Here is a 461373-nt window from a genome sequence, read left to right as displayed (position 1 = left end):
GCTCTGCTTAAATTTATTTTAAAGAATGAGACATATTTTTCTATTTCGTGTCTCCCCCCCCAGATAAATGTGAATTGCCGTACTTGTTATGCAAAATCAGCTTGGATTTGTTTTCAAAGTGTTTCTTCTCTCGGCTGGACTGTCAGCTTTGATTAAGTATATTCTTCCGAATTTATATATTCCACCCACAGCAACCAACGCCCTCGTGATCGTTTTTTTGCCGAGCGTCATTCTGACAAGTGTTTTCTTATGGCGACTCCAACGACGGCAAAATTAATCAAAAACCTGTAGGCGGGAACTGCTAGAATTAGCTAGCCTTACTGCATTAAGAAGAAGAAGCAGTTCGTCAACAGCCAGGAGTTAGGTAGTGAATCTAGGTCAATGGATAGGGTTAATCGCTTTAGTTATTTCTTTATATATTCTGTGGCAGATTCGGGAAGTCCTGTTGCTGATGTTTGCCGCAGTTGTCTTAGCAACTACCTTAAATCGACTGGCTAGAAGGTTCCAACGCTCTGGAATGAAGCGTGGAATTGCGGTTTTGTTATCAGTAGCCATTTTTCTCGGCTTGATTGTACTCTTCTTCTTCGTGGTTGTACCGCCTTTTGCAAAGGAGTTTCAAGACTTAACATATCAAGTACCCAAGGGTTTGAATCGTTTTAATGGTTGGTTTGACGAATTCAGATCTCGCATTCCTGACGAAATCATTCCATATATACCTGATGTCAACAGCCTGACTCAACAAGCACAACCATTTATTAATCGAGCATTGGGCAACTCTTTTGCCTTTGTATCCGGTTCTTTAGAAGTTGTTCTTAAGATTTTGTTGGTGCTAGTTTTGACAGGGATGTTATTAGCAGATCCCCAAGCTTACCGCAAAGTATTTGTACGCGTGTTCCCCTCATTTTATCGGCGGCGGGTAGACGGAATTTTAGATAAATGCGAAGTGTCGTTGGAAGGATGGGTAACCGGCGCTTTAATTGCTATGAGTGTTGTGGGACTGATGAGCTTAATTGGCTTATCAATTTTGCGCGTGCGTTCAGCACTGGCTTTGGGAGTTTTAGCAGGATTTTTGAATTTGATTCCTAATCTAGGTCCGACACTGAGTGTTGTACCAGCAATGGCGATCGCACTTTTGGATGCTCCCTGGAAAGTTCTTGCAGTATTCATTCTCTACTTTATCATCCAGCAAGCTGAGGGCAATTTCATTACGCCCGTTGTCATGGCGCATCAAGTGTCGCTGTTACCGGCTGTCACCTTGATTGCTCAGTTGTTTTTTGTCACATTCTTTGGTTTTCTAGGCTTGTTTCTTGCACTACCCCTAACAGTTGTGGCTAAGATTTGGGTGCAAGAAGTGTTAATTAGAGATGTTCTAGATCAATGGGGTGAGAAATCTCATATAAAAACTGAGTTTGTGCTTGTTTCTGATGAGCAACAAACAGATAAATCTGCCCAAAAGAAGGCTAATGATGAGGATCAGCCAATTAGTCAATAGCCTGTAATATAAAAGCTTTTTCTGCCAAAAAAAAAATTGACAACGCGCCTATCATCGCCCCATCCTGACAGGCGTATTTGTACTCTTGGCAATATGCTTTGCGTCAAGCCTCCGGCTTATCGCCTGACCAGTTCGCACACTACTTCTGGAGTATAGCTTTTGTTAGTGCCATTCGTCTATGAGAGCAGTGTCTAACTGGGGTTGACATTTTTATGTCACATTCGGTAACTAAGCTAAAGATTACGACAAAGGCAAAGACGAAAAGCATTTGAAAATTACCTAAAGAGGAATAATCATGAATCAACTCCGTATTAAAGTCCCAAGCAATAAACGCTCTTCAAACAAAGGGAAATTTTTGGTATTGACAAAAAACACAATCTGTAAAATAAATTCCTCGCCCAAAGATATCTGGAAAACAGGAATATACCTAAAGTAGATAAAAAAATTTCCACTAAAGCTTAAGCTTTTATTCAAGTTGTTTACTCCTGGCTAACTACCAAAATTCCAGGTAGTTTCTTATATGGCAACAAAAGTAACAGTGCCAAAACCTACACTTTCAACAATTGACGCAATTGCCTTGATTGTTGGGATGGTGGTTGGTGTAGGCATATTTAAGACACCAGCCTTAGTTGCAGCAAATGTACAGAGTGGAGGTATTGCACTACTAGCATGGTTACTAGGTGGAGGGATGTCTTTGGTTGGTGCACTCTGTTATGCAGAGTTGACCACCGCTTATCCTGATGCTGGGGGAACTTATCATTATCTGATGCGTGCTTTTGGCAGAAGCCCTGCGTTTTTGTTTGCTTGGGCGCGGATGACTGTGATTCAAACTGGTTCGATTGCTCTACCAGCCTTCGTGTTTGGGGATTATGCATCTGAATTATTACCTTTAGGGGAATACTCTTCAGCCATTTACGCTATAGGTGTGGTCATTTGCCTGACAAGTTTGAATATTGTAGGTGTGCAGCAAGGGAAGTGGACTCAGAACTGGCTAACGGCAGCAAAAGTCCTGGGTTTAGTGCTAATAATTATTGTTAGTATTTTCTTTGCTCCACAAGTACCGCCAAATACATCGACTACAGCTACTCAAAACGCCGCTTTTGGTCAGGCAATGATTTTTGTGTTGTTAACCTATGGTGGTTGGAATGAAGCTGCCTACATTTCAGCAGAAGTACGAGATGGCAAACGCAACATGGTGCGTGTTTTGTTAGGAAGTATTGCCATCATCACAGTCATTTTTGTGTTGATTAACCTAGCATTCATTTACGGCTTGGGACTTGCAGGTTTGGCTTCATCGTCAGCACCAATAGCTGATTTGATGCGTGGCGCTGTTGGAGAAAATGGAGCAAGATTCGTCAGCTTCTTAATTGCGGTTTCAGCCTTAGGTGCAATCAATGCCACCATTTTTACTGGTGCCCGTACTAACTACGCTTTAGGGCGTGACTTTCGGAATTTTTCATTTCTGGGACGTTGGCAAGAAAGTACTGGTACCCCAAAGAATGCCTTGCTGGTTCAAGGAGCAATTTCCTTAGCACTGATAGTACTAGGTGCCTTAACTCGCAAAGGTTTTGAAACAATGGTAGATTACACAGCTCCAGTGTTTTGGTTGTTTTTTCTCCTGTCTGGGGTAGCATTACTGGTTCTGCGCTCCCGAGAGCCAAATGTGCCTCGTCCTTTCCGTGTGCCTCTTTACCCTTGGACACCATTGCTATTTTGTGCAATTTGTGCATACCTACTATACTCTAGCCTAACTTATGCAGGTATTGGAGGTATCACTGGAGTGATTATTCTTTTAACAGGTATTCCTTTACTGCTCCTCAACCGTCAACGAACTACTTCCAAAAATCTTTAAATTCATGGAGAGATATATCATGAAATTACAAGCAACTTTAAAGGTTTTGTTTGCAACAGTCAGTGTAAGTAGCCTAATGTTGGCTGGTTGCACTCCGCAAGAGCAACTGAATTCCCAAGCACAGAATGAAGCATCTCCTTCTGCTGTAGAAGTTCAGCAAAGATCTACACCAAGTGCCCAACCTGCGGGACGGACACCTGATGTTGTGTACGTACCAACACCTCCGGAAGTCGTCAATAGAATGTTGACAATTGCTAAGGTTGGCAAAAATGATGTTCTATATGACCTTGGTAGTGGAGATGGACGAATTCCCATTGCTGCAGTACAAAAATATGGTGTCAAGAAGGCTGTTGGTATAGATATTGATCCACAACGCATCAAAGAGGCTAACGAAAATGCTCAAAAAGCAGGACTCACTGGCAAAGTGCAGTTTCTCCAGCAAGACTTATTTACTACTGATTTTAGTGATGCAACAGTAGTAACTCTCTACTTGCTACCTGAACTCAATGTCAAGTTGCGTCCGCAGCTCTTAAAACTTCCACCTGGTACCCGTATCGTGTCGCACGCTTTTGATATGGGTGAATGGAAACCTGAGAAAACCGAGCAAGTGGATGGAAGAACAATTTACTTCTGGACTGTTCCAAAACAAATTCCGGCGAATTTACGGCAGTCAACTCCTAGCAGTTAATTGACGTAAATTCAACAGGTTTCAAGCAGTATAAAAAAGACTTTCATGAAATAAGAACGTAAAACAAAGCGGAGTCGAGCGCGATGAAAACAATTTATCTCGCCTCGACTTAACTGAATTTGCTGGACAAGCTTTGCTTTGAGGTGATAAGATATAAATCCTAATGTTGCTTAGGGTGACTAGCTCAACGGTAGAGCAGTGGACTCTTAATCCATTGGTTGCGGGTTCAAATCCCTCGTCACCCATTTTTTGAATCCAGGTTGTACATTAACTAATTATTTGTCACTGTTAACAGATTAATGTCATTTTTCACTAATTCTTGTCATTGTTAACAGATTGACTGACAAAAACTGTCTAAATCGCTGGAGATTTGAATCCGGCATTACTTTCTATTAAGAACATCATCACAAAGGTGACGGTCATCCTTAACATTGGGGTTATTGTTCAGATAATCAGAAGCCCAATCACAACCACGTATTAATAAGTTATCCAAATCCATATTCCATAGTATTACTGTGTTGTCATCACTACCAGTGGCAATCGTCTTGCCATCCGGGCTGAACACCACACTATCGACAGAACCGCTATGCCCCTTAAGGGTATGCAGTTCCTGCCCAGAGAGATTCCATAGCTTCATGGTGTTGTCAGAACTACCAGTAGCAATCGTCTTGCCATCCGGGCTGAACACCACACTTAAGACTAAATCGCTATGCCCCTTGAGGGTATGCAGTTCCTGCCCAGAGAGATTCCATAGTTTTACTGTCTTGTCTGTACTACCAGAAGCAATCGTCTGACCATCCGGGCTGAACAGCACACTCCAGACTGCATCGCTATGCCCCTTAAGGGTATGCAGTTCCTGCCCAGAGAGATTCCATAACTTCACGGTGTTGTCTTCACTACCAGAAACAATCGTCTGACCATCCGGACTGAACACCACACTTGTGACTACACCGCTATGTCCCTTCAGGGTATGCAGTTCCTGCCCAGAACGATTCCATAGTTTCACCGTGTTGTCTCTACTACCAGTGGCAATCGTCTGACCATCCGGGCTGAACACCACACTTGTGACTACACCGCTATGCCCCTTGAGGGTATGCAGTTCCTGCCCAGAGAGATTCCATAGTTTTACTGTCTTGTCAGAACTCTTAGTAGCAATCGTCTTGCCATCCGGGCTGAACACCACACTCCAGACTGCATCGCTATGCCCCTTAAGGGTATGCAGTTCCTGTCCAGAGAGATTCCATAGTTTTACTGTCTTGTCTTTACTATCAGTAGCAATCGTCTTGCCATCCGGGCTGAACACCACACTATAGACTTTACCGCTATGCCCCTTTAGGGTATGTAGTTCCTGCCCAGAGAGATTCCATAGCTTGACGGTATTAAAACTCCAAGTAGCAATTGTCTTGCCATCCGGGCTGAACACCACACTATTGACTATTTCATTACCATCATTCCCCTTAAGCGTATGCAGTTTCTGCCCAAAGAGATTCCATAGTTTAATTGTCCTGTCCCAACTACCAGTAGCAATTGTTTTGCCATCCGGGCTGAACACCACACTTAAGACATAACCGTTATGTCCCTTCAGGGCATGCAGTTCCTGCCCAGAGAGATTCCACAGTTTTACTGTCTTGTCATAACCAGCACAAGCAATTGTCTTGCCATCAGGGCTGAACATTACACTTGTGACTTGATTCCTATACCCCTTCAGGGTATGCAGTTCCTGCCCAGAGAGATTCCATAGTTTAACTGTCCTGTCCCAACTACCAGTAGCAATAGTCTTGCCATCCGGGCTAAATACCACACTTGTGACTTCACGCATATGCCCTTTAAGGGTATGCAGTTCCTGCCCAGAGAGATTCCATAGCTTCACTGTATTGTCTTTACTACCAGAAGCAATCGTCTTGCCATCCGGGCTGAACAGCACACTCCAGACTGCATCGCTATGCCCCTTGAGGGTATGCAGTTCCTGCCCAGAGAGATTCCATAGCTTCACTGTATTGTCTTTACTACCAGAAGCAATCGTCTTGCCATCCGGGCTGAACAGCACACTCCAGACTGCATCGCTATGCCCCTTGAGGGTATGCAGTTCCTGCCCAGAGAGATTCCATAGCTTCACTGTATTGTCTTTACTACCAGAAGCAATCGTCTTGCCATCCGGGCTGAACAGCACACTCCAGACTGCATCGCTATGCCCCTTGAGGGTATGCAGTTCCTGCCCAGAGAGATTCCATAGCTTCACTGTATTGTCTTTACTACCAGAAGCAATCGTCTTGCCATCCGGGCTGAACAGCACACTCCAGACTGCATCGCTATGCCCCTTGAGGGTATGCAGTTCCTGCCCAGAGAGATTCCATAGCTTCACTGTATTGTCTTTACTACCAGAAGCAATCGTCTTGCCATCCGGGCTGAACAGCACACTCCAGACTGCATCGCTATGCCCCTTGAGGGTATGCAGTTCCTGCCCAGAGAGATTCCATAGCTTCACTGTATTGTCTTTACTACCAGAAGCAATCGTCTGACCATCCGGGCTGAACAGCACACTCCAGACTGCATCGCTATGCCCCTTAAGGGTATGCAGTTCCTGCCCAGAGAGATTCCATAGTCTTACTGTGTTGTCATAACTACCAGTAGCAATCGTCTGACCATCCGGACTGAACACTACACTTGTGACTACACCGCTATGTCCCTTCAGGGTATGCAGTTCCTGCCCAGAACGATTCCATAGTTTCACCGTGTTGTCTCTACTACCAGTGGCAATCGTCTGACCATCCGGGCTGAACACCACACTCCAGACTGCATCGCTATGCCCCTTAAGGGTATGCAGTTCCTGTCCAGAGAGATTCCATAGTTTTACTGTGTTGTCTCTACCATCAGTAGCAATCGTCTTGCCATCCGGGCTGAATTTTACATAACTCCCTTCCAATCGGTTGTGTTCTTTTACTCCGTAAACAACTTGTTGCAAAGCAACAATTGCTTTTGTGCGGTTCTCTAAATCTACAGTATCACCATTTTTTTTCACGTTTATCCCAACTTTCAACCCGGATAATAAAGCATCTAGTTCATAGTTTGAAGCAAAAAGATTTTCCGTAGTGAGACTTTGAACTGAAACCTCTGCATTAATTCGTCGGTTTTCTGCTTGCCCCCATTGCCAAAAAGCAAATCCTAATAAAATCAAAGCAGTAACTAAACCACTAATCAACGCATTTGTGTTACGCCGCCGCCTGCGCTCTCGTTCCGACTGCTCTTTAGAACGCTGCTGTAGACTAGCACTAATAAAATCTAGCTCTTGGGGTGTCATTTCCTTAGTTCGCTTGTGCAACCATTCTTGAGCTACACCCAATGGCACACCCCGCAACAATGCCCCAGAGTCATAGTTACTATTCTTCCACTCAAGCACTGCCACTTTCAATCGTTCTTGCCAAAGGCGAAACTGACGGTTAGCGTTCATCCACTCTCGCAGAGTCAGCCATTCGCGGATTAGGGCTTCATGGACAACTTCTACTGTATCTTCCCCGGATTTTTCATCACGTCCGGTGACAACCAAACGGGCTGGGTATCCTGCTAAATAACTTACTAATCCCCAGTTTTCATCTCCAACTTCTGCACGGGTAGCGATGCGACGAGTGTCCTCTGTTCCTTCTCCTGGGCGCACTAATTGCACAAAAATTCGTGGTACGATATGCCGCTGTGTTTCGTCAAGTCGCTGATACACTTCCTCGGCGTGATTAGCCAAAGCTTTTTTTACACCCCCAATCTTGTCATAAGCTTGATGAGTTAACTTGCGCTTTTGCTGCAATGACCAAAGTCGGGTGAGGGCAAATTCCAGCAATGGCAGGTTCCCTGGCTCATTTCCGACATCATCTAAAATTCGTTGTGTTAATTGTGCATCTTTTTGGACTACCATTTTCTGGGCTGGCTGCTCAATTGCTCTAAGCAGTTCCTCACGATTCATTGAACTTAAGAATTTCGGTGTAAACTGTTCCAATGCATCACGAAATGGACGATACCCAAGCATAAAGCCGGAAAAATCAGCCCTTAAACTGAAGACGAGTGTAAAGTTGTCCAGATTAACTGCTGCCAACAGTGCATCAACGAAACGCTCAATCACCTCTTTATTCTGGCAAAGAGTGTAAAGTTCCTCAAACTGATCTGCAAACAGCAACAAGCGTTTATCAGTCTGGCGTTCATTAAGCCGAGATATCACCGTAGCTAAAGTGATTTTCCCAAGTTCCATATCTGCTGCTAATCCCACAGCTTCCCGCAGTTGTGCAGTTTCTCCAGTTTCTGGTTCCAATAAACGTACTAAAACAGAAGCTAACTGATAAAATGGTTTATACCCAGGACGAAATGATTCAATCAACCAGTTGCCAGCAATCCGCAGTTGAGGAAACAACCCCGCATACACAACAGAAGATTTTCCACTCCCACTAGGACCAATTACTCCTACCAAGGGCTGTTGGTTGACGGCTTCAATCAAACCATTGACAAACGTTTCCCGTCCAAAAAAGAATGCTGCATCATTTTCCGTAAATGCAGCTAATCCAACATATGGATTGGGAGGAACAATGTCAAATAATGGCTGAACAACACCAATTTGGTCTTTTTTCAACAAAACCGGAGTTTGCTGCTCTAAATAATTCATTAAAACCGAGCGACCTAATTTATAAGCAAACTCTATCTGTTGTCCAGCGGCTAAAGTATCGTAAAATGCTACAGAGAATGCGATCGCTGCTTTATCCCCAATCGTTCGGTTCATGCCAATCACATAGTTGACGTGCTGGCTGATGGCTTTTGCTTGCACTTCGCTATAACAAGCATTGAGAAGTACGCACTCAACTCCCTTTGTAGCAAATAACTCAAACATACTGGAGAGCGCATCTGCGTTGAGAAACGCTGGTTCGTCTGCTTCATTTTCTAAGACAATGCCATCAACTCCTGCACCATGCCCACTAAAGTGAACAATCTGGGGTTGGTAATCTAAAATCGCTCGGTAAAAATCACGCTGACGTACTGCCCACTTTTGCTCTAACTTGAACTGCTCACGTTTATTCCCTCGTTTCAACCCTTCATCAATTTCCCGTATTTCTTTATCCAATTGCAACCTAGAAGTTCCTGCCGGATTGGCTGCCAAAATCAAAATTGTTTTGACATAACGGTTGTTATCATCATCAGGTTGGGGAGAGTTCATAGAACAAGGGTCAATTTTTATACGATCATAATCCAAAGGTGCTATATGAAAAACACTTATACATATAGGAATCCTATTTGATTTTTGAAACACACGTAGGTGGGCACTGCCACTAAAACCCGAATATAGTGGGCAGGATTTGATTAGCAGTGCCCACCCTACACTACTTACTTATATGAAAAACATTTATACATAATTCTTATAGATGAAACTGAAATCAACTTATGCACCAGTCATTGCGACTAGAGGGAACAGGGAACAGGGAACAGTGAACAGTTATCAGTTATCAATTGCTTGATAACTGATAACTGATAACTGGTTAACATAAATTGTACTTAGTTGAGCAAAAATCAAAGAAAAATCCTATAGCAAACTTAATTTTTTATCAAAAATTATCACTTCTTTGCAATACTTAACTAATTCATTAATGAAAAATAGTAAACATAGATTAAAACTAATAAATTTAATAATTATTCGTTAAGCTCATCAGTCAGAATTAAGAGTAAGCTGAAATTAATGAAGCCTAGTTGGAACTTTAGGTAACTAGGCGTAAATAAACTTAAATGTCATTGTCAATTGTCATTCTTTCAGGACTTGTACTATTGACTATTGATTAATGACCAATGGCTAATTCCCAAAGCAACCTGAACAACAAGACGCCATGATGATAGAAAAAATTTTGCTAGCTGTCTCTGGATTGGGTCATGCAGAAAAAATGCTCAAAACTTTGGCAGACGTCCCCTCAATTCAACGGTCAAAAGTTACAGTTTTGCATGTTGTTCCCCACCTATCTTCTGCTGAAGCTATGACAACAAAGTGGGAAGAGGGTGGCAAAATTCTGGCTAATGCAATCCAGTATTTGAACTTAGATCCCAGCAAAGTTTCTTCGATTTTACGGCAAGGTGATCCTAAACGTGTTGTTTGCGAGGTCGCGGACGAAATCGACGCTGACTTGATTATTATGGGTTCACGCGGACTCAAGCGGTTGCAATCGATTTTATCAAACTCAGTCAGTCAGTACGTTTTTCAATTATCTTCTCGCCCCATGTTGCTGGTGAAAGATGACATTTATGTCAAAACAGTCAAGCGCGTTATGGTGGCAATGGATAACTCTGATGCTGCAAAACGTTGCTTGAGTTTGGCTTTATTCTTGCTACGAGATATTAAGGGAGGAGAGTTAATTCTGGCTAATGTTAGCACAGATTTACGCGGCAAAGAATCTCAAATCACTGAAATTAGTCCAGAAAAAAATCCTATTTTAGCTGCAGCTTATGCAGAAGCTAAAAAATATGGCGTGCCAGCTCGTTGTTTTATCAGCAGTGGTAAACCAGGTGAAGAAATTTGTCGCTTGGCAGATGAACGCAAGATAGATTTATTATTGCTCGGTTCTCCAGATCGGCGTCCTTCAATTGCCAAGAATTTGGTCGATATAGACCGACTTTTGGGATCTTCTTTATCTGACTATGTTCGAGTTAATGCTACCTGTCCTGTATTATTAGCGCGGACGGTAGATTAAAGTTACTGCGGTTGATAAACAAAACCCCTACACAGGCAAGTGTGGGGGTTTTCGTGTGATTGACAAAATAGGTCTTAACTATCTTTTTTCCTGTTAATCAGCCTTCGCGGCTAGCAGTTTGGATGTAAAGAATGAGTAAAAAAACAGCGGGGACTAAAACGAACAAAATGCTCGCCACGAACCCCAGGTCATTAACTTGCATGGAAAGAATGCCTCTCAATGATATCCACTAGACAATTTAAGGATATCATTATCTCAGGTTCAAGGAGTTATTTCTTACCTGCTAATTATTCACCCTTAAGGCTTTGTTACCACACTAACTGGACCATTAACTAAGGTTTGGCAAGCAAGACGACAGTTTTCAGGCTTTTTCTTCAATAATCGATTTTCCGTATCTGTACGGGGTGAAAGATTTTCCATTCCTTCGACGACTTCGACAACGCAGCAGCCACATTGACCGTTGCCTCCACAATTCATCATCTTGCCAAAGACTTTATATATATCTACGTTGTTTTGCATGGCTTTGAGCCGTAGATTCGCAGCATTTGCCGCTACGACTTCTTTATTTTCTTTGACGAATGTGATATTACCCATGCCTGATACCTCTTTTACTGTAAGCCTGAGTGCGAAGCTAAGTTTTGACTAGCTTTAAGAATGATGTATTATCTCTTGTTTTATATTATTACGTAATATTAATAAATGTCACTTTCTGTAAGACTTATTCCTTTTGATTTGCATAAACTACAAACACGTGCTAAATGCACAAAGCATTCTCAACAAGACCTAAAAAACCGGGTTTATCAACGAAAAGTTAAGCTTTTTAAGTGGTGTCATTCTCAAGAAACCCGGTTTTTGACTCTGGTGCAAGATGTCAGAACCTCTGTTCTACCCGATTCAAAACTGCTGTAAAAGTGGGGTAGGCAATGCCCACCCCACTTGATATCTCATATTTTTATAATGGCGAAAACGCGATAATTGCGCCCACCAATTTTATCTAAAACCAACCGCTGCTTGCCAAACGAAAGCCAGCAACAAGAAGAACAAAGGAATGAGTGGTAGAACATCTACCAGAGGGTCGAAGATTTGGTAAGCTTCAGGCAATTTTGCTAACAACAATGCTGCTTCCATAATTTTTTAAATCCACCTATCCAACACAGCTTTCAGAATTGACAAGTATCTTAACACGGTTTAGTCCTCTATTAGTCCTGAGTCTTTATCTACTGAACACTCGCCACTTTCTGGAGTCAGCCATTGGGCAAATTCTGTAAGAAATCGGTCTTCTAATATTGCCTTGCGTATTCTTTGGGTAAAGCGAATGAGTTCAGTGATGTTGTGAATACTTAACAAGGTGTAAGCCAAAATTTCTTGCGATCGCACCAAATGAGACAAATACGCACGGCTGAAGTTTTGACACGTGTAGCAAGGGCATGTTTCATCTAAAGGCGTAAAATCTTCACGAAACCTTGCATTCTTTAAATTCCAGCGATCGCCTTGCACCATCGCTGTACCATGTCTCGCCCAGCGAGTGGGAATCACGCAGTCAAATAAATCTACACCTGAGGCGATCGCGATCGCTATCTCCCGATAAGTCCCGACACCCATCAAGTAACGCGGTTTTTCTGGTGGTAGCAGTGGCGCTGTTGCTTGGACAATTTTTGCAATCAGTTCAGGCGGTTCGCCGACACTCACGCCACCAATAGCATATCCCGGCAAATCTAACTTTGTTAAAGCAATAGCCGCATCACAGCGCAAATCAAGATACACTCCTCCCTGTACAATCCCAAACAATGCTTGATCACTACGTTGATGCGCCACAACACAACGTTCTAGCCAACGGTAAGTTCGTTGCGTCGCTGCTTCCACATCTTCCCGACTGGCTGGGTAGGGCGGACACTCATCAAACGCCATGATCACATCTGCTCCCAGAATATTCTGAATCTCAATCGAGCGTTCTGGTGTTAAGTTAATAATTTGACCATCATGGGGTGAGCGAAACGTGACACCTTCTTCACTGATTTTTCGCATTTCGCTCAAGCTGAAAACCTGAAACCCACCGGAATCAGTCAGAATTGGACCATTCCAGCCCATAAATTTGTGCAGTCCTCCACCTCCAGCCACAATTGCTTCACCTGGTTGGAGGTGCAAATGATAAGTATTGCACAATATCATTTGTGCTCCTGTATCCTGGAGTTGGGCTGGAGTTAAAGTTTTGACATTTGCCAAAGTCCCCACTGGCATAAATCGTGGAGTTTCCACCGGACCATGAGGAGTAAAAAAAACCCCGGCTCTAGCTTTGGTTTGGCTACAGCTGGCAAGATGTTGAAAAGAAAATTTTGCACTCAAGATAGAATTAACCTTTATCAAACGCTCAGCACTCAGCGTCAGCTTTTTAGCTCACTGGTTATCCTAATTTAACTAGCTGTGAAACCTTTGAGCAAAAACAGAAACGATAACTGAGGAAGCCTCACAGCAAATCGGAGTTATCGTCATCAAATTCCGCATCCCATCTAGCTGATAGCACCTGCTCCATCATCACCTCTAGATCGTTGATATTCAAGGAACGCTGTTGGCGTTCTTGAGCGGGTGTCGAGAGGGGAATCAGTCGCAGACACACCCCCTCTTGTACTAAGTCAAAGTAAGTTTCTTTTTCTTTTGACTGTTTAAGTTCCAAGTAATCAAAACTGGAAATATTCAAGTAAAGAGCATGATTTGCGATTAGGGTAGAGCGTTGTGGATTGGCAAACACTTCCATAACATCTCCCTCACCCTCACTCTGCAACTGACCTTGGTAAGTGTAGATGTAGCGGACACGACCTAAATCCGACAGCAATCGTCGCATATCAAGTTTCTTCACAACAACGCCTGTGTTGATAATGCACGGAGCTGGTATCTTCGCATTAGGTAGATGATGAGTCATAATCAAACAACTTCAAGAGCGCAGGTGAGATGTAACGCAGTCAAGCAGCCAACCAATTTTGGATTTTGGATTTTGGATTTTGGATTGACTCCACCCTAAAGGTGAGGAGCTTGAAGAATTTGGGATTTGGGATTGAAGAATTGATTCCGTCCACCGAAGGACGAGGCTTGTACCGAAAGGGCCCCCAATCTAAAATTTCAAATCTAAAATCTAAAATCGTTTCGCTTAAGGCAACAGCTTCTTTACCCTCTACATTTTAATCAAATATGGGATCTGTAGAGCGAATAACTAAAAAGCTGTAATAACGAATTTCTAATTATCAGCAGTACTAAACTGCAAGTGAGTTCAACTCAGGATTTACGCAAAAATAACGTAGTTGTGTTATTGCGAGGAGGAGTGCGCAATCTCACAATCTTGTTGTTTCGTAACTCGTGCGTAAGTCCTACAATTGTTAGTGCTTAAGCCATGACAGAAAACTGTTAAAAATATTAAATGAAACCTTAACACTAAGACAAGAATAACAAAATTTTTCCGATGACTTTGTATAAAGTGTAAATCTTATCTAAACCTTTAAACATTTATCTCCATATATGTACCTAAATTAACAGTGTAATGTTTTAGGAATAAAGTACAAAAACTGTTCATTAATGTGATAAACATGATTAACAAGTACCAGTGGTGGAAACAACTACTGTTAGAGCTTTACGCTTCTGTTATATTCTATACTAGCATTTCTCTCCCATATGTAAATGAGTTAAACTTCACGAGGGTGTCGCGACTCGCACCGCAAGTAGGGTTAATCATTGGCGGAATTTTAGGGGTATTAGACACTGGCATGAATTTTTTGGGTGTGCCGATACTGACTCGCAGCGTTTTGGTGGTATGTCTTTGGATTTTTATGACTGGTGGACTACACTTAGATGGAGCAATGGATACTGCGGATGGTTTAGCAGTGGGTGATCCAAAGCGGCGACTAGAGGTGATGGCAGATAGTGCTACAGGTGCCTTTGGGGCTATGGCAGCAATTGCCTTGATATTAATGAAAACAGCCGCGTTAACAGATTTAAGTAAAAACCGTTGGTTAACTTTGATGGCTGCTTGTGGGTGGGGACGCTGGGGTCAACAACTGGCAATTTTGCGTTATCCTTACCTCAAACCAACTGGTAAAGGTGCCTTTCACAAACAAGCTATTTGTTCCTATAGGGATTTGTTACCGGGACTGTTATTGATGATAGGTTTAAGTGGTTTACAAATAGTCTTCGATAAACAACGTTTGTTTTTCGTTTTGGGAACGGTACTTGCTGGAAGTGCGATCGCCACTCTCACTGGTGCCTGGTTTAACCATAAATTAGGTGGACATACAGGAGATACTTACGGCGCGGTTGTTGAGTGGACTGAAGCTTTATTTCTTTGTGTACTAACTATTTTGGAAAAGCATGAATTGTAAATTATCAAAAAGTTTTGTCATTCATAATTTGCAATAATTTGGAATTCATAATTTCATTTCGCTGGCTGTAGTCGTGTCACCTTAAGTCTAAAAAGTCCAATTCCAGTTTCTCCAAAAGAGCGTACGCGAATCACATAATTATCTGTTTCCACGATCCGGGTAAAAAGTAGGGAATTGCTGGTACCATCAGGACCATCATCATTTTCTGCTACTGTTGTTCCATTGGATGATAGCAGTGTAACCATACAGTCAAAACTCTCAGACGCCAAATCAATTACTAAATTATCGCCCTTATTCAACTTCACCATGTAATCACGGGCAAATCCGCCTTGACCAGTGGGAATGTCTTTGTCAGAGAGTGTGTCGTTAATTTGATTACCAACAGGTATAGAAATCGGATTATAAAACTTATTAGCTTGAGCAAAAGCTGCTGTTGTATTTATTACAATCGCTAGTAACGTGGCAGGAATGATTGTAACTTGTTTCAATCCCACAGCCAGACTCTTATTTCTCATCCAAAGATTATTCCCACAAAAACAGAATCATCTGGTTAATTATAGTTTTCTTAGGCAGAGTTTGCCTATTGAGTAAAAAAAAGTGGAAAAATAATTCAAGATTCAATCAAATTAATTTCTATAGAATTCTTATTTGATTTTTGTGAAAGTGCCTGCACTTTGTGCTTAAAAAACTCAGTACACCTTTATTGCTTCTTTCCTGTTCCCGTTCGGACGTTCGGCGAAGCTATCTCCTGAGCCCTTCGGGCACGGCTTGAGGCCGAACGGAGACGCTACGCGAACGACGCCGGAGGCGGCTTCCGCTACAACGACCGGCTCAGCACAAGTCAGTCGAGCCGCTGACGTTCACCTTGGCGAAGCCTGTTAAAAAAATCAAATCGGATTGCTGCTTTTGCTGGTAACAGCAGTTGTTGCTAACCCGACAACTTTAATTCCAGCTTGATTGAGTGTTTGCATAGCAGACATAGCAGTCGCACCCGTTGTATAAATGTCATCGATCAAAAGAACTGATACTTTTGGGTGGCTACGAAAATCTTTTCCTATTTCAAAGGCTTCAGCTAAATTTTTTGCTCGCTTGGAGGCTGATAAAGAATGTTGTGCTTCTGTTGCTCGCACCCTTGCCAAACCATTCTGTTTCAATTTTAATCCAGTTGTTTCGCAAAAACTTTGTGCTATCAATGCAGCTTGGTTATATCCGCGGTTTTTTTGCCTATCGGGGTGGAGTGGGATAGGAACAACTACAACTTTATTGTGCACAGGCGAATGTAATAGCCATGCTTCTCCCAACCATCGACCTAAAGGACGGGCAATTTGGGGTTGATTTCCATATTTCATTGTAGTGATTGCTGACTTGAGGATACCGCCATATGTTCCCCATGCAAATACGGGCACTGATTTTTGCTTAAGATTATGATCCCTAAGATGGCATTTTTGTAACTGTCTCGTGCAGTCTTGACAGAATTCTTGGGAGGTTGGACGCTGACACAAAGGACAATTAGATTTTAGAAAAAGGTTTAATAAGCTTTCAAGATTTTTAATCAACTGTTGCATCAACAACTGTCCTTCTTCAATTCGACCATGACGAAATAATTCAAATATATGCCCTACGGGATGCTATGGGCAATTCGTAGTTTCACGGTAGGAAGTAAAAAACTCAAAGTATGCCCTAGCTACTCAAAGGGCATACTTTGAATTTAAAAAATATCAATTCCCCAAAGGGGAGTATGGAGAGGAAAAAAAGTCAAGCCAAGACCTTGCTTGCGCTCAAATTCACACCATCAAAATCGATGTTCTAGTTTGAAAAAACTAAAGTCCACCCTTGCTCTTTAACATCTTCTTTAGTGTAGGAAACTCCATCAACTTTTGTCCCTTCTGAATCAAGAATAGAGAGGATTCCACCATCATTAGAAAGTTGAATGTTTTCTGGACTTAAAGGTACTGTAATAACTCCACCAGGCTCAATGCTAAACCCATCAAGAGGTTGCTTGCGTTTGAGTTTATCAGCAATTGCCCAGCCATTCAACTCTATCTTCCCTGGTGAAGAATTTATTAAAGTAACTGACTCTTTGCCAGAATCTTCTCCACGAGGATTTACTAAAGCAGCAATGATTTTGACCTGCGCCTTCACTGCTGGAGTTCCTGGTTGTACTGGTTCACTTCCTACAATCTTATCTATGGGGTTACCAGTGCGATCATCAGTATGGAAGGACTGGGACTGAAATGCAAAGAATACTGCAACCCAGTGGTCACCAGACGATAGTGCAGAAGGGTAATGAATTAATAACGCCCCATCTTGGTAAACTCCATTTTCTCTGGCAAAGCTACCGCTGTTACCTTGGTTCATATGAAGATTATGAACGCCTCTTCCTGGTTGGAAGCCGAACACTTTGTCAGACTTATTTTCTGGTCCCCAAGGTTCGCCGAAAGCATACACAACTGCTTGAGTTTCAATTGCCCGTTGAAAGTATGAGTCAATCAACTCGTTGAGATCGTTGTTTTCTCCTGGTACATTGAAGGGCAATGGTTTCATCTGATTGACTTTGAATAAATTACCCCGGATGTAGTCTAGGGCAATTTTTCCAGGTTGTCTATCAGAATCCTCAAGTTTTTTAAAACCAAAGTCCAATTGATCAAGTTTGTCGGTGATGAAATGTTCAAAGTTGTCATCGATAAAATACAATAAATCGAAAGGTTTCTGACTTGACCTAACATTAATTGCTAGACGATACGAAAACTGATCGTCCTTCACATGAACTTGATAGTGCGGGGTGTCACTACCAAGTTCCTTTTGTCCGGCGATCGCATGACACTTTAATACACCATAACCTTCGCTTAAATTCATAGACTTGTTCCTTATTAATGAAATTGACTGTGATTCATCTCGCCATTCAAGTTTGCTCATGACTTTGTCATGAACTCATTTTGGATATAGCTTTTCCTAGGCAAAGGCTATTCATTTTTTAGCCAGCTACTCATTATAAGTGAGTGCTATTTTTCGGATTAATGATTGCTGAGTACTTTCGTATTTTTAGCGTCTAAAATTTTACTCTAGTTTTATCGTTATTGCTGGACTTTTCCGTTACACGATGTAATTATAGTTACAATTTTAACCTTGAAACTACTTGATTTTCTCAAATGGTAGCTCAATATTCTTGAGTCCAGCAGTACCCTTGTGGGTGATTTTTGCTTGTTTTTTGATGCTTATTGATGAACCAGTGCTAACCAACTAGGAAATGCGTAAGAATTGACAGCCAATAACTTTAACTCGCGATAAGTATCAAATACCCAACTTGCTGTTGTCTGAAGATTCTCCATCAAACAAGCATCCTCACCAGAAGCTTCAAATGCAAGACTCCACCAAGCATTCCCTTGAATGATCAGATGGGTAAGTTCTACTGTACAACCGTTTTCGATATGCTCATCTGCACAAACGGGTTGTGGTGGAAATTCTGGTAAAACTTGGTAAAGTTGGGAATAGCGAACTTTCTGGACATTCACCCAAGAGGAATTGCCCATAACGAGGTTTGGCTGAAAAGTTTCTTCTGTATCATCACAACACAGCCACTTACTCCATTTCTCAGCCTTACCTTCTACAAAATCGCCAAAACCCACAGCGCCTAATTGTGCTTTGCGCCACTTGACTTCCAGCCGTCCTTGACGCAGTTTGATTCCTAAGAAATCACACTTTGGTGAGTAAAGATATACATCTTCGCGTTCTTCTGGTAGTTGCATAGGGTTTATCAGACAATTCTGCTTAAACCAAGTTTCAATATTTTCCGGTATCGTGCCAGAAGAAAACCAGCGCAGTTCGTAAGTTGTCAGCATACATGGGACAATGAAAAACGAAATATGAACTTCCCTTGTGTTGCTTCCAGCCTAAAGGAAATTGTAGAAATGTGGAAAAAAATTATATTCATTTTGCTCTTGGTGTTTGCCTTCAGCTTCAGTCATTCTAATGTAGCGGCGGCGGTTGGACGAAGTTATGTAGACACTACTAATGGTTATGAGTTTTCATATCCTAACGGCTGGGTGCAAGTTAAAGTTGCCGACGGTCCAGATGTGGTGTTCCACGACATCATTGAGATTAGTGAAAATATCTCTGTAGTGATTAGTCCAGTTCCAGAAGGCAAAACTCTCAAAGAATTAGGCACACCAACAGAGGTAGGATATAGGTTGGGAAAAAAGGCTCTTGCTCCTGAAGGTTCCGGTCGCAAAGCTGAATTAGTCAATGCCGAAGAGCGCGAATCGAACGGAACAACATACTACCTCTTAGAGTATGCGATCGCACTATCTAATAACGAACAACGCCATAACCTTGCTAGTGTTGCTGTTAGCCGTGGCAAACTTTTTACACTCAACGCCTCAATTCCTGAAAGGCGTTGGGGTAGAGTGAAAGGATTAATTGAAGAATCGTTGAAGTCTTTCTCAGTTTACTAGTGATTAGTACTATCTGCTATGGGTATTCCACCCTTTGTACTCGCCTCTGCTTCTGTCGCACGACGCCGCTTACTACAAATAGCTGGGATTGAACCTTTGGTTTGTCCCAGTGATTTTGACGAGTCACAAGTCCAAACAGATGATCCTGCACAGTTAGTCCAAATTTTAGCTCAGCGAAAAGCAGAAACTGTAGCCCCTCAGTTTCCATCGTCTTTGATTATGGGTTGCGATTCTGTTTTGGCTGTTAACCGCGAAATTCATGGTAAACCAGCAAATCCCGAAGAAGCACGTCAACGCTGGCAAAAAATGCAAGGTCATTTTGGTGATCTTTACACAGGTCATGCCTTAATTGACCTTTGCCAAAATCATACTTTGGTTAGATGTCAGGTAACAAGAGTTTACTTTGCTCAACTTAGCAGTGAGACGATTTCGGCATATGTCGCCACAGGTGAACCTTTAAAGTGTGCTGGTGCTTTTGCTCTTGAAGGTCGCGGTGGTTTGTTTGTGGAAAAAATCGAAGGTTGCCATAGCAACGTGATTGGGCTAAGTTTACCACTGCTACGGCAAATGTTGGCAGATTTGGGATACAGTGTCACGGATTTTTGGTACTCAAGCTAACCAAAAAACTCCCTCCGGTTCAAACAGAGCCGACTGGTGTTAAATTCTTATTGAGAAACTACGTCTAGGAAAGCAGTGCCAGGCTTTCTAAGCTGAAATAATACCAATTTCGCTGGCTGCTATATAAACCCTAGACAAGTCTAGACATTTATTTCTTACTTCAATGGGAGCATGGGAGCGGTTATCCCTCAGTAAGCTTACACGCTTTAGCCAAACGTGATACGCCAGGTGCTACCCTATGGCTGACGCCACGCCTTACGGCTATCGGGAAGCCGCCCTCCGGGCGTCTACAACGCCCTTAACACAAGCGGAGCACTGGCTCAAATTAATTGCTGCGTTTAAATCTCGATCCATCGAATGCCCACAACTTTTACAGTTGTAAGTCCTTTCTTTTAGCGGCATATCTTGAATATGTCCACAATTGGAACAGATTTTACTTGATGGGAACCAACGGTCAGCAATGATGATTTCACAGCCAAATTTTTTAGCTTTGTATTCCAACTGGCGCTTAAACTCATGAAATCCACAATCAGCAATCACTTGCGCCATTTTGTGGTTAGATAGCATCCCAGAAACGTTCAAATCTTCTACTACTATTTTTGCGTGGTTCTTGCATAAGAAAGTAGTGAGTCCACTTGCCGTCTTGGCGGCTTCCGTCACGATGGCAAAGTGGCGAACCCGAAGGGTGATTTTGTGAAGAGTATCTTTTCTAAGATTAGCTATCCTTAAATGATGTTTTGCAAGTTGTATTTTGGCTTTGCCTCTATTCTTAGAACCTTTCGCTTTTCTGGCAAACTTTTTTGATAGTCTACAAAGTTTTTCTAGATTAGTCTTGTAATGCTTGGGATTAGGGAATGCCACGCCAGTAGACAGTGTAGCCAATTCCTTGATACCTAAATCAACTCCCACAATTTCGTGTGACTTAACAGTTGGTTCATGTTCTTGTTCATGTGCAAAAGCAATGAACCAGCTATCAGCAGTTCGGGATATTGTGATTGATTTACACGTGGTATGTGGTAATCCTTCATAGGTTCTAACCCATCCAATGGTGGGGAGCTTAACAGACTTGCCACCAACAGGGATAGGCTTGCCACTTGCATCAATAGTAAAAGAGTCGTGAGCACCCTTCTTTTTGAAGTTAGGATAACCACCTTTAAGAGAGAAAAATCTAGAAAAAGCATCACCTAAATTATCAAAAGCATATTGAGTGATTTTCTGACAAATACCTTTCTCTTTAATCCACTCAAACTCAGGTTTAACATGGTTGTTAAAGAACTTTTTAAGGATATATTTATTAGGCTTTAATCCATCTTTAACCAAGTTATTCCAAGTAGCTAAGCCCCAGTTGTAACTAAATCTTGCAATACCTGCATGTTTACTCATTATTATTTCTTGGGCTTTACTCAGTTTTAGCTTTGTCTTGATGGATAAAAGCATTGCTCACCGGGGGTATGACTGGGAAAAAGAGCCTTGCGGGGTTCCGACTGGGAAAATGAGCCAAGCCTTATTAGAACGAGTACCCTACTACGCCGACGAATTAACAGACGTTTGCGTAGCGTCCCTTTTAGGGACTAGGCTTGGCTCATTTTCTTGTGCCAAGTGTGACTCACAAACAACGAGTACTCGTGGGTGTTGACAGATCAACAAAAACTGGGCTGGCTCTTTTTCTTTGCCCAAGTGCGTTGACCTCTAATGCTATTTGATAATTAGTATACCAATATACAAAGTCAATTACAATGCCTTTCAGGAAAAACCATAAATTAGGTTTCACTAGTGACAAACCGTTTGATAAAGACCCTGTGTGTTTTAAAGTGGCACCTGGAGTTAAAGATAAGCTAAAAGCCGTCCCTGACTGGCAAAAACGGCTTAGAGAGCTTGTTGATGAGTTGATTAAAGATGTCAATAATTGTTGATAAATGTCTAGGCTTGTTTACATTATTGGCTTCTTAGGACTAACTCTGTTAAACTAGGATTTCTAGCACGCCCAACAACATTAATAGGTTCCATAATGGCTTTGCCAGCAGGTAATGTAATTGAAGGCTCACCTGAGCGAGTATCAACGATACACTCACCGCTAATTACGTAAGCAAATGCAGGCGAACCATGTGTATGCCAGACACCTACGTCTCCGGGTGCTATGGTTAGCGTTTAAATTTCGCCTTCTAACTCCGATACCTTCGGTAACTCGCTAGTTTTGAGTTTGAGAACGCTGGTTAGCTCTGATGTAACTTGGTTTGGTGTAGCCTGTGCAAATGAGATACTAGAGTACCCAACTCCAAGCATGACTACAAGCAAGACTACAAGAAGAACTTGTTTAAGTTTCATGCCTCACACCTTAAGTGAAGATACGGCTAAATGGTATCACTTCCCACCGTAGAAGAAGGCAATTTCTTTTTCTTTTAACGCTGCAAAACCAGCATCTGTGAGTTGTTGGTTGAGTTCTTCTTGGGGTATGTGCTTTGCACCAATTCGCACAATGCGCGATCGCATCGTGTTGCTGACACCACTGCGCTGTCTGTTTCCTTCTAGCCCCATGACTTTGTGATAAAGTTCTAGTTTCGTGGGGGGAATAGGGGAACCATCAAAATCTATTCCGCTTGCAATTGCTTCATCAACTGCATCAGCACCTTTAGTTGTTTGGCTTTGTTGGTTAATTTCAGCAGTCATGGCAGTTTCTTATCAGTTACCAGTTATCAGTGAACAGTTATCAGTTATAACTGTTCACTGTTTGAATCACCTTACTAGAGAATTTTACCAGGCTTTGTGAACACAACAAAGTCAGCGTAGGCAAAAAGCAAGGGATATGGGGGATTACATCAGGCAGTTGTTTTTGACCGAAGCTAAGGCGTAGAAGTATAGGGGTAAGAGGGATTTGTATTTTTGTACACCTCTATCCTGGAACTGAAAGATACAAGCCCCCACACTCTTATATCCCCTATTCCCTTACAACGCGCTTGTGCAACAAGTCGCAAAGCTCGCCGGACGGAATCTTGGGCCCGGCAACGCCAGACGCCTCAACGGTCAAAGCTCGTCGCTTGGGTTGCTTCCCCCGACAGACTTTGGGGGAACCCTCCGAAGTTCTGATGCCTGCGGCAAGCTGCAAAGCGTCTACGGAGGAAACCTCCCGCAGTCGCCACAACGGGGGGAACCCCAACGCCAGATCCCTACGGAGGGAAACCCTCCTGCAGGACTGGCTCCGCAAGGCGCTGCTCTCCGCTCAGACAACTCTTGGCACGGCGCTGGCTCGACTTTGCGGGAAACTTAGCCTGTGCACTGGCTCCCCTTACATTCTTACACCCTAAGTTCTTGACTCACTTTGAACTAAATGAGTGTATGTTTCGACATACGCTTGTCACTTTTGGAGCTTTTGGTTTAATCTCAAACCAACGGTAAAGCATAATTGTTGCGCTATGTCAGACCCTCACACTCCTCATAAAAAAGACCGTGCTCTAGAAAAAGCTCTCACTAACAAAATTATTGATGATTATTTTGATAGCTCAGAAAGCTGGCTGCGAGCCATTTTGCGCATGTGCATCTTCTCTTTGGGTCATTTAGATGGACAATCCGTGTTTGTCGTAGAATGTCCCAATCAAGCAGTAGCTAAGCGGTTGAGTCGAAAAACTCATCCTTTTAGAGGAATTATTTACTATTTAACTGATAATCTTAACGCTGGCGATCGCTCTGTGTTTTGCTACCGAGACTCTTCTGAAGCTACTTGGCGTTGTTTTGACACCAGAACTAACACCTGGAGAACTTTGAGTCATCGACAAACGCCAACAGCCCCTACTGACGGGTTGTGACATCCTCCCCCGCTGCAATCTTCGATTCAGCGGGGGCTTCCAGTAATCACTTACTGGACTTCCTAGTTTTTTCCTTACCGGATTTCGCCACTTGCCTAGACTGAGTGACCTCAGCCCCCGGTAGATCGGCTGCACAGGCAGTTTCCTTTCCGCTAAGCCCTGGCGTACTAATTGAGGCATAGCCTCGGTTTCTAATGACTTGACCACTAGCAACATCTCTATCTGTGGTGTATCCACAGCTAGAACAATGATGTATTCTAATGCTCAAGTCTTTGTTTGTAAGCGCACCACATTTTGGACACTCTTGAGAAGTTCCCCTTGGATCAACGCAGCTAAAAAACTTTCCTCGTTTCCAGCACACATACTTAGTGATAGTTCGGAACTGTCCAAAGCCAGCGTCAAGCATATGCTTTCCCAGTATCCCTTTTGCCATCTTAGAATAATCCAGATCTTCGATGAAGATCATATCTCCGGCATCACAAAGGGCGTGAGCTTGTTTAAAGTGAAAGTCTTTACGAGTGTTGTCTATCGTGTGATGCATTCTTGCAACTTTAATACGCTGTTTGTCGTAGTTCTTCGACCGTTTTTGCTTTCTAGATAATCTGCGTTGCACGGCAATAAAGCGGGAGGAAAATCCACACCGCTTTTTGCCTCAGCAATTTCAGCTTGCTTTGCATTGTCTTGAAAAACTTAGGCGGCTTTACGAGAACACCATCACTGGTTGCCAAAAACTTTTCTAGTCCCACGTCAACTCCAATAGGGTGGCCGTGGGGCATTGGGTCTTATAGCTCCCCAAACCCCCTCTTTTAGATAAAGCATCTTGTGCAGGGGAAGCAGGGGAAGAAATAACTCCCTCCTTCCCTCCTTCCCTCACTCCTGAGTTCGGCGTGTCAGTGAACCCCCAACAAATGCACCCAACACAGTTCCTGTCCACAGTCCTGTTGTGCTACCCTGCCAAACTGCCCCTGGTGTAATCAAAACATTACACATCTCCTTCAATCCCCAAGTTTGGTTTTGACACTTGTGACTGTGGAGACTTAAGGTGATTTGTCCTCCGATGTAACCTCCCAAAAATCCTGACAGCAGGGCTACAAAGGTGCAAGTGAGAGTTCGATTTTTAGTCATTAGTTATAGTTATTAATCATTGGTCATTAGGAGGCAGCGCCTTGCGGTGAATCCAGCGCAGCAGAGAGAAGTGCCTTGCGCGGGTTCCCCGCGTTGTGGCAACTTCGGAGCGGGTTTCCCGCCGTAGGCGACTGGTGAACCCGGAGGGAGCCAGTCCTGCCAAGAGTTGTGCCTTGCGGAGCCAGTACTTGATGAGGGTTTCCCGACAGAGGTATCTGGCGTCGGGTTCCCCGCGTTGTGGCAACTTCGGAGAGGGTTTCCCGACAGAGGGATCTGGTGAGACCAGCGCTGCAGGAGGGTCTCCCTCCGTAGGCGACTGGCGAACCCGAAGGGCCTTGGGGTTCCCCCAAAGTCTGCCGGGGGAAGCAACCCAAGCGGCGAGCTTTGACCGTTGTGGGGACTGCCGTTCATTAGTCGATCTTTCAGGACTTTTGACTAATGACTGTGTATAATAAATCAACCAGTATTTCTCATGCCTGCGGCAATACCGTTGATAGTTAACAATGCTCCTCGTAACAACTCGCCTTTACTGTAACGAGAGTGAATTACTCCGGATGTCACATTTGTTCGAGATTCGCGCAGGCGTTTGAGCAAGGAAATTTGAATGAAACCTAGGGGCACAATTGTAGCATTACGTAACTGGACTGAGCGCTGCAATACGGGGTCTCCATCCAAAAGTTGTTGATGACCAGTGATTTGCAAAACCAAACCCCTTGTCAAATAGTATTCACTAGCAATTTGTTCAAAAACTTGCTCAAAACGGGGTTTGTCTTCAGGGTTAGACAGTTGTTGAACATATTGCTGTGCCATTTGCAAGTCTACTTTAGCTAAGGTCATTTCTGCTTTAGAAATCACCATTTTGAAGAAGGGCCACTTGATATAAAAATAACGCAGTAACTTCAAATGTTCTTCTGGTTCTTCGTTCAAGAATTCTTGCAAAGCTGTACCAACACCGTACCAAGAAGGTAGTAAGAATCGGGTTTGTGTCCAGCTGAAAACCCAAGGAATTGCCCGTAAGCTAGTCAAATCTTTTTTACCAGATGGACGACGGGCTGGACGAGAACTAATTTGCAGCTGGCTAATTTCCTCAATGGGGGTGACTTGATGGAAGAAGTCAATAAAATCAGGTTGTTCGTAGATCAGGTTGCGATAGTGAACACGCGATCGCGCTGCTAGTTCTTCCATAATTTCATTCCAAGGTTGAATATCATCAAACCCCGTCCGCAGCAAGCTAGCTTGAATAACAGCAGAGCTGATCGTTTCTAGGTTGTACAGTGCTAAGTCCGGTAAGGAATATTTAGAAGCCAGAACTTCTCCTTGTTCGGTAATTTTGATTCGTCCATTGATACTGTGACCGGGCTGAGCCAAAATAGCTTCATAAGATGGACCACCACCGCGTCCAACAGAACCACCTCGTCCATGAAAAATCCGCAAATTCACACCATACTCTTCTGCAATTTTCTGTAATGCTTTTTGAGCTTTGTGGATTTCCCAGTTACTGCTTAAGAAACCTGAATCTTTGTTGCTGTCGGAATAGCCCAGCATCACTTCTTGCAAATTAGGCGTTAGGGGAGATGAAGGAGTTATTTCTTTCCCCTTCGGGTTCGCAGTCGCCTGCGGAGGAGCCAGTACTGAAGGAGGGTTTCCCGACAGAGGTATCTGGCGTTGGAAACCCTCCCGCAGCGCTGTCTCACCTGCTCCCTGCTCCCTGCTCCCTGCTTCCTGTTCCCCTGCTTTATACCCTCCTGCTAGCAAAGCGCGGTACAAGGGTAATGTAAACAGTTCCCGCATAACGCTTGTGGAACGTTGCAAATCTTCTACTGTTTCAAACAGGGGAACAACTTGAATGCTTCCAATAGCAGTACCCGGATCATAAAGTCCAGCTTCTTTAGCCAGTAGCAACACTTCCAACACGTCGCTTACTTGGCGACACATGCTGATAATGTAAGTTTGGCAAATATGATGACCAAACTCTTGTTGGAGCGATCGCACCATCCGTAAAGTTTGAATCACATCGTTCGTTTTTTCGGAAAATGGCAGTTCTGCTGGAATTAACGGGCGACGTGTTTGCAGTTCTTCAACTAGCCAAGCAGTTCTCTCCTGTTCTGATAGTTCGTCGTAGGGGACTTTTAAAACTCCCAGGTATTCCAAGATTTCGTTTAAAGCATCAGAGTGACGGGTTGATTCTTGGCGGATGTCGAGATGTGTTAAGTTAAAACCAAAAATTTCTACCTGACAGATTAGATGTTCCAATTCTCGACAACTCAAACCTGTTTCTGTCAAGTTGTGTTCAATCAAGCGTAGTTCTGCTAAAAAATCTGCTCCTGAATGGTAAATTGGGATATTCTCATTCTTTAGGGGTTCTCGTTTGTACAGAGCTAGGTTGCGATCGCGAGTATTTTCCAGCCGCTTGAGCACATAAGATAGCTTCAGTCGATATGGTTCTTGTCGAAAGCGCAAGGCCAGTTGCTCGTAAACTTCACTCAGTTGGGACTGCTCCAACTCCAAAGATTCCAGCAAGTCTGGTAATATATCACTCCAATGGAGCGATAAACTCAACAAGTTTATCAACTGCCTCACCGACTTGATGTATTTCTCTAGCACAATGTTGCGCTGATAGCAAGCTGTTTGCCAGGTAATTTCTGGTGTCACAGATGGATTTCCATCTCTGTCTGCTCCTACCCAAGAGCCAAACTTACAGAAGTTTTTCCCAGGAGGTTCCAACCAGGGAAAAGTGCTAGACAATGCGTGTTTTAAACGTTTGTGCAAATGAGGAATACTATCAAATAAAACTTCTTGGAAGTAGTGCAAGGCATAATCTACTTCATCGAGTACTGAGGGTTTAAACTGGTGTAGTTCATCGGTACGCCACCACAGGCGAATTTCTTCGAGCAGTTGTTCTTGTACTTCCTCGACTTCCCACGAAGGACTACCGTTTGTAGAACGTTTTTCCACTACATCTAGCTGTTGCAACAGTTTAACCACTCGCCGTTGTTTATCACGGATTGTATGCCGAACAATTTCTGTTGGGTGAGCTGTAAATACAAGCTGCACGTCCAACTGTGCAATCAGACGTTGAATTTGCTGTGGTGGGACGTTTAAATTGAATAAATAAGGCAACAAACTGGCGAAAGTTCCTTTTCGTTTATTATTGGAGTTTGCTTGCCAACTTTTTGTCAATAAGTCTGCTCCAAGTCCACTGTTAACAGGATTTTCTGCTTCTTCTTGGTTTGATGAACAGATGAAATCTGGTAGAGTTTCTTGAGTTGTTGACTCTGTTTCTACCTCATAACGAATTAATTGCTGTTTTTGTTCGTTGTCCTGCTCTATGATGTTAATCAACTGAAAATACAAAGCGAAAGCACGAGCAGCTCGAATTGTTTCGTTGATATTGAGCTGTTCTATCAACTTGAACACAGAGGAAGCTTGGTCGTTGATTGCTTGTCCCTCTGGGGAACACAAATCCTGTAGTTGCCGCAGCAAGTCTACCATCTTTTGACCACACTCTTGGCGCAGAACCGACTCCCACAACTCCTCTACGACTTGCAGGCGATGGCGCAAAAATAAGTCGGAGGCGGGGTAGATGTTCACTGCCTGAGTAAAAGAGTATAAAAGGTAATTCATATCCTTTATGCCGGTTAAGCAAGTTAAGATTTTTTGATTCTATGAGCTGACTGAGTTATGACAATTGCCATAGAATCATTGAGGAGGCAAAGTGCATTTTTGAGATTTTAAGATTCTTTTTCATCAGGGAAATTAAGAATCGGCAGGCGATCGCCTCGAAACAATTCAACTGTCGCCTCCCCAAACGCTTGTAGAGTTTCTGTTGTGCCAATTTCTGCTATTTGCAAAAGTAGTATAGATGCGGTACCAACTTGCAAAAGCAAAGACTGAGGAATGGTAAACAAAGTTAGATTTAGTCCAGAATCAGATAAAGAACCGGGGGTCACAGGTGGCATTAGTTTTCGGTGGGGGTTCAAGAATGAAAGGGATAAAATGCAAAACCAAACAAAAGTCAGTCTTGTAACTGTACACAACTATTTTTGCCGATTTTACAAAGTTATAAGGTAACAAAAGTGTTAAAAAAAACGACATAGTGTCATAATTCTATAGTTCTAGTTTACAAGGAATTGGGGATTGGCGATTCGGGAATAGCCATTGAGAATCATTTCACTAAATTCCTAGTCAAAACGGATTGACAAAATCCCCTTGAGCTAGTAAGTAATTTATTGCTCAACGAAAGCACTGTTAAAAATCACAGCTTCCTGTCAAGTCAACTTTCCATGAAAACAGAATTACCAGATCGCCAAAAATCTCTAGTGCAGTGGGTTAGCCAAGCAACAGGGATTAGCACTTTCGGGGTAAAAATCCGGTTGCAGGGAAACGAACTACACATTTTATGTGAAGGTCGAGAATGTCCTCAGCGTTGGCAAACTCTGTCTGACTTGCTGCGAGCATTACAACAAACAGATTTGGATGTCCTGACTAGCATTGAGCAACCTGCAATTTATCAAGTCTTTGTCTACGGACGCAAAAAAGGGGAAAATCAACCGAGATGGTGTCATAAAGTTTATCTCAATCAACTTGATCGGCATTTAGAACAGGTAGAGCAAGCGCTGCTAGAAGATGAGGGAAAATCGCAAAAAGCTGCTAGTGGAGGGCTGATTGTTTCTAACGAAACTTTAGCGCACCAAGGAGATCCAGAGGCGATCGCTCGTTATCTGAGTGAAACACTCAGTACTTTTGATATTGCTGTAGAAGTTGAAGTCATCAAGCAAAAATCCACACAAAACAATTACAAAAATCAAACTCAGCTGTGGGTATTTTGTGAATCGAGTTATTCTAACCCAGATCCATCTTTAATTGCCGAACCAGTCGCCCAGAAATTACGGCATCTTAAACTTTCTGGTTACCAAGAAGCTGTGATCGCTTCGCGTGTCAAGGGTGAAAAGAGGATAGATTGGCTGTTCAAAGTGGATTTGACGCCATCTAAGGTAATGCTTAAGGAATGGGCGCGTTGGGGAGATGTGCAAGCCCTGTCACGTTTGTTAAGTGAGACGTTGTTAGAGTCAAAAGTGACAGTAGAAGCAATACTCAAAGAATCAACACTACATATCTTTTGTACCCCAGTTTCTGAAACATTGGCAACTGATCCAATTTTAGAGAAGACACTGTGTTTACAAGCCGTAAGACCTGTTTTAGAAAAAATAGCCCCCCAAGGTATTGTTGCAGCGACAGTGTATGGACAAAAAACAACAGATAACCAACCAGCATGGGTTGATTGGTTGTCCTTACCTGCTAACGAACACCCAGCGCTTGCAATCTCAGCCCAGCAACTGGCGACTTATGGGGATGAACGTGCTATTGTTTTCCTACTTGAGCGTTTGCTCAACCCTGATTTAGATATGCGTCTCAAAACCGGAGGTATTCGCGTCTTTGTGCAACGCATTGGGGATTTATTGCACATCATGTGTGATGCACCCCTTTGTCCAGCATGCGAACAAGTTGCTTCACAAGTGACTGAGTTTGTGCATCAGCTAAAAATCTCCGGAATTGCTGGTGTGCGCGTCTACGGTCGGTGTGCTGGTAACAAGGAACCTTTTTGGGACTACAGTGTCGATTATAAACACCGTGAACCATTGGTAGCACAAGCAACTCCAAAATTTGCTCCAACCTCTGCTTATGTTCACGAGCTTCCAACTTCTGAGACTGACGAACCTGTGCTGCGCCCTAACATATCTACAGAGGAAATTTACATTTTTGTCACACAAGTGACTCAAGATTGGAGCGCAAATGTCAGAAAGCTTTTTTTAGCAACGCAGTTGTTTACAGAGAACAAATCACAACAAAAAACTAAAAATCATCATCAAGGACAAGGACTCAAAGTTGCCTTAGTATGGGGTGCGTTGGGATTACTACTGACTTTACAAACAGATTGGATATTGGGGAAATTTTTATCCCGCATCACACCCCCAACATCCACGGTTAGCAGTGTTTCGCCTAAATCATCTTCTACTATTAAAACATCGTATACTGATTCGGCTGACCAGAAACAGAGAACTGCATTTTTTACAAGTACTTCTAAAGAAAAATCTCCTAAAGATGAGAACAATGTATTCAATGCATCGAATTCTACGCAACCAGATTTGGAAGCCTCACCGTTGAAGTCAAAAGCAACACCAACTGCGATTATTCTTGCAGCACGTTCTCACAAATCAGGATCATTACTCAGGCAAATACCAAGTTTCAATGCTTCCCAATTAGATGAGCAACTCATACTATACAAACAGCGTTTAGCAAAAACAGGGCATCCACCAGATGTATTGATTATTGGATCTTCCCGCGCTTTGAGGGGAATAGATCCTGTTGCTCTTTCTAAATCTTTAGCAACTCAAGGTTCTCAGAATATTGATGTTTTTAACTTTGGCATTAATGGTGCAACTGCAAAAGTCGTCGATTTTGTTGTGCGTCGAGTTCTTAAGCCATCGGAACTACCAAAACTTATTATTTGGGCAGATGGTGCTCGTGCTTTCAACAGCGGTCGAGAGGATATAACTTTTAGCACAATTGCTGCATCACCAGGATATCAATATGTGTTGCAAAAAGCAGCCAGCACAGAGCAAGAAACGGCAATGGAAGAACCTCCGGAAGGTGAGAGCACTTATCAAGCTGTAGATATTTGGTTAAGTAAAGGTTTAGCTACTTTTTCCGCGACTTATCAAAAGCGTGACAATCTTAAAAATCTTTTGAAACAACAATTGAAATATTTGCCTATTATTAGCAACACAAACCAAGCAGTTACTCAAAAATCACACAGCAAAAATCCAGAAGATATTCAGGTGCAAGCAGTTGAATTTGATGGATTTCTCCCTCTTTCGACTCGCTTCCAACCAACTACATACTATCAAAAATATTCTCTAGTCTCTGGTAACTACGACAACGACTACAAATATTTTCGACTGCAAGGTGAGCAAAATACTGCTCTACAAACACTACTTAGATTTACCCAGTCTCAGAAAATAACTTTAGTCTTTGTCAATATGCCTGTTACAGCATATTATTTAGACTCAGTACGCTCAAAATATGAGCAAGAATTTCAGCAGTATATGCAAAGTTTGGCAGGCAAACCAAATTTTATTTACCAAGACTTAAGCCAATTATGGCCTAAGGCAAATGACTACTTTTCCGATCCCAGCCATCTCAACCGCTACGGTGCTTATAAAATATCGAAAAAGCTTGCGAATGATCCTACTATTCCTTGGTTCAGCAAATAAATTGTGGGGAGAAGGGAGTGAGGGAGTGAGGGAGTGAGGAAGTGAAGGAGTCGGGAGTGAGGTGAAAACTCCTAACTAATAACTAATGACTAATGACTAATAACTAAAACATGAACTTTATTTCAATTCTATACGGGTTATTTTTGCTGAGTGTCCTGGGAATTTATTGGTCTGTGGCACAACAAAAGTTGCGGTTATGGACGTTGCTACTTGCTAGCCTAGTTTTTTACGCATCTTTGCAAGTTCATTACATCCCGTTACTACTAGTACTCACTTTTTTTAATTTTCGTATTGGAAAAGAAATTGATGAAAAAACGATACCACATCCCCATTTTTCAGAGTGGCAATATTCTGAACAAGAATGGTATTTCGCTCAAATTGATTGGAACCATCGCCGTCTCAAGCTTTTGTGGTTAGGTATAATTTCTAATGTTTTTTTACTACTGATATTCAAATATTTACTACCTTTCTTAGAATTCTTTTACCCGAGTATTATCACTTTATCTGCTGACTCTTTTAAACTGATTACCCCTTTGGGAATTTCATTTTTTACCTTTGAGTGTATTGCATATTTAGTTGATGTCTACCGTGGCGCACCCGCTACTCAGGAGTTTCTTCAATTTGCCGCATACAAGTTTTTCTTTGCCAAACTGATTTCAGGTCCAATTACTGGTTTTCACAGCTTAGCGAATGAATTCAAAAATTTCCGCTTGCTAACTCCTGATATTGTGGCAGAGGGACTATGGCTTATTGCTAGGGGTGCAGTCAAAAAAGTGATTATAGCAGACCATTTGGGAATTTTTGTTGACTTATGTTTTGGGAACTTGCAAAGGGCGGGTAGCACAGATTTGTGGTTAGCAACTTTTGCTTACGGCTTCCAGTTGTATCTGGATTTCAGTGGTTACGTGGATATTGCCCGTGGAAGTGCTTTGCTATTTGGGGTGGTTTTACCGGAAAATTTTGACTTTCCCTACTTCAGTACGAGTATTGCTGACTTTTGGCGGCGCTGGCACATCACTCTAGGAGATTGGCTGCGTAATTACCTGTACTTTCCTTTGGGTGGTTCTCGCCAAGGATTAGATCGGACCTGCCTTAATTTAATGATTATCATGCTGATTGCAGGTATTTGGCACGGTGCAGGATTGGGTTTTGTGGTTTGGGGGGTTTTTCACGGATTAGCTTTGGCTGTTCATCGTTTCACTGATGTTATCAGCGATCGCTTTGAAGATCTGGAAAATTTCTGGCAACAACCATTGGGTACAGTTTTGGCTTGGCTACTTACGCAATTTATGGTTTTCACCTCTTGGATTTGGTTCCGCTTGCCCAACCTTGAAGATTCCTCTTTTGTATTTCAGCATCTTTGGGGTTTTTCTGCCAATGAGCAATTTGCTCAAAAGGTGTACGTTGATGCCTTAAACATAACTCAATACCAACTGGCAATTTTGCTAGTCGTTCTATATATTGCAATGGCTCTTGTCTACATTTTTAACCGAACATTGAAGTTACAGTTGATCTGGCCTCTAAAGCTTGTTTTCGTACCTTTGTGTTTCTACAGTGTTTTGTTACTCGCTCCTGAAGGCAGTTTACCTTACATATATTTTGACTTCTAAGGGAACAGGGAAAGAGTGTTTCTTTTACTTGTAGCACTGATGCACTGACCGTGGGATGCTTTGATCTGATTGTTAATAAACAGATAATTTTAGGTTTATATTTTCTTTGGTAGATAACACATTCTAAAAGTTATCGTTATGTTTCTATGAATAACTTTACTTTTGTTAAAGAAAATATAATATGTAACAAAGTATTAAATAAGCACTTCAGTTTAAGTGAATTGATCTAAATTTATAAATGACAGGTAAATCACTGACTTACCTGATAAATAAGACTCAAAAAGTTTATCGCACTTATAACAACAATGACCACAACAATACAACGTCGCGAAAGCGGTAACGTATGGGAGCGGTTCTGCCAGTGGATCACCTCCACGGAAAATCGCGTATATGTAGGTTGGTTCGGTGTACTGATGGTTCCCACCCTCCTCTCCGCTACCATCTGTTTCATCATCGCTTTTATCGCAGCACCTCCCGTTGACATCGACGGAATCCGTGAGCCAGTTGCAGGTTCCTTAATCTATGGAAACAACATCATCTCTGGTGCTGTTGTTCCTTCCTCCAACGCCATCGGCTTGCACTTCTACCCCATCTGGGAAGCAGCTTCCTTAGATGAGTGGTTGTACAACGGTGGTCCATACCAGCTCGTCGCATTCCACTTCCTTATTGGCATATTCTGCTGGTTAGGTCGTCAGTGGGAGTTATCCTACCGCTTAGGTATGCGTCCCTGGATTTGCGTAGCTTACTCTGCACCTGTTGCAGCAGCAACCTCCGTATTCCTGATTTACCCCCTCGGACAAGGTTCCTTCTCTGATGGTATGCCTCTGGGTATTGCTGGAACCTTCAACTTCATGTTGGTGTTCCAAGCAGAGCACAACATCTTGATGCACCCCTTCCACATGCTCGGCGTTGCAGGTGTCTTCGGTGGTTCACTGTTCAGTGCAATGCACGGTTCTTTGGTCACCTCCTCCTTGGTTCGTGAAACAACCGAAACCGAATCTCAGAACTACGGTTACGTCTTCGGTCAAGAAGAAGAAACCTACAACATCGTTGCTGCTCACGGCTACTTTGGTCGCTTAATCTTCCAATACGCTTCCTTTAACAACAGCCGCAGCTTGCACTTCTTCCTGGCTGCATGGCCTGTCATCGGTATCTGGTTTACCGCCCTGGGCATCAGTACAATGGCATTCAACCTCAACGGTTTCAACTTCAACCAATCGTTGATTGATTCTCAAGGTCGTGTGATTGGTTCTTGGGCAGATGTGCTCAACCGCGCTAACTTGGGTATGGAAGTAATGCACGAGCGTAACGCTCACAACTTCCCCCTCGACTTAGCTAGCACAGAAGTTGCTCCAGTAGCACTTTCTGCTCCTGCGATCAACGGCTAATTCTTAATAGCCTAAGGACGCGATGTCTCGCGTCCTCTACAAGTGAAAAGCGCCCTTCTCGAATAAGAGGGGCGCTTTTTCATTTGATTAATAGATGGGAGTCAAAAATGGATGCAGCGCATGCTCACAATTTGCAGCTCGATAATTGTGGTGACATCGAAAAAGTCAAAGCTACTGATAAATAAGGGTTTTCGCCTATCGCTGTATTTGCAATATAACAACAAGCTAAATGCAACAATTCTTATTTGCATTGATATATTGAGCATGGTAAATTACAGCAAATCCTAGGTTCTGATGGGGTTCAGCCATCAGAGGTAACGGGGAAAGTATGCCTGCGCCACGCCGTAGGCGAACGGTGAAAATCCGACACTGTCCCGCAGCTGTGATGAGACTCAAAATTTTTGTCTCTAAGTCAGAATGCCCGCCTGAGGTAAGAAACATAAAATCGTCTGCGAGGTACAGATGCTAAATATTCTTTTTAATTGCCGTTGTGCGGTAAAAGTCGTTGTGTCTAGTATGAGTGCAATGACGACTTTGATATTGTGGAACTATGCTGTGTGTGCTGGAGAAATTGCACAACCAGAAAAAATAGCACAAAGCATAAGTCCGCCAACAAATGAACAAGAACCCCCTATTGAAATTACAGTCACAGGTAAAGTGTTGAATCAGCCTGTTTTCTCTCCCTTTCGTCGAGAGGGGACAGTGAAAGATTCTACCCGTCCAGTCTACGTCATTACAGGTGAAGAAATGGAAGCGCAGGGTGCGCGAACCGTCAGAGAAGCGCTACGATTTCTCCCCGGAATCTTACCTGATGGAACAGTAGGGACAGAAGTGAACGCATTAAGCGGTCAATTTATCCGGGGTTCTAACTCCGAACAAGTATTGATTTTACTAGATGGGAGACCGATTAATAATCTTGGTGGCGGTGGTTTTGACCTTTCAGAAATCACCACAAACAACATTGAACGAGTAGAAGTTTTACCTGGAGGAGGTTCCACCCTATACGGTTCCGATGCGGTGGGTGGAGTGATTAACATTATTACTCGTCGTCCGACAGAGAAAGTGACAACACAAGCGGGAGTGACTCTGGGTGCGTACGGACTCAATGAACAGACTATCCAGAATAGCGGGAAAATAGGTGATATTTCTTGGGTTGTGGGATATAACCGCACCGAAGCAGATAACAATTATCCTTTTTCCATCCCAGAAGCCAACTTTGAAGGAACCAGGAAAAACAATGACACTCTCTACAACAACTTTAATGTTAAGTTGGAGGCGAATTTAGGAAAACGCAATACTCTTACTGTCTCAAGCCTATACTTAAACAAAAATCAAGGAGTTCCAGGAGGAGTCCCCATACCCGAACCTCAGTTTGGACAAGGTTATTTTAACTCCTTGACTGACAACAATCGCAAATACACAGACCAAGTTCTCACCGATTTAACCTGGAACTCAAAACTAGGAGGAGGAAACGATTCCCTAATCACAGCAAGAGTTTACGCCGATTTTCTCAATACTCGTTTTGAGAATCGTAGTGGGACACTTTCATCCCAGCGACGATTTGATAACGAGCAAACCTCTTACGGAATTCAAACACAACACAGTTGGAAATTTGCGAAAAATCAAACCTTAGTCTACGGTTTTGATTACCGCAACACTTCAGCACGTAACAGCACCTTCAACTATTCCACTGAACAACAAACCCTCAGCTACGACGATAGCCTTGATCAAGGAGCGCTTTTTGCCAGATATGAAATCAACTTTACTCCTAGCTTCAGTGTCAATTTAGGCTTACGCCAAGATTTTAGTTCTTTAGCAGATGGCTCTTTTACATCACCTAGTGTAGGCGCACGCTGGACAATTTCTGACTCCACTAACCTTAGAGCTAACTATATCAGGAATTTCCGCGCACCGACTCTTTTCAATTTATATGCAAGAGGTTCTACTTTCGTTGGTAATCCGAATTTGAAATCAGAAAATGGTGATAGTTATGATATAGGAATTGACCAAAAGCTATGGGATTTTGGTTTATTGCGCTTAACCTTTTTCAGCAATACAATATCAGATTTAATTGCCTATAACTTTGCTGTTCCCGTAGCCACATATGAGAACATTGGCTTAGTTCGCACTACGGGAATTGAAGCTGCTTTGAATGTACAACTGGCGAAAAATGTCTATGCCTTTGCCAATGATACACTCAATGATCCACGCATTAAAGAGAGCGTCAACTCTGCCGAAAAAGACAAAGAATTAAGATTTGCAGGTGCAGATAGTTTAAATTTGGGAATTTCTTATGAAACACCTCAAGGCTTATATGCAGGAATACTCATGCACTCCCTCGGTTCATATCCTACCAACAATACCAACACAGAATCTTTGTCCGGGTATACGACTTTTGATTTCAAAACACGAATTCCGCTGAGTGATAACTTGGTACTGACTGGTAGTGTAGACAATATCTTGAATCAGAGATACCAGTTATTTCCAGGCTTTCCCGATGCAGGGAGAGTTTTTCAAGTAGGTTTAAATGCCACATTTTAGATGGTAGTAAAATACTAATTAGTAGTGAATCATTCCTCTGTTTTCTTCTTCTCTGTGCTCTCTGCGTCTCTGCGGTTCAATAAAGCTATTTTTCACAAATCAGATAGGATTGCTATAACCATCAACAATCACCAACCAACAATTTTCAATCCAAAACCACTATGAGTCAATTTCATCCTTGGGTAACACCATTAAACCGTGTCATCAAAGAACCTTCCCTAACAGGAGGATACATTGAACATGAAGATTTCGATTGCAATTGTGACGTTTTATCATCACTACTTTACACCTTATTTCAGCAAAATTGGCATCAAGTAGGAGTAGGACACATTGTACAAGGTGGTGTGTTGGAACTAGAATTTCCTGCAGCACCCAAAATTTGTATTCTTTATGATGGATATCTGACAGTCGTCACAGAAAGTTGGCATCTTCACTTATGTATTGAAGCAAATTTAGGTGGTCCCCATTGTAAAACACCATTAGAATTAAGGAAACAACGTCAAGTCAGTCGTGCTGCTTTTTATCGACGGTTTAATGCAGAAGGAATCCCCAGAAGTTGGGGAATTGATTTCTGGAATGGTGCAAGTGAAAATTTGATGACTATCTTCTTGCCTAATCCTTATGTCGAGGGAGAAAACTTATTACCGGAAGGTAAACCGAACTTAACAAAATTAGAGCTTTACCATGAACTACGGGATATTTATGTGTTGGGTAAAAAGCCGATACCGTTTGATAAAAATCCCCTAAAACATGCTTACATATCTGTTTGTACTTCTAGCCGTTGTCTCCCTTCCCAAAATTGGAAACCTACTTTTAATGAGCTAAAAGCAGCAGTTGAAAAAACAGGTTTGGATGTGGAAGTCAGAACTTCTGGCTGTCTGGAAGTTTGCAAACTTGGTCCAGTTGTGTTTTATTCAGAGGATAGGACTTGGTATACTCGCGTCAAACCAGAGGTGGTTGAAACTATTGTTAATCAACATCTGGTTGAAGGTAAGAAAGTGACTGTACATTGCTATCCTCCAGAGTCTGTTGAAAAAAAGTAACCGCACATGCACGATTTTTGGAGGCGGATAAGTTATTGGTGTATCTTTGTGGTTATTTCTGGAAAACTTTCCGATGAGAATTAGAATATTTCGTCAAGCTAAATTGTTCGCTTTTTTCTGTCAGTTTTTGTTGGTTGCTGTTTTGGCGATCGCTTGTCACAGCACCACAACTCCTCACACTCTATCAACAGACATCAAAGAATGCGCTCAAGCTTATAATCCAAACACCGACTACTTTCCGGAAAAAGTAACCGTCAATTATGCCACAGGTTTTGAGGTGGAATATTACAAAAACTATAAGGTTGTGACAGTAAAAAATCCCTGGCGTGATGCACAAGTCAATTTTCAATATATTTTAGTGCAATGCGGGACACCTCCACCAACAGGATTTAACCAAAACCAAGTTATTACAGTACCTATAAATACCGTTGTCTCTCTTTCTACGACTCATTTGCCACATTTAGCAAAGTTAGGAGTTGTAGATAAACTCATTGGTGTGAGTGATAGCAAACAAGTCAATACACCAGAAGTAGTAGAAAAAATTAAAGAAGGTAAAATAACAAAAGTAGGAAATAATGCTAGTCTAAATGTTGAGCAATTACTAGAACTCAATCCTAACTTAGTAATGACTTATGGTACAGGAGACAAACAAACAGATAATTATCCTAAAATTCAAGAAGCTGGTTTAAAAGTGGCGATCAATGCCGAATATATGGAAAATTCTCCCCTAGGAAGAAGTGAATGGCTCAAGTTTACGGCTTTGTTTTTTAATCAAGAGAAAGTAGCCCAAAAAATCTTTGATGAAACTGTCAAAAAATATCAAGCTATAGCCGCCAAAGCACAATCTGTCAAAAATCGTCCGACTGTGTTTGTCGGATTCAACTTTAAAGGTATCTGGTATATGCCAGGGGGTAATAGTTATGTCGCCAAATTTTTAGCTGACGCCGGAAGTGATTATCTCTGGAATAACAAGAAATCATCTGGTAGTCTTCCCCTATCATTTGAAACTATTTTAGAACGTGCTGCCAACGCTGACTACTGGCTAAATTCCAGTCAATCTTGGAAAAATTTAAAAGATTTACGGGATCAAGACAATCGTTATACTGATTTTCAAGCAGTACAGAAAGGAAACGTTTATAATAACAATGCCCGTATCAATGAGACTGGTGGCAACGATTACTGGGAAGGTGGAATTAGTAACCCTGATGTCGTTTTATCCGACTTAATTAGGATTTTCCATCCAGAAATATTACCAAATCACCAGTTAGTTTACTATCAAAAACTCAGCTAATCTCCCCAGGTTAAGGGCTTGATTATGGCGTTGTTCCGATATCCGCCGAAAAAAATTCCTCTCAGAGTTGAGCGATACTGACGGCTTTGCTTCGCGCTTCTATAATTTGACCTATCTCACGCCCCAAGCTTGGTTGGCGTTCAATCATGGTATTTACAGCATCAGAGTAGATGACAAGAACTTGCAAATCGTCAACAGCGGTGATTGATACTGGACTCGGTTCCCCAGTAAATAGTGCCATCTCGCCAAAGAACTCACCACGCAAGATAGTCATGACCTCTTTTTCTTTGCCAAACTTGTTCGTGACGGTGACTAAAGCTTGACCTGCAATAATAATGTACAAAGCATTACCAGGCTCGCCCTGCCGGATGACTTTCTCGCCAGTACCGAACTGTTGTAAGATAGTCCCCTTGGCTAAGTCATCCAAATTTTTTGCCTCACGAGCTAAAGGCATAAATCCGGGAATTGAGTGCAGGCTTTGGGCTAATTTACTTGAAGCGCTATCTGCCTTGTCAGTAGTTTCCACAGCATACTCGTATCGATAACGATGTAGCGTTAGGTTGTTTCGCTGCGCTGCGTACCAGACTCGCGTCATAAATCTATCCAGTATCTGCTCCACATCCTCAAAGTTTTTTATAAAGAACTCCACCTCATAAACAATTGCAGTCTCATCATAGGATGTGGTTTTGCTCTCTGGTTCGGGTTCGGCTAATATGCCCTGTGTAGCCAGAGCTGTACTTTTTAGTACCTGCTTCACGAGGTTAGGAGGACAATCGTAGGAGAAGCCAATATTAATGCGTTGGTTATAAATGCGTTCGGGTTGGCTGTAATTATGGATTATTTGTTTTCCAATGAACTGATGAGGAACGACAATCACCTGGTGTTGGAGATTTAGCAGGCGAACAGATCGCCAATTGATATCAATGACTTGCCCTTCGATCGCTTCGCCTTCGCCTTCGCTATTCCCAATGCGCAACCAATCACCCACGCTGAAGGGGCGTTCGAGAAGCAGCGCAATGCCAGACATGATGCTACCCAATGTATCCTGAAGCGCCAAACCGATCACAATTGAGCTAACGCCTAATCCGGTAGCAAGACCAGCCAAATCTGTACCCCACACTGCTGCTAGCACGATCATGCTTCCCACAAGCACCAAAAACAGCCGAGAAAGGTCGATTAGCAGTTTGGGCATCCTTGCCCGCCATGTATTCGCCTCTGCTTGTTCAAACAAAATGACATTAAACAGCGAGAGAGAAGCGTAGATCACAGATATCCAAAACAGCGTTGCGACAAGCTTGGGAAAATTCCCCTTAACATCAAGCTTCAGGACATTTGTGATTAAAATCATCAGCATTAAGACGGGCAGAACGAGGTTTTTCACAACCCGCAAGGTACCTGCCAGCGGTCTGTTGCGCTTTTGTAGATGATAAATAATCTCTCCTAGTAAAACGACCAGGAGTGGGAAACCTAATCCGACAATGATCGCCCAGATATGCCAGTCGTTTGAAAAGCTTACATTACTCATACACTTCTTCCTCTGGAACACTTACTGGAAGCTTAGAACTTTTGAGTTGCCAAGCCACTAGCTTTTGCTTTCCAGGTTGTTGGATTTCACCAAAGAATTCAAAATCGTAGAGATCGTGCAGGCGATCGCACACGTTTTGAGAAACTAAAATTGATCCTACAGGACAAGCAGATTTCAACCGATTGGCAATATTTACAGTATCCCCCCAAACATCATAGAGCAATTTATCTTTGCCAATGACGCCTGCAACCACATCTCCTGAATTGATGCCGATTTCCACGTCTAAATCCAAACCTTTTTCATAATTAAATCGGCGGACAAACGTCTGCATTTCCAAAGCAAAATCTACCGTGCGTTTATCATGATCCAGACGCGGTACAGAGAGTCCGCATACAGCCATGTAACCGTCACCAATAGTTTTAATCTTCTCCAAACCGTATTTATCTGTCATTTCATCGAAACCAGTTACCAGTTCATTAAGCAGGGCAACAACTTCTTGAGCAGACATCGTTTGAGAAAGCCTAGTAAATCGGTGGAGGTCGGAAAATAAAACCGAGACATTAGAAATCTGATCGGCAATTTCTCTATCGCCCTGTTTGAGGCGTTTGGCTATTGCGGGACTAAATATATTTAAGACTAATGCCTCATTTTCACGATTTCTCTGTTCGATGAGTTGAGTTTCGGCGCGAAGGCTGTCTATGGTTTGGTTAAATGATTTCGCTAACTCTCCAAATTCATCTTGCGAACCAGATTTCACAACCGTGTCAAATTCCCCACCCCCTACCTTACGGGCGCTTTTGATTAAAGTATTGATAGGTTTGACAAAGATTGTAGTCAGCCACATGGCAACAAGCGTGATCAGCGCGATGACTAAAGTAGCCCCAATCAAAACTGTTTTTTCAAACGAGTGAATTGGGGCATAAGCTTCAGAAACATCTATCTCCGCCAAGATAACCCACCTCAAGCCATCAATATCTAGTGGAGCATAAGAACTCAAAACTGGAATATCACGATAATCGTTGATAACCTGCGTACCCTGTTTACCAAACAACGCTTCCTTCACTGCTTTTGTTTGCACTTGTTGTAAAAGAATTGTAGTATTGAACTCTTTGATTTTCTTGACGGTATTTTCATCAGTACCGATAGAACGTAGGGTTTTTGCATGACCTTTTGGGTCTGAAATCTGGAAACGAGACGCAGAGCGCATTAGATAATCCGATCCAACCAGATAAGTTTCTCCTGAATCGCCCAGACCATTTTGTTTCCAATTTTTGTTGCCAGTCATCACATTGTTGATTTTGTCAACGGGAAGCTGGAACGCCAAAATACCAATGAATTGGGAGCCGTTAAAGATTGGGGCAGCGATAAAAGCCGCAGGTGCACCGTAGGAAGGGCTGTAGGGTTTAAAATCTACTATTTTTACATAGCCCTTTCCGTTTGCCCCTCGTGCGGCGGCGATCGCTTCTGCTAAGTTACTCTCTTTGTAAGGTCCGTTGGTAAAGTTTGTGGTAAAATCGGTTTCTTTAAAAACTGTGTAGACAACGGTTCCTTGGGGATCGACCAAAAACATATCGTAGTAACCGTATTTTTCAACTATATTGCGAAAAATCGGCTGGTAGCGGGCGTGAACGCGGCTGTAGGAGCTGGTGTCGCCGGGGTCGTCAAGGAGAAGTTTCTTACCAACGGGGTTGGGGTTAGCGACGGTGTAGTAGTATTGTAGGTAACGGGCAGCAGTTGTTTTTGGCGTGTAAGATGCGACAACAGGCGAACCTTCGCTAGTTCGCGCCAGTCTGGGGAGAAATTGTGTTTGGTAGTAGGTATCAATTTTTTTGTCAAAATCCGCTGGTACTGTTGATTTTTCCAGTTCGCGGTAAGCTGTTTGAAACTCCTGCATGGCGGCGACGATTGTCAAATCTTCGCTTAAAGTTTGGCTATGGATGTAAAGGTTTTCAAAATAATCTTCGATTTGATAAGTTTTGGCAGCCCGAAGGCTGGTTAATTGATTGAATACCCTTTCCGTCAGAAGAGACCTACCAGCAGTAGAGCATGTAAAGGTGCTTGCGAGCATAGCGCAAAGGCTGACTACCAGCAACATGACTATAAGTTTAGTTTTTATACTTAATTGATTAAGTATTTGCATATAAATTTGATTGATATTCTTTGCCTTATTTCTCTCATTAGACAGATGGAGGAAATTCTACTTTAGCTGTGATGCTAAAAGGATTTTAGTCTAGTTGTTGGAGCGGTCGATTATTTAATAAACCTTTTGCAAAAGTCCTAATTTTGAGATATTCTTTGCGCCTAATCTACGAGAAGCCGCTTTGCGTCTATGCGTGAGACAAAAAATATTTCTGCAAGATATCTAGATATTTCTGCCAATTGTAACTTCAGCGATCGCTAACTGAAGATTTATATCGTGAGCCATTAGGCATAATCGCACCTTCGAGGAAAGCATTACTCAGTTCATCGTCGCTCACTTTAGCATTCTTGAGATTAGCACCAGTTAGATAAGCTCCCTCCAAATTAGCACCACTCAAACTAGCATCTCTCAAATCTGCACCACTCAGATTGGTATGACTCAAATCTGCACAAATCAAATTAGCGCTACTCAAATTTGCACTACTAAGATTAGCCTGATTCAATCGAGAAAAACCCAGTTTTGCATAACTTAAATTTGCACCACTAAGTTTAGTATGACTGAGATTAGCATTATCTAAATTGGCATAGCTGAGATTAGCATTAGTAAAATCGCTTCCCATTAAATTAGCTTTACTCAGAGTTGCATGGGAAAGATTAATATCTACTAACTCCGCACCGGGAGCATCCAAACCTCTTAAAGAAACACTATCCTCATTCAAATCTTGCAGTGCCAAAATTCTGGCATAACTAACTTTCACATTGTGTGCTGCATCAATCGTACTCCAGGCTTGATAATGAAATTGTTTTCTGCGATCTGGAGCTTCTTTAATGAATAGAACTAGCGCCACCACTAAACTGATCGTGTCAGCAGCACCCAAAGCCTTTCCTAGCAAAGAATTCTCATCGACAACTATAACAACTACGGTAAAAATAACAACTGAAATTATAGAGACTAACCATGTTGGTGCTATCCAGAAAGCATCAATAAGTTTCTTGGGAATTTGTTTGAGGACTTCACTTAATGGCTGTTCTGATACTTTGGTCTGAAATTGCTGATAATTAACTGCAAAATGATTGATAATTGTTTTTAAACCTTCACCATCTAACTGAATTGAGATCAGAGATTTTTTCTCTTGTTTTACTGTGGACTGAAATAGCCGATCTTCTTTTTTATTTTCTATTTTTAATGTTGCAGCTTTTGCTAAAGTTTCAGTTTTGTTTCCAGCTTGGACAGATTTTGGTGAAGATTCTTCTCCCTCGCCTTTTAACATCAAGGCAGTAATAGTTCTAAAAGCATCTAGCCAAGCTTTTTTTACTTCAGGAGTCCAATCTTGCTGGAGATATTGCTCAAACGTTAGCAGTAATGCTTCCACAACCGATCCATAATATTTAGGAATGGCTCCGTAGCCGACGTGTCTAGCTCCTAGAGCCTTGAGAACTGGTTCTAAAGCTTCTGGGTTGCGGAGGTTTTCTACTACCAAAACCAGAGAACTTAATAGTTTTTTCTCTTGGCTTTTCATATCTGTTTTAGTAAACAGTGGTTTCAATTCTGGGTGAGTTTGAAAAAGATTATTGTAGAAACTGGCTGCAAATTTATCAGCGCGGGGTTTAACTTTTTCAAAGCTTTGTTCTAAAACTTCAACATTTAAAGACATACTTTTTTCATTTAAAAAAACTTTGAAAAAGGCTTGTTTTTGGATTTAGCCAGTAAAAATGTACCTTATACAAAGTTATACTATAAGAATTAATGCGGTATAATACTTTTCATGATAAAAATAAAGGTTTTTTAAATCCCATCCCCGATGAGATTTAAAAAGTCTTTATCAGCTAAATCTACTGATTTAGCAATATTAACTTGTTACTGGGGATGCAGCCGCAGAGACAACGTTAAGGTTAGCAACCAATCCATACGTTGATACATACTCTTCTAACTCTTGTAATTCGACTGTGCCATTTTTATCGGCGTCAAGAATATTGAAAAGAAAATCAGTTACGTATCTCCTCACATCTTCAGAAGAGCGTTCGCCTGTTGTCATATCTTCTATTCGACCTAAAAGCTCCATAATCTCGTCTTTATCGAGTGAATTGCTTCCATCTGTATCCAATTGATGGAAAAGTTTTTTCACATCTTCTGTTGCCATTCTCGAAGAACGCAGTGTTTCTCGCAATAATTCATTACCAAATGAATTCATAAACAATATCTGCTCGACGAGTGGTATACAGAAGAATCCTAGTGCTGCCCAAAAAATTGCATATCTTACAGCTTCCGGATTTGCAGTTGCACTAACTCCGAGGAAAAGAGCAGCCCAAAGGAAAAAGTTGGGATTAACAAGCAGGATATAAGCATCTTGAGCTTCTGCCTTATAAAGCTTACCTTTTGAGAATACCGAAGTTAATACAGCAAAAACGCGGATTAAGATAAAAACTAATGTTGCCACTGCCAATTGTTGCAGACAGGCTAGCGAGCGCGTTGCATCTGTCGAGTAAAATAAGTCGCTTAGGAATGTTGATGGAGTAAACTGAAACCCAGTTGCCAAAGCCATAAATGCAACAGCAAGCACTCCAATAAATTTCCAGTTTTTACTGTGGTGGTTTGATTCAACAGGGGATTTGTCACGCCAAAATTGGGCGATCGCTCCCGGTATTGCCAAACCAACAATTAGAATGACACCAAAAAATATCAGGCTTGAACTGTTAATTGGTAATTGTTTCGCCAAAGCAAATGTAACAATCAGTGCAACTGGAGCGATGATTGATAACGTCCTTGATAAGATAGCCGAGGGATAAAGATTACCGCCCCAAAGTACCGATAAAACAGGGGAAGTAAGGGCGGGTGGAACCATCCAAAAAAGCACCCACATAACTTTGTACAAATCGCCTGGGGCTTGATACAAGATTCCAGAAAATATTAAAGCTAGCCCAACTATCCATCTCACCAACATCCACGCATAGACTATATACTTCACAGTTGAAGTTACTTTGCGTTTACTCGCTGCAAAGTCAATGTCCAGGTAAGTATAAAACGTTGAAGCCGCAAGACAAACAACGATTATTGCTCGAAATACCTCTGAGGGAATTCCTACTGAAGAGGCGCTTATTGCCCTAACCAAGCATCCTAGTAAGAAAGCAGCCGCATAAAGCAAAATTGCCCACATAATTGACAGATCGTTGATCTGTTTACGCACCGAAGCTGCACCGCCAGATTCCTTGTTGCGAAACTTGACTAGCTCTTCACTACTCAAAGCTTTACCATTGGGGAGTTTCAGATGTTTATAATCAGTCGGTGGTAAATCACTTAAATAAAGTGCTAAAGGCTCTAACACATATTGGTGGCACACTACCAGAACAGTTTCACCCCTCTTCAAGTGCGGTACAACCTTGTCCTCGTAGAAACGTGCAGCGCGATTATAAACTTGTGCAATCTTCTCGCCAGCTGGAGGTGCTTCGTTATGGGAATGCAACATTTCCTCAAAGCCTTCGTAGCCAAGGGCAAGACGTAGCAAATTCAGATTACGTCCCGCAAAAATGCCAAACGATTTCTCACTAATTCGATGATCGATTTCAACAGGAATATCGGGCGACTTCAAGGCTTGACTTTCAGCAAGAGCGATTTCACAAGTTTGTCGCGCCCGTCTCATGTGAGAGACATATACTGCATCAAACTTGACACCTTTTTTCTTAATGTCAACGCCTGCACGGCGTGCCTGTAACTTACCAAATGCAGTGAGATCAACATCCAGTACTCCTGCAAAAATATTGCGTTCGTTGCTGGTGCTTTCACCATGCCGAATAAAGTAGGCACGTCCGGGATAATCATCATTTTGTGCAACAGATAGGTTGCTATTATTGGTTTTTACCACGATTGTTAATAGAACATTTTAAAATCTGACTATGTTCAAGTACAATAATACTAACTCACAAATTTTTCAATAGGTTTTTCAGTATTTTTTTGAGAAGTTTTCTTTGAAATTTTATTAAACTTGCCGGTTCAACATAGTAATAGAAACTGTCTACTTCTGGATGACAATCAGCTTTGCAGAGTATTGCATAATAACTGATGGTGAGCAGGAAAATATAAGTCGCGAGTGCGATTTATCATACATATTTGTGACATCGACAAGTGCTTAAAATTAGTACATATTCACACAAAAGTATCCGCTCCAATTAGCAGAGTTGATAATCTTAATTCGTACTAGTGCAGCATAAATTTGACCTAATAATTCATAATTTATTAGTATTTGCAAACACGCTGTTTTTTAATTCAGCAGTCAACAATTACCTGGATTCAAGTTCCCACTGATTTAAATTACGAATTATTTTGACTTTTTCTGCAATTATTTAAAAACTAAGATTTATGTTAAAAAATTTAGTAACATTTGTCAAATGCATGATATAGATGATTGCTATGCATAAAATAAATTTGTTGACATTGGATTTTAATCTTCTAGTGGTGTTATCTGCCTTGCTGGAAGAGCGTAACGTCACGAATGCTGGAGAAAAAATTGGCTTGAGTCAATCCGCTACCAGTCATGCGCTTGGGCGATTACGTCAAGTGTTCAACGACCCACTGCTAGTGCGCTCTCCCAAAGGCATGGTTCTTACACCACGCGCCCTTGAGTTAGTAGAGCCATTACAAAAAATTTTGTTAAATATCGAGCAATTGGTTCAACCAACCGTGTTTGAACCGAAAACAGCACAAGGTACAATCCACGTAGCGGCATCAGATTACTCAGTGGTTGTGGTTCTGCCAAAGATTCTTAAGCTTGTTTGTGACAATGCACCCCATCTAAATCTGGAGTGTCATCATTGGGGTTCTGACATATTAGATAACTTACGAAATGGCGGGATCGATCTAGGCTTAGGAGTTCTAAATTTACCCCAACCCTCGGAGTTAAAGTTCCAAACGTTATTTGTCGAAGATTTGGTATCTGTGGTTCGATCTGACCATCCGATCACTCAAACAGATGTAACGATTGAGTCTTACGTTGCTTGGCCACATGCCTCAATCACAATTCCAAACTCGCCTGCAAGCCCAATCATGCACTCGCCGATCAAGCATGTTGATAATGCGTTGTCAGACTTAGGTGTGAAGCGTCGGGTGATGTTGAAGTTACCGCATTTTCTCGCGGCTCCTGTGATTGTCGCTCAGAGCGATCTGATTCTGACATTACCCCGTCGAATTGCCATGCTTTTTGCTAACTATACAAACCTTGCTCTGCTTGAACCACCGATTGAACTTGGTAAATACGACTATATGCAGTTTTGGCATGAGCGTTGCGATTACGATCCGCAACACATTTGGCTACGGGATTTAATAGTGTCCCAAATCCAGGGACTTTGAAACTAAGAGCAAAAACCCTTAAGCTCGACAAAATCCATTTTCCAGCAACGCGCTAACATACGCTAAAACCCTCATGAAACCAAGACTTTGACTTTTTCGAGCTCGACAAAATTAGTGATATATGAAAAAGTTTTTGCCACAAAGCTACAACTTTTGCCAGATAACAAGGTTTACGCTGCTTAATTGGATAAAGTCGAGCTTACTAGGTATGTCAGGGGTGAAGAACCTGCTCAATCAGCTTAATCCAGAATTGTTTGATACATTAGTATGGGTAGTTCAGACAGGAAAACCAATCAAGAAAAAAATTTACTGTAAGAATGATGAAATTCAAAAATTCTATGAATTTACTATTGTTAAGTTTGGAGATGGCTGTTCGATTACTGGACGCGCTCTTCCTTAACTCCTAAGAAACACGCTCGCGAAATCCTTATAAATTGCGGACTTTTAGATAAAAAGTGTTTTTTACATCCATAACGAGGGGCTTTATACTTTTGACTTTTGAACGCCAGTTGCTACCCTTCGGGAAGCCGCCCTCCGGGCGTCTACAAGTCGGGGAACCCGGACGCCAGAGCCCTAGGTCGGGAGACCCTCATCAAGTACTGGCTCACGCCACATGCCTCAACGCGGGGAACCCGCGCACGGCAGTGGCTCCCCAACGCACTGGCTCCTTTTGATTTTTGACTTCCCCTTGTGGGGCGCTCACATTTTGCACCAGGAAAAATGAATGTCCAAACCACAACTACGTGCAAGGGGAATCAATCGCTCAATATCAACTAAAAGAATCTCCCAAATTTATCTGTTCTCTTCTCTTCTTTGCGCCCTTTGCGTCTTTGCGGTTCGTTTTTTTCAATGCCATCTCTAAAATATAAATTAAAACCAATTTTACGAACTTTTCAACATTTCAGTTGGAAAACACTCTTCTTTCCCACACTACTCATAACATTAATTCTCACGTTCTTGCTAGACTTAGCCCTTGGCTCAGTCCACATACCTTTAACCCAAGTCATTACAATCCTACTAAACGGAGAACCCGAAAAAGCAACTTGGACTAATATTATTCTGAAATTTCGCTTACCCAAAGCCTTAACCGCAACCCTTGCTGGTGCAGCTTTAGGCGTGAGTGGGTTGCAAATGCAAACACTTTTTAAAAACCCTTTAGCAGGACCTTTTGTATTAGGAATTAGTTCCGGTGCTTCTTTAGGAGTCGCGTTGGTGGTGTTAGCAACCAGTGTAACGGGTGCGGGTACGTTGTTCAAAGATTTAGGGGTGATTGGCGATTTTGGTTTAGTTGTGGCGGCGAGTCTGGGTGCAGCAGCAGTGTTGGGGTTAGTGTTACTTGTTTCTCACCGCGTCGAAGACACGATGACGCTATTGATTTTAGGATTGTTGTTTGGCTATGCAACCAGTGCTATTGTCAGTATCTTGCTGCATTTGAGTCAAAGTCAGCAAATCCAATCATACTTACTGTGGACTTTTGGCAGTTTTGGTGGTGTCACCTGGCAACAAATGCTAGTTCTAGCGCCTGTGGTACTGATAGCGTTGTTAATTTCGTTGATGCTATCCAAACCTTTGAACGCACTCCTTCTGGGTGAAGCTTATGCTCGCAGTCTCGGTTTAGGTGTAGAAGAAGTCAGATTTTGGATTCTTATCACTTCTTCCATCTTAGCAGGTGCGATTACCGCCTTTTGTGGACCGATCGCCTTTTTAGGTGTAGCAGTTCCTCACCTTTGTCGCAGTCTGTTCAATACTTGTGAACATCGGGTGTTAGTCCCTGCTGTGACTTTCATGGGTGCAATTTTGGCGTTAATTGCAGATTTGATCTCACAGCTACCGGGAAGTGAGATAGTGTTACCTTTGAATTCTGTTACCGCTTTGATAGGAACTCCTGTTGTGACTTGGGTGATTTTGCGTCGTCACTCTCGCACATCTTTTCCGAAATGAATGGGGTGTAAGGGGGTAAGGGTGTAAGGGTATAGGGGAAGATTTGTTGGGTTTTACTACGTTCAACCCAACCTACAATTCTCCTTAACAACAACCGTATTGCCACAGCACTTGCTTAGCGCGCTTTGCGCTAATTTCCGTAAAAAGCCGTAGGTATCTGTCTGTCCCACGGCTTGTAGTTGTCTGACTCCCTCACAAAGAGTGTATTTCTTGAGAGTTATAGCAGTTGCCAGGTAGATTAGGACATGAACTAATGAGAAAATACTGACACCACGAGACTTTCAAGGCTGTTAAGAGTTAAGCCTTCGGGTGTTCCCTGTTAAGCGTTCCCTGTTCCCTGCTATAAGAAACACACTCTTTGTAAGTGGGTTAAGCATTACTCAAATTCACTTTAACAATCATATCGTTGTAATCCTTATCACCCCCACTTGCTAAATCTTCAAAGCCAAAGGTGTTATTTCCCAACAAGCGAATATGGTCAGCCTTATCTGAGTTAGCTCCTAAGAAGGAAAAATACACTGCAGGGTCGTTATTTGGATTTCCATCTAAAATTGCATCTGGCGTACCATTAGAAATAATGAATGGTGCCAAGAGTGAACCAGGGCTAAGATTATGTGTGAATGTAGCAGTACTTTGGTTGGCGACTGTTAAGTCAATACCTGGAACACGTCGCTGCACTGCAGCTTGAGCATAACCTGCATCACCAGGACGCAAGTCCACTGTGCCGTTACCATCAAGATCAATACCACCATTCGCATCAGCCACTTGATAAAAGCCAACGAAATCGTTATTCCTTGCTTCTCTGTTTAAGACAAAGTCTGCTTTGACCTGAGTTGACACATTGCGTAAATCAATCAGTTCTCCAAAAGGATTTCCCTGAAGACTAGCACCCAGAGGTAACGATTGATTTGTTGCCTTGATATTCACTACCAAATTTTGGAAGTTGGAATTGTTGCTATTTGATGTATCATTCAAAGCCAATGTAAACTCACCATTCCCCAAGTCTGTTACTTTTTGCGTTAAGGGGTTGGAAAAGATGAGGTCTTTGGCAGAGGTTGAGCCAGCTTGCACAGCGTCAATACTGCTATTGTTGACTAAGAAGAATTGCAGACGCGCACTTGAGTTAAATGCAAGTAGACGTGTTAAGTCAGTATTAAACCCATTGGGATTATCGGTAATGGCTGAGAAAATAGTCTTGGCTCTTGAAAGTGCAGCTTGGGCATAATTTTCTGCACCAGGAGCAATACCATTAATTGTTCCTTGGTCATCGTCAACTACAAACACTCCCAGTTCATTCACCTGATTAGAATTGGCTTTGTTGAGAGTGACTTCAAGTTGTGGGTTGCTGCCTTCTAACTGGAAAATGTTGTTAGAAGTTTGTTTGAGGGTAGAAGCAACTTTGCCGTTATAAAAGTTGGGAGGAGGGGTGGCAGGATTGATGGGAGAGATGACACTACCAATGCTAATTGCAGCAGTGTCAGTCGCACTGCTAAAGGCAGTCGCGCCACCGTTGACGGTAGTGTCCGCAGTGCTGCCGTTGGTACCAGTGGTTTGGTCCCACGCACGGAAAGTCAAAGCATTGCTGATGGTGCCATTGAAGTTGGCATTGGGCTGGAAGTAAATACGGGTGTTAGCATCAGCCGCCAATAGACGGGCGTTGGTGTTGGATACAACTCCTAAAGCTGCCCAGTTATTGCCATTGTCGGTGCTGTAGAAGAAGGTGCCGTTGGTAGTGTCAGCATTTGCGATCGCAACACCTGTGAGTGGATTAGTGTCCGGATCGGTGACGTTACCATTAGCACCCAAACTCACCAACGAAGAAACAAGCGTGCCAACTGCCCCTATGGGTGCGCCTGCATTTTTGTCAATGGCAGTTAGAGTGACGTTGGTGTCACGCAGGATAGGAGCATCATTGACGGCATCAACGGTGATTGCAACAGTGTCAGTCGCAATGCTAAAGGCAGTTGCACCACCGTTGAGGGTGGTGTTCGCAGTGCTGCCGTTGGTACCAGTGGTCTGGTCCCATGCGCGGAAGGTTAGGGCGTTGTTGATCGAGCCATTGAAGTTAGCGGTGGGTTGGAAGTAAAGGCGAGTGGTTCCATCAGCCGTTAATAGGCGGGCGTTGGTGTCGGACACAGCTCCTAAAGCTGCCCAGCTGCTGCCATCATCGGTGCTGTAGAACCAACTGCCGTTGGTAGTGTTCGCATTTGTGATGGCAAGACCTGTAAGTGCATTACCTGTAGATCCATTACCTGCAGTTATATTGTTGTCTGAGTCTGTGACGTTAACACCAAGACTGACTAAGGAGGAAACAAGGGTACCAACTGGTCCTGTGGGTGCGGCTGCATCTTCAACTGTGCTTAGGAAGAGGTTGGTGTCAAGCAGGATAGGAGCATTATTGACGGCGTTGATGGTAATTGTGCTAGTGTTAACCCCAGTGCTAAAAGCAGTAGCAATTCCGTTGAGGGTGGTGTCCGCAGTACTGCCGTTGGTACCAGTGGTTTGGTCCCACGCACGAAAGGTTAAAACATTCTCGATGCTGCCATTAAAGTTGCCGTTGGGCTGGAAGTAAATCCGGGTGCTTGCATTAGCCGCCAATAGGCGAGCGTTGGTGTCGGATAAAATGCCTACAGGTATCCAGCTGCTGCCGTTGTTGGTGCTGTAGAACCAATTGCCGTTGGTATTGTTAGCATTTGTGATCGCAATACCTGTGAGTGCATTGCTGTCTGGATCGATGACGTTATCACCAAGACGGACTAGGGAGGAAACAAGGGTTCCAACTGCGCCTATGGGTGCGCCTACATTTTGGTTAATTGCAGTTAGGGTGATATTAGCTTCACTGAGGGTAGGAGCATCATTGACGGAATTGATCGTAATTCCTCCAGCGCCAGTTGTACTGCTAAAAGCAGTAGTGCCACCACTAATGGTGGTGTTCGCAATGCTTGTGTTGGTACCAGTGGTTTGGTCCCAGGCACGGAAGGTGAGGGCATTGTTGATGGTCCCATTAAAGTTGGCTTTGGGCTGAAAGTAAATGCGGGTAATTCCATCAGCCGCCAATAAGCGAGCGTTAGTATTAGATACCAACTCTAAAGGTGCCCAGCTGTTGCCATCGTCAGCGCTGTAAAAGAAGTTGCCATTGGTATTGTCAGCATTTGTGATCGCAACACCTCTAAGTGCATTGCTGTCTGGATCGATGACGTTATCAGCCGTGACTAAGGAGGAAATAAGGGTACCAACTGGTCCTGTGGGTTCACCTGCGTCTTCATCAATCGCAGTTAGGGTGAGGTTGGTGTTATTGAGGGTAGGAGCACTATTAACGGCATTGACGGTAATTGCTGCAGTGTTAATCCCAGTGCTAAAGGCAGTCGCCTCACCGTTGAGTGTTGTATCCGCAGTGCTGCCGTTGGTACCAGTGGTTTGGTCCCACGCATGGAAAGCCAGAGCATTGGCAATAGGACTAGGGCTACTGAAGGCGGGGTTGGGCTGGAAGTAAACGCGGGTGATTGCATCAGCCGCTAATAGGCGAGCGTTGTTATCGGAGACAGACCCCAAAGCTGCCCAGTTGGTGCCATTGTTGATGGTGTAGAACCAATTGCCATTGGTAGTGTCAGTGTTTGTAATGGCAATACCTGTGAGTGCATCGGGGTCTTGGTCAATAACGTTACCACCAAGCGTCACTAAGGAGAAAATTGGGGTACCAACTGCCCCTATGGGTGCGCCTGCATTTTGGTTAACGGCACTCAGGATGACCTCAGTATTATTGAGGATGGGAGCACTATTGAGTACATATGGATACGCTTCCGTAACCTCAGCGCTTAATGCCAGTGGTTGATTTGAAATGTTGCCAATGTTGACTTCTAGGTTCCAATCACCCCCCAAAATAGCATTGCCAGTCAGGTTGGCGGAGGCGGCAACATTTGCTTTGGTGAGTTGGTGTAGCTTGGTGATGAATTCTTCCCCAGCATCACCTGCAGCCACATGGCAACCATATAAGAGAAGGGAGGAAACTGGAGAGAACCGAAGGTGAGAATCTAGTGAGCCAGCGCGTTGGGGAGCCACTGCCGTGCGCGGGTTCCCCGCGTTGAGGCATGTGGCGTGAGCCAGTACTGCAGGAGGGTCTCCCTCCGTAGGTATCTGGTGAGACAGCGCGAATGACGGCTCTCCCGACCTAGGCGACTGCGTTCGCGTAGCGTCTCCGCAGGAGATACCCGAAGGGCGTTCGGGTTCCCCGACTTGTTCGCGCAGCGTCTCCGCAGGAGTTAGCGACTGGCGAACCCGTAAGGGTGAGAACCAATTCTTGAGTTGGTCAGCGTAAAGTTCTAGAGTGTTGAGGCTGAGTTCACTATTGCCAAGAGTTAGGGTTCCCGGAGAGCCGTGGGAAACTATGTGGACATTTTCCACTCCACGGTGTTGAGATAGTACCTGGGTAATTTGTACGACTCCATCTTGCTCGGGATCAAGAACAATAGCCTTGATATTTGCAACAACAAACTCAAGTAAAATTTCGTAGTTGTTGACAGATGGATCAATGAAAAGAATGCCTGTAATCTTCATCTGGTTCTTTATAAAAGAATATTACGTTTTAGATCTGATTACTAACCGTTCACTTATAGGAAACTAAAGGATGGAGAGAGTTCTAGGTCTTTGTCACTCTTTCTAGACACTCACTAACTATGAGAGTTTTAGTTGATATAGGAACACAACAAACACACTCAGTGCATCGCGCTTAACAAGGAATGCTTAACAAATAACAGACTTGAAAGTCACTTAGTGACCGTGTTTTCTGATTAGTTCGTGTCCTCATCTACCTGGCGACTGCTATAACACAAGGTTAATACTCTGTGTTTAGCAGGACTTACGCACGAACAACGTAACTATAGTCGGAGGGAAGCATAAGCCCTATGCCTATGGCACGCGGCTTGGGCGAACGGGGACGCTTTGCGAACGCAACAGACTGTTTTTAGTAGCGCGTGCGTAAGTCCTATTTAGATATTTTTATTGCTTTGTCTTGTCAGACAAAGTAAGTAGAAGCAGTTATCCCATAAATTGTTAATACCTGTTCAACACTACTTCCCGACCTTCAGATTTCCGTAGAAATTACTAGTTTTTAACAAAAAAAATATACTAATATTTAGTTATGAGCAAGCTGAAAATATTTTGGGAAAAGTATTTTTTTTTAGTGTATAGTCGATGAGCCAGTGCTGCAAGAGGGTTTCCCGACCTAGGCATCTGGCGTCCCCGGCATAAATGCACGGGGTTTTCATCTCACCCCTTATAAAATTTACTCAGAAATATGGGCTTGTACCTGCAAGGAATGCGGGTAAGCGAGTTGCTTATCTTGATTTTCAACAGTTGAACAATTCTGTACTTAACGATGAGGAACTGTTCTTCCGTCACTTTTGTTCTTGGATCAGCGATGAACTGGAACTGGAAGATAAAGTCGAGGAGTATTTTAATCGAAACTTAACGACGATTCAACGTTGCGATCGCCCGTATATGCCCAGAGGGGTTTTTCCAAAACCCCTCTCCCCAAATCTCCGATTTGGGGCAACCAAACTCCGTTTGGTTGGGGCATAGGGCGCGCCAAGGGCGATCGCTATTTACAACGCCATATCTTAAAAGGATTGGGACATCCCTTGGTATTGGCAATGGATGAAGTCGATAGAGTTTTTGACACCAAATTCCGCAATGATTTTTTTGGGATGTTGCGTAGCTGGCATAATAATCGTGCGATTTATCCGAGTTTAGACAAATTGGATTTGGTACTGGTTACTTCTACTGAACCATATCAGTTAATTGATGATTTGAATCAGTCTCCGTTTAATGTCGGGCAGATTATTGAGTTAGAAGATTTTACACCTGAACAAGTTGCCCAACTCAATGCTCGTCATAATCCATATTCAAATAAGCTGTAGTGTTATGAGAGATGGAAAATGAAATTAAAAGAAATCCTCCAAGAAAAACGAGCAGAAATTCTCAGTATTGCTGCTAAACATGGTGCTTATAATCTCCGAATTTTTGGTAGTGTAGCTAGAGGAGAAGAAACACCAAGCAGTGATATTGATTTTTTGATTGATTATGACTTGAATAAAATTACGCCTTGGTTTCCTGGTGGCTTAGTTCAAGAGTTAGAAACCTTGTTGAATCGGAAGGTTGATGTGGTAACTACTAATTCTTTACATTATTTGATTCAAGATAAAGTCTTAAAAGAGGCTATTCCTTTATGAAAGACAGTCGGATTTATCTTATTCACATTCGCGATTGTCTCAACAGAATTAAGCAATATACACGCTTAAGGAAAAGAAGTATTTTTTAATGACATTAAAACCCAAGATGCAGTTTTAAGAAATATTCAGGTGATGTGTGAGTCTGTACAAAAATTACCAACTGATTGGAAAAATGCATACCCTGAGACAGAATGGAGTAATATTGCTGGCTTTCGTAATAGATTAACTCATGAATATCTAAGTGTAGACCTTGATATTGTTTGGAATGTCATTGAAAACTATTTGCCTTCTCTAGAAAGAACAATTGAAGCAATGGCACAGGAGTTTTGGAATATTTAGTTGAGAAGTACTCCGAAACTGAAAAATCACCTTAATGAAGTGTGATCGCGCAGCGTGCGCCTTGGCGCACTGGCCCTTGGCGGGCACTCCGTGCGATCGCCCACCGTGCGTCTTCGCGCGATCGCCTGTTTGTATCTGTTCTTGCACTATTGTCATTTAGCTATGACTCAGGAGGTAGAACCTCCTACTGCTAGTTCCCAGGCTTTGCCTGGGAACGATAAAAATTAGCAAGCAGAAATTACGAATGGCACTCAAGCCGTTGAGCAATCCATACCTTAATGATGGACTGTCGAGTGACACCGAGCCGCGCCGCCTCACGATCAAGTGCTTCAATCATCCATATCGGGAAATCGACGTTGATCCGCCGCTGCTCATAACCTGGGCGGCGAACGGTGGAAAGATCAAGGTATGAAGTTACGTCCTCGCCGTTGTCGAACTTTTCGTCAAACTCTTGGGCTTTCATATAGCTCTACCTCCTGATTTCGTGCTCGCCGTACTGAAATAATCCGCACCCGTTCCCCCCTGTACGTGATCACAGCAGCCCAATGCTTTCCATTGAACCAGCCAATCACAAGGAACCTCGGCTCTCCTTCGGTGCGAGCAGCAACCTCTACTCGATCAGCATCGAGCCACAGTTCTTGCGCCGAAATGAAGTCGATGCCGTGTTTCACCTTGTTCGAGGCGCTTTTGTGCTCGTCGAACTCAAATTCCATGCAAGTAAAAGGAATCCAGCGTTCTACCCTAAAAGGTATATTTAATATACTTTTTTTGGTGTGTTTTGGCAACTGTGCGCATAATACTACGATTGCGCTCTAGGTAGTGCAATTATGGGATGGCGTTAAGCGTAGATCTGCCGTAGGCGATCGCTCCAATAAAAAGCTCTCTGTTCTTGCACTATTGTCATTTAGCTATGACTCAGGAGGTAGAACCTCCTACTGCTAGTTCCCAGGCTTAGCCTGGGAACCAGAGATCTAGGCGCTGCCTCTATTTATACCAAGTTGCGTTCTGTTGTAGTAGCGCTTTAGGGGAGATTGCTGAGTCCTGAGCCCTGAGTCCCAAAGGGACACGCTGCGCGAACGGGCACGGCAAAGCCGAACGGACACGCTGAGTCCTGAGCCCTGAGTCCCAAAGGGACACGCTGCGCGAACGGGCACGGCAAAGCCAAACGGACACGCTATGCGAACGCGTTCGCTCTTAGCGTGCGCTTTGCGCTTACGCTTCACTCTGTTACGCTCGCAATGACAGAAGCCCCCTTAAAAAGGGGGCTGGGGGATCTCTTCTGCGTAACTCCTATAAATCACACTTTACATGGCATTAAGCTATCCACTCTCCCCAACACTGCCATATCTTCCTCATCCAACTCCACTGGCGTACCACTACGAATCAATTCCGCAAAATCTTCATTCGGAACCATAATAGTCAGCGTATATAAACGACCATAACCGATATTTTCAATCACATGAGTGCTAGTGGCAGGAACTAACAAACTATCTCCTGCTTTAATTCGGACTACTTTGCCATCACAACTGGCGATTCCTTCTCCTTTGAGGACAAAAAACAGTTCCACCGCCAATTGATGACGATTGGGTGGTGTTTTCCCACCAACATCAAAAATTTCTACGCAACAAGTCAAAGAAGTATTAGCGCTTGCGGTGTCGAATATAATCGCCAAGCGGTTTGAGTCATTGGGACTAATGCGATATGCTTGGTAATCTTTGGGAGATTTGATCACCGGAATCATACAACTAGTCGCGTACATAATTTATCTCCTTTATAGTTATCGGTGTAAAGAGTCCTGAGTTTGGAAGTGGTAACCATCTCTCTATGGTTATATGGTCATACAGAGGCAAAGGAAATCACTATTCAACATCCAGGGCTTTGTTGAAGTGCGTTTAAGATTGCTTGCGAATCACTCACAAAACCAAAGCACTGGTTGACGTTGTATATTGTCGCTAACCAACAATACTCAGGCGAAGTTGTCGCAGTACAATCTTTAACTAGTAGGCAGTCGTATCCTAAGAAGTTGGCATCTTGTAAGGTAGCCATCACACATTGATCAGCATTCACTCCTGCAAAAAGTAGTGTTGTTCTGCCCAAGTTCCGCAGGATACTATCCAAAGGGGTATCCCAAAAACCACTCATACGATATTTATCTACACGAATATCCTGGGGTAATTGTTGGAGTTCATCTACCACCGCCGCCGCCCAACTACCCGCCATGAGTACTTTAGCGCCGTTACTCGGTAAGGGATCACCTAATCCCACGCCCTCACCAGTGGAGTTATAGACGTGAAGCAGATTGGCACTAATATTAAGTAAGTCGGGACGATTTCCCCAATTCACCCAGAACACGGGTACATTTTTGTTTCTCAGTTCAGGTAATAAGATTTGTAAAGGTTGAACAGGTTTCTGCGCTGGGGTGACATCCACACCGATATGCGCCAACCAGCCATCAGGGTGACAGAAGTCGTTTTGCATATCAATGACGAGAATGGCAGTTTTTGCCAAGTCAAGGCGGAGGGTTTTGGTTTCTGTTGATAAAATAACGGGTTGTGGGATCTGGGGAGAACGAGTGATATCTGCAAACGTATGGTTTACTGCCCATGCGTTTGGTGCAATTCCTAAATTCCGAACAGGTATCTTCATAGATTGCTACACCCAACACCATCCTTTATTTTGTAACTTGAAAATTTCCAAAACGTTCTATTACTTATACTTAATCAAGGTTTAAGCCGTGAACTTTACAATTCAAAATGTTTTAATTGCCACTGTTGATGATTATGCAACTGTGGATGTGCAAGTCGTAGATGGGGCGATTGCCCGTATATGCCCAGAGGGTTTTCCTCCAGAAAACCCTCTCCCTGAGCGTTCGCGTAGCGTGTCCGCAGGACTCAGCTCAGGGCAAGATGCTGAAGGCATCTTGGGGCATAGGGCAGGCGAAGCCATCGCCGCTATTGCACCCAGTCTAGAGGTTATCGGTACGGCGATTAATGGTGAAAATAAACTCCTGTTGCCAGGATTTTTTAACGCCCACAGCCACTCCTCAGAAATGTGGCAACGAGGTATCATTCCACCACTTCCTCTAGAATTATGGTTAGCACAACTTTACGACTTTGCGCCTCTTGATTTAGAAAAAGTTTACCTTAGTGCTTTGGGAACGGCAGTAGAAACCCTGTTTTCTGGTGGAACGAGTGTGGTGGATCATCTCATCCTCATTCCAGGCAAAGAGTTGGAAACAATTGCAACAGCTGTTCGCGCTTACAAGGAAATTGGCATTCGTGCTTTTGTTTCCCCTCTAATTCAAGATGAATCCATGACTGCTGGAATACCATCAGGAGAAACCAAACAAAATCATGAGGCTTATTTTCGCTCAACTCAGGCGACACTCGAACTCATAGAAGAAGCTGTCAGACAGTTTCATCGCCCAGATGAGGGTATGAGTATTTTAGTTGCCCCCACAGGAATACAATTATGTTCTGATGCTTTGTTCCAAGGATGTATTGAGTTAAGCGATAAGTACAATCTTTGCCGTCACTCCCATTTACTGGAAACTAAAGCGCAAGAGAAACTCGCACAAGAAAAATATGGCTGTAGTGCGGTTGAACATCTGGGGCGGATTGGGTATTTAGGCGATCGCACATCCCTCGCCCATTGCATTCACTTAACTGACACCGATATTGCCATCCTAGCCGAAACTAAATCTACAGTTGTCCACAATCCCTTAAGTAACTTGCGTCTAGGCAGCGGTATCGCCCCCATTCTGAAATATCGTCAAGCTGGAGTCAACGTCAGTTTTGGTTGTGATGGTGCATCTAGCAACGATTCTCAAGATTTACTAGAAGCCATCAAAATCGGTTCCATACTGCACAACATCACAGATTTCGATTACCAACACTGGATTACACCTCGTCAATCAGTGGAGATGGCATCTCTGGGTGGTGCAAAAGGACTGAACATGGCTGACAAACTCGGTTCCCTAACCGTCGGCAAAAAAGCCGATTTGGTGATGTATGACCTTACCAGTTTATCACTACTACCGCGTACAGACCCGATTGGCTTATTAATTCTTGGTCGTCCCACTAATGCGGTAGAAAGTGTCTGGGTAAATGGTAAGCAGGTAGTCGCCAATGGCAAAGTGACTACTATTAACGTGGATGATTTGCGTCAACAACTTTATGATCACAGTCAGTGGGATACAAAACGCAAGTCGCAGACTGTTGCTCAACTTGAAGCTTATTATCGTACAGTCATGGATTTATTGTAGTCATAGGTGCGGCGTTGTGCTCCACAGGTTTTCGCTCTTTGGAGGGAATAGGGAAATTTTAATTCCTGTTAAGCGTTCCCTATTCGCCCTTAATGTGAAATTATCCCAGCGTATTTTTATTAGTGCGTTGACGAAACAAACCTGTCATACTTACACCAGTAATCAATAAACCGATTAATCCTAAACCATTCAAAAAGGGATAAATTCCTTGTAGATTCAAGACTTCTAGGGTATGAATTTTGATGAGAAATACAGCTAACTCAGGCTGGTGGAACCATTCATTGAGAATAGTGTACGCCATACCAGTGAGCACAGTCAGAAATAATGGTAGGCACAAAATAATGGCAATCTGGCGATGGTATCGTCGGAAACTACGTAGCATAATTTTTTGTAAAATGATCCTTTGTACAACTAATCATTAATAGGGATCAATAATCAAAATTATGCCAAGCTTCATCCCGGTTTTTGTATTTTTCCATAACCAACTTTCCAATTACGAGGCTGCTTTAACTCATCTTTCTTACCTTGAGAAATCAACCATACAGCAGCCCGAGTATGGAATAATGCCTTCATCAGGTAATATCCTGGCTTAGCATAAACGCCGTCTGCAACAGTGGTGCCAGCAAAAATAAGTTCTCCGCAGAAAGTGCCAGTACCATTTATAGTGACTGTGAACAGCTTATCATTGAGATTTCCACCAGGAATCATAAAAATTGCGTAAACGTGATGCTCACCCCGCCAAGGCTCAACTATGATTTTCTGGGGATGTGTGTAGAATCTTTCACCTGTTCCTCGAATAACATTTGATTCATGGCAAGTGAGAAGGTTTGGTAGCCTTGAAAGAGTAGTCCAGCTAAGAACAATGATTAAGCTCAGGGTAAATAAAACGTAAGTAATTTTACTCTTTAACATACGTGCTTTCAGAACTACGTGTTATAAGGTAACAGATTTTGTATTGTGTGGCGATCGCTGCGGCGCGCTCTTTGGGCGGCTAAGAGCTGGAGCATCGCGTCCAATGACAGTGCGCCCCTTAGGGGCTAGCGCTGCCGCCTGCAGCGGATCGTGCGTGCGCTTTATATATAGTTCACTACAATTGACGGATATCCAGGAAAAACCGAGACGCTTTACCTTGGTTTGGTGTTTTCAAAAAGCCGATAACGTCATTCCCGATGTTGTTTGGCTGAAATCTAGCACTATTACGAGTAAACCACCAAGACTTGTACTAAACAGTATCTAAATTGACTTACAAATTGTATCTCTTTTTAGGAGGCACTGCGTTGCGGGGGTTCCCCCCGTTGTAGCACGTGCCGTTCCATTTTAATGGACTTTCCTGGGACTTCAAGTCCTAGGCGGACGGGAACGAGTCAAAGAAGATGTAATAAGTTTGACATCTGTCTTTTCTGGTGCAAGATGTAAGTTGGGCGAGTCTAGAGCAACATGTCAGCTTTTATCTGACTCAAACCACATATAAAGTTATCACTTTAAGGGTGAAAGATTAGCATCAAATAGAATCAAGTGTAGAGTTCCCTGGCTAAATTTAATCAAGTTAAAACTAACCTTTGTTGTCCTCTTCTGTACTTTTACGAAGCTCGATATACTGCTTACCTAAATCAGTGACTTTTACGTACTCGGAAAGGTTATTATCTTTATAAGGAATGTCACGAATTCTACCAACATCTATATATCCTATATCTTTCAGGTGAAAAATCTCTTTTTCTAGATTATCATTCATTTCATAAGAACCAAAGTTACCCCCAGCCAGTTTCTTGAGATTTTCAAACATAGATTTGGACATAGATAACAAAACTAGCTTGTCAGTTCTTGCCTTTGTGGCAGAGAGTTTTTTTCCAATTGAATTTATTTTGTTATCTAGCTTTCCTCTATCAAAAGTCAATGCAATAACATCATCAAGCTGAGGAATAAAAAACAGTAGCAATGCAATAGCAATGATTGCTACAAAAAGAAGTGGAGTCGGTTGTCTAGAAATTAACAAAATAAGCAAAACTCCTTCGATAACTGTAATACAGATAAACGCCGCCCACCATTTTGCTGAATAATCTTGAGCCACAATTTCTCTCCTGATAATTCTCAGTCTCAATGATTCCTGTTGAATGAGTTTAATTCTAATTGCTCTTTATGAAAGGTTTCTCTCTTGCTAACATGAGGTTTTCATTCAAAACCATGATTTGCAACCTAGCATATAATATACTGATTAACAAACAACAATGTGATCTATAGATGAAAAAAATATCTTTAATCTCCAGTTATCGTATATAATATTAATTCATATATTTTTCTTGAATAAAAGTAGTTCATCAGGAACAAAATTAAGAAATTCTAGCCAGTATCAACCTGTATCAAAGCTAGTATGGTATCAGTCAATAACATGATGATCACGAGGATAAAGAATTATTTATTCTCATTAAATTTATTATCAAAATGCTAAATTTAGTGGCTGGGTATAGCGTCAACTGGATTGCCCAATTCAAACTAGAAGTAAGTACTGTATTGCACAAGTTCACAACAACTGACAGCTTCTTTCCTTGAGTTTCATATGGCGTTAGTAGGGGTTTATAAACAACGCTCTTATCGCTTCTTTCAAAAAGGCTAGCCAAATGATCTCATAGAATTGCGTTATGAATTTATGAAATGCTGTACTAAGCGCAAATACCTGGAACCCTAGACTTTGCTAAAGATTAATGAAATATCACAGCATTGATGAACTCCTGAACAATAATCAAACTTGGGTTGCAGAAAAACTGGCTTTGAACCCCAACTACTTTGAACAATTAGCCACCGGACAAAAACCCCCCTATCTTTACATTGGGTGTTCTGATAGTCGTTTACCGCTAACCAACTTTACGCGCACAGAACCTGGAGAGTTATTTGTCCATCGCAACATTGCCAATCAAGTATCTCTAACGGATATTAACTTTTTAGCCGTTTTGGAATACGCAATTTCTCATCTTCAAGTTCAACACATTATAGTTTGCGGTCACTACGGTTGCGGTGGAATTAAGGCGGCGCTAGAAGGCAAAACCATTGGAATCATTGATAATTGGGTGAATCCGATCCGAGAAATCTACTTACAAAACCAAGACGACATCGATGCTTTGCTCACAAAAGAAGAACGTCTAAATCGTCTAGCAGAAATCAATGTTCTGGTACAGGTTAAAAATCTATACCAAACTTCTATTATGCGTAAAGCACTTTATGATCAAAAAGCACCAGTGGTTCATGGTTGGGTACTGGATATCCGAACAGGATTAATCAAAGACTTGCAAGTCTCAACGAAACAATGGGAATTACGCCCACCAACCATCGTTCTTGAGTCCATACCTTCTCTGCCTGATTTTAAATTTCTGGATGGGGATTTGGACTGTTTGTCTCAAGAGGCATGTTAAGGTATGGTGACCTGTAGTTAGAACTTACGCATGAGTTACGAAAAAACAAGACTGTGAGATTGCTTTGTTACGTCGCAATGACACAACTACGTTATTTTTGCATAAATCCTGTAACTCATGATTTGCAATACCTGTTATTCTAAAAGGGTGTACAATGCGCGAACCACAGATTAAGATTGATCCGGGAACTCTGTTGTTAATAGTGTCTGTCCTTCTACTCTTACCTCTTTTGCTGGCTGGTTTCGTCTTTCAATAAGCTATTTGGAACGACTATGACTGCAACAAAATCATCTGCTAATCTACCAATTTTGGAAGAATTCCGGACAGGATTACCCAATATTTGCGGCTGTGAGGCAGAAATTAATTCTGTGGTTCAGCAAGATAACCCTGTATTTCTCAACACCACCAATCTCCGCTTAGAAAATATCACGGCTGGCTTTGCTTGTGCTCTCCATATGCATCAACCCAGCATTCCTGCGGGTGCTCACGGGGAAATTATCAGCCATCTCCAGTATATGTTTGAACATCCCCATCAAGGAGATAACCATAACGCAGAACCATTTGCCTGGTGTTATAGCCGCATGGGCGATTTTATTCCTCAACTTATATCCGAAGGTTGCAATCCTCGAATTATGCTCGATTACTCGGGTAATTTGTTGTGGGGGTTACAACAAATGGGACGACAGGATATTATCAATAATCTCAAACGTTTAACTTGTGACTCTCAATATCAGCCTTACGTCGAATGGTTGGGAACAATGTGGAGTCATGCGGTTATTCCTTCCACACCAATTCCTGACATTAAACTCCAAATTCAAGCTTGGCAACATTACTTTGCAGCCATTTTCGGCTATGAAGCCCTACAGCGCGTGAAGGGCTTTTCTCCCCCAGAAATGCACTTACCAAACCATCCAGATACTTTGTTTGAATATATCAAAGCTCTCAAAGAATGCGGATATCGTTGGCTGATGGTGCAAGAACATTCAGTAGAACGTCTGGATGGTTCAGGCTTACGTCATGAGGATAAATATATTCCAAATCGATTGCTTGCCCGCAATTCTAAAGGTGAAACCATCAGCATTACAGCATTAATCAAAACTCAAGGTTCCGACACAAAGTTAGTGGCTCAGATGCAGCCTTATTTTGAGGCGAAAGGAAGAAGTCAACAGCAAATTGGTAATGTTAAAGTTCCCTCGCTTGTCACTCAAATTGCTGATGGGGAAAATGGCGGCGTTATGATGAACGAATATCCCCGCGATTTGTTTAGAATCTATCATGAAATTCGCGATTCCGGAAACAATCATTCAGGAATTGTCGCACTCAACGGTACTGAATATTTGGAATTAATTGAAGCTGCTGGTGTGAATCCAGATGAATATCCAACCTGTCAAGGCGTACAGCAACACAAAATTTGGCAGCGAGTAGATCCAGGACATTCTACACCAGAAGCTGTGGAAAAAGCAATAACAGAATTAAAGGAAACAGACCATCAATTTCACATGGATGGTGCTTCTTGGACGAACAATTTAAGTTGGGTTCAAGGTTACGAAAATGTTTTAGATCCAATGAATAAACTCAGTGCTTTATTTCATGAAAAATATGATTCATTAGTTCAGCAAGATCCTTCAGTCACAGAGAGTTCCGATTATCAAAGAGCATTACTGTACAACTTATTATTGCAAACAAGTTGTTTCCGATATTGGGGACAAGGAGTTTGGACTGACTATGCTCGCGAACTCTATCAACGAGGTGAAGCGCTTTTGGGAGTGGATTGACCGAACCAAGCAGGGGTGCAGTTTTTGCTGGGGGCAAGGGGGAAAAGAAAAACTCGAAAATTGTTGTCCCCTGCACAAGCTGCAATCTGATCGCAAGCCCTTAAATTTATTTGTGGAACCGCCCCTTTTCTCCTTATTTTCGGGGTGAAATAAGCAGTGGTGCAGAAAGTTACGTTAAGGAATTGATAAACATTGAAAGTGGCAGTAGTACAGTTCACTACTTCTCAGGTGGTGGTAAGTCGCGGCCAATTTTTTTTGATGAACCTTTCATACGACAGTGCCAGTCGCCAAAGGTATTTTGGAAACAGATGCCCGTGCTGTTTGGGTATTGCTCCACAGTGCAATTCTTTCCAGGCAAATAACTTCTACCCCTAATCTCATAACAAGTATGACGAGTGAAGCTTCCTCGAATATCGTATACGGGTTTGTCCATACTTATGCTTAAATGCTCCCCTCTTTGGTTAGTGTTATATTCCAGGTCGGTTAGATTGGCTGGGCGAGAGTTGGAGGCAACCTGAAGAGTGAGATCGCTGATAAGGCGCACAAAATTGCTACCACCTTGACCAGGAGTCCCAAACTGCGATTCTTGGTCGCACAGAAAATACATCTTTGCCTGCTCGATACTAAGCGCTCCTTTTTTTGGTTCTACCCTCGATGAGCAAGTCTGAGGTTGGCGGGCTGTTCCATACGGAAGAGTCTGAGCAGTTAGTATGGTAGGCGTTAAAACCGTTAGCAGCGTACAGCCTATTATCCTAAGGGTAAACCTTAATTTCACGTTAATTCCTCTATATTTGCCAACATCAAAACTGTAAAAGTAAAAATAATCATACCAGTCGAATCAAAAATTAGATGGACTTGAGATCACAGGGCTTTTCATTTGCACAAACCACATGGTGTGGGAGCACAGCATTGCAATGCTCCCATACCATTTCACAAAAAGTCTACAAACAAAGCTAGGGAAAATCTGATTAGGCTTTCCCCTAGCTTTATTCATAATTCTGATGTCTCCAAACTTATTAAGCTTGCAGTGCCATGTCGCCTTGTGTTGGATCTGCTATTATCCAAGCAGAGTAGACATCCTCAATAAATTTTTTCTGATTCTCAACTCCTTGAAGGTTGTTTGCTTGTACTTTTAAGGTGGTTAAATAGACTCCATGCAGTATTTGATGTCCATAACCAATAACTTGACCTATCTGCCCTGTAATTTGATGCTGTGCGTAATCTCCAATGTTCAGCATATTAATAACTCCCTGACGTGAAAGGTTTAGTGACTTGTTTTTTACTGTTTCTGCACGTTAGGTGCGATTTGGTGCAGCATGATGCAAAATCGCTCTCTTTATTAGTGCTGCGTTTTTAGCGCTAAGTCCGGATTATTTTCGAGCTTGCACTTGGTAACACCAGTCGCCACCTTACGAAAAACTCCGCAACACTATCAAATCGGTAGAAATTAAGCTGCAATTTGAGGTTTGCTCTCTATTGAGGGCATGGTTTGAGCTAGTAGATGTGTGTAGATTTGAGTCAGGCGGGATGCGACACTATACCAACTAAAGGCAATCTCTACTCGTTGTCTACCAGCTTCACCTAATTGATCTCGCCAATTTGGGTTGAGCAAAATCCGGTCAATAGCAGTAGCAAAAGCGACTTCATCTTTAGGGGGAACGAGTAACCCAGTCACTTCAGGTACGACTGTAAATTGCAGCCCCCCAACATCACTAGCCACGACAGGAGTCTGACTAGCCATTGCTTCTATTGCAACTAAACCAAAAGGTTCGTAATGACTAGGTACAACACAAACATCTGCGGCTGCATAGTAGGAGGGGATAACAGCCTCATCTAGGCGACCTGGAAAGGTTGTACAGTCTTGCAATCCGAGTTCAGCGACAATGCTTGCGATGCGATCGCGCTCGATCCCATCACTATGACCTGGACGATAACCACCTCCAATAACAAGTTGCAGGTTAGCATGATCCCGCAAACTAGACTTTGCAACGGCTCGTACTAATGTCTCGATCCCCTTACGTTGGTCAAAGCGACCGACATAGAGGATCATCTTAACATCAGGTGCAATTCCTAACTCTTGCCGTGCTGCAGACCTTTGAATCAACCCAAACTTATCGACATCAGTTCCGCAAGGAATGACTTCGATTTTCCCTTTGGTGGAAACGAGTCTTCGCATATGTTGCTGTTCTTGAGGACTAGTTGCAACAACTCGATCCACGGTTTCTAGACAGGCTTTTTCAACGGCTATTCGCTTACTAGCAATTGCTGGAATATCAGAAATCGCACTGTACTTGACTGTTCCTAAAGAGTGGTAAGTATGCAACTGAATCAACGGCTGTTGTTTTTTGAGTTCCATACCCACCCACGAGGACAACCAGTAGTTAGTATGAATCAAACGGTACTGAAATCCTTGCTCCCGCTGGAATGTCTGAAACTCTGCAATAAATTCTGGTAGATGCTCGAATAAGTGATCTCGCCCTATAAACTCAGTAGATCCAGTCTTCAATCGGATCGTGCGACATAATGGCCCATGCTGCACAATCGTAGCCTGCTCAGGACTACTTTGGCGGGTGAACATATCCACCTGCCAACCTTGTTCCGCAAGGGCATAACCTACTTGACGCACATAGACATTTTGTCCTCCAGCCTCTTCCTGTCCAATTTCTGCAGCAGGATCTCCATCAACAGAAATCAGAGCAATGCGATGTTTTCTGGTCGGTAACATAGTTAAACTTCACCATATAACAATTTTTCCTGCCTCAACAGACTGGAAGAAAAGGTAATATGGTCTTTTCCTCATAGTCAAGGGCAGGTACAACGAAGCGCACAGATACCAGCCAAGGACACTGACGAGAACAATGCATTACTCATAAGAATGCGGCTCGTTCAGTCTCCTCTCAATGCCGACGAAGTTAGCTGACGGGCTAGGACTGAGAGATGTCCCTCTCACAGAACAGAAGAAAGAAAAAAAAAGACAGGAGAAAAAACTGGAGTAATTTTTGTCTTAATTCATTCTTCATTTTTCATTCTTCGCTCTCCTATGAGATTAGCCCCAAACTTGGTTCCTCCGCTCCAGGCTTACCCCGATGTAACAAAATGTTTTGGGCAATCCGTGGATTAGGCAGACTCATGTAAATTTGTTAAGAATTGTAGCTGTAAACGTGACTTAAGTCAACCTCTTTGTGAAATTAACTTCTGCTAACTACAAGCAATCATGTGCTCTCATGATGTTCCATTGCAAGTGTATGCAAACACTTAACAGCATTATCTGGCGGTATCGCCAAGTGAAAACATTAAGTTGATATTGGGTTTCAGCGTAATATTGCGTTCTTAGTATAAACGTTATCTCCGATTATATATTCACTGTAGAAAAAAAGCAGGCATGAAACATAAGTTAATAATACGATATATTTTTTTATCAATAGAAACTTCATGTATCATTTGTGGGCAAAGATCTCTGAACACCATCTTATGAAAAGACAGTTACAAAGCACCCAGAATTTGATAACCCGCGACTTGAGTTATTCGCACACGACTTCGACAAGATAACTTTATAGGTTGGAAACCCAATTTCTCGATGAAACCGGGTTCCTAACTACCTTCACTGACGAGCAGCAATTTTTCTTTTTAATACAGAAATACGTTCTTGCGCTCCTGGGTGACTACTCAAAAAGCTTGGTGCAGAACGCTGGTTCACCAATTTGCTCAAAAATGCAGGCATAGCATTAGGGTTATAACCTGCTCGTTCAAGATATCGCAGTCCTTTATCATCAGCATTATATTCAGCTTGACGGCTGTTGGGTAGATCTACAGCAAGCTTATAAGCTGCAGCAGCGACGGTGCTGCGATCTAATCCAGCCAGTGAGGCTGCGCCTTGAGCGAGTTGCGCTTGTTTTAGCTTAGCGACTAAGTCGTCGTTGCAAATGTGACCTATTTCGTGACCGATAACCGCTGCTAACTGGTCTTCATTATCCGCCGCATTAATCAATCCAGTGTGGACGTAAACATAACCACCTGTGGTTGCAAAAGCATTAATGCTTCGGTCTTGAACGACAGAAAATTTAAAAGGAGTTTGAGAACAATCACTAGCTTTAGCTAACCGTTGACCTATTCGACTAACATTAGCGTTGGTACTGAGTCTGTAATTACTACGTACCTGTTGATCAATTTCGCGACCTAACCCGACTTTTTGCTCTGTTGACAGGTTGGAAAGCTGCAGAAGCTGAGCGCCATTAAAAAGTAACTGACCCCAGGAAATAGCATTAGCTGGTGTGAAAGGAGATAGTCCCACTCCTAAAGTAATCCCCAAACCAGCAAGAAAGAGGGCAAGGCTTTTACGCAATTTAGAAAAGCGAGAAAGCATCATAATCATAATCAAAAGTCAGAAATTTACAGTCCAAAAGCTTATTTATTGTTTTAGTTAAATGCAACAACTTTAATATCAGGTGTATTCAAACTGTCAATTATTTGCTAAAACTTTTTAGTCCTTTTTGCTAGATTTAGCTGTTATTCTTCTTTAACTAAAATATAGACTAACAATTCGAGCCAGGAAGACACCACTAGGGAGGAATTTTATTTGTTAACTAACAGACTATTGATATAATTAATAAATTTTTTTTTGTCTTCTCTCCAAAGATGTATTTATGATGAAAGCCAGCTTGGACGTCCAACGACTAGAAGTTTATCTACCCGTAGGGCAGTTAGATCAAGCAGCCGACATCCTGAACACCAACGTTGATTTACTGGTTTTTGCCACAGTGTTGATAACTTTGAGTATCCGTCAGTTCCGACGATAGTAGGGATGAGTTGTCTACTGCTGTGTTATTTGCGAAATTTCGACAATCGGGACTAAAGCAAAAGCTTTAGTCCTTTTGTCTTCTTTTTCTCTTCAATCTTTCCACAAAGCGATACCACCCAATAAACCAGTGATATTGGGGATGATCTTCACATTTGATGGTAATTTGATATCTACTTTTTTCGCTTCACCACCACCGATATACAGATAATCGTAATTGAACAGATGTTCCAGAGATGCGATCGCTCTTTCTAAGCGCCTGTTCCATTTCTTTTCACCTACCTTTTCCAAGGTAGCACGTCCTAGCTGTTGCTCGTAAGTTTCTCCTTTACGAAACTCATGATGTCCCATTTCTAAATTCGGCACGAGTTTACCATCTACAAATAAGGCCGAACCAAAGCCTGTACCCAACGTAATCACCAATTCCACACCTTTTCCGGAAATTGACCCCAAACCTTGCATATCGGCATCATTTATCACCCGTACAGGTTTGTCCAAACGCTTTGACAATGCTGTAGCTAAATCAAACCCGATCCAATCTGGATCTAAGTTCACGGCTGTTTGCGTCACTCCATTGCGCACAACACCAGGAAAACCCACCGAAACGCGATGAAACTCACCTTGAGTCGCTGCTAGCTCTACAATTGCATCAATTATAGGTTCTGATTTCGCAGGTTGGGGTGTTTCTGTTCGCGCCCTTTCTGTTAAGCCTTTTCCCGTAATATCCAAAACTATAACTTTTACACCACTACCACCAATGTCAACCGATAGGGTGCGGATAGCTCCATTATTTTCAACCATTGGGTTTTCTTTCGTGAATGTTTACTAACTGGTTGATATTGTCTACAATATCTAAGCAATAACCAATTGAGGTTAGGTTTTTCTGCCGATTATACAATCTATACTTAGCTAGATTTTGTATTTGAAATAGCTTACAAAAGTGGGAATTTATCATACTTTTTTCTGCTTCTGACTTCAACATTTGAAAAATCTAGCTTTGTTCCTCATAACTTTTGTAAAATCAGCAAGGAGTGCTCCAAACCTTGTTGAATATATCCACAGCTTTATTCCCCCAAAACGCTTTTTTCCCTACCTCAGTTGGACTGACATTCAAGCAATGCCAAACAAGGAAGATGTAGTCATTATCCAACCAGTAGGGTCAATTGAACAACATGGTCTTCATCTGCCGTTAATTGTCGATGCTGCCATTGGTATGGCGGTTCTGGGAAAAGCGTTGGAAAAGCTAGATACAAGCATCCCAGCATATGCTCTGCCAATCTTATATTACGGCAAATCGAATGAACACTGGCACTTTCCCGGTACAATGACTCTCAGCGCTGAAACTCTCATAGCAACTCTGATGGAAGTTGGAGAAAGTGTTTACCGTGCTGGGTTTCGGAAATTGGTGTTGATGAACTCCCACGGGGGACAACCCCAAGTTATGGAAATTGTCGCGCGGGATTTGCATATTAAGTATGATGAGTTTTTAGTATTTCCGCTGTTTACCTGGCGAGTCCCGCATATCACTTCAGAATTAGTGACGCTAAAGGAAAAACAAGTAGGTATTCATGCAGGGGATGCAGAAACTAGCCTGATGCTGGCTATTTTACCAGAACAAGTGAAAATGGACGCTGCCGTTGCAGAGTATCCGCCAGAACAGCCAGAAGGAAGTTTATTGAGTATTGAGGGTAAGTTACCCTTTGCATGGGCGACGCGGGATTTAAGCAAAAGTGGAGTGGTGGGAGATCCGACAGTTGCAACAAAGGAGAAAGGCGATCGCATTCTCGAATCTGTTTCTGATGGTTGGGTGCGAGTTATAAAAGATGTGTATGCTTTTCAAAAGCCACAACCTGAATGAACTGGTAAACATTTCCTGTAGGATGCCTTAGGCGCAAGGGATAACACATCGTATAACTATTACAAAAGGAACTCACTAGATGAAAATTAGAGGAATTAAACGCGGTCAAACCATCGAGCTATTAGAGCCAGTGGACAGCATACCAGATGGAGCAGAAATTATAGTTGATTTAGAACCTTCTTCCACTAAATATGCTGAAGTAAAAAAGCCTCTAAAGGATGAGGATAGACTAGAAAAACTCAATCAATTGTTCGGAGTTTGGAAAAACCAGCCTGAGTTAATAGAAATCTTTGCTGAAATTGATAACGAGCGTCATAGTTATAGAGGGAGAGCGATAGACTCAATTGATATTGTAGTTATCATGCCAGGTATCTTCGCACCACTCCCAGACATTTTCCGTGCATGAGCATCGCAACTCCCAATGTATAAACTCACTCTCGCAGCAGCACATACAAATTCTGCTGATTACCACGCATAAGGCGGAAATCTGCGTCCAAATAAGTAATATCCACCCAACCACTGCCAGAAAGTGTTGATTTCAAAAGTAACGCCGAATCTACTCCTAAAGCCTCTCGAAATGCGGTATCATTCAAATCATCGGTTGCACTATAAGCAGAAGTTTCCAAAAAATCAATGGCAAGACGCTTAGAGTCCACCACTGTGTAGCGCCCCATAACCACGGTAACACCCTTGACACCGGAGCCTGCGATAAACTCAATGAGGTTGTTGTACTGCTCAGTAGCCTTGTAAATCTCTTGGAACAAACCAGTAACGCTGATTGTTACATCAGGCAACTTACCGAAAGAAAGACGAGAAAGAGTTGTTTGTTGTTCTAATCCAAACGTACTGTACAAAAGCCGCCAGCGCCCTTGAAGCAATTCCATATGGCTTGTCGGTTCACTATTTTGATTAACAGCCTCAATTTGTTCGGCTAATTTCTCAATTTGCTGACGATACGTTGTGTTGCTGTTAAATCCAATATCAGTGGCTGTTGAAATAGAAATCAACTCTTGTTTCAGGTTAAACAGTGTAGTATCTGCCATATATTTTTTCCCAAAAAATCTTTTCGCAGTAGTGCAAATGCTTCCAATCTACCTTAGTAAAGAGAGGTGGTGTATGGTGTATGCGGTAAAGTGCGTATATTACAAGCATTAGTCGTACACACTCTCTTAAGTTTCATAGAAAATGTTTAGCACTAATTTGAGCAAGCTTATCCCGTCGTTCCTCAACTTCTCTAAAAAGCTGCTTGTTGCTCGTTGGCGTTCCCTTGTACTGCTCTTGATTGGGGTTTATCTACCTTTGCAAATCTTTGGACTGCTGGCGGTAGAGGTATGGAAGAATCAAGGTGGTTTCCCGTGGGATGTGCCGATTCTCCTAGCAGTTCATTCTACAGCACAGCCGCAATTGGATGTTATAGCCGTAACGCTAGCTCTGTTTGGGAAAATTGAGATTGTCCTTCCCGTTGTCTGTGTGATTGCACTGGTGTTGTTGATCCAAAAACGGTGGCGATCGCTCACCTATCTACTCACCACTGAGATCGGAAGCGCCATCATTAATGGTACAGCAAAGCAATTCATGCATCGAGTGCGTCCTCACCTTTGGGAATGGGAATCACTTGTTTCTGAGCCAAGTTTCTCATTTCCCAGTGCTCATTCTATGGCAACTATGACACTGGTAGCAGTTCTCGTCATTTTAACCTGGGGTAGTGTTTGGTGCTGGGTGGTTTCGATTGCTGGGAGTTTATTTGTATTAGGTATTGGCTGGACACGACTTTATTTAGGAGTTCATTTTCCCAGTGATATTCTAGCAGGATGGATGGTTTCTATAGGCTGGGCAATTGGCGTGAGTTTGATTATTAGACCTCATTTGACTAAAGACACCATCGTTAGTGAAACTCCTCCTGCAGAGGAAACAACATTACTTCCAGAGGAAACGCAGTTGATAGGTGAGGAATAAGAATTTATCTCACGTGATGAGGCAAAGTTGTAGAGACGCGGAATTCCGCGTTTCTGCATTTAATTATAAAACAAATAGAGTGGGTTGTAGCCGAAAGTGATGAAAAGTTGAAATTTCGTTTTCAGCAGTCCACTATAAAAAACTTTAATCAATTCCTAGAAAAATTAAAATAAAAACTGAAATTATTAGCGCAAAAATTCTATTTTTTTAGTTTAATATCATTTATAATTACAGAGGAATAAAATTTGAATATCCTAGAGTTTTCTTTACTAGTTTGGATTGGAGCATTTACGGCTGGCTTTTTAGGAGCGCTCACTGGTTTAGGGGGTGGAGTTGTCATTGTCCCCTTATTAACTTCAATCTTTGGAGTTGATATCCGCTACGCGGTTGGTGCTTCCTTGGTGTCTGTGATTGCAACTTCCTTAGGTGCCGCATCTACATATATAAAAAAAGGCTATACCAATCTGCGATTGGGAATGTTTTTAGAAGTAGCAACGACAATCGGAGCTTTAATAGGAGCTTTGATTGCCACTTTGATTTCTGTCAAAGCACTAACCATCGTCCTTGCTGTTGTTTTACTTTATTCCGCTTACCTGTCACAACAACCCAAACTTAACAACGCGGAAAATGAGTCAACTGACGCTTTAGGAACTTATTTACAACTTAATAGTAATTACCCGACTCCAGAAGGACTAATGTCATATCAAGTTCATTCTGTCCCCAGTGGGTTTAGTGTGATGTTAGTCGCAGGAGTCCTTTCTGGACTACTTGGAATTGGTTCGGGAGCGTTTAAAGTCTTGGCAATGGATCAAATTATGGGTATCCCGTTCAAAGTTTCTACAACCACCAGCAATTTTATGATTAGTGTAACTGCAGCGGCTTCAGCAGGAGTTTACTTAGCACGTGGTTACATCGATCCAGGACTATCAATGCCAGTCATGTTGGGGGTATTGCCTGGTGCTTTTTTGGGGGCGCGAGTTTTAATAGGAGCCAACACTCAGACTTTAAGAATTATTTTCTCTGTTGTGCTGGTAGTGATGGCATTCAAGATGGTCTATAACAGTTTGCTTGGGGAGCTTTAAAATGAATAAAATAAGTTTTAGTTTCTGGTGGAGCTCATCGACACCATCACAAAGCGAAGTTATCAAATTCCAAGTGCAGCAGAAAAAATCAGACAGTGATATTCAAGAGTTAGCCCAGCACACCAGTGTAATAGCAGAGTTTCCTAACAACTATGAGGTTGATGCAAACAAGGAAGAAACGAAAACACTAAGCGAACTGCAACTTGAGCAGCTGCTTAGTAATGTGCTAAAGTACGGCGTTATATTTGCTAGCACTGTCGTTTTAATAGGCGGCATATTATATTTGATTCGCCACGGTGCGCAAAGAGCTGACTATCAATTTTTTCAAGGAGAACCATCCCACTTCCGTTCTCCTACAGGGGTTGCGGTTGCAGTTTTGTCGGGTAGTCGTCGTGGTATCATTCAGCTTGGACTGCTGCTACTTGTTGCTACTCCAATTCTTCGCGTGGTCATTTCTCTGTTTATTTTTCTAAAACAGCGAGAATTGACATACGTTGTTATTACTTTGATAGTTCTGACAGCGCTAATGTATAGCCTTATCGGAGCATATTATTAATTTCTAATTAATTGTTAGAGTGCGTTACCTCAAAAGTAACGCACTCTTTAGCTACAGCTTATCTGTTATGTGAAAGCTTAAACTTGGATAATCAAGCCTAAGTTTTGTTGAATTTGCTGTGCCAAATAATTTCTGATCAAATCAACGATTTCTACTGGAAATAATACTAAGACAACAGCACCAGTTAAGCTAAACAAACCAATAATGAGAGCTAACAATCTTCCAAAAAAACCAGGATTAATTTCAGCAAAACCCAATCTGGCTTGCCCTATAACCGCAATTGCAAGGAAAACAGTTCCTGCTATTAACAACAAATTAGTTAAAGGTGAATTAGTCATATTTTTGATAGAAAGCATTATCTTAATTATAGCTATCATAATTCTCAGTCAATTGTGAAATCTCTCTCTTTGTGCTTCTTTTCTTGTTCTCTGCATTTTATACAGTTATTTTACTGACTTTGTCACAAATTCAATCAAAATGTTACACGAGCCGGTTTGATTTTTTATCTATACATCAAGTAGAAATTGATACGTCTCCATTTTCCAAGCCAAGCGTGGAAACGAGAAAAAATAGATCAATCTATGCTAAATGTTTGATCCCCCCTAGACTTTTTCTTAGTTTTTCGTTTAAAGTACGGTAAGAACATAGAATTTATGAATTATTATGAGAAATCTTCCAGTCATCACTCAGGAGTCAAGCTTAGCAGGACAAACAACCCCAAAGCAGTTACAGTTGGCTGTTCTTGGGGACTGGAAACAAAATACGTTTAAGAAACTTAGAGGCGGATTTTTTCTAGTTCTTGGATATTTGCTGTCACCCCTGTGTTGGTGGAATGACTTGTTATTCAATTTGCCAATTGCTTATGGTTTTGGGTATGTTTGTAGTTTATTTAATCCAAAGTTACTCTTGCCTTGCTCAATTGTAGGGTACTGGCTTTCTAACATTGTTGGTATCCTCTTGATGCAATTCGGAGCTATGGATGTTCTGCCAAATCAAGCCAAAGAGCGTAATTTGAAAAAAGAATTACTTACAGGTCTAGTTTCTTCAACGCTCTATACTCTTGTGATTCTGGCATTAGTTCAGTTAAAAATTCTCGACACTCCTATTACGTTATTTGGTGGTTAATTTCTTTTGGTGCGTTAGCGTGAGCGCTAACGCACCAAAAGAAATTAAGAATATTTTTTATACATATGTTGATTTCTCCATTGCTTTAAGATAGGGCATCAATTCTTCTAAACTATCAGCAAACATAAAAGGTACAGCAACTCCATCTTGAACAATCAGTTGCATACAGTACTTGGAGTAAATAGGAACGTTATTATTTGTTTCAACACATGAATCAGGTAACTCTGTGATGACAACTTTCTCAAAATATTTAAGTACCATAAAAAGCCTCTTCAAAGAGAATTATCGGTCATAAATGTATTATTTCTCATAAGTATGAATAAGTTGTGGCAATTATATATTTTAACTATGAATATTCTGTTGCAAGTATGTAACTAGCTGCTCTCCGGCTGTGTCAATATGTTTTTTGAGTAGCCTAACAGCGGCTTTCGTATCGTGCTGTTGACAAGCTTCTAATAATTGATAATGTTCCTTTTGGGAGCGTTCTAAGTAATCCATCTGACTCATCTGAAGACGGACATAACGGTCAACATTTAGGTGTAGAGTTTTAATCATCGTCAGTAGTCGAGGACGTTGTGCAATCTCATAAAGCGTTTCATGGAATTCCCAGTTTAGTTTTGCGAGTATTCCTGCGTCAGTTGTCTGGTCTGTCTGTTCTAAAATGACAGTGGCTTTTTCTAAATCTGATGCAGTTAGCTTGGGAATTGCCAGTTGAATTGCTTTTACCTCCAATGCACTCCTAATCTCGAAGATTTCTTGTGCTTCTGCTGGAGAAATTGCTGACACTGTTGCTCCACGATTGAGATGCAGCTTCACCAATCCTTCGGCTTCAAGCTGACGTAGAGCTTCTCGCACAGGAATGCGACTCACTCCAAATTGAGTAGCAATTTCATCCTGTCTGAGAGATTGTCCCTCTTGAAAAATTCCCCGCACGATCGCCTCTCGCAAAGCATCTGCAATCAAATCTGGGGTACTGCGTTGTTGTTGCAGCACATTGGCTGCTAAGTCATTTAAGTTCATACTTTCTTAAGTTCATAATATATATTGTATACTATTTTTTGTATACAATATTCAAAACAATTGATCTAACAATCCCTCTATTAAAACTACGGGAGACAGTGATGAGCATTCAACCTCAACCAGACCGAGTCATTATCTTTGATACAACACTACGAGATGGTGAACAGTCGCCAGGTGCAACGCTGCTGGTGGAAGAGAAACTGGCGATCGCTCATCAACTGTCTCTCCTAGGGGTTGATGTGATTGAAGCCGGATTTGCCGTAGCCAGTCCCGGAGATTTTGAAGCTGTCAAAACAATAGCTCAACAAGTCGGCGTGTTGGGTGGACCTATTATTTGTTCTTTAGCAAGAGCAATTCGACAAGATATTCAAGCTGCGGCTGAAGCATTGCAACAAGCGGCTCATCCGAGAATTCATACTTTCATTTCAACTTCAGATATTCACTTGAAGTACCAGTTGAAAAAGTCTCGGAGTGAGGTTATGGCGATCGCCCAAGAAATGGTCGCCTATGCCAAGTCTTTTGTAGAGGATGTGGAATTCTCACCGATGGATGCAAGCCGCACTGATCCAGAATTCCTCTACCAAATTTTAGAACAAGTGATTGCCGCAGGTGCAACCACGATCAACATTCCTGATACCGTCGGCTACTGCACACCCAAAGATATGGCAGCTTTGATTCAGGGTGTGCAAGAAAATGTTCCTAATATTGATCAAGTCATTCTTTCAGTTCACACCCAAAACGATTTGGGTTTGGCGACAGCGAACGCTTTGACAGCAATTGAAAATGGTGTGCGTCAAGTAGAATGTACCGTGAATGGAATTGGTGAACGAGCAGGAAATGCAGCGCTGGAAGAGATTGTCATGGCATTGCAAGTTCGCAAACCTCATTTTAATCCATACTTTGGGCGTCCGGTTGATTGGGATGCACCTTTGACAAAGATTAAGACGCAAGAGATATACAAAACCTCTTGCTTGGTTTCGCAATTCACAGGAATTGTGGTTCAACCCAATAAAGCGATCGTCGGCGCAAATGCTTTTGCTCATGAATCTGGAATTCACCAAGATGGAATTCTCAAACATCGCCAGACTTATGAGATTATGGAAGCTGCTGACATCGGTCTTGCTGAAAACAGCATTATTTTGGGTAAGCACTCTGGAAGGAATGCTTTGCGAACTAGACTCCAGGAATTGGGGTTTGAGTTGAGCGAGGCAGATTTCAACAAAGCCTTTATGCGGTTCAAAGAAATTGCTGATAAGAAAAAGGAGATGTCCGATTGGGATTTAGAGGCGATCGTTCGGGATGAAACGCAAATTCAAGTAGACAAAGGCTTTCAACTCGAACACGTCCAAGTCACCTGTGGTGATTGCACCTGTCCTACTGCAACGATTACAGTTGTGACTCCCAACGGAGAAATTTCAACGGATGCAGCAGTGGGAACAGGTCCAGTAGATGCTGTCCATAAAGCCATTAATCGACTTGTGCAGATTCCCAACCAACTGATAGAATTTTCCGTTCAGTCTGTGACTGGTGGAATTGATGCTCTGGGAACAGTTACAATTCGCTTACGATATCAGGAGCGCATTTTCTCTGGACAAGCTTCTGACACTGATATTGTAGTCGCAGCAGCTTACGCTCACATGAATGCACTCAATCGTCTTTATCGATTTTTGCAAAGGGAAACAGAGAAGTCTCAGACTTCAGACTCCGCAGTAGTTCATAACTGATACCAAATCTGCATTGCAAATCCCCTTTTACCTTACAGGTTAGAAATCTGGATGGCATTCGTGAGATTTAAGGGGAACCCGCGCACGGGTTCCCTTCTTTTCTTGGCGTTCTTAACAGTTTTTAACTTCTTCGTCGTAAGTCCTGCACTATGTAGGGGCGCAAGGCATTGCGCCCCTACTTGCGCTTAGTGCCGGGATATACTCCCGAACCGCCAGAAGAATACCTAATTTAACAAACCGCCTTAGCGCAGCGTGTCCGCAGGACATAGACGAGCCAGCGCGAATGACGGTGACGACAACCGGCTGCGGGAGGGTAACCCTGGTGCAGGATAAGAGCGTATCTCCTCCACCAGACGCTGCGCGTTCGCTCTTAGCGCTTGCGCTTACGCCCTTCGGGCGTGCGCAGAGCGCACACCCGAAGGGCTTTCCCGACAGAGGCGACTAGCGTCGCCAAGTACGCCAAGAAAATCAAAAAGAAGATAGGTAATCTTACAGACCTGATGGGAGTAGCATAATTTTGATTTCCGACTCCTATTAATGACAAGTTGTACTAAGCAAATAAACTAAAACTTTAAGGAGTAAATTATGTTTAAATTCAACAAACAGCTGAGTGCCTTAGCGCTTTTAACGATGACTTCTGTTGGTGAAACTATGCTAACCGTTGCAAAGGCATCTGCTCAAACTCAATCATATAGAACAGCAGCAAGCACAACTTTACAGCAAGTTGCTGTGGGGCCTAAAGAGCGGGATATCGCCGCGCTCTTTGACAAATGGAATGCTGCTTTGCAAACAGAAAATCCTGATGAAGTAGTGAAGCTCTACGCAAAAGATGGTGTGCTCCTGCCAACGGTATCTAATAAGGTGCGGAACACTCACTCACAAATGAGAGACTACTTCGAGCATTTCCTCAAATACAAGCCTAAAGGTACAATCCTTGAACAAAACGTCCGCGTCATTGACAAGCTGTTCGCCATCAACTCGGGTGTCTACAGCTTCAACATAATCAAGAATGATAAACCTGAAAAAATTGTGGCACGTTACTCGTTCGTCTATCGCCATGATGGCAACGACTGGCTAATCGTTGACCACCATTCCTCTGCTATGCCTGAGTAGTATCTGCCTTGTCCTATCGAATATATTCAATCATCAAGTCCTTATGATCATCTAAATATGACGTTAGACATGACGAATGCTTCCCCTGCTATTTTCAACTGAAGTTTATTGCATCGCCTTTACCACTGCTGAGGCGATGTCGGACATGACTTTCTCGCGTACTTCCAGAGGAGCTTTTGATCCGGCGATGAATACGGCGATCGCCACACGCTTCCCATCCGGTGAACTAGCAATCCTAACGTCATTTGTTGCAGTAGACCTCTCCAAAAATGGCTATGAAACCTTTACGAGGCTTGCACTAAAAATCGATTTTTGGAGAGGTCTAGTAATGGAAACGTACTCTGTTGTCTCATAGTCCCATGTAATCTCACTTCCAGAAGGAATATCAACCAATGCAACGAAATCGTATACTCATGACGATTTGGCGTATGCCCCTGATAACTAGACTGGTCAACTATAAGCACTCTATTGGATCGCCTTTACCACTGCTGAGGCGATGTCGGACATGACTTTCTCGCGCACTTCCTCAGGAGCTTTTGATCCGGCGATGAATACGGCGATCGCCACACGCTTCCCATCTGGTGAACTAACAATCCCAACGTCATTTGTTGCAGTATTTATCCCGAGAACATCTGCACCCGTACCAGTCTTGTGTGCGATCGACCAATTATTGGGTAGCCCTGCTTTTAGCCGCTTCTGTCCCGTTGGAGAATCGGTCATTATCTTTAGCAACAAAGCGGTAGAGTTCTCGGACAATAACTGATTCGAGCGTAACCTTGCCAAAAGATCAACCATAGCTTCAGGAGTAGCGGTATCCCGTGAATCGCGAAGGTAGTTTTCCAGAGCAGCTTTCTTCTCGCGATCTGGAATATTTTCCACAGCTTCCTTGTATTTTTGTTCGTCAGCTAATTCAGGTTGAAAGTTTTTCAGTCCCACACTTTGGGGCTGTAGCTGCTGTTCTAATCGATCAACGCTGATGTTGCGAATTTGCAGCTTGCGTAAAATAGCATTCACTTGCTTTGTTCCACCAAGCAATCGCACCAAAGCGTCAGCTGCAGTGTTGTCACTTATTCCCACAGAGCGTTCTAGAACGTTTCGCAGTGGCAACTGTACTCTATCACCTCTGAATTCTTTGATGATAGGACTCCATCCAGGAGCAAGATCCCGACGCATAATCGTGACTAATTGCCTGAGCGAAATCTTGCCCTCGTCTACTTGTTTTAACACGGCTATGGCAGAAGGAAGCTTATACACGCTTTGCATGGGAAAGCGCTGCTTACCATTGAGAAACCAGGTTTGACCGTTATTAAGATCCAAAACTCCAATACCAACCCTACCTTGAGCGGCTGAAATATCGAGATTTTGTAACTGCTGTTGAAATAATGAAGTATTGGGCTGCCCCGTAGTGACAACAGCGCTTACTTTCATCATGCTATCTGCAAGCGGTGAAGTTTGATGAATTTGTTGCTCAAGTTGCTGTGAGGAGACTTGTGTGATGCTTGGAGATAAAGGGGTTAGAGATGGTTGTTGTGCTTTGACTGGAAGCAACATAAACGAAAGCAGAATAACCACTCCAAACGAAAGCCAAAAACGACGTACAAACACTGGAAACATCTGACGTTAAATTTCTAGGTGTGAATATTTGTTCTACCGTATCATCGACTTTGTTAATGTCTCTTCTGTTTCTGGTAAAAACTTTAGTATCTAAAATATTTGCGTCAAATTTAAATATGACCGAAGAAATAACTCCCCGGCTAGAGCCTAAAACCGCACTGCCTCCCGAATTGATTAGTGGAAGCAAAAATGTTTCGTTGTAAAATCCCCACGAATGGAAACCGTGGGGATTTTCTGTGTTCTGCGTTCTTCTTAACCAAGTAATGTTACGAACAGCTCAAAGGAGCGGGACATTAGTTTATTTTTGAATTGTTAACTGCCTCGTTCTCGCATTTCCTGTCTTCGCATGGGCATGGCATCAATTTCGTTAAAAATAGCTTTTGCTTGGATAGGAGTTGTATCACGACGCTTGACACCACCGTCTTTACCCACCAAGACAACACAAAAATCTTGGTTACTGACTTTTAGGCGATCGCGCAACCTAGCTGCCGCCGCCGGATCTATTTGCTCTGTGTTAGCAAAGCTCTTGCCGTTTGCAACAACTTGAACAAGAACTAAATCCCGCTCACGAAAACTTGATTTATACTTGTCAAACAGTTGCATCTGCTTTTGATAAGCAGGATTGCTACTAGAGGGAGCAAACACTAGTAGTACGCGATTTTTCCATTTTTGAGAACTCAGGTTAAAAGAGGACGTATTTGCAGAATTATTGGTTGAAGCATGAGCACGACCGAATGTACTTACCGGCAGTAGCATAACAAATGCTAGTAAGGGGATTATGAGTGCTGATTTATTCAAAGTGAAAGATCTCCTTGCGCACTATGAATATTTGGTTTGTAGTCGTAATATTTTTCTAGACTATCATTTACTTTATTGATGTCTCCTCTATTTGGTGGTAGAGACTTTGTTATGATTTACTTAATTTAAGAATATTGCATTTAACGAAGTTCAATTTTCTCGAATCCACAGTGCTAGCCCACCTCCACGACCGCTAGCTGCAATCAAGTCTTGTGTGACTAAGAAAAACGCAAAGAAGGGTAGTTTCGCTACAGGTTGAGTATAAAAATTTTCGGCCCCAGTTTTACCGCCTCGAATCTGACCGCTGTAAATCACACGACCAAATAGACTGATTTGCATCTGGAGAAAGTCAAACGCCAAGAAGTTTTTCTTCTCTGAATATTGTGCTGGACCTTTAAGCTTCAACGAAACAAAACCAAATTGAACTGAATTGCCAATTCCCTCTCTGCTTGGAGTTTCATCTACAGCTGGCGTGGTGTCAAAGGAAATATAAGTTGGAGCCAATTTCGGGATATAAAAACCTTTGCCCAAGACAATTCCGGCTTGATTTCTGACTTTTTTGGTTCCAGTGACAAAGCATAGTCGCCATTCACCAACCAAGGACTCAAAAGGATACGTCAGGTGTTGCTGTTTAGCTGCTTTTTCCGCTTGCAGCAAAGCATTGACCACGACTTCAGGATCAGGGCGCTCATTTGTGTGTCCTTGATACGCAGTTGCAGCGAGTGAGAGTACAGTGACAAAATCACCTGAGGCAAGGGAAGTTAAATCGGCTGTCATAAAGGCACTCCAGATTTTGCAACTTAATACTCTGGATAAATCATAACGCTAATATCTTTTAATTTTTTTGCCTAACTTTAGGAATTCTTCCCGGGTATTGCTTAAGGGACTATGGAAGTTAGTATTATCTACATAGCGTGAAAATAAGATGGAAGCTTTTAGCATCAATATTGACCATTAAATCTCATTAACAGTACTAGTGTACTGTTATATAATTAACTGAAATATAACACTGTGTTATTTTCTCTACTCAAAAGTTATACTTTGTTAATTCTATTGACAAAGTATCTAATAAAAATATTCAAGGTAAGTGTTAATGCGATATTGCTCAAGGGGCTGCTTCAAAGAAGCATTACACCTTTGAGGCAAACACTTTGTGAGCCTAGATAATTGCAGATGATACAAAGGATTATTGCAATACAGTTATGCTCCTTGCCATCGCTAATTGCTAAAAATAAGCAGCAATTAGCGATTTTCTTTTGTGTATAAACAGTCGTCTCAGGTAGCTAAAACATAACTTTTCAAAACCCAAAGATTTATTACGTAAATAGTTCTTTTTACTGTTTCTTCACTTGTCGTTAACTATGAATTGATAAATTTTTCTGGTATAAAAGTTGAAAGGAAATAAGCGAGTGGCTTTCTCACGACGTAGGTTTTTGACGCTGGCTGGAGCAACTGCTGCTGGTGTTACGGCTATTTCTCCGCTAGAAGCTTTCTATGCTAGGATTGCTCGTGGTGAAGGAGTAACCGGAGCTGGGTTTGGTCCACTCCAACCTAAACTAGCTGTGAATCATGCAGAGCTAGCTAACACCGTGATCGGTGATCTCAGGAATATTCCGCTTCTTGAGCTTCCACCTGGTTTCAATTACACTGCTATCTCAATCACTGGTCAAACTATGAGTGATGGTAATCCTGTCCCTGGTGATCATGATGGTATGGCTGCTTTCCGTGGTCCTGGAAGAAGTGTTATCCTAGTTCGCAATCATGAACTAGACGCGAATGAAAATAAGTTTGGTAATACTAGGGGAGTCATAGCACCTAGTGATAAAAAATATGACCAAATTAATTCAGGTGGTACGACGACTCTTGTTGTAGGACAAAATCGTGAGTTGTTGAAACACTTTGGTTCTCTAGCTGGCACAATTCGCAACTGTGCTGGCGGTCCAACACCTTGGGGAAGCTGGATCAGTTGTGAAGAAACCTTCAGCCAGAGCAGTACAGGGGTACCACATGGCTACAACTTTGAAGTTCCTGCTAGTTCCAAAATTGGTTTAGCCGATCCTATACCATTAAAAGCGATGGGACGCTTTAGCCATGAAGCGATCGCACTAGATCCAAAGACAGGCTACATCTACGAAACTGAAGATAGAGGAGATAGCTGTTTTTATCGTTTTGTACCTGCTGTAGGAAAAGCAAATGCGCCTGGACAATTGGCCCAAGGCGGCACTCTTTATGCTTTAGTGATCAAAAATAAGCCCACACTAAACACATCTAATAATTCTAACAACGCTGGAGGCGCTGAAGGGTTAGTTCCTGTCGGTCAGCCTTTACCTGTAGAATGGGTTCAAATAGAAGATGTTGATCCTGTACAAGATACTGTCCGTAAAGAAGCTCAATCTAAAGGTGCAGCCATCTTCTATCGAGGTGAAGGAGCTTGGTACGATAACAATCTGATCTATTTCATCTCCACTCAAGGCGGTCCGCCTGCTGTAGATAGTACGTACGGCAATGGTCAAGTGTGGATTTATAATCCTAGAGAAGAAACAATTACATTATTTGTTGAGGCTTCCCCTAGCGGAGAACTCCTTGATGAACCTGACAACATTACTGTTGCACCCTTCGGAGACCTTTTCCTTTGTGAAGATGGTGGTGGTGAACAATTCGTTGTCGGAGTCAATCAAAAGGGTGAGCTTTATCAGTTTGCACGTAACGCCATTGTTAGACCAGATCGTAATGGCGAACCTGATAACAGCGAGTTTGCGGGTGCTTGCTTTTCTCCTTATGGTGACACGTTATTTGTCAACACTCAAGGTGTTGGTATTACGTATTGTATTTGGGGACCGTGGCCGCGCCAGTACAGAAAGTTTAGGTAGATTTTGAGGAAAGGATAAAGTATAAATTTTGAAAAAATTCTCCTTTATTCTTCATACTTTTTAGTCAATAAGTTATATCTTAAGAAACCCAATTACCTCAATAAATTGGGTTTCTTTTTTGGCGTCAAATTCTTGTCAAGATATGAGGATTTTGATTTTTTTACTTCGTATTAATATAGTATAACGACTATTGTTGTAACTTCAAAAGCGCCATGTTATTTTAATGCGATCGCATAAAGGCATTTCAATTTAGAAAATGCAGACTTCCGGTTATAGATATTTCATTTTTGTGAGTTTTCTTTTCAAAACTTGTAAACCAACAATATTTTGACACGAAAAGGTTTTTGTATTAAAATCATATTAGATAATAATACAATTTTACGAAAGTTTAAATATTTTCTTTAAGAAAAGTTTTGTTGCTACATTTCCCTTAAGTTGATGAGGAGATAAAATTATGCTCACAATAGATCCCTCAAAATTATCCAAAGGGGAACTTCCCCATCCACCTGAGTTTGAGCGTGTGGAAGATGAGCGTCTCCATCGCAAACAGTGTCTGGCTGGGCAACTTCCACATCCACCTGAGTTTGAGCGTGTGGAAGATGAGCGTCTCCATCGCAAACAGCGTTTAGCTGCTGCCTTTCGTTTGTTTGCTCGTTACGGTTTTGATGAAGGTGTTGCTGGACACATCACTGCTCGTGACCCTGAGTTCCATGACCACTTTTGGGTAAATCCTTTTGGGATGTACTTTGGTCATATCCGAGTTTCGGACCTGCTACTGGTCAACGATAAGGGTGAGGTCGTTGAGGGTGATAAGCCAGTAAACGCTGCTGCTTTCGCCATACACTCTCAAATCCACCAAGCGCGACCAGATGTAGTAGGGGCTGCTCACACACATTCCGTGTACGGCAAAACCTGGTCAACCTTGGGACGTCTTCTTGATCCGTTGACTCAAGACGCTTGTGCTTTCTATGAAGACCACGCTTTGTTTGAGGACTATACTGGGATGGTGCTGGATTTGGAAGAAAGTCAGCGTATTGCCAATACTCTGGGACAAAAGAAAGCGGCGATTCTTCGCAACCACGGCTTACTGAGTGTTGGTCGTTCAGTTGATGAAGCAGCATGGTGGTTTATCACAATGGATCGCTGCTGTCAATCGCAGTTGATGGCCCAAGCAGCAGGAAAGCCAGTGCTGATTAACCCCGACACTGCTAGTCTGACTTCTCGTCAAGTTGGGTCACATTTCATGGGTTGGTTCAATTTCCAGTCACTGTATGACATGATTGTCCGTCAGCAACCTGACTTGCTGGATTGAGTAAGATTGTTCTTGCTCTTGGTAAACAATTCCATCGCGTTCACACAATGCTCTGAATTTCTGTCTGAGGGCAAACAGAGAATTTTGAACAAAGTTAAGCTAGTCGGAACAGAAGAATTTCCCGCGCTTTGGGAACTGGCGTAGCTAAAGCGCGGAGGCGCTACAGACAGAAATCCGGTGCTCTGTTTGCGAGTCAAATTCCGTCCCCCGCGCCTTGTTTTTTCTGATCTGCAAAAAACAGTTGTGTCTGACTCGCTCAAACACAACATGCTGGTTTCCACACATCCCACGAGGCTTTATGAGTTTCTTCTACTGTTTCTAAAAGAAGATGAACTAGACCTGGAATGAGTGAAGTCAATACTATCATCATCTCCAATTCTTTCACTACTCATGCTGTGCTTGTAATACTGTTGGTAATAGCTATATGAGGCAGGCGTGGTATCTTTGGACTTATTAGCTATCACTCCTAAAATCGGTGTACCAGACATTTGCAGATCGTCTAAAGCTTGTTGGAATATGGTACGTTTTAGCTTTCCTAATCCTGCGACTAGTACCAGTCCATTGGTATTAGCAGCCAGTAGGTTAGCATCTGCAAAACCCACCAAAGGTGGCGTGTCGTAGATTACCAAATCAAAAGAAGCTTGTAAGTCACTCATTAAATCCTGCATTTTGTGAGATGCAAGCAATCTAATTGAGTCAGGCGGAATTGGACCAGCACTGAGAACAAACAGGTTGTCTTCTAAGGGCGATCGCTCAATCACATTGTTCCAGTCTAGATCTTGTGCAATGACATCGGTTAATCCCTGAATATTCATCAGACCGACACGATTATGGATTGTGGGAGAGCGTAGATTTGCATCTACCAGTAGTACTCGCTGCCCCATTGCTGCGGCTGCGAGCGCTAGGTGTATAGCTACAGTCGTCTTACCATCTTCCTTAGCCGCTGAACTGATGACGAGTGAACGAATCGGTGTATCTGAGCTTAGAAGAAGAATATTGGTGTAAAGAGAGCGAAAAACTTCAAAAAAGGATGCTTTGGCTGCTTGTTGCATTCCACCAGATGTTTCTTGCCAAGCTAGTGCTCCTATTTCTTTTCTTAAGGGAACGACTCCTAGTAGCGGTAATCCAGTCGATTCCTTGAGGTCTTTGGAAGAGTATAGAACGTTGCTAAGCTTATCTGCAACTAAAGCTGCACCTGTACCCAGCAGCAAACCTAACAGTGTCCCCAAAGCTAAGTTTCGTTTGGCACTGCCTGGGCCAGTTTTTGGTTCATTGACTTCCTCTAGTTTGGGATCGAGTAACTTCCAGGAGGGCGATCTCAAAGCTTGCTCAATCTGCAATGCTTGTTTTTTAGCTGAAAATTGAATTAGACCTTCAGTCGCAATCTTTAAGTTCCGCTGAATATCATCGTATTCACGAATCACAACTGCTAAATTTCTGAGGTAATTATTGAAATAAGCAATTTTGTCTCCCAAAGATTTATCACGTGCTTGCAAGGTCCGGATACGGCTTTGATAATCTTTTTTCACCCGGTTTTCTTCCCCAGCTAGCATTGGCAGCAGATTTGCTTTCTGCCCCTCTAAGTATTGCAAACTGGGGTTTTCATTTGTGAATTTTGCTCCTGCTTTTTTGAGATCAATGTCTACTGTTTGGATTTGATCCAATATTTTTTGGTAGCGAGCGTTTTCGCTCAGCACCGAATTCCCAGCCCTTTCACCTGGCTGTTGGGCTAACTCCCGTTTTAAATCTTCATAGGTAGCTAGCATTTGTTCTAGCTGTACGCGATTTTCTGCTTGTTGTTGGGTTAAAGTCGCGATTTGTTGAGAAATTTCTTGAGCTTTCTGTGCTGGTTCAACCAAGTCATGCCTTTGTCGAATGATTCGCTGTCTTTCTTGCCAAGCTCTAACCCGATTCTCTAAAGGCTGTTCTTGCTGTCTAACAAAGCTAATTGCCTGATTCACATCCTCTAGACGCTCGTTGACACTATACTCCACGTAAGTTTTTTGAAGTTTAGTTAAGACATCGCGAACTAGTTCCTTGTCTGCAGATGTGTATGTGACTTCTAAGATGTTTGGTTTTCCGGATGCTATTTGTAAGCCGCCGACTATTGAGTCGTAATCTAGCTTCGGATATTTAGTTTTGTACTTCTCCTGAAGCTCTTCGACAACTTTGTCTAGCACTTTACGACTTTCTAAAACTTGAATCGTCGTTATAACTGGTTCTGTTAACTCAGGAGATGCTATTCCTTGTTGTGAACTCAGGCTTTGAGGGATATTGGCTACTGCCCGACCCTCACCAGTCACAGGCTTTGTTAAAATCTCAAACCGACCTTGATACACTGGGGGATCTGTTTCTGCCTTCAACACGGCTGCTGTGGCTATCACGCCTGTTACACCAGCAATCAATAATGCGCGACGCCGTAGAGTTGCCCCAACTTGACCGAGATTCAATCCACCTTCTTCATTTGACTGGGCTGTGTAGGCTTGTGACAACGGGTGAGGATATTTGTCTGACTTCAGCATAGCCTTAGTAACTTCTCTAAGTTGTGGTTTTCCGTAGTTGCACGCTTTCGAGCTAAACCTTGGTATACATTTATCTAATGTGCTCAAGTACCAAATTGTTTGATATTAACATCAACGTTGGTGAACCCATTAGTGAATGGCGCAGTTTTGATACTCTTAAGGCAATTTAAGTTTTACCCTAAACCAAGTGATAGATACTTTAACCCTGTCTGAAGTCCCGAAAAAATACTAATAACACCGCAGCAATGCACTTAAGTATATTATTCTTATACACTCAATACTCTTCCGGATAAAATTTAATGATATTAATTTAACTTTATTTATTTTAGGTATACACTGATTGCGATCTTGCACTGCCAATCAAAGGTGTAAGGGTGTAAGGGGAGCCAGTGCGTTGGGCGGGTTTCCCGACTTGAAGCACCTGGCGTTGTAAGGGTGTAAGGAAAAAGGTGTTTGCTTCATTCGTAGCGGGTGGTGCACCGCCCGTGGGGCGCTCCGAAGAAACACTCTTGAGGGAGGGAGTGAGGAAGTGAGAGTGAAATGTCTGTTTCATGCATAACAAATGGCGCACTGGCTGTAGGGTGCTTTCAACCAAGATGCCGAACTTATTCTCTCTTTCTAACTGGGGCGCTAGGATTCGAACCTAGGGATGGCGGGACCAAAACCCGCTGCCTTACCACTTGGCTACGCCCCATCAATTTGTCTTTAAATAATATAGCAACAATTGAGGGGGTAGTGTCAAGTACTTCGCGATTTGACTTGAGGAGAATTTTATCAAATCGAAGAGGCATTCACCCGTGAAACTATAAGCCCAGGCTATGTCTATGGGTTGCACCACTGGGCTAGCCATAGACACGGGTTTTGTCAAAAGCCAAGGCTTATAATTCATCGACTATCAACTCTCCCATTGGGGCGCTGAATAATTGTTTCTAGAACCCGCCGCTTCGCCTTTGGATCAATACTTACCAAGCGCACATACTCATTGCTATATTCCCCTAGACAGGATTCCACAGTTGATATTGCATCTTGTTCGCCGGTTATTGGGCTTGTGATGCAACTTTGCCAGGAACCTATGCGGAAGCGGCGCTCATCTACATGCTCAATACCTATTCTGTAACCTTGAGACAATATCTGACGTATCTGTTCTTGGGCTTCTAAGCTCAAATGGCTATTCGATACCTGTTGTTTCTGGAATTTATTAGATATTACAGGTTCGCTTGCGCGATCGCTTGACGGTTGAGTATTTGGTGTCACGCCACCAGAAGATGCAAATTGATTACGAGAGTACAAATCGCTTGACGGTTGAGTATTTGGTGTCACGCCACCAGAAGCTGCGGATTGATTACGAGAGTATAAGCCGCGATTATACTGACTCACCAGTTGAGAATTCTCGACTCGCTGCTGTTCACCAACCATCAACTTGCCCATCTCAATTAAGTTAGATAAGCTGAAATTAGGCTTTCTGAATTGTGGTGGACCTTCAAGGCTGTTAACCACACGTTGAGATACCCGCTCAATTCCTGTTTCATGTATGAAGTTGCGAATTTGTTCATCATATATTCGGGCACGCGAAGCGCTGAAAAAGTCTATCGATTGATTTGGGAATGTATCGACTAACTTTTCAACTTCTTGACGTGAAAGTCCATCTTCACTAAAAATCCCGCCGACAATGCCAACTTTTTCATCTCGGTCTGGGTCCCAGTAAAATTTCTCCATCCGACCATCCCGAATTAAAGGCGCATAAAGAGTGGAGAAATCATTACCTGTTACCAGAATCGGTACACGATGTAAAGGCGTTGCGTCGTAACTACCAGGAAGTTGCACATCTGTGGGATTGTCGGCAATATTCATCAGTGTGGCATTCACCAACTGAGTGTTGACTGTGTATTGAGTCCCTTCATCAAAGCGTCCCGCACCTGCATCCAAATCATTAATCATGATCACGCACATTCTGCCACGCACGCGAATGAGTTCCGCTGTTTCTCGATAGCGCAGACGAATCAGACGTGCTGGATCTCCTGCATCTGGACTTTCGAGTTCGCCACCGGATATGTGAGTCACTTCAATACCCATTTTCTCAAAGACTAACTCACATTGAAACGACTTGCCCTCGCCTTTGCGTCCGTGAATTCCTAAAATTAAGGGAACTCGAACACCAGGAATATCGAGATAATTTTTGGTGATGTGAACTGCAAGTTTATCCAGAAAGCGGGGAGAAATGTAGTAGCTCATAAATCTCGTCAATAATTTGAATCCCTGATAGGGATGAGTAACCCCTGCCAACCTAAAGTCTACAATGATTTCAGGTGATAGTTGGTTGGCTTCCTTCAAATCATATTATTTTTTTTGACAACTAATTTTCATTCATTTTGAAATAAAAAATATTTTCTGTTTTTATTTAAGTAAATACTTTTTCTTATATAGGAAATCGGTTTGGTTTATTAACGAACTCGTTGAGCCAGGGAACGCTTAACATACACTGTACTAAGTTCCGTTCCGAAATCAAATATAAATCCTATATTTTAAAATATACGTATATTTTTTTAACTGTGAGTGGAAGCACAACTTGGAATCACAAAGATAGTTCGATGATTAATTTTTTTGCATCTACTTAATACTTTACAAAAAGTGCGCGCGACACTAGCTAAATAGTAAAAAAACAGAGGTAGAGTTATCTACCTCTTTTTTTTGGGAGATGAATCAATTATTTACAGTTCTCTTACGAACTAATTCCAACTTATCAGCTTTAGTATCTGCTGCTATTGGGTTTGTGAACGATAAAGCTGAGAACTTGGCACTGCTTGATGTTGTCAAAACCAACAACGCGGATAAAGTTATTACCGTACTGAGAACGGCAAGCTTGGACTTCGTTTAGTACTTCTTGAGTAGATCTTGCTCCAAACAGAGGCAGTTTCCACAGAGTCCAGTAATATACTGTTGGCTCCGAATTCTCGTTAAATTCAATGGCTGGAATGTAACCTTGGTTGAGAATGTACTGGATTTGCTTGGAAATTTGAGCATCGGAGAGAGGAGGCAGATAAGAAAGGGTTTCGTAGCGACGCTCTTTTGAAAAGGTTTGCATAAGTGATGATAATGGGTTGCGGTTGATATTCAGTTATCAGTTATCAGTTATCAGTTATCAGTTATTAAGTGTTCACCGTATGGCGCTCGGCCACGCCTTACGGCTATCGGGAACGCGGGTCGCCTGGGCATGGGAAAACGCCGAATACGCGCGTTTACTCACTGTTAACTGTTCACTGTTCAATGTTTGGATCTGAAGTTGCTTGTGTTTCTGATTCAGGACTGGGATCTGATGTATTTATTTGCGTCATTCGCTCAAGATGCTGGCGACGGTGTTCCATATTGGCTTGTTGAATACCGGTGCGAACCATTTCGGGTAAGTATTCTGCAACTTGTTCCGCTATGTGTTCTCTAACAGTCATTATCCGCAAAGCCAATTCGGGCTTCTCTTGAAAGAGTTGCTTAACGTACGCTTCTCCATCCTGAATTTTATCAGCAGAAAAGCGTTGTAGCCAAAGTGCCAAGGGAGGATTTGTTTCGCTAACTTGAGCCAATACCGTTTTTAGTGCCTGATAAGTCAGGTAACTTTGCAGCGTCTTGGCTGTGTCCTTCGCAATTTGTTTAATATCCATGCTTGACCCCAGCCCTAGAATAGGTAAGAAGTAATAAGTCAAAAGTAATGAGAAAGAAGGATTATTTTCTTTTACTTTTTAACTTCTTACTTGACGATCAGACGGTATCGACTGATTCAAACTCGAACTTAATTTCCTTCCACAGTTCGCAAGCAGCTGCCAGTTCAGGAGACCACTTAGCAGCTTCGCGGATAACGTCGTTACCTTCACGAGCCAAGTTGCGACCTTCGTTACGAGCTTGGATACAAGCTTCCAGGGCAACGCGGTTAGCGGCTGCGCCAGGAGCATTACCCCAAGGGTGACCGAGAGTACCACCACCAAATTGCAGTACGGAGTCATCACCGAAGATTTCTACCAGTGCAGGCATATGCCAAATGTGGATACCACCTGAAGCAACTGCCATTACACCAGGCATAGAAGCCCAGTCTTGGGTGAAGTAGATACCGCGCTCTCTGTCTTGCTCAACATAGTTTTCACGCAGTAGATCGACGAAGCCCATTGTAATTGCGCGATCGCCTTCCAATTTACCAACAACGGTTCCCGTGTGGATGTGATCACCACCAGACATCCGCAGAGTCTTAGCCAAAACGCGGAAGTGGATACCGTGGTTCTTTTGACGGTCGATAACCGCGTGCATCGCGCGGTGGATGTGCAACAACAAACCGTTGTCACGACACCAGCGAGCTAATGTGGTGTTAGCGGTGAAGCCTGCTGTTAGGTAGTCGTGCATGATGATGGGCATTTTGAGTTCTTTAGCGTACTCTGCCCGCTTCAGCATTTCTTCGCACGTAGGAGCAGTCACGTTCAAGTAGTGACCTTTGATTTCACCTGTTTCCGCTTGTGCTTTGTGGATAGCGTCAGCAACAAATAAGAAGCGATCGCGCCACCGTTGGAATGGTGCGGAGTTGATGTTTTCGTCGTCTTTGGTGAAGTCCAAACCACCACGCAAGCACTCATAAACTGCGCGTCCGTAGTTCTTAGCAGACAAACCCAACTTGGGCTTAATCGTACAACCCAACAGAGGACGACCGTACTTGTTCAGTTTGTCGCGCTCAACTTGAATACCATGTGGAGGTCCTTGGAACGTCTTGAGGTAAGCAACAGGAATCCGCAAGTCTTCCAGACGCAGCGCTTTGAGGGCTTTGAAACCAAACACGTTTCCTACAATCGAGGTCAACATGTTGGTTACAGAGCCTTCTTCAAACAGATCCAACGGATAGGCCACGTAAGCAATGAATTGGTTACCTTCGCCAGGAACTGGTTCGATGTCGTAACAACGACCTTTGTAGCGATCTAAGTCGGTGAGCAAGTCTGTCCATACGGTTGTCCAGGTACCGGTGGAAGACTCAGCAGCCACCGCAGCGCCTGCTTCTTCCGGTGGAACTCCAGGCTGGGGTGTTACGCGGAATGCCGCCAAAATATCTGTATCTTTTGGAGTGTAGTCGGGGGTGTAATACGTTAGTCTGTAATCTTTTACCCCAGCTTGGTAGCCTGATTTCGTCTGAGTCCTGGTTTGCGCGTAAGACATAATTCCCTTCCAAGAAGTCACTCTTTTTACTTACAAATTGCGTCACGTGCTGCTTTCCTGACTTCAAATTTATCCCCTGTCATTGAGGGATAGGTAGAAAACATTTTGTGTTATGGGTTGCTTCTTGCAGTCAATTGTGGTTTGCCTGCAATTCTTGACAAAACATCCTAAATGTGTTCTTTGAAAGACAAAGGTTACACGTTGCGTAATTTGTAGCTCGTTTCACAATATATCAAGAATGTCATAAGTTATTCTTTGAATATTTTTAAGTTTTATATTTAAATTTGTTATTAAATAATATTTTAAACATTTTGTTAAGAATGCTTTACAAAATGGATGTAATGTAATAATTTTCTGTTGCAAAGCGTAAGAGTGTAGGTACGGAAAATTTCACTACACCCCATAGCCCATATCCAACCTGAACAAACAAGGATGGTGCTTAAATCGTATGCAAATTCCTCAACTTGAAACCCAACGTCTTATCCTACGGGGATTTCGCGAGGAAGACCTTGATGCTTACACTCAGATGTGCAGCGACCCCGAAGTTATGCGCTACATTGGCGAAGGAAAACCTTTATCCCGTTGGGAGTCTTGGCGAAGTATGGCAATGATGCTTGGTCATTGGCAACTACGAGGATATGGTATGTGGGCTGTTGAGGAACGTTCTAGCGGTGAAATGATTGGGCGGATAGGCTGCTGGAAACCTGAAGGCTGGATTGGTTTTGAAATTGGTTGGACGTTGCGACGAACTTATTGGGGACATGGTTTTGCAACAGAAGCAGCAAAGGTAACGATGAATTATGCTTTTGGTGAGTTACAGCAATCCCATGTGATTAGTTTAATTCGTCCGCAGAATACTGCTTCAATCAGAGTTGCCCAGAGATTAGGAGAAAAACTGGAAGGAAAGACAGAAATGTTTGGAAGTGAGGCGGTTATCTACGGTATTCATCAAGAAGATTGGTTAGCAGGAAATTTGTATAAGTCTTGTAATTCTTCTTTCAAGGAGAGAGGTTGGTAACCTAAATTAAAAGCTTTGGTACTGTCCAAAGAAACGTCAGATGGTCTTGGTGCTGACATTTTTACGTCTTGCTGTAGGCACGCTTTTAGTTGATTGGCAGGAATGTAAAAAATCTCTACTAATAAACGGCCAAAATCATAGCGTGAAATTCTTTCTTTCCCTCCTAAGTGAATGTGTCCGTTAACTTTTTCTAATGCCAATAACAACCCTTTCGCTGCAGTTTTGCCACTGACGGGTGTTCGGAATTCATCTGTGAATAAATTTAATTCTTTGCCTTCTTGAAGAGTCTGAATAAATGATTGTATAAAGCTTGTTGCTGTCGGTGTTTCCATCCCAAACATTAATGGCATACGACAAATAGCAGTCATGGGATAACGTTCTAGCATACCTTTCTCAGCCATGACTTTTTGCTCACCATAAATATTAACAGGGCATACAGGATCAGTTTCACGATAAGGAGCGTTTAAACCATCAAAAACCAAATCTGTTGACGTAAAAGCGCAACGAATAGAATCATCGGCACAAAGTCCAGCAATATTACAGGATGCTGTGACATTGATTGCATATGATTCCTCTACATGAGTTTGACAAAAATTTGGTTGAGATAGTGCAGCGGTGTGGATGACGGCTGTTGGTTGAAAGTCAGTAAATATTTGTTTGAGTTGTTGAAAATCTGTCAAATCAACTTTCAGCATTTTGATGCCTGGAATTTCTAAAGAATGAGAAAAGTAAGTTCCATAGACTGAGTATTCTTGTTTTGCAATCTGGCAAAGATGATATCCTAAAAAACCACTAGCACCAGTAATTAATAGTTTTTTCATATTTAAAATGTATACTCTAACGCAGTTAACCTATGTTAAAAATATCACAAAATTGTGTAAATCTCTGTCAAATATATGTCTTAAAAAAGACATATATTTGACAGAAATAATTTGACTGTAGGCATTATTGGTGCTGCGGCGGGTGTTGCTGGTTTAGTCTTGGCGTAAGGTGTTGCTATTGGCTGGACTCCAGGTATATTCGCCTTCGGCTCAAAAGACCGCTTTTCTTGCGCCTTGCAACCCGACACACAAAACGGCGGTGAGGTGTGGATGGTAATGTATCGTAATGATCAGGGTACCAAGCCCTGGCCCAAGATGATCAACAGCTTTGGTGATGGCTGGAATACTCAGAAGCGGTGCGATACTATCGCCCAACGCTTGGAAAGCTTTCGCCAAGATGGTTTAATTGGATTTAGTCATCGCTCTGACCCCAAAACACCTGGCAGCTGAGGATCTCAAAGCTGGATCAAATAGTAGTAAATAACATACAGTGTGAAATGAGTATTGAATGAGGTACCCACTGCTAGCCAACCAAAAAGTTAGTATTAATTGCTTGGACTGTATTACGCGCTCCTGTCAAATTTAGCCCAATACTGCTGAGATAACTCAGGTCATGATAGACGCTGGTGACTCCAGACTGCACTTGGTAAGTTGAAGTTTCTGCCTGTACGGGTGCAACTGATACAAAAGCTGCTATAGTGCCCGCAAGAATTGCCTGAACCTGGGGAAAACGCATAGATAATCCTCCGGCAATTATATAACGTAAAACACAGCTTTACTCGTACACCTTGGCGATGGGAGGATGTCAATTGACAAATTTAAATCGAGGGAATGACCAGAACTCAGAGTTTGTGCGTAGTTGTTTGTTTACACTATACTTTTCAGTGATGGTTACAATTGCAGTTGCTCCATCTGTCCGTGCTGGATTATTTAATAGTCCTGTTGATCAATTGCCTGTCTCAGAACGGGTAAAATTGAGGAATGGTCAGGTTTTAGTCACTGGAGATAAAGGAAAATACACCGCTATTATTTTGGTGACAGGTTCGCAAGATATTGCTTGGGAAGTGCTGACTGATTATGATCATTTTTCTAAATTTTTGCCTAATACTGTGTCGGGTAAAGTGATTACGGTGAATGGCAATCAGAAAGTGGTGGAACAGGTAGATACGCGTCAGGTATTCTTAATGAATGTTCAATCACGCATCCGTTCAGCTACTACTGAAACTCCAAAAAGCCGCATAGATTTCCGTCAAATTGATGGAGATTTGCAAAGCTTGGAAGGATACTGGAAAATTGAACCTGTAGCTCCCTATTCTGGTGCAAAGGCGAATCAAGTTTTAATTACCCAGGTGGTGGAAGCTCAACCAAAATCGGGAACCCCAAAGAAAATCTTCTACAGTCTTTTTAAAAATTCACTGGGTGAGATTATGATTGCGATTAGGAAAGAAGTCGATAGGCGAACTCCTAATCGCAAAACCTTATAGAACCCATTTGGTATCTTTACATTCTCCGATATAATAATCCAAGGTATTAGCTATCAAATACAAACTTACTCAAATCGTGCGAACACTGTGCACATCTGTTTGTGGAAGTTGCTTGGCACCTTCAATAACTTGAGTTGATTAAGAGGTTGCACCAAAAAGCGATCGCCCTGTCTTGTTACGTGCAGCTATTGCTTAACCCCACCCTCTGGCAGATACTATAAAGCAGCGGTTGAACTGAAGCGTCCTGGTGCGATAATATAACAATGCCGATAGAATCCAACTCCAACTCATCCGAGTCTGGTAAACCAGAACCTGTTCTTGAAGACAACTTACAACCAGATGATTTCGAGGACGTAGGTGAAAATGGCTTTGTACCAGATGAACTCGCTACTCAAAAAGCCCTTTCCGCAGTTTCTGCTCTCCAATCTCCGCGCAATACAGCAGTTCTTCAACAAGCACGTTCCATCCTGCAAGGACGTACTCAACCTCTAACAGTGAAACCTAGGGCTTTGTTGTTTATCTTTGTGGCGATCGCCATCACCTTTTTCGGAATTGCCATTAATAACTGGTTGATTGGTATGTCGGGAACACTGCTAGCTTTGCTGATCTCATTAGCTGTGCTGTTACCAGCAGTCATAAATGGAATACGAAATTGGTTTTCGGCTCAAGAACGGGCGCTGTTTATTGCTTTTTTAGGACTTGTAGCAAGTCTGATTGGCTTTGTGAAGTTCAGTGGATTGGGCGATCGCATCTTAGCTGTTGGACGCCGAATCAACTGGGAAGCCTCTGGAACACTGGCGGAATGGTTTGGCGCTTTGGGACAAATTCTCATCGCCGTTATTGCGGTGTATGTTGCTTGGCGACAGTACGTTATTTCCAAAGACTTGACGATTCAGCAAAACCTGCTCACTGTTCAACAAAATATTATTACCCAACAGCAGACAATTGATTCTTATTTCCAAGGTGTTTCTGATTTAGTATTGGATGAAGAAGGGTTATTAGAAGATTGGCCCCAAGAGAGGATGATTGCTGAAGGACGCACAGCAGCAATTTTGAGTAGTGTGGATGGTAGTGGTAAAGCGAAAATTCTCCGTTTTCTCTCGCGTTCCAAATTGCTGACACCTTTGAAGCGCGATCGCCACCTTGGTCGAGCTATTCTTGATGGTAATGGTGGTTATGCAGAAGATCGAAAGGCGGGTTTGCGTGTCATCGATTTAGGCGTGATGCTTGCTGGTGCAGATCTTGGTGGTACTGATTTGCGTTGGACTGATCTTTCGGAAGCAAATCTTGTCCGCGCTGATCTGACTGGTTGTGACTTAGTAAAAGCTAACCTCTCCCGGACTATATTATATGAAGCAAAACTTGATGGTGCAGATTTGAACGGAATTCGCTTATTTTATGGTTTTCCTGAAACCGCCTCACCCCGCAGCCGCACTGAACCGCCCAATTATCAAACTGGCGAACACACAGGGGCTGTTGTAGAAGATGTTAATTTCACTGATGTCCAGCGAATGTCTGAGGCTGCGCGTTACTATTGCTGCGCTTGGGGAGGCGAAAAAACTAGAGGTACTATCCCTGGTGGTTGCGAAGGAATTCCGAATAAGTTAGGTAAATAATTACAAACAACAAGCAAAACCTTGGATAGAGATATCAAAAATTTTTTTCAGCTATAAAACAGAAGTAGCAAAGCTTAACACAAGTTGCACGACTTGAGACGGATTTTTTTCATACATCTGTATGGATCGCTCAAGCGCACAAAAATATCTTCTTCTTTTAACGGAAGTGCATAATATGCATGAAAATCTTATTAAAGATAATACATCTATAAATAATACTTTTCCGAAAGCTAATCTCATAGAAATACAATTGGTGAGGGCAGAACCGCAGATCACACCGTCACACGGGACAAAACAGCAACAAACAGCGACGCCCGATAAAATACTGTTTTGGCTTCCCTTCAGCCTAATCACCTTTTTGATGATTGTTGCTTTTCGGCTTTCAAATGCTAGGAAAGTTACACAACATAGATCGACAAGCGCCAAAACCCTCGATCTAGTTCCCTGTAAGAAATGTCAATACTTTAAAAATAATCCTTATCTCAAATGTGCGATACATCCAACGACTGCTTTAACCGAAGAAGCCATCAATTGCTCTGATTACTCTCCTAACAAGGAACATCGTTGAAGATTTAGTAATTAAGAATATAGAACTCAGAACTCAGAATTCAGTTATCAATTCATTGCTGAGTTCTGAGTTCTTTTTTAGTTATGACTTCACGACTGTTGCTTTATGCTTGTGTTGTGGAGTTAGATTGATTCAAAGCAGAACGAGCATTCAACGACAGCATCACGCGTGAAATACCAGTGGAGAGAACACTGACACCGACCAATGTCCCAATAACCCAGGGAGCATCGAAGGGCCATTGGAACCAAATCATTGCACCCAAGACTAAGGTAACGATACCATTACCTAGTGCCCAAGTCCAGTTTTGTTGCGGACGCAGCCGGAATGCCAGAATTAGCTCAAATACACCTTCCGTTAGTAGAAAGCTACCTAACAATAGAGTCAGTGTCAGAATTCCTGTAAAAGGATAAACAAACAGCATCACGCCTGTTGCGAAGTAGAGAATACTAAGCAGGATTTTCCAAACAAAGCCTCCCTCGTTGCGGGTTTGAAATGCATAACCTAGCTTTGCTGCGCCCGAAGAAATAAGAATTAAAGCAATCCAAGTTTCAGCGAAGATTGTAGAAACAGAAGGTAAAGCAACTGCAATAATTCCCAAAACAGTTACGAGAATGCCAATTAAGAGCGAATTATTAATCCCCTTGTTGATATCACCAGAAATGTTGCTTGTCATAAAAATCTTTTCCCCTGTAGTTAATTGAACTCTACGATTTAGGCTAGAAAATTTCTCAAGCATTTTGTAGACCCCTTAGATATACGTCCAACGAAGTTCTACCCCTTGATACAAATATCCTAATAACTGCTAAAAATAATTCTCCCCTTTTGTTCCTCCCTATCCCCACCTAGCCATATTTCTAGGTTGAATTCCCCCCATTCTTCTGATGTCATCTATATGGATAAAACGGCACGATCGCAACATATAGAAAAGTTACTCCTGTTTTATCCATCAAGAAGTAGAGGAATAAAATGTCTTCATCTAACGCTTTAATGGCTTTGTCCAACAATATAGCTGACATTGTAGAGCAAGTTGGTGGTGCTGTTGTTGCCGTGAACGCTGGTAGGCGTATTTCTCCTAGTGGTATTCACTGGCGCAAAGGAATTATCGTCACTTCTGATGAGTCACTCCGCCGCTATGACGAAATCACAGTTACTCTATCAAATGGTAGTACTGTACCCATCACACTCATAGGACGTGACTCTACCACTGATATCGCTGTTTTCAAGGTAGAAAATGCAGAAATCCCGGTGGCGAACATCGGCGACGCCAAAACACTAAAAGTTGGTCATCTGGTACTGGGGCTAGGAAGAAGTAGCGAAGGTGACATTAGAGCAGCTATAGGTGCAGTGAGTGTAGTCAGTGGTGCTTGGCGGAGTATGAACGGTGGTAATATAGACCAATTCATCCGTCCAGACATCACACTTTATCCTGGTTTTGCTGGTGGACCACTTGTAGATGCGGCGGCTTGCGTGGTAGGAATGAACACATCGGGACGACGCGGTACTGCTCTGACTATCCCAGCTTCTACAGTTAATCGGGTGATTGACCAACTTTTGGCAAAAGGACATATTGCACGCGGTTACCTGGGTTTAGGAATGCAACCCGTACGTTTACCAAACAACCTGAGAACAGCACTCAATTTAACTTCTGTTGGTGGAGTGATTGTTGTTAATGTAGAGCCAAATGCACCTGCTGACAAGGCTGGTGTGTTGATTGGGGATGTGTTGGTCACTTTTGATGGTACGCCAGTAGATGATACAGGTGATGTGTTGGCATTTTTGAATAGTGGCGATCGCGTTGGCAAAACTGTCAAAGTGCAAGTCATCCGAGGTGGCGCGTTAGTTGAGTTAGCAATCGCAATTGGCGAAAGATCCGCAAGCGAAGAGTGATAGCAATAGTTATCAGTGAACAGTGAACAGTTATCAGTTATCACTGTTCACTGATTTAAAATTCAAAATTCATAAGGTACAGGACTATAACATGAATCTCACAACAATCACACACTTGAGTGATGAATTCGCATCGGTGGCTGAAAATCTACGCAAAGTGACTGTGAAAGTGCGTAGTAGTTCTTTTGGAAGTGGTTCTGGTGTTATCTGGCAAACCACAGAGGGAAGTAGTTTAATTATTACAAATGCCCATGTCGCTACCAACAACAGAGCAACTGTGGAACTCTGGGATGGACGAGTTTTTGAGGCTGTACGTACTAATATAGACCCAACAAAGGATTTAGCTGCTCTCAAAATTGACGCGACTGATTTACCCACTGCAACTATCGGTCATTCTGATGCTTTACGCGTGGGTGAATTGGTCTTAGCAGTTGGTAATCCTTTTGGTGATAACGGTGCTGTGACAACCGGGATTATTCACGCCAATCATCAACGTGTAGTCATGGCTGATATTGTGCTGTTTCCTGGTAATTCTGGTGGTCCACTTGCTGACTGTCTTGGGCGAGTCATCGGAATTAACACCATGATTGTCAACAATTTGGCTGTAGCAATACCAAGCCTTACTGTAGAACATTTTTTGCATGGAAATCGTCAAAAGCTTGGTGTGACGCTGCAACCTGTGCTGGTGAATGCAACCAACAAACGCAATTTGGGTTTATTGGTGTTGTCGGTCAATTCTGGAAGTGCTGCTGAAGCTGCTGGTGTCCTTGTTGGTGATGTCCTTATTGGAGTTTCAGGAAAATTGTTTACCAGTCCTCATGATTTAAGCAACTATCTTGAACACACCAACAACAGCGAACCACTACCGTTACAAATTCTGCGCGGCGGACGGCAATTAGTTTGTCAGGTGGCGGAGGTGGTATGATTCGAGTGTTTGTAGTTGCTGCTTCCCCTGTGGTGCGAGCTGGGTTATCAGCTGTCGTGGCGACGAGTTCTAAACTCACAGTCGTAGGTACTGCATCAGATTTGGATGCATTGACAAGGGAATTTGAGCAACTACAACCCGATGTGCTGCTGTTGGATGTCAGTGGTCACTTTCAAGAATTAGTCTGGGAAAAATTGCTTTCTTCACAACAGCAGCCATACCCTGCAATTGTTGTTCTAACTGATGAACTCGATAGTCTAGACTTGGAAGCAGCGCTGCGTGCTGGTGTGCGCAGTATATTGCCAAGTAGCAGTACAGAGTCGGAAATTGTCGCGGCTGTTGAGGCGATCGCCCTCGGACTTGTTGTGCTGCACTCTGATACTATCGAGTTTTTGCTTCCTTTAAAAGAGTCGAGTGTGCGGGACAAACAGACGACAAATCCTGTGCAAGCACTGACACCACGAGAAATAGAAGTTTTGCAGATGCTTGGTTCTGGATTGAGTAATAAGGCGATCGCCAAACGTCTCAATATCTCCGAACACACTGTTAAGTTTCATGTCTCATCTATTTTTCAAAAGCTGAGTGTCTCTACACGTACAGAAGCTGTGACTGTTGGTGTGAGGCTGGGTTTAATCATGTTGTGACAAGTCCTCACTCATTTTCGCTTAGTTTCTTCGGCTTTTTGGCTGTTAATCCCCAATTATGTCTGTCTAATGGGGGATTTTCTCATATGTATGGTTAACATAAGGTTATACATACACCAAAATTTGGTTAATTAAAGGTTATAAATACATCAGTTTTCACTGTATATTCAGTTCATTTTTGAAAGTTGTAGTGAGGAGTGCCATAGCCCCCAAAGTCGGAGATAAAGTGTTGATTTTGCGTCCAGCATATGTGGCTGGACGAGTTGGAAAAATCTGTGCCAAAGAAGTCTTATCAGGCGATTATCCTACTGAACGCTGGCTGATTCGGGTGGATTCACAAGACATTGTCGTATCTTTGAATTCAAAAGAATTTGAGGTAGTCAGCGATGATTTTGAGATATCTTAGGTGATATCTGAGGATCATTCGTTGCCAATTCCCAATTCTTTTTTGCTGCGTTTAAGCTGTTTCCAAAGTTCGTCAATTTTTTGATAAGCTTCTTGTGGTGCTAGTTTCCCTGATGTTTCTAAACAACTGATGTAGCTAACCTTGTGAGAAAATTCTTGGAGATTGGCGTTAAACACGAGATTTTCTGGCTTGATTTGACCGTAGTAGCGAGCGCGAGGATAGAGAAGTTTTTCTTTGTCTCTTTGATCAGAGTGTTCCATGAGTCTACCTCCTATTCATAAATTTACTTTAATAGTATTTAATTTAAATTTAACCATTGTAATTTTTATTACAATAAGATCAGCTTTATTTACATATTCTCTTCCGAATTTTATATTCTACCAACTAAGTTAGTGAAACAGAGCGAAATTAGAGCTGGTTGCCTTGATTAATCTATGCGCTAGATTAATTTTTACTTCACAAGTTTTTTCAACAATTCGATCAAATATGCGTTTTTTAACCGAAACTTCATCCTTAAGTACGATAAATCGAGCTAATAACCGTATTTTTATGAAGGTTCTTAAAACTATAACATGACAGCGTCAAACACAATCCAGCTATCTTTAGCTTGTTCTCACTTAAGACGGTGGAGGGTGAGTAGATGCTTGGGTATTGGATTTTGGTGCTTGAAAACCTTACTAGGTCTACGTTTTCTAAAATATCTAAATTTCTGAATTAACCTGCGGAATATTAAGTAAAGTTCTGGGCAAAAAATTTGAGCACACTGAATTATTTATTGTTATTTTTAATCTTATTTTAACCTAAACTTAATTTACAGTAAATCTTTCAATTTGCCGTAGGTTACAGCACTATGGTCAAAACCAACGATCCCACCATTGTTTTGCTGCTGCTTTTCGGTGGTGTGATGTTACTTTTATATGGAGTGCGGCTAGTCACAGATGCTATGGAACGGGCTTTGGGGGCACGTTTGCGCCTTGCGATGATGACACTTGCCGAGCGCCCCTTTGCAGCTTTTGTGACCGGTGTTATAACAACTGTGCTTACTCAAAGTTCTTCCGCGACTGCCTCTGTGCTCGTTGGATTGGTGAGTACTCAGTTAGTGCCGTTAGCAGCGGCAGCAATCATGCTACAGGGAGCTGCAGTTGGTTCTACATTGGTCGTGCAACTGCTGGCGTTTCATATCACTGACTACGCCTTAGAACTATTAGGACTGGGCGCGGCAGTAGCCATATTCACTGACCGCAGCACAGCCTTACGTCCAATAGGTAGGGGGATTTTCAGCTTTGGACTCGTGTTGGTAGGGTTGGCGATGATTGATGCAAGTAGTGCTCCCATCACCGCTAGTCCTATTACCAAAGCAGTTCTTGAGACGCTTTCTAGTTCACCTGTGATATTGACATTGACAGGCACAATCCTTGCCATCGTCTTTGTCTCAAGCACAGCGACAATTGGTCTAGTGTTGGTGCTAGCAGCAGGTGGGGCACTACCACTGTCTGCAGCACTGGCGATGACACTAGGTGCCAATGTAGGGACGACAATTGCACCATTGTTAACAGCCTTGAATCGAGGCAGTATCACTGGGCGTAGACTGGCGTTCATATATGTAGGTACGAGATTACTCGGGGCTACCGTAGCGCTGTTTGTGCTCAACCCGTTGACAGCACTACTGCATAGCCTGCCACTTTCAATTGCCGCTGTCATTTCGCTTTTCCACCTGGGATTTAACCTCCTGCTGGCACTTCTGTTCGCTCCACTGGTTAATCAGATAGCACAGCTAGCGACTACACTATTACCTGAACCAACTAGTACCCAGAAGTCAGGGGCACGTTACCTTGACTCCGCTGCTTTGTCTGTTCCTGCTGTAGCACTCGGGCAAGCAATGCGTGAAATCCTCAGGATGGCTGATTTGGCAGCACAGATGTTGCAGTTGAGCATCCACGCTTTTGAAGACGCGGGCAAAGACATACCCAAACGCATTGCCCAGTTAGATGATCATCTCGACGAGATAGAAATAGCAATTAAGCGCTACTTAACACAGCTTGATACAAATTCGATGACTCAGGAACAGGCACGTCGGGAGATTGTATTACTTTATATTTGCACTGACTTAGAAGCTATTGGGGATATCATTGACAAGCAACTCATGCGACTAGTTAAGCGACAGCGTCGCAAACAAATTGCTTTTTCCAACGAAGAGTGGAATGACCTAGCAACTTATCATGGTGAAACAATGTCGCTCCTGCAACAAGCACTGGCAGGGCTGGCGTCCTTCGACTCAATGGTTGCTAATGATGTTTTATTGCGTAGAACATCACTGACTCAAACTAAGCGTGAACTTCATCTACAACATCTCCACCGCTTGCGTTCTGGTGCGGCATCCAGTTTAGATGCCTCCGCCATCCATCTCGAAGTCGTCAACGCTATGAGCAGCGTCATCTCACACACTTGCAGTATCGCCCGTGCTGTCACCGGAGAGTTCTAGATTTTGACCAAAAGTAGGGGTGTAGGGGGACGAAAAAATGCGCTTTTTTTGTCTTGTATCATGTCCGGCTAATTAGTTGTGATTACCAAATATGTGCAAAAACCCGAAAATCCTCTTTCCCCCTGCTCCCTGCTCGGGTGCTCCCTGCCGTCTTAATGATAAGTCTTTCACCGGACACGATATTACGCCTGCGCCTCTGGGCAAGAGGATTCTTAACGGTGTTATTTTGTACTAGTAACGTTACACTAGAACAACTAAAGTGTTCAAAAAATTTACAACAAATAAAAGAAAAATAAAAACCTTTAGTTTTTAGGTTATTGGGTAGTAACAGTGAGGAATTAAGTGGAAATATTAAGAAGATACGAAGTGATTAGTCGTTAGTCTAATGAGTAACGACTAATGACTGATAATTAATGACTAATGACTAATAACAAATATGCGTAATTTTCTCAAACAAACTTTTGCCAGCCTAGTCGGAAGCCTATTGGGACTGTTCATTTTCTGCGGTGTGGGAACGACTGGACTGTTGTTTCTACTGTTTGCAGCAGCCTCATCCAAAGATGTCGGTCCTATTGTGAAAGATAAATCAGTGCTGGTTTTTGACTTGTCTACAAACATTACTGATGGCAAGCCAAGTTCTAGTGAATTGCTTCAACAAGCATTATCAGGTGATGATAATAAAAGGATGTCACTGCGCACAGTTCTGGAGGCTTTGGACAAAGCACAGCGTGACAAACGAATTGTTGGTATATACTTAGATGCAACTGATGCCGCCACAGAAGGTAGAGTAACAGGCTTTGCCACCCTCAAAGAAATCCGTCAGGCGTTGGAGAAGTGCCGTGCTGCTGGAAAGAAAATCATAGCATATGGGATGGAATGGGGGGAAAAAGAATATTACTTAAGTTCTGTGGCTGATAGCATTGTGGTTAACCCCTTAGGAGGAATGGAAATCAATGGTTTGAGCACTCAGCCAATGTTCTATGCTGGGGCTTTGGAGAAGTACGGCGTTGGTGTTCAAATTGTACGGGTAGGGAAGTTCAAAGGAGCAGTTGAACCATTCATACTCAAAAAGCTGAGTCCAGAAAACCGCGCACAAACTCAGGAATTGTTGGATGATGTTTGGGGAGAGTGGCGTGCTACGGTAGGAGCAAGTCGCAAAATAAATCCGCAACAGTTGCAGGCGATCGCAGATAATCAAGCTTTGTTGTTGGCAGATCAAGCCAAAGCTAATCGCTTGGTGGATAAAGTCGGATATTTCGATCAGGTGGTTGCTGAGCTTAAGCAGTTGACCAACAGCGATAAAGAAGATAAGACATTCCGTCAAATCAGCCTGAAAGATTATGCGGAAGTTTCCGGAAAGTCTTTGGGTGTAGAACGCGACTCGCAAAATAAAATTGCGGTCGTTTATGCTGAAGGTGAGATTGTCGATGGACAAGGAGATGATGGAGATGTGGGGGGCGATCGCTTCGCCAGAATTTTCCGCCGGCTGCGCCAAGATAAAAATGTCAAAGCTGTTGTCTTGCGGATAAACAGTCCAGGTGGGAGCGTAACAGGTTCTGACGTGATACAAAGGGAAGTGCGGCTGACTGGTCAAGACAAACCCGTTATTGTATCGATGGGTAATGTCGCCGCTTCTGGTGGCTACTGGATTGCTACAGATTCTAAACGCATTTTTGCTGAACCTAACACAATTACAGGTTCAATTGGTGTGTTTGGACAAATTCTTAATTTCCAAAAACTGGCAAATGACAATGGCGTGACTTGGGATTCAGTGAAAACTGCCCGCTATGCTGATACTCAAACTGTTGCTCGCCCTAAATCTCCCGAAGAATTGGCAATATACCAGCGTAGTGTTAACCGAATTTACGATACGTTTCTTGATAAAGTCGCACAAGGTCGCAAACTTCCTAAGCAAAAAGTCGCTGAAATTGCTCAAGGACGAGTTTGGTCTGGTGCTGCAGCGAAGAAAATAGGTTTGGTGGATGACATTGGCGGTTTGGATGCTGCTGTTAAATACGCAGCTACTGCCGCAAATCTGGGAGATAACTGGCAATTACAAGAATATCCCAAAGGAGGCAATCTTAGAGAACGCTTCTTTGGACAGGTGAGTGAACAAGCACGAACTGCTTTAGGCGTAGATAAAGTCCAACTCAAAGCACCAGATCCGTTGATGAGTGAATTCCAAAAACTGCAACAGGAATTAGCAATTTTGCGGAAAATGAACGACCCACAGGGCATATATGCTCGCTTACCCTTTAACTTGAAGATTGAGTGATACAGCACGCAATAGCGAACTCTTAACGCTTAACAGGCTTGATGCTCTAGTAGTATCCGTATTTTCTCATTAGTTCATGTGCCAATCTACTTGGCAACAGCTATATCAGGAGAGTGGAGAGCAAGGGGACAAATCAATTCAAAATTCACGGATTAGAAGTCTCTCCCTCCTCTCCCTCACTTTCTCACTTTTCCATCTCCAAGTCCTCATCTGTGCAAAAAGAGTTAACATCTGAGCTGGTGACAAGAGCAGCATGGATGTGTAAAGTAGTTATGGACTACTTACCATTCATGAGATTTTATGCAACTGCCTAAGGACATAAAAACCAAACGTCTTTTGCTTCTTGTCTTTTCCTGTAGTTTGGCTGGTGTGATTGTCGGAGGTACCGCAAATTGGGCAGAGAGCAATTCCTGTTTGCAAGCCAGCACAGTTACGAATGAATGTCTAACCCAGGATCAAACTACTAAAACTATCGAGGGAATGAGCACTGGTTTGATAGTTGGGGCTGGGGCAGCTTTTGGTGCAGCATGGCAACATCGGCATGAAGATTGAAATTTGCTGACTTAATTATCCTATAGCTGCCTTTAAGCGCAGCTGCAAACCCATTACTTATACTTAATTGAATCAAGAAACAGATTTAAACTTAAAATGATGGCAATAAGGAAACCCGGTTTTTTGGAGAAGCCGGGTTTTTGAGTGTTGAACATATTTACATTGACATACTTATTCACTTCACAAAATGTTATGGAAAAAGCTTCTAATTTATTACTTAAACTTTCACGCCGTTTATTTAACAACTTAGATGAACAAGAGATATTTGTTGAAACATTAATTCATCCTAAACCTTTTCATCCCTGTATCCTTTGGTGTAAAGAAAAGCCTAAAGATTCTCCCTTTTCTGTAGAAACACCAACAGTTTGGCAACCACAATTCATAGATCGTTTATCACTTGGAGAAAAACCAGGTCAACATCCCCTACATGAACAAGGATATTTTTATTGTCTAGATTTTTCTTCTGTGTTCGCCGCTTCTACTTTGTTAACAATTCCTAGTCCTGTTAAGTTAGTTTTTGATATGTGTGCTGCGCCAGGAGGCAAAAGTATCTTTGCTTGGAAATGTTTACAACCAGAATTGTTAATCAGTAACGAAGTCATTGGTAAACGCTTGGGAATGTTAATTTCTAACTTAAAGCGTTGTCAGATTAACTCCTCTGTCGTCGTTAGTAAAGACTCTACTTTGTTTGCGGAAAGAATACCATTATCTAGTCATTTAGTGATAGTGGATGCCCCTTGTACTGGACAATCTTTACTTGCTAAAGGGGGAAAAGCACCTGGATGTTTTCATCCAACTGCTATAAATAAAAGTGCTAATCGGCAAAAGAGGATTATAGCAAACTCTGCTCAAGTTGTTGCACCACAAGGATATCTTAGTTATATGACTTGCACTTACTCTCCAGAGGAGAATGAGGAAGTTTGTGAATGGTTTTTGGAAAGATTTCCTCAGTTTAAGGCAGTTGAAATTAGTCATTTACAAAGCTATCAGTCGCATTTAACTTCTGTGCCTTGTTATCGGATGTTTCCTCAAGATAGATTGGGTGCAGGTGCGTTTACAGTTTTGTTTAAAAATACTGACGAGGGTGAGAAAAACAAGGTAGATATGGAGGCTTTATCTGCAGTTTGGATGAATATAGCAATAACATCCCCGACTTCTCAATAAGATCCCCGACTCCTTTAAAAGTTGTCGGGGATCTGTGGCTTTCAATTCTCACAAATCAAATAGGAAAGGCCATAGCATATTTATGCTAGCCTGTCTAGGCTCGTCAGTTATACTGTTGATACGCGCGTTGCATTCTGTTGTAGTAGCTTGAAGTTGGTGAGATTGCTTCCTTCCGCTTTGCTACAGTCGCTGCGGACAGAATACTATCTTTGACAGCAACTTGGTATGATTAGCCTCCTTATTAGTGTATACCGAATCTTTTTTCGTGGTATCTGCAATAAATTTTATTTTGGTTTTGTGTCAAACTAAATATTGTGAGAACTTTACCAGGTAGATAAGTTGTTTACCAATCAAGCTGGTGAGAGTTAAGTGAAGTCCTAAATCAGGCACTGACGAAATGGCTCGGCTACAACATTTTCAGAAAACATAACAGCATTCAAAAGCTATTTTAAGTCATTTATCAGCGCTAGTTTAAGAATAAAACTCATTCTAGTAAATAGGGTATGTCTTCATTTAATAACTTGATGAGAGAGTTCCTTAGCAACTGAACGACACCAATCACACGATACAACAAAAATTTTAGCAATTATGACAACTTCAAACAGCAACTCACAAATCAACAAAACCGAGCAAGAATGGCGTGAAGAGTTGACACAGGAACAGTTTTGTGTTTTGCGTCAACATGCTACAGAACGTCCTCACACCAGCCCACTCAATAAGCAGTATGCTGAAGGCACTTATGTGTGTGCTGGGTGTGGTCAGCCACTGTTTACATCTGGAACTAAATTTGACAGCGGTACTGGGTGGCCTAGCTTTTTTAACCCAATTGAGAGTGCAATTGGCACATCTGTAGATAAGTCGTTGTTTATGACCAGAGTTGAAGTGCATTGCGATAACTGTGGTGGGCATCTGGGTCATGTGTTTAACGATGGTCCTGCACCCACTCGTAAACGCTACTGCATTAATGGTGTTGCTCTAAAGTTTATCCCGCAAGAGTAATATTTGAGTGTTTGGGTATGAGATCAGATCCGGATAAACACTTATAAAAAAACGAAGAACCTCACCCGCCTCCGGCACCCTCTCCTTATTAAGGAGAGGGTTAGTGATAAGTCATTAAGCGGACATGATATGAGAGGCTGACGGTGTTACGCCCTCATAACTCTACCTTACGCGCCATGCTCCCTTTGGATTAGATCCATTGGGAGCATCATCGTTGATCCAATTTTCAAGTTTTTGTTGGTATTACATTACTAATATTGTTGGTAATTATCGGGTTATCCTGGTACGATCCTACCAACCGCAATTTAAAAGAAGATCTCTGTAAGTCCAGCCCTGTTATGAAAAGAAGACAATTTTTTCCCTTCATCAGCATAGTAGTTGCTAGCTTGTTGTTGGTAGTTGGTTTGCGATTGTTTGATCCATCTACTGTAATCGCACAATCCAAGGTTAACCTCCTCGTATCTGCAGCCGCCAGTCTTAAAGATGGGATGGAGGAAATCAAGACTTCGTACCAACAAAGTAAACCAAATGTCAACTTAAGTTACAACTTTGGTGCTTCCGGTGCTTTACAGCAACAGATAGAGCAAGGTGCACCCGCAGATGTCTTTATCTCAGCTGGGAAAAAGCAAATGGATGCCTTGGAACAAAAGGGGTTATTGGTTCAAGGAACCCGTACTAACTTGGCAAACAACAGTCTGGTCTTGGTTGTGCCTAGTAATTCTACAGGTGTCACCAGCTTTAACGCCCTCACAGACGCCAAAGTCAAGAAAATTGCGATCGGCGAACCCAGAAGCGTTCCTGCAGGTCAATACGGTGAGCAAGTTCTTGAGAAATTGAACCTTTTGCAGCAAGTCAAGCCCAAACTTGTTTACGCCAACAACGTGCGTCAAGTGCTGGCATCTGTGGAAAGTGGTAATGCTGATGCTGGTCTTGTTTATGCAACGGATGCCAAAATCTCTAATAAGGTAAAAGTGGCAGTTGTCGCTGATGACAAGTCCCACTCCCCGATTGTTTATCCAATGGCAGTGCTTAAAAGCAGTAAGAATGTTGATGCTGCCAAGGAATTCGTCCAGTTTTTAACCACCGAGCCATCTCAGACTGTACTCAAGAAATATGGGTTTATTGTGCAAGCATCAAAAGTACCAGCAATGAGCCGTTAAACCTTGGAGTTTAGTTATTTGGTTTTAAAAACGTAAGAATTCAGCACTTTTTGAGTCAGAAGTGAGCCAGAGCGGACGGCAAACTTTTATGTCCGGTTCTGAAGCCGAGCATGGGGGGTGACTCCCATGCTTAGGTTAACGGAGTATCAAATTGCTCAAGTAAATTTGGCAGTAATCTCATAGAACTAAAAACAACTGATGCGCCTGCTGCTTGCAATTTTTGTGGATTACTGTATTCTGCATAACCAAAAACTTTCATCCCAGCGCTAAATCCGGCTTGCACACCGATTGGAGTATCTTCAACTACCACACATCGCTGTGGATGAACTTTCATTTTCTCGGCTGCATATAAGAATAGATCTGGATGTGGTTTACCGCGTGCGACATCTATAACACTAAATATTTTTCCCTCAAAATATGGCATTAACTCTGTGACACCTAGCTTTGTTTGAATCATCTCATGTGTGCTATTTGAAGCTACACAATAAGAAGTTTTAATTTGAGATAAAACATCATGTATGCCCTTAATTGGCTTTAAATTTTCTGATAAACTCTTTTTGTTGCGTTGCCTAAATTCGGTGACAAAATTATCTGGAATAGGTTTTCCAAGAGACTCTTGAATAATTTCTACACATGCTGTCATAGGTTGACCGACGAATGTGTTAGATATATATTCCAAGGTGACCGGTAACCCGATTTCACTAAGCATTGCCGCAAAAACCGAGTTAGTAATTTGTTCACTATCTACAAGTACACCATCACAATCAAAGATAACTAAGTCAAATGGACTCATTGATTTTCCTACTTCAACCCTCAACTCATTTTCTCATGGGTGAAGTTAGAGTTGAGTTTGATTTTAAAGTGGAAGTCGCCATTTAATAAGGAACTTCCAGAAAATAAAATACAGAGCAATCGCGCTTCACAAACCCTTGACATTATGAGCCTTTGAGGGAATGAAACAGCCCTGCTTTTTAACTCTGTCGCCGCAGGCGTTCTGATCTTAACCGAACCGTGTTGAAGAAGTTTAGGCCCGTCGCCTTGCCCAATTCCCCATAAGGGTGGTGCGCTCTACGCAATTTATTTTTTAGTTTATTGATACTAAAAAATAAAAAAGAATACTATTACAGAATACTTGAACTGTTGCAGTTAGGAATATTATAACTCTTTGATGAATCAAGAAAAAGTAAAAAATTATGCTACATGTAATCAACTGAATCAGGAGTGAGCAAAAAAAATTTCGACAGGCAAATAAATTAGCGATATCCATGCTAAGCTTATTTTTAGGAATCAAAAAAGCGCTCATTGCAATAATCTTAAGGGTAAATTAAGATTATCTCAATTTTGGTCTATTACTCTGGTAAATCCGCATCAACTCCCTACGCTTTTTGTAACCAAGAGATAGAGCCAAATGAAGACGGATAATGATCTTCGTAACAACCTGAAGTCCATTAGAACCCGCTTAGGCATGAGTCAGCAAGAATTGGCCACCTTAGCAGGTGTTACTCGTCAAGCAATTAGTGGTGTAGAGTCAGGACAATGTGCTCCTTCAGTCGTCATGACGCTGCGTTTAGCCAACGCGCTTGGTTGCAAAGTCGAGGATTTATTCTGGCTAGAACAGGATTTGCCTCAAGTCCAAGCAGTTCTGGCAAAATCTATCCCTTACAGTCAACAACAGCGAGTGAGTTTGGCGCGGATTGGGGGGCAATGGATTGCATATCCCCTGGTTGGGAATGATGCTTTTCGCATGGAGATGATTTGGGCTGATGCCCAAATCGATAGTCAGATAGATACAAATACCTGCCTAGTCAGACTTCTTGACGATATAGACAGATTTGAAAATACAGTTGTGATTGCTGGTTGTGCGCCTGTGCTTTCGCTATGGGCAAGAGCAGCTGAACGCTGGTATCCTCAACTGCGAGTCCAGTATAAATTCGCTAACAGCATGGCTGCGTTAGAGAGTTTGTGCCGAGGTGAGACTCATATTGCTGGGATGCACCTGTATGACTCCCAAACAGGGGAGCATAATATTCCCTTTGTTCGTGAAGTCTTAGCAGGAAAACAAGCTGTTTTAATCACCCTTGGAATTTGGGAAGAGGGATTATTAGTACAGTCTGGCAATCCGATGCAAATCACAACAGTGACTGACTTAGTAGAAGCAAAAGCAAAGATTATTAACCGCGAAAAAGGAGCTGGCACTCGGTTGCTTTTGGAACGTAAACTGCAAGAGGAGCAACTGTCATGTGATTCTGTTAAAGGATTTGACAGTATCGCCAGAAGCCATCATAGTGTTGCCGATGCTGTCGTCTCAGGACTTGCGGATGCAGGAATTTCTACAGCGTCTGTAGCTGCAGCTTTTGGATTGGAATTTATCCCTTGGCATTCCTCACGCTACGACTTAGTGATTCTCAAGGAATACTTGCAAGAAGCACCAGTACAGCAGTTACTCAATACCTTAGAGCGTCGGTTTGTACATTCACAACTACAAATTATCGGCGGTTGTGATACCAGCAAAACTGGGGATTTAGTGGCAACAATTTAAAAGGGAACAGGGAAATCTCCTCAGGGTGGCGAAACGCCATTGGAATGGTACATACCTTGCCTGATCATAAGTAAAAAAATAAATAAGAATTCTGACTTTAAAGAGCGCTTTTTTGTAGATGAGGGAAAAACCTCAACAAAATGCTTAATTTTTGAAAAAATGCCCTTCAAGTAACTTCTTGTAGGCTAGGACAAATAATCACTAACTAAAAACTCACATGAGATTTCTTCCTCGTATGTATGCGGTAGAGCGATCGCCCCCCGTAGGCGCTGTTGTCTGCCAATGGCCTCCTGTTGGCAGAAGTACTACACCAAGGCGCGACGTTCTACATCCGGTCACAAACAGAGCTGTCACTTCCATTAGTGAACGCCTGATAAACTACCAGACCCACTGATCAATTTATCAATTGCAGGAGAAAACTCATCATGTCCGTTGACGAAAAAATTAGACAAATAGCATTCTACGGTAAAGGCGGTATCGGTAAGTCCACCACCTCTCAAAACACCCTCGCCGCTATGGCAGAAAAGGGTCAGCGCATTTTGATTGTGGGATGCGACCCGAAAGCTGATTCCACCCGTTTGATGCTCCACAGCAAAGCCCAAACCACCGTACTTCACCTCGCTGCTGAACGGGGCGCAGTAGAAGATTTGGAACTCGAAGAAGTGATGCTCACCGGCTTCCGTGGTGTGCGTTGCGTAGAATCTGGTGGTCCCGAACCTGGTGTCGGTTGCGCTGGTCGTGGTATTATCACCGCCATCAACTTCTTAGAAGAAAACGGTGCTTACCAAGACGTGGATTTCGTTAGCTACGACGTGTTGGGTGACGTTGTCTGCGGTGGTTTCGCTATGCCTATCCGTGAAGGTAAGGCACAAGAAATCTATATTGTGACCTCTGGTGAAATGATGGCGATGTACGCTGCTAACAACATCGCTCGCGGTATTCTCAAGTATGCTCACTCTGGTGGTGTGCGCTTGGCTGGTCTGATTTGTAATAGCCGCAAAACTGACCGGGAAGACGAACTGATTAGCACACTAGCATCCCGGTTAAGCACCCAGATGATTCACTTCGTCCCCCGTGACAACATCGTGCAACACGCTGAGTTACGCCGGATGACTGTGAACGAGTACGCACCTGATAGCAATCAAGGTAACGAATACCGTGCATTAGCAGACAAGGTTATCAACAATAAAATGCTTGCCATTCCTACACCCATTGAAATGGAGGAGTTAGAAGAGTTGTTGATTGAATTCGGTATTCTCGAAAGTGAAGAAAATGCCGCGAAACTGGTTGGCGTCGCCCAAGCTCAAGAAGATGCCGAGAAAAAGCAAGAAGATCTTGAAGGCGAAGCGTTAGAAGCATTGAAAAAAGGCAACGTAGAAGTTGTTAAGAAATAAGTGCGCTACAAAGCACTGGTGAAGATAGAGATGTGGAGGTAGTGTGAATGGCTGATGTATAGTTCTACGATTTCTAGGTTTTCCGTGTCAGCATGAATCTGTAAATGTTCGCGCGGTAAAACGATTAGTTTAGTTTTTTGTTTTCTCCTTTTATTGGTTGGTTACATTTTAGGGAATGGGAAATCGCTCTTTTCCATTCCTTTTTTTTCCCGATGTTTCTAGATAATTTCTACTTCTATGAAAAGTGAAGACGTATTTAATAAAAGCCCAGATCACAAAACGCAGAATCGAGAATCTGTCCTGAGAGAAGGTCAAGAAGATTGTGCTTTTGATGGTGCAATGCTTACTTTAGTACCAATTACCGATGCTGCTCATTTAATTCACGGGCCAAGCGGCTGCATCAACAATTGTTGGGGAAATCGCAGCAGTCTCTCTTCTAATTCCATACTATATAAAGCTCGTTTTAGCACTGATATGGATGAAAACGATATCATCTTCGGTGGAGCAAAAAAGTTATACAACGCCATTATAGAAACGCAAAGGCGCTACAAACCTGCTGCGGTATTTGTCTATTCTACTTGCGTTTCTGCCCTTATCGGTGATGACCTTAATGGAGCCTGTACAGACGCTGCTGTGCAAACAGGAACTCCAATTATTCCTGTAGACTGTCCCGGATTTGTTGGTCGTAAAAATCGCGGTATGCGCATCGCTGGTGAAGCTTTGTTGGAACACGTTATAGGCACAGCTGAACCAGACTTTACTACACCTTATGATATTAACCTTATCGGTGAATCCAACATTGCTGCAATGTGGAACATTCTACCGCTATTTGAAAAATTAGGTATTCGAGTCCTCTCCAAAATTACGGGTGATACTCGCTACAAGGAAGTTTGTTATGCCCATCGTGCCAAGCTGAATGTGATCACCTCATCCATTGCACTGCTTAAAATGGCAAAAAAGATGGAAGAACGCTTTGGTATTCCATACATTCAAGAGTGTTTCTACGGTATAGAAAACATCAATCAAAGCTTACGGAATATTGCTGCTAAGTTGGGAGACTCCGACTTACAAGAACGTACAGAAAAATTTATTGCCTTAGAAACTAGTGCTTTAGAAGAGAAACTTGCTTTTTATCGCACTTCTGTGCAAGGCAAACGTATTGTTATTGATACACAAGAACTGAAAAGTTGGTCAATTATCTCGGCAGCTCAAAAATTAGGGATAGAAGTTATCCCTATCAGCGCTGTTAAAAGTAGTCAGGAGGATAAAGCAAGAATTCAAAAGTTGCTGGGTAAGGATAGCATTATTCTCCAACAAAATACTCCAGAGGAAATTCTACAGATAATTCACGAAAATAAAGCGGATATGTTAATTACAGGAGAACGCTATCAACACACCTCTGTTAAAGCTGAAATTCCTTCATTAGATATAAAGGCGGAACAAAATCATTCAAATGCTGGCTATGCAGGAATTTTAGAAGCGGCACAAAAACTGTATGCAACTCTTACTAGCCCTGTATGGAAACTAGTACACAAACCCGCCCCGTGGGAAAACAGATGAGGATTTTTCAACTGTGCTTCCCTGAATTAAGAACAGAGGAAATGAATCGATAGCGATCGCCGGAGGCGCAGCTAGCTTAACGCCTGGTAACGTCTCTATAATTGTTCTGAGTTAGAGATGATTCATTCTTGAAAAGTATGCTTCAATGTAGCATAAATCATATGAATCTATTACGCTCCCATGAATGACGCGCCCTCTGCCACTCTTTCCTAGCTTAACGCGCTGCCTAGAGCACCCTTAAGGGCTGCAACTCCCTGTTCAACGCTAGCCCACAGACCCATGTCAGGTTCCTTACCGGCTATCTCTCGCGTTCCGACGAAGTAAAGAACGCCTTTAAGAATCTCTTGGTGAGCACGATTTTCAAAATTAACTCGGTTGAGCGGTTCCATCAGATCTTGAAGCTCATCATTCAAGGACTGGGCAACCTTGTGTAGAACCAGCCCGGTCATTGTTTGTTGATGCTTTAGCAACTCAAGCTGTAAGTACTTGTCATACAGAGTTAGCTCGGAGCCGCTCATCATTTGGCTTACTTTCTCAGCATGTTTTTGAGTAATGTCGCGAGGTTCTGAAGTGTTGCCGTATTTAGAAATAGCTGCTTCGATGATGCCAAGATTTTCGCGATCGCTCTTTATCATTCCTTCGAGCCGCTCGCAAATCGTCTTGTCGTCCGTCTGTGCTATTAACTTTTGCTCACTTTCCAACAGAACATTCTGAATAAGCTTTAGATCAGCAAGCTTAGTCGCTATATTTGTCACATCGGCCATTATGATTAACTCCAGACTACAGGTTTTATTGGTTATGAGAAGCAAATTCACTTTTTCCATATTCTCGTGAGGTTTGAGTAAGTCCGTCCCTCTTCAGAAAGATTTCTATCAAGTTCTGTATAGATTTAGGAATAATAATTAATCAACCGGACTTGATATAATTTGTCAACGCAGACAAATAATCTGGCAATTAACAACACTGCCCACCCTACGCTCAACTGTTCATTGTTAATCTAAATCCCGTGACTTTTACCTATCACCCAATGACGTTTGAAAAAACGCGCCAAAGCCGACTCTTCCAAAGATAAATAAATTGGGCGTCCGTGGGGACAGGTACGAGGGTTGCGTGTGCGTTGCCATTCATCCAAAAGTGTTTGCATTTCTTGTAAACTGAGGATGGTACCGTTGCGAATAGCACTACGACAGGCGACAGCGACTTGTGCTGCTTGTAAGTCACCTCCCCAACTCAGTTCTAAAATGGCGTCTGCACAATCGTCTCGCTGTTGTAAAAGTGTGGGAACCGTACGAACTGCCCAAAGTTGCTCACCAAAGGGTTCTATATCCAAATCAATTCGTTGTAGTTGCGATACTTGCGCCGGAGATAATTGATAGAGAATGACTGGAGGTTCAATTGGAATAATTTTCCAATTGTCGCACAATTGCTCGTACAAAACTCGTTCATGGGCAATGTGCTGTTCTACTAACCACACTCCACCAGGATGTTCTGCCACGATATAAGTGTTATTAACTTGAGCAACGGCTTTTAGTTGTAGAGATGTTGCCTGCAACTTCTCTGGAAGCGTTTTGTGTTCTTCACTAGGAACCGAACGATTGACATTGTATCCGCCTTTTTCTTCTGCGGCTTTGAGTAATTTACCAACTCGCGTTGTGTGAACAGCGTCTTTAACAGATGTAGAATTGATGCGGAGTACTTGTGCGATCGCCGTACTAATTTGTTCTTGCCAGTAACTGAGTTGGTTAAGATAAATTTCTGTTTTTGCTGGGTTACGGTTCCAGTTGATATGCTCTGGAGAAATCAATAGATGCAGAAAAGTAATTGGATAGCGATCGCGCGGTAATGTCCGATGAAATCCCGACAAGATAGTCTGCTCTAATTCCGATGACTTCACCATCCTTCCATTCACAGCAACTCGCACCCAGTCTGGACGATGGCGATGACAACGATCAGGTAATCCTACCACTAAATGGAGTGCACAATGCTCAGTGCTGAGTCCTGAGTTTTGAGGTGGTGGTACTTCTAGTTTTAACTCTTGTAAATCAGCTTCTTTAACTTGATGTATAATCTGGGGCAACAGTTGTCCTATTGAGGCAGTCCGACAGAGGGTGAACCACTCTTTATCATTTTGCCAGACTTGCCAAGTGATATGAGGATGACATAAGGCGATTTGGTGAATTGTTGCTTGCACTGCTTTCATTTGCTGTGCTAATGTTGGTAATCCCTGACGACGACCTGAACAATTTCCAAAGAGATTTGAGACTGTGACAATTGTACCGGGGGCGATCGCACAAGCTTCCACATACAATGCTTCTCCAGCGTAGCCATAGACAAATCGCCAACCACAATCTCCTCGTTGTGGACGACTTAATATCTCTAAATCTGCCAGCGTCGTCAGACTATGCAACGCCTCTCCACGAAACCCCAAACTTGTAATTTTCCACAAATCTGCACAACTGCAAATTTTACTGGTACTATGGGCGGTTGCTGCTTTGTGCAAGTCATCTAAAGTCATTCCATAACCATTATCTGCCACACGTACACGCCATTGCCCGGGCCATAAGGAAACAACAATTCGTGTTGCACCTGCATCAAGGGAATTTTCTACCAATTCTCGCACCACAGAGGCTAAGGAATCGATAACCTCTCCGGCTGTAATCAGATGTACGACTTCTGCTGGTAAAGCATAAATAGTTGACGCCATAAATTACAGTTTAGAGGATGGATGACAAGATTGTAGAGACGTTGCCCTAGTAGTCTGTCAAGGCAACTTTGGAAGTGCGCACCCCACGAACTCCAGTAAGCGTTGACACTATTGGAATTAAATGTTCACTCAAACACATCGCTCTTCAAACAAAACTTTTCTATCTACTGACTTTATAAATTACCTCTAAAGGTGATTAATCCTTTGTCTTCGCTCTACTCAGGTTTGGAATTATACAAATTCATAAACTTTTACATCTATATCCTCAGTAAGACGTATACACATTAATCAATCGTTAATTTAAGTAAGAGTCTTTAAGGAGTTTCTATTTTAGTTTTCACTACCTTAAAGACCCATTTTTGTAGAACTTGAAAGGTAATTATGACACAATATACTCAGTCACCACCAGCAGAATATGCTGAACTTTTCAGAAACCTGTCCATAGATAACCAACTTGCCGTCCTGTGGTATGTCTATATCAAAATCGGTGGTTCGACCAGACCCGGAGACCCTGAAGGAACAGCACCTGATACTTCTGATGAACTTTTTAATAAAGTTAAAGGAAAGTCCCATGAAGAGCAACTTCAAATCATGCGAGATTTGTTGACACCTTCTAGCACAGATATCAGGCGGGAATATGACTCGTTAAGCAACAATACTAAGCTGGCTTTTTGGTATCGGTTGGCTCAGGGTATGGAAAACTCTACCATTGTTCCAGTACCATCTGACTATCAACTTTCTGCTCAAGCAAAAGAGTTGTTGTCTAGGCTTGAGCCGATTGACTTTGAACTACAATACGTTTTTCTGCGTGATGCATTGTTAGCAGGATACTAAGACAAATTCACTGCTTGCAACAATGTTGTAGGCTTGTGGTGTTTTTTCTGCTTGGAAGGCAGCAGGTGATTCCACAGAAAAAGTTTATCAGTTATCAGCTAACTGTTAACCCTATGGCTAACGCCACGCCTTACGGCTATCGGGGAGAACCTCCGGTTCCGCTGCGAAGAGCGCAGTCGCCTAGGTCGGGAGACCCTCTCCGAAGTTGCCACAACGCGGGGAACCCGCGCAAGGCACTTCTCTGTGCAGCACTGGCTCAGTGTTAACTGATAACTGATAACTGTTAACTGATAAGGGCTTTAGTGGGTTGCGGGTTTAGCAACCCATTCAACAGGGAAACTGGACGTTGTCTATACGGCCAAGCAAAAGCATGACGGAATGCTGCATCCTGACAAGCTTGTAGCTGTTCAAAGTTAATAATGTTGTAAGTTAAGAGGTTCTCGTACTCGAAAGGTAGACGCACATTGTGCAATCCAGCATTATCTGTACAAATAGCGATATCTACCCCCGCATCAAAGCAACGGTCAAATACTAACTTGAGTTGACGTATATCCTGCAAAGTACCGGTTTTTAAGTAGGTTGTGGGGCAAACTTCCAAACACTGATTTCGTGCAGCCACATCTTTGAGCAATTCGGGATACAGTAGAGGAATTTGGATACCGTGACCAATCCGCATCAAATAGGGTAAAAGTTGGGGATCACATCCAGCAGTCGTTTCATAGAGGTGTCCTGTGGTGTTGAGTCCGAGCGATCGCGCATAATCATACAACTTTATCCATTCGTCTATGCGCTCTCTTGAGTAACTATCTCCCCCAGCGACATCTATCCCACAAACATACTGCCTGTTTTGCGCTGCCAAATCAACAATCGCCTTATTCACCTCAAAGGGTAGGCGCGAGTGCATACAAAGAATTTGGCTGGTAACAATCGGATATTCTCGGAGTTTGCTCGCTTTACCGACAACTTCCACAATTTCCGTCATCATGTCAATTCTCTGTGATTGACTCAGATGGTCTGGTGTTCGCAGGTAAGGAGTATAGCGCAACTCCAGATATGCCAAATTTTCAAAGATATAAGCACCCCTGAGCAAGCGGTAGATAAAATAAGGCAAAGTCTCCACAGTTTGCACGCTTTCCACCAAAGTATGCAACTCCAGATACTCATCTAAAGTGTTGCGTGGACGCGTGTAGAAATCTTCAAATGCTGAATAGTCAGCAAAGCGAGAAATCAACTCTGGCGAGTGGCGCTCAAAGTACCGCCATAAAATACGAGGTACAACCGAACCCCCCAGATGTCTATGTAATTCTGCGTATAAAGTCATAGTAGTGTTTTAACAAAGGTAAAAATTTAATTATTATTAACAGTAACAAATAAAAAACAAGTTGTGGGTGGGCATATTTTTATAAGATTTTCTTATGCTGCAAGGCATTGCGATTTATCTTCAAAAGAAGACTTAATAAATTATTAGTATAAAAATTGGCTGATTGGAGAAGGCTTTTTGTTTGGATAGAGATTTTAAGAAGAACACAGACAGGACTTACGCAAAAATAACGTAGTTGTGTCATTGCGACGTAAGGAAGCAATCTCACAATCTTGTTCTTTCGTAACTCGTGCGTAAGTCCTAACAGAATAGAGTTGAATCCAAGGAAATAGCTACGGAAAGAATCTTTGCTTTTTTAGACAATGAAAATTAAGTGCGATCGCCTCAACAAAAAACTTAAGATTGATTGATTTAGTTTTTAGTGACTGCTCTAAGCATCCCCTTGCGGGGAAGAGGTATTGGAAAGCTGCATTATAACCAAGCTTGCAAAGGAGTCTGGTGGCCGTTTGCATCCCTTTGCAGGGAAATGGGTTTGTAAAGCAATCCTTCTGCAAAAAACGATGCTACTTTAATGTTTCCATCCCTTTGCAGGGAAATGGGTTTGTAAAGAATACAACGAAAATTCCGATGTCTGGTTTTTTACTCAAGAGTTTCCATCCCTTTGCAGGGAAATGGGTTTGTAAAGCAACAACAGCAGCAAAACCAAGGATTACGAGTTGAATGTTTCCATCCCTTTGCAGGGAAATCGGTTTGTAAAGCCAGCGGAGATAATGTCGCGAAAAAAAACGACGAAATGTTTCCATCCCTTTGCAGGGAAATGGGTTTGTAAAGTTAATGTTGAGGTCAGAGAGGGCGTTAAGGAATGCGTGTTTCCATCCCTTTGCAGGGAAATGGGTTTGTAAAGAACCCAACTGCTCAAGTAGGTGACATCGCTAACGTTTCCATCCCTTTGCAGGGAAATGGGTTTGTAAAGGATATCGACTTGGGCTATATTAACGGACCGTTAAAGTTTCCATCCCTTTGCAGGGAAATGGGTTTGTAAAGTTGAAAGAAACAGACAATTAGTGTATGAAACGCGTTTCCATCCCTTTGCAGGGAAATGGGTTTGTAAAGAGGTCACTCCTGAAACCCTTACTGGAAAGGACTTTCAGACCCCCAAATCGACACACTCCGAAAAAGTGATTAAACTCTCACAAGAATAAATCAATTTTGACGTCTGAAAAGCTTACTGGGCAAGCCATCGACACACTCCAACGAAGTTATGCGGTTTTCAAGGATCGGGCTTAGTGTGTAGATGAACATTACACTACTTGATAGAAAGAATAATAGCAGTTGGTGTAAATGTCAATTTTTGGTATAAAAACCTGTTAGTGGTGTTTAAGAAAGTAGGACTTACGCACAAGTTACGAAAAAACAAGATTGTGAGATTGTTTCCTTACGTCGCAATGACACAACTACGTTTCCTTTGCGTAAGTCCTGGAAAGAAAAAAATGTAAGCATTATGATATTTAGACTTCTAAAACATTTGACAAAGTGCATAAAAATTGCTATAAATAGTTTTTTGTGCAAACTTTAGAATTTTAATAAACACTTGGCTAACGTAATTGTTATAGGTGCCCAGTGGGGCGATGAAGGAAAAGGTAAAATAACAGACTTACTTAGTCGCTCCGCAGATGTTGTTGTACGTTACCAAGGGGGCGTCAATGCTGGACACACAATTGTAGTCAACGGTCAAACCTTCAAGCTGCACTTGATTCCCTCTGGTATTTTGTATCCAAAAACCGAGTGCATGATCGGCTGTGGAACAGTGATAGATCCACAGGTTTTAATCGCAGAACTTGACCAACTAGAAGCACTTGGTATTTCCACTCGCAATCTGCTGATTTCTGAGACGGCTCATGTTACGATGCCTTACCACCGATTGATTGACCAGGCATCGGAAGAGCGAAGAGGAAGTTATAAAATTGGCACAACTGGTCGTGGAATTGGTCCAACCTATGCTGATAAATCAGAGCGGACTGGTATCAGGGTATTAGATTTGATGAACCCTGAGGGACTCCGTGAACAGTTGGAGTGGACAATCAATTATAAAAACGTCATTTTAGAAAAACTTTACAACTTGCCACTATTAGACCCCAAACAAGTGATTGACGAGTACTTGGGGTATGCAGAACGCCTGCGACCGTATGTTGTTGATACGTCCTTAAAAATATACGATGCAATTCAGAGACGGCGCAACATTTTGTTTGAAGGGGCGCAAGGTACCCTCCTCGACTTGGATCATGGGACATACCCGTATGTGACTTCCTCTAACCCAGTGGCGGGTGGGGCTTGTGTTGGTACCGGGTTAGGACCGACAATGATTGACCGAGTGATTGGGATAGCGAAGGCTTACACCACTCGGGTAGGCGAGGGACCTTTCCCCACAGAAATAGACGGGGAAATGGGAGAAGTCTTATGCACGCGTGGTGCTGAATTTGGGACAACCACCGGACGTAGGCGGCGTTGCGGCTGGTTTGATGCAGTCATCGGTCGCTATGCTGTCCGCATCAATGGTATGGATTGTCTAGCAATTACCAAACTTGATGTCCTCGACGAATTGGAGGAAATTCAAGTTTGTGTTGCTTACGAAATCGATGGGGAACGCAGCGAACACTTTCCTAGCAACGCCCGTAAATTTGCCCGGTGTCGTCCTATCTACAAAACCATGCCAGGATGGAGAACTTCAACAAGTGATTGCCGTACTTTAGAAGAATTGCCCAAGCAAGCGCTAGACTATTTGAAATTTTTGGCAGAATTAACAGAAGTGCCGATCGCAATTGTCTCCTTAGGAGCAAGCCGCGACCAAACTATCATTGTTGAAGACCCCATCCACGGTCCAAAACGTGGTTTATTGCACCAGGATGGTACACCTGCTTCGTTGCTGAGTGCTTAGAGCGAACAATACAGCCCAATGCCTTGTGCCCGTACTAAGTGATACTATCAAAATCTCAAATCTAAAATCTAAAAGCGAAAAATGCAGCTAACAGTCGATTGTCAGAAGCGACCAGAAGGCACTAAGCCCAATGCTTTGCGCCGTTCTGGAAAAATCCCCGCGCATTTGTACGGTCATAAAGGTACCGAAGCGATTTCTCTCGTCCTTGATGCTAAGGTTGTTGAACGCCTGCTCATCAAAGCTTCGGTTAATAATACTTTGATTGACCTTAATATTACTGATGTTCCTTGGCGGGGAAAAACCCTGCTACGGGAAGTTCAGTCTCATCCCGCAAAACGTACAACTTACCACCTGAGCTTTTTTGCCGTTGCAGGTCACGGTGACACAGATGTGGAAGTACCTGTGAGTTTTGTCGGAGAACCAGTAGGTGTGAAGCTAGAAAACGGTGTATTGGATACACAATTTACAGTCGTGTCGCTGCGTTGTGCACCGGAAAATATTCCGGAAGCGATTTCGGTTGACGTCTCCAATATGCACGTGGGAGATATTTTGTATGTTGACGCACTCAATTTACCTGAAAATGTGACATATTTGGGTGATTCTGAGCAGGCGATCGCTACAATTTTACCCCCACAAGTTGATGCTAAGGCTGAGGATGAGGCTGAGGCTGAGGCTGCGGCGGCTGAGGCGGCTGAGGCGGGTGAGACTGAAACTGAGGGTGAGGAACAGTCAGAATCGGCAACATCAGAACAAGCTTAAATTTGATATAGTTACGAAGAAGACCAGGGGGTTACCTCTGGTTTTTTTGTATCTTAGATTTTAACCGCCAAGACGCCAAGGACGCCAAGAAGAAATGACAGAAGTTTCTATTCCCCCTTTAATTCAGCAAATGTTGCAGCCTGAGTTTTATCCGCATCAGGTGAAGGAACCTATTGAATTGGTTCAGACGCATATTTCTTATGTGCTGTTGACTGGAGATTATGCATACAAAGTGAAAAAGCCGATGAATTTTGGCTTTTTGGATTATTCCACTTTAGAGAAGCGGGGACATTTTTGTCAGGAGGAGTTGCGTTTAAATCAGCGCGGTGCTGCGGAACTTTATTTGGAGGTGTTCCCGGTGACTCAAGTAGGGGAAAAGTACCAACTTGGAGGAACGGGAGAACCTGTGGAATATGTGTTGAAAATGCTCCAGTTCCCCACAGATGCGCTGTTTAGCAAAATGTTTGAGCAGGGTCGGTTAACTGAGGAACTTGTGGAAGAGTTGGGACGAGTCGTCGCTGAGTATCATGATACCAAAACAGTAACCAATGATTACATTCGCTCTTTTGGTGAGGTGTCCCAAATTCGGGCTGCGTTTGACGAAAATTACGAGCAAACGGAAAAATATATTAATGGTCCCCAGACGCAGAAGCAGTTTGAGGAAACAAAGCAAGACACAGATAAATTTTTTGCTGAACGTGGCGAACTCTTTAAGAAGAGAATTCAAAACAACTATGTTCGAGAATGCCACGGGGATTTGCACTTAGGCAATATTTGTTTGTGGCGTGATAAAATTTGGCTGTTTGACTGCATCGAGTTTAATGAGCCGTTTCGCTTTGTCGATGTGATGTTTGATGTTGCTTATGCTGTGATGGATTTGGAAGGTCAGCAACGTCCAGATTTGAGTAATGCTTATTTAAATACTTACCTTGAAGTGACTGGCGATTGGGAAGGGTTGCAGGTGTTGCCCATTTATTTAAGCCGTCAATCTTATGTTAGGGCAAAGGTGACTTCATTTTTATTAGATGACCCAAGTGTGCCTGCTTCTGTTAAGGAGGAAGTGAGCAAAAAAGCAGCTAATTATTATAAGCAGGCTTGGGAATATACGAAACCACGTCAGGGACGAGTGATTTTGATGTCCGGTTTGTCGGGTTCTGGTAAAAGTACAACAGCGCGATATTTAGCTCGTCAATTGGGGGCGATTCACGTTCGTTCGGATGCAGTGCGAAAACATTTGGCGGGAATTCCGTTGATGAAACGCGGTGGTGATGATTTGTACACACCCGAAATGACTGAGAAAACTTACACGCGGCTGTTGGAATTAGGAATTTTGTTGGCAAAAGCAGGTTATGTGGTGATTTTGGATGCCAAGTATGACAGACAGCAGTTACGTGAACAGGCGATCGCCGCTGCTGTTGAACATCAACTTCCCCTAGAAATTATCTCTTGCACAGCACCATCAGAAGTTTTGGAACAACGACTGAATAACCGTACTGGTGATATTGCTGATGCAACGGCTGATTTATTAGCGTCTCAACTTCAGCAAGCTGAACCCTTGACAGAAAAAGAAAAATCACTGGCTAAAATTGTGGATACAACTCAACCAATAGAGGCACAATTAAAGAATGTCATTCGCCAATAGGTAGGCTACATCTTATGGCACCACCAAAACTCAACTTTTCACCAAACTTCGTCACTCAAATCTTATTAGGGTTATTTTTTACACTTGTCTTTTTGAGTACTGGATACGATCCAGCCCTCAGTATTTTTCTAGGTGTATTGGGTGGTTTCGCCTTGGGCTGGGTGACAGCATCAACCAAAAGTGGACCCCAGTCATCTACAGTAGCGACCTCTGAGGGCGTTGACGCGGGCTTGAAGTATTGGTTATTTTTCTTACTTGGCTTTGTGTTCGCAGGGTATCAACCACCTATGAGTATTTTCTTGGGTGCGATCGCTGGTATAGGCGGCGGCTGGACGATTGCTTGGTGGCAAAGCAAGGAAGAATCAAGAACTCAACTACCACAGGAAGATCTAGAACAAACTGACGAAGCTGAAGTTTCTGGTGAAAAATCAAACAAACGCCAAGTTAAGAAAACCACTCGACGTTTTCGTCGTCGTCCTGGAAGTTTTAATTTCAAATTTTGGGAAAAATAGTCAGCAACTCCCGACTGTAAGTCGGGATTGCTGACAAGCCGAGTATTTTCTTCACTTCTTTGATGAATTGGCTCAGAATTTGAGGTAAGTTGTTGATTTCTCGCATCAGATCTTGAGGACTGAAACCAAAAAACATCAAGATAACGACGATAACTAAAATGGCGATCGCGGTACTGATCGCTGTTTGCAATAAACTGAGCAAAGCCCGGAAGACTATATACGCGACAAACAGTGCACCAATGAGAACTATGAGGTTTGTTGGCATGTTTTTGCCTGAATAAATCACAATTTTTAAGTATGGAAGCAATTGTTAACTTTGCACCTGATTCCTGCATAAGTTAACTTTGGTTTTATTTATACATTATAAAATTTGATCCTGCTGATTTTCTTTTTTTACACATACTTTGCTATATTTGTCAAACTATTAATATTAGCGCATTATCCATACTCTTTGATGAGTAGGAATACGCGTGTCAAAACAATGTTATTAGCATCTCATCTATAGTCAAACACTATTATTAACGACTCAAAAATCAGTTATAGCAGTTGCCAGGTAGATTAGGACACGAACTAATGAGAAAACACGGTCACCAAGAGACTTGAAAGTCTGTTAAGCGTTCCCTGCTATAAATAATAGTGATTCTACTATGTAAAAATGCAAGGTGTGGAATGTGGTTTCCATGATGATCATTGCTGTCTTGCTTGCGTGCATGGACGTATTACACACAGAAATACGCTAACAAAACTTCGGTGATCGCTAAATTGTTTTGTTGCTATTTCCCAGAAGACTCCCCATCTCTTCGTCCTAATTCATACACGCCACAACCCATACAAGCAAGTATCCCCATGCTAATTGCCCAGCTCGAACCTAAACTAATTTGCACTCCCCAATTGAGTAGGGTACCAATGACCAGAAAGGGCAGGATACTGAAAACTGAGGCGTAAAAAGCATTTTGTGATTCTCTTGCCTTTCTTGTTTTTTCAAATTCTGATTGACTGATGTAGAGCGATCGCTCAGCAAAGTTAAACCAACGGTTCAATTGCAGTATCACCCATTCCCTGACTGGGGATAAACCAAGATACAGCGCCAAAGACCACAAAGTTGCTCCGGCGATCGCGATTTTATCTAACTCAAAGCCCAAAGGCAATATTTCAGTCAGCATGGCTTAGTGGAAGTCTTGTGGAGGGTGCATTTGGGAAGTTTAACCAATGATAACGATAAACCTAACAGCATTTTTACTTATTTGCAACTTTTTCACTATGACATTTTATTGTGCACAGGTTTACATTTTTATCCACTCAGTATATACGTAACCAAAAAATGTCATTATCAATACTTTGATTTTCTGGTTAATGATAACTAGCTACTTGAGCACTGAACTATCAACAAATCATCACTGCTCAAAGGCATCTAAAATGCTAATGAAATTAAAAAGTATTTTATGTTTTTGATTATCAAAGAAATCAAGTAATTTTGATACCTGAAAAAATACTATTTTTGTAAATAACTTGACAGATCAATATTTTCAAGGTAGATATATTTCGATGAATCAGTAAAAAATATACGCTTTTTATCGTCGTGGTGCACAGGGTGAACCCACTCCAAAGCAAATGTCAATTCCTAATCAAAATTTCAATCTTTGATCCGGCTGAAATTTACATCAATTTATGGATATGTAGTAAGAGCTAGAGGATTAAAAAATGAGTAAGTGGCGACAAACAGTAGCACTTTCCGTAGTCAGTCTATCTATACTAGGATTAGGTGTTGTCAGCTTTATCACTCTATTGACCAAATTAAAATCAGTAGAAGCTGTAGAATTGAACTCCAAGCAGATAGCAACACCCAAGAATCGGTTAGCAGCCTCAATAGCCGTCGAAAATTTTCAGACGCCCAAGACAAAACCATCTGTGGAATTGAACTCCAAGCAGATAGCAACACCCAAGAATCGTTTAGCAGCCTCAATTGCTGTAGAACATTCTCAGACGCCCAAAACAAAACCATCTGTAGAATTAAACTCCAAGAAGATAGCAAGAGCTAACAATTGGTTAGCAGCGTCTTTTCCAGTAGAACATTTTCAGTCCTACACATCCGCATTTGGCTACCGTCGTTCTGCAACTGGCGGTTCTAATTTAGAATTTCACAGTGGCTTAGATATCGCCGCGCCACAAGGGAGTTACATTCGCAATTGGTGGACAGGTACGGTGATTAAGGTTGGCGATCGTAATGCTTGCGGAAGTTATATAGTCATTCAATCTGGCGAATGGGAACACACCTACTGTCACATGGAAGGACAAGTTGAAACTGTAGATAATCGCCGTTATCTAGTAGATAGAACAGGTGGAATTCAAATTGCAGAAGGTCAGCAACTAAGCGCTGGTATGAGAATTGGTCGAGTAGGAATGACCGGACGAACCACAGGTCCTCACGTTCATTGGGGACTCAAGTATGCTAAACAATATGTCGATCCAGCAATGGTTCTTCGAGAAATGTTCTCCCAGCAGCAAATTACTAGGAGTTCATCGCAGGGTTGGACTTCTCAACAGTCACAAGTCATCATTCAGGAATCAAAAGCTGTAGGAGATTCGGGATATTAAGTCAGTGAAGAGTTATCAGTTGTCAGTGAACAAACTACTGATAACTGATAACTCAATGCTGAGTCTTAAGTGAGAATGACTCAGCATTTAGAACTCAAGACTTCATCTAACCAGATACAACCAACTGTTGTTTCTTTGGCAGTTGAGTATATTCAGAGACAATTTTACGAAATTGCTCGCCCTCTATTGTTTCCTGTTCGACAAGCAAATCGACAAGGCGATCTAGCAAAGCTCTATTTTCACGAATAATTTGACGAGCTTTTCTATAGCAAACAACTGCCATTTCTCGCACTTGTCGGTCAATCTTAGTCGCCATTTCCTCTGAATATTCAGAGCGATTCATCCAATCTCGACCAAGAAAAACATCACTACTCTGATTTTCTAGAGCTACTAACCCTAACTCAGACATACCATACATAGTCACCATCTTACGAGCAAGGTTTGTTACAACTTTTAGGTCGTTGCTAGCTCCACCTGTGACCTCAGCTTCGCCAAATACCTCTATTTCTGCTGCCTTTCCTCCTAAAGTCATGATGATGTTATCGTGCAGCCAAGCTTTAGTATAAAGCCCACTGTCAATCATTTCTTCGTTGAGAATTTGCTGAGAAAAACCACCTACTCCACCAGAACGGGGAATAATTGTCACCTTATTTAAAGGATCAGCATTTTCCAGAAGTGTAGACAATAAAGCGTGTCCAATTTCATGATAGGCAATCAACCGCTTTTTCTTGCTATCCAGTAGTGGGTTAAGGGTCAGCCCAATTGTCAATCTATCAATAGCATCGTCTATTTCTAGCTGTGTGATACCATCTTTACGTCTACGTGCTGTCAGAATTGCTGCTTCATTGAGTAAGTTTGCTAAATCTGCTCCTGTAAAACCAGGGGTGCGGCGCGCAATAAGTTCCAAGGAAACGGATGGATCAACTTTCTTATTACGGGCATGGACTTTTAAAATTTCCAGACGACCTTTTCGATCTGGTGCATCTACAATCACTTGTCGGTCAAACCGTCCGGGTCGAAGCAACGCGGTATCCAGCACATCTGGACGGTTGGTGGCGGCAATTATAATAATACCAGTGTTACCTTCAAAACCATCCATTTCGGTGAGCAGTTGATTAAGGGTTTGTTCCCGTTCATCATTTCCACCACCGATACCTGCACCTCTTTGGCGTCCTACAGCGTCGATTTCATCGATAAATATCAGACAGGGAGCATTTTCTTTTGCTTTTTTGAATAAATCACGCACACGGGATGCGCCCACACCCACAAACATTTCTACAAACTCTGAGCCGGAAATACTGAAGAACGGTACGCCTGCTTCACCGGCGATCGCTTTAGCAAGCAGTGTTTTACCTGTTCCCGGAGGTCCCACTAACAGCACTCCTTTGGGAATGCGTGCGCCCACAGCAGTAAATTTTTCTGGTTGTTTGAGGAAAGTCACGACTTCTTGCAGTTCTTCCTTGGCTTCTTCAATACCTGCAACATCGTCAAATTTGATTCCAGTCTTTGCCTCCATCTGGAAACGAGCTCTGGTTTTTCCAAAGTTCATTGCTTGGCTAGAGGCATTACTAGAGCGGCGGAGGAACAATAACATCAAAGCAACTAGTGGCAAGATCCACATTAGGTTGAGCAAAAGTCCTACAGCCGCTTTACTATTGGCAGAGGGAGCCTCGCCAAAGTCAACATTCTTTTCTCTTAGTCTATTAATTAGCTCGCTGTTTTGTTCTAAAAGCCGCACCTGTATCGGTTGTTCACCTTGCTTTTGTCCGTTTAGATAAACCCTTGCTAGCTGGTCAGTTTCGTCAAGCTCTACTCTTTTGACTTCTTTATTGTCTATTTTCTTGATTAATTCACCATAAGATAGAGACTCTTGCTCTGCTTTTTGTGCTAATGCAGGAGTCCCCCCTAATATTCCTGGCAACATGATTAAACTGGCTGCTAGCGCTCCAGTCAAGGCAGCACGCTTTGCAGGCTGCTGTTTTCTCGATGTCTTTTTCTCAAAATTTTTCATAATAATTACCCTTTGCTTGCTGCTCTTAATTTCGAGCACTCGTTTTTATGCCTTTTCCTCTACCAAGAGTAGATATCAGGGGTGTCTAATTTTCTAGTGTAGCTTCCAAAAAAAGCAAACAATAAGTTTTTCCTTGCAATACCCAATAACTGCGTTAGACGCCTAATTAGATGCTCGTTGTTTCCTCACAGGTTAGACTATGACGCTCAAAAGCCTTTTGAAGTAGTACTTTTAGGTTTACATTTTATCTTTGTTATTTTTCTGGCTCTTTAGCATGGAATTGTCTGCCTATTGGAATTTGGCATATTACGTCACAAATAGCTATAATTAAATCATACTCGTAATGATTACATTTTGCAAACTAATCAGTGTTTGAATGTCAATATACACTAAGGCAAAATTTGTAAATTAAAACACAATTTGAGGATTCAGTTATGGTAAGGATAGTAGGCATTGCTGGTAGCTTACGACCAGATTCTTATAGCCAATTGGCTTTAGAATTAGCAGCGCAAAAAACACAGGAACTAGGTGCAGAAGTAGAAGTTCTTGATTTGCGCAAAATGAACCTACCATTTTGTGATGGAGGGGACGATTATCCAGATTACCCAGATGTGAAAAGGCTACAAGATGCTTTTACACGTGCTGATGGTTTAATTTTGGTTACACCTGAATATCACGGTAGTGTAAGCGGTGTCCTGAAAAATGCTCTTGATTTAATGAGCTTTGACCATTTAGCAGGTAAAGTCGCAGGATTTATCAGCATTTTGGGTGGTCAATCTAATAACAATGCACTCAATGATTTGAGAGTAATCCTTAGATGGGTACACGCATGGTCTATTCCAGAGCAGGTAGCAATTGGGCAAGCCTGGAAAGCATTTAGCCCTGAAGGTAAGTTATTAGATGAGAAACTCTCTCAACGTCTCGAGCAATTTGCTCAGAGTTTAGTTGAGAACACACGGAAGTTACGAGGTGTTGATTAACTTATTTTTCGCCCACAAGCTTTCTTAACCCTGTCATTTGATTATTTTCTTGACTCAATGCTGCCTTAAAGTCAATTTTACAGCGCTTTTAGAGTTTGGGTAAAGCTGCGTAAATTCGGGCAATCCTCCGGGGAAGACCGATGGCGCTCTTGCAAACGCTATTGGTCTGGAGACGCTACTTTGAACACGCTTGTTCTGGTGAGGTGACGCGTGCTGTATTTGAATTTTTGAGTGGTGATAGCGTCACCAAGCACTGAACCTATTCGTTAGATGCTCGCTATTTTTTATACGATTGCCCAGATTTAGCGTGCGTAAAAATGTAAGGGGCCGGATTGCTGCGAATGTCCGTTACTGCGAGCAAACCGTTGCGTCAGAATCTTATGATAAGCTGCTTCATAGCCCTCAGCCATATTCTGAACACTGAAACGATTCCAGACATACTCCCGACAGTCAGAGCGGTCTAATCCTGCAACCTTGCTCACAGCACTCACGCATTCTTCAACGCTGTTGCAGAGAAAACCTGTTTTAGCCTCAGCAATGACCTCTTTTGTAGACCCTAGGTTCATCGCAATCACTGGAGTACCAGATGCCATTGATTCAATCATAACCAACCCGAACGGTTCTCGCCAAGTAATCGGGAATAGGGTTGCTACCGCACCTCCCATCAAAGCATTTTTTTGCCTATGGTTGGCTTCACCCAAATATTCAATTTGCTTACCATCAATCAAAGGTTTGATTTCTTTTTCAAAGTATCCCATATCAACGACATCCACCTTACCCGCCATCTTCAAGCGCCAGCCTGCTTGTTTGGCAATTTCTATCGCCAAGTGCGTTCCTTTCTCTGGAGAAATTCGACCTAGAAACGCCAAATATGGCGGGTCATCAGGTTGGGGATAAAATTTATAACTGCTAACATCAATCCCGTTATAAACTGTTGCTACATAATTCAGCCCTAACCTTTCTTCTCTTTGTGCATCAGAAATACTAACGTAAGGCTGATTTTTTGCGTATTGAAACATCTTTTCGTTGTCAGGAGTAAAAATTCCGTGCAACGTGTGAATAGTCGGCGTCTTTACCAGACTAGCGTAGCTTAAGGTGATACATCCTATGTGAGAATGAATAATATCAAATTCGTTAGCTTGCTCATATATTCGACCTAAATGCAGCATATCGTATATGCCGTATTCTTTCACAGTTTTATCAAGTCGTAGAGCACGAGGATGAACGGATTCTAGCTTTGCCAAACTGATAGAATCTCCTGATGCAAATAACGTCACTTCATGTCCACGTTTGAGTAATTCATCAGTTAAAAGTCCAACAACTAATTCTATACCGCCATAAGTTGTAGGTGGCACTCTTTCCCAGAGTGGAGCTACTTGAGCAATTCGCATAAAAACCCTCCCAAAAAGTTAAGTTTTAAATGGAAAGTGGATACTCTCTTATCCAATGAAAGATTTCCAGATACTCAAATGTGTGAGAACTAAGTTGGTGGACAAAGTATAGAATTAATTTAATAATAAGTTTAGATGTATGTTTAAATTTTTTATGTCTATCCTAGGTAGAGAAGTTATTCTTTGAGTCCACAAATATATCTTTGTGATTAATCAAAATTATAATTAAAAAATAATTTATTTCTCTTGATTGATGAAACTTTAGAGAAAAACTGAGATTTATTGTCACTTGCATTCAAACTTCAAAAAGAATATAACAAAAGAAATAGATATAGCAGTCCTAAATGATTTGTAAATATTGAGTTAAGACTCTTGACGTTGAGTGTTGAGTGTCAACTGTTAACAGGAGCCAGCGCGAATATATGAAGGCTTCCTGACCTAGGCGTCTGGCGTTCAACAGTCAAAACCAACTGTTCACAACTCAGATAGGATTGCTATATAAAGTCATTACTGCAAGCAGCGATCGCCCTTGGCGCGCCCTAAAGGGATCCGCATTCCCTGCCATCGCCCTTATTTGCTTGAGAAGAGAATGAACTATTTACGACTGACCTGAGGGGTCTGCTGCGTTAACAAATTCTGGGTGTTCACTCTCTGGACACTGAATGACTTGGTCTGAGTTTGGTCTGTGTTGTCGCTTGAATTCACCCAATTGCACAGCCTGACCTGTTTGTGCTGATTGATTGATTGCACGAATAATGCGAACATCAGCTAACCCTTCTTCTCCAGAAGGTTCTGGATCTTTATCTAGGATCACGCAATCTGAAAAGTAAATAATTTCTGCTGCAAACTGGTCTCCAGCAGGAAAAGATTGTTCCTGCGTTTCATCATTGATGGTAACTTGTTGCTTCAATTCGTCTTGATAAGAGTATGCAGAATCCATCCGCAAGTCGCCTTTTGTACCTACAACCTGAAAAGTAGAAACTGGTGCCCCGCCAAAGCTAGAGATAAATATTGCCACTCTCTCTCCAGGAAAACGCACTAGGGCGCTGGTCATTTCGTCGGCTTTCTCAAAACGCTTTTCTCCAATGCTTGCGCTTAGGGCAACAACTTCAATAGGTTCATCTTGAAATAGATAGCGGGCAGCATTGATGCAGTATGTCCCCATGTCGTAAACGGAACCACCACCATTGGAGATTGGTTCTTTTAACCGCACGTTATCTCCAACAACTTGTTGAGAAAATACGGAGTTAAAGATGCGGGGGTTACCAATTTTGCCTGAATTAACAATTTCTACTGCCAGCATGTTTGCTTTATCAAAATGCAGACGGTAGGCAATCATTAGTTTTACCTTGTTTTCAAGGCAAGCGCGAATCATCTCCTCACACTCTTGTTCTGTCACAGCCATTGGCTTTTCGCAAAGCACGTGAACACCAGCTTTTGCTGCACGCATAGTATAATCACAGTGGAGATGGTTAGGCAAGGCGATGTAAACTGCATCTATTTCACCACTTTTAAGGTAGTTGTCATACTCTTCGTAAGAGTAAGTTTTTACTCCATAATGCTTGCCAAGTTTTTGACGCTTGATTGGATCTCCTGAAAACAAGGCAACCAGTTGTGAATTTTCGGTGTGAGCAAAAGCAGGTAAGACGTCTTCTTGGGCAATCCAACCCAGTCCTACAACCGCGTAGCGAATTTTACGCTTGCCGTTTGTCACTGTCATTAATCAACCTCCTAATGTAGTTATTTTTTCTAGAGTGTAGGGATTTGAATTCCCTTTACTTTTGTACAGTGCAAGGAAGTGCGGCTGTGCATCCTTACACCTCTTATTTTTTTAACAATCTTGAATTATTTGTCCTGCAATCCAATCTGTTCTCTATGACTTTGAGGATAGAAATTAATGACTTTTGCTCCATCCTTCTGGCGACACAGAGGTAGCAGATTTTTTCTAAGCAGGGTTGGGTGAAACCATAACAAAACAGGACTTCCTTCCCCCACGAGTACTCGTGAAGCCTCCACAAGTATCTGTGGAGGGGGCAAAAAAGGCGGAAATTCTCAATTACTCGTGCTTCTTGACATAAAAATCCGCCTTTTTTGCAAAGTCTTGCGGGGGAAGCTTCCCCCGCAGAGCTTTGCGCCAAGGTTGTCCGGTTTTGTCTAGGAAAAATGTAGCGGCATAGGTCATCCCCAAAGGATGGAGGGTAGACCCCGGAGGGGGCTTCTTGAAAGGTAGCAATTGCAAGAATCGTAGTTTTATGTTTTTTTATATTGATCTACTTACAAAGAAAAAACATAAGATATAATTTTTGACTATAGGATTCCTACTTGATTTTTGAAGAGAATTCAGTACAGTTTATGTTCAGCGTTCCTTACCTCAACGAGTTCGTGTGGCTAGCGGGTGCTGTCACGGCTAGCACCGCTATCGAGCGTCGTCTGGTGTAAGAGATACGCCACGAAGCGCGAACAGAAACCAAACCGGATTCCTATATATAAGTTTCATCATTAAACACTTCTATTTTATTTGTAAGAATGAAAAAAGCTTTTAGTTTCTACGGGATTATTCTCGGATCAGTTTTGCTAAGTATGGTCTTGAGTTTTACGTCAGGGAAAATTTTGGCACAAACTGAAAACTCTGAAGTTAGTGGAGGTAAGGCGGTTATCGAAAATTCTGCCTCAACGAATACCTGCCCTTACACAATTTCTGTTTTACCTGGTGGAGCAGCAACTTACACTGTTTGTAACAAAACGGGCAAGGGTGAAGTTTCATCTGGGCTAAGTAAGAGATTTTTTGAGGATATAAAAACTGCCCAGCCACTAGAAAATGTACCATTTACCCCTTGTGTGAAAAGTGCGTCGTTCGGTACAACGACTAAAGTCAAGTATAAAGAACAAACGTCTCCTGATATTAGTTGTCCTAGTTTTGATTCTAGAGTTACAGACTTATATGAGGATACAATCAAAATTCAGCAACAGTTAGGTTTTTCAACAAAGAGAATAAGTACCTCAACCTAATTAAACTTAAAATGTCATTCGTGCAAAGAGCACCAGTAGGGTGGGCAACATGTTGCCCACCCTACACCTTAATGATGATGGTGATGATGATGTGCAACGGATAACTGCGGATTAATTGCCACAGTTTCTTCTGACAACAACTCGTTAATATGAGCATTTGCCCACTGGGCTGCCATGTATAAGAACTCAGGATCGTCGTTAACGCAAGGCATCTGCACGTAGTTTACATCAGAATGCTTTTTCTCTAAGGCATGAATGATGTGGTGTACATCCAGTAGAGTTTCATGGTTTTCTGTCGCAAAACCAATCGGCATAAATACAATTGCTTTGGCACCTAATTGAATCAGGTTTTTTGCTGCTTGTTGAGCATTTGGCAGCGTCCATTCAATCAAGGGTGTGTCATGGTTGAGCCATCCGACAGAAATCAGAGGGTAGCGGTAGATTAACTTGTCGCGGACTAAGTCGTAGAGTATCTGACTTTCGGTAATCCCAGAGGTGAATCCTTTGGCTTTATGGGGACAACCGTGGTTCATCAGCACAATGCCAATTTGAGAAGGTAGGTAAGCACTGGCTAAGTCAGCTGTAATTTTCTCTTCGACTAGATGCGCCATCAAGTCGATGTAAGCTGGTTCATTGTAGAACGAGGGGATGTAGCGCAGTCCTTTCACCCAATGCTCATCACCCTCTGCTATCTCGGATAAAGCGTTGTTGACTTGTTCTATAGCAATACCGCTGGTGAAGATGGAATCTACAACAAGCAGTGGGTAGATGAGTATTTTGTCAAAACCTTGATTTTTGATTTCTGCCAGGACTTGTTTGGGTAGGAAGGGAGCGCAAAAGTTGAAGGCTTTAAAAACTTGAACACCTTCACCCCACTTGGCTTGTAGGTCTTTTTCAATGCCAGCACGTTGTTTTTCAAAAATAGCGTTGTGTGGGGAAATAAAATCATGGTGCTGATGTCCCCACTCATGACGGTCAAATAATGCCAAAAGCTTTGCCAAGGGAGGATACACCCAAGTAGGGACGGGTGCAAATTTTGCTGTCAGGAGATTTAAGGCTTGTTCATTATAGTTAGCGAAATCTTCGTAGCTTTCGACTTCACCGTAACCCATGAGTAATACTGCTACTCGTTGTTGACTGGGCGATCGCTCATGCGTTGAATCTAGTTTTTCTGGTGTAGCAACCACAATTGTTCCTCAATACAACTTCAAAAGTTCTGAGTACCTAAGCAATGAGTCCTTTGATGATTTCCACTTCAATCTTGGTACTCATGGTTCAGCACCCTTAGGTCTTGTTGTTTTCCATACTCGTCAAATTTTATCCTATCCAGGGGGATAGGATAAAAAAGTAAATATGAGTTGTAGTTATCATGACTACCCTCTATTTACTACCGAAGATAGAAACACAACAATGACTAAAAATGACTTTAGAGGCTTGACATATACTTGTTCCGCAAATTGTGTAGCGCTTGATAGACTGGGATTGATATGTTGAGTTGTTAATTATAAGGACGACTTACCGCTTTGCTGAATTCAAACAGGTTGAATCTTTTTTTGAATATTGCAAACCGTTACATATACGAGAAAGTATGGTTATTAATGTTTTCTTTATAACTAGTATCTATACATAGCTAGAGGAAAAAGCTGCTAATAGAAGAAGAGATGAGTATAATTATTTGCCCTGGAATTCATGAGTCACTTTTCACTCAATGTTTTGTATCAGGGTGGATAGACCAACTTACAGATGAAGCCAAAAAGAAAAAAGCAGTAGATGTACTGATGTTTCCTGGTGAGGGTGGTTTAGCTTTATCAGGATTTCATTTATGGCAATTTTTACACAAACACTTGCAGGATAGGATAGAATCGCCGGTTGTATTCATTAGCTTTAGTGCTGGTGTTGTTGGGGCGATACTCGCTGCTCATAAATGGCAAGAAATTGGCGGTTATGTCAAAGCTTTTATTGCTATAGATGGATGGGGAGTTCCTATGTGGGGAAATTTTCCGATCCATCGGATGAGTCATGATTATTTCACCCACTGGAGTTCTTCTATGCTGGGAAGTGGGCAGAATAACTTTTGTGCAGATCCGCCGGTTGACCATCTGCAAATGTGGCGATCGCCCCAAAGTGTTCAGGGCTACTGTTTAGACTCTTGTTTTAGCGAATCACCGCCAAAACAGCGTCTGAGTGCGGCTGAGTTTTTGCACTTGCTTTTAAAGCATTATGAAGATAACTAGTCCGGAAAACAGATTTACCAAGTAGGAATGAGTAATGGAAGATGAGGGGTAATGGGAGTCATCAGTTCCCCTGCTTCCCCACTTCCTTTACTCCTCCCTGACGATGACGAGTTGCTATCTCAAAAGATTCTAATGTTTCCAACTGAACCTGCTGCTGTTAATAAAGGGTTTACTGCGATTCTCAAAAACCGTGGTTTTATGCTGCTGTGGATTGGGCAATTGGTATCCCAATTAGCAGATAAAGTCTTTCTTGTTTTGATAATTGCTCTGCTTGAGAACTACCCAGCCCCTGCTGGATTAGCGCAAAACTCAAAGTACTCGACGTTGATGGTGGCGTTTACAGTACCAGCAGTCTTATTTGGTTCTGCGGGTGGTATCTTTGTTGACCGCTTCCCAAAAAAACTCATTATGGTTGGCTCTGATATCGTGCGCGGGCTATTAACGCTGTGTATTCCTTTTTTGCCACGAGAGTTTGTTATTCTGCTGATCGTAACTTTTGCCATCTCCACTGTGACGCAGTTTTTTGCACCCGCTGAGCAAGCTGCTATTCCGCAGTTGGTTAAAAAAGAAAATTTGATGGCAGCCAATGCGCTGTTTAGCAGCACAATGATGGGAGCTTTAATTGTTGGCTTTGCTGTGGGGGAGCCAATCTTAAGTTGGGCGAAAAACTCAATAGGAGCAAGATATGGTCAAGAACTGATCGTAGCAGGATTGTACCTGTTGTCTGCGGGCGTCATGCAACCCATTAATTTTAGAGACAAGGTATCTTTTGACAACAATCAACCAGCCATCAATGCTTGGGCTGACTTTAAAGAGGGTTTGCGTTATCTCAAGAAAAACCGTCTTGTGTTGAATGCTATGCTGCAACTGACGACATTATACTGTGTGTTTGCAGCATTAACAGTACTGGCTATCAGATTAGCAACAAAGTTTGGCTTAGAAGAAAAACAATTTGGCTTTTTCTTGGCAGCAGCTGGGATAGGTATGGTTTTAGGAGCAGCGATTTTAGGTAACTGGGGTGAAAAAGTTCAGCGCAAGCCCTTACCCCTAATTGGGTTTTTAATTATGGCGCTGGTTTTAGGAGTATTCAGTTTTACTAACAACTTGCTCTTAGCTTTAGCACTTTGTGCATTGTTGGGTATAGGCGCGGCTTTCATTGGGGTACCAATGCAAACTCTGATTCAACAACAAACACCACCCACAATGCATGGTAAAGTGTTTGGGTTTCAAAATCATGCCGTGAACATAGCCCTCTCAGTACCACTGGCAATCACTGGTCCACTCACTGATGCTCTTGGGTCGCATGGGTTAAGAATTGTGCTTGTGGGAATGAGTATTGTCGTGATGATTGTAGGCGTTTGGGCTTGGCAAAACAGTCGTCGAGTATTGCGAGACATTTTTCTAAAATGAATTTTCTACTTTTTACAGCAAATTTTGTCGCCATTGTACTAAGCTTTTAAACTAAAATGAAGTTTTAACTACAAAGAGTTAGCATTAACTTAGCTATTGCGTGAGGTTTGACTGTGCGTTCGCCTTCTCAAATTAGTCTCCCACAAACCGAAAATCAGAGCATCTCCAACATTTTGATCTCGCCCGTCGTGACGCCCAGGCGTGCATCAGGTGGTTTTGCTTTGCTTGATAGTCTCCAGCGACACGGCGTTGAGTATATTTTTGGTTATCCTGGTGGTGCAATCCTGCCGATTTACGACGATCTGTACAAAGTAGAAGCTGCAGGTGGTGAGATTAAGCACATTTTGGTAAGACACGAACAAGGTGCAGCACACGCCGCCGATGGTTATGCCCGTGCTACGGGGAAGGTAGGAGTGTGCTTTGGAACTTCAGGTCCTGGGGCGACGAATCTAGTGACGGGTATCGCCACCGCCTATATGGACTCAATCCCGATGGTTATTGTCACCGGACAGGTCTCACGGGCGGTTATCGGTACGGACGCGTTCCAAGAAACTGATATTTACGGAATCACGCTACCAATCGTCAAGCACTCCTATGTGGTGCGTGACGTTAAAGATATGGCGCGAATTGTTGCTGAAGCCTTCCACATCGCTAGCACTGGACGTCCGGGACCAGTTTTGATTGATGTTCCCAAGGATGTGGCGCTTGAAGAATTTGACTACGTGCCTGTGGAACCGGGAAAAGTGAAGTTACCAGGGTATCGTCCCACGGTGAAGGGTAATCCACGGCAGGTTTGTGCAGCAATACAATTAATCCGCGAAAGTCGCCGTCCTTTGTTGTATGTGGGTGGAGGTGCGATCGCCTCTGGTGCCCACGAAGAAGTGAAACAACTGGCAGAAATGTTTAATATCCCCGTCAGCACAACGTTGATGGGTATCGGTGCTTTTGACGAACATCATCCCCTTTCTGTAGGAATGCTGGGAATGCACGGCACCGCATACGCTAACTTTGCTGTCACAGATTGTGATTTGCTGATTTGTGTTGGTGCAAGATTTGATGACCGCGTTACAAGTAAGTTGGATGAATTCGCTACCCGTGCTAAGGTCATTCACATTGATATCGATCCTGCAGAGGTAGGTAAGAACCGCGTTCCAGACGTACCTATCGTTGGTGATGTACGGAAAGTACTGACTGATTTGTTACGTCGCTGTCAGCAAACAGGTGTCAACACCATACCGAGCCAAACCCAAGAATGGCTGAACCTGATCAACCGCTGGAAGGAAGAATATCCTCTGGAGGTGCCACACCATGCTGACAGTATCTCACCGCAAGAGGTGATTGTAGAAATTGGTCGCCAAGGACCCGACGCCTATTACACAACAGATGTTGGTCAACATCAAATGTGGGCAGCACAATTCCTCAACAATGGTCCACGGCGCTGGATTTCCAGTGGTGGTTTGGGAACGATGGGTTTCGGTTTACCCGCAGCAATAGGCGCGAAGGTGGGGGTTCCGGATCAAGAAGTCATCTGTATTAGCGGTGATGCCAGTTTCCAAATGAATTTACAGGAACTGGGAACAGCCGCACAATATGGTATCAATGTCAAGACAGTTATCCTAAACAACGGCTGGCAGGGAATGGTGCGCCAATGGCAACAAGCCTTCTACGGCGAGCGTTACTCCTGCTCGAATATGGAAGTGGGAATGCCAGATATTGAGTTTTTGGCAAAGGCGTATGGCATCAAGGGCATGGTGATCACAAGCCGAGAGGAGTTGAAAGATGCGATCGCCGAAATGCTAGCACACCCTGGTCCAGTTATCGTCAATGTCCACGTGACCAGAGACGAAAACTGTTACCCAATGATCGCTCCTGGAAAGAGCAACGCTCAGATGATTGGCTTACCACGTCAGCCACAGAAAGCTTCGCTAGAGCCAGTTTTCTGCAACAACTGCGGTGCGAAAAACCTGCCGAATAATAACTTCTGCCCTGAGTGCGGTACGAAGTTGTAGAGCGATTGTGGTTCAAGAATAATTGTGTAGGGTGGGCAATGCTCACCCTTATATTTGCAACGTTTTGACCTCTCAATGAGCAGCGATTGCTACATCATCATGTGATTTGAAAGCAGCAGACAAGCTACAGTAGCTTTCCGCCCAGTTGCCCAAATGTTCAAAGCCCAACCTCAACAATTTATCACTGCCGAAAGCAACAGCACCTGTACCACCCACAAGAAGTGCGCCCATAACAAGTGGACCTCCAACTGCTGATGTGACAACTGCAGTTGCGGCTGCTCCCGCAACGCTACTACCCATCATTCCAGCTAGTGCAGTTGTTAGACCGCCTAATCCCAACTGAGAAACGGCTGATGCGGTTCCGGCATAACCAGCCAACGCCCCCGCACCTGCGGTAGAAGCAGATGCAACCGCCTTAGTAATTGTGAAGGTTGAGATTGCTCCTTTCTCAATCGCTTCCCAAGTCGAATTATCAGTGCCCGTTAACTTATCGGAGTAAGCCCTACAAATCGTTTCCGGCGTTATTTCCAGAAAGTTTTTTGCATCTTTAACAAGCTGCTTATTGAATAGGAGTTTCTCAATATACTTTGGCGATATAAAGTCCAAAGGAGTAGAAGCAAATGCAGGTGCTGCTGAAGTAAAGCTCAGATGAAGTGTGATTATCAGAGCAATCAGGAATACAGATAAGATTCTTTTTAACCAATTAAACATAGTTCATTACACTTTGAGTAAGATCGATAACCTTCGTACAGTACCCATAAATGAGGGGTGCCTCCATACTCCTTATCATGACGCAGAGAATGTGCCTTTTGTTGCCAAATTACCTAGTATTTTTTTGCGTATGAGGTCAAAGACATTTAATGTAGAACACGCAAATGTAATGTCTCTACAACATAGGTGGGTATTAACAGCGGATTTAGTATTACAACTGAGGATTCATCACTTACAGGGGTTTTCTCTAAGGTGGGCAATGCTCACCCTGTGTTATTATTGAGGAAATGGTAGATTCCTCTACCGACCATCATTATATTTATACTCAGGGGGTGATACCTATGATGACTTTCAGCAAACAAGTAACTATCGCTACAGTCTTAGGAGATTCATCATGGATATTCGCCCTATTCGCCGCGAGGAACTGGAAGTCTTCGCTAATTTCAGTGAACAAGCTGATCTAAACGAGCATTTTCTCAATTATTTGAGAGATATGTGGGATGAAGGCTACGTTCGCCCGGAGTGGTGCTTTGTCGCTGAAGAAGCAGGAGAGTTCGTCGGGCGTATTGTTTACTGGAGTTTACCATCACTCGGCAAGCCTTTCATTTGTGATTTTTTGGAACTCCCTTGGAACGCCAACTATCTTGCAGTCGGCACACAGCTTTTACAACAAAGCTTGACACAGTTGCAGCTTCATGATAGTGACAGTATGGAGTATCAACTCGATATTCCATCACCCTACTCCACATACCTTGAGAAACGAATTGAGCTGTTGGAAAAGTTTGGATTCTCTCTAAATAGAGAAACGATTCGCTTTGAGTGGAAAGATACTCAGACTCAGATAACGCTATCAAATCGGCTGACTTTCCGTTCGCTTAATCAGGTTGGTGAAGATGCTTTCATTCACGGCATCATGCAAGTGTCGTCACAAACTCTGGATCGTTCCATCTTGCATGACCAGGCTAAACTAGGTTTAGAGCAAGAAGCACTGGAACGCTTTCATACGTCGAAGGCTCTCAAGTACAACCCGACGTGGTGGCAACTAGCTTACACCCAGGACGAAACTCTTGTAGGTTTAATTATGCCAGCAGAAAACGACGGTGGAGCTATCATTGGGTTTATTGGTGTAGTTCCAGAACACCGGGGACAAGGCTACGTCAATGATTTGCTACAGCAGGGAACTCTCACCCTTAAGTCCAACGGTGCTGTACGCATCCGTAGCGACGCCGACACTGTGAATGTACCAATGGTTCACGCCTTTCAACGTGCTGGATATAGACAGTTTGCCTCAAGACGAGAATACCGCTATTCGATGAAGTAAAACTACTGAGTTTTCAGTTCTGAGTTGTGAGTATCTACGTCTTACAACTCAGGACTCATCACTTACAGCAGTTTTCACCTAAATGAACCACACCGTTTGTAGAGGTGCAATGTCATTCACTCCCACGACTGTGGTCTATTTACCTGGAAATGGCTGTAAGACTCAGGACTAATTAGAAACTGGCACATTTTTAAATGCCGCAGTATCTGGAACAAAAACGTCTATGCTGTTAACACCTTCAGGAATTCTTAACCAGACATAAGCATCAGCTGAAGCTTGAGGACGCAAAGAAGATAGATCAACACTACCCGTTGAGCGTTTGACGTCAACTCCTTTATAGGTTTCGCTTGTATCTGGATTACGTGCTGTTGTGGTGTAGACTCCTACAGATTCACCAGGATTAATTCCATCTGTAGCAAGCCGACGGATACGCATCTGCAGATTCACGACATCACGGTTTCCTGTTTCTGGATCTTTAATCCGCTTTAGCGATAGTAACTCTACTTCTGCTTTCTTTCCAAAGGAAGGTTGTACAAATTCACCAGATTTTATAGCACTACCAGTGGAAGCTGTTGATTGTGGTGTTGTGGTTGAAGATGAAGACGCAGGCGCTTCTGGTGACTTAGATGTCGTGTCAGGAGGAACAGTACTAGTTTCTGAACTGGAAGTTTTTGGGGTAGAAATGGTGGCGTTCCTACTACCAGCACTTGCAACATTCAACGTCTGTTGTAGGGTGAAAACTTGGTAAGCCGTATAGCCACTGCATAATAAAGCCAAAGTCGAGAGTAAGACAGCGACACTAGATAAGAATGTACTCACACCAAAACCTCTATTTTGTATCTCTACATATACAAGTTTGTCAATCTATCGATTTTGTCATGCTGTGAGTAAATTTGGGTAATCAGTTGCTAATCTTTAAAAATTTAGCCCCAACCCCTCTCCTTATCAAGGCTACCGTGTACACACATCTCGTTTTCACCTCACCCTCGCTTGAATCGGCGCTAAAATCTTTCCCTCTCCTTAATAAGGAGAGGGATGCCCGACAGGGCAGGGTGAGGTTGCCTCGTTCCCAGCTTCTAAGCTGGGAATGTATTTTGAGAGGCTCTGCCTCTGTCAAGCCCCCGGAGGCGGAGCCTCCCAGGATGGGTTCCCAGCCTCCAGGCTGGGAACCAGTCAATCTTTCCCTCTCCTTGCTAAGGAGAGGGATGCCCGATAGGGCAGGGTGAGGTTAAACGAGTGATTTGGATGTTGTTCAATCCGCTATCCTTACGTTGCTTTGGCTGACACTCAGAATTTTGACCTCATCTCCTTGATGTAGTATTTTTCCTGCTTCTGATGCAGGTATATTTGTATTCACGCTTAACTTGTAGAAATGATTGAAACGGGTTGACGTTGTCCAAGATGGTAGAGAATCTTTGCGCTTAGCCACAAACACTTTCTGAAAATGAGTTGTCACCTTTCCTGTTTGAGAATCTCGTGAGGGAACGACGCAACGCTGACAAGGATTCACTCCCTCAAACAAGACTTCTCCTATTTGAAAGTGAACGTACTTTCCTGCTTCAGTAAATAATTGATCTTCCCAAAACGCTGGAACTCCACCAATTTCTATATTCGCTCGCATACGGAGTCGCATTTCATCAACACTCATATTAGGAAACCAGGAAGCGACTTCTTCAAGTGTGGCTGTACTAACCACGGTGGGTCCTTTAGCATTAAGATCATCTGGAAAACCAGTTATTGTGTTTTGCATTAACTTAACTGGAAAACCAAAATAATCACTTAACCAGGCTTCTAGAGAGGGTTGCTGATCATGAAGGTGAAAAATAGCTTTTTGGTCAGTTCCCTGAATGTGTAGGGAGAGTGTTTTTAAGTTAGGATCAAACGTTGATCGCAGCAAGTGAATCTTGGCATTGCGCTTTGCATTGACAAAATGACCTTGTTCATCAAATAAGGCAAACTCTCGATCATGCTCAAGTGCGCCACTCTCAAGAATTCTTGCTAAATTGACATCAATCTTGTCGAGAGATTTAATTGGGTAAATAGAAATGGCTTCCAGGTAAGGTGACATAATAAAATTGCTTTCACGAGGCTTGTAAAACTCGCTACTCAAATTTTAAATGTTATTTGTATAAACTCCTGTATTCCCAAGGCTTGACAAATTTCGCATCACTCCAGACTCCTCGCCGACTATTTTGCGCCTGAACTTCAGCTTGTTCAATGATATTTCTGCTGGGACACTTATTTAAATAAGGACGGTAAACAAGCGCTAATCCTTCTCGTACTAATACTTCTTGGATAAAAGTCCCATTGGGCAAACGAATTTCAGCGACTTTGCGTCCGTACCTGTCGCTATCGGTAATATTTAGTTTGACGCGATCGCCTCCTTGATTCACCAGTTGCTGCACTCGTTCTTGCGCCTTTGCTCCCCAATCAAATTGGTTGAGAAAAACAGAACTTTTACTTTGCTTTTCTTTCTTAGAGTGCGGGATTTCCGGTGCATCCACACATGCAAACCGCACATTGATTTTGCTCCCCTTGGCGTCTTTCACGGCGATAGTATCGCCATCACTGACTTTTTGCACTAAGTCACCAGAGGGAAAAATGCGATCACAGCTCATTAAACCAAAAATGAGGGTAGCTGCACAAAGCCAAATCAACGCCTGTTTCATTTGTTTGATAATATATTTTCTATCAAATCATATATCTTCTGTTGTATGACTGTTTTTCACTTTTTATAACTCTCAAAGTCTAAGTTCTTATAGTTCAAATAAAAGAGTTTGACTTGATTTCACTTTCTCATACCTCCCGCTGGAGGCTGGGGGTGTACACACAAGTCATCAATTACCCAAAATTCTGGGAAAACCTCACCCTGCCCTGTCGGGCATCCCTCTCCTTATCAAGGAGAGGGAAAAATTTTGGTGTCGTTTTAGCCCAACTGAGTTAACCAAGTACTCACTTCTACCCCTAATTTTTGCCCCAGCTTCAACAACTGACGGTACTGAACGCTATCCTGACTTTGAGCAGTTTTAGCCATAAAGCGTGGCACAATCTGACTGTGCAAACAACTGAAGTATAGTTCTTGAGAGCGCTCAAGAGAGATACCAAGATTTAACTGATTTGCCACATCAATTAATCGTTCTAGCCGTTGCAAATCTGCATCAAAAGTCCCGCTGGGATCGTGCAAGAATTGCCACAGAGAACGCAATATTAACTGCTCTAATATCTGCTTACCTTCGCGAATATTTAGATGACAATGCAGGTGCTTGGCTTCTGTGGCGATCGCCTCTAACTCGACGATGTGATTCCAACTTGATTGCGGTTCAGCAATGTCTTGATCAAGTGAGCGTAAAGTTATCAAAAATCGATATCCCAAAGCTATTTCTGCTGCTACCTGCAACTCTTGCGGTGCTTGGACTTCATCACGGTGGAATGCCATCAAAACACCGTAATTCTCACGATACTCTTGGGTATAAAGTTGGTCTAATCGTGACAAAGTTTCTTGACTCAACAGATGCATGAGTCGATGGCGTTCTTCTGCAAAAAGATTGCGCAAGCTGAAAGACTCTTCACCAAAGAACTGCGTCATCGCCAAGATTGTATGAGCTGCACTACCTTCTTGCAGCGCCCCAAACAGCTTTTCTTTTAACTCAGTGTAAGCCAATCGTCCCTCGAAGGGTTGAATGCAACAATGGAAATCCCAACCACCAAGATGCAGAACAGCAAAAACTAAATGTTCGCTTTCCCAGGTAATCTCTGAGACGAGGTTCAAATTTCCCACAGCCAGAGTCAATGATCCCATCCGTTGCAATTGGTAATCGAGTTCGTTGGCGGTGTAGCAATAAACCCGCTTTTTATGTAGATGAGAATGCTTGATCGAACCATTCTGCCCATTTTGTGAAGACGCTGTATGGGGCGTCTCTACAGGTTTGTGATTGGTAAAGAGTGAGGTTATGGCGTATTGGGCAGCAACTTGTTTAAAGCCGACTTGAGCCGTTAGCACCAACTGGCGATAAACTTCACCACCATGTTTGAACGAATCAACATTGCTGGGTGCTTGGTTTAGGTGTTTGAGGAAGCCTTTTTCCAACTGTACGCCAGAGACATCCCCTGCGAGTTCCAAAGCACGCGCCGCGTAACGCAGAATTTGCGTTCCTTCTGGACGCGAAAGTTCTTCAAAAAACCACCCACAACTGGTGAACATCAGCAAAGCATGACGTTGCATTTCCAATAGGCGCAGGGCGTCTACTTGTTCACTGGCTGTGAGTTTACGAGTTTGGTGACGCAACAGGAACCGACTCACGTTTTCTGGAGAGCGATCGCCTATCACTTGGATATATTCATCTCGTGCCTGCCAGGGATCAATGAAAAAGTGTCTGCCATGCTCTTCATACACTGAAATCAGTTGATCCCGCAGCCAATTCAATGCATCTCGTAAGGGGCGACGCCATTTTTGGTGCCATGTACCGCCACCACCGCAACCACAATCATCTTGCCATCTATCAACGCCGTGAGCGCAACTCCATGCTGTGACTGACTTAATTTCCACTTCCCATGTGGGAGTATTTAAGCTGAGGTAGTGGGCAAAGTTGGTGACTGTCCAACCCCAATGGGGAAACTCTTTTTTAAAGGCGTAGGCTAATGTTTTTTCGGTTCCTGCCTTGTGATGTCCAAAGGTTTCCCCATCTGTGGCGACAGAAATTAACTGTGCAGGACGATGATCCCCACGCACAGCTGAACCGATGCGTCCAGCTAAATGATTGGAATTGAACAGAACCTCACTAAAGCCCATATCCCGCGAGATCGGACCATCGTAGAAGAAGATATCGATATAGGGGCGCGATTGAACAGATGAGTTATCTGATCCTGCCTCTACTTCTAATTCGTCAGTCTCTTTCAAAAAGCAACGATAGGGGCGTGTGGGATCAATCTGACTCCCACCAACTTCGTACCATTCAGGGTTGGGATTATCCTGGGTGGGCAAAAGACGACAACGTTGTGCTTGTGATGGTGCAAGCACAATAAAGCGAATCCCCTCATCAACTAAAGCTTTCAATGTGGGGTAGTCTACAGCAGTCTCTGCCAGCCACATTCCTTCGGGATCACGTCCAAAGCGGGAGCGGAAGTCTTCTTTGCCCCAGCGAATCTGGGTGTATTTATCACGCTCATTTGCCAGAGGCATGATGATGTGGTTATATACTTGCGCGATCGCATTGCCATGTCCGTTGAGGCGATAGCAACTTTTAGCGTCTGCTTCCAAAATTCGCTGATAAACCTCTACATCGTGGCGTTCTAGCCACGACATCAGCGTTGGTCCTATATTAAAGCTCAAATACTCATAATTATTTACGATCCCCACCACTTCGCCGCGCTCATTGAACACTCTGGCAAAGGCATTGGGGCGATAACATTCATGGTGAATTCGTTCGTTCCAATCATGGAAAGGCGCTGCACCAGATTGGCGTTCAATCGCGTCTAGATAAGGGTTTTCGCGTGGTGGTTGATAAAAATGGCCATGAACCGTGACGTAAACACCAGTAGCCTGTCTCAGGGGATCGGGCATTTGGGTGTTTTTGATATTTTCAGGTGGCGTCAAATTTGAACCAGCACTAGCTGGTAGTTCAGCAGCAGAAGTCATGAAATTATTCCAAAAAATAAACAGTCCTTGCAGTTGCTTTCTTTGATAATGCTGATAAACCTTCCTACAGCGGCATTTCAACAACAGTTAGTTTCAACAGCAACTATGATATCAAACCAAATTCCGAGGTAGTGGTGTTCGTGTTGGGGGTAATCTGCATTATCAAGCAGTCTTTTGCCCGATGCAATCAACCTATTGACATAAGCCATGTTAGCAGGCTTCGTCGTTGGTACTGTTAAAAATTTAATTGTCTTTTAATATATTAAACCCCATCCTTGGTGTAAAATCAGAAGTTTATTGGAAACTTTTGCAACGAAACATTTCAAATTGTACTTATATCGCAATCTTATTTTACAAATCTCTGTCGAGAAAGCAAATAGTTAAATTTGAGAACTCCTTAATTAGAGAACTGGGGGTATCCTAGAGTTTGATCAATGGGAGTGCTCGTCGGTGTTGTAGTGTAATATATTCAAAACTCAGAATTCTGTTGTACAGAAAACTCATTGCTCAGGACTGACGGAGGAGTTCTAAGCTTACACATCTGTTTCTAATACTTTCACCTTAAAATGACAAATGTCAGGTAAAAACATTCTATTTTTGGTTTTGTTACTGTTTATTCCGGTTTCCATAGCGGCTCATTACTTAGAGTGGGGAGAGTTAACAGTTTTCATCACTGCTGGTTTAGCTATTTTGCCCTTAGCAGGTTGGATGGGGACAGCCACAGAAGAAGTTGCTGTCGTGGTTGGTCCAACAGTAGGGGGGTTGCTAAACGCCACCTTTGGTAACGCCACAGAATTAATTATTGCCTTAGTTGCCCTAAACGCCGGACTTGTGAATGTCGTCAAAGCCAGTATCACGGGATCAATTATCGGTAACTTACTGCTGGTGATGGGTCTTTCCATGTTTTTGGGTGGACTGCGCCATAAAGAACAGACGTTTCAGCCAGTTGTAGCGCGAGTCAACGCTTCTTCAATGAATTTGGCGGTGATTGCGATTCTACTGCCCACAGCGATGAAATTTAACTCTCAAGCAATACAGGAAAAAACCCTGCAAAATCTGTCCCTTGCCGTTGCTGTGGTACTCATTCTCGTTTATGCCCTAACTTTGTTATTCTCGATGAAAACCCACACTTATCTTTACGATGTGGGTATGGCAGAAACAACCGAAGATGAAACGCATCTCAAGAAACCAAATATTTGGTTGTGGACTGGGGTTTTATTAGTATGTACCCTCTTAGTTGCATTGGAATCAGAATTGCTAGTTGATTCTTTAGAAGTAGCTACATCAGAGTTAGGTTTGACAGCACTTTTTACAGGGGTAATCGTCGTACCTATTATTGGCAACGCTGCTGAACACGCAACAGCCGTGACAGTGGCAATGAAAGATAAGATGGATCTTTCTGTTTCTGTGGCGGTGGGATCAAGTATGCAGATTGCCCTGTTTGTTGCTCCCTTTTTAGTTTTAGCAGGGCGGGTACTTGGTCAACCGATGGATTTAAATTTTAATCTTTTTGAATTAGTAGCTGTGGTTGTAGCGGTGTTCATTGCTAATAGCATCAGTTCCGACGGTAAGTCAAATTGGTTAGAAGGTGTACTACTCTTAGCTGCGTATGCAGTGTTGGGGTTTGCTTTCTACTTCCTTCCGTTTGTTGATGGTATGGCTTGAGAATAGCTTAGCTACAATATTATAGATGATCCCCTGAGCCACCCTTAGTAGGATAGGTCAGGGGCTTCGCTCTTTTTTTCGCCACTTCCTCATATTTTTCAATTAAAATTAGCAAAAAAATGCGGAAACAAAGTTCCTGAATATGAATAATATCCATAGAACAATACTGAGTAACTCATGCCGACTGCGGTCCGAGGTGCCCACTACCCAGAAGCGAAAACCACTTCTTCTGAATGAGTGATTTCTTTGGCATTGTAGATACGGTTGAAACTTATGAAAAATAGTTTTATAAATTAATTTATATGGCAAATCAAGAACAACCATTAGCAAAGCCTGAGTCACAGCCTAAAGCACAACCTACATCTCATCACGTGATACAACCATTAGCACAATCTATCAAGATGAAAGCTGTCTCTAGTTCAGGTCTACCTACTCTACGGTTTGGTAACACAGGAAGCACTGTAAGAACCTTACAGCGACTTTTAATATCTAATGGCTACTTTGTTCAAATTGATGGAGTTTTTGGCGCGCTGACAGAAGTTGCTGTTAAAGCTTTCCAGAGTTCACGCGGTTTAAAAGCGGACGGAGTCGTTGGTGCAAGAACTTGGGCTGTATTGTCAGGTTAGTCAAAAATTGAGTCGATATGCTATATAATTATGGATTGTGAAACTTTTAAGCACTCATAATTCGTATTTTTTTTGTAGTTAGTTTCTCTGGATTTGTGGAATAAAACTTTTAGATTTGATGAGTATTCTACATTTGATGTATTTTGTACATACCTTGACAAGTAAGCTGTAGCGCCTATAATTTGCATATTGCGATACGCGTAGCGTCAAGCCTGAGCGCAAAGCGCACGCTGCGCGTTGGCGTAGCCTGTCCGCAGGACTTACGGCTTATCGCCCATGAAGGCTCCTATGGCTACGCCACGCCTGAGCGCAGAGCGCACGCGGCTTGGGCGAACGGCGAACGGAGCATCGCAAGACTTTCATTTGTTCAAAGCAATACAAATGACAAATGACTTTTGACAAAGGACAACCTTCACAAGTCCCCAGTCCATTTTGAATGCATTACAACTTAACAGATACTGGTAAATCATATTTTGCTAATTCTTTTCAAAGAATTTATCAGATTTTTTTATTTTCCAGTACTGTCTATTCCGGAACACCAGCAATTTTCCCTGTGAAAGGAAACATGGGTGTTAGTAAAATGAAATACAATGACAGATATTGCCCTGCTGATGACGAGCGTGTTAACAACAGGACAACTGTCTCCGACCATTGCACCGGAACTGCGATTAGTTCAGCGAGACAATAACAAGGAGAAGTTAACACAAAGGCAGCTATCTCAGATAGTGTCAGCTGCTCAAATTACACCACCTGAATTTGTACAGCCTGATATGGCTGCTCAAGCTGCTACGTCGATCATAAGTATAGAAAACAAAAGTATACTTCATCCAGTAGAAATCAATATTGGTTATAAAGGCTCTCCTAATATAGCTAGAGCAAAGAATTTTCAGGTCGCAGCAAAGGACACAACAGAAGATATCATTATAAACACTCAATGCTTTCATCTATGTGCAGAGCCAGAAATACTTTTGCCCTTTGATGCTATCCCTCAATTCGTAGCAGAGTGGGAACACACTGTCCGAAATTTCAAAAAAAGTCCGCTCAAAGAAAGTCAGAAGATTATGCTTGCTTCTACTTATTTTTTCGGGTTACAAGTAGCTTCAGAATCTTCAGCTAAAACAGTTATTGGCCAAAGAAAGCAAATAGTTCCTCAAATAGATACTAGCCAATCTTTGCCAATTTTGCGTTTTAGTAGCTCGGGTGTTGCTGTAAAAGTCTTGCAACAGTTGTTATCGTCTAATGGTTATAGTATTCGATCTGATGGGGTTTTTGGTGCCTTGACAGAAGCTGCTGTTAAAGCTTTCCAAAACAAACGGAATTTAGCAGTGGATGGCATAGTTGGTCAAAGAACTTGGTATGAATTGACAAAATAGCCAATAGTGATTTGTCATTTGTCCTTTGGAAAAGACAAATGACAAATCACTGAGACCTTAACGATGCTTATGCTGCTCTAATAATTGTTGCGCTCTTGGCTTGTAAATTAAATAGAACAAAGCCTCGATGTAGCGCAACAAATCCTCCCGATTCTCTTTGGAGATAAAGTTCCAAAAACCATAAATGCGTGCTAATGATAGCAACTTAGAAGTGTGAATTTTCCATGTATAAGTGCTATAAACTCGGTCAATGGCTTGTTTTGAAATTTGATTCCAATAATTGGGATTTTGTCCGCACTTCTGGACAAACTCAAGAAGTTTTTCGGCTGTTTCTTCTAAATTTGTTGGGTTGATATAAAAACCGTTTACCTTATCTTGGATGATTTCTAATGGCCCACCAAATTGCGTCGCAAAAGTTGGTAATCCCGAAATCATCGATTCTAAAATTGTCAAACCAAATGCTTCAAACAAAGCAGGTTGTACAAAGATTCCTTGGTGATCAGCAATGACCCGATAGATTTCGCCAGAGTCAGATTTGGTCAAACGCACACCCAACCAGCGAATTTTACCATAGAGATTGTACTGCTCTATGATTTGGTAAAGTTTAACAATCTCATCGCGTTCTTCGTTGTCGCCTGATTCTTCTACACGCAACTTACCCGCTACCAAAATCAGGTTACATTGTTCCTGCAACTGTTGATTCTGACCAAAGCATTCGGCTAAACCAGTGAGGTTCTTAATGCGGTCAAGACGCGCCATTGAGAAAAGCGGACGCTTGGTTGGATCATCAAGTCTACCAAAAATTTGAGAGTCGTCTTCCAGAGTGAAGAGCATTTCTTCTAATCTGAGGCGATCGCTCTCAACTCTGTCTTGCGTACGAGTATATGGGAAATAAGCATTCTCGTTCACTCCAGGCGGTACCACGTTAAACTTGGGACTAAACAGTTCAATCCCATTAACAACGTGGTACAGTTCCGGCATGGTGAAGCACTTGAGTGACTCGTACTGTCCTACACTATCCGGCGTGCCCACAATTTCTTGGTAAGTGCTGCTGATGATAAAGTTGGCAGCATTCATCGCCAACAAGTCAGCGCTGAATTGTAACGAAAAATGATATTTATCCTCCAAATCTTGCCAATACAAATTACTGAACAAGTATTTGGACTTTTCTAAGGCATGGGCAATGTTACACTGTGTGACACGCAGTCTGCGTGACAGCAAAAACGCTACCAAATTCCCATCAGTGTAGTTACCAACAATTAAATCTGGTTTACCCTGAAACTCTGCCAGCAGTTCTTTTTCGGAATCTATAGCAAAGGTTTCCAGATAGGGCCAAAATTCAAACCGCGAAATCCAGTTTTGTGTCATGTTGGGATTGAATTCCCGCAAAGGCACTCGCAAAATCCAGGCGTTCTCAGTATCGTGGACTTTTTCTAGGCGCTGGTTACAAAGGGTGCCATCACTGTTGGGGATAAGGCGGCTGAGAATAATCACCTTCGGCTTGACATTCAATCCTTCTAAACCAGCCAACATCACGTCTTCTTGCAGTTGCTTTTCCAAGTTCTTCGCTTGGTCGAGGACGTAAACCACTTGACCCCCAGTGTCGGGACGTCCCAAAACTCCCTCTTGCCCAAACCAACCGTGGGCAGAAACCAAGACGATTCTAAAAATCATCGGGATGCGAGAGATGAAAGCTTCCAAGGTCTGGGGATCGGGAGAGTCAATCAATTCATCCAGAATACTCAAGCTTTCCTGGACTCGCTGCGCAGTATGCCCCCAACCTGGTTCAAAGCCCATCACTTGCATCTCAAATCGGAATTCTTCGTAGGGTTCCTCACTGGGACGATCGCTGACGAAAGAGATGGCTTTTTTGACTTGATCAGACAGTTGCTGCTGTGACTGAATCCGCTGGTTGATAAGCAGTTGAACACCGTTGTATTGGTGTAGGCGCAAGAAGTTAAACAAGCCTTCTAGCCATTGCTTGGGGTCAGCAAACAGCTTACTGGATAGGTAGCGGTTGAGAAACTGCACCCCCTTACCAATATTTTTTGGATCGCGAATCACCGGGGTGTAATCGTAAAATGGACCAAAATCCAATTCCAAGAGGTCGCCTTCGTTGGGATTATGTCGGTTTACTAGGCGATCGCGCAAATCCAACAGTTCCTGAACCGTCATCGGCTGTACACTCAAGTCGCCTGTCAGTCGGTAAACCTCTTGACTAGCAATCTTTGGTCGTATGATGAAGCACAGACTTGATTCCTCTTGAATGATTTCTTGAGTGTAGTAAACAAGTTTTGCTAAATGAGAAGCAGTGTAAAATTGCTCAGGTTTTTCGTACTTAGAGCAATATTCACCATATAAATTGAGTATGTCGTTCCGCAGCAAGTATTTTTTTTCTTGCTGACGTAACTCACTGATCAGGGAACGCAAATCACTTTTTTCTTCACTATTTAAAACAGCTTGAAGTAATTCTGACATAGCAACTTGTGAGATAATTGTAGGTTTTGGATTCAGCATTTGACTGAGCAATAGCTAATAGTCAACTGCCCATGGGTAATCGTATAAACAAGTACTACACCTTGGCAATTAGCAATTATTACTACTCTGAGTATCTTTAAACCTCTCTACCTTTTTACGCTAATCTTATATATGAGTATTTTGCACTCTAACTAAAGGCGTACTCTTTCGTTGTTTTTGTCTTCAACAAAACGGAAAATATCAAGTGATTATCCAAAACGTGTAATTATAAATACTAAGCATTTTTATTGAAAAACCCGATTTCATTTAAAGAATAAACTCTTACCTACTGCCATATAACTTTCGCTTAGATTGCCAGGGTAAATATCTTTGGAAGTACTAATAAAACTTCCTTTCGTCCTATCCTGTTTTAGCGTGATGATTACTGAAATAACTGAAACAAAAGTTTCTCTTTTTATTTTATAGTTAGCGAAGAATAGAAATTGAATTCAAGGAACATTAAGTCATTTATTATACAAATGAAAGATGTCTTCAAATATTTCTAATTTCAGCATATTCTTTAAAGCAAGGTCAATTTTTATGGCTGAGCATCCGTAAGACGCAAACAGCCTTTTGTTCGAGAATAAAGATAAAAAATTACTCAAAAAACCTTGTTAACAAAATCCCCCAAACTTGAGTTGGGGGATTTCACTTTGATTGCTGAGTCAGTTGCCTGTCAACAACTAACAATTACCTCAGGGCGAACGATGGGAGTCGAACCCACCAGTGGAGGTACCACAAACCTCTGCCTTAACCGCTTGGCTACGCTCGCCATTATTATCCATAATATAACACTAGCTGCTGAATAGATCAAGTGCTTTTGCCAAAGGAACGGACTTCAATAATCTGGAGTCTAATATCTATGGCAAATAGCAGTTGAGACAAATGAGAGCTATCACTATTATTACATGCCTGGGAGTCGTCGGAGTAGCAGTCTTGGGTATGGCAATGGCGAATACAAATCCTAGTCAGACCAAATATGAAGAGTATGCAGTACAAACCCTGAGCGAGTATTTGAAAAGCAATGTCTGTAAGAAAAGCCCAAATATATTAGAAAATGTAATACGAATGAACTGCGATAAACTGCTAGAAGCAGCAAACCCGCGTATGAGGGAAATTATCTCCATTAGTACTGAAAAACAAGATTTTCTCATTTTTAGTGTTTACCGTACAGATTTTAAACTTAATAATTGGGTACCTTCTTATAAATTTGAAACGGTGGGAGCTTTTGAAAATTTCTACACATACAACGCTCAAAAGCAGTAACTTAGCCAAAAATAATAACAACTTTGGATAGAGCTACTTAGATAGCAAGTCTTCCCCAGGATCAAGGTTTCAGCAAGCTGCCACCGTTAACATTTTGTAAAGAGAGTAGGAATTTTTCCGATTTCAAGAGTCTGATTCAAGATACTCCGAAGAAATTGGCATAAATACCTAAAATAAAGGAGAACTATTGTGTTTTTTCATAAAAAAGAAACAATTCGACCTGTTAACATTGCTGATCCAAATCCACGTTTTGCTCAGCTGCTTCTAGAACAGTTTGGTGGCGCAACAGGTGAATTAACAGCGGCTTTGCAATACTGGACGCAATCCTTACATTGCGAACATGCCGGAATTAAGGATATGTTGCAAGATATTGCTCTCGAAGAGTTTAGCCACTTAGAAATGATTGGTAAGCTCATCGACTCTCATACCAAAAATGTTGACCAAACTGAAGCTTACAAAAGTACCTTGTTTGCTGTGCGGGGTGTAGGACCTCACTTGCTAGATAGTCAAGGTCAAGCTTGGTCAGCAGCTTATATTAATGAAGGTGGTGACGTAGTGCGCGATTTGCGGGCAGACATTGCTGCTGAAGCTGGCGCACGTCAAACTTACGAGTCATTGATTAAGCTAGCTCCTGATGATGGAACCAAAGAGGCACTTGTGCATCTTCTGACTCGGGAAATTTCTCATACTCAAATGTTCATGAAGGCGTTGGACTCTTTGGGTAAGTTAACTGACCCATTCTTTGGTAATATCCAACCTGATAGCACTGTAGACATTTACTACAACTTGTCTACTAATGGTAAGGATGAGCGCGGTCCTTGGAACGAGGAACCTACTTTCCGTTACATTGCTGACCCCGTTGCAGAAGAAAAGTAAGCTGAGAAAGAAGCCGCTATCTAATAATATTCTCAATTAATCCCTACAGCAGCCAGGAACTAACAGTTTCTGGCAATACTTATTTTCTATCTATTGCCATATAGTGACTTAATTCAACCTACGCTATATTTAATCAATCGAAACATTTAAGTAACGTCCTTGGTAATGGCATCTGCACATTTGCTGGTATCTCACGGAAGTCACGATCCGCGTCCGGAAATTGCTATCCAACATCTGGTAGAACTGTTATGTCATAAGATACAAAGCGATTTACTCGTTACAACAACTGGAGGTATAACTTCTCAGTTGAAATGTCAAACCTTGGTCGGTACAGCGTACTTGGAATTAAATCCTGAACCCCTGCATAAGCAAATCATAAAATTTGCTAAGAATGCTTTAGATTCTGGATGTGATAGTCTCAAAATCCAACCACTATTTCTGTTGCCAGGAGTTCATGTGATGGAAGATATTCCAGCCCAAGTCGCACTGGCACAGCAGGCTATCGGTCAGAATATTAAGATATTTTTACAACCATACTTAGGCTCTCACCCTGGTTTAGAGTGCTTACTAGCCAAGCAGTTGATTGCTACAAAAGCAGAAGCAAAAATTCTTTTGGCTCATGGTAGTCGTCGCCTTGAAGGTAATGTTCCAGTGGAAGCAATGGCGGCGAAGATAGGAGCAGTAGCTGCATACTTGGGTGTGTCTCCTAGGTTGGAAGCACGGGTACAAGAGTTAGTGGGTACTGGCTATAAGAATTTAGCCATAATACCATACTTTCTATTTCCAGGTGGAATGACGGACACTGTTGCTCAAAAGCAACAAGAGTTAAAATTACAGTTTCCTGAAGTGAACTTTCAACTGACTGAGCCTTTGGGAGCAAGTAAAGAATTAGTGGAATTGATTTGGGATTTGTTAAAATAATGAACCGCGAAGACACGTTCGGCGCAAGCCCTCTCCAAAAGAAGGACGCGTTCGGCAGAAGCCGTCTCGAAGAGAACCAACAGCAAAAGAAGTATTTGGGTAAGGTGTACCTAGTAGGCGCGGGACCGGGAGATCCGGGGTTGATGACTCTCAAAGGCAAGAGTTTGTTAGAGTGTGCGGATGTAGTGATTTATGATGCCTTGGTCAGTCCAGCAATTTTGGCGATGATTAATCCTCAAGCCCAGAAGATTGATGCTGGCAAGCGACGGGGACGTCATTCAATTTTACAGGAAGAAACAACGCACTTGCTCATTGCTAAGGCACAGGATAATGCCATTGTTGTGCGACTTAAGGGGGGTGACCCGTTTATATTTGGTCGTGGTGGCGAAGAGATGGAAGAATTGGTAGAAGCTGGAATTCCTGTGGAAGTTGTGCCTGGTGTGACATCGGGAATTGCTGCTCCAGCTTATGCAGGTATAGCTTTGACGCATCGGTTATATAGTTCTTCTGTAACTTTTGTGACAGGACATGAGGCAGCAGGTAAGTACCGACCCGCCGTAAATTGGAATGCGATCGCCCACGGTTCAGAAACAATCGTAATATACATGGGTATCCACAATTTGTCTCACATCGTCGAACAGTTAACCGAAGCCGGGTTGAATTCAGAAACGCCTATTGCTCTGGTACGGTGGGGTACGCGACCGGATCAAGAAGAATTAGTTGGTCAGCTGGGAACAATTGTAGAGCAAGTTGAGGCATCTGGGTTTGAAGCCCCAGCAATTGTTGTCATTGGTTCAGTAGTCAAGATGCACGCTAGATTTCGCAATTGATCATGAGTCAACCCCCTTGGGGTGATTCAAAGTATAGTTTACGGGCATACTTTGATAAGTAAACCGAGTATCAACACTCTCAAGTGATTTGTTGAAATGCAACTTGATAGAAATTACAACTTCTTTGGGTATTATGGGTAATTTGTGTTGGTAAACTATCAATTTGATTTGTTAGTATTAAAGTTTGTGACTGTCGCCATGCTTGCAAGGCTGAGCGTGCAATTTCTTCAACTTTTTCTGCTGCTTCTAATTTCTCGGTTATGGACTTACAAAGCTGAGTAAAAGCTTGTAGCTGGAGCATTTCGCCCAAGCCACCCAACTCTATTGCCATGAGATTAGCTTCGTGTCGCAAAACAGATTGTTCACTATTTAAAATTAATGATTCTAGGCGTTGCAAACAGTCTTCTACTTCCGTTTGAAACAGTAAGCGAATTATGTCTTGTAACGCACTCTCTGGTGATAGAACTGTTATCGTATCCTCAGAAATCAAACAGCCCAAACGATCTTGTAACTCTTCAAAAACTGGATAACAAAAGGTTGCTAACCATTGTTCATCGATGGTATAACCTTCTGAATGTAGTTTTACTATTTGGCGTAACCAATCTACTCCAGCTAAAAGTAGGCTTTGCAAATCAGCGTCAAGTTCTAAAGGGTCTTTCTGAGTTGTCAAAACTTTAAAGTAATCTTCTAATCGGTGAGCTAAAGCACTTAAAGTCCGAAATCCCATTATGCCTGCACCACCTTTTATGGAATGAGCAGCTCTGACTCCAGCATTTATTTTTGATAGAGCAATTTCACGATTAAATTTGACTTCTAATAATACAGTTTCTAGGGTATTGAGAGAGTCAGTTACTTCCTCGAAAAACTGCAACTGGGTTTGTAATTCTTTGTCTCGTAACATAATCTTTATTCGTCAAGAGTCTTTATTGAAACCAGTGCTGCGGTCCTTGCTTCCCGACAACCAGGCGACTGGCGTTCGCGTAAGCGCACAGCGCACGCTAAGAGCGAATGCGTAGCGTGTCCCCTTGGGACGAGCGCGTCTCCGTAAGCCCAAAGCGCACGCAATCATGCGTTAGCCGTAAGGCGTGGCAGAGCGCCATAGGGTTATTGTCATTAGTCATCTCCAATTGCCAAAGAAAACATGACTAATTATTGTCGCTATTTAGCAAGTTTCCTGGGTACTGTTAATAATCTAATCAAATGAGATAATTTATAATAGCAAATTATATATTCTGTCAATCGTTGAAGAATATAAAATCGCTTTCACATCCTTAGAACTGTAAAGAGGAGATACTTTACTTGTGATGACCCTGATATATATTGAAGCTAATATAAAAAACAAAACTGCTCATTATGAGCATTCCTACAAAAGTGATTGTCAAGTTTTGTTTTTATTATAAGAACCGATGGGTGAAAGTAAACATTAAGATATTGTAGGTTAAAGCCAGTCCGCTCTTAGGGGGGGTTCTCCCCGTTGTAGACGCCTTTGTTAGGAACTGATGTTTTCCCTTTGCTGTCGAAGACGCTGCTTTGTTGGCCTAGCCTGCGCTTTGCGCATACGTGGTAATAATCCGCTATAGAACACTGGTACAGACAGGTGCGGCTATACGAGACTTGTTCTTAAGCGTGCTGACTAATGTTCAAGCGGAGTCACCCAAATTTGGTATGAATTGTATTGCTCACTTATAAATTATTCAATGTGTTGAGAGATAACTTTCAGCAAATCTACTTGTGTAAAAGGCTTGATTAGATAGCCTGTTGCTCTAACCATCTTTGCTTTTGCTCTGTCTATCAATCCTGCTCTACCCGTAACCATAATCACTGGAGTGTTCTGAAAGTATGAATGTTTTCGTAACAGGGTACACAGTTCATAACCATCTAAGTTTGGCATTTCGATATCTAGTAAAATGAGGTCAGGTTTAATACGGATAATTTGCATTAAAGCTTTTAAAGAGTCATCTATTCCAATCACAGAAAATATTTGATTATCTAAGAAATTCGTGATGACGTTGATGATCATAGGACTATCATCAACGCAGACTACTGTATAAGTCTTTTTGTTAAATGGTTTTTGGAAGTTCTGTTGGTGTTGACCATCGTTATTATTAAAATCTACTGTTTGAATGTTGGTAAAATTTGTAAATTTTTGTTCTATTTTTGCTTTTGACTGCTTTATTTTTGATGAAAAAGATTGGAATCGGCGTTGTATCCGGCGTGATGTAGTATTTTCCTCTTCTTGTGTTCTATTTTGACAATGTTCGACTATTAAGCGTAAATCAAGATGGCAGAACTTTGGCATATCATCTAGGACACTTTCCGAAGCAAATTCATAACTCCCCTCTTTTATATTCAGAAATTGTTCAATAATTTCTATCGCCAATTGCTCTATTAAGATTCCTGCTTGAGCAGGAGTCATATACTTTTGATTCACGAGCCAGCAAATAGCTAAATAATCTGGATTTTGTATTGCTTGATTGTCAAGTCCAGTTTCAAATAGCGTCTGCAACTGTTTATCAATTCCACTATTGAGAGTAGGAATTTCCTCACTTAAACGGTTTAAATGCCTGTAAATGACATCAAACATTTTATCTGTATAACAGGCATAAATCAGTTTACCTTCATCTAAATAGATTGACCAAGAAGCGGATGGGCTAAACACTTGCCAACAACCACTCAGAGGTTTACTGGTCATTTTTCCTAGTAGAGATAGTGGCTGTAATGCCTGAAAAAATCTGTATCTACCAATAGGAAGAGTCGTCATATTCATAAAGAAAGATTTTTGATTTAAAGAACAACAACGATATGAAGATAGGTACTCGTGGCTAGAGACTAGAAGAATGATGCTATTAGTAACTAGCAACTTAGATCTGTATTGACTCTATATTATTGCCACAAACTTGTACTTTGTCTTGTTGAAAAGTTGGTGAAGCATGACTTACACCTGTTTAGACAAAGCAATAACAGATGTGAGATTACAGTACTCAATCCCTGAAAACAAAGATCCCTCACCAAAAGCAGAGCAATGCTTGGAAAAGCCTAGTTCCTGGTTCGGTAGCTGTGCGGATTTAAGGTTTTACTTAGTTTTACTGCTCCTTAATGGAAAATCGGGAGAAATTACAGATAGCTTGTACACAGAGTTTAAGCTACTTATCTACATTCATTGTACTGAGGAGTACACTTAGTACAATTCATCATTAATAGGGTTCGGAAATCAAATTTATGCCAAAACAGGGAAATGAATTATCTCTTAAGCCAATTCCGAACCCGTTTTATGGTGACGTGTACTTAGCAGGAGAGTTTACAGCATCATTGGGTATCACAAGAAATTTAGAAAGTGGATAACTATTTATCAAATACACCTTTATAGAGTATTTTTCCATACCAAAACTATTGGATTTTACTAAAATTTCCGCAAACAAGGAGAGGTATATTCCCGCCTCTACCTATTATTCCCATATGGCTGTCCGCCAAGTTTTGCCTAGCCTAAGTAGATGCCTATTTGAATTATAAGAATAGCAAACTCATATGAGTTGTGACTGTGGTCATAACTCATACACTTAAGTTGCGTCATGAGGCGCAAAGGCAACTGTTTCATAAAAAGGTATTTTCATCATACGTACTGGTAACACTATGTGACATTGTTTCGTAACGAATCGTCACCCTGGAGAGTTTTGAGTGCCACCTTCAATAATTTCCAGTGAAACTCAAAAAATTGAGTACATAACCTCAAATAAATAGAAAACTTTAGTTAATGGGTAGATGGTAAGTAATATACTCACTATTATTTAGATTACTATAATTTTAACAAAAAAGTTAAAACACGTATTAAAACTACCATGAGCCAGTAGACCTCTCCAAAAATGATTTTTAGTGCAAGCGCGGGGTATTGGTTTCATAGCCATTTTTGGAGAGGTCTAGTCAAGAAAACGTTAATAATCACTTTGTTTACAGTGTGCTTTGTTAGAGAATTTTAAATTCTTGTTTTTTCAGTGCTTGTACTTAACTCATTTAAGTACAAAGATAGAATTTATGAAATTTTTATGTATGGAAGTGTATAAAATCAAATAAAAATAAGTAATCAATAAATAAGAGTTTTTTAAAGTACATACCAACAATATCAAAGCAGCAAAATATAGATACTAAGACCATACTTATATCTACATAGGAAGCTACTTACAATCAGATGCAAGCGCCTTTATATTGAGCAAAGAGCACATAACGTTAGTGCAAATGCAATGAAGAATGATAATGTATTTATAAATAGTCAGTACGAATTAAACCACAATAAAAAAATATACTGATACAATATCTAGTTTTTCCAAGGGTGTTGGCAAATTTTATGTAACTTTGATAAAGCTTATATAATTTAGGAACATCTAAGATAAAAAATCGTCTCTAGTGAGAATGGTATAAAATAAGAACACTATTGAGTGTTCCGTTTGTTAGTGATTGGTTGAATTGAAAGCTTTAAGTAAGGCTAAGTAAAATTATATTCTTTGACTATTTGTTGCGAATTTTGACTTTCGATAAAATCGAAGATTATTAGCTTGACTCCAGCGATTTAGGGCGGTGTAGCCTAAGGTATTGCTCAAGCGTTCCTTGGATAGTTTGCAAATACTCGCGAAGACTTTAACTATTGTAAATATGAAGCATCTTCTTATTCTTGGCGGAACAGGTGACGCGACAGAATTGGCAGCTAAAGCCTCCGCTATCCCAGAGGTAGAAGTTATCACATCTTTAGCTGGTCGCACCAGTCAACCACAAGCGCCAGCCGGAATACTACGTATTGGGGGTTTTGGTGGTGAAGCAGGGCTGGTAGAATACTTAATTGAAGCAAAAATAGATGTAGTGATCGATGCGACTCACCCCTTCGCTAAACAGATATCTTTTCATGCAGCTGCTGCCGCTGCTACTTGTAAAATACCCCATCTGATGCTGATCCGTCCTGCTTGGGAGCGTCTTCCTAATGATTGGTGGGTTGAAGTTGATAGTGTGGAAGCAGCAGCTGCTGTATTACCTGAATTTGCCAAACGAGTATTCCTGACTATCGGTAGGCAGCAACTTGCATCCTTTGCCAGTTTGGAGGATATTTGGTTTTTGATGCGACTGATTGAGCCTCCTGCAACTGAAGCATTGGTGCCATCAGGGGTGATATTGTGCGATCGCGGTCCCTTTGCCCTAGACAATGAGCGAAAACTCTTGATTTCACATCAAATTGATACAGTCGTGAGTAAGAATAGCGGCGGTGATGCGACGTATGCCAAGATTATTGCAGCGCGGGAACTTGGGGTGAAGGTGGTAATGGTAAAGCGTCCAGCAACTCCACCAGGAGAGCAAGTCAGCGATGTGGAGAGTGCTGTGGCGTGGTTGGTGAATCAGCTACTATAAATTTGAGAGATTGTTTCCCAAGGGGATATTTGATTGAATGTTAGGATTTGGATCAAGTAACCGAGTAGGTGCAATAACAGTGGCAAAACTTCAAGCCGAATCTAAACGCAAAGTACTACTGTATCCTGGTGAGGATGGTTATTTTGTCGTTGAAGTACCTAGTTTACCAGGTTGCATTAGCCAAGGGAAAACTCGTGAGGAAGCTGTAGCTAATATTGAAGAAGCGATCGCTCTCTACATCGAAGTTCTGCAAGAGCGAGGTGAGTCTGTTCCAGAGGATAGAGTAGAAGTTGTACTGGTATGAGTAAGCTGCCTGTCATTTCAGGTGCAGAATGTGTTAGAGCACTAGAGCAAATCGGCTTTGTCGTAAATCGGCAACGTGGAAGCCATATCATTTTAGTTCGCGAAGAACCTAAAGCGACGGTCACTGTACCAGATCACAAAGAGTTAGATCGAGGGACTTTACGTGCGATCATCCGCCAAGTGGGTTTGACCGTGGACGAGTTTGTTGAACTACTGTGAGCTACAGAGGGGCGATCGCTCCATCGATAATCTTGATGCAACCTACCAATAACGTTGAAGCACCATCCCACAGACAACCTGGCAGTCTAACAACTTAGCTCACCAGCTGCTTGCATCCACCATCAGAATATACAAACTACTTTGGCATCTCACCAGTAGTAAGCTCTATAAATGTGTGAATGCAAATTGAGTTTATAAGATACGCCATGCTTCTGAACTCTCTTTGATTTAGAGGATGCCCCTTTTTCTTGGAGCTTTTTTGAGAAAAGTGTGATAAATTACCACGCACCTGTACTATCAGCTCGATTATTCCATCGACATTAAACTCACGCTTTTCCATATCAAGGAACTTCTTTAATTGATCCAAATTTTCCGAATCCCCTACATTTTGATAAAGTTCTATAGTTTGCTCAATAGCTTTCCTGATATGCTCCGATGACTTAAATAATTTTTCTACTTCTTTGTTTTTTGTTTTGCCTTGTCCGTATAAGTCATCTAGATAGAAGTAGAAGTTGATAAAGGAACTTGTGTATCTACCAGAGCTAAAGTCATTACATGCTTCTCGATAGAACGACATTGGCAAAACTAAATGTTGGTGAAGGAGACGATTCTGTACCAGAGATGCTAGCATTCCTGGAGACATTTCTCTGTAGCATTTATTTTCATGAGACTCTTGCTGAAAATCATGCGTTGAAAATTCAAGAGCCTCCTGCTCCTCAAATGATTCAGCTATCCAAGCTCTTTTTGGACTCTCCCAATAGATCTTTTTAATTCCAAACCAAAAGCTACCAAGAGCTTCAATATGTTGCGCGAGATCAACGAGTAAAAAACACAGCGGCGAATCTCGCATATCTATCCGAGTAATCTGGCTTTCTATATCTGAACTAACTTGGGGTAAAAAATCCTGATAATTCTTTACCCTTAGAGCAATGCTTAGCTCCTCTACCACCTTATCTGGACTGAGCATTACTCCGAGGATAAAGTTATCAATCTCTAATTTATATGGTTGGTGGTAAATTGCTTCAGACTCAACTTTGACTATTATCTGATATAGCATTGGCTTTAATGTTTATGTACATCCTCAGATATCTACTTTAGTAATATGACAAACAAAGTGGTCTTACGGCAAAGCTTATCAGTGGCAGGTCACATATGAGACACAGCCGAAGTTTAAAGCATCCCTTGGCTACAGATCAACAGATCCCTCTTCAGGAAATATAGAGTGAAAATTACAGTATATTTGTGGAGCAAATATACTGTAATTTTATACATCAAGCCCTGTCCACCTGACAAATAACTCGAAAAGATACTCGCTTCCAACTACTTCCTCACCACCCACTGCGTCACCGGCACCATCGGCTTCCACCCCAAAAACCCGCCAATAGGTGCAGCCCGTTGAACAGCAACACGAATCAACTCCCCGCCTACCTGATTGTGCCATTGCAACAACTTCTGCTCACTTTCAATCGTCACAGCATTAGCAACAAAACGCCCTCCCGGACGCAAAGCTTCCCAACACACCTCGAATAAACCTTCTGTTGTTGCACCACCGCCAATAAAGATAGCGTCGGGTTGGGGCAAATCATTCAATGCAGCGGGAGCTTTACCCGCAACAATTTGTAAATAAGGTGTACCAAGGGCGGCGGCGTTGTCAGCAATATATTGTAGTCGGGTGGAATTTTGTTCAATGGCGATCGCCCGACACCGAGAATGACTCCGCATCCACTCAATACCAATCGAACCACACCCCGCACCCACATCCCACAACAACTGTCCCGGTGTGGGAGCTAAAGCAGAAAGTGTTATTGCTCGCACTTCGCGCTTAGTCAACTGTCCATCATGATGATACGCATCATCTGGTAGTCCTGCTAACCGAGGTAAGGGTATAACTCCAGCATCAGCAATACACTCTACAGCGATCGTATTCAAATCAGCTAGTTCTGTTGTCGTCCATGAAGCGGCTGTGCCTGCGATAATTCTCTCCTGAGAACCGCCCATATGTTCTAGGACGGTAATTTTGCTATCACTAAAACCACGTTTTGTCAAGATTTCAGCGACAATTGCTGGGGTTTCCTTGCCTTCGCTTAAAATCAGAAGACGTGCTCCTGGGTAGATAGCCGCTTGGATGAGAGCAGGAGGACGAGCGTTTAAGCTTAATGTCTCTACTTCGGTGAGTGACCATCCTAGTCTGGCACAAGCAAGGCTGAAGGATGAAGGGGCGGGGATGATAGTCATCTCAGAAATAGGAATCTGGCGGGAGAGAGTGACACCGATACCAAAGCACATGGGATCGCCACTTGCCAAAACGCATACAGATTGACCCCGGCGACGGAGAATTTCTTCTATAGAATGACTGATGGGGGAAGTCCAAATGAGTTTTTCTCGTGAATCGTCTGGTGGTAACATGGCGAGATGGCGTTTTCCCCCGACTATCACTTGTGCATGTTCAAGGAGAGAATAGGCAATCGCACTCAATCCCGATAGCCCATCCTCACCAATACCCACTACCGATAACCATTTCTGCATCTGGCGACTAATGGAAGAATCAAGAAGATTTGGCAAAAAGAAGTATGGCTATTATCTCATGCTAAACTACACACTTGGAGTCGGGAAAGTCCGGTGAAATTCCGGTACTGTGCCGCAGCTGTAATCCGATTTTGCTAGTGCTTAGTAGTTGATAAAACACCTAACAACCAACAAATTCGGTTAGTCAGAATGCTGACTCCAAGGGTGTCTTGTACACACAGTTGTTATCTGCTCTCTGCGTCGCACGGGGAAGGAGTTGTAGGCGTGTCTGGTTGTCCTGGTCTTTTTTATCAAACGTCCGCGCGAGATGGTATTTTATCTCGCATCCGTGTACCTGGAGGAATACTGACTAGTCAGCAGTTTCGTGTCATCGCTGACTTAGCTGACGAGTTGGGAACTGGTTACACTAATATTACCAATCGTGCCAACCTCCAAATCCGTGCAATCCGTACAGAGATTCCGGCTAAATTTTTAAGAGTCCTACAAGATATTGGTATAGCTTCAGCCGTTCCAGAGGTTGATCATCTCCGCAATATCATGGGTAGTCCCACGTCTGGCATCGACTTATACGAATTAATTGATACTCGACCTCTCATCAGCAAATTAGATCACTACATTACCACTCACCCAGAGCTAGCGCCACTTTCACCTAAATTCAGCGTTGCTTTTGATGGCGGTGGTTCTGTGTCGATTGGCGAACGATCAAACGATATCGCCCTGACTGCGGTTATGGTTGATAATAACGTTTACTTCCGGCTCAAACTGAACTTGGGTACATCGCTGTTTGAACCATTTATTGATACAGACATCCTGCTAAAACCAGAAGAGTGTGTTGAGGTTGTAGGTGCATTGGCACAAGTCTATTTGCAGCATCTCACACTAGAGATTGGAAACACAATTCCTCATCGCAAGTCACGTCAGCCACGTTTTTGGGAGATTTTGAACAACTTAGGTATAGAAAGATTTCTTCAAAAAGTTGAACGTCATCTTCCCTATCCACTACGGCGTTTTTCTGTGAAAAGCAGTCATACACAAATTAAGGAGGAATATAGAGATATTGGATGCAATGTCTATTCTAAATACCAACACATAGGTGTCCATCCCCAACGACACAAAGGATTGTCCTACATTGGTGTTGTCGTACCAGTTGGTAGATTAAATACTTTACAAATACGTGGGTTAGCGGATATAGCTGAAACCTATGCTAATGCTACACTTAGGCTGACACCTTGGCAAAATCTTTTGATATCAGATATTCCTCAACAGTGGATTCCCAAGATACAAAGTAAAATTGAAAACTTAGGATTGCATTGGTCTGCAACTAATATTCGCAGTGCCCTAGTTGCTTGCGCTGGTAACACCGGATGTGCGTCTTCAGCAACAGATACCAAAAATCATGCCCTAGCATTAGCGCAATACTTGGATGATCGCGTTATTCTTGACCAACCAATCAACATTCACTTCACAGGTTGCGAAAAATCCTGTGCTCAGCATAGCAGGAGCGATATTGCTCTTGTTGGTTTCAATATTGAAGATAAAGGGGAAGTGGTGGAAGGTTATAAAGTCTGCGTAGGTGATGGTGATAGTCACGAAAAATTTGGACGAGAACTTTACGGTTGGGTGTCCTTTACAGAATTACCTTCACTGCTAGAGCGAATGTTGCAAATATATATGGCAGAACGTGATGCTTCCAATACATCATTTGGTGAATTTGTCAACCAATATGTAATTGCAGACTTGCAACGGTTGTTTGATAAATAAGAGTAGTTAGTGGTTAATAAACAAACAACTAACAACTACCGCCTTCCCCTACAAAATTACCTATCTTTTTCTTGGGGTTCTTGGCACGCCAGGTGCTACAACGGGGGGAACCCCAACGCCAGATACCTAGGTCGGGAAACCCTCCTGCAGTACTGGCTCCGCAACGCAGTCGCTCGTCTTGGCGGTTCGTTAAATAAGTCTTTTTTGGATGGGATAAGAGTAACAACTAACAAATGACTATTGACTACATAAAAGACGGTAACAAAATATATCATAAATCCTTTGCCATGATTCGTTCTGAGGCAAATCTGTCTGTACTTGCTCCCGATGTCGCAAATGTTGCCGTGCGTCTGATTCATGCTTGTGGGATGACAGATATTGTTTATGACTTAGCAGCTTCACCAACAGCTGTAGAATCTGGGCGTACAGCTTTAGCAGCAGGGGCACCGATTTTGTGTGATTGTCGGATGGTAGCAGAAGGTATTACGCGGCGACGACTACCAGCAGACAATTCAGTGATTTGCACCCTCAATCATCCCGATGTGCCAGAACTTGCTCAAAAACTGGGAACCACCCGTTCTGCAGCTGCTTTGGAATTGTGGCTACCAGTGTTAGAAGGGGCTGTGGTTACAATTGGCAACGCACCGACTGTTTTGTTTCGGTTACTAGAAATGTTGAGCGCTGGGGCACCAAAACCAGCTCTCATTCTGGGTTTTCCTGTTGGGTTTGTGGGTGCGGCAGAATCGAAAGCAGCACTGGCTGCAGATAGTCGTGGTGTGCCATTTATGACATTACATGGTCGGCGGGGTGGGAGTGCGATCGCCGCCGCCGCAGTTAACGCCTTAGCAACGGAGGAAGAATGATGAACAAAGGTCGTCTTTATGGAGTTGGTGTTGGTCCTGGTGATCCAGAACTTATAACATTAAAAGCACTGCGGCTATTACGTTCTTGCCCAGTAGTCGCCTATCAATCTGCAGATGATAAGGAAAGTATAGCTAGAGGTATCGTAGCTGAATATCTTCCTGGCAATCAAATCGAGGTACAGTATCATCTTCCCCGCGCTCTTGATCCGTATGCTGCACAACCTATTTATGACGAGGTTGTCATTCCTATACAAGAACATCTTGCTGCTGGACGGGATGTGGTGGTACTGTGCGAGGGCGATCCGTTGTTTTACGGCTCTTTTATGTACGTATTCACACGACTGTCTGACCATTTTGAAACAGAAGTCGTGCCAGGAGTTTCTTCACCAATGGGGTGTGCTTCAGCACTAGCAGTCCCCCTGAGTTATCGTAACGATGTTTTCAGCGTACTACCAGCTCCTCTACCAGCCGAAGTTTTGGAAGCACAATTGTTAAATGCTGATGCTGCTGTCATTATCAAACTGCGACGGCATTTTACAAAAGTTCGTGATGTGTTGCATAAATTAGGACTGGCATCACGGGCGCGTTACATTGAACGAGGGACGATGGCAAACCAGCGAGTTGTTTCTTTGGATGATATGGATCCATCCCAAGTGCCTTATTTTTCGATGATTTTAGTGCCGAGTAAGAGTCATTTATAAGTGAGGTAGAAAGCAGCAACAACAAAAGGAGGAAAATAGATGACTCAAACCCTACGCAAACTAGTGACATTTCAAGAATTTGTGGAGTGGAAACCAGATGGAAGACGCTATGAACTGCATGATGGGGTAATCGTTGAAATGCCGCAACCATTGGGAGATCATGAAGACATCACAGGTTTTTTAACGCTAGAAATAGCAGTGGAAATTAAACGATTAAAGCTTCCCTATTCCATACCTAAAACAGCACTAGTTAAAACACCTGAAAGTGAATCAGGTTACTCGCCAGATGTGTTGATACTAAATCGCCCTAATTTGGCAACGGAACCACTTTGGAAAAAGGAATCTACTGTAACTCAAGGTGCATCAATTCCTCTGGTGGTTGAGGTAGTGAGTCAGTGCGTTGCGCGGGTTCCCCGCGTTGTAGACGCCCGGAGGGCGGCTTCCCGAAGGGTAGCAACTGACGAACCCGTAAGGGTGAGTACTAATTGGCGAGATGATTACTACAAAAAATATGGTGAGTATGAAGGAATTGGAATTCCTGAATATTGGATTATAGATTATCTTGCTCTTGGCGCTCATAAGTTCATCGGTAACCCCAAACAACCTACTATTTCTATTTACTATTTGGTGGAAGGTGAATACCAAGTTACTCAGTTTAGGGGAGATGAACGCATTCAATCCCCAACATTTCCAGAACTTAGCTTAACTGCCCAACAGATTTTTCAAGCTGGGAGCAATTCTTGAGTGTAGTCACGCAGATGCAGAAACTCCCTTGGTATACGAGGGAGTTTCTTTTTTACTACTGTTGTTGTGGTTTTGGTTTCGGCTTTGGTTTTTCGAACATTGGTTTTTCGGTCATTGGTTTTTCGGTCATTGGTTTTTCACTAAAATGACCTTTGGGTCTGACTGTATACGGTGGCTTACGTTCGTATCCCCCAACATCCTTGCCAGCAGCTCTTTCAGCGTCCCTCTTCTCTTTCAACGCTGTCGCCTTATCTTCCTTGCTGACTTTTAGGAACTTGGGTGGCTTCTCCAACGGCAACCCCAGCAACGAATCAAAAGCAAAAGCATCCCGCCCAGGCATAAATTTAGCTTTGATCTGCACGAAAACTGGCTTGCCTTGCTGTTCTTTGTCAGCCTTGGGATTGAATCTGAACGGCGGAACTGGCGCATCCCTCCAAAACAGTGGCAGATGACTAGCTTTCATGAATTTTACCTTTTTTGCTGGTTCCGATTTTTTTACATGATCCAGCCGCTCTTTGGTAAAATTTCGGAATATAGAGATGCAGGGAGTAGGGCAAACGGGGATGAACTGCCATAATCCACAGAGTTTAAACTCCATGTCGGAAAGTTCCTCGGATGCCGCCCCTTTTGTTTCACGTCCTTTGTCAAACCCAACGACTTGAAACGAAACCTGGGCGGGTTGATCGCGTCTAGGGAAATGGGTAAAACGCGGGTAAACAACCAACCGTTGAGTGGCTTCGCCCGTTGCCTGTACTTCTTTCTTTAATGCATCAAATGCTCGCTGTTTCTTGGGCGCGTAAAAGAGAGGATACTCTTTGTTCCCAATTATGATAGTGCTTCTGTTCTCTTCGCTAAAAGCGACTTTCCCAGTAATAACTCCAACAGCTTGAAAGATTGCACCAGGTTCTTCTATTTCCGGCTTATGCTCGTGATCAGAAGCAGTGGTTTCTTTGGGATCGTCTTTGTGTTCTTGCGCTTGGGCTGCAGTTTGTTCTGAATCAGTGGTTTGTCCCGATTCAGGTGATACTCCTTCAACGCCACTCAGAGATGGCTCCGGGGGAGTTTTAATGGTGACAATTTCTACTTTTTTAGGTTTCATAATTTTTGATTCTATTATAAAAAACTTGGGATATTTTCCCAAGTTTTTTGGGATGGGGTGTGCGATCGCCCGTATGTGCCTCTGCAATCGAAGATTGTAGCCCTGAACAGAGTTCAGGGGACTCACGGAGTGAGTCAGGCACAGGGCACGCCAAGGGCGATCGCCAATATTGCCAGAAGTAAAGTTCAGACGAAAACACGCTTAAGCGTTCCTCTGTAACGGGGCAAAGTCACGCAGTTACTTTCGGCACCAGCACCGCCGAACTATAGGCGTTGCTGTGGATAAGCCCTTGGATATCATGTAGATCTCACCACCTCTATCAATCCAATTTGGCAAAAAAAATTATCCAAATTCATGGTGTGCGCACAGAGTTTTTTTAGAGCTATCCTGACGGTATCAAGATATTGGAGATAGAGGAAATTCCTGATAATTGCTTTGAGCACTACTATTTCAATAAATATGTGCATAGTGAGCCAGAGAATCAATGCAAAATATTCCGTCATCTGGACGGAGCAGCTAGGGTTTATCTACAAGATAATAACTTTACACGAAAAACCTCAAAGCTACCAGACAAGAAAAGCTACAAAAAAATCAAGCTTTGGAAAATAGACACTAGCTTTGTTGTTAAAGCTTGAATTAATCTGATTTCGCTCTTGTTGCAACGGTAGCGAAATTATTATTCAATATTTCAATCTAGAAGAATTTGAGCAGATGTTCGAGTTACGTGTTCGAGACTTCAAGGCGTGCTTACCCCAGCAGGCAGAACAAACACAAGAACAAGCTTTGTTCTCATCTAGATTCACTAGTGAATATTCCCCAAACCTCCTGGTTTCCAATACTTGCTCAACATCAAACTCTACTTTTGATTTTAAATTGATACTACAGCCCTGGCATTCCAACGTATCCTGGTAATTGTTTTATCTGCTTAATCCAAGCAATTATGTTGGGGTAAGCATCCAAAGAGACTTTGCCATCTGGGGCTAGTGCAATGTATGGAAAACACGCAACATCTGCGACAGTGGGGCGGTTCAGTTCCAGCCATTGTCGCCCAGTCAAATGCTCATCCAGTATTTTTAGGATTGCATAAGCTCTTTGTGTTGCCAGTTGCACATCTAGCGGAATTTGAAACAGGTGATATCGTCTGGCAAATTCCGGTCCTTGACGAATTTCATTTGCAGCAGTGAACAACCACCCCATGACTTTGCTCATGCTTTGTGCTTCTGTGGGTAACCAATCCTCATCACCGTAACGTCGTGCTAGATAAACCAGAATCGCATGAGAATCTCGCACCACAACATCCCCATCCACCAGTACAGGAATTTGACCAAAGGGATTTAGTTTGAGGAATTGGGGAGATTTGTGTTCGCCACCGCGAAGATCAACTAACACCTGCTCATGCTTAATCCCAAGCAGCGACAGCATTAATCGTACTTTATAAGAATTTCCGGATAATTCGACATGATAAAGCTTAATCATATGGATTTTTCACGTGATAGCTAGTTCTTTCCTACTACGCTTATGTATCAGGTAAAGATTTTGCACACAACTTCTGTATCTTACAATATTTGACAATATTTGATGGTTTACCCAGGACTCTTCAAGACCGATTCAGAATTGACTAGTACAGTGGGTGCGTAAATAAATATACCATTCAATAATGTTGGAACAAACTATAGCAGTCCTAAATGATTTGTAAATATTGATTTAAGACTGTTGAGTGTTCACTGTTAACAGGAGCCACCGCGCATGAGGAGGGAAACCCTCCGTAGGCGTCTGGCGTTCAACAGCCCAAACCAACTGTTCACCTAAGTAGGTCAACAGAAAAAAACATAAAATACGATTCTTGGGATTGCTTTGCTTCACTGCGTTCCGTATGCCCTCCCTTGCCCGCTACGCTAACGCAATGACATTTCACGTTTAATTAGGTTGAGTTACTTATCAAATAGGATTGCTATATCTGTGAGCGTTTGTATAACCCCTGTTGGTATGCTTGATTCTACGATTATTTGTGCTATTTTCTAAGATATAAAAAATAGAAAAAAAGTTGATTTGACTGTTCTATTATAACAAAATAAAAAAAATATAAAACTATCAAATCACACATAAATTTTATTTACAGAAGTTTAAGATAGGTAACAGTGGTAAACAGTTCTGGGGAATAAATTACCACAAAAATGCAATTAGATTGGGCATAGCGCTGCTATTGAACCAGATTTTTCGTTAAAACCTGTGGCTATTTTATGACTTAATGATTGAGTATCTGATCCTCAAAGTAGGTATCGAATCATTGTGCGTGTGAAGTAAACAGTAAACAGTGAACAGTGAACAGTGAAGACTGATAACTGGTAACTGTTAAACACTCTCCATAACATCTTAGAGAAAGTTCTAAAGATTGATTTGGTCAAGAATTGAAAAACATAAAACCTCGTCAACTTTTAATTTAATTCCGTATGAAAAATGTTATCTCGCAAATATTTCCTGAATACAGGATTTGCACTGGCAAATAATTCATAAGAGATGTCTAGGAGTAGAATATGTTTGAGTCTTTTCCGGTCTTGAATGACCACAATCTACCGTATCCAGATACAGTTCATCCCATCGTTGTACACTTCGTCATTGCGATGGTATTGTTTGCCTTTGTTTGCGATGTTATTGGTTATTTCACAGGAAAATACCGTCTTTTTGAAGTGAGTTGGTGGAATCTGTTTTTCGCCACCATTTCTATCTTCGTCGCCATCATTTTTGGTCAGTTTGAAGCAGGTTTGGCAGAACCTTATGATGCTGTTGAGTCAGTGCTGAATTTCCATACACTGCTTGGCTGGTCGCTTTCAGGAATCCTTGCATCTATTACAGCTTGGCGCTATGTCATTCGTAGCCGAACCCCACATAAGGTACCCTTTTCTTATCTTACACTAGGACTGATTTTAACTCTTCTGGTTGGCGTACAAGTGTATCTCGGAGACAAACTGGTTTGGGTCTATGGACTGCATACAGTACCAGTTATTGAAGCACTAAAAGAAGGGTTGTTGCAATGAACACTGAAATTATTGACCAATTAAAAACACATGTTGGCGCAAATGGATTGCCCTATGCAATACCAATTCATCCAAACTTGGTTCATCTCACCCTTGGTTTATTTATTCTTGGAATTCTGTTTGATGTCGTTGGTGTACTGTTCCCCTTACAAACTCCAGTCTTCAAATTTTTGGCAATTAACGCCGTTCGTTCCAACTTCTTTGATGTCGGCTGGTACAATTTGCTGGGTTCAGCCGTGATTAGCTTTTTTACGGTAGCAGCAGGCTTTTACGAAATCATGCTGGCAAATCCACCATCTGATGTGAAAAGTGCCTGGGGATTACAACCAATGGAAACAATGCTCTGGCACGGTATCGGTGGTGTCTTATTATTAGCATTGATTGTTGGCATGACTGTTTGGAGAGGATTGCAGCGCTACGTTTGGTGTAAGGATAAAAGCCAACAAGTGCAGTGGAGTTACCTGGTTTCTGGTTTCGCAATCATGTTTGTGATGTACCTTCATGGAACACTAGGAGCGCAACTGGCTGCTGAGTTTGGTGTACATAATACCGCTGATATGTTGTTGCGATTGGGTCAAAACCCTAATGTACTGCTCAAGTAAATAATTCTAGTCCTTAGTCATTTGTTCTTTGCTAATGACTAATGACTCATGACTAATGACTAATGACTAATGACTATGAAAATCTGGAATGTTTCGATCATAATTGTAAGTGCGATCGCCCTGACTCTTGTCAGTCTCTGGATAGGGCAGCAGGCATATTCTTGGCTTCCTCCGCAAGCCGCCGCAGAATCACAACTGATAGATGATTTGTTCAGCTTTCTCGTCACACTGGGCGCATTCATCTTTCTTGGAGTGACTGCAACTGTCATATACTCTGTGACTTTTCATCGAGCTGGCAAGTATGACTTTAAAGATGGTCCACCCATTGAAGGGAATATCACAGTCGAAGTTGTCTGGACAGTTATCCCAATTTTGCTAGTGTTATGGATTGCAGGCTATAGTTACCAAGTCTACGACCAAATGGCGATTCGCGGTCCAATGGAAGTTGTCCACCTGCATACACCAATGGGGATGGAATCGGCTTACGCAGCACCTATGGACTCCTCAACTAAACCTGTAGAAAACATTGAAGTCAATGCCAAGCAGTGGGCTTGGGTATTCCGCTACCCAAATCAAGGTGTTACCAGCACCGAATTGCATTTACCCAGCGATCGCCGCGTTCATTTAGCAATGCAATCAGAAGACGTGATCCACGGCTTTTATATTCCCGCTTTCCGACTCAAGCAAGACATCATTCCCAAACGCACAATTGACTTTGAATTCACTCCCATCCGCGTGGGCAAATATCGATTAACCGATTCCCAATTTAGCGGTGCTTACTTCGCTACAATGCAGGCGAATGTAGTTGTTGAGTCTGCCGAAGACTATGATAAATGGCTTGCCGAAGTAGCAACTCACAAACCATCCCCTGCACCTAATCAGGCAGCTGCTGAGTATACCCTGCAAACAAAAGGACTTATCAAAACTGGCTGGCCTGCAGTTAAGCCTGCGCAACCTCCTCTAGTCAATTACAGCAATTAGTTAGTGGTTATTGGTATAACCCAACCACAAATAACCATAGCAGTCCTAAATAGTTCGTGAAATTCCCTCTTCTCTCTTTTCTTGGCGTTCTTGGCGACGCCAGACGCCTAGGTCGGGAGACCCTCCTGCAGCGCTGGCTCGTCTTGGCGGTATGTCCTCCGGACACGCTGCGCGAACGATAATTCTTACAACTCAAATAGGATTGCTATAACAAAGGACAAATGACACATGACCAATATTTCCGTTAAAGACATCAATATAACCAGTGGTGCAAACCCTGATCACGAAGCTGGAACAGGCTGGAAGCGATACTTCAGCTTTAGCACTGACCACAAAGTCATTGGTATCCAGTACATTGTCACCGCTTTTGTTTTGTTCCTTGTTGGCGGTATATTTGCAATGGTGATTCGGGGAGAACTGATTACCCCAGAATCAGACCTCGTTGACCGCACAGTCTACAATGCCATGTTTACTATGCATGGCACAGTCATGTTATTCGGTTGGACATTTCCAGTATTAGTAGGTTTTGCCAACTACCTTGTGCCGTTAATGATTGGGGCGCGAGATATGGCATTTCCCCGCTTGAATGCGGTTGCGTTCTGGATGGTTCCTGTGGCTGCAATTTTGCTGATGGCGAGTTTCTTTGTGCCAGGTGGTCCAGCACAAGCGGGCTGGTGGTCTTACCCTCCCGTCAGTTTGCAAAACCCCTCTGGTCAATTGATAAATGGTCAATTTATCTGGCTTCTAGCTGTGGCAGTATCGGGGGTTTCCTCGATTATGGGAGCAGTCAACTTTGTGACAACAATTGTCAAGATGCGGGCACCAGGTATGACATTCTTCCGGATGCCCCTGTTTGTCTGGGCAGTCTTTAGCGCCCAGATTATTCAACTGTTTGGACTGCCTGCCTTAACTGCAGGTGCAGTCATGCTCCTTTTTGACTTAACAGTTGGAACCAGCTTTTTTGACCCCGCCAAGGGAGGTAATGCAGTTCTTTTCCAACACTTTTTCTGGTTCTACTCACACCCTGCAGTTTACGTGATCATTCTGCCCGTGTTCGGGATTTTTTCGGAAATCTTTCCTGTGTATGCTCGTAAGCCTCTGTTTGGCTACAGAGTCGTGGCAATTTCATCGCTGTTGATTGCTGGAGTGAGTGCTCTAGTTTGGGTACACCATATGTACGTCAGCGGTACTCCGGGCTGGATGCGGCTGATTTTCATGCTCACCACAATGTTCGTTTCTGTGCCTACAGGTATTAAAGTCTTTGCTTGGGTTGCAACTATCTGGGGAGGTAAGCTGCGCCTGAATACACCGATGCTATTTGCGTTAGGTGGATTGATATTGTTTGTCTTCGCCGGTATTACTGGTATCACGCTTTCCTCTGTTCCGCTTGATATTCACGTTAACAATACATACTATGTGGTGGGTCATTTCCACTACGTTCTTTATGGCACGGTGACGATGGGGATGTTTGCTGCCATATACCACTGGTTCCCCAAGATGACTGGACGTATGTACAACGAGGGCTGGGGTCAGTTGCACTTTTGGCTGGCATTTATTGGCACCAATCTTAACTTTTTCCCTATGCATCCATTAGGATTACAAGGAATGTTGCGTCGCGTTTCTTCCTACGCTCCTGAGTATGAATTCTGGAATATTGTTGCCAGTCTTGGAGGATTTTTACTAGGAATGTCCACTTTACCTTTCATTCTCAACATGATAGCTTCCTGGATGCATGGAAAGCCGGCTCCTGAAAATCCTTGGCGGGCAATTGGATTAGAATGGTTGGTTTCTTCACCACCACCTGTAGAGAATTTTGAAGAAATTCCTGTGGTGATTTCTGAACCCTACGGCTATGGAAAATCTGAACCATTAGTCGCTGCTGCTGGTGAAGTTCATAATCACAAATAGGTTGGGTATAAATAAACGTATTTCTTGTAATCACTGTTGATTGTTCACATAGCAATCCTAAATTCTAAGAAACAATTCTGTAGGGTGGGCATTGCCCAAAATAGGTTTTCTGGTGAAATGAAAAATTTTTACTGGGCAATGCCCACCTTAGGTTTAAGGGAGCATCCCAAATGTGTAAATTTCTTTTACTGAAATCTTGCACCCTCCGGGTTCGCCAGTCGCTCATGCGGGAAACCACGCCAGATTCCTACGGAGGGAAACCCTCCTGCAGAACTGGCTCCCCAAGACCGCGCTGGCTCACCATTCTCAATAATTGCAAGGTGGGCACTGCCCACAATGTAAAAATAGGAGTCGAGCGCAAACAGTAAACAGTGCCCACCCTACAAAATTTCCTAAATCATAAGCCCTACTACCGCTACGCAAACGTGAATAACAAGATTCCCGAATTCTTTAAGAAGTCGGGAATCTGAACCTATCGATTTTCACAAGTTAAACGTAAAGGAGATTTTAATCAATGGATAGTTCCATCATTTCAGAACAGATACAGGAACCTTTGCATGAGCATACCCACGACGAAGAAGGCAATAAAATGTTCGGTTTTATTGTGTTCTTACTTTCAGAGAGTGTCATTTTCTTAAGTTTTTTTGCAGGCTATATTGTCTACAAAACAACAACTCCTGATTGGTTACCGTCTGGTGTTTCTGGATTAGAAATTAAAGACCCTGCTATTAATACGGTGATTCTTGTTTCTAGTAGCTTTGTGATTTATTTCGCAGAACGCGCCTTAATACGTCACAATTTGAATCAATTTCGCCTGTTTCTTTTAGCAACAATAGCAATGGGAACTTACTTCCTAGTTGGACAGGCGATTGAGTGGAGTCACCTTGCTTTTGGCTTTACTAGTGGTGTTTTTGGTGGAACATTTTACTTATTGACTGGTTTTCACGGTTTGCACGTTCTGACTGGGATTATATTGCAAATTATTATTTTTGCTCGTTCGTTTCTTCCGGGCAATTATGAGTCTGGTCACTATGGTGTGAATGCAACATCTTTATTTTGGCACTTTGTTGATGTGATTTGGATTATTTTGTTTGTCCTCATTTATATCTGGCAGTGAAGATAAGTTGACAAATTGAAGCAAAATGCTGTTCACACGTTTTGGGGCGAGCGCTTTTATTTTGAGTTTTGAATTTTTGTTTTTCTACAACCTTAAAAGAGGAGAAATCTTATGATTGTTGATGATCAACACTATGACTTAATTATCATCGGTACAGGTGCAGGTGGGGGTACATTATTACACAAACTTGCACCGACAGGTAAGAAAATTCTTGTTCTGGAAAGAGGCGATTTCCTACCAAAAGAAAAAGAAAATTGGAGTGCCGTTGAGGTTTTTGGAAAAGCACGCTATAACGCTCGTGAACAGTGGTACGATATCTCAGGAGATCCTTTTCGTCCCCAAACCAATTATTGGGTAGGAGGTAACACCAAGGTTTATGGTGCGGCTTTGCTACGGATGCGAGAAAAGGATTTTGAGAAGGTTCAACATCAAGATGGTATTTCTCCAGAATGGTCTGTCAAATACCAGGACTTTGAACCTTACTACACTGAAGCAGAAAAGCTTTACTCTGTCCACGGTAAACAGGGAGACGATCCAACAGAACCTCCTCACAGCGAAGATTACCCTTCTGCTCCGGTAAGCCACGAACCCCGAATGCAGCAACTTTGCGATGCTATCCTTAAGCAGGGGCTGCATCCATCACATCTGCCTTTGGGCTTAAGGCTAAATGAAACCGATGCCGATGACAGTGATTGTATCCGTTGTAAAACTTGTGATGGGTTTCCTTGTAAGGTTGATGGCAAAGGTGATGCTGAGGTGATAGGAATTGTTCCAGCCCTGGAATTGCCCAATGTCACACTAAAGACAGAAGCTAAAGTTGTCTGTTTACACACTAGTCCGTCTGGTCGAGAAATTAAAGCTGTTGAAGCGGAAATTGGTGGGCGATCGCATCTGTTTTTCAGTGATATTGTGGTGCTGGCGTGTGGAGCGGTGAACTCAGCGGCGTTGTTGTTGCGATCGGCAAATGAACAGCACCCCACCGGACTTGCCAATAGTTCTGATCAGGTGGGACGCAACTTCATGAAACACCTGATGACAGCACTGGTGCAACTCAGTCCTAAACCTAACCATACCGTGTTCCAAAAGACGATTTGCGTCAACGATTTTTACTGGGGATACTTGGATTATGAATATCCAATGGGTCATATCCAGAATACGGGTAGTCTTCTTCAAGAGATGATTCTTACTGAAGCACCACCTTTGTTGGCTCTTTTGTCAAAATTAATGCCAGGACTTGGGCTGCGGCAGTTGGCATCGCGTACAATTGGTTGGTGGCTGCAAACGGAAGATTTACCCGACTCCAACAATAGAGTGCGCGTGGACGGTTCTAAGCTGTATTTAGATTACACGACCAATAATTTTGAGGCTCATGACCGCCTGATTTATCATTGGACAGAAATACTCAAAGCAGTAGAAAGAACTGAAAACAAATCAGGGTTACCGCTGGACATTTATCCTTATAGCAATACCACGATTCGAGTCGTGGGGCATCAGTGTGGAACTCTCCGTTTTGGAGAAGACCCGACAACATCGGTTCTTGACCTCAATTGTCGCACCCATGATGTAGATAATCTTTATGTTGTAGATGGCAGTTTCTTCCCATCTAGTGCTGCTGTGAGTCCTACATTAACGATTATCGCCAATGCCCTGCGAGTTGGCGAACACTTGATTTCACGGTTGAGTTAAGTAGAACAGGACTTACGCAACGAGATCTAGCAGTTATGGGAGGGTGTAAGGGGGTGAGGGTGTCACGGGTTTTAACACCTACACCCTTACACACGCCAGATACCTGCGGAGGGAAACCCTCCTATGGCACAAAGTGCCACGCTACGCTATCAGTACTGGCTCCCCTATACCCCTATACCCCTTGCCCATTGAAACTTAACGCTTTTCGGTTCCTTGATTAGCGCCGCCCTCTACAACAGACTCGCTGCTACCAGATTCTGGTGCTGCAGACTCTTTACCACCACTTTTAGTAGCAGCCCCTGTCTTGCGGCTTTCTTCGTCAACAGTGGTTTGATAACCACCAGAAGCCGCAGTATTTTGTTCTTCTTTTTCGTTTTCTGGATAAGACATGATCAAACTCCGTATTTAACACTCCTAACATCTTAGGAAGTATAGGAATGCCATTTCTTCTGTCCAAGATGTAGTTCTGCTTAATTATTCCATATGTCTTCTGGATGAATTATCATTCATATCGTGTCGGAGAATAGGGAACAGGGAACAGGGAACAGGGAACAGGGAAGAAGAAATAAAAAGTACCTAGCTGAGCAAAAATCAAATACAAGTCCTATATTTTACAATTGGAAAACCCAGCGACGAAAGAGTTCTACGATAATGCGCCAGCGTCCCTCAATTTCTTCAACGACATCATGACGCTTTAATGTATTGAGCGCTTCTTGCAAAGCGGCAATTTCTATATTTGTACAATCATATAAGGCTGTAATACTTAATCCTTGTGGTGGTGACGCTAACGCCCGAAGTATCTCCCGCTGACCAGCAGCACCCCGCGCCGCTTGACCCCAAACGCCATCAAAGTAGTAGCGTCCCCGCTGGAAAAACTCAAAGTCGTTGACAACTGCCTCCACATCCCCTATTGTGAGATTATTATCTCGGGCGCGTCCTGTGTTAAAAACTTCGTCATTGTAACGGCGGACAAGTTGAAAAGCGACAAGCTGTACTAAATAAGGTTGTCCGTGGGTGAGTTGGTAGATTTTATCAAGGGCTTCCGGCGTGTAGTCCAGGGGAAAATCTTCGATAGATGGATTTGCAAGAATTTGGTGAGTCGCCCCGGCTTCCATAAAGCCAACTTTGATTGTGATCACACTGGCGTAGAAAGGTTGAAAGTAATCGGCTGTCATCTCCTCCAAGGTGTGCAAACCTGCCAAGACAAAGGCAATTTTAGAGCTTTTCTGCGTCAACCCCCGGAGATACCCCATAAAATCTAGAGGAATTTTTCCTGCCGACATCAGTTCCTCGATTTTCTCGAACTCGTCTAAGGCAATAATTAAACCCTGAGTTCCTAGTTCTGCTTCCACCTGTGTCAAGTATCTTCTAAATGTTGGTTGCGGAAGACTCAGCAAATCCTCATTGCTTGGAGGTGGAATTTGCATCACTTCAGAAATGGCATCAGAAATCGCCATCAACACTTCTACGACTCCTTGGGGAGCATCTGCAACTTCTAAAAGATTGACATACGCTACTTGTACACCTGCTTTTACAAAACTGGCGACATTCCGCAGAATGGAAGTTTTGCCCATCCGCCTGTGTCCGTAGATAACAACAGATTGGAGTTGAGAACTTCTCATCCACAACTCCTGCAACTGTCTGATCACATCTTCCCGTCCAACGAAGCGATCGCCTACAACTGGATCGCCAATGATGTAAGGATTACTCACAGGCTTGGTGATGGAAATTTCCCCAACTTCCTTGGCTATCCCCTCCAAGGCATATCTCCAAGTCTGGGCAATGTCTATAATTAACCAGCGTTCTGCTTGCGGCAGAGTATCGGCATTATTTAGAATTTCTGTGAGTTCCCCTAAAGCGCGGTTGAGAGCTAAAGAGCGTTGATAAGCAGACTGACTGCGCTGTATAATCTTGGCATTCTCAACGACAGAACGTAGAGATGTGAGAGTTTGCCAGGTGATTGGGCGCAGCAGAGGTTCTTGTGGAAAGGGAGGAATTTTTACTGTTGCGATCGTGTTTGGTTTGTTTGCTTTGTTAAAAGCTGCTAGAGTTTGGGCGAGGGTGAACATTTCTTCACCATAGGGAAGAGAACGCACTTGTGCAAAAGCCGCCACGGCTTTCACTGGTTCTTTTTCGTGCAGATACCAGAAACCAGCTGCTGTAGCACGGGCGGGAGTGTCTAAGCGAGTATCTGTGAAAAAAAGAGCTTGGAGTTGTTCTTGCCAACGACGAGGCAAGAAAAAGAACAACGGGAAAGAAAAGAAATCTTTGACAAATGTTGACTTGAGCGTTTCATTAAGAGAAGCTGAGGTAAAACGTACGAGTTGCCAATCAAAAGGATCTTCAGCTAGCTGAACGACACGAAAGACAACTTGCTCTGGAGGGGTTTCCGCCAGTACCAGATTAACAGCTTGAATCACGGGGATGAATTGAAGAGTGTAAGCCAGCAATTGGTTGGCGTTATGCAAACCAGTCTCCCAGTCTTGACACAGCCAATTTTTCAACCGAGAAGACAGGGAGTAAAGCGGAAGTGGAGTAACATGGGGAATTTGCCATTGTCTGTGGGGCGATCGCAGAACAAGAGGTAACCCAAAAAGCCAATTTTCTGGACGGAGTATCGCCACGCCGAACGCCACGCCTAACGCCACGCTATACGCCACGCCTAACGCCACGCCTAACGCCACGCCTAACGCCACGCCTAACGCCACGTCATACCAATTAATATCAACGCCTATTTGCTGAAGAAGCCAAGCCAACGTCAGCGGTGTAACAACTGTCAACACCAACCCTTGGAAAAGCAAATTCCGTTGAATGGCATTTTGTCGCAGCAACTCCCATCCCTTGCGCAAATTCATTTCTGATGAAGGAATATCCCCACCCCCAAAAGTGTCCATATACCACCGCAAAGCTTGGGGGAAAAAAAACACCCAATACAACAGGCGCAGGTAATCCAACGGGTTCCACAGGGAGAGGGGGCGCTTGAGTTTCGGGGCTAAGTCTAGGCGGGGTACGGGTGGGTGTTGGTTCATTGCAGGTTCTCCGCCATTTTCAGTAAGCTACGAACACTACCCGCCCGGAAATAAATTTCCTGGCTCATAGCCAAAGTCCTCTTCAGAGGACTGCAAAGCATAACGATTGTGAGAGTCCACTTGAGTGGACTTTCGCTATCAGCCTGGGATTTTAATCCTAGGCGGTCGTGGACGATATACGATAATAGTGCAAGAACTGAATTCATTCCCCACCTCCGGTATACCGCGCATAAATTCTATAGCACCGCTGCATGAGTTTCCGAGAATGTCCGCTACTTTCTTTTAGCAATTGCACAATCTCCTCCTCAGTAAACCTCACAGAAGTCCCAGCCAAACGACTAGCTATAAAATCACGCATGGTAGTTTCATTCCAAGGCTGAATATGTTCCTCCTGACAAATACCCGCCAGCGGTGATGTCTTACCTTGATCATGACTATCATTAAACAAATCGTTGAGTGGTTCAGTCGCAGCAAAAATCAACTTCAGCGGCGCATTGCTTCCCTCAGCTAAACCGCGCAACTTATCCCTGACTCCACGGGTAAACCCCTGCCAAGTCATCTTTCCTACATTGTCTAAAGCCAATAGCACTTTATTTTTATGCTGTCGCAAATTCCGAGTTAACAGATACCCTGTACATTCCGCGATACCCACCTCGTGACACAACGCGCTGTAAAAGTCTTCTTCATTATCTATCTCATTCAAATCTAGAAAAACTGACTGACGCGGTGAATGTAGGTGATTTACTGCCTGTTGGCAAATCGCCCATAGTAAAGATGACTTGCCAATTCCTTCTTCTCCTATCAAAGCAACACTACTTCCGCTGTTAAGCACCTCAAACACCCGCTGCATTTCCCTTTCTCGTCCAAAGAACCGTTGTGTATCTTCTACTCTGCCATTCTGGGGAATGAAGGGATTGGGAATTGCCCTTTCTGTTCTCGATTTGAAGTCAGAAATTAGGTCTTTTTTTACATAAATCACTGGTTTGAGATGCTCTGGAATACCTTGTAGTTGAATTTGTACACAGCCAAACTTATGAGCATCTTTAATGGAACGATTTGCTGCTAATGCTGTGTAGAAACCAACAGCAAAAGAAATCGCCGCTTGATCACCAATTGCGTCATTCATCCCAATCACAAACGGGATATGTTGGGCGATCGCCTTTGCCTGAATTTCAGAGTAGCAAGCATTTAGCACCACACAATTTACGTGCTGTGCAAACAACTCAAACATTGCTGCCAAAGCATCAGCCTTCACAGACTGAACTTTGCCTACTTCATTCTCAAAGCAAAGCTCTCCTTGACTTGTACCATGTCCAGAAAAATGTATTATGTTTGGCTCAATATCAAAAAATGCTTGAGTAATATCCCCTACACGAACTGACTCTCGCTGTTCTAGCTGATATTTTTCTGGCGCTTTGGCTATTCGCAATTTTTCTTTAATATTTCGTAACTCTTGCCCTAAACGTAACCGAGAAGCATCACTCGGATCGGCTGCTAAAAACAAGATTTTTATAGAAATAGCACCGCTCATTTAGGCAATTATGAGAGTTCAGTTACTGAAGAATATAACACTATTCTCAACAAGCATTCTCGCCCGCCCAGAACTGAAGTTCCGGGCTTATAGCACCAAGTCCATTTTAATGGACTAAAAACCTTTTATCAATTTGCGTTATGAGTCGTTCAGGATTGATGAGATTGCTTCCTTCCACTACCCTTCGGGAAGCCGCCTTCGGCGTCTACGTTCCAGTCGCAATGACGGAATATCGTGTTTGACTACAACTAGGTATGAAAACAAATTCTCCTCTTTCTCTCTCTGCGTCCTCTGCGCCTCTGCGGTTTATATAAAATAAAAAGTTTCCGGAATCGATCCGAAAACTCATACATCAAACTTCAATCGAAAAATAACCCATACCTAATACTTAATCCTTGGATCTATATAAGCATTGATAATATCAATCACAATACTAGCAACAACCACAATTGCCGCAAAAAACACCAACACTCCTTGTATCAAAGGATAATCCCGCGCGTTAATGGCATCATATAGCTTATTCGCCAATCCAGGCCAAGAGAAGGTAACCTCAGTTAAAATAGCCCCACCTAAAAGTGAAGCAAACGTCAAACCCATAACAGTAATCACAGGAATCAGCGCATTTTTTAAAGCGTGAGAAAACAAAATCTTTCTTTCAGGAATACCTCTTGCTCTTGCTGCTTCCACATAATCTGCTTTCATCGTTTGCTTTAAGTTCACTCGCACAATTCGCTCAAAAATACCACTCAGCAAAAGACCTAAAGTGATACTAGGAAGCGCAAGATAATATAAAGCAGTAAAAAACTGATTCAAGTTTCCAGTCAATAAACTATCAACCGTATATAAACCAGTGATACCATGAGGGGCTGGCGTAGTTGTCGGAAAGCGCGTTCCTAAAGGAAACCAACCCAATTGGACTGCAAAAATCAATTGCAGAATCATCCCAGCCCAAAACATGGGTAAAGAATATGTGATAATCCCAAATAATCGCCCTCCAATATCTAGATAACTTCCAGGACGAGAGGCAGAAATAACACCAATTCCAATTCCAACTATGAGTGCGATCGCCATACTACAAACCGCCAATTCCACAGTTGCAGGAAAATATTGCCCAATTATTTCCCAAACAGATTGTCCACGACTCCCTATAGAAGTTCCTAAGTCTAGCTGCAGCAATTTTCCCATGTAATTCAAATACTGTAACCATATTGGAAGGTTCAAACCCAGTTTAGCCCGCAATTCTTCCTTCGCACTTTCTGGCGCACGTCCACCAATAATCGCATCAACTGGATCTCCTGGTGTTGCGCGTAGTAAAAGAAATACGACTGTTGTTACAGTCAATAGCATCAATGGAGCTAAAAGTACACGGACGATTATGTAATATTGTAAAGCTTTGGATCTAGACATAATTAATTAGGAGTTAGGAATTAGGAGTCAATAGTCAACAATCAAGAGTTATATCAAGTCCGTTTCATCACTTATAATTCCTGCTTTACCTCACCCCAACCCTCTCCTTACTAAGGAGAGCCAGTGCGTTGCGGGGGTTCCCCCCGTTGTAGCACCTGGCGTGAGGGTGCCGGAGGCGGGTGAGGTTCTTCGTTTTTTTTATAAGTATTCATCCACAGATGATATTAATGACTCATGACTATTTTTTGATTCTTTTATAAATCAGATTTTGAGTCGGATCAATTTGCACACCACTAACTCCCTTGCGAGCAAATACATAATCTTTGCTTTGCCATAAGGGAACATATGGAACATCAGTTGCTATTTGTGCTTGAATCGTTGCAAAAATTTTCTTACGTATTTCAGGATTTTGTTCCTGACGTTGGTCTGCAATCAATTTATTGATAGTCTCACTATAGTAAAATGAACCCTGAGTTTGGCTTCCTCCTTGTTCGCATCCCTTCGCGTCTGATCCTTTATCGCAACCCAAAAACGGTTGAATATAATTATCTGCATCTATAAAGTCTGGATACCAATCTAGCAAAGCAGTGGGATAAAAACTCCTAGGTATAGCTTTAAAGAAGGTAGCACCGTCTACAACGTTGAGTTCAAATTGCAACATTCCATCCATATATTTATCGGCATAAGCTTTGAGTAGCTGTGCTGCTAAACTGCGAGGAGCAGAACTGGAAGGATACCAAAGTGGTAGCTTGACTGGATTTTCTTTGGAGAAACCAGCAGAAGTTAACAATTGTTTAGCTTTGTCTACATTGCCATCACCGTATTTATCTTTAAATAATGGTTGGGAAACGTCAAGCGTTGTCGGTATCATGCTGTACAAGGGACTGCCTTGACCTAATAGAACACGCTGAGTCATCAGTGAACGATCAACCATTGAAGCTATGGCTTGTCGAACTTCTAGCTTATCCAACGGTTTTTGATTCCGATTTAAAACCAAGTAACTGACTACACTACCTTGAACTGCAATCGGTTGCCAATCATCTTTTTTAGCACTTTGTTGTAAGCTGCGAATTTGATCTGGTTCTAAAGCGAGGTAAGCAACATCAACTGCACCTGTGCGAAAGGAATTATATAAATTTGCTGGACTACTTAAAATTTGCAAATTAATGCCTTTGTTGGCTGGTTTTTCTCCCCAATATTTATCAAAGACTTCAAATTGTAAGGAATCTGTGCCATACCGTGCTAATTTATATGGACCAGTACCAATAAAGATATTTGGCTTAAATTTATCTGTACCAATTTCATAAGCTTTGGGGGAAACTGGACAAAAAGCCGAAAACGCTAACAGCGATGGAAACGCTGCAAAGGGTTTTTTCAGTTGTATGGTTAACTCATACTCACTCGTTGCTTTTACTGAAGCGACTACATCTGATAATAAAAAAGAAGGTTTCCCACCATTTTTGATAAAGCGTTCCAGACTAAACGCCATTGCTTTGGCGTCAAAAGGAGTTCCATCATGAAATATAACTCCTTGGCGTAGAGGGATTGTGTAAGTCAAACTATCTTGACTGACTTTGGGTAAAGCGGTGGCTAACTGAGGTTTAATTTCTGTGCTTCCTGGTTCATAGGCGTAAAGGCGATCGCTCATGTTGTACACTAACCCAAGCGATCGCAATTCATAAGCATCTGCTGGATCAAGAGTACGAGGATTAAGCGTCGTACCTATAGTAATGCGACCATCGCCTGTTGAGGCATTAACCGTACCAGATGTTGTCGTAGCCTGTTGGCTCCTGGAACAACTAGCCACCAAAACTAAACACAAACAAAGTAAACAAAAGAATTTAGTAATTCGACTCCACTGTCTTGCGGACAAGGAAAACCTGGTCATAACTTGAATATTTTTAAGCTTAGTGGTCAAGGATTATACTATTTTTTTGGCAATCTGCCGATAAAAAATTCAAATTTTAGGAGAAAACCTGCTCATCTTGTGAGTTTTGAGTTCTTGCGAGTCTTGCGAGTCAACTTTTATAAGTTTATTTAAGTCCTACCATGAGAATAAAAAAATTAGACCAATATATAGAATTTCATGTTCCTGAATAACAGAAAAAAAATTATTTGATTAAACATATAAACAGTGCCCAAATTTGTTTTAAATTTAAACTATACCAGGGCAAACATTTGTTAAGCTTTTCTCGTATCTTAAAAGCTTTACATTAGGGTTTGTCTACGTGCATCCCAATGCAGGAAAAAAATTCTTAGCTTCAGGGAAACCGACTGGCACCCTAAATGCCAATCGAGAATAAGTAGATTTTAAGTCTAATAGCGAGACTAAAGAGTGTGAAATACTTCTTCCTATCCGACGGTTGGACAGTTGGCAGAGTGTGGGCATCTGATGGACTTTGGCAGATGGCTGCATGGCGACGCCAACCAGACATTCAGCGCATGAATATCTGTCTAGTAGAACAAGACGAAGTGTTATGGCTTTATCAGGTTGAAGATGTCGTTTTAACTGTGGAAGTGAAGCCGACAACACAACTACAAGTCAGTAAATCTGGTCAAGCCATAGGTCAAGTTGTCCTCAAACGGTTGATGAGTGCTGAACAGGTTATTGAACGCTTGGGAACAGCCTCGGCTAGATGTCATCTGCAAGATATTAAATCTATGGTTTAGTTTCAGCGATCACGAAGGTTACACCGGATCAAGGGGATAAAAATGAGCGAATGCGTGAATTTTCTTATCCCCTGCTCTTTTTATCCTCAAAACGTACGTAGTTTGAGACACCCTTAAGCTACGTATATGCTGATGTTGACACGCTTGCAAACAGCTCCATCAAACGTTACACTTTTTTAAACATTCTCATTTTTCACTTGGCCATGGCGACTCTTTGGGATGAAAACTCCCCAAATGTGTAAAAATTGCCAAATCAACCACACTGTCTCATTTATAAGACAAAGCTGTGGGATAATTTCGGCTGTGGCAATAACAAAAACTGAAAAATTGCATTGCTTTGTAAACATAAATCATCGAGGAGGAGCGTAGTCGATGGGACTACCCTGGTACCGAGTACATACAGTTGTTCTGAATGACCCAGGGCGACTGATTTCTGTACATTTGATGCATACAGCCTTGGTGGCAGGCTGGGCTGGTTCAATGGCTTTGTACGAACTAGCCATTTATGACCCTAGCGACGCAGTACTCAACCCGATGTGGCGTCAAGGTATGTTCGTGCTGCCCTTTCTGGCACGCTTAGGCGTAACGCAATCTTGGGGCGGTTGGAACGTTACCGGCGATCCATCAACCGATCCTGGTTTTTGGTCATTTGAAGGCGTAGCTGCTGCCCACATCGTTCTTTCCGGTTTGCTGTTCTTAGCTGCCGTTTGGCACTGGGTTTTCTGGGATTTGGAGTTGTTCCAAGACGGACGCACTGGTGAACCCGCTCTTGACCTGCCAAAGATGTTTGGCATTCACCTGTTCTTATCTGGTCTACTGTGCTTTGGTTTTGGTGCTTTCCACGTCACAGGATTATTTGGACCTGGAATATGGGTCTCTGATGCCTACGGCTTAACAGGGCATGTCCAAGGAGTCGCACCAGAGTGGGGACCAGACGGTTTTAACCCGTTTAACCCTGGTGGTATCGCGGCTCACCACATTGCAGCAGGTATTGTAGGTATTATTGCAGGTTTATTCCACCTATCAGTAAGACCCCCCGAAAGGCTCTATAAAGCTCTGCGGATGGGTAATATCGAAACTGTGCTGTCCAGCAGTATCGCTGCTGTGTTCTTTGCAGCGTTCGTTGTTGCTGGCACCATGTGGTACGGAAACGCCGCCACACCAATCGAACTGTTTGGACCTACCCGCTATCAGTGGGATCAATATTACTTCCAGCACGAGATTGATCGGCGCGTGCAAGGTAGTCTTGCTGAAGGTGCAAGCCTTTCTGATGCTTGGGCACAAATACCGGAAAAACTCGCGTTCTACGATTACGTCGGCAATAGCCCTGCAAAAGGCGGTCTATTCCGTACAGGTCCAATGAATAGGGGTGATGGTATTGCCCAATCTTGGCAAGGTCACGCCGTATTCAAAGATTCTGAAGGTCGTGAGTTGACCGTGCGTCGCCTACCCAACTTCTTTGAAACCTTCCCAGTGATTTTGACCGACAGTGATGGTATTATCCGTGCTGATATTCCTTTCCGTCGAGCAGAATCCAAATATAGCTTTGAACAAACAGGTGTTACCGCGAGCTTTTACGGTGGTGACTTAGACGGTCAAACCTTCACAGAACCAGCTGATGTGAAGAAATATGCTCGTAAGGCTCAAGGCGGCGAAATCTTTGAATTTGACAAAGAAACCCTAAACTCTGATGGTGTGTTCCGCACCAGTCCTAGAGGTTGGTTTACATTTGGACACGCTGTCTTTGCACTGTTGTTCTTCTTTGGTCATATCTGGCATGGCTCTCGAACTATCTACCGAGATGTCTTTGCTGGTGTTGAGGCGGATCTCGAAGAACAAGTTGAATGGGGTCTGTTCCAGAAAGTGGGTGACAAAACAACCCGCCGTGCGGAACCTCTCTAAACTTTGTAATGAAAAGTTAAGAATGGTCTAATCAGAGGAACTATGGACTGGCGACTGGGAACGGGAAAAATTCTTCCTCATCCCCAATTTCTAAGTTTCAATTCCCTAGACCATTCTTTCTTGTAACTTGGTACACTAATAATAGTGGGAAAATAGGCAGGAACTATAGCTATGGAAAGCGTTGCGTACATCCTAGTTTTAACCTTGGCGATCGGAACTCTCTTCTTTGCGATCGCCTTCCGCGAACCTCCTCGCATTCAAAAGAAAGAAGAAAAATAAATCACCATTATCTATCCACCGATAAGGTGTAAAGTGCTATAAATGTGAGGGCGCATCTAGAATTGCGCCCTTTCTGCACAAAAAAGAGTGTATGGAAGTATTATTGATAAGTAATTATTAACGAAAACAAAAGAGTAGAGTATTTATGGTATGATGTACGATCTGGAAGGTAATGTATTCAGATCCACTTTTCTGCGCTAGGATGAAAAATGATGTAGGTGTGGAATGCCTATTCGGCTCTTGCATTACATCGCTAGGAGGCAAAACCTTTACGGAGAAAAATAACCGGGAAACAATCAGCATGGTCAATCAGAAATTAATGGCTCCTGAAATTGGATTTACTCACGATGATTTCGCTGCTCTGTTGGACAAGTACGATTATCATTTTAGCCCAGGTGATATAGTACCAGGAACAGTATTCAGCATAGAGCCGCGCGGCGCTCTGATTGACATAGGTGCAAAAACAGCTGCATATATACCTATACAAGAAATGTCTATCAACCGGGTGGATAGCCCGGAAGAAGTATTACAATCCAACGAAACAAGAGAATTTTTCATCCTGACCGATGAAAACGAAGATGGTCAACTGACGCTATCCATTCGCCGTATTGAATACATGCGGGCTTGGGAACGGGTACGACAGTTGCAAGCAGAAGATGCGACTGTTCGTTCTGGTGTTTTTGCCACTAATCGTGGTGGAGCTTTGGTGCGGATAGAAGGCTTACGTGGATTTATTCCCGGATCTCATATTAGCACACGCAAACCAAAAGAAGAATTGGTTGGCGAAGAACTACCATTGAAGTTCTTAGAGGTAGACGAAGAGCGTAACCGCCTTGTATTATCTCACCGTCGTGCGCTGGTTGAGCGCAAGATGAACCGCCTAGAAGTTGGTGAGGTCGTGATTGGTACTGTACGCGGTATCAAGCCTTACGGTGCCTTTATTGATATTGGCGGTGTGAGCGGTCTACTCCACATTAGCGAAATTTCCCACGAGCATATAGATACGCCTCATAGTGTCTTTAATGTCAATGATGAAGTCAAAGTCATGATCATTGACTTGGATGCAGAACGTGGTCGTATCTCCTTGTCTACCAAACAACTGGAACCTGAACCAGGTGACATGATTAAAAATCGCGATTTGGTTTATGACAAGGCAGAAGAAATGGCTGTTAGGTATCGCGAACAGTTGCTAGCTAAACAGCAAGGTGCTACTACTGTGAGTGCTCCATCAGATGAAGCCGCTGAAACTAGCGCTGAAGAAATACCACCAGCAGTTGAACCAGTTGAAGTTGAAGCACCTCAAGCAGTTGAACCAGTTGAAGTTGAAGCACCTCAAGCAGTTGAACCAGTTGAAGAGGAAATACCAGCAGCTATTGAAGAGTAATGCATTTGCCGTTGTGGTTGGATACAGCGGCTATTTAGTAAAGCTTATAAATAAAGCTTAAAAAAAATACTGGATGAAGAGGGAAAATCCCTCTTTTTTAATAACTAATATTTGACCACAGGGGAAGTTTGTCCCCAGCTTCCAGTGAAGACAAACGTCTCAATGGACTTGCGCTGGCGTGGAGATAACTCGCGCTGTTGGTATTGTTCTGGTAGTGATTTGGATTCGCCGGGGTATCCAATAGCGATTGCCGCTACTGGCTCATACCCTTTAGGAATATTGTACAACTCCGTTCCACAACTTATGGACAAATATCTCGTCCACTTGTTGCTTCCTGTTTCAGCGACTCATAACTAATAGTGGCATCAACCACTATCCCTTTTTGTACCATCAGAACATACCGCAAATGACGTTATTCCAACATCAATTCCCACATAGCCACCTTGTACTGGAGATGGTTCTGGTCTTTGAGCTTCTACGGTCAGACTGACAAACCAACGGTCAGCTTCACGGTTGACCGTTGCAGATAAAATTCGACCATAAAATTTACCTGTATATTCTTTGGTTCGTATCTTTCCTAGTCGTGGCAATTGTACAGATTTTGTGTTGACCCGGATAGAACCAGTAAGACGAAAACCATCTGTTTGTCCCTTCTTTTTAAATTTTGGGAAGCCAACATTTCTACCAGCTTTTCTGCCAAAAGCAAAGTTCTTGAATGCTCTGTCTAAGTCGCGCAACGCTTCTTGAGGAGAGCATTTACTCACCTCATACATCCACGGGAACTCAGTTAATTTAAGCCTGTTGAGAATTGTGTGCGGAAAATTGATAAAAAAATTTTCTCTTTATAGAGATTGAGCTATTCAAATATTTTCATATATTTCTGACCCTTTTTTTCTTTTTTAAAAAAGCTCAGTATGCCCTCAACAGCATTTTTTCTATTCCCTATTCCGTATTAAGGGTTTCCTCCCCGACGAGTTAGTTCATAAATCAAATCGGATTCCTATTGTTAACAAGTTTGCGTTAATCACATGACTTGAATAAAAGTTTGAGCACATCTCATTTGCGTCAACTTGGCTTCACTCAAGGTGTGAAATCTCTGCCTACAAAACTTCAACAAGTTTTCAGGGTTTTTCCTCTATTAGTCTAGAGGAGAAAAAATGACCATATATGAGATTCAACCAATATTTAACAAAATAGGCAAATGATTATTTTCGATCCTATAACCCTGAGTGCTATTAACCATATTCTTAATACCACTTCTGTGATCAGTGTTAGCAATCAAAATCAATTAAGCTTGAGTCTCACTCAAAAGACCAAGTTGGAGTTAGCAAATAGCTCAAAAAAGTTTTCACATCTGACAAAAACGATTACCCCTATTCTCACAGCCCAAACCACCACCTCAGATAGGAGCAAATGTGGTCGTGCTCAACTACGCGATAAGTACACACAGCCGTTTGCCTGCGACAGTATTTGGAATATGCCAATTGGAGCAAACGCGCAATATGTTGATGCTCAGATCAGCTCAACGCGCGTTGGAGTTGATACAGATTGGTTCATCATCACCCAACAAAGTGATCCAGCTGTGCCAACTTATATGCCTGGCTCATGGGATTCAAATCGCTGTACTGGCACTCAGATGCAGCAGCAAGCGCAGTGGCATCCCGAAGCGGGTGAGCCGTTGAAGGTTCCTTACAATCTGATCATTGAGGATGCAAAGGAATACTTTACGCCAAATAACTCCTCAGCGTTCCTAAAGCCTGATGGCAGAACATTAGTGTCTTTTAACGTGACCACCCGTTGTTACCAGGGTGCTCCACTTTACGGCGTTTGGTTTGGAGAGCAAGACATTTACGGCGATGGCATTTACGGTGGACATGGTGGCTCAGGGATGTCGAGCATTGGTGGTAGCATTCGCAAAGGTGAGTTGTTGAACAACAAGCCTATCCGTCACGCACTCAAGATCGATATCTGGGGTAAGTGGCTGCATTATAATCCTTCATCGTCAACTCCTGGTTACCGCTGGCCAGCTCGTCTGGCTGATAGTAATGCAGCAAACCAATATCAGGGGTCTAATCCCGCGCTGGTTTTAGGTTCGTTGCTAGCAATTCCACCTGATATCACAGCCAAGAGTTTGGGACTGACCTCTAAAGCAGGTAAAAAAATCTTCCAAGCCATGCAAGACTACGGCGCTTACGTTGTTGATGATGCGGGTTGGGACTACAATTACCTTTGCGTTGAGCGAAGTGCTGAGCAAGAGTACGAAGCAGTGACCGGATATCACATGGATGGAGATACAGCGTTCCAAGCGGACTTCGCCAAAATTATTGCTGCGGTGAAGGTAGTGGACAATAACGAACCGAACAGCATTGGTGGAGGTGGTACACCACGCCAACCTTTGGCACCACCAATTAAAAATTAGAAGCGAGCAGTCCTAGAGCAACCGAGGAGGGCTAACACATACCCTCTTCGCAGTTATCAGTTACCAGTTACCAGTTATCAGTGTTCACTGTTTTAACAACTATTAAGTAGGATTACCGCATCTTAACAGACGGAGATCACGACAGTTATAAAGATTAAAAATGCTTAACATTTCGTTACGATTGAAACATCACATCAACAGAGGTCAAACAAAACCTCTGTAAGTTGAAATCAAAGGTGAAAGGTATGAATGGGACTATTCGCGTTGGCAATCTCTTCGGGATTCCCTTCTATATCCATCCGTCTTGGTTTTTAATCCTGTTCCTAGTGACTTTAAGCTACAGCGGTGGACTAGCAGCACAATTTCCTCAATTAAGTGGTGGATTAGCTTTGCCACTGGGATTGCTGACAGCAGTATTGTTATTTTCTTCGGTTGTCGCCCATGAATTAGGACATAGCTTTGTCGCTATTCGTCAAGGAATAGATGTAAAATCAATTACACTATTCATATTTGGTGGGTTGGCAAGCTTAGAAAGAGAATCGAAAACTCCAGCGGAAGCTTTTTGGGTTGCAGTTGCAGGTCCTTTAGTTAGCTTAGTGCTATTCGCGATACTGACAGCTATCGGTTTTGTGGCTACTCCAACAGGACCATTGGCAGCAATCATTGGACTACTGGCTTCTATTAACTTGGCATTAGCTCTATTTAACCTTATTCCGGGCTTGCCTCTAGATGGTGGAAATATACTGAAAGCTCTTGTTTGGAAAGTAACAGGTAATCCATATAAAGGCGTCGTTTTTGCCAGTCGAGTTGGGCAAATCTTTGGTTGGATAGCTGTAGCCTCTGGTTTACTTCCAGTACTATTGTTTGGTAGCTTTGCTAACATCTGGAATTTGTTAATTGGTTTCTTCTTAGTGCGAAATGCTGGGAATGCAGCTCAGTTTGCTAAAGTACAAGAACAATTGACTGGTTTAACAGCAGCCGATGCAGTCACACTGGATAGTTCAACTGTGTCTGCGAGTCTAACCCTGAGAGAGTTTGCTGACGAGCGTATTTTGAATGGTCAAAACTGGCATCGCTTCTTGGTGACTGATGAAAGTGGACAATTGGTAGGAGCAATATCTGTTCAAGATTTGCGAACTGTCTCCACAGCACTTTGGTCAGAAACTCAAGTACGAGAAGTTATGCGACCAGTCCAACAAGTCGTCACTGTCCAATCTGACAAACCCTTGTTGGAAGTGATGCAGCTTTTAGAACAACAGAAGTTATCTGCACTTGCCGTAATTTGTGACAATGGCGTACTGGTCGGACTTCTAGAAAAAGCTTCAATTATCAGCCTCCTTCAAAGGAGAGTGCAAGCGAATCCTGCATAATCATGAGTTGTTTAAACAACATCGCCTTTCCTCTCCACTTTTAAAAGAAGTGGGGAGGAAAGTGTATTTACGTTTTGGTCAAGATTGGGAAACACCTGAAACAATACGGTAGTCTGTTGTTCAACAGAAGGATTGAAAATTTTTGTACCATCTTTATGACTGTCGAATATCACACCAGTAAGCTTAATAAGAAAGTCCTAAGTTTAGGCGTTCCAGCAAGAATTGCTAAGTTCAGTGCAATCAGTGTTGTCCTAGGAATATTCGCGGCTTTGCCCATTGCTTTAGCGGGGGAAGCTAAAGCGTTACAAGTACAAGTCAGTCCAGAAACTCCTAGACTTGGCGATACTATATCAGTTGTCGTGAATTTAGATAATCCAGCTAATGGTAGCAATGTCACAGTCACTAATGGTGATCAGACTTATCCAGCATATGAAATAGCACCACAACAGTATCGGGCTTTTATCCCCACCACGCCTTTGGAAAAAGCTGGAACCAGAAATGTTCAGGTTTCTTTTGAAGGTCAAGTGCAGAATTTATCCATACAAGTACGCGATCGCAAATTCCCCATACAGCGCATTAACCTACCCCCAGGAAAAGCTGGTGTGGAAGCCACAGAGTATGAACTCAAGCGTGCAGCAGAGTTTAAGGCAATACGAACACCAGAAAAGTTTTGGGATGCGGCTTTTTTGGCACCGAATAAAGGCCCGATCACAACAATTTATGGTGTTCGTCGCTATTATAATGGTAAATTCGCAAATGATTATTACCATCGCGGCGTTGATTATGCTGGGGCAGCTGGTTCGCCTGTTGTCGCCCCAGCTGCAGGACGCGTTGCCTTAGTAGGTAAGGTATCTCAAGGGTTCCGAGTTCATGGTAATGTTGTTGGGATTGACCACGGGCAAGGAGTGGCAAGTATTTTTATGCATCTGAGTCGTATTAATGTTAAAGAAGGTGATATTGTCAAACCTGGTCAACTCATTGGCGCTGTGGGTGCAACTGGCGCTTCTACAGGTCCACATTTACATTGGGGACTTTATGTGAATGGAAAATCTATTGACCCTGTACCTTGGAGAGATCAAGCAGTAAAATAGTAACTATTTGCGTATTCTTTGCTCATATGTGGGCAAAATAAATAGGATTGATTGGTACCGTGCCCCCCCTTGCTTGGATGGCTAAAAAATGATGAGCGTTATGAGTATTGAAAAAATTGTGGAACAAGCTCTCCGGGATGGTTATCTAACACCAGCAATGGAAGCAGATGTTGGGCGAATCTGTGATAGCGCGAATGAACTCTCAAAACAAGAGTACATGGCGTTGGATCAGTTGATGGGCGCGCTATTGACTGGGGAAGTGGTGGCGGTACCACGCAAACAATTTATCAACGTTATGGAAGAGTTGGTACTCACAGAAGCAATATCCCGTGTAGCAGAAATTGAGGCAACTAGCGAAAGTTCTCTCGATGTTGGGGATATTGCCGCTTACGCCCTGAACCGCCTACCACCTTTGTATGCCACCACAGAAGAAGGTGCCAACTACCAGCGCCAACGTGCCAAAAAAGAACTCCAGAAATTGATTGCCCAGCGAGTCGCCGAGGCGATCGTTAGAAACTTAGACCGACCGAATGATGACAGGACGCCAGTTGGAACAAAAAATACTGGCAACGAAGTTCTGCGCCAAGTTAGTACCTTACTCCAAGCATACGCACCTCATTTTGAGCAAAAATGAGAGTAGTCACGCCCTAAGTCCTTACGGACACGCTGCGCGAACGGGCAGGGAAAAGGTTAAAGGTTAAAGGGGAAAGGGAACCACCAAACTAAAGCTCTTGGCTTGAAGTAAGGACACCGAAATTCTCACACTTTGCGTCGCACTGCGTTAGCTACGCTAACGAATTGAATCTTTTCCCCCTCCATGAAGAAAGTCGCGCAGCGCCGCGAGCGAAGCGTGGCGGTCTGGGGCTTGTACCCTTGGATCCTTCCCCTTTCCCCCTGCCCCTTCGCCCCTAATCCCCACTTTCCCCCTCTTCGGTCATTCGTTATTTGTCATTCATCAAAAAGAAATGACAAATAACTCATAACTCATAACTCATCATTATTATTGACGGACTTCCACTGGTGTACCTAAACTCACCTGGTGGTAAAGTAAGCGCACATCAGGATTACGCATCCGCAAGCACCCATGGGATATTGCACTGCCCACAACCTCCTCATCTGGTGTGCCGTGAAAGCCAATTTGATTGCGTCCATCTGACCAAAAACCAATCCACCTGTCTCCTAAAGGACTATCTTCACCTGACGGAAAGACTTTGCCAGTAATTGGGTGACGCCACATAGGATTGAGTTGCTTGTGTATAATCTCGAAGGTACCAGTGGGGGTTTCCCAGCCTTTTTTCCCCACACCTATTGGGTAGCTTGCAACAACAACATCCCCATGATAAACGTAAACGCGGCGATCGCTCAAAGCAACTACCAATAAAGTCTTTCCAGATACCAACCCAAGAGATGATTTTTCTTGAGCCGAACTTTTAGCCGATAGCAAATTTGAGATATTGGACGCAATTGCATTCTGTCTTCCCTGTATCAGTTGCCACGGTTTTTCTGCTGCAAAGGCTTTCTCAGATAAAATAACGTTTCCACCTGTTTTTAACTTTGTATCAGCAGTCGTAGAACTCGTCATGTGCCAGCGGACAGCCAGAGATAGCAGTGCTGTACCAAAACAGAGCAACATCACTACACGTGTTAATAAGTCGTTTCTTACTCTCGCCATCGTCTATTCTCTTTAAGAGACCCAGCTCTTCCATTTAGCTATCAGCTTACCCTACCTTACTCTAACCTTTGATCTACTCTACCCACCATAGCCCTACCCTGTACCAACTCTTCAAAACTGGCATTCATTAAAAATCAAGAGCGAACAATAGTTATACTTATATTTTTTTTATCTTCTCATGATTTGGTTACCAAAAATTCATCAAGATTTATCAGTTTCCTCATGAATTCGTCAATACTCCCAGGCAAACTAGGTCTTAAGGACATTCCGTTACTGCTTTGACATGAACCAAATTCAGATCAGAAACTTTCCTTGGAGTGGAACTCTTCACTAAATGTAGCAATCATTAATTGGCGTGGGTGAGAGAAAAATTATGTTGGAAAAACTATTGTTAGCAGTTACGATTACTTTTTCTTTAAATCTGTTTTCGCAAGTTCACATACCCAAGCAAGCGAATGCAAATCTCAAGAATTACCAACAAGAAGCTGAAAGAGCAGCAAATATCGTGGTAACATTGCCACGGCAAGAAATTTTTTTGAAACAAAGCAAATGACCAACAAAGAATTCAAAACTCACAGAACACAAAATGCATTATTAGTCTCGTGGATTGTTGAATCTTACTGAGTTGATTTTGTTTTAACTTGTTTTTTGTTCAAACTTTGTCAAGCGTAAGTGGTCAGTTCTCAAGATCGCACAAACATAAGTAAGATTGCCCTATAGTTGTACCTCATAACAAAGAGGTGCACAAAGGTGGGTGTATTTGTAATAGACGTATGAAGTCTTTTTTTGTTCCATTATCTTTGTGTCTAGTTTAGTATACCAAGAGTGTTCCAGTCAAAAATCCGTCACTCTATCAAGGAACTTCCAACTGATTAACAGGTCTAATAGATAGGGATGATTTAAAGCCAGTGCGATCTATGAGTCAATCGATTACTGTATCCTGGTCAACAGTTGATACAAGGCTTCCAGAAACCTCAGTACAAGTTGAGAAACTCTCAAATCATGACCTAATTTTGCGTTGTCAAGCAGGATTACGCCCTGAGCGTGCTGGGTTTGCTGAGTTGTTACGTAGATATCAATCCCAGGTAGATAGAGTCTTATACCATCTAGCTCCTGATTGGCCTGACAGAGCTGATTTGGCTCAAGAGGTTTGGATTCGTGTATATCGGAATATTAACCGATTACAAGAACCATCCAAATTCCGAGGCTGGTTAAGCCGTATTGCCACCAACTTGTTTTACGATGAGTTGCGTAAGCGCAAGCGGGTTGTCAGTCCTTTGTCACTGGATGCTCCCCGTTCGGTAGACGATGGCGAGATGGATTGGGAAATTGCAGGAGATACTCCTGGACCCGAGGAAGAACTGACGACTAGAGAGTTTTATGAGCAACTACGTGAGGCGATCGCTGATTTGCCAGAAGTATTCCGTACAACAATAGTTCTGCGAGAAATCGAAGGATTGGCATATGAAGAAATTGCCGAAATTACTGGTGTTTCTCTAGGAACAGTTAAGTCGAGAATAGCTAGAGCAAGAGCGAGATTGCAATCTCAGTTGCAAAATTATTTAGATTCGTAATAACAGTTTCCATCCTTTGGTTAATGGCAGATTATGATAATTCGTTAGTATTATGAAAGAGATAGCAGAGTGCTTCTGCCAACAGGAAAAGAATTGATTAATTTCTCATCTTAGTCCGCTGTGTTTACCCGTGTAGGAATTGGTAATAATGTTAAAATGACTACTGATTCTCAGTTTGATGACCGTTCTGCCTTGCAACATCACAAAGATTTGCGAGGTGGGAATACTGAGCATACCAATGAATTAACGGGTGCTATGGATATGGTGAAGCGCGATCGCTTCGAGTTATTGAGTGCTTACCTCGATGGTGAGGTGACGGCTGCTGAACGCAAGCAAGTCGAGCGATGGCTTGCAGAAGATGCGACAGTTAAGCGTTTGCATGCGCGACTATTAAAGTTGCGACAAGGTGTACGGGCTATTCCAGTACCTGAACCACAACAGTCAGTAGAAGAAACAGTCGAGCAAGTGATGGCACGTTTGCGCCGTCGCCCTAGGCTAGTATTGATGGCTGGAGGGGCTGCTATTGCAGCTTGCATGATTAGTGCCTTTTCTGGTCTACTGACAGGTGGTGAGTCTAGGCTACTTCAATTGGCTCAAAACCAACCAACGCAGACACAATCAGTAATGTCTACTCCTGTTGTCGCCTCACCGCTTAGGGTTGCTATAAATAATCCAGTGATCCCAATTCCAAAAACAGCAGAAGCCTCTGTTGAAAATTTAGATGATAAAAAAGTAGAGCCTCAATCGCAAGATATTGAGCATGAGTTCAATATTAAAGACTATGTAAATTAAAAAGTTATGAATGATGAATTTTAAGTAAAAAATTAAGTTAAAAAAATTTAGAATTCATCATTTGTGTTTATGAGAACTACTCCACCAACCATTGGGTTGGTGGATACCTTGTAATTGAATGGCTAGCTTTTCTGTCATTATGTAAACCCAGGCATAACCAAGCAAGTGTCCTTGTAGATCCTGGGTTTCTATTTGCTTTCTGTTGTAAAGGTTTTCTGATGCGTCTCGATCAGGATGGTAACCTTCCAACTCGTCCAAAGCCGTCAACACATCTGAGTTAGTTAATGAGAGTAAATATCCGTATACGGCGTCATCTCCTGGTATCATTGCTGGATAACCCATTGGTAGGGCAAATAATTTTCCCTGTGCAACGGCTCTAGTAGTATTGACTACCTTACCAGCACAGTACCTGGAATAATTTTCTTCACCTGGTTTAAGAGTCCCGTAGACAAAAACTTTTATCACCAAGAATCTTTAATAACTCCTGAAGTTGCTAGTTACGAAAATGCGTGTTTCAAGGGTATTGGCAAAGACCGAGATTAAAACCTTGAGCAGAAATTTCTTCTTCGTCGCCACATGAATCGATTTGGGAAACTTCCCTGGTAATCAGGCCCAAAACCGTTTCAATGTAAGTCTTTTACTCATATTCTGCTTGCAATACAATACTACATTCTATTTACACTGTCAAAGATGTAGTCTATTCTGCACAAGCTGTAAAATTTTGCCAATTCTCCCAATATTATAAATGTAACGATTTAAATTGGGGGAGTGGATGTGCCAAAAGCTGGCATGAGAATTAGACAACTAGCCCACGAACGTAGAACTAAAGCTTTAGCATGCTTTGGAGGGGCATTTAGTTTAGTTGTCTCTCCCTTTTTGATTTTGTTACTGATATCAATCCCGTCGCGATTGGGAATATTGGTTGTGCTTGGCTGCTGGGTTGGTGCAGCTTTGCTTTACCAACAGGGGCAAAAGTTGTGGGTCAAAGCCAATCAAGCAGACCAAGGTGCCCACGGAGATCGTCCTAAACGTTGAATCACTGTAAAGCTCTGAACATATCTAAACATTGCTGTTCATTTTCTTTATTTTCTTTTTCAAGGACTGAATGTATTCTCGCAACACATCACTTTTATTCAAATCAACTAGCTGACAATATAGCTCTAGTGTTTTTAATTCGTCTGCTGTAATCCGAATCTCTAACCTTTCCGTTTGTTTAGCCATTGACATGCCGTGCAATTATACGTACAATAATCGTATAAAACAAAAATATAATCTGCAATGTACGCCATCAAAGTAGAGCTAAAACTAAATAATAAAGAGCAAACTTTGATGCGTAAACATTCTGGTTATGCACGTTTTGTTTATAACTACGGCTTGGCACTGACACAGGGTTTGCACTCTGCTGGAGTAAAAGGAAGTATCACTAAACAGATAAACGAAATAAAGAAAGTATTCACCAACTACACCAAAAAGCAACCAGAAAATCAATGGATGAACGAGCTATCGTCCAAGGTTTATCAACGAGCTTTTATGGATTTAGGACAGGCTTACCAAAGATGGGCTAAAGGGTTATCTGGTAAACCTGTCTTGAAATCGAAGAAGAATGGAGATTCGTTTACTGTTTACGACAGCAATGGCAAGGTTTTAATCTTGTTTGGCAAAAAGATAAAGATTCCGACTTTAGGGACTTTTCGTCTCAAAGAAGCGAACCCGTGTTCGTACTGCACGCAAACTTTTACTATCAGTCGCCAAGCTGATAAATGGTACGTATCTTTTGCAGTAGATGCTGATAGAATACCGCCAACTTATCACCCACAAGAAGCGGTAGGAATTGATTTAGGCGTGAAATGTTTTTGCACCCTCAGTGATGGTTTCCAAATTGAAGCCCCCAAGCCTTATAAAAGAGCGAAAACCAAGCTAGCCAAGGCACAGTGGCGAAATCGAAATAAGCAATCTGGCAACCGTCGCCAAGGAATAAAACAGTCGAATAGAGCAAAGAAGTTTTATAACTCTATTGCCAAGAAACACGCTCGAATCGCCAATCAACGCCAAGATTTTCTGCATAAGACGACAACAGATATAAGCTGTAAGTTTTACCGGATTCGGATAGAAGACCTAAACGTTTCAGGAATGCTGGCTAATAGAAAACTTTCGTCAGCAATTTCTGATTTAGGATTTTACGAATTCCGTCGTCAACTAATCTACAAGTCTGAATTTTTCGGAACCAAGGTAGAGTTAGTTGACAGGTGGTATCCATCGTCAAAACTATGCTCAATCTGCGGGAACAAGCACGATAATCTGAAACTTTCTGACCGAGTTTATCAGTGTCAAGATAGATCGTGCTTGGCTCACACAATAACGATGGATAGGGATTTGAATGCGGCTTATAACTTGTTGAACGCACCATTGGATTTTGTACGGTTGGCTCAACCGGAAGTGACGCTCGTAGACAAGAAGTAGCCGACTACCTTGGCTGAAGCGAGAAATAAACCGCATTGTTCAGCAATGTATAAGTTTTATGGAGCAGAAGAAGAGGTAGCGCGACTGTTAAAACCTCTGGAACGCCAAGGCTGGATAATTGAATACAATGTTCCGCTTAAGCGCTGGGGTGATGCGGATGTATTTTTGTGTTCCCCTAAAAGCAATTATTTTGTAATAGATGTCAAAAGTAACAAAGGCAGAATATTTTTTGATGGTGCTATGCTGAAGCGACGCTACGGCAAGCAGGTTCATGATTTTTACGGGAAAAACTTGTTACAAGCAGTTAAGGGTCAGGCAAGTGCTTTAAAAGATATGAAGCGCGTGAGTTTTGTGCAACCAATCATTTGTTTTACACAGGCAAATCTAGAGAAAATCAAGCAGAACAAGCAAATTAATGGTGTATATGTAGTTAATGCAGTAAATTTATTAAGTTTATTGACGTCAGCACCAAAGAAATTGACAAAATATAGCTAGTTTAACAACTGGTTGAATGGTTCCAACCATACAAGGACTTACCCTTTATCAAGTTGAGAATCTCGCTGCAAGTTTCTTCTGGTGTCTTGCCTTTGGTGTATAGCGTGAACTTCGCAAGCTCATAGTTTGAGGCGTGTCTGATGAAGTGTTCGTTGATGTTTGGTTTATCATCTGGCACATACTTATTGCGCTCATTAAGGATCTGCACCGACTCATATTCGTTGGGTGATCGAAGTAAAAGAACAACATTAGGATACGGTGCTAGAGCTTGCTGAACTCGTTGGAATAAAACAGCGTCCTCATACACGGAATGACCAGCCCCAAAATCAATGATGCATTGGTTATGTTCGGATAGCAGCCTTTCAACAGCATAGGCTTCAAATGGCTTCCAATACTGGTAGACTCCCCAGAACCCCTCAGTTTCTCGTTTATGCTTTGCTAGTTCCTCGTCATAGCCGATCGCTTTGTAGTAGTCCCACCGTCGCTCATCCATCGAGTATTGTGGAAGACTGAGCCTGTGAGCTAGAAGCGCCCCAATCGTAGTTTTGCCAGTACCAATCGGACCAATGAGAATGATGTCTGATTTCATGTTCTTCTATTGTCAGCCACAGAACCGCTGCCAACACCATCGCTTTAATATGCGCGGATCGCAGTGCCGTCACGGTAACTCTAGAGTATGCCACAATAGCGAAACAGAAGCGACTATTAAATTCAGTTAGGAGTTCTCGTTGTGGAGTCCCGATATAACCCAGCAGCAATTGAGGAAAAATGGCAAAAAACATGGACTGAACAAGGCTTAGATAAAACTATTACAGATAGCAATAAGCCAAAATACTACGCGTTGTCCATGTTCCCTTATCCTTCGGGCAGCCTGCACATGGGTCACGTCCGTAATTATACGATTACTGATGTAATTGCTCGCCTCAAACGGATGCAAGGTTATCGGGTACTACATCCTATGGGTTGGGATGCTTTTGGCTTACCAGCAGAAAACGCCGCGATTGATAGAGGAATACCGCCGGCGAAGTGGACGTATGAAAATATGGCTCAGATGCAGCAACAATTAAAGCGTCTTGGCTTGTCCATTGATTGGGATTGCGAACTTGCCACGTGTTCGCCTGATTATTATAAGTGGACGCAATGGATTTTCTTGCAATTTTTAAAAGCGGGGTTGGCTTACCAAAAAGAAGCTGCTGTAAACTGGGACCCAATTGACCAAACTGTCGTGGCAAATGAGCAAGTTGACGGCGAAGGACGTTCCTGGCGTAGTGGTGCCAAAGTTGAACGCAAACTCTTGCGGCAGTGGTTTTTAAAAATTACTGACTACGCTGAAGAATTGTTGAATGACCTCAACAAATTACCAGGTTGGCCAGAACGCGTCAAGTTGATGCAGGCAAACTGGATTGGTAAATCCACAGGGGCTTACTTGGAATTTCCCATTGTTGGGATGGAAGAAAAAATCGGCGTGTATACCACACGTCCAGATACAGTTTTTGGCGTTAGCTACGTTGTGTTAGCGCCAGAACATCCTTTGACAAAGCGCGTCGCTACACAAGAACGAGAAGCAGAAGTAGAAGCTTTTATTCAAGAGGTTTCCAATCAAAGCGAGTTGGAACGCACCGCTGAAGATAAACCCAAGCGCGGAATTCCCACTGGGGGTAAAGCAATAAACCCGTTTACTGGAGAAGAAATTCCTATCTGGATTGCTGATTACGTGTTGTACGAGTACGGTACGGGCGCAGTGATGGGCGTTCCCGCACACGACGCACGAGATTTTAAGTTTGCCAAGGAACAGAATCTGCCTATTAAAGTGGTGATTGTACCACAGGCAGAAGCAGATAAGGATTCTACTCCACAAGCGGCATATACAGAACCAGGAATTGTGGTTAATTCCGGTCAATTTGATGGCATGGCTTCCACAGATGCTAAGAGTGCGATCGTGGAATACGCTGAAAAACAAAGTTTTGGCAAAGCACGCGTACAGTATCGCTTGCGGGATTGGTTGATTTCACGGCAAAGATACTGGGGCGCACCCATCCCAGTGATTCACTGTCCGAACTGTGGCACAGTACCAGTTCCTGAAGAAGATTTGCCAGTGCAGTTGCCAGAAAATGTTGAATTTTCTGGACGCGGACCTTCACCCTTGGCTAAATTGGAAAATTGGGTGAATGTGCCTTGCCCAACTTGTGGTACTCCGGCAAAGCGGGAAACTGACACGATGGATACCTTTATTGATTCCTCGTGGTACTTCTTGCGCTTTACCGATGCTAAAAATGAGCAACAGGTTTTTGATTCCGCGAAGACAAATGACTGGATGCCAGTGGATCAATATGTAGGTGGTATTGAACACGCGATTTTGCACTTGTTGTATTCGCGGTTCTTTACAAAAGTATTGCGAGACAGAGGTTTGTTGAATTTTGATGAACCTTTCCAACGCCTGTTGACTCAAGGCATGGTGCAGGGTTTAACTTATTTAAATCCTAACAAGTCTGGAAAAGATAAATGGATTCCTTCCTATCTTGTTAGTAATCCAAATGACCCTCGCGATCCGCAAACAGGTGAATTATTGCAACGCCTTTACGCCACCATGTCTAAGTCTAAGGGCAACGGTGTCGCACCAGAAGAAGTTATCAGCAAATATGGTGTGGACACTGCCCGGATGTTCATCTTGTTCAAAGCGCCCCCAGAAAAAGACTTGGAATGGGATGAAGCTGATGTGGAAGGACAATTCCGCTTCTTGAACAGGGTTTGGCGATTGGTTACTGATTTTACCCCCCAGTCTAGAAAAGTTAGCAATCGGCAAACTCAATTGAGTAAAGCAGAAAAAGACTTGCGGCGGGCAATTCACATTGCTATCAAAGAAGCTACGGAAGATATGGAAGGTGAATATCAATTCAATACGGCGGTATCAGAATTGATGAAATTGAGTAACGCTTTGGCTGACGCTAGCTGCAAAGAGTCACCGATTTATGCAGAAGGTATTGAGACTTTGGTGGTGTTGCTGGCACCTTTTGCACCTCACATTTCTGAAGAATTGTGGCAGCAATTGGGTCATAACGAATCAGTCCACAAACAAGCTTGGATCAAGTATGATGAATCTGCCTTAGTTGCTGATGAAATAACTTTGGTGATTCAAGTTAACGGCAAAAAGCGTGCAGATCTTCAAGTTCCGGCACAAGCAGATAAAGCAGAGTTGGAAAAGTATGCTCGTGAGTCAGAAATTGTCCAGCGTTTTCTTGAGGGTAAGGAAATTAAAAAGGTGATTGTGGTGCCAGGAAAGTTAGTAAATTTTGTCCTTGGTTAAAGGGTTTTTCTCATTGACGAAATGAAGAAAAGGAAGAAGGTAATATCTTTGTTGCCTTCTTTTTTATTTGTGCTTTTTTAGGCGATCGCATAGTTCATATCGTGATTCAGCAACGTCTGAAATCTGATAAAGTTGATGTCAATAATTTGGTTCTATCGACCAAATGCACCAACACCGTAGTAACAAGGATTATCACTGCAACTAGCCATATTAACCCGAATTCGATAGGCTCCACTATAGTTCGGATTTATACCAATGGCAGGAGTATCATCATTGTCCGAATCAGAAGCAATTAGATTTCCAGCACTATCATAAAGTCCAATATCTAAATCTCGACAATCTCTGTCGCACACTCCAATTATGGCGTATGGTGTACCTGCACGCAGATTAATTGTAATATTATGAGAACGACCGTGGGCGAGTGAATCGACAACAGGTTCATGAGTTAAAGTCAAATTGTGGAAACCAGCAGATCTTGCTGCTCGTATTAGTTGGCTACGAATATCATTAACATATTGGCTATTATCAGCACGGACTGCGGTAGGTGCAAGGAAACAGGTAGCCGAAATAGCAGCGAGTGTTGCAAGTGCTTTGGTTTTGAGTGTTTTATTTAACATTGGTGTTTGTTGAATTCGATATTCTCATCAAACACTGTGGCGACTTGAGTTAAGACTGGAGATGTTATTGAGTTAATTTGAGTTATATTGTTTTCTGATTGTCTTTTATTAAAGTACAGAAATATTGACGGTATAGCTCACATCTTGGTATAACTTGATCATTTTGTAATGTAACCAATCCTAGACTATATAATTTAAACCTGATTTCTGTTGTTAAAATTACAGGATGGTCGTTTGCAACAATGTCTTGCATTGCTTTCCCTAATTCTGGCTGTTGCTGCAAAATATATTCTTGCCGTTGCAGATGCTGACGATAAATACCTGCTGCTGTTGGCGCTGTTTGCAAGAAGTTAGCTAAATTTATCTCTCCGTTAGCTATTTTAAATAGAGCTAAACGTACCAAAAAAGGGTGTCCTCCCACTAATTGTGTCAAGTTATTTATTTCTGTATCGTGCCAATTTAGTTGATGACGTTGGGCTAAATCTTTTACTTGCTCGTGGGTAAATTCTGGTAACTCCAACGCTAAACCAACGTTAAATGGTGATTGGTTAATATCAACTGGTACATAAGCATCGGTAGAATATGCGATCGCTAATCTTAATTGCTTCCAAATATCTCGACGTTTAGCTTCTTCATGGACAGCACGCAACAATCCAAAAAAATCTTTGTAGATTTTGGGATATTCAAATAATCTATCAACTTTTTCTAACCCTAAAACCAGCGGTTGGTTGATTTCTGGGAATAAATAGCGCTCAAAGTAATTTTTACAAGACTTCATGTAACCAAAGCGCTGTCCAGATTTCCAATGCTCATCAAGTTGTTGCAGCAATTTTTCTAGCAATTCTCGGTCATTTCCTGCTAATGCTTCGGTGACAGTATCGCAAAACCACCGCAGAAATTTATTTAAGTCTGAGAAAAACTCCTCGTCCGCTATCTGAAAATCGATGCTTACTACTTTATTACCTTGGTTTTCTGCTTGTTGGAGAATCCGCGCGAGAAGTGAAGATTTACCCATGTGCTGCGGTGCTTTGATGCGAATTAGAGAACCAGGTTTTTTGATTTCCGCATAACAACGTTGCTCAATGGGCAGACGTTCTATATAAAAGGGAGAATCTAATGGCACTTCTCCTTCTGGATATTCTAGGTCGAGAGTTAAAGATGGGGAGTTGGGAGTCGCAACGGGGGAAGGTAAAAAAGAAGAGTCAGAAGAGGAACTATTTATTTTTTGTGTTTTTGGTGTATTTACACTTGCCAGTGCTTCAAAATCGGCAATTTCGTTAACTTCAAAACCTAATACCTCGCAAAGTTCGTAGAAGTTGAGGTATTCAACTGTCCTACCGTTGAGGAAAAAGTTAATTACTGATTGACTACGACCTACTCTCTCAGCTAAATCGATTTGACGGACAAAACCTTTTTGTAACTTTCTTTGCTTGACTAGGGGAATACACTCTGTCTTTACTCGGATTCCACGCGGCATAGCTGAGTAACAAATAAACTACCAAGTTTAGCTTACAGGATAAGTATTTGTTTGGTAAAGTAAAGAACAACTCAATAGCAACACAATAAGAACTAAATATTCCGGAAGTTAAACTCAAGATAGGTATCGATGTAATTTTTATCCCTATAGAAACAAAGTTATGACGGGAGACTACGAGTATAAAGTTGGTGGTAGTTTAGAGTCAGATGCTCCCAGCTATGTAACAAGGCAAGCAGATTATGACCTTTATCATGCACTAAAGGCAGGGGAGCTATGTTATGTTTTTAACTCCCGGCAGATGGGTAAAACGAGTTTGTTGGTGCGGACGATGAAACAGCTACAAGCTGATGGTTTTGCTTGTGCTGTGATTGATATTTCTGGATTGGGTAGTCAAGATATTACCATTGAGCAGTGGTATGGGAGTATTGTTGATAGTTTATTAACTGAACTGAATTTTGTTGAACCAGAAGATTTGGCTGTATGGTGGGACAAATCTATCGAAATTACTCCGCTGCGACGTTTGGAAAAGCTTTTTGATGAGTTGGTGCTGCCAAATATTCATCAAAATATTGTCATTTTTCTGGATGAAATTGATAGTATCCTTCGTTTAGACTTTCCTGCTGATGATTTTTTTGCTTCAATTAGAAGCTGTTATCAAAGACGCTCTTTTAAAGATGAGTATAAGCGGTTGAATTTTGCGTTGTTCGGAGTAGCTACACCTTCAGATTTAATTAAGGATGAGGAAAGAACACCGTTTAATATTGGGAGAGCGATTCAACTTTATGGGTTTAAATTGGATGAAGTGGCACCTTTGACAAAAGGGTTTGAGGGGAAGGTAGAGAATCCGCAAGCTTTGATGCAAGAGGTTTTGGCTTGGACAGGGGGACAACCTTTATTGACGCAGAAGGTTTGTAATTTGTTAAAGGTGACTTTGAAAAAACCTCTCTCCAAACCTCTCTCCTACGAGGAGAGAGGCTTTGAATTTATGGTTTCTCATTCTCTACAACAAAGAAACGAAAAAATTGACAATTCCCCTCTCCGAAGCGGAGAGGGGTTAGGGGAGAGGTTCCTAATTACACAGTTAGTAGAAGGGGTAGTGAGAAGTGGAATTATTGAAAATTGGGAAGCTCAGGATAAAGAAGAACATTTAAAAACAATTCGGGATAGGATATTAGTTAACGAGCAAATTACTGTGGCATTGTTGGGTTTATATCAGCAAATTTTGCAGCAGAGTGAGATTGCTATTAATGGTAGCCCTGAACAAATGAGGTTACGGTTAACAGGGGTAGTAGTTGAACAGCAGACAAAATTAAGGGTTTATAACAAGATTTATGGGAATGTCTTTGATATTAATTGGGTTGAGAATGAACTAGGTAAATTACGTCCCTATACTAATAATTTAAAGGCTTGGCAAGAGAGTGGATACCAGGATGAGTCCTGTTTGTTGCGGAGAGAAGATTTAGAAATTGCTCGTGTGTGGGCTGGTGGAAAAAGTTTGAGTGATGTTGATTATAGATTTTTATCTACGAGTGTAGAAGCAGAGTTAAATCAAAAGGTTGCGGAGGCAGAAGTCAGACAAAATAAAGCTTTGGAGAAAGAGAAAAAAGCTAATCAGCGTTTGACGGAAGCAGAAGGCAAGACAAAGAGACAGGTTCGTATTAGCATTGTTGCTTCGGTTTTTTTGGCGCTGTCTATAATTGGTGCGTTAGCTGCATTGATAACGGCAGGTGAAGCTATTAAAAAACAAGATTTAGCTACTTCAAAACTAAATAATGCAAATAAAGAACTGCAATCTGTTACTGACCAAAAACAACAAGCTGAGACTGCATTCACAAAAGCACAAGCCAACCAAAAAAGTGCAAATGCTAATTTAAAAAAAGCGACTGAGGATGTAAAGAAGAAAGAGCAAGATTTGCTGCAAAAAGACCAACAATTAAATATAGCCAAAGAAAAAGAGAAATCTGCAAACGAAGCAGTTGGTAAAGCTCAGGGAGACAGACAACAAGCACAGCAGCAAGCATTATTAGCTCAAAAACAGCGTCAACAAGCAGAACAAGCACGTCAAACTGCTGTAGATGGACTAACTTTAGCAAAGCAACAACAAGACTCAGCGCGCAAACAGACGGGACAAGCCAAGAAAGACCGAGAAATCGCTTTAAAACAAAAAGAAGATGCACAACAGCAGCGACGAAAAGCACAACAACTGGCACAAACCGCCGAAAATCAGCGAAAAAGCGCAGAAGCACAACGCAAAAATGCCCTGACGGCTACGCGATTAGAACAAGTAGGAGTTAGAACATTGCGTCAGTTCTATGTAGGAAGGCAAATTGAGAATTTAGTTGAAATAATGCGGGCTGGAAAGGAGTTGAAAAGTTTAGTTAAAGGTAAACCATCTTTGGCTGATTACCCAGCTTATAGCCCATTGTTTAGTTTACAGGAAATCTTGTTAAATATCCGCGAACGCAATCAGTTAGAGGGGCATCAAAGTGAAGTCAACAGCGTTGCGTATAGTCCCGATGGCAAAACCTTAGCTTCTGCTAGTGACGATAAGACTATAAAATTGTGGGATGTGGGGACCAGAAAAGAAATTACCTCTTTAACTGGACATCAAAGTAATGTCAACAGTGTCGTGTTTAGTCCCGATGGCAAAACCTTAGCTTCTGCTAGTTGGGACAAGACCATAAAATTGTGGGATGTGGGGACCAGAAAAGAAGTTGCCTCCCTAACTGGACAACATTCATTAATAGACAGCGTCGTGTTTAGTCCCGACGGCAAAACTTTAGCTTCTGGGAGTTCGGGCAACACCATAAAATTATGGAATGTGGGGACCAGAAAAGAAATTACCTCCCTTACTGGACATCAAAGTACAGTCACCAGCGTCGTGTTTAGTCCCGACGGCAAAACCTTAGCTTCCGCGAGTGGGGACAAGACTATAAAATTGTGGAATATGGGAACCAGAAAAGAAGTTGCCTCCCTCACTGGACATCAAGATACAGTCAAAAGCGTCGTGTTTAGTCCCGACGGCAAAACCTTAGCTTCTGGGAGTTCGGACAACACCATAAAATTGTGGAATGTGGGGACGGGAAAAGAAATTGCCTCTCTAACAGGACATCAAGAAACAGTCAACAGCGTCGTGTTTAGTCCCGACGGCAAAACCTTAGCTTCTGGGAGTTCGGACAACACCATAAAATTGTGGAATGTGGGGACGGGAAAAGAAATTGCCTCTCTAACAGGACATCAAGAAACAGTCAACAGCGTCGTGTTTAGTCCCGACGGCAAAACCTTAGCTTCTGGGAGTTCGGACAACACCATAAAATTGTGGAATGTGGGGACGGGAAAAGAAATTGCCTCTCTAACAGGACATCAAGAAACAGTCAACAGCGTCGTGTTTAGTCCCGACGGCAAAACCTTAGCTTCTGGGAGTTCGGACAACACCATAAAATTGTGGAATGTGGGGACGGGAAAAGAAATTGCCTCTCTAACAGGACATCAAGAAACAGTCAACAGCGTCGTGTTTAGTCCCGACGGCAAAACCTTAGCTTCTGGGAGTTCGGACAACACCATAAAATTGTGGAATGTGGGGACGGGAAAAGAAATTGCCTCTCTAACAGGACATCAAGAAACAGTCAACAGCGTCGTGTTTAGTCCCGACGGCAAAACCTTAGCTTCTGGGAGTTCGGACAACACCATAAAATTGTGGAATGTAGGGACGGGAAAAGAAATTACCTCCCTCACTGGACATCAAATTCATGTCACAAGCGTCGTGTTTAGTCCCGACGGCAAAATCTTAGCTTCTGGGAGTTCGGACAAATTCTTATTCACTTCTGTTGGGGACAACACCATAAACATACAATTGTGGAATGTAGGGACGGGAAAAGAAATTACCTCCCTCACTGGACATCAAGGTGAAGTCAGGAGCGTCGTGTTTAGTCCCGACGGCAAAACCTTAGCTTCTGCTGATTTGAAGACCATAAAATTGTGGGATGTGGGAACGGGAAAAGAAATTGCCTCCCTAACTGGACATGAAATTGATGTCAACAGCGTTATGTTTAGTCCCGACGGCAAAACCTTAGTTTCTGTTAGTGACAACAAGACCATAAAATTGTGGGATGTAGGAACGGGAAAAGAAGTTGTCTCCTTAACTGGACATCAAGATTCGGTCAGCAGAGTTGTGTTTAGTCCCGACGGCAAAACTTTAGCTTCTGCGAGTTTAGACAAGACCATAAAATTGTGGAATGTGGGGACGGGAAAAGAAATTATCTCCCTGACTGAACATCAAGGTTCGGTCAACAGCGTTATGTTTAGTCCCAACGGCAAAACCTTAGCTTCTGCGAGTTCAGACAAGACCATAAAATTGTGGGATGTGGGAACGGGAAAAGAAATTATTTCCCTAACTGGACATCAAGGTGAAGTCTACAGTGTTGTGTTTAGTCCCGACGGCAAAATCTTAGCTTCTTCTAATTGGGGGACTATAAAATTGTGGAATGTAGGGACGGGAAAAGAAATTGCTTCCCTAACTGGACATCAAGGTTACATCAGCGTCGTGTTTAGTCCAGACGGCAAAACCTTAGCTTCTGCTAGTGGCGACAAGACCGTAAAATTGTGGAATGTAGGGACGGGAAAAGAAATTACCTCCCTCACTGGACATCAAGGTTGGGTCAGCAGCGTTGTGTTTAGTCCTAACGGCAAAACCTTAGCTTCTGGAAGTTTAGACAAGACCATTAAATTATGGAGTATAGATTTAGATGATTTACTGGCGCAGGGCTGTAACTATTTAAATGATTATCTCGCTACCCGTGATAAGTTGCGCCAGGAGATTTGTCCAAATAAATGAGGGGACTATCGAGAAACAAATTACACAATATATATACAAAGAGTTACAAAAAATGTGTTTTTCATATTTAACGGAAGCAGTTACGACACCTGCTGATACCCGACATTCTTCATAACTCTCGGTTTATCCCTCTTTTGTCACTCCAGGAAGAGGAAAAATGAATGCCGAATTCTTTCGTACTGTAGCAACTAGAAAATAGACATTTCACGAACGCAATTTAGGCATTACAGATTTCATTCAGCGAAAGTGACAAAAGAGGGTTATTCTTCATGCCAACTTACTTAAAGCTTATGAGTATTTTTATTTACCATCTTCAATAAAAGTAGTATTTTTTGTTACATTTTGAAGTGCGGAATGTGGGATACAACTAACTCATAGCCTGCTTAACTTTTTGCGATCGCTCTTTAGTTTAAAGTCTAGTTGATTTGGAAATTGTGGAGATCACCAAGGGCTATGAATCCAAAGGCTTTGATTGCAGAATTTATAGGGACTTTCGCCCTAATTTTCATTGGCATTAGTTCTATCGCTACAAATCACATTACAAAAATTGGAACTCTCTCACCTGTCGATTTAGTAGCAATTGCCCTTGCCCACGGTTTTACAATTGCTGTTATGGTCAGTGCGACAGCTGCTATCAGTGGTGGTCACCTTAACCCCGCCGTGACTTTTGGAGCTTTATTAACTCGCAAAATTGATGGCAAAAATGCTGTAGGGTACATTATATCCCAATGTTTGGGCGGAATTTTCGCCGCTAGTATGGTCAAGTTAGCTATTCCCCTGCAAGCACTCCAAGCTGTGGGAATGGGTACGCCATCTCTCGGTAAAAATATTACTCCTTTGATGGGTTTAGTCATGGAATTTATCATGACTTTCTTCCTCGTATTCGTTGTCTTTGGTACAGCCATTGATAAACGCGCACCCAAAATGGGAGGCTTGTTTATTGGTTTGACAGTAGCTTTAGATATCCTGGCTGGTGGTGCAATTACTGGTGCGGCAATGAATCCAGCGCGTTATCTTGGTCCTGCTTTAATAGCAGGTAGACTCCAGGATTTCTGGTTATATTGGATTGGTCCTTTGGCTGGTGGCGCAGTTGCGGCTTTGCTGTATCATTATCAACTGGAAGAAAAAAGCAGCCACAGTACCTGAGGGCTAACCTAGATCAAATAATTTCTGTACCAAATATCATATTCATATAATTTGCCCTTGAAAGTCGAATTCATTATGAGTATGATTTAGAAGTAGATTCACTAAGGAGCTAAGCTTATGTTGGCTAATCGAGAAGGGCAAAAAGTTCCCAGTATTACCTTTCGCACCCGCAAGGACAGTGATTGGGTGGATATGACAACGGATCAGCTATTCGCAGGTAAAACTGTGGCAGTCTTTTCCCTACCGGGAGCATTTACTCCTACTTGCTCATCAACTCATGTTCCTGGGTACAACCAGATGGCAAAGGTTTTTAAAGAAAATGGTGTGGATGATATCGTCTGCGTCTCCGTGAATGATGCCTTTGTGATGAATGAATGGGCAAAAGACCAACAAGCAGAAAATATAACTTTTATACCTGATGGTAATGGTGAATTCACAGAAGGCATGGGAATGCTTGTGGATAAATCAGACCTAGGGTTTGGCAAACGCTCTTGGCGCTATTCCATGTTGGTCAAAGATGGCGTCGTTGAAAAGATGTTTGTTGAACCTGAAGAACCAGGCGATCCCTTTAAGGTGTCTGATGCAGCGACAATGCTCCAATACATCAACCCTAAAGCCGCGAAACCTCAACTGGTTTCTCTGTTTACAAGAGTTGGTTGTCCCTACTGCGCTCGTGCCAAATCTATGTTGACAGACCGTGGCATTGATTACGAAGAAATTGTTTTGGGTAAAGATGTCACACCTCGCACATTACAAGCTGTCACAGGTGCATCCACTGTTCCCCAAGTGTTTGTTGATGGCAAACTCATTGGTGGTTCTGAAGCATTGGAAGCTTACTTAAGTGCTAAGTAGTGTTGTAGCTCTTGATTGGTAGGCATATAGCCTGTGAATTAAGTCGGGTGGGGATTGCTTATACCCACCCGACAAAAGATGAGAAAATTTTCATCGCTTGTCGTGTACGCAATTCATAATAGTTACTTAACAAAAATTTGAATCAATTTCTACTCAAACTCTAAAAATTTCGTCAGAGTAGAAAGTAGAGGATATCACCGGTGTTTCTCATCCCCTACTTTCCACTGAAGGTGCATATGACTCAAACTTTAAAACCCACAACAAGTAAAAACCGATACGTTCGTGCTGCCAAACTTGCAGATGTTCAAGCAGCAGGGAGTTTGATCGTTAATCTGGAAAAGCACACCATTGCCCTGTTTTACTCTGACAACAAAGTCTATGCCATAGATAACCGTTGTCCTCATATGGGTTTTCCCCTCCACGGGAGTACTTGTAAAGATGGCATTGTCACTTGCCCTTGGCACTATGCCCGCTTTGATCTTGCGAGTGGGGGAACATTCGATTCTTGGGCGGATGATGTTCGTGCCTTTGCTGTAGAAATTCGGGATGGCGAAGTGTGGGTGAATTTGAGTCCTCAAGTTGACTCTTATGTCCACCACCGCCAACGGCTTGAGGATGGGTTAGAACAAGGCATTTCTCTGGTGATTGCCAAATCTGTGATTGCCTTACTAGACATGGGGGTAGATGCTAGCGAATCCTTCCAAGTAGGATTAGAGTTTGGCACCCGTTACAACAAGCAAGGTTGGGGTGCAGGCTTAACCATCCATACCTGCATGATGAACTTGCTGCCCTATCTGGATGCAGAAGACCGACCTCTTGCCCTTTATCAAGGACTTTCAGCTGTAGCCCGTGACAGTGCAGGTGCGCCACCTCACTTTGTAGTTCATCCATTGCCCAATTCCACAGCTGACATCGAGACTCTCAAAAGTTGGTTCCGTCAGTTTATTGAACGTCGGGATAGTGAAGCGGCAGAACGTTGTCTGATATCTGCAATTCGGATGGGTGCTGATAACAAACAAATAGCAGATATGTTATTTGCTGCTGCTACAGACCACCGCTATATTGATGTCGGTCATACACTCGACTTTATTAACAAGGCGTTAGAAGCACTTGATGCGATCGATTGGCAGGGTGCTGAGAAAGTTTTAGCAAGTTTGATTTCTGGTTTGGCAAATGCCTCCCGCATGGAAGAGTCAAATTCCTGGCGCTACCCTGTGGATTTAGTCGAAATTTTAGAGTCTGCGTTTGAGGAGTTACCCGCAGCTTTGGAAGAAGGACGCCCTCAATGGGGAACTTGGTCCGGTCGAGAAGAATTGGTTCCTATTCTATTAGGTGAAGATGCCCAAGCTATAACCGACGCCCTATTGACTGCACTCAAGCAAGGTTGCACTCAAGAGGAATTGGCTGGTGTCGTTACTTACACAGCCGCCCTGCGGGTTGCCCGATTCAATACCAATAACGATTTTGGAGACTGGGACACAGCACACCATCCCTTCACCTTTGCCAATGCAGTTCATCAAGGATTGCAACGAGTGGCGTCGTTAGAGTTACTTCGGGGTGTGTTTGATGCTGCTATAAGTGTGTACCTCAACCGCTTTTTGAATGTGCCACCAGCCCGACTTCCAGAAGCAAAACAACCAGTTGAAAATCCAGAGAAATTGCTTGAACAATTGCCGGAGTTGTTGAATCGTCAACAGCAGGTGAATGAAGCAGGTCAGTTAGTTGCTCAGTATCTTTACGGTGGTGGCAAGCCACAAAAACTACTGATAATGCTGGGTAAATTAATGCTGCGAGAAAATCGGGAATTTCATGTTACTCAAGAAGTGGAAGCGGCTTTGCGTCAGTATTCTGTTTTGGGTGAAACTCCTGCTGGTATTCACGTGTTGGTTGCTGTGACAAGGTATTTAGCAGCACACGCGCCGACAATGCGATCGCAAGTCCAAACATATCAAATAGCTTATCGGTTGCATAAGGGCGATCGTCTGTTTGAGGAGTGACTAAAACAAGTACAAAAGCGGGGTAGAGGATGCAGAAATAGATACCCCGCTTCTTTAGGACTTTCACTTCAAAAGCACTTACGGCACAGGGTTTTGCCTAATGGCATTTGGTACTTTACTACAGGCGATAAGCCGATAGCGTTTGCGCAGCGTCCCTCTTAGGGACTAGCGTGACTAACGTCATAGGCTTGACGCTTTGCGTATCGCCCCAAAATAAAAAGCTTACTGGGATTGTGATCTAACGCTAATATCTCTACTTTCATTTAAATGGATTTACAATCTCTAATTGACCAGCGACTACTAATCCATCGTGCATATCTTCAGAATAAAGAATACTTGCTTTTGCAGACAGCGCACAAGCAACAATTAAACCATCCCAAAAAGAAAAATTATATCGACTGCGGACATCCGATGCAGATTCAAAAATATTCAAATTGAACTCTACTACAGTGCAGCGACGATAAAGCGACTGAATCACAGTTTTGATTTGCTCTTCGTTAAAGGCTGCTTTTTTCAGTAAATTAGCAGAAACCTCATTCACAACCTGTGTACTGATAATTATTCCTTCATCTGACGTAATTGAAGTAGCAATATGACGCTTTCTGTCTCTTTCTGTTGCTTCTATCTTTTTGTCATCAAATAAACGATAGAGCCAAATATTGGTATCAATAAAAGATGTAACAGCAGTCATAATTAGCGACTGTAAATTTCCTCACGGCTAAGTACACCATTTACTTGCACGGGATTCTCAGTCAATTCATCAATTATGTCTTTTTTTGGAAATGATTTTTTCTTAACCAAAACAATTACTCTAATATCATCTTCTTCACCGAGTTCTTGTTTGTACTCATCGGGAATTTGAATTAAACCGTTTTGAATCTTTGCTTGAAACTCTAATGCATTTAACATCTTTAAACTCTCTTATCTACCGATACAATTCAATCTTAGCCGTTACACCCCTAATATTCATGCGTTCGTAAGGGCGATCGCTTTAACTCAATATACATTATTTCAGATTGGTTGCTGTGACAAGGTATTTAGCAGCACACGCACCGACAATGCGATGCCCCAGCAGGGGGCCGAAGCATTGCTGATCGCAAGTCCAAACATATCAAATCGCATATCGGTTGCATAAGCGCGATACGCGGAGCGTCAAGCCTGAGCGCAAAGCGCACGCTGCGCTCAGGCTTATCGCCTGTTTGAGGAGTGAGAAAGTTTTCACTCAGAGGGCTGAACCACTGGTATAGTTCTATTCTCAATCGTAATCCTTCTGTGTAATAGGGATATTATCAACACTTGGCGATATGCGTAGCGTATCGCCTTGGGCTTATCGCACTCCTGGTGATGAGGTTAATGTAGGCGAACGCACCTTTGATATTCATACTCTTGTAAAGGCGATCGCTTCTCAATTTTCTTCTATACTTGCCTATTATTTCATGTAGAAGCACTGCTTAGCGATAATTACGATAGATGCCCGAATTGTGGGAAACAAGAACGTGCCTTTTTACCATAAGAAAAAAACGCCCGCGTCGAACGCTTTAACCGATCTGATTCGCGCCGTACTTCGTATGAACGCAACGGTGCAAAAATCAGGAACACGCCTAATGCGGGGTACAGGAATAACCAATGCTCGGTGGCAAATGCTGAGTGAGTTATTCGCACTTGAAAAGCGCGTCACGGTAAGCGAATTGGCGCGGCATATGGGCTTAACACGGCAAGCCGTACAACGACTCGCTGACGACATGGCAAGCGACGGTCTGGTTGAGTTCGCCGAAAATCCTGGCGACGCCCGAGCGATGCACTTGCTTCTCACGGAAGCCGGCAGGGCAACGTATCACGATGCGTTGGAGCGCGAATGGCAGTGGACAAATGCGATTGCCGAAGACTTTGACGCGGAACAAATCACTCGTGCCGTGGCACTTCTGGAAGCCATTACGCAGAAGATGCAAAACGATTATTGACAACATATTGTCAATACGCTAGCATTCATAATGATGCACTTTATCGCATTCGACGCAAAAATTAAAGGCGAAAGGGAATGGAAAAGATGTTGTCAGAATCAGGACTCACACTGATTACCTAGCACCCGTCTAGGTGCGCAACCAAATCCAAAGAAACTATGAGGGACTATCATGAAATCTTGCGAAGAGCTACGGGACGGAGGTAAGGTCGCCATCGTCGGAGCTGGTCCAGCTGGTACGATGTTGGCGCGGCTATTACAGACACAGGGCTTCTCCGTGAAGGTCTTCGAGCGCGACGCCTCGCCGACCGCGAGGTCGCAAGGCGGCAGCCTCGATCTGCGCAAGAACGCCGGCCAACGGGCGATCAAACAGGCTGGGCTGATGGAGGAATTCCGTCGCCTCTCGCGTAGTGACGCCAAGGCTTTCAAGATGCTGGATTCGCGAGGCAAGCCGCACCCTGCGGGCGAAGCCGGGACCCACGAGGAGGCCGGGCCGGAGATCGACCGCGGTGATCTCCGTCAGATGCTGCTTGGTTCGCTCGCTCCCGACACAATTGCCTGGGGCCACGCCGTCAACGATGTCTTGCCCGAGGCGGACGGCCGGTGGCGCATAGAGTTTAAAGATCAAGCGCCCGTCACTGCGGATCTCGTCGTCGGTGCCGATGGCGTCGGCTCCCGCGTCAGGCGGGGCCTGACGCCGGTCCGCCCGCGCTACACTGGCATGACGATGCTCGCGGGCGTGATCCGCAAGGAGCTTTGGCGCGGCTCCGAACTGTCGGATCTTCTGGGCGAGGGTTCGGTGATGTTCGCCGACCATCACCAGACCATTTTCGTGCAACGCTGCTCCCGCAACTTGATCCTTCTCTATTACTCGATGGTGGTTGCCGAAGACTGGCCTGCAGTGCAAGGCTTCGCGCTCGACGACAGCAAGGCCGTCCTCAACGCTATTACTGCCGCCTATCACAATTGGTCGCCCGAGTTGTTGACGATGCTGACACAAGTTGACGGCAATTTCCATCGCTGGCCTCTGTCCGTGATGCCGCCAGACCACCGGTGGGAGACGCGGCCGGGTCTTGCCATGGTCGGCGACTCGTCGCACGCCATGCCGCCGTTCACCGGCAAGGGGGTGAACCTTGCACTGCTCGACTCGCTCGAACTGGCCGACGGCTTAGTGGCCAATCCGGCCGCCGAGGTCACGGAGGCCGTGAAAAAGTGCGAGGCGCGCATGCAAGAGCGGACACGCAATGAGATTTCGGAATGCCTGGAAGTCGGACGACACATTTACGGACTCGAAATCGACTTTAGCAAGCCGTAGTGAAGTGATGCTGAAATCCAAATTCAATCATCCCAGTTAAGGATCAACCATGACTATTGATCACAATCCTATCGCGTCCGCTGGCGACTACTTAGAGGTCATGGATGCCCTTTACCGTTTCGGTGCTGGAGTTGACCATAACGACCCGGCTCTGATCGCCTCGGCCTTCAGTGAGGATATTGTGGTGGACTTTGGTCCCTGCGGTCGCAAGATGGGTCTCAACTTCCCGCTGTTGACCGGGCACGAGACGGTGGTCGGCTTCTTGAGCGCGAACGCCGGATCACAGACGACCAGTCACGTGATTACGAACGGGCGCGTCCATGTCGAAGGGGACGTCGCCCGGTTGCGAATATTGGTCGACGCCACCCACCTCCCTCGGAGCGACCATTCCCGACGATGCCAGATGATCAACTGGTACGAGGTGGAACTCATCAGAGACGAAAGGCTTTGGCGCATGCGTCGCGTCGTCATCGACAACGCTTGGTTCACCGGCGACCCGCAAGTGCTTTTAGGAAAGTAGCGTTCTGGAGCGTACAATGTCTGATCAATCCCTGCAACTCGTCCACGAGTTCACATGTCAAGTGGCGTGCGGTCCACCCCACGAAGTCGGGGACGGCCCCTACGGCGGCCGCCAGTACTTCGAGATGACCGGCGGCCGGGTCGAAGGGCCACGGCTTAAGGGAAAGCTCCTCGGAGCCGGCAGCGACTGGATGCTTACCGGCCCGGATGGCTTCATAAGGATGGACGTCCGCGTCCAGATCGAGACGGACGACGGGGCGATCCTTTGCGCCCACTACTTCGGTCCGGCCGAGGCCAACGAAAAGTTGAAATGGGCCGTGAGCGTGTGCGCGCCGACCGAGTTCGCCGACCAGTCAATCCGTTCCCATTGGGTGCTGGAGACGGGCGACCCGCGGTACGCCTGGGTCAACCAGACGGTGTTCGTCGGTCAAGGCCGGTTACTCCCCCCAGTCCCCGCAGGGCTGTTTCATTCGATAAGGAGGCAGGATTTGTCAATACGTAGCGCGATGATTTTTGGGACAAAAGTGATAGAAAACCTACATTTTGATCCAAAAAATTCAATTATTCTCCATAAAAATTAGAGCAATCGCGCTTCACAAAGCCTTGACATTATGAGCCTTTGAGGGAATGAAACAGCCCTGCCCAGTCCCCGGACTGCTGGGCTTCGAGCACCGGGTCTACCGACTATCTTGAACCAGTCTGTTTCAAACCGCCGTCGCCCCCGAGGTGGACGCCAAGCACACCAAGAGCGCCAAGAAGCAATCGGTTTGGAGGGTGGCTAGGCTAACCGAGTTCCGCGCGGAGGCTGCCGGACAAGGGCGCGGACAAGAGCGCATGGTGCGCGCCCCGCAGAAGGCCGCCGAGCTTGCACAAGGGTGTAGACGTGCGCCAGGGAGACTTCAACGACGACGCCACGGAATTGTACGGTAAAATATAGTTTACTTCGGAGTCAAGGACAAGAGAACGCTATGACTGTAAAAACTGTAACTCATTTGAACTTCCGAGGCGATGCGCGCGATGCGCTCGAATTCTACCATGCTGTCTTTGGCGGCGATCAGATGATCGTATCGTACAAGGAAGCCAGGAATGTCCAAGACCCGTCCGAGGCGGACCAAGTAATGTGGGGGCAGGTGGCCGCCGATAGCGGCTTCCGCGTGATGGCGTACGACGTGCCGTCGCGGATGCCGTGGAACCGTGGGGAGAATTCGTTCTTCGTCTCGCTACGCGGCAACGCAGCCGAAGAGATCACCACGTACTGGGAAAAGCTTTCCGAAGGCGCAACTGTCCTGCAGCCGCTCGCGCCTGCATCGTGGTCTGCTCTCTACGGAATGCTGAAAGACCGGTTCGGCATCACCTGGGTCTTGGACGTCGTGAACGAATCCGCCGCGTCCTGAATATCGGATTACGTGCGTTAGGAGTGATCAAGCTGTGCGCGCGCAGCACAACAAGGCGCTGCATCCGACCGCCTGCGGCTTCGCTCGTTCCTCGCTACGGCACAAAGCAAAATTCAAACAAAAAAGAAAAAACCATGATCTTGGTAACAGGAGCCACCGGACAGTTGGGTACAGCAGTAGTCCAAAATCTACTGAAAAAAACATCCGCCAACCAAATTGCCGCACTTGTGCGTGATGAAAGTAAAGCCTCTGCCCTGAAAGACAACGGGGTAGACATCCGCGTCGGCAACTACGATGATACGGCTTCACTCGACAAAGCGATGCAGGGAATTGAAACGGTTTTGCTGATCGCCGGAACGGATGAAGATAACCGCATAAAGCAACACCAAAATGTCGTGGATGCCGCAAAAAAAGCAGGGGTTGAATGTGTCGCCTACACCAGTCGATCGTTGAAAGACCGAAACACGTTGGCAAACAAGTTGATGGAAGGTCATTTTCAGACGGAAGACTATATCAAGGAGTGTGGGTTGAACTATGCTCTATTTCGCAATGTCTTGTATATGGACACCATTCCGCAGTTCGTAGGGGAAAGAGTTTTTGATACGGGTATCAACTTACCAACTGATCAGGGAAGAGTCCCTTTTGCTCTTAGAAGCGAAATGGGAGAAGCCATTGCGAATGCACTGTTAGAGAGCGGTTGCAGTAACCGAATCTACAAACTCACTTCCTGTGAGTCCTATTCCTTTGACAATGTTGCGGCTACCCTTTCCGACTTATCAGGCAAAGAGGTAGATTATACACCTACTGAGAAATCAGCATTTGAGACGCAAATGAAAGAACGCGGCGTCCCCGAAACTATGATTGAGAGGGTAACAGGTTTTCTAACCGACATTAAAAACGGGCAGGAAGAAGAAGTAAGCCCCGACATGGAAAACCTGCTTGGGCGAAAGCCTGCATCGCTTAAAGAGGGGTTAAAAGTTCTTTTCAATTTCTGATGAAATATTGGCTATTCCTGACCCAAAACAAACTACAGTAATTACGATATTAGCGGTGCGATGTCTACGACGGGCTACGCCTACGCATTACTACTATCTGAAGACAATAAATGGGTAAATGCCCAGCGTATCGAGATATCCGGCGGTCAGTCGATCTAAATGCAGATCGTTGGGCGGCGGCGCGTGTCTTGGCTGCGTGCGGCAGGTTCTGATGAATGCTGAAATAATTTTGTCTTACCGATTGAATAAAAAATGAAAGCAATAGTAATTAATGCATACGGCAATGAGGACGTTTTGAATTACGTCGATGTTGAACGTCCAGAGCCGAAGGCAAACGAAGTTCTGGTGAAAGTTCGCGCTGCGGCGGTCAATCCGGCGGAGTGGAAAGTCCGCGATGGGATGGGCGAAGCGTTCGGCTTAAAACTTCCGCTGATTCTGGGCGGCGACATCGCCGGAATTGTCGAAGAAGTAGGCGAGGCGGTTGAAAGTTTTAAGAAAGGCGATGCGGTTTATGGGTTGACTGCGTCCGGCGGCTTCTCCGGTGGTTACGCCGAATACGCGGTTGCAAAAGCGGACGCGATCGCACCCAAACCGGAAAGCCTCAATTTTGAAGAGGCGGCGGCGATTCCAATTGGCGCGTTGACTGCGTGGCAAGCGATGTTCGATTTGGCGAATCTGAGCAGCGGGCAAAGAATCTTGATAACCGGCGCGTCGGGCGGAGTCGGCTCGATGGCTGTTCAGCTTGCCAAAGCCAAAGGCGCGATCGTTATCGGCACGGCTTCGGGCAGAAACGAACAGTTCGTCCGCGATTTGGGCGCAGATGAATTCGTCGATTACACGCGGCAACCGTTTGAAGAAGTCGTCAAAGACGTGGATGTAGTTTTCGATACGGTCGGCGGCGATACATTGGAGCGAGCCTTTCAAACTCTGAAAAAGGGCGGCTTTCTGGTAACATCGGCGCAGACTCCGTCTGAAGAAAAAGCAAAAGAATTCGGCACAGAAGCCGCGTTTGTCTTTTGTAAGCCGAACGCGGGGCAATTAACCGAAATCAATCGGCTGATTGAAGAAGGCAAATTAAAAATACACATCGAAACGGTTCTGCCGCTCACGGAAGTAAAAAAGGCGCATCAACTTTCCCAAAGCGGGCGCACACGCGGCAAAATCGTTTTGCAAGTCGGGACATAGCTTTAAAGCGTGAATTAATCTAATCTATGAACGAAAAAATGGAAACGGATGTCATCATCGTCGGACCCGCTCCGACCGGCTTTGCGCTGGCGTGTCAGCTTATTCGCTACGGCGTTGATTTCGTTATTTTCGATAAAAAAAAAGCATCTCCGATTTATCGAAAAATACAGCGAATGGATTGACTGCCAAAACTTTGCGATCGCGCCGCACATCAAAGAAATTTTCGGTGCGGACGAATCTTTTTGGAGGGTATTACTAAAATAGAAAAATAGACGTAAAGAATTGAACGATGCAATCTATACAAGAAAGAGAGAGTTATTATAAGCAAGGGGCTCCCTGGCTACCTGACGATCTTAAAAATGAATTTGGGTTATTCAATGTTTTTAATTTTAATCCTGGTAAGAACGGGAACCCTCCACAATTGCCATATAGCAAAAAAGATTACTACAAAATAACAATTATTAAAGGCAGTGGCAGTGGTATTTTTCTCTATGGGGATAGAGAGATTGAAATAGAAAACTATTCAATTATCTTTTCTAATCCGCAAATACCTTATGGATGGTCACAAAGAGAAAACTTTTCAGATGGTTTCGTTTGCCTCTTTGATCAGGCATTTTTTCATCAATACGGAAATATAACTAATTATTCAGTTTTTCAGCCCGGCAATAATATCTACCAATTAGATGAGGAGCAATTTGTCCAACTAGAAGACATTTTTAGACGAATGTTTGAAGAAATCGAGTGTGACTTTATTCATAAATATGACTTGCTCAGAACACTTGTTTATGAATTAGTGCTTTATACGATGAAAATGAAGCCTGCTTCCAAATTGAGTAAGCAACCCATTAATGCTTCGGTTAGAATTTCTACACTTTTCACAGAACTTTTAGAACGTCAGTTTCCAATTGATGATATACATAGACCGCTCACTCTTCGATCTGCATCTGACTACGCCAAAAATTTGAACATTCATGTCAATCATTTAAATAGGGCATTAAAAGAAACTTCTAATAAAACTACATCTCAGTTAATCATTGATCGAATATTACAGGAAGCCAAAGTTCTTTTAAGACAAAGTTCCTGGACGGTTTCAGAAATTGCGTATGCCTTGGGATATGCGGAAGTGACCCATTTTAATAATCTCTTCAAAAAATATGTGAACATCACACCGACAAATTATAGAAAAGCCGATATTGTTTGATTTGCATAAGCAATTATTTGTTTAGCGTAAGCCCATCTGCTTGTTTTTCGACTAATCTTGTATCAGTAAATCAATTGATCATTAAAAATAAAAAAATCATGAAAAAAGTATTAATCACCGGAGCCAATAAAAGTATTGGCTTAGAAACTGCCCGCCAACTGCTGCAAAAGGGATATTACATTTATTTAGGCAGCCGTAATTTAAAGAATGGACTGGAAGCGGTAGAAAAGCTTAAAGCCGAAGGATTAACCGATGTGGAAGCCATCCAAATAGATGTCAGCGATGATGAATCGGTCAAAGCCGCCCGTGCCGAATTGGGCAAAAAAACCGAAAGTTTGGATGTGCTGATCAATAACGCCGGGATTAGCGGAGGCTTTCCGCAAACAGCGACCGGCGCGAGTATAGACGCATTTAAAAAGGTGTTTGATACCAATGTGTTTGGCGTTGTGAGAGTCACTCAGGCTTTTATGGATTTGTTGCAAAAGTCGCCCGAACCACGCATCGTCAATGTAAGTTCGAGTCAGGGTTCGCTTACCTTAGGCGACGATCCGACCGATCTGTATTACAACCACAAAGCAGCCGTGTATCAATCCTCAAAATCAGCGCTCAATATGTACACCATCAACCTGGCTTACGAACTGCGCAATTCGCCGTTCAAAGTAAATGCGGTTGACCCTGGCTTTGTCGCAACCGATTTTAACAATCACCGCGGAACCGGTACTGTCGAGGAGGCTGGCGCGCGGATAGCTAAATACGCCATTATTGACAGCGACGGTCCAACAGGAAAGTTTTTTAGTGAAGAATACAATCCAGAAACGGGAGAAATTCCCTGGTAGTTTCAGGTAGTTAACAACGCTCATTGCAAGGAACGAAGCAATAGCAAAGCCTATTGATGAAGAAAAATTTGGTAGTGTTTCACAATTTATGCTGACGAAAAACTTTCGGAATAGATGACAGATGATAGGTGATAGATAAGAGATTTAAGTACGGAAAATCTATCAGCTATTATCTTTTATCTATTACCTAAAGAAATACGATTTTATAGTGCCAATTCCTAGCTCAAAAAAGATGGAAAGAATTGAAAAAATTTTTGCTGTATCTAATATAGAACTGACTTATGAGGAATTAATAAAGGGAGATGCATGAGTAGTTTGCTAACCAATATAAAGCCGCCTGTTCAGTTTTACCCAAAATTTCTCGACTCGGCAGAAAACTCCGATTGGTTTACCATCGGAAAGATATTCTAACTCCGCGTACCCCATCGGGGCTTCTCCTGATCTGATGCTTTCCTACTTCTGCATCATTGTTCAACGCTGTCCAACGCTACGAACACAAACTGTCACACTACTTTGCTATTCACACAGGAGGTCTAGTGTGACTGTGCCTCAGATGTGAAGACGACCTCATAAAAGTGTGAATCAAACAATCCTAATTCCGCCGCTTGCTTCCTGGCAGCAATAAACTCTGGGTCTACACTAGCAGTTTCAAATTCTTCCCAGCTACGCCACTGGACATAATTAATTACCCGCTCGCCGTCCAAGCTTTTATGTATATTGACCGATAGACAGCCCGGATGCTTCATAGGCGTATGTCGATTCTCCACTAGGAAATCTATTACATGCTGCTGTTGTTCGGGTTCGACGCGGAAGACGTTGACTGCAGTGACAATTCCAGTATGTTCGCTGATTGTAATCATTGTTGTTCCTCATTACGGTTAATGCTGAAGTAACGGTGTGAGGTTTGGCTTAGATATTGTCAGTCAACCAAAGCTCAGACTGATTGAGGTAGACGCGCCATTCTCGAATCTTGTTGTTGGTATCAAAGCGCAAGATATCAAATTATTTTCGCTTCAGTCCTAACGAACAGGAGAGTAATTTAGCTCGCCAAATCTGACGCTAAAAAATTTCTGTTAGTCTAATTTTAACGGAAGGTTGATAAAAATCAATTAGCTGTCAACCAAAAACTAGGAGTAAGTAAAGTGGAGGAGTGGGAGAAAAAGAGATTTCGCCCTACGGTGGTCTCATGTATCCCCCAACCCACCCCAATGTGAAACTGACTGCGACGCTACGCGAACGGAAAGCTTCTCTACAAGACGCTCCGCGAACGCTAACGCATTCAAGCATTAAGCGGATATAACTTCAATTTTGTAGTCGGTAATCGCTACCGAACAGGCAAAGACTCGATTGGCTGGCACTGCGATAATTTCCCTCAGATCGGTAAAAGACCTGCAATCGCCTCTTTAAGCTTAGGTAGCGATCGCAAATTTAAGCTGCGGCACAAGGACAGCGGTGAAACGGTTGACTACCATCTAGAGAGCGGATCCTTGTTAATCATGCTTCCTGGCTGTCAAGAAGACTGGGTTCACGCGGTTCCAAAAACCGCTCGTCCAGTTGGCGAACGAATCAACTGGACGTTTAGACCACATGTGGATGCGATCGCTAATGGTGAGCAAAAACCTGACGATCTTCCCCACTCTCTTTAGAGCAAAAGCCATGTGTGGCAGTCATAGGCAACGTTATGCCGCTCAAGGCTTACCTTCTCATTTCCACCTAATCAAATCACGTGAAACGAGGTATTTATGAAAGTCACAGTAACAGGTTCGTTAGGAAACATTGGCAAGCCACTGGCAGAGGAGTTAGTACAAAAAGGTCATACAGTTACGGTTATCAGCAGCAAGCCGGAAAAGCAAAAAGACATTGAAGCTTTGGGTGCCACAGCCGCCATTGGCTCATTGTCAGACGTTGATTTTCTGGTGTCTATCTTTACCGGTGCCGATGCTGTGTATGCGATGGTGCCGCCAAACTTTACCGTGCCCGATTCGAGAGAGTATTACCGGAGAATCGGCAGCAGCTATGCACAAGCCATTCAACGGTCGGGCGTAAAGCGTGTGGTTCATCTCAGCAGTTGGGGCGCGCATTTAGATAAAGGCACCGGATTCATCGTCGGTTCTCATGATGTAGAAGGCATTTTGAATGAGCTGTCAGACGTAGCCATTACGCATCTGCGTGCTGGTTACTTCTACTACAATCTTTACAACTATGTAGACATGATCAAAGAGGTGGGCTTTATCGGCGCAAACCACGGGGGCGACGACAAGATTGTAATGGTTGCCCCAAGCGATATTGCGGCTGCCGCTGTAGAAGAGATAGAAACACCTGTTACCGACAAGAAAGTGCGCTATGTGGCGAGCGACGAGCATACTGCCAACGAAACCGCTCACATCTTAGGCATCGCTATTGGCAAGCCGGATTTAAAGTGGGCAACTTTTACTGATGAGCAAATGCAAGATGCTTTGGAAAAGAAAGGAATGCCGACACATACTGCCGCTAAATTTGTTGAATTGGGTGCCAGCATTCACAGCGGCGCATTACGGGAGGATTACGAACTGCATAAGCCAATTGCTATGGGCAAAGTAAAGTTGGAAGATTTTGCAAAGGAATTTGCTGCTGGTTTTTAAAAAGGTTGATTGTTTTTGGCGACAGCTATAATTGAAATAATTCTAGTTGTTGAGCACAAACACCTGTTTCCATTTGCCTTACAAACGCCCCAATTTACCAAATAACCTCAAGATTTAACACAAATCCAGGTAGCACATCCTCGCCTGACAAACTAACAGGAGATTCTAACACTTCAACCTCTTGCCCAATTCGATAAATCTCTACTTGCCGAGACTTACGATTAATTAACCAACCCAAACGAGTACCATTCTCTTGGTATTCTTTCATCTTTTGTTGAGTCACTTTCAAAGTATCAGTTGGCGAAAGTAATTCAACTACAAAATCAGGACAAAGTGGTAGAAATCTTGTTTGTTGTTCTTGAGTCAGTGCATTCCAGCATTCCAGTTTCACCCAAGCAGCATCAGGAGAACGATCCGCACCGTTAGGAAGTTTAAACCCTGTTGAAGAATCGAAAATTATACCTAGTTTATTTTGTTCATTCCATAACCAAAGCTGACCAGTTAGTCCAGCATTACGGTTTCCTGTTTCTCCCCCTGTGGGTGGCATGATAATTAATTCTCCGGTTGCAGTACGTTCAAACCTCAAATCGCGGTTTGCCTGACATAGCTGGAAAAATTGCTCATCTGTCAATTCAATCACGGGATTGAGATTAACTGTTAAGGCATTCATAGGGGGATTTAAGATTGGGGATTACATATCTATTTTTACCGATTCTATTGTAGAGACGTTGCATGCAACGTCTCTACATTTCGTTTTACACGGTTATAACTTACTCAATTCCCTCAATCCGATCCTCAACCTCCTGATACAACTCGCGTAGCAATTCCAAATTACTCTCGCTTGTCTCCCAGTAACCGCGCCCATTGACTTCCAATAAGGTGGAAACAACTTTGCGGAAAGAATGAGGGTTGAGGTTCAACAAACGGTTCCGCATTGCTTCATCTTTGATGAAGGTTTCATTGGTGTCCTCATAAACCCAGTTATCCACAGCACCAGCGGTTGCACTCCAACCCATTGTATTTACTAAGCGCTTGGAGAGTTCCCGCACACCTTCGTAACCGTGAGACAGCATTCCTTCGTACCACTTGGGATTTAACAATTTGGTACGAGCATCCAAACGCACGGTTTCTGATAAGCTACGGACTTGAGCATTAGCTGTGGTAGTGTCAGCTATGTAAGATGCTGGTGTCTTACCATCACCCCGCAAGCTAGCGACAACTTTGGTGGGATCAGAATCGAAGTAATGGGAAACATCCGTCAAGCTAATTTCGGATGAGTCGAGATTTTGGAAAGTCACCTCAGCAGTTTTCAAGGTTCTTTCAAAAATCTTTCGGGATTCTTCCATCGTACCGGGGTTATCGGCACTGAAGGCGAAGGATTTGCGGTTGAGGTACATTTCTTGCAACTCGGCTTCGCTTTCCCAACTGCTGTTTTCTACCGCCAAGTTGATATTGGACGAGTAGGAACCAGAAGCATTGGAGAAAATGCGAGTTGCTGCTTGGCGCAAGTTAATCCCCATTTCCTCTGCTTGTTCAAGGGCATGTTTGCGGACGTAGTTCATTGATAGTGGTTCATCTGCTTCCGCCGCCATTTTCACCGCTTGATCTAGCAGGTTCATTTGGTTGATGAACAAGTCGCGGAAGACACCAGAACAATTGACAACTACATCAACGCGGGGACGTCCCAACTCTTCAAGAGGTATTAATTCTAACTTATTAACTCGTCCCAACGCATCAGGAACTGGTCGTACTCCCACCATCCACATGATTTGTGCCAGTGATTCACCGTAGGTCTTGATGTTATCTGTTCCCCATAGGACACAGGCAATGGTTTCGGGATACTGACCGCCGTTTTCTGCCATCTGACGCGCCAGCAATCGGTCTACAACGATTTTAGCCGACTGTACAGCAGCTGTGGTCGGGATAGATTGGGGGTCGAGTGCGTGGATATTTTTACCAGTGGGCAAGACATCCGGGTTACGAATGGGATCACCACCAGGACCAGGAAGGATGTACTCGCCTTCTAAGCCTTTGAGTAATGCGCCCAGTTCATTATCAGCACAAACTTGCTGCAAGCAGAATTCCAGATACTCAAACAGTGGTTTGAGTGCTGTCGCATCCACCTTGGTATAACCTGCTTTGTGCAGTGCTTCTACCCAAGGTTCTTTTTTGCCCATGTTGAAGAAGTTGAGCTTGGAAACAAAGGAAACTCGTCCTTCTGCGTCGGTTTGCTCTTTCACAAGGGCGGAAACTGCAGCGCGCGTTGTCATCGTGATGTCTTGCAGCAGCTGGACATCATCTAAAATGCCTTTGTCGCTGTTTTGGTATACTTCGTCGATGTTACGCCCAATACTGCTTGCGATAATGCGGGGTAGACTTTGAATTTCTTCTTCTGAACGATCTAAGCTGGCAATGTTGACGAGAGTTGCGATCGCCTCCTCAGCCGAAGGTGGTTTACCAACAACATGTAGTCCACATGGCAACAGTCGCGATTCAATCTCCATCAACTTACGGTAGACCGAACCAACAATATTATCGCGCTCTTCGGCGGTCATATCTTTGGCATCAGTTTCTGGTAAGGCGATGTCCTTATCCAGGTTCACCATCCGGCATTTATCCATGATGGTGTTGACGATGGGAATACCACGCCCAGTATCTTTCAAAGTTTGGTAAGAACCAATCAACTCGCTGAGTTCTTTCAAACCTTTGTACAACCCAGCATTTTCGGCTGGGGGAGTCAGGTAGGAAATTGTCTCCGCATAGCTGCGACGCTTGGCAATTGTCGCCTCACTGGGGTTATTTGCAGCGTAGTAGTAAAGATTAGGAATTGTGCCAATCAAGTTATCTGGATAACATTCTCCAGACATCCCCATCTGTTTTCCTGGCATAAATTCCAAGGAACCGTGAGTCCCGAAGTGGAGCACAGCGTCAGCTTGCCAAATTTGCTCTAAGTAGGTATAATACGCCGCAAAACCGTGGTGTGGACTTGCAGAACGCGAGAACAACAACCGCATGGGGTCACCTTCGTAACCAAAGGTGGGCTGAACACCGATGAAAACGTTACCGAATTGCTTACCATAAATCAGTAGGTTTTGTCCATCGCTGTTGAGTTGTCCCGGAGGTGGTCCCCAGTTTTCCTCAAGGCGTTGTGAGTAGGGTGTGAATGCTTCATACTCAGGAACCGACATCCGATAAGCAATGTTGAGTTCCGGGCTGTTGTACTGCGCCTGCGCGTCGTGGATGACTTCTTCCATCAACTCCTTGGCGGACTCAGGCACATCTTGCACATCATAACCGTTGTTCTTGAGGGCTTTCATCACCTGGTAAATTGAGCCGAATACATCCAAGTATGCGGCGCTTCCCACGTTACCTTTATCTGGTGGGAAGCTGAAAACGGTGATGGCAACTTTCTTGTTTAATTTCGGCTTACGGCGCAGGCTAGCCCATTTGAGGGCGCGTTGTGCGACTATTTCGATGCGATCTTGCAGGGCGATCGCCTTCCCTGTTGTCCCATCCCGTCCTGATAAAATTATCGGTTCAATTGCGCCATCTAATTCAGGAATAGCAATTTGTAACGCCACCTGAATTGGATGTAACCCCAAATCGCTATCCTGCCATTCTTCCGTTGTTTGGAAGACCAGAGGCAAGACTACCATGTAAGGACGGTTCAGCCGCTTCAGGGCATCAATTGCCTTAGGATGGTCTTGGCGTGCTGGTCCACCTACTAGGGCAAAACCCGTCAAGGAGATAACTGCATCAACAAGTGGCGTTTGAGTTGTCGGTTCGTAGAAGTGTGCATCCACAGGTTTGGAGAAGTCCAAACCCCCGGCAAACACTGGAAGAACCCGTGCGCCCATAGCTTCGAGTTCCTGCACCATTGCGACATAATGGGCATCATCACCAGTCACAAGGTGCGTCCGTTGTAACACCAAACCAACACAAGGTGCTAGCGGATCTTTTAAATCATTAGGGATATCCTTACGACTGTTGTGCCAGTTGAGGTATTCCTTGACATCTTCAAACATTGTCGGCGCGAGAGGATGCCAAATCCCCATATCGGGATAGACAACTGGTGCTTTGTATTGTACTGACGTAAAAGTTCTCGTCTCTAGATTATTTTTCAAGACGTACTTATCAGCTAGCATCAGCAAGAAGTTTTCCAGGTTGTCTGCAGAACCCCCCAGCCAATACTGAAAGCTAAGCATGAAATTTCGGGCGTCCTGTGCTTTGTCCATTGGCAGGTACTTCAGGACTTGCGGTAATGTCCGCAGCAGCTTTAGCATTCCATCTTGGAAGCCAGCGCCAGATTTTTCCTTGCGCTTTCGCATGAACTGTGCTATCACGCTCTTAGATTGCCCCAATTGTGCTAAGGAGAAACTGCCCATTTTATTTAGGCGCATAACTTCGGGCATTGAGGGGAACACAACCGCAACGTCCAGGCGATCGCGATATGGTGCTACTGCTGCGACTAACTTCTGTGCTAAATCTTCTATAAAAATTAGTGAGGCAATAAAGATATTGGCACTTGCCATATCCTTTTGGAACTCCTGGTAGTTCTCTTGGTCTCGGAGTTCTTCAATCAAGTAACCACTAATTTCAATCGCCAGATTGGGATGATTTTGGTTAATTTCCCGAACCGCTTGTGACAATGCACTCTGGTACTGGGACTCTAACACGACATAGACCACCTTAATTAAATGACGCCCCCGCAGATTATCAGGCGCAATATGTCTAATGGTGGACTTGACGTGAGTGAACATGCTTCCTTGGCTCCTTTGATGCGTGTTCGTGAAGTGTAAAGTTATGTCAGGCAAAATTTGCCTAATGATGACTTTGTTTGTTCGGCAATATGAGATTTTTATCAGAAAATGCTTGCTTAATGGGGATTTTGTCGCCTATCTGACACAAAACGATATAAAAAGCGAAACATTTTGTAAAAATTATTGACGTATAAGTAAAGTATTCACTCAGCTATAAGTAATATAAATTTATATAACTTCATAGCTTTAAAATGGGCTTGGCAGCAACAGATAACGAACCCGATGGCAATATTTATCTATAATGGGGAGCATGTAAGCTACTTGACAGGATGGATGGCTAGTGCTATATATCAGCACGTTTGGTAAGTTCAAAAATTAATACTTTGGCTTAGTAGGTGCTGGGAACTAATACCTCCCAAACATTGACTAATGACTGATGACCCTTACGGGTTCGCCCTATGGCTAACGCCACGCCTTACGGCTATCGGGTGTGCGCAGAGCGCACGCCTTACGGCGAACGCCAGTCGCCTGGCTGTCGGGAAACCCTCCCGCAGCGCTGGACTCACCAGTTCCCTACGGCGGGAAACCCCTTCGGGTTCGCCAGATGCCTGGCTGTCGGGAAACCCTCCCGCAGCACTGGTCTCACCGCCTGCAGGACTGGACTCACCAATGACTAATGACCAATGACTGCTGATATTCTGATTCTCTCAAATGGTCCTGGGGAAGTAACAACTTGGGTGCGCCCAGTCGTTAGGCAATTACGCCAACAACTGGGAGATGACCGAAATAAAATAAGAATTTCTGTGGTTTTGTCACCTTGCCCAAACTCCAGTGGTAAAGAAGCAGATATTGCGAAATCTTATCCTGAAGTTGACCGAGTGCAGTCAGCAGAACATTTTTGGCAGTTCTTGCTTTGGGGAAAGACATTTGAAAATTGGGACTGGTACAAGCGCGGTGTTGTTGTTTTTCTGGGCGGGGATCAGTTTTTCTCCGTTGTCATCGGCAAAAGGCTAGGGTATCGCACCGTTGTTTACGCTGAATGGGATGCACGTTGGTACAGCATGATTGACCGCTTTGGAGTGATGAAAGCTACAGTGGCTGAGCGTGTTCCTCAGAAATTTGCCCACAAGTTTAGCGTTGTGGGAGATTTGATGCAAGAAGCCCAGGGTTTGGAAGCAAGCGAAGCTGAGGATCTGGGGATCTGGGGAGAAAATTCCTCTAATCCGCCCACTCAGCACTCACAACCCAGCACCGAACTGATTGGTGTTTTGCCTGGTTCAAAGCCATCAAAATTGATGCAAGGGGTTCCTTTAACGTTGGCAATTGCGGAATACGTCCATAGCAAGAGACCACAAACCAAGTTTGTCATACCTGTTGCCCCGACTTTAGACTTACAAACTTTAGCTAAGTTTGCCGATCCAAAGAAAAACTCTTTTGTTCAAACCTTTGGTTTTAGTGGTGCTTCTTTAATTGTCCCAAAACTCGGCACTGATTCAGAGCGTCCCTTCTTGAAGACAGGAACAGGTTTATGTGTTCAGCTGTGGACTCAGACGCCTGCATACGATTTATTATCCCAGTGCTGTCTGTGCCTAACGACAGTTGGGGCAAACACTGCTGAACTGGGTGCTTTAGCTGTACCAATGATTGTTTTGCTACCAACACAACAGCTAGATGCTATGAGATCTTGGGATGGTTTGCCCGGACTGCTAGCAAATTTGCCTTTGGTTGGTTCTGGTTTTGCGAAGATGATTAACTGGCTGGTACTGAGAAGATTGGGTTTGCTAGCATGGCCCAATATTTGGGCGCAAGAAATGGTCGTACCAGAATTAGTTGGTAAACTTCAATCCCAAGAAGTAGGAGAAATGGTTTTAGATTTTCTTGCTCATCCAGAAAAGTTAGCAGAAATTCGATCAAAGCTGCAGAGTATCCGAGGTGAACCGGGTGCAGCACAAAAGCTAGCAACTTTAGTAGAGGAAGAATTAACTAACTAAGGACACGTCACTCGCTTAGCTCAAATTCAAAATTAAAAAAAGGAGTATAGGAAGGCAAATACAAGAGTGTCCGGACTTTTTTGTTTGATTTGCGTTACTATATGTAAGTAAGCACTTACATGTTTTTGGATGATGAGTAATTTAAAACCAGGAGCAGCAAAAACGCGTAAACGCTTACTCAAAGCAGCTATTGAAGTTTTTTCTGCTGCAGGAGTTCTTGGAGCCACTACTCGTGAAATTGCACGAGTAGCAGGAGTGAACGAAGTTACTTTATTTCGTCACTTCCAGAGCAAAGAGCAACTTCTGAGCGCGGTTGCTGAACATGTTACCGCATTAATAGCAGAAACACTTGCCCACCAAGATGAATGGACGCAAGATTTGCGGCGCGATTTACTGCACTATGCCCAGCTTTATGATCAGATGCTTGGAGAGCATGAAGCGCTGGTTCGGATGTTCATTGGTGAAGCTCAGCGACACCCTGATGAAGCCCTGCAAGTCTTCCAACAATCGAGTCAACCTTTGCGTGAAAAGCTTGTTGCGTATCTATGCAATGGAATTGAGCGTGGAACTGTCCGTTCCGATGTAGAGTTGTCCCTTGCAGTGGATGTATTCACTGGAATGCTATTGGCTGGAATGTTACGCCGTCATGTCTGGTCGATTTCACGGGATTATAGCCGCGATCGCTACATCGAAGAGTGTGTCGATCTATTTGTACGCAGCATTGGCACATCGGTTTCAAATCCAAGCTATCACTCGACTTGATCGTGATTTGAGCGTTGTTTGTGCTGCACTACATGAAAACACGTAGCACCTGCCGTGCGTTCTTAAATCTTATATCCGACCCACGCGTACCCTCAACTATCACCAATCGTTTTTTCTGAATTATAAAATAATATGTCATTTCTAATACTAAACATAGATAAATTCGTCATTCTGTTTTCTGTTCTTTATATGTCATTGTTAAAACTAAATACAAGTAGATTGGTCGTTCTGTTGCCTGTTCCCTGCTAAGCGCTCCCTAAAAATCTGTAGTGTGACACCCCAAGGTGCGCGTGGGTGGTTATCTTCTTAAATTTCACATTTAATCAAATTGTCATTTTGTAGTCGGATCGCTTGAGAACAACATGAAGCAAGGGGAATCAACTAATCTCTCAACTCCAGAGCCACCTGTTACTTACAATGGCAATGGTGCGACATTAAAACCAACATTAAAACCAAACGAGCAGAAAACAGAGCCAGTCATAGAGGAAGATACGGCTACTTCTAATAACACTGTCGTCGAGCAACAGGAAAACATTGATGAGGATGAAGCTGTTGATGAAAATAAGCAGCACAAATCTGGTAAGCATCGAAAATGGATACTGCTGCTAGGTGGTGCGATCGCCTTCGCCGTTGCAGGAGTCTTCGGATTGCGATGGTGGCAGTTTGAAAGTACCCATGTCACCACCGATAACGCCCAAATCGATGGACACCTGTCGCCGGTTTCTGCCAGAATTTCTGCAACGGTTCAGCAAGTCTTAGTCAAGGAGGGCGAACGCGTGAAACTAGGACAGCCCTTAGTCGTTCTGGAAAATCAGGATTTAAACCTGCAAGCACATCAAGCAGAAGCGAATTTGGCAAACGCCAAAGCTCAACTGCAAAAGGCGGCTGATACTGTGAGCGTGACTCGCCAAACAAATCCCACGCAGGTACAACAAGCTCAGGCAAAGCTAGCAGCAAGTGTATCTGCTGTGAAAGCAGCACAAGCCAATGTTAATCAAGCTCAGGCAAAGATTGAGACAAATCAGGCGAATGTAGCTCAAGCACAAACTGAGGTTAACAAAACCCAGGCGGATTTTCGTCGCTACCAAGCCCTTTACCGGGAAGGGGCAATCTCAGCTCAACAGTTTGATACCGCACAAGCTGGATACAAAAATGCTGAAGCAGGGCTAGTAGCTGCACAAAAAAGTGTTGCTCAAACCCAGGCAGAGTTCCTAAATGCTCAAGCCCAACTTCAAACAGCTCAAGCTCAGGTAGAACAAGCCAAGGGGCAGGTGCAAGAAACGCAAATCTCTGGGCAAAATCTAACTGTGCAAAAAGACGACCTGCAAGCGGCGCAAGCGCAAATGAGACAAACTGATGCCACCCTAGCCTTGGCACGTCAGCAACTGGAATACACCAGGATTTACGCTCCAGTGACCGGGTATATCGGTCGTTTGACGGCTCAGGTGGGACAAAAAGTCCAGATTGCACAACCCCTACTATCGGTGGTACCGCTCCAGACGGATGAGGTTTATGTAGAGGCGAATTTGAAGGAAACGGCACTGGGACGGGTACACATTGGGCAAAAGGCAGACGTTGAAGTGGATGCCTATCCTGGAGAAACGTTTCACGCTCATGTCGCAGGTATCAGCCCTGCCACTGGATCTAGCTTTGCCCTCATCCCACCCGACAATGCGACAGGGAACTTTAATAAAGTCGTGCAGTGGGTTCCGATACGTTTAGTGTTTGACTCGAATACTGATCCAGAACACAAACTCAGACCTGGATTGAACGTCACAGTCATAGTGGATACGACCTCTGTTGCAAAAAACAGGTCCACAAACGCTAGATATTAATCACTCAGCCTTCAGTTTATATTAACTTTCTATCAACAATGGCTATAACCGATGATTCTTCATCTCGTTCAAAGCAAGCGACTGGTTCAAAAAACTCGAAAGGTTCTGCTTATAATTCCGCAGGTTATGTGCAAGGACCACTGAAGTGGGCGATCGCACTGACGGCATCGTTAGGCGCAATTTTGGAAGTTATTGATACCAGTATTGTTAACGTTGCCCTGACTGATATTCAAGCCACATTGGGGGCAACCGTGAGTGAAGTCGGTTGGGTGGTGAGTGGCTATGCGATCGCCAACGTTATTCTGATTCCACTCTCTGCCTGGTTAGGAGATGTCTTTGGTAAAAAAAACTACTTTGTCTTTTCAATGATAGGATTCACATTCGCCTCAGTGGTGTGTGGCCTTTCTCCCAATCTGCCCATTTTAATCATTGCTCGCATTGTTCAGGGATTATTTGGCGGTGGACTACTTGCCAAAGCGCAAGCCATCTTATTTGAAACGTTTCCACCTGCGGAGCAAGGTGTTGCCCAATCGGTGTTTGGAGTTGGGGTGATATCTGGACCGGCGATTGGTCCGACCTTAGGAGGCTTTCTTACTGATAATTTGGGCTGGGAGTGGATTTTCTTCATTAACCTGCCGATTGGTCTTGTAGCAGTGGCAATGTCGATATTCTTTTTGCGCCCCGATCCTCCAAAAAGTCAGCAAACTCAACAACCCGTTGATTGGTGGGGAATTGGGCTATTGGCGATCGCAGTCGGTAGCTTGCAGACCGTTTTAGAAGAAGGCGAACGAGACGATTGGTTTGAATCGAGTTTTATCACTACTCTGGCTATTACTGGTGTCGTTGGGCTGGCGTTATTTATTTGGCGAGAATTAACTATAAAAGCACCTGCGGTGCAGTTGCGGGTATTGCGTCACCGTTCATTAGCAGCGGGTAGCGTCTACTCTGGCATTTTGGGCATGGGGCTTTATGGTGCGCTGTTTGCTGTGCCGTTATTTACTCAAAGCGTATTGGGATTTTCCGCAACACAAACCGGATGGTTACTGGCTCCTGGTGCGTTAGCATCAGCGATTGTCATGGTTTTGCTGGGTAAGATTTCCGGCAAAGTGGATGCCCGCCTGCTCATTGGTATAGGGGCAGTTGGTTCGGCGCTGGTTATGTTTAACCTTAGCAAAATTACGCCTCAAACGGGTACCGATGATTTATTCTGGCCTCTAATTTGGCGGGGGGCTGTGACGGTTCTCATGTTTTTGCCATTAAGCTTGGCAACTTTAGGTCCATTGCCCAAGAAGGATGTTTCTGCTGGTTCCGGCTTTTATAATCTTACTCGTCAGTTAGGTGGCAGTATTGGGATTGCAATCTTGACAACCATGTTGGAGCAACGGCAAGCTTTCCACTCAGCAGTACTGCTGGCAAAGTTAACTCCTTACGATTTAGAAACTCAGCAACGCCTTAATGCGTTGACTGGCGTTTTTCAGAGCCGAGGCTCAGATGCGACAACGGCTCAACAACAGGCGTTTGCAAGCCTGAAACAATTGGTCAGCACGCAAGCAGCAATTTTATCCTATGCAGATATCTTTCATTTTGTCGGCATTGTGTTCCTCTGTTCCTTAGTATTGCTGATGTTCTTGGGTAAAGGGGGTGCAGGTGCGAAGGCTCCTATGGGTCATTAATCGAATAGCACGCTTGTTAAGCGATCGCTTGCAGCGTTATTTTCAGCGCGCCTTTATGGCTCAAGTACTTAAGGAGGTAACGCAAAGGTGCTGTTAGGTTTCAAGACAGAACTAAAACTCACAATCAACAAGCGCACAGCATTGATGAAGCATTGAGGCTCCGCACCATGTCTTACTTTGTCGGCGAATGCTACAAGTCTAGCCTGAATTCCTATGCAGATTAGACTTGTGCATCTTTATTCAGAAATGCTATGAGCTAACCCATTTTTTGCACTGCACTCAGCATGAAATTAATCCGCTGCTCAAAGTCTAGCTTTTGAATATCTGCTGTAAATTTGTCCGTTTCAGCAGGTAGTTGATAGTCAGACGGCATTCCTATGATGGTTCCGTTCTCCATTCCTTGTGCCAGCATCAGCCAAACATCTAATTTGGCATTGGGACTTAGAGAGTCATAACCACTACTGCTATCGGTAGCTGCACCTTTAATAAGGTCGCGTTGTGCTTGCAGTTGTTCTTCCTTAGACAAACTCTGGATTCCGTCAAACAGTGCCTTAGCTGGTACTTCTACGCTTTGAGGTGGTGCTGGGTTTAGTTGGTCTTTCATATCCAGGTAACCGAACCAAAGTAGGGCTAGTTGAGTATCCACATCAAAGCGTTGAAAAGCTTCCAGAGCTGGTTTTATGCTTTCGTCAACTGTGTAGGTCATAAAAAACTCCAAGCAAGTTAAAGTTATTCTCAATTTCCTGAGTGACTAAGAAAATTTGCTCTTAGTAACTTTACACAAGTTAACTAATAAATAAAGATAGATAACCCTACTTAGGGTAGGAATAAAACTCACTACACAAGATAGATTACCGTTGTGGTAAATGGTTTAGTTGTTTCCCTGAATACAGTGAAGTATCACCAACTGAAAGCGACAAGGTCATTGCGTTTGATCCACCAAACCGCACTTTCTTAACTGGCTACAATGGCGAGAATGTCCAAAGTCCAGTCAGATATCAATTGGTAGTGAAATCTGTCAGAGCAAAAAGCTATAAAAGTTTACTTTAACCGCCCCTCCTCACACTGGACACACTGATTTGGGAGTAAAATAGAGAGAGCACTGATTTTTCCAGCATCATAGGGCTTGTGGCTGAGCACAGACAACTTGGAGGGATATACAAAATGATCAAGACAAGTTACGACTTTGACCAAGCTATTCTACCTGCAGGTTCTTCATTAAAGACTAATATTCTGCTGCGTTTTCGTGCTGACATAGCTGAATCTCCCCGACGTAACCTTAACCTTTCTCTTGTCATTGATCGCTCAGGTTCTATGGCAGGTGGTCCCTTGCATCATGCACTCAAAGCTGCTGAATCTGTGGTGGATCAACTTGAGCCAAACGACATTCTTTCAGTGGTTGTTTACGACGATGAAGTGGACAGTGTTGTGCCACCCCAGCCTGTGACTGACAAAGCCGCGCTGAAAAATTCCATACGCAAGGTGAGAGCCGGTGGTATTACCAACTTATCCGGCGGATGGCTCAAAGGCTGCGAACATGTGAAGAAGCAACTTGATCCGCAAAAAATCAACCGTGTTCTCCTGCTTACCGATGGTCACGCCAATATGGGCATTCAAGACCCTAAGGTACTCACAGCCACATCAGGGCAAAAAGCTGAACAAGGCATCACCACAACTACCTTGGGTTTTGATGAGGGTTTCAATGAAGACCTCCTAATTGGTATGGCAAGGCCTGGCAACGGCAACTTCTACTTCATTCAGAGTATTGACGAAGCAACAGAAGTGTTTAGCATTGAGCTAGATTCTCTGAGGGCAGTAGTGGGACAGAACCTCAAGGTGACGCTTGAGTTGGCTGATGGTGTCAGCCTCGTTGATACTTTAAGTTTTGCGAAAGTCAGCCAGAATGAGGCGGGTCTTGCTGTGATTACGTTGGGGGAACTTTATGAAGGTGAAGACAAACTTCTGGGGTTGAGTCTGGTAATCTCCTCTGCTCAAATTGGTGAGTTACCTGTGATGAAGCTGCATTACAGCGCTGATGTTGTTCAAGACGACTTGATTCAAAGCGTGTCAGGCATAGCAGATATCATTGCCAAAGTTGGCACCGTTGAGGAAGCAGCTCTTGCCTCTACGAGCCGTATCATCCTTGAACTGAGCCGCCTCACCATTGCTAAAGCCAAAGAAACTGCCCTCGATCTAGCTGAACATGGCAGACATGAGGAAGCTGAGCAAATCCTGCGTGCACTTGTGCAAGATTTGCGGGATAAAGGATTGAACGAGAATTTTGAAATTGCTGAAGAGATAGATCAGCTGGAGTATTTCGCCGGTCGGATCGCCCAAAAAGCTCTAGGCAATGCCGGACGTAAAGAACTGCTGGATCAGACTTACCAGACAATGACGCGCAATCGCAGCGACTTGGTCGGTCGCGGTGTCACTGCTGGCGATGAAGTGTACGCGATGCCAGTTGTGAATGAAGTCGGTTCTGGTGTGGAACTGTACTGCGTTCGTGAAGGGGGTAAGCTGCGAGTAAAAGTGATGTCCGAGGGTTATGATTCAACCAAAAACGTCCAGTTTCCCCGATCAATTCGTGCCGAAGGAGCACGCTATGTCGTTGAAAAACTAGAACTCTCAAGCGATAGCAGTTTCTACCGTGTAAACGGCAACATCACCCGTTTTGCTCAACCTGGTGAAGCAGATATCTTCGTTGCCCATAGGCAATCGAGGTCAGCTAGCACAGGCAAAGCTTCCAAAGGTCCTGCCAGTGCTGCCGACCTCCCCACAACTGACACTACGAAGGACGGCATTCTAGTTCAGTGTGTCAAAGATGGCAGCAAGCTACGTGCTAGAGTGGTTTCTGATGGATATGAACCGGATTGGAACATGCGTTTTCCCCGCTCCGTTCGCGAGGAAGGAATGCTTTACGTTGTTGATGAAATCAAAACAGCACCTGATGGCAAATCTTATATTGCGTGTGGTGAAATTAAGCGATTTGTGCAACCTACCATTACAAATTAGGGGTGTAAGGGTGTAAGGGGAGCCAGTGCGTTGGGGAGCCAGTACTGCAGGAGGGTCTCCCTCCGTAGGTATCTGGCGTCCGGGTTTCCCGACTTGTAGACGCCCTTGGCGGCTTCCCGCAGGGTAGCACCTGGCGTTGTAGGGGTGTAAGTGGAATTGATTCACGGTTTTTCTTTTTCAGCAGGACTTACGCAAAAAAATGAAAAAAAACCGCATAGACGCAGAGCGGCTTCCCGCAGGGTAGGACGCAAAGAACACGAAGTTAAGAGGGTTTAAAAGAGTTTTTGCGTAAGTCCTATTTAGGATTTACGCTTTTCAACGTAATTCCGTCATTAATTACGAATTACGAATTTACGCCTCAATCAAAGGATTATACTCATCTGGGTTGTCAAAGCCTGCAATCCAGGCGGCTGCTTGATGACAACTCCGCATGTAAGGGCAGGGCTGTTTCATTCCCTCAAAGGCTCATAATGTCAAGGCTTTGTGAAGCGCAATTGCTCTAATTTTTCTGGAGAATAATTGAATTTTTTGGATCAAAATGTAGGTTTTCTATCACTTCTGTCCCAAAAATCATCGCGCTACGTATTGACAAATCCTCCCTCCTTATTGAATGAAACAGCCCTGGCATGTAAGGGGGAACGCGTAGGATATGAGTGTGTCCTGTGGATGGACAAGTGACTTTCAAGACCATAAGTGGTTCGTCATCCTCAAAAGGAATGTAGACAAGTTGACGTTCTCCACCAGCGTCTCTATCGCGATCGCGGACTAACCCTCCCACTTGCTGCAAAAATGTTTCGTATCCCAGACGCTCAATGAGCACGCGACGCAACTCAACATTTTCTACATTCAGGATATCCTGCCCCGTTATAGACTGCGATTCAAAGGCAATGCTATCGCTCACCTGCACGCCTCGCCAGCGCAAAACGAAACCATGCCCCGCAGGCAAACTGGTAATCCCGCTTCCAGCCAACTCGATCCAATAAGTGACGTGGAGACCTTTGGGAAGGATCGTGAGGTTCACACAGTCTCTAATATCTAGACTTTCACAGGTGAGATTTTCAGGTAGATTGTAAAGAGCCGACGCCCCACTTAAATCCAGATGACCCAAAACGCGCATACCATCCCATGCGCGATGCTCAAGGATGAGTTTTCGACCACGTTCTGCAGATACAGGCTCGTGGCTTTCGCTTGGACGCTGCTTAACTGGTTTATTAGGCACACGTCCGTTCGACATCATCCTAAACATTAGTCGGTTACCTCTACGTAAGCATCAGGGCGGTATTCACGTTGTCTCCACACGCGGTAAAGTCCTTGAGGTAATTCAATCGCCCGATGTTCTTCATGAATCAATGTGGCACTTGGTTCTTTAACCTCTAGAAAAAGGTTACTACCATGCACCCACAACTGAACAGCATTAGATTGCTGAATGCGATGGCTGTGTCCTGTGACTTCACCATGAGCCAGAGTAGCACCTACACGCTTTTGAGCACCAACTGGTAAACTAGCAATTCGTCCGATCAGAACGTCGCCGTGTCTGTAGAGAATACCAGTTTGGTTAGCTTGGGAGTTTTTACGGTTATTCAACATGTATTAATCATACAATACCTTTGCCAAAAATAAAGCTCTTGGATTCGTAGACTGCTGTACTAGTTTGGCATCTACCCTGCGGGACATGATGTCAGCTATCTTTTCTATTATCTTTAGGACGTGAAAGACAGCTAGTTTTGGCGTGCATTATTTTCACCGACTTAACTCTTATTTCAAAATTTGATATGAAACAACTAGAAGCAGTCGTTGCCAATATTAACGACTTAAAAGATGGTGAAATGCAACAGGTGTGTGTCGGCGAGACAGAAGTTTTGCTGAGCCGATTGGATGGAAAGTTTTATGCCGTCGGCGCACATTGTAGTCATTATAAAGCACCACTGGCAGAGGGGGTGTTAAGTGGGCATCATGTTGTTTGCCCTTGGCACAATGCCTGTTTTGATGTGACAAATGGCGACCAAACAGAGCCTCCTGGCTTGGATTCTTTAGCGTGCTATACGGTACGCATTGAAGGTGAAAACGTCATTGTCAGCGTACCAGAGAAAACAACGGGGTTGCGATTGCCCTCAATGGCGCAATTCGACCCCAACGTTGATAAACGCACATTTGTTATTTTAGGAGCGGGGGCGGCTGGTTCTCATGCTGCAGAAGCTTTGCGAGTAGCTGGATATCAGGGGCGAATCGTCATGATTACTCAGGAAGACAAGCTGCCCTATGATCGCACCAAGCTTAGTAAAGACTACTTAATTGGTGAGACATCCTCTGAGGAAATGCCGTTGCGCTCGCCAGATTTCTACAAAGAACACAATATTGAAGTGCTGTTTAATAAGCGAGTTGAGCAGGTGACAACAGGTGCAATCGCTTTGAGTGATGGTGATTCGTTGACTTATGATGCCCTGTTGGTAGCAACAGGAGGAAAGCCAGTAAGTCTCGATATTCCAGGTGCAGACTTACAGAACATTTTCACATTACGTAGTTTTGATGATACCAATCGCGCTTTGGCACTCACCGAGCAAAAAAAACAGGTGGTGGTGATTGGTTCGAGTTTTATCGGTATGGAAATGGCTGCTGGATTGAGTCAGCGAGGCTCACAGGTAACCGTTGTTTCGCCCGATTCTGTACCTTTTGAGAAAATCTTAGGTGAGCAAATTGGCAAGCAATTTCAGCAGGTTCATCAGGAGAATGGCGTTTCCTTTAAGTTGGGCAGGAAAGCGGTTCAATTTGAAGGTAGTAGCAAAGTAGAAGCTGTAATATTAGATAATGGCGATCGCTTAACAGCCGATATAGTCATTGTGGGAATTGGTGTACAGCCTGCAACAGAATTTCTTGGGGGTGTTAATTTGCATTCCAAAGATAAGAGTATTGTTGTTGATGAATACTTGCGTGCGGCTGAGGGCATTTACGCAGCAGGCGATATAGCTCGTTATCCCGACTGGCGTACAGGAGAACCAATTCGCGTTGAACACTGGCGAGTTGCGGCAGAGCAAGGGCGGATTGCAGCTCATAACATGGCAGGAAAAGCAGTCAAATTTAAAGGACTTCCTATTTTCTGGACAATGCAATTCAAATTTCCCTTGCGCTACGTTGGACATGCTGAAAGTTGGGATGAGATGATTGTGGATGGCGATCTGCAAAAACAGGAATTTATTGCTTTCTATGTGAAAAATAATCAAGTATTGGCAGTTGCAACCAGCCATCGGGATACCGAAACAGCGGCTATCTTTGAACTGATGCGTTCCAACCAGATGCCAACACTCGATGAATTACGCAGCGGTGCAGTTGATTTCGTTCAGAGACAGCGTCAAGTTAACAGCAAGTCCTAGGCTGTCGGCAGACCATGCACGGCAGTGGCATCTCAATCTATTTAGGACTTACGCACACTCTACGAATTCTTGGCGCTCTTGGCGACGCCAGTCACCTACGGAGGGAAACCCTCCTGCAGCGCTGGCTCGTCTTGGCGGTTCGATAAATAAAGCTTTTTGGCTATTTTTGCCTAAGTCCTACTATTGATGGGGTTTTCCCGTATTTCTCTATAGAAGGCTTGACCCCTACTTTCTCAACCTAAAACGCACCGGCATTCTGTCGGATGGATAAATCAAAAGGTTCTGCTGTAACTGTTCCACAGATGAACGACCGTTAACTAACTCCCAGTCGAAGTAGCGCAACAATAATGCCAGCATCACCGTTGCTTCCAGCATTGACAGATGCTCTCCTAAGCAACGATGATAACCTGAGCCAAAGTCTATCATTGGAAGTAAACTACTTTCCTTACTCTTGTCTAACCAACGCTCCGGCAAAAATTCTTCGCTCTGAGGATAGACTTCTGGATCTCGTCCAGCAGCAAGCATTGACCAGAATACTTTCGTACCACGAGGAATAAGCTTACCTTCAATAACAATGTCACGTTGAGCTTCCAATGAAGTCGAGCCGGAGGCAACTGAATAAAGGCGCAAAGTCTCCTTGATAATAGCGCGAACGTAAGCCAGTTCTTTTAGGGTTTCTGTATTAATGCCACTTCGACTTTGGCAAGCTTGGTCAACTACAGCCTGTGCATGCTGAAAAACCCTTTGATTTAAGGTCAACTCTGCTACTGCAAAGGATAAAGTATGAGCTGTAGTGTCAGTACCAGCTATTAACAATTCTATAGTTTCTGCTATGAGTGTTTCCCGATTGTATTTCGGTTCTTTGGCGGCTATTTTCACTAACATTGATTCTTGGAACAAAGGACTTACCTGTGGTAGCTCGGTTTTGTTTTGTTCTCTCATCTGTAAAGCTAAGTCTACTCTGGGAGTAATAAACTCCTCTAAAAATCGCCTTGCTGCCCAATAATCTCGTGAATTTTTAGTTGGCAAATATTTCATCCATCTCTTCTCGCCAGTAGCTACCCGTAGGAAGCGATAGCCTACAACAGACATTGCCTCGTATACCTTGAGAACTTCGAGGGGTGGTCCTTCATGACTGGTGCTCTTTTTATCTACAGGAATCCCCAGTACTAGACAGCAAATCACCCTCATCGTCAGTTCTACAAACAGAGGATCTACCTGAACTTCTTTTGGTGGAGCGGTTTCTTTAAGTGTGTCGATGACTTGTTCGCAAGCTTGGCTAATAATCTCAACATATTTGAACAGACTGCTAGAACTAAATTCGGGGTTCCAAGCCTTGCGTCGCCACTGCCACTCAGTCCCGTTTTGACCGAGAAGAATCGGCCCACTGATATCGTTCCAAGCTTTGCTCGCTCTCTGGGACCTAACTAGGCTCCCGTCTCTCATCCCATTTACAATAGTGTCTTCAATAACTTTTGGCTTACTCAAAACCAGAACTGGATTGCCAGTCCAGAAGACATACATTGGTCCTAGCTGCTGGCTCCAATCAAACAATAATTGGAAGTATTTCTTCTGTTTTACTGCTGCTAATATTTGAGGGACATTTCCTAACAGCCAGTGTCTGGGAGGAGAGGGAAGCGAGTCTAGAGATTTGTAAGTGTTCTTTTGTTTCCACCAGCGCCAGCCAAATATGACCGCTATGCTAGTAACACCTGAGACTGTAACTAAATATGGAAATGAGTCAGAAAAAGCAATCTGAGCAGCAATGTTTTGGAACATGAATCCGCCTTTGTCTAACAAAAACTTCAGACTATCCAGATACTAGCGTATTGTTTCGGTGATTCGTTAATGCGATTTTCATGCGAAAATCGACGTTTAGAAAACTCATGGTGCTTCAATATCCACTTACTGAAGAGATGCCCTCTTTGTTCGCGGCACTTTCGGCTGTTGGTAGTGAGCCGCGCTCATTTAATTGTGACGGAGCTTTTTGCTGGCAATGATTATTATTACTATTTATTGGTGATTTTATTCTTTGGAAGTCCGTAAATGAATCGTACTATTAGAGCGCTTGTCACTCTGTCCTGAATGAATGAACTTGTTTAAATCCTTTGAATCTAAGCTAATTTTCCAAAAGCCTTCAAGAGGAGGTGACGAAGATGGTTGAGTGTCGCCTACAAAATTATTATCAGGAATCAAGCCAATACTGAATGCCCTATTCAGAAAAATGTGTCCGAGTTTTCCAAAACCAGAAATATTGCTCGGGTCAGTTATAACCTTCTGCGACAACTGTATAGTAGTTTCGTATCCACCATCAAAGTAGATTGTCGCTCGATTCTGTTTAAAGCGTACCTGAACGTCGTAAACTCCACCAGTTGCACGGTAGTAAGCTTTGGCTGCTAGCTTTGTGCCATCAATATTTTTCCCCTGATACTCAACTGCCATAACAGGTGGCGTCAGCAAAAACAGGGTAGATAAGACTAGCCCTAAGACTTTCATGACTTTGAGTGTGCGTAACTATCGAGCTATATTCCTAGGATAACGCTGTACTAAGCCAAAAATACTATTTTTTCGGTAATACGCATTTTTTTGTATTTTTGTCAATTATGTGAACGGGAAATTCTAATGTCATCGCACAGATGACGATCTTCCTTTGTGACATTAGGGTTGGTCTTCAAATAATCATGTATCCATTCACACCCGCGCTTCAATACCATATCTAGATCCAATAGCTCCAAGTTCCACAGCAGCAAGGTTTTGTCATTACTAGCTGAAGCCAGCAGCTTACCGTCGGGACTCCAAGATATACTCCTAACCCCACTGCTATGCCCTGTGAGTCTCATCAATTCCTTACCCTCAAGGTTCCAGAGTTGGACAGTGCCGTTATCACTTGCTGAAGCCAGTAGTTTGCCGTCGGGGCTAAAACTGACGCTGTGAACCCCGTCACCTTCTACATGATGGATCCAGAGTTGCTTGCGGTTCTCGATACTCCAGAGTTTGATGGTGCTGTCCTTACCTCCCGAAACTAGGAGCTTGTCATCGGGACTCCAAGCGACGCTCCTGACTTCACCGCTATGCCCCCTAAGCGTCTCCACCTTGCGGTTTGTTAAGCTCCAGAGTTTGATGGTGCCATCGCGACTTCCCGAAGCCAACATCTTGCTGTCATGACTGAAGCTGACGCTCCAAATTTCATTGTCATGCCCTTTGAGTGTCCTGATTTCGTTACCGTCTTTGCTCCTAAGTTTGATGGTAGTGCCACTCGTCGAAGCTAACAGCTTACCATCGGGGCTAAAGCTGACACTTCTGACCGCATCATTCTCTTCGTGGTTCCATTCTTTGCCGTGGTTCACCAAGCTCCAGAGTTTGACACTATTGTCCTCACTTCCCGAAGCCAGCATCTTGCCGTCGGGACTCCAAGCGACACTATAAACCTTTCCGCTATGCCCTTGTTTAATCCCCGGCAATTCCTTACCCTCAAGATTCCAGAGTTTGACACTCTTGTCATCACTCCCCGAAGCCAGCATCTTGCCATTAGGGCTAAAGTTGACGCTCCTGACCACATCGTGATGCCCTGTAAGAGTTTTAAGTTCCTTGCCCTCAAAAGTCCAAAGTTTGATGGTTCCGTCAACAGTTCGCCAAGCCAGCATTTTGCCGTCGGGATTCCAAGCAGCGCTTTCGACCCAAGTACTATTTTTAATAGTCCTGAGGATATTGCCTTCAGGACTCCAGAGTATGACGGTTTTGTCAATACTCGCCGAAGTCAACATCTTGCCGTCGGGACTCCAAACTACGCTCCTAACAGAATCGCTATGCCCTTTGAGCGTCCTCAGTTTCTTGCCATCTACCGTTTTCCAGAGTATGACGGTTTTGTCAGAACTCCCCGAAGCCAGCATCTTGCCGTCGGGGCTGAAGCTGAGGCTCTCGACATCTCGATTATGCCCTTTAAGCGTTTTGAGTTCTTTGCCGTCATTCCAGAGTTTGATCATGCCGTCATAACTCCCCGAAGCTAGCATCTTGCCATCAGGACTGAAGCTGACGCTAAGAACCGCAGAGCTATGCCCTTTGAGCGTTCTCAGTTCCTTGCCGTCATTCCAAAGTTTGATGGTGCCGTCATCACTTCCGGAAGCTAGCATCTTACCATCAGGGCTGAAGTTAACGCTCCTGACTTGATCGCTATGCCCTTTGATCGTCCTCAGTTCCTTGCCGTCAAGGCTCCAGAGTTTGATGGTGCGATCGGCACTCCCCGATGCTAGCATCTTACCATCAGGGCTAAAACTGACGCTACCAACGGCACCCTTATGCCCGTTGATCGTCTTGAATTTCTTGCCGTCAAAACTCCAGAGTTTGATGCTGCCGTCATTATTCCCCGATGCTAGCAGTTTACCATCAGCGCTCCAAGCTATGCTCAGGAAATCACCGCTTTGCCCTTCCAAGCGGTTGCGCTCTCTCACCCAGTAAACTGCCTGCTGTAATGCAGTCAAAGCCTCAAACTTAGTATCAGGATCTACTCCAATTGCCCTTTTTAGTTTTTCCCCTGCTTTTATACCTTCTATCAATGCATCAAACTTTTGGTCTGAGGCAAAAAGTTCTTTTGAAGATGCAGTTAGGGTTTTAATCTGAGCCACTTGGTTCTGATACCACTGAAAACCAGCAAATCCCAACACGACGGCGAACCCTGTCGCCACCAAGCCAATTGTCTTGCGGCGGTTGTGGCGCTGGCGCTGGAGACTGCGTTGCACAAACTCAGTTTCTACCTTGTTGAACCAGTTGTCAGTTGAATCAAGTACCTGCTGCAAGAAATCGAGACGTGGATTACGATCCCAAAGAAAGCCTGCCTGTCGCTTTCTTTTCCAAAACTGCTCGAACCAATTACGCGGATTGGGAGTCCAATGAAACGTTGTTGGTTGGTTGCTGTTCCATTCCAGAGCAGCAGGTGTCAACCGCCGTTGTAGAATTATAGTCTCCGGCTGTTGTTGTTTCCAAACCAACAGCTTTTGCCATCCCCGTACTAAGGCATCATGAGCAGGTTCAACATAGCAGTTTCCCTCGCTATCTTCACCTTTGACTAGCAGCCGTGCGTCGGTAAATTGCCGAATCACCTCCTGCACATGCTCATTTTTGTCTGAAGGATACTCCAGTTCAGACAAGAGTACTTTTCTACGAGCCAACTCACCACCATCTACTGCCACCATCCGCAGCATCACCTGCTTAATAACAAGTGTATAAGCTTGATCGCGCTTTTGTAACTGCTCATATTCAAAGTCAGCTTTTTGGGTGAGGCTGCGCGTAACGCCACCCAGTTCTTCATAATCTGCTTGAGCGATCGCGCGATCGCTCCTTGTCCCCTTCCTAACACTTTGAATATACTTGAGGTAAAGCTCACTTAGGGTAAACGACAGCAACGGCAGCGTTCCCGGCATCAGCATGACCTCATCAATTAACTGGTCTACCAAAGTGGGTGGCTCAAAAAACATCACTCTGGCAGTAGCTGGTTCCACGATTGCTTGCCGCAATTCTTGCCGCTTCATCCCCGGTACGAGAAACCGAGCTGATGTCCAATACTGCTTTAAGGCAGTATCGCTTAATTGCGGTTCAAAGTCATTTCGCAGTGTTAGCACCAGGCGTAACTGCTCGGGACTTGCCCCGATTGCCTCTGCCAAGCCGCTCAGAAACTTCTCTCGCTCAGTGTTATTGCGGCATAGGGTGACTAATTCTTCACACTGGTCGATGACCAGCAGCAGCTTGGAGTTGGGATTAAGCTGACTCCAATTCGCCAATTTTGCCAGCACGCTTTTTACTCCGGGAATAGCCGCTTCTTTATCAACAACTGGCAAGTTTTCTTGAAGCAGCATTTTATTCAAAGCCCTCAAGGGGGAGTCTCCGGGGCGGATAGGAGGGAGGATGCGCCACTGTTGCTGACTTTTCTTCAACTGAGGAATCAATCCGGCTTTGACCAAACTCGACTTACCCGCACCGGAAGCGCCTAGCACAACCGTTAATGAATGCGTCGTGACAAATTCTTGTAGCTTTTGGATCAAAGCAGTTCTACCAAAGAACTTATCGCTGTCTTCTTCTTCAAACGACGCTAATCCCTTGTACGGGTTAGTTTTTTCATTTAGTTTGGGGGCTGGTTTTAATTGATTGCGGTCAAAACCAGGAACGGGAAAAATGTACTCCCCTTTGTCATGCCTCTTAAGTACACAGATTTCGGGAGTCTGTTTGCTAGTTATGTTGTCGCGCAAATAGACGTAGAGTTCAGTTGCAGTGATCACACCATCCTTGGTATAATCTGCCTCTCCGCTGAATGCCTTAAAAAGAAGTTCTGCAAAGGGAGAGTGAGATTGATTCTCGCCCCGCTGCCCAAAACTATACAGGTAATCTGCGGCTTTCTCGTCATCGGCGGCTGAGGTAATCACCTGGTGAGCGCAACCAGCAATAAAGCGATCATAGCGTTCCTGATAGAGTTTGTGCGCTCGCACCACTTGTCTATTGCGTCCTGCCCACCGGAAAGTACCAGCAAAGCAGCAGTCAAGGATAATCAACATATGACGGCACGGCAGTTTGACTAAGGCATCGTGCAGTTGCTGCATAGGTAGCCAAGTCCTGTCATCTTGTTGCCCATCTTGAAGCACGAGGAAACCTGCTGGTCCATCGGCATTGTCTAGTCCATCTTGGGCGAAGCCGTGTCCGGCAAAGTAGAACAGGAATCGATCATTAGGTTCAACGTGGATTTTACTGCCATCGGGTAAAGTAAGGGTTTGCTCCTCAAAAGCTGTAAACAGACTGGTGAGTTTGTCCTTAGTTGCTTCTGTATCTAACAATCGTAGAACTTGGTATTGATACTTTTGCTCCAAGATCAGGGCAAGTTGCTTAGCATCATTGACAGCAGTTTTGAGTTCCGGGATGCCATTGACATAGTGATTGATACCGATAACAACTGCCAGACTGCGTTTAAACTCAGGCATAGTGGAATTTTCACATAGCGGCTTTCCTACGACGCATTGCTCTCAATGCTCTCAATCGTAAATAAACTTACAAACGTAGTCTTGCCTACAGCACGCTACGCGAACGACAAAAAAGTAAACGAGTTGTTATAGATAATGATTATATGATTCAAGTTTTAAACTCTTGTTTTCTTAAAAATACAATATATTGTTCTTATCCCTTGTGTCAACCTTAATTCAGATGCTCTTACCCTATCGCTGGTAAGACTTTTTTCCTTAGTAGGAAGGGGCGATTAAATTGGTGCTGATAACGTTACGAAAATCTTGCAATTACACTTATTTTTCTTAATCATTTGTCATTGATCTTTATTAACTCAGTAGCCATCATATACTCCCGTACATAATGGCTACTTAATGACTATTTCAATTCATACTCAGGGTTATATTCAACTAACTCAATCTCATTTCCATCTGGATCGTTGACATAAATTCTGTGCTTTGTTTCAGGCGCTGTCATTGTGTAATATTCAATGTTCTCGGTATCGAGCAATTTTTTCATAGCTTCGCCGTCTTTAATCACAAAGCCAGTATGGTTTATGCCAATGTTTTCATAGGCTGTATGTACACGCTCTTGGCTATTTCGATCATTGAGAGCAAGATAAAATTGATTATCTCCAAAATGCATCCAGTTTCTACCTTCAAACACCCCCTCGGCGCGTACATACCAATCAGGAAATAGGATTTGATAAAACTTCTTGGTTGTTTCAAGATTTTTGCAAGAAACGTTGATATGTTCAAAACGAATAAGATTCATATTTTTCTCCTTTGCGCCGAACCCCAGCGTGATTCCTTGCGATACGCACAGCGATAAGCCTCTGGCTTATCGCCTTCCGCGCAGTTCTGTGTGAAAGCATTGCCGTGTCAGATTGATTGGCAGTCAAATCCCCAAGGCACTAAGAACTATCGCAAGTCTTGCACCTAAGCTGGCAACTGCACCGATAACAAGGCTTTGCATACTTGGTGGGGTTCTTTACTTTATCTCTGTTATTTAATCATACTCGTTATGAGTTTGAATTACCACTATTCGCAAAAAATTCTTGGTGTTTTGTCTACTGCAATGATCCAAGGAGTGTTGAATTACTGTGCGCCTATGTAGTACTTTTGTATTGTTTTGAGATTTGGCTCAAAGTCAAAAAGCACTACTTCATCAGATGCATATCAATTTAGAAAATACTTTACAAGCACAACTCAACCAATCCCTTCACTTCACAAGCTGCATGGGTGTGAATGTCGCCATCAATGATGAGAAACATGGAGTCTGGTTGGGAAGCAGTGGTTTCTCAGATCTTGATGCCAACAAACCTCTTGATGTCAATCGCTCATTTTATATTTACAGCATTACCAAAACCTTTGTTTCCGTTTGCTTATTGCGTTTAGCTCAGGATAGGTTGTTAAATTTAGATGATCCACTGACAAAATGGTTACCCCGAATGCCATTTGATGATACTGTCACCTTGCGTCGGTTGTTAAATCACACCAGTGGAGTACCGAGTTACACCAGCTTAAAAGATTATTTGCCTGCTGTTTGTGAGAATCCTTCCGTTCCTTGGACACATAATAAAGTTGCTAAATTAACCTGTACAGGAAAACTCGATTTTAAACCGGGAGAAAAATGGAGTTATTCAAACACAGGGTATATGTTGCTGTATGAAGTGATTGAAGCTGCTACCAGTAAGAGTTTTGCCCAAGCGTTAGAAGACAACGTGTTTTCAGTATTGGATTTACAAAATACTTATGTTGCTCATGATGTTGACACAAAAGGTGTTTTGACACCTGGTTATTGTCGATACTTAAATTCAGAACGAATCATGGAGAATGTGATTCCTCGTTATCATCCAGATTGGTGTGCAACAGGACTCATTGCTTCTACGCCTGAAGAAGTTGTGAAATTTTTTGACGGTCTTTTCTCTGGTAAACTATTGGTTTCCAAACAATTAGAGCAGATGCTCACCCTTGTACCCACTGGTACCCGCGAGCCTTGGTATCAAAAACATTGCTATGGTTTAGGAATAATGGCAGATCCTGAATCCAAGTATGGTGAGAAGTATGGTCATGGTGGAGATGGCCCAGGCTATAATTTGTGGGCAATGCATATACCGAATTTTCACGGGCGCAAACTGACGTTAGCAGTTTTTTGTAATACTTCTCTCATCGCTCATCCTTATGCAATGGTCAATGATTTATTGCGTGTTCTTGAAGCTGCATAGCAAAAGATTGGAGGAAATACCCTCCACTCTACCTTTTGCATATACAGTTGTACCAAATTTAGATTCTTAACTTTGCTTCATTTTAATTTCGCCGATTCACCAGGGTAGCGCTAGCCTGATCAACTGGCATAAGGACAACTTCGTTGATATTTACATGGCTTGGTCGCGTAACGCAGAAAAAGACGACATCAGCAACATCATCTGGAGTCAGAGGCTTGACTCCTTGGTAAACTTTGTTGGCGCGATCGCTATCGCCATGAAAACGTACATCGCTAAATTCTGTTTCCACCATACCAGGGTCAACAGAACTGACGCGGATAGGGGTTCCTAACAGGTCTTGTTTCAAACCTTCGGAAATAGCTCTGACAGCGGCTTTGGTGCCACAATAGACGTTACCACTGGGATATGTCTGATGTCCGGCTATGGAACCAATATTGACGACATGACCGCGATCGCGTTTCACCATTCCAGGCACAACATAGCGCGTCAGGTACAGCAAACCCTTGATATTGGTATCAATCATTTCTTCCCAGTCTTGGAAGTCGCCTTCGTGGAGTTTGTCTAAACCGCGACTCAGACCAGCGTTGTTGATTAAGATGTCTATTTCAGACCAGGAGGGGGGTAGGGTTGAGATAGCAGATTCTACAGCAGTGCGATCGCGCACATCCAGTTGTACCAAATGAATGTCAGTTGTAAAGTTTTTGCTGACTTCATCTGCTAACTCCTGCAACCGCTCCAACCGTCGTGCGGCTAAAATAAGTTTTGCACCTGCATTTGCGAATACTTTGGCACAAGCAGCACCGATACCACTGCTTGCACCAGTGATCAAAACAATTTGATTTTGAATAGAAAGCATTTTAGTCATTAGTCATTAGTCATTAGTCATTAGTCATTAGTCATTAGTAAATGACCAATGACTAAATAATTAGATAATTAGTTTTTGACAACCTGTATGCGCTGAGTGATCATCACCATACCGTCTCCGCGCATGATCACAGCAGAAACCCATTGACTACCAGGGACAGATGGTGCGCGTCCAACTTTAAAAATTCCACCAGATGAGAGTAATTCTAAATCCACAGGTGTGGCAGTCAGCAATTTCTCTGGTTTAATAGGTTCTTCCAACGCTGTTCCTAATAGATACTCATCACCAAGAGGTTCTTGGACAATCGCGTCAACATTAAACTGCTGACCAACTTTTACCTGCTGTGGTAATTTGAAATCTACTTTAGGTGGCTTGGCACCGGAAGTCAATTGAGTGCGTTCAGCCAAAATGTCTTGGCGGGTAATTTTGCCTCCTGCAATCTGCTGGCGGGACCTAATTGTCGCATTGAATGCCGCGTTTTCACTCCTGGTAGAGGGAACACCAGTTATATTAGTCACTGTTTCGGCGACAAAACCATTACCTTGAGATTTCCAAGATTCTACCTGGGTAGTATATTTCAATTGGGGGTATCGCTGCCAAAATGCAGCTAAAGCTTTCTCCATATTCTGACGAGTTAAGCCATCTCCATTAACGAAGTTGGGACTGTAGAACTGCATGACGCCTTTGATATTCTTCTGACTTGCGGCTGCATCAATTTGCGCCAATAAGTTTTTGACTTGAGAGGGTGCATTTTGAGAGGCGCTACTGGGTTGGGGAGCCAGTACTGCAGGAGGATCTCCCGACCTAGGGCTCTGGCGTCCGGGTTGCCCGGCTTGTACCAACTGCTGTGGTGTAGTGGCTTGAGCAGTTTTCCAACTTGTGAATAAACTTAGTGTAAGCAAAGAAAAAACTAGTAAGCGAGTAGGTTGCAGCATTGTTTGACGTTTGTGTAAAAAGGAAGCAAAATTTGGCATGAGTTAAGTAGTAAAAAAGTAAATGGCAACTTGACGACTAAGGAAGTGGAAATTGTTTTATTGTAGGTTAAGCTAAGCGCTAACAGGGTGGAGGGTGATGGTAGAAACTCCTATACGGTTACTAATAGCTGCTAGTGGAACGGGCGGACATGTGTTTCCGGCGATCGCACTAGCTGAGCACTTGAGGGATTATCAAATCGAATGGCTTGGTGTCCCCAATCGATTAGAAACTCAGCTTGTTCCCAAACAGTATCGATTGAATACTATTGGAGTTGAAGGTTTTCAGCAAGGTTTTGGAATTTCTTCACTTCGCGTTTTGGGAAAACTGATTGGTTCAATTTTAGAGGTCAGGAAACTTTTACGACAAGGAAACTTTCAGGGAGTGTTCACCACAGGTGGTTACATTGCTGGACCGGCTGTTATTGCAGCGCGTTCCTTGGGTTTACCTGTCATTCTCCACGAAGCCAACGCCTTACCAGGTAAAGTGACTCGCTTTTTAGGACCTTGGTGTAGTGCAGTGGCGGTGGGTTTTGAAGTCGCTTCTGAGCACTTGCCTCGCGTCAAAACAATTTACACTAGTACTCCGGTGCGTTCTCAATTTTTGTCAGAAGAAATTGAAGCATCCTTGGATCTCCCGATTCCTAAAGACGTTCCTGTGATCGTTGTCTTTGGTGGTAGCCAGGGAGCAGTTGCGATCAATAAGCTGGTGCGACAGTCTGCCAATGCTTGGTTTGATGCTGGTGCTTGGGTTGTGCATTTGACAGGCGATAATGATCCTGAGGCTGAAACTTTGAAACATCCTCAGTATATTTCCTTACCATTTTATGATAACATGGCTGCGTTGCTACGACGAGCAAATTTAGCAATTACTCGTTCTGGAGCAGGTAGTTTAACGGAGATGGCGGTGTGCGGAACACCAGCAATTTTGATTCCGTACCCATTTGCAGCAGAAGACCATCAAACTTACAATGCAAAAGTTTTTACTTCAGTTGGTGCGGCGAGTCTGTTTAAGCAATCAGAATTGACGGTCCAGGTGTTGCAAAGTCAGGTTTTGAAGTTGTTGCAGCATCCGGAAGAACTGCGAAAGATGAGGGAGGCGGCGAAGGCGATCGCAGTTCCTGATAGTGCAGAAAAATTAGCAAAGTTAGTGCGTGAGGTGGTGGAAATGTAGGCAAAACCTCATAGATGCCAAAAACCCAACAGACCAATTACTTAACTTGGGATGAACTATGTAGAAACAATCAATCATCAACTAAAACCCGCATCTTCCCGTAGTCCACTGGTGGTGGATTTATTTGCTGGTTGCGGTGGATTATCTGTTGGGTTTGAAGCACAGGGATTTGCTACTCACGGGTTTGAAAAGAATGCTGATTCCTGTGCTACCTATAGAAAAAATTTAAAGGGAAACTGTACTCAAATTCTTCTCACACCTGAGACAGAATTACCATTAGCTAAAGTATTAATAGGTGGACCACCTTGTCAGCCTTTCAGTGTGGGAGGAAAACAAAAAGGTTTACAAGATTCACGAGACGGATTTCCAATTTTTATTAGTGCAGTCAAAAGGCTTTGTCCCGAAATTTGGTTGTTTGAAAATGTTCGCGGACTTCTTTATAAAAACAAGTGGTACTTAGACGAAATCGTTCAAACATTCCAAGATTTAGGCTTTATAGTAGAATGGAGATTATTAAATGCCGTTGACTTTGGTGTTCCTCAAAATCGAGAACGTCTTATAGTAGTAGGACACAAAGGCAACTTCAAATTTCCGAAACTATTCGAGAAGAAAATTAGTGCAGGCGAAGCTTTAGGAGAACTTGCTTTCTTGGCTCCAGAAGAATCGAAATTTTTGACACCTAGCATGGATGAATATGTCGCAAAATATGAAAAAGCATCGTTTTGCAAACGTCCCCGCGACCTTCATTTAGATAAACCAGCAAGAACTTTGACCTGTAGAAACTTAGCTGCTGCAACAGGTGATATGCACAGAATTAAACTACCATGTGGTAGGCGGCGACGTTTGTTTATAACAGAAGCTGCCAGATTACAAAGCTTTCCAGATTGGTTTGAATTTGTAGGAACACAAACAAGTTGTTTTAATCAACTCGGTAATGCAGTACCACCATTGTTTGCATTTCATCTAGCTGGAAGTGTTAGAGATTATTTGCAATCTGATTGCAGATTGTCTCCAAGCGAGATAGAACAACGTCAATCAGTGATACCTATATAGTTATCGCTACCATTATAATACCAATTATATAGAAATCCTGTTTTAATTTTGAATAAATTCCCTACGTTCCAAGGGTGGCAAAATCAAAGGTAGTGTGTCGAATCAACCATTCAAACATCAACTTTAAATGGGAGAATGAATCAATGCACAGAAACGTCAAACCCGTGTTTGAGCGTGTAATCAAATATTTATAGCTGTTGAACTCACATTAATATAAGTAAGTCGGTGAGAAAAATTCCATGTATATGAAGAAATGTAAATTGTCTGTAGGGTGTGTTATGCCGTAGGCTAACGCACCCTGAATTCTTGGCGGTGCGTTGCGCTGCGCGACAACACACCCTACATTTAAATTTCTTAACATAGCTTGAAATATTAGCGCCGACTTACTTATGTAGGGGTTAGTTGGAAAAGTTTTGACCTTTAACCTGCTACATTTAGCGTGCCTTTAATTTTTTGTAACACAACCATCAGATAAGGTTTTATGAATACATCAATCAATGAAACACGAGTGATTCTAATTGGCGGCTCCTCTCATGTAGGCAAATCGACCCTTGGCCGATCTTTTGCGACGCAGCTAGATTGGAGTTATCGTTCTACGGATAAACTCGCTCGCCATCCGGGACGTCCTTGGGTGGGTGCAAATGGAAAAGCTATTCCAGAGCATGTAGCAGAACATTATAGAACTCGGTCTATCGAGGCTCTTTTTTTAGATGTATTGTCACATTATGAGAAAAATGTGTTACCGCAGGTCGAGTCTATTGTTCATTCTCATGCGTTTGATTTATCAACGGAATGCCTTATACTTGAAGGCTCTGCGTTATGGCCAGAATTTGTAGCAAATTTAGTTTGCAAAAATGCTGTTAAAGCGATTTGGCTTACGGCTAGCGACCAACTCTTGGGAAACCGAATCAAGCGTGAAAGTAATTTTTCTAATGTAGGTGAAGATGAAAAGCACCTAATTCAAAAGTTTTTAGACCGTACCCTATTCTACAATAAACGCATGAGGGAGACGGTTGAACGTCTTGGATTTATATGTATTGATGTAGAATCTGTGTCAATGGCAGAGGCAAACTTGTGTCTTTAATGTTTAGTAGCTCACAAAGTTTTTCCACAAGTGTGATCGCAAACCTGTTGCAGTTCTAGCTCTTTGGTGCAATGGGGAGTTGGGTGTATTTGTGTTCGCACCAGCCCCTATAGTTAAAGAAATATTTATAAATTAACTGTCAAACAAATGTCTGAACAAAAGCCGCTCAGTCCTTGGAAATACAAACCGTGGTGGTGTCAACCTTGGTCTATTCTTCTCACAGGTGTGACGCTGATGGGTGGTAGCTGGGTCATATTTAAGATAGTCTGGTTGACTATTCTTGTTTCCGTGCCTGTACTGACATGGATGGGTTTCTTTTTGATAATTTGGCCTCAGCTTATGATCCGTAGTGGGGTTTTGGAGTCGTATGAGGATCAGGCTTGAATATCAAGCCGCCTACGGTAGGTTTGTGGGTGTAGCCACAGGCGATAACCCTGTGGCTATTTGCAAGTACTCTAATTCACAACTTGAGCGCCATGACTGCGGGGATCATCTTGAGTATTTGTTGGCGCGACTGGTGCATTGAATTGCGAAACTCTGCCGTTTGCTTGAGCATAAGGCAAAGGCGAAGCAGCAATTAAGGCTTCTAAGTTACTTGACATAATAGTCCGGGGTTGATCACCAATAGCTTGGGCGACTGTTTCGCCTTTTTGATCTAGATACACAAAATGAGGAATACCATCCACCCGATATTTCAACATCTCTGGCAGCCACTTGGTATTATCCACATTCAGCATGACAAAATTTACCTTGCCAGCATACTGCTGTTCTAGTTTCCCGATATCTGGTGCCATTTTTTGGCAAACAGTACACCAATCAGCATAAAACTCTACAAACGATGGCTTACCATTGGTTAAAGCAACATCAAAAGGTGTAGACTGCTTATCTAGCTGAGACAAAGTTGCAGAGGTTGTCTCAGTTCTCAGCCCCAAAATTAAGGCAACGCTGAGGGCGATCGCCACGATTGCGATTAAGAAATTCCTCAAGCGCGTCCCAAACTTGGATTCTGATGTTTCTTTTGAATGAACAGGTGAATCGTTACTCATAATAGATTTTTATTAAAACTTATTAAGTACTATAGCAATCCTATCTGATAGGGAACGCTTAAGAGTGAACAGTGAACAGTGAACAGTGAACAAGGGGTGGACGAGTCCGTTTCCTGCCTGATAACTGGTAACTGATAACTGATAACTGGTAAAATATGCTTGGGAAACCCCCGATATGAAACTGTGAAAAAACGAGTCACACTGACTTTCCCCAAACGTGTCGTCCAAATGCCAGTCACTTATCGATTGGCAAGAGATTTCAACGTTGCTGCAAATATTATTCGCGCTCAGGTTGCACCAAATCAAATCGGTAAACTGGTGGTGGAACTCTCGGGAGATATTGATGAGTTGGATGCAGCGATTGAGTGGATGCGATCGCAAAACATCACTGTATCTCAAGCTTTAGGAGAAATCACCATTGATGAAGATTCCTGCGTCCACTGTGGCTTGTGTACAGGAGTTTGCCCAACACAAGCTCTCAATCTTGATCCCGAAAGTTATAAACTGACGTTTACGCGATCGCGCTGCATTGTCTGCGAACAATGTATTCCCACTTGTCCGGTGCAGGCAATTTCGACCAATCTGTGAAGAACACACAGGACAGAGAACGTTTTTCCCAGTCTAATTAGCATTCACCAGCCGCACCTAAGCAAAGATAGCTTTGCCATCAAAGCGCAATAAAGCTGATCTGACACTCGGTGCTAGGGATTTGAAGATTTCAGCCGTGTTACGGGGAATTGGGACTTTGGAGAACATGATTATAGCAAATAGATTGCCTGAAGGCAACAAACCACCAAAACCCAATACAGATTTGATGCCAAAGGGAATTACAAATGATTCTTGGGCAGGAATATAGGGGCTGCCTAGTGCTACAGGCACATGAAAGACGTTAAGCTTTTTCTCCTCAGACCCTACCATAAGTTGGCGAGAAGATCCGATGACCATACTCACATCTAAGCCGAACTGTTTGAGTAGTTGCGAAATCATGGGAAACTGTGCAACCACATCTTCACTGACTAAAGGGATAACTTTATGTCCGAGGGAAGTGTGTCTTGAGTTCCATTCTGGTTTGTCGCCAATTGTTGCCAGCATAGTCAAGCACTTCATGCTCAAATATGGAATATAGCCCAACTGACTACAGACGGACTGCCTCAATTCTGCATCAAGATCTTCATAAGAATGTGTCTTAAAACACCGAATGAGAGCGCAGGCTGGAGCACCAGTTTCCTCATCAATTAGAGACTCGTAGAAATACTGAACAATTCTGTTACTGGCAGACTCCATACTTTCTACCCCTAAACCGAGTTGGCACAGATCTAACCCACATTCAACCATGTCCGTAAATGTGAAGTTCGTGAGATTACGCATCTAAACTATCTCCCTAAGCAAGAAAATTAACCTTGCTTTAGCATAGTTATAAATTTTTCCGTCCACCTACTTAGCACTAGATACATCAGTAAAAATGATACGCTGTAAGACAGCCGATAAATCCAGTTGTGTAAGAGGAGAAGTTGGGCAATTCCTCAAAGCCAGCAGGATGGATACATCAAATGACCAACAAAGGGGTGTAGGGGTATGGGGGTGTAAGGGTGTAGGGGAGCCACTGCCCTTCGGGTTCGCAGTCGCCTACGGAGGGAGACCCTCCTGCAGCGCTGTCTCACCGTGGGCGGGTTTCCCGACAGCCCGGCATGTGGCGTGGGGAAGAGAGGGTTTTCCTTGTGGTACACCCCTGCCCCGGAGCAAAACTGGGTAAGGCTCCCACCAATTACTCCCCCTACACCCTTATACCCTTACCCACGCCAGATACCTAGGTCGGGAAACCCTCCTTCAGTACTGGCTCCCCTACACCCCTAGTTTTTGACGATAGTTTATGACATTTGTATTAAGTGATAAAAATATTTTCAACTACTTAGTTGAGCATAGACTCTGTACTCAGTTAGAGTCAGATCTGTATCAAGTTGAACCGATAAGAGCAAAAAACTTTAACTTATTACTGACTTTGCCAGAAAGTCGGAAACTACTGATTAAGCAAGAACGACACAATAAAGAAGGCAAAACACTGGGCGAGTTTTTGAGTGAATGGCGAATTCAAGAGTTTTTACAAAAATTTCCAGAACTTAGCTACCTTCGAGCTTGGATGCCAGAGGCGCTTCATTTTGAGGCGGAATATTCCATTATTGTTTTCAGCTACTTGGATGAGTATCGGGATTTAGCAGATTTCTACGACAAGGAGAATGTTTTCCCAACTGAAATTGGCGAGGCGATCGCCACCATTCTCGCCACCATCCATCGAGCCACTTTCAACCGCCAAGAGTATCAGGAATTCTTCTCGGCAAAACCTACTAATAATCTCAGCCCTGCTCATGTGCCTAACTGGGTTCGTAGTATAGAACGGATAGGACCAGAAATTTTTGGTATAGTTCCTGCAGATGGGCTGAAATTCTTTAAGCTTTATCAGCGATACTCAAGCTTAGGGCAAGCAATGAGAGAACTTGCCGATGTTTTCCAACCCTGTTGCCTGACTCACAATGATCTCAAACTCAACAACATTCTCTTACACAATAATTGGGAGCAAGAATGGGAGCAAGAAAGTCCCAACATTATACGGCTGATTGATTGGGAGCGCTCTTGTTGGGGAGATCCTGCCTTTGATTTGGGAACGCTGATTGCCAGCTACCTGCAAATCTGGCTGAGTAGCTTAGTCATCAGTAAGTCTTTGACTATCGAAGAATCTCTGCGTCTGGCTATGACACCCCTAGAACAGCTTCAACCTTCCATTGCTGCTCTGACTAGCGCTTATTTCGATAACTTCCCGGAGATTTTAGAGCATCGTCCCAATTTCTTAATGCAAGTCGTGCAATTTGCTGGTTTGGCATTAATTCAACAGATTCAAGCAATGATTCAGTACGAAAAATCCTTTGGCAATAAAGGGATTTGTATGCTTCAGGTTGCCAAGAGTTTGTTATGTCGTCCGGAACAATCCTTGGCGACTGTTTTCGGAACTGCCTCTAAACTTCTCGTTCCCTGGCTCAGCCAGGGAATGCGCTACTAGGAGGCTCTGCCTCCGGTACTTAGGTTGAGGCAGAGCCTCTTGGCTGGCATTTCCAGCCTGAGGCTGGAAACGAGTTTATCAGGGGTATCACCCCACACGAATTGAAACCTCACCCTCGCTTTTTGCTACGCAAAAATCTTTCCCTCTGCGAACTCGCGGAGAGGGATGTCCGTGAGGACAGGGTGAGGTTTTCTGAAAAGATTGATGTTTAATCGCGACGAAACTATATGCAACTAGAAAATTCTTCTCAAACTCAACAGCCAGATTCTGCTTCACAACACCTGCTCGATACTTTGCAAGATATCGTCAGCAATGTGCAAATCCACTCCAACTTCTCTATTAGCCATCCAAATTACAAACCTTTGGAATTACCAGATGAGGTAGTCGCCCGCTTCCAGCGAATGCCTGCGGATATTCAGAAGAAGTATTTTAGCTTGCAACTGCGCTCGTTTCTCTACGGTATCTATTACAACGGTTCTATGCGAGCAACTCTGGCATCAGACGCCGATTCAGCGGGTTTGGCACTCCAGCAGGATTTAGAAAATAACACCCGGCTTGGAGTAGATATAGCATTTTACGAACGATTGCACTCGTCCAATCAAGGCAGCGGCTATTTTGACTCAGGTTGGTGTGTGGTGAGGCAAGAAAGTGATGGCACTTTTGCTGTAACCAAAAATGGTTTAACTTTACACGTTCAACCAGAGAAGCATCTGCAACTCGCCGAAAAATCTGCCGCTGTAGGTGAGTTGGTAGCTATCCGAATGCCGAAAAATTTTGTGCAAAACGGGTTCTACATGGCAGTGAGCAATGCAGGACCACGAAGTTATGGTCATTCAAACCGCGAGCCAGAAATCGTGCGAATTTACTTCAATTTCAGCCCAGAAGGTGCGGTGGCGGTTATGGGCAGTCTGACGCGCGAGTTGAACGATATTTTAATTTCCTTTACCTTTAAAGTGCTATACAACCCAGGTGAATACAAGCGCTATGACTCAGGAGTCCTGTATTTCGAGAAGAGTAACTATGAAGCCGTTCGGCAGGTGCTTGAGAGTGTCTACGCACAAACAAAAGCGCATTTTCACACAGATATCCCCCTCTTCACCAAGTTTCTGGCACCAGGGCTTGGTTTAGCAGAGGAACCAGACCGCAAATTTGCAGAACAAGAAAGCTTTGGGATGAACCGCTGCCAAATTATTGCCAATGGTTTGTTGGAAGCTTGGCATTCGCTCGATGACTCCCCAGAGGGGCGGATGACTTCTATCCTCAAGCAATTCTCACAAATGGGAATTGAATTGCTGCGTTCCTACCTGAATGCTAACTCTGTGGACATATATACACAGTTGAAAATGTGACGGAAGTTACCCCATATGGTAGAAATACTTTGTAGAAAGGATTTGATAATAGTAATTAAGAATACATTGAAAAACATTCAAATCATGAAAAACACAGATAAGAACATCACAAATAACATCAAAAATGATGTCCCAGTCGCCGGAACTGACTTTTTTGCCGATTCTGAAGACTTTTTGAATGAACTGACTGATAGTGAATTGGTTCAAGTAAGAGGAGGAAATAGCGGGCTGAGCGTAGTGACCTGTGATCGGAATGGGACTAATGGTCAGAGCGGTCTAAGCCTAGTGCTTTGTGACTAAAACTCTTTTGGTCTATTTTCATCATAGAGGAAGTTACAGCAAACTCTATGATGAAATTCAAAGTTTCAACTTAATTAAATATTTTTTACAGAAACTCAATTTTCAGCTAAAAAAGGTTGTTTGTGACAATTCATCTCAAATTTAAAAACTTATTTTCTTACTTGATAAGTGTTGGTATATGCAAAAAAGATGACTTAGACGATCTGAAAGTTGATGTTAATAGCAAGAGTTTTGATTGGGTAATCGATATCCCCCAAAATCAGGAGAAGCTATTTGTTAAGCAGACACCTGATTATAAAAGCCTCGATCACGATGTTAGGATTGAGAAAGAGTGGAAGCTTTATAATTTTTTGCAGTCTCACAAAAATTTAGATTATGCTTCCTCATTAACTCCAGAAGTCCTGCATTTTGATGAAAGCAATTCGATACTAATATACAAATGCCCAAATGATTCTATTACCTTACAAAGTTTTTATGAAAATCAAGAAGCTTTTCCAATTGCGCTTGCAGAATTGCTAGGAACAACTTTAGCAAAGCTACATTCACAGACGATGAGTTTTCAGGAGTGCCACACTTTTCTGACTGAACTGGAAGAATCCAAACTTAACTACCAACTTCCTTATCCTGATTCTCTTTCTGATTATCTTATCAGCCGGATTGAACCTGAGAGTTTAAAGAAGACTCAAGCTGTTTCCTGGAGATTTCTTGGTATTTTTCAACAATCTGACGCTGTGAGGGAAATTGTTACAGAACTGGTGTTGAATCATCGCCACTGCTGTTTAACACACAATAATATTCAATTTCATAAGATTTTCATACCTAGGCACTGGGAGAAGTTAGAATCGGAAATTCAGGATACTGATAAAAGCCTAATTAAGATTATTGATTGGGAAGCATGTAGTTGGGGCGATCCAGCTTGCGATTTAGGAAAAGCAATTCTTGGCTATTTCCTCTTCTGGCTCAACAGTATGATTGTGCATCCTGCGATTGATATCAAAAAATCTATACAGCTAGCTACAATCCCTCTAGAAGTTGTTCGTCCTTCAATTGTCGCCATCACAAAAGCTTATATTAATACTTACCCAAAGATTTTAGAAGATTATCCGGACTTTCTCAAGCGGGTTGTTCAGTTTGCTGGACTTGGTTTGATTTATCAACTCCTAGCAGAATTTCAACTTCAGCCGGAGATTGCTTTAAGTCACCAAGGGCTATATTTTTTCATTGCGACACAATTACTGTGCAAGCCAGAGAAGTTTTTGTCAATTTAACGGGAGCATCCCAAGTGTGTAAGTTATATCTTAGTTGTCATTGCTAACAGAATGACAAACATATTTTTGCAAAACTCAGATCTTGCACCATTCTCAAGTTCGCCCCACAGTCCGCCTTGAACTTAAGTTCAAGGCTCATAGCCCAAGTCCATTGAAATGGACTGAAATTCTTACTCAGTCTTCTTTAGAAGACTTTAGCTGTTAGCCTGGGGTTTAAACCCCAGGCGGGTAATGCGACTGGTGCAAGATCTGAGAAAATTGAAAAACTCCCTGATTCAATACCCTGTCAAGAAAAAAATGTAAGAGAATCTATTATGCAATTACCACCTACTTTAGAGGAGACTTTACACGATATTGCTAACAACATTCAAATAGAATTCTCCGAATTCCGTATCAGTCATTCTCACTATCCTCCTATAGAAACTCCTGCTGCTACTGTGGCACAACTGCAAAAAATGCCTCAGGAAATCCAATATAAATATTTCAATTCTCAGTTATTAAAATTTATATGTAGCATTTACTTTGAAGGTTCGCGTACAACAGAAGTCAGCCCAGGAGTTAAGACAAATGAACAAATTCTACAAGAAATAGATTCCCAAGGAATAGACTGGGAATTTTATGAACAACTGGACGAAAACAATTATGGAGGAGGTTTTTTTCATCCAGGATACCGCATCATTAGACAGGAAGCTGATGGTAGCCTAGCCGCAGAATTTGATACTTTGATTCAACACATCCAGCGAGAACGTCATCTTCCTTTAGCCTTGCAATCAGCTAGTGTAAATGATCCAGTAGCAGTATTGTTACCTTCTAGCTATATTCATGGAAATAGGTATAGAGCAAATGGCGATGGCATAGGTGGTTTACCGCCTATGAAATTTCACAGTGAGGGAATAAATGTTTACTTCAACTTCAGTCCGGAACCTGCTGTTTGGGCTATGAAATATTTAACGACAAAATTGAATGAAGTTAAAGTCCCTTTTGCCTTCGAGGTATTACACAACCCTTTGAACTACAGGTTGTATAACTCAGGATTTCTCAAGTTTCCTTATAACCCAGATGAGTCTTACCGATACAAAGAAATTCTTTTGCCAGTCTTACAGACGATTTATGCAGAAAATAAATCTCACTTTCGGGAGCAGGTTCCCATATTTACCAAGGTTCTCGCACCTGGTATTGGGTTAGCCGAACATCCTGCTTCTGAACTGAAGTTTGGACTTCAACAACAGTTTGGAGAAAACCGCTGCGAAATTGTTGCTAATGCAATGCTAGAAGCTCATCAAAACGGTGATGAATCAAAACAAGCTCGGATGAAATATATTAACCAACACTTTGAGCGGTTGGGGCTTGACATCGAGCGTCCTTATCTCAATCCTAACTCGGAAGATATTTACACACCATTGGAGTGAATTCCTCGGAACCCTCCGGGAACGCCCGTCGCCTGCGGAGGAGCCAGTACTTGATGAGGGTCTCCCTCCGTAGGATAAGAGCGTTGGAAACCCTCCCGCAGCGCTGGTCTCACCTCACCCTGCCCTATCGGGCATCCCTCTCCTTGCTAAGGAGAGGGAAAGATTTTAGCGTAGCTAAAAGCGAGGGTGAGGTGAAAGGCGAGATGTGTGTACACCGTCGCCTTGCTAAGGGGAGCCAGTGCGTTGCGGAGCCAGTGCTGCAGGAGGGTTTCCCTCCGTAGGATAAGAGCGTTGGGGTTCCCAAGGCACGTTTTCGGGGGAAGCTTCCCCCGAAAAGCTGCCGCCCCGTTGTAGCACCTCGCGTGAGGGTGCGCGGTAGCGCGGGTGGGGTATCTGTTGCAAAGAAAGCGACTTCACTTTTTGACAAAGAATCTCTATGATATGACTGGCGTCATTTGACATAAAATAATTAAGCAGGTTTCCCATGCCCACTGTAGCAATTGTCTACTTTTCCGGTACTGGTCATACTCACCTTATGGCTCAAGCTATTGCTGAAGGTGCAAGCAAAGTTGAAGGTACCACTGTTGAGGTTTTGCGGATTGTTGGCGAGCAGATTGTCAATGGCCGTTGGAAGGATGATGCAACAATAGAAAAGCTTAATAATGCTGATGCGATTGTGTTTGGTTCACCAACCTACATGGGTGGTGTTGCAGCTCAACTCAAGGCATTTATTGATGCAGCTAGCGGAATTTGGTTTAAACACGGATGGAAAGACAAAATTGCTGCTGGGTTTACGCACTCTAGTTCTCCCAGTGGCGATAAGCAGGGAACACTCTTATACTTAGCAACAAACGCCGCTCAACACGGTATGATTTGGGTAAACGTGGGAGACTTGTCAAGCTTTTTGTTTGGTAAGGATGATGGAATTAACCGACTTGGTTCATTTTTAGGCGTGATGGGTCAAAGTCAACTTGATATGAGTGGTAAGGAAGCAGAAATAGATGCGGGCGATCGCCTCACCTCAGAACGCTTTGGACAACGCATCGCAGAAATAACAAAACGTTGGGTTAGGTAGAATTGATACAAACAGAGCAAGACTGCTAAGAGTCCTGCTCTATTTTTCAATTCAGTTTAAAAACATCTGCCAGTACACCACCATCTCCTACCAATCTATTCTTTGCCGGAGAATCATAAACTGCCAGTAGTGAAGGTACCCCAGTTATTTCATGAAATAAAGTGATTCCCTCAGCGTGTTCGTCTCTATTTCCATATGGGATATCAAGCACAAACTCTGGATAATTGAGAACATTTTCTTGTAAATCAGCGCCATTCTTCACACGATAAACTTGCACAGGTCCATCCAAATCCATTGTTGGTCCTGCTAAAATCAACAAGTCTTCACCATCTAAAAATAAATCCCGAATTCCTAAACCATTCAAGAAGAGAAAATGCTTCTTGTATCCCTTGCCATCAGCCGTAATATTCTTCAGTCTCAGGAGTCCTGGACCAGAGTTTTCTAACTCTATTTCCAAAATAATAGCCCAACCTCGTAACACAGGTCCACGCAAACCTAGAAAAATTCGGTTTTTACAAACGGCTACCCCTTCCATATCAAAACCATTATCCTTACCCGGAATTGTCGCCTTTACAAAAAAGCCCAAATGTGGATCATCTGCCAAAGCTTCCATAAGTAAGTTACCCTGTTGTGTTACCTCAAGTTTGGCAGCACTTAATTGTACATCAGGATTTTTTGGATGTTCACAGAATGGGAATAATTCACCATCGACTAAAGGAATACGTCCTATGATATAGCGGTTTGGTTCTGATGCGATTTTTGCAAGTCTTTTAATATTTTTATCATCCGAAAATTCAGCTTTAGGTTTTTTGCGTTTGTAGCTGTGAGAACCAATGAACCACAGGTAATAGTCAGCATATGCCAAACCTTCAATATCAATTTCTTCTTCCTCTGGTGCAGGTAAACTGATAAAGCTTGCTACGTGGAATTGTTTATGTTCTGCAAAGTTGGTTGTATCTATAAAAGATAGCCTTTCAATAGTTGAGGTTTCATCCGACCCCAACCATAAGTGCTTCTCAGGTGTGAGCAGCAATGCTGAAAGGTCGTTTCGATGTTCTTTAAAACCATCAGTAAAAGTCAGTAAAAGTTGATTAATTCGAGGTGAGTAGTCCATTGTATATACTCCTGACGATATTTTTTGATTTTTGTTTTTTATGAAACTGAATTTTTAAGTCTTTTATACTATAGATGGCTTAAAGTTACTTAAAAAAATAATTTTTATTAAAAAAAATAAAATTAAAATTTTACAAAACATAGATGGACTTTTCAAAAAATGCTACCATTCAAGAACTTCATTTAGTTAAGTGCTATTATCTAAGGGGTGTCTCAATCAGTATGACATTAGCGACAAAATCAAAAATAAAAACTCTAGGAAACTACGCTTACTCAGCAATTAAAAAACATAGTAAGAAAACTTTAGAATGGGAAACACAAGTCAAGAAAGATAAAGATCCAGAAGCATTGCATCAGATGCGAGTGGGGATGCGCCGACTACGCACAGCTGTCACAAGGTTTTCCCCGGCTGTAGATTTGCCAAAATCAGCTAGTGATAAAAATATCGGTAAAATTGCACGTCGTTTGGGTAACCTCCGGGATTTAGACGTGCTAAAAGAAAGTTTGGAAAATCTTGAGCAATCACATTTACCCCGCAAAGAACAACGATCGCTGCAAACAGCAATGGAAGCTTTAAGCAAACAACGTGAAGAGGCTGTCGTAGAGGTAAAGTCAACATTCAAAAACAATCATTACAAATCTCTTAAACAGAGATTGAAAGAGTGGTTAGACAATCCATTCTATCAACCATTAGCATATTTGCCAATTCAGCAGGTGCTACCAGATTTACTTTTACCAGAAGTTAGTACATTTTTACTGCATCCAGGTTGGCTGATTGGAACACAATTAGAAGGACGAGTAGAAAAAGCTGAAGCGGAAATTATTATACCTAGAAGCTGGAAAGCCGAGAAGGTAGAAGAAGAATTAGCAACAAATGGTGAAGTTCTTCATGATTTGCGCAAACAAGCCAAACGCCTACGCTACCAGATGGAGTTATTTACTGACTTATACGGCGAGTCTTATGCTAATTGTATTGCAGAAGTGAAGAGTATCCAAGAGATATTGGGAGCAATGCAAGATAGCGCGGTTTTAGCTGAGTGGCTTGCAGATGTGTTCAACTCAGAAATAGATTCTAAACTTCCAACTCTTGCTTCAATGTTCGCCCAAAATCGTTATGAACTGTGGCAGCAATGGCAACCCTTACAGCAGCGGTATCTGAAAGCTGAGACAAGACAAAGATTTCATTTAACAATACTACAGCCTGTGTAAGTTTATTTGTTCTAGCCCAGTTCTGGTTTGTTGTTGTGGCTGGCAAATAAGTTGAGGAGTGTCACAATAAGAAATGTAAAACCTTAATTAAGCTTTTAATCTCAAGACATGAAACGTATCGTCTTAATTGCTGGGTTTGAATCATTCAACGCCGACTTGTATCGGAAGGCAGCTTTTTTGGCGACTTCTCGTGTCAGTGAGTTGGATATTTGTGTGTTTAGCGATCGCGACATCACCACCAAACGAACTGAAGTAGAAGCAGCACTAAAAAATGCTGATGTGTTTTTTGGCAGCTTGTTGTTTGATTATGATCAAGTGCTGTGGTTGCGTGATCGCATCTCCCATATCCCCATCCGCCTCGTGTTCGAGTCAGCTTTGGAATTGCTGAGTTTAACCAAGTTGGGCGCTTTCGCCATTGGCGATAAACCCAAAGGAATGCCTAAACCAGTTAAATTTATTTTAGATAAATTCAGCAACGGACGAGAAGAAGATAAACTCGCAGGTTATATTAGCTTTTTAAAAGTAGGACCAAAACTATTGAAATATGTGCCAGTCCAAAAAGTCCAAGACTTACGCAACTGGCTAATTATATATGGTTACTGGAATGCTGGTGGACCAGAAAACGTTGCTGCTTTATTCTGGACATTGGCAGAAAAATATTTAAGTCTGAAGGTAGGCGAAATTCCCCCGCCAGTCGAAACCCCGAATATGGGGTTGTTACATCCCGACTATCAAGGATTTTTTGAATCACCACGGGCATACCTGGAATGGTATCAAAAATTTTGTAGAGAACGCCACATCGCTCAACGCGGGAAACCCGCGCACGCGAGTGGCTCCGTTGCATCCGAAAGTTCAACAAACCCAACGCCGCACGTCAAGACAAAACCCGTTGTAGGAATTCTCCTCTATCGCAAACACGTTATCACTAAACAACCTTACATACCGCAACTCATTCGCAATTTTGAAGAAGCTGGTTTGATACCATTACCCATCTTTATTAATGGTGTAGAAGGTCATGTCGCAGTACGTGATTGGATGACAACTGACTACGAAACTCAGCAAAGACAATTAGGAAATGTAGAAATTGCCTCCCTTTCTCCAGAAGCAGTCAAGGTTGACGCCATTGTCTCTACCATTGGCTTTCCTCTTGTCGGTGGTCCGGCTGGTTCAATGGAAGCAGGAAGACAAGTTGATGTTGCAAAACGCATCCTTACTGCTAAGAACATACCATACATTGTCGCCGCACCACTGCTGATTCAAGATATTTCTTCTTGGACGCGCCAAGGTATTGGAGGATTACAGAGTGTTGTGTTATACGCTTTACCAGAATTGGATGGGGCGATCGACACCGTTCCCCTTGGTGGTTTGGTGGGAGAAGAAATTTATCTAGTTCCCGAACGGGTGCAGCGATTAATTGGGAGAGTGAAAAACTGGGTTGCTTTGCGGCAAAAATCTGTCTCTGAACGCAAGATTGCAATTATTTTGTATGGGTTCCCGCCTGGTTACGGTGCTGTGGGAACAGCTGCGTTGTTAAATGTACCAAGAAGTTTACTGAAGTTTCTTCAAGCATTGAAAGACCAAGGTTATACAGTTGGAGATTTACCGGAAGATGGAGAAGAGTTGATTCGCCAAGTTAAAGAAGCGGATGAACTTTCAGCCGAAGATAAGCAAGATGAGGAAAATATTGTTCCCTCATCAGTTAATGTCCGTACCTTGGAAAAATGGCTGGGATATCTCCGCACATCCAGGATTGAGAAACAATGGAAATCTCTGACGGGTACTGGAATTAAGACTTATGGCGATGAATTTCATATTGGCGGTGTTCAGTTAGGAAATGTTTGGATAGGTGTACAACCACCTTTGGGATTACAAGGTGATCCAATGCGGTTGATGTTTGAGAGGGATTTAACTCCTCATCCGCAGTACGCTGCTTTTTATAAATGGTTGCAAAATGAGTTTGACGCTGATGCTGTGGTTCATTTTGGAATGCACGGTACTGTAGAATGGTTGCCTGGTTCTCCTTTGGGGAATACGGGTTATTCTTGGTCTGATATTTTGTTGGGAGATTTGCCTAATCTATATATATATGCGGCGAATAATCCTTCGGAATCGATTTTGGCGAAGCGTCGCGGTTATGGGGTGTTGATTTCTCACAATGTCCCGCCTTATGGGCGTGCGGGTTTGTATAAGGAGTTGGTGACGTTGCGGGATTTGATTTCGGAGTACCGAGAGGATCCACAGAAGAATTATGCCCTCAAGGAAGCGATTTGTAAGAAGATTGTGGATACTGGTTTGGATGCTGATTGTCCGTTTGAGGATGCGAAGCGGTTGGGGATTGGGTTTACGCCTGAGAATGTTCGGATGTTTAGTGGTCATGCTTTTGATGATTATCTGGTGAAGTTGTACGAGTATTTGCAGGTTTTGGAAAATCGTCTGTTTTCTTCTGGGTTGCATGTTTTGGGAGAGGTTCCAAGTGAGGAGGAGTTGGCGGGGTATTTGGAGGCTTATTTTGGAAACGAACCGCAAAGACGCGAAGGACACGAAGAAGAAAGAAAAGAAGAGGAGAGGTTGATTCGTGAGTTGTTGATGCAGACGACTGATGAGTTGACGAATCTGGTGCGGGGTTTGAATGGGGAGTATATTCCGCCTGCGCCTGGTGGTGATTTGTTGCGGGATGGTGCGGGTGTTTTGCCTACGGGGAGAAATATTCATGCTTTAGATCCTTATCGTATGCCTTCGCCTGCGGCGTTTGCACGGGGACGGGAAATTGGTCAAAAGATTATTGCGCAGCATCTGCAAGAGAATGGGACGTATCCGGAGACTGTGGCGGTGATGTTATGGGGTTTGGATGCGATTAAAACTAAGGGGGAATCTCTTGGTATTCTGTTGGAGTTGGTTGGTGCGGAAGCTGTGAAGGAGGGGACGGGGCGAATTGTTCGTTATGAGTTGAAGCCTTTGGCTGAGGTGGGACATCCCCGGATTGATGTGTTGGGAAATTTGTCGGGGATTTTCCGAGATAGTTTTGTGAATGTTATTGAGTTGCTGGATGATTTGTTTGGGCGGGCGGCTGAGGCTGATGAACCGAAGGACCAGAATTTTATTAGGAAACATGCTTTGGCTTTGAAGGCGCAAGGGGTGGAGAATGTTTCGGCGAGGTTGTTTTCTAATCCTGCGGGTGATTTTGGTTCTTTGGTGAATGATCGTGTGGTTGATAGTAATTGGGAATCTGGGGATGAGTTGGGGGATACTTGGCAAGGTCGCAATGTGTTTAGTTATGGTAGGCAAGATAAAGGTCAAGCAAGACCAGAAGTACTGACTCAACTTTTACAAACAAGCGATCGCATTGTCCAAGAAATTGATTCTGTGGAATACGGTTTGACTGATATTCAAGAATATTATGCGAATACTGGTGGTTTGAAGAAAGCGGCGGAAAAACAACGCGGGAAAAAAGTAACAACTAGTTTTGTGGAAAGTTTCTCGAAGGATACGACTCCCCGAAATTTGGATGATTTGTTACGGATGGAGTATCGCAGCAAGTTGCTGAATCCCAAATGGGCGGAAGCGATGGCGAATCAGGGTTCGGGTGGTGCTTATGAGATTTCTCAACGCATGACGGCGTTGATTGGTTGGGGCGGTACTGCGGATTTTACTGATAATTGGGTATATGACCAAGCTGCTGATACTTATGCTTTAGATGCAGAGATGGCGGAGAAGTTGCGGAAGGCGAATCCGGAAGCTTTCCGTAATCTTGTGGGCAGGATGTTAGAAGCGCATGGGCGAGGTTTTTGGGAGGCGAGTGAGGATAAGTTGCAGAAGTTACGCGAGTTGTATGAGTTGACGGATGAGGAATTGGAAGGGGTGACGGTTTAGACGGGTAGCGTGGGTTTATATCTTCGCTAACTGTTATAACCCTCAGTTTGCCAGCATCGTACTACAAGCACAACAAGAAGACTGATGTTTGACCTAGTACTTGGTATCGCAAAGCTATAAGCTGCAAGACTCCGTGAGAAATAGCTTATTTATAATCTTGCAATTTTCTGTAAGGTCTATATGTTACACTTGACAAGTTTGGACGTGAGAGAAGAAAACCACAATCCTCCCCACCGCCCTACACTAAAAACCATCCAACAGGATGGAAGAAGCCCCCGTGGGGCATTCAGGGAGAAGTCCCGTTCATCATAATTTACCCAAAAACCATTCTTTCGCCAACCAACGCGATCGCCCAACTTACACTCTGTTTCATAATCCACCTTAGCGCCGCACTCCTGCCAAATGCGCTTTTGTACGCTAAAGCCAAAGTGTCTATCACTATATGTTACCCAAAGTTGGTCAATAGTGCGTAAGTCAGTGCAGGGAAAGTTATCAATGTCTTTCACATCTAGCCAGCCTTGCTTTTCTCTGCCAACTACTTTCAACATCACTCTAGCAGTTTCCTCATCCGCTTCTCGCCACTTCTTGTCTATGAGTAAATTTTCTAGGTTAGAGTAATCTGGTCCCTGCTTGCGAGAAGGGGTTGGCTGTGGGGTGCTTTCAAGCAATAATTTCACCCACTCTTGCATCGTCTGAGGACGGTCTTTTGCCTCTAACGCCATGCCTTGCAGAATTACCTGATTAACACCCTTGCTGAGACTGGGGACAAGTTTTTTTGGTGGTACTAATTCCTCGTCATCAAAGCGGTCAAAGGAATTGGTGGGGCGTTGCCCAGTTACAGCATAATACAGGGACGCAGCCAAACAATACACATCCACTGTTGGGTGACGAATACCTTTACGCACTAATTCATAAGGCGCAAATGCCTTATTACCAAAAGTTCTCGAAAGTGTACTAGGTGGAGACATATCCCCAGCAATACCAAAGTCAATCAGCACCGCTTTACAAGAGTTAGGAACTGCTGGCTCAAAACTGAGCATAATATTGGGAGGGGTGACATCGAGATGAAAGATACTTTTTTTATGTACTTCCACCAAGGCTACTCCTATTTGTCGGATGTATTTAACAGCTTGAGTTTCTGGTAATGCCCCTCGACTTTGTACAAACTGCCACAAACTCTCGCCTGGTATATATTGCATCACCAGACAAGAACGACCATCTTCCTCAAAGAAGTCGAAGACTTGCACAATATGAGGATGGGAGTCTGCACAACATTCTCCCAGCATTTGTGCTTCTTTTTTAAAGCGTTTAAGATACTTAAGATAGTCTGGATCGTTTTGGACACTTAAATTTGGTGTTTTGATGACGACTCGGCGATTAAGCTGAGTATGTATTGCTTGGTAGGTGACAGCGAAACCGCCGCCGCCCAACTGTCTTTCTATCTTGTATTTGCCGTTGTGTATGAGTTGCCCCTCGCCCCAGAACATAACCAAAGGTTTGTTGTTAACTATTATTGATTTTGACACGCCTTTTATGGGTGTGGTAGGTGCTACAGTTTGCCATAAGTACTTTATAACTACGCAATGTATCAGGGTACATCCGCAAGCATTGATGCTTTGGCGATTTCCTATCTTTTGGTATCAGTTAGTATCAGTCATAAAAGCAAAATTTTATCACTTTTTCTGCGGGAGACTGAGAGATGGTGTGGTGTCTTGTGTTGTCGAATTGGTGGGTGTAGCTGATGGTTTTGGAAACAATTTATCCCGTAAATTTATAGTGGCGTCTAATCCTGATATTATTCCTGCCAATAACCCCAACACAGTCAAAATCCCTATTATCCGTGCCCACAGAGGTTTTATCCAAAGTAGTTTCGGGAGAGAAAAACCTCTTGTTTGCAACCCCAATTCCTTTAACCAGTCCTCTACCGTCTGGCGACGTTGTTCTGGTTCTAGTTCCATTCCTTGGATTATGGCATTGTTAATGCGATCGCTAATTTTATTGTTCAATTCTTTGGGTTCAGCTAATCTTTTATTTTGGTCTTTCCTGTCTATCGCACTAACTGGCTGTTGTCCTGTCAATAACACATATAAAGTTGCAGCAAGAGAATAAATATCCGTCCAAGCACCGCGTCGCGCCTGCTGTCTGGTGGAGTTGGAGTACAGTTCAATCGGTGTAAATCCGTCAACTCTAGCACCGCGACTTGTTAACGGACTATCAAATCCTCTTGCTAAGTCAAAGTCTATCAAAACAGCTTGATACGTACCCGCCCGCACCATGATATTTTCTGGTTTGATATCCCGATGTAAGAATCCTTGTTTATGAACTTCGATAAGTGCTTGTCCAATTTGCTGAATGTAACCCAAAGCTTCTTTTTCTGGGAAAAATCCTCGGGTTCTGATAATGTTCGCTAAATTATCTCCTTGAATATACTCCATGACTATGCATGGTAAGTCCCCTTCCTTGAAGGACTCTATCATAAGGACAATATTGGGATGTTTACATCTTGCTAGTTTGGGGGCTTCATCTAGCAACCCTGATTCTAAGTAATTACGGTCTTCTAGAGAAAGTTGATTGAGTAAATCGGGATTTAGTGTTTTAATAACAGTTTCTTTTCCATCCCTATTTGTGGCAAGATAAGTAATGCCAATCCGTCCCCTTCCTAACTCTCGTTTTATTTCGTACTTATCGCGGTGTAATTTCTGTCCTGGTGCCCACGTCATTAGTTAATAGTTACAAAAGTTTGAACTTATTTTGGCACAGATATCCAGGAACCAGAAATTTGTCAATTTTGGAAAAACCTAACCTTCAACCGTAACCTCAAGCAACTGCATATCCTGTATGGGGACGAACATTAGCTGGATGAAATCCCAACACAATCTTATCTTTGGGAATTCCTGCAGCTACTAATTCATAGGTAACGCCATCTTCTGTATCGTCCCGTTGCACCCAAACCTTACCATCAATAATATCAATATGGACTAAACAACCGTGAATCCGCTTAACACCATCCCATCCTAAGGTAATGAGTAAATAGCTATCATTTTCACTATCGAAGACTGTTTTACACTGAATGTCTCCGTGCGAGTAAGGAATCTCTGTATATGGAACTAATACATCTTTAATAATAGGTCGATAAGTATCTAAGGTATCCATTGCACAATCGTCTCACTGTCAGGATTGAACACAAGGAGATAGAGATTTGCTGTCTCTATCAAAAGTTTACCAATTGGTTCCTCGAACAAAGCTGTAAATACATTGTCGCGCACCGCTAAATACAATGTCCTTTCAGGTTCAAGACGCCCAATAACAGCCCGGTACATGACAAATCCGCCAATAGCATCTTTTAAGTCTTGCATTTCTGAGGGACTCACAAAACTTTTAATTTCCACAGCTATCTTTTTATTTCCCTGTTCTGCGGCTAGTAGTTGTTGTGCTCCTAAATCCACATACATATCTTTCTGCCCCCATTTTAAATGCAAAGGGTCGTCTGTAATTGTCCAGCTGTCTTTAAGCAAAGCATTTTTGACAGCATCATGATAGATATCTCTTGCTGGCATATCAAAATTCATTTAAATGGACATTAATTTTTTAACCCACTTTCGCAGCAGCATCTACGCCATCGCTAATAAGATGACCATCTTCCATATAAATAATGCGATCAGCTATATCAAGAATACGGTTATCATGAGTCACGAGCAAAATTGTACAGCCTTGTTCTTTTGCTAACTTCTGCATCAATTCCACGACATCACGCCCAGATTTTTTATCGAGTGCTGCTGTGGGTTCATCTGCTAGAACTATTTTTGGTTGACTGATGAGGGCGCGGGCGATCGCCACTCTTTGCTTTTGTCCACCCGATAAACTGTCTGGATAGTAATCTGCACGATTTCCCAAACCTACACTCTCCAACATGCTAATAGCTTTAGCGTCCATATCCTGATTTAAAAACTCGTCATGCAACTCTAACGACATCCGCACATTTTCCTTAGCTGTTAGAAATGTCATGAGGTTATGCGCTTGGAAAATATAACCAATTTGACGGCGAACGTCCCGCAGCTGCTTCTTACTCGCACTACACATTTCTTGTCCTAGAATTTTCAAACTTCCTTCTTGGGCAGAACGTAGTCCTCCCATAAGAGTTAACAAAGTTGTTTTTCCTGAACCGGAAGGTCCAGTCATAATGATAATATCCCCAGAGTAAATATCTAAGTTGATATCAAATAATGCTTGTTTGCGAAGCGTACCTTCACCAAAGTAATGATTCAGATTTTGGGCAGAGATAACGGGTTCAGTTGTTACTATATGCATCGGGTTATGAGAAGAAGTTATTTTTTTCATAGTCTTATTTTTCTAGGTTATTATTATTGACTAACTACCTAAGATGTGCGTAAAAATTCATCAGAAAATCTCAACCTGCCAACAAGCGCAGGTGGAATTTGAGTAAAGTTAGACCAACTGTAAAAGCAACTATTAGAAGAATGTTCAGCCCCAAAAGCAGGTTCTTCCAAACCATCAAGTACAAACCCAACACAGAATGCTGCACCTAACAGAACGTGCAATGGTCGATGAAAGTACAATTGCGGTTTTGGTTGATTTTCAATTGCTAATCCTTTTGTAGTACTAGGTTGTAAGTATCCAGATACTTTGACTGAGTATTCCTTCACCAGTTGACCTTCACAGTCCTTGACTTCTGCAGCCATACTGGTATGTGTACTATTGAAGCAAGGATGCATGACGGCAAAGACAAAGCAGCCTCCAGGACGCAACAACTTTGTGAGTGCCCGTAGGAGAGGGTCAATTTCTGCCATGTCCATGAGTACCATTGCAGATACAGCAGCATCAAAGGAACCTTCCCCCAGCCCAAGTAAAGCTGTCTCATCTGTGGCGTCGAGGACGTGATACTCAATTGATGTCTCATGCTGTTGAGTTCTTTTGCGGGCACAAGTAATCATCTCTTCGGCAAAATCTATTCCGACGACATGTGCACCCAAGCTAGCTAATCTGCGAGTTGTTAGCCCAGTTCCACAGCCTATGTCCAAAATGCGGCTACCCGGTTTTATCTCCAGCAGTCTCTCCATTGCAGGACGAATCAGCACTTGATGAAAGTCGTTTCCGTCATCACCCATGCAGGCGTCCCACACACTAGCGTTGGTATTCCACGCATCACGAGTTTCATTGTTCCATGCATTTGTTGAGTCATTTGCCATTGATATACTCCCAGGACATTTGTGTGATCACTTATATCAAATCCGTTTATATCACAATTTATTTCTCCTTCCTCTTTCTCTGCGTACTCTGCGTCCACCGCGAACTTTGCGGGAGGAACATCCACACGGCAAATTCGCTCTCTGCGGTTTTTTAATCATTTATTACTCACTAAAATACATCTGCAGGATCTGCAGATTGTAACTTCCTCATTGCAACTGCCCCAGAAAAAGTACACATGACTATCGTTATGATAAACACAGTAATTGCACGAGTCAGTGTCATAGCAATAGGTAGCAAAGTTGCTGCATAAGTGACCTGGTAAAGTGCGATCGCAATCAAAAATCCAGGCACATAACCCAACGCTGCCAAAAGTAACGCTTCTTGAAACAAAACACCCAAAAGATAGCCGTCACTATATCCCATTGCCTTCAACGTGGCATACTCTGGTAAATGGTCGGAAACATCACTGTAAAGAATCTGGTACACAATCACGATTCCTACAATAAACCCCACAATCACACCCAGTCCAAAAATAAATCCAATCGTTCCTTGGCTTTCCCAGTAGTACTTTTCTACCCCTGCAAAACCTTCTAGTGTTAAAACTCGTACATCTGGTGATAATTCTTTAGCAAGCTGTTTTTCAACTTGAGTCGGATTAAAACCAGGTTTAAGCTTAATCAAACCGACTTCTATCTGATTGGGTTGACGTTCGGGAAACAATTTCAGAAATGTTGAATCACTCGTGATCACATTACCATCAGCAGCAAATGAACTACCAATAGTAAACAATCCGGTGACTTGAACATTCTGGCGATTGAGTTCTACTTCTAGGGTTCCATGCTTTTGTACAGCATCAGCAACAGCCCCATACTCCGGACGTCCAGCACGATCAAATAATACTCTATTCAAGAGTTGTAACTGTGTTGCATTTTGCTTCACCTCTGGCAAATTCAAGCCTGGGGCTTCTGGATCAATTCCCCAAATCAAAATGGCGCGGTTAATCCGAGTTTCTGGATTTTTCCATTGTCCCAAACTGATGTAAACAGAACTCACCGACTGAACGCCTTCATGACTCAATGCTTGATAAAGTCGTTCACGAGAAAAGCTTTTGACTGAAAAAAGGGTTTGGAGTTGAGGATTTGTCATTACCAAATCTGCCTCAAGTAAGCTATGAGGCTTTGTCGCACTGTCAAAGAGTGCATCTTGAAACCCCATTTGCAGAAATATCAGCATATCTGCAAAGGCAATACCTGCCACTGCTACTGCTAGACGAGTTTTTTCTTTCATCACTTGTCGCAATGCTAGCGGCGTTCTACGAAGCCATTTACCAAACATTTTAAAAAACTCCTTAAGGCTTAGATTCCCGACAACTTCTTCAAGAAATCGGGAATCTTGTTATTCACTGTTGTTTCTTCAAGCTTGCGTTGTCTCATTAACAGAAATAAAGGTAGTCCCAGCGAAACACCAACAAGCAAATTACTCGCAATATAAATCCACAGATTTTTCATTCCCACACGTGAACCTTCCCAATAGACAAATACCCACAAAACTAATGATGAGACAATTAAATCCATACCAAAAAATGCAGAAATTCGGTTAACAAAAAGTTGCTCTAAGAAGAGGTTTATATCCAGTCCATTTTCTATAAGAAAGGGAACAAATTGTGAGTAAGGTAAAATAGTACCTACAATGCAAAGAATTAAGTATATAGTTTTCAGCATTTTCACACCCTCTTTGGTTGGTTTAAAAAATCATGTCATTCATCAGCGATAGAACGCTTGCAAAGTCAATCTTGAAGTAAGCCATTAAAAAACGAATTTTTTCTCTGTTTCTTTTGACACCGTTTAAGTACGTGAGTCTCAAAGCTGTAATTGTCAAAGTCGCCCAGGGATAAGTTCTCCTGAGAATCCAAATGCGGGAAGTTTTGCAAAGCATTTTGTAGAAATCTCCTTCTTTCCATACCAACCTATAACGAACATCCGTTATATTTACTGGTAAATAAAATTTACAGTTCAATTTGTGTCTGAACTTGTAAGTTAGTTAAACCTGCAACTCGCTTGCTATCTTCTGGTGTGAGGCGAACCTTCACTTCAATAACTCGCTTATCTAGATTTTCTCCAGGCTGGTTGCTGAAAACTTTTTGTTGATTAACTTGCAAGCCAACCAGCGAAACAACTCCCCGCAATTCTCCGTTGAAAGCTTGACTTGTGACAACTGCTTTTTGTCCGGTTTTCACTTTACCAATATCAGATTGATAAACTTCTGCAATAGCAACCATTTGGTTTGTTTGTGCTAAATCCAGAATGCCAGAGTCACTCATCTTTTCTCCAACTCGCGTATGAATTTTGAGTATCTGTCCTGCTGTTGGTGCTTTGATGTAAGCTTGTTTCAACTCAGTTTGGGCGCGTTTGACAGCTGCGACAGCATTATCAACTTCCGCTTGCGCCACTTGCACATCCACGGGACGAACTTCAACAATTTTATTCAGGGTGGCGTCAGCTTCCCTAATTTGCTTGACACCAGTCGCGTTAATTCTTTGTAGCGCTACTTTTGCTTCACGAACTTGTTTGCTACCAGTTGCGTTGATTCTGTTGAGAATTGCTTTCGCTTCGTTGAGTTGTTGTTGTGAGGTTTCTAAACTCAAGCGTTTGCTGTCAAATGAGGAACTAGAAATTGCTCCTTGTTCATATAACTGCTGATAACGCCTATACTCAGCTTGAGCATTGTTGAATTCCGCTTGAATTTTCCGAATTGCTGCCTCTTGCGCTATTCTGTCACCTTCCCACTGCGCTTGTAGTCGAGCAATGGTTTCCTCTTGAAAAATTATATCACCTTGTAACTGCACTTGCAAGCGCTCAACAGTTGCTTTTTGAGCAACGATTTCTCCAGATTTCGCGCCTGCTTTTACCTGTGCGAGTTTTGTTTGAGCTACTTTAACCTGTTCTTGTGCTTGTCTAAGGGAATCTTGCAGTTTCTCTCGTGAATCGAGAATTGCTATCACTTGTCCGGCTTTGACTTGTTGACTTTCTTTGACGAGTAGTTGAGTGATGCGATCGCCATCCAACGCCAAAGGTGCAGACAGTTTAATCACCTCAGCTTCTGGTTCGAGTCGTCCTAATGCTGTCACTTTTTTTACTTGAGGAGCCGTTTCCACAGGTGCGGGTTTTTGACTCACCATCCCATACTGAGAAATGCCATAAGAAATAATTCCACCCGTGATGACAGTTCCAGCAACTATTAGCCCAATTAACCATCGGTTTGTAGGTTTTGATAATACTTTGAAAGTCGTCATATTCTTCCTCCGAAATTAACTGTTATGAGTTTTCTTAGACAGTTTTTTTTCTAAATATGCTGTTAGCATCTTGCTTAATAAAGAAAATTGTTCAGGAATAGAAACCGCTTTATTATCCATCAAGCGTTCAAAGATTAAGCCATCAATCAAACTCAATATAAACCAAGTAAGCACTGGATCTTGAATGCCCAAAATATCATACACTGCCTTTTCATATCGCTCTGTTGCACGTTTCAACGCAACACTATCCTGCATATCCTTTGAGTCTTGATGCTGACAAAAATCAACCTGTAAATAAATCCACTTAATATAATAGTCTTCGTTTTTAGCTAAAAATTTACCTAAAGCTTCTAGCCGTTCTTGTAAAGTTTGTATTCCTTCCAATTCAGCCTTCGCCATCAACACATCTTGCTCACATATATCTTCCACTAATTGCTCAAATAACACCTGTTTACTAGGGAAGTAGTGATATAGCGTTCCAGTAGAAACACTTAAGCCCTCAGCAATTTGGCGCATGGTAATTGCTGAGTAGCCTTTCTGGGCAAATAAATCAAAGCACTTACTGAGGAGTTCCTTGCGGTATTGGTCATGGTCAACAATCTTTGGCATTTTTTCACATATTTTATATCGAACATTCGTTATTTATAATAATCTATCATTGCTTCTGGCTTGTCAAGCTTTAGACTTGAGGAAGAATGCAGAGTCTCCCCAGGAAAAGGGACAAACTCGTTTTAGCTAGCATAAGTGGGTAGATTGGAGCCAAATTTATGACTTTGGTAATAGTTAGAGCGTGACTTTTGTCTCATTTGGGTGGCATTTCTAACTTTTAATATAAGAACATTGAGTACAGACCAATTCCAATCTCACAGAATCCAGATTTCGCGATCCATAAAACTAGTCAATCAAAATCAGTTATTGTAATGAATAATTCAAAAGTTCGCATTTCTAGAGACATTGCTGCGGATGTTTTTGCGCTTGCTGCCGAATCGTATACAAAAGAAAGTCAGGATTATTCCTTAGAAGAACTGATACAGGCTGGGGCAGAAGTAGAAATTCCCCCAGAGTTTATTGTACGAGCTGTACAGCAAATTAAAGCAAAGCAAATCCAAGCTCGCGAACGACAACAAAAATTAAAGTTAATTTTCATTAGTGGTAGTGCAGGAGCTGCACTGATGCTTTTCGGTGTTTTGGTTTACAACATGATCACGAGTCAATTTACACACACTCGGCGTTCCCCAGAACATCGTTTCCACGCTGCTCGCTTTTCGACAGATGAAGATCCAAATCGATTTCCACCACAGCACTTCCGACATCACAGGCATAACAGACAACACATAACAAATGTAACAGGAGAAGTGCAACAGTATCTTTTTAATCCAGAAGGACAGGCAGATGGACTGTTACTCAACAATGGGTTACAGGTGAAATTTCCTCCTTTTATGGGAGATAGTTTGATGGCGACAGTTTCCCCAGGAACTCAAATCACTGTTTCAGGAACTTCTGGTTTTCCCAGCCGTTTTGGTCAGGAAATTAGAGCAAGAAGCATCACCAATCCTCAAACAGGACAGACTTTAATGCCACAAACTTCTCCAATACTCCCTCAACCGCCCAACTCTGGCAACTATGGTAATGTATCTGTAGAAGGAAGTGCTCAAAACTGGTTGGTGGGATACCGAGGAAATATTAATGGTGTTGTCCTTTCTAATGGGGCTGTTGTCAGGTTTCCACGCTCTGCAAGCCATCAACTAGACAGCATCGCGAATGTAGGAGACAAAGTCCAAGCGGAGGGATTTGGGACTCGTAATGATTCTGGCCAGACTGTAGAAGCGACAACACTAACGATAAATGGGCAATCTGTGCCTTTGGAACCACAAAATCGATACTTAAGATAAAAGTCTCCAAAAATTAACCACAGTTTCATCAGGGTTCGGGACTCATTTTTGGAGATATTTTTTGCCTCATGAAACAATCACGCTGCACAGATTACGAAGCACAATAGAAATAAGTTGTCATATATAAATGGTGCCATCTGACCTATGCAGCAGTTTAACAAGAGCGAACATCAAGATTTTCTGCGACAGCTTGCTACCCTGGCTGCGATCGTTGGCGCTTTTGTAGTTAACGTCCTGTCGAATATCTTTCCGTTAAATGGACTCAGCATTGGTGAAATTTCTAATACTCTGTTCAAGAACGTATTAATTATTCCCGCTAATTACGCTTTTGCAATTTGGGGATTGATTTATCTTGGTCTGTTTGCTTTCGGAATCTACCAAGTTCTACCAAACCAGAGACATGATTTTGATTTACGTAAAACAGGTTACTTGCTAGTAGTTGCTTGCTTTGCTCAAAGTCTCTGGGTTTATCTGTTTCTTTCCCGGCTTTTTTCACTTTCCGTTGTAGCTATGCTGGGAATTTTACTGCCTCTGATTGTTATATATATAAGATTAGGAATTGGGACAAATTCTGTATCTCGTATCAAGAAGTGGTGCGTCCACTTTCCTATTAGTATTTATCTAGCGTGGATTAGTGTCGCAACCATCGTGAATGTGGCTTGTGCGCTGTCTTTTGTGGGCTGGAACGGCTGGGGAATTTCTGCTGAAGTCTGGACAGTTATTATGTTGCTAATTGCAGCAGCACTTGCTATATTCATAGCTGTTCAGCGCCGAGACGTGGCTTATACAGGAGTGGTGGTTTGGGCAATGGTAGCGATTGCTCTCAAACAGTGGAACAATCCTACTTTGAGAATACTAGCTTTGGCATGTGCAGCTGTTCTTGTGTTACTAATTGTTGTAAAAAATTCCCGTACTCAGCTTTTGAACGGTTGAATAGTGTCATCAGGATGAGCAAATTGCTAATCTAGAAGTCCGGTATTTTCGCTTTCAATATCTTTGACACGAAAGATTGAAGTAAGTGTCAGCGCCGGCTAAAAAGCGCGATGGTGCGGAGCAGCCGCCTGAGCGCAAAGCGCACGCTCCGCGAACGGCGATCGCCCCAACAAAGCAGTCATCACATTGCCAATTATTAGATATGATGATCAGCACGTAGTCCAATATTCACGTAGCTAGGGGAGTGTCAATTGGGTACTATTGGGGAGTTTAATTGTGCTTTTGCTAAAACACTTCTTGAAACGATAAGAAACAGATAATGCTAGTCTCACGTCTGCATAGATTTTTTACTGCTCCGATAGACAAATTATCTGCTTCTGAACACTTGAGAACCTCTACATCAGTTATATTTTGGTTTGGTCTGAGCCTATCGTTTGCATTTTTTTATGGTATTTTAGGGCTTCTGAAAGCTTTCAAAAATGAATACGTTGTCCAGGATGATGCGCGGGAGTATGTGTTTTGGATGCAGCGGTTTATAGATCCTGAACTACTGCCTCATGATTTGATTGCAGATTACTTTAAATCCATCACACCACCTGGATTTGCTACTGTTTACCAGTTGATGGCAAGTCTAAATATTAATCCACTTTTACTCAGTAAAATTTTACCAATCGTATTGAGCTTAATTGCCACCGCCTACTGTTTTGGCGTTTGCCTCCAGATTTTTCCAGTGCCCATGGCTGGATTTATCGCTACATTCCTCCTAAATCAAAGTCTTTGGTTCCAGGATGATTTGGTTTCTGCCACACCTAGATCTTTTGTATATCCATTGTTTTTAGCATTCTTGTACTATATGCTACGTACATCTTGGCTAGCCGTGTGCGTAACACTCGTTCTGCAAGGGCTTATTTATCCTGTATTTATATTTATTTCAGAAGGAATTTTGTTCCTACGGTTATGGAACTGGAAGTATTGCTCACCCCGGCTTCAGCAGAAGCACAGTAGCTTATTGTTGTGTGTAGCTGTTTTGGGGCTAGGCTTTCTCGCAATCTTGCCTTATGCCTTAGTTTCCTCTGAGTTTAGTCCAGTTGTCACCGCTACACAAGCCAGAGCAATGCCAGAGTTCTGGCCGGGAGGACGACATCCTTTTTTTGACGACAACTCTTGGAGGTTTTGGCTAATTGGACAACATAGTGGTATTCTGCCGCCGTTATTACCTCCTTTGATTTGGGTTGGGTTGTTGTTGCCAATAGTGCTGCAAAATGTGTCTTGCTTTCCATTGGTTAAGCAAGTCAAAAGCGAGGTTATAGTTTTATCTCAAATCGTGTTGGTATCCTTGTGTCTATTTTTTGCGGCTCATGCTTTGCTACTAAAACTATTTTTTCCTAGCCGATATATAAGTCATACTTTGCGAATTGTCATGGCGCTTGCTGCTGGAATAATGTTAACCCTAATACTGGATGCACTCTTTCGGGCTTGTGAGAAAATGACAGAATCGAGTCTCCGAAGAAAAAGATTCTGGATACTCGTATTAATGGTAACATTAGGAGCAACGCTCGTACTATACCCTAATTTTTCAAATAGCTTTCCAAAAACGAATTATAGAGTGTCTAACGAGTCTGGTTTGTATAAATTTTTTCAGAGGCAACCGAAAAACATTCTTATTGCTACCCTGTCTGATGAAGCTAATAATATCCCGACGTTTGCCCAACGATCTATTTTAGTCGGTAAAGAATACGCACTTCCTTTCCATCTAGGCTACTACCGTCAGATTCACCAACGAAGCATTGATTTGATTCATGCTCAGTACAGTGATAACTTATTAGCAGCACGACAGTTGATTCAGAAGTATGGGATAACTTTCTGGCTGTTGGATCGCGCAGCGTTTACACCTGATTATTTGAGCGGCAAAAGCTGGCTTAGAAGTTTTCAGCCAGCGTTTACAGAGGCTTTAAACAGCTTGGAACAGGGAACAGTTCCAGCACTTGTAATGCTAACAAAACGCTGTTCTGTGTTCGAGACTAAGAGTATGGTTGTCTTGGAAGCAGACTGTATTACTCATGGGCTACAGCAATAATTACCAATTCTTGTGATTGTCATACTGAATCACTGATTTGGCTGAAACACTCCCACAGACGCGCTTCGCGATCGCTCTCAATCTGTTCCCTGTTTCCTGTTAAGCGCGATGCACTGAGCTTGTCGAAGCGTTCCCTAGCTCAACTAGTAAATTCATAAACAAAACCGAATTCCTGATAAAATACCACTGATGAACCTAGAAGCCGGACAAATTATTCGGGTACGCTCCCGCCAGTATCTTGTAGAAGATGTCGTTCCTGGACTGTCTGTTGAGGAAGACACCTTAGTTCGTCTTTCGTGTCTGAACGACGATGCATTGGGAGAGTCCCTAGAAGTTCTCTGGGAACGGGAAATTGATGCTCAGTACATAGGTGCAACTAATTGGGATTTAGTCGCCAGCCGGGGTTTTGATGATGCACGGCTGTTTTCTGCGTATCTGCACACACTCCGTTGGAACTGCGTTACTTCTTGTGATCCAAAATTGTTTCAAGCACCTTACAGCGCTGGTATTGAAGTCAAGGCTTATCAGCTTGAGCCATTATAATTTATAATTATTGGGAGGCAGAGCCTCTTGTAGGGTATTCCCATGCGGAGCATAGGAACGAGAAATCTATAAATTTCTCTTTAGCTGACATAACATATTTGTTTGCTCTGTTTGGGCGTTCTATCTATAATATTATCTACCTTCTCAAGCTGTGCAACTTGACACGCCTAATTATCTGACGCTTATCTATATAATTTTAGAAGTTATGAATTGACACTTGACAAAACTTTCGTCAACATAAGAAATACAGTTGATTGCTTGCTGTACCTCTAGTAAACGGCGATACACCATGCCAGCCACTACTCCAGCCGAAGTGCGTTCGCACATAACGAATGCCCTGCAACTTGACTTAGTAGGACCAACACTCAATGATACCACCTACGCTCGCGAAGTCCTGACGCAGCCACCTTCTAAGTGGTATCTCGCTGGCTTTCTGGTACCTTTTGGTGCACCGCCTGAAGTGCGTTCTGATGACACAAGCAATGATGAGATTGTCCAAATTACTGGAGTTTAGACTAAAGGCGATCGCTCAGAAAATAACACCTACAGAATTGTGAGTCAAAAAAAATACGCACAAGAGCGGAAATAGAAACTTTCCTGAAAAGAAAAAGTGGTCAGCCATATTGAACTGACCACCAGATGGTCAATGCTGATAAAAGGAAAAAAGTACCACATTGACCATGCCATTTGATAAGCTTAAACAATTCCGCACTAAAGCGTATACGATTCTAAGTAAAGCCAAAGATGCTTTATTTGACCTAATGGATGCAGTGTTAGTGACACGTAGTGTTTACTCGTTTGTGTAACTCTCCGTATCTCCAGTATTTTAACGACAGTGGTCTAGTATCTACGAGGCTTTAGAAGACGGCAATCCACCAAGAGAAGAATTGATGAAGTTGTATATAAAACAACTTTCCCAAACAGAACAAATCCTCTTAGCAGGAGATCATACGGCTTGGCCAAGACTTGATGCGGTGACATTAAAAGAGCGCACTTACGAACATCAAGCTCAACCAATGTCAGGGGCGAAGCCTGTGAGAGTGGGGCAAGGTTACAGCACCATCGCTATTGTTCCACAGAAACAGCTAGCTCAGCCGAAGGCGGCTAGCTTGTAGTTCATGGCTAATGCACAAATAACTCACTACCTCTAGACATTTAGAAATACCTCGTTAGTCTGAGCAAATCCTACATTATAAAAACTTATAATAACTTCGATAAAAAGTGAATACAAAAAGATCGCAAGTTATGACTTGACTGACAAATGAGTGATAAATATCTGCTCAAACTGTATATTACAGGATACACGCCCCGGTCCCAACGAGCGATATCCAATTTGATTCAGTTGTGCGAGTCACATCTGCGCAATAGACATGAGATAGTAATTATAGATGTACTGGAGCAACCCCAAGTTGCTGAAGCTGAGAAAATTTTAGTAACCCCAACTTTAATTAAGGAATTTCCCTTACCAAAGATACGAATTATTGGTGATCTATCAAATACACACACAGTATTGTTAGGGCTTAATATTCCCTATAAGCAGTAAAATACATTAAGAATACTAATCCCTGCTATTGGATTTTTTAATATAAAAGTTTAAATTTCACCAAATGAATCAAGAAAAAGAACAAGATTTGGTTGAGAAGCTGATCACTGGAATTCCTGGCTTTGACATATTATCTGAAGGTGGATTACCCAAGTCACGAGTCACATTAGTAGTTGGTACCGCAGGTAGTGGTAAGACTGTATTTGCATCTCAGTACCTTGCACAGGGAATTGAACGGGGCGAGAATGGGGTGTTTGTGACTTTTGAAGAAACTCCCCAGCGTATACGAAAAAATATGCGAGGCTTTGGCTGGGATATCCGCAAATGGGAAGAGGAAGGCAAATGGGCGTTTGTTGATGCTTCTCGCCAACCTGGAGAAAAGCCTTTGGTGAGTGGAGAATACGACTTTGATTCTCTTGTTGCTCGGATTAAGTATGCCATCAATCAGGTAGGTGCAGCACGAGTCTCAATGGATTGTCTGGGAGCAATGTTTACTTATTTACCTGATAAAGCTCAAGTTCGCAATGACTTATTCATGATTGGTTCAGTTTTGGAACAAATTGAAAGTACGGTTGTGGTGACATCTGAACGCAATCAAGAGTACGGTGATATTAGCACTTACGGTGTTGAGGAGTTTGTCGCTGACAATGTGATTATTCTGCGGAATGTTATATTCCAGCAGAAGCGCCGACGAACTATAGAAATTCTTAAGTATAGAGGTAGTTCTCACAAGCAGGGAGAATTTCCTTTTTCAATTGTTGCTGACAGAGGGATTGTGATTATTCCCCTGTCTAGAACAGAAACAACAGAAGAAAGCACAACTGATATCCGTATAACTTCTGGTGTTCCCGAATTGGATGGTATGTGTGACGGTGGTTTTTTTAAAAATTCTATTATTCTTGTGTCAGGAGCTACAGGTACAGGCAAAACTTTGGTATCAACTCAGTTTATTGCAGCGGGGGTTAATAATAACGAACGTTGCTTATTGTTTGCTTTTGAGGAAAACCGAGAACTGATTTTGAGAAATGCGCTGGGGTGGAGTGTTGACTTCCGACAAATGGAACGGGATGGGCAATTGAAATTTGTATGTCGCAATCCAGAGGCACATCCACTAGAGTATCACCTGATCAAAATGCAAGAAATGATTGAGGAATTTCAACCGCATCGGGTAGCAATTGATAGTCTTTCAGCATTAGAGTGGGCTTCTAATACAGAAGGATTTCGGCAATTTCTTGTTGGTCTAAATTCAATGATTCGAGAACGTAAAATGACAGCACTGTACACCTCCACAACTCCGATGAGTCTTGTTAGTAGTACCTCAACTTCCGAAAATCATATCTCTATCACTACTGATGTCATTATATTACTACGATATGTTGAAATTTATGGAGAAATTCGCAGAGGAATAGCAGTGATAAAAATGCGCGGATCACAGCACGATAAACAAATCCGAGAGTTTACAATTGATAATCGGGGCATGCACATCGGCAAACCATTTCGCAACATCACTGGCATTTTGATTGGTAATCCTATCTCTGGTTTTTACAAACCAAAATGAGTAAAACAGTTATCAGTTATCAGTTATCAGTTATCAGGTAGGAAACGGACAAAGTCCACCCCTTGTTCACTGTTCACTGTTAAGCGTTCCCTGGTGAATACCTCTTTTTCTTCTCTTTCTACAGGAAGAGTAGTAAACATAAGTCTTTGGGTGATATTGTGCGGCACCATTAGCGATTAATATTAAATTATATTAATCACCCGTTTACGAAAACCTGTTAAAAGTGGATAACAAATGTACTATATTATTTTTATTAAACTCGCCCCAATCTACAGAAAATATCCTCGCTGTGATGAATGGAGCTGGTTTTACAGTTGATTATAAGTGTGTAGCAACAAAAGTTGATTACCTTACTTATCTCAATTGTGGTTGCGATGCGATCGTTGCTGAAGACAGTTTAAAAGATTTAGACGCCTTGGAAGCATTGCAAGAAATGCACGCGCAGGGGTTGAACATTCCTTTTGTGATTATTAATGGTACGGATAGCGCATTTATTGCGGTAAGATGTATAAAGGCAGGAGCAACAGACTACCTATCCAAAGATGAACTGGCACGGCTTCCTGAAATTATAAAACAGGTTCTTGGGGAGAAAACACAATCGTCCCAATTGCATAAGGAAGATTTAAGACAAGAGCTGCAAGAACAGACAGCAGAACTAGGAAGACAAAAACAGCACTCCCAACAAGTGGAAGCAACACTGCAAAAGGTTGAGCTACAGTTACAAACGCTGATTACCAAAAATGCTGACGGTATAGTGGTTGTAGATCGAGGTGGTATTGTGCGTTTTATTAACCCAGCAGCACTAAATCTATTTGCCTGCAAGCAAGAAGAATTATTGGGTGAGTTATTTGGCTTTCCAGTTGTTGGTGGGGATAATACAGAGGTCGATATTTACCCATATAGATGTAACACAGAACGCACCGCAGCAAAGGATAGTCTCGAAAAAATTGCCCAAATGCGCGTGGTAGAAATTGAGTGGCAAGGAGAAGCTGCTTATCTTGTTTCTTTAAGAGATATCACTGAACGCAAGCGAGCGGAAGATGAGCGCAATAAACTTTTAGAAGAGGCTCAAGCAGCAAACCGCATAAAAGATGAGTTTCTTGCTGTTCTTTCTCATGAATTGCGAACACCTTTAAATCCAATACTCGGGTGGGTGAAACTTTTACGCAGTGGTAAGCTTAATGATAACAAGAAAGAGCAGGCACTGGAAACTATCGAGCGTAACGCGAGTTTACAGGTGCAACTGATCAATGACTTGCTAAGTGTATCTAAAATTTTGCGTGGGAAGCTAACTCTTAATCCAATTGCTGTTAACCTGCAAACTATAATTACCAAAGCTATAGAAAGTGTAGATCTTGCGGCTCAAGCTAAGTCAATTGAGATATTGACTGTATTTGATGCTAATCTGGGAGTAGTTTTTGGTGATTCCAAACGATTGCAGCAAGTCATGTGGAATCTCCTTTCTAACGCTGTGAAATTTACGCCATCAAATGGACAAGTCACCGTTCGATTAAAAAGGGTTGGCTTATACGCTCAAGTTCAAGTTATTGATACAGGCAAAGGTATAAAACCAGAATTTTTACCTTATATATTTGATTACTTCCGTCAACAAGATAGTGGTTATAACAGAAAATTTGGGGGTTTGGGTTTAGGGCTTTCTCTTGTGCGCCACTTAGTTGAATTACACGGCGGAACTATTGAAGCTGAAAGTCGTGGTGAGGGAAAGGGAGCAACTTTTACTGTTAGGCTTCCATTGATGCTGAATCCCTCCATAACTCAAGGTGAGACTCAAAAAGATGACAAGAGTCCAGATTTATATGGTGTGCGGGTACTGGTTGTGGATGATGAACCAGACAACCGCGATTTTTTGGCTTTTCTACTAGAAGCTTATGGGGCTTGTGTATCTGCAGCCGCCTCAGCACATGAAGCCCTTTCATCACTGGTTGAAGAACAGCCAGATTTGCTGGTGAGTGATATTCAAATGCCAGAAATGGATGGTTACATGCTGATTCGTCAAATCAGATCTTTGCCAGCCGAACGAGGAGGACAAATTCCGGCAATCGCCCTCACTGCTTACGCCGGGCAGACTCCTCAACAGCAAGCTAATGGTACTGGTTTTACGCTTCATTTTCCCAAGCCAATTGAACCAGTTCTTTTGGCGACAGCGATCGCAAATTTGGTTGAGAAGTAATACCATTTTGGATTTTAGATTTTAAATTCTCATACTCTGTTTCGTCTGTGTCTCGTCTCTCGTTCCCTTCTCGTTCTCTTCTCGTTCCCATGCTCTGCGTGGGAATGCATTCTGTGAGGCTGTGCCTCCAGTTTATCAGCATTGAGGCAGCAGCCCACAACCATGCGTTCCCAGCCGGAGGCTAGGAACGAGAAAATGAGAAACTTTATTTATCTCTCTTCTTTTTCTCTTGTAATTTTTGCACTTCCTCCTCCAAAATCCGGTAACGATTCTCCAAAGTGTTTTCCTGACTTTGCGGTTTTGTCTTCGCGACTTTACTAATTTCTCTTGATTCTTTGTCAAATATGGCATCTATCACAGATTCATGGTTGAGATACCACTGACGAATCACTTGTGCAATCACCTGTGAGTTAAGATTTTCTATCGCAGCAAGGTTTTTTTGCAGCGTTGGTAAATCGGCGATCGCCGAGTCATCAAACACATAATCTTGCTCTCTAAGGAGGGAACTAAGTGCAATACATGGTTGTAGAGACGTTCCATGGAACGTCTCTACATTGATCGCGGTGGTGTATATGATTTAAAAGATAACCCCTATAAACTTTCCAAACATTTTTCGAGAGCACAAAATTCACCAGTTCTGACTCAGTAAGACTTCAAATTCTGTTTTTAAAGCCTTAATATCCGCGACTCTTGCTACTAACAAGTTATTACTACCTGCATCCACAAGACGTGAGTTCCAATAACAGATACTCTCTGAATTCTTCATCCAAAACGAAATCACTGTATCCACTACTTCATCTATATTCCAGCCCCACTTTGGTGGCAATGGTTCTACAGATTTGATGATGGCATCAAGCGTACACTTATGAGTTCCCACATATTCCACAGCTTGATGCTGTGGTTTGTGTAAATTGTGCTGTTGATGACTAAAAAAATCTAAAACTGGAGAAACGCCTACAATGTCGAAAGTGTATTTCATTCTACTTCTCCAAATTATGACGTGAATTTTATTCAAACCAGAGTTGCTAAAAAGTTTAATGTCTTAAAAATCTCTTGAGTTTCACCATAAAAAACTTCTAATCCTCCTATCTTATAAATAATGAAATTCCAAAGACTAGCACTCTAGTCTTGAGAGTGCTAAGGTTTCTCTCCTAAAAGAGTTAGCAGTAAAATACGTTGAGTGCTAAAAGTTGTCCCAAGAAAATTAGCAGTGAAGTGCATTGAGTGCTAAAGTTTATAGAGGTCTTGATATGAAAATATTATAAAATTTATTTGTAAAAAACGGATGTTTGTTACTATTAATAATTATTTAATATTGTCTGTAACAAGTTTTCAGGGTGAAATTGCAGCTTTGTCTGCTGCCTGTTTGTGGGCGCTGGCATCAGTATTGTATGGGCGCTTGGGACAGCGTATCCCGCCATTGCAACTCAACTTGATCAAAGGGATAATTGCGATCGCCTTCCTCTTCCTCACCATCCTCATCCGTGGCGAATTGTTTCCTAGCATTCCACCCCTATCTGTGTGTCTCATCCTCCTGAGTGGTTTTGTAGGCATTTGTTTAGGCGATACAGCTTTTTTGGCAGCCATAAATTTTATCGGCGCACGTCGTGTCTTACTGATTGGAACTCTTGCCCCACCGATAACGGCAATACTGGCGTTGATTTTTCTCCAAGAACAGTTAAATGTGAGTGCTTGGTGCGGTATTTTGCTGACTGTTTTGGGTGTTGCTTGGGTTGTTACCGAAAGAGTCCCCAGTACAAGTGAGACTTCTTTAACATACCCGTGGCGGGGAATATGTTTTGCTTTGTTGGCGGCGATCGCAAATGCGACAGGGGGTGTCCTTTCGCGTGCAGCTTTGGCAAACACGAGTATCAGCCCCTTATGGGCAGCCTTGTTGCGATTGACAGCAGCCGTGTTAATGCTTTTGATTTGGATACTTTGCCGCAAGCAACAAGTCAGCAGCGTTCAGTTAAAGATATTACAAGAACCTCGATTTCTTCTCGTGGCTATCTTAGCTTCCTTCTGTGGAACTTATTTAGGAATTTGGTTGCAACAGACAGCAATTAAACTTACACCTGCGGGAATATCCTTCACTTTGTTGCAGACAAGTCCATTATTTGTCATCCCCATTGCGATCGCGATGAAAGAGAAAGTCAGCGTCAGGGCGATCGCTGGTGTTATAGTTGCGATCGCAGGGATTGGATTGCTGTTTTACCTCAAGTAATGTTTCATATCATATCCGTTCGGATCAATACCTCACCCCACCCTCCGGGTACCCCTCTCCTTACTAAGGCTACCGTGTACACACAAGTCATCGAATTACCCAAAATTTTTAACCTCACCCTGCCCTGTCGGGCATCCCTCACGCCAGGTGCACCGTCCTTGGGAACCCCAACGCCCTTCGGGTATGCCTGCGGCACGCCAAGGGCGAACGCCAGTCGCCTAGGTCGGGAGACCCCTTCGGGTTCGCCAGATGCCTGGCTGTCGGGAGACCCTCCCGCAGCACTGGTCTCACCTCCTGCAGCGCTGGTCTCACCAGATACCTAGGTCGGGAAACACTCATCAAGTACTGGCTCCGCAACGCACTGGGTCTCCTTATTAAGGAGAGGGAAAGTCCTAACTTTTATCTGGTAGGGAAGCCAGTGCGGTGCGGTGAATCCCCTACAAAATGGGGTTTAAGATGATTAAATCATTTGTGTGTACCCCTCTCCTTAATAAGGAGAGGGGCAGGGGTGAGGTTTTTTATTGTAATTAGATGAAGTTGATATCAGTTATGCTAGATTTTGCGCCAGAAACACACAACCAAAGAGCAAAGATTTATCAAGTGATCACAGATGCTTTTGGTAGAACACAAGAAGCATCACTTGTAGATAAAATCCGCAACTGTCCGAATTTCATACCTGCATTATCCCTTGTCGCGCTAGAAAATGGGGATGTACTCGGACACATTCTTTTCAGCCGCATTTTCATTGAAGCATCAGAGCAAATTCCAGCGCTAGCACTAGCACCCTTAGCCGTAACACCACAGCGCCAGCGCCAAGGTATCGGTAGCCAGTTGGTGCAAGTGGGCTTATCGAAATGTCGTGAGTCAGATTATTCTGTTGTTGTCGTTGTTGGTGAACCGCGCTATTACAGACGTTTTGGTTTTCAAAAGGCGAGTCAATTTGGCTTGCACTCATCGTTACCAATTCCTGATGAGGCATTTATGGTGCTAGAACTCAAGCCGAGTGCTTTGATGAATATTAATGGGAACGTGTGCTACCCTGATTACTTTAATGAGGTTTGAAATATAATTTTCCAACTTGTCAAACTTCTGACTCTTCTCACTCCGTTATATCATTCTTACTAAGATTCTTCTCGCCAAAAAACACAGCGCTTTTGGTGTTCGGAAAACATCGGGGAGAGTGAATCCAAATCTTCCATAGGTAATGAAGATTTACAATAGAAAGGAAATTTTGGTTGTCTGGAAGTGTAATCAAAAAATATTGTAAATCTATCGTCAGTAACAGGTACTTTTCCCCGATGAAAGATATTACTAGTTCCTGCAATAACTACCGTACCAGATGGTCCTGTACAAGATTTGTAATTTGATGGAGATACAAATCGTTGTATAGATTCATCTCTAATGTACCCAGATTTATATCCTAAAGAATCAGCGACTTTTGAAGTGATATCTTTTGGAATATATTGAAATGGTCCTCCATCATCATTTATGTCATTTAAATAAATAATGACCTTGAATAATTTTCTATCTTCCCTGTCCATGTGCCATAACCTTGATTTCTTCTGTACTTCATTAACAAGGTCTCTGCGAAAATAGGCACCATGATAAGCTACAGGTAGACCAAAATAATTTTCAGCAATATTGAGTAAACGTTGTTGTAATCCCCAAAGAAAAATCTCTGGATATTCCATTATTTGCTGGGTAGTTGCATGAATAACAAATTCCTTTTCATCGTCACAAAGGACTCTTGGGATTTTTGGCATTAAGTTTTTTGCGGCTTCCAGTATTTCAGAAGTAAAAGGAATCGAAAGCTCTTCTAATGAAGTGATAAAAAGTCCCTCATTATTAAGAGTCTCTACTATAGCCTGATCAGTACTCGAAAGGATAGGCAGATGACTCATGTGTTTTGCTAATGCTGCTTGATAAGCAAACTCAGCAGGAGTTTTTATCAGTGAGAATTCGTAAACATTCATTAAGAGTTTGTTACGTACCTGTGTTGCGAGTGTTTTCATATCGTCATCTCTTTGACAAAGATAAATGATTTCGTATTAAGTAAACTTACTGTAAATATCCAGTAATTTGTTGTTGCAATCAGGAAATTTATATGGACTTCACAGAAAATCGGCTACAACATAACTGTGCTTTACTTGTTCTGAATATTAATCCATAAAAACCAACTTTATGGCTGATTTTATCTGAAAAAAATTAAATAAAACTTCAGAATTTGACTTGGTGACAGACATATAAAAGTCATTTGTAATACGTATAAGTTACAGTCTTACTTAGTTGCTGCAAAGCAAAAATCAAGCAAGTTGTTTTCTGGTCTTAAATGTCTAAATTGTTACTAAAATTTTTGGCACAAATAGTTAGATAATCATACCAGCAACAGCTTATACTATCGCTTTGGAATAGCAGACATGAGTATAGAGGAGTCATAGTGATGGTACGGCGAATGATCGTGATTTTTCTGGTGTGGCTATTAACTGCGTGTACCACGAGTGTTCTCGCACCAACTAGCCAGTTAGTGGAAAAAGCAATTGCATTTGAATTACAGCAAACCCAACAGCAACTCAACCAACAATTAGGTTTAGATTTTCAGGGATTTGAAATCAATCGGCTATCAATTACTCAGCGAAAAGCTTTGACAGTTGAGAATTTGCCCACATACCGCGTTAAGGGAAACTACAACCTTACGTTCAAACTTCCAAAACGAAAGTTGACACAACCTCAAAAACCTTTTGAAGTTTACCTGCAACTCCAGAAAGAAGGTAAAACTTGGCGGTTACTGGTTCCTGAACATGATAGCAAGGATTCTAAACAAGTTTGGCGCAGTTATTCTATTTAGACTAGGGGTGTAGGGGAGAAGAAATAAGGGTGTAGGGGTGTAGGGGGAAGAGAATTAAGGGTGTAAGGGGGTAAGGGTGTAGGGGAGCCAGTACTGCAGGAGGGTTTCCCTCACTTGGTATCTGGCGTGTGTAAGTGAATGGTTTATTCGTTAGTTCCGACAACTTTGGAATCAGATTGGGTAAGGTCTTTTACTTTCTTCCCCCTTATACCTGAGATCTTGCACCATCATTTTCGTCCGCCAAGAAATAAATTTCTTGGCTCAAAGTTCAAGTCCGTTAAAACGGACTGGGTAAGTCTTTCAGTCCGTTTTAACGGACTTTGGCTATAAGCCTTGAACTTCAGTTCAAGGCGTACTCAGGTCGAGGTGCAAGATCTGAGATCAGTTCTGATTTTTTCCTAACCTACACATTTGTATCCATTTATACGCTTACACCCATACACCCAGCCTACGGCTCGCTGCGCTAACACACCCCTATACCCCTAAACTGCATAAGTCCTCAAACCCCAGAAATAGATGTAATAAAAGCGAGGACAAACACCCATGAGCAACTCTAAAATCATCTTCCACTCCAAAAAGACAATTTCTCTAAACTTTGTTACAGAAAGCGAAACCAGGTTGATTTAATTTTCACGCAAGCTTAAACTAAACTCCATGTCAACTAGTATATTTTCTGAAAAAATTTTAATAACGTGTATCTATCTACCGTACTTATACTGTACGAATTTCCCTATGCATAATTACCAATATCAACTTGAAGATGAAAGCTAAACCAACAAAAAGCGATTTTTTTAAATATCTAAGACCAAAAATTAAGCTTTACAGTTTAATCTGCTTGCTGAGTGTCGTTTTATTATCCGAATCAGTCGGAGCAAAAAGCACATTAAAACAGTCGCAAATCGCACAGCAACCAGCCACAACACAGCAAGATGCAACCCGCGCTGCTGCAGAAAAAGTTTTTGAAGAGGGGGACGCACTTTACAAACAAGGGACAGCAGTATCTCTGCGACAGGCAATAGAAAAATGGCAAGAAGCACTGGTATTGTTTCGCAAAGCAGGAGAAAAATTAGGGGAAGCAGCTACTTTCCTTGTTATCGGCAGAGTCTACTCCAATTTAGGAGATAAACAGAATGCCCTCAAATACCTCAACTCTGCTTTGCCTTTGAGTCAACAAGTCGGCGACAAAACAATAGAAGCAACAACCCTCTACAATCTTGGCTTAGTCTACTCCGATTTAGGAGACAAGCAGCGTGCCCTCAAATTCTTCAACTCTTCTCTGCCTTTGAGTCAACAAGTCGGCGACAAAAACCTGGAAGCTGCTACCCTCGCCGGTATTGGCAGTGTCTACTCCAATTTAGGAGATAAACAGCGTGCCCTCAAATACCTCAACTCTTCTGTGTCTTTAATCAAACAAGTCGGCAACAAAAACCAGGAAGCAAGCATCCTCAGCCATATTGGCTTAGTCTACTCCGATTTAGGAGACAAGCAAAGTGCCCTCAAATACTTCAACTCTGCTCTGCCTTTGCTCAAACAAGTGGGTGACAAAGCAACAGAAGCAAGAACCCTCAACAATATTGGCTTAGTCTACTCCGATTTAGGAGACAAGCAGCGTGCCCTCAAGTACTTCAACTCTGCTCTGTCTTTGAGTCAACAAGTCGGCGACAAAGCACAGGAAGCAACAACCCTCAACGGTATTGGCAATGTCTACTCCGATTTAGGAGACAAGCAAAGTGCCCTCAAATACTACAACTCTGCTCTGCCTTTGATGAAACAAATGATCTACAAAGCAGGGGAAGCAATAACCCTCAACAATATTGGCTTAGTCTACAACTCATTAGGAGACAACCAGAGTGCCCTCAAATACTACAACTCTGCTCTGCCTTTGATGAAACAAGTGGGCGACAAACAAGCAGAAGCAAGAATCCTCAACAATCTTGGTATTGTCTACTCCGATTTAGGAGACAACCAGAGTGCCCTCAAATACTACAACTTGGCTCTGCCTTTGGGTAAACAAGTGGGCGACAAAGCGCAGGAAGCAACAACCCTCAACAATATTGCCCATGTCTACTATGATTTAGGAGACAAGCAAAGTGCCCTCAAATATCTTCTCAACTCTTCTCTACCTTTGAGTCAACAAGTGGGCGACAAAGCACAGGAAGCAAAAACCGTCAACAATATTGGCAGAGTCTACTTCGATTTAGGAGACAACCAGAGTGCCCTCAAATACTATAACTCTGCTCTGCCTTTGAGTAAACAAGTCGGCGACAAACAAGCAGAAGCTAATATCCTTGGTAACATTGCTCTCCTAGAACGCAAACGCGGTAACTTGCAAGCAGCCCGCACCAACCTAGAAGCCGCAATCAAAATTGTCGAAGAATTACGCACCAAAATCGACAGGCAAGAACTTCGCACTTCCTACTTTGCCACAGTAACGGGTTACTATAAACTCTACATCGACCTGCTGATGCAACTGCACAAAAAAGATCCATCCCAAGGATACGACGCATTAGCCCTACACATCAGCGAACGCTCCCGCGCCAGAAGTTTGATAGAACTATTAACCGAAGCTAATGCCAAAATTCTCAAAGGCGCAAACCCAGAACTCGTACAACAAGAACGCAACTTACTACAACAAATTGATGCCAGAGAGACATTGCGGCAAAATTTAGCAAATTCATCAAATAAAAACGATCTCACCAAAGCATCTATTCAAAAACTCACCACAGAAATTGAAGATCTTCTCAGACAACACCACGAACTGCAAGCCAAAATCCGTACGACTAGCCCAGAATATGCAAAACTGACAAACCCAAACCCCGAAAAGGACATTCTCAAATTACCGCAAATCCAACAACAACTTGATAAAGATACTCTGCTATTGCAATATTCTTTGGGAGAAGAACGCAGTTATTTGTGGGCAGTCACTCCTACTTCTATGCAAGTTTACACCCTCCCCGGACAAAAGGAAATAGAAAAAGTCGCATCGAGGTTCCGTGAAGATTCGCAGCAAGTAACAACTACTGACTTAGCGATTAACAGCGCAAAACAACTCAGTCAACTCCTGATCGCACCTGTTGCTGATAAATTACCAGGAAAGCGTTTGGTGATTGTTGCTGATGGTGCGCTACAAACGATTCCCTTTGGGGCATTAGCTGATATCACTTCAAGTAAATACCAACCACTGATGATAAACCATGAAATTGTCAATTTACCCTCAGCCTCCACCATCGCCATCCAACGCCAAAAACTTGCCAACCGCCAAAGCGCACCCAAAGCCATAGCTGTGCTCGCCGATCCGGTATACAGTGCTACCGACACACGAGTCACAGGTAAACCGGAAAATACTCAACTCGGTTCCGAACTCGAAGTTGAACGCTCTGCCCTTAACCGTTCCGCCAGAAGCCTGAAACGCAATGGTTGGAACAGGCTAGCCAACACAGCAGAAGAAGCAAAAGGAATTTTAAAACTGATACCAGCAGCAACTAGCCTGGAAGCATTGAGCTTTGATGCTAATTACGACTGGGCAACAAGCAAAACTCTCAATCAATTCCGTATCCTGCATTTTGCCACTCACGGGTTTGTCAATCAAGAGCAACCAGAGTTATCCGGGATTGTACTGTCATTATTTGATAAAAAAGGCAAGCCAATCAGAGGATACTTGCGCTTGTCAGATTTGTTTAACCAAGACTACCCAGCAGAGTTAATCGTCTTGAGTGCCTGCGAAACCGGACTTGGTAAAAACGTCAACGGTGAAGGTTTAGTGGGGTTGACACGCGGGTTAATGTATGCAGGTGCAGCGCGCGTTATGCTGTCGCTGTGGCAGGTTAGCGACGAAGGCACATCTGTACTCATGCAGGAATTTTACACAGAAATGTTACAGCAAAAGAAAACCCCATCAGAAGCGTTACGTGCAGCACAACGGAAGTTATGGGAAAACCCAAAATGGCGTAGCCCTTATTACTGGGCGGGTTTCACTGTTCAGGGGGAGTGGCGTTAGAAACCTCACCCCAGCCCTCTCCTTATAAACGAGAGGGAGAAAGAATGTCCTTACCCTCTGGTTAGAAACGACATGGAGATACCTCACCCCAGCCCTCTCCTTATAAAGGAGAGGGAGAAAGAAAAGACTCTCTAAACCCTCTCCTTGTTAAGGAGAGGGTGCCGAAGGCGGGTGAGGTTTCTTCGCTTGCAACAGACAACAGACAAAAACTATCAAACCAACACAACAATACCTTAGCCCTATGGTTAGAAACGACACAGAGATACCTCACCCCAGCCCTCTCCTTATAAAGGAGAGGGAGAAAGAAAAGACTCTCTAAACCCTCTCCTTGTTAAGGAGAGGGTGCCGAAGGCGGGTGAGGTTTCTTCGCTTGCAACAGACAACAGACAAAAACTATCAAACCAACACAACAATACCTTAGCCCTATGGTTAGAAACGACACAGAGATACCTCACCCCAGCCCTCTCCTTATAAAGGAGAGGGAGAAAGAAAAGACTCTCTAAACCCTCTCCTTGTTAAGGAGAGGGTGCCGAAGGCGGGTGAGGTTTCTTCGCTTGCAACAGACAACAGACAAAAACTATCAAACCAACACAACAATACCTTAGCCCTATGGTTAGAAACGACACAGAGATACCTCACCCCAGCCCTCTCCTTATAAAGGAGAGGGAGAAAGAAAAGACTCTCTAAACCCTCTCCTTGTTAAGGAGAGGGTGCCGAAGGCGGGTGAGGTTTCTTCGCTTGCAACAGACAACAGACAAAAACTATCAAACCAACACAACAATACCTTAGCCCTATGGTTAGAAACGACACAGAGATACCTCACCCCAGCCCTCTCCTTATAAAGGAGAGGGAGAAAGAAAAGACTCTCTAAACCCTCTCCTTGAAGGAGAGGGTGCCGAAGGCGGGTGAGGTTTCTTCGCTTGGAACAGACGACATACAAAAACTATCAAACCAACACAAAATACCCATGAAAAACAAACTTATCAGCAAACAATCAATCGCATTATTTATCGCAGCAACTATCAGCGGAATTACGTTAAATACTTGGTGGAATGCAAACGCCCAAACTACCCCAACAAAACCAACTCCACCCAAATATACCAAATTGCAAGATGTGAAGAACTTCAGTATCAAAGGAAACGGTAAAGCTTTTCAACCTCGTAATTTGCAACAGACGAATCAACCAGATAAAGCTGATGATCAAGAATTTAAACGAGGAGTTATTGGTTGGGATGACCGAGTTCCTATGTTAAGCCGACAATATCCTTGGTCGGCAATTGGTAGAGTACAGGGATTGACCACCAAAGGCGAGGAATATCATTGTACAGGTACATTAATTAGTGAAGATGTCGTTTTAACCAATTCACACTGCGTCATTGATCCTGAAACACACCAAGCTAGTCAAAAAATCTTGTTTCTCCCAAATCTTATTAATGGCAAAGTCGCGGATGAATCGGATATAGCCCAAGTTCAAAATGTCATTTATGGGACTGATTTCACTAAAACTAAGTTAGAGAATCAAACTGACGACTGGGCGCTTTTGAAACTCAATAAACCTATCGGCTTAAAATACGGATATCTGGGTTGGAAATCTTTACCCTCATCAACTCTCACCAAAAACCGCAATAAATATATTTTCGTTGGTTATTCTGGTGATTTCCCTAACACAGACAAAGAAAAGTATCGATTTTTTACCGCAGGAAAGGGATGGACAGCAAGCGTGCAACAAGGTTGCAGCATCGTGGGTGAAGAAGGCAATGTCTTGTTACACGACTGTGATACCACCGGTGGTTCTTCCGGGGGAGCAATTATTGGTGTCATAGGTAATCAACCGTACATAATTGGTCTTAATAATGCGGAATACAAAACTCGTGATGGAAAAGCAATAATCAACTTGGGTGTGAAGATTGATTTTTTAGATAAATTGGTAGGAAAATAAGTAGAGCCATTAATTTATCGCGTCTGGCTAAGGCGTGAATGCTTTCTGAGGGATAACCGCTCCCATGCTCCCGATGAAGAAAGAAGTAATGTCTAGACTTGTCTAGGTTTTATGTAGCAGATATTCCTCTGATATTGGACTAGTACAGCATGGCGGAAGTAAGCCTACCATTATTTTGACTCAAATTTCTTGTATAAGGGCTATAAAAAAATGGTAGGTGTATTTACGCCGCGCGGTACTAGTAAAGGAAAGGGACAATAAAGCGCCGGCAATTTGATGTTATTCATGGGATGTTTTCAGAATAATAGGCAATTTCAAAGGGTGTATTGTTTTACGAACCAAACAAATGAATTGCTAATCCCTGTGTGTAACTCTAAAAACCATCACAAGGATTTGTACGTGTCTGTTAACCCCTCACCAACATTAAGGTGATACCTTTTCAAACACAAGACAATATGTATTTTAACTTCTTTATCGGTTCCAGTTTTGGAATTACGCTTCTAGTGCTGTTGGGTTTTAGTGTATTGCAATGGTTCCATATTCCTACTGGCAACTTTCTTGACTGGGTGATTGGGGGAGTCAGTTTTTGGTGGTTGTTGGTGATTGTGACTGTACCGTGGAATGTTCATTTTCAGGCAAAAGAAGTCTTGGCAGAAGGGGCACAATCAACTGAAAAAGGAATTCCAGTGGATGAGAAACAACTGGAGTACGTTAAAGTTTTGGCACGGCGATCGCTTATCGTTGCTCTTGCCCTACACTTATTTTCAGCAATTAGTCTTTACCTTCTCGCCGCCACTGGTATTAGTGCAGTCGGCTATATTAGTTCTGGTGCTGCTTTGCTATTAACTGGATTGCGCCCAGCCATCAGTGCTTATGAGTACTTGTATGCAAGATTGGTTATGATTCGCCAAGAATGGAAGTATCCACGTGAAGATGTTGTTGAACTTCGCTCCCGTTTCAACACTCTAGAAGAAACCGTGAAGCGTTTAGAAGAACAACTTAATCCAGAACAACCCTACTCCTTAGCAGCAAATCAGCAAAGTTATATAGAAGACACGCGTAAAGAATTAGCCAGAATTGCCGCTGGTGTAGAAGAATTACGTGCTACAAATCAAACAGAACATGAACGCTTGGCAAAAGAAGCACGAGGGGCGATCGCTCAACTTTCCACAGATGGGCAATTTTTGGATCATGTGCGCGAAATTATTCGTTTTTTCAAAACAGCGTGAATAACCTACACCGACTCTTCCAGTACGATGCAGGCTTCTGGCGATCGCAGCAAAAAATACAACTCTATCCTGCTGCGATTTTAAAATCACTGACGTGTCGCTTCCAGTAGACGAGAGAAATAAAAGCGAGTTCGAGTCATAGACTGACGTTGAACAGAAAAACCATTCTTTGCCAAAATTTTCACCACATCAGCTTCGCGATGGAGATAAGCGCGAGTCGCTTTACTAGCACCTGGAAAGAAACTCCCTATCTTCTTTAATAAACTGAGGGCGAAAGTTTTCGGTGCAAAACTCAGAATAATCCGTGACTGTGCTGAAGAACAGAGGTGAGAAATCATCTCATCTGCCTTGTGCTGAGGGTAGTGAATCAGAACATCCAAGCAAATCACCGTATGGTAGCTACCGCTAATCGTTTCTAAATCCTGTACAGCAAATGTCGGATTTTCAGCATTGGCGAGAATTTGTGAAGCTTTTTCCTTAGCTTCTCCTACCATTTTTTCTGAAATATCGCTGGCATAGACTTTTGCTCCAGCTTCCGCAAGCGGTATGCTGAGACTACCTGTACCGCATCCAGCATCGCAGATAGATAGCCCTGCTAAATTGTTATCAGCTTTGAGCCAACTGAGTACCGTCTCTACTGTTTGCTGGTGCCCAGTACGGATATCTAGCTGGACTTTGTTGACTTCGCCATCACCGTAGATACGTCTCCAACGGTCGAAGCCTGTAGAATTGAAATATTCTTTAACAATCGTTTTGTCGTCAGTTACGTTCATGAAACTCAATATCTATCCATTCCAAAGCTAAAAAGTACCACGTGTAGGAACCACCAGAAACATTTTTCTGCGTGGTGTACCTTGGGGCAAAATCTTAAGAGAACAACCTCTGCCATGAAAGTTCTTGTGTAGATTCGTCCAAATGCCAACGCAATAATTGACTAGCACTAACGCCAGAGAGGATTGCAGACAAGCCGATTGCACTTCGTGGTGCAATTGTTGAGAGTGCGATCGCCCTGTCTACATCACATATTCCCCACTTCACTAAATTTTGCACAGCTACCAATAAAGGTAAAGTCGTTCCTGATAAAGTTCCATCTGCAAGTCTTGCAGTTTTGTTTTTCACTGAAATCTGGCGATTATCCCAAGGATACACTCCATCAGGCAATCCCAGAGGGGCAAGGGCATCACTGACAAGGAAAAGTTTTTGTTTGCCTATCTCCCCAACTTTGCGGTGAGAAACAGGAGTGCTGGCGCGTAGTAGAATTTGCAGCATTGTTGGTGAGACGTGTTCACCATCCGCAATAAAACCACACATAACATGAGGATGGATAATTGCCGCCCCTAACAATCCGCTTTCGCGGTGGTGTAATGGTGGCATAGCATTAAAAGCATGAGTCACCATTGTTGCACCTAGTTCAAAAGCACGTTGTGCTTCTGCTGCTGTCGCTTGGGAATGTCCTAAACTCACAGTGATACCCAAAGAACGTAAATATGGAATCACCTCACCCGTTGGATCTAACTCTGGCGCTAGCGTCATGACTTTCACAAGATGAGCGTAATTTCCCAAAACCTTCTTTATTTCCTCAAGATTAAGTGGTTTTAGGTATTCTGGGGAGTGTGCACCACGCTTTTGAAAATTTAAAAATGGTCCTTCTAGATGTACTCCCAAAATTTTCGCATAACCTCTTTGCGCACCTTCCCTTCCCCCCCGAACTTCAGGCGGGATAGAGGGGGGGTTGAAGTTCATACAATCAGCAATCACAGAAAGCGCACGCTGAATATTGTCTACCGAAGTTGTCACCAGGGTAGGTAAAAAAGCATCTATCCCCTCATACCACAAATAACGACAAATGTCTAGCATTTGGCGAGAGTTTTCTGTTGATAAATCAGGAAACGCCAATCCCAACGCGCCGTTAATCTGTAAATCTACACCACCCAGTGAAATCCAGTCGCCACCAATATCCAACACCTGTAAGTCAACTGGCGGAACACGTTTAAGGACTTTAGACATTGGCAGGATTTGTTCAACTATGCCCTGCGGGTTAACCGAGAGAATCTGCAAATCTGTGTAACCAGGTATTCTAGCATTGATAATATCTACAGGAGTACCTGGCAAGCTGTGTGTTGCTTCAATCATTACATCAGCACAAAGATAATGAAATCTGACCTGATTTTAGAGGTAAGAGGCGACGGTGAATCAAAAATCCTAACAATTAGGGGTGTAGGGGTATAGGGGTGTAAGGGTGTAGGGGGAAAAGAAGCCCTAGTTCTGGTCAGCAGATACACACAGAGTGAGATGATTGTTAATCATAAAGTTAAATTCCAATTTTGAACTTTGAATTTTGTTCGCGCAGCGTGCCCAAAGGGCATACTTTGAATTGCTTATGGCTCCTCTTGTCGGCATCATTATGGGTAGCGATTCGGATTTACCAACTATGCAAGGTGCGATCGCAGTTTGTGAAGAATTTGGCGTTGATACTGAGGTAGCAATTATCAGTGCCCATCGTACTCCGGAACGTATGGTGGAATATGCCAAATCTGCTCACCAAAGAGGTATTAAGGTGATTATCGCTGGGGCAGGTGGAGCAGCTCATCTTCCGGGAATGGTAGCATCTTTAACTCCTCTGCCTGTTATTGGTGTTCCTGTTCCTAGCCGTCACTTGCAAGGAGTTGATTCATTGTATTCTATAGTACAAATGCCTGCTGGCATACCAGTTGCGACTGTTGCTATAGGCAATGCTAAAAATGCTGGACTTTTGGCGGTACAAATTCTTGCGACTCATCAAGCCGAATTACTTAATAAGGTGCAGCAATATCGTCAAACCTTGTCTGAATCAGTCATGGCAAAGCAAGAAAAACTAGAAGAGGTTGGCTATGAGGAATATTTAAGACAAATGCAATCTGCAGAATAAAAACAGTAACAATAAGTACAATTTTTTTGTATTTATTTGTATATACTCGCTTGTACTTGCGATAAGCACAGGAACTAAATTTACTAATGCTTAAGTGTTAATTTTTTATATAGGACTCCTCCAAAGATTTTACGAAGCTAGGTACACCTTTATTGCTTCTTAAAAATTAAGCGTTCGGGTGTTAACCGTTCCCTGTTCCCTGTTAAGCGTTCGGGTGTTAAGCGTTCCCTAAAGATTTAAGCGAATAGACTTGACGGTTTTAGAAGCTACATAATATTTTTTTAAGAATATTCTTAATAGCAACAGAGCTAGCATCAGGTTTATAACTGCCTGATTTGTCAAAGAACCGCTTACTGCTCATGAAAGTTATTTATTTTAAGACAGCTTGTCTAAATAACAAATCTCACAAATGGCAAGTTTCGCATCAAACGTTAGCGGTTGATACGAAACGTGTTTCTCCCGTTCAGGATGGTTGAGAAAATGATGAGAAAAATCACAAACAAAAACAAATCGAGAAGAAAAAATAGATGGCGAGCAGTAAAGTCACTATATATCACTGCACAAAATAACTCAATTGTCAATAAAATGACTGTTGTTATTAAGCAGTTGTCTCCTAGCTGGCAAGCCTGTATCCCCGTAGCTTGTTTGATTGTACTGGCATGGGGTTATACAGCAGTTGCCCAAACCCCTGCCCCAGCGGGATCAACAACGGCGGAACTTAAAGTCGCGATTGACACTCTTTGGGTAGCGATCGCCGCTTTTTTGGTGTTCTTCATGAACGCCGGTTTTTGTATGTTAGAAACTGGCTTGTGTCGTCAAAAAAACGCTGTCAACGTTCTTGCTAAAAACCTGGTTGTGTTTGCCCTAGCAACCGTTGCTTTTTGGGCGATTGGCTTTGGCTTGATGTTTGGCGATGGTAATGACTTCATTGGCTTGAGTGGCTTCTTCCTCCAAGGCGCAGATAATAGTCCCGCAACAGGAGATGCTTACAAAGGTGTATTTAGCGCCCTCAGTTGGACTGGTGTTCCTTTAGCTGCGAAGTTCTTGTTCCAACTCGTATTTGCTGGAACAGCAGCAACAATTGTTTCTGGTGCAGTTGCTGAACGGATTAAATTTCTTGACTTCTTGATTTTTAGCCTCTTACTTGTAGGTGTTGCCTACGCAATTACCGGACACTGGATTTGGGGTGCTGGTTGGCTGGCAGACATGGGTTTCTTTGATTTTGCTGGTTCCACAGTCGTTCACTCTGTTGGTGGCTGGGCAGCTTTGATGGGAGCCGCATTTCTTGGACCACGCATTGGAAAATATCAAGATGGGCAAGCTATTGCCTTACCTGGGCACAACATGAGCATTGCTACCCTAGGGTGTTTAATTTTGTGGTTAGGCTGGTTTGGTTTCAACCCCGGTTCTGTAATGGCTGCCGATCCGAGTGCGATTACTCACGTTGCTTTGACTACTAACTTAGCCGGTGCAGTTGGTGGAATTACTGCTACAATCACAGCTTGGTTGTATTTAGGTAAGCCAGACCTTTCGATGATTATTAATGGTATTTTGGCTGGCTTAGTTGGGATTACAGCATCTTGTGCTTATGTCAACCTCAACAGTGCTTTTATTATTGGTTTGATTGCCGGAGTTTTGGTAGTTTTCGCTGTCACCTTCTTTGATAAGATTCGCATTGATGACCCAGTAGGAGCAGTCTCAGTTCACCTCGTGTGTGGTGTTTGGGGTACTCTGGCTGTTGGTTTGTTTTCTGTTGGTCCTGGTGGATATCCGTGGATGGTTGATTTAGCAGGTAAACCAGTAGGACCACATGGGATATTCTTTGGTGGTGGATTGGGAACACTCATTGCTCAAATTGTTGGCATCCTATCGGTTGGCGGTATGACTGTTCTGTTGAGTAGCATCTTTTGGTTAGCACTCAAAGCTACTTTAGGTATTAGAGTCTCAACACAAGAAGAAATTGAAGGCTTGGATATCGGCGAACACGGTATGGAAGCTTACAGTGGGTTTGTCAAAGAAGCTAGTGCCAATGGATTTAGTGAATTAGGTAGTCATGGTGCAGGAGTTTCGCGTGCAGGAGATTTACCAACAAGTTTATAAGGCTTTGCGTGATTCTCCTAATTGACTTGTCTAATGCCCTTGCCTTTTGACTTTTGCTTCTGAGATAGGGACGGGTGTTAGTCACAATAAAAACACCTGATCTCTATCCCCTATCCTTAATAAGGAGAAGTGCGGTGAAGGATGGGGTAAATTTCTTCGTTTTTGTGTTCATCCGAATATGATACTAATTCACAAAAAATATAATCAAAAGCAACCTTGCATCAATATTTAATACTTGACAAAGACAATAAGAAGTATATATTTAGTAATCTTTCAGAAAAATCATATTTGAGTAACTCTCAGTACATCACAAAGTATCAAAAGGTACTCAAAATGATTTTGTGAACACAAACTAGTTGGTGGTTTGGAACAAAAACAAGTGTTAAAGAAATTTGCGCTTATTGGGGCTGTAACCCTGCTGCTTCTTGGTGTACCGGTGATGGGCAATGCCTTCGCTGCACCCTCTGATGTCAACGCGGCGATATCTAGTGCTCAAACTGCTGCAGATACAGCTTTTATGCTGATTTGTGCTGCATTAGTGCTATTAATGACTCCGGGACTGGCATTTTTCTATGGTGGATTTGTGCGATCGCGCAACATCCTCAATACCCTGATGATGAGTTTTGTGCTCATGGCAATTGTGGGAGTAACTTGGATTTTGTGGGGCTATAGTCTTGCCTTTGCTCCAGGTAACCCCATTATCGGCGGACTGGAATGGCTAGGTTTGAATAATGTCGGATACGAAGTAACTGATTATCTTAAGGGATCAAAGCCTGCTGAGCTACTTTCCTACGCTCCGACGATTCCCCATCAGGCATTCATGATTTACCAAGCCATGTTTGCTATTATCACCCCAGCACTGATTAGTGGTGCGATCGCAGAGCGGATGAGCTTTACAGCTTACTCTTTGTTCGTGCTCTTGTGGTCAACTTTTATTTACGCTCCCCTAGCGCACATGGTATGGGCGAAAGGTGGATTGTTGGGATTGTCCGGTGGCTTGGAAGCTCTCGACTTTGCGGGTGGTACAGTCGTCCACATCAGTTCTGGTGTTTCTGCTCTTGTAGCGGCGATCGTCCTCAAACCTCGCAAAACTTATCCTGAACGTCTCAGCCCTCCTCACAACGTTCCTTTCATTTTGCTGGGAGCTGGCTTACTGTGGTTTGGCTGGTTCGGCTTCAACGCTGGCAGTGCTTTGGCATCTGGTGCGTTGGCAACAGCCGCTTTTGTTGCCACCAATACAGGTGCTGCAGCGGGGGCTTTAACCTGGCTGATCCTAGAAAAGGTATTGCGCGGCAAACCAACAGCAGTTGGGGCAGCGACAGGAGCAGTTGCAGGCTTGGTGGGCATCACCCCAGCCGCAGGATTTGTCACACCGCTGGCAGCAATTTTAATCGGTAGTATTACCAGTGTTGCTTGCTTCTATGCAGTTAGCTTCAAACACAAGTTACTAGTTGATGATGCCTTGGATACATTTCCCGTGCATGGCGTAGGCGGTACAGTGGGAGCGATTCTCACAGGTATCTTTGCAACCACGACAGTTAACTCAGCAGGGAAAAATGGCTTGTTGTATGGTAATCCAAGTCAAGTGATTAAACAAATAGCAGCAGTTGCCATTGCCTATGTTGTTGCTGCTGTTGGTACTTGGATCATTCTGAAAATCCTAGCTGTCACAGTTGGTTTGCGCGTGAGGGAAGAAGCTGAACTCCAAGGCATGGATATTAACGAACATGGCGAAGAAGGTTACAATGAGGAGTTTGGAGAGCGCATCAATTTCAGCAACAAGTAGTGGAGATGTTTTTCTCTACTAACCAATATTGTTTTCATATTGGCGATGGTTTCGCCTGCCCTATCCCCCAACCAAGCTGGGCTTGGTTGCCCCAAATCTCCGATTAGAATGTTTTCGCACAAGAAAACCTTCTGGGCACAAACGGGCGATGCTCCAGCAGGGAGCCGCCCTACGCTCGACTTTGCACTCCTGACTTTGTGCAGAGTCCCCCAGCTTGGCTCGGTTGACACTCTTCAAGGCGATCGCTTTACGTTATCGCCCTGCTTTTTTCTTTCATCTGCTATTCTACTTTATAAGTATATAGTCAAATAAAATTACGACTACACAAAAAATAATCTTACCCAAAAGCACAAACAGACTCTTGGCGTCTTTGCCTCTTTGCGCGAGAAAATAAAAAATGGTAACTTTAAAATGAAACAGAAAAAACAATGGATACCAAAGCTTTTAAACGTTCGCTCCAACAATCAGAAAATTACCATCGTAAAGGGTTTGGTCACCAAGCAGAAATCGCTACTCAGTTGCAGTCTGAGTATCAAAGCAGTTTAATTCAAGAAATTCGCAATAAAAACTATACTCTACAAAGGGGAAACGTCACCATCCATTTAGCACAAGCCTTTGGCTTTTGTTGGGGTGTAGAACGTGCTGTAGCGATGGCTTATGAAACCCGCAAACATTTTCCCACTGAACGCATTTGGATTACGAATGAGATTATTCACAACCCTTCTGTGAATCAGCGGATGCTGGAAATGAAAGTAGAATTTATCCCCGTAGAAGGAGGTAAAAAAGACTTTTTTGTCGTAAATTCTGGGGATGTCGTTATTTTACCTGCTTTCGGGGCAAGTGTGCAAGAAATGCAGTTGCTTAACGAGAAAAGTTGCAAAATTGTTGATACAACTTGCCCTTGGGTTTCCAAAGTTTGGAATGCTGTTGAAAAGCACAAGAAAATAGATTACACATCAATTATTCACGGTAAATATAAACACGAAGAAACTGTTGCAACAAGTTCCTTTGCCGGGAAATATCTGATTGTGCTGAATATGCAGCAAGCAGAATACGTTGTTAACTACATTTTGAATGGTGGAAATCGGGAAGAATTCTTGGCAAAATTTAGCAAAGCTTGCTCACCTGGATTTGATCCCGATAAAGATTTGGAACGGGTTGGTATCGCTAACCAAACCACAATGCTCAAAAGTGAAACCGAGCAAATGGGGAAACTCTTTGAGCGGACGATGATGACAAAGTATGGTCCCACTGAGTTAAATCAGCATTTCCAAAGCTTCAACACCATTTGTGACGCCACCCAAGAACGCCAAGATGCTATGTTGGATTTAGTGGAACAAAATCTAGATTTGATGATAGTCATTGGTGGGTTTAATTCATCAAATACAACACAGTTGCAACAGATTGCACTAGAGCGAGGAATTCCTTCTTATCACATTGATAGAGAAACGCGAATTCTATCTGGAAATCGCATTGAGCATCGGGAATTAAATGGAGATTTGAAAATTACAGAAAGCTGGTTACCAGATGGAGAAATAGTTGTCGGAATTACCTCTGGTGCTTCTACACCGGATATAGTTGTGGAAGATGTGATTGAGAAGATTGTGGAATTGAAGGCGACTGCGGTGGTGGTTTAAGAAGAATCTCACCTGTAATCCCTCCTCGCTTGCGGGGAGGGTAAGAAATAGCCATAAGCCGGAGGCTTAACGGCTGAAGCCGTATCGCATAAGCTTGTAAGAAATGCGGGCTAAGCAGCCGGTGTTACCTTTTCTGAATTAGTTGTTTTTGGAACAAACAGTAGTGGAAACAAAAGTCCAGAGTGGCGCTTGTAGTCAGCAAATTCAGGATAGCGAGAAAGAGACTGGTCTTTTTTAAGCATGTTTGGAATAAATACCATGCTGATAAAACCGCCAAGAATTAAGAATGGAAGCCAGTGTTGAGTTAGCAAAGCAAAGGAGCTATAGATAAGTATCTCTCCCAAGTAATTGGTGTTACGACAACGCTCAAATAACCCTTCTGTAATGAGTCCTTCTTTGTACTTGAGGGTGTAGTACTTTTGGGCATCGCTAACATAGTGTAGAAATATACCCAAGATGTTCAAGGAAATAGCAGTTGCTACTAATGGAAGTGATGGTATAGTCCCACTACTAATAAGAATAAATGGAGCTATCCAGTACAAGCTCACTAACCCAAAGCCGAAAACACCACCAGCAATGGAAATGTCTTGCTCCCATTGCTTATCTGGGTATAGGCGATCTTTGATCAGCCACAAATAACCATAAGTGCTGTGAAGTGCCAGGTAAACCCAAGGTCCAAGGGAGAAATTTTGGTACAAAATCATTAGTCCCAAAATTACCCAAAAAGTGAGTGCTTTATGTAAATTGATAGCGTGCTTAATTTTCATAATTACGATTCCTATTTTTCTGATAGGGTTATTATTAAAAGCACATTCGTGTTTTCTGAGTAAAGATTGGAGTTACTACTATTTAATTATACGATTTCCTCATCCTAACTGTCGGTAGTGTTTTTGTTGAGCAGCATAGGCTTAAGTTAATAAAGCTGTAAATGTTCTGTGCACCTTCTGGCAGAGGAATTGTAACAAGATTCTAACGACAATCTAAAAGAATCTAGTTGTTTCATTGATACATTTCCAAGCGCTAATGCAGACAATCAACAAAAAGTCAACAAAAAAAGCCTGGGCACAAGCTCTTGCCGAACCCGCAAAAGAATTCTCCCTAACCCAACTGCAAATCCTTTCTGGCACAATACCTGAAGGCTTACACGGCACACTCTACCGCAATGGTCCGGCAAGGTTAGAACGCGGCGGTATGAGGATGGGACATTGGTTTGATGGCGATGGCGCGATTCTTGCCGTACATTTCAACTCTCCTTATGAAGAGGGGGAAAAGCAGGGTGCAACAGCAGTTTACCGCTACGTGCAAACTGATGGTTATAAAGAAGAAGCAGCAGCAGGGCAACTGCTTTACGGCAATTATGGAATGACTGCACCAGGGGCATTTTGGAACAGATGGTTGAAACCAGTTAAGAATTCTGCCAATACTTCTGTGCTGGCATTACCAGATAAATTACTTGCACTGTGGGAAGGGGACAATCCTCATGCGCTCGACTTGCAAATGCTCAACACTTTGGGCAAAGATGATTTAGGAGCATTGAAGAATGGATTGCCTTATTCTGCCCATCCTAAAATTGACCAAAAATCTGGCTCAATTTTTAACTTTGGTGTCTCCGTAGGATTAAATGGGATACTGAATATATATAAGAGCGATTTGACGGGTAAAATTCAGCAAAAAACATCGCTTGAACTTGATGGTTTAGCGTTGATACATGATTTTGTCCTAGCTGGGCAATATCTAGTCTTTTTCGTTCCTCCGTTGCGGTTAAATATCCTACCCGTGTTAACTGGATTTAGCTGCTATAGTAATTCTTTTGAATGGAAGCCGCAACTGGGTACTCAGGTTCTGGTGTTTGATTGTGAAACACTGTCTCTGGTGAGTCGTGGTGAAACTGAACCTTGGTTTCAATGGCACTTTGGTAATGGGTATGTGGATGATAGTGGATTGATAGTTGTCGATGTGGTGCGTTATGAAGACTTTCAAACCAACGAGTATCTAAGGCAAGTCGCAACAGGTGAGACTCACACTTCTGCTGTAAGTACTTTGTGGCGAATACATATTGAACCGAGTACAGCTAAAGTCAAGGGAATTGAGGAAATTATAGATCGCCACTGTGAATTTCCAGTTGTACCACCGCAAGAGACGGGACAATATACTAACCAAACTTATCTCGTCGTACATCGCCAAGGAGCTTGTGCGAGCAAAGAAATATTTGGGGCGATCGCCCGTTTCGATCACAAAACCGACATCCTCACAATTGCCGACTGTGGCGAAAACCGCTATCCAAGTGAACCCATTTATGCTCAAAATCCCCAAAATCCTGAGCAAGCATGGATCATCACAGTTGTGTATGATGGCAATTCTGATAAGAGTGAAGTTTGGGTTTACGATGCAGATAGGTTAGATGATTCACCTGTGTGCAGATTGGCATTACCCGGCGTCATCCCCCACAGTTTCCACGGTACTTGGAAACCTGCTCATGATTACTTATAATTCCTGCTTGACCTCACCCCTTCCCTCTCCTTATTAAGGAGAGCCAGTGCGTTGCGGAGCCAGTGCTGATAGCGTAGCGTGTCCGCAGGACATAGACGGGTTTCCCGTCGCAGGCATCTGGTGAGACCAGCGCTGCAGGAGGTGAGACCAGTGCTGCGGGAGGGTCTCCCTCCGCAGGCATCTGGCGAACCCGAAGGGGTCTCCCGACCTAGGCGACTGGCGAACCCGAAGGGCGTTGGGGTTCCCAAGGCACGTTTTCGGGGGAAGTTTCCCCCGAAAAGCTGCCGCCCCGTTGTAGCACCTGGCGTGAGGGAAGGGAGGCGGGTGAGGTTCCTCGTTTTTATAAGTGTTTATCCGGACATGATATCAGAAGTCCATTCTGACTTCTGACTTCTTGTTAACGTAGCCGTCCTGAGCGCAAAATACTAATAATTAACCACAGCCCTAAGAAGCTAGCAGTAGCAAACAACACATTGCTCAAAAACAACAACTGAGATGTCTGTGCGTTGCTAGAGATAATTGCTGCACCCATAATCAGTGAACCCACTAAGATGCTAAAAGAAAGACGATTTGCAGCATCATCTGCGGTTCGGCGTAAGCTATCTAAACCACGCAGTGAGATATTCCACTGTAATGTTTCCGAGGTAATTCGCTCTAGCAGAAACTCTAGGAGTCGAGGAGATTGTAAAGAGAGACTTTTGACATCCAAAGCTGTTCTAAGGAGCGATCGCACGGGATTCTCACCAAGCAACTGTTGGCGAAACACATCTGTCAGCAATGGCTGAATTTCATCGAGAAAGTTCAACTCTGGGTTAAATCCCCGTGCCACTCCCTCTAAGTTAGCCAGGGTTTTGGCATATAAACCCATGTTACTGGGCAAGCGAATTTTGTTGTTACGAGCGACTTGCAAAAGTTCGTAGATGATTTGACTGAAATTAATTTGCGATACGCTCAAGTTGTAATACTTTCGCAGCATCCGGTCATAATCATTTTCCAGTTTAACCAGAATCACTGGCTGTGTAGACTCTGCCAGCTGCAAAGTTAACTGAGCACACCGCTGAGCATCTAGATCTACAATTGCCAACAACATTTCTACCAATATGCCTTGTGTACGGGGATCAAGCCGTCCCACCATGCCACAGTCCAACAGGGCAACGCGACCATCTTTTAGATAAAATAAGTTACCAGGATGGGGATCAGCGTGGAAAAAGCCATCAATATATAGTTGCTGGAAGAAAGCTCGGAATAGTAATGTAGTAATTTCTTTACGTTTTTCGGCTGGATCTTTGCCATTGTTGTCATTCTCAAGATCTGCCTGTAACAGAGGACCTCCGTTGAGCCACTCCATCACGAGTAATTTTGGTGTCGTCAAATCCCAGAAAATTTCGGCAACAACTAATTGTGTGGGATCAAACCAGCGACTCTGGGATAAATTGCGTCGTAACTGGTCGGTGAAGCTTGCTTCCCGTGTAAAATCTAATTCATCTTCTAGGGCTTTGGTAAATTCTTCAGCAATCGCTTTGATTTCGTAATTTTGCCCAAATTCGGTACGAGCTACTAAATCGGCTATACCTTGAATTAAGGCGATATCTTGAGGAACAGTCAGATCAATTCCTGGACGTTGTACCTTAAGAGCCACTTCGCGCCCATCTACAAGTGTAGCTTTATGTGTCTGGGCAATTGAGCCTGCTGCTACTGGGATAGCATTTATTGTGCTGAAGGTTTCTTCTAAAGGACGTTTGAGTTGTTTGCGAATGAGGACTTCTACATCTGCCCAAGGAACTGCTGGTACTTCATCTTGAAGTGTTGATAATTCCTCAATATATCCTGCGCTCAGCAAGTCTGGACGGGTAGACATTAACTGACCGAGCTTGATGTAGACTGGTCCTAAGTCTACTAGAATGTTTTTTAAAACAGCAGGTGTGGGTAGTTGGGGTTCATCAGCTTTTCCTCCAGTGAGGACTCGTCGCATATAGTCCCAACCATTACGAAGCAGGACTTCAATGATTTCTCTTTGACGAGGAACAGTTTGGGTGAGGAACATGGTTTTATAAAAAAGCGGAAGGATGCAACAGAAAGAGGAATAGACGAGTTGGAGAAGTCAGCCGCAGGACATGATGATGACCACCAAGCCGTTGATATTACTGTTAGTTTTGGGGATTTTGCCTGGTGTAGCGCAATCCTTTAATATTTGTAAAGGTAATTTTACAAAATATTGTAGAGAAAGTTCATCCCTTCAAAGAGGTGTATAGAAATCTGCCGCCCCAAGATGTGCTGTGATATCATCTTATTCAGTACCGTGGGGCACACGGAAACGAACGCTTGAGAAGCTAGTTGTAAGACTAGGCACATCAGAAAGTTAGACCTCAAGTAGGGCAACTGAAAAGGGCAATCTGAGTCCAAGAATCCTAATCCTCCGGGATGTGGGAATGTCAAGTGATTTTAAGGATGAATCCCCATCGTTGATGAAACGATGGGGAAATAAAAATTTTTTTGGACACAGAAATAGGCTTTTGATAGGCAATAATGCAGTTTATTGCCAAGTTCTTGGCTAGAGGTTCACAACTACTGATTTCCATAATTGTTCAAATGAAATAACAGACAGAAAAGTTATACTGGTTGATACACCTAGCGTGCCTCTGCCAAGAGTTTTAAGTTTTAAAGCAAGTTAGAAAATCGCGGCTCACTTTGTAAGGTTTTGAGGACTTGCTTAATTTCTTGGGTACGGTCTTTTTTGACAATTAGGGTAACGTTGCGATCGCGCACAATCACCACATCTTCTAACCCAATTGTAACAATGACATCCTCCTCATTTGTGGAATAGAGTATAGATCCCTGTGTGTCCAGTCCGACATGAGTCGCAAATTCAACATTGGGGATGCCTTCTTTTTTCAGTAAACGCTCGATCGCATTCCAATCTCCCAAATCATCCCAGCCAAATTCTGCGGGTAAGACATAAGCAATATCTGTCTTTTCCATCAAGGCATAGTCTATACTTTTCTTAGGGAGATCTTGATAGATATCAGGACCGAACTTTTCTATCGGTTCGATAATTTCTGGAGCGTGTTTGTGCAGTTCCTTGAGAACAACACCTGCTCGAAAAACAAACATGCCGCTATTCCAGCTAAAACGTCCTGTAGATAGAAAGTTTTCAGCCGTTTGACGGTCTGGCTTTTCAGTAAAACGGTTGACGTGATAGGCTGGCAACTCATTAAAACTGCCAATCTTTTCCCCTTGTTCAATATAGCCGTAACCAGTTGATGGAAAGGCAGGCTTAATCCCCAGTGTGACAATCGCTGCCTGGGTAGCCGCAAGCTCTATTGCTGCATTTATTGTACATACAAATGCTTCTTGGTCGGCTATCCAATGGTCAGCGGGGAAAAAACCGATAATAGCGTCGTCTCCATAACGCTTTTGAATTTCCAAACTTGTCCAGGCAACCGCAGCAGCGGTGTCCCTTCCCTGCAACTCAACAAGTAGGTTATCTGATGGCAACTCAGGTAGTTGTTCTCTAACTCCTTGAGCTATCTGAGCTGAGGTAATAACCCACAGGTTATCCCAACCGCTTGCAAGTGTCAATAGTCGGTCAGCAGTTGCTTGTAGGAGACTTCTGTCAGTACCATCAAGATTCAAAAATTGCTTGGGTCGATTTTGACGACTCAAGGGCCAAAAGCGCTCTCCTTTACCACCCGCAAGGATTACAGGGAACAAAGTTCTAGTCATTGGGTCAGAGTAACTTACTAAAGAATACTACAAGTGTACTGTGACAAATAAAAGTAATGAAGTATAAATATACTTGGATCAAGTCAGAGGAAATGACACAAATAGACACCATAAAAAGCGAATGATAAAGGTATAGAGCGACTCTAGGGGACTTACCGTAGGATAGTTAGGATGAGGTTAGATGATAAATTTACACTCTTACTCAAACTTCGAGTAAGGTAGTTCACCGGCAAGATTTATAAGTTGCATTAATATTACGTTTAGGGAGTGGATGAGTGGGGAAAGTATTGTGGTCAAGCAAGTAGCAAGTCAAAAACACCAGAGCAGCTCAAATAAATTACAACAATCCTCAAATGGGGTAACACTCACAAACCAAAAAAGTATTTCTCGTAAATTCGTATCTTCGGGTTCTGTTCCCAGTCAGCTGTATCATCGGCTGGGGTTAGCCATGCCTCGATGGCTTTTTTGGGTACTGACAATTGTTGTAGGAATGACCTTGTCGGGTTTGCTGGTATCGAGTTTGGCACTTTGGACTCCACTGTGGAGTGACATTGATCGAACAGATGAAGAAGTCGGATTGGGTGGGAAAGACCAAAAAGTACCTCTACCAACAGAGTTGTGGAGTAACATTTCACAATACAAGCTCACTCGACCAATGAATATCTTGGTCATGGGTATTGAGCCAGTACCTGGCAGTGTAGATGGAACTCCCGAAAGTTTTGCAGGTCATAGCGATACGATACTACTGATACGATTCAACCCAAGCAACAAAACAATCCGGGTACTTTCTATCCCCAAAGATACCATGACAGCTATTCCAGAAAAAGGATTAACTAAGGTATCTCAAGCCAACGCTCAAGGAGGTAAAGTTTTAGCCGCACGGGTTGTCAGTCGTACTCTCAGTAATGCACCTATTGATCGCTATATTCGTATTTCTACGAGTGGGTTACGACGGCTAGTGGATCAGTTGGGTGGAGTAGAGGTTTTTGTTCCTAAACCAATGGTTAACAAAGATCCTGGAACACGATTTTCGATTAACTTAGTCAACGGCTGGCAAACACTCAATGGTGAACAAGCAGAACAGTTTGTACGATTTCGCGAACCAGGAATGGGCGATTTGGAAAGAGTACAGCGACAGCAAGCACTTTTGGTGGGATTGCGCGATCGCCTAAACAGCCCTACTGTTTTACCCAAATTGCCTCAGATTATCCGTGTTATGGGAAGGCACTTCGACACTAACCTCAAGCTGGAAGAAATGATGGCAATAGTGAACTTTACTTTGAACATAGAGCGAGATAATTACCAGATGACCATATTACCTGGAATTTTCAGCCGTCTGAGCCAAGATCCTAGTAGCTATTGGTTGGATCTGACTGGGCGAGTTGACTTGCTACAAGATTACGCTGGGGTGACAATAGGGGGTGTGTCCTCAAGTGTCAAACCGCTCGCTAGCCTGAAAATTGCCATTCAGAATGCTTCTAGAAAACCTCAACTAACTCAAAAAGTTATTAATAATCTCAAACAGCAAGGATTTACGAAAGTTTACGCTATACCAGATTGGTCTGATAACCGAAGCGAAACTAAGATTATTGTCCAAAAAGGCAACCGAGAAGCAGGAGAACAATTACAAAAAATCTTACGTTTCGGTCAGGTTGAGGTGTCCGCGACGGGCGATCTAGAATCTGATATCACAATCCGGATTGGTAAGGATTGGAAGGATTGGAAGTAGTTATTAATCATAAGTCATTTGTCCTTTGTTGGGGACAAATGATTTTTGACAAAGGACAAAGCACAACATGATCAAACAAATCCTACTTCGTATATTGGGATTAATTGTGATTTGGATTCTTGCGTGGTTATGGGTGCTGCTTTACGCTAGTCCAGCTTATGGTTAACTGATGGGGTCATTTTATTGTAAATAATTAGGCGAGTTTGATATTCGATCTGACTTATAAAGTAAACATTAAGACTTTTTAGATTTGAAAGCTACTGTAGGATTTAGCGTTCTCCTCATGCCAGCTTTGGGGTTGAAACGAAGTGAAATCTATCTGCGCTAACTGAACATTTGTCTTAATTTTGCCGTATTGTATTATATATTACTATTTTTTAATGACATCCTTACATCTGGCAAATATAAAGTCAAAATAATTAGAAGTTTTTCATACTTGTTAACAATATATAAAAGTTATTTTATCTTTATTTATTAAGCATTGTAGGATAGAGCGCTGCCTTGATAAAAGTTAATGTCATAACATTGACACACAATGTTCATACCATTTTCATAGCCTTGAAATATATTCAGTGAAGACTTGATTATTGGTAACAGTAACTTAAGTAAATAAGTCGGCACGAGAAAACTAATATATGTTGAGTTTTGTCAAAACTGCGGAATGACTCATTTCTAAGCTGTTTGCTGATTTGACATTTTGTTAGATAGCTTGATTTGTGAACGCTAACTGACTTAAATTTAGGACTTAGGCACTTGACAAATAAATTTTTGTGTGCATCATGCAAAGAGTGCCAACTTCGGTGCGGTTCTGCAATAGTCAGATTTCGCAAGAATGTTCCTCTATCTACTGGTGCATAAGTTGATTTTGCTTGCACCTAATTAAAGAAGGAATGGCAGCAAATAAGTCTGACGCACAAAATCGATTTTTGTAAAGTCTGCCGGGTGAAACTTCCCCCGGCGTTAGCGTTTGCGCAGCGCCCCCTCCGGGGCTAGCGAGCCTTTGGCTGCTTTACGTCAATGCGTAAGTCCTAAAATTGTCTGATCGCTATAGTCATTCCCACTTCTGTTCTAAAAAATCAGGGTTAGAAGAAATGAATTCCAGCCTTATCTTATCGAACATATTGAATCCGCCAGTGCTCTTTTTCTTTGTAGGAATGCTGGCAATTTTTCTGAAATCGGATTTAGAAATTCCGCAACCTTTACCAAAACTATTTTCTCTTTACTTACTACTTGCAATTGGGTTTAAGGGAGGATATGAACTTGATGAGAGCGGAATTAATCCACAAGTAGCGTTGACATTGATAGCAGCTATCATCATGGCTTGTGCGGTTCCTATCTACTCCTTTTTTATTTTAAAAACAAAACTTGATGCGTATAATGCTGGAGCTATTGCTGCAACTTATGGATCTATCAGTGCTGTCACTTTTATTACTGCACAGTCCTTTCTAAAAGTGCTTGATATTACCTCTGATGGATACATGGTAGCTGCTTTGGCACTGATGGAATCTCCAGCAATTATTGTGGGTATTGTTTTAGTAAGAGCATTTGGTCAAAAGAAAGAAGGGGGTGAATTTTCTTGGAGTGAAGTTTTGCGAGAGGCTTTTCTAAATGGTTCTGTATTTCTCTTAGTTGCAAGCCTTATTGTTGGCATTTTAACAGGACAGAAAGGATGGGAAAAGCTACAACCATTTACTCAGAGCATATTCTACGGAGTTCTAGCATTTTTTCTACTAGATATGGGAATGGTAGCTGCTAGAAGAATACTAGATATAAGAAAAACAGGTTCTTTTTTAATTATTTTTTCTGTCTTTATGCCTGTTACCAACGCAATTTTGGGGATAATCATTGCTAAACTCATTGGCATACCACAAGGGAATGCTCTTTTATTTGCTGTTCTTTGTGCTAGCGCTTCTTACATAGCTGTTCCAGCAGCTATGAGAATGACAGTTCCTGAAGCTAATCCCAGCTTGTATATTTCTATGGCTTTAGCACTCACCTTTCCGTTCAACATTATTGTAGGAATTCCTCTATATATGAATATCATAAAAGCTATAGGAATCTAGCAGAGTCGAAACAGTCAAGAAACTGGAAATTATTACCAATACACTAAACCCTTGGGTGGGAACAGAAAAGCCCACCTATAGGTTTTAGACTCTTGATTGCAAGACTGCTTGATCCTCGCTGCGCTGCCTGCGGCACGCTGCGCGAACAAATTCAAAATATGCCCTACGGGCACGAACTTTACAAAGTTCAAAATTCAGAATTTATTTGAATTTTGAACTATTTGCTTTTGACTTTTCTAAGTTTTTTCTTGCAAACTTCAAAAAAGTCTCTAAATTTAAAAATATCAAAAAAATGACAGTTTTTTTCCAAAAAAGAGGTTACAAAGTATGAAGTTTAAAAAGAAAGATTTCTTTCCATAGGAGGAACGAGGTTGTGTCCATCAAACACTTAATCAGTGGTTTAAATGAGTTTCATGACAACTATTTTGTCAGTCATCGAGATCTTTTCCAGCAATTATCTCATGGTCAAACTCCTGAAGTTTTACTTATCACTTGTTCTGACTCTCGTATTGACCCTAATTTAATCACTCAAACCCAGCCAGGGGACTTATTTGTTATTCGTAATATTGGTAATATTATTCCACCTTATGGATCACTTAATAATGCTGAAGGTGCTGGTGTAGAATATGCTGTGCAAGCATTAAATATTAAAGATATTATTATTTGCGGTCATTCCCACTGCGGAGCGATGAAAGGACTGTTACAAATAGGTAATCTTGCTCAGCAAATGCCACTAGTATACGATTGGTTGAAGCACTATGCTGAGCCTACCCGTCGTCTTGTCTTAGATAACTACAAGCATTGTCCCAGCGATAAACTATTAAAAATTGCAATAGAACAGAACGTCTTAATACAGATAGACAATCTAAAAACTTACCCGATAATTTGCTCTAAACTTCACAGTGGTCAAATCACTCTTCACGCTTGGATCTATGAAATTGAGAGTGGCGAAGTCTTTGCTTATGATGTTAGCAAAAAACAATTTGAACTTCTCAATCGCTCATTCGCTGTACCAAACTCTCTTATCGGTGTACACTCAGAATAAGATACCCATCTAATGGCTAATAAATCATAAGTAAAAATTATATTTTATTAGCCATTATTGATTTTTAAATTAAATAAAATAATAATAGTTAGTTAAAATGAATGTAACATGAAAATTTCGTTTTTCAACAATCATCCAGGATCCATCGGACAAAAAATTCAACAATACTTACAGGCTGGTAACAAACGATTCCTGAGTACACCAGAAAGAGCACTATTAGAAGCTTACGAGGCTGCTCAAAGAATTAGAAATATTGAGATAGAGCAGTTTGAGGGTAACAAAATTATTCCTAACTCAAGTAAATACACTGAGAGTGTCAGAGCTTATTGGCAGGTTTCTCTTAACAAGAACTTAATGATTATCAAGGCAAAATTAGCGGAGTTCCGTTTAAGTTCTTCTGTGTTGAATATGTCAAGTTCTGCTTTTTTAGAGAAACTAAGTTTTATTGATGAGGTGAGCCTCAAATATAATTTAGAACAAGAATTGAATCAGGACGGGATAACACCAATCTCTCAACCATTACAACTTAACCGTGACGAAGTTAACAACCAGTCAAATTCATCTGGTGTAAACAATATAAAAGGTGACCCTCTTTTTAATAAAACAGGTATATTTCCTAGGTCAATTGGAAGAACATTAAATAGAATTAAAGCAGATTTGTCGCCGGAAGCAGAACAACAATATATTAGAAATTTCCAAAGTTCTAGAAAGAGAACAAGAAGTGCGGTCAGATTTTTGGTAATTCTAGTTATTGTGCCGCTATTAACTCAATATCTCTCTAAACAATTCTTATTTAGTCCAATTGTAGAGCGGATAAGAGGTGAAAATCTAAATCACATTTTCCTCAACTATGAAATGGAAGAAGAAGCTCTGACAGAGTTAAAAACTTTTGAAGAAAAATTAAAGTTTCAGAGCCTAATTAGTAAAGCACCGCCACTTTCTTCAGAAGCTGTAGAGGAAAAAGTAAAAAATAAAGTCCATGAAATTGCCGAAGAATTTAAAGAGAAAGGCAGTAGCGCTATTAGTAATGTTTTTGCTGATTTGCTGTCACTTGTAGCTTTTGCGTTCGTAATTGTTACAAGCAAAAGAGAAATTGCAATTGTGAAATCTTTCATGGATGATGTTATTTATGGTTTGAGTGACAGTGCTAAGGCTTTCTTGATTATTTTATTCACAGATATATTTGTCGGATTTCACTCACCACATGGTTGGGAGGTGATTCTTGAAGGATTTGCGGAACATTTGGGGCTTCCAGCACAAAAAAGCGCAATATCTCTTTTTATTGCTACTTTCCCTGTGATTTTGGACACTATATTTAAATACTGGATCTTCCGCTATCTGAGTAAATTGTCTCCTTCAGCCTTGGCGACAATGAAAGAAATGAACGAGTAATGTCATATCTGTCTTAAGTGTCTTCCAGAAAGAAGGTGATGCGTAATTTATCTGTGCGCGAGTCCAGCGCAACAACAGATCCTACCCCAAACACCTCCCGGATGAGCTTTGGTTGTAGCAGGGCTTGGGGGTTCCCTGCTGCGACGATGGTTCCTTCCTTGAGCACGTAGATGCTATCGCAGTACGTAGCAGCAAGGTTCAAATCATGCAAAGCAGCAATGGTAGTCACACCTAATCCCTTTACCAGTTCCAAGAGTTCCAACTGGTAGCGAATATCGAGATGATTTGTTGGCTCATCAAGAACGAGGAAACGGGCTTGCTGGGCGATCGCCCGTGCAATCAAAACCCGCTGCTTCTCCCCACCAGAAAGGGAAGCAAAACTTCTTTCGGCAAAGGTAGAAAGCCCCACCTGCTCAAGAGCACTCAGAACGATGCTGTGATCTTGTTCTGTCTGTCGGTCAAATATCCCAAGATGCGGTGTACGCCCCATCCATACCATCTCCTCAACAGTAAAGTCAAACTCAGTGGGTGTTTCCTGCAAAACAACTGCGGTAGCTTGTGCCATTTCACGAGCACTCAGATGCCAGATATTCTTACCATTAAGGGTAATAACTCCAGTATCTGGTTTGAGGACACGGTAAATACATCTGAGTAAAGTTGACTTGCCACTACCATTAGGACCAATTAGTCCAACAAACTCACCTGATGCTACCTCCAAATTAATATCACGTAAAATCTGCTTTCCCTCAATACTCCAGGATATCTGTTTCACTTCTAACTTCATCGTCCACCTTCTTTACCTTGCATCAACCAGATGAAAAAAGGAGCGCCGAACAGTGCAGTGATAATGCCGATGGGAAGTTCCTCTGGAGCAACCAAAGTCCGTGCTAATACATCTGCCCAAATCAGGAAAATTCCACCCAGGAGCAGGCTTACAGGTAAAACGCGCTGATGATCTGAGCCGACGAGGAAGCGGACACTGTGGGGAATCATCAGCCCGACGAAGCCAATCACACCACTGACGGCAACTATGACACCTGTTAGCAGTGATATTACTAGGAATAACTGCTTGCGGAAACTGTCGGTGTCGGTTCCTAGAGTGCGGGCTGTTTCTTCACCGATGAGGAGTGCATTGAGCGATCGCGTTTGAACCAACAAGTATCCCAGCCCAACTAACAAAGCCAGCACTGGTAAAATCAGGTCTGTCCACTTTGTTCCTGAAAGTCCCCCCAACAACCAGAACAACACTCGTCGTGTAGCTTCCCCACTTCCGGCTTTGATAGCCAAGAAACTCGTTATCGCCTCAAACAGATACGATACTGCTACACCAACTAAGATTAAGCGTGTGGAACGGAGGCGTCCTTGTCGTCGTGCTAAGAAGAAAACAACAACGAATGCTAATAGCGCACCGAGGAAAGCCCCAACGGAGATTGCATACACGCCAAAAAATGAGAAAACACCGAACACGATGACTAAAACAGCACCCACCGATGCGCCAGAGGAGACACCGAGAATAAAAGGATCAGCTAAGGGGTTTCGCACCAATGCTTGCATGGTAACACCAACCACTGATAGCCCAGCGCCCACAAAAAAAGCCAACAGCACACGCGGGAAGCGAATGAGCCAGACAATCTGAACTTGTGCTTGCGTCCAGTCTCCTGTAACATTTGGAAAAACTTGAGATAAGGCTATCTGCCATACCCTCAAAGGGGGAATTGGTACAGGTCCAATCATCACCGCCAAAGTCATAGAAATCAATAATATCACCGCCAAAGCCACCATTAGCAGCTTGTAGCGTTGCTGCTTGTTTTTTCTCAGGTGCTTTGGTACTGGATTAATCATGATTAAGAAGAACACAGAACACAGAACGCAGAACGCAGAATATCCCCATGAATGGAATTCTTTTGATTTAATAAAGAAAATTTTCTCTTGTCTCCAAAGCGATGTTTCCTCATCTCCCTCATCACTTAAACTTCTCTGGGTACAAAGCCTCTGCTAATTGTCTCACCCCTGCAATATTCCTAATTCCTGGCATCGTGTAACTAAAACCCACAACAATGAATTTATCCTGTTGCACAGCTTTCATCTGCGAGTAAGCAGGGTTAGATTTAAGTAATCGTCGCTTCTCGTCAGCAGGTGACCAGCTAGCATCAATGAGAACAATCACATCGGGTTGACGCGCAATCACATCTTCCCAATTAACTGTCACCCATGCTTCTTTTTTCTGGATATCTTTGAAGATATTTTCTCCACCGGCTAATTCAATAATATGATTCGGCATTCCCCAGTTAGAAACGGTTAGGGGAGGGTTTTCAGAATCGTACCAAAAAATGCGCTTCTTGGTTGTGACTTTGCCTAGCTTTTGTTGAGTTTCTTGCAGTTGTGCTTGCAGTTGAGCAATTAACTTTTCGGCTCGTTCTTCTGCTCCAAAAATACGCCCAATATCCCGTATTTCCTGATATAAATTTTCCATCGTGACGCCCTCAGGTCTGAGTTCTGGGCGATCGCATTCAATTGGTAACAAATAAGAAGAAATCCCTAATTTGAGCAACTCTTCTCGTGATCCAAGTGCTTCTTTGGCAAAAGCACTTTCCTCAGTGGAGAACACAAAATCTGGTTCAACCCCCAAGAAAACTTCCCGCGATGGGTACTTCGGCGCTAAAACGCGAATTTGGGAATATGCCTGTTGATACTCTGGCAAAATCGGATTATCCAGGTAGGCTGTACCAACCATGTGCTTTTCTAAACCCAGCGCCAGCATCACCTCTGTTGCAGATTGCATCATCGTGACAGCGCGTTGTGGTGGTTGCTTGTAGGTAATCGTCAGGTCACAATTATTAAGTGTGGTGGAAGTGTATTTTGCTGCTTCAGAAACAGTATTAGTTGATTTAACAACATTTCCCTCACATCCTGAAACCAGTCCCAGCAGAAGCACTGCCAAGACTCCAACAAAGGGTTTAAGTATCCAAACATAGTGACGTAATTTACTCACACACAACTCTCATTTGAATGCTTTGGGAATTAAAACTCAACTGACACTGTTCCCAACACCGTAAATGGTGATGCAGCGTCAATACTGTACCCATCAACCTCATAATACTTAACATTAGAAATATTCTTGAAGTTGACTGCAAATCGATAATTTTGACGCCGATAGAAGATGGAAGCATCAGCTCGTATGTAACTTGAGAGTTTAAATGTATTCGGTAAATCTACCTCTTGCTCACCGACAAAATACAACCCACCACCAAATCCTAACCCCTGCAAACCACCGCGCTGAAATTCATAAGTTGTCCACAATCCAGCGCTGTGTTCTGGGACGCCAAATAATCTGTCTCTGACAGGAATCACATTGTCCTTCGTCACTGTACCATCAATGTAAGCATAGTTAGCAACAACCTTCCAACCTGGTAATATTTCGCCTGCGATATCTAATTCAATACCTCTGCTGCGTTGTTCTCCTGTTTGGATACTGAATAGGTCGTCTACTGGGTCTGGTGTGAGTACGTTCTGCTTGGTAACTTGAAAGAATGCCAAAGTTGCAGAAAGTTTATCCTTGAGAAAATTTTGTTTAACCCCCACCTCAAATTGTTCGGTATTTTGTGGCTTGAACTGTTCGTTTGTCCGACTTCTTGCTTGAAATTGAGGAGAAAAGCCGTTTGTCCAGTTAAAGTAAAGCGAAGTCGTATCACTCGGTTGATATACAATTCCAACTCGTGGTGAAAAACGAGTATTTGATTGTTCGCTGAGAGTATCGCCACTCACACGGTCTTTTGTGCTGTAATCGTTAAAGTCTAAGCGACCACCCAATAACAATTTTAGATTCGGTCGAAGCTCAATCAAATTCTGCGCGAATAAACCTACATTCTCAGAAACAATTTTTCGACCAAAGGGAGAACCATCCTCTACAGGAATAGGAGTTCCACCATATTGCGGGTTATAAATATCTATGGGTAATTCGAGGTCTGGGGCAAAAATGTAGTTAAATACATTTCGGGCTAAATCTACCCCAAACAGAACATTATGGCGAATAGAGCCAGTAGAAAATTTGCCAGAAATTTCGTTTTGTAGCGTGATATTTTTGTGTTCTTCATCGGAAGCGTAGAAAGTACGGTCTAGAGTGCGGCGGTCATCTTGCAAAGAACCAGGAGAGACCTGCTTTGCGTCATTCAAATTAGCACTGAGAATATTAAATCCTTGGCGGAACTTCCAGTTGTTGCTGAATTGATGTTCAAAGTTATATGTAAACGAGTTAGAGGTGACTTCACCATTGGCAAAATTGGGTTCTCCTAAAAATCGACTACGAGGAAGTTTGAGAACTTCTGGCTCAATGGGAAAACCATTATCAAAAGTATAGTTGTATTTTTGGTGTTCGTATTCAAAGGTGAGTTTGGTGCGATCGCTTATCTTCAACTCTAAAACAGGCGAAATAAAGAAGCTGTCATACTCCACAAAATCACGGAAACTGTCAGCACTTTCGTAGGCGACATTCAAACGATATAAAACTGATTTGTCGTCTGTAAGCGGTCCACTAATATCTAAAGTCGGACGCAAAAACTCGTAACTTCCATAAGTGACATTTCCGTTGTAATAAGGCTGTGATAAGGGTTTTTTGGTAATGGAGTTGACAACACCACTTCCACCTGCATACTGTGTCGGACTACCGCCATAAACCACCGCCGCCGGACCTTTGAGAATCTCCACGCGCTCAATATTGGCTACATCTCGCGGACTGAAGTAACCGTAATCTGGGAAGCCATTGCGTAAAGTTTCAAAATTGGTTAGAAAACCGCGCACCCGAAACCCTAATGAAGACAAACCTCCATATCCACGCTCGGGTTGTACACCACTGACATTATCCGCGAGTTCTGAAAGACGCACAACATTTCGGTCTTCAATCACCTGACGCGGAATGACTTGAATAGACTGGGGAATATCACGTAATGGTATATTATCTGTCCGGATTCCAGTTGTGGCATCAGGTACACTATATCCTTGTTGTTCACCCGTCACAACGAGTTCAATTGCTTCTTGACTCGACTGGGATGGTTTTTCATTACTAGGTTTAGCTGTTTGTGGTGTAGAGGATATCACCGGCGTGAAAACAAAAATTAAACCTTCATTGCTGTCGTCCAACTCAACTTTTGGTACACTTCCCTCACCTGTCGCTGTTACCCGGATACTACTTGCGTCTATATTAGTCACCGTTACTTCAGTAATTCCCGCAACAGGCTTTTGTTGACGGAAAGAACTACCACTTGTTAGCTGCAGTTGAGCATTAGGAATATCCGCAATGAAGTTATTACCTTCACTCTTAATTGCGACTTGCAGTTTATCAGATGTAGAAGTTTCTAATATCACTTCCAAACCGTTAGCAGTTTGAGAAAGGCGCACTCTTGTGATTTGTATAACTTGATTCTGTTGAGTCTGTTGCGTCAACCAGTCCTTAACACTGGTGTGGGGACGCTGAATCTCACTCAGTCGAGGAATGTCTTTTATGGGTGCTGCTGCATTTGTTGTCCCGATTTTGTGTTGCACAGCACTGACATTTACAACATCAGCACGTGCTGGGGAAGCCCCTAAGACTGATACAGCTGTAAACAGCCATATCCAGGTGGATAGTTTCTGTTGTTTCACCCTAATTCCTCACACTTGAATGACATATCGCAGCTATAACATTTAGAGAAAAACATGAACCTCGCAGAAAAACATGAGTGTCTCCTGATAGGGCTTGAATCGTTGACCTACACCAGCTTCAAGTTTCCCAAACTCAATCGATTGGTGGTTCAGCGAAGACTCTATTTGTACGTCATGTTTATATATTTAATTGTTGTCGAGTTGCACAAAAGCAATTCTTATCATCAACGAGCTAGCCATATAAGTCAAACGACAGGTTGTCAAACTTGGTCAAACTTTCCTCTACTCCAAATTAAAACAGGCTATGGCTTCGACGGTGAGATCAGCGGCTCGACTGACTTGTACTGAGCCTGTCGTTGTAGCTTCGCCGAACGGTGCAAGCGACATAATGATTCATTTCCCAAAATCGGGGGGATTGAAGAAATTTTTTTCATCAGTCGAGTTACACACTTGTAAATAAAGAATTTTTATGAATCAATACTTATTGATAATATTTTTTGATAAGATTATTCTTGCTAAGAATGAAAAGTTTATTATATGTTTATATGTTGATAGAGTTGCAGAAAAGTTTTTCAAAACAATTTTGGAGGGTTTGTCTCCCAGAAAACTTAGCAGTGAGCATAGATAATTATGGCAATGTAAAAGCTTACGAGGCTTTTGGCTCCCTCTAATTATCCAAATGATGATCAGCTCCTGATCTTAGAATAACTTTTGGTTATACCTGTTATGCGTTTGCTTCTATGACGTATAACTAGTCAAGGAAATAGCTTTTAAGATGGGTAACTCATCCCTTTTCTGAAATGTTGAATTTCTGCACATATTTTTTTGGAACTAAGTTGATAAGGTAGGTTTGTTTTTAGGCTCAAGAAAATCTAGTTTTGTTGTCTCATCAAATGAAATTTTAGGTGTATATTTTTTACATCTGAAGAAAAGTTTTTCTAAGAAAAGCCACTGTTGTAGAAATCAAGCAATCACTGAGATTCTCTAAACTGTATTCAACCATTAATTCAGTTGCATACAGCAGACTTGAGTTGAAAATTGTTAATGCAAAAATTTATAAAATATAAGATGTAAGCAGGTGTGCAAATGGGCAAAAACCTTTTCGAGCTACCAGCTAAGTTTTCTACATTGGTTGAACTTCTCCAAAGTCGAGCACTCCAGCAACCCGAGCAGAAAGCATATTCTTTTGTGATTGATTCTGAGGTAGAAGGACCTTGTCTTACCTACGGTGAACTCGATTATCAAGCGAGGATCATTGCTGCCTTGCTTCAAAGTTATGGAGTCGTTGGTGGAGAGCGTGCTTTGCTGCTATACCCGCCTGGTTTGGAATTCATCGCGGCGTTCTTCGGGTGTTTGTATGCTGGGGTTGTTGCAGTCCCCGCTTATCCACCCCGGGCTAACCAATCATTGTCCCGACTCCAAGCTGTTGTGGCGGATGCACGCTCAGCAATCGCACTAACCACCACAACTGTCTTGTCCAACATTGAGCAACAATTTGCCCAATATCCAAATTTACAAACTTTGCGGTTGCTGGCTACCGACAATATGATTGCTAGCGACTTAGTACATGCATGGCAGGAGCCATCTGTCAACAGCAACACACTAGCGTTTCTCCAATACACCTCAGGCTCTACAGGTACACCAAAAGGGGTGATGGTGAGTCATGGGAATTTGTTGCATAACTCGGAGTATATCAAGACAGCTTTTGAACTCACATCTGAGAGTGTATCTGTCAGTTGGTTACCTAGTTTTCATGACATGGGATTGCTCGACGGCGTTATTCAACCCTTGTATACAGGTTTTCTAGGGGTCTTAATGCCGCCAGCATCCTTTGTTCAGCAACCAATTCGATGGCTCAAGGCAATTTCCCACTATCAGGCAACTCATTGCGGCGGTCCTAACTTCGGTTATGACCTTTGTGTAAGCAAGACGACTCCCCAACAACGAGAAACTCTTGATTTGAGTAGTTGGTCTAGTGCTTACAACGGTGCTGAGCCAGTTCGCAAAGAAACTCTAGAGCAATTTGCATCTACCTTCAAACCCTATGGCTTCCGTAGCAATTTCTTCTATCCCTGTTACGGTATGGCTGAAACTACTCTGATGGTTTCAGGAGGATTAGTGAAAGATGAGCCAATTTATTGTGCGATCGATGCAGAGGCACTCAAACAAAATCGAGTCGTCAGCAGTCAAGTCGATAATCAAAGAGTTAGACACATAGTAGGGTGTGGGCGTTCATGGCTCGATACGAAAATTGCAATTGTTGACCCACAATCACTCAAGCAATGTACTTCGGAACAGATTGGAGAAATTTGGGTATCTGGAGCCAGCGTAGCTCAGGGTTATTGGAATCGACAAGAGCAGACTGAGCAAACCTTTCAAGCATATTTTGCAAACACAGGTGAAGGCCCATTTTTACGTACTGGGGATCTAGGATTTTTAAAAGATGGTGAGTTGTTCGTCACTGGCCGACTCAAAGACCTAATTATTATCCGAGGACGCAACTACTATCCTCAAGACATTGAACTGACAGTAGCGCAGAGCCACCCAGCACTGCAACAAGGCGGTAGTGCAGCGTTTGCAATTGATGTTGGCGGCGAAGAGAGATTAGTTATTGCCCAAGAAGTTAAGCGTAGTTTCCTGCGGAATTTGGCGACTGAGGAAGTCATTGCAACTATCCGTCAAGCAGTAACAGAAGAACATGAACTGCAAGTTTATGCACTGTTGCTGCTCAAACCAGGGAGTATCCCCAAAACTTCTAGTGGCAAGGTTCAGCGCCATGCTTGTCGAACTAGTTTTTTGGCGGGAAGTTTGGAGAGTGTCGCCAGCAGCATTTTAGAAGAATCTCATACTACAGTCAGTACAGCCAGCCTCACTTATTCAGCAGTCCTGGCATTAGAGCCACAAGAGCGTCAGTTACAGTTAACGTGTTATCTTCAGCAGCAAGTCGCTCAGGTTCTCAAAATAATCCCCTCACTCGTCAACCCACAGCAACCCTTAAACACTCTGGGACTCGATTCCTTAATGGCGATAGAACTCCAGCACACCATTGAAACTAACTTGGGTGTAGTCTTACCGATGACTAGCTTTCTGGGGAGTTCCAGTATCAACCAATTAGCAACCGCAGTACTTGCCCAATTAACTAATGTTGCTTCTGCACCAAAAAGTGATCCAGCCTCGGCTAAAGAAACTATCACTGAGTATCCCCTTTCCTACGGTCAACAAGCTCTGTACTTTTTACACCAACTAGCACCAGAGAGTCCTGCTTACAATATTGCCAATGCTGTGCGTATTTGTGGTGAACTTGATATTGCCGCCTTGCACCGAGCATTTCAGACTTTAGTAGAACGCCATTCTTCGCTGTGTACAACTTTCAGAAATGCCGACGGACAACCTATGCAGCAAGTCCACAAGCATGTAGAGGTGTGGTTTCAACAGGAAGATGCAGCAACATGGGATGAGGAATTTCTGAGCTATCGCCTGCTAAAAGAAGCGTACCGTCCCTTCAATCTTGAGCAGAGTCCCCTAATGCGAGTGAGTCTGTTCACTCGCTCACCCCAAGAACACATTCTTCTGCTGGTTGTCCACCACATCGTAGCAGACTTCTGGAGCCTCACCGTGCTGGTGGATGAGTTGGGAACACTGTACCAAGCCCAAAAGAATAATACACCTGTCACCCTGCCTCCTTTGCTCTGGCAGTACACCGACTATGTGCGGGAACAGGCGAAAATGCTAGCAAGTCCAGAAGGTGAGCGGCTGTGGCGCTACTGGCAAAAGCAGTTGGCAGGAGAGTTACCTGTATTAAATTTGCCAACTGACCGTCCACGTCCCGCCATTCAAACCTATCGAGGGGCTTCTCTAGGTTGCAAGCTGAGTGCAGAACTAACTCAAAAGCTACAAGATTTTAGCCGCAAACGTGGAGTTACTCTCTACATGACAATGCTAGCAGCCTTTCAAGTGCTACTTTACCGCGAAACAGGTCAAGAAGACCTACTAGTGGGTTCCCCGACAACAGGCAGAAGTCGAACTGATGTGGCAGGACTGGTGGGTTACTTCGTGAATCCGGTAGTTTTGCGAGCCAATCTATCAGGAAATCCCACCTTTGATGAGTTTCTCGCTCAAGTACGTTCCTGTGTACTGGATGCTTTTGATCACCAGGACTACCCCTTCGCACGACTGATTGAGCAACTACAACCAGTGCGAGACCCCAGTCGTTCGCCACTATTTCAAGTGATGTTTGTTTTGCAGAAAGCGCACCTCCTCAACGAGTCAGGTTTGACAGCTTTTGCTTTAGGGGAAACAGGAGCAAGGATAAAACTAGGGGAACTAGAGTTAGAGTCCCTAGCCCTCGAACAGCGAATTGCTCAGTTCGACCTCACTCTAATGATGGCTCTTGTGGATGAAACACTATCTGCTTCTTGGCAATACAACACAGACTTATTTGATGCTGCCACTATTGCGCGAATAGCTGGTCATTTTCAGACCTTACTAGAAGGTATCGTCGCTGACTCACAGCAGCACATCTGTTTTCTACCACTCCTCACCGAATTAGAACAACAACAATTATTAGTAGAGTGGAATGCTACTCAAGTAAATTATGCTCATGCTACCTGTCTCCATCAACAATTTGAGGCTCAGGTACAGCAGACACCAGATGCAGTGGCGGTGGTATTTGAACAAGAACAACTCACCTACACTGAGTTAAATCAACGGGCAAACCAGTTAGCACACCATCTGCAAACTTTGGGAGTAGAGCCAGAGGTGTTGGTTGGCATCTACCTAGAGCGTTCACCAGAGATGGTGGTGAGTATCTTAGCGACTCTCAAGGCTGGAGGAGCTTACGTTCCTCTAGATCCCAGCTATCCTCAAGAACGTCTAGCTTTCATGCTGAAAGATGCCCAAGTTTCAGTGTTGTTGACTCAAGAGAAATTTTTCACAGCTTTGCCTGAGCATCGGGCAAAAGTGGTCTTGGTGGACAAAAACAATGAGGCCCGGGCTAGTGATAGTGTGGACAACCCAGTTAGCCAGGTGACAACTGATAATTTAGCTTATGTCATTTACACCTCTGGCTCGACTGGCAAACCAAAGGGGGTAATGAACACTCATGGAGGAATTTGCAATCGTCTCTCCTGGATGCAGGAAACCTATCAACTGACAACAGTAGATAGAGTGTTGCAAAAAACACCATTTAGCTTTGATGTCTCGATTTGGGAATTCTTCTGGCCTTTGACTACCGGAGCAGTAAGCGTGGTAGCTCGACCAGGAGGTCATCAAGATAGCGCTTACCTCGTTGAGATCATAAAAGAGCAGCAAATCACCACGCTACATTTTGTTCCTTCAATGTTGCAAGTGTTTCTTGAGGAACCTGGTGTGGAAACTTGTTACTGCTTGAGGCAGGTAATGTGCAGTGGGGAAGCACTACCTTTCAAACTACAAGAACAATTTTTTGCGCGTTTGGATGCAGACCTCCACAATTTATACGGACCAACGGAAGCAGCTATTGATGTCACATTTTGGGCTTGTGAGCGTGAGAATCCTAAATACACTGTCCCCATTGGTCGCCCCATTGCCAATACGCAAATTTATCTGCTAGATAATCACTTGCAACCAGTGCCTGTTGGCGTACCGGGGGAACTACACATTGGCGGTGTGGGTTTAGCTAGGGGTTATCTTCACCAGCCAGAACTAACAGCTCTGAAATTTATTCCCAATCCCTTTAGTGATAAGCTTGGGACACGCCTTTATAAAACTGGGGATTTGGCGCGTTACCTTCCTGATGGCAACATTGAGTATCTGGGACGACTCGACGATCAAGTTAAGTTGCGAGGGTTCCGCATTGAGTTAGGAGAGATTGAAGCGGTATTGAGTCAACACCCAGCATTGCGCGAGGTTGTTGTCTTGATGAGAGAAATTGAGAGGAGGGAACAACACCGAGACTTTACACCACTGGTTGACGTAGAAAATTCATCAACAATTACTGGTTTGCGTCGCTTACTCAAGGGAGAATTAGCTGCATCTCGGGCAGACTCTAGGAACCAGCAATTAGTTGCTTATTGCGTCACCCGTCATCAGCCAGCACCCACAACTACCGAACTGCGTCGTTTTCTCTTAGAGCAGTTCCCCGATTACATGGTTCCTGCGGCTTTCGTCCTGCTGGATGCACTTCCTTTGACTGCAAATGGTAAGGTAGACAGGCGAATGCTACCAGCTCCTGGAAAAGCTAGACCGGAGTTAGAAAAAGCTTTTGTCGCACCTCGCACTCCACAAGAGCAGACATTGGCAGAGGTTTGGGCAGAGGTGTTGGACATTGAACAGGTGGGCATTCACGACAACTTTTTTGAGTTGGGAGGGGATTCGATTCGTAGCATTCAAGTGTTAGCTAAAGCCACTGCAAAAGGTTTAAGCTTCTCCTTGGCACAAATTTTCCAGCATCAGACCATCGAATCTCTGGCACAAGAAATTACCTTTGTCGAACCCAGTGGTTTAGTTACTCAGAAAACAGAGCCATTTAGCCTGATTTCTCACGCAGAACGGCATCTTCTACCCCAAGGCGTAGAAGATGCTTATCCTTTGGCTAGGGTTCAGGCTGGGGTAATTTTTCACACTCAGTCTATGCCTGAGGAGCCAATGTACCATGACATTTTCCTGTACAATTTGCAAGTTCGTCTAGACAATGAACTGTTTCAAAAAGCCGTACAGCAGGTTGTGGAGCGTCATCCCATCCTGCGGACATCATTTGATCTGACCAACTTTAGCGAACCCCTACAGTTAGTTCATCAACAAGTCACTGCTCCCTTTCAAGTTGAGGACTTGCGCGATTTATCACCAGAGCAACAACAACAAGCACTTTCTACCTGGATAAAAGCTGAAAAAAGACAAAATTTTGACTGGTCTTGTCCGCCATTTATTCGCTTTTTTATTCATCGCCTCACGAATCAGTCATTTTATCTCACCTTTAGTTGTCACACTTCTATTCTTGACGGCTGGAGCAAGGCTTGTTTGCTGACAGAATTGCTACACCATTATGATACCTTGCTGAATAATAAAGGTGAAGTCATTGAACCACCCCTAACAATTGCTTATCGAGATTTTGTCGCCTTAGAGCGTTCAACATTGCGATCGCCTGACTCTCAAAACTTTTGGATGCAAAAATTAGCAGATTGCGTCACCACAAAACTAGCCCGTTGGGTAGTGACTCACCGCACCACAGATAAACCGAAAATTGGGTTTTTGGATGTCCCGATTTCTCCTGAGCTTTCCGAGAAATTGCAAAAACTGGCTCGGTTAGCAGAAGTTCCCCTCAAAAACATCTTGTTAGCTGCACACCTCAGAGTGATGAGTTTGTTAAGCGGTGAGAGTGATGTCCTCACAGGACTTGAGTCTAATGGACGCTTGGAAGAGGCTGACAGTGAGAAAACCTTAGGAATCCATTTGAACACAGTTCCTTTCCGTTTGCAACTGACGGGGGGAACTTGGCTAGAGTTGGTGCAGCAGGTCTTTGTAGCCGAACGAGAGTTGTTACCCTTTAGACGTTATCCCTACGCAGATTTACACCAACTTGTCGGGCGTCAGGCTCTACAGCCCTTGGTGGAAACTGTCTTTAACTACACTCACTTTCATGTTTATCAAAGTTTGCAAACTTTCCAAGATTTGGAAATTTTAGGGGCGAGGGGTTTTGGTGAAACTCATTTTACATTACGGTCTGAGTTTAATCTCAATCATGCCTCAGACTGCATACAACTCGATTTAGAGTGTGACTTGACACAGATAAGCCATGCCCAGTTAGAGACTATTGGCAGTTATTTTATTGAAACGCTAACAGCAATGTCTGTACAGCCGTTTGCACGTTATGAGTCTCAATGTCTTTTGGGCGATCGCCAACGGCAGATGTTGCTCGTGGAGTGGAATCACACCGCAAACAAATATCCACAAGAGTGCTGTATCCATCAACACTTTGAGGCTATGGCAGCACAAAATCCTAATGCGATCGCCATCGTCTTTGAAGGTGAGCAACTCAGTTACCAACAGCTAAATCATCGAGCGAATGCCCTTGCCCATTATTTGCAGCGTCTAGGAGTAGTCCCCGATGTGCCGGTGGCTCTCTGTGTCGAGCGTTCTCTAGAAATGATTGTGGGAATTTTAGGAATTCTCAAAGCAGGAGGAGCTTACGTACCCATAGATCCAACATATCCCCGAGAAAACCTGGCTTTTATGCTGCAAGATGCTCAGGTGCCAGTCCTGCTGACTCAGGCACGGCTAGTAGCAGACTTACCTGCACACACCGCCCAGACTGTCTGTCTAGACTCAGATTGGCACATCATAGCGCCGGAAAGTCCAGAAAACCCCAGCATTACAAGCACATTAGAAAACCTAGCTTACATCATCTACACCTCAGGTTCCACTGGTCAACCGAAGGGAGTACTCGTTACCCAGCAAAACTTAGTCCACTCCACAAGAGCGCGGATTGCTTATTACCCAGAACCCGTTACCAGTTTCTTATTAATTCCCTCCTTCGCTTTTGATAGCTCAGTTGGTTGCATATTTTGGACTTTATGTCAAGGAGGTAAACTTGTGCTGTTAAGAGAGGGTTCCCAGAGAGATATTTGGCAATTAACCAAGCTGATTGCCCAACATCAGGTTTCACACTGGTTGAGTGTTCCCTCACTTTACAGTACTCTACTTGTTACTATAGACCCGGATCTACTTGTCTGGTTGCACAGTGTCATTGTTGCCGGGGAATCTTGTTCCACAGAGTTAGTGGAACGTCATCGCCTAAGCTTGCCCCATACATCCTTATTTAATGAGTATGGTCCAACAGAAGCAACAGTTTGGAGCAGTGTCTACAATTGTCAAAATCATGATTTGAACAATCCTGTGCCAATTGGTCGCCCAATTGCTAACACTCAGATATATTTACTGGATTCTCACCTCCAACCAGTACCAATTGGAGTGCCTGGTGAACTGCATATTGGTGGTTTCGGTCTGGCTAGGGGCTATCTTAACCAACCTGAGCTAACTGCCCAAAAGTTCATAGCTGATCCGTTTAGTGAGGAACCGAATGCACGCCTATACAAAACTGGAGATTTAGCGCGTTACCTACTAGATGGAAACATAGAGTTCTTGGGGCGAATCGATAATCAGGTTAAGCTCAGGGGGTATCGTATCGAACTAACGGCGATAGAAGCACTGTTACTCCAACATCCTGTTGTTGTAGAAGCGGTGGTTATACTTCGAGAAGAAGAATCAGGTAGCAAACGCTTAGTTGCCTACGTAGTGCCAAAGCAAAAAACTGCACCTGCAACCAATGAATTGCGGAGTTTCTTGCGGCAGAAGTTACCAGAATATATGATTCCTAGTGCCTTTGTTGTCTTAGAACAATTGCCATTGACTCCCAGTGGGAAGGTTGATCGTCGGCATTTGCCTGCACCTGAGCAAGTACAATCCCAGCTAGAAATGTCGATGGAGGAAAAAAGCACAGCAGAGCAAACTTACGTAGCAGCCCGCACGCCAGTGGAAGAAGCGCTAGCCACAATCTGGAGTCAGGTTTTGGGAATTAAGCCCTTGGGTATCCACGACAACTTTTTAGAGTTGGGAGGTGATTCGATTCAGAGCATTCAAGTTGTGGCTAAAGCTTATGAAGCGGGGTTGAAATTCAGTATCAATCAGCTATTTGAACATCTGACAATTGCAGAATTAGCAATGGTGGTGGAGACAATTTCGGTTTCACAGGAACAAGAGCGATACGCCTTTGGCGATAAGCGAAGCTTAACGCCCGCATCGCCAATCACTCATTTTTCGTCCACTGATACGCCAAGCTTCACACCCTCAGATTTTCCAGAAGCTGAGTTAACTCAAGAAGAACTAAATAAGCTTTTTATGAACAACACAGAAATCCCTAGATATGGAAGCTAAAAATATAGAGGACATCTACACACTCTCACCTACCCAACAGGGTATGCTGTTTCACATCCTCTCTGCTCCAGATTCCAGGATGTATTTTGAGCAGACGCTATGTACCTTGCATGGCACTCTCAATATCGCAGCTTTTGAGCAGGCTTGGCAGCAAATAGTAGACCGACATCCGAGTTTGAGGACAGCTTTTGTATGGCAAGGTCTAAATCAACCAGTTCAAATAGTACACCAACAAGCTAAACTATCGATACAGCAGTATGATTGGCTTAAGCTCTCAACTGCTGAGCAGGAAGCGCAACTACAAATTTACCTGGAAGCAGACCGCAAACATAGCTTTGAGCTTGCTAAACCACCCTTAATGCGGCTCATTTTAATCCAGACTAATGTGGACACTTACCAATTTATCTGGAGTATTTGTCACTTGGTACTGGATGCGTGGTGTGTTAACACCATCCTCAAGGAATTTTTTTGCGTCTACGAGGCGCTTTGCCAAAATCAAATTCTCCAATTGCAACCAAGCCGTCTCTATCGGGACTACATTGCTTGGCTGAAGCAGCAGGATTTATCGGAGGCTGAGGTCTTCTGGCGAAAAGTTCTTCAGGGCTTCACAACACCAACTCCTTTAGTAGGAGACTGGATAGCCAATGACTCCCTTGATCAGCACCAAGGTTTCAGTCAACAACAAGTCCAGCTGTCGCTAGCAACCACAGAAGCACTCAAGTCTTTAGCGCAACAACACCATTTGACGCTCAACACCTTCATACAAGGGGTTTGGGCTTTGTTGTTGAGTTATTACAGTGGTGAAGCAGATGTCGTTTACGGAACTGTTGTATCTGGTCGTCCGCCCACCCTACCAGGGGTTTCCTCTATGGTGGGAGTCTTTATCAACACCCTACCAACGCGCTTACTCGTGTCTGGTGAAGCTTCGCTCCTGTCTTGGTTAAAAGAACTTCAGTTCCAGCAGCTGAATATACGTAAATACGAGTGTACTCCTCTAGTCCAAATCCAGAATTGGAGTGAAGTACCCCCAGGGATGCCTTTATTTGAGAGTATTTTGGTATTTGAAAACTCCTCAGTAAATATCTCTAGCTTACCTACAGGAAACTTGAGGATTGACAATGTTCGTTCTGTTATTAACTCTAACTATCCTCTTGTTTTCTTAGTTAAACCTTGGTCGCAGTTATCGTTAAATATATTTTATGACTTACGCTACTTCAGCACCGTAACGGTAGCCAGAATGTTAAGTCATGTCGCAGCACTGCTCAATAATATAGTTGCCGATCCCAACACTACACTGGCAGCTTTGACACAGAGTATTGTTAACAATCCAGAACAATTGATTAGTGATGTCGAGCGACAACAACTGCTCGTTGAATTTAACAATACAAGAAGAGATTATATTAACGACAAGTGTATCCACCAATTAATTGAGGAACAGGCAGAACGTACCCCGGAAAACGTAGCTGTGGTGTTTAAAAAGCAGCAAATCACTTACCAAGAACTGAACACCAGAGCCAATCAACTAGCACACCATCTTCAGGCTTTGGGAGTTGGATCGGATGTATTAGTAGCGATTTGCGTAGAACGTTCTTGGGAAATGCTGGTAGGTATACTAGCTATTCTCAAAGCTGGAGGAGCGTATGTACCAATTGATCCAACTTATCCAAATCAGCGACTGGCTTATATGCTGGAAGATTCTCAGGTGTCAGTAGTATTGACTCAAGAACAGTTGGTGAAAAAGTTACCGGATATTGGGGCGCAAGTACTTTGCTTAGATACTCTTTGGGATGCAATTACCCAAGAAAGTGATGAGAATCCTAAAACAGAAGTCATTCCTGATAACCTGGTCTACTTAATTTATACTTCTGGATCTACAGGACAACCCAAAGGAGTGCAGGTTACGCATCAAAACTTAGTTCACTCCACAACTGCTCGCATCTGTTACTACGATCAACCTGTAACAGGCTTTCTGTTAACTTCACCTTTTGCTTTCGATAGTTCTGTTGCTTGCATTTTTTGGACACTTTGTCAAGGTGGTTTTGTTTCCGTTTTACCAGAAAATTGGCAACTAGATATTAAACAGATTATAGAGGCGATCGCTCAACAACAAATTTCTCATTTATTATGTCTGCCATCTCTCTATAAGCTGATTTTAGAGCAAGCCCAACCACAGCAACTAATTAGCCTGCAAACCGTAATTGTCGCTGGAGAATCCTGTCCAAAAGAGCTTGTTAAGCAACACCGTGAATTACTACCCCAGACATCTTTATTTAATGAGTATGGTCCAACAGAAGCAACGGTTTGGAGCAGTGTATACAATTGTCAAAATCATGATTTGAAAAATCCTGTGCCAATTGGTCGCCCAATTGCTAACACCCAGATTTATTTATTGGATTCTCATCTCCAACCAGTACCCATTGGTGTATCGGGTGAGGTACATATTGGTGGTTTCGGTCTGGCTAAGGGCTATCTTAACCGTCCTGAACTAACTGCCCAAAAGTTCATTCCCAATCCGTTTAGCGATGAACCAAACGCACGCCTCTACAAAACTGGGGATTTAGGGCGTTACCTCCCGGATGGAAACATTAAGTTTCTCGGTCGTCTCGATCAGCAGGTCAAGATTCGAGGGTACCGCATTGAGATCACTGAAATTGAAGCTGTTCTAAATCAACACTCGGCTGTGCAAGAAGCGATAGTCGTCGCCCAAGAAGATATCCACACTCATCGGCGTTTAGTAGCTTATATTGTCCCAGAAAAGGAGCAAATACCCACAGTTGATGACTTACGTAGCTTCTTGAAAAATCGCTTGCCAGAGTATATGCTGCCTTCAGTGTTCGTGATGCTGAAGGCGCTACCACTGACACCCAATGGTAAGGTAGATCGTCAAGCGCTTCCCATCCCCGACCAAGAAAGACCAAATCTGGAAGCAGCATTTGTCCCACCTAGCACTCCAATCGAAGTAGCACTAGCAGAGATTTGGTCAGAAGTTCTTGGTGTAGAACAAGTGGGCATTCACGACAACTTCTTAAAGCTGGGAGGAGATTCTCTGCGCAGTATTCAAGTATTATCCAGAGCCAATGACCGAGGATTAAGTTTCTCTTTGCAAGAGTTTACCCAAAATCCGACAATTTACGAACTTTCCCAACTTATTAAGACGGCTGAAGAACTGCGGATACCCGCAATACGACCAGTGTCTCGTGAGCAATACCGTATGCAGGCATCAATGGACAGCACTACCGATGGTGTCTGAAATTCACAACAAGGACTTGTAAAAGCACAATGACAGAGGAACTGTTTGTTTTTCCTACATCTTTTGCCCAGCAGCGACTGTGGTTTTTGCATCAGCTAGAGCCGAATAGCCCAGTATATAACATGACCTATGGGTTGCGGATAAGTGGGAATTTGAGGGTAAAAGCTCTGCAACAGGCTTTTGAGACCATCGTCACTCGCCATGAAATACTGCGTACTAACTTTACCACGGTGGATGGGAGTCCGGTACAAGTCATTGCCAAAAGCCGATCAATAGTCATAGCTGCGATCAACCTGAGCAAATGGTCAGAAGTAGACCGCGCTGCTGAAGTCCAGCGACTGATTACCCAGAAAGCAGAACATCCTTTTGACCTGGCACGCGATCCGTTACTGCTTGTCACCTTGCTACAATTAGGCGAGCAAGAATATGTCCTATTGCTGACACTACACCATATTATCTTTGATGGTTGGTCGCTTGGGGTTTTCATCCGAGAACTGACAGCACTCTACAAAGCCTTTTCTACCGGGACTGCTTCGCAACTTCCCGAACTGCCCATACAGTACGCTGACTATGCTATCTGGCAGAGGCAGTGGTTGCAACAAAGGGTACTCAAGACTCATTTGGACTACTGGAAACAACAGCTAGCAGGTTCTTTGCCTGTTCTGGAATTGCCCACAGACCGTCCGAGATTGGCAGTCCAGAATTTTCAAGGTGCAACTCAGTCTTTTTCATTGTCCTCTGATTTATCGCAGGCGCTCAAGCTTCTTAGCCAGCAAGAAGGAATCACCTTGTTTATGACTCTGCTGGCAGCATTCAAAACATTACTCTACCGCTATACAGGAGAAGGGGACATCATAGTCGGTTCACCTACTGCTAACCGTAATCGCCCCGAAATCGAAGGATTGATTGGGTTCTTCGTTAACACCCTTGTTCTGCGTACCGACCTTGGAGATAACCCCAGTTTTCGGCAGTTGCTTTTACGAGTACAGGAAGTAACATCAGGGGCATTTGACCATCAAGACTTGCCCTTCGAGAAGCTGGTAGAAGAAATACAGCCTGAACGCAGCCTCAGCCATACACCACTGTTTCAGGTGATGTTTGTCCTGCAAAATGCACCGATGCCACCCTTGGAGTTGCCAGAACTTACGCTGAGTCCTCTGATGGTTGACAGCAAAACAGCTAAGGTTGACTTGTCTGTATCTATGACAGATACACAGCAGGGACTGATCGGGAATCTAGAATACAACACCGACCTGTTTGAAGCAGCCACTATTAATAGAATGGTGGGGCATTTCCAAACTTTGCTCGAAAGTATTGTGGTTAATCCCGACCAGCGCCTCAGTGACTTGTCAATTTTGACAGAAGCAGAACGGCAGACTCTGTTGGTAAAGTGGAATAGCACACAAACAGAAATTTTGCAAGACTTGTGCATCCATGAACTGTTTGAAACTCAAGTAGAGCAGACACCGGATGCCGTTGCAGTCGTTTTTGAAAACCAACAGTTAACATACCGGGAACTGAACGCCAAGGCAAATCAGCTAGCGCGTTACTTAGATTCGCTTGGTGTGGGGCCAGAAGTGCTGGTGGGCATTTGTGTAGAGCGATCACCATCTCTGGTGATCGCTTTGTTGGGCATCCTCAAAGCTGGTGGGGCTTATGTACCCTTAGATCCCACTTATCCCCAAGAGCGCTTGAGTTGGATGTTATCAGATTCACAAGTGCCAATCCTCTTGACTCAGAAGCATTTGCTGGTAGAAAAAAAGTTTGATGGACTGCATGTAGTTTGCTTGGATACAGACTGGGAAGTCATTTCTCACGAGAGTGAAGAGAATCTCGTCAGTGATGCTACACCGGAAAATTTAGCATATGTCATTTACACATCAGGTTCTACAGGCAAACCAAAAGGAGTGATGATTCAACATCAGTCTTTAAGGAATTTCACTGAGGCGGCAATTGTTGAATATGGGCTTACCGAATGCGATCGCATACTACAGTTTGCCTCTATCAGTTTCGATACAGCAGTCGAAGAAATTTATCCCTGCCTGATCTGTGGTGGTACGCTAGTACTACGTAACGAACAGATGTTAATTGATATACCTAATTTCCTCAAACAATGTCGGGGATGGGAAATAACGGTATTAGATTTACCCACAGCATACTGGCATCATCTGACTTTTGAATTAACAACGACACAGCTAAAACTACCTGAATCATTACGTTTAGTAATTATTGGGGGAGAACGGGTACTTCCAGAACGAGTAAAAATGTGGCAAAAGTATGTAAGTGACTACCCGCAGTTATTCAACGGATACGGTCCTACAGAGGCAACTGTAGTAACCACAATTTACAAGTTACCAAAAGCTAGCTTTTCTTCAGATATTACATTGTCAGGAGTACCCATTGGCAAGCCTATTCGTAATGTTCAAGTGTACGTGCTGGATAAAAACCTACAGCCAGTCCCCATTGGCATCCAGGGTGAACTCTACATTGGCGGTGTTGGTTTAGCACGAGGTTACTTGAATCGCCCAGACTTAACTGAAGAAAAATTTATTCCTAACCCCTTTAACAATTCAAAATTCAAAATATGCCCGAAGGACTCAGCGTCTGGGCAGGAGATACAAAATTCAAAATTTAATCGCCTTTACAAGACTGGGGATTTAGTGCGTTATCTAAGAGACGGTAACATTGAGTTTCTCGATCGCATTGATAATCAGGTGAAGGTGCGCGGCTTCCGCATCGAACTTGGAGAAATTGAAGTGGTACTGACGCAACACTCAGAGGTTAGGGAAACTGTAGTCATAGCTCAACAAGACGCTACGGGCAACCAATACTTAATGGCTTATGTGGTTCCAAAGCAAAAGCCATTTCCGAAGAGCAGTGAACTACGCCGCTTTCTCAGGGATAAGTTGCCCGAATATATGCTGCCAAAAGTCTTTGTGATGCTAGAAGCACTACCACTCACTCCTAACGGCAAAGTAGACCGCACAGCGCTACCAATAGCTGAGCAAACCCGCTGTGATCATACCACAATTTACGTAGCGCCACGTACATCAACTGAGGAACAGTTAGCGATAATTTGGTCTGAGTTACTTGGTCTGGAACAACTTGGTATTAATGATAACTTTTTTGATTTAGGTGGTCATTCCTTACTACTGACTCAGCTGATTTTTCGAGTGCAAGAAACTTTTCAAGTAGAGCTACCCTTGCGTAGTTTGTTTGAAATGCCTACCGTAGCCAGCCTAGCCGAAAGTATTGAGAGGGTTAAAAACACAGGTTCTGATACTAGTGGCGGGAAAACTGTTGCACAGCTGAAAGTCGAAGCTGTTCTCGATCCCACAATTCGTCCTGAAGCTATTCAAAGGGAGTATACAACTGAGCCTGCTAATATCTTCTTAACCGGAGCTACAGGTTTTTTGGGAGCTTTTTTACTTGATGAACTTCTCCAAAAAACTCAAGCAGATGTCTATTGCTTGGTACGTGCTGCAAATGCTGAAGAAGGCAAAAATAAGCTCTGCAAAAACTTGGAAATGTATTCACTTGGGAACGAACATTTCAGTTCCAGAATCATCCCGATGATGGGAGATTTATCTCAGGCATTTTTTGGACTTTCTGAAGAACAATTTCTACTACTAGCAAATAAGATAGATGTTATTTATCACAATGGTGCTTTAGTTAATTTTGTTTATCCATACGAGCAACTGAAGGCGGCTAATGTTCTCGGAACGCAGGAAGTCTTGAGATTGGCAAGTTTAATCAAAGTTAAGCCTGTGCATTACGTTTCTACCCTTTCTGTTTTTCCCGCACAGAGCGATTCTGACGTACAAGTATTTCGCGAACAAGACTCTTTGGAACATGATGGAATTCTCCAAAGTGGCTATGCTCAGAGTAAATGGGTGGCGGAAAAATTAGTAGCGATCGCACGTTCTAGAGGACTTCCTGTAACTATCCACCGACTGGGAAGGATAACAGGAAACAGCAAAACAGGGATCTGGAACACAAATGATTTTATGTGCAGCATGATTAAGTGCTGTATTCAGCTTGGTAGTGTGCCAAAAATGGATGGTTTGGTGGACATGACACCTGTAGACTACGTAAGTCAAGCCATCATTTATTTATCTCAGCAAAAAGAATCCATTGAGGAAGTTTTTCACTTGCTCAATCCTCACCCAATTAAACTGGAAGAACTGATCAAGTTGGTATGTTCTTATGGCTATCCACTGCGGCTAGTTGCGTATGATGAATGGCGACAGGAGTTGATAACTGCTGCAAAATATTCTCCAGATCCCACGTTGTATTCCCTTTTGCCTTTATTTCCTGAAAATAGATCTAAAAATCAGATATCCATCGAAGAAAATCTTTCTCAATCAAGAATGACACAGTTCGATTGCAAAAACACACTTGATAAGTTAGCAGATACTTCTATTATCTGTCCTGCGATAGATGACAAACTTTTAAATAGCTACTTTGGTTACTTCACTCGTAGTGGTTTCCTGAATCACCCACACATGTAGAATGCGAGTATTTACCCTTATCTGGTTTGGGCAGCTTATTTCACTGATTGGCTCTGGGCTGACTCGATTTGCTCTAGGTGTCTGGGTATACCAGAATACTGGCTCAGTCACGCAATTTGCACTCATTTCTCTGTTTGCTATGCTCCCGAGCATCTTGATCTCACCAGTGGTTGGTGTGCTTGTAGATCGGTGGAACCGACGCTCTTGCATGATACTCAGCGATGCAGGAGCAGGGCTGAGTACCCTAGCTATTGCGCTATTGCTCTTTTCTGGTAAGCTTGAAGTTTGGCACATCTACGTGGCTGTAGCAGTCAGTTCAATCTTTAGCGCTTTCCAGTGGTCAGCCTATGCTGCTGCAACTACGATGCTTGTCCCAAAGCAACACCTTGGTCGTGCCAATGGTATGGTGCAACTTGCAGAGGCAGCTTCACGGCTGCTCTCACCGATGTTAGCAGGTGCGCTGGTTGTCACTATTCAGATTCAGGGTGTAATCCTGATTGACTGCGTTAGTTTCCTTTTTTCTCTGGTAACGCTGCTGCTCGTCCGATTTCCTAAGCCGAAAACTACCCCAGAGGATGAAGTGAGGCAGAGTTGGCGACTGCGGGAGTTTACTTATGGATGGACATACATTACTGCTCGTCCCGGACTACTTGGACTGTTAATTTTCTTTGCTGTCATTAATTTCTTCATAGGAGTTGTCAGTGTACTAGTTACACCACTGGTACTAGCTTTTGCTTCGGCTACTGTACTTGGCACTGTGCTGTCAATTGGTGGAAGCGGGATGTTGGTTGGTGGTCTGGTGATGAGTGCTTGGGGCGGACCAAAGAAGCGCATCCTTAGTGTGTTCGGCTTTACACTATCAGGTGGGCTGTCTATACTACTTGCGGGGCTTATGCCCTCTGTCCCGGTCTTCTTTGCTGCTGCCTTTATATACTATTTTGGGGTGTCGATGATCAATGGCTGCGACCAAGCCATCTGGCAGAGCAAAGTCGCACCTGCTGTCCAGGGACGAGTGTTTGCTGTGCGAAGTATGCTCGCTTTGGCATCCCTACCGCTTGGCTATCTGATTGCAGGACCATTAGTCGATCAAGTCTTCGAGCCCTTGCTTGCTGTCTCTGGACCATTGGCTGGAAGCATAGGACGGATTATCGGCGTGGGGCCAGGACACGGCATTGGTTTGTTGTTTGTTGTGATCGGAATGCTCACTATGCTAGCAACAGCTGGGGGCTATCTATATTTACCTTTACGGCTACTAGAGGAGCAATTACCAGATGCTTGACCTGCAAATGCGTGACAGCCAAAAAAAATTCTGATATTCCTCTGAATTTTGTGTTAAATAAGTTATTGATTTAGAGGATGTTCTATGCATTTTGATTTAGCAGAAACAATAAAGTCTTTAGGCTACTTTGGAGTATGGGCAATTGTATTTGCAGAGTCTGGCTTACTGATTGGCTTTTTTCTACCAGGAGATAGTTTGCTGTTTACTGCTGGATTTGTAGCATCTCAGGGACTACTTAACATCTGGGTTCTGATCATTGGCGCTTTTCTTGCTGCAGTGCTTGGTGATAATGTCGGTTATGCAACTGGATACAGATTTGGTCGTAGGCTCTTTCAAAAAGAAGATTCACGGTTATTTCATAAAAAACATTTGGTCACAACGACCGAATTTTATCACAAACATGGTAAGAAAACGCTTATATTAGCTCGATTTGTTCCAATAGTGCGGACTTTTGCGCCGATTATTGCTGGCGTTGGTAGCATGGATTATCGCACTTTTATGTTCTATAACTTGATTGGTGGATTTCTTTGGACATTCGGTATAACTCTGTTAGGATTTTTATTAGGAAATTCTCTACCAGCTGAACAGCTAGATAAGTATTTGTTACCAATTATTGGATTAATTGTTGTTGTTTCTTTAATACCATCAATTCTTCATATTATTAAAGAAAACAAGAATAAATGACAAAGAAGGGTTAGGTGGTTTGTTGAGTGACTTGCTCAAGAGGGTATCACGATCATGACTTCTTCAAACATAAACTTATAACGCTTAACGCTTAACGCTTAACAGGGTTGAAAATCTCGTGATGCCCGTATTTTCTCATTAGTTCATGTCCTAATCTACCTGGCAACGGTATATCCTGTGGATTGTGAACTATGCTTTGGATGTGACATAGCTACCAAGACTTCTGCGTTGGCAAGTCAAACAAGAGTCTGAGACGAGTGTTTTACTGCCCTAAAATCTTAAATTTACCATCTTTAATCTTAAGCAAGAGAGGTTGTATCTGTATTTCTCCTTGTGGAGTAAATTGGATTGTATTCCCGGAGGTTTCTTGGGGTGAAAGGTTTACTTGTCGCAGTCTTTGTAAAACTGTTGCGCGAGAGGGGTTAGAGGATAAAGCTTGAATCAACGCTTGAGTTGCGTCATAACTGGTGGCTGTACGCCAGCTAATCTGTCCTCCCCATTGCTGTGCGGCTTTTTGGGCAAAGTTTTGTGATTGTGGTGCTTCCCGAAACCAAGGTACACTTACAATCAAGCCTTCAATTGCGTTTCCGCCTTCTCTCAAAATTCTGTCATTATACAAAGTAGAATTACCCAACAACTCTAAGCTTTGTACCTTTGGGTTTTTTGAGGTAGCTTTAGCTTTGATAATTTCAAGCGCCATAGAGTTGTATTGCACATCTGAAAGCAACAACGCTGCCTGTGCCTGATATTGTTGAGATACGCTTTCGTTTAGTTTTTGGTCTACATCTAGTTTCTGCTCTGTTAAATCAATATTGCTAACAACTTGACCACCTAGTTGTTTGAATTTGTTTGTAAATTCATCCTTTAGATTATTGCTAAACGAGCTATCATGATTATAAAAAACAACAACTTTTTTTAAGTTTAGCTGATTCCAAAGATATCTAGCTAGTTGTTGACTGACTTTGACGTTAGAAGGGACTGTTCTAAAGAAAATTTTACCCTCTAAGAAGGTGCTAAGGCTAGTAGGAGAGATAACGGCTAAAGGTTCAGAAGCTTTTTGATATTCGTCTAGTCCGGCTTTGGTAGCTTCACTAGAATAGTGTCCAATAACTGCTAGCACAGACTTATCATCAACTAATTGCTGAGCAACTTGTTTCGCTTGTTCTGGGTTGTTACCATCATTAGCAATGGCAATTTCTAGTGAGTGACTATTCAGTCTATCCTTAAGATTATTATACTGATTTTGAGAGAGTGCCACACCACGCAAGATTTCTTTAGTAATATCTCGTTTATTTTGTACAGGTACAACGACGGCTATTGTGAAAGGAGAACCTTTTTGGCGAGCTAGGGCATTATTATAGTAAATCAATACTTCTGGATCGTTACGATTATATTGCACAGCTTGAGCAAAATAATCAACAGCTTGCTGGTAATTCTCTTGTTTGAATGCTTTAATTCCTTTGTCACGATATGGGTTGCGAATTGTGGGAAAGAGAGTGCGATCGCCCCGACTAATATTATTAGTTATATTATTTTGTTGTACGATACCAGCAAAACATAAAAGGTTATTACTATTTTGTGGACTCGCAGAACAAGAAATTGTCCACCTATACAAACTAAGACATGTAATAGTAAAGATTCCTAATGCTGTGGCTATTGCCTTTAATGATGTTCGTTTAGTCTTATAAGTTAAATGGATTTCTCGCCACCTTTGTTGTGTTACTATCCGTCCTGGTTCAATTTCCAAAACTTTTTCAAATTGCTGCTTTGCTAAGTCAAAATTTCCTTGAGTACTCAAATGATTTCCGTAGATTTCTAAAGCACGCAAATACGCTTCTTGATGACGTATAGGATCAACTTTGTAAGCTCGCTCGTAAAGTTGTAATGCTTTGTCGAAATTTTCCGTTTCTAAATATGCTTTAGCAAGAGGGGACAGAGTGCTGAAGTGATTGGGGTTAAGTTGTAGAACCTGCTCATAAAGTTCTATTGCATCATGATTTTTTCCTTCTTGATGAAGTTTACTAGCTTCTTGATGTAAAAGATGACTCTTTTCTTCTTCCAGTTTTTCTAGTTCAAAGATTTGTTTATGCAGGGGATGCTGTAGCAATAACCATCGGCGGAATAATTCAATTTTGACTTTACGTTGTGTTTCATCCAAAAAGTCATTTTTTACTAATTTTCTCTCGGAATGAATCAGGTCATCTGTTTCAATAACACCATGTTCTTGGAGTAGCGTTAAAGGTTCTTCCGGGAAAGGTTGTTGTTTTTCAAAAGCAATTCTTTGCGCTTGGGCCACAGATGATAAAACAACTTGTTCTGGAATAGAAATTCCATCCCATAACCATGCTAACCCAGCTTCCGCACTCTCCATTGCTTTGTCTATACTCGCTTCCACATCAGCACGAGTGACTTTCCAGTTATTTTCTATCCTGGCTTGTACGAAAAGAGTAAAACAGATGGCTTGAGTAAAATAAGGATGTCCTGCTGAAAGTTGCAGAATTGCTATGACTGCATCATCGTCATATTTCAGCACACCTTCAGCCGGTTTTGTAATGAGTTGCTTTGCACTGTTTTCATCTAGCAAACCAACTTCTTGGTAGGGCGCATTCTGAAATAAGTTGAGTAAATATGACTTATCTGCTAGTTTTTCTCTAAAAACTAAAATTAGAGATAGATTCTCTTGTTCTTGAATAAAATACTTGAAATGCTGACAAACGTTTCCAAGTAACATATTATTTTCAGAGTCAAACGTATCAGCTTTGTTCAGTAAAAATACTAATTTTTTTCCTTTTAAAGCTTCATAAACTTGAGGTAAAAACTCGCGACAAAAGATTTCTGGTTGTGTTTCTAACTCGGAAGCTGAAGGAAGTGTTATATTATGTATATCAATCTTTAAATCAGTTATAATATCTATAATTAGGTTATGCAAGAAGCTGCTGAGAGGCTCTCTGCTGTATTCTTGAAGGTCAAAGGTAACAAAGACAAATTCTTCTGACGCAACATACTTGGAAATATTGCGGATGATGGAGGACAGACCAATCCGTCGTTGACCGTACAAAAAGAGAACCTTAACACCTTGCTTTAAGTTATTCTCAATAAATTGGAATATCTTTTCTCGTCCGAACAATAATTCTTGTTCATCTATTGGACGACCAATGATGTAAGGATTTCTTCGAGTTATCAAATTAGTGATCATATCTGTTCTCAATAGGGAAACGATTTGTCCTTTCCTTTAGTTTTTTAGTAATGGCTTAAATCTACTTCCTTCAACTTTAATAAGAACGGGTTCCATTTGTATCTCTCCTTGCGAATTAAATTGGAGTTGATCCCCAGAGGTTTGTTGGGGTGAAAGGTTTACTTGTCGCAGTCTTTGTAAAACTGTTGCGCGAGAGGGGTTAGAGGATAAAGCTTGAATCAAAGCTTGAGTGGCGTCATAACTGGTAGCTGTGCGCCAGCTAATCTGTCCTCCCCATTGCTGTGCTGCTTTTTGAGCAAAGTTTTTTGATTGTGGTGCTTCCCGAAACCAAGGAATAGTTAAAACCAATCCTTCAATTGCATTTCCACCTTCTTTCAAGGTTGTGTGATCGTACAGAGTAGAACTACCTAATAACTTTAGAGATCGCACCCTTGGATTGTTGGATTCAGCCTTAGCTTTAGCAATTCCAAGTGCTGTACGAGTAAATTGCTGCTCTGGGAACAACAAAACTGCCTGTACTTGGTTTATAGATACACTCTCGTTTAATTTTCGGTCTGCATCCTGTTGTTTCATCCCTGCTAAATCAATTATCGAGGATTGACCGCCTAATTTTTCAAATTTTTTTGTAAATTCTTCTCTGAGATTGTCGCTATAGGCTTTGTCAAGATTATAGAAAATGACAACTTTTGTTAAGCCAAGTTGATTGCGAATATATTTAGCTAATTGTTCACCCTCTTTGATGTTAGAAGGGGTTGTCTTAAAGAAAGTCTCACCCTGTAATTGGCTACTGGAACTGGTGGGAGAAACAATTGCTAAGGGTTCAGCAGCCTTTTGATATTCGTATAGTGCTACTTTAGTAGCTTCACTAGAATAATGTCCAATGACTGCTAGTACAGATCTATCATCAAGAAGTTGCTGAGCGACTTGTTTGGCTTGTTGTGTGTCGTTACGATCATCGGCAATGGCAATTTCGAGTAATTGACCGTTAAATCCACCGTTATAATTAAATTGATTTTGGGCGATCGCCACACCACGCAACATTTCTTGAGCAATATCTTGTTTACTTCCCACAGGTACAACGACGGCTATTGTGAAGGGAGAATCTTTTTGGCGAGCTAGAGCATTGTTATAGTAAATCAAGACTTCTGGGTCATTGCGATTATATTGCACAGCTTGAGCAAAAAAATTCACAGCTTGCTGGTAATTCTTTTGTTGAAATGCTTTAATGCCTTGGTCACGATATGGGTTGCGAATTGTGGGAAAGAGAGTGCGATCGCCCTGACTAATATTATTCGTGATATTATTCTGTTGCGTAATACCCGCCACACAAAAAATACCATTAACTACTTTATATTGACCTGGACGACAAGGAGTTGCCCACCTATAAAAGACAAGTCCACTACCAAGACTCACAAGGGCAATTATTCCTGCTAGCGCTGCAATCGTCTTTAAAGAAATTTCCTGTGCTGAAATCGTCTGTAATTTGTTCTTAATTTCAACCTGGTAATTGCTGTTACTTATAGACTGATAAGGGCTTGGAGACTCAAAACTTTTAATTTCTTTCAGTCTTTGCAGTGCTGATATTCTATCAGGCTGAAGTTCCAAAACTCTGTTGTATTGGATCTTTGCCTGTGTATACTGTCTTTGTGTTGTCAACTCACTACCATATCTTTCCAACGCACTTAAAAGCGCTTCTTTATTACTTATCGGATCAACTTGGTTTGCTCGTTCGTAAAGTTGTAATGCTTTGTCGAAATTTCTTAATTCCAAGTTTAGCTTAGCTAGTGGTATCAAAGTGGGAAAATGATTGGGATTCAATGCTAAGGCTTGGTTATAAATATCGAGTGCTTGTTGCTTTTTTTCTTTTTTATTCTGTTGACTAGCTGCTTTGCACAAAGCATGAACTTCTTCTTCTTCAAACTTCTCCAATTCCCGTATTTCTTGCCGGAGTGGGTGTCTTCGCGCTAACCAAAGGCGGACAAATTCAATTTTGACTCTACGTTCTGTATTATCCAAGAAACCTTTTTTTGCTAGTTGGTTGATAGCTTGAACCAGTTCTTCTATTTGGATAACTCCATAATTTTTAAGTAAAGATAAGGGTTCTTCTGGATATCTTTGAACTTTATGAATAGCATTGTTTTGTGATTCTACTATAGCAGACAAAACGACTTTCTCCGCAATAGTTAATCCATCCCAGAACCATGCTAGTCCACCTTCTGCCTGCTCAATTGCTTTTTCTATTACATTTTCCACATCCGTACGAGTGACTATCCAGTTTTTATTATTTTTTGCAACCAATAAAATATTGAAGCAAATGACTTGAATAAAATAAGGATGCCCTGCTGTGAGTTCCACAATTGCTGTGATGGCATCCTGGGCGTATTCCAAAACACCTTGAGTTGGGTTACGAATTAGCCGCTTAGCACTTAGCTCATCTAGAAAACCAATTTCTTGATAAGGTGCACTCCTAAATAGCTTAATCAAATTTTTTAAATCACTGGGATGTCGCCCAGCAACCGAAATAATAAATAATTTCTCTTGCTGTTTTAGAAGCTTTTCTAAGTAAGGAAATAAACCTAAACCTTTCTCAAGTATGTTGTTGGTATCATCACAGATAACATCAAATTCATCTAGCAATAGCACCAGCTTCCTTCCACCTATTTTCTTATAAATTTGAGGTAGAAAGTGGCTAGAAAATATATTGACATCAGTTTTTAACTCTTTCTGTGTCGGCAGTTTGATATTATCTTGATTTAAATCCAGTTGGTTGACAATTTCTTCACTGACATCATGTAGAATCTCACATAAATCTGATTGAGCGTGATGTTGTAAATCATAATGAACAAAAGCAAACTCACTTGGAGCAATCCTGTTGGGAATTTGTTTGAGTACAGAAGACTTACCGATACGTCTGTGACCATGTAACAAGATAAATTTTATATTCTGTCTCAGATTGTCTTCAATGAAACTTAAGAGACTTTCTCTACCAAAAAATTTGTTAGGCTCATTAACCGGAATGCCAACAATATAGGGGTTTGGTATCATACATTTGGCATCATACATAATCTTTTCTAGCCTTTTATTCAATCATGTCTTGCAGTCGTTATAAGAGGTTATTTATAAAGTAAAGATTAAGTAGTCCAGTACGTTATGGCTTTGCTGTAAAACACCACTATATAACATGGTGTTGCCTTGCTTCGATGATGTTTTTCGTTAGAAATCATATCGAAAGGGTTCGCTGAACACAACGTTAGTTAAGTGTGAGGAGCATCCACATTACTTTTCGCTCCTAAACTAACTTTATTTTTTCTTGATAAATGACCTCTGAAAAATCAGCTTTTATGGTAACCCCCCCAACAGTCTGCCAGATATTTCAACAGCAGAAGAGAGTTCATTTTTATGTTGCCAGAGCCAATTTGTAAACCTTGTGACTTTATCGACTTGCTCGTGGCTCATCAATTTGAGAAAGACCCTTTGTCGTTTTTGGATATCAAAATTTTCAGTGTTCCAAATTTCTTGAATGACGAATCGCTCCATCAGCGATGAAGTGAAATCATAGACATTTTTTAATTGCTTGTTTTCGATACTTGTTTTGCTAATGATAACTCCTTGTTCTTCCAAATTTTTCAACTCGCGCTCTCTTTGAGTAAAGATAAGATCAATTCCACTCAAATCAAACTGTTTGTTGTTGTGCAGACGACCATTAGAAATAGACAGAGCAATCAGCATTAATAATGTCTGTTCTTCTTCACAGCAGTTTTCCCAAATAGTTTGGAAAATATGTCTGGTATTACTTTCAAACTCCCTGAAAAACTCATCATTAATTTTTCTCATACCTTTCAGCCTCCATTGGATCAATGCTTAAAAATTAAAAAGGTTGTATAGATGAAAGCCTGCAATTTGTAGCAAGGTTGGGTGTCTACCAGCCATTTGAGAAATGTTTTCTCGTAACTGTAGTGTCATTTGTGTTGTTAGTGGTTTAAGTAGTTCCTCTACTTCCTGTTCAGTAAAGAGCTGTAGATGAAGGAAGAGATAGTGATTAAACCAAGGAGAGGCGTTTAAATTGAGTGTGGGATTAAGTTCATTGAGGCGCTTGCGTGAAGTCACAATCATTGAGAGATATTTACTCTCGTGACAGTGAACAGCCAAACTACGACACTCGCTCAAAAATGTGACCATGTCAGCTTCAGCGTATTTTTCATTTGGGGAAAGGACAACGTCAAAATCATCTACTAACAGCAACAAAAATTTATTTTGTCTCCCCAATTCCTTCAACACATGACGCAGGCTATTTCTACTTGCTCCACCTTCTCCTAAAAATGTTTCAATTTCAACTTGCAATTGAGATCCACGATCTAACTTATCGTTTATCTCTTTGAGGACTTCTTCCCAAAAACCATAGGGAGTAAAGGGAGTAATACTCTCGCAACTCAGAAGAACAACTACAGCTACAGATGGATCGAGTCCATGTTCTTCCATAGTTTGGGGAGAAGCCAATTTTTCCAATAAAGAGCGCTTCCCCATTCCTGGACCTCCCCAAATTGCTACATGACCGCGAGCATTCACCAAGGCGCACGCAGCTGCGATTTCATATATCCGCCCGACAAAACGTTCTGGGGCTACTGGTCTTCTGGGAGTGAAGGGATTTGGTAACATCACCATGTGATCTCATAATTTAGAAACAATTTTTTGGTAGATGCACTTCACAGTAAATTAATACGAATTTCACAGGATTTTGTTTCTTTTTTTCAAGTATAAATTAAAATTATCCGAGAAGTCACTGATTGTGAGGCGTTACATAAGTGCATTTTATGTGAGCTAAAGCAATACAGTAGAAACTGTACGGTACGGCCTCTACATACTGTTATCTATTATGATCCAAAGCGGAATAGCCATATTCCTGAAAGAAAGCACATAATAAGATCAGTAAATATTCAGGAACTACAAGAGAATTTAATATAACGTGAGTACTTCTTACCTTCCTGTGTCATTCATGTATCATGAGTGAACAGTGCCCACTCTACAAATTATGGTTTTTTTGTAAGTTTCCTGAGATTTGGCACCATTACCAATTAGGGGTGTAAGGCGTAGAAAATCGCCCCCCTTCTTTCCTCCCTGCTCCCTGCTCCCTGCTCCCTGTTCCCTGTTCCCTGTTCCCTGTTCCCTGTTCCCTCTGTTTCTACATCTTCAGAAACTACACAAAAGCCAATAGCGTCAAACAAAGCAGAGTCTTTTTGTGGATGTGACAGCTTGAAAACCCGCTCTAACTATTGGCAGCTTCTACCTTATATTCGACCCCAATGGCAAACTATCGTTAAGGGGTTCATTGGCATTTTAGGATATGTCCTGGCAACTTTGGCACTTCTGAGATATGTGCGTCAATTTGCAACTGTCTTTGGTGGGGGTGATTTGAACGCGATCGCCCTACAACTTGCCATCATCGCAGCAGTCTTTCTGGTACGAGGCTTTTTTCAGTCCGTGCAAGATATCTACATGGCAAAAGCAGCACTAAGAGTTGCTTTCCATCTCCGTAATAAAGTTTACTCACACCTACAAAAGCTCAATCTCAGCTATTTTGAAACTGCAAAATCTGGTGATTTATCTTACCGCCTCACTGAAGATGTTGATCGAGTCGGGGAAGTTGTCCACAAACTCTTTCACGACTTTATCCCCTGCGTTTTGCAGTTAGTTGCAATTCCCATCTATATGATTTCTCTGAATTGGCAACTGACATTAGCCATAATTATTGTTGCACCCCTGATGGGTATTTTAATTGGTTGGTTTGGTGAACGGTTACGCCGATTCTCTCTTAAAAGTCAAAATCGCATCTCAGATTTGTCAGCAATACTCACGGAAGTTGTTAGTGGTATCCGCATAGTACAAGCTTTTGCCGCAGAAAATTACGAAACTGCCAGGTTTAGCCGAGAAGCAGAACGCACAATGAGCGCGAAATACTCAGTGGAACGGCTCAAAGCAATTCAAATTCCCATTGTGGGATTTTTGGAAGCTGTGAGTGCTTTAACACTACTATTCGTTGGCGCAGCGCAAATTGCAAATGATAACTTGACGGTGGCAGAGTTTTTCAGCTACCTGACTGCAGCAGCGTTGTTAATTGATCCTATCGGTCACGTTACGAACAACTACAATGAGTTTAAACAAGGTGAGGCATCTGTTGACCGAGTTTTTGAGTTGTTGGCGGTTCAGCCAACGGTAGTAGAAAAACCAAATGCTCTGTTGCTTCCCCCGGTAAGTGGTAAGGTGGAATATAGTCGTGTGTCTTTTGCTTACAAACCAGGTGAACCTGTTTTAAAAGATATTAGTTTGTTGGCACAGCCGGGAGAGGCGATCGCCCTTGTCGGTGCTTCCGGTGCAGGTAAAACCACTTTTGTCAATCTTCTCCCCCGGTTTTATGACGCAACTGCTGGTGAAATCTTCATTGACGGCGTTGATATTCGGGATGTTACCCTCGATAGTCTGCGGCGACAAATTGGAATTGTTCCCCAAGAAACCATGATGTTTTCTGGAACAATTGCCCAAAATATTGCTTTCGGGCAAGATTCTTTTGACATGGAAGCGGTAGAGAAAGCAGCTTCGATTGCTAATGCTCACCAGTTTATCACCCAACTAAGCGATGGTTATCACACGTGGGTGGGAGAGAGAGGGGTAAATTTATCTGGTGGACAACGACAAAGAATTGCTATTGCGCGTGCTGTTCTTTTAAACCCCAGAATTCTTATTTTAGATGAAGCCACATCTGCATTAGATTCAGAGTCGGAAGCTTTGGTACAGGAAGCACTGGAAAGGTTGATGGAGGGGCGAACTGTGTTTATTATTGCTCATCGGTTGAGTACGGTGAGGCGGTGCGATCGCATTTTAGTTCTCGAACGCGGGCAGATTCTCGAATCGGGAACTCATGAAGAATTGTTAACCCTGGGGCATCGCTACGCTAGATTCTACGCCCAGCAGTTTAGTAGAAGTCATGAATTCAAACAGTGAACACTTATCAGTTATCAGTAGTTACTTGTTTACTGTTCACCCTCCGGGAACGCCCGTCGCCAGGGCGTGAAAGATCCGTTCGGGTTCGCCCTATGGCGGCTCGCCATAGGGTGGCTGAGGATCACGGGCGTGTATCAGTCGGAAGATCCTGGCAGTCTTCTATCGAATTTTCATAACGACTTGGTAGTAGAGATGTAGAAACAGCCGATTGTGAACTGTCTTCGGATATTCCTGTCCAAGGTGTGGTGGGAGTGTCTATCTCTTCTAAAGAGATATTCCCCACTTTGTGTTGAAGCAAACTTCGTTCGCTGTGTTGACTACTCAACCTAGCGAGCGCCTCTAACGCCTGGGATGCAGATTGATAACGTTGTCGGAAGTCTTCCCGCACCATTTTAGTAAGAATATCTGATAGAGATTGGCTGACGTATGCCTTATCAACCCATTTCAACTCTGAGTTAGCATCTCTTTCTATTTCGTGGGGAGCCATGCCAGTCAAGGCTTTGATGCCAATCATGCCGACTGCATAGATATCACTACTATACTGTGGACGTCCGTAGCACTGCTCACTTGGTGCATAACCCCGAGTGCCAATTCCAATGGTGAAAGCAGTTTGCTCTGAATGATCAAGGATTTGTGTTGTGACTTCTTTAACGGCACCAAAGTCAATCAGAACCAGTTTGCCGTCTGAGTCTCGTCGTATGATGTTACTGGGCTTAATGTCTCGGTGAATAACGTTATTGTTGTGAACAAATACCAATGTTTCTAATAAATCCTGTAAAATCTCGATAACTCGTGTTTCCAGAAGCCGTTGACCTGGCAACATTTCCTGGCTCAGAGCATGACCAATTATATATTCTTGAACTAAATAAAATTCTTCATCTTCTTCAAAATAAGCTAAAAGTTGTGGTATCTGTTTGTAACTTCCCTGTTTTTGTAGAGCTTGAGCTTCGGAACTAAATAAACGTCTGGCGATCTCCAACTGCTCTGGTTTACTGTTAGCTGGTTTTAACTGCTTGACAACACACAAAGGGTTATTTGGAAGTTTGATATCTTCAGCAATGTAAGTTTCGCTAAATCCACCTGCACCAAGAACTTTGACAATTTTGTAGCGTCCATCCAGGATTTTGCCAGATACTGCCATCTCCCTTTTCTGTAACAAGTCTTTCAAGTCATCCTGCTGGCTAATGATTTCTTGAACAACACGGTCAGAGGGAAATTGGTTCATAATATTGACCAGTTGGATTTTCCTGATAATTTCTCTGGAGACTTCTGTTCCCAGATAAGCCAATCCAATCATGGCGATCGCCACCACCGGTACCGCAGTCGGCAAGATGAGTAAATTGTGGACAAAGATGAGATAGCTAATACCTCCCCAACTGATGGCAAGGGCGATACTAACGACAAATCTAGTTATACCTCTTTTTCTGAAGGCAATAATAACCCCACATCCACTGACTAAACAAAGCACAAATAAACCACGGATGAATGGATTCTTAATTGCTTCGGTGATTGCTTTATCTTGCATTAAAGTTGCGATCGCGTTGGCGTGAACCTCCACCCCTGACATTCGCTCTGGATACAACCAATTGCCCATAGCCGGAACTGAATGATAATCGTCCCCTTTGTCTGACTTCGCTGTTGATCCAATCAGGACAATTTTGTCTTTAAAAAACTTGCCCTGCTGTAGATAGGTGTTCCAGTTTTCTGGATCGAGTACGTACCAAAAGGGGATTTGGTTAAATGTTCCTTCTGGTCCGTGAAAATGTATCCGATCGCCCTTAGGTGGAGGATAATCTACTTGGGCTGCTCTTAATGTTGCTTCATCAAAAGAGAGCATCTTCACTGTTAAAGCATCTTCTTTATCGATCACCTTGGAGTACTCGTTGGCCAATTTGTGAATTTTCCCATCTACCTCTAGAGGGAAATTTACAGTACCAATGGCGACAGATCCAGTACGAAACATTTGCCGGGGCTGTGTCAATTGCATGACTTGACCTTGATGTGTTTGAGATTCTTCGTAGAGTGCAGCCAGAGTCACTTTGCTTCCATAACGTTGCACCGACTCTCGCAACTTTTGATCATCTTCAACACCGTAACTACTTGGTGTACTAAAAACTACATCTACTGCCACAGAGCGTGCCCCTGCCTTGATTAACTTCTCAATCACCTGAGCATATGCAGCACGTTTAAAGGGAAAAGCTTGGAGTGGCTCAAAGAAACTATATTTTTGTGGATCTGCTTTATAGTATTGCTCGCCAAGTGATATTGACTGTTCATCTATTGCCAAAATCACAATCTCTTTTGGAGGAGTTTCGGGTACTCGTAGTAGATAAAATGTAGTTTGAGCTTGGTTTTCCATAAATTTCGCCAAGTTCAGGCTAGAAGCTGCCAGGAGTGCTGCACCCACTGCTGAAACACCAGCAAGTAAATGCCCCAAACGAGCCAATCGCTTTGATCGACGTGCTAATACCGTCAAAGGTGCTTTTGTAGAAATCTTTGACGATCGATTGGCAGCAGAGACGTTTTTTTTGGTTAATGTAGTAGGTTCTGGTGCCATATCAGAGTGCTAATTTAATTACGTTCAACATCTTTAATCTATTGACAGAGTCTTGAAGTGCAACACACCTGAAATGAAAATCTTATAGATTTGTAAACAATTTTGTTTTCTTCTCCAAATTTCTGTGAATGAAGCAGCCACCATTAGTGGTAGTTGTTGCGGTAGATGCACTCTCAGGCGGCTCCTCAAAAATTGTGAGTTCACAGTGGCTAAGAATTGTTTTAGTGATCAATAGGTTGGATCTAGTAAATTTTAGCACTATAACTGTACTCTTAGTTTACCTTATACCTGAACTAGGGGTATAGGGGTATAGGGGGAAATACATTTACGCTTGGGATAGAGAAAATGCATTTATTCTCTTATTCCCCTACACCCGTGACCCCTGTGACCCCCGTGACACCCCTACACCCCTGTGTTTCTTGAAAGCGCCCGACGGGCGGCGCACCACCCGCTACAAATGAAAGAAACACCTTTTTCACGCCAGATACCTAGGTCGGGAGACCCTCATCAAGTACTGGCTCACGCCACATGCCTCAACGCGGGGAACCCGCGCACGGCAGTGGCTCCCTTACACCCCCACACCCCTACACCCCTACACCCCTGTGTTTCTTGAAAGGCTACGCCAGCACAAAGCATGTCTGGAGGATACAGCCAGTCTGCTCTTTGGTAAGCGAGCTAATTCTTAAACTTTTCGATACCTCTTTAGGAGTAAACTTGATTGGTATAGACCAAAGAATGCTGTTACGTAGTCAATTTTCTTGGTAGATTTTGATTCTAGGGGCACGCTTACCAGCCAAGAGAGAAAAAAATTAACATTACTAAACTGGAGGACAGCGACTACTCAAATGCTTCCGTCGATTTTTTAAATGCTAGAGGTTAGATAAAAGCTATATATGACAATATATAATTTATAGATACCACCAGAATTAATATTTTCTAATTGCTGCTATCATCTATTGTTAAATCTAAATTGCTTATATATTATTAGGTGTAACTTTACTATGGGTTTTACGATGAATCGTCTGTCTATTTTTGTAGACGGAAACAATATGTTCTATGCTCAACAAAAAAATGGCTGGTTTTTTGACCCACGAAGAGTCTTAGAATATTTCAGGCACGAACAATCAGACACAACCTTAATCAACGCTTTTTGGTACACTGGCTTAAAAGACCTACAAGATCAACGAGGATTTAGAGATGCTCTCATTAGTTTAGGTTATACAGTTAGAACGAAAATTTTAAAAGAATATTATGATGATTCATCTGGTCGTTACTCACAAAAAGCTAATTTAGATATAGAAATTGTTGTAGATATGTTTAATACAGTAGATCAGTATGATCGAGTTGTTTTATTTAGTGGAGATGGAGATTTTGAAAGAGCAATAGAACTGTTACGGGGAAAAAATACGCATATTACAGTAGTATCAACAGAAGGAATGATAGCTAGAGAACTACGTAACGCTACTGATAGATATATAGATTTAAATGATATTCGGGACAGAATAGAAAAAGTAGATTCTCAGTTACCTTAGCAATAATTTACAAGAGGAATTGCAAAGAAACTAAGGTAAAAAGTATTTTAAGTCACAAGTAAGAAGTCAACAACAAGCCGCAAATGAACACGACACAAGATAGAATCATCATATTTGACACCACACTTCGAGATGGTGAGCAGTGTCCGGGAGCAACACTGAACATAGATGAAAAACTAACTATCGCTAAGCAACTGGCACGTCTGGGTGTGGATGTAATAGAAGCAGGCTTTGCGTTTGCCAGTCCTGGAGATTTTGAGGCTGTGACTAAGATTGCCCAAGTTGTGGGGACACAAGATGGTCCTGTGATCTGTAGTTTAGCAAGAGCGCGACACGAAGATATTAAAACTGCAGCCCAAGCAATCAAGCCAGCTGCCAAAGGGAGAATTCATACTTTTATTGCAACAAGCGATATTCACCTCAAGTACAAACTGAAAAAGACAAGATCAGAAGTAATAGCGATTGCTGAAGAAATGGTGGCTTATGCCAAAACATTCACTGATGATGTAGAATTTTCTCCGGAAGATGCAGGACGCTCTGAGCCAGAATTCCTCTATCAAGTTTTAGAGCGAGCGATCGCCGCCGGAGCAACAACAGTTAATATTCCTGACACGGTAGGTTATATCACACCGAGTGAATTTGGGGCACTCATAAAAGGGATTAAAGAAAATGTACCAAACATAGATCAAGCAATTATTTCTGTTCATGGACACAATGATTTAGGAATGGCTGTCGCCAACTTCTTAGAAGCTGTGAAAAACGGTGCCAGACAGTTAGAATGTACTATCAACGGTATTGGTGAACGTGCAGGAAATGCAGCATTAGAAGAATTAGTGATGGGTTTGCACGTCCGTCGACAATACTTCAACCCCTTCTTTGGACGTTCCATTGATTCGGAAGAACCATTAACAAATATTGACACCAGACAAATTTACAAAACATCCCGTCTGGTTTCTAACTTGACAGGAATGCTCGTTCAACCGAATAAAGCAATTGTGGGTGCGAATGCTTTTGCTCACGAGTCTGGAATTCATCAAGACGGTGTGCTCAAAAATAAGCTCACCTATGAAATTATGGATGCCCAACTAGTTGGCTTGACAGAAAATAAAATTGTCTTGGGCAAACATTCAGGAAGAAATGCTTTCCGGACACGTTTGAGAGAATTGGGATATGAACTCACAGAAACTGAATTAAATAAAGCATTTGTCAGATTCAAAGAAGTCGCAGACAAAAAGAAAGAAATTTCTGATTGGGACTTGGAAGCAATTGTTATTGATGAAATCCAACAAGCTCCGGATTTATTCCGTGTAGAATTAGTGCAAGTTTCTTGTGGTAGTAATGCTCGTCCTACCGCAACAGTCACACTTCGGACTCCAGAAGGCGAAGAATTAATTGATGCTGCGATCGGTACAGGACCAGTAGATGCAGTTTACAAAGCCATCAATCGTGTTGTCAACGTACCGAACCAGTTAATTGAGTTTTCTGTACAATCAGTCACAGCGGGTATTGATGCGATTGGTGAAGTCACTATCCGTCTAAAGCATGAAGGTAGAGTATTTTCAGGTCATGCAGCCAACACAGATATCATCGTAGCATCTGCTCAAGCTTACGTGAATGCATTGAATAGACTGTATGCATCCTTGCAAAAGAAACAACAGCAAGTCGTTGCAAAGAATGTGTCATGAACTAGGGGTGTAAGGGGGTAAGGGTATAAGGGTGTAGGGGATGCAATTATTCTCGTTACCAGGCTGCAGCCTGGTAACGAGCGTTGGGAGGCTCTGCCTCCTTAATCGAAGCTAAATAACAATAGTGCAGGATCTGAGTTATGATGACTTTTACAAGAAGTCTATTTAACGAGGATCATCCTCTGTAAAAGCGAAAGGTTGAGGTTCTCTCAAACGCATTTCGATTTGCTCCCGTCGATATTTAGCAAGTTCTTGGTAAATTTTTTTTCGAGCTAAATTCACGCTACCAATTGGTTCATGTTCAGGTAAAGTATGCCAAGGGTTGAAAGACAAACCCTCATCCAATCGTTTTCGCTCATCAAAGTCAAATTTTTGGCTAGGAATCTTGATAGTAGCTACCTTCATGAAAGGTGAATCTTCCTCTTTCCACTCCTGCATTGGATTTTCAATAGAAGTTTTTTCTTCATCTACATAAAGCTGAATGAGAAAGTCAAAAAAAGCATCCTGACCTTCTTGATCCAGATATTTGACGGCTGCTTCACGTAAATAATTATCAGCATCCGGTATTGAGTCGGGAACTGCTTCTATTTGTTGAGGTTTGACAGAAAACTTGATAGCTTGAGAACCTAATTTGTATGGTGTCGTACTCCAGTACTGAATGAAAAGTGGATTGCTGATTTTTTTACTAGCAATTTCCTGGAGTATTGCAAAAGAAGGTTGCATGGCTTGCGTTAATTCTGGATCAGCTTGTCCACTTGCTACTTTGGCAAGATCAACATAACCCTTGACATCTCGTAGGAAAAAGACTGGATGATTGAGAAGAATAAAATCCTGAGTTTTGTCTTCATCATCAAGAACTTTTTCGCCTTCAACACTCATCAATTTTATTGCCAAGCCATGAGCATTAGGTTTTTTATCTGAAGCGAACTTACCCCGCTTTTCTGCTTGTGCAGCATTAGAAAAACGAACCCAGATGGGATAGGTTTGAACTGTAGCGAATACGCCAACTTTTAGTGCAGCAGGAATGTCATTCTCGACGATAAATTCTCCCCAAACTAACGCATGGCTTTTCGGGTGTACTTGGCGTAAATCTGGTCCTTTTTCTTGCTGACTTTTTAAGTTATCGGCTAAAACCGCATCTGTGATTGTTTCTTGCTCTGAAGCAGATAATTTTGAAATGGTCATACTTTCCTCCTCTCAATGTGTGCAATCAATGAAAAAGGTGGGTAGTGCCTACCTAAGCAATCACCAAGGAATCGGCTTGCGGGAATTAAAGAAACCACCTGTTGGACCATCTTCTGGAAGTGTAGCAAGCCATACGGGAGTGTCAGCACCTTGCTCTGCAGTGTAAGTAGCCTCATCAGTTCCCATGTCTGTTTTGCACGAATCTGGATCAGCAGAATTGACCTTTATGGGGGTGTCTTTCAGTTCGTACGCCAGCGTAACTGTAAAAGCATTAAGCGCTGTCTTAGAGGAATTGTAGCCCAATAATTTTGTATCGTATAAGGCATGGTTCGGGTCACTGTGTTGCGTCAGGGAACCAAGCCCACTCGACACATTAACGATGCGTCCTGCTGGACTTTTGTGCAAAAGCGGTAAAAACGCCTGAGTCACAGAAATGACACCGAAGAAATTTGTCTCAAATATCTCTTTGACCGAAGCTACAGAAACAGAACTTGGGAGTTGTTCCCGACCACCGAGAATACCAGCATTATTGACTAAAATATCAAGCTTGGCAAATTTTTCTTCAACAGTCTTAGCTACAGTTTCGATGGTAGAAGTATCTGTAACATCGAGTTTGATAGACTGCACATCAAACCCTTCAGCCTGTAATTTTTCCGCTGCTTCCTTACCTTTGGTTTCATCACGGGCACCTATCAGTACGGTAATTCCTTGTTTTGCTAATTGGCGGCTGATTTCAAAACCAAGCCCTTTATTCGCCCCGGTGACTAGGGCAATTTTTTTGTCGTTACTTTGCATAGAGTTCTCTCCTCATTTTAGAAAAATGGCTGTTGTAGAAGACCACTTTGAAGAACTAGACTGAGATTGTTGGAATTCAAAGTTCCTAAAAATGCTGATAGAACGAGACATGGCTGATACCCGAATGTTCTCATGCCACAACACCGCAAATATACCTTAAAGAAGAACGCAGAATACGGAAGGGATTCTAAATCATTCGTGATAAAAAAAGCTCCCGGATTTCTGGTGAGAAGTCCGGGAACTTGGTTTTTCAATTCTCATAAATTAGGCAATTTGGGGAGTGTCAAAAGCTTGTGCAATTGCAGTTTGACACTCTGCAACTGTTGCACGTTCTCGCATAGAATTCACTAAGGCTTGATATGCCGACCAGTTTTCTTCCAAAAGCGTTTTGGCTTGGAGTGTACAAAAGCGCTGTTTCTGATCACCTAACGATTCAGAAAAACCTAATTTTGTCAATACCATTAAGAGCTTGCTTCTGTCATCAGCTCCTCCTTCTGAGTTTTCGTAAACTAATGTTTCAGCAGCAATACCAGCCATCCAAATGGTACAGTAACGGTCTAGCTTTTGAGCACTGATTGTACCCCGTTCTAGTTGGGATGCTAATTCGCCATCATCAAAACTCACACCACCTTGTCCTGGTTGTCTTTGTTTGAGTGCTTCCCAGGCACTTAGGGTATAGTTCATCACTGGAATTTCTAGTAGATAAGCAACTAGAAAATGTCCGGCTTCGTGATGAATGATGCGTTCTCTGTGTTCTGGAGAAAAACCAGCTATCCAATCTATAAGTAAACTACCACCCTTGCCTTGTAAACTAAATGAATCAAGAGTTGCTATTCCCAAAACGCTAAAGGTTAGTGTTGCCGGGATTACAGGTGATATGTGCAACAATGGTCCCAAGAGGCTAGACATCGTCATGATAAAGATAGATATTGCTATTAAGTTTAGAGATATTTTGCTCATATTAAAGACAGTCCAGCTTCATGTTTCTTAACTCTTTTTTAATTATGATATGAACTCAACAGAAAATACTACCTATAGGAATTCGGTTTGATTTGGTGAACAACTCGTCAGGGCGCTTAACAGGGAACGCTTAACGCTTAACAGGGAAAAAGCAATGAAGGTATACTGAGTTTTTTTCTAAAATCAAATAGGAGTCCTATATCATATGATATTGGGATCAATACTTATAAAAAACCAAGAACCTTACTAGTCTGCAGCACCCTCTGGGCGAGATCGCAGGGGATTGGGATCAGGTTACGCAGGAAATATAAGTAATTAAGCACAGTTGATATTAAAGGTTATTTATAAAGTTCTGTAAGACATAGAGCATATTTTCAATTTTGAATTGTTTATCATAGGGCTGGACGAATCTAGAATGTCCGGAGATACCATGCCAAAACGGATAATGATAGGATTAAAGAGTTGGTTCCAAAGAGATACCATCGTACGTAATCTAGAGATTTTTCAAGACTTTATTGTCATCTCTCTTTGTCTTGGTTTGTTCTGTGTGATGCTTTTACGATTGGGAGATATGTTCTTCTCTTTTTTGCATCCACTAGATTTACGGCAAGTTACATCTGATATTCTGTTTATTTTGATTCTGGTAGAATTATTTAGACTATTAATTGATTACTTACAAGACCAACGAATATCCGTAGTTGCAGCAGTAGAAATTACTATTGTTTCTGCTTTGCGAGAAGTTATTTTACGCGGTGTTCTCGAAATTCCTCGTGACCAAATCTTTGGAATCTCTTTATTTCTGATAGTCTTAGGCATAATTCTTGTGGTTTTACCTTGGATGTCTAACTTTTTTGAACACGTTAAAGTTGTTAACAACAACAAAATAGAAGATAAACCCACAAGCTAAAATCTGAAGAGGCAGTTTGCACACTTGGAAACTTTGAGGTTGTCTGAAATAAGCAATATAGCAGTCTCGTTTTAGCGGTTCAATAATTCTTACAACTCAAAAAGAAGTGCGATGGCTGCTTTACTCATTCAAACACGACTGTTTTATTACCATACACTAATACACGATTCTGTAAATGTAGACGCACTGCTCTTGCTAAAACAACTCGCTCCAAATCCTTTCCTTTTCTAATCAAATCCTCAACTTCATCACGGTGACTTACTCGTACCACATCTTGCTCAATAATTGGTCCTGCATCTAAATGATCAGTCACATAATGAGAGGTTGCACCGATAATTTTTACACCTCTTTCAAAAGCTTTGTGATAGGGATTTGCTCCAACAAAAGCTGGTAAAAATGAATGATGAATATTAATAATTTGTGGAAATTTGACGATAAATTCTCCACTAACAATTTGCATATATTTTGCTAAGACAACTAAATCTATTTTGTACTGCTGTAGTAATTCTAATTGCTTGGCTTCCTGTTCCTGTTTGTTTTCCTTGATGATGGGGATGTGGTGATAGTCGATATCAAACTGTTCTGCTACTACTTTTAAATCAGGATGATTACTGATAATGACAGGTATCTGTGCAGCAAATTCTTTTGCACGTTGTCGCCAAATTAAATCAAATAAACAATGATCTTGACGACTCACCCAAATCGCAATCCGCTGGACAGTATCAGAAAAGTGCAATTCCCATTTAGCTTGCAGTGGTTGAGCAATGGCATTGAATGCTGGTGCAATTAAGTCACGCGGCAAATTAAACCCATCTAACTGCCACTCAATACGAGTGAGAAATAACCCTGCTGTAAAGTCTGTATGCTGATCCGCCTGGATAATATTACCACCATTAGCATAGATGAAGTTGGCAATTTTTGCGACCAATCCTCTTTGATCGGGACAGGAAATAAGTAGTGTTGCGGTTGGACTTATCATGAACACATTCTAAAGACTAGCAAGTTCTTGGAAGCGGTCTTTTCAGTAGAATTACTCTTGAAAAAAGAATTTTATATACATTATTAATGTAAGAGAACTTTATAATTTGATAGCAGGTTTTATGGAAAGTGAATAACTTCTCTTTTTTGTTTTGTTTAGAATAGAGTTGAGTCCTACTTGAAAGTATACGTTATACGAAACAATAAAAAAAACATATACATGATATACCTTAACTAAGGTCTTGTTATAAACGTGAGGCAAGATCTCTACTGTACTTGGTTTTATTTAAAACTATATTATCATGACACCAATGCTTATTACTTACCTTGTAATTATAGTCTATTTAATCATGGCTTCCTGTTTTTTTAATCAATGGGTGGTATTTTTTTTAGCAGATGAAGACATGGATTCACAGCAGCGCTTCTATTCTACTATCGTTTTGGTTGTAGCTACTATCTTGTGGCCAATCATTGTTCCTTTAGCTTACTTGGAATTACTGAAGTTCCATAAAAAGCACAAAAATATCATCGATTTACTGATAAACGTATCTGAACCTGGCAGTTATGACGAGTGAAGTTTGTTGAAAACAAACTATACCATCACCTCAAATAAAAAAAGCTGTTATTGGCTGTTTGCTGGAGTTGGTTTATCAGTATTGGGAGTGGGTTTTTTTCCATTATCTATAGATGTCTCACTACTAGGAGTGGGTTTTTTTCCATCATCTGTAGATTTCTCAATACTGGGAGTGGGTTTTTTTCCATCATCTATGGGTTTAGCAGTATTGGGAGTGGGCTTTTTTCCATCATCTATGGGTTTAGCAGTATTGGGAGTGGGCTTTTTTCCATCATCTATAGGTTTCTCAGTATTGGGAGTGGGTTTTTTGCCATCATCTATAGGTTGTTTCCACTCTGATAGTTCTCGATTAACTGCATTTTCAAAATCCGTAGATACTAATAGCACATCATTATTGCCACCTGGTTTGTTCTGAGGATCAATTTGAGCATACAGGAAACGGCGGTTAAAGTCAGGCTTACCCAAAATTAACTGATGTGTTTTCTGATTTTTTAGTTTGATATCGATAGTTGTTTGAGGCTGATCTAAGCCGAATTCTGCAAGCTGGTTGGGTGAGATGGATACAATGCGATCGCTCTTTCCCTCCACTAGCAAATTCATCAAATAACCTACAATAGCACTACTTGCTGGAGCGACTTCAGGAGATTTCATCATCCACTTGGGTTCTTCAGACTTGTCAGTACGTTCCAGATTTAAAGTCTGATTTTGAGTTTTGAGTGTCAAAGACTGCACGTCATCCTCTTTGAAAGAGAAGATTTTTTGCTGCTGCTTGACTTCCTTTGGTTCAGGTGCATTCTTTATTTCATGGAAGTAGACAAAACCACCTAAACCAAGCGCTAGCAGTATCAGAATTAAAGTTGTTCGCTGTAATTTCATCTTCGTATCCACCAGAAAATAGCTGCCACCACTAGCCCGATCAGAGGTAAAATCACCAGAGATGATAACTCTAAAAGCAGGGCTTGTACTCCTGTTAGGTTGATGCGACGGTTTATTACTTCTTTTGGACTAATTGAAAGCGGTTGTTGATCCTGCTGACTTAGCCAAGTGACTGAGTTGAGAAACACGTCTCCATTGAGTTGCTTGTCGAACAAGCCATTGATGATAAAATCTGAATTTCCTAACACCACCATTCGTGACTCACCCGAGGTTGATGAGGGAGTCGGGCTGGCTGGAGTTGCAGTTGCTGTTGGTGTAGTCGTGGGAGTCGGGCTGGCTGGAGTCGCTGGGGTTGTGGGTTTGGCGCGCTGAGTCGGGCTGGCTGATGTTTGAGGTGTAGCAGCAGCTATCGGTTTGGCGCGCTGAGTCGGGCTGGCTGGAGTCGCTGCAGTTGTGGGTGTGGCGCGCTGAGTTGGGCTGGCTGGTGTTGCAGCAGTTGTGGGTGTGGCGCGCTGAGTCGGGCTGGCTTGGGTTTGAGGTGTTGCAGTTGGTGTCGGTGTGGGGGTAGAGTTAGATGTAGCTTCAGATTTTGCTGATAGTTTCCTTGTTAATGCTACGCCTAATGTTAGTGGACCTTTGCGATCGCTCTCAGGATTAAATTTCAAGTTCTCACTTTGCTGGTCACTTTCTGCCCAGCTATTAGGATAAGCTTTGGTGAGTAACAAGGGAGTCGCCTGAATACCAGGTACTGGATTTGTGTCAATCGGTCGTGCTAAGGGATAAAAAGAGATACCGTTGCCAAAATCTTTGGTAATCGGGTGTTTTCCATATTGAGTTACCAAAGGTGCTGCAGGACCAAGTCCAACACTTGCAGAAACATCAACTGCCAAACGGTTATCTAATTTTACACCCCACTGGGCAAGCAAGCTTTCGAGTTTGGGGTCTGTATCTGGATCAATCATCAGCATTACATTTCCACCTCGATTCAGGTAGTCCTGTAGTGCTTTGACTTCGTTCTCAAATAGCGATCGCTTCGGACCTGCAACGACTACAACATTAGCATCTTGAGGAATACTAGACTTTTCTACCAGATTCAAAGCTGAAGTGGTGTAACCTTTATCATTTAATGCTTTAACCGCTTGCGATATAACTCCTTCGCCTTTACCAGAAAGTTCGTGTTCGCCGTGACCTTGGAGGAGGTAAACTTTAGCAGAGCTTATACTGCTGATTTGTTGCAGACTATTTGTTAATTTTACTTCTGATAAACGTTGCTGCGGACCTACTACCTGAACTAATTGCCGTTTATCGCCAAATTCCAAGTAAACTTCTCCATAGTCTTTGACACCAAACTTACGTGCTAATCCTGGTCTTGCTTGTGGATCTATATACTCAAAACTAAACTTAGAGCTTTGCCGACGATAATTTTCTAGTAAGTCCCTGTCTACGGGGTCTTGATTAACGTCAAACAGCAATATTTTTGCTGGTACTTGTAAGTTGCGTACCAATTCCCGTGACTGGGGTGCAAGGGTAAACAACTTAGTTTCTGTCAAGTCAACTCGTGTATCGTAGCGAGTTCCTAAAAAATTAATCAATCCTAAAATCGCTAAAACTGCCAAAGTCGCAATCAAAGCATTAGTACTAGCTTGGGTAGAACGTTGTCCCAACCAGTTATTCTGCTTGTTTTGCCATATCAGCCACAATACAATGATGAGTGTTCCCAAAATTATCAATGTGAGTTGAATTGGTCCCCAATTCTGGGATACGAATCCAGATGTTAAGCCTGCAGCAAGGAGGAACGGACCAAACCAAAATAAAATTTTTAAAGGTTTCTTTTTAGCGAGAAGTTTCATTTTTTTTGTTGTGTAAGAGGGGAACTGTTCCCTCTTCCTCCCTATGAACGTTGAAAACGCAATGCATCAATTGATTGAGCCGTAAGAAAGATGCCGAGAAGAATGTAACTGGCAAATAAAATCAGGCTGCTCGTATCGAATATACCTTGTACTAAGGTGTTGTAATGTTTCAGCAATGATAGATGTCCTAGTGCGTCTCCCATAGAACCACCAATATTTTTGGCAATTAAATCAACGAACAAGAGTAATAACATTAATGCAAATGTGAAAACTGCAGACAGAATTGTACTATCTGTCAAAGAAGAAATGAACATTCCCAAAGATAAAATTGCTGCTGCTAGTAAGATGAGTCCTAAATGTCCTAGTAACGGTATGGCTGGTGGCATTGGTGGACTTGACGCACTCAAAGCAATGGTTTCTATTCCCATGATCGGCACTACCATTGTGATGAAAAATGTCAAAACTCCTAATAATTTACCAACAGCTACCGCCCAGTTTGTCAGTGGTGATGTGGCGAGAAGTTCTAAAGTGCCGCGCTTGCGTTCTTCGGCATAAAGTCCCATAGAAAGAATTGGCAACACAAACAACAATAGCCATCCCATTCGATCCAAAAATGCCCTGACAAGTTCGTAAGGAACATCTATTGGTGGAACAGGCACTCCAAATTGTTGTCCTTGTAAATCTAATGCAGTGACTGTTTGTAGAATGCCTTCTGGGCCCATCAAAATAAGCACGAAGAATAACCCAGATAGAAGCCAAAAGACACCAGCAATTGCATATGCCAAAGGTGATACAAAATAACTCTGTAACTCTCGGCGGTAAATGGCAATAATATTACCCAGTACGACACCCATTTAGGCTGCTTCTCCTTCTTTTGCCTCTGCGATTTCTGTCTCAGTCTCCAAAATTTTTTCTTCTGTAGTTAGTTGTAAAAATACATCTTCTAGAGTAGCGTTAACACGCCGCATTTCTAGTAAACCGAATCCTGTTCCGATCAATGCTGCTGCAATATCTTTTCCTGGTTCTGTTCCTGGTTGTGATATCACCCGCAGGTATGCTTGGTTTTCCTTTAAGGAGGTATGACTGTGCATTCCCACCGCAGAAATTGATTCGACAAAGTTTACCCCTGCTACATTTTGCAGGACTTGTTTGGCGAGAGCCGCTTCTCCTTCAATTTCTATTTCATATCCGGAACCTTTTGTCAATTGGTTCATGAGATTGTCGGGTGTATCTGTTGCGACAACCTTCCCACCGTTGATGATTGCGACACGGCTACAAGTCATGCTCACTTCTGGCAAAATGTGAGTAGAGATAATGATTGTGTGGCTTCCCGCAAGACTTTTAATTAAATTTCGCACCTCAATGATTTGCCGGGGGTCGAGTCCGACTGTGGGTTCATCTAAAATGATGGCTGGTGGATCGTGGACAATTGCTTGAGCAATGCCGACTCTCTGACGATATCCTTTGGAAAGTTTGCGAATAATGACGTGACGTTTTTCTTGTAAATTGCAGCGTTCGATTGCGGCTGTGATTTTGGTGGCGCGATCGCCCGCCGAAACTCCCTTAATCCGCGCCACAAAATACAAAAATCCCTCCACCGTCATCTCTGGATACAACGGCGGCGTCTCTGGTAAGTAACCAATCCGTTGCCGCACCAACAGAGAATTGTCATGGACATCAAAGCCAGCAATCCGCGCAGTTCCACTCGTCGCAGGCAAATAACCAGCCAAAATTCGCATGGTTGTGGTTTTGCCAGCACCATTTGGTCCCAAAAACCCCAAAATCTCCCCTGGTTCGACGTCGAAAGTAACATCAGTAATTGCTGAGGTAGAACCGTATGTTTTACTCAGATGTTCAACTGAAATCATCCGTTTTAGCTACGTGCAAATGGTAATTCATCAAACCATGATAAAACAACAAAACAGTTCTGAGCGTTGAGTACTGAGGAGCTACTGCATCTTTGGGTGTGGAGTCGGTCAAAAACTTGACAATTATAGGTGAGACATTTTATTTTTAGGGAGTGGGTTGAAATTTTATCGACACCACTCCTCCGATCCTTGAAAACCGCATAACTTCGTTGAGTGGTGTCGATTGCGCTTGTAGCAAGGTTTCCAGCTTACGAAATGAGAGTTTTATTGAGAAGAATCTTGCCCTTATTGACATTTAAAAAAGTGGTGTCGATTTGGGGGTCTCAAACTCTCTCCCAGTAAGGCTTCTACAAGTGAACTCTTTACAGAACCCTTTCCCTGCAAAGGGATGGAAACATTTTTAGATATCCAAGCCATAGCCTGGACTTTATCTTCTTTACAGAACCCTTTCCCTGCAAAGGGATGGAAACGTTTGAATATAACCCTTCTCCGTTATCTCCACTGTATTCTTTACAGAACCCTTTCCCTGCAAAGGGATGGAAACCAGCCATGAGCAACGACGTAAACGTGTTCACTAGAAAGACTTTACAGAACCCTTTCCCTGCAAAGGGATGGAAACTGTAGTAGCTAAGCCTACTCCTGGTATCATAACTGCTTTACAGAACCCTTTCCCTGCAAAGGGATGGAAACTTTAACTGTGAACGATTGAGCAGTCAAACCTAAAATTCTTTACAGAACCCTTTCCCTGCAAAGGGATGGAAACTTGCGGTGTTGTCGCCAGGGCCAACCTGGATTTCTCTTTACAGAACCCTTTCCCTGCAAAGGGATGGAAACGTTTTGAAAACAGAAGGAATTTTCACTTTTCAGCTTTACAGAACCCTTTCCCTGCAAAGGGATGGAAACTCGACGGTGTCCATTCCAAGTTTATCTTGAAGAATTCTTTACAGAACCCTTTCCCTGCAAAGGGATGGAAACTCTTTCCCTAGAAGATAGACGGCGCCCACTTGGTACCCCCAATCCTCCTTTACAGAACCCTTTCCCTGCAAAGGGATGGAAACGTAAGAGCACTCATTTCTTCGACAATCTGACGTGTGCTTTACAATGCTTATTCCCCGTCAGGGGATGAAAACGACTTATGCCGCTAATTCCATTGTTAAAACTCACCACTCAAACTGAGATCTTGCACTTGTGCCAACAACCGCCTAGGGTTTAAACCCGCCTGCTCATAGTAAAAGTCGTCTAAAGACGACTGCATAAGCTTTTGAGTCTACTTTAGTAGACTTGAACTGTGAGCCTGGGAATTGATTCCCAGGCGGACGAGGTTGCGTTCTTGAGAATGGTGCAAGATCTCAGCGTTTTTGATAACCTCTTCCCCCAACGGGGATCAAAACCTCAATAAACGTAAAAAAGTTACATAGGTGTGCTTGTGTAAACGCAGTTGTAGAGTTATTTATGATTGTGATGATTCAAAATTTGTTTATTAGTCACTAAATGGTCAACTCTACCGTCGTTGCCACACTTACAATTTATGTCAACCCTACAATTGGCAATGATGCCAATGCTGGGACACGGTTAAATCCTTATAAAACAATTACCCGTGCCCTGAAGGTAACCACAACACCCAAAGTCATTCAGCTTGCCTGTGGAACTTACAACACTGCGAGTGGTGAAATATTTCCACTCATCATTCCAGTGGGTGTGATGCTGATCGGTCATGAAGCAACCAAAGGTCAAGGAATTGTGATTTCCGGCAGTGGAAAGTATGAAAGCGAAAGTTTTGGGATACAAAATATTACGCTGGTATTACTAAATTATGCTCAATTGATGGGCGTCACTGTTGTAAATCCTACAAAAAAAGGGACTGGTGTATGGATTGAATCCACTTCCCCAATTTTGGCTAATAATACTTTTACCAAATGCGGTCGGGAAGCTGTGTTTGTCAGTGGTAGTGCCAAACCACTGATTCAGGAGAATGTATTTCTGGAAAATGGTGTCAGTGGGTTGGTTATGGCAGGTGATAGCAAAGGAGAAGTGTTAAACAATTTTTTCCAAAAAAATCTTTTGGGAATAGCTATCAGTGATTATGTTGAATGTAATGTTCTTAAAAACACCTTTATAGAGAATAGAAATGCGATCGCCCTTTCGCGAGATGCTCGTCCTATCCTGCGAAATAATCTGATCGAAAACAACATTCAAACTGGATTGTTGGTGAATGGGAATGCCGCTCCCGACCTGGGTAATCCTCAAAACCCCGGTGGTAATATTTTCCGTGATAACGGACAGTTTGATATCGAAAATGCAACCTCTGCCCACTTACTATCTGTTAGTAACAATTTAAACTATACCAAAGTTAAGGGAATCATAGAGTTTATTAATCCAACAGAGGATATTGTTCCAGTATCAGTTAACACAGATTTTTCTGACATGGCTGGGCATTGGGCAATGGCCTTTGTAGAAGCTTTACATAAAAATAATTTGATGAACGGCTTTCCTGATGGCACTTTTCGACCTGAAGCGCCTATCACTCGTGCTGAGTATGCCGATGTTATTGCTAGGAGCTTTCAGCTACCTTCCGGAAAAAAAATACGCAAATTTACAGATGTCAAACGAAGTTTTTGGGCATCGTCAGCTATTGAACGTGCTGCTAGTATGGAGTTTATCAGTGCATTTCCGGATGGGACGTTTCGACCAATGCAAAATTTAACAAGGATTCAAACAATAGTCTCTCTGGTGAATGGACTCAAACTAAGTGGGGGCAATCCAAATATTTTAGGTGTGTTTGGCGATAGCGCCCAAATTCCTAGTGCTGCCACAAAAGCGGTAGCGGTTGCGACTGAAAATTTATTGATAGTCAATTATCCTCAGATAAAACTATTAGAACCACTCAGGGACATCACCCGCGCTGAGGTGGCAGCTTGCATCTATCAGGCATTAGTGGCTAGTGGGAAGCAAAAGCCAATTTCTTCTCCCTATATTGTCAATCCTAACGTGGAGATTGCCTCCGACACGGAGGTTATGACACACTGGGCAGCAGGATTTATCCAAGCATTGCTCAAGATGGGTTTGACTCACGGTTTTGCCCATGAGACTTTTGAACCAGATAAACCAATCACTCGCGCCCAGTATGCGGCTTTAGTTGCGGTTTGCTTTAACCCAACTGCCAAACATCCTGCAACTGAGTTTACGGATGTGCCCAAGGATTTTTGGGCGTATAATGCCATCAAAATTGCTGCGCAGGCGGGCTTTGTTGGTGGATTTCGCGATCGCACCTTCCGCCCTGAGCAAAATGTTCTCCGATTACAAGTAATTGTCTCTTTGGTCAATGGACTTGGTCTCAAAGCCGCTGATAACAACAGCTTACTTGGCTTGAGCGATCATAACATAATTCCTAGCTATGCTCGTTCAGCAGTTGCTACTGCCACCCAAAACAAAATTGTTGTGAATTATCCCGATTCTAAACAATTCCACCCAAATCGAGAGGCGACACGAGGGGAAGTGGCTGCTATGGTTTATCAAGCATTAGTGGTGGTGAGGCAAACTCCCAGCATTAATTCACCCTATATCTTTTCCCATTCTTGATATCAAAAGTAAAATGAACACCACTTCCCCTCTATACTTGGAAGCACTGACCAAAAAAACTATAGATCATCAAAACAACATAGGCTGTATGGGATGGGAGCAAGATGTGTACCTGCCTGAAGCCGAGAGTCAGATGTTCACACCAAACCCGGACACATCTGCTGACTTGGCAATAGCCCTGCTAACTCATTATAGTTTCGACCTTGGTGGTTATAACGCCAGTGAGATAGTGGGTCTTTGGCAAAAGCAATACCCAGGCAACTGGCTACACATGGCAGTGATTGAAGCACTTTATCAAGGGCGCTACAAAGCTGTTTCAGTGCAGCAAATATTAGCGTGTTGGCAGCGACGTGGACAAGCGATTTTTCATTTTAACATGGAATTTGAGCGCTTGATTTGCAGCAAATTTCCACAAAGCCTAACGGCACTTCCCCCAATTTCCTCATCTTTTGTAGAAACAACAACAGCTGTTGAGGAAACTTCCCTAGAGGAATTTCACCCGCCAGCCCCCTCAACTGTGGACACTGGAACACCCAAATGGCTTCCCTTGAAGAAAGCGTCCCGAGACTTGCAGACATCAGAACACGGGGATACAGGAAAATCACCACCACACCCCATCTCACCCCAACAGCAGTCATCTCAACGCAGAGAACCGGATCAGGCGAAAACCTCCTCTATAGAAACCCCCAGATCCGCATCTGCTAACCAAAATGATCAAGATAACTTTCTTCCTGGGGCTACCAATAATCCCCCAATTGAGCAATTCACCCCGCAAACAAGCGCAGGTTCAGAGTCATTTACATCAAAACTCAAAGCAATTTCTAACGAAAAGCTGCAGCTTTCTGGAAAACTACTCCCGAGACGTTCACACAGTTTTATGTCACAAGAAATAGGATAGGAGATGATTATAGCTATTAGTAACACTCCCACGTATGTTTAAAATTATATAAAATTATATGAATCCTCCACGTATCCTCCAGCCTGGTACTAATGATACATTTAGCAAATATTTTGAATTACCATTAGCGCTAGCAGACATTCTCACAGAATTTGATTGTACTTATGAACTTGACATACTCACCGCCCTAAAGGGTCGGTGATTCTTGACGCTTCGTTGAGATGTGCTGGCAAGCCAGTCTTACCTTCTCTGTGCGTCCATTTAGAGTCGTGGCAATGCCCTATCCCGACTTTTACTATATTTTTAGCTGCGTTTTCATCTCTGTCTTGCTCAACTCCACAGTTTAGGCAAAGAATGGAACGCACTTTTAAATCAAGCTTGCCCCACTTAAAGCCACAATCAAAACAAATTTGACTAGTTGGTTCCCAGCGACTGATGACACGGAACGTTCTGCCCAGCTTCTCGGATTTTGCTTCGCAAAATGTCCGAAATTCACGCCAACCTTGCAAACTAATCACTCGTGCTAGTTTGCGGTTCTTAACCATTCCTGAGACATTCAAATCTTCCAAAACAATAGTTTCGTTTTCACTGACCACTTTGGTCGATAGCTTGTGCAAGAAATCTTTTCGGGTATCGGCTAACCGATTGTGCAACTTGGCTATTTGAATTCTGGTTTTGTTTCTACGTTTCGAGTCTTTTTGCTGGCGTGCTAGTTTGCGCTGTTTGCGACGTATTCTCTTGTCTAACTTTGAGTAATTGGGACTGGTAGCTTTTTCACCATTGCTCATCACTGCAAAAGTTTTTATCCCCAAATCAATACCAATGCTTTGGTTTTTAGCCTCGATATCGACTGATTGAACTTCTACTACGAAGCTAAGAAAATAACGATTAGCACAGTCCTTGATTACAGTGACTGAACTTGGCGCTGACGGCAAGTGTCTCGACCAAATTGGCTTAATGTTTCCAATTTTGGCTAGGTAAACCTCATCTCCTTTGATTGAAAAGCCACTGATTGTCAATCTTGCTGATTGCTGATTTGTACGTTTTTTGAATTTAGGACTGCCGACTTTCTTGAGGCAGCGCGTTGCGGGGGTTCCCCCCGTTGTAGCGACTGCCGTCCCTTTCCGTTTACCTTTGAGCGAATTAAAAAAGTTTTTGTAAGCGACCCCTAGATCTGCAACCGATTGTTGCAATGCTGTACTCGAAACATCTGCTAACCATCCACGGCGCTCCGTTTTCTTGGCTTGAGTAAGTACTAATTTTTGAAGGTCGTTGTTACTTGGCAGCTTTTCCGATTGTTTGCAAAGTGCCAGAGCGTCATTCCACACCACCCTTACACAACCAAACAACTGAGACAGGCTCACTCGTTGTTGGTCGGTTGGGTAGAAACGGAATTGGTATCTGGCTTTCATCTTCCTTCTTAATATGCTATATATTGCAGTATACCACTATCCAAAAAATACTGCCATGCCTTTCCGGAAAAATCATGAATATAGATGGAAACCAGAAAACGAGATTGCCTTGGACAAATCTCCTATATGTTTCAAAGGTCGAGTTGGGCAGAAAGAAGCGCTTAAAGATGTCCCCGACTGGCAAGACCAACTTAGAGATTACCTTGATGAACTAATTAATAAAAAGCCGTCCTAGAAGGACGGGGCTTTAGACCCATTAATTACGGTAAGCGATTAGATTTGCCAAGGGATGAGGGAAGTATTAAATGTATGGAGAGAGAAACTTCCTCCATCAACCCAGAAGCAAAATGTTCAACAGTTACCAGTAAACAGTGAACTGTTTACTGATAACTGATAACTGTTTACTGATAACTGATTCAATTCACCGGCTCAACCACAGCTTTCAAACCATTATTATTCAGTATTTTAATCATGCTATCTGCGTTATTGCGGGTGTTGAAGACACCAATTTGCATCACTCCCTTACCGCGCCAGACAGTGGGAAAAGCATTAGGAGCAAGGAATTTGACTAACTCTTGCTCTTTTTCATTTTGGACTTCCACCACAACTCGGTAACGTAAATTCATTTGACTTTCTCCCCTAGGCGATGGGGATGAACTGTCAACATACGCTGTTGTTGAAGATCTTTGAGGTACTGCCACTTTTCGCATATTACTAGTATTGCCCAAAGGGATATTGGTATTGGGAACGGGCAAAAGAGCTGCTTCACCGACAGGCGCAGCTTCTAGTCTTGGCAATCCAGACTCTCCTTGAGTCTGCACTCCTTGTACGGGTGCTAGTGCGACTTGGTTAGAGGAAGTTGCATTGACTTGTGGTAGTTGACGCCCAGATGGGGGAAGGGGAGAAGGCGCAGTCATCTGTGGTAAATTCCTCGCATCCCGACTTTCCTGTATCCCTGCATCAACAGTGTTACTTGCTGTTTGGGGTGCGGTGAATTCTACGCTTCCAGGAGAAATGCGTACGTAATTTGCTTGTCGTGATGTATTAGATGTATTTGCTAATGGTTGAATTCCTCTTGTTGGGGCACCTTGCCGGGGTGGTAGTGTCCTAGTTGGAGATTGTCCGCCATACCTTGTTAAGCTATTAGGAGTTGGCAAGCCAGAATTTTGAGCATAAAGCTGTTGTTGATTGGTTGCAGTTGCAGAAAGTGGAGAATTAGCAGGTGTTAATGGTTGTAGTTGATTGTTCAATCCTGCTGAAACATTGTTAGAAGATGTGGGCAGAGGAAGACGGGGTGAGGGACTCAGGTTTGCAGGAGAGTTCCCACGCGCCAATGTTGTCCCCATTCCTGCGTCTGCAACTGCTGTTGTTCCAGTCAAGTCTACCTTGCCATTGATGCGGTTGTTGGCAAGGTTGTTGCCAAAAACAGGAAAGATTTGCTTGGCGGCGCTGGCGTTAATGTCGTAACGAGCATTGTTGCGAAATTGATTACCACCTGGTTCAGAGGCGGTGCCTAAATTGGGCATAGCTTGAGAAATCGCTACCAACCCATCTTCTTTGCTACCTTGAATGAGATTGTTTCGTAGTATTGGGCGAGCATTGGCTTGTACTACAATGCCACTTCTGTTGTCTTGAATAGAATTACTAACTACGATTGGCTGAGCATTTTCGGTAATATTAACACCAAAGCCCGTTTGTTGAAACAAATTTTCCCGCACCTCGGCTTGGGAATTTCCAGAGAGGGTGATTCCATTCGCTCCATTTTGATAAAAGAAATTATTGCGAATGTTAGGGGTACTGTTACCAGTCACTGCAATTCCATCTTGGGTACTACCAGTAAAGGTATTTTCCACAATTACTGGATTACTGTATTCAATCCATAAACCGTAACCACGAGAGTTAGGATTGGTGATTGTTACGCCAGTCAACTTAGATTGGTTCGCGCCAACAATCGTGACGTTTTTACCACCAAAGGTGCGACTAAGGTAAGTATCTCCTCCTTTGATCACAATACCACGACCTTTACTGCCAGAGTCCCCTTGAATAGAAATGTTTGGTTTGAGTATCAAAGGAAAACTCTCTCCAGTTTCAGCAGTGTAAGTACCGCTTGACAGCATAATGACTGTATTGGGACCAGCAATTCGTAGCGCTTTGCTGATAGTTTTAAAAGGAGTACCTTCACTGCCATTGTTTACCTTGTCATCTCCAACACTTGGGTTGACAAAAAGGGTGTTAACCTGAGAGATTGTTTTGACATCCAGTTGTTTCCCATCTGTTGTTCTGGGTATTTGAGCAATGGCAACATCAAGGTTTGCGCCAAGCATTGCCATGTATGCCATTCCCATGCCAGTTGTGAAACACAAAACTAAGAAACGAAACACCGATAATATTATTTGATTGAGGAAAAAATATGGTTTGTCATCCTTGGCGACTCGCGTTCCTAGCAGGTTGTTTACGATATAAGATTTAGAAAAAACGTGGGGGTGAATCACTTTTACGGCACTCCTTCAACCAAAAAACTTTTGATACTTTTGTAGATGTCGTAGATCAAGTCGATAAAGTTACTCACATATTGACTACTTCGATCTTTTTGATACACATTTAAGTTAGTTAAGAATCAATAGAGATGCGGAGCACATTGCCAATATGAAAGAGGCTGACTGTTACGATAAGAGCACTAACGGGGTTGTTGTAATGGTCGAGCCATACAGCCAAACAGAGCAAATACAGCAAGTTGTTTACCGCATTTTAGATGCAAATTTAGATCGCGCTCGTGAAGGTTTGCGAATTATTGAGGAATGGTGTCGCTTTGGGTTGAACAACGCCCAATTGGCTGCCCAATGCAAAAAAGAGCGACAAGAAATAGCTCATTGGCATACTGCTGAACTGCGGGCGGCGCGAAATACGCCTGGAGATCCTGGAACTGACTTAACTCATCCTCAAGAAGAGCAACGTACGAGCATCAAATCTTTGTTGCAAGCTAACTTCTGCCGAGTGCAAGAAGCCCTGCGGGTGTTGGAAGAATACAGTAAGCTTTACAACCCAAACATGGGCAAAGCTTGTAAGCAAATGCGTTATCGCATTTATACCTTGGAAAGTACTTTGATGGGACGTCATCGACAGCAACTGCTGTTGCGATCGCGTCTTTATCTTGTCACCTCCCCTGGTGATAAGTTGCTGGAAACTGTCGAAGCTGCCCTTAAAGGAGGATTAACACTCGTACAGTATCGCGACAAAACAGCCGATGATACTGTGCGCTTACAACAAGCGAAAAAGCTGCGGCAACTATGCCACGATTACGGTGCTATTTTTCTTGTCAATGATCGCTTAGATTTAGCTCTAGCGGTAGATGCTGATGGGGTACATTTAGGACAACAAGATTTGCCTATTGCGATCGCCCGAGAATTACTCGGTCCTCACCGTTTGATAGGTAGGTCTACCACAAAAGCGGCAGAAATGCAAGCAGCGATCGCTGAAGGTGCAGATTATGTTGGCGTGGGACCGGTTTACGAAACTCCAACAAAAGAGGGGAAAGCAGCAGCTGGCTTAGAGTACGTCAGCTATGCGGCTAAAAATTGTTCAATACCTTGGTTTGCCATTGGGGGAATAGATCCAAATAACGTGAATGAGGTGATCGATGCAGGAGCAAACCGTGTCGCCGTGGTGCGTAGTCTGATGCAAGCCGAACAACCTACCTTAGTGACACAGTTTTTCCTCTCACAGCTGATAAGTCGCATGAAACCAGAACTTGGTATGTCTTATGTCTGATAATATTACACTACTTGTCAATGGGGAAACTCGTAGCAGTTTACCGCAAACACCTTTACCGGACTTACTTCAGCAACTGGGTTTTAATCCTCGCTTGGTAGCAGTAGAGTATAACGGCGAAATTTTACACCGTCAGTTTTGGTCAGACACAAAAGTACAAGAGGGCGATCGCTTGGAAATAGTTACCATAGTTGGTGGTGGTTAAGTTGACAAACACTCGTAGCGAGACTCAGGAATGTAAATTGAGCGGTGTAAGGTTTTGGATTGAACTAATTGTTTCCCTCTACGACCGAGTTGTTCACGCAGCTTTTGGTCTTGACACAACCGTTTGAAAGCATGAAAAACTTCATAACCGGAATTGGGATTCACTAGTATGCCATTTTCCTCGTGATGAACTGTATCCACTACACTCCCCAAGCCAGAAGCAATCACAGGTTTCCCAAAATAACCTGCTTCTAAACAGACGATACCTAAACCCCCAACTCTGGGGGTTTTATCATCTCCCTGAGTCAGCATTGCAAGTATGTCAGATGCTGCATAGTATGCGCTTAATTCTTGGTCAGGCACATATCCAGCAAAATGAACTCGCTTGTGCACCCGCAAACGACGGGCTAAATGTTTCAGTGCAGACTCATAAGGACCTTGTCCACACAGTATGTAGTGAACGTCCATCCCAAAAGTTAGTAGGAGTGTTAAATTCTCAATCACGCGATCAAAACCTTTACGCTTTAGCACCCGTCCGACTGAGAGAATCACAACTGCTTTTTCTGGAATGCTATATCCATTGCGCACCTTGACACGTAAATCATCCAGATTTTCTTGATAAGATGAAACACCAAATTTTTCTACTCTCACAGCAGGGTTGATCACATGAGTTGGTGTCGCAACATCGAAATGAATCCTGAGGTAATCTTGAGTATAGGAACTGTTACAAACAATCCCTTGCGCTCGTTTTAACGTGCATTCAAATAGAAAACGCAGTATGGGGTTAGTTGAGAATCCAAGAATATCCTTTCCGTGTAAGTAGATAAAAAACCGGATGGGTAGAAGATAACTTAACAGCAGAAGAGAAAGAAAATGGTAGCCATGACCCCACTCAATATAACGGTAATGATAGCGAAAATAAAGTTTTATGGCGAGCACAAATGAGCAAACACAATTGAGGAAAGGTTGCAGCATACTCTCCACAAAACTACTATGCCAGTATCGAGAAATCGGCCAGCGATAGATTGGAAACTTTTGCGCTTTATCAAATAGCTTATCTCCAGAACAACTAGCCGTCAAAACAATCACTCGTTCTGGGTCTTGTAAGCAACGATTATAGATATACTCTTCAATTCCACCTTCTTTTGGTTGGAAGCTACGAGATATGACTAGGATATCCGGGTCTGACATAGTTTTATCTCGGATTGTTGCTCTTATGCGTGAAATGTTTTCCATCAGATGATCACTAAACGTTAAAATCGCATAATTTTTTACATTAAGTTTGGCAACCTTTGTTCTTCATACTTTTAACTAAAGTGAAGAAATTCAGATGATTTTGTTCCAGGTTTATTTGACCTAACAAATACCTGGCATTTTTCTTGCATGGTAGAGCAGATAAATAGTTATTTATCATTATTCATTTAAAGAATCACTTTGAATGACTAATGATAAATGACTCTTACATCTAATTTGATTATGAACATTTTTTTATATTTATAAAGCTTAATTTGGCGAAAAGAATTCGCTAACTTTTTCTATATATTTCAAGTTTGTTGATGATGAATATTTTATTTGTATCATATATACTGTTTTTTGTATATACGAATTGATAAATTTTTTAAATAGAAGTGAAAGTAAATATGAAGATGAAATAAGTTCTACACCTGCTAAGTACGTAATATGGAAATATGTAAATGTTTTGATCTTCTGCGTATCCTCTATGCCTGCGGCACGGCTTGTTCATGCTTTTGTCTTACGTAATGAGATTTTACGTTTGATACTTTTTTACATTACTTTTTGATACAGCGATATTTTTAGTTTATCCTAATTTATACTGATAATTAAAAGACGTCAAATCGCTCCTATTAAGACTTTGAAATCTAGCTACTTTTAGTATAATATCTGAAGAGCACCCAAGATGTTATGCCAAAATGCCAAAAGCTATTTTGGTTAATTATGTTTTTCAAAAAATAAAATTATTTATACTCTTTACTCTCAAGACAAGTATAGTGAGAAAATATACAAAGTATTTGGTTGATTTGCAAATTTTCAATAATTATGAAAAAGCTATGAAAATTATTTTTTAAAATGAAAAAAAAGTAAAAACAAAAACTTGTGCACAGAGCAATTCTGGTACAACAGAGAAGGAACTGGCTTTGTGAATATTGAATTTAGAAGCTTCAATAACTTGTCAGGTACGGTTATCTACTCCAGAAATCCGCCCAAAGCATGCTGCCCGTGCAATACGGTAGACGGTAAATTGGAAATGTAGTCTGTACTGGCATAAAGAGTGCCAACGACTGTTTAAGGCTACGGGCTGGCGTTATTGAACAAGTACAAAACTCCAACCAGCATAGGGAGAAAAGATAACCAATACTGTTTTTCAAGCCACTGTGTCGTCATGCGTAAAAAACTACAACAAGCTACTAAACCCCTTTTAAAATCTCTGCTCCTCTTATGCCTTGTTATTACATTGGCATTTAGTCACACCGATGGAGCGCTAGCCGCCAGTGGGGGTAGAATCGGCGGTGGTTCCTTCAGAATGCCCTCATCAAGCCGTCCCTACTCCTCTCCTCGCACCTACGCACCAGGTGGAGGTTATGGTGGGGGTTACTATGCTCCCTATCCTGGCGGTGGTTTTGGCTTTCCCTTCCTGCTTCCGTTTTGGGGTATTGGGGGAGGATTTGGCGGTTTATTTAGCATTTTGATTTTTATTGCGATCGCTAACTTTTTGGTGCGAAGCTTCCGTCGCGTTGCTTCTGGTGACAGTGAAGCAGGTTACAATAGCGAAGTCAGCTACAACAGCAACCCTTCTGTTTCCGTAACTCGTTTACAAGTTGGCTTGTTAGGTAGCGCCCGTAATTTGCAAACCGAACTCAACCACATTGCAGAAACTGCTGATACGAACTCCCCAGAAGGTAGAGCAGAAATTCTGCAAGAAGCCAGCCTAGCTTTGCTACGCCATCCGGAATATTGGGTTTACGCTGGTGGTGGTAGCGAACAAGCGCGTTTAAACGCAGCTGAAGCTCAATTCAACCGTTTCTCATTGGCAGAACGCAGCAAATTCACAGGAGAAACTCTTTCTAATGTGAACAACCAGCTCAAAGCAACTGCTCCCAAAGATGCTTTACCTGGTGGTGGTGAACTCGACAACCCAACCCGTCTGATCACTGAAGGACCTGGAGAATATATTATCGTCACTTTACTAGCTGCAACCTTGGGTAAACTCCAGCTAGGGGACATTAACAGCGCTGACGATTTGCGTCAAGCTCTACGTCAATTTGGTAGTATTCCTGGAGAGCAACTGCTTGCGATCGAAGTTCTTTGGACTCCACAAGCTGAAGGTGACACCCTCACCTCTGATGATGTCCTCGCGGAGTATCCAGATTTGAAATTAGTTTAAGGCGTTGTGTAGTAAAAGAATAACTTTTCTGGGGTGGGTATCTTACCTGCCCTTATTTTTTCATACTATAGCAGGGAACGCTTAACAGGGAACAGGGAAACCACCCAAACAAATCTAAACAGACCAACTTGACACCACTCGAAAGCCACATATCCTCAATCCGCCATCCGGTTCGTTCCAGCTACGACTGGCGCTACGGCAAAGCGCAGAACTAAAACTCCAAGAACCACCGCGAAGCACGCGACGATTATCGTCGCCACCAACTTCCCAAACAGATCCATCTGTGGGTGCGCCATCATAATTTTTGTGCCAAGGATCAGCACACCACTCCCAAACTAACCCATGCATATCGTATAAGCCAAAGGCGTTTGCCACCTGAAAACTACCTACAGGTGTTGTTTCTTTTCGGTTTTTGGGTTTTTGTTCCCAAGTCTGAGTCTCCTGACTACAGTTTGCGAATTCAGTCGTAATTGTTTCGCCAAAATGGAAGGATGTCGTTGTTCGGGCACGACAAGCATACTCCCATTCGGCTTCACTGGGTAAGCGATATTGTCGTCCAGTTTTTGCACATAGCCTGGTACAGAATTCTATTGCTTCGTGCCAAGAAACGTTTTCAACTGGTCGATTTGCACCTTTAAATTTTGATGGATAAGGATTTAAAGATTGTTTGACTTTAGGTAAAGCTGCGACTGCTTTCCATTGTGCTTGGGTGACGGGAAACTTGCCCATAAAAAAAGGTTTGATATTCACCTGGTGTTGTGGACGTTCGTCCCCATCCCCCTCATTGTCTTTTGAACCCATCATAAAAGTATCGCCAGGAATTCCTACCATTTCCAACGTCACTTCGCTCCCCAAGTTTTCTGCATAAAACTTTCCATTTCGACACTCACGGCTGATTTCATCACCTTGTGCGTCTACTGTCACCACATCAAAATTAAAGGTTTGTAAGGAGTCGAGTTCTGAAGAAGCTTTTATTTCAGAAATTGGCGTTGTGACTTTGTGTTTTTCAAATGGTAACGATTTTGCTTGAGGAATTGCCACAATTGGTTGTGCAAAAAATTTTGTTGCATTCAATTCTTGCAAAACTTCTGTTGCTGATTGATATCTATCTTTTGCCAAATGTTTCAGCAACTTATCCAGAATTGCCCTCAAGTCATTGCCAATAGTAACCCCTTTTTCCTGTAAATACTCTCGCCATAACCATTCACCATTCATGGGGTTGTAAAGAGTATCTTGAATCTGTCCCCCATCGGGATTTTGTATGGGCAAACATTGAGTCATAAGACGCGCACAAGTGACTCCTAAAGCGTATAAATCGCTCGCCTGACAAGCAAATCCAGCCATTTGCTCGCTAGGTGCATAACCGATTGTATATAGTACTGTAGCTTGTCTTGATAAACTGGTTTGCGTCACCTGCTTCGCACCACCAAAGTCAATTAAAACGAGTTTGCCATCAGTTTGGCGGCGAATAATATTTTCTGGTTTAATATCCCGATGAATAACGTTACGCTCGTGAATGAATTGGAGAACAGGTAATAAATCTTTTAAAAGATCTCGGATTTTTTCTTCACTAAAAGGTTGTTGCTGGAGTTCTTGTAATAGAGTTTGCCCTTGAATAAATTCTTGCACCAGATAAAGACTAGAACCTTGTTCAAAGTAAGCAAGTAATCTGGGAATTTGCCAGTGATTTTCTCCCAGTTCATAAAGTCGCTTCGCTTCTTCCTTAAACAATTGTGCAGCTTTTGTACGTTCTGAAGTCCCCTGAATTTGTGGGAAGAACTGTTTGATGACGCATGGAGCATCTAGTCTATCAACGTCTTCGGTTGCATATGTTCTGCTAAACCCACCCTCGCCTAACAATTCCAACACACGGTAGCGGTTTCTAAGGAAGTAGCCAAAGTTATTTTGTCCACAACTGGTGCAAAATCTATTGCTGTCAGAGTTGAAGGGATTGGAGCAACTGGGATTTTGACAAATTTGCATAGTGAGCCATGTATCGCATCTTGTCCAAAGTTGGCTCTAACTTGAGCTGTTCAAATACAGAAATGTATCTTTACACAAACATTTCTGACTGTCTGCTCACACCCACAACACCAAGCACACAGATAAAAAAGTTCTGCGCATCTGCCTATGTAGGGTGAAAAGTTTCTAAGTTAGAAGTTTATAAATATAAGTATGTATGCACGCAAGGATTCCGATCATATAAAATAATATTATGATAACAGTCCTAATATTGTCAAGTCGTTTGGAAAATAGATCAAGATCATGATCAATGACTAATAGACGAATGACTAATGACTATTCTTTCTTTGTCCTGACGCACGAATTAACTCAGCTATAAGAGCGACAATCCCAGAGACTAAAATCAAGATAACACTCAGAGCATTAATATCTGGTTTAACTCCTGTTCTGATGCGGCTAAAAATTTCCATAGGTAGAGTGTTGGAACCACTACCAGCAGTGAAACTGGCAATGAGAAAGTCGTCTAAGCTGAGGACAAAGGCTAGTAAACAACCAGCGACAACACCAGGTATTAACTGAGGTAACAAGACTTTGATAAAGGCTTGCACTGGTGTTGCTCCGAGATCCAGTGCTGCTTCTTCTAAATGGGGATCTAAATGAGTGAGTTGAGAAGATACAACAAGACAAACATAGGCAAGACAAAAGACGACATGAGCACAAACGATTGTCCAGATGCTTAAGGGAATGGCAAAGGCTGCTAGAAAAACTAGGGTAGCTACTGCGATCGCAATATCAGGAATAATCAATGGTAAGTAAGAAACACCGCGATACAAACTCTTACCCAAGAACTGATAACGCGCCAACCCCACTGCCATCAACGTTCCTAGTATTGCAGCAATCCCTACTGCACAAAAGGCTACTATCAAACTGTTTTCTAAAGCCGATAAAATCCGCTGATCGCTAAACAACTTGCCATACCATTCCAAAGTCAACCCTTGCCAACGTGCACTGTAGGGCGACTGGTTGAAACTATAAAACGCCAGTACCACTATAGGTAGGTACATGAAAACAAACATGAGCATTGAGAAAACCGCTTGCCATGTCAAGACACGCGGTTTCTGACGAGATACATTTATCTTCATGTTTTGTTCTTTTTATTTCGCACCATCATATCATTTGTTGAGACTATGACACTGCGCAGTAGACCTCTCCAAAAATGATTTTTAGTGCAAGCGCGGGGTATTGGTTTCATAGCCATTTTTGGAGAGGTCTAGTCATGATTTGGCACCGTAGCCACTGGAAAAATCCTGTAGGCAAATGCTGTTGCTAGCTTTATCACAGGTGTGTCGCTTCAAAAACTGCTGAATCATTGAATCCTAGACTTCTACGACGACATAAGAGGCGATCGCGAAAAGTTAAGTTACTGGTAATTTTTCGTACAAATGATTGTCGGCGAAACGACAAGGTAATAAAAGTTCTGAGTTGCAAGCCATGATATTACAGTCATTTTTGTTACTAACTTACGATTCTCTTCAGCATTTCATCTTTGTACTGCTTTTAGTATCATTACATACTCAGTAAAAAACTGCACTGACTTGATGCTAGCGTTAGCACACAGAAAAAAATTTTATAAGTGTAATATAACGGACAAAGTAAAAGTAAAATTTTTAACTAATAAAAAGACTATTTATACTTACTTACGTTAGTACAAATGTTCATGTTGTTTCCGTCAACTTAAGTATTTCATCTTTTCAAGCAGTATTTTTTAATGCTATATTTTCAGTATCGGAAACAAAGACATCGGTTTCCAGATAACTCAACTAAGTTCAAGGAAAAAAGTCATGAATCCACTTTTCACTGAAATTGCAGCATCTCAAGCAACCAGCGTTGTCGGCGGTTACGCTAAAAGCACAGATTCTACCAGCTACAGCAACCAAGCTACCCTAGGAGGTACTGTTGCGGCTAGCACAGAAGTGCCCACCGGCACCTACTCTACTGCTCTCAATGGAAGCGTAGAAGCAAATGACCAGAACACTACCTCGTCATTAAATATTAGCGCAGTAATTAGCTACTAAATTATAACGAAGCGCTAGCTCAGTTCTTAAAAGAGTGACAAGTTTAGTAGTGTTGCATTGCCAATGCAAGTTCCTATCGTTGCTCGGGGCTATACAGCAACGATAGGAGCAGAGAAATCAACACAAAAGGTGTGGGCAAGAATGGTTTGCATGCAATGCTTGTGCATCATCTTACCACACCCTAACTCCCGTTCACTCAAATCAATTCAATTAACACTAATTAGTTCAAGGAAAAAAGTCATGAATCCACTTTTCACTGAAATTGCAGCATCTCAAGCAACCAGCGTTGTCGGCGGTTACGCTAAAAGCACAGATTCCACCAGCTACAGCAACCAAGCTACCCTTGGAGGTACTGTTGCAGCTAGCACAGAAGTGGACAACGGTACCTACTCTACTGATATCAATGGAACCGTAGAAGCAGATGACCAGAAGACTACCTCGTCATTAAATATTAGCGCAGTAATTAGCTACTAAATTATAACGAAGCGCTAGCTCAGTTCTTAAAACAGTCACAAGTTTAGTAGTGTTGCATTGGCTCACATGTTCCTATCGTTGCTGGGGGCTATACAGCAACGATAGGAGCAGAGAAATCAACACAAAAGGTATGGGCAAGAATGGTTTGCATCCAATGCTAGTGCATAATCTTACCACACCCAATCTCGATATCAGTCAAATCAATTCAATTCACAATAATTAGTTCAAGGAAAAAAGTCATGAATCCACTTTTCACTGAAATTGCAGCATCTCAAGCAACCAGCGTTGTCGGCGGTTACGCTAAGAGCACAGATTCCACCACTTACAGCAACCAAGCTACCCTAGCAGCTACTGCTACAGCTAGCACTGAGCAGGCCGACGGCACCTACTCTACTGACGTCAATGGAAGCGTAGAAGCAAATGACCAGAAGGCTACTTCGTCATTAAATATTACCGCAGTAATTAGCTACTAAATTATAACGAAGCGCTAGCTCAGTTCTTAAAACAGTCACAACGTTTAGTAGTGTTGCATTGGCTCACATGTTCCTATCGTTGCTCCAGGCTATACAGCAACGATAAGGGAGTGAAGCGCGTTGCAAGAGCGCCAAAGTCTGCCAGGGGGAGTATCCCCCCGGCGAGCTTTGTCCCTACGGGGCGCTTCGTGCCGTAGGCTGGGAGTGAGGGAGTCAGGGAGTAAGGGTTAGTGTTGAGTGTTCACTGATTTCAAACACAGGAGACGTAGAGACAAGCATTTCTTTATGAAATACGCTCATATTTTACAATACAGTGAAGAAGATTGCGGTGCTGCTTGTCTAGCTTCTATAGCTAGACATCATGGACGTACTTTTACGCTGAATCATATCCGTGAGGCAGTCGGTACTGGACAATTAGGCACAACTTTATTAGGGCTGAAACGAGGGGCAGAAACACTCGGATTTAAAGCTCGCCATGTAAGAACTTCGGCAGAATTGTTAAATCGGATGAATGAAGCGCCCTTACCAGCAATTATTCACTGGAAAGGGTGCCATTGGGTTGTTTTATACGGCAAGAAAGGCAAAAAATGTGTCGTCGCCGATCCAGCAGTAGGAATCCGTTATCTTTCTAAAAAAGATTTAGCCGAGGGTTGGACGGATTGGTTGATGCTTTTGGTAGAGCCAGATCCAGTTCGCTTTTTGGAGCAAAAGAACGATGAGGTTGGAGGCTTTTGGCGTTTTTTCCGACGTGTCTGGATTTTTCGCGGAATTTTAGCGCAAGCTTTGCCGTTAAATTTCATTCTGGGATTACTCTCTTTAGCTTCCCCTTTTCTGCTGCAACTCCTAACTGATGATGTGCTGGTGCGTGGTGATACGAGACTACTGACGACTGTGGCGATCGCCGTCGTAGTCATGAATTTGATTGCTAGCAGTCTTTCCTGGGTGCAGTCTAACTTAATCGCTCACTTTGCCCAACGTCTACAACTAGGACTAGTCCTAGAATTTGGAAGAGCGATTCTGCGATTACCTCTTTCTTACTACGAATCTCGACGCAGTGGGGAAATTGTGAGTCGGTTGCGAGACATCAACGAGATTAATCAGTTAGTTGCTCAAGTTGTTATCTCTCTACCCAGTAGATTTTTTATTGCGATCATTTCTTTGAGTTTGATGGTTTTCTATAGCTGGAAACTAACGATAGTAGCGATGTTCATCTCTGTGGTGATGACTTTATCTACGATAGTCTTTCAGCCTAGTTTACGGCAAAAAACTCGTGAACTTTTGGTCACAGAAGCAGAAACACAAGGCATTTTAGTAGAAACATTTAAAGGCGCACTCACTCTCAAAAGTACCACAGCCGCACCCCAATTTTGGGATGAATTTCAAACCCGATTTAGCCATTTGGCTAACGTCACACTCCGGACTATTCAGATTAGCATTATCAACAATAGCTTTTCTAGTTTGGTTTCTGCTATTGGCAGTATTGTTTTACTATGGTTTGGCGGTAATTTGGTGAGTAACCCAGCGGAGAATTTAAGTATCGGGCAATTGCTAGCATTTAACTCGATGAATGCTAATTTCCTGGGCTTAATTAGTACTATCATTAATTTTGTTGATCGATTTACCCGTGCCAAAACTGCCACACAACGCCTGACAGAAGTTATAGATGCGACTCCAGAACATAGTGAAGATGACGCCAAAAAGCCATTTGCTCGAATACAACCAAATGCCGATATTATTTGTCGTCAAGTTAACTTTCACTATGCAGGTCGGCTTGACTTATTAGAAGACTTTTCTATAACAATCCCTGGTGGAAAAGTTGTTGCCTTGATTGGTAAATCCGGCTGTGGTAAAAGCACTTTAGCTAAAGTCATTGCTGGGTTGTATCCACTGCAATCAGGAAATATTCGTATTGGACTGTATAACCTAGATGACCTTCCTCTTGATTGTCTGCGTCAACAGGTAGTTTTAGTTCCTCAAGACGCTCACTTTTGGAGCCGTTCCATTCTTGAAAACTTTCGCATAGGAAGACCACAATTAGCTTTTGAGGAGATTGTGCAAGCTTGCCAAATTGCAGAAGCCGATGATTTTATTAGTAATTTACCCGAGAAATATCAAACGATTTTAGGTGAATTTGGCGCAAATATTTCTGGTGGACAACGTCAACGGCTAGCAATAGCACGAGCTATAGCCACAGATCCAGCAATCCTCATTTTAGATGAATCTACCTCTGGACTCGACCCTGTGAGCGAAAACCTCGTGCTGGATAAACTGTTTAAACATCGTCACGGTAAAACCACGATTTTGATTACCCATCGTCCCAAAGTTATTAATCGTGCTGATTGGGTTGTAATGTTAGATCAAGGCAGATTAAAACTTCAAGGAACTCTTTCAGATTTACGCTCAAAAGAAGGAGACCATTTGGACTTTTTGATAATTTAGTTAATGGCTAATGGCTCAGAGAAGAGATTTATAAACTCAAGTAGCAATTAACAATTAGCAATTAGTCATTATGCATACACATAATCAAAAACTTCTCCCTTCGCATAAAATTTCCTCAGTTGAAGGTGAGGGATTTCTCCCTCCTGTTAGTCCTTGGACATCTTTAGCTGGAGTATTTCTTGTTGGAACTGTCGCTACTATATTTAGCCTCGCCTCTTCTATAAAATACAATGTCACAGTAAAAGGTAGTGCTAATGTGCGTCCCACAGGGGACCTCCGGCTAGTACAACCAGAAGTAGAAGGAACTGTTAAAGAGATTTTTGTAAAAGAAAATCAAATGGTCAAGCAGGGAGATGCGATCGCCGTCCTTAATGATGATCAACTGCAAATCAAAAAGAGCCAGATCAAAGGCAATATTGAGCAAAGCAAGTTACAACTTATTCAAATGTATGCTCAAATCAAAAGTTTAGATGTTCAGGTTAGTGCTGAAAAGCAAGTCATAGAACAGACCATTTCTTCTGCAAAAGCGGAATTAGCACGTAGTCAACGGGAATATCAAGAACGACAAATCACAACGACAAGCGACTCGCTAGGTGCAGAAGCAAATTTGCAGAAAGCAGAAGCAGACTTGCAAAAAGCCAAGGTAGATTTAGACTTTGCTATGGTAGATCGCGATCGCTATCAGCTTTTGTCAGAAACTGGAGCAATTGGTCGGCGTGATTTTGAACAAAAAAAACTCGTTGTTGAACAAACAAAATTAATACTACAAGGTCAACAAAAAGCCGTTGATATTGCCAAAGCCAAAGTCAAATCAGCTAAAGCTGCTGTTAATCCCAGCAACGCAACGGTTGAGATGGCAAAAAAACGCATTGAGCAAGAAATTGCTAAAGGTCAAGCAACGATCGCGACTTTACTCAAAGAAAAAGAAGCTTTAATTCAGCGGCGTTCTGAAACACAAAACCAAATCAACCAATCTCGAAAAGACCTGCAACAACTTGATACTCAACTCAAAAGTAGCATTATTCGTGCCACTAGTAACGGCATTATTCTTAAACTCAATGTCTATAACCCTGGTCAAGTTGTCCGTACTAGTGAACCTATTGCCCAAATTGTTCCTCTTAATGCTCCTCTAGTCATTAAAGTTATAATTCCTTCTGCTGATGTTAGAAAAGTCGCAGTTGCTCAAAATGTGCAATTGCGAGTTGATGCTTGTCCCTATCCTGATTACGGCACTCTTAAAGGTACTGTTAGCACCATTTCTCCAGACGCCATAACATCTGGGAGCAATTCAGGTACAGGAAGCACTGGTTCTTCAACTGCTGGTAATAGCAACTTTGAAGTCACAGTAAAACCAGAAACACTTTCTTTCGGACATGGTGACTACAAATGTCATCTTCAAGCTGGGATGTCTGCAATAGCTGATATTATTTCTAGAGAAGAGACAGCGCTGCAATATCTCTTGAGAAAGGCAAGATTAATAACGGATTTGTGAGTAGCTATAGCAATCCTAGATGATAATCAAAACATTAGCTCGACTCTTCCCTCTCTAATGTTTTGATTATCATTTTTATATCTAATTATTTCCTTATATACACTTATTGACAAAATGCACGCTTTTTTAATCTATTACCGATGGTGTCCGCCAAAGGCGACAAGTAGTAGATGTGTTTAATCACACCAAATAGTAAGTGCAAATAGTAACCTGGAACAAATCAATTTTTGGGCGCACTTTTTCATGATAACCAAAGACGAATTTCTAGAAGTAATTTCTGTTAGTGCCTACACTCTGGGAATATTTGCAGTGAGCATTGGTGGGGTAGCACTGGTGACATCTGCAACTAGTACTGCATTGATTTCAGTGGGTCGTGCACTAGAATCACAACGTCCAGCGATCCACAAACTTATGGTTTTTAGCTGTGCAAGCGACAGTGGTGGTGTACTGATGGTTGTTGGAGGATTAGTGATCGCGCGTTTGCGAAAATCCCCAACTCCAAACACACCACCACCAATCAAGCCCCCACTGTTGATTCCCATTGCGTGCAGCAGCTGCAAGTATTTTTCGGGAGAGATGCTCCTTCCTTGTGCGGTGCACCCTGAATTGAAGGAAAATTGTAGCGACAGAGAGCCAAGCTAGCTGGTATGCAAGTTTTCCAATGTTTCGATAAATCGGTCTAACGCTTCCTTGGCCAATACTTTTCAGTTAAAGGGCAAAGGAGAAATACAAACAAGCATATCTGTATCAAACACACTTGCGTTTTACTATTCAGTATCAGTTGGTGGATACAGATAGAGTGACCAAAAGTCTGCATCATCGCTTTTGGTCACTATAGCGTATTAACCTTTAGCAGTTCTTTTCTTTGAATGAGCGTACTAAAGTCATTGCTTTACGTTTAGCTTTAGTGACTACCCCAAGAAGGCTACAACAGGACAGTAAAGCCAGAGTAGTAGAAGGTTCTGGTACTACTACTCTAGCCCGATTTTTCTTAACTTCTATTAAAGCGACATTTGTTTCGTTGGCAAAATAACGTTGCACAGAACCCTGAATGGAAGCTGTAGCAGATTCTTGATTTCCTCCAAAATTAGACGTGGTGAGTGGATTATTCAAACTCACATTGTCGCTTTTTTGAAATGCGATAAAATCGTTATCGCCTAGAGTCTCTACATTTCCTGTTAAGTCGAAGAAATCTAAGATAGTGTTATTCGTGGTGTCGATCAATGCGAAAGATATATCTCCGGCGGCTCTTGCATTTTCTGCTGGTGGATTATCTATTGATGTTTCCAGGTTTAAATTTGTTCTAAAGTCAACAGACCATTGTGTATTTGCATCTACAACGAAATGACCGATAACTGTAGCCTGAGTATTTGCTTGTCCTAAATAATCTCTACCTTCTCCCAAAGCTTGGCTCAAAGAAAAATTGGATGCTTCTGAAGTAGGACGAGTTACAAAAGTTGCTGTTGCTTGAGATAAAGCTTTGACCATACCACCTTTGCCAATAGCAAGGGTATTGGCGTTAACATCAGTTGCTATCGTCAAAGGTCTTTGACTAAAGTTAGTAAAATCGAAGTCACCTTGAGAGTAAGCAAAAGTAGCAGCTTGACTAGGTGCTGCTACTAAGGCAGAACTAGCCATTAATGGCGTAACGAACAGCACACGCCGAATAAAACGCAAATGTTGTTTCATACAATTCCTTGTCTAAACTTAGTCATTAGGTTGGGTCACTGGGTGTATCAAAATCCCTAAGCAGCATAAATCTGCTTTGAAAATTCAAAGCGTGTAATCTGCTGTGTCTGCAGTTATTCTTTGATTGGGTAGATAAAGTAACTTATTTGCACCAAAATGCCAGTAAGAAAACCTGTGGTCTGACGATGGTATAGCTCTTATTTTTTACTGTGCTTTTAAGTAATAATGTTAACAAATAAAGCTAAGTATTTAGTAATCTTTTTTGTAAAGTGACGATAAAAATTTTTTGTACCAAAACTTCGTGAAAACACCAATCAAATTTCTTACTCCCTTCCCACTCTAAAATTACCTATCAAGCGAAGCGTATTTTCTCTGCGTTCTGTGCGCATGGTGCGATTTGAAAATCAGTAATCTTTTGGTGGTAAAAAGTAATTATACCAATTCAAAATTCAAAATTCGCTCATGAAATCCGCAAAAAAGCCTAGACGAAACAAGGGTTTGGGAATGTGTATCTGTCGCATTCTTTTTTAAGACTGGTATTATTATTTACGAAAAAACGTTAGGGAATAATGAACACAGGTACTGCTAGAGTTCAGCCACACTAAGTTTGTTTTTCAAGTAGTTCCTCTGCTCGACTAAGTCAGCTATGGCAGGCTTAGTCAGCAGTTCTTATTCAGCAGCCTCAAAATAATATTGTCGCTTTTTGTTTTGATATCAAGCCTAGAACACCGATTCATTAATACCAAAAACCCCCTCTGCGCGAGTTCGCAGAGGGGACAGGGGGTGAGGTTCTTGATTTTTTACCCCTTCGGGGTTCGCCAGTCGCTCATGGGGGAAACCAACGCCAGACACCTACGGAGGGAAACCCTCCTGCAGTGCTGGCTCCCCAAGACCGCGCTGGCTCACAAGTATTCATCCGGGCATGATATGATTCATGTTTCCTCAGTTAGCTACACAAATGGGTATAACTAACTGAGGTTTTGAGAGTTACGCTGCTGCTACTAAGCCATTATGCTTGAGCAAAGCTTCAGTACTGGGTTCACGACCCCTGAACGACTTAAATACGTCCATTGGATGCTTACTACCACCAAGAGCCAGCACTGTATCACGATAACGCTTACCTGTAGCTTTTATAGCTTGTTCGTTATCTAAGCCAGCTTCTTCAAAAGCGGCAAAAGCGTCAGCGCTTAATACTTCAGCCCATTTATAACTGTAGTAACCAGCCGCATATCCACCTGAAAATATGTGTCCGAAAGCACACAAAAATGAATCTTCTGGTAGTGGTGGCAAAACAGTAGTGGTTTTGGCAAGGCGCGATCGCACATCTTTTGGAGTCTCGCCGCCATCCGGACGATAGCGGTGGTGCAGTTCTATGTCAAGGCTGCTAATGTGGATTTGTCGCAACATACCACTACCACTCATGTAGTTCTTTGCTGCTAGTAACTTTTGGTAGTAATGTTCTGGTAAAGGTTCACCAGTTTGGTAATGCTTCGCCATACCGAACAAAGTTGGTCTGTCGTAGCACCAGTTTTCCATGAACTGGCTAGGCAATTCCACCGCATCCCACTCAACGTTATTGATGCCTGCGGCTGCAGCATACTCTACTTTGGTGAGCATATGATGCAAGCCATGACCAAACTCGTGGAACAAAGTCTCCACTTCATTGAAAGTCATGAGGCTAGGCTGATCACCTATTGAGGGAGTTTGGTTACACACCAAATACGCCACAGGTAAGCGGGTAGTCGTGACTCCATTTTCTGTGACTTTGCCACGGTTAATACAAACATCCATCCAAGCACCGCCACGTTTTTCTTCTGGACGGCTGTAGGGATCAAGGTAAAAGTAGGCAATTGGCTGACCTGTTTCGTTAGCAATTTGGAAGTAACGCACATCCTCATGCCAAACTGGGGCTTGCCCATCATTCGGGGTAATAGTGATGCCAAATAGTCGCTGCACTAGTCCAAACAAGCCATCCAGCACTTGAGGAAGTGGGAAATAAGGGCGTAATTCTTCAGCCGTGAAAGCAAATTTTTCTTCTCGTTGACGTTCTGCCCAAAAACTAATGTCCCAGTGCTGCAAATCGTTTGCTTCTGGTGCACCCTTAGATCCAGCAAAGGCTTTGAGTTCTTTCAATTCCTTAATAGCAGCATCATAACTAGCACGACGCATTTCTTCTAATAAGGACTCAACTGCTTGAACATTAGGAGCCATTTTACTGGCTAAGCTTAATTCAGCATATGTTTCAAAGCCAAGTAGTTTTGCTAGTTCTTGACGCAACTCCAAAATGCGTTCAATTAACGGGTTGTTATCCAACTCACCATAAGAAGCACGGCTAATAAAGGCTCTGTATAGTTTTTCCCGCAAATCCCGTCGAGTGCTATGCTGCATGAAAGGACCATAACTGGGCGAGTCCAAAGTAATCCGCCAAGGGCCATTTTCTGGAGTAGCATTTTCTTCGCCTGCAGCCTGTGCTGCTTGTGCGGCTAAACTCACTAAACTGGGAGGTAAACCCTCGATTTCTTCTGGATTTGTCAAAGTCATACTAAACGCTTTGGTTGCATCTAGCACATGGTTGGAAAACTTGGTAGACAGTTCTGCCAACTCCATCTGAATGGCATTAAAACGTTCCTTTGCTTCGCCCTGCAAACCAACGCCAGAAAGTTCAGCATCTCGGATCGCCGCTTCTACAATACGCTGTTGAGACTCCTCAAGTTTTGCCCAAGCATCACTGGCACGGAGTGCCTTAAAGGCATTATAAATTGGTTGGCTTTGACCGAGCTTGTTGGAAAATTGCACGACGTGCGGTAGTACGCTTTCGTATGCCTCGCGAAGTTCGGAGCTATTTTTCACACCCATCAAATGGCTTACAATTCCCCAACTCCAATTCAGGCCTTCTGTCAGCTTTTCCAGAGGTTCTACTAAACCGTTCCAAGTAGGTTTTACATTAGCTTCTAAAGTCGTAAGTTCCTGATCGAGTTCTGCCAGCAGTTGGTTAAATGCTGGTACAACAGACTCTGCTGAAATCTCCCCAAAGGAAGGCAAACCAGAGCCTTTTAGTAAAGGATTCTTGGAAATAATGGTATTTGTACTCATAGTTTGATCTGAGGAGCGGGTCAATACGCAGTAAAAAGCGATTTTTCTTTTTCTTCTTTATATATCATCTAATGTAGCAATAGCTTTCTCTATTGCAGATTCTTCCCAAGTAAAAGTAGTAACAACCGTACTGACATCATAATTTGGTCAGTCAGACCTATAGCGCAAATCAACAAAGGGCACGGTCGGATTGCAGTAACCAACCAAACACCTTATTGACTAGGTGCTACGACCACTCCCGCTTGGAAAACTTGCCCAATCACTTCTTCAACTGACGGTTCTGTCACGGTCAAATCTACAATCTCCAAATCTGCTAAGATCTTTGCGACAGTGCGAGTGAGTGCCTCTTGTGGTACCATAAAACACACAGAGCGCCCTTCTATTTGTCGTACATCACCGTATAACATCAGCTTCTCTTTGGGCAACTCATTGGTTAACTCCAAATGAACTTCCCGGTAAGGGGCAAAACGTTCCTGCAAGCCATCTAAACTACCGTCATAGATCAAATGTCCTTGGTGAATCAGCAGTACCCGCTGACACAAAGCCGTGATATCTGCCATGTAATGGCTTGTCAAGAGCACCGTCGCTTGATATCGCTGATTATAATCGCGTAAGAAATCACGCACTCCCACCTGAGCATTCACATCTAACCCTAGTGTCGGTTCATCCAAAAACAGGACTTGTGGACGGTGTAAAAGTGCTGCTAACAATTCCGCCTTCATTCGTTCACCTAAAGACAGCTTCCGCACAGGCTGGGTTAGTTTTCCTTCCAGCGATAGCATCTCGGTTAATTCCCCCACCCGGTGGCGGAACTCTTTGTCAGAAATGTTGTAGACAGCAGCATTAATCTTGAGAGAATCTAGAGCAGGCAAGTCCCATAGTAGTTGCTGTTTTTGCCCCATCACCAGGGTAATTTTTTGCAAAAACGCTTCCTGGCGACGAAACGGAACGTGTCCAGCCACTCTAACTTGACCAATAGATGGATGAATCAGCCCTGTGAGCATTTTCAATGTCGTGGTTTTACCAGCGCCATTTGGTCCCAAAAAGCCCACCACCTCACCAGGTGCAATTTCAAAGGAAACATCTTCAACTGCTTTGATTTGTCGGTAAGTGCGGCGGAAAAAGTGGGTAAGTGTCCCGACAATACCTGGTTCCTTAACAGCGACAGGATATAATTTACTCAGGTTTTGAACCGATATTATACTATAGTCACTTGCACTATTGTCACGGTATACGGGAGATTCTGGAGACATAAGCCGTCATATAGGGACGATTTGTCTTTAAGTGTAACATTTTTGTAAGTTGCCAAATGGGAAAGAATAGCCCATATTTCGGTTAGTTCCATCTCTTGCCCTATTTTTTACTACTTTGTCTCCAATTTAAGATCTTAAATCTGCAATCAAGATAAGCGTTTAACTATTGTTTCTATTCATTCAACTTCCGAAGAAGTTTAGAAAAGATACTGTATTTCACTCAAGTTCAAACTGCTATAATTATATGCTTGACAGTAAATTTTATGAAAAATTTATTCACATTATCAACAGTTGTTTATAGCGTCATTGTCACAGGTTTACTGTTTGCTGTTCAAAAGTTAGGAGTGCTAGAACCATTAGAAATTAGGCTTTTTGACCAGATGATGCAAATGCGAGCAGATTCTGGTACAGATTCCCGCCTGCTAATTGTTGCAATCACTGAAGATGACATCAAAAAATGGAAATCGCCCACTTCAGACCGTTTATCGGGGCAAGTTCTCGACAATCTCTTGGGTAAACTTGAGCAATATCAACCGCGAGCAATTGGTCTTGACATTTATCGTGACTTACCCATTGAACCTGGTCACAACAACTTATTGAAACGTTTGCAACAGAGCGATATTATTATTCCAATTTGCAAACATCGTGATAATAATGAGCCTGGAGTATCTCCTCCTGAGGGAATTGAGCCATCGAAAGTCGGATTTATCGATGTTGTAGAAGATTCTGATGGCACAATACGTCGTAATTTACTGTTGTTTACCCCAGCAGCAAATGACGCTTGTGCAGCAGAATATTCCTTAAGTTTACAACTAGCACTAAAATACTTGAAAGCTAAAAACATTCAACCGCAAAAGACTTCCAACCAAGAGTTGCAACTTGGCGAGACTATATTTAAACGTCTAGAAAGTAATTCTGGTGGTTATCAAAATATAGATACTGGTGGTTACCAAATTATCCTCAACTACCGCTCTTCTCAGGTAGCTGAAAAAGTTACTATGACAGATGTGCTTGAGGATAAAGTTAATCGTGATTTAGTGAAAAACCGCATCATCTTGATTGGTTCAACCGCACCCAGTTTAAAGGATATTTTCAATACACCCTATAGCACTGGCAAGTCAGACACATCCGGTAGAATGGCGGGAGTGGAGATTCATGCCCAAAGTGTCAGTCAAATTCTTCGCCCTGTTCTCGACAAACAAACTCTATTTTGGTTTTTGCCTGAATGGGGTGAAGTGGTTTGGATTTTGGTATGGAGTTTAGCTGGAGGTATAATTGCATCGCGCATTCAGCACCCTTTATATCTAGCAATTGTCGGTGGAACAGGTCTTGTAGTATTATTTGCTGGTAACTTTTTTATTTTTACCCAAGCAGGATGGATTCCAGTCATCTCACCAGCACTGGGGTTTGTGTTAGCAACTGGTAGCGTTCTTGGTTATACGGTATATCAGAGTAAGCAAGAGAAAGAAAAAATAGCACAACAGGTTCAGCAGCAAGAAGAAGCCATTATCCAACTGCAAGCATTTATAAACCAGAGGGGCAATTCCTCAAGTCTAACAACACCACCTCAAATTCCCTCCGAGACGCACCTGCTGAAAAGACGCTATAAAATCATCGAACCTCTAAGTCATGGAGGATTTAGTGAAACTTATTTAGCTCAAGATACTCAGCGTCCTAGTCATCCTCAATGTGTGGTCAAGCAATTACGACCCGCTCATCAAGAAGAAACTTTTTTAAGGGTTGCTAGACGACTTTTCAACACTGAAGCAGAAATTTTAGAAGTTCTGGGTCAGCATGACCAGATTCCTCAATTATTGGCTTATTTTGAAGAAAATCAAGAATTTTATTTAATTCAAGAATTTATCAAAGGGAATTCCCTTGAAAAAGAGATTACTCCTAATAAAAAGTTTGCAGAAGCTGATGTTGTATCTCTACTCAAAGAAGTTTTGCTAATACTTGTTTTTGTTCACGGTTATAATGTCATCCATCGAGATATCAAACCTAGTAATTTAATCAGGCGAGAAAGTGATGGACGGATTTTTTTAATTGATTTTGGTGCAGTCAAGCAGATTCAAACTCACCAGCAAAATAGTACGGTCGCAATTGGTACTCCTAGTTATATGCCTCCCGAACAAATGAACGGACAACCAAGACTAAATAGCGATATTTATGCGTTGGGAATACTGGCTATTCAAGCCTTAACAGGGAGACATCCTAAAGCGTTTCAAAGAGACTTTAACACTTTAAGGGTGGTTATATCTCGGCAAGATGGTAGCTTGCAGAATTGGCACAATTTAGCAGAAATCAGTGACAAATTTGCTGCGGTATTAAATAGAATGGTGAATCAAAACTGCAATTTAAGATATCAGTCGGCTACAGAGGTATTAAATAGTTTAGAAGGTCTTTAACGAAGACGGCATGACTGGGAAGAACCAGCCAAATTTTCAACAGTAGCATTGGGTGTTTGGGAAACCAGTGTCACTTCGCCCTTACCGTTGAATACCCAACCCGTAGCAGGTATAATTTCAACTGTATCAGATTCAGACTTGGGTTTTGTTGCCGTAGTTTTAGAATCTAGTCGCTGTTTGGCGATCGCACGCAAACGAGTATCTTCCCAGACTGCATCACTGCTGAGGGGTTCATCAGGACTGGGGGGTAAACCACCGCGTCCAGTCACTTTAAAGTCACTCGCATTTGGTTGATCAAAAGCTGCACAACCTTGGACGATTTGGTTGGAGGGGTCAAATACATATGCAGGTAGGGAGACTAAACCGTTACTGGGGTCAAGAAAAGTAAAAATATTTAGGTTGCTTCGGGAACTTGCAACAATGTCATTTGTTGGTAATTGACGCGGATCTCGATTGGCAGGAGATAACTTTTCAAAGTCAAGCCGACTAGGTACTACAAAGCCATAAATTCTCCCAGTAGCCACAATGTTAATATTACCTCCCTCACCAGTAAAAGCATTAGTAATAATGTCGTTATTTTCATTGGGGGGAGCAACTAGAAATTTGGTACGGAGTGTTAAGTTGCCTTCATTGCCACCCTCTTGTGGTGTGCCGGAAGTGTTAGAGATTAGGCTATCACGGCGCATTAGTAGAATGTCTTTCACATTTAACTCAGTATTACCACCAAAACCTGTTCTAGAGTTAGCTGTGAGTTTTCCTTGGTTATTTAGATCAATAAAATCGGCTTTTACTTCCAAGTTGCCTGCATTACCGCTTCCCAAATTGCTTACCGTTCCCTCTGCTTCATTAACGATATTCAACCGCTTAGTAGCTATTGTCAAATTTCCTCCGTTTCCACTAGCCCCAGCTTCCACAGCAGCAGACAGTTGAGCGCCATTAGTCACAGAAAGAGAACCTGTTCTGACATTAATATTGCCTCCGTTCCCCACTCCATTAGAAGCTACAGCGCTAAATGCTCCACTGGGAGTACTGCCGCTTACTCCATTAAATACGACTTCTTTACCAACAATCCTAACTTCACCTGCGTTTCCATTTCCAAAAGTGCTGGCTACTAATTGAGCGCCATTATCAACCGTCAGTTTATCTGCTGTATTAATATTGATAACTCCACCATTTCCCGATGCCCCTTTTTGCACTGTACTAAAAGCACCGCTGGTAGTGCCATTGGTATCAGTACCACTAAATTTTGCATTACGGGTATTAACACTGATATTCCCTGCTTTTCCTTGTGCAGAAGTGCTAGTATCTAATCGCGCACCATTGGTGACAGAGAGTGACTCAGTTGTAATGTTGATGTATCCACTATTACCTCTGGCGTTTGGAAAGACAGTTTGCTGAGGAGACTCAACGGTAACTACTCGACGATTTTGTTCATCCAATTTAACACTAACTATAGGTGCTAAGCTAACGCCTGATGTATTGGATACAGCACTTTTAGCACCATCAAGTGAGGTTGTATTTGCGGTTATCGTTATGTTACCAGTATTGCCCTCTCCTAAAGTCCTAGTAATAACCCCTGCCCCATCCCGAACTAGCAAGGTATTGGTTTTGATTGTCAAATCTCCTGCATTCCCTGTTGAGTTTTGCCCTGTAGAAACTTGCAAGCTACTGGAATACCGAGCATCAGCGCTTGTACCAATGATTTGCACATCTTGGGCATCAACGCTCAAATTTCCCCCCTTGCCCGCACCGAAAGTGCCAGTAAATACCTGTGCCCCATCTCGCACTAGCAAGGTATTGGTTTTGAGCGTTAAATCACCCGCATTTCCTGTTGAGTTTGAGCCTGCTTGTGCAAACAAGCCACTGCCAAACTGACCATCAGCGCTTGTACCAATCAATTGCACATCTTGGGCATCAACACTCAAATTTCCCCCCTTGCCCGCACCAAAAGTACCAGTAAATACCTGTGCCCCACCCTCAAGCCGCAAGCTGCTAGCACTGATATTGACATCGCCTCCCTGTCCGTTTGCTTGTTGTAGCACCACATTCTCAATGAAACTATTGTTGAGATTTATCGCTCCTGTAGCATTAACCGAAATATTTCCTGCCTTACTATTACTAGAATCCAGTCCTGTCCCTATCCCTGCTAACAGTTCACTGCTTCCTGTCATCTCTAAATTCCGGGCATTAACCGCGATACTTCCACCACCACCAGCAGGAACATTTACTTGAGCACCATTACTAAGGGAAACATCGCTTCTTTCTACACTATTGGGAAAACTCAAACTCAGATTATTGCCATCCCCATTCAGCCCAACTGTTCCCGCACTTCGTAACCCACCTAACTCGACTCGCCCACCAAAAGCAGACAAACGTCCACCATCCATTTTGATATCACCGCCTACCAGCAGTAAACTTCTTCCGTCTGGCACACGCAAGCCTCTTGCTGTAAAGCTAGAAGATGGATTTAAACCAGCGTCGGCAACTGAGTTATTTTCAATTCGTGCAGCAGCTGCTATTTGATTGAAAAATAAAGCTGAAGGATTTACCGTTAGCAGTGCAGGATTATTTGGATTCGTTGCACTCCAAAAACCTTGATTACCAAATTGAATCGCATTTGCTGTCGTTCCCACGAACGAACCACCAACATTCAAACTAGCATTAGGACCAAAGATAATCCCATTTGGATTAATCAAAAACAGATTAGCTGTACCCAACGCTTTAATTATTCCATCAATATTTGAAACTGACGTACCCGTTACCCTACTGAAGATGTTTTGAATATTTACAGCATTATTAAAAGAAGCCGTATTAAGCGTTGGTACAGAAAACTGTTGGAAGCTGTGGAACAAGTTGCGTCCGGCAATAGTTCCCCCATCGATATTGAAGGTGTTGCCATTTATGGTGACAGTGGAATTATTTGGTAGAGTGGCATCTGGTGTAATTTGGGCAGAAGCAGAATTTGCAGCTAAGGCGAATGTCAGCGACACGGCTGCGCCGAACGCACCCCCCACCGCAATCCCCAAAAACCAACGAGTATTTCTAAAGGACATCGCACCCCCAAGGAAACAGCAGTTGCCCAACATACAGTGAACAGTGAACAGTGAACAAGGGGTGGACGAGTCCGTTTCCTACCAACTGATAACTGCGGCTGGTACTTGATAACTGGTAACTGATAACTGATAACTGTTAAAAGTAAACCATATTTGCGTAGACGGGAAAATAATCTCGGCTAACTCCCTTCTTGGTCAAATTAGTGCTTGTTTTGGGCGGAAATTGCCATTTTTTACAGAAATTCGTCCTGATGTTACTTTACAAAAATTCATCACTCCGAAGAAAGCTACGTATGCGCAAAGCGCACGCTACGCGCTTCGCTGCGGACAATCGCGCTTGGAGCGATGCTCCCAAGGGGAGCCGCGCCTTGCGCGATCGCACCTGCGGAATCTGGGATTAATGGTTAAAAATCAAACAATTTTGACTGTTCTTTGTAAATTAACGTAAAAATAACTTTAACGAAGATGGCATGACTGGGAAGAAGCAGCCAAATTTTCAACAGTAGCATTGGGTGTCACAGAAACCAGCGTCACTTCGCCTTTACCGTTGAATACCCAACCCGTAGCAGGTATAATTTCAACTGTATCAGACTCAGACTTAGGTTTTGTTGCCGTGGTTTTAGAATCTAGTCGTTGTGCTGTCGTCGCACCCAAACGAGTATCTTCCCAGACTGCATCACTGCTGAGGGGTTCATCAGGACTGGGAGGTAAACCACCGCGTCCAGTCACTTTAAAGTCACTCGCATTTGCTTGATCAAAAGCAGAACAACCTTGGGCGATTTGGTTGGAGGGGTCAACTACATTTGCGGGTAGTTCCACTAATCCCCGGTTAGGGTCAATATCAGGTGTGTTGATATTTATTTGACCACTTAAAGTCGGGTTGGTTTGGGAAAATGCTGTAATATCATTGGTTTGTAGCTGTTGTGGATTGAGTAGGTTTGGATCATCAGTTCCCAACTCCCGCACCAAATCTTCTCCACTACGTTGAGTGAAGTTAAAAATATTTAAGGAGTTGATATTGATTTTCCCACCACTGCCATTAAAAGCATTAGCGGTGATGTCGCTGTTTTCATTTGGAACGCTGACGATAAAGCCCGACGGGGCATTAATAGTGATGTTACCGCCATTGCCAACTTTGAGATCACTACCCGCAGATGTGGAAATTTGGCTACCACCGCGTAGGAGTAATAAGTCTGTGACTCGCAGATTGATATTGCCGCCATTACCTGATGCTGATTCAGCGTTGAAACTCGCTGAGTTGTCCAAACGAATTTGGCGTGCGGTCACTTCAATGTTACCTGGATCCCCTTGTCCTAAACTCTTGGCAAAAAGTGAAGCGTTATTGGTTAAAGACAGAGAATCAGCCTTAATTTGTATGTTTCCACTTTTTCCTTCTCCAATGAATGCTGAGGTGAAAGCATAACTGTTATCAAAATCGACATTACCACGGGCATCAATTATCACATTCCCTGGATCCCTTTTTCCTATGGTGCTGGCAAAAAAATAAGCGTTATTGGTTAAAGACAGAGAATCAGCCTTAATTTGTATGTTTCCACCTTTTGCTTCTGCACCTGATGACACAAAATTAAAGATGCTGCTAGCTACGAGTGTTATTTTCCCTTTTGCATTCAGCACAATATCTCCCGCCACAGTGCCATCAGAACCTAAATTAGATCCAATGCCAGCACGGAGACGACTTTCGTTCATGTCTAAATTTCGAGCGTTGATTATAATGTTACCGCCTCCTGATGCGTATACATACACAGCAGCGTTGTTAGTAAGTGATACATCAGCTAAGGCACTTTCAGTTGGAAAGCTAGCGCTCAATTTATCGCCATCCACATTTAGCCCCACATTTCCAGAGGCAGCTAATCCTCCCAACTCAACTCTCCCACTATAAGCATTCAGTCGTCCACGATCCATGTTGACATTGCCACCCACTAGTAGCAAACTTTTACCATCCGGAACACGTAAACCTAATGCATCTTCTAATCCTGGTGGATCTTTTCCGGCTGGTGCAACTGAGTTACTTGTAATTGATGCAGCAGCTATTTGATTGAAAAATAAAGCTGAAGGATTTACCGTTAGCAGTGCAGGATTATTTGGATTCGTTGCACTCCAAAAACCTTGATTACCAAATTGAATCGCATTTGCTGTCGTTCCCACGAACGAACCACCAACATTCAGGCTGGCATTAGGACCAAACACAATCCCATTTGGATTAATCAAAAACAGATTAGCTGTACCCAACGCTTTAATTATTCCATCAATATTTGAAACTGACGTACCCGTTACCCTACTGAAGATGTTTTGAATATCCGCAGCATTATTAAAAGAAGCCGTACCGTCTTTTGGTACAGAAAACTGTTGGAAGCTGTGGAACAAGTTGCGTCCGGCAATAGTTCCCCCATCGATATTGAAGGTGTTGCCATTTATAGTGACAGTGGAATTATTTGGTAGAGTGGCATCTGGTGTAATTTGGGCAGAAGCAGAATTTGCAGCTAAGGCGAATGTCAGCGACACGGCTGCGCCGAACGCACCCCCCACCGCAATCCCCAAAAACCAACGAGTATTTCTAAAGGACATCGCACCCCCAAGGAAACAGCAGTTGTCCAACATACAGTGTACCAGTGACAAGTAAACCACATGTACAAGTGGTTTACTTGTCACTGGCTTACTCCCTTTAAGGTCAAATTAGTGCTTGTTTTCTGCCCAAATTGCCATTTTTTATAGAAATTCGTCTTGATGTTACTTTACAAAAATTCATCTTCCCACCAACGCTTGTAAGGGAAGCACACCCCTAAGCTTCTCGTTCCCTGGCTCAGCCAGGGAATGCGCTACTAGGAGGCTCTGCCTCCGGTACTTAGGTTGAGGCAGAGCCTCTTAGCTGACATTTCCAGCCTGAGGCTGGAAACGAGTTTAAAGTTTTGTCTTTATTGCCAGAATTTTTGTAGGTTGGGTTGAACCAAATGAAACCCAACAAATGTAACTTTACAAAAATTCATCTTCGCAGCAACGCTTGTAAGGAAAGCACACCCCTAAGCTTCTCGTTCCCTGGCTCAGCCAGGGAATGCGCTACTAGGAGGCTCTGCCTCCGGTACTTAGGTTGAGGCAGAGCCTCTTAGCTGGCATTTCCAGCCTGAGGCTGGAAACGAGATTATTGCCAGTTACCAATTAAAATATAGGGTGCCCAAAAATAGGGATGTCTGTAATTTTTCAGGAGATTTACTTGAGCCTGACGCAAAGCTTCTGCTTTAGGCATTTTTTTATTAACCAAATTGTCGTAAAACTCAGTCATTAGCGTCGCAGTCGTGTCATCGGCGACACTCCAAAGAGTTGCCAATGTACTACGCGCTCCTGATTGTATAGCAACTCCTGCTATTCCTAAAGTAGCTCGGTTATCTCCTTTAGCTGTTTGACAAGCACTCAAAACAAGGAGATCAACTGCTTCTTGTTGGTTTGTCTCCCTCGTTCTCAGTACAGATTTTAACTCATTAACATTGACTTCACCATTCCAAGTCAGAATAAATGTATTGTCTGCCTGCGAACTAAATTGACCATGAGTTGCTAAGTGTACTACAGGTGCATTAGAAGACTTAACCGCATCTGTGAGCGCGATTCTAGTAAATTTACTGTTAAGTAGCTCTTGTCGAGCAGGAATTTTCACTTCACTTGCGATTTGACTGACTTCTTTTGTGACATAGGGTAAATCATTAAATCTTCCCGGATATTTTTGTTCAAACTCTTTAGGTAATTCGCTCAATCCAGCAACGACTACTCGTCTTTTTAATCTTTCTGCAGTCAGAGGAGTGATGGTTGGTAATAACTGCAAACCTGGTGTTAGAGCAAGATTGTATTCTTTTTCAATCAGAAATTGTTTTCCATCATAAAGTGCTGCCATTGGAATATTTCTTAATGCTCCATCTAAAACAAACACAATATTTGTGTCTTTTTTTAAATTAGAGTCTAAAGTTTTTTGAACTAACCAGTTATATAAATTCCGTAAATCGGGTAAAAATTCTCCACTGTTGCGATTTAACAGTTTTTGGCTCAGTTCTTCAATGGTTTGTTCCATTTTATCTGAGGTAATAAAATTACCAGATTCATCTTTGGGAAAATCAAATGTATAACGGCGCTTGGCTCCATTAGGAAGAGAGGTGATAACTGCCAAGCGGTCAGGTAATATTAAGGGATAAATAAAAACTGTGTTGTTTTTCTTATCAATCTCGTCAACCTGAACAGTTTTAGCATCTACACAAGCTCTGCGGAAAAAGTTATCTAGCTCTGCTACTTGTAGTGAATCAATGACTTCTGTTGCTGCTCTAATATTTTCTTCACTAGAGTTTCCTTCTAAAAGAAAACTCACATATTCTCGATATACAGGTTCTACTTCATCTCGAAAAGAAAATTGCACATCACGGTTAACTACAGCTAAATCATTCCGCAGGGACTTGAGGTAATTGATTGCTTGTTTGTAAGAAGCTTTAGCTTCTTCATTATTACCTCTAGCTTTAAGGATACGACCTAATTGCCATCGCCAACGATAGGCAATATCAGAGGCAAAAATTCTTTCGGCAAGTTTCATAGCTTGCTCTGTGAGATTTTGAGCTTCAGACCATTGTTGGGTTTGCTCGTACAAGTTGCCGAGAGTACCTAAGGCGTAGGAATAGGTACGATTATCTTGTAATTGTTGAGCTTGGTTAGCACTAACTTTAACTATTTCAGCAATTTCTCGCCAAGAAATGTTACTAGTGTTGTTCTTTTGTTTTAGTTTAATCAGACTCTGGGCAAAGTTAATGCGAGCGTTAATACTGCTACGACTGGGTGGGATAGTAGCAATTTGAGACTGAATTTGAGGCAACAATCTCTGGGAGATATCTGATAAATTATTTTGTCTTTCTTGTGATATTGTTTTTTCTTGTTCTGACAAATCTTTTTTCTCTTGCTCTGATAATATGTTTTTATCTGCTGCTGCTAATTGAAATTGTATTTTGCGCTGTTGGTCTAATAATTTGTCTACTCTTATACGTAAAAACCGTAGTTCATTGAGTTGTGATTCTAGTTGAGTCAGGGGTTTTTCCGAAGTGGTTGCTGCTTGACGATAATAATTTAAAGACTTTTGAATATATCCCTTATTTTTATCTTCTTCGGTTTCATTATTGGCTAAAGCTTGGGCTGTGTTGCCTAAACTTAGCTGAATTTCTGCAACCTTTTGTTTTGATTGCTGTTTTTGAGCGATGATTAAACTTTTGAGCAAAACTTGCTGTGACTTGCCTAAATTTCCCACCACTCGCAAAGTGTTACCGAGATTAAGCAATCGAGTTGCTTTAATAACGGAGTCAGATTGCTTGTTTGTGCTTTGTTCTACAGCATCTAGAGTATTATTAGCACGACGGTAAAATCCTAATGCCTGGAGTGCCTGAGCTTGGTTAATCTGGCTACCAGTGGTACCCGCTTCATCGCCAATTTGCTTATAAATTACCGTCGCTTCTTCCCAGCTTTTCAGTGCTTGGTCTGGTTTGCCTTGTGCTAATTGCAACTGACCTATCGTGTTTAAAGCTTGAGCGCGGATAGATAAATACTCTTTGGAACCATTTTTGTTGTGTAATAGTGCCAAGCTGTTGTCAATGGCTTTTTCAGCATTAGCTAATTCTCCTAACTGTTGTTGAGCCAAAGAAAGATAGCTTAATGCTAAAGCTTGGTTCAGCCCATCTTCAACTGCTTGAAATGCCTGAGATGCCTGTGTGAAAACCTTGACAGAATCAGCAAATTTTTCTGCTTGATAAAGTTGCAAACCTTGTTGCAAGAGTTCTTTGGTATCAGTAGATCGCACAACTGCTGCTACAGTCATTTGGGAAACTGGTTGAGCAGCCAAGGGAACGGGAGTCATGATTTGAGATAATGTAGCTAAAGTCAGAATGACAGACATAATTCCTCACTTAAAAAGGTTGGGTATAAATAATAGAGAAATAGAGTCCGTTCTCTTGCCAAGAATCTTTTTCACCAGACGAGACAGAGATAAGAGGGATACCCCAATCAAAGCGGGCAGTTAGGCGATCGCTTTGCCATAACAGCCCCAATCCTGTTGATACAAGAGTCTGATCCTCAAGGGCTGTTCTACCAGCGCTAGAAGTATTCCAGGCAGTGCCAAAATCAATAAATGGGGTAATCTTAAGTACGCCCGGAATCTGCGGTATGCGTAAAATTGGATACTGTAACTCCACAGAACCCAAAAAACCATTGTCAGTTAAAAGCAAATCCTGACGATAACCCCGTACAGTAGCTTGTCCACCAACACCAATTTGTTCTGAAGGTAGTAAAGCTCTGTCTGCTAATTGAAGATTTCCACGTACAAGCAAGAAGGTTTCTGGTGCTAAAAGTCTTACCCACTGTGCTTGTCCGCGCCAAGCGAAAAATTCACTATCTGGATCTTTCGCGTTAGTCGTGGCATCAAAGACATTAACACCTATACTAAATTGCGATCGCGCTGAAATAACTTGTCTGTCACTGCGCTGTGTCCAGTCTTGAAAAAACCGGACTGCGGATACTTTAGTTTTGCCATCTTCATCCGCACCTGGTGAAGGATAACCAATTCGCGTTCCAACCAACGCTTCTAAATAACCAATATCACTAGAGCGATGATTGGCGGTGATTCCCAATGCAAGTTCCTGAGTTGGGGTTTGCAGTATGGGCTGACGAAAAGTTATTCCATACTCTTGGGAATTTCCATCAATATCTAAAATATCAAAAGGTTTTTCAATAACCTTTGTGGATGAAGTGCTGTAGTTTAACTGCAAAGTGCCATTGCGGGGATTCACTGGCAAAGTATAGCTAAAATCCCAAGTGTCACTGCCATCGGTATTAGCATAAGAAATGCTTAAACCATCTCCCAGTCCCAGTAAATTCGCTTCGTTAAGTTGGACTTGGCGCTGAAAGCTGCCAATGGTGGGTGTGCGATTGTTGTCTAGTATAGCTCGGACAGAACGGGTTTGTGCCTCTGTAACCCTCACCTCTAAGATACTAGTGCCTGGACGCGAGCCTGCTCCCAACTCCGCAGAGAGATTTTTAATGAGTGGATTGAGTTGTAGCAGTTGCAGTGCTTGCACTAATTTCTTTTGATTTAAAGGTTTGCCTGTAGCAATTGCTAGGCGACTACGCACATAGTTAGGATTAAGCCGCCTTGTACCCCGGACTTGGATAGTTTCTAACTTACCTTCAACCACCATGATTTTGACTATACTGCCCTCTACTTTGAAAGTTTGATTCCCTGCTATAAAAGCGCCAGAGGAAACATAGCCTGCATCAAGGTAGAGTTGAGTAATGGCATTAGCAGCCTGTAGCAGTTCGGTAAAGGTGATAAGTTTGTTGGTGAAATCTTTGGTAACTTCCGCAAATTTCTTTTCATCAAAGACGGTACTACCTTCTACCACAAAACGTTCAACCTTAATTTTTTCTGAAAATTCGCTGGGAACAACTTCTGGAGTCGTAGGCGTAGGAGTCGTAGCGGGAGGAGACGGTAATAAATCTTCTGGGCGTGGGAGTTTTTCTGGTGTTGGGATTGTGGGTGTAGGTGGTACTCCTCGTTGGATATCTGATCCTGGCGGGTTTACCTGTGCTTGTACTTTTAGCGACGCAGTAAAAAATAAGTTGACTAGTGTAGATGTCAGAATAAACAAACTTAATCTGATATGATAACGATTTATACTCATTCTTAAACGATTTCGATTAATGATAATTCGGTTTGAGACGAGTGGAATATATTTCAATACATGTTATTTAACACGCTTTGGTAGGTGATAAGTAAAACAACTAAATTAAATGTAAAATTCACCCAATATGCCTAGTACCGCGCAGCGGTACTAGCAGCTTCCAGAAGCCTTGACACAGGTCTTGAGTCATGCTTGTATTTTCTCTGATGAATTTTGTTTAAGAAAAATGGATATCAATATTTGATTAATGGTTCAAAATAATACTGTATTGAAAGTTTCAGTACATTACCATACAAAAAAACGCGAGTTTAAATAACGACATTTCAAAAAAAATGATTTTACTTCCTCAAAAATAATATTTAGTAACTGTAAAGATATTCTTTAATGGCTGTAGAGACATTGCAATCAAAATGCAATGTCCCTGCATCAACCATGAAACAATCATCTGATTACAACACAGGTGCGTTGATAACCTCTGGTTTGAGTCCGAATGGTTTCAACAACTCTTCCCAGTATTTCTTAACTTCTGTATCGTTAGGATTCTGGAGGCGTAAATCACCCAAAGTTCTCAAAGCGTCTTCCCAATATTTGTTCTTGACATAGACTTCTATACGCTCTTGTGGTGCTGCTGTTTTCAAGTCAACAGTTAAATTTGTATCAGGTAGAACTCGTTTCACAGAGCCTTGTAAAGATAAATCATTGTCTCGGTTTTGGATACTGCAAATCACAGAAAAACTCCAAGTATACTGTTTGTTAGGTTCTAGAGATTTCCCTGTTTTTGACGTAAGACTAACCCTAACAATACCAGCTTTTCCACTAGGATTTAAAGAAACTCTTTGTAAAGTTTCAAACTTGCTATCGTCGCGTATAACAAGTTCCAGCCCCTTTGCTTGCTGTATTTGAGGAACATAGAAAAATAGCGAAGGATACTCTGCTGTCGTTTGTAGAGTTTTTTGATCTGATAGTATGAGGGGAATAGGAGACTGTTCCGCCTTAAAACAACCTCCTCGTGTTGCTGCTGCTCTTGTTCTACTAGGACTACCGACGTTGAAGGTAAGACGAGGAGGGCTATTGCGGTTAATGTAATCTGTAACATTGTTAATTGCCCTAGTGGCATACGTATCTCCAGAACGTGCCTGCTGCGCTTGCTTAAAAAAAGATAAGGCTTTTTGATAGTTTCTCTTTTGAGCTTCAGCATAGCCCAACTGCATATATTGATCGTAACCAGACTTGGCTTGAGCCACTAAATAGACAGAATTGTCAACTTTACCTAGTGCTAAAACCTTGGAGTTGGTGGCGGATACCAGAGAAGAAAGCAGCAAAACAGTAAACAGATATTTGAAGCTAAGTACTTGTTTCATGATATTTTATCACTCACTACATAACTTACTACAAATTGCGATCGCCCCAAAGGGGCGGCTCCAGAGGAGCATCGCCCGTGTCACGCCCAGAGGGTTCTCCTCCAGAGAACCCTCTCCCCAAATCTTCGATTTGGGGCAATCCGGCGGAAGCCGGATTGGGGCGTAGGGCCGGCGAAGCCATCGCATTACAGAACAGTTAAATGCTGTGTATGCTGACGAGGATAGTAGTCTTAATCCATTTTTCTTTCAGCTACAAGCTCACACTCTACAAAAAGTTTTTTGACTCATTTTTTTAATAGGGTGCATTTATCTTAATAATGCACCCAACATGTCATATATTCCCTATGTTTCTATCAACCAGGAGGCCATGCCATCTGGCGTCCACCCAGAATATGCAGGTGCAAGTGGTAAACAGTTTGACCCCCATCAGGACCTGTGTTGATGACAACGCGATAGCCATTTGCAAGTCCAGCTTGTTCGGCAACTCGCTTGGCTGTTAATAGAAGATGCCCAAGGAGGGCATCGTCACCAGATTCGGCGTCAGCTAGTCTGGGTATAGGTTTTTTGGGAATGACGAGAATGTGAACCGGGGCTTGGGAATTGATGTCTCTAAATGCCAGTGCTAAGTCATCTTCGTAAACTATGTCAGCTGGAATTTCTCGACGAATGATTTTGCTGAAAATTGTCTCTGTCGTTTGACTCATATCAATTTACCTGTTCATCTGTTAGAGATTCTATAGGTTTAGTGTTCTTGATGAAACATTCAGCACATGCTTGCTATAGTTGGGAGTGGATCAATTGTCCGGTATTCATGCTGTCAAATTGGGTAAAGTCTTTATTCGATCACAAACCCAACTCAGTCAAAGTTAAGTTATCATAACTGTATTTTTAATACATGACTTTACAAAATTGGAGACGCAAGCGCGGCGTTGCACTCACTAACAAGGGTTTGCAAAAATTTCAAGAGGCAAAGCGTAAGTCAGAAACAAAAGAAAATTTTGGCAACAGCTACACTCTTGAAGAAATGAGCACACTTTCTGGGTTATATTCCAGTACAATCTCAAAAGTCCTCAATCGGGAAGCAGGGGTTGATAAAAAAAGTATTGAAAAGCTTTTTTCAGTTTTTAACGTAAAAATAGATAAAATTGACTATTTAAACTCAAAAAATCATCTAGATTGGGGCGATGCTACCTTTACATCAGTTTTTTATGGACGTACAGAAGAGCTTACCACGCTACAGGAATGGATTGTTGATGAGCGCTGCCGATTGGTATCACTATTAGGAATGGGTGGTATTGGCAAAACTGCTCTGTCTGTCAAGCTTGCTCAACAGATTCAGCAAGACTTTGAGTATGTTATTTGGCGATCGCTACGAGAAGCCCCACCTATTAATACTATTGTTGCTGACCTGATTCAAGTTCTATCTGATCAGCAGGAAACAGAAAATAACTTACCAGAAAAATTAAATGAAAAAATATCACGATTATTCCATTATTTACAAAATAATCGCTGTTTGGTGATACTTGATAATATAGAGTCAATTCTCCGCAGTGGAAGTCGAGCTGGACAATATCGAGAAGGATATGAAGGGTATGGTGAGCTTTTCAGACAGCTAGGAGAAGCAAGTCACCAAAGCTGCTTAGTGCTGACGAGTCGGGAAATACCTAAAGAAGTGGCATTACTCAAAGGACAAACATTACCTGTTCGCTGCTTACAATTAAGTGGTTTAAAGGTGGACGAAGGGCAGGAAATTTTTAAAGTTAAGGGGCTATCAGCAGCGGAGGAAGAGTGGAAAGCAATAATTAAACTTTATACGGGCAATCCATTGGCTTTAAATATAGTTGCTACGACAATTGTTGATGTCTTTAATGGTAATGTAACTGAATTTTTGCAACAGAATACAGGGGTTTTTGGTGATATTCGTGATATTTTAGACCAGCAGTTTGAGCGCTTGTCAGATTTAGAAAAAGAAATAATGTATTGGCTAGTGATTAATCGTGAGCCAGTTTCGCTATCACAATTGCGAGAAGACATTGTATTACCAATACCACCACAAAAATTACTGGAGGGTTTAGAATCTCTGGTTAGGCGATCGCTCATCGAGAAGGCTACGCTGCGGGAAGAGCTTCGCTCTACGCCTACACTAGTTGAAAAAAGTGCAGCAACTTTCACCTTACAACCTATCGTTATGGAGTATGTCACTCAGGTATTGATAGAGTTGGTTTGTGAAGAGATTGTAACAGAAAATATTAAGCTTTTTAGCTACAATGCTCTCATGAAGGCGACCGCGAAAGACTACATCAGGGAAGCTCAAATTCGCCTCATCCTCCAACCAGTAATAGATGGGCTGCTGACTGTTTTAAAGAGTAAAAAAAGCATTGAAAACCAGTTAACCAAAATTCTAGTAAGGCTGCGAGAGGAATCGCCGCAAGAAACAGGGTACACAGCTGGAAATATTCTCAATTTGCTTTCTCAACTCAAGATAGATATAAACGGTTATGATTTTTCTGATCTAACTGTTTGGCAAGCAGATTTGCGGAATATGAAATTACATAATGTGAATTTCCAAAACGCTAACCTAGCCAAATCTGTTTTTGCTGAAACCTTTGCTGGTGTTATGTCAGTAGCCTTTAGCCCTAATGGCCAATTTTTGGCGATGGGTGATACAAGTGGTGAGATTCACTTATACCAAGTTTCGGATTGGAAAAAACTTCTGACGTTTAAGGGGCATACGAACTGGGTTGTGTCCCTTATCTTTAGTCCTGATAGCAACATTCTTGCAAGCAGTAGTACTGACAACACAGTTTGTTTGTGGGATGTGAGTACTGGTGAATGCCTTCAAACCTTCGATGGACATAATAATGAGGTTTGGTCAGTTGCCTTTAGTCCGACTGGTGATAGGATAGTAAGTGCCAGTAATGACCAGACAGTAAAGTTATGGAGTGTTTACACTGGTGAATGTCTCAAAACTATACAGGGACATACAAGTTGGATTTCCTGTGTTGCCTTTAGTCCAGATGAACAAATTTTGGCAAGTGGCAGTAATGACAACACAGTTAGGTTGTGGGATATCAACACTGGTGAATGTCTCAAGATTTTCCAAGGACATTGTCTTGCAATACGGTCAATTACCTTCAGTGCTGATGGTGAAATGCTAGCGAGTAGCAGTGAAGATCATACAGTGAAGTTATGGAGTGTTAGCACTGGTGAATACCTCGAAACGTTCCACGGACATTCCAATGAAGTGTATTCAGTCGCTTTTAGTCCACAGGGCGATTTCTTGGCTAGTGGCAGTTTTGACCAGACGGTGAGGCTATGGAGTGTAAGCACTGGTGAATGTCTCAAAACTTTGCAAGGGCATTCGAGTTGGATTTTTTCGGTTGCCTTTAGTCCACAGGGCGATCTCCTGGCTAGTGGTAGTTACGATCAGACAGCTAGGTTATGGAGTGTTGATACTGGTGAATGCCTCAAAACGTTCCAGGGATATGCTAATCAGGTACTCTCAGTCGCCTTCAGCCCAGATGGGCAGACTTTAGCTAGTGGTAATCATGACTCTTTGGTAAGATTGTGGGATGTTAAGACCGGTCAATGCCTGAAAATATTCCAGGGACATCAGGCTGTTATTCAATCCATCGCCTTCAGTCCCAATGGGCAGACTTTAGCAAGTGGCAGCCATGATTTTTCGGTGAGATTATGGGATATTAAGACAGGTAAATGTCTGAAAACGTTGCAAGGACACGGTGCCTTAGTGCGGTCAGTTGCCTTTAGTCTTGACGGTCAAACACTAGCAAGTGCCAGTGATGATCAAACGGTGAGGTTATGGGATCTCAATAGAGGTCAAACCTTGAGAATTTTCCAGGGACATGACGCTGCGGTTTGGTCACTTACCTTTTGTTCTCAAGGAACGATGCTAGCTAGTTCTGCTTTGAGTGAGATAATCAAATTGTGGGATGTCAAAACTTGTGAGTGCAAAAGATCGCTGGAAGGTCACACAACTTGGGTTTGGTCAATTGCTTGCAGTCCAAATGGTGAATTGTTGGCAAGCACTAGTCCAGATGGAACGTTAAGGTTATGGAGTCTCAGCACTGGTGAATGCTTGAGAATTGTCCAGGTAGATACAGGTTGGTTACAAGCAGTTGCTTTTAGTCCAAACAACCAGATGCTAGCTACTTCCAGTCACGACTACACACTTAAGCTTTGGGATGTCACCACAGGGGAATGCCTGAAAATTTTGCAAGGGCATATAGGCAGGATTTGGTCAGTCGCCTTTAGCCGGGATCATCAAACCTTGGCTAGTAGTGGTGAAGATGAGACAATTAGACTGTGGAATGCAACGACAAGTGAGTGCTTAAAAATTCTCAAAGCAGAGAAACCATATGAGCGGATGAACATTATAGGGGTTACAGGTTTAACTACAGCAGCTATTGCGACGCTGAGAGTTTTGGGGGCAGTGGCTGGCTAAAAACAGCCGTTACCGTTTCCTGAGTTTGCACTGTTCACCTAGAAAACTAGTTCGTTTGTGTCAATCAGGTCAGTGGCTAGCTGATAAAAATATGATCACATTTGTGTGGCGCGTTGTAGTTACACGGTGAAAGAAAAAACATTGCGGTTCAGGATGTCTGAGCGTCGATACAATAGGCTAAAGCTATATGCCGAAAAGAAAGAAAAAACTATGACTCAATTAGTTGAAGAGTGGGTTGACAGGTTACCAAGCTTGGAGGAGTCTCCCGCCTTATATCCCCGCGCTAAGTGGAGTACCACTATAGCGGGGGACGAGGGCGGGGAAGTTAAAAAAGATATTTTCTGGCTCAAGTAAAGCTTGTTGCCTAAATACTTCATATTATTGTCATAATCGTATTTTATATAATAATGCAGATTTTTGTTGTGTGTTCCAAAGTTTGTGTAATACAACTAGATTTTTACCATGAATAAAAAATGGGCAGTCAAGCGAATCACCGTAAACTTGGCATTAAACGAGGCTTCCAAGCTAGAAAAATATTGTGAGCAGACAGGGAGAGCAGCGACAGATGTAATTCGGGAACTGATTCGAGCTTTGCCTGTGACGACGTCTGAGTAGGATGAGCACTTGGTTTCTTTTTGATACTAATAGGCAATTTTTTCTGCATTGTGTTTTGGAGCTACAGGTGTTACACCCTTTCACAAAAATCCTGATACATTTGACTCCACGGCAGTTGCTCCACTTGGGGAAACCCCAAGACCGCACTGCCTCCCCTACTTCCCCTACTTCCCCTACTCCCCCTACTCCCCCTACTTCAGGGCAGTTTGCACCGTCCTTGGAAACCTCCCTTCGGGTTCACCGTAAGGCGCTCCGCCACGCCTTAGGGTGAGTAAGCGCGCTCTTGGTAGGGTCTCCAACGCCAGAACAAGCGTGAGGGAGACCCTCATCAAGTACTGGCTCCTGTGCAGGCGACGGGCGTTCCCGGAGGGCTATCGGGTATCTCCTGCACAGACGCTACTTTGTAAATCCCAAAGGGACACGCTTACGCGTATCTCCTGCACAGACGCTCTTGCAACGCTCGATTCGTCCGCTTGCGCTTACGCAGTCGCCATAAGAGCGCAGATCCCTTCTGGCGTGAGCTCTGCGCACACCCGAAGGGGTTTCCCGGTGCAAAACTTTTCAAGACGAATTTTGAATCAGCGAATTTTGAATTGGTATAAGCGCCCCCTGCTTTCTTAGGAGTCCGGTTGATTGGTTGTTATTAGGAGGTTCTGTGCAAAAACCTTAAAACCCTTTCCCTGGTGGGTCCTGCGCCCTGCACCGAGTGCAGCCTGAATGATAAGTCTTTAACCGGACACGATATGACGGGTTGCTTGCATAAAAAATCTTGTTCTCCCCCAGCTTGTGTGCTTACCTTAACCTGGCAATTTTGGGTTGGTCGAGAACTAGATCGTATATCTGAGCTACAACCGTTCTAAACGCTAACGTTTTAGAGTTGCCGTGAAAAGTTAGATTCAGGATAAATTTTGAATAAGCTCCATAATCACATCTGTAGCTGCTTTCCCTGTCTGGTTGCAATACTTTTCTAGCACTAAAGCTTCAGTTGGTGTCAAGTCTACAGTTATTTTTTTTACTGCTGGTTTTTGGCTGAGGGTTGGAAAACCGGGAAATGTGTAGGCGGCTGGCTCGTTCATTTTTTCTATATATTTATTAAGATGACTTAATAAATATTGGCAACCACAAACCATTTTTACCAGCGAAAATCTAGGTTTTTAGATTGAATTTAACTCATATGGCGGTTCTCGTTTGTAATGAAGTACAGATTTTTCTGTGTAGCCAACAAAGTTGGCTACCTGAGTTATTTACGTATTTTTTTACTCGAAATAAAACGCTTATCTACTCTGGTACTGAATTGTAGTTTTCCTGTATTTGTATGAAACCACCCCGCTCTCATAGGAAGGGATACAAGTAAAGGAACAAGACAAATAGCACTCCATATTTTTCTTTAAAAAAAAAGGACACAAAATGGCTAAATCCTCTCAATACGTGTATAAAAGTTCTACTAAAAGCTGACTGACTACATATAAAAACTTCTTTGAAAAACTTGAAGTTATACATTTAAAGTCAAAGAAGGACAAGCAATTAGTTCCAGATATAGAGAATACACGTATAAAATAATACATTGCTAATTTTCATGCTGTGCAAAAAAACTTTACAGTTTTATTTAACTTTATTCTTAACTTCCTGATTTTCACTTGCTTAAAATTTGAAAAAATGCATTGTAAAGCTACTCCCTTCCCGCCCAAAAAATACCTAATTTAATATTCGCCCAAGCCCAATGCCGCAGGCATAGGCTGATGGTGAGTCCCTTAGGGTTAATAAGGGACTCTGGATTATTTTTGCCGTACTGCACTAGCGTCTTGTGTAAGAGCAACGCTACTTTGAACAACGACGCTCCCGCGCGACTTGTGAACGGATTTAGGTTGTATCCCATCCTCCAGGGAGGGATACAAGATTGGTGGATATTTTTTCGCTTCGTGCCTTACCAAAAAGGTACTGGGGTGCCGCTAGGCAATCCTTGCGCGAATTCACTGATGACGATAGTTTCTAAATCATCAATTTTGATATCATTCAATACATCAAAATAGGTATTTGTGAAGTAGCTAATAAGATCGTGGCTTGAGGACTTTTGCTCAAGAGTAATTGTTGCCGCAGTCATAGTTGCAGTAGTCATTGCTATATACTCCTTGAATCGTTAGAAATCGTCTAAAGCTCTCGATTGATTTTCAAAACAGACTAATAATGAGAGTTCACTTGTTGCTTGTCATATCATGTCCGGCTAATTAGTTGTGATTACAAAATCTGTGCAAAAACCGGGAAATCCTCTTTCTCCCTGCTAAGAGCCGTCTTAATGATAAGTCTTTCACCGGACATGATATCAGTGGCTAAAGGGCGCGATTACACGTTCGCAACGATTGAAACAAACACCTCTTTCCCTTGTTGCCTGTGTTTATTCAGAGGTAACTCTAGCGGTTTCAATATATCCTGGAGTTCCTCGTCTGAGATGTAGTCCTCCTTTGGATCGGGCGCTTGTACAGTTTGGGTAAAGTAATCAACCAAAACCTTGACAGCAGATGGAACAAGCACTTGCACCACTAACTGTGCATCATATCCCATCGACTCAATATCCAGCAGAGCAAGTTGGTCATGACCAGCCTCATCCTGGACTTTCTGTGCAGCCCACTCTACCAAATTATTGCGACCACATGCAGCAAAGCCTTTTCCATATGTTTGAGCATCTTAACCAACGCCTGTGCTACCAAAAGATATACAGATGGCTTGCTATAAGATGCCTTTTTGAGTAAATTCAATTCTTCATGCCGTATCCGCTTTTGGATGCTTCAATTTTGCATCCATAGCAATCAAAGTTATTTTTTTCTACAAAAATAATATTATCACAATAGCTTCATTTGTAAAGGATTTTGCTGAAAATTACCTCTGTGGTTTCACTCATGCCGATTTAGCTGTTGATCTGCTAGAGATTCTATAGGTTTAGTATTCTTGATCAAATATTCAGCACATGCTTGCCAGAGTTTGGAGTGGATCAATTGTCGGCATTGACGCTGTTAAAGTGGGCGTTGAGGTGGACGTTTCAGGAGGTTTGCCGGGAATTGTCGTTTTAGGACTCCCAGACACAGCAGTGCAAGAGTCTCGCGAAAGAGTCAAAGCAACTCTCAAGAATGCTGGTTTTGCCTTTCCTATACGAAAGATTGTCATAAATTTGACACCTGCCGATTTACGCAAGGAAGGTCCATGTTTTGATTTGCCTATCAGTGTGGGAATTTTGGCGGCTTCTGAACAAGTTAGCGCTTATTTGTTAGGAGACCATCTTTTTCTAGGTGAGGTGTCTCTGGATGGCAGTTTACGTTCCGTTGCGGGTGTCTTACCTATTGCTGCGACTGCCCAAAAAATGGGAATTGTTGGTTTAGTTGTCCCTGCGGATAATGCACAAGAAGCTGCTGTGGTGGAAGGACTCGCAGTTTATGGCTTCAAAAATCTATCTGAGGTCACTGATTTTTTGAATAATCCAGGGCGTTACAAACCCGTACAGTTGGATCATACTGTAGAGACGATACAGGCAAATCTGATCCAAACAGCAGATTTGAACGATGTCAAAGGACAGGCTCATGCTCGTCGTGCTTTAGAAATTGCGGCGGTTGGCGGACATAATTTAATTTTTGTGGGACCGCCTGGTAGTGGCAAAACCATGCTGGCACGACGTTTACCTGGTATTTTGCCAGGATTGTCTTTTTCAGAAGCGCTGGAAGTGACTCGTATCCACTCGGTCGCTGGTTTATTGAAAAATAGAGGATCATTGGTGCGCGATCGCCCTTTTCGCAGTCCCCACCACTCCGCTTCTGGTCCTTCCCTCGTCGGTGGCGGTAGCTTTCCTCGCCCTGGTGAAATTTCCCTATCACACAGAGGTATACTTTTCCTAGATGAGTTAACAGAATTTAAAAGAGATGTCTTAGAATTTCTGCGTCAACCTTTGGAAGATGGCTACGTGACGATTTCGAGAACGAAACAATCTGTCATGTTTCCAGCTCAGTTTACTTTGATTGCGAGTACTAATCCTTGTCCTTGCGGCTACTACGGAGATACAATTCAGCAATGCACCTGTTCGCCAAGGCAAAGAGAACAATACTGGGCAAAACTTTCTGGACCTTTGATGGATAGAATTGATTTGCAAGTTGCAGTCAATCGCCTCAAACCAGAAGAGATTACTCAACAACCGACAGGGGAATCATCAGCAACAGTGAGGGAACGAGTGCAACAAGCACGCGACTACGCATCCCATAGATTTAAAAATGAACAAAATCTTTCTTGCAATGCTCAAATGCAGAGCCGTCACCTTCAGACATGGTGCAAACTAGATGATAGTAGTCGCAACATATTAGAAGGGGCAATTAGAAAATTAGGTTTGTCAGCAAGGGCGAGCGATCGCATTCTTAAGGTGGCACGAACGATTGCAGATTTGTCTGTTAATGACGAGTTAAAGGCACACCACATAGCTGAAGCTATTCAGTATCGCACAATCGATAGAATGCAGTAATACAATTTTGGATTTTGGATTTTGGATTTTGGATTTTAGATTTTGGATTGTAAAAAACTTACTGGTAATTGCTTTTAGCATTCTATCTGTCGCATTCTTTTTTCAAATTGGTATAGCAAGTTGAATTTGACAACATTATCATTTATCCGTTTTTACTGTCGCTAATACTTTTCAGTGTTTACTATGTTTAGTCATGTTTAACATAACTTGTGCCATTTTTATACTGTTTTGGAACCAAGGTTATTAACGAAATAAGAGTTAGCTGCATCAGTTCCACGTATGCTTCAATGTCAAGCTGATCTGAGAGCAGCATATCTCGATACTGCTGCTTAATACGACTCAGCTTTTTTAATGCCTCCTCTGGATTTGTCTGCAACGTTGCTTGCCATTCATCTAGCAATAGCAGAGTTTCCATAACAAACTTTTTGCGCTGTAGTTCCAGAAGTCTACGACATTGGTCTGTAAAAGTTTGTGTTTTTTGCCGCAGTTGCTCGTAGATTTCCGTTGTCACTGTGCCCTCAACGAACATCAACCGATGCTCTTGGCTGAGATCTTCAATACCATCTAAAGCTTGCTGAGGATGATCTGGCAATAGTAATTTGAGTTCATTGATTCGGGTAGCAGTTGTGGTGATCATTTTTTGCGATCGCCGTCTACGCCATTGTCGCAACAGTATTCCTAAGATGCTCGTCGAAGCCAAAATAAAAACTCCAGCCTGCAAGTCACTATTATGTTGCCAATAATGCATCAGTGCCATACGAGGATCGCCGCGTTGAAAGACCTCCTCTGCTGCTGGATGTATATCAAATATTCCTTGTCTCAGTAAAATTTCTGGCTCTTCGTTTTGGAGTGCAGGGTAGAATTGGGAATAGTTACGGGCAGTAGAGAGAATAGACCAGGTAACCAATGCAACCGTCCGCCGATCCATCTCGGGGCGAGTCACCAAAACGGTAGCAGTTGAGAGAGTTGGTAATTTCTGGTCTGGAATGGCTGGACGCGATGTATAAGTTCCGACAGGTAGCTCTGCGCCTTGATAAGAACCAGGATCAAAAACTGTCAAGCTGTTGATTAATGCAGGTTCAAGAGGAAGTAGCTTTAACTCAGAATTGTTTACAAATTGTTGCCGTAGATTTTTACTAGCACCTAGACTTCCTACATAGACAACTGCATCCACCTGCCGAGATTTCAGTTTCTTGAATGCTTGATCAAAATCAGAGTTATCTTGTTTAACACTTAGCTTATCTGCTTCAAGTAATCGCTTAGCAGTAAAGCTGATCCCGCTACCGGGATTACCAACAGCAACTCGCTTTCCTTGAAGATCACTGAACATTTTTAATCCAGAATCTTTACGGATAATAATGTGGACATATTCGTTTGCCAAAATTGCAACCGCTTTAACCCGTCCCTCACGCATTGCTTTATTGGCAACATCTAATTGTGCGATCGCAAAATCGGCTTGCTGATCAAGCAAGCGTTTTAAGTTTTGCTGAGAGCCTTGCGATTGAAGATTATTAACAGAGATTTTCACTGTCGCGTAGGTAGAGTTATGAATTTGTTGGCCTAAGCTGTAGTAATAACTACCAACATCACCACTGGAGATAATAATGCGACTTGGCTGTGAACTGCAACTACTGAATAAAATTCCCCCTGCTAAACCGCTCAGCAAAAGTAAAACAGCTTTTTGACGATAGATAAATCGAATACCCTTTGATACAAATTTATCTAGTAGATTTGCGCGATTTTTACTGCTAGTTAGTTTCGGAATCATTTCACTTACTAGCCTCTATGGCTTTGTTTTGTTAAAAGAGAATTTTACGAGGAAACATTACTCACTCGAAACAATTCTCCTCAGTCTTCACTGACCCCGGTTGAGATTACGCCAAAGGCTAATAAGTTGCAACAAAACTTTACTAAATTTCACTCACACATTACATAGAGCAATCTGCTACTTTGAGGAAAACAGTTTATTCTTACGCTTTCAATAAAGATTCTGCTCCATCAATCCAAACTTCAGTACCAGTGATATGGCTCGAAGCATCTGACGCTAAAAACAGAACCAGTTGTGCCACCTGCTGTGACGTTCCTGGTTTACCATCAGTTAAGGGAATCTTTCCTTCAGGAAATTCAACAGGTTCTCGAAGACCTTCTAAATCTCGTTTTTTAGTGTTATCGTCAACACTTGTATCAATAGCACCAGGACAAATGACATTAACACGAATACGGTTTTTAGCTAGCTCCAAAGCTAGCATTTTTGCCAAGGCTACTTGTGCTGCTTTTGTACAACAATAGGCAGTAGCGCCACTATTGCTAAACATACGCGTACCGTTCACAGATGAGGTGACAATCACAGAGCCGCCCTGCTTTTTCAAGTAAGGTACTGCGTATTTTATTGTGAAAAATGTTCCTGTTAAATTAACATTGATTGTTTTATCCCACTCTTCGGGTGCCAGTTCGTCAATAGGTGCCCACACACCATTAATACCAGCGTTAGCAAAGACGATATCCAAGCGTCCCCACTTATCTACAACTTGTTGGGTGGCTTGTTGCATTTCTTGTGGATCAGAAACATCAGCAACTAGCGCGATTGCTTCACCATTAGACTGGTGAATTTCAGCGACGGTTTTTTCTAGTTCGTCCTTTGTACGACCTAAAGCAGCAACTTTTGCACCTTCTTGAGCAAATAACTTTGCTGTTGCTTTAGCCATACCTGAACCTGCTCCTGTGATCAGTGCTACTTTGTTAGCTAGTTGCATAAACAGAGTTTTTATTTTTTAACTAATAGCTGTTTTACATAAATTTACATTTTGATTCATACCGCTAGTGGCATAAAAGTTCTATCTGTCTAATTGGATAAATAATCAGTCATAGAAAATCAGCTAAGGGGGAACCACAAAAGAAAATACCAGCCGTCAGACAAGCGATCCCTCGACACCAACGTCTTACCGCCAAACACGGCTGGTATTTTCTTTCCACGTAAAAGCCTAAGTAGGTGTTGGTTGACTATCAAATAAAAGTAGTTTCCACCACCTTGAAAAGGCTAGTCTCAATGTCAAGGAAGGTCAAGTGCAAGTACCAAAACACCAGATTTACTCACAGCCGAAGAACCAGTATTATACTTCCAACTTGCTGGAATGACTAGGACGATATCACCTTGACCTGCCCCAGAAGCAGTGGTTGTGGCTGTAGGATTGTTTCCAGTTCCTACTGCTTGAGCATAACCCAAACCAAGTGCGTAACTGCCACCCCCAGGCAGGGGGTTGGCGGTCGTGTAACCAATACTTTTGGTGGAGGTTGTGGTACCAGTCGCTACTGCCGTAGTACCCACTGCGGCTCCAGCACCTCCTAGAATGTCAGTAAATTCAGAAATCGGTTCCAAATGGCTTAAATCAGAAATAATCATACTAGAAACTACCTGGGTTGATTTACGTTTCTGATAAGAATGTATCTCTTTTTACGTCAAGTTAACAACTTCGTTAATATTTTTTTATGTTGAAAACCTTAAAGATTCTGTGAAATATGAAATTATTAGGACTTACGCACTGTACAAAAGGTAAATCGTATGTGTAGCGTAATTTGCTCGCTCCAGACATTTGAGAATTACCGCCCTTGATCATATCTAGTTAAAACTGGGCAACCGTACCAGAAGACTTGTTTTTTAGCGTCCACGTTTGTGCAATTTCGGCGCTTTATTGCAAATATACAGCAAAAAACCGACTGTCCAAAGCGCCGAAATTGCGACGGTTGCCCAGTTTTACCCAAGTTTCCCCAAAGCCAGATGGGTGGCGAACGCGCTTAAGATCATCGAAAAACCAGGTTTGAATGCCCCAAAGCTATACCCTCATATTTGGTATTTTCTGCTCAAAAGTAAGTCCTAGTCATCCTGACTACTCCTTTCGGTGCTGTGAAGATTACCGTTTAGGTAGGAGGGGAGCGCTTGGGTGCACCGGGTGAGAAATTACATCGGTAATCTTACACCGGGAAGGGAGTAGTTTATGCGGTCAAATATAAAAATCGATATCACTGATCCGGTGTTAGGACAAAAGTAGATGTGTTACAAGACAAGAGACTGTATCGCTTAACCGCAGCGTGAGTAACCAAGCTCCATGTCGGGTGCGATTCCCGACAGTTACATCAACCAATTAATGAGGCATAATTATGCTGAGAAGGGATGAAATAGCAGAGATATCATCGGTAGTCTTAGGCGTGTTCGGTTCAATTTCAATTGCCGTCGGGGTTGTTGCTAGTGCAGCTGGAATAGTAGGTATTGCTGCAAACAGAGTAGCCAAACTTTGGCCAGATCAGCAACCAGCGTTACAAAACATTTTATTCGGTGGCACAGGTGCAATTGGCGGCGGAATGATGATGGTGGGGACATCAATGGCGATCGCTGATAATTTCCGATCAAGAACTCAGCAACAGCCCATTACCTTCAGCGATGTTCCTCCGGCAAAATTAACGGTTCCGATTGGGTGCAGTGGTTGCAAGTATTTCAGTGGCGAGAAACTATTGCCCTGCGCGGTGCATCCTGAATTGAAAGAGAATTGCACAGATCACGAACCTGTTACGAATTCGCATAAGTAGATAAAAGTGGCTCGCTGTTGGAAATATTTTCAACAGCAGATGGAGCACAATCCCAACCAAATCAACCAACTTCACAACACACTCCGAAAAAAGTAACTAGAGGCGATCACAAACGTCTACAAGTTCTAGGTTGTTGATGAAATTGAGCCAGTGTTAGGAACAACAGTAGACTAACGCTGAACAGTGCTCTACCGAAATGCTTCCAATCACTCTCAGGTAACCTAAGTAAAATCTCGAATGTCTTTACTATAAAAAGACACTTATCCCCGCAACATGAACAGCAACTCCACAGTCAAGAAAATATTGGTTTTAGCAGCTAATCCCAAACAGACGGGACGCCTGCGCTTGGATGAGGAAGTGCGCGATATCAAGGAAGGGTTGCGGCTGGCGCAAAAGCGTGACCAATTTCTGATTGAGCAAGAGTGGGCAGTGCGTCCCCGTGATATTCGCCGTGCTATTTTGAATTATCGACCCAATATTATCCATTTTTCTGGTCATGGCTCGGGGGCTAATGGTTTATATTTTGAGGATGAAACTGGTAATCCGCAATTGGTGACAGGAGAAGCGCTGGCAGGATTATTTGAGCAGTTTGCTAAGCAAATTGAGTGTGTGCTTTTGAATGCTTGCTATGCTCAGATGCAAGCGGATGTGATTGTCCAACACATTGATTATGTGATTGGCATGAATGATTCGATTGATGACAAAGCGGCGATTGAATTTGCTGTTGGTTTTTACGATGCGTTAGCTGCTCACAATCCAGAATATGATCAAGCGACGCCTGTAGAATTTGCTTTTGCGATCGCCCGTAACGCCATTGCACTGGCTGGAGTATCAGGTGAGTCTATTCCCGTACTAAAAAAAAAGACTAACTTAGCGACTTTAGACAATCTCATCAACGTACCTGACTTACCTCTGCACTTTTTACCGCGTCCGGAACATCTGGAAACGCTCAAACAAGAAGTGCTGGGAAATACTAACAAGCCTGTGGTTATCACAGGTATGAGTCGGCGTGTTGGTGTGCAAGGTATGGGTGGAATTGGCAAAACTGTCCTAGCAACCGCACTGGCGCGGGATGAAGAAGTCAGACAAGCGTTTTCTGATGGGGTGTTGTGGGTAACACTCGGGCAAACACCGCAGCTTTTAAGTTTACAAACCGAGTTAGCCAAGGTGCTGGGTGATTCCCAAGCGGTATTTACTGAAATTGGTTTGGGAAAAACGCGGTTGCGAGAATTGCTGGCAGAGAAAGCTTGCTTGTTGATTCTTGATGATATCTGGCAGCGTGAACATGCAGAAGCGTTTGATGTGTTGGGTGAGCGCTGTCAAATGCTGATTACTACCCGCGATGCTGCAATTATTACAGATTTGGGAGCCAAAGGACATGAGTTGAAAATCTTAAGCAAGGATCTTAAATGCAGAAGATGTGGATACCAATGATGATCGTAGTTTGATAGAAGCTGCGTTGTTCATAATGGGTATTGCTTCCCCGCCCAATCACAAGGATGATCAAAGTCCGTTAAAACGGACTGATGATTCACCATTATTTATTTCTATTATTATCCAGTCGTCTTTAGACGACTTCGCCTATGAGCCTGCGAATGAATTCGCAGGCGGACGTGGAATAAAATCTTACAATCTCCCCTGACACTCGCTGACGAGTCTTTAATACTCAAAGCATGAGTCTTTAACACTCAAAGCACGAGTCCTTAACACTCGCCCACGAGTCTTTACCTCTGCGGTGGACACAATCGCTGCACTTTCAGAGGAAGTCGCTGACATGTCTGCTGAAATGTTCGCGGATTGAGTCGCCACCAAGCAAATAATCCTAAACTTGTACCACCCACAAGCAAAACCAATAACCCCGCAAGCAACAACCACCACTTTTTCTTCTTTTGAGGTTTCGCAGGACTTTGGGTTTCGTCTGTTAGCGGTGGTTGTGAAACAAGCAACTCCAGAAGCGCTTGAGAACTTGGTGTCAACTCAGATTGTTGTTCTTGTTCTTGTTCTTGTTGTTCTGGTACTATGACTTCTACAGGTCGCAGGCCGCTAAGCAATGAAGCTATAGGATCTGGGGAAACACGACAATGGGTCAGAACCAGTGAGATATTATCCTCAGCATTTTTCTCATTTGCCAATGAAATCCATTGACGGACAGCATCTTCCAAGGAAAGTTCACCTTGCAGAACAGGTACAGCGTAGTTCCGCCAAGAATTTTCTACCAAGTCATTGTCGCTCAAACCATCAGAACACAACAGTAATATACCGTCTTCTTCTAAAATAAATTGCTGAATCACAGGACGCAGGAATTCACCATCTTTTGTGCCTAATCCTTGACTCAAGGAAGTTGCCTCGGGGCGTTGCAGTGCTTTTCGATACAGAGTACGAGCAGAACGGACTTCCCGCCCAGCGACATCATCATCTACTGTTAAACGCTGACAGTAGTCGCGTGTTATCCAGTAAGCACGGCTATCACCCACATGAGCTAAATAAAGTTCATGTGTATTTTGTGACTCATTACCAGAGAGACTTTTGATAATTTGCGGTAATTGCACTGCCATCACAAGGGTTGTACCCATGCGTTCGGTGCCTTCGCGTTTTTGCTGATTATTGCAGTTGCAAATGACATTATTGACAATTCGCAAACTTGCCTCTATTTGTTTTTGAATTAAGTCCGGCGGTAAGATGTCTGCTTGTTCTTTCATCTCTGTGAGTAAGGCGCGAAGTTGCAATTTTAGAGATTGCACTGCTAGCAGACTTGCAACCTCGCCGCCTTGATGTCCACCAATACCATCACAAACAATAGATACCAGTGGTAATAATAAATCATTTGGATCAGCAGCTTCACTAGGGTAGCAAGCGTCTTCATTTTGCGTTTGTTGTGAACCAGAATCTGTTGATCCTGCTACCTTTAGGGTTAATGGCAAATCTGCTGCACATGATAGGAGTAAAATATTGAGTTGAGTGGCAATAGAGTCTAAATTTGCTTCTTCACTACGCATCTGCTGGACTATGTTGTTCAACTCTTGTGCTACTGGTGTTTTTGCAGCAGCGATCCAAGGTTGCCAACATTTTCCCAACTGCTGTAAAGACACCTCATTGGGCGTTTCTACAAGTTCCAACAGTCGCACGCACCAACCTTGCACGCGCAAATTATCTGGAATCAGCAAACTGCCAGCGACTCCCAACTCTGATAGTGGTGTCCACAGTTGGAGAATTTGGAAAAGCCAGTAAACTTGTCGTACTGCTTTTGCTTGCTCCCATGCGTCTGTTATTGCTGGGTAGAGATTTCCGGTTTCATCTATTGGCACATTTTCCAACAAGAGAATATTATCATAAGCCAACCCATATACCTGAGGAATATGTAATCTGTGTTGATATAATCGCAGATAAGACACAATTTCTTTAGAAAATTCTTCAGGGATGTCTGGCAATAGTTCTGGTTGAGTATCTAGCCAAATGTTCGAGCTAGTGACGTCATAGCGATGTCCAACTTTCCCTCCAGGTTGGATTTTGGCGGCTAATGAACCAGTTGCCCAAAGGTAACGGTGAACTAGGGGAGTTTGAGAACTTGTAGAAACACTATCTTCTATAGAATTCATGGCTTAAGTACAGCTTTGATTTATGCAATAAATTATCCGCTGAGTTGAAATCATGCAAGTCGGAATTTTTCGAGAAATCGATGAGTTAATTTGGGAACATCCCAAATGTGTAAGTTATATAGGAATCCGGTTTGACTTGGTGAATTACAAAGTAGAGAGAGGGAACAGGGAACAGGGAACAGGGAACAGGGAACAGGGAACAGGGAAGAAGAATGTACAAATTCACAAATGAAATAGCACTGCTATATGAACCCAAGTTGCTAGTTATCAAAAAACGCCTGAGTTTAAGTACCAGTTCTCAATTAATAGTATTTTGCAATACTTCAAAAGGGAGTTTTCGTATGACTTATATACCGTTTCTAGGGACTAATTAGCAACTTACGTTATTATTCCTTGTCCACAGTCACGGTAACAAAGTGAAGCGCACCCTACTTTGAACACAACGCTTACACTGCGTATGCTTACTACATGGTTTAGCTAATTTACGTAAATTATGAGAAAAATTTTTGCTTTGCTTTGTTTTAGTCTAGGAATAGCTCTGGTTAACCTTAGCTGTTCAGTTGCTCAAGCTCCTAACTTACCATCTGTACCTGTTCCAAACAACCCCAAGCAACTACCACCACAACAGCCACCATCTGTTGAGGAATTGCCAATACCACTGAAAGTCACAGACAGAAAAACGTGTCAAGTGACATACCAATGCTTGGGTTGGGATGAACAACTTTGGGGTGGCAAGGGTAAAAAAGGCGATAAACAAGCGCTTTTGGCATCAATTGATAACAGCTTACGTTATTTGCAAACCAACAAAGCAAATACAGTGTATCAAAATTATCCCATTACAGAAATTACACTTGATCGCGTCCGTCGTAGCTTAATACGTTTTCGTCAACTGGTTGTAAATTCTAAGTCACCATCACAATTACAAGCTGCTCTCAATAAGGAATTTGTCTTTTACAAGTCGGTCGGTAATGACGGTAAGGGAACTGTTAAATTTACTGCTTACTACGAGCCTGTTTATACTGCCAGTCGCACGCCCACAGCAGTTTATAAATATCCCCTTTATGGACGCCCACTGGATTTCGATGCCTGGGCTAAACCGCACCCCAAACGGATTGATTTGGAAGGACAAGATGGCTTGCTAAAAGATCGAAGCCCGTTGCGCGGTTCGGAGTTATTTTGGTTTCGCGATCGCTTTGAGGCGTATATGATACATATTCAGGGGTCTGCCCAACTCAAGCTTACCGATGGTACAAAAACCTCTGTTGGTTTTGCAGGTGGAACAGATTATCCTTGGACTAGTATCGGGCGGGCACTCATTAAAGATGGCAAACTGTCCCGAGAAAAAGTAACAATGCCAGCGATAGTTAAGTATTTCCGCGAAAATCCTCAGGATTTAAATCAATACCTGCCACGCTGGGAACGCTTTATCTTTTTTAGGGAAACCAACGGTACGCCTGCTACTGGAAGTATAGGTGTGCCAGTCACCCCAGAGAGATCTATTGCTACAGATAAATCTCTTATGCCTCCAGGGGCGCTAGCGCTCATTTACTCTTCATTTCCCTATCCCAAAACAGGAGGAGGGTTGGAGTATCGTAAGGTAAGCCGTTTTGTACTTGACCAAGATACAGGAAGCGCCATCAAAAGTCCAGGACGGGTTGATTATTTTATGGGGACTGGCAACTTAGCAGGCGATCGCGCTGGTGTAACAGGTGGTAATGGAGAACTTTACTACTTACTACTCAAAGAATGAACGTCGGACTTAGGACTTACGCACCATCTACCAGAAACCCGGTTTCTTCGTTCGTATTTGGTTGCGAAACAGACGATTTTTGCTCTTAACCGGGTTTCTTTGCGTAAGTCCTGGAAACTGTCAAACACTCGAAGGCTACGATAGACTGGAATTATGTTCTTTTGATTAAACATTTTTGTTGCTAATAGTCATAAAAATTTACTTTAAAAAATTAATCTTTGCTTTCTGGAAAGAGTCAATGCATGAGTGTATCTAATCAAAAAAATGCATTGATGGTGTGAATCTATTCTCTAGGATGGCACTATGCCAAGTACTACTTTAATTTGGCTTTTAGCTGGTTCAGTTCTTTGTTTGTTAGAACTGTTTATGCCAACAGCTTTTGCTGCTTTTCTGACCGGAATTAGCGCTCTTATTGTGGCGTTTCTATCTCAAACGATTTTGAGCAAGTTATGGCTACAAATTGTGGTTTGGCTATTCCTTTCCACAGTACTAGTCGTACTTTCCCGTCGGTTTATGACTGTGCCAAAACGTAAAACGAAAATTCAGCATGCAATTATAGGCGAAACTTTAACTGAGATTCCAGCCGGAAAACCAGGACGAGTGCTATACGAGGGAAATTCTTGGCGGGCACGTTGTGACGACGAGACACTCAGCATATCACCCAATCAAAGAGTTTACGTCACAGGACGCGAAGGGACGACTTTGATTGTGATGCCAGAAAATCTGTTGGACTCGTGAGGGAACAGTGAACAGTGAACAGTGAACAGTAAACAGTAAACAGTGAACAGGGAACAGTAAACAGTGAACAATTGATAACTGATAACTGATGACTGCTAACTGGTAACTGATAACTGGTAAGTGGTAACTGATAACTGATGACTGATAACTGGTAACTGATGACTGATGACTGATAACTGTTAAAAATTTGGATAATTCATTATGGAACAGTTTTTTTTACTTGTTTTTCTCGCTTTTGGCGGTTCTGCCATAGCTGGTTCTGCCAAAGTTGTGAATCAGGGAAATGAAGCCTTGGTGGAACGCTTAGGAAGCTATAACAAAAAGTTAGAACCAGGACTTAGCTTTCTCGTTCCCTTTTTTGATCGGGTTGTCTTCCGCGAAACTATCCGAGAAAAAGTTTTAGATATCCCGCCGCAACAATGTATTACCCGTGATAACGTGTCAATTACCGCTGATGCAGTGGTTTACTGGCGTATTATGGATATGGAGAAAGCCTACTACAAAGTAGAAAATCTCCAGGCGGCGATGGTTAATTTGGTGCTGACTCAAATTCGTGCCGAAATGGGCAAATTGGAATTGGATGAAACTTTTACCGCCCGTTCTCAAATTAATGAAATGTTATTGCATGACTTAGATATTGCAACTGATCCTTGGGGCGTGAAAGTGACGCGGGTGGAACTGCGCGATATTATCCCGTCACAAGCTGTTACCGAGTCGATGGAATTGCAAATGTCGGCGGAACGTCGTAAACGAGCAGCCATTTTAACTTCCGAAGGCGATCGCGAATCAGCCGTCAATAGCGCCAGAGGTAAAGCTGACGCCCAAGTTCTGGACGCAGAAGCCCGTCAAAAAGCGGTCATTTTGCAAGCAGAAGCAGAACAAAAAGCAATCGTTCTCAAAGCACAAGCCGAACGCCAGCAGCAAGTTCTTAAAGCGCACGCGATCGCCGAATCTGCAGATATCATTGCCCAAAAAATGAAAAATGATCCTGTTGCTTACCAAGCTTTAGAAGTTCTGCTTGCCTTGGGTTACATGGATATGGGTGCGACAATTGGCAAAAGCGATAGTAGCAAGGTTATGTTTATGGATCCACGCACGATACCTGCTACTTTGGAAGGTATACGCTCGATTGTCTCTGATGGTCAAACAACTGACTCAAATCTTCCGTATACAGGGGAAGTGTCTCCAGGAAATAATCATCATCGCTCTAGCTAGAGTGATCTGAGTGAGAACAAGAGGACAAGAGAAATCATCACTCTTGACTCTTGACTCTTGACTCTTGACTAATGACTAATGACTAATGACTAATGACTAATCACCAGTTTGAGCTAATTGACATTGAGTACACAAACCGAAAAATTCTAGAGTGTGGTAAAAAATCTTAAACTTGTGTGTAGACTGTAGTTGACCCTCTAGGTCATGGACGGGACATTGATTAATCGGGATGGAAGCACCACACTGTAGACAAGTCAGGTGGTGCTTGTCTTGCTGGGCTAAGTTGTAGAGGGCTTCACCATTACCTAATGTCCGCACTTGCACCAGACCTTCAAGTTTTAAGGATTCTAATGAGCGGTAAACTGTTGCCAGACCCATGCTTTGGTTACGGTTACGTAACTCGACATAAATATCTTGGGCGGAAATGCCTTGTTTAATGGTTTTAAGCAAGTTTAGAATACGCTCTTGACTGCGGGTGCGTACGGCTCTCATAGACAAATTAGTATAGTAATAAAACGCCAATTGTATTTGAAAAAGTTTCTTTTAAGGTATTCTCCTGCTTAACTTTTAGCTTAACTCTCATAACTTGTGCTTCTATTGTCGCCCAATTGGGACAGAAAGATATAGTATGAGCTTAGCAGTATTCAGCAAAAGCCAGTGCAAAGGAAGTATCTAGCCAAAATTTTTGTCACTCTCCGTCCTTCAGTTCTGGATCCAGCTGGAGTCGCAGTGCAATCTGGGCTGAAGCAAATGGGATACGATTATGTTGAGCAGGTGCGGATTGGCAAGTACATTGAAGTCACTCTCATCTCAACCGATGAAGATACAGCCCGTCAGAACTTAGATCGGATGTGTGACCAAATGCTTGCAAATCCAGTCATAGAAAATTATCGCTTTGATTTGATAGAGGTTGAGTCACAGACGGGAGTCTATTAATCTGCTTTTTCAGAGTCATTAGTCTTTTGTCCTTCGTCCTTCTTTTTATAAACTTCGACGAATGACACATGCCTAATGACTCATAACTCATGACTAATCACTAATAACATGAATTTTGGAGTTGTTGTTTTTCCGGGTTCTAATTGCGATCGCGACGTTGCTTATGTCACAAGAGACTTGTTGAAGCAACCTACTCGCATGATTTGGCATCAAGAAACTGATATTTCTGATGTAGATCTCATGATTATACCAGGTGGCTTTAGCTACGGGGATTATTTACGGTGTGGTGCGATCGCCCGCTTTTCACCCGTGATGCAGCAAGTCATTGAACACGCTCAAAAGGGCAAATTTGTCCTCGGTATTTGTAATGGGTTCCAAGTATTAACTGAGGCAGGGCTGTTACCGGGAGCGTTGGTGAAGAATCGGGATTTGCATTTTATATGCGATCGCGTTCCTGTGAAAGTCGAGCGTACAGACCTTCAGTGGACGCAAGGTTATCAAAATGGTGAAATTATCACTCTGCCAATTGCTCACGGGGAGGGGCAATATTACGCAGATGATTCCACATTATCAGAGATTGAAAATAACGGTCAAGTCCTGTTTCGCTACGAGGGAGATAATCCCAACGGCTCAGTGAACAACATAGCCGGGATTTGCAACCGTCAAGGAAACGTGTTGGGAATGATGCCGCATCCAGAGAGGGCATCTGATCCGATGCTGGGCGGTAGCGATGGGTTGAAGTTGTTCCAGGGGTTGTTGGAGAAAGTCGGGGCGTTGGTGTAGAAAGGGGGGGGACACAGCTACCAAAATAAGCTGATGCATTTGTATGGGGTTATCTCCAGGCTGGAAAACAAATGCTTTTCAGCTAAGTGAGGTACACCAATGACAAGGCTAACAACTGTTAGCCCTTACAATCATGACTGAAGATTATACCTTATAAACTTGCAATACGCTGTTACTAAAAGCACATATCTTCTTTATTATATTTTTATCCAAATAACATATTTACTTAAAGTCAAAATTATGATATGTGATATCTTTGATAAGAAGCTTATAACTGGTATCAAAGTTTCAAAATTAAGATTACCTTTAATTTTCAATTGTATGTGTAGTGAAATCGTTATCTGTATGTAATTTTTTCCATTTAACTAGAGTATATGAACCTATAATTGTAAGAATTCAGGAGCCAGAATATTCCTTCCTGGTAAGCTACGCGAACAGGAGTCAGAAGAGTTAAGAATTCCGTTGAAAATTTGACGAAAAGAAGATACAAAAAATCATAGACTCTTTAAAAATTGTGACTTCTTAACTCAAAAAGTGCTGAATTTTTACCTAAAGTTTTCAATTATTTCATAACACAAAAATTGTCTACAGGACTCATTTTTGATTTTTGAAATTTACGTAGTAGGGTGCGTTATGCCTGCTGGCTAACCCGTCATCATCAGGCTTTAGTCCGTTATGCACCAATACGGTTCAGTTAAGGAGAATTGTAGGTTGGGTTGAACATAGTGAAACCCAACAAAGTCCCGAAAATGTTGGTTTATGTCCTGCGGACACGCTGCGCGAACGTTCCTCAAACGCCAGACGCCTCTGTCGGGAAACCCTCTGGGTTTGCGTAGCGCCCCCTATGCCTGCGGCACGGCTACGCCTATCGGGGCTAGTTGCACGCCAGTCCCCTGGCTGTCGGGTTCCCCCCGTTGTAGGCGGAACGCCTTCCCGCAGGGTAGAATCTGGCGTCAGGCGACGGGCGTTCCCGGAGGGCTATCGGGGAGAACCTCCGGTTCCGCTGCGCGCTCCGCAGTCGCCTAGGTCGGGAGAGCCGTCATTCGCGCTGTCTCACCAGATGCCTAGGTCGGGATATCCTCATCAAGCACTGGTCTCACCAAATCAAATTGGATTCCTATATGAATTCAAATTATTACTGTTTGTTATTCGCAGGAAAAATGAAATTAGTAAGACAAGCTGTCCTAAATGTTTTTGGTATTTTTTCTTTAAGTTTTGTTGCTCCAGTTGCCTTATCTCAGGAACCACAAGTAGGTCTTGAATTTAAAGGCTTTGGACTAAATGTAGCCCAAATAACCATAACCGAATTTTTTGGAGAATGCCCAGGAGAGGACATTGGAGAAGTTAAAGCACATTTTATCTCTTCAGTAAATCCTCCATCTGCAGGTCATCGAGTAGTTATTCGTAACGTAACTGAAGGTATGAAGTCTACTCCAATTCCTTATACTAATCGTGAATATGATGACGGGCGTCGCTCTCAAGGAATTACCCTGATTCCAGGAACTGAGCACAAACGAAGAACTTTTCGTTTTATCCCCAACAAAACTAATACATTTGAATTTGAAATTTTGCAAGACAAACAAGTGATAAACAAGGGTTCATTTGAGAGTGTAATTAGTACTACCAATAAAAAGGTAGAAAGAAAGATGACATGGAGATCAGAAGAGTTCTGTGTTGATACAGATAAGACATATATGAAGGATTGTAAAACTCCGGGAATTCGAGAAAAGGGTTCTTGCCCTGATAGCTCTACTTATAAATATCGAAATATCAGACATCTTGAGAGTAAAAAAAAGCTAACCAAGATGGAAATTCTAAAATTCCGCCAAGGAATATTCCGTCAATGAAGATTCCGTGAATGAAGATTCCGCCAATGAAGATTCCATCAATGAACAATCCACCAACTAAGTAGCTCAACTCAGATTTTTCGGTGCTTCCTCTGCGGTTTTTTAATTATTCAGATTCAATCGGAAACGATTTTACGCACTTGCGACGAAAAATAAGGCTTTGCGAACGCTCGCAATAGACCTCTCCAAAAATGATATTTAGTGCAAGCGCGGGGTATTGGTTTCATAGCCATTTTTGGAGAGATCTAATGACAGAAGTGCCTTATTTTTGCCTAAGTCCTGTGCAAGTTTGCCCACAGCATTGCTGAAAATGTACATAGGGACTGGGTATAGCCAAAGTCAAAGTTTCATAGGCAAAAGTTAAACCAGTTATCAGTTACCAGTTATCAGTTATCAGTTATCAATTGTTCACTGTTCACTGTAAAACAAGAGTGTTTTAACCTTGCGGGTTCAACAGTTCCTAAGGCGGGATAAACTCGCCTTAGCTTCTTCGCCGTAAGCCCCGCACCATAGCCGTACTCAGCTTGGTGTCGGGATATAAGGCGGGTAATGAGGAAGACATCCCCGACCTATGTTCATCACAGATGGAACGCGGGAGTCGCATTGTCCCCTAGAAAATGAGCCAGCCTTTGTTTGTTGATCTGTATTCCAAGACGAGTATTCGTAGTTATAAGGCTGGCTCATTTTCTTCGTGTTAGACCCCGTAGGGATGGCTGACGAATTACCAATTATCGTGCTCAGAAACCAACAACTGAAGTCTAGTCCGGTTTGTTTTGAGATTCCACGTATTTTTTTAATGTTTCAACGGTTACACCACCACAAGAAGCAATAAAGTACGACCCGTTCCAGAGTACGTCTTTGTGGTAGAACCGATTAACTCTGTCAGAGAATTCTTTACGCAGATAACGGCTGGTTACTGTTTTAAGGTTATTGATGAATTTGGGTAGTTCAGTCTGAGGAGTATAACGGAACAGGAGATGTACGTGGTCTTCCTCTCCGTTAAAATCAATCACTTCGCAATCCCATTTTGGCAACAATTCGTTCAAAATTTCTTTTAACCTATCAATCATTTGACCTGTAAAAATAGGTTTTCGGTATTTTGTCGTTAACACTAAATGAGCTTTGAGGTCTGAAACTCCTCTGGCACGAGCTATAAACGTGTCCGGCATACTTGACGCTAAGTGTTGTTGTCGTTAAAATAGATGATAACACTAAAACATATCAAGGAGGTGAATCCCTAGTGCTGCTTAATTATCAATACCGCGCTTTCCTTGACACTAATCAAAAACTGCAATTTAATAGTTGGTTACGTATCAGTCAGTATTGGTATAATAAACAGCTTGGGGATAGATTTGATTGGTGGCAAAACAATCGTTGTGACGTTAATTAGTGCCCACTGACCTGTTCGCTACCAGAAGTACGAAATAATCCAGATTTTTACTCTCAGAAGAAACAGTTGCCAATAATCAAGCAAGATTTGGTAACTGTTCAGCACTCTGGTGAATTGCTTGATTTCACGTCTGTACCATCTCAGACATTGCAGGACGTATCAAAGCGTGTAGACTTGGCATTTAAACGTTTTCTTCAAGGGGACAGTAACGGAAAACGTAGTGGTAAGCCGCGCTTTAAGAATTCATCTCGTTATCGCACTTTGAGGATTGAGGGGCAAGCTATAACCGTTGAAAGAATAGAGAAAGACTGGTTATTCTTATCCATCTCAAAACTTAAAGGTTGGTTAAAGGTACGTTTGCATCGACCTTTCCCTAATGGGTTTATTCTGAAAAATATGTTGCTAACCAAGAAATCTGATGGATGGTATGCAACTATTTGTTTAGAAGATCCAAATGTTCCAACCTTTAACCCAGATGAAGTTATCCCCACCTGGGAGAACACTTTGGGAATGGATGCAGTACTACACGAAAACGATTACTTGGCAACTTCAGAGGGTACCAAGCTACCTTCTTTGAAGTCGTTCAGGAAGTCTGAAAAACGTCTAGCGAATGTTCAACGCCGTAAAGAAAAGAAACGTAAAGGCAGTAAATCACGCCGTAGACTTGCAAAACGTCAAGGACGTGAACATCAGCGTATTGCTAGAGCGAGGAAAGACCATGCGTTCAAGACTGCTCATGCGTTGGTACGGACAGGCAAAAAAGTTTTTGTTCACGAGGATTTGAACCTAAAAGCGTTGTCAAGGCGCAATAAAGCGAAACTTGATGAAACCGGGACTTATCTCCCCAACGGTCAATCGGCAAAGTCTGGGTTAAACAAATCCTGGAATGACGCTGCATTTGGACAATTTTTTACCATCCTAGGATACATAGCCGAGAAAGCTGGGTCTAGGACAATCGCAGTTAATCCTGCGTACACATCTCAATTGCTGGCATATCGGGACGAGATAGTTTTTACTGACTGCGATATGCGCTCTTACTGGGATACTGAACATTCAATTAATGTTGACCGCGATATAAACGCGGGAATCAATATTAAGCGCGTGGGGCTGGGACTGTTCCCCACGTTAAAACGCCGTAAAGGGAATCCAGTAGTAGGTGACTCTACTACCAACATTACCTTGAAGGAAGTTCTGGAAACATTAAGAATGTGCCAGAAGCCCACACCATAACTGTACTCAGTTTGGTGTGGGTAGTTCACGAACTGTTTGACTTTTTACTTTGGGCGCTTCCCAATCCCTAATTTTCTTATTTTTAGTAAATGGTGCTAAGCGTCGTAAGTAGCTGTCCCGCTAAACTTAACTTGAGCAGGACTGGGATTTGCACCGATATTGCGGTCTACATAACGTACTTTTTCACGACCTTCCTTCACTTTTTCTGGGAAAGTACCATCAGCCGGGTGTATATACTGAGTTTCTCCGTTAGGATAAATCCGGTAAACTTTGTAGTCTGTAATTTTCAATTTCCGCAATACCTGACCACCCAAATAGATGCCGTACTCCTTACGAGCCAAAGACAGCACGTTTTCACCTTGGCGCATAATGGCGGTACCGCCTGTTGGCAGTTCAAATGCTTGCTCTTTGGGGCTAGTCCAAGTGATGGCGTACTTTTCTTCCAGTTCTGCTTTCTTAAGCAAGCCGCCAGTGCTGCCACCAAATACCGGAGTTTGTCCAGAAAGTTTTTCTGCCATAAAGTTTCTCTCAACGTTTTTACGGCATCCTATCACTGCAACAAGGATCATGTTGCGATCGCGTTATAGTCTGTAACAGTTATTATCTATTGATCATTATTTATGAGTCTTTAGCTGTAAGAAAGGACTTTTTACTCTTGACTTTTGAGGACTTTCGCTCTATGCTACCCGAAATCATGGGTATGGTGAAGTGAAACTGACTGCCCTGGTTTTTGCCATTTGATTTGGCCCAAATTTCTCCACCCCACCCATTGACAATTTGGCGGCAAATTGCTAATCCAAGACCTGTGCCACCAGCGGTACGCCGCAGCGCTCCTTCTTCTTGATAAAAGCGGTCAAAAACGATTTCTAGAAGATGTGATTCTATACCGCGTCCAGTGTCAGCCACAGTCACCTCCACCATTTTTTTTCGGTTGCGTTCACCTTTAATAGTGATCTGTCCGTCTGTTGGTGTAAATTTACAAGCATTGTCTACGAGTTTTGCCAGCACCTCCACCAACCAATCTCCATCAGCTTTGACCAAAGGGAGGTTTTTGGCAAGTTGAGTTGTTATTTTGGGCACATTTTGCGAAGCAAATCGGCTGCGAATGCGACTTAATGACAAATCCACACACTCTTGTAAAGTAAGCGATTCCGGATGCCATTCCACACGACCGCTTTCTAGATTGGAAAGCGTCAGGAAATCTTGTATGAGTTTGCGCATTCGTTCTGAGTCAGAAAGAGCAGTGCTTAGCATGACCTGCTGTAAGTCTGAGGGCATATCCGGTTCGCTGGCAAGACTTTCTAAGCATACCTGAATGGTAGACAAGGGGGTGCGAAGTTCGTGTCCAGTAATAGCTATCAAGTTGCTGCGAGTGCGGTCAAGGGCTTCTAACTGTTTGTTAAGATCTTCTAAGTTAGCGTAAGCTTCTGCTTGAATAAGAGCGGCTCCCACTTGGATGGCAATAGCTTCTACCAAGTCTAAATCCCCTGATTGCCAATCGTGTAAAATTTCGTTGCAGTAGTGCAGTTCGACGATACCCAACAACCGCCCCTGGTAGAATACTGGTTCCATCAGCCAAGAACGAATATCATACTTTTTGACGAGTTCCACAAGTTCTTTAGAACTGGTGATGCGAACATCCGTATAAGTATCAGTCAAATAAATTCCTTCGCTTTGGAGGACAAGTTCCCTGAATAAAGGATTGTTTTCCAACGACCAAGTTTTTCCTGACAAAGATGACACACCGGGACGCAAAAATTCATGTTCGATGACGGCTTTGGCTTCTGTCTCTTGAGCGCGGTAAATTAGACAACGACTAGCCTCTAAGTTCTGTCCGAGTTCTTGGGTTGCGATTTGGAGAATTTCATGAGGGTCGAGCGATCGCCTAATCGCGGTGCTAATCGTATTGACCAAACGCTCCTTCCGTGCTTGAGCCGCGATGGAACGGTATGCTTTATGCAATTTGTACTGACTGGCTTGGAGGTAAGTCACCAAACGCTGCACAAAGGGGTCAGTGTCTATGTCGCAGGCATATTCGTTTGGCGATTCTACTTTTGTTTGGCTTGTATTCTCGCTTATCCCAAATCTCAAGCGTGCTTGCTGAATTTTGTCTTCCAGTTCTGGTCTGTAAACCAAAATCCTGTCCAATAATAATTCAGCTGCTTTGAGACTTACTCCCCGTTCTGCTGTCCAAATTCCTTCAAACCTACGCGCCGTGTCCATATCTAAACTTGGACTGATCTCCCGTAGTTGCTGATTTTTGGCAACAGAACCTACGCTCTCCCGGCAAACCAAGCAAGTTGCATAGTTTTGGGCAATGACTATCAAGTGCCATTCTTGAGTTAAGCCATCATCTGGTTCAAAAGCTATTTTTTCATAATATTCCGAACTGTTGGTAAAGTCCGT

The 461373-nt window shown here is 42.8% G+C and carries 372 protein-coding genes, 3 tRNA genes, 2 pseudogenes, 2 CRISPR repeat arrays and 3 riboswitches (1 of these 382 running past the window's edge); of the genes and pseudogenes, 206 read left to right on the top strand and 171 right to left on the bottom strand.

All coding sequences use genetic code 11. The features are described from left to right. Positions 1–367 precede the first annotated feature (367 nt). The 4 genes from DP114_RS21975 to DP114_RS21960 all read left to right on the top strand — a co-directional run bounded on the left by DP114_RS21975 (position 368) and on the right by DP114_RS21960 (position 4277). Positions 368–1492 (top strand): AI-2E family transporter, encoded by a 1125-nt coding sequence (locus DP114_RS21975; RefSeq protein ID WP_171977134.1) that lies wholly within the window; start codon positions 368–370, stop codon positions 1490–1492. A 520-nt stretch (positions 1493–2012) separates the two neighbouring features. Next, positions 2013–3344, top strand: a complete 1332-nt coding sequence (locus DP114_RS21970; protein WP_171977133.1) for an APC family permease — start codon at positions 2013–2015, stop codon at positions 3342–3344. 19 nt (positions 3345–3363) lie between these two features. Continuing rightward, the gene (locus DP114_RS21965; RefSeq protein ID WP_171977132.1) at positions 3364–4032 is read left to right on the top strand and encodes a methyltransferase domain-containing protein; all 669 of its coding nucleotides are present in this window, start codon (positions 3364–3366) and stop codon (positions 4030–4032) included. A gap of 173 nt (positions 4033–4205) precedes the next feature. After that, positions 4206–4277, top strand: a tRNA-Lys gene (locus tag DP114_RS21960). A gap of 137 nt (positions 4278–4414) precedes the next feature. On the opposite strand, the gene DP114_RS21955 is transcribed toward DP114_RS21960, so the two are convergent. Next, a complete protein-coding gene (locus DP114_RS21955) occupies positions 4415–9220 on the bottom strand; it encodes an nSTAND1 domain-containing NTPase (RefSeq protein ID WP_171977131.1) in 4806 nt (1601 codons plus the stop codon). A gap of 664 nt (positions 9221–9884) precedes the next feature. Between DP114_RS21955 and DP114_RS21950 the strand changes: the two genes are divergently transcribed. Next, the gene (locus DP114_RS21950; RefSeq protein WP_171978262.1) at positions 9885–10736 is read left to right on the top strand and encodes a universal stress protein; all 852 of its coding nucleotides are present in this window, start codon (positions 9885–9887) and stop codon (positions 10734–10736) included. A gap of 97 nt (positions 10737–10833) precedes the next feature. On the opposite strand, the gene psbM is transcribed toward DP114_RS21950, so the two are convergent. The 5 genes from psbM to DP114_RS21925 form a co-directional block, all read right to left on the bottom strand. Further along, positions 10834–10938 carry a photosystem II reaction center protein PsbM gene (psbM, locus tag DP114_RS21945; RefSeq protein ID WP_169268598.1) on the bottom strand — a complete coding sequence of 35 codons (105 nt, stop codon included), beginning with the start codon at positions 10936–10938 and terminating at the stop codon, positions 10834–10836. 95 nt (positions 10939–11033) lie between these two features. Beyond that, the gene (locus DP114_RS21940; RefSeq protein ID WP_171977130.1) at positions 11034–11330 is read right to left on the bottom strand and encodes a 2Fe-2S iron-sulfur cluster-binding protein; all 297 of its coding nucleotides are present in this window, start codon (positions 11328–11330) and stop codon (positions 11034–11036) included. A 396-nt stretch (positions 11331–11726) separates the two neighbouring features. Continuing rightward, complete coding sequence (locus DP114_RS21935; protein WP_048868254.1) at positions 11727–11864, bottom strand: photosystem II reaction center protein K; 138 nt, start codon at positions 11862–11864, stop codon at positions 11727–11729. A 60-nt stretch (positions 11865–11924) separates the two neighbouring features. Beyond that, entirely contained in the window at positions 11925–13079 is a 1155-nt protein-coding gene (gene tgt / locus DP114_RS21930; protein ID WP_171977129.1) for a tRNA guanosine(34) transglycosylase Tgt, read from the bottom strand. A gap of 121 nt (positions 13080–13200) precedes the next feature. Continuing rightward, positions 13201–13653 carry a hypothetical protein gene (locus DP114_RS21925; RefSeq protein ID WP_169268595.1) on the bottom strand — a complete coding sequence of 151 codons (453 nt, stop codon included), beginning with the start codon at positions 13651–13653 and terminating at the stop codon, positions 13201–13203. A 658-nt stretch (positions 13654–14311) separates the two neighbouring features. Between DP114_RS21925 and cobS the strand changes: the two genes are divergently transcribed. Then, positions 14312–15100, top strand: coding sequence for an adenosylcobinamide-GDP ribazoletransferase (cobS, locus tag DP114_RS21920; protein ID WP_171977128.1), 789 nt, complete (start codon positions 14312–14314; stop codon positions 15098–15100). A 53-nt stretch (positions 15101–15153) separates the two neighbouring features. Here cobS and DP114_RS21915 read toward each other — a convergent pair whose 3' ends face one another. The 4 genes from DP114_RS21915 to DP114_RS21900 all read right to left on the bottom strand — a co-directional run bounded on the left by DP114_RS21915 (position 15154) and on the right by DP114_RS21900 (position 18939). Next, positions 15154–15615 carry a PPC domain-containing protein gene (locus DP114_RS21915; protein ID WP_169268593.1) on the bottom strand — a complete coding sequence of 154 codons (462 nt, stop codon included), beginning with the start codon at positions 15613–15615 and terminating at the stop codon, positions 15154–15156. Positions 15616–15987: 372 nt separating this feature from the next. Further along, positions 15988–16665 carry a ComF family protein gene (locus tag DP114_RS21910; protein WP_171977127.1) on the bottom strand — a complete coding sequence of 226 codons (678 nt, stop codon included), beginning with the start codon at positions 16663–16665 and terminating at the stop codon, positions 15988–15990. Positions 16666–16906: 241 nt separating this feature from the next. Beyond that, positions 16907–17956, bottom strand: coding sequence for a DUF2278 family protein (locus tag DP114_RS21905; protein WP_169268691.1), 1050 nt, complete (start codon positions 17954–17956; stop codon positions 16907–16909). Positions 17957–18315: 359 nt separating this feature from the next. Continuing rightward, positions 18316–18939, bottom strand: a complete 624-nt coding sequence (locus tag DP114_RS21900; RefSeq protein WP_171977126.1) for a hypothetical protein — start codon at positions 18937–18939, stop codon at positions 18316–18318. A gap of 69 nt (positions 18940–19008) precedes the next feature. Here DP114_RS21900 and psbP point away from each other — a divergent pair, with 69 nt between their 5' ends. Beyond that, positions 19009–19551: a photosystem II reaction center PsbP gene (gene psbP / locus DP114_RS21895; protein ID WP_169268694.1), complete on the top strand. Its 543-nt coding sequence runs from the start codon at positions 19009–19011 to the stop codon at positions 19549–19551. Positions 19552–19569: 18 nt separating this feature from the next. Beyond that, positions 19570–20169: a Maf family protein gene (locus tag DP114_RS21890; RefSeq protein WP_171977125.1), complete on the top strand. Its 600-nt coding sequence runs from the start codon at positions 19570–19572 to the stop codon at positions 20167–20169. A 261-nt stretch (positions 20170–20430) separates the two neighbouring features. On the opposite strand, the gene DP114_RS21885 is transcribed toward DP114_RS21890, so the two are convergent. Beyond that, the gene (locus tag DP114_RS21885) at positions 20431–21606 is read right to left on the bottom strand and encodes an RNA-guided endonuclease InsQ/TnpB family protein (RefSeq protein ID WP_169268688.1); all 1176 of its coding nucleotides are present in this window, start codon (positions 21604–21606) and stop codon (positions 20431–20433) included. Positions 21607–21905: 299 nt separating this feature from the next. Here DP114_RS21885 and DP114_RS34485 point away from each other — a divergent pair, with 299 nt between their 5' ends. Beyond that, positions 21906–22082: a hypothetical protein gene (locus DP114_RS34485; protein ID WP_169268687.1), complete on the top strand. Its 177-nt coding sequence runs from the start codon at positions 21906–21908 to the stop codon at positions 22080–22082. Positions 22083–22104: 22 nt separating this feature from the next. Here the strand turns inward: DP114_RS34485 and DP114_RS36380 are convergent, their stop codons facing one another. Genes DP114_RS36380 through DP114_RS21870 form a run of 3 tightly spaced genes read right to left on the bottom strand, consistent with a single transcriptional unit; the run spans position 22105 to position 22836 of the window. Then, a complete protein-coding gene (locus DP114_RS36380; RefSeq protein WP_171978261.1) occupies positions 22105–22308 on the bottom strand; it encodes a cupin domain-containing protein in 204 nt (67 codons plus the stop codon). Between the two features lie 9 nt (positions 22309–22317). Next, positions 22318–22494: a hypothetical protein gene (locus DP114_RS21875; RefSeq protein WP_169268686.1), complete on the bottom strand. Its 177-nt coding sequence runs from the start codon at positions 22492–22494 to the stop codon at positions 22318–22320. Positions 22495–22530: 36 nt separating this feature from the next. Further along, positions 22531–22836, bottom strand: a complete 306-nt coding sequence (locus DP114_RS21870) for a small RNA NsiR4-regulated ssr1528 family protein (protein ID WP_169268685.1) — start codon at positions 22834–22836, stop codon at positions 22531–22533. A gap of 289 nt (positions 22837–23125) precedes the next feature. Between DP114_RS21870 and DP114_RS21865 the strand changes: the two genes are divergently transcribed. Next, on the top strand, positions 23126–23434 hold the full coding sequence (locus DP114_RS21865; protein WP_171977124.1) for a hypothetical protein: 309 nt from the start codon (positions 23126–23128) through the stop codon (positions 23432–23434). Positions 23435–23579: 145 nt separating this feature from the next. Beyond that, positions 23580–23969 (top strand): hypothetical protein, encoded by a 390-nt coding sequence (locus DP114_RS21860; protein ID WP_171977123.1) that lies wholly within the window; start codon positions 23580–23582, stop codon positions 23967–23969. Positions 23970–24015: 46 nt separating this feature from the next. Here DP114_RS21860 and DP114_RS21855 read toward each other — a convergent pair whose 3' ends face one another. The 5 genes from DP114_RS21855 to DP114_RS21835 form a co-directional block, all read right to left on the bottom strand. Beyond that, a complete protein-coding gene (locus DP114_RS21855) occupies positions 24016–24582 on the bottom strand; it encodes an RNA-guided endonuclease InsQ/TnpB family protein (protein ID WP_246162637.1) in 567 nt (188 codons plus the stop codon). A gap of 257 nt (positions 24583–24839) precedes the next feature. Further along, positions 24840–25094: a hypothetical protein gene (locus tag DP114_RS21850; RefSeq protein ID WP_171977122.1), complete on the bottom strand. Its 255-nt coding sequence runs from the start codon at positions 25092–25094 to the stop codon at positions 24840–24842. Positions 25095–25110: 16 nt separating this feature from the next. After that, positions 25111–25554 (bottom strand): hypothetical protein, encoded by a 444-nt coding sequence (locus DP114_RS21845; RefSeq protein ID WP_171977121.1) that lies wholly within the window; start codon positions 25552–25554, stop codon positions 25111–25113. Further along, positions 25551–28718 (bottom strand): phosphoenolpyruvate carboxylase, encoded by a 3168-nt coding sequence (locus DP114_RS21840; RefSeq protein ID WP_171977120.1) that lies wholly within the window; start codon positions 28716–28718, stop codon positions 25551–25553. Before DP114_RS21840 ends, DP114_RS21845 begins: the two co-directional genes overlap by 4 nt. Before the next feature lie 107 nt (positions 28719–28825). Next, positions 28826–29053, bottom strand: a complete 228-nt coding sequence (locus DP114_RS21835; RefSeq protein ID WP_171977119.1) for a hypothetical protein — start codon at positions 29051–29053, stop codon at positions 28826–28828. 324 nt (positions 29054–29377) lie between these two features. On the opposite strand from DP114_RS21835, the gene DP114_RS21830 reads away from it, so the two are divergent. From DP114_RS21830 to DP114_RS21805, 6 genes are all read left to right on the top strand, one after another. Then, the gene (locus DP114_RS21830) at positions 29378–32368 is read left to right on the top strand and encodes a DUF1574 family protein (RefSeq protein WP_171977118.1); all 2991 of its coding nucleotides are present in this window, start codon (positions 29378–29380) and stop codon (positions 32366–32368) included. Between the two features lie 110 nt (positions 32369–32478). Further along, positions 32479–33978: an MBOAT family O-acyltransferase gene (locus DP114_RS21825; RefSeq protein WP_171977117.1), complete on the top strand. Its 1500-nt coding sequence runs from the start codon at positions 32479–32481 to the stop codon at positions 33976–33978. A gap of 305 nt (positions 33979–34283) precedes the next feature. Continuing rightward, positions 34284–35366 (top strand): photosystem II q(b) protein, encoded by a 1083-nt coding sequence (psbA, locus tag DP114_RS21820; protein ID WP_171977116.1) that lies wholly within the window; start codon positions 34284–34286, stop codon positions 35364–35366. A 269-nt stretch (positions 35367–35635) separates the two neighbouring features. Next, positions 35636–35809: riboswitch (cobalamin riboswitch) on the top strand. A 19-nt stretch (positions 35810–35828) separates the two neighbouring features. Further along, the gene (locus tag DP114_RS21815; protein WP_171977115.1) at positions 35829–37907 is read left to right on the top strand and encodes a TonB-dependent receptor plug domain-containing protein; all 2079 of its coding nucleotides are present in this window, start codon (positions 35829–35831) and stop codon (positions 37905–37907) included. Between the two features lie 161 nt (positions 37908–38068). Next, positions 38069–38950 (top strand): (2Fe-2S) ferredoxin domain-containing protein, encoded by an 882-nt coding sequence (locus DP114_RS21810; RefSeq protein WP_169267671.1) that lies wholly within the window; start codon positions 38069–38071, stop codon positions 38948–38950. Between the two features lie 73 nt (positions 38951–39023). After that, entirely contained in the window at positions 39024–40241 is a 1218-nt protein-coding gene (locus tag DP114_RS21805; protein WP_169267670.1) for an ABC transporter substrate-binding protein, read from the top strand. A gap of 61 nt (positions 40242–40302) precedes the next feature. Here DP114_RS21805 and DP114_RS21800 read toward each other — a convergent pair whose 3' ends face one another. The 4 genes from DP114_RS21800 to DP114_RS21785 all read right to left on the bottom strand — a co-directional run bounded on the left by DP114_RS21800 (position 40303) and on the right by DP114_RS21785 (position 47765). Continuing rightward, positions 40303–41766, bottom strand: coding sequence for a mechanosensitive ion channel family protein (locus tag DP114_RS21800; RefSeq protein ID WP_171977114.1), 1464 nt, complete (start codon positions 41764–41766; stop codon positions 40303–40305). Beyond that, complete coding sequence (locus DP114_RS21795; RefSeq protein ID WP_216669929.1) at positions 41759–43906, bottom strand: adenylate/guanylate cyclase domain-containing protein; 2148 nt, start codon at positions 43904–43906, stop codon at positions 41759–41761. The genes DP114_RS21800 and DP114_RS21795 overlap by 8 nt, the downstream gene beginning before the upstream one ends. A 247-nt stretch (positions 43907–44153) precedes the next feature. Beyond that, positions 44154–45560, bottom strand: a complete 1407-nt coding sequence (locus tag DP114_RS21790; RefSeq protein ID WP_169267668.1) for a pentapeptide repeat-containing protein — start codon at positions 45558–45560, stop codon at positions 44154–44156. 195 nt (positions 45561–45755) lie between these two features. After that, on the bottom strand, positions 45756–47765 hold the full coding sequence (locus DP114_RS21785) for a histidine phosphatase family protein (RefSeq protein WP_171977113.1): 2010 nt from the start codon (positions 47763–47765) through the stop codon (positions 45756–45758). 545 nt (positions 47766–48310) lie between these two features. Between DP114_RS21785 and DP114_RS21780 the strand changes: the two genes are divergently transcribed. The 3 genes from DP114_RS21780 (at position 48311) to DP114_RS21770 (ending at position 51187) form a co-directional block, all read left to right on the top strand. Next, positions 48311–49246, top strand: coding sequence for a LysR family transcriptional regulator (locus DP114_RS21780; protein WP_171977112.1), 936 nt, complete (start codon positions 48311–48313; stop codon positions 49244–49246). A gap of 121 nt (positions 49247–49367) precedes the next feature. After that, positions 49368–49646 (top strand): hypothetical protein, encoded by a 279-nt coding sequence (locus DP114_RS21775; RefSeq protein ID WP_171977111.1) that lies wholly within the window; start codon positions 49368–49370, stop codon positions 49644–49646. A 449-nt stretch (positions 49647–50095) separates the two neighbouring features. Continuing rightward, complete coding sequence (locus DP114_RS21770) at positions 50096–51187, top strand: iron ABC transporter permease (RefSeq protein ID WP_171977110.1); 1092 nt, start codon at positions 50096–50098, stop codon at positions 51185–51187. A gap of 369 nt (positions 51188–51556) precedes the next feature. Here DP114_RS21770 and DP114_RS35210 read toward each other — a convergent pair whose 3' ends face one another. Continuing rightward, entirely contained in the window at positions 51557–55741 is a 4185-nt protein-coding gene (locus DP114_RS35210) for a DUF4347 domain-containing protein (protein ID WP_171977109.1), read from the bottom strand. A 693-nt stretch (positions 55742–56434) separates the two neighbouring features. Between DP114_RS35210 and DP114_RS21760 the strand changes: the two genes are divergently transcribed. The 5 genes from DP114_RS21760 (at position 56435) to DP114_RS21740 (ending at position 57947) form a co-directional block, all read left to right on the top strand. Further along, complete coding sequence (locus DP114_RS21760; RefSeq protein ID WP_171977108.1) at positions 56435–56764, top strand: AAA-like domain-containing protein; 330 nt, start codon at positions 56435–56437, stop codon at positions 56762–56764. Further along, a complete protein-coding gene (locus DP114_RS21755) occupies positions 56668–57102 on the top strand; it encodes an AAA-like domain-containing protein (RefSeq protein WP_318284169.1) in 435 nt (144 codons plus the stop codon). The genes DP114_RS21760 and DP114_RS21755 overlap by 97 nt, the downstream gene beginning before the upstream one ends. Positions 57103–57120: 18 nt before the next feature. Next, complete coding sequence (locus DP114_RS21750) at positions 57121–57414, top strand: nucleotidyltransferase family protein (protein WP_169268970.1); 294 nt, start codon at positions 57121–57123, stop codon at positions 57412–57414. A gap of 132 nt (positions 57415–57546) precedes the next feature. Then, positions 57547–57753 carry a HepT-like ribonuclease domain-containing protein gene (locus DP114_RS35205; RefSeq protein ID WP_246162635.1) on the top strand — a complete coding sequence of 69 codons (207 nt, stop codon included), beginning with the start codon at positions 57547–57549 and terminating at the stop codon, positions 57751–57753. A gap of 41 nt (positions 57754–57794) precedes the next feature. Beyond that, entirely contained in the window at positions 57795–57947 is a 153-nt protein-coding gene (locus DP114_RS21740) for a hypothetical protein (protein ID WP_169268971.1), read from the top strand. Between the two features lie 44 nt (positions 57948–57991). Here the strand turns inward: DP114_RS21740 and brnA are convergent, their stop codons facing one another. From brnA to DP114_RS21720, 4 genes are all read right to left on the bottom strand, one after another. Next, positions 57992–58216, bottom strand: coding sequence for a type II toxin-antitoxin system BrnA family antitoxin (brnA, locus tag DP114_RS21735; protein WP_169268972.1), 225 nt, complete (start codon positions 58214–58216; stop codon positions 57992–57994). Continuing rightward, positions 58197–58466 (bottom strand): BrnT family toxin, encoded by a 270-nt coding sequence (locus DP114_RS21730; RefSeq protein WP_169268973.1) that lies wholly within the window; start codon positions 58464–58466, stop codon positions 58197–58199. The genes brnA and DP114_RS21730 overlap by 20 nt, the downstream gene beginning before the upstream one ends. Before the next feature lie 584 nt (positions 58467–59050). Beyond that, a complete protein-coding gene (locus DP114_RS21725; protein ID WP_169265959.1) occupies positions 59051–59512 on the bottom strand; it encodes a cupin domain-containing protein in 462 nt (153 codons plus the stop codon). 104 nt (positions 59513–59616) lie between these two features. Next, positions 59617–60399, bottom strand: coding sequence for a cysteine hydrolase family protein (locus DP114_RS21720; protein ID WP_169265960.1), 783 nt, complete (start codon positions 60397–60399; stop codon positions 59617–59619). An 88-nt stretch (positions 60400–60487) separates the two neighbouring features. Between DP114_RS21720 and DP114_RS21715 the strand changes: the two genes are divergently transcribed. Next, complete coding sequence (locus tag DP114_RS21715; protein ID WP_370469275.1) at positions 60488–62017, top strand: amidohydrolase; 1530 nt, start codon at positions 60488–60490, stop codon at positions 62015–62017. Positions 62018–62117: 100 nt separating this feature from the next. Here DP114_RS21715 and DP114_RS21710 read toward each other — a convergent pair whose 3' ends face one another. The 3 genes from DP114_RS21710 to DP114_RS21700 form a co-directional block, all read right to left on the bottom strand. Beyond that, positions 62118–62399: a peptidase gene (locus tag DP114_RS21710; RefSeq protein WP_169265962.1), complete on the bottom strand. Its 282-nt coding sequence runs from the start codon at positions 62397–62399 to the stop codon at positions 62118–62120. A 71-nt stretch (positions 62400–62470) separates the two neighbouring features. Continuing rightward, positions 62471–62929: a hypothetical protein gene (locus DP114_RS21705; protein ID WP_169265963.1), complete on the bottom strand. Its 459-nt coding sequence runs from the start codon at positions 62927–62929 to the stop codon at positions 62471–62473. 640 nt (positions 62930–63569) lie between these two features. Then, a complete protein-coding gene (locus DP114_RS21700; protein ID WP_169265964.1) occupies positions 63570–64085 on the bottom strand; it encodes a hypothetical protein in 516 nt (171 codons plus the stop codon). A 631-nt stretch (positions 64086–64716) separates the two neighbouring features. On the opposite strand from DP114_RS21700, the gene DP114_RS21695 reads away from it, so the two are divergent. Together DP114_RS21695 and DP114_RS21690 are read left to right on the top strand one after the other, a co-directional pair. Beyond that, entirely contained in the window at positions 64717–65421 is a 705-nt protein-coding gene (locus DP114_RS21695; RefSeq protein ID WP_171977107.1) for a carbonic anhydrase, read from the top strand. A gap of 272 nt (positions 65422–65693) precedes the next feature. Then, positions 65694–67196, top strand: coding sequence for a glycosyl hydrolase family 57 (locus tag DP114_RS21690; protein ID WP_171977106.1), 1503 nt, complete (start codon positions 65694–65696; stop codon positions 67194–67196). Between the two features lie 217 nt (positions 67197–67413). Here the strand turns inward: DP114_RS21690 and DP114_RS21685 are convergent, their stop codons facing one another. From DP114_RS21685 to DP114_RS21670, 4 genes are all read right to left on the bottom strand, one after another. Next, on the bottom strand, positions 67414–67971 hold the full coding sequence (locus DP114_RS21685) for a hypothetical protein (protein WP_171977105.1): 558 nt from the start codon (positions 67969–67971) through the stop codon (positions 67414–67416). Between the two features lie 241 nt (positions 67972–68212). Continuing rightward, a complete protein-coding gene (locus tag DP114_RS21680) occupies positions 68213–68434 on the bottom strand; it encodes a hypothetical protein (RefSeq protein WP_171977104.1) in 222 nt (73 codons plus the stop codon). A gap of 209 nt (positions 68435–68643) precedes the next feature. Beyond that, positions 68644–69921: a glycosyltransferase gene (locus DP114_RS21675; protein WP_171977103.1), complete on the bottom strand. Its 1278-nt coding sequence runs from the start codon at positions 69919–69921 to the stop codon at positions 68644–68646. A 161-nt stretch (positions 69922–70082) separates the two neighbouring features. Further along, a riboswitch (cyclic di-AMP (ydaO/yuaA leader) is annotated at positions 70083–70314 on the bottom strand. A gap of 483 nt (positions 70315–70797) precedes the next feature. Continuing rightward, positions 70798–71568 carry a M48 family metallopeptidase gene (locus DP114_RS21670; protein ID WP_370469274.1) on the bottom strand — a complete coding sequence of 257 codons (771 nt, stop codon included), beginning with the start codon at positions 71566–71568 and terminating at the stop codon, positions 70798–70800. A 271-nt stretch (positions 71569–71839) separates the two neighbouring features. On the opposite strand from DP114_RS21670, the gene DP114_RS21665 reads away from it, so the two are divergent. Beyond that, on the top strand, positions 71840–71992 hold the full coding sequence (locus tag DP114_RS21665) for a hypothetical protein (RefSeq protein ID WP_169265970.1): 153 nt from the start codon (positions 71840–71842) through the stop codon (positions 71990–71992). 92 nt (positions 71993–72084) lie between these two features. On the opposite strand, the gene DP114_RS21660 is transcribed toward DP114_RS21665, so the two are convergent. After that, positions 72085–72792, bottom strand: a complete 708-nt coding sequence (locus tag DP114_RS21660) for an ROK family protein (RefSeq protein ID WP_169265971.1) — start codon at positions 72790–72792, stop codon at positions 72085–72087. A gap of 253 nt (positions 72793–73045) precedes the next feature. On the opposite strand from DP114_RS21660, the gene DP114_RS21655 reads away from it, so the two are divergent. Both DP114_RS21655 and DP114_RS21650 read left to right on the top strand, forming a co-directional pair. Then, entirely contained in the window at positions 73046–73849 is an 804-nt protein-coding gene (locus DP114_RS21655) for a creatininase family protein (protein WP_171978258.1), read from the top strand. 79 nt (positions 73850–73928) lie between these two features. After that, positions 73929–74255 carry a hypothetical protein gene (locus DP114_RS21650; protein ID WP_171977102.1) on the top strand — a complete coding sequence of 109 codons (327 nt, stop codon included), beginning with the start codon at positions 73929–73931 and terminating at the stop codon, positions 74253–74255. A 25-nt stretch (positions 74256–74280) separates the two neighbouring features. On the opposite strand, the gene DP114_RS21645 is transcribed toward DP114_RS21650, so the two are convergent. Continuing rightward, entirely contained in the window at positions 74281–74892 is a 612-nt protein-coding gene (locus DP114_RS21645) for a PAP/fibrillin family protein (protein WP_171977101.1), read from the bottom strand. A gap of 142 nt (positions 74893–75034) precedes the next feature. On the opposite strand from DP114_RS21645, the gene DP114_RS21640 reads away from it, so the two are divergent. From DP114_RS21640 to DP114_RS21630, 3 genes are all read left to right on the top strand, one after another. Continuing rightward, positions 75035–75805: a phosphatase PAP2 family protein gene (locus DP114_RS21640; RefSeq protein ID WP_171977100.1), complete on the top strand. Its 771-nt coding sequence runs from the start codon at positions 75035–75037 to the stop codon at positions 75803–75805. Between the two features lie 245 nt (positions 75806–76050). Continuing rightward, a complete protein-coding gene (locus tag DP114_RS21635; protein ID WP_169265974.1) occupies positions 76051–76887 on the top strand; it encodes a sulfite exporter TauE/SafE family protein in 837 nt (278 codons plus the stop codon). A gap of 1 nt (position 76888) precedes the next feature. Continuing rightward, positions 76889–77443, top strand: a complete 555-nt coding sequence (locus DP114_RS21630) for a DUF1634 domain-containing protein (protein ID WP_169265975.1) — start codon at positions 76889–76891, stop codon at positions 77441–77443. Positions 77444–77520: 77 nt separating this feature from the next. On the opposite strand, the gene DP114_RS21625 is transcribed toward DP114_RS21630, so the two are convergent. Then, positions 77521–77820 (bottom strand): hypothetical protein, encoded by a 300-nt coding sequence (locus DP114_RS21625; RefSeq protein WP_246162632.1) that lies wholly within the window; start codon positions 77818–77820, stop codon positions 77521–77523. Between the two features lie 286 nt (positions 77821–78106). Between DP114_RS21625 and DP114_RS21620 the strand changes: the two genes are divergently transcribed. Further along, positions 78107–78568 carry a hypothetical protein gene (locus DP114_RS21620; RefSeq protein ID WP_171977099.1) on the top strand — a complete coding sequence of 154 codons (462 nt, stop codon included), beginning with the start codon at positions 78107–78109 and terminating at the stop codon, positions 78566–78568. A 57-nt stretch (positions 78569–78625) separates the two neighbouring features. On the opposite strand, the gene DP114_RS21615 is transcribed toward DP114_RS21620, so the two are convergent. Both DP114_RS21615 and DP114_RS21610 read right to left on the bottom strand, forming a co-directional pair. Beyond that, positions 78626–78829 carry a hypothetical protein gene (locus tag DP114_RS21615; protein WP_169265978.1) on the bottom strand — a complete coding sequence of 68 codons (204 nt, stop codon included), beginning with the start codon at positions 78827–78829 and terminating at the stop codon, positions 78626–78628. Positions 78830–78910: 81 nt separating this feature from the next. Beyond that, positions 78911–79588 (bottom strand): GntR family transcriptional regulator, encoded by a 678-nt coding sequence (locus DP114_RS21610; protein WP_171977098.1) that lies wholly within the window; start codon positions 79586–79588, stop codon positions 78911–78913. A 101-nt stretch (positions 79589–79689) separates the two neighbouring features. On the opposite strand from DP114_RS21610, the gene DP114_RS21605 reads away from it, so the two are divergent. Together DP114_RS21605 and DP114_RS21600 are read left to right on the top strand one after the other, a co-directional pair. Beyond that, positions 79690–81312, top strand: coding sequence for a 2-isopropylmalate synthase (locus tag DP114_RS21605; RefSeq protein WP_171977097.1), 1623 nt, complete (start codon positions 79690–79692; stop codon positions 81310–81312). Positions 81313–81897: 585 nt separating this feature from the next. Then, entirely contained in the window at positions 81898–82425 is a 528-nt protein-coding gene (locus DP114_RS21600; RefSeq protein WP_171977096.1) for an SgcJ/EcaC family oxidoreductase, read from the top strand. Positions 82426–82530: 105 nt separating this feature from the next. Here the strand turns inward: DP114_RS21600 and DP114_RS21595 are convergent, their stop codons facing one another. From DP114_RS21595 to DP114_RS21580, 4 genes are all read right to left on the bottom strand, one after another. Further along, positions 82531–82692, bottom strand: coding sequence for a hypothetical protein (locus DP114_RS21595; protein WP_246162631.1), 162 nt, complete (start codon positions 82690–82692; stop codon positions 82531–82533). A gap of 198 nt (positions 82693–82890) precedes the next feature. Beyond that, entirely contained in the window at positions 82891–84039 is a 1149-nt protein-coding gene (bla, locus tag DP114_RS21590; RefSeq protein WP_171977095.1) for a class A beta-lactamase, read from the bottom strand. Positions 84040–84351: 312 nt separating this feature from the next. Beyond that, on the bottom strand, positions 84352–84795 hold the full coding sequence (locus DP114_RS21585; RefSeq protein WP_171977094.1) for a DUF4174 domain-containing protein: 444 nt from the start codon (positions 84793–84795) through the stop codon (positions 84352–84354). 192 nt (positions 84796–84987) lie between these two features. After that, positions 84988–85614, bottom strand: a complete 627-nt coding sequence (locus DP114_RS21580) for a hypothetical protein (protein WP_171977093.1) — start codon at positions 85612–85614, stop codon at positions 84988–84990. Positions 85615–86246: 632 nt separating this feature from the next. Here DP114_RS21580 and DP114_RS21575 point away from each other — a divergent pair. Both DP114_RS21575 and DP114_RS21570 read left to right on the top strand, forming a co-directional pair. Beyond that, on the top strand, positions 86247–87707 hold the full coding sequence (locus DP114_RS21575) for an alkaline phosphatase PhoX (protein WP_171977092.1): 1461 nt from the start codon (positions 86247–86249) through the stop codon (positions 87705–87707). A gap of 454 nt (positions 87708–88161) precedes the next feature. Next, positions 88162–89019: a class II aldolase/adducin family protein gene (locus DP114_RS21570; RefSeq protein ID WP_169264303.1), complete on the top strand. Its 858-nt coding sequence runs from the start codon at positions 88162–88164 to the stop codon at positions 89017–89019. Between the two features lie 296 nt (positions 89020–89315). On the opposite strand, the gene DP114_RS21565 is transcribed toward DP114_RS21570, so the two are convergent. From DP114_RS21565 to DP114_RS21535, 7 genes are all read right to left on the bottom strand, one after another. Then, a complete protein-coding gene (locus tag DP114_RS21565) occupies positions 89316–91541 on the bottom strand; it encodes a GumC family protein (protein ID WP_169264304.1) in 2226 nt (741 codons plus the stop codon). Between the two features lie 325 nt (positions 91542–91866). After that, positions 91867–92094 (bottom strand): hypothetical protein, encoded by a 228-nt coding sequence (locus tag DP114_RS21560; RefSeq protein ID WP_169264305.1) that lies wholly within the window; start codon positions 92092–92094, stop codon positions 91867–91869. 69 nt (positions 92095–92163) lie between these two features. Then, positions 92164–92235, bottom strand: a tRNA-Gln gene (locus DP114_RS21555). 191 nt (positions 92236–92426) lie between these two features. Continuing rightward, on the bottom strand, positions 92427–93773 hold the full coding sequence (locus DP114_RS21550; RefSeq protein ID WP_169264306.1) for a ribulose bisphosphate carboxylase small subunit: 1347 nt from the start codon (positions 93771–93773) through the stop codon (positions 92427–92429). A gap of 514 nt (positions 93774–94287) precedes the next feature. Then, positions 94288–94623 carry a ribulose bisphosphate carboxylase small subunit gene (locus DP114_RS21545; RefSeq protein WP_169264307.1) on the bottom strand — a complete coding sequence of 112 codons (336 nt, stop codon included), beginning with the start codon at positions 94621–94623 and terminating at the stop codon, positions 94288–94290. A 172-nt stretch (positions 94624–94795) separates the two neighbouring features. Beyond that, positions 94796–95194: a RuBisCO chaperone RbcX gene (gene rcbX / locus DP114_RS21540; protein ID WP_171977091.1), complete on the bottom strand. Its 399-nt coding sequence runs from the start codon at positions 95192–95194 to the stop codon at positions 94796–94798. 97 nt (positions 95195–95291) lie between these two features. Further along, entirely contained in the window at positions 95292–96722 is a 1431-nt protein-coding gene (locus tag DP114_RS21535; RefSeq protein WP_171977090.1) for a form I ribulose bisphosphate carboxylase large subunit, read from the bottom strand. 448 nt (positions 96723–97170) lie between these two features. Between DP114_RS21535 and DP114_RS21530 the strand changes: the two genes are divergently transcribed. Continuing rightward, the gene (locus DP114_RS21530; RefSeq protein ID WP_169264310.1) at positions 97171–97740 is read left to right on the top strand and encodes a GNAT family N-acetyltransferase; all 570 of its coding nucleotides are present in this window, start codon (positions 97171–97173) and stop codon (positions 97738–97740) included. Here DP114_RS21530 and DP114_RS21525 read toward each other — a convergent pair. Next, positions 97671–98561 (bottom strand): SDR family oxidoreductase, encoded by an 891-nt coding sequence (locus DP114_RS21525; RefSeq protein ID WP_171977089.1) that lies wholly within the window; start codon positions 98559–98561, stop codon positions 97671–97673. The genes DP114_RS21530 and DP114_RS21525 overlap by 70 nt on opposite strands. A gap of 177 nt (positions 98562–98738) precedes the next feature. Between DP114_RS21525 and DP114_RS21520 the strand changes: the two genes are divergently transcribed. Then, positions 98739–99011, top strand: a complete 273-nt coding sequence (locus DP114_RS21520; RefSeq protein WP_318284520.1) for a COP23 domain-containing protein — start codon at positions 98739–98741, stop codon at positions 99009–99011. Positions 99012–99084: 73 nt separating this feature from the next. Here the strand turns inward: DP114_RS21520 and DP114_RS21515 are convergent, their stop codons facing one another. Continuing rightward, positions 99085–99297, bottom strand: coding sequence for a hypothetical protein (locus tag DP114_RS21515; protein WP_169264313.1), 213 nt, complete (start codon positions 99295–99297; stop codon positions 99085–99087). Between the two features lie 151 nt (positions 99298–99448). Here DP114_RS21515 and DP114_RS21510 point away from each other — a divergent pair, with 151 nt between their 5' ends. From DP114_RS21510 to DP114_RS21500, 3 genes are all read left to right on the top strand, one after another. Then, complete coding sequence (locus DP114_RS21510; protein ID WP_169264314.1) at positions 99449–100045, top strand: SRPBCC family protein; 597 nt, start codon at positions 99449–99451, stop codon at positions 100043–100045. Between the two features lie 263 nt (positions 100046–100308). Beyond that, positions 100309–101661: a pentapeptide repeat-containing protein gene (locus DP114_RS21505; RefSeq protein ID WP_169264315.1), complete on the top strand. Its 1353-nt coding sequence runs from the start codon at positions 100309–100311 to the stop codon at positions 101659–101661. A 121-nt stretch (positions 101662–101782) separates the two neighbouring features. Then, positions 101783–102229: a hypothetical protein gene (locus tag DP114_RS21500; RefSeq protein ID WP_169264316.1), complete on the top strand. Its 447-nt coding sequence runs from the start codon at positions 101783–101785 to the stop codon at positions 102227–102229. Between the two features lie 103 nt (positions 102230–102332). Here DP114_RS21500 and DP114_RS21495 read toward each other — a convergent pair whose 3' ends face one another. Next, positions 102333–102902 carry an HdeD family acid-resistance protein gene (locus DP114_RS21495; protein ID WP_169264317.1) on the bottom strand — a complete coding sequence of 190 codons (570 nt, stop codon included), beginning with the start codon at positions 102900–102902 and terminating at the stop codon, positions 102333–102335. 293 nt (positions 102903–103195) lie between these two features. Here DP114_RS21495 and DP114_RS21490 point away from each other — a divergent pair, with 293 nt between their 5' ends. From DP114_RS21490 to DP114_RS21475, 4 genes are all read left to right on the top strand, one after another. After that, a complete protein-coding gene (locus tag DP114_RS21490) occupies positions 103196–104116 on the top strand; it encodes a S1C family serine protease (protein ID WP_171977087.1) in 921 nt (306 codons plus the stop codon). 91 nt (positions 104117–104207) lie between these two features. Continuing rightward, a complete protein-coding gene (locus DP114_RS21485; RefSeq protein ID WP_171977086.1) occupies positions 104208–105041 on the top strand; it encodes a S1C family serine protease in 834 nt (277 codons plus the stop codon). Next, the gene (locus DP114_RS21480) at positions 105038–105685 is read left to right on the top strand and encodes a response regulator transcription factor (RefSeq protein WP_169264320.1); all 648 of its coding nucleotides are present in this window, start codon (positions 105038–105040) and stop codon (positions 105683–105685) included. Before DP114_RS21485 ends, DP114_RS21480 begins: the two co-directional genes overlap by 4 nt. 178 nt (positions 105686–105863) lie before the next feature. After that, positions 105864–106091 carry a nitrile hydratase subunit beta gene (locus DP114_RS21475; protein WP_246162621.1) on the top strand — a complete coding sequence of 76 codons (228 nt, stop codon included), beginning with the start codon at positions 105864–105866 and terminating at the stop codon, positions 106089–106091. Between the two features lie 14 nt (positions 106092–106105). Here the strand turns inward: DP114_RS21475 and DP114_RS21470 are convergent, their stop codons facing one another. Then, entirely contained in the window at positions 106106–106351 is a 246-nt protein-coding gene (locus DP114_RS21470; RefSeq protein WP_169264322.1) for a DUF7219 family protein, read from the bottom strand. Between the two features lie 590 nt (positions 106352–106941). Here DP114_RS21470 and DP114_RS21465 point away from each other — a divergent pair. The 6 genes from DP114_RS21465 (at position 106942) to modA (ending at position 114723) form a co-directional block, all read left to right on the top strand. Further along, entirely contained in the window at positions 106942–108573 is a 1632-nt protein-coding gene (locus DP114_RS21465; protein ID WP_171977085.1) for a Na/Pi cotransporter family protein, read from the top strand. Positions 108574–109009: 436 nt separating this feature from the next. Then, positions 109010–110848 carry a signal peptide peptidase SppA gene (sppA, locus tag DP114_RS21460; protein ID WP_171977084.1) on the top strand — a complete coding sequence of 613 codons (1839 nt, stop codon included), beginning with the start codon at positions 109010–109012 and terminating at the stop codon, positions 110846–110848. 300 nt (positions 110849–111148) lie between these two features. Further along, on the top strand, positions 111149–111400 hold the full coding sequence (locus tag DP114_RS21455; protein WP_169264325.1) for a hypothetical protein: 252 nt from the start codon (positions 111149–111151) through the stop codon (positions 111398–111400). Between the two features lie 192 nt (positions 111401–111592). Beyond that, positions 111593–112564 carry an RsmB/NOP family class I SAM-dependent RNA methyltransferase gene (locus DP114_RS21450; protein WP_171977083.1) on the top strand — a complete coding sequence of 324 codons (972 nt, stop codon included), beginning with the start codon at positions 111593–111595 and terminating at the stop codon, positions 112562–112564. A gap of 588 nt (positions 112565–113152) precedes the next feature. Next, positions 113153–113563: a peptide-methionine (R)-S-oxide reductase MsrB gene (gene msrB, locus DP114_RS21445; RefSeq protein WP_169264327.1), complete on the top strand. Its 411-nt coding sequence runs from the start codon at positions 113153–113155 to the stop codon at positions 113561–113563. A gap of 338 nt (positions 113564–113901) precedes the next feature. After that, positions 113902–114723: a molybdate ABC transporter substrate-binding protein gene (gene modA, locus DP114_RS21440; RefSeq protein WP_171977082.1), complete on the top strand. Its 822-nt coding sequence runs from the start codon at positions 113902–113904 to the stop codon at positions 114721–114723. A gap of 130 nt (positions 114724–114853) precedes the next feature. Here the strand turns inward: modA and DP114_RS21435 are convergent, their stop codons facing one another. Further along, positions 114854–115516, bottom strand: coding sequence for an HAD family hydrolase (locus DP114_RS21435; RefSeq protein WP_171977081.1), 663 nt, complete (start codon positions 115514–115516; stop codon positions 114854–114856). Between the two features lie 615 nt (positions 115517–116131). On the opposite strand from DP114_RS21435, the gene DP114_RS21430 reads away from it, so the two are divergent. From DP114_RS21430 to nifE, 3 genes are all read left to right on the top strand, one after another. Next, the gene (locus DP114_RS21430) at positions 116132–117262 is read left to right on the top strand and encodes a substrate-binding domain-containing protein (protein WP_171977080.1); all 1131 of its coding nucleotides are present in this window, start codon (positions 116132–116134) and stop codon (positions 117260–117262) included. 425 nt (positions 117263–117687) lie between these two features. Next, the gene (gene nifH, locus DP114_RS21425) at positions 117688–118656 is read left to right on the top strand and encodes a nitrogenase iron protein (RefSeq protein WP_169264332.1); all 969 of its coding nucleotides are present in this window, start codon (positions 117688–117690) and stop codon (positions 118654–118656) included. A gap of 237 nt (positions 118657–118893) precedes the next feature. Next, positions 118894–120216, top strand: a complete 1323-nt coding sequence (nifE, locus tag DP114_RS21420) for a nitrogenase iron-molybdenum cofactor biosynthesis protein NifE (protein ID WP_171977079.1) — start codon at positions 118894–118896, stop codon at positions 120214–120216. Positions 120217–120425: 209 nt separating this feature from the next. Here the strand turns inward: nifE and DP114_RS21415 are convergent, their stop codons facing one another. Together DP114_RS21415 and mutL are read right to left on the bottom strand one after the other, a co-directional pair. Beyond that, positions 120426–121040, bottom strand: coding sequence for a hemerythrin HHE cation-binding protein (locus DP114_RS21415; protein ID WP_246162619.1), 615 nt, complete (start codon positions 121038–121040; stop codon positions 120426–120428). A gap of 173 nt (positions 121041–121213) precedes the next feature. Continuing rightward, positions 121214–122920, bottom strand: a complete 1707-nt coding sequence (mutL, locus tag DP114_RS21410; protein WP_169264334.1) for a DNA mismatch repair endonuclease MutL — start codon at positions 122918–122920, stop codon at positions 121214–121216. A gap of 381 nt (positions 122921–123301) precedes the next feature. Between mutL and DP114_RS21405 the strand changes: the two genes are divergently transcribed. Then, complete coding sequence (locus tag DP114_RS21405) at positions 123302–123754, top strand: orange carotenoid protein N-terminal domain-containing protein (RefSeq protein WP_169264335.1); 453 nt, start codon at positions 123302–123304, stop codon at positions 123752–123754. A gap of 283 nt (positions 123755–124037) precedes the next feature. Here the strand turns inward: DP114_RS21405 and DP114_RS21400 are convergent, their stop codons facing one another. Continuing rightward, positions 124038–125075, bottom strand: coding sequence for an adenosine deaminase (locus DP114_RS21400; RefSeq protein WP_171977078.1), 1038 nt, complete (start codon positions 125073–125075; stop codon positions 124038–124040). A 504-nt stretch (positions 125076–125579) separates the two neighbouring features. Continuing rightward, positions 125580–126188: direct repeats of the CRISPR family, unit length 36 nt; unit sequence GTTTCCATCCCTTTGCAGGGAAATGGGTTTGTAAAG. A 478-nt stretch (positions 126189–126666) separates the two neighbouring features. Between DP114_RS21400 and DP114_RS21395 the strand changes: the two genes are divergently transcribed. From DP114_RS21395 to DP114_RS21380, 4 genes are all read left to right on the top strand, one after another. Then, a complete protein-coding gene (locus tag DP114_RS21395; RefSeq protein WP_171977077.1) occupies positions 126667–128010 on the top strand; it encodes an adenylosuccinate synthase in 1344 nt (447 codons plus the stop codon). Positions 128011–128091: 81 nt separating this feature from the next. Beyond that, positions 128092–128769, top strand: a complete 678-nt coding sequence (locus tag DP114_RS21390; RefSeq protein WP_169264338.1) for a 50S ribosomal protein L25/general stress protein Ctc — start codon at positions 128092–128094, stop codon at positions 128767–128769. Between the two features lie 94 nt (positions 128770–128863). Further along, complete coding sequence (locus DP114_RS21385) at positions 128864–130411, top strand: bifunctional aminoglycoside phosphotransferase/ATP-binding protein (protein ID WP_169264339.1); 1548 nt, start codon at positions 128864–128866, stop codon at positions 130409–130411. A 14-nt stretch (positions 130412–130425) separates the two neighbouring features. Continuing rightward, entirely contained in the window at positions 130426–130923 is a 498-nt protein-coding gene (locus DP114_RS21380) for a hypothetical protein (RefSeq protein ID WP_169264340.1), read from the top strand. On the opposite strand, the gene DP114_RS21375 is transcribed toward DP114_RS21380, so the two are convergent. Both DP114_RS21375 and DP114_RS21370 read right to left on the bottom strand, forming a co-directional pair. After that, a complete protein-coding gene (locus DP114_RS21375; RefSeq protein ID WP_169264341.1) occupies positions 130904–131188 on the bottom strand; it encodes a hypothetical protein in 285 nt (94 codons plus the stop codon). The genes DP114_RS21380 and DP114_RS21375 overlap by 20 nt on opposite strands. A gap of 508 nt (positions 131189–131696) precedes the next feature. Further along, positions 131697–132086 carry a hypothetical protein gene (locus DP114_RS21370; protein WP_169264342.1) on the bottom strand — a complete coding sequence of 130 codons (390 nt, stop codon included), beginning with the start codon at positions 132084–132086 and terminating at the stop codon, positions 131697–131699. A gap of 862 nt (positions 132087–132948) precedes the next feature. Here DP114_RS21370 and DP114_RS21365 point away from each other — a divergent pair. After that, positions 132949–133518, top strand: coding sequence for a M23 family metallopeptidase (locus DP114_RS21365; protein WP_246163390.1), 570 nt, complete (start codon positions 132949–132951; stop codon positions 133516–133518). Positions 133519–133624: 106 nt separating this feature from the next. Here DP114_RS21365 and ftsH read toward each other — a convergent pair whose 3' ends face one another. After that, positions 133625–135529, bottom strand: a complete 1905-nt coding sequence (ftsH, locus tag DP114_RS21360) for an ATP-dependent zinc metalloprotease FtsH (RefSeq protein WP_171977076.1) — start codon at positions 135527–135529, stop codon at positions 133625–133627. 434 nt (positions 135530–135963) lie between these two features. On the opposite strand from ftsH, the gene DP114_RS21355 reads away from it, so the two are divergent. Then, complete coding sequence (locus DP114_RS21355) at positions 135964–136509, top strand: NADPH-dependent FMN reductase (protein WP_169264344.1); 546 nt, start codon at positions 135964–135966, stop codon at positions 136507–136509. Between the two features lie 302 nt (positions 136510–136811). Here the strand turns inward: DP114_RS21355 and DP114_RS21350 are convergent, their stop codons facing one another. Next, the gene (locus DP114_RS21350; RefSeq protein WP_171977075.1) at positions 136812–137900 is read right to left on the bottom strand and encodes a glycosyltransferase family 4 protein; all 1089 of its coding nucleotides are present in this window, start codon (positions 137898–137900) and stop codon (positions 136812–136814) included. A gap of 598 nt (positions 137901–138498) precedes the next feature. After that, a complete protein-coding gene (locus tag DP114_RS21345; RefSeq protein WP_171977074.1) occupies positions 138499–139620 on the bottom strand; it encodes a Gfo/Idh/MocA family protein in 1122 nt (373 codons plus the stop codon). 806 nt (positions 139621–140426) lie between these two features. On the opposite strand from DP114_RS21345, the gene DP114_RS21340 reads away from it, so the two are divergent. Continuing rightward, a complete protein-coding gene (locus DP114_RS21340; protein ID WP_169264347.1) occupies positions 140427–140909 on the top strand; it encodes a hypothetical protein in 483 nt (160 codons plus the stop codon). 68 nt (positions 140910–140977) lie between these two features. On the opposite strand, the gene DP114_RS21335 is transcribed toward DP114_RS21340, so the two are convergent. Beyond that, positions 140978–142096 carry a ferrochelatase gene (locus DP114_RS21335; protein ID WP_169264348.1) on the bottom strand — a complete coding sequence of 373 codons (1119 nt, stop codon included), beginning with the start codon at positions 142094–142096 and terminating at the stop codon, positions 140978–140980. 474 nt (positions 142097–142570) lie between these two features. Here DP114_RS21335 and DP114_RS21330 point away from each other — a divergent pair, with 474 nt between their 5' ends. The 3 genes from DP114_RS21330 (at position 142571) to ilvB (ending at position 146562) form a co-directional block, all read left to right on the top strand. Then, on the top strand, positions 142571–143143 hold the full coding sequence (locus DP114_RS21330) for a hypothetical protein (protein WP_169264349.1): 573 nt from the start codon (positions 142571–142573) through the stop codon (positions 143141–143143). 132 nt (positions 143144–143275) lie between these two features. Continuing rightward, positions 143276–144553 (top strand): MFS transporter, encoded by a 1278-nt coding sequence (locus DP114_RS21325; protein ID WP_169264357.1) that lies wholly within the window; start codon positions 143276–143278, stop codon positions 144551–144553. A gap of 107 nt (positions 144554–144660) precedes the next feature. After that, entirely contained in the window at positions 144661–146562 is a 1902-nt protein-coding gene (ilvB, locus tag DP114_RS21320; RefSeq protein ID WP_370469273.1) for a biosynthetic-type acetolactate synthase large subunit, read from the top strand. 72 nt (positions 146563–146634) lie between these two features. On the opposite strand, the gene DP114_RS21315 is transcribed toward ilvB, so the two are convergent. Further along, complete coding sequence (locus tag DP114_RS21315; protein ID WP_169264351.1) at positions 146635–147273, bottom strand: hypothetical protein; 639 nt, start codon at positions 147271–147273, stop codon at positions 146635–146637. Positions 147274–147667: 394 nt separating this feature from the next. On the opposite strand from DP114_RS21315, the gene DP114_RS21310 reads away from it, so the two are divergent. Then, on the top strand, positions 147668–148594 hold the full coding sequence (locus DP114_RS21310) for a GNAT family N-acetyltransferase (protein WP_169264352.1): 927 nt from the start codon (positions 147668–147670) through the stop codon (positions 148592–148594). Positions 148595–148762: 168 nt separating this feature from the next. Here the strand turns inward: DP114_RS21310 and DP114_RS21305 are convergent, their stop codons facing one another. From DP114_RS21305 to DP114_RS21290, 4 genes are all read right to left on the bottom strand, one after another. Then, a complete protein-coding gene (locus DP114_RS21305; protein WP_171977072.1) occupies positions 148763–149413 on the bottom strand; it encodes a hypothetical protein in 651 nt (216 codons plus the stop codon). A 433-nt stretch (positions 149414–149846) separates the two neighbouring features. Then, positions 149847–150662, bottom strand: a complete 816-nt coding sequence (locus tag DP114_RS21300; protein WP_171977071.1) for an MOSC domain-containing protein — start codon at positions 150660–150662, stop codon at positions 149847–149849. A 52-nt stretch (positions 150663–150714) separates the two neighbouring features. Continuing rightward, positions 150715–151263, bottom strand: a complete 549-nt coding sequence (locus tag DP114_RS21295; protein ID WP_171977070.1) for a thermonuclease family protein — start codon at positions 151261–151263, stop codon at positions 150715–150717. A gap of 257 nt (positions 151264–151520) precedes the next feature. Continuing rightward, on the bottom strand, positions 151521–154229 hold the full coding sequence (locus DP114_RS21290; protein ID WP_171977069.1) for a DUF3536 domain-containing protein: 2709 nt from the start codon (positions 154227–154229) through the stop codon (positions 151521–151523). A gap of 573 nt (positions 154230–154802) precedes the next feature. Here DP114_RS21290 and cax point away from each other — a divergent pair. From cax to DP114_RS36100, 3 genes are all read left to right on the top strand, one after another. Beyond that, positions 154803–155894, top strand: coding sequence for a calcium/proton exchanger (gene cax / locus DP114_RS21285; RefSeq protein ID WP_169266511.1), 1092 nt, complete (start codon positions 154803–154805; stop codon positions 155892–155894). 302 nt (positions 155895–156196) lie between these two features. Further along, positions 156197–156520 carry a peptidoglycan-binding domain-containing protein gene (locus DP114_RS21280; RefSeq protein WP_169266510.1) on the top strand — a complete coding sequence of 108 codons (324 nt, stop codon included), beginning with the start codon at positions 156197–156199 and terminating at the stop codon, positions 156518–156520. 590 nt (positions 156521–157110) lie between these two features. Beyond that, a complete protein-coding gene (locus DP114_RS36100) occupies positions 157111–157893 on the top strand; it encodes a peptidoglycan-binding domain-containing protein (protein ID WP_318284163.1) in 783 nt (260 codons plus the stop codon). Between the two features lie 57 nt (positions 157894–157950). On the opposite strand, the gene DP114_RS21270 is transcribed toward DP114_RS36100, so the two are convergent. Next, positions 157951–160371 carry a sucrose synthase gene (locus DP114_RS21270; RefSeq protein WP_171978254.1) on the bottom strand — a complete coding sequence of 807 codons (2421 nt, stop codon included), beginning with the start codon at positions 160369–160371 and terminating at the stop codon, positions 157951–157953. A gap of 738 nt (positions 160372–161109) precedes the next feature. Then, positions 161110–161182 (bottom strand) — tRNA-His (locus DP114_RS21265). 113 nt (positions 161183–161295) lie between these two features. Here DP114_RS21265 and DP114_RS21260 point away from each other — a divergent pair. The 4 genes from DP114_RS21260 (at position 161296) to cobA (ending at position 164303) form a co-directional block, all read left to right on the top strand. After that, the gene (locus tag DP114_RS21260; RefSeq protein ID WP_169266509.1) at positions 161296–161676 is read left to right on the top strand and encodes a DUF4359 domain-containing protein; all 381 of its coding nucleotides are present in this window, start codon (positions 161296–161298) and stop codon (positions 161674–161676) included. A 189-nt stretch (positions 161677–161865) separates the two neighbouring features. Then, positions 161866–162552, top strand: coding sequence for a manganese catalase family protein (locus tag DP114_RS21255; RefSeq protein ID WP_171977068.1), 687 nt, complete (start codon positions 161866–161868; stop codon positions 162550–162552). 165 nt (positions 162553–162717) lie between these two features. Then, the gene (locus DP114_RS21250) at positions 162718–163473 is read left to right on the top strand and encodes a sirohydrochlorin chelatase (protein ID WP_171977067.1); all 756 of its coding nucleotides are present in this window, start codon (positions 162718–162720) and stop codon (positions 163471–163473) included. Then, a complete protein-coding gene (gene cobA / locus DP114_RS21245; protein WP_169266506.1) occupies positions 163473–164303 on the top strand; it encodes a uroporphyrinogen-III C-methyltransferase in 831 nt (276 codons plus the stop codon). Before DP114_RS21250 ends, cobA begins: the two co-directional genes overlap by 1 nt. Before the next feature lie 139 nt (positions 164304–164442). Here the strand turns inward: cobA and DP114_RS21240 are convergent. Together DP114_RS21240 and DP114_RS21235 are read right to left on the bottom strand one after the other, a co-directional pair. Next, positions 164443–165204 (bottom strand): annotated as a pseudogene (locus tag DP114_RS21240) (Hpt domain-containing protein); the annotation flags it as partial. A 789-nt stretch (positions 165205–165993) separates the two neighbouring features. Next, a complete protein-coding gene (locus tag DP114_RS21235) occupies positions 165994–167064 on the bottom strand; it encodes a response regulator (RefSeq protein WP_171977066.1) in 1071 nt (356 codons plus the stop codon). A 458-nt stretch (positions 167065–167522) separates the two neighbouring features. Between DP114_RS21235 and DP114_RS35810 the strand changes: the two genes are divergently transcribed. The 4 genes from DP114_RS35810 to DP114_RS21220 all read left to right on the top strand — a co-directional run bounded on the left by DP114_RS35810 (position 167523) and on the right by DP114_RS21220 (position 170213). Further along, positions 167523–167645 carry a hypothetical protein gene (locus tag DP114_RS35810; protein ID WP_256379274.1) on the top strand — a complete coding sequence of 41 codons (123 nt, stop codon included), beginning with the start codon at positions 167523–167525 and terminating at the stop codon, positions 167643–167645. A gap of 1302 nt (positions 167646–168947) precedes the next feature. Beyond that, a complete protein-coding gene (locus DP114_RS21230) occupies positions 168948–169691 on the top strand; it encodes a cobalt-precorrin-6A reductase (protein WP_169266503.1) in 744 nt (247 codons plus the stop codon). Between the two features lie 73 nt (positions 169692–169764). Next, positions 169765–169995 carry a type II toxin-antitoxin system HicB family antitoxin gene (locus DP114_RS21225; protein WP_246163384.1) on the top strand — a complete coding sequence of 77 codons (231 nt, stop codon included), beginning with the start codon at positions 169765–169767 and terminating at the stop codon, positions 169993–169995. Beyond that, positions 169992–170213 carry a type II toxin-antitoxin system HicA family toxin gene (locus DP114_RS21220; RefSeq protein ID WP_169266501.1) on the top strand — a complete coding sequence of 74 codons (222 nt, stop codon included), beginning with the start codon at positions 169992–169994 and terminating at the stop codon, positions 170211–170213. The genes DP114_RS21225 and DP114_RS21220 overlap by 4 nt, the downstream gene beginning before the upstream one ends. 136 nt (positions 170214–170349) lie before the next feature. Here the strand turns inward: DP114_RS21220 and DP114_RS21215 are convergent, their stop codons facing one another. Next, positions 170350–171270, bottom strand: a complete 921-nt coding sequence (locus DP114_RS21215; RefSeq protein ID WP_171977064.1) for a hypothetical protein — start codon at positions 171268–171270, stop codon at positions 170350–170352. 263 nt (positions 171271–171533) lie between these two features. Next, positions 171534–172739: a precorrin-6y C5,15-methyltransferase (decarboxylating) subunit CbiE gene (gene cbiE, locus DP114_RS21210; RefSeq protein ID WP_171978253.1), complete on the bottom strand. Its 1206-nt coding sequence runs from the start codon at positions 172737–172739 to the stop codon at positions 171534–171536. A 60-nt stretch (positions 172740–172799) separates the two neighbouring features. Then, a riboswitch (cobalamin riboswitch) is annotated at positions 172800–172954 on the top strand. A gap of 49 nt (positions 172955–173003) precedes the next feature. Here cbiE and cobG point away from each other — a divergent pair. From cobG to DP114_RS21190, 4 genes are all read left to right on the top strand, one after another. After that, positions 173004–174500: a precorrin-3B synthase gene (cobG, locus tag DP114_RS21205; protein WP_246162617.1), complete on the top strand. Its 1497-nt coding sequence runs from the start codon at positions 173004–173006 to the stop codon at positions 174498–174500. 233 nt (positions 174501–174733) lie between these two features. Continuing rightward, complete coding sequence (locus tag DP114_RS21200) at positions 174734–175363, top strand: precorrin-8X methylmutase (protein WP_169266498.1); 630 nt, start codon at positions 174734–174736, stop codon at positions 175361–175363. Beyond that, positions 175360–176064 carry a precorrin-2 C(20)-methyltransferase gene (locus DP114_RS21195; RefSeq protein ID WP_169266497.1) on the top strand — a complete coding sequence of 235 codons (705 nt, stop codon included), beginning with the start codon at positions 175360–175362 and terminating at the stop codon, positions 176062–176064. Before DP114_RS21200 ends, DP114_RS21195 begins: the two co-directional genes overlap by 4 nt. Before the next feature lie 39 nt (positions 176065–176103). Continuing rightward, complete coding sequence (locus DP114_RS21190; protein ID WP_171977062.1) at positions 176104–176808, top strand: Uma2 family endonuclease; 705 nt, start codon at positions 176104–176106, stop codon at positions 176806–176808. Positions 176809–176863: 55 nt separating this feature from the next. Here DP114_RS21190 and DP114_RS34465 read toward each other — a convergent pair whose 3' ends face one another. Both DP114_RS34465 and DP114_RS21180 read right to left on the bottom strand, forming a co-directional pair. Further along, on the bottom strand, positions 176864–177907 hold the full coding sequence (locus DP114_RS34465; protein ID WP_211178560.1) for a hypothetical protein: 1044 nt from the start codon (positions 177905–177907) through the stop codon (positions 176864–176866). An 879-nt stretch (positions 177908–178786) separates the two neighbouring features. Further along, positions 178787–179383 (bottom strand): glutathione S-transferase family protein, encoded by a 597-nt coding sequence (locus DP114_RS21180; RefSeq protein WP_171977061.1) that lies wholly within the window; start codon positions 179381–179383, stop codon positions 178787–178789. 1058 nt (positions 179384–180441) lie between these two features. On the opposite strand from DP114_RS21180, the gene DP114_RS21175 reads away from it, so the two are divergent. From DP114_RS21175 to DP114_RS21150, 6 genes are all read left to right on the top strand, one after another. After that, positions 180442–180942, top strand: coding sequence for a DUF2231 domain-containing protein (locus DP114_RS21175; protein ID WP_171977060.1), 501 nt, complete (start codon positions 180442–180444; stop codon positions 180940–180942). After that, positions 180939–181544 carry a DUF2231 domain-containing protein gene (locus DP114_RS21170; RefSeq protein WP_171977059.1) on the top strand — a complete coding sequence of 202 codons (606 nt, stop codon included), beginning with the start codon at positions 180939–180941 and terminating at the stop codon, positions 181542–181544. Before DP114_RS21175 ends, DP114_RS21170 begins: the two co-directional genes overlap by 4 nt. 75 nt (positions 181545–181619) lie before the next feature. After that, a complete protein-coding gene (locus tag DP114_RS21165) occupies positions 181620–182525 on the top strand; it encodes a cytochrome c oxidase subunit II (protein WP_171978252.1) in 906 nt (301 codons plus the stop codon). Positions 182526–182753: 228 nt separating this feature from the next. Beyond that, entirely contained in the window at positions 182754–184433 is a 1680-nt protein-coding gene (gene ctaD, locus DP114_RS21160) for a cytochrome c oxidase subunit I (protein WP_171977058.1), read from the top strand. Positions 184434–184947: 514 nt separating this feature from the next. Next, complete coding sequence (locus tag DP114_RS21155) at positions 184948–185550, top strand: cytochrome c oxidase subunit 3 (protein WP_171977057.1); 603 nt, start codon at positions 184948–184950, stop codon at positions 185548–185550. 111 nt (positions 185551–185661) lie between these two features. After that, entirely contained in the window at positions 185662–187236 is a 1575-nt protein-coding gene (locus tag DP114_RS21150) for a GMC oxidoreductase (protein ID WP_171977056.1), read from the top strand. Positions 187237–187431: 195 nt separating this feature from the next. Here DP114_RS21150 and DP114_RS21145 read toward each other — a convergent pair whose 3' ends face one another. The 5 genes from DP114_RS21145 to DP114_RS21125 all read right to left on the bottom strand — a co-directional run bounded on the left by DP114_RS21145 (position 187432) and on the right by DP114_RS21125 (position 195091). Then, positions 187432–187626 (bottom strand): hypothetical protein, encoded by a 195-nt coding sequence (locus DP114_RS21145; protein ID WP_169265090.1) that lies wholly within the window; start codon positions 187624–187626, stop codon positions 187432–187434. A gap of 221 nt (positions 187627–187847) precedes the next feature. After that, positions 187848–190265: an AAA family ATPase gene (locus tag DP114_RS21140; RefSeq protein WP_172195261.1), complete on the bottom strand. Its 2418-nt coding sequence runs from the start codon at positions 190263–190265 to the stop codon at positions 187848–187850. 202 nt (positions 190266–190467) lie between these two features. Beyond that, entirely contained in the window at positions 190468–191796 is a 1329-nt protein-coding gene (locus DP114_RS21135; protein ID WP_171977054.1) for an nSTAND1 domain-containing NTPase, read from the bottom strand. A 381-nt stretch (positions 191797–192177) separates the two neighbouring features. After that, positions 192178–193203 carry an ABC transporter permease gene (locus tag DP114_RS21130; protein ID WP_171977053.1) on the bottom strand — a complete coding sequence of 342 codons (1026 nt, stop codon included), beginning with the start codon at positions 193201–193203 and terminating at the stop codon, positions 192178–192180. Positions 193204–193441: 238 nt separating this feature from the next. Then, a complete protein-coding gene (locus tag DP114_RS21125) occupies positions 193442–195091 on the bottom strand; it encodes an ABC transporter substrate-binding protein (protein ID WP_171977052.1) in 1650 nt (549 codons plus the stop codon). A gap of 449 nt (positions 195092–195540) precedes the next feature. Between DP114_RS21125 and DP114_RS21120 the strand changes: the two genes are divergently transcribed. The 4 genes from DP114_RS21120 to DP114_RS21105 all read left to right on the top strand — a co-directional run bounded on the left by DP114_RS21120 (position 195541) and on the right by DP114_RS21105 (position 199438). Beyond that, positions 195541–195873, top strand: coding sequence for a hypothetical protein (locus DP114_RS21120; protein ID WP_171977051.1), 333 nt, complete (start codon positions 195541–195543; stop codon positions 195871–195873). A 372-nt stretch (positions 195874–196245) separates the two neighbouring features. Further along, positions 196246–197775 carry a photosystem II chlorophyll-binding protein CP47 gene (gene psbB / locus DP114_RS21115; protein ID WP_169265085.1) on the top strand — a complete coding sequence of 510 codons (1530 nt, stop codon included), beginning with the start codon at positions 196246–196248 and terminating at the stop codon, positions 197773–197775. Positions 197776–197946: 171 nt separating this feature from the next. Continuing rightward, positions 197947–198054, top strand: a complete 108-nt coding sequence (locus tag DP114_RS21110; RefSeq protein WP_169265084.1) for a photosystem II reaction center protein T — start codon at positions 197947–197949, stop codon at positions 198052–198054. Between the two features lie 301 nt (positions 198055–198355). Continuing rightward, entirely contained in the window at positions 198356–199438 is a 1083-nt protein-coding gene (locus DP114_RS21105; protein ID WP_171978251.1) for a 30S ribosomal protein S1, read from the top strand. Between the two features lie 104 nt (positions 199439–199542). On the opposite strand, the gene DP114_RS21100 is transcribed toward DP114_RS21105, so the two are convergent. After that, positions 199543–199749, bottom strand: coding sequence for a nitroreductase family protein (locus tag DP114_RS21100; protein ID WP_246162614.1), 207 nt, complete (start codon positions 199747–199749; stop codon positions 199543–199545). Positions 199750–199803: 54 nt separating this feature from the next. After that, positions 199804–200202: an RNA-guided endonuclease InsQ/TnpB family protein gene (locus DP114_RS21095; protein ID WP_211178432.1), complete on the bottom strand. Its 399-nt coding sequence runs from the start codon at positions 200200–200202 to the stop codon at positions 199804–199806. 437 nt (positions 200203–200639) lie between these two features. Here DP114_RS21095 and DP114_RS21090 point away from each other — a divergent pair, with 437 nt between their 5' ends. The 4 genes from DP114_RS21090 (at position 200640) to DP114_RS21075 (ending at position 204952) form a co-directional block, all read left to right on the top strand. Continuing rightward, entirely contained in the window at positions 200640–201857 is a 1218-nt protein-coding gene (locus DP114_RS21090; protein WP_171977050.1) for a hypothetical protein, read from the top strand. A 245-nt stretch (positions 201858–202102) separates the two neighbouring features. Continuing rightward, positions 202103–203227, top strand: coding sequence for a site-2 protease family protein (locus tag DP114_RS21085; RefSeq protein ID WP_171977049.1), 1125 nt, complete (start codon positions 202103–202105; stop codon positions 203225–203227). A 155-nt stretch (positions 203228–203382) separates the two neighbouring features. After that, positions 203383–204318 (top strand): M23 family metallopeptidase, encoded by a 936-nt coding sequence (locus tag DP114_RS21080; protein WP_171977048.1) that lies wholly within the window; start codon positions 203383–203385, stop codon positions 204316–204318. A gap of 100 nt (positions 204319–204418) precedes the next feature. Continuing rightward, positions 204419–204952, top strand: coding sequence for a late competence development ComFB family protein (locus DP114_RS21075; protein ID WP_169265080.1), 534 nt, complete (start codon positions 204419–204421; stop codon positions 204950–204952). Between the two features lie 366 nt (positions 204953–205318). Here the strand turns inward: DP114_RS21075 and DP114_RS21070 are convergent, their stop codons facing one another. Then, the gene (locus DP114_RS21070; protein ID WP_169265079.1) at positions 205319–205990 is read right to left on the bottom strand and encodes a L,D-transpeptidase; all 672 of its coding nucleotides are present in this window, start codon (positions 205988–205990) and stop codon (positions 205319–205321) included. Between the two features lie 373 nt (positions 205991–206363). Between DP114_RS21070 and DP114_RS21065 the strand changes: the two genes are divergently transcribed. The 3 genes from DP114_RS21065 (at position 206364) to DP114_RS21055 (ending at position 208356) form a co-directional block, all read left to right on the top strand. Beyond that, entirely contained in the window at positions 206364–206543 is a 180-nt protein-coding gene (locus tag DP114_RS21065) for a hypothetical protein (protein WP_169265078.1), read from the top strand. Positions 206544–206907: 364 nt separating this feature from the next. Continuing rightward, positions 206908–207564, top strand: a complete 657-nt coding sequence (locus DP114_RS21060; RefSeq protein ID WP_169265077.1) for a sigma-70 family RNA polymerase sigma factor — start codon at positions 206908–206910, stop codon at positions 207562–207564. Positions 207565–207720: 156 nt separating this feature from the next. Continuing rightward, positions 207721–208356: an anti-sigma factor family protein gene (locus DP114_RS21055; protein WP_169265076.1), complete on the top strand. Its 636-nt coding sequence runs from the start codon at positions 207721–207723 to the stop codon at positions 208354–208356. 57 nt (positions 208357–208413) lie between these two features. Here DP114_RS21055 and DP114_RS21050 read toward each other — a convergent pair whose 3' ends face one another. Beyond that, entirely contained in the window at positions 208414–208818 is a 405-nt protein-coding gene (locus DP114_RS21050; RefSeq protein WP_171978250.1) for a gamma-glutamylcyclotransferase family protein, read from the bottom strand. A 327-nt stretch (positions 208819–209145) separates the two neighbouring features. Between DP114_RS21050 and DP114_RS21045 the strand changes: the two genes are divergently transcribed. Next, complete coding sequence (locus DP114_RS21045; protein WP_172195259.1) at positions 209146–209391, top strand: hypothetical protein; 246 nt, start codon at positions 209146–209148, stop codon at positions 209389–209391. Between the two features lie 24 nt (positions 209392–209415). Here DP114_RS21045 and DP114_RS21040 read toward each other — a convergent pair whose 3' ends face one another. Continuing rightward, the gene (locus tag DP114_RS21040; RefSeq protein WP_169264249.1) at positions 209416–209577 is read right to left on the bottom strand and encodes a CopG family transcriptional regulator; all 162 of its coding nucleotides are present in this window, start codon (positions 209575–209577) and stop codon (positions 209416–209418) included. Positions 209578–209634: 57 nt separating this feature from the next. Here DP114_RS21040 and DP114_RS21035 point away from each other — a divergent pair, with 57 nt between their 5' ends. Beyond that, positions 209635–210816, top strand: a complete 1182-nt coding sequence (locus DP114_RS21035) for an RNA-guided endonuclease InsQ/TnpB family protein (RefSeq protein ID WP_169264248.1) — start codon at positions 209635–209637, stop codon at positions 210814–210816. A 9-nt stretch (positions 210817–210825) separates the two neighbouring features. Further along, positions 210826–211311, top strand: coding sequence for a nuclease-related domain-containing protein (locus tag DP114_RS21030; protein WP_171977046.1), 486 nt, complete (start codon positions 210826–210828; stop codon positions 211309–211311). A 1-nt stretch (position 211312) separates the two neighbouring features. On the opposite strand, the gene DP114_RS21025 is transcribed toward DP114_RS21030, so the two are convergent. Beyond that, on the bottom strand, positions 211313–211900 hold the full coding sequence (locus tag DP114_RS21025) for a shikimate kinase (RefSeq protein ID WP_169265074.1): 588 nt from the start codon (positions 211898–211900) through the stop codon (positions 211313–211315). Between the two features lie 141 nt (positions 211901–212041). Between DP114_RS21025 and leuS the strand changes: the two genes are divergently transcribed. Further along, the gene (leuS, locus tag DP114_RS21020; RefSeq protein WP_171977045.1) at positions 212042–214615 is read left to right on the top strand and encodes a leucine--tRNA ligase; all 2574 of its coding nucleotides are present in this window, start codon (positions 212042–212044) and stop codon (positions 214613–214615) included. Between the two features lie 152 nt (positions 214616–214767). Here the strand turns inward: leuS and DP114_RS21015 are convergent, their stop codons facing one another. Together DP114_RS21015 and DP114_RS21010 are read right to left on the bottom strand one after the other, a co-directional pair. After that, positions 214768–215232, bottom strand: a complete 465-nt coding sequence (locus DP114_RS21015; protein WP_169265072.1) for a hypothetical protein — start codon at positions 215230–215232, stop codon at positions 214768–214770. Between the two features lie 82 nt (positions 215233–215314). Further along, positions 215315–216709 carry an AAA-like domain-containing protein gene (locus tag DP114_RS21010; RefSeq protein WP_169265071.1) on the bottom strand — a complete coding sequence of 465 codons (1395 nt, stop codon included), beginning with the start codon at positions 216707–216709 and terminating at the stop codon, positions 215315–215317. Between the two features lie 160 nt (positions 216710–216869). On the opposite strand from DP114_RS21010, the gene DP114_RS21005 reads away from it, so the two are divergent. The 4 genes from DP114_RS21005 (at position 216870) to DP114_RS20990 (ending at position 225538) form a co-directional block, all read left to right on the top strand. After that, on the top strand, positions 216870–221543 hold the full coding sequence (locus DP114_RS21005; RefSeq protein WP_172195257.1) for a WD40 domain-containing protein: 4674 nt from the start codon (positions 216870–216872) through the stop codon (positions 221541–221543). Between the two features lie 453 nt (positions 221544–221996). Then, complete coding sequence (locus DP114_RS21000) at positions 221997–222689, top strand: MIP family channel protein (RefSeq protein ID WP_171977043.1); 693 nt, start codon at positions 221997–221999, stop codon at positions 222687–222689. A gap of 117 nt (positions 222690–222806) precedes the next feature. Continuing rightward, positions 222807–223541 (top strand): glutathione peroxidase, encoded by a 735-nt coding sequence (locus DP114_RS20995; protein ID WP_171977042.1) that lies wholly within the window; start codon positions 222807–222809, stop codon positions 223539–223541. A gap of 236 nt (positions 223542–223777) precedes the next feature. Next, a complete protein-coding gene (locus tag DP114_RS20990) occupies positions 223778–225538 on the top strand; it encodes a Rieske (2Fe-2S) protein (RefSeq protein WP_171977041.1) in 1761 nt (586 codons plus the stop codon). Positions 225539–225797: 259 nt separating this feature from the next. Here the strand turns inward: DP114_RS20990 and DP114_RS20985 are convergent, their stop codons facing one another. Together DP114_RS20985 and DP114_RS20980 are read right to left on the bottom strand one after the other, a co-directional pair. After that, positions 225798–226229 carry a PIN domain-containing protein gene (locus tag DP114_RS20985; protein WP_171977040.1) on the bottom strand — a complete coding sequence of 144 codons (432 nt, stop codon included), beginning with the start codon at positions 226227–226229 and terminating at the stop codon, positions 225798–225800. Positions 226230–226231: 2 nt separating this feature from the next. After that, positions 226232–226447 (bottom strand): hypothetical protein, encoded by a 216-nt coding sequence (locus DP114_RS20980; protein WP_171977039.1) that lies wholly within the window; start codon positions 226445–226447, stop codon positions 226232–226234. 395 nt (positions 226448–226842) lie between these two features. Between DP114_RS20980 and DP114_RS20975 the strand changes: the two genes are divergently transcribed. From DP114_RS20975 to DP114_RS20925, 11 genes are all read left to right on the top strand, one after another. After that, the gene (locus DP114_RS20975) at positions 226843–226980 is read left to right on the top strand and encodes a hypothetical protein (protein WP_169265064.1); all 138 of its coding nucleotides are present in this window, start codon (positions 226843–226845) and stop codon (positions 226978–226980) included. Between the two features lie 39 nt (positions 226981–227019). Further along, positions 227020–227499 (top strand): MarR family winged helix-turn-helix transcriptional regulator, encoded by a 480-nt coding sequence (locus DP114_RS20970; protein WP_169265063.1) that lies wholly within the window; start codon positions 227020–227022, stop codon positions 227497–227499. 171 nt (positions 227500–227670) lie between these two features. Next, a complete protein-coding gene (locus DP114_RS20965; RefSeq protein ID WP_171977037.1) occupies positions 227671–228813 on the top strand; it encodes an FAD-dependent oxidoreductase in 1143 nt (380 codons plus the stop codon). A gap of 49 nt (positions 228814–228862) precedes the next feature. Further along, positions 228863–229333 (top strand): nuclear transport factor 2 family protein, encoded by a 471-nt coding sequence (locus DP114_RS20960; protein ID WP_171977036.1) that lies wholly within the window; start codon positions 228863–228865, stop codon positions 229331–229333. Positions 229334–229349: 16 nt separating this feature from the next. Beyond that, complete coding sequence (locus DP114_RS20955) at positions 229350–229913, top strand: DUF3237 domain-containing protein (RefSeq protein ID WP_169265060.1); 564 nt, start codon at positions 229350–229352, stop codon at positions 229911–229913. A 387-nt stretch (positions 229914–230300) separates the two neighbouring features. Continuing rightward, the gene (locus DP114_RS20950) at positions 230301–230726 is read left to right on the top strand and encodes a VOC family protein (protein WP_169265059.1); all 426 of its coding nucleotides are present in this window, start codon (positions 230301–230303) and stop codon (positions 230724–230726) included. Positions 230727–230860: 134 nt separating this feature from the next. Continuing rightward, positions 230861–231721 (top strand): SDR family oxidoreductase, encoded by an 861-nt coding sequence (locus DP114_RS20945; protein WP_169265058.1) that lies wholly within the window; start codon positions 230861–230863, stop codon positions 231719–231721. Positions 231722–231973: 252 nt separating this feature from the next. Further along, on the top strand, positions 231974–232906 hold the full coding sequence (locus DP114_RS20940) for an NADP-dependent oxidoreductase (protein ID WP_169265057.1): 933 nt from the start codon (positions 231974–231976) through the stop codon (positions 232904–232906). A 26-nt stretch (positions 232907–232932) separates the two neighbouring features. Then, positions 232933–233088, top strand: coding sequence for an FAD-dependent monooxygenase (locus DP114_RS20935; protein ID WP_169265056.1), 156 nt, complete (start codon positions 232933–232935; stop codon positions 233086–233088). Between the two features lie 107 nt (positions 233089–233195). Continuing rightward, entirely contained in the window at positions 233196–234107 is a 912-nt protein-coding gene (locus tag DP114_RS20930; protein WP_169265055.1) for a helix-turn-helix domain-containing protein, read from the top strand. Positions 234108–234205: 98 nt separating this feature from the next. Beyond that, on the top strand, positions 234206–234943 hold the full coding sequence (locus DP114_RS20925) for an SDR family oxidoreductase (RefSeq protein ID WP_169265054.1): 738 nt from the start codon (positions 234206–234208) through the stop codon (positions 234941–234943). Positions 234944–235476: 533 nt separating this feature from the next. Here the strand turns inward: DP114_RS20925 and DP114_RS20920 are convergent. Further along, entirely contained in the window at positions 235477–235803 is a 327-nt protein-coding gene (locus DP114_RS20920) for an antibiotic biosynthesis monooxygenase family protein (protein ID WP_169265053.1), read from the bottom strand. Positions 235804–236220: 417 nt separating this feature from the next. On the opposite strand from DP114_RS20920, the gene DP114_RS20915 reads away from it, so the two are divergent. Together DP114_RS20915 and DP114_RS20910 are read left to right on the top strand one after the other, a co-directional pair. After that, a complete protein-coding gene (locus tag DP114_RS20915) occupies positions 236221–236589 on the top strand; it encodes an alpha-ketoglutarate-dependent dioxygenase AlkB family protein (protein WP_171978249.1) in 369 nt (122 codons plus the stop codon). A 96-nt stretch (positions 236590–236685) separates the two neighbouring features. Next, the gene (locus DP114_RS20910) at positions 236686–237564 is read left to right on the top strand and encodes an NmrA family NAD(P)-binding protein (protein WP_171977035.1); all 879 of its coding nucleotides are present in this window, start codon (positions 236686–236688) and stop codon (positions 237562–237564) included. Between the two features lie 94 nt (positions 237565–237658). On the opposite strand, the gene DP114_RS20905 is transcribed toward DP114_RS20910, so the two are convergent. Both DP114_RS20905 and DP114_RS20900 read right to left on the bottom strand, forming a co-directional pair. Then, entirely contained in the window at positions 237659–238234 is a 576-nt protein-coding gene (locus DP114_RS20905; RefSeq protein ID WP_169265051.1) for a Uma2 family endonuclease, read from the bottom strand. A 100-nt stretch (positions 238235–238334) separates the two neighbouring features. Beyond that, entirely contained in the window at positions 238335–242324 is a 3990-nt protein-coding gene (locus tag DP114_RS20900) for a magnesium chelatase subunit H (RefSeq protein WP_171977034.1), read from the bottom strand. A gap of 429 nt (positions 242325–242753) precedes the next feature. Here DP114_RS20900 and DP114_RS20895 point away from each other — a divergent pair, with 429 nt between their 5' ends. The 5 genes from DP114_RS20895 (at position 242754) to DP114_RS20875 (ending at position 248585) form a co-directional block, all read left to right on the top strand. Further along, on the top strand, positions 242754–243011 hold the full coding sequence (locus DP114_RS20895; protein WP_171977033.1) for a hypothetical protein: 258 nt from the start codon (positions 242754–242756) through the stop codon (positions 243009–243011). Further along, on the top strand, positions 243008–244315 hold the full coding sequence (locus DP114_RS20890; protein WP_171977032.1) for a glycosyltransferase family protein: 1308 nt from the start codon (positions 243008–243010) through the stop codon (positions 244313–244315). Before DP114_RS20895 ends, DP114_RS20890 begins: the two co-directional genes overlap by 4 nt. A gap of 132 nt (positions 244316–244447) precedes the next feature. Further along, entirely contained in the window at positions 244448–245077 is a 630-nt protein-coding gene (locus DP114_RS20885) for a TetR/AcrR family transcriptional regulator (protein ID WP_169265919.1), read from the top strand. Between the two features lie 362 nt (positions 245078–245439). After that, positions 245440–246912: an HlyD family secretion protein gene (locus tag DP114_RS20880; protein WP_171977031.1), complete on the top strand. Its 1473-nt coding sequence runs from the start codon at positions 245440–245442 to the stop codon at positions 246910–246912. Between the two features lie 38 nt (positions 246913–246950). Continuing rightward, positions 246951–248585 carry a DHA2 family efflux MFS transporter permease subunit gene (locus DP114_RS20875; protein WP_171977030.1) on the top strand — a complete coding sequence of 545 codons (1635 nt, stop codon included), beginning with the start codon at positions 246951–246953 and terminating at the stop codon, positions 248583–248585. 256 nt (positions 248586–248841) lie between these two features. On the opposite strand, the gene DP114_RS20870 is transcribed toward DP114_RS20875, so the two are convergent. After that, positions 248842–249291 carry an orange carotenoid protein N-terminal domain-containing protein gene (locus DP114_RS20870; protein WP_169265895.1) on the bottom strand — a complete coding sequence of 150 codons (450 nt, stop codon included), beginning with the start codon at positions 249289–249291 and terminating at the stop codon, positions 248842–248844. A 458-nt stretch (positions 249292–249749) separates the two neighbouring features. Between DP114_RS20870 and DP114_RS20865 the strand changes: the two genes are divergently transcribed. Continuing rightward, positions 249750–251597 carry a vWA domain-containing protein gene (locus DP114_RS20865; protein WP_171977029.1) on the top strand — a complete coding sequence of 616 codons (1848 nt, stop codon included), beginning with the start codon at positions 249750–249752 and terminating at the stop codon, positions 251595–251597. Between the two features lie 499 nt (positions 251598–252096). On the opposite strand, the gene DP114_RS20860 is transcribed toward DP114_RS20865, so the two are convergent. Both DP114_RS20860 and DP114_RS20855 read right to left on the bottom strand, forming a co-directional pair. Beyond that, entirely contained in the window at positions 252097–252843 is a 747-nt protein-coding gene (locus tag DP114_RS20860; protein WP_246162612.1) for a DUF6745 domain-containing protein, read from the bottom strand. Beyond that, positions 252843–253184, bottom strand: a complete 342-nt coding sequence (locus tag DP114_RS20855) for a hypothetical protein (protein WP_169265898.1) — start codon at positions 253182–253184, stop codon at positions 252843–252845. The genes DP114_RS20860 and DP114_RS20855 overlap by 1 nt, the downstream gene beginning before the upstream one ends. A 185-nt stretch (positions 253185–253369) precedes the next feature. Here DP114_RS20855 and DP114_RS20850 point away from each other — a divergent pair, with 185 nt between their 5' ends. Further along, the gene (locus DP114_RS20850) at positions 253370–254965 is read left to right on the top strand and encodes an FAD-dependent oxidoreductase (RefSeq protein WP_171977028.1); all 1596 of its coding nucleotides are present in this window, start codon (positions 253370–253372) and stop codon (positions 254963–254965) included. A gap of 225 nt (positions 254966–255190) precedes the next feature. Here DP114_RS20850 and DP114_RS20845 read toward each other — a convergent pair whose 3' ends face one another. The 4 genes from DP114_RS20845 to DP114_RS20830 all read right to left on the bottom strand — a co-directional run bounded on the left by DP114_RS20845 (position 255191) and on the right by DP114_RS20830 (position 262720). Next, positions 255191–256744: a cytochrome P450 gene (locus DP114_RS20845; RefSeq protein ID WP_171977027.1), complete on the bottom strand. Its 1554-nt coding sequence runs from the start codon at positions 256742–256744 to the stop codon at positions 255191–255193. Between the two features lie 246 nt (positions 256745–256990). Then, the gene (locus tag DP114_RS20840; RefSeq protein WP_169265901.1) at positions 256991–257461 is read right to left on the bottom strand and encodes a hypothetical protein; all 471 of its coding nucleotides are present in this window, start codon (positions 257459–257461) and stop codon (positions 256991–256993) included. Positions 257462–257562: 101 nt separating this feature from the next. Further along, the gene (locus DP114_RS20835) at positions 257563–261927 is read right to left on the bottom strand and encodes an nSTAND1 domain-containing NTPase (protein WP_171977026.1); all 4365 of its coding nucleotides are present in this window, start codon (positions 261925–261927) and stop codon (positions 257563–257565) included. A gap of 397 nt (positions 261928–262324) precedes the next feature. Beyond that, positions 262325–262720, bottom strand: a complete 396-nt coding sequence (locus tag DP114_RS20830; RefSeq protein WP_169265903.1) for a VOC family protein — start codon at positions 262718–262720, stop codon at positions 262325–262327. 364 nt (positions 262721–263084) lie between these two features. Here DP114_RS20830 and DP114_RS20825 point away from each other — a divergent pair, with 364 nt between their 5' ends. Continuing rightward, positions 263085–264173, top strand: a complete 1089-nt coding sequence (locus tag DP114_RS20825) for a serine hydrolase domain-containing protein (RefSeq protein ID WP_246162611.1) — start codon at positions 263085–263087, stop codon at positions 264171–264173. 82 nt (positions 264174–264255) lie between these two features. Here the strand turns inward: DP114_RS20825 and DP114_RS20820 are convergent, their stop codons facing one another. Then, positions 264256–265029, bottom strand: coding sequence for an SDR family oxidoreductase (locus DP114_RS20820; protein WP_169265921.1), 774 nt, complete (start codon positions 265027–265029; stop codon positions 264256–264258). A 77-nt stretch (positions 265030–265106) separates the two neighbouring features. After that, positions 265107–266012: a nuclear transport factor 2 family protein gene (locus DP114_RS20815; protein ID WP_169265904.1), complete on the bottom strand. Its 906-nt coding sequence runs from the start codon at positions 266010–266012 to the stop codon at positions 265107–265109. Positions 266013–266109: 97 nt separating this feature from the next. Between DP114_RS20815 and murG the strand changes: the two genes are divergently transcribed. From murG to DP114_RS20795, 4 genes are all read left to right on the top strand, one after another. Next, on the top strand, positions 266110–267183 hold the full coding sequence (gene murG, locus DP114_RS20810) for an undecaprenyldiphospho-muramoylpentapeptide beta-N-acetylglucosaminyltransferase (protein ID WP_171977025.1): 1074 nt from the start codon (positions 266110–266112) through the stop codon (positions 267181–267183). A gap of 51 nt (positions 267184–267234) precedes the next feature. After that, the gene (locus DP114_RS20805) at positions 267235–268236 is read left to right on the top strand and encodes a DNA cytosine methyltransferase (protein WP_169265906.1); all 1002 of its coding nucleotides are present in this window, start codon (positions 267235–267237) and stop codon (positions 268234–268236) included. A 481-nt stretch (positions 268237–268717) separates the two neighbouring features. Beyond that, positions 268718–269320: a nucleoside/nucleotide kinase family protein gene (locus DP114_RS20800; protein WP_171977024.1), complete on the top strand. Its 603-nt coding sequence runs from the start codon at positions 268718–268720 to the stop codon at positions 269318–269320. A gap of 147 nt (positions 269321–269467) precedes the next feature. After that, positions 269468–269704: a DUF6737 family protein gene (locus DP114_RS20795; RefSeq protein WP_169265908.1), complete on the top strand. Its 237-nt coding sequence runs from the start codon at positions 269468–269470 to the stop codon at positions 269702–269704. Positions 269705–269775: 71 nt separating this feature from the next. Here DP114_RS20795 and DP114_RS20790 read toward each other — a convergent pair whose 3' ends face one another. Continuing rightward, positions 269776–270366 carry a thioredoxin family protein gene (locus DP114_RS20790; RefSeq protein WP_171977023.1) on the bottom strand — a complete coding sequence of 197 codons (591 nt, stop codon included), beginning with the start codon at positions 270364–270366 and terminating at the stop codon, positions 269776–269778. Between the two features lie 183 nt (positions 270367–270549). Between DP114_RS20790 and DP114_RS20785 the strand changes: the two genes are divergently transcribed. Further along, positions 270550–270954 carry an NIL domain-containing protein gene (locus DP114_RS20785; protein WP_169265910.1) on the top strand — a complete coding sequence of 135 codons (405 nt, stop codon included), beginning with the start codon at positions 270550–270552 and terminating at the stop codon, positions 270952–270954. Between the two features lie 57 nt (positions 270955–271011). Here DP114_RS20785 and DP114_RS20780 read toward each other — a convergent pair whose 3' ends face one another. Then, the gene (locus DP114_RS20780) at positions 271012–271734 is read right to left on the bottom strand and encodes a hypothetical protein (RefSeq protein WP_169265911.1); all 723 of its coding nucleotides are present in this window, start codon (positions 271732–271734) and stop codon (positions 271012–271014) included. Positions 271735–272236: 502 nt separating this feature from the next. On the opposite strand from DP114_RS20780, the gene DP114_RS20775 reads away from it, so the two are divergent. From DP114_RS20775 to DP114_RS20755, 5 genes are all read left to right on the top strand, one after another. Further along, complete coding sequence (locus tag DP114_RS20775; protein WP_169265912.1) at positions 272237–273418, top strand: phosphotransferase family protein; 1182 nt, start codon at positions 272237–272239, stop codon at positions 273416–273418. Between the two features lie 227 nt (positions 273419–273645). Continuing rightward, positions 273646–274767 carry a T3SS effector HopA1 family protein gene (locus DP114_RS20770; RefSeq protein ID WP_169264746.1) on the top strand — a complete coding sequence of 374 codons (1122 nt, stop codon included), beginning with the start codon at positions 273646–273648 and terminating at the stop codon, positions 274765–274767. A gap of 15 nt (positions 274768–274782) precedes the next feature. Then, positions 274783–275067 (top strand): hypothetical protein, encoded by a 285-nt coding sequence (locus DP114_RS20765; protein WP_169264742.1) that lies wholly within the window; start codon positions 274783–274785, stop codon positions 275065–275067. Between the two features lie 122 nt (positions 275068–275189). Further along, positions 275190–276335 carry a phosphotransferase family protein gene (locus DP114_RS20760; protein WP_169264745.1) on the top strand — a complete coding sequence of 382 codons (1146 nt, stop codon included), beginning with the start codon at positions 275190–275192 and terminating at the stop codon, positions 276333–276335. Positions 276336–276649: 314 nt separating this feature from the next. Beyond that, positions 276650–277744 carry a T3SS effector HopA1 family protein gene (locus DP114_RS20755; RefSeq protein ID WP_169264744.1) on the top strand — a complete coding sequence of 365 codons (1095 nt, stop codon included), beginning with the start codon at positions 276650–276652 and terminating at the stop codon, positions 277742–277744. Between the two features lie 225 nt (positions 277745–277969). Here DP114_RS20755 and DP114_RS20750 read toward each other — a convergent pair whose 3' ends face one another. Continuing rightward, complete coding sequence (locus DP114_RS20750) at positions 277970–278206, bottom strand: hypothetical protein (RefSeq protein ID WP_171977022.1); 237 nt, start codon at positions 278204–278206, stop codon at positions 277970–277972. A gap of 22 nt (positions 278207–278228) precedes the next feature. Between DP114_RS20750 and DP114_RS20745 the strand changes: the two genes are divergently transcribed. Then, positions 278229–278819 (top strand): flavodoxin family protein, encoded by a 591-nt coding sequence (locus tag DP114_RS20745; RefSeq protein WP_169263137.1) that lies wholly within the window; start codon positions 278229–278231, stop codon positions 278817–278819. 46 nt (positions 278820–278865) lie between these two features. Here the strand turns inward: DP114_RS20745 and DP114_RS20740 are convergent, their stop codons facing one another. Further along, on the bottom strand, positions 278866–279933 hold the full coding sequence (locus tag DP114_RS20740; protein ID WP_171977021.1) for a DUF3616 domain-containing protein: 1068 nt from the start codon (positions 279931–279933) through the stop codon (positions 278866–278868). A 221-nt stretch (positions 279934–280154) separates the two neighbouring features. On the opposite strand from DP114_RS20740, the gene DP114_RS20735 reads away from it, so the two are divergent. Continuing rightward, positions 280155–281141: a CHAD domain-containing protein gene (locus tag DP114_RS20735; RefSeq protein ID WP_169263135.1), complete on the top strand. Its 987-nt coding sequence runs from the start codon at positions 280155–280157 to the stop codon at positions 281139–281141. A gap of 108 nt (positions 281142–281249) precedes the next feature. Beyond that, positions 281250–285011, top strand: a complete 3762-nt coding sequence (gene bchH, locus DP114_RS20730) for a magnesium chelatase subunit H (protein WP_171977020.1) — start codon at positions 281250–281252, stop codon at positions 285009–285011. Between the two features lie 176 nt (positions 285012–285187). Here the strand turns inward: bchH and DP114_RS20725 are convergent, their stop codons facing one another. From DP114_RS20725 to DP114_RS20680, 10 genes are all read right to left on the bottom strand, one after another. Beyond that, positions 285188–286537: a serine/threonine-protein kinase gene (locus DP114_RS20725; protein WP_216669927.1), complete on the bottom strand. Its 1350-nt coding sequence runs from the start codon at positions 286535–286537 to the stop codon at positions 285188–285190. Positions 286538–286684: 147 nt separating this feature from the next. Continuing rightward, on the bottom strand, positions 286685–287731 hold the full coding sequence (locus DP114_RS20720; protein ID WP_171977019.1) for a serine/threonine protein kinase: 1047 nt from the start codon (positions 287729–287731) through the stop codon (positions 286685–286687). Between the two features lie 97 nt (positions 287732–287828). Further along, entirely contained in the window at positions 287829–288164 is a 336-nt protein-coding gene (locus DP114_RS20715) for a XisI protein (RefSeq protein ID WP_171977018.1), read from the bottom strand. After that, complete coding sequence (locus DP114_RS20710) at positions 288152–288568, bottom strand: XisH family protein (RefSeq protein ID WP_169263130.1); 417 nt, start codon at positions 288566–288568, stop codon at positions 288152–288154. The genes DP114_RS20715 and DP114_RS20710 overlap by 13 nt, the downstream gene beginning before the upstream one ends. Before the next feature lie 31 nt (positions 288569–288599). Beyond that, positions 288600–289349, bottom strand: coding sequence for a DevA family ABC transporter ATP-binding protein (locus DP114_RS20705; RefSeq protein ID WP_171977017.1), 750 nt, complete (start codon positions 289347–289349; stop codon positions 288600–288602). Positions 289350–289387: 38 nt separating this feature from the next. After that, complete coding sequence (locus tag DP114_RS20700) at positions 289388–290218, bottom strand: class I SAM-dependent methyltransferase (RefSeq protein WP_171977016.1); 831 nt, start codon at positions 290216–290218, stop codon at positions 289388–289390. A 169-nt stretch (positions 290219–290387) separates the two neighbouring features. After that, entirely contained in the window at positions 290388–291554 is a 1167-nt protein-coding gene (gene devC / locus DP114_RS20695) for an ABC transporter permease DevC (RefSeq protein ID WP_171977015.1), read from the bottom strand. A 20-nt stretch (positions 291555–291574) separates the two neighbouring features. Further along, a complete protein-coding gene (locus DP114_RS20690) occupies positions 291575–291940 on the bottom strand; it encodes a DUF2834 domain-containing protein (protein WP_169263126.1) in 366 nt (121 codons plus the stop codon). A 284-nt stretch (positions 291941–292224) separates the two neighbouring features. Beyond that, entirely contained in the window at positions 292225–293511 is a 1287-nt protein-coding gene (locus DP114_RS20685) for an ABC exporter membrane fusion protein (protein ID WP_171977014.1), read from the bottom strand. A 15-nt stretch (positions 293512–293526) separates the two neighbouring features. Then, entirely contained in the window at positions 293527–294120 is a 594-nt protein-coding gene (locus DP114_RS20680) for a TetR/AcrR family transcriptional regulator (RefSeq protein WP_171977013.1), read from the bottom strand. 311 nt (positions 294121–294431) lie between these two features. Here DP114_RS20680 and DP114_RS20675 point away from each other — a divergent pair, with 311 nt between their 5' ends. From DP114_RS20675 to DP114_RS20635, 9 genes are all read left to right on the top strand, one after another. Further along, entirely contained in the window at positions 294432–295403 is a 972-nt protein-coding gene (locus DP114_RS20675) for a hypothetical protein (protein ID WP_169263123.1), read from the top strand. A 144-nt stretch (positions 295404–295547) separates the two neighbouring features. Next, positions 295548–296336, top strand: a complete 789-nt coding sequence (locus DP114_RS20670; protein WP_171977012.1) for a tryptophan-rich sensory protein — start codon at positions 295548–295550, stop codon at positions 296334–296336. Between the two features lie 319 nt (positions 296337–296655). Beyond that, positions 296656–298413, top strand: coding sequence for a hypothetical protein (locus DP114_RS20665; protein WP_171977011.1), 1758 nt, complete (start codon positions 296656–296658; stop codon positions 298411–298413). A 189-nt stretch (positions 298414–298602) separates the two neighbouring features. Continuing rightward, on the top strand, positions 298603–298956 hold the full coding sequence (locus DP114_RS20660; protein WP_246162610.1) for a hypothetical protein: 354 nt from the start codon (positions 298603–298605) through the stop codon (positions 298954–298956). Between the two features lie 289 nt (positions 298957–299245). Beyond that, positions 299246–299470: a hypothetical protein gene (locus tag DP114_RS20655; RefSeq protein WP_171977010.1), complete on the top strand. Its 225-nt coding sequence runs from the start codon at positions 299246–299248 to the stop codon at positions 299468–299470. Positions 299471–299846: 376 nt separating this feature from the next. Further along, entirely contained in the window at positions 299847–300071 is a 225-nt protein-coding gene (locus DP114_RS34460) for a hypothetical protein (protein ID WP_211178252.1), read from the top strand. 146 nt (positions 300072–300217) lie between these two features. After that, positions 300218–300499 (top strand): circadian clock KaiB family protein, encoded by a 282-nt coding sequence (locus tag DP114_RS20645; protein ID WP_169263119.1) that lies wholly within the window; start codon positions 300218–300220, stop codon positions 300497–300499. 64 nt (positions 300500–300563) lie between these two features. Continuing rightward, complete coding sequence (gene kaiC, locus DP114_RS20640) at positions 300564–302057, top strand: circadian clock protein KaiC (RefSeq protein WP_171977009.1); 1494 nt, start codon at positions 300564–300566, stop codon at positions 302055–302057. A gap of 223 nt (positions 302058–302280) precedes the next feature. Beyond that, positions 302281–304248, top strand: a complete 1968-nt coding sequence (locus DP114_RS20635) for an ATP-binding protein (RefSeq protein ID WP_246162609.1) — start codon at positions 302281–302283, stop codon at positions 304246–304248. A gap of 205 nt (positions 304249–304453) precedes the next feature. Here the strand turns inward: DP114_RS20635 and DP114_RS20630 are convergent, their stop codons facing one another. Beyond that, entirely contained in the window at positions 304454–304729 is a 276-nt protein-coding gene (locus DP114_RS20630) for a hypothetical protein (RefSeq protein ID WP_246162608.1), read from the bottom strand. Between the two features lie 147 nt (positions 304730–304876). Beyond that, on the bottom strand, positions 304877–305227 hold the full coding sequence (locus tag DP114_RS20625) for a hypothetical protein (RefSeq protein WP_169263117.1): 351 nt from the start codon (positions 305225–305227) through the stop codon (positions 304877–304879). Positions 305228–305533: 306 nt separating this feature from the next. Between DP114_RS20625 and DP114_RS20620 the strand changes: the two genes are divergently transcribed. The 3 genes from DP114_RS20620 (at position 305534) to DP114_RS20610 (ending at position 307534) form a co-directional block, all read left to right on the top strand. Continuing rightward, positions 305534–306472 (top strand): DMT family transporter, encoded by a 939-nt coding sequence (locus tag DP114_RS20620; protein WP_171977007.1) that lies wholly within the window; start codon positions 305534–305536, stop codon positions 306470–306472. 74 nt (positions 306473–306546) lie between these two features. Continuing rightward, the gene (locus tag DP114_RS20615; RefSeq protein WP_172195255.1) at positions 306547–306795 is read left to right on the top strand and encodes a hypothetical protein; all 249 of its coding nucleotides are present in this window, start codon (positions 306547–306549) and stop codon (positions 306793–306795) included. Positions 306796–307003: 208 nt separating this feature from the next. After that, on the top strand, positions 307004–307534 hold the full coding sequence (locus DP114_RS20610; protein ID WP_246162607.1) for a GNAT family N-acetyltransferase: 531 nt from the start codon (positions 307004–307006) through the stop codon (positions 307532–307534). Positions 307535–307593: 59 nt separating this feature from the next. Here the strand turns inward: DP114_RS20610 and DP114_RS20605 are convergent, their stop codons facing one another. Next, positions 307594–308484: a phytanoyl-CoA dioxygenase family protein gene (locus tag DP114_RS20605; protein ID WP_171977006.1), complete on the bottom strand. Its 891-nt coding sequence runs from the start codon at positions 308482–308484 to the stop codon at positions 307594–307596. Between the two features lie 428 nt (positions 308485–308912). Between DP114_RS20605 and DP114_RS20600 the strand changes: the two genes are divergently transcribed. From DP114_RS20600 to DP114_RS20585, 4 genes are all read left to right on the top strand, one after another. Further along, complete coding sequence (locus tag DP114_RS20600) at positions 308913–309317, top strand: hypothetical protein (protein ID WP_169268943.1); 405 nt, start codon at positions 308913–308915, stop codon at positions 309315–309317. 760 nt (positions 309318–310077) lie between these two features. Beyond that, positions 310078–313314: a CHAT domain-containing tetratricopeptide repeat protein gene (locus DP114_RS20595; protein ID WP_169268104.1), complete on the top strand. Its 3237-nt coding sequence runs from the start codon at positions 310078–310080 to the stop codon at positions 313312–313314. Between the two features lie 967 nt (positions 313315–314281). Beyond that, positions 314282–315253: a trypsin-like serine peptidase gene (locus tag DP114_RS20590; protein ID WP_171977005.1), complete on the top strand. Its 972-nt coding sequence runs from the start codon at positions 314282–314284 to the stop codon at positions 315251–315253. A gap of 455 nt (positions 315254–315708) precedes the next feature. Further along, on the top strand, positions 315709–316482 hold the full coding sequence (locus DP114_RS20585) for a hypothetical protein (RefSeq protein ID WP_171977004.1): 774 nt from the start codon (positions 315709–315711) through the stop codon (positions 316480–316482). 86 nt (positions 316483–316568) lie between these two features. Here DP114_RS20585 and bchM read toward each other — a convergent pair whose 3' ends face one another. After that, positions 316569–317255 carry a magnesium protoporphyrin IX methyltransferase gene (bchM, locus tag DP114_RS20580; RefSeq protein WP_169268101.1) on the bottom strand — a complete coding sequence of 229 codons (687 nt, stop codon included), beginning with the start codon at positions 317253–317255 and terminating at the stop codon, positions 316569–316571. 94 nt (positions 317256–317349) lie between these two features. Further along, entirely contained in the window at positions 317350–318615 is a 1266-nt protein-coding gene (gene nagA, locus DP114_RS20575) for an N-acetylglucosamine-6-phosphate deacetylase (RefSeq protein WP_171977003.1), read from the bottom strand. 247 nt (positions 318616–318862) lie between these two features. On the opposite strand from nagA, the gene purE reads away from it, so the two are divergent. From purE to DP114_RS20555, 4 genes are all read left to right on the top strand, one after another. Continuing rightward, positions 318863–319390 carry a 5-(carboxyamino)imidazole ribonucleotide mutase gene (gene purE, locus DP114_RS20570; protein ID WP_171977002.1) on the top strand — a complete coding sequence of 176 codons (528 nt, stop codon included), beginning with the start codon at positions 318863–318865 and terminating at the stop codon, positions 319388–319390. 483 nt (positions 319391–319873) lie between these two features. Beyond that, on the top strand, positions 319874–321490 hold the full coding sequence (locus DP114_RS20565) for an ammonium transporter (RefSeq protein ID WP_370469289.1): 1617 nt from the start codon (positions 319874–319876) through the stop codon (positions 321488–321490). A 379-nt stretch (positions 321491–321869) separates the two neighbouring features. Further along, complete coding sequence (locus DP114_RS20560) at positions 321870–323276, top strand: ammonium transporter (RefSeq protein WP_169268098.1); 1407 nt, start codon at positions 321870–321872, stop codon at positions 323274–323276. 428 nt (positions 323277–323704) lie between these two features. After that, positions 323705–324913 (top strand): 4-hydroxy-3-methylbut-2-enyl diphosphate reductase, encoded by a 1209-nt coding sequence (locus DP114_RS20555; protein WP_171977000.1) that lies wholly within the window; start codon positions 323705–323707, stop codon positions 324911–324913. Between the two features lie 110 nt (positions 324914–325023). On the opposite strand, the gene DP114_RS20550 is transcribed toward DP114_RS20555, so the two are convergent. Further along, a complete protein-coding gene (locus tag DP114_RS20550; protein ID WP_171976999.1) occupies positions 325024–325680 on the bottom strand; it encodes a DUF1295 domain-containing protein in 657 nt (218 codons plus the stop codon). A 256-nt stretch (positions 325681–325936) separates the two neighbouring features. Between DP114_RS20550 and DP114_RS20545 the strand changes: the two genes are divergently transcribed. Further along, positions 325937–327403 (top strand): carotenoid oxygenase family protein, encoded by a 1467-nt coding sequence (locus DP114_RS20545; RefSeq protein ID WP_169268095.1) that lies wholly within the window; start codon positions 325937–325939, stop codon positions 327401–327403. A 397-nt stretch (positions 327404–327800) separates the two neighbouring features. Here the strand turns inward: DP114_RS20545 and DP114_RS20540 are convergent, their stop codons facing one another. Then, on the bottom strand, positions 327801–329447 hold the full coding sequence (locus DP114_RS20540) for an ABC1 kinase family protein (RefSeq protein ID WP_171976998.1): 1647 nt from the start codon (positions 329445–329447) through the stop codon (positions 327801–327803). Between the two features lie 614 nt (positions 329448–330061). After that, on the bottom strand, positions 330062–331126 hold the full coding sequence (locus DP114_RS20535; RefSeq protein WP_171976997.1) for a mannose-1-phosphate guanylyltransferase: 1065 nt from the start codon (positions 331124–331126) through the stop codon (positions 330062–330064). A gap of 289 nt (positions 331127–331415) precedes the next feature. On the opposite strand from DP114_RS20535, the gene DP114_RS20530 reads away from it, so the two are divergent. The 4 genes from DP114_RS20530 to DP114_RS20515 all read left to right on the top strand — a co-directional run bounded on the left by DP114_RS20530 (position 331416) and on the right by DP114_RS20515 (position 337355). Further along, complete coding sequence (locus DP114_RS20530) at positions 331416–332855, top strand: LCP family protein (protein WP_169266486.1); 1440 nt, start codon at positions 331416–331418, stop codon at positions 332853–332855. 1091 nt (positions 332856–333946) lie between these two features. Then, entirely contained in the window at positions 333947–334918 is a 972-nt protein-coding gene (locus DP114_RS20525; protein WP_169266485.1) for a sodium-dependent bicarbonate transport family permease, read from the top strand. A gap of 373 nt (positions 334919–335291) precedes the next feature. Then, positions 335292–335963: a carbonic anhydrase gene (locus DP114_RS20520; RefSeq protein ID WP_169266484.1), complete on the top strand. Its 672-nt coding sequence runs from the start codon at positions 335292–335294 to the stop codon at positions 335961–335963. A gap of 108 nt (positions 335964–336071) precedes the next feature. Further along, the gene (locus DP114_RS20515; protein WP_169266483.1) at positions 336072–337355 is read left to right on the top strand and encodes a proton extrusion protein PcxA; all 1284 of its coding nucleotides are present in this window, start codon (positions 336072–336074) and stop codon (positions 337353–337355) included. A 13-nt stretch (positions 337356–337368) separates the two neighbouring features. On the opposite strand, the gene DP114_RS20510 is transcribed toward DP114_RS20515, so the two are convergent. The 4 genes from DP114_RS20510 to DP114_RS20495 all read right to left on the bottom strand — a co-directional run bounded on the left by DP114_RS20510 (position 337369) and on the right by DP114_RS20495 (position 342992). Continuing rightward, positions 337369–338139: an ABC transporter ATP-binding protein gene (locus DP114_RS20510; RefSeq protein ID WP_169266482.1), complete on the bottom strand. Its 771-nt coding sequence runs from the start codon at positions 338137–338139 to the stop codon at positions 337369–337371. Next, on the bottom strand, positions 338136–339197 hold the full coding sequence (locus DP114_RS20505; protein WP_171976996.1) for a FecCD family ABC transporter permease: 1062 nt from the start codon (positions 339195–339197) through the stop codon (positions 338136–338138). The genes DP114_RS20510 and DP114_RS20505 overlap by 4 nt, the downstream gene beginning before the upstream one ends. A gap of 121 nt (positions 339198–339318) precedes the next feature. After that, positions 339319–340347 (bottom strand): ABC transporter substrate-binding protein, encoded by a 1029-nt coding sequence (locus DP114_RS20500; protein WP_171976995.1) that lies wholly within the window; start codon positions 340345–340347, stop codon positions 339319–339321. 29 nt (positions 340348–340376) lie between these two features. Further along, positions 340377–342992, bottom strand: coding sequence for a TonB-dependent siderophore receptor (locus DP114_RS20495; protein WP_246162606.1), 2616 nt, complete (start codon positions 342990–342992; stop codon positions 340377–340379). A gap of 54 nt (positions 342993–343046) precedes the next feature. Between DP114_RS20495 and DP114_RS20490 the strand changes: the two genes are divergently transcribed. The 6 genes from DP114_RS20490 (at position 343047) to DP114_RS20465 (ending at position 362625) form a co-directional block, all read left to right on the top strand. Then, entirely contained in the window at positions 343047–343340 is a 294-nt protein-coding gene (locus tag DP114_RS20490) for a hypothetical protein (protein WP_171976994.1), read from the top strand. A gap of 738 nt (positions 343341–344078) precedes the next feature. Beyond that, the gene (locus DP114_RS20485; RefSeq protein WP_171976993.1) at positions 344079–352901 is read left to right on the top strand and encodes a non-ribosomal peptide synthetase; all 8823 of its coding nucleotides are present in this window, start codon (positions 344079–344081) and stop codon (positions 352899–352901) included. After that, positions 352891–356151: a non-ribosomal peptide synthetase gene (locus tag DP114_RS20480; RefSeq protein ID WP_171976992.1), complete on the top strand. Its 3261-nt coding sequence runs from the start codon at positions 352891–352893 to the stop codon at positions 356149–356151. Before DP114_RS20485 ends, DP114_RS20480 begins: the two co-directional genes overlap by 11 nt. A 29-nt stretch (positions 356152–356180) precedes the next feature. Next, complete coding sequence (locus DP114_RS20475; RefSeq protein WP_171976991.1) at positions 356181–360662, top strand: non-ribosomal peptide synthetase family protein; 4482 nt, start codon at positions 356181–356183, stop codon at positions 360660–360662. 1 nt (position 360663) lies between these two features. Continuing rightward, complete coding sequence (locus tag DP114_RS20470; RefSeq protein ID WP_171976990.1) at positions 360664–361941, top strand: MFS transporter; 1278 nt, start codon at positions 360664–360666, stop codon at positions 361939–361941. An 84-nt stretch (positions 361942–362025) separates the two neighbouring features. Next, a complete protein-coding gene (locus tag DP114_RS20465) occupies positions 362026–362625 on the top strand; it encodes a DedA family protein (RefSeq protein ID WP_169266474.1) in 600 nt (199 codons plus the stop codon). A 262-nt stretch (positions 362626–362887) separates the two neighbouring features. Here the strand turns inward: DP114_RS20465 and DP114_RS20460 are convergent, their stop codons facing one another. From DP114_RS20460 to DP114_RS35190, 4 genes are all read right to left on the bottom strand, one after another. Further along, positions 362888–365821, bottom strand: coding sequence for an ABC transporter substrate-binding protein (locus tag DP114_RS20460; protein WP_171976989.1), 2934 nt, complete (start codon positions 365819–365821; stop codon positions 362888–362890). A 36-nt stretch (positions 365822–365857) separates the two neighbouring features. After that, complete coding sequence (locus DP114_RS20455) at positions 365858–368884, bottom strand: ABC transporter substrate-binding protein (protein ID WP_171976988.1); 3027 nt, start codon at positions 368882–368884, stop codon at positions 365858–365860. Between the two features lie 276 nt (positions 368885–369160). Next, a complete protein-coding gene (locus DP114_RS35195) occupies positions 369161–369655 on the bottom strand; it encodes a hypothetical protein (RefSeq protein WP_246162605.1) in 495 nt (164 codons plus the stop codon). 27 nt (positions 369656–369682) lie between these two features. After that, positions 369683–370483: an AAA-like domain-containing protein gene (locus DP114_RS35190; RefSeq protein WP_246162604.1), complete on the bottom strand. Its 801-nt coding sequence runs from the start codon at positions 370481–370483 to the stop codon at positions 369683–369685. Positions 370484–371071: 588 nt separating this feature from the next. On the opposite strand from DP114_RS35190, the gene DP114_RS20445 reads away from it, so the two are divergent. After that, positions 371072–372817, top strand: coding sequence for an ABC transporter ATP-binding protein (locus DP114_RS20445; protein ID WP_171976987.1), 1746 nt, complete (start codon positions 371072–371074; stop codon positions 372815–372817). Positions 372818–372938: 121 nt separating this feature from the next. Here DP114_RS20445 and DP114_RS20440 read toward each other — a convergent pair whose 3' ends face one another. Continuing rightward, entirely contained in the window at positions 372939–375374 is a 2436-nt protein-coding gene (locus DP114_RS20440; protein WP_171976986.1) for a CHASE2 domain-containing protein, read from the bottom strand. A gap of 1001 nt (positions 375375–376375) precedes the next feature. Between DP114_RS20440 and labA the strand changes: the two genes are divergently transcribed. Together labA and DP114_RS20430 are read left to right on the top strand one after the other, a co-directional pair. Beyond that, entirely contained in the window at positions 376376–376906 is a 531-nt protein-coding gene (gene labA, locus DP114_RS20435) for a low amplitude/bright protein LabA (protein WP_048866685.1), read from the top strand. Positions 376907–376989: 83 nt separating this feature from the next. Then, a complete protein-coding gene (locus tag DP114_RS20430; RefSeq protein ID WP_169265495.1) occupies positions 376990–378591 on the top strand; it encodes a 2-isopropylmalate synthase in 1602 nt (533 codons plus the stop codon). A 165-nt stretch (positions 378592–378756) separates the two neighbouring features. Here DP114_RS20430 and DP114_RS20425 read toward each other — a convergent pair whose 3' ends face one another. The 3 genes from DP114_RS20425 to DP114_RS20415 form a co-directional block, all read right to left on the bottom strand. Continuing rightward, entirely contained in the window at positions 378757–379776 is a 1020-nt protein-coding gene (locus tag DP114_RS20425) for a catalase family protein (RefSeq protein WP_171976985.1), read from the bottom strand. 60 nt (positions 379777–379836) lie between these two features. Then, positions 379837–380571, bottom strand: a complete 735-nt coding sequence (locus tag DP114_RS20420; protein ID WP_169265493.1) for an SDR family oxidoreductase — start codon at positions 380569–380571, stop codon at positions 379837–379839. A gap of 264 nt (positions 380572–380835) precedes the next feature. After that, positions 380836–381531 (bottom strand): ATP-dependent Zn protease, encoded by a 696-nt coding sequence (locus tag DP114_RS20415; protein ID WP_169265492.1) that lies wholly within the window; start codon positions 381529–381531, stop codon positions 380836–380838. A 430-nt stretch (positions 381532–381961) separates the two neighbouring features. Here DP114_RS20415 and DP114_RS20410 point away from each other — a divergent pair, with 430 nt between their 5' ends. Beyond that, complete coding sequence (locus tag DP114_RS20410; protein WP_172195253.1) at positions 381962–382438, top strand: phosphate-starvation-inducible PsiE family protein; 477 nt, start codon at positions 381962–381964, stop codon at positions 382436–382438. Between the two features lie 124 nt (positions 382439–382562). Here DP114_RS20410 and purU read toward each other — a convergent pair whose 3' ends face one another. Then, positions 382563–383417: a formyltetrahydrofolate deformylase gene (gene purU, locus DP114_RS20405; RefSeq protein WP_169265490.1), complete on the bottom strand. Its 855-nt coding sequence runs from the start codon at positions 383415–383417 to the stop codon at positions 382563–382565. Between the two features lie 349 nt (positions 383418–383766). Here purU and DP114_RS20400 point away from each other — a divergent pair, with 349 nt between their 5' ends. Beyond that, on the top strand, positions 383767–383991 hold the full coding sequence (locus DP114_RS20400; RefSeq protein ID WP_246162603.1) for a hypothetical protein: 225 nt from the start codon (positions 383767–383769) through the stop codon (positions 383989–383991). 278 nt (positions 383992–384269) lie between these two features. Here DP114_RS20400 and DP114_RS20395 read toward each other — a convergent pair. From DP114_RS20395 to DP114_RS20380, 4 genes and pseudogenes are all read right to left on the bottom strand, one after another. Continuing rightward, a pseudogene (locus DP114_RS20395) lies at positions 384270–384866 on the bottom strand (DUF4340 domain-containing protein); the annotation flags it as partial. Further along, on the bottom strand, positions 384863–386716 hold the full coding sequence (locus DP114_RS20390) for a GldG family protein (protein WP_171976982.1): 1854 nt from the start codon (positions 386714–386716) through the stop codon (positions 384863–384865). The gene DP114_RS20390 and the pseudogene DP114_RS20395, both read right to left, overlap by 4 nt. A 41-nt stretch (positions 386717–386757) precedes the next feature. Next, a complete protein-coding gene (locus DP114_RS20385; protein WP_171976981.1) occupies positions 386758–387570 on the bottom strand; it encodes an ABC transporter permease in 813 nt (270 codons plus the stop codon). Beyond that, on the bottom strand, positions 387571–388584 hold the full coding sequence (locus DP114_RS20380) for an ABC transporter ATP-binding protein (protein ID WP_171976980.1): 1014 nt from the start codon (positions 388582–388584) through the stop codon (positions 387571–387573). Between the two features lie 360 nt (positions 388585–388944). Beyond that, positions 388945–389642: direct repeats of the CRISPR family, unit length 36 nt; unit sequence CTTTACAGAACCCTTTCCCTGCAAAGGGATGGAAAC. 433 nt (positions 389643–390075) lie between these two features. Here DP114_RS20380 and DP114_RS20375 point away from each other — a divergent pair. The 3 genes from DP114_RS20375 to DP114_RS20365 all read left to right on the top strand — a co-directional run bounded on the left by DP114_RS20375 (position 390076) and on the right by DP114_RS20365 (position 393263). Then, the gene (locus tag DP114_RS20375) at positions 390076–392163 is read left to right on the top strand and encodes an S-layer homology domain-containing protein (protein WP_171976979.1); all 2088 of its coding nucleotides are present in this window, start codon (positions 390076–390078) and stop codon (positions 392161–392163) included. Between the two features lie 133 nt (positions 392164–392296). Next, positions 392297–393061 carry a hypothetical protein gene (locus DP114_RS20370; RefSeq protein WP_407650777.1) on the top strand — a complete coding sequence of 255 codons (765 nt, stop codon included), beginning with the start codon at positions 392297–392299 and terminating at the stop codon, positions 393059–393061. Positions 393062–393119: 58 nt separating this feature from the next. Further along, the gene (locus DP114_RS20365; RefSeq protein WP_169265483.1) at positions 393120–393263 is read left to right on the top strand and encodes a hypothetical protein; all 144 of its coding nucleotides are present in this window, start codon (positions 393120–393122) and stop codon (positions 393261–393263) included. On the opposite strand, the gene DP114_RS20360 is transcribed toward DP114_RS20365, so the two are convergent. After that, on the bottom strand, positions 393241–394473 hold the full coding sequence (locus DP114_RS20360) for an RNA-guided endonuclease InsQ/TnpB family protein (protein ID WP_169265482.1): 1233 nt from the start codon (positions 394471–394473) through the stop codon (positions 393241–393243). The two genes, DP114_RS20365 and DP114_RS20360, sit on opposite strands and share 23 nt — an antisense overlap. 55 nt (positions 394474–394528) lie before the next feature. On the opposite strand from DP114_RS20360, the gene DP114_RS20355 reads away from it, so the two are divergent. After that, positions 394529–394708, top strand: coding sequence for a hypothetical protein (locus tag DP114_RS20355; RefSeq protein WP_169265481.1), 180 nt, complete (start codon positions 394529–394531; stop codon positions 394706–394708). A 181-nt stretch (positions 394709–394889) separates the two neighbouring features. Here DP114_RS20355 and DP114_RS20350 read toward each other — a convergent pair whose 3' ends face one another. Next, positions 394890–396965: a DUF1565 domain-containing protein gene (locus DP114_RS20350; protein ID WP_246162602.1), complete on the bottom strand. Its 2076-nt coding sequence runs from the start codon at positions 396963–396965 to the stop codon at positions 394890–394892. 154 nt (positions 396966–397119) lie between these two features. Here DP114_RS20350 and DP114_RS20345 point away from each other — a divergent pair, with 154 nt between their 5' ends. Together DP114_RS20345 and thiS are read left to right on the top strand one after the other, a co-directional pair. Beyond that, positions 397120–398241 carry a thiamine phosphate synthase gene (locus DP114_RS20345; protein WP_171976978.1) on the top strand — a complete coding sequence of 374 codons (1122 nt, stop codon included), beginning with the start codon at positions 397120–397122 and terminating at the stop codon, positions 398239–398241. After that, on the top strand, positions 398234–398446 hold the full coding sequence (gene thiS / locus DP114_RS20340; protein WP_169265479.1) for a sulfur carrier protein ThiS: 213 nt from the start codon (positions 398234–398236) through the stop codon (positions 398444–398446). The genes DP114_RS20345 and thiS overlap by 8 nt, the downstream gene beginning before the upstream one ends. Here thiS and DP114_RS20335 read toward each other — a convergent pair. Continuing rightward, complete coding sequence (locus DP114_RS20335; protein WP_171976977.1) at positions 398443–399681, bottom strand: glycosyltransferase family 4 protein; 1239 nt, start codon at positions 399679–399681, stop codon at positions 398443–398445. The genes thiS and DP114_RS20335 overlap by 4 nt on opposite strands. Positions 399682–400846: 1165 nt before the next feature. Between DP114_RS20335 and DP114_RS20330 the strand changes: the two genes are divergently transcribed. Further along, a complete protein-coding gene (locus DP114_RS20330; RefSeq protein WP_171976976.1) occupies positions 400847–401848 on the top strand; it encodes a DUF1517 domain-containing protein in 1002 nt (333 codons plus the stop codon). Between the two features lie 114 nt (positions 401849–401962). Here DP114_RS20330 and DP114_RS20325 read toward each other — a convergent pair whose 3' ends face one another. Then, positions 401963–403831, bottom strand: coding sequence for a bifunctional serine/threonine-protein kinase/formylglycine-generating enzyme family protein (locus tag DP114_RS20325; RefSeq protein ID WP_169265477.1), 1869 nt, complete (start codon positions 403829–403831; stop codon positions 401963–401965). Positions 403832–404139: 308 nt separating this feature from the next. Next, positions 404140–404952: an ABC transporter permease gene (locus DP114_RS20320; RefSeq protein ID WP_169265476.1), complete on the bottom strand. Its 813-nt coding sequence runs from the start codon at positions 404950–404952 to the stop codon at positions 404140–404142. A 699-nt stretch (positions 404953–405651) separates the two neighbouring features. On the opposite strand from DP114_RS20320, the gene DP114_RS20315 reads away from it, so the two are divergent. The 5 genes from DP114_RS20315 (at position 405652) to DP114_RS20295 (ending at position 410763) form a co-directional block, all read left to right on the top strand. After that, complete coding sequence (locus DP114_RS20315; RefSeq protein WP_171976975.1) at positions 405652–405885, top strand: hypothetical protein; 234 nt, start codon at positions 405652–405654, stop codon at positions 405883–405885. Positions 405886–406125: 240 nt separating this feature from the next. Further along, entirely contained in the window at positions 406126–406359 is a 234-nt protein-coding gene (locus DP114_RS20310) for a hypothetical protein (RefSeq protein ID WP_169265475.1), read from the top strand. Between the two features lie 239 nt (positions 406360–406598). Then, positions 406599–406832 (top strand): hypothetical protein, encoded by a 234-nt coding sequence (locus DP114_RS20305; RefSeq protein ID WP_171976973.1) that lies wholly within the window; start codon positions 406599–406601, stop codon positions 406830–406832. Positions 406833–407117: 285 nt separating this feature from the next. Further along, positions 407118–409271 carry a peptidase domain-containing ABC transporter gene (locus DP114_RS20300; protein WP_171976972.1) on the top strand — a complete coding sequence of 718 codons (2154 nt, stop codon included), beginning with the start codon at positions 407118–407120 and terminating at the stop codon, positions 409269–409271. 67 nt (positions 409272–409338) lie between these two features. Continuing rightward, entirely contained in the window at positions 409339–410763 is a 1425-nt protein-coding gene (locus DP114_RS20295; protein WP_171978244.1) for an HlyD family secretion protein, read from the top strand. A 287-nt stretch (positions 410764–411050) separates the two neighbouring features. Here the strand turns inward: DP114_RS20295 and DP114_RS20290 are convergent, their stop codons facing one another. The 4 genes from DP114_RS20290 to DP114_RS20275 all read right to left on the bottom strand — a co-directional run bounded on the left by DP114_RS20290 (position 411051) and on the right by DP114_RS20275 (position 416798). Further along, positions 411051–411305 (bottom strand): hypothetical protein, encoded by a 255-nt coding sequence (locus DP114_RS20290; protein ID WP_169265473.1) that lies wholly within the window; start codon positions 411303–411305, stop codon positions 411051–411053. Positions 411306–411612: 307 nt separating this feature from the next. After that, on the bottom strand, positions 411613–412452 hold the full coding sequence (locus DP114_RS20285; protein ID WP_169265472.1) for a hypothetical protein: 840 nt from the start codon (positions 412450–412452) through the stop codon (positions 411613–411615). A gap of 987 nt (positions 412453–413439) precedes the next feature. After that, positions 413440–415545, bottom strand: coding sequence for a M3 family metallopeptidase (locus DP114_RS20280; protein WP_171976971.1), 2106 nt, complete (start codon positions 415543–415545; stop codon positions 413440–413442). A gap of 212 nt (positions 415546–415757) precedes the next feature. Continuing rightward, positions 415758–416798 (bottom strand): ABC transporter ATP-binding protein, encoded by a 1041-nt coding sequence (locus tag DP114_RS20275; protein WP_171976970.1) that lies wholly within the window; start codon positions 416796–416798, stop codon positions 415758–415760. Between the two features lie 263 nt (positions 416799–417061). On the opposite strand from DP114_RS20275, the gene DP114_RS20270 reads away from it, so the two are divergent. Then, positions 417062–419206, top strand: a complete 2145-nt coding sequence (locus DP114_RS20270; RefSeq protein ID WP_171976969.1) for a CHASE2 domain-containing serine/threonine-protein kinase — start codon at positions 417062–417064, stop codon at positions 419204–419206. On the opposite strand, the gene DP114_RS20265 is transcribed toward DP114_RS20270, so the two are convergent. From DP114_RS20265 to DP114_RS20235, 7 genes are all read right to left on the bottom strand, one after another. Continuing rightward, positions 419203–422259, bottom strand: a complete 3057-nt coding sequence (locus DP114_RS20265; RefSeq protein WP_171976968.1) for a two-partner secretion domain-containing protein — start codon at positions 422257–422259, stop codon at positions 419203–419205. The two genes, DP114_RS20270 and DP114_RS20265, sit on opposite strands and share 4 nt — an antisense overlap. Before the next feature lie 456 nt (positions 422260–422715). Continuing rightward, positions 422716–424845, bottom strand: a complete 2130-nt coding sequence (locus tag DP114_RS20260; RefSeq protein ID WP_171976967.1) for a two-partner secretion domain-containing protein — start codon at positions 424843–424845, stop codon at positions 422716–422718. A gap of 571 nt (positions 424846–425416) precedes the next feature. After that, complete coding sequence (locus DP114_RS20255) at positions 425417–428188, bottom strand: CHAT domain-containing protein (RefSeq protein WP_171976966.1); 2772 nt, start codon at positions 428186–428188, stop codon at positions 425417–425419. Positions 428189–428198: 10 nt separating this feature from the next. Next, positions 428199–429968 (bottom strand): ShlB/FhaC/HecB family hemolysin secretion/activation protein, encoded by a 1770-nt coding sequence (locus tag DP114_RS20250; RefSeq protein ID WP_171976965.1) that lies wholly within the window; start codon positions 429966–429968, stop codon positions 428199–428201. A gap of 449 nt (positions 429969–430417) precedes the next feature. After that, entirely contained in the window at positions 430418–431329 is a 912-nt protein-coding gene (locus DP114_RS20245; RefSeq protein WP_169265914.1) for a DUF928 domain-containing protein, read from the bottom strand. Between the two features lie 28 nt (positions 431330–431357). Beyond that, positions 431358–431510, bottom strand: a complete 153-nt coding sequence (locus DP114_RS20240; RefSeq protein ID WP_171976964.1) for a hypothetical protein — start codon at positions 431508–431510, stop codon at positions 431358–431360. Between the two features lie 172 nt (positions 431511–431682). Then, entirely contained in the window at positions 431683–432033 is a 351-nt protein-coding gene (locus DP114_RS20235; protein ID WP_169265916.1) for a histidine triad nucleotide-binding protein, read from the bottom strand. Between the two features lie 191 nt (positions 432034–432224). On the opposite strand from DP114_RS20235, the gene DP114_RS20230 reads away from it, so the two are divergent. From DP114_RS20230 to DP114_RS20220, 3 genes are all read left to right on the top strand, one after another. Further along, positions 432225–435791: a WD40 domain-containing protein gene (locus DP114_RS20230; protein ID WP_171976963.1), complete on the top strand. Its 3567-nt coding sequence runs from the start codon at positions 432225–432227 to the stop codon at positions 435789–435791. Positions 435792–436001: 210 nt separating this feature from the next. Further along, entirely contained in the window at positions 436002–436145 is a 144-nt protein-coding gene (locus tag DP114_RS20225; RefSeq protein WP_169265891.1) for a hypothetical protein, read from the top strand. A 108-nt stretch (positions 436146–436253) separates the two neighbouring features. Then, complete coding sequence (locus tag DP114_RS20220; RefSeq protein ID WP_169265918.1) at positions 436254–436406, top strand: ribbon-helix-helix domain-containing protein; 153 nt, start codon at positions 436254–436256, stop codon at positions 436404–436406. Between the two features lie 896 nt (positions 436407–437302). Here the strand turns inward: DP114_RS20220 and DP114_RS20215 are convergent. From DP114_RS20215 to DP114_RS20205, 3 genes are all read right to left on the bottom strand, one after another. Beyond that, the gene (locus DP114_RS20215; protein ID WP_169267971.1) at positions 437303–437482 is read right to left on the bottom strand and encodes a CopG family transcriptional regulator; all 180 of its coding nucleotides are present in this window, start codon (positions 437480–437482) and stop codon (positions 437303–437305) included. 848 nt (positions 437483–438330) lie between these two features. Next, on the bottom strand, positions 438331–438522 hold the full coding sequence (locus DP114_RS20210) for a hypothetical protein (protein ID WP_169267972.1): 192 nt from the start codon (positions 438520–438522) through the stop codon (positions 438331–438333). 224 nt (positions 438523–438746) lie between these two features. Next, positions 438747–439040 (bottom strand): hypothetical protein, encoded by a 294-nt coding sequence (locus DP114_RS20205; RefSeq protein WP_169267973.1) that lies wholly within the window; start codon positions 439038–439040, stop codon positions 438747–438749. A 328-nt stretch (positions 439041–439368) separates the two neighbouring features. Between DP114_RS20205 and DP114_RS20200 the strand changes: the two genes are divergently transcribed. Then, complete coding sequence (locus DP114_RS20200) at positions 439369–440901, top strand: YifB family Mg chelatase-like AAA ATPase (protein ID WP_169267974.1); 1533 nt, start codon at positions 439369–439371, stop codon at positions 440899–440901. A gap of 187 nt (positions 440902–441088) precedes the next feature. Here DP114_RS20200 and DP114_RS20195 read toward each other — a convergent pair whose 3' ends face one another. The 3 genes from DP114_RS20195 to DP114_RS20185 all read right to left on the bottom strand — a co-directional run bounded on the left by DP114_RS20195 (position 441089) and on the right by DP114_RS20185 (position 444301). Then, positions 441089–442669 (bottom strand): TAXI family TRAP transporter solute-binding subunit, encoded by a 1581-nt coding sequence (locus tag DP114_RS20195; protein ID WP_171976962.1) that lies wholly within the window; start codon positions 442667–442669, stop codon positions 441089–441091. A gap of 202 nt (positions 442670–442871) precedes the next feature. Beyond that, positions 442872–443654 (bottom strand): SDR family oxidoreductase, encoded by a 783-nt coding sequence (locus tag DP114_RS20190; RefSeq protein ID WP_171976961.1) that lies wholly within the window; start codon positions 443652–443654, stop codon positions 442872–442874. 296 nt (positions 443655–443950) lie between these two features. Further along, the gene (locus DP114_RS20185) at positions 443951–444301 is read right to left on the bottom strand and encodes a hypothetical protein (RefSeq protein ID WP_169267977.1); all 351 of its coding nucleotides are present in this window, start codon (positions 444299–444301) and stop codon (positions 443951–443953) included. Positions 444302–445056: 755 nt separating this feature from the next. Here DP114_RS20185 and DP114_RS20180 point away from each other — a divergent pair. After that, entirely contained in the window at positions 445057–445482 is a 426-nt protein-coding gene (locus tag DP114_RS20180) for a hypothetical protein (protein WP_169267978.1), read from the top strand. 273 nt (positions 445483–445755) lie between these two features. Further along, complete coding sequence (locus tag DP114_RS20175) at positions 445756–446916, top strand: NB-ARC domain-containing protein (RefSeq protein WP_171976960.1); 1161 nt, start codon at positions 445756–445758, stop codon at positions 446914–446916. Positions 446917–447206: 290 nt separating this feature from the next. Here DP114_RS20175 and DP114_RS20170 read toward each other — a convergent pair whose 3' ends face one another. Beyond that, entirely contained in the window at positions 447207–449078 is a 1872-nt protein-coding gene (locus DP114_RS20170) for a protein phosphatase 2C domain-containing protein (RefSeq protein ID WP_171976959.1), read from the bottom strand. 493 nt (positions 449079–449571) lie between these two features. On the opposite strand from DP114_RS20170, the gene mltA reads away from it, so the two are divergent. The 3 genes from mltA (at position 449572) to DP114_RS20155 (ending at position 452781) form a co-directional block, all read left to right on the top strand. Next, positions 449572–450828, top strand: coding sequence for a murein transglycosylase A (mltA, locus tag DP114_RS20165; protein ID WP_169267981.1), 1257 nt, complete (start codon positions 449572–449574; stop codon positions 450826–450828). A gap of 303 nt (positions 450829–451131) precedes the next feature. Then, complete coding sequence (locus DP114_RS20160; RefSeq protein ID WP_171976958.1) at positions 451132–451566, top strand: NfeD family protein; 435 nt, start codon at positions 451132–451134, stop codon at positions 451564–451566. Between the two features lie 201 nt (positions 451567–451767). Continuing rightward, positions 451768–452781, top strand: a complete 1014-nt coding sequence (locus tag DP114_RS20155; protein WP_169267983.1) for an SPFH domain-containing protein — start codon at positions 451768–451770, stop codon at positions 452779–452781. 96 nt (positions 452782–452877) lie between these two features. Here DP114_RS20155 and DP114_RS20150 read toward each other — a convergent pair whose 3' ends face one another. Then, a complete protein-coding gene (locus DP114_RS20150) occupies positions 452878–453273 on the bottom strand; it encodes a Fur family transcriptional regulator (protein ID WP_169267984.1) in 396 nt (131 codons plus the stop codon). Positions 453274–453438: 165 nt separating this feature from the next. Here DP114_RS20150 and purS point away from each other — a divergent pair, with 165 nt between their 5' ends. The 3 genes from purS to DP114_RS20135 all read left to right on the top strand — a co-directional run bounded on the left by purS (position 453439) and on the right by DP114_RS20135 (position 456347). Further along, positions 453439–453717, top strand: a complete 279-nt coding sequence (gene purS / locus DP114_RS20145) for a phosphoribosylformylglycinamidine synthase subunit PurS (RefSeq protein ID WP_169267985.1) — start codon at positions 453439–453441, stop codon at positions 453715–453717. Positions 453718–453825: 108 nt separating this feature from the next. Further along, the gene (gene purQ / locus DP114_RS20140; RefSeq protein WP_169267986.1) at positions 453826–454500 is read left to right on the top strand and encodes a phosphoribosylformylglycinamidine synthase subunit PurQ; all 675 of its coding nucleotides are present in this window, start codon (positions 453826–453828) and stop codon (positions 454498–454500) included. 1121 nt (positions 454501–455621) lie between these two features. After that, positions 455622–456347, top strand: a complete 726-nt coding sequence (locus tag DP114_RS20135; protein WP_171976957.1) for a hypothetical protein — start codon at positions 455622–455624, stop codon at positions 456345–456347. 758 nt (positions 456348–457105) lie between these two features. Here DP114_RS20135 and tnpA read toward each other — a convergent pair. Beyond that, positions 457106–457516, bottom strand: coding sequence for an IS200/IS605 family transposase (tnpA, locus tag DP114_RS20130; RefSeq protein WP_171976956.1), 411 nt, complete (start codon positions 457514–457516; stop codon positions 457106–457108). 71 nt (positions 457517–457587) lie between these two features. On the opposite strand from tnpA, the gene DP114_RS35185 reads away from it, so the two are divergent. Both DP114_RS35185 and DP114_RS20125 read left to right on the top strand, forming a co-directional pair. After that, positions 457588–457737 carry a helix-turn-helix domain-containing protein gene (locus DP114_RS35185; protein ID WP_246162600.1) on the top strand — a complete coding sequence of 50 codons (150 nt, stop codon included), beginning with the start codon at positions 457588–457590 and terminating at the stop codon, positions 457735–457737. Between the two features lie 66 nt (positions 457738–457803). Then, complete coding sequence (locus DP114_RS20125; protein WP_246162599.1) at positions 457804–458967, top strand: RNA-guided endonuclease InsQ/TnpB family protein; 1164 nt, start codon at positions 457804–457806, stop codon at positions 458965–458967. A 95-nt stretch (positions 458968–459062) separates the two neighbouring features. Here the strand turns inward: DP114_RS20125 and DP114_RS20120 are convergent, their stop codons facing one another. Both DP114_RS20120 and DP114_RS20115 read right to left on the bottom strand, forming a co-directional pair. After that, positions 459063–459485: a photosystem I reaction center subunit II PsaD gene (locus DP114_RS20120; protein WP_169268244.1), complete on the bottom strand. Its 423-nt coding sequence runs from the start codon at positions 459483–459485 to the stop codon at positions 459063–459065. Between the two features lie 100 nt (positions 459486–459585). Then, a protein-coding gene (locus tag DP114_RS20115) for a DICT sensory domain-containing protein (RefSeq protein ID WP_169268243.1) crosses the window boundary here: on the bottom strand, positions 459586–461373 show its 3' portion. It continues 249 nt past the right edge of the window; only the last 1788 of its 2037 coding nucleotides appear in the window; the start codon falls outside the window, past its right edge — the gene reads right to left on this strand; the stop codon is at positions 459586–459588.

The organism is Brasilonema sennae CENA114, from assembly GCF_006968745.1.
GTDB classification, from domain to species: Bacteria; Cyanobacteriota; Cyanobacteriia; order Cyanobacteriales; family Nostocaceae; genus Brasilonema; species Brasilonema sennae.
The sequence above is the reverse complement of the archived record's forward strand: the minus strand, read 5'-3'. Positions and strand labels throughout refer to the sequence as shown.

Coding starts and splice junctions, on each gene's coding strand:
- DP114_RS21970 (WP_171977133.1), top strand. CDS start 2,013: ATGGCAACAAAAGTAACAGTGCCAAAACCTACACTTTCAACAATTGAC.
- DP114_RS21965 (WP_171977132.1), top strand. CDS start 3,364: ATGAAATTACAAGCAACTTTAAAGGTTTTGTTTGCAACAGTCAGTGTA.
- DP114_RS21955 (WP_171977131.1), bottom strand. CDS start 9,220: ATGAACTCTCCCCAACCTGATGATGATAACAACCGTTATGTCAAAACA.
- DP114_RS21950 (WP_171978262.1), top strand. CDS start 9,885: ATGATAGAAAAAATTTTGCTAGCTGTCTCTGGATTGGGTCATGCAGAA.
- psbM (WP_169268598.1), bottom strand. CDS start 10,938: ATGCAAGTTAATGACCTGGGGTTCGTGGCGAGCATTTTGTTCGTTTTA.
- DP114_RS21940 (WP_171977130.1), bottom strand. CDS start 11,330: ATGGGTAATATCACATTCGTCAAAGAAAATAAAGAAGTCGTAGCGGCA.
- DP114_RS21935 (WP_048868254.1), bottom strand. CDS start 11,864: ATGGAAGCAGCATTGTTGTTAGCAAAATTGCCTGAAGCTTACCAAATC.
- DP114_RS21925 (WP_169268595.1), bottom strand. CDS start 13,653: ATGACTCATCATCTACCTAATGCGAAGATACCAGCTCCGTGCATTATC.
- cobS (WP_171977128.1), top strand. CDS start 14,312: ATGATTAACAAGTACCAGTGGTGGAAACAACTACTGTTAGAGCTTTAC.
- DP114_RS21915 (WP_169268593.1), bottom strand. CDS start 15,615: ATGAGAAATAAGAGTCTGGCTGTGGGATTGAAACAAGTTACAATCATT.
- DP114_RS21910 (WP_171977127.1), bottom strand. CDS start 16,665: ATGCAACAGTTGATTAAAAATCTTGAAAGCTTATTAAACCTTTTTCTA.
- DP114_RS21905 (WP_169268691.1), bottom strand. CDS start 17,956: ATGAATTTAAGCGAAGGTTATGGTGTATTAAAGTGTCATGCGATCGCC.
- DP114_RS21900 (WP_171977126.1), bottom strand. CDS start 18,939: ATGCTGACAACTTACGAACTGCGCTGGTTTTCTTCTGGCACGATACCG.
- psbP (WP_169268694.1), top strand. CDS start 19,009: ATGTGGAAAAAAATTATATTCATTTTGCTCTTGGTGTTTGCCTTCAGC.
- DP114_RS21890 (WP_171977125.1), top strand. CDS start 19,570: ATGGGTATTCCACCCTTTGTACTCGCCTCTGCTTCTGTCGCACGACGC.
- DP114_RS21885 (WP_169268688.1), bottom strand. CDS start 21,606: ATGCTTTTATCCATCAAGACAAAGCTAAAACTGAGTAAAGCCCAAGAA.
- DP114_RS34485 (WP_169268687.1), top strand. CDS start 21,906: ATGCCTTTCAGGAAAAACCATAAATTAGGTTTCACTAGTGACAAACCG.
- DP114_RS21875 (WP_169268686.1), bottom strand. CDS start 22,494: ATGAAACTTAAACAAGTTCTTCTTGTAGTCTTGCTTGTAGTCATGCTT.
- DP114_RS21870 (WP_169268685.1), bottom strand. CDS start 22,836: ATGACTGCTGAAATTAACCAACAAAGCCAAACAACTAAAGGTGCTGAT.
- DP114_RS21860 (WP_171977123.1), top strand. CDS start 23,580: ATGTCAGACCCTCACACTCCTCATAAAAAAGACCGTGCTCTAGAAAAA.
- DP114_RS21850 (WP_171977122.1), bottom strand. CDS start 25,094: ATGACTAAAAATCGAACTCTCACTTGCACCTTTGTAGCCCTGCTGTCA.
- DP114_RS21840 (WP_171977120.1), bottom strand. CDS start 28,718: ATGAATTACCTTTTATACTCTTTTACTCAGGCAGTGAACATCTACCCC.
- DP114_RS21835 (WP_171977119.1), bottom strand. CDS start 29,053: ATGCCACCTGTGACCCCCGGTTCTTTATCTGATTCTGGACTAAATCTA.
- DP114_RS21830 (WP_171977118.1), top strand. CDS start 29,378: ATGAAAACAGAATTACCAGATCGCCAAAAATCTCTAGTGCAGTGGGTT.
- DP114_RS21825 (WP_171977117.1), top strand. CDS start 32,479: ATGAACTTTATTTCAATTCTATACGGGTTATTTTTGCTGAGTGTCCTG.
- psbA (WP_171977116.1), top strand. CDS start 34,284: ATGACCACAACAATACAACGTCGCGAAAGCGGTAACGTATGGGAGCGG.
- DP114_RS21815 (WP_171977115.1), top strand. CDS start 35,829: ATGCTAAATATTCTTTTTAATTGCCGTTGTGCGGTAAAAGTCGTTGTG.
- DP114_RS21810 (WP_169267671.1), top strand. CDS start 38,069: ATGAGTCAATTTCATCCTTGGGTAACACCATTAAACCGTGTCATCAAA.
- DP114_RS21805 (WP_169267670.1), top strand. CDS start 39,024: ATGAGAATTAGAATATTTCGTCAAGCTAAATTGTTCGCTTTTTTCTGT.
- DP114_RS21800 (WP_171977114.1), bottom strand. CDS start 41,766: ATGAGTAATGTAAGCTTTTCAAACGACTGGCATATCTGGGCGATCATT.
- DP114_RS21795 (WP_216669929.1), bottom strand. CDS start 43,906: ATGCAAATACTTAATCAATTAAGTATAAAAACTAAACTTATAGTCATG.
- DP114_RS21790 (WP_169267668.1), bottom strand. CDS start 45,560: ATGTCTTTAAATGTTGAAGTTTTAGAACAAAGCTTTGAAAAAGTTAAA.
- DP114_RS21780 (WP_171977112.1), top strand. CDS start 48,311: ATGCATAAAATAAATTTGTTGACATTGGATTTTAATCTTCTAGTGGTG.
- DP114_RS21775 (WP_171977111.1), top strand. CDS start 49,368: ATGAAAAAGTTTTTGCCACAAAGCTACAACTTTTGCCAGATAACAAGG.
- DP114_RS21770 (WP_171977110.1), top strand. CDS start 50,096: ATGCCATCTCTAAAATATAAATTAAAACCAATTTTACGAACTTTTCAA.
- DP114_RS35210 (WP_171977109.1), bottom strand. CDS start 55,741: ATGAAGATTACAGGCATTCTTTTCATTGATCCATCTGTCAACAACTAC.
- DP114_RS21760 (WP_171977108.1), top strand. CDS start 56,435: ATGCACGGGGTTTTCATCTCACCCCTTATAAAATTTACTCAGAAATAT.
- DP114_RS21750 (WP_169268970.1), top strand. CDS start 57,121: ATGAAATTAAAAGAAATCCTCCAAGAAAAACGAGCAGAAATTCTCAGT.
- DP114_RS35205 (WP_246162635.1), top strand. CDS start 57,547: ATGTGTGAGTCTGTACAAAAATTACCAACTGATTGGAAAAATGCATAC.
- brnA (WP_169268972.1), bottom strand. CDS start 58,216: ATGAAAGCCCAAGAGTTTGACGAAAAGTTCGACAACGGCGAGGACGTA.
- DP114_RS21730 (WP_169268973.1), bottom strand. CDS start 58,466: ATGGAATTTGAGTTCGACGAGCACAAAAGCGCCTCGAACAAGGTGAAA.
- DP114_RS21725 (WP_169265959.1), bottom strand. CDS start 59,512: ATGTACGCGACTAGTTGTATGATTCCGGTGATCAAATCTCCCAAAGAT.
- DP114_RS21720 (WP_169265960.1), bottom strand. CDS start 60,399: ATGAAGATACCTGTTCGGAATTTAGGAATTGCACCAAACGCATGGGCA.
- DP114_RS21710 (WP_169265962.1), bottom strand. CDS start 62,399: ATGCTACGTAGTTTCCGACGATACCATCGCCAGATTGCCATTATTTTG.
- DP114_RS21705 (WP_169265963.1), bottom strand. CDS start 62,929: ATGTTAAAGAGTAAAATTACTTACGTTTTATTTACCCTGAGCTTAATC.
- DP114_RS21695 (WP_171977107.1), top strand. CDS start 64,717: ATGAAATATCACAGCATTGATGAACTCCTGAACAATAATCAAACTTGG.
- DP114_RS21690 (WP_171977106.1), top strand. CDS start 65,694: ATGACTGCAACAAAATCATCTGCTAATCTACCAATTTTGGAAGAATTC.
- DP114_RS21680 (WP_171977104.1), bottom strand. CDS start 68,434: ATGCTGAACATTGGAGATTACGCACAGCATCAAATTACAGGGCAGATA.
- DP114_RS21675 (WP_171977103.1), bottom strand. CDS start 69,921: ATGTTACCGACCAGAAAACATCGCATTGCTCTGATTTCTGTTGATGGA.
- DP114_RS21670 (WP_370469274.1), bottom strand. CDS start 71,568: ATGATTATGATGCTTTCTCGCTTTTCTAAATTGCGTAAAAGCCTTGCC.
- DP114_RS21665 (WP_169265970.1), top strand. CDS start 71,840: ATGATGAAAGCCAGCTTGGACGTCCAACGACTAGAAGTTTATCTACCC.
- DP114_RS21660 (WP_169265971.1), bottom strand. CDS start 72,792: ATGGTTGAAAATAATGGAGCTATCCGCACCCTATCGGTTGACATTGGT.
- DP114_RS21650 (WP_171977102.1), top strand. CDS start 73,929: ATGAAAATTAGAGGAATTAAACGCGGTCAAACCATCGAGCTATTAGAG.
- DP114_RS21645 (WP_171977101.1), bottom strand. CDS start 74,892: ATGGCAGATACTACACTGTTTAACCTGAAACAAGAGTTGATTTCTATT.
- DP114_RS21640 (WP_171977100.1), top strand. CDS start 75,035: ATGTTTAGCACTAATTTGAGCAAGCTTATCCCGTCGTTCCTCAACTTC.
- DP114_RS21630 (WP_169265975.1), top strand. CDS start 76,889: ATGAATAAAATAAGTTTTAGTTTCTGGTGGAGCTCATCGACACCATCA.
- DP114_RS21625 (WP_246162632.1), bottom strand. CDS start 77,820: ATGATAGCTATAATTAAGATAATGCTTTCTATCAAAAATATGACTAAT.
- DP114_RS21620 (WP_171977099.1), top strand. CDS start 78,107: ATGAGAAATCTTCCAGTCATCACTCAGGAGTCAAGCTTAGCAGGACAA.
- DP114_RS21615 (WP_169265978.1), bottom strand. CDS start 78,829: ATGGTACTTAAATATTTTGAGAAAGTTGTCATCACAGAGTTACCTGAT.
- DP114_RS21610 (WP_171977098.1), bottom strand. CDS start 79,588: ATGAACTTAAATGACTTAGCAGCCAATGTGCTGCAACAACAACGCAGT.
- DP114_RS21605 (WP_171977097.1), top strand. CDS start 79,690: ATGAGCATTCAACCTCAACCAGACCGAGTCATTATCTTTGATACAACA.
- DP114_RS21600 (WP_171977096.1), top strand. CDS start 81,898: ATGTTTAAATTCAACAAACAGCTGAGTGCCTTAGCGCTTTTAACGATG.
- bla (WP_171977095.1), bottom strand. CDS start 84,039: ATGTTTCCAGTGTTTGTACGTCGTTTTTGGCTTTCGTTTGGAGTGGTT.
- DP114_RS21585 (WP_171977094.1), bottom strand. CDS start 84,795: ATGCTACTGCCGGTAAGTACATTCGGTCGTGCTCATGCTTCAACCAAT.
- DP114_RS21580 (WP_171977093.1), bottom strand. CDS start 85,614: ATGACAGCCGATTTAACTTCCCTTGCCTCAGGTGATTTTGTCACTGTA.
- DP114_RS21570 (WP_169264303.1), top strand. CDS start 88,162: ATGCTCACAATAGATCCCTCAAAATTATCCAAAGGGGAACTTCCCCAT.
- DP114_RS21565 (WP_169264304.1), bottom strand. CDS start 91,541: ATGCTGAAGTCAGACAAATATCCTCACCCGTTGTCACAAGCCTACACA.
- DP114_RS21560 (WP_169264305.1), bottom strand. CDS start 92,094: ATGAAACAGACATTTCACTCTCACTTCCTCACTCCCTCCCTCAAGAGT.
- DP114_RS21550 (WP_169264306.1), bottom strand. CDS start 93,773: ATGAGCTACTACATTTCTCCCCGCTTTCTGGATAAACTTGCAGTTCAC.
- DP114_RS21545 (WP_169264307.1), bottom strand. CDS start 94,623: ATGCAAACCTTTTCAAAAGAGCGTCGCTACGAAACCCTTTCTTATCTG.
- rcbX (WP_171977091.1), bottom strand. CDS start 95,194: ATGGATATTAAACAAATTGCGAAGGACACAGCCAAGACGCTGCAAAGT.
- DP114_RS21535 (WP_171977090.1), bottom strand. CDS start 96,722: ATGTCTTACGCGCAAACCAGGACTCAGACGAAATCAGGCTACCAAGCT.
- DP114_RS21530 (WP_169264310.1), top strand. CDS start 97,171: ATGCAAATTCCTCAACTTGAAACCCAACGTCTTATCCTACGGGGATTT.
- DP114_RS21525 (WP_171977089.1), bottom strand. CDS start 98,561: ATGAAAAAACTATTAATTACTGGTGCTAGTGGTTTTTTAGGATATCAT.
- DP114_RS21515 (WP_169264313.1), bottom strand. CDS start 99,297: ATGCGTTTTCCCCAGGTTCAGGCAATTCTTGCGGGCACTATAGCAGCT.
- DP114_RS21510 (WP_169264314.1), top strand. CDS start 99,449: ATGGTTACAATTGCAGTTGCTCCATCTGTCCGTGCTGGATTATTTAAT.
- DP114_RS21505 (WP_169264315.1), top strand. CDS start 100,309: ATGCCGATAGAATCCAACTCCAACTCATCCGAGTCTGGTAAACCAGAA.
- DP114_RS21500 (WP_169264316.1), top strand. CDS start 101,783: ATGGATCGCTCAAGCGCACAAAAATATCTTCTTCTTTTAACGGAAGTG.
- DP114_RS21495 (WP_169264317.1), bottom strand. CDS start 102,902: ATGACAAGCAACATTTCTGGTGATATCAACAAGGGGATTAATAATTCG.
- DP114_RS21490 (WP_171977087.1), top strand. CDS start 103,196: ATGTCTTCATCTAACGCTTTAATGGCTTTGTCCAACAATATAGCTGAC.
- DP114_RS21485 (WP_171977086.1), top strand. CDS start 104,208: ATGAATCTCACAACAATCACACACTTGAGTGATGAATTCGCATCGGTG.
- DP114_RS21480 (WP_169264320.1), top strand. CDS start 105,038: ATGATTCGAGTGTTTGTAGTTGCTGCTTCCCCTGTGGTGCGAGCTGGG.
- DP114_RS21470 (WP_169264322.1), bottom strand. CDS start 106,351: ATGGAACACTCTGATCAAAGAGACAAAGAAAAACTTCTCTATCCTCGC.
- DP114_RS21465 (WP_171977085.1), top strand. CDS start 106,942: ATGGTCAAAACCAACGATCCCACCATTGTTTTGCTGCTGCTTTTCGGT.
- sppA (WP_171977084.1), top strand. CDS start 109,010: ATGCGTAATTTTCTCAAACAAACTTTTGCCAGCCTAGTCGGAAGCCTA.
- DP114_RS21455 (WP_169264325.1), top strand. CDS start 111,149: ATGCAACTGCCTAAGGACATAAAAACCAAACGTCTTTTGCTTCTTGTC.
- DP114_RS21450 (WP_171977083.1), top strand. CDS start 111,593: ATGGAAAAAGCTTCTAATTTATTACTTAAACTTTCACGCCGTTTATTT.
- msrB (WP_169264327.1), top strand. CDS start 113,153: ATGACAACTTCAAACAGCAACTCACAAATCAACAAAACCGAGCAAGAA.
- modA (WP_171977082.1), top strand. CDS start 113,902: ATGAAAAGAAGACAATTTTTTCCCTTCATCAGCATAGTAGTTGCTAGC.
- DP114_RS21435 (WP_171977081.1), bottom strand. CDS start 115,516: ATGAGTCCATTTGACTTAGTTATCTTTGATTGTGATGGTGTACTTGTA.
- DP114_RS21430 (WP_171977080.1), top strand. CDS start 116,132: ATGAAGACGGATAATGATCTTCGTAACAACCTGAAGTCCATTAGAACC.
- nifH (WP_169264332.1), top strand. CDS start 117,688: ATGTCCGTTGACGAAAAAATTAGACAAATAGCATTCTACGGTAAAGGC.
- nifE (WP_171977079.1), top strand. CDS start 118,894: ATGAAAAGTGAAGACGTATTTAATAAAAGCCCAGATCACAAAACGCAG.
- DP114_RS21415 (WP_246162619.1), bottom strand. CDS start 121,040: ATGGAAAAAGTGAATTTGCTTCTCATAACCAATAAAACCTGTAGTCTG.
- mutL (WP_169264334.1), bottom strand. CDS start 122,920: ATGGCGTCAACTATTTATGCTTTACCAGCAGAAGTCGTACATCTGATT.
- DP114_RS21405 (WP_169264335.1), top strand. CDS start 123,302: ATGACACAATATACTCAGTCACCACCAGCAGAATATGCTGAACTTTTC.
- DP114_RS21400 (WP_171977078.1), bottom strand. CDS start 125,075: ATGACTTTATACGCAGAATTACATAGACATCTGGGGGGTTCGGTTGTA.
- DP114_RS21390 (WP_169264338.1), top strand. CDS start 128,092: ATGCAGCTAACAGTCGATTGTCAGAAGCGACCAGAAGGCACTAAGCCC.
- DP114_RS21385 (WP_169264339.1), top strand. CDS start 128,864: ATGACAGAAGTTTCTATTCCCCCTTTAATTCAGCAAATGTTGCAGCCT.
- DP114_RS21380 (WP_169264340.1), top strand. CDS start 130,426: ATGGCACCACCAAAACTCAACTTTTCACCAAACTTCGTCACTCAAATC.
- DP114_RS21375 (WP_169264341.1), bottom strand. CDS start 131,188: ATGCCAACAAACCTCATAGTTCTCATTGGTGCACTGTTTGTCGCGTAT.
- DP114_RS21370 (WP_169264342.1), bottom strand. CDS start 132,086: ATGCTGACTGAAATATTGCCTTTGGGCTTTGAGTTAGATAAAATCGCG.
- ftsH (WP_171977076.1), bottom strand. CDS start 135,529: ATGAAAAATTTTGAGAAAAAGACATCGAGAAAACAGCAGCCTGCAAAG.
- DP114_RS21355 (WP_169264344.1), top strand. CDS start 135,964: ATGGTAAGGATAGTAGGCATTGCTGGTAGCTTACGACCAGATTCTTAT.
- DP114_RS21350 (WP_171977075.1), bottom strand. CDS start 137,900: ATGCGAATTGCTCAAGTAGCTCCACTCTGGGAAAGAGTGCCACCTACA.
- DP114_RS21345 (WP_171977074.1), bottom strand. CDS start 139,620: ATGACAGTGACAAACGGCAAGCGTAAAATTCGCTACGCGGTTGTAGGA.
- DP114_RS21340 (WP_169264347.1), top strand. CDS start 140,427: ATGAAAAAAGCTTTTAGTTTCTACGGGATTATTCTCGGATCAGTTTTG.
- DP114_RS21330 (WP_169264349.1), top strand. CDS start 142,571: ATGAGTATAATTATTTGCCCTGGAATTCATGAGTCACTTTTCACTCAA.
- DP114_RS21325 (WP_169264357.1), top strand. CDS start 143,276: ATGTTTCCAACTGAACCTGCTGCTGTTAATAAAGGGTTTACTGCGATT.
- DP114_RS21315 (WP_169264351.1), bottom strand. CDS start 147,273: ATGTTTAATTGGTTAAAAAGAATCTTATCTGTATTCCTGATTGCTCTG.
- DP114_RS21310 (WP_169264352.1), top strand. CDS start 147,668: ATGGATATTCGCCCTATTCGCCGCGAGGAACTGGAAGTCTTCGCTAAT.
- DP114_RS21300 (WP_171977071.1), bottom strand. CDS start 150,662: ATGTCACCTTACCTGGAAGCCATTTCTATTTACCCAATTAAATCTCTC.
- DP114_RS21295 (WP_171977070.1), bottom strand. CDS start 151,263: ATGAAACAGGCGTTGATTTGGCTTTGTGCAGCTACCCTCATTTTTGGT.
- DP114_RS21290 (WP_171977069.1), bottom strand. CDS start 154,229: ATGACTTCTGCTGCTGAACTACCAGCTAGTGCTGGTTCAAATTTGACG.
- cax (WP_169266511.1), top strand. CDS start 154,803: ATGTCAGGTAAAAACATTCTATTTTTGGTTTTGTTACTGTTTATTCCG.
- DP114_RS21280 (WP_169266510.1), top strand. CDS start 156,197: ATGGCAAATCAAGAACAACCATTAGCAAAGCCTGAGTCACAGCCTAAA.
- DP114_RS36100 (WP_318284163.1), top strand. CDS start 157,111: ATGACAGATATTGCCCTGCTGATGACGAGCGTGTTAACAACAGGACAA.
- DP114_RS21270 (WP_171978254.1), bottom strand. CDS start 160,371: ATGTCAGAATTACTTCAAGCTGTTTTAAATAGTGAAGAAAAAAGTGAT.
- DP114_RS21260 (WP_169266509.1), top strand. CDS start 161,296: ATGAGAGCTATCACTATTATTACATGCCTGGGAGTCGTCGGAGTAGCA.
- DP114_RS21250 (WP_171977067.1), top strand. CDS start 162,718: ATGGCATCTGCACATTTGCTGGTATCTCACGGAAGTCACGATCCGCGT.
- cobA (WP_169266506.1), top strand. CDS start 163,473: ATGAACCGCGAAGACACGTTCGGCGCAAGCCCTCTCCAAAAGAAGGAC.
- DP114_RS21235 (WP_171977066.1), bottom strand. CDS start 167,064: ATGACGACTCTTCCTATTGGTAGATACAGATTTTTTCAGGCATTACAG.
- DP114_RS35810 (WP_256379274.1), top strand. CDS start 167,523: ATGCCAAAACAGGGAAATGAATTATCTCTTAAGCCAATTCCGAACCCG.
- DP114_RS21230 (WP_169266503.1), top strand. CDS start 168,948: ATGAAGCATCTTCTTATTCTTGGCGGAACAGGTGACGCGACAGAATTG.
- DP114_RS21220 (WP_169266501.1), top strand. CDS start 169,992: ATGAGTAAGCTGCCTGTCATTTCAGGTGCAGAATGTGTTAGAGCACTA.
- DP114_RS21215 (WP_171977064.1), bottom strand. CDS start 171,270: ATGCTATATCAGATAATAGTCAAAGTTGAGTCTGAAGCAATTTACCAC.
- cbiE (WP_171978253.1), bottom strand. CDS start 172,739: ATGCAGAAATGGTTATCGGTAGTGGGTATTGGTGAGGATGGGCTATCG.
- DP114_RS21200 (WP_169266498.1), top strand. CDS start 174,734: ATGACTATTGACTACATAAAAGACGGTAACAAAATATATCATAAATCC.
- DP114_RS21195 (WP_169266497.1), top strand. CDS start 175,360: ATGATGAACAAAGGTCGTCTTTATGGAGTTGGTGTTGGTCCTGGTGAT.
- DP114_RS21190 (WP_171977062.1), top strand. CDS start 176,104: ATGACTCAAACCCTACGCAAACTAGTGACATTTCAAGAATTTGTGGAG.
- DP114_RS34465 (WP_211178560.1), bottom strand. CDS start 177,907: ATGAAACCTAAAAAAGTAGAAATTGTCACCATTAAAACTCCCCCGGAG.
- DP114_RS21180 (WP_171977061.1), bottom strand. CDS start 179,383: ATGATTAAGCTTTATCATGTCGAATTATCCGGAAATTCTTATAAAGTA.
- DP114_RS21175 (WP_171977060.1), top strand. CDS start 180,442: ATGTTTGAGTCTTTTCCGGTCTTGAATGACCACAATCTACCGTATCCA.
- DP114_RS21170 (WP_171977059.1), top strand. CDS start 180,939: ATGAACACTGAAATTATTGACCAATTAAAAACACATGTTGGCGCAAAT.
- DP114_RS21165 (WP_171978252.1), top strand. CDS start 181,620: ATGAAAATCTGGAATGTTTCGATCATAATTGTAAGTGCGATCGCCCTG.
- ctaD (WP_171977058.1), top strand. CDS start 182,754: ATGACCAATATTTCCGTTAAAGACATCAATATAACCAGTGGTGCAAAC.
- DP114_RS21155 (WP_171977057.1), top strand. CDS start 184,948: ATGGATAGTTCCATCATTTCAGAACAGATACAGGAACCTTTGCATGAG.
- DP114_RS21150 (WP_171977056.1), top strand. CDS start 185,662: ATGATTGTTGATGATCAACACTATGACTTAATTATCATCGGTACAGGT.
- DP114_RS21145 (WP_169265090.1), bottom strand. CDS start 187,626: ATGTCTTATCCAGAAAACGAAAAAGAAGAACAAAATACTGCGGCTTCT.
- DP114_RS21140 (WP_172195261.1), bottom strand. CDS start 190,265: ATGAACCAACACCCACCCGTACCCCGCCTAGACTTAGCCCCGAAACTC.
- DP114_RS21135 (WP_171977054.1), bottom strand. CDS start 191,796: ATGAGCGGTGCTATTTCTATAAAAATCTTGTTTTTAGCAGCCGATCCG.
- DP114_RS21130 (WP_171977053.1), bottom strand. CDS start 193,203: ATGTCTAGATCCAAAGCTTTACAATATTACATAATCGTCCGTGTACTT.
- DP114_RS21125 (WP_171977052.1), bottom strand. CDS start 195,091: ATGACCAGGTTTTCCTTGTCCGCAAGACAGTGGAGTCGAATTACTAAA.
- psbB (WP_169265085.1), top strand. CDS start 196,246: ATGGGACTACCCTGGTACCGAGTACATACAGTTGTTCTGAATGACCCA.
- DP114_RS21110 (WP_169265084.1), top strand. CDS start 197,947: ATGGAAAGCGTTGCGTACATCCTAGTTTTAACCTTGGCGATCGGAACT.
- DP114_RS21105 (WP_171978251.1), top strand. CDS start 198,356: ATGGTCAATCAGAAATTAATGGCTCCTGAAATTGGATTTACTCACGAT.
- DP114_RS21090 (WP_171977050.1), top strand. CDS start 200,640: ATGATTATTTTCGATCCTATAACCCTGAGTGCTATTAACCATATTCTT.
- DP114_RS21085 (WP_171977049.1), top strand. CDS start 202,103: ATGAATGGGACTATTCGCGTTGGCAATCTCTTCGGGATTCCCTTCTAT.
- DP114_RS21080 (WP_171977048.1), top strand. CDS start 203,383: ATGACTGTCGAATATCACACCAGTAAGCTTAATAAGAAAGTCCTAAGT.
- DP114_RS21075 (WP_169265080.1), top strand. CDS start 204,419: ATGAGTATTGAAAAAATTGTGGAACAAGCTCTCCGGGATGGTTATCTA.
- DP114_RS21070 (WP_169265079.1), bottom strand. CDS start 205,990: ATGGCGAGAGTAAGAAACGACTTATTAACACGTGTAGTGATGTTGCTC.
- DP114_RS21065 (WP_169265078.1), top strand. CDS start 206,364: ATGTTGGAAAAACTATTGTTAGCAGTTACGATTACTTTTTCTTTAAAT.
- DP114_RS21060 (WP_169265077.1), top strand. CDS start 206,908: ATGAGTCAATCGATTACTGTATCCTGGTCAACAGTTGATACAAGGCTT.
- DP114_RS21055 (WP_169265076.1), top strand. CDS start 207,721: ATGACTACTGATTCTCAGTTTGATGACCGTTCTGCCTTGCAACATCAC.
- DP114_RS21045 (WP_172195259.1), top strand. CDS start 209,146: ATGAGAATTAGACAACTAGCCCACGAACGTAGAACTAAAGCTTTAGCA.
- DP114_RS21040 (WP_169264249.1), bottom strand. CDS start 209,577: ATGGCTAAACAAACGGAAAGGTTAGAGATTCGGATTACAGCAGACGAA.
- DP114_RS21035 (WP_169264248.1), top strand. CDS start 209,635: ATGTACGCCATCAAAGTAGAGCTAAAACTAAATAATAAAGAGCAAACT.
- DP114_RS21025 (WP_169265074.1), bottom strand. CDS start 211,900: ATGAAATCAGACATCATTCTCATTGGTCCGATTGGTACTGGCAAAACT.
- DP114_RS21015 (WP_169265072.1), bottom strand. CDS start 215,232: ATGTTAAATAAAACACTCAAAACCAAAGCACTTGCAACACTCGCTGCT.
- DP114_RS21010 (WP_169265071.1), bottom strand. CDS start 216,709: ATGCCGCGTGGAATCCGAGTAAAGACAGAGTGTATTCCCCTAGTCAAG.
- DP114_RS21005 (WP_172195257.1), top strand. CDS start 216,870: ATGACGGGAGACTACGAGTATAAAGTTGGTGGTAGTTTAGAGTCAGAT.
- DP114_RS21000 (WP_171977043.1), top strand. CDS start 221,997: ATGAATCCAAAGGCTTTGATTGCAGAATTTATAGGGACTTTCGCCCTA.
- DP114_RS20995 (WP_171977042.1), top strand. CDS start 222,807: ATGTTGGCTAATCGAGAAGGGCAAAAAGTTCCCAGTATTACCTTTCGC.
- DP114_RS20990 (WP_171977041.1), top strand. CDS start 223,778: ATGACTCAAACTTTAAAACCCACAACAAGTAAAAACCGATACGTTCGT.
- DP114_RS20985 (WP_171977040.1), bottom strand. CDS start 226,229: ATGACTGCTGTTACATCTTTTATTGATACCAATATTTGGCTCTATCGT.
- DP114_RS20980 (WP_171977039.1), bottom strand. CDS start 226,447: ATGTTAAATGCATTAGAGTTTCAAGCAAAGATTCAAAACGGTTTAATT.
- DP114_RS20975 (WP_169265064.1), top strand. CDS start 226,843: ATGCGTAGCGTATCGCCTTGGGCTTATCGCACTCCTGGTGATGAGGTT.
- DP114_RS20965 (WP_171977037.1), top strand. CDS start 227,671: ATGAAATCTTGCGAAGAGCTACGGGACGGAGGTAAGGTCGCCATCGTC.
- DP114_RS20960 (WP_171977036.1), top strand. CDS start 228,863: ATGACTATTGATCACAATCCTATCGCGTCCGCTGGCGACTACTTAGAG.
- DP114_RS20955 (WP_169265060.1), top strand. CDS start 229,350: ATGTCTGATCAATCCCTGCAACTCGTCCACGAGTTCACATGTCAAGTG.
- DP114_RS20950 (WP_169265059.1), top strand. CDS start 230,301: ATGACTGTAAAAACTGTAACTCATTTGAACTTCCGAGGCGATGCGCGC.
- DP114_RS20945 (WP_169265058.1), top strand. CDS start 230,861: ATGATCTTGGTAACAGGAGCCACCGGACAGTTGGGTACAGCAGTAGTC.
- DP114_RS20940 (WP_169265057.1), top strand. CDS start 231,974: ATGAAAGCAATAGTAATTAATGCATACGGCAATGAGGACGTTTTGAAT.
- DP114_RS20935 (WP_169265056.1), top strand. CDS start 232,933: ATGAACGAAAAAATGGAAACGGATGTCATCATCGTCGGACCCGCTCCG.
- DP114_RS20930 (WP_169265055.1), top strand. CDS start 233,196: ATGCAATCTATACAAGAAAGAGAGAGTTATTATAAGCAAGGGGCTCCC.
- DP114_RS20925 (WP_169265054.1), top strand. CDS start 234,206: ATGAAAAAAGTATTAATCACCGGAGCCAATAAAAGTATTGGCTTAGAA.
- DP114_RS20920 (WP_169265053.1), bottom strand. CDS start 235,803: ATGATTACAATCAGCGAACATACTGGAATTGTCACTGCAGTCAACGTC.
- DP114_RS20910 (WP_171977035.1), top strand. CDS start 236,686: ATGAAAGTCACAGTAACAGGTTCGTTAGGAAACATTGGCAAGCCACTG.
- DP114_RS20905 (WP_169265051.1), bottom strand. CDS start 238,234: ATGAATGCCTTAACAGTTAATCTCAATCCCGTGATTGAATTGACAGAT.
- DP114_RS20900 (WP_171977034.1), bottom strand. CDS start 242,324: ATGTTCACTCACGTCAAGTCCACCATTAGACATATTGCGCCTGATAAT.
- DP114_RS20895 (WP_171977033.1), top strand. CDS start 242,754: ATGACTGATGACCCTTACGGGTTCGCCCTATGGCTAACGCCACGCCTT.
- DP114_RS20890 (WP_171977032.1), top strand. CDS start 243,008: ATGACTGCTGATATTCTGATTCTCTCAAATGGTCCTGGGGAAGTAACA.
- DP114_RS20885 (WP_169265919.1), top strand. CDS start 244,448: ATGAGTAATTTAAAACCAGGAGCAGCAAAAACGCGTAAACGCTTACTC.
- DP114_RS20880 (WP_171977031.1), top strand. CDS start 245,440: ATGAAGCAAGGGGAATCAACTAATCTCTCAACTCCAGAGCCACCTGTT.
- DP114_RS20875 (WP_171977030.1), top strand. CDS start 246,951: ATGGCTATAACCGATGATTCTTCATCTCGTTCAAAGCAAGCGACTGGT.
- DP114_RS20870 (WP_169265895.1), bottom strand. CDS start 249,291: ATGACCTACACAGTTGACGAAAGCATAAAACCAGCTCTGGAAGCTTTT.
- DP114_RS20865 (WP_171977029.1), top strand. CDS start 249,750: ATGATCAAGACAAGTTACGACTTTGACCAAGCTATTCTACCTGCAGGT.
- DP114_RS20860 (WP_246162612.1), bottom strand. CDS start 252,843: ATGTTTAGGATGATGTCGAACGGACGTGTGCCTAATAAACCAGTTAAG.
- DP114_RS20855 (WP_169265898.1), bottom strand. CDS start 253,184: ATGTTGAATAACCGTAAAAACTCCCAAGCTAACCAAACTGGTATTCTC.
- DP114_RS20850 (WP_171977028.1), top strand. CDS start 253,370: ATGAAACAACTAGAAGCAGTCGTTGCCAATATTAACGACTTAAAAGAT.
- DP114_RS20845 (WP_171977027.1), bottom strand. CDS start 256,744: ATGTTCCAAAACATTGCTGCTCAGATTGCTTTTTCTGACTCATTTCCA.
- DP114_RS20840 (WP_169265901.1), bottom strand. CDS start 257,461: ATGAAAGTCTTAGGGCTAGTCTTATCTACCCTGTTTTTGCTGACGCCA.
- DP114_RS20835 (WP_171977026.1), bottom strand. CDS start 261,927: ATGCCTGAGTTTAAACGCAGTCTGGCAGTTGTTATCGGTATCAATCAC.
- DP114_RS20830 (WP_169265903.1), bottom strand. CDS start 262,720: ATGAATCTTATTCGTTTTGAACATATCAACGTTTCTTGCAAAAATCTT.
- DP114_RS20820 (WP_169265921.1), bottom strand. CDS start 265,029: ATGCTTTCTATTCAAAATCAAATTGTTTTGATCACTGGTGCAAGCAGT.
- DP114_RS20815 (WP_169265904.1), bottom strand. CDS start 266,012: ATGCCAAATTTTGCTTCCTTTTTACACAAACGTCAAACAATGCTGCAA.
- murG (WP_171977025.1), top strand. CDS start 266,110: ATGGTAGAAACTCCTATACGGTTACTAATAGCTGCTAGTGGAACGGGC.
- DP114_RS20805 (WP_169265906.1), top strand. CDS start 267,235: ATGAACTATGTAGAAACAATCAATCATCAACTAAAACCCGCATCTTCC.
- DP114_RS20800 (WP_171977024.1), top strand. CDS start 268,718: ATGAATACATCAATCAATGAAACACGAGTGATTCTAATTGGCGGCTCC.
- DP114_RS20795 (WP_169265908.1), top strand. CDS start 269,468: ATGTCTGAACAAAAGCCGCTCAGTCCTTGGAAATACAAACCGTGGTGG.
- DP114_RS20790 (WP_171977023.1), bottom strand. CDS start 270,366: ATGAGTAACGATTCACCTGTTCATTCAAAAGAAACATCAGAATCCAAG.
- DP114_RS20780 (WP_169265911.1), bottom strand. CDS start 271,734: ATGCGTAATCTCACGAACTTCACATTTACGGACATGGTTGAATGTGGG.
- DP114_RS20775 (WP_169265912.1), top strand. CDS start 272,237: ATGACATTTGTATTAAGTGATAAAAATATTTTCAACTACTTAGTTGAG.
- DP114_RS20770 (WP_169264746.1), top strand. CDS start 273,646: ATGCAACTAGAAAATTCTTCTCAAACTCAACAGCCAGATTCTGCTTCA.
- DP114_RS20765 (WP_169264742.1), top strand. CDS start 274,783: ATGGTAGAAATACTTTGTAGAAAGGATTTGATAATAGTAATTAAGAAT.
- DP114_RS20755 (WP_169264744.1), top strand. CDS start 276,650: ATGCAATTACCACCTACTTTAGAGGAGACTTTACACGATATTGCTAAC.
- DP114_RS20750 (WP_171977022.1), bottom strand. CDS start 278,206: ATGTCAAATGACGCCAGTCATATCATAGAGATTCTTTGTCAAAAAGTG.
- DP114_RS20745 (WP_169263137.1), top strand. CDS start 278,229: ATGCCCACTGTAGCAATTGTCTACTTTTCCGGTACTGGTCATACTCAC.
- DP114_RS20740 (WP_171977021.1), bottom strand. CDS start 279,933: ATGGACTACTCACCTCGAATTAATCAACTTTTACTGACTTTTACTGAT.
- DP114_RS20735 (WP_169263135.1), top strand. CDS start 280,155: ATGACATTAGCGACAAAATCAAAAATAAAAACTCTAGGAAACTACGCT.
- bchH (WP_171977020.1), top strand. CDS start 281,250: ATGAAACGTATCGTCTTAATTGCTGGGTTTGAATCATTCAACGCCGAC.
- DP114_RS20720 (WP_171977019.1), bottom strand. CDS start 287,731: ATGACGTGGGCACCAGGACAGAAATTACACCGCGATAAGTACGAAATA.
- DP114_RS20715 (WP_171977018.1), bottom strand. CDS start 288,164: ATGGATACCTTAGATACTTATCGACCTATTATTAAAGATGTATTAGTT.
- DP114_RS20710 (WP_169263130.1), bottom strand. CDS start 288,568: ATGCCAGCAAGAGATATCTATCATGATGCTGTCAAAAATGCTTTGCTT.
- DP114_RS20705 (WP_171977017.1), bottom strand. CDS start 289,349: ATGAAAAAAATAACTTCTTCTCATAACCCGATGCATATAGTAACAACT.
- DP114_RS20700 (WP_171977016.1), bottom strand. CDS start 290,218: ATGGCAAATGACTCAACAAATGCATGGAACAATGAAACTCGTGATGCG.
- devC (WP_171977015.1), bottom strand. CDS start 291,554: ATGTTTGGTAAATGGCTTCGTAGAACGCCGCTAGCATTGCGACAAGTG.
- DP114_RS20690 (WP_169263126.1), bottom strand. CDS start 291,940: ATGCTGAAAACTATATACTTAATTCTTTGCATTGTAGGTACTATTTTA.
- DP114_RS20685 (WP_171977014.1), bottom strand. CDS start 293,511: ATGACGACTTTCAAAGTATTATCAAAACCTACAAACCGATGGTTAATT.
- DP114_RS20680 (WP_171977013.1), bottom strand. CDS start 294,120: ATGCCAAAGATTGTTGACCATGACCAATACCGCAAGGAACTCCTCAGT.
- DP114_RS20675 (WP_169263123.1), top strand. CDS start 294,432: ATGAATAATTCAAAAGTTCGCATTTCTAGAGACATTGCTGCGGATGTT.
- DP114_RS20670 (WP_171977012.1), top strand. CDS start 295,548: ATGCAGCAGTTTAACAAGAGCGAACATCAAGATTTTCTGCGACAGCTT.
- DP114_RS20665 (WP_171977011.1), top strand. CDS start 296,656: ATGCTAGTCTCACGTCTGCATAGATTTTTTACTGCTCCGATAGACAAA.
- DP114_RS20660 (WP_246162610.1), top strand. CDS start 298,603: ATGAACCTAGAAGCCGGACAAATTATTCGGGTACGCTCCCGCCAGTAT.
- DP114_RS20655 (WP_171977010.1), top strand. CDS start 299,246: ATGCCAGCCACTACTCCAGCCGAAGTGCGTTCGCACATAACGAATGCC.
- DP114_RS34460 (WP_211178252.1), top strand. CDS start 299,847: ATGAAGTTGTATATAAAACAACTTTCCCAAACAGAACAAATCCTCTTA.
- DP114_RS20645 (WP_169263119.1), top strand. CDS start 300,218: ATGAGTGATAAATATCTGCTCAAACTGTATATTACAGGATACACGCCC.
- kaiC (WP_171977009.1), top strand. CDS start 300,564: ATGAATCAAGAAAAAGAACAAGATTTGGTTGAGAAGCTGATCACTGGA.
- DP114_RS20625 (WP_169263117.1), bottom strand. CDS start 305,227: ATGAAATACACTTTCGACATTGTAGGCGTTTCTCCAGTTTTAGATTTT.
- DP114_RS20620 (WP_171977007.1), top strand. CDS start 305,534: ATGTTTGTTACTATTAATAATTATTTAATATTGTCTGTAACAAGTTTT.
- DP114_RS20610 (WP_246162607.1), top strand. CDS start 307,004: ATGAAGTTGATATCAGTTATGCTAGATTTTGCGCCAGAAACACACAAC.
- DP114_RS20605 (WP_171977006.1), bottom strand. CDS start 308,484: ATGAAAACACTCGCAACACAGGTACGTAACAAACTCTTAATGAATGTT.
- DP114_RS20600 (WP_169268943.1), top strand. CDS start 308,913: ATGGTACGGCGAATGATCGTGATTTTTCTGGTGTGGCTATTAACTGCG.
- DP114_RS20595 (WP_169268104.1), top strand. CDS start 310,078: ATGAAAGCTAAACCAACAAAAAGCGATTTTTTTAAATATCTAAGACCA.
- DP114_RS20590 (WP_171977005.1), top strand. CDS start 314,282: ATGAAAAACAAACTTATCAGCAAACAATCAATCGCATTATTTATCGCA.
- DP114_RS20585 (WP_171977004.1), top strand. CDS start 315,709: ATGTATTTTAACTTCTTTATCGGTTCCAGTTTTGGAATTACGCTTCTA.
- bchM (WP_169268101.1), bottom strand. CDS start 317,255: ATGAACGTAACTGACGACAAAACGATTGTTAAAGAATATTTCAATTCT.
- nagA (WP_171977003.1), bottom strand. CDS start 318,615: ATGATTGAAGCAACACACAGCTTGCCAGGTACTCCTGTAGATATTATC.
- purE (WP_171977002.1), top strand. CDS start 318,863: ATGGCTCCTCTTGTCGGCATCATTATGGGTAGCGATTCGGATTTACCA.
- DP114_RS20565 (WP_370469289.1), top strand. CDS start 319,874: ATGAGAAAAATCACAAACAAAAACAAATCGAGAAGAAAAAATAGATGG.
- DP114_RS20555 (WP_171977000.1), top strand. CDS start 323,705: ATGGATACCAAAGCTTTTAAACGTTCGCTCCAACAATCAGAAAATTAC.
- DP114_RS20550 (WP_171976999.1), bottom strand. CDS start 325,680: ATGAAAATTAAGCACGCTATCAATTTACATAAAGCACTCACTTTTTGG.
- DP114_RS20545 (WP_169268095.1), top strand. CDS start 325,937: ATGCAGACAATCAACAAAAAGTCAACAAAAAAAGCCTGGGCACAAGCT.
- DP114_RS20540 (WP_171976998.1), bottom strand. CDS start 329,447: ATGTTCCTCACCCAAACTGTTCCTCGTCAAAGAGAAATCATTGAAGTC.
- DP114_RS20535 (WP_171976997.1), bottom strand. CDS start 331,126: ATGACTAGAACTTTGTTCCCTGTAATCCTTGCGGGTGGTAAAGGAGAG.
- DP114_RS20525 (WP_169266485.1), top strand. CDS start 333,947: ATGAATTCCAGCCTTATCTTATCGAACATATTGAATCCGCCAGTGCTC.
- DP114_RS20515 (WP_169266483.1), top strand. CDS start 336,072: ATGAAAATTTCGTTTTTCAACAATCATCCAGGATCCATCGGACAAAAA.
- DP114_RS20510 (WP_169266482.1), bottom strand. CDS start 338,139: ATGAAGTTAGAAGTGAAACAGATATCCTGGAGTATTGAGGGAAAGCAG.
- DP114_RS20505 (WP_171976996.1), bottom strand. CDS start 339,197: ATGATTAATCCAGTACCAAAGCACCTGAGAAAAAACAAGCAGCAACGC.
- DP114_RS20490 (WP_171976994.1), top strand. CDS start 343,047: ATGAACCTCGCAGAAAAACATGAGTGTCTCCTGATAGGGCTTGAATCG.
- DP114_RS20485 (WP_171976993.1), top strand. CDS start 344,079: ATGGGCAAAAACCTTTTCGAGCTACCAGCTAAGTTTTCTACATTGGTT.
- DP114_RS20480 (WP_171976992.1), top strand. CDS start 352,891: ATGGAAGCTAAAAATATAGAGGACATCTACACACTCTCACCTACCCAA.
- DP114_RS20475 (WP_171976991.1), top strand. CDS start 356,181: ATGACAGAGGAACTGTTTGTTTTTCCTACATCTTTTGCCCAGCAGCGA.
- DP114_RS20470 (WP_171976990.1), top strand. CDS start 360,664: ATGCGAGTATTTACCCTTATCTGGTTTGGGCAGCTTATTTCACTGATT.
- DP114_RS20465 (WP_169266474.1), top strand. CDS start 362,026: ATGCATTTTGATTTAGCAGAAACAATAAAGTCTTTAGGCTACTTTGGA.
- DP114_RS20460 (WP_171976989.1), bottom strand. CDS start 365,821: ATGATCACTAATTTGATAACTCGAAGAAATCCTTACATCATTGGTCGT.
- DP114_RS20455 (WP_171976988.1), bottom strand. CDS start 368,884: ATGTATGATGCCAAATGTATGATACCAAACCCCTATATTGTTGGCATT.
- DP114_RS35195 (WP_246162605.1), bottom strand. CDS start 369,655: ATGAGAAAAATTAATGATGAGTTTTTCAGGGAGTTTGAAAGTAATACC.
- DP114_RS35190 (WP_246162604.1), bottom strand. CDS start 370,483: ATGGTGATGTTACCAAATCCCTTCACTCCCAGAAGACCAGTAGCCCCA.
- DP114_RS20440 (WP_171976986.1), bottom strand. CDS start 375,374: ATGGCACCAGAACCTACTACATTAACCAAAAAAAACGTCTCTGCTGCC.
- labA (WP_048866685.1), top strand. CDS start 376,376: ATGGGTTTTACGATGAATCGTCTGTCTATTTTTGTAGACGGAAACAAT.
- DP114_RS20430 (WP_169265495.1), top strand. CDS start 376,990: ATGAACACGACACAAGATAGAATCATCATATTTGACACCACACTTCGA.
- DP114_RS20425 (WP_171976985.1), bottom strand. CDS start 379,776: ATGACCATTTCAAAATTATCTGCTTCAGAGCAAGAAACAATCACAGAT.
- DP114_RS20420 (WP_169265493.1), bottom strand. CDS start 380,571: ATGCAAAGTAACGACAAAAAAATTGCCCTAGTCACCGGGGCGAATAAA.
- DP114_RS20415 (WP_169265492.1), bottom strand. CDS start 381,531: ATGAGCAAAATATCTCTAAACTTAATAGCAATATCTATCTTTATCATG.
- DP114_RS20410 (WP_172195253.1), top strand. CDS start 381,962: ATGCCAAAACGGATAATGATAGGATTAAAGAGTTGGTTCCAAAGAGAT.
- purU (WP_169265490.1), bottom strand. CDS start 383,417: ATGATAAGTCCAACCGCAACACTACTTATTTCCTGTCCCGATCAAAGA.
- DP114_RS20400 (WP_246162603.1), top strand. CDS start 383,767: ATGGCTTCCTGTTTTTTTAATCAATGGGTGGTATTTTTTTTAGCAGAT.
- DP114_RS20390 (WP_171976982.1), bottom strand. CDS start 386,716: ATGAAACTTCTCGCTAAAAAGAAACCTTTAAAAATTTTATTTTGGTTT.
- DP114_RS20385 (WP_171976981.1), bottom strand. CDS start 387,570: ATGGGTGTCGTACTGGGTAATATTATTGCCATTTACCGCCGAGAGTTA.
- DP114_RS20380 (WP_171976980.1), bottom strand. CDS start 388,584: ATGATTTCAGTTGAACATCTGAGTAAAACATACGGTTCTACCTCAGCA.
- DP114_RS20375 (WP_171976979.1), top strand. CDS start 390,076: ATGGTCAACTCTACCGTCGTTGCCACACTTACAATTTATGTCAACCCT.
- DP114_RS20370 (WP_407650777.1), top strand. CDS start 392,297: ATGTTCACACCAAACCCGGACACATCTGCTGACTTGGCAATAGCCCTG.
- DP114_RS20365 (WP_169265483.1), top strand. CDS start 393,120: ATGAATCCTCCACGTATCCTCCAGCCTGGTACTAATGATACATTTAGC.
- DP114_RS20360 (WP_169265482.1), bottom strand. CDS start 394,473: ATGAAAGCCAGATACCAATTCCGTTTCTACCCAACCGACCAACAACGA.
- DP114_RS20355 (WP_169265481.1), top strand. CDS start 394,529: ATGCCTTTCCGGAAAAATCATGAATATAGATGGAAACCAGAAAACGAG.
- DP114_RS20345 (WP_171976978.1), top strand. CDS start 397,120: ATGAAAGAGGCTGACTGTTACGATAAGAGCACTAACGGGGTTGTTGTA.
- thiS (WP_169265479.1), top strand. CDS start 398,234: ATGTCTGATAATATTACACTACTTGTCAATGGGGAAACTCGTAGCAGT.
- DP114_RS20335 (WP_171976977.1), bottom strand. CDS start 399,681: ATGGAAAACATTTCACGCATAAGAGCAACAATCCGAGATAAAACTATG.
- DP114_RS20330 (WP_171976976.1), top strand. CDS start 400,847: ATGCGTAAAAAACTACAACAAGCTACTAAACCCCTTTTAAAATCTCTG.
- DP114_RS20325 (WP_169265477.1), bottom strand. CDS start 403,831: ATGCAAATTTGTCAAAATCCCAGTTGCTCCAATCCCTTCAACTCTGAC.
- DP114_RS20320 (WP_169265476.1), bottom strand. CDS start 404,952: ATGAAGATAAATGTATCTCGTCAGAAACCGCGTGTCTTGACATGGCAA.
- DP114_RS20315 (WP_171976975.1), top strand. CDS start 405,652: ATGAATCCACTTTTCACTGAAATTGCAGCATCTCAAGCAACCAGCGTT.
- DP114_RS20310 (WP_169265475.1), top strand. CDS start 406,126: ATGAATCCACTTTTCACTGAAATTGCAGCATCTCAAGCAACCAGCGTT.
- DP114_RS20305 (WP_171976973.1), top strand. CDS start 406,599: ATGAATCCACTTTTCACTGAAATTGCAGCATCTCAAGCAACCAGCGTT.
- DP114_RS20300 (WP_171976972.1), top strand. CDS start 407,118: ATGAAATACGCTCATATTTTACAATACAGTGAAGAAGATTGCGGTGCT.
- DP114_RS20290 (WP_169265473.1), bottom strand. CDS start 411,305: ATGGGAATCAACAGTGGGGGCTTGATTGGTGGTGGTGTGTTTGGAGTT.
- DP114_RS20285 (WP_169265472.1), bottom strand. CDS start 412,452: ATGAAACAACATTTGCGTTTTATTCGGCGTGTGCTGTTCGTTACGCCA.
- DP114_RS20280 (WP_171976971.1), bottom strand. CDS start 415,545: ATGAGTACAAATACCATTATTTCCAAGAATCCTTTACTAAAAGGCTCT.
- DP114_RS20275 (WP_171976970.1), bottom strand. CDS start 416,798: ATGTCTCCAGAATCTCCCGTATACCGTGACAATAGTGCAAGTGACTAT.
- DP114_RS20270 (WP_171976969.1), top strand. CDS start 417,062: ATGAAAAATTTATTCACATTATCAACAGTTGTTTATAGCGTCATTGTC.
- DP114_RS20265 (WP_171976968.1), bottom strand. CDS start 422,259: ATGTCCTTTAGAAATACTCGTTGGTTTTTGGGGATTGCGGTGGGGGGT.
- DP114_RS20260 (WP_171976967.1), bottom strand. CDS start 424,845: ATGTCCTTTAGAAATACTCGTTGGTTTTTGGGGATTGCGGTGGGGGGT.
- DP114_RS20255 (WP_171976966.1), bottom strand. CDS start 428,188: ATGTCTGTCATTCTGACTTTAGCTACATTATCTCAAATCATGACTCCC.
- DP114_RS20250 (WP_171976965.1), bottom strand. CDS start 429,968: ATGAGTATAAATCGTTATCATATCAGATTAAGTTTGTTTATTCTGACA.
- DP114_RS20245 (WP_169265914.1), bottom strand. CDS start 431,329: ATGAAACAAGTACTTAGCTTCAAATATCTGTTTACTGTTTTGCTGCTT.
- DP114_RS20240 (WP_171976964.1), bottom strand. CDS start 431,510: ATGGCTTCGCCGGCCCTACGCCCCAATCCGGCTTCCGCCGGATTGCCC.
- DP114_RS20235 (WP_169265916.1), bottom strand. CDS start 432,033: ATGAGTCAAACGACAGAGACAATTTTCAGCAAAATCATTCGTCGAGAA.
- DP114_RS20230 (WP_171976963.1), top strand. CDS start 432,225: ATGACTTTACAAAATTGGAGACGCAAGCGCGGCGTTGCACTCACTAAC.
- DP114_RS20225 (WP_169265891.1), top strand. CDS start 436,002: ATGACTCAATTAGTTGAAGAGTGGGTTGACAGGTTACCAAGCTTGGAG.
- DP114_RS20220 (WP_169265918.1), top strand. CDS start 436,254: ATGAATAAAAAATGGGCAGTCAAGCGAATCACCGTAAACTTGGCATTA.
- DP114_RS20215 (WP_169267971.1), bottom strand. CDS start 437,482: ATGAACGAGCCAGCCGCCTACACATTTCCCGGTTTTCCAACCCTCAGC.
- DP114_RS20210 (WP_169267972.1), bottom strand. CDS start 438,522: ATGACTACTGCAACTATGACTGCGGCAACAATTACTCTTGAGCAAAAG.
- DP114_RS20200 (WP_169267974.1), top strand. CDS start 439,369: ATGCTTGCCAGAGTTTGGAGTGGATCAATTGTCGGCATTGACGCTGTT.
- DP114_RS20195 (WP_171976962.1), bottom strand. CDS start 442,669: ATGATTCCGAAACTAACTAGCAGTAAAAATCGCGCAAATCTACTAGAT.
- DP114_RS20190 (WP_171976961.1), bottom strand. CDS start 443,654: ATGCAACTAGCTAACAAAGTAGCACTGATCACAGGAGCAGGTTCAGGT.
- DP114_RS20185 (WP_169267977.1), bottom strand. CDS start 444,301: ATGATTATTTCTGATTTAAGCCATTTGGAACCGATTTCTGAATTTACT.
- DP114_RS20180 (WP_169267978.1), top strand. CDS start 445,057: ATGCTGAGAAGGGATGAAATAGCAGAGATATCATCGGTAGTCTTAGGC.
- DP114_RS20175 (WP_171976960.1), top strand. CDS start 445,756: ATGAACAGCAACTCCACAGTCAAGAAAATATTGGTTTTAGCAGCTAAT.
- DP114_RS20170 (WP_171976959.1), bottom strand. CDS start 449,078: ATGAATTCTATAGAAGATAGTGTTTCTACAAGTTCTCAAACTCCCCTA.
- mltA (WP_169267981.1), top strand. CDS start 449,572: ATGAGAAAAATTTTTGCTTTGCTTTGTTTTAGTCTAGGAATAGCTCTG.
- DP114_RS20160 (WP_171976958.1), top strand. CDS start 451,132: ATGCCAAGTACTACTTTAATTTGGCTTTTAGCTGGTTCAGTTCTTTGT.
- DP114_RS20155 (WP_169267983.1), top strand. CDS start 451,768: ATGGAACAGTTTTTTTTACTTGTTTTTCTCGCTTTTGGCGGTTCTGCC.
- DP114_RS20150 (WP_169267984.1), bottom strand. CDS start 453,273: ATGAGAGCCGTACGCACCCGCAGTCAAGAGCGTATTCTAAACTTGCTT.
- purQ (WP_169267986.1), top strand. CDS start 453,826: ATGAATTTTGGAGTTGTTGTTTTTCCGGGTTCTAATTGCGATCGCGAC.
- DP114_RS20135 (WP_171976957.1), top strand. CDS start 455,622: ATGAATTCAAATTATTACTGTTTGTTATTCGCAGGAAAAATGAAATTA.
- tnpA (WP_171976956.1), bottom strand. CDS start 457,516: ATGCCGGACACGTTTATAGCTCGTGCCAGAGGAGTTTCAGACCTCAAA.
- DP114_RS20120 (WP_169268244.1), bottom strand. CDS start 459,485: ATGGCAGAAAAACTTTCTGGACAAACTCCGGTATTTGGTGGCAGCACT.